This is a genomic window from Chitinophaga chungangae (assembly GCF_017742215.1).
GTDB lineage: Bacteria > Bacteroidota > Bacteroidia > Chitinophagales > Chitinophagaceae > Chitinophaga > Chitinophaga chungangae.
This window is the reverse complement of sequence record NZ_JAGHKP010000001.1, coordinates 1-461,373: the sequence shown is the minus strand read 5'-3', so window position 1 is coordinate 461,373 and position 461,373 is coordinate 1. Positions and strand designations below refer to the sequence as shown.

At 53.2% G+C, this 461,373-nt stretch carries 407 protein-coding genes, 8 tRNA genes, 2 rRNA genes, 1 other RNA gene and 1 pseudogene (1 of these 419 only partly in view); 156 read left to right on the top strand and 263 right to left on the bottom strand.

Translation table 11 applies throughout. The features are described from left to right. From J7I43_RS02100 to rplK, 18 genes are all read right to left on the bottom strand, one after another. Positions 1-1,738, bottom strand: the 5' portion of a protein-coding gene (locus J7I43_RS02100) for a SusC/RagA family TonB-linked outer membrane protein (RefSeq protein WP_209142732.1). The gene continues 1,580 nt to the left of window position 1, outside the view; 1,738 of the gene's 3,318 nt are visible here — the first part of the coding sequence; it begins with the start codon at positions 1,736-1,738; the stop codon falls past the left edge of the window. A 172-nt stretch (positions 1,739-1,910) separates the two neighbouring features. Further along, positions 1,911-2,969, bottom strand: coding sequence for a FecR family protein (locus J7I43_RS02095; protein WP_209142730.1), 1,059 nt, complete (start codon positions 2,967-2,969; stop codon positions 1,911-1,913). Positions 2,970-3,047: 78 nt separating this feature from the next. Beyond that, positions 3,048-3,578, bottom strand: a complete 531-nt coding sequence (locus J7I43_RS02090) for an RNA polymerase sigma factor (protein WP_209142728.1) — start codon at positions 3,576-3,578, stop codon at positions 3,048-3,050. Positions 3,579-3,595: 17 nt separating this feature from the next. Beyond that, a complete protein-coding gene (locus J7I43_RS02085; RefSeq protein ID WP_209142726.1) occupies positions 3,596-6,784 on the bottom strand; it encodes a S41 family peptidase in 3,189 nt (1,062 codons plus the stop codon). Between the two features lie 70 nt (positions 6,785-6,854). Next, the gene (locus J7I43_RS02080) at positions 6,855-8,864 is read right to left on the bottom strand and encodes a restriction endonuclease (RefSeq protein ID WP_209142724.1); all 2,010 of its coding nucleotides are present in this window, start codon (positions 8,862-8,864) and stop codon (positions 6,855-6,857) included. Between the two features lie 149 nt (positions 8,865-9,013). Continuing rightward, on the bottom strand, positions 9,014-9,427 hold the full coding sequence (locus J7I43_RS02075) for a DUF6157 family protein (RefSeq protein WP_209142722.1): 414 nt from the start codon (positions 9,425-9,427) through the stop codon (positions 9,014-9,016). A gap of 173 nt (positions 9,428-9,600) precedes the next feature. Beyond that, positions 9,601-9,674 (bottom strand) — tRNA-Gln (locus J7I43_RS02070). 76 nt (positions 9,675-9,750) lie between these two features. Then, the gene (locus J7I43_RS02065; RefSeq protein WP_209142720.1) at positions 9,751-10,779 is read right to left on the bottom strand and encodes a glycosyltransferase family 9 protein; all 1,029 of its coding nucleotides are present in this window, start codon (positions 10,777-10,779) and stop codon (positions 9,751-9,753) included. After that, positions 10,763-11,293 carry a DUF4254 domain-containing protein gene (locus J7I43_RS02060; protein ID WP_236023277.1) on the bottom strand — a complete coding sequence of 177 codons (531 nt, stop codon included), beginning with the start codon at positions 11,291-11,293 and terminating at the stop codon, positions 10,763-10,765. Before J7I43_RS02060 ends, J7I43_RS02065 begins: the two co-directional genes overlap by 17 nt. A gap of 622 nt (positions 11,294-11,915) precedes the next feature. Continuing rightward, on the bottom strand, positions 11,916-13,334 hold the full coding sequence (locus tag J7I43_RS02055) for an APC family permease (protein ID WP_209142716.1): 1,419 nt from the start codon (positions 13,332-13,334) through the stop codon (positions 11,916-11,918). A gap of 71 nt (positions 13,335-13,405) precedes the next feature. Beyond that, positions 13,406-14,023 (bottom strand): OmpH family outer membrane protein, encoded by a 618-nt coding sequence (locus J7I43_RS02050; protein ID WP_209142714.1) that lies wholly within the window; start codon positions 14,021-14,023, stop codon positions 13,406-13,408. Positions 14,024-14,202: 179 nt separating this feature from the next. After that, positions 14,203-15,222, bottom strand: a complete 1,020-nt coding sequence (locus tag J7I43_RS02045; protein WP_209142712.1) for a glycerophosphodiester phosphodiesterase — start codon at positions 15,220-15,222, stop codon at positions 14,203-14,205. A 250-nt stretch (positions 15,223-15,472) separates the two neighbouring features. After that, on the bottom strand, positions 15,473-19,771 hold the full coding sequence (gene rpoC, locus J7I43_RS02040; protein ID WP_209142710.1) for a DNA-directed RNA polymerase subunit beta': 4,299 nt from the start codon (positions 19,769-19,771) through the stop codon (positions 15,473-15,475). 151 nt (positions 19,772-19,922) lie between these two features. Next, a complete protein-coding gene (rpoB, locus tag J7I43_RS02035; protein WP_209142707.1) occupies positions 19,923-23,732 on the bottom strand; it encodes a DNA-directed RNA polymerase subunit beta in 3,810 nt (1,269 codons plus the stop codon). Between the two features lie 210 nt (positions 23,733-23,942). Beyond that, complete coding sequence (rplL, locus tag J7I43_RS02030; RefSeq protein WP_209142705.1) at positions 23,943-24,317, bottom strand: 50S ribosomal protein L7/L12; 375 nt, start codon at positions 24,315-24,317, stop codon at positions 23,943-23,945. 89 nt (positions 24,318-24,406) lie between these two features. Beyond that, complete coding sequence (gene rplJ, locus J7I43_RS02025; RefSeq protein WP_209142703.1) at positions 24,407-24,979, bottom strand: 50S ribosomal protein L10; 573 nt, start codon at positions 24,977-24,979, stop codon at positions 24,407-24,409. 68 nt (positions 24,980-25,047) lie between these two features. Further along, the gene (gene rplA, locus J7I43_RS02020) at positions 25,048-25,737 is read right to left on the bottom strand and encodes a 50S ribosomal protein L1 (RefSeq protein ID WP_209142701.1); all 690 of its coding nucleotides are present in this window, start codon (positions 25,735-25,737) and stop codon (positions 25,048-25,050) included. 45 nt (positions 25,738-25,782) lie between these two features. Further along, on the bottom strand, positions 25,783-26,226 hold the full coding sequence (gene rplK, locus J7I43_RS02015; RefSeq protein ID WP_209142699.1) for a 50S ribosomal protein L11: 444 nt from the start codon (positions 26,224-26,226) through the stop codon (positions 25,783-25,785). Positions 26,227-26,734: 508 nt separating this feature from the next. Here rplK and J7I43_RS02010 point away from each other — a divergent pair. Together J7I43_RS02010 and J7I43_RS02005 are read left to right on the top strand one after the other, a co-directional pair. Then, the gene (locus tag J7I43_RS02010) at positions 26,735-27,805 is read left to right on the top strand and encodes a lactonase family protein (RefSeq protein ID WP_209142697.1); all 1,071 of its coding nucleotides are present in this window, start codon (positions 26,735-26,737) and stop codon (positions 27,803-27,805) included. Between the two features lie 72 nt (positions 27,806-27,877). Beyond that, positions 27,878-28,438, top strand: a complete 561-nt coding sequence (locus J7I43_RS02005; protein ID WP_209142695.1) for a DUF1579 domain-containing protein — start codon at positions 27,878-27,880, stop codon at positions 28,436-28,438. Between the two features lie 67 nt (positions 28,439-28,505). Here the strand turns inward: J7I43_RS02005 and nusG are convergent, their stop codons facing one another. From nusG to rpsU, 11 genes are all read right to left on the bottom strand, one after another. Then, complete coding sequence (gene nusG / locus J7I43_RS02000) at positions 28,506-29,081, bottom strand: transcription termination/antitermination protein NusG (protein WP_209142693.1); 576 nt, start codon at positions 29,079-29,081, stop codon at positions 28,506-28,508. Beyond that, positions 29,081-29,275, bottom strand: a complete 195-nt coding sequence (gene secE, locus J7I43_RS01995) for a preprotein translocase subunit SecE (RefSeq protein ID WP_120516843.1) — start codon at positions 29,273-29,275, stop codon at positions 29,081-29,083. The genes nusG and secE overlap by 1 nt, the downstream gene beginning before the upstream one ends. 109 nt (positions 29,276-29,384) lie before the next feature. Further along, positions 29,385-29,455 (bottom strand) — tRNA-Trp (locus tag J7I43_RS01990). 108 nt (positions 29,456-29,563) lie between these two features. After that, on the bottom strand, positions 29,564-30,751 hold the full coding sequence (gene tuf, locus J7I43_RS01985) for an elongation factor Tu (protein WP_209142691.1): 1,188 nt from the start codon (positions 30,749-30,751) through the stop codon (positions 29,564-29,566). Between the two features lie 235 nt (positions 30,752-30,986). Continuing rightward, a tRNA-Thr gene (locus tag J7I43_RS01980) sits at positions 30,987-31,058 on the bottom strand. A gap of 14 nt (positions 31,059-31,072) precedes the next feature. Further along, positions 31,073-31,145, bottom strand: a tRNA-Gly gene (locus J7I43_RS01975). Between the two features lie 91 nt (positions 31,146-31,236). Further along, positions 31,237-31,319 (bottom strand) — tRNA-Tyr (locus J7I43_RS01970). Between the two features lie 47 nt (positions 31,320-31,366). After that, positions 31,367-31,440, bottom strand: a tRNA-Thr gene (locus J7I43_RS01965). Positions 31,441-31,670: 230 nt separating this feature from the next. Further along, a complete protein-coding gene (locus J7I43_RS01960) occupies positions 31,671-31,970 on the bottom strand; it encodes an HPF/RaiA family ribosome-associated protein (protein ID WP_209142689.1) in 300 nt (99 codons plus the stop codon). Positions 31,971-32,211: 241 nt separating this feature from the next. Continuing rightward, a complete protein-coding gene (locus tag J7I43_RS01955; RefSeq protein WP_209142687.1) occupies positions 32,212-33,162 on the bottom strand; it encodes a tyrosine-type recombinase/integrase in 951 nt (316 codons plus the stop codon). Between the two features lie 90 nt (positions 33,163-33,252). Continuing rightward, positions 33,253-33,450: a 30S ribosomal protein S21 gene (gene rpsU / locus J7I43_RS01950; RefSeq protein ID WP_120516847.1), complete on the bottom strand. Its 198-nt coding sequence runs from the start codon at positions 33,448-33,450 to the stop codon at positions 33,253-33,255. 165 nt (positions 33,451-33,615) lie between these two features. Here rpsU and J7I43_RS01945 point away from each other — a divergent pair, with 165 nt between their 5' ends. The 3 genes from J7I43_RS01945 to truB are packed head-to-tail and all read left to right on the top strand — an operon-like array spanning position 33,616 to position 35,928. Next, the gene (locus tag J7I43_RS01945; protein WP_209142685.1) at positions 33,616-34,224 is read left to right on the top strand and encodes a riboflavin synthase; all 609 of its coding nucleotides are present in this window, start codon (positions 33,616-33,618) and stop codon (positions 34,222-34,224) included. Positions 34,225-34,250: 26 nt separating this feature from the next. Further along, complete coding sequence (locus tag J7I43_RS01940) at positions 34,251-35,207, top strand: NAD(P)H-dependent flavin oxidoreductase (protein ID WP_209142683.1); 957 nt, start codon at positions 34,251-34,253, stop codon at positions 35,205-35,207. A 28-nt stretch (positions 35,208-35,235) separates the two neighbouring features. Continuing rightward, positions 35,236-35,928 (top strand): tRNA pseudouridine(55) synthase TruB, encoded by a 693-nt coding sequence (truB, locus tag J7I43_RS01935; protein ID WP_209142681.1) that lies wholly within the window; start codon positions 35,236-35,238, stop codon positions 35,926-35,928. Here truB and tamL read toward each other — a convergent pair. Beyond that, positions 35,916-38,315, bottom strand: coding sequence for a translocation and assembly module lipoprotein TamL (gene tamL / locus J7I43_RS01930; RefSeq protein WP_209142679.1), 2,400 nt, complete (start codon positions 38,313-38,315; stop codon positions 35,916-35,918). The genes truB and tamL overlap by 13 nt on opposite strands. Positions 38,316-38,427: 112 nt before the next feature. Between tamL and J7I43_RS01925 the strand changes: the two genes are divergently transcribed. Continuing rightward, positions 38,428-39,168, top strand: a complete 741-nt coding sequence (locus tag J7I43_RS01925) for a TrmH family RNA methyltransferase (protein ID WP_236023275.1) — start codon at positions 38,428-38,430, stop codon at positions 39,166-39,168. Here J7I43_RS01925 and J7I43_RS01920 read toward each other — a convergent pair. Further along, a complete protein-coding gene (locus tag J7I43_RS01920) occupies positions 39,161-40,381 on the bottom strand; it encodes an ABC transporter permease (RefSeq protein ID WP_209142675.1) in 1,221 nt (406 codons plus the stop codon). The two genes, J7I43_RS01925 and J7I43_RS01920, sit on opposite strands and share 8 nt — an antisense overlap. A gap of 42 nt (positions 40,382-40,423) precedes the next feature. On the opposite strand from J7I43_RS01920, the gene J7I43_RS01915 reads away from it, so the two are divergent. Beyond that, the gene (locus tag J7I43_RS01915) at positions 40,424-41,710 is read left to right on the top strand and encodes a type IX secretion system plug protein (RefSeq protein ID WP_209142673.1); all 1,287 of its coding nucleotides are present in this window, start codon (positions 40,424-40,426) and stop codon (positions 41,708-41,710) included. Between the two features lie 62 nt (positions 41,711-41,772). On the opposite strand, the gene J7I43_RS01910 is transcribed toward J7I43_RS01915, so the two are convergent. The 6 genes from J7I43_RS01910 to J7I43_RS01885 form a co-directional block, all read right to left on the bottom strand. After that, positions 41,773-43,104 carry an NAD(P)/FAD-dependent oxidoreductase gene (locus tag J7I43_RS01910; protein ID WP_209142671.1) on the bottom strand — a complete coding sequence of 444 codons (1,332 nt, stop codon included), beginning with the start codon at positions 43,102-43,104 and terminating at the stop codon, positions 41,773-41,775. Positions 43,105-43,287: 183 nt separating this feature from the next. Next, complete coding sequence (locus J7I43_RS01905; protein ID WP_209142669.1) at positions 43,288-44,004, bottom strand: MIP/aquaporin family protein; 717 nt, start codon at positions 44,002-44,004, stop codon at positions 43,288-43,290. A 26-nt stretch (positions 44,005-44,030) separates the two neighbouring features. Then, positions 44,031-45,530 carry a glycerol kinase GlpK gene (gene glpK / locus J7I43_RS01900; RefSeq protein WP_209142667.1) on the bottom strand — a complete coding sequence of 500 codons (1,500 nt, stop codon included), beginning with the start codon at positions 45,528-45,530 and terminating at the stop codon, positions 44,031-44,033. A gap of 516 nt (positions 45,531-46,046) precedes the next feature. Continuing rightward, positions 46,047-46,697, bottom strand: a complete 651-nt coding sequence (fsa, locus tag J7I43_RS01895) for a fructose-6-phosphate aldolase (RefSeq protein ID WP_209142665.1) — start codon at positions 46,695-46,697, stop codon at positions 46,047-46,049. A 134-nt stretch (positions 46,698-46,831) separates the two neighbouring features. Beyond that, positions 46,832-46,931: signal recognition particle sRNA small type (gene ffs / locus J7I43_RS01890), an RNA gene on the bottom strand. Positions 46,932-46,989: 58 nt separating this feature from the next. After that, positions 46,990-47,691, bottom strand: a complete 702-nt coding sequence (locus J7I43_RS01885) for a hypothetical protein (RefSeq protein ID WP_209142663.1) — start codon at positions 47,689-47,691, stop codon at positions 46,990-46,992. Positions 47,692-47,803: 112 nt separating this feature from the next. On the opposite strand from J7I43_RS01885, the gene J7I43_RS01880 reads away from it, so the two are divergent. Next, positions 47,804-48,604 (top strand): class I SAM-dependent methyltransferase, encoded by an 801-nt coding sequence (locus J7I43_RS01880; protein ID WP_209142661.1) that lies wholly within the window; start codon positions 47,804-47,806, stop codon positions 48,602-48,604. On the opposite strand, the gene J7I43_RS01875 is transcribed toward J7I43_RS01880, so the two are convergent. The 4 genes from J7I43_RS01875 to J7I43_RS01860 form a co-directional block, all read right to left on the bottom strand. After that, positions 48,588-48,794, bottom strand: coding sequence for a hypothetical protein (locus J7I43_RS01875; RefSeq protein WP_209142659.1), 207 nt, complete (start codon positions 48,792-48,794; stop codon positions 48,588-48,590). The genes J7I43_RS01880 and J7I43_RS01875 overlap by 17 nt on opposite strands. Positions 48,795-48,888: 94 nt before the next feature. Further along, complete coding sequence (locus J7I43_RS01870; RefSeq protein ID WP_209142657.1) at positions 48,889-49,611, bottom strand: shikimate dehydrogenase family protein; 723 nt, start codon at positions 49,609-49,611, stop codon at positions 48,889-48,891. Between the two features lie 61 nt (positions 49,612-49,672). Then, on the bottom strand, positions 49,673-50,437 hold the full coding sequence (locus J7I43_RS01865) for a phosphosulfolactate synthase (RefSeq protein WP_209142655.1): 765 nt from the start codon (positions 50,435-50,437) through the stop codon (positions 49,673-49,675). Between the two features lie 161 nt (positions 50,438-50,598). Continuing rightward, positions 50,599-52,029, bottom strand: coding sequence for a tetratricopeptide repeat protein (locus J7I43_RS01860; protein ID WP_209142653.1), 1,431 nt, complete (start codon positions 52,027-52,029; stop codon positions 50,599-50,601). 204 nt (positions 52,030-52,233) lie between these two features. Between J7I43_RS01860 and J7I43_RS01855 the strand changes: the two genes are divergently transcribed. Further along, positions 52,234-52,593, top strand: a complete 360-nt coding sequence (locus J7I43_RS01855) for a hypothetical protein (protein ID WP_209142651.1) — start codon at positions 52,234-52,236, stop codon at positions 52,591-52,593. 69 nt (positions 52,594-52,662) lie between these two features. Here J7I43_RS01855 and J7I43_RS01850 read toward each other — a convergent pair whose 3' ends face one another. The 4 genes from J7I43_RS01850 to pafA all read right to left on the bottom strand — a co-directional run bounded on the left by J7I43_RS01850 (position 52,663) and on the right by pafA (position 56,894). Then, on the bottom strand, positions 52,663-53,013 hold the full coding sequence (locus J7I43_RS01850; RefSeq protein ID WP_317197055.1) for a DUF6169 family protein: 351 nt from the start codon (positions 53,011-53,013) through the stop codon (positions 52,663-52,665). A gap of 551 nt (positions 53,014-53,564) precedes the next feature. After that, positions 53,565-54,227, bottom strand: a complete 663-nt coding sequence (locus J7I43_RS01845; protein ID WP_209142647.1) for a hypothetical protein — start codon at positions 54,225-54,227, stop codon at positions 53,565-53,567. A gap of 57 nt (positions 54,228-54,284) precedes the next feature. After that, positions 54,285-55,058 carry an enoyl-CoA hydratase/isomerase family protein gene (locus tag J7I43_RS01840; protein ID WP_209142645.1) on the bottom strand — a complete coding sequence of 258 codons (774 nt, stop codon included), beginning with the start codon at positions 55,056-55,058 and terminating at the stop codon, positions 54,285-54,287. Between the two features lie 159 nt (positions 55,059-55,217). Further along, complete coding sequence (gene pafA, locus J7I43_RS01835; protein ID WP_209142643.1) at positions 55,218-56,894, bottom strand: alkaline phosphatase PafA; 1,677 nt, start codon at positions 56,892-56,894, stop codon at positions 55,218-55,220. Between the two features lie 169 nt (positions 56,895-57,063). On the opposite strand from pafA, the gene J7I43_RS01830 reads away from it, so the two are divergent. The 3 genes from J7I43_RS01830 (at position 57,064) to J7I43_RS01820 (ending at position 62,403) form a co-directional block, all read left to right on the top strand. Next, positions 57,064-58,275, top strand: coding sequence for an aminotransferase class I/II-fold pyridoxal phosphate-dependent enzyme (locus tag J7I43_RS01830; protein WP_209142641.1), 1,212 nt, complete (start codon positions 57,064-57,066; stop codon positions 58,273-58,275). A gap of 700 nt (positions 58,276-58,975) precedes the next feature. Continuing rightward, on the top strand, positions 58,976-61,330 hold the full coding sequence (locus J7I43_RS01825; RefSeq protein WP_209142639.1) for a TonB-dependent receptor: 2,355 nt from the start codon (positions 58,976-58,978) through the stop codon (positions 61,328-61,330). 2 nt (positions 61,331-61,332) lie between these two features. Further along, positions 61,333-62,403, top strand: a complete 1,071-nt coding sequence (locus J7I43_RS01820) for a PepSY-associated TM helix domain-containing protein (protein WP_209142637.1) — start codon at positions 61,333-61,335, stop codon at positions 62,401-62,403. A 166-nt stretch (positions 62,404-62,569) separates the two neighbouring features. Here the strand turns inward: J7I43_RS01820 and purL are convergent, their stop codons facing one another. Further along, positions 62,570-64,789 (bottom strand): phosphoribosylformylglycinamidine synthase subunit PurL, encoded by a 2,220-nt coding sequence (gene purL, locus J7I43_RS01815; protein WP_209142635.1) that lies wholly within the window; start codon positions 64,787-64,789, stop codon positions 62,570-62,572. Between the two features lie 255 nt (positions 64,790-65,044). On the opposite strand from purL, the gene J7I43_RS01810 reads away from it, so the two are divergent. The 3 genes from J7I43_RS01810 to J7I43_RS01800 all read left to right on the top strand — a co-directional run bounded on the left by J7I43_RS01810 (position 65,045) and on the right by J7I43_RS01800 (position 69,633). Next, positions 65,045-67,240, top strand: coding sequence for a glutamine synthetase III family protein (locus J7I43_RS01810; protein ID WP_209142633.1), 2,196 nt, complete (start codon positions 65,045-65,047; stop codon positions 67,238-67,240). 127 nt (positions 67,241-67,367) lie between these two features. After that, the gene (locus J7I43_RS01805) at positions 67,368-68,816 is read left to right on the top strand and encodes a TlpA family protein disulfide reductase (protein WP_209142631.1); all 1,449 of its coding nucleotides are present in this window, start codon (positions 67,368-67,370) and stop codon (positions 68,814-68,816) included. Between the two features lie 160 nt (positions 68,817-68,976). After that, positions 68,977-69,633, top strand: a complete 657-nt coding sequence (locus J7I43_RS01800; RefSeq protein WP_209142629.1) for a hypothetical protein — start codon at positions 68,977-68,979, stop codon at positions 69,631-69,633. A gap of 268 nt (positions 69,634-69,901) precedes the next feature. Here the strand turns inward: J7I43_RS01800 and accC (J7I43_RS01795) are convergent, their stop codons facing one another. The 3 genes from accC (J7I43_RS01795) to efp form a co-directional block, all read right to left on the bottom strand. Continuing rightward, positions 69,902-71,239 (bottom strand): acetyl-CoA carboxylase biotin carboxylase subunit, encoded by a 1,338-nt coding sequence (accC, locus tag J7I43_RS01795; RefSeq protein WP_209142627.1) that lies wholly within the window; start codon positions 71,237-71,239, stop codon positions 69,902-69,904. Between the two features lie 70 nt (positions 71,240-71,309). Continuing rightward, complete coding sequence (gene accB / locus J7I43_RS01790) at positions 71,310-71,792, bottom strand: acetyl-CoA carboxylase biotin carboxyl carrier protein (RefSeq protein ID WP_209142625.1); 483 nt, start codon at positions 71,790-71,792, stop codon at positions 71,310-71,312. 63 nt (positions 71,793-71,855) lie between these two features. After that, positions 71,856-72,422 carry an elongation factor P gene (gene efp / locus J7I43_RS01785; protein WP_209142623.1) on the bottom strand — a complete coding sequence of 189 codons (567 nt, stop codon included), beginning with the start codon at positions 72,420-72,422 and terminating at the stop codon, positions 71,856-71,858. Positions 72,423-72,585: 163 nt separating this feature from the next. Here efp and J7I43_RS01780 point away from each other — a divergent pair, with 163 nt between their 5' ends. The 4 genes from J7I43_RS01780 to J7I43_RS01765 all read left to right on the top strand — a co-directional run bounded on the left by J7I43_RS01780 (position 72,586) and on the right by J7I43_RS01765 (position 75,519). Further along, positions 72,586-73,083, top strand: a complete 498-nt coding sequence (locus tag J7I43_RS01780; protein WP_209142621.1) for a peroxiredoxin family protein — start codon at positions 72,586-72,588, stop codon at positions 73,081-73,083. 119 nt (positions 73,084-73,202) lie between these two features. After that, positions 73,203-74,141: a malate dehydrogenase gene (mdh, locus tag J7I43_RS01775; protein WP_209142619.1), complete on the top strand. Its 939-nt coding sequence runs from the start codon at positions 73,203-73,205 to the stop codon at positions 74,139-74,141. Positions 74,142-74,394: 253 nt separating this feature from the next. Beyond that, complete coding sequence (locus tag J7I43_RS01770) at positions 74,395-74,976, top strand: YceI family protein (RefSeq protein WP_209142617.1); 582 nt, start codon at positions 74,395-74,397, stop codon at positions 74,974-74,976. A 78-nt stretch (positions 74,977-75,054) separates the two neighbouring features. Continuing rightward, positions 75,055-75,519 carry a MarR family winged helix-turn-helix transcriptional regulator gene (locus tag J7I43_RS01765; protein ID WP_209142615.1) on the top strand — a complete coding sequence of 155 codons (465 nt, stop codon included), beginning with the start codon at positions 75,055-75,057 and terminating at the stop codon, positions 75,517-75,519. 15 nt (positions 75,520-75,534) lie between these two features. Here the strand turns inward: J7I43_RS01765 and J7I43_RS01760 are convergent, their stop codons facing one another. From J7I43_RS01760 to J7I43_RS01750, 3 genes are all read right to left on the bottom strand, one after another. Next, on the bottom strand, positions 75,535-76,785 hold the full coding sequence (locus J7I43_RS01760) for an MFS transporter (protein ID WP_209142613.1): 1,251 nt from the start codon (positions 76,783-76,785) through the stop codon (positions 75,535-75,537). Between the two features lie 113 nt (positions 76,786-76,898). After that, complete coding sequence (locus tag J7I43_RS01755) at positions 76,899-77,600, bottom strand: DedA family protein (RefSeq protein WP_209142611.1); 702 nt, start codon at positions 77,598-77,600, stop codon at positions 76,899-76,901. A gap of 85 nt (positions 77,601-77,685) precedes the next feature. After that, positions 77,686-79,065, bottom strand: coding sequence for a dicarboxylate/amino acid:cation symporter (locus J7I43_RS01750; RefSeq protein ID WP_209142609.1), 1,380 nt, complete (start codon positions 79,063-79,065; stop codon positions 77,686-77,688). A gap of 264 nt (positions 79,066-79,329) precedes the next feature. Between J7I43_RS01750 and J7I43_RS01745 the strand changes: the two genes are divergently transcribed. Both J7I43_RS01745 and J7I43_RS01740 read left to right on the top strand, forming a co-directional pair. Continuing rightward, positions 79,330-80,826, top strand: a complete 1,497-nt coding sequence (locus J7I43_RS01745; protein WP_236023274.1) for an amino acid permease — start codon at positions 79,330-79,332, stop codon at positions 80,824-80,826. Positions 80,827-80,985: 159 nt separating this feature from the next. After that, positions 80,986-81,696: a YebC/PmpR family DNA-binding transcriptional regulator gene (locus tag J7I43_RS01740; RefSeq protein WP_209142607.1), complete on the top strand. Its 711-nt coding sequence runs from the start codon at positions 80,986-80,988 to the stop codon at positions 81,694-81,696. A 134-nt stretch (positions 81,697-81,830) separates the two neighbouring features. Here J7I43_RS01740 and J7I43_RS01735 read toward each other — a convergent pair whose 3' ends face one another. From J7I43_RS01735 to J7I43_RS01715, 5 genes are all read right to left on the bottom strand, one after another. Then, entirely contained in the window at positions 81,831-82,784 is a 954-nt protein-coding gene (locus tag J7I43_RS01735; protein ID WP_209142605.1) for a D-2-hydroxyacid dehydrogenase, read from the bottom strand. A gap of 323 nt (positions 82,785-83,107) precedes the next feature. Beyond that, on the bottom strand, positions 83,108-83,362 hold the full coding sequence (locus tag J7I43_RS01730; RefSeq protein WP_209142603.1) for a hypothetical protein: 255 nt from the start codon (positions 83,360-83,362) through the stop codon (positions 83,108-83,110). Between the two features lie 500 nt (positions 83,363-83,862). After that, on the bottom strand, positions 83,863-84,207 hold the full coding sequence (locus J7I43_RS01725; RefSeq protein ID WP_209142601.1) for a hypothetical protein: 345 nt from the start codon (positions 84,205-84,207) through the stop codon (positions 83,863-83,865). 39 nt (positions 84,208-84,246) lie between these two features. Continuing rightward, entirely contained in the window at positions 84,247-85,179 is a 933-nt protein-coding gene (locus J7I43_RS01720) for a DnaJ C-terminal domain-containing protein (protein WP_209142599.1), read from the bottom strand. Between the two features lie 102 nt (positions 85,180-85,281). Next, positions 85,282-87,657, bottom strand: a complete 2,376-nt coding sequence (locus tag J7I43_RS01715; RefSeq protein WP_209142597.1) for an alpha-ketoacid dehydrogenase subunit alpha/beta — start codon at positions 87,655-87,657, stop codon at positions 85,282-85,284. A 215-nt stretch (positions 87,658-87,872) separates the two neighbouring features. On the opposite strand from J7I43_RS01715, the gene J7I43_RS01710 reads away from it, so the two are divergent. Together J7I43_RS01710 and J7I43_RS01705 are read left to right on the top strand one after the other, a co-directional pair. Then, complete coding sequence (locus J7I43_RS01710) at positions 87,873-88,274, top strand: DUF1573 domain-containing protein (protein ID WP_209142595.1); 402 nt, start codon at positions 87,873-87,875, stop codon at positions 88,272-88,274. Positions 88,275-88,378: 104 nt separating this feature from the next. After that, a complete protein-coding gene (locus tag J7I43_RS01705; protein ID WP_209142593.1) occupies positions 88,379-89,575 on the top strand; it encodes a pyridoxal phosphate-dependent aminotransferase in 1,197 nt (398 codons plus the stop codon). 983 nt (positions 89,576-90,558) lie between these two features. On the opposite strand, the pseudogene carA reads toward J7I43_RS01705, so the two are convergent. The 32 genes and pseudogenes from carA to rpsJ all read right to left on the bottom strand — a co-directional run. Then, positions 90,559-91,572, bottom strand: a pseudogene (carA, locus tag J7I43_RS01700) (glutamine-hydrolyzing carbamoyl-phosphate synthase small subunit); the annotation flags it as partial. Between the two features lie 128 nt (positions 91,573-91,700). Beyond that, entirely contained in the window at positions 91,701-92,507 is an 807-nt protein-coding gene (locus tag J7I43_RS01695; RefSeq protein ID WP_209142589.1) for a hypothetical protein, read from the bottom strand. 237 nt (positions 92,508-92,744) lie between these two features. Beyond that, positions 92,745-93,233: a 50S ribosomal protein L17 gene (gene rplQ / locus J7I43_RS01690; protein WP_209142587.1), complete on the bottom strand. Its 489-nt coding sequence runs from the start codon at positions 93,231-93,233 to the stop codon at positions 92,745-92,747. Between the two features lie 108 nt (positions 93,234-93,341). Next, positions 93,342-94,337, bottom strand: coding sequence for a DNA-directed RNA polymerase subunit alpha (locus J7I43_RS01685; protein WP_209142585.1), 996 nt, complete (start codon positions 94,335-94,337; stop codon positions 93,342-93,344). Between the two features lie 72 nt (positions 94,338-94,409). Further along, a complete protein-coding gene (rpsD, locus tag J7I43_RS01680) occupies positions 94,410-95,015 on the bottom strand; it encodes a 30S ribosomal protein S4 (RefSeq protein WP_209142583.1) in 606 nt (201 codons plus the stop codon). A gap of 168 nt (positions 95,016-95,183) precedes the next feature. Continuing rightward, positions 95,184-95,582: a 30S ribosomal protein S11 gene (rpsK, locus tag J7I43_RS01675; RefSeq protein ID WP_119078771.1), complete on the bottom strand. Its 399-nt coding sequence runs from the start codon at positions 95,580-95,582 to the stop codon at positions 95,184-95,186. A 105-nt stretch (positions 95,583-95,687) separates the two neighbouring features. Beyond that, positions 95,688-96,068, bottom strand: coding sequence for a 30S ribosomal protein S13 (rpsM, locus tag J7I43_RS01670; protein ID WP_209142581.1), 381 nt, complete (start codon positions 96,066-96,068; stop codon positions 95,688-95,690). A 43-nt stretch (positions 96,069-96,111) separates the two neighbouring features. Beyond that, positions 96,112-96,228 carry a 50S ribosomal protein L36 gene (rpmJ, locus tag J7I43_RS01665; RefSeq protein ID WP_072360626.1) on the bottom strand — a complete coding sequence of 39 codons (117 nt, stop codon included), beginning with the start codon at positions 96,226-96,228 and terminating at the stop codon, positions 96,112-96,114. A 34-nt stretch (positions 96,229-96,262) separates the two neighbouring features. After that, a complete protein-coding gene (infA, locus tag J7I43_RS01660) occupies positions 96,263-96,481 on the bottom strand; it encodes a translation initiation factor IF-1 (RefSeq protein ID WP_012789309.1) in 219 nt (72 codons plus the stop codon). A 258-nt stretch (positions 96,482-96,739) separates the two neighbouring features. Next, positions 96,740-97,558 (bottom strand): type I methionyl aminopeptidase, encoded by an 819-nt coding sequence (map, locus tag J7I43_RS01655; RefSeq protein WP_209142579.1) that lies wholly within the window; start codon positions 97,556-97,558, stop codon positions 96,740-96,742. 77 nt (positions 97,559-97,635) lie between these two features. After that, positions 97,636-98,979 carry a preprotein translocase subunit SecY gene (gene secY, locus J7I43_RS01650; protein WP_209142577.1) on the bottom strand — a complete coding sequence of 448 codons (1,344 nt, stop codon included), beginning with the start codon at positions 98,977-98,979 and terminating at the stop codon, positions 97,636-97,638. Between the two features lie 80 nt (positions 98,980-99,059). Beyond that, positions 99,060-99,506 (bottom strand): 50S ribosomal protein L15, encoded by a 447-nt coding sequence (gene rplO, locus J7I43_RS01645; protein WP_209142575.1) that lies wholly within the window; start codon positions 99,504-99,506, stop codon positions 99,060-99,062. Positions 99,507-99,603: 97 nt separating this feature from the next. After that, positions 99,604-99,789: a 50S ribosomal protein L30 gene (gene rpmD, locus J7I43_RS01640; RefSeq protein WP_209142573.1), complete on the bottom strand. Its 186-nt coding sequence runs from the start codon at positions 99,787-99,789 to the stop codon at positions 99,604-99,606. A gap of 73 nt (positions 99,790-99,862) precedes the next feature. Continuing rightward, positions 99,863-100,381, bottom strand: a complete 519-nt coding sequence (gene rpsE / locus J7I43_RS01635) for a 30S ribosomal protein S5 (RefSeq protein ID WP_209142571.1) — start codon at positions 100,379-100,381, stop codon at positions 99,863-99,865. A 58-nt stretch (positions 100,382-100,439) separates the two neighbouring features. After that, on the bottom strand, positions 100,440-100,793 hold the full coding sequence (gene rplR, locus J7I43_RS01630; protein WP_209142569.1) for a 50S ribosomal protein L18: 354 nt from the start codon (positions 100,791-100,793) through the stop codon (positions 100,440-100,442). 120 nt (positions 100,794-100,913) lie between these two features. Beyond that, positions 100,914-101,468 (bottom strand): 50S ribosomal protein L6, encoded by a 555-nt coding sequence (gene rplF / locus J7I43_RS01625; protein ID WP_209142567.1) that lies wholly within the window; start codon positions 101,466-101,468, stop codon positions 100,914-100,916. Positions 101,469-101,583: 115 nt separating this feature from the next. Beyond that, positions 101,584-101,982: a 30S ribosomal protein S8 gene (gene rpsH / locus J7I43_RS01620; RefSeq protein WP_209142565.1), complete on the bottom strand. Its 399-nt coding sequence runs from the start codon at positions 101,980-101,982 to the stop codon at positions 101,584-101,586. Between the two features lie 93 nt (positions 101,983-102,075). After that, the gene (gene rpsN / locus J7I43_RS01615) at positions 102,076-102,345 is read right to left on the bottom strand and encodes a 30S ribosomal protein S14 (RefSeq protein ID WP_123848634.1); all 270 of its coding nucleotides are present in this window, start codon (positions 102,343-102,345) and stop codon (positions 102,076-102,078) included. Positions 102,346-102,351: 6 nt separating this feature from the next. Then, positions 102,352-102,927, bottom strand: a complete 576-nt coding sequence (gene rplE, locus J7I43_RS01610; protein WP_209142563.1) for a 50S ribosomal protein L5 — start codon at positions 102,925-102,927, stop codon at positions 102,352-102,354. Beyond that, a complete protein-coding gene (gene rplX / locus J7I43_RS01605) occupies positions 102,927-103,265 on the bottom strand; it encodes a 50S ribosomal protein L24 (RefSeq protein WP_209142561.1) in 339 nt (112 codons plus the stop codon). The genes rplE and rplX overlap by 1 nt, the downstream gene beginning before the upstream one ends. Before the next feature lie 195 nt (positions 103,266-103,460). Continuing rightward, positions 103,461-103,829, bottom strand: a complete 369-nt coding sequence (gene rplN, locus J7I43_RS01600; RefSeq protein ID WP_109698268.1) for a 50S ribosomal protein L14 — start codon at positions 103,827-103,829, stop codon at positions 103,461-103,463. A 70-nt stretch (positions 103,830-103,899) separates the two neighbouring features. Continuing rightward, positions 103,900-104,157, bottom strand: coding sequence for a 30S ribosomal protein S17 (rpsQ, locus tag J7I43_RS01595; protein ID WP_120516916.1), 258 nt, complete (start codon positions 104,155-104,157; stop codon positions 103,900-103,902). A 99-nt stretch (positions 104,158-104,256) separates the two neighbouring features. Then, entirely contained in the window at positions 104,257-104,457 is a 201-nt protein-coding gene (gene rpmC, locus J7I43_RS01590) for a 50S ribosomal protein L29 (protein WP_209142559.1), read from the bottom strand. A gap of 55 nt (positions 104,458-104,512) precedes the next feature. Beyond that, on the bottom strand, positions 104,513-104,932 hold the full coding sequence (gene rplP / locus J7I43_RS01585; protein WP_209142557.1) for a 50S ribosomal protein L16: 420 nt from the start codon (positions 104,930-104,932) through the stop codon (positions 104,513-104,515). 52 nt (positions 104,933-104,984) lie between these two features. Next, positions 104,985-105,782: a 30S ribosomal protein S3 gene (gene rpsC, locus J7I43_RS01580; RefSeq protein ID WP_209142555.1), complete on the bottom strand. Its 798-nt coding sequence runs from the start codon at positions 105,780-105,782 to the stop codon at positions 104,985-104,987. A gap of 53 nt (positions 105,783-105,835) precedes the next feature. Further along, on the bottom strand, positions 105,836-106,189 hold the full coding sequence (gene rplV / locus J7I43_RS01575; RefSeq protein ID WP_209142553.1) for a 50S ribosomal protein L22: 354 nt from the start codon (positions 106,187-106,189) through the stop codon (positions 105,836-105,838). Between the two features lie 119 nt (positions 106,190-106,308). Continuing rightward, positions 106,309-106,575, bottom strand: coding sequence for a 30S ribosomal protein S19 (gene rpsS, locus J7I43_RS01570; RefSeq protein ID WP_120516921.1), 267 nt, complete (start codon positions 106,573-106,575; stop codon positions 106,309-106,311). A 57-nt stretch (positions 106,576-106,632) separates the two neighbouring features. Continuing rightward, the gene (gene rplB / locus J7I43_RS01565) at positions 106,633-107,466 is read right to left on the bottom strand and encodes a 50S ribosomal protein L2 (protein ID WP_209142551.1); all 834 of its coding nucleotides are present in this window, start codon (positions 107,464-107,466) and stop codon (positions 106,633-106,635) included. 93 nt (positions 107,467-107,559) lie between these two features. Next, complete coding sequence (gene rplW / locus J7I43_RS01560; RefSeq protein WP_209142549.1) at positions 107,560-107,859, bottom strand: 50S ribosomal protein L23; 300 nt, start codon at positions 107,857-107,859, stop codon at positions 107,560-107,562. A 116-nt stretch (positions 107,860-107,975) separates the two neighbouring features. Continuing rightward, positions 107,976-108,620: a 50S ribosomal protein L4 gene (rplD, locus tag J7I43_RS01555; protein WP_209142548.1), complete on the bottom strand. Its 645-nt coding sequence runs from the start codon at positions 108,618-108,620 to the stop codon at positions 107,976-107,978. 1 nt (position 108,621) lies between these two features. Next, positions 108,622-109,245, bottom strand: coding sequence for a 50S ribosomal protein L3 (rplC, locus tag J7I43_RS01550; protein ID WP_209142546.1), 624 nt, complete (start codon positions 109,243-109,245; stop codon positions 108,622-108,624). A 216-nt stretch (positions 109,246-109,461) separates the two neighbouring features. Continuing rightward, positions 109,462-109,767 (bottom strand): 30S ribosomal protein S10, encoded by a 306-nt coding sequence (gene rpsJ / locus J7I43_RS01545; RefSeq protein WP_012789286.1) that lies wholly within the window; start codon positions 109,765-109,767, stop codon positions 109,462-109,464. Positions 109,768-109,989: 222 nt separating this feature from the next. Between rpsJ and J7I43_RS01540 the strand changes: the two genes are divergently transcribed. Beyond that, on the top strand, positions 109,990-110,769 hold the full coding sequence (locus J7I43_RS01540; protein WP_209142544.1) for an energy transducer TonB: 780 nt from the start codon (positions 109,990-109,992) through the stop codon (positions 110,767-110,769). A 61-nt stretch (positions 110,770-110,830) separates the two neighbouring features. Here J7I43_RS01540 and J7I43_RS01535 read toward each other — a convergent pair whose 3' ends face one another. Then, entirely contained in the window at positions 110,831-111,430 is a 600-nt protein-coding gene (locus tag J7I43_RS01535) for an outer membrane beta-barrel protein (protein WP_209142542.1), read from the bottom strand. Positions 111,431-111,628: 198 nt separating this feature from the next. Here J7I43_RS01535 and J7I43_RS01530 point away from each other — a divergent pair, with 198 nt between their 5' ends. Further along, complete coding sequence (locus J7I43_RS01530; protein WP_209142540.1) at positions 111,629-112,744, top strand: PQQ-dependent sugar dehydrogenase; 1,116 nt, start codon at positions 111,629-111,631, stop codon at positions 112,742-112,744. 84 nt (positions 112,745-112,828) lie between these two features. Here J7I43_RS01530 and fusA read toward each other — a convergent pair whose 3' ends face one another. Next, a complete protein-coding gene (gene fusA, locus J7I43_RS01525) occupies positions 112,829-114,973 on the bottom strand; it encodes an elongation factor G (RefSeq protein ID WP_209142538.1) in 2,145 nt (714 codons plus the stop codon). 660 nt (positions 114,974-115,633) lie between these two features. On the opposite strand from fusA, the gene J7I43_RS01520 reads away from it, so the two are divergent. Genes J7I43_RS01520 through J7I43_RS01505 form a run of 4 tightly spaced genes read left to right on the top strand, consistent with a single transcriptional unit; the run spans position 115,634 to position 120,769 of the window. Beyond that, entirely contained in the window at positions 115,634-116,140 is a 507-nt protein-coding gene (locus tag J7I43_RS01520; protein ID WP_209142536.1) for a T9SS type A sorting domain-containing protein, read from the top strand. 16 nt (positions 116,141-116,156) lie between these two features. Then, positions 116,157-117,314 (top strand): type IX secretion system outer membrane channel protein PorV, encoded by a 1,158-nt coding sequence (gene porV, locus J7I43_RS01515; protein WP_209142534.1) that lies wholly within the window; start codon positions 116,157-116,159, stop codon positions 117,312-117,314. An 18-nt stretch (positions 117,315-117,332) separates the two neighbouring features. Beyond that, positions 117,333-117,725, top strand: a complete 393-nt coding sequence (locus tag J7I43_RS01510) for a hypothetical protein (protein ID WP_209142532.1) — start codon at positions 117,333-117,335, stop codon at positions 117,723-117,725. 5 nt (positions 117,726-117,730) lie between these two features. Then, positions 117,731-120,769 carry a collagen-like protein gene (locus J7I43_RS01505; protein WP_209142530.1) on the top strand — a complete coding sequence of 1,013 codons (3,039 nt, stop codon included), beginning with the start codon at positions 117,731-117,733 and terminating at the stop codon, positions 120,767-120,769. Positions 120,770-120,875: 106 nt separating this feature from the next. On the opposite strand, the gene J7I43_RS01500 is transcribed toward J7I43_RS01505, so the two are convergent. The 5 genes from J7I43_RS01500 to J7I43_RS01480 all read right to left on the bottom strand — a co-directional run bounded on the left by J7I43_RS01500 (position 120,876) and on the right by J7I43_RS01480 (position 123,947). After that, a complete protein-coding gene (locus tag J7I43_RS01500) occupies positions 120,876-121,247 on the bottom strand; it encodes a hypothetical protein (RefSeq protein ID WP_209142528.1) in 372 nt (123 codons plus the stop codon). A gap of 87 nt (positions 121,248-121,334) precedes the next feature. After that, positions 121,335-121,802: a 30S ribosomal protein S7 gene (gene rpsG / locus J7I43_RS01495; RefSeq protein WP_209142526.1), complete on the bottom strand. Its 468-nt coding sequence runs from the start codon at positions 121,800-121,802 to the stop codon at positions 121,335-121,337. Positions 121,803-121,834: 32 nt separating this feature from the next. Beyond that, on the bottom strand, positions 121,835-122,215 hold the full coding sequence (gene rpsL / locus J7I43_RS01490) for a 30S ribosomal protein S12 (protein WP_026751391.1): 381 nt from the start codon (positions 122,213-122,215) through the stop codon (positions 121,835-121,837). A 135-nt stretch (positions 122,216-122,350) separates the two neighbouring features. Continuing rightward, positions 122,351-122,650, bottom strand: a complete 300-nt coding sequence (locus J7I43_RS01485) for a hypothetical protein (RefSeq protein WP_209142524.1) — start codon at positions 122,648-122,650, stop codon at positions 122,351-122,353. Positions 122,651-122,840: 190 nt separating this feature from the next. Next, complete coding sequence (locus tag J7I43_RS01480) at positions 122,841-123,947, bottom strand: branched-chain amino acid aminotransferase (protein WP_209142523.1); 1,107 nt, start codon at positions 123,945-123,947, stop codon at positions 122,841-122,843. Positions 123,948-124,097: 150 nt separating this feature from the next. Between J7I43_RS01480 and J7I43_RS01475 the strand changes: the two genes are divergently transcribed. Genes J7I43_RS01475 through J7I43_RS01460 form a run of 4 tightly spaced genes read left to right on the top strand, consistent with a single transcriptional unit; the run spans position 124,098 to position 126,194 of the window. Next, positions 124,098-124,595: a hypothetical protein gene (locus tag J7I43_RS01475; RefSeq protein ID WP_209142521.1), complete on the top strand. Its 498-nt coding sequence runs from the start codon at positions 124,098-124,100 to the stop codon at positions 124,593-124,595. Between the two features lie 15 nt (positions 124,596-124,610). After that, positions 124,611-125,198 (top strand): RdgB/HAM1 family non-canonical purine NTP pyrophosphatase, encoded by a 588-nt coding sequence (gene rdgB, locus J7I43_RS01470; protein WP_209142519.1) that lies wholly within the window; start codon positions 124,611-124,613, stop codon positions 125,196-125,198. Further along, complete coding sequence (locus J7I43_RS01465; protein ID WP_209142517.1) at positions 125,185-125,625, top strand: acyl-CoA thioesterase; 441 nt, start codon at positions 125,185-125,187, stop codon at positions 125,623-125,625. Before rdgB ends, J7I43_RS01465 begins: the two co-directional genes overlap by 14 nt. After that, entirely contained in the window at positions 125,622-126,194 is a 573-nt protein-coding gene (locus J7I43_RS01460) for a nitroreductase family protein (protein ID WP_209142515.1), read from the top strand. The genes J7I43_RS01465 and J7I43_RS01460 overlap by 4 nt, the downstream gene beginning before the upstream one ends. Here the strand turns inward: J7I43_RS01460 and J7I43_RS01455 are convergent, their stop codons facing one another. From J7I43_RS01455 to J7I43_RS01400, 12 genes are all read right to left on the bottom strand, one after another. Continuing rightward, on the bottom strand, positions 126,195-127,760 hold the full coding sequence (locus J7I43_RS01455) for a glycerol-3-phosphate dehydrogenase/oxidase (RefSeq protein ID WP_209142513.1): 1,566 nt from the start codon (positions 127,758-127,760) through the stop codon (positions 126,195-126,197). It abuts the gene before it with no gap. 352 nt (positions 127,761-128,112) lie between these two features. After that, a complete protein-coding gene (gene glpK / locus J7I43_RS01450) occupies positions 128,113-129,603 on the bottom strand; it encodes a glycerol kinase GlpK (protein ID WP_209142511.1) in 1,491 nt (496 codons plus the stop codon). Positions 129,604-129,613: 10 nt separating this feature from the next. Continuing rightward, entirely contained in the window at positions 129,614-129,964 is a 351-nt protein-coding gene (locus J7I43_RS01445; protein WP_209142509.1) for a PadR family transcriptional regulator, read from the bottom strand. Positions 129,965-130,016: 52 nt separating this feature from the next. Further along, positions 130,017-131,435 (bottom strand): glycoside hydrolase family 125 protein, encoded by a 1,419-nt coding sequence (locus tag J7I43_RS01440; RefSeq protein WP_209142507.1) that lies wholly within the window; start codon positions 131,433-131,435, stop codon positions 130,017-130,019. A gap of 64 nt (positions 131,436-131,499) precedes the next feature. Further along, entirely contained in the window at positions 131,500-132,633 is a 1,134-nt protein-coding gene (locus J7I43_RS01435) for a sialidase family protein (RefSeq protein ID WP_209142506.1), read from the bottom strand. Further along, positions 132,630-135,185: a sodium:solute symporter family transporter gene (locus tag J7I43_RS01430; RefSeq protein WP_209142504.1), complete on the bottom strand. Its 2,556-nt coding sequence runs from the start codon at positions 135,183-135,185 to the stop codon at positions 132,630-132,632. The genes J7I43_RS01435 and J7I43_RS01430 overlap by 4 nt, the downstream gene beginning before the upstream one ends. Positions 135,186-135,203: 18 nt before the next feature. Beyond that, positions 135,204-136,133 carry a dihydrodipicolinate synthase family protein gene (locus tag J7I43_RS01425; protein ID WP_209142502.1) on the bottom strand — a complete coding sequence of 310 codons (930 nt, stop codon included), beginning with the start codon at positions 136,131-136,133 and terminating at the stop codon, positions 135,204-135,206. 1 nt (position 136,134) lies between these two features. Then, complete coding sequence (locus J7I43_RS01420) at positions 136,135-137,622, bottom strand: RagB/SusD family nutrient uptake outer membrane protein (protein ID WP_209142500.1); 1,488 nt, start codon at positions 137,620-137,622, stop codon at positions 136,135-136,137. A gap of 100 nt (positions 137,623-137,722) precedes the next feature. Next, on the bottom strand, positions 137,723-141,079 hold the full coding sequence (locus J7I43_RS01415) for a SusC/RagA family TonB-linked outer membrane protein (RefSeq protein ID WP_209142498.1): 3,357 nt from the start codon (positions 141,077-141,079) through the stop codon (positions 137,723-137,725). Between the two features lie 354 nt (positions 141,080-141,433). Beyond that, positions 141,434-142,126: a FadR/GntR family transcriptional regulator gene (locus tag J7I43_RS01410; RefSeq protein WP_209142496.1), complete on the bottom strand. Its 693-nt coding sequence runs from the start codon at positions 142,124-142,126 to the stop codon at positions 141,434-141,436. A 48-nt stretch (positions 142,127-142,174) separates the two neighbouring features. After that, complete coding sequence (locus tag J7I43_RS01405; protein WP_209142494.1) at positions 142,175-142,669, bottom strand: cupin domain-containing protein; 495 nt, start codon at positions 142,667-142,669, stop codon at positions 142,175-142,177. Between the two features lie 38 nt (positions 142,670-142,707). Beyond that, on the bottom strand, positions 142,708-143,874 hold the full coding sequence (locus J7I43_RS01400) for a PepSY-associated TM helix domain-containing protein (protein WP_209142492.1): 1,167 nt from the start codon (positions 143,872-143,874) through the stop codon (positions 142,708-142,710). Between the two features lie 131 nt (positions 143,875-144,005). Here J7I43_RS01400 and J7I43_RS01395 point away from each other — a divergent pair, with 131 nt between their 5' ends. The 4 genes from J7I43_RS01395 to J7I43_RS01380 all read left to right on the top strand — a co-directional run bounded on the left by J7I43_RS01395 (position 144,006) and on the right by J7I43_RS01380 (position 147,075). Next, entirely contained in the window at positions 144,006-144,377 is a 372-nt protein-coding gene (locus J7I43_RS01395; protein ID WP_209142490.1) for a hypothetical protein, read from the top strand. A gap of 522 nt (positions 144,378-144,899) precedes the next feature. Continuing rightward, positions 144,900-145,490 carry a TetR/AcrR family transcriptional regulator gene (locus J7I43_RS01390; RefSeq protein WP_209142488.1) on the top strand — a complete coding sequence of 197 codons (591 nt, stop codon included), beginning with the start codon at positions 144,900-144,902 and terminating at the stop codon, positions 145,488-145,490. 25 nt (positions 145,491-145,515) lie between these two features. Next, complete coding sequence (locus J7I43_RS01385) at positions 145,516-145,767, top strand: hypothetical protein (RefSeq protein ID WP_209142486.1); 252 nt, start codon at positions 145,516-145,518, stop codon at positions 145,765-145,767. Between the two features lie 36 nt (positions 145,768-145,803). Further along, complete coding sequence (locus tag J7I43_RS01380) at positions 145,804-147,075, top strand: MFS transporter (protein WP_209142484.1); 1,272 nt, start codon at positions 145,804-145,806, stop codon at positions 147,073-147,075. A gap of 51 nt (positions 147,076-147,126) precedes the next feature. Here the strand turns inward: J7I43_RS01380 and J7I43_RS01375 are convergent, their stop codons facing one another. Further along, a complete protein-coding gene (locus J7I43_RS01375; protein ID WP_209142482.1) occupies positions 147,127-147,522 on the bottom strand; it encodes a VOC family protein in 396 nt (131 codons plus the stop codon). Between the two features lie 188 nt (positions 147,523-147,710). On the opposite strand from J7I43_RS01375, the gene J7I43_RS01370 reads away from it, so the two are divergent. The 4 genes from J7I43_RS01370 (at position 147,711) to J7I43_RS01355 (ending at position 150,898) form a co-directional block, all read left to right on the top strand. Next, positions 147,711-148,337, top strand: a complete 627-nt coding sequence (locus J7I43_RS01370; RefSeq protein WP_209142480.1) for a TetR/AcrR family transcriptional regulator — start codon at positions 147,711-147,713, stop codon at positions 148,335-148,337. A gap of 39 nt (positions 148,338-148,376) precedes the next feature. Next, positions 148,377-149,693: an ABC1 kinase family protein gene (locus tag J7I43_RS01365; RefSeq protein ID WP_209142478.1), complete on the top strand. Its 1,317-nt coding sequence runs from the start codon at positions 148,377-148,379 to the stop codon at positions 149,691-149,693. 115 nt (positions 149,694-149,808) lie between these two features. Beyond that, entirely contained in the window at positions 149,809-150,405 is a 597-nt protein-coding gene (locus J7I43_RS01360) for a zinc-ribbon domain-containing protein (RefSeq protein ID WP_209142476.1), read from the top strand. A gap of 94 nt (positions 150,406-150,499) precedes the next feature. Beyond that, a complete protein-coding gene (locus J7I43_RS01355) occupies positions 150,500-150,898 on the top strand; it encodes a hypothetical protein (RefSeq protein WP_209142474.1) in 399 nt (132 codons plus the stop codon). A gap of 64 nt (positions 150,899-150,962) precedes the next feature. Here J7I43_RS01355 and J7I43_RS01350 read toward each other — a convergent pair whose 3' ends face one another. The 3 genes from J7I43_RS01350 to J7I43_RS01340 are packed head-to-tail and all read right to left on the bottom strand — an operon-like array spanning position 150,963 to position 158,019. Then, a complete protein-coding gene (locus J7I43_RS01350) occupies positions 150,963-153,281 on the bottom strand; it encodes an arylsulfatase (RefSeq protein WP_209142472.1) in 2,319 nt (772 codons plus the stop codon). Between the two features lie 25 nt (positions 153,282-153,306). Beyond that, positions 153,307-154,776, bottom strand: a complete 1,470-nt coding sequence (locus tag J7I43_RS01345; protein ID WP_209142470.1) for a SusD/RagB family nutrient-binding outer membrane lipoprotein — start codon at positions 154,774-154,776, stop codon at positions 153,307-153,309. 21 nt (positions 154,777-154,797) lie between these two features. After that, positions 154,798-158,019, bottom strand: a complete 3,222-nt coding sequence (locus J7I43_RS01340; RefSeq protein ID WP_209142468.1) for a SusC/RagA family TonB-linked outer membrane protein — start codon at positions 158,017-158,019, stop codon at positions 154,798-154,800. Positions 158,020-158,580: 561 nt separating this feature from the next. On the opposite strand from J7I43_RS01340, the gene J7I43_RS01335 reads away from it, so the two are divergent. Genes J7I43_RS01335 through J7I43_RS01325 form a run of 3 tightly spaced genes read left to right on the top strand, consistent with a single transcriptional unit; the run spans position 158,581 to position 160,667 of the window. After that, entirely contained in the window at positions 158,581-159,714 is a 1,134-nt protein-coding gene (locus tag J7I43_RS01335) for an FG-GAP repeat domain-containing protein (protein ID WP_209142466.1), read from the top strand. 2 nt (positions 159,715-159,716) lie between these two features. Continuing rightward, positions 159,717-160,145: a hypothetical protein gene (locus J7I43_RS01330; protein ID WP_209142464.1), complete on the top strand. Its 429-nt coding sequence runs from the start codon at positions 159,717-159,719 to the stop codon at positions 160,143-160,145. Then, positions 160,146-160,667: a DinB family protein gene (locus tag J7I43_RS01325; RefSeq protein ID WP_209142462.1), complete on the top strand. Its 522-nt coding sequence runs from the start codon at positions 160,146-160,148 to the stop codon at positions 160,665-160,667. It begins immediately after the preceding gene. A 190-nt stretch (positions 160,668-160,857) separates the two neighbouring features. Here the strand turns inward: J7I43_RS01325 and J7I43_RS01320 are convergent, their stop codons facing one another. Then, entirely contained in the window at positions 160,858-162,024 is a 1,167-nt protein-coding gene (locus J7I43_RS01320) for an acyltransferase family protein (protein ID WP_209142460.1), read from the bottom strand. 101 nt (positions 162,025-162,125) lie between these two features. On the opposite strand from J7I43_RS01320, the gene J7I43_RS01315 reads away from it, so the two are divergent. Together J7I43_RS01315 and J7I43_RS01310 are read left to right on the top strand one after the other, a co-directional pair. After that, positions 162,126-162,365: a DUF4342 domain-containing protein gene (locus J7I43_RS01315; protein ID WP_209142458.1), complete on the top strand. Its 240-nt coding sequence runs from the start codon at positions 162,126-162,128 to the stop codon at positions 162,363-162,365. Positions 162,366-162,384: 19 nt separating this feature from the next. Further along, positions 162,385-162,768 carry a ribosomal maturation YjgA family protein gene (locus J7I43_RS01310; RefSeq protein ID WP_209142456.1) on the top strand — a complete coding sequence of 128 codons (384 nt, stop codon included), beginning with the start codon at positions 162,385-162,387 and terminating at the stop codon, positions 162,766-162,768. Between the two features lie 12 nt (positions 162,769-162,780). On the opposite strand, the gene J7I43_RS01305 is transcribed toward J7I43_RS01310, so the two are convergent. Then, complete coding sequence (locus J7I43_RS01305) at positions 162,781-163,053, bottom strand: hypothetical protein (protein WP_209142454.1); 273 nt, start codon at positions 163,051-163,053, stop codon at positions 162,781-162,783. Positions 163,054-163,218: 165 nt separating this feature from the next. On the opposite strand from J7I43_RS01305, the gene J7I43_RS01300 reads away from it, so the two are divergent. Then, positions 163,219-163,608, top strand: a complete 390-nt coding sequence (locus J7I43_RS01300) for a hypothetical protein (protein ID WP_209142452.1) — start codon at positions 163,219-163,221, stop codon at positions 163,606-163,608. A gap of 40 nt (positions 163,609-163,648) precedes the next feature. On the opposite strand, the gene J7I43_RS01295 is transcribed toward J7I43_RS01300, so the two are convergent. Then, positions 163,649-164,047, bottom strand: coding sequence for a c-type cytochrome (locus J7I43_RS01295; protein ID WP_209142450.1), 399 nt, complete (start codon positions 164,045-164,047; stop codon positions 163,649-163,651). A 228-nt stretch (positions 164,048-164,275) separates the two neighbouring features. Between J7I43_RS01295 and J7I43_RS01290 the strand changes: the two genes are divergently transcribed. From J7I43_RS01290 to J7I43_RS01280, 3 genes are all read left to right on the top strand, one after another. Then, positions 164,276-165,283, top strand: a complete 1,008-nt coding sequence (locus tag J7I43_RS01290) for a right-handed parallel beta-helix repeat-containing protein (RefSeq protein WP_209142448.1) — start codon at positions 164,276-164,278, stop codon at positions 165,281-165,283. Between the two features lie 320 nt (positions 165,284-165,603). Further along, the gene (locus tag J7I43_RS01285; RefSeq protein ID WP_209142446.1) at positions 165,604-165,783 is read left to right on the top strand and encodes a hypothetical protein; all 180 of its coding nucleotides are present in this window, start codon (positions 165,604-165,606) and stop codon (positions 165,781-165,783) included. 147 nt (positions 165,784-165,930) lie between these two features. After that, complete coding sequence (locus J7I43_RS01280) at positions 165,931-167,301, top strand: hypothetical protein (RefSeq protein WP_209142444.1); 1,371 nt, start codon at positions 165,931-165,933, stop codon at positions 167,299-167,301. Positions 167,302-167,383: 82 nt separating this feature from the next. Here J7I43_RS01280 and J7I43_RS01275 read toward each other — a convergent pair whose 3' ends face one another. Further along, the gene (locus J7I43_RS01275; RefSeq protein WP_209142442.1) at positions 167,384-168,721 is read right to left on the bottom strand and encodes a B12-binding domain-containing radical SAM protein; all 1,338 of its coding nucleotides are present in this window, start codon (positions 168,719-168,721) and stop codon (positions 167,384-167,386) included. A gap of 252 nt (positions 168,722-168,973) precedes the next feature. Between J7I43_RS01275 and J7I43_RS01270 the strand changes: the two genes are divergently transcribed. From J7I43_RS01270 to J7I43_RS01260, 3 genes are all read left to right on the top strand, one after another. After that, positions 168,974-170,128 (top strand): serine hydrolase domain-containing protein, encoded by a 1,155-nt coding sequence (locus J7I43_RS01270; RefSeq protein WP_209142440.1) that lies wholly within the window; start codon positions 168,974-168,976, stop codon positions 170,126-170,128. Between the two features lie 121 nt (positions 170,129-170,249). Beyond that, the gene (locus J7I43_RS01265) at positions 170,250-170,660 is read left to right on the top strand and encodes a hypothetical protein (protein ID WP_209142438.1); all 411 of its coding nucleotides are present in this window, start codon (positions 170,250-170,252) and stop codon (positions 170,658-170,660) included. Next, positions 170,657-170,863, top strand: a complete 207-nt coding sequence (locus J7I43_RS01260; protein ID WP_236023273.1) for a helix-turn-helix transcriptional regulator — start codon at positions 170,657-170,659, stop codon at positions 170,861-170,863. Before J7I43_RS01265 ends, J7I43_RS01260 begins: the two co-directional genes overlap by 4 nt. Positions 170,864-170,868: 5 nt before the next feature. Here J7I43_RS01260 and J7I43_RS01255 read toward each other — a convergent pair whose 3' ends face one another. Both J7I43_RS01255 and J7I43_RS01250 read right to left on the bottom strand, forming a co-directional pair. Next, positions 170,869-171,489, bottom strand: coding sequence for a class I SAM-dependent methyltransferase (locus J7I43_RS01255; protein WP_209142436.1), 621 nt, complete (start codon positions 171,487-171,489; stop codon positions 170,869-170,871). 39 nt (positions 171,490-171,528) lie between these two features. Then, complete coding sequence (locus J7I43_RS01250; protein ID WP_209142434.1) at positions 171,529-172,005, bottom strand: DinB family protein; 477 nt, start codon at positions 172,003-172,005, stop codon at positions 171,529-171,531. A gap of 156 nt (positions 172,006-172,161) precedes the next feature. Here J7I43_RS01250 and J7I43_RS24905 point away from each other — a divergent pair, with 156 nt between their 5' ends. From J7I43_RS24905 to J7I43_RS01230, 4 genes are all read left to right on the top strand, one after another. Beyond that, a complete protein-coding gene (locus J7I43_RS24905; RefSeq protein WP_209142432.1) occupies positions 172,162-173,976 on the top strand; it encodes a glycoside hydrolase domain-containing protein in 1,815 nt (604 codons plus the stop codon). Between the two features lie 18 nt (positions 173,977-173,994). Continuing rightward, positions 173,995-174,897 carry a virulence protein RhuM/Fic/DOC family protein gene (gene rhuM / locus J7I43_RS01240; RefSeq protein WP_209142430.1) on the top strand — a complete coding sequence of 301 codons (903 nt, stop codon included), beginning with the start codon at positions 173,995-173,997 and terminating at the stop codon, positions 174,895-174,897. Positions 174,898-174,936: 39 nt separating this feature from the next. After that, a complete protein-coding gene (locus J7I43_RS01235; protein WP_209142428.1) occupies positions 174,937-175,164 on the top strand; it encodes a GNAT family N-acetyltransferase in 228 nt (75 codons plus the stop codon). Between the two features lie 225 nt (positions 175,165-175,389). After that, the gene (locus tag J7I43_RS01230; RefSeq protein WP_209142426.1) at positions 175,390-176,019 is read left to right on the top strand and encodes a hypothetical protein; all 630 of its coding nucleotides are present in this window, start codon (positions 175,390-175,392) and stop codon (positions 176,017-176,019) included. A 105-nt stretch (positions 176,020-176,124) separates the two neighbouring features. On the opposite strand, the gene J7I43_RS01225 is transcribed toward J7I43_RS01230, so the two are convergent. After that, positions 176,125-176,198 (bottom strand) — tRNA-Met (locus J7I43_RS01225). A 123-nt stretch (positions 176,199-176,321) separates the two neighbouring features. Next, entirely contained in the window at positions 176,322-176,792 is a 471-nt protein-coding gene (locus tag J7I43_RS01220; protein WP_209142424.1) for a group II truncated hemoglobin, read from the bottom strand. Between the two features lie 149 nt (positions 176,793-176,941). On the opposite strand from J7I43_RS01220, the gene J7I43_RS01215 reads away from it, so the two are divergent. Both J7I43_RS01215 and J7I43_RS01210 read left to right on the top strand, forming a co-directional pair. After that, the gene (locus J7I43_RS01215) at positions 176,942-177,334 is read left to right on the top strand and encodes a BlaI/MecI/CopY family transcriptional regulator (RefSeq protein WP_209142422.1); all 393 of its coding nucleotides are present in this window, start codon (positions 176,942-176,944) and stop codon (positions 177,332-177,334) included. 11 nt (positions 177,335-177,345) lie between these two features. After that, positions 177,346-179,295, top strand: coding sequence for a M56 family metallopeptidase (locus J7I43_RS01210; RefSeq protein WP_209142420.1), 1,950 nt, complete (start codon positions 177,346-177,348; stop codon positions 179,293-179,295). 114 nt (positions 179,296-179,409) lie between these two features. Here the strand turns inward: J7I43_RS01210 and J7I43_RS01205 are convergent, their stop codons facing one another. Further along, positions 179,410-180,195, bottom strand: coding sequence for an NIPSNAP family protein (locus J7I43_RS01205; protein ID WP_209142418.1), 786 nt, complete (start codon positions 180,193-180,195; stop codon positions 179,410-179,412). Between the two features lie 116 nt (positions 180,196-180,311). On the opposite strand from J7I43_RS01205, the gene J7I43_RS01200 reads away from it, so the two are divergent. Continuing rightward, positions 180,312-180,587, top strand: coding sequence for a hypothetical protein (locus J7I43_RS01200; RefSeq protein ID WP_209142416.1), 276 nt, complete (start codon positions 180,312-180,314; stop codon positions 180,585-180,587). On the opposite strand, the gene J7I43_RS01195 is transcribed toward J7I43_RS01200, so the two are convergent. The 6 genes from J7I43_RS01195 to J7I43_RS01170 all read right to left on the bottom strand — a co-directional run bounded on the left by J7I43_RS01195 (position 180,581) and on the right by J7I43_RS01170 (position 190,493). Continuing rightward, on the bottom strand, positions 180,581-182,095 hold the full coding sequence (locus J7I43_RS01195) for a right-handed parallel beta-helix repeat-containing protein (RefSeq protein WP_209142414.1): 1,515 nt from the start codon (positions 182,093-182,095) through the stop codon (positions 180,581-180,583). The genes J7I43_RS01200 and J7I43_RS01195 overlap by 7 nt on opposite strands. A 15-nt stretch (positions 182,096-182,110) precedes the next feature. Then, positions 182,111-183,406 carry an IPT/TIG domain-containing protein gene (locus J7I43_RS01190; protein ID WP_209142412.1) on the bottom strand — a complete coding sequence of 432 codons (1,296 nt, stop codon included), beginning with the start codon at positions 183,404-183,406 and terminating at the stop codon, positions 182,111-182,113. A gap of 32 nt (positions 183,407-183,438) precedes the next feature. Further along, positions 183,439-185,274, bottom strand: a complete 1,836-nt coding sequence (locus J7I43_RS01185) for a RagB/SusD family nutrient uptake outer membrane protein (protein WP_209142410.1) — start codon at positions 185,272-185,274, stop codon at positions 183,439-183,441. A gap of 20 nt (positions 185,275-185,294) precedes the next feature. Further along, the gene (locus J7I43_RS01180) at positions 185,295-188,675 is read right to left on the bottom strand and encodes a TonB-dependent receptor (RefSeq protein ID WP_209142408.1); all 3,381 of its coding nucleotides are present in this window, start codon (positions 188,673-188,675) and stop codon (positions 185,295-185,297) included. A 145-nt stretch (positions 188,676-188,820) separates the two neighbouring features. Then, positions 188,821-189,936: a FecR family protein gene (locus J7I43_RS01175; RefSeq protein WP_209142406.1), complete on the bottom strand. Its 1,116-nt coding sequence runs from the start codon at positions 189,934-189,936 to the stop codon at positions 188,821-188,823. A gap of 17 nt (positions 189,937-189,953) precedes the next feature. Next, on the bottom strand, positions 189,954-190,493 hold the full coding sequence (locus tag J7I43_RS01170) for an RNA polymerase sigma factor (protein WP_209142405.1): 540 nt from the start codon (positions 190,491-190,493) through the stop codon (positions 189,954-189,956). 149 nt (positions 190,494-190,642) lie between these two features. Here J7I43_RS01170 and J7I43_RS01165 point away from each other — a divergent pair, with 149 nt between their 5' ends. Further along, the gene (locus tag J7I43_RS01165; RefSeq protein ID WP_209142403.1) at positions 190,643-195,022 is read left to right on the top strand and encodes an nSTAND1 domain-containing NTPase; all 4,380 of its coding nucleotides are present in this window, start codon (positions 190,643-190,645) and stop codon (positions 195,020-195,022) included. 95 nt (positions 195,023-195,117) lie between these two features. Beyond that, complete coding sequence (locus J7I43_RS01160; protein ID WP_209142401.1) at positions 195,118-197,631, top strand: phosphocholine-specific phospholipase C; 2,514 nt, start codon at positions 195,118-195,120, stop codon at positions 197,629-197,631. A gap of 52 nt (positions 197,632-197,683) precedes the next feature. On the opposite strand, the gene J7I43_RS01155 is transcribed toward J7I43_RS01160, so the two are convergent. Beyond that, positions 197,684-200,125, bottom strand: coding sequence for a mechanosensitive ion channel family protein (locus J7I43_RS01155; protein ID WP_209142399.1), 2,442 nt, complete (start codon positions 200,123-200,125; stop codon positions 197,684-197,686). A gap of 106 nt (positions 200,126-200,231) precedes the next feature. Here J7I43_RS01155 and J7I43_RS01150 point away from each other — a divergent pair, with 106 nt between their 5' ends. After that, positions 200,232-200,924 carry a GNAT family N-acetyltransferase gene (locus J7I43_RS01150; RefSeq protein WP_209142397.1) on the top strand — a complete coding sequence of 231 codons (693 nt, stop codon included), beginning with the start codon at positions 200,232-200,234 and terminating at the stop codon, positions 200,922-200,924. 71 nt (positions 200,925-200,995) lie between these two features. On the opposite strand, the gene J7I43_RS01145 is transcribed toward J7I43_RS01150, so the two are convergent. Beyond that, positions 200,996-201,508: a hypothetical protein gene (locus J7I43_RS01145; protein ID WP_209142395.1), complete on the bottom strand. Its 513-nt coding sequence runs from the start codon at positions 201,506-201,508 to the stop codon at positions 200,996-200,998. A 148-nt stretch (positions 201,509-201,656) separates the two neighbouring features. On the opposite strand from J7I43_RS01145, the gene J7I43_RS01140 reads away from it, so the two are divergent. Continuing rightward, complete coding sequence (locus J7I43_RS01140) at positions 201,657-202,412, top strand: class I SAM-dependent methyltransferase (protein WP_209142393.1); 756 nt, start codon at positions 201,657-201,659, stop codon at positions 202,410-202,412. Further along, positions 202,403-202,708 (top strand): DUF4265 domain-containing protein, encoded by a 306-nt coding sequence (locus J7I43_RS01135; RefSeq protein ID WP_209145077.1) that lies wholly within the window; start codon positions 202,403-202,405, stop codon positions 202,706-202,708. Before J7I43_RS01140 ends, J7I43_RS01135 begins: the two co-directional genes overlap by 10 nt. Here J7I43_RS01135 and J7I43_RS01130 read toward each other — a convergent pair. Genes J7I43_RS01130 through J7I43_RS01120 form a run of 3 tightly spaced genes read right to left on the bottom strand, consistent with a single transcriptional unit; the run spans position 202,702 to position 204,146 of the window. Next, on the bottom strand, positions 202,702-203,523 hold the full coding sequence (locus J7I43_RS01130; protein ID WP_209142391.1) for a hypothetical protein: 822 nt from the start codon (positions 203,521-203,523) through the stop codon (positions 202,702-202,704). The genes J7I43_RS01135 and J7I43_RS01130 overlap by 7 nt on opposite strands. A gap of 9 nt (positions 203,524-203,532) precedes the next feature. Further along, on the bottom strand, positions 203,533-203,739 hold the full coding sequence (locus J7I43_RS01125; protein ID WP_209142389.1) for a hypothetical protein: 207 nt from the start codon (positions 203,737-203,739) through the stop codon (positions 203,533-203,535). Then, positions 203,736-204,146: a class I SAM-dependent methyltransferase gene (locus tag J7I43_RS01120; protein WP_209142387.1), complete on the bottom strand. Its 411-nt coding sequence runs from the start codon at positions 204,144-204,146 to the stop codon at positions 203,736-203,738. The genes J7I43_RS01125 and J7I43_RS01120 overlap by 4 nt, the downstream gene beginning before the upstream one ends. Positions 204,147-204,207: 61 nt before the next feature. On the opposite strand from J7I43_RS01120, the gene J7I43_RS01115 reads away from it, so the two are divergent. Genes J7I43_RS01115 through J7I43_RS01085 form a run of 7 tightly spaced genes read left to right on the top strand, consistent with a single transcriptional unit; the run spans position 204,208 to position 209,818 of the window. Then, positions 204,208-204,561, top strand: coding sequence for an S-adenosylmethionine decarboxylase family protein (locus tag J7I43_RS01115; protein ID WP_209142385.1), 354 nt, complete (start codon positions 204,208-204,210; stop codon positions 204,559-204,561). Between the two features lie 3 nt (positions 204,562-204,564). Continuing rightward, on the top strand, positions 204,565-205,845 hold the full coding sequence (locus J7I43_RS01110; protein ID WP_209142383.1) for a DUF4178 domain-containing protein: 1,281 nt from the start codon (positions 204,565-204,567) through the stop codon (positions 205,843-205,845). Beyond that, on the top strand, positions 205,835-206,026 hold the full coding sequence (locus tag J7I43_RS01105; RefSeq protein WP_209142381.1) for a hypothetical protein: 192 nt from the start codon (positions 205,835-205,837) through the stop codon (positions 206,024-206,026). The genes J7I43_RS01110 and J7I43_RS01105 overlap by 11 nt, the downstream gene beginning before the upstream one ends. Before the next feature lie 10 nt (positions 206,027-206,036). After that, positions 206,037-206,255, top strand: coding sequence for a DUF350 domain-containing protein (locus tag J7I43_RS01100; RefSeq protein WP_209142379.1), 219 nt, complete (start codon positions 206,037-206,039; stop codon positions 206,253-206,255). A 10-nt stretch (positions 206,256-206,265) separates the two neighbouring features. Continuing rightward, complete coding sequence (locus J7I43_RS01095; protein ID WP_209142377.1) at positions 206,266-207,762, top strand: polyamine aminopropyltransferase; 1,497 nt, start codon at positions 206,266-206,268, stop codon at positions 207,760-207,762. Between the two features lie 6 nt (positions 207,763-207,768). After that, entirely contained in the window at positions 207,769-209,358 is a 1,590-nt protein-coding gene (locus J7I43_RS01090; RefSeq protein WP_209142375.1) for an FAD-dependent oxidoreductase, read from the top strand. Between the two features lie 58 nt (positions 209,359-209,416). Beyond that, positions 209,417-209,818 carry a nuclear transport factor 2-like protein gene (locus J7I43_RS01085; protein ID WP_209142373.1) on the top strand — a complete coding sequence of 134 codons (402 nt, stop codon included), beginning with the start codon at positions 209,417-209,419 and terminating at the stop codon, positions 209,816-209,818. Positions 209,819-209,879: 61 nt separating this feature from the next. Here the strand turns inward: J7I43_RS01085 and J7I43_RS01080 are convergent, their stop codons facing one another. The 5 genes from J7I43_RS01080 to J7I43_RS01060 form a co-directional block, all read right to left on the bottom strand. After that, positions 209,880-210,992, bottom strand: coding sequence for a TlpA disulfide reductase family protein (locus J7I43_RS01080; protein WP_209142371.1), 1,113 nt, complete (start codon positions 210,990-210,992; stop codon positions 209,880-209,882). A 27-nt stretch (positions 210,993-211,019) separates the two neighbouring features. Next, positions 211,020-212,552: a RagB/SusD family nutrient uptake outer membrane protein gene (locus J7I43_RS01075; protein WP_209142369.1), complete on the bottom strand. Its 1,533-nt coding sequence runs from the start codon at positions 212,550-212,552 to the stop codon at positions 211,020-211,022. Positions 212,553-212,571: 19 nt separating this feature from the next. Continuing rightward, entirely contained in the window at positions 212,572-216,027 is a 3,456-nt protein-coding gene (locus J7I43_RS01070; protein WP_209142367.1) for a SusC/RagA family TonB-linked outer membrane protein, read from the bottom strand. Between the two features lie 177 nt (positions 216,028-216,204). Continuing rightward, a complete protein-coding gene (locus J7I43_RS01065) occupies positions 216,205-217,365 on the bottom strand; it encodes a FecR family protein (RefSeq protein ID WP_209142365.1) in 1,161 nt (386 codons plus the stop codon). 65 nt (positions 217,366-217,430) lie between these two features. Next, positions 217,431-218,039 (bottom strand): RNA polymerase sigma factor, encoded by a 609-nt coding sequence (locus J7I43_RS01060; protein ID WP_209142363.1) that lies wholly within the window; start codon positions 218,037-218,039, stop codon positions 217,431-217,433. A 168-nt stretch (positions 218,040-218,207) separates the two neighbouring features. Here J7I43_RS01060 and J7I43_RS01055 point away from each other — a divergent pair, with 168 nt between their 5' ends. Then, positions 218,208-218,507 carry a hypothetical protein gene (locus tag J7I43_RS01055; RefSeq protein ID WP_209142361.1) on the top strand — a complete coding sequence of 100 codons (300 nt, stop codon included), beginning with the start codon at positions 218,208-218,210 and terminating at the stop codon, positions 218,505-218,507. Positions 218,508-218,541: 34 nt separating this feature from the next. On the opposite strand, the gene J7I43_RS01050 is transcribed toward J7I43_RS01055, so the two are convergent. Beyond that, positions 218,542-218,694, bottom strand: a complete 153-nt coding sequence (locus tag J7I43_RS01050) for a DUF2905 family protein (RefSeq protein ID WP_209142359.1) — start codon at positions 218,692-218,694, stop codon at positions 218,542-218,544. A 3-nt stretch (positions 218,695-218,697) separates the two neighbouring features. Here J7I43_RS01050 and J7I43_RS01045 point away from each other — a divergent pair, with 3 nt between their 5' ends. Both J7I43_RS01045 and J7I43_RS01040 read left to right on the top strand, forming a co-directional pair. Next, positions 218,698-219,279 (top strand): hypothetical protein, encoded by a 582-nt coding sequence (locus J7I43_RS01045; RefSeq protein ID WP_209142357.1) that lies wholly within the window; start codon positions 218,698-218,700, stop codon positions 219,277-219,279. 86 nt (positions 219,280-219,365) lie between these two features. Further along, positions 219,366-220,487: an alpha/beta hydrolase gene (locus J7I43_RS01040; RefSeq protein WP_209142355.1), complete on the top strand. Its 1,122-nt coding sequence runs from the start codon at positions 219,366-219,368 to the stop codon at positions 220,485-220,487. Between the two features lie 5 nt (positions 220,488-220,492). Here the strand turns inward: J7I43_RS01040 and J7I43_RS01035 are convergent, their stop codons facing one another. After that, positions 220,493-222,577 carry a polysaccharide lyase family 8 super-sandwich domain-containing protein gene (locus tag J7I43_RS01035; RefSeq protein ID WP_209142353.1) on the bottom strand — a complete coding sequence of 695 codons (2,085 nt, stop codon included), beginning with the start codon at positions 222,575-222,577 and terminating at the stop codon, positions 220,493-220,495. 118 nt (positions 222,578-222,695) lie between these two features. Between J7I43_RS01035 and J7I43_RS01030 the strand changes: the two genes are divergently transcribed. Together J7I43_RS01030 and J7I43_RS01025 are read left to right on the top strand one after the other, a co-directional pair. Then, a complete protein-coding gene (locus J7I43_RS01030; protein ID WP_209142351.1) occupies positions 222,696-223,799 on the top strand; it encodes an alginate lyase family protein in 1,104 nt (367 codons plus the stop codon). A gap of 189 nt (positions 223,800-223,988) precedes the next feature. Continuing rightward, positions 223,989-225,185 carry a serine hydrolase gene (locus J7I43_RS01025; protein WP_209142349.1) on the top strand — a complete coding sequence of 399 codons (1,197 nt, stop codon included), beginning with the start codon at positions 223,989-223,991 and terminating at the stop codon, positions 225,183-225,185. Between the two features lie 80 nt (positions 225,186-225,265). Here J7I43_RS01025 and J7I43_RS01020 read toward each other — a convergent pair whose 3' ends face one another. The 5 genes from J7I43_RS01020 to J7I43_RS01000 all read right to left on the bottom strand — a co-directional run bounded on the left by J7I43_RS01020 (position 225,266) and on the right by J7I43_RS01000 (position 233,201). Continuing rightward, positions 225,266-226,405 (bottom strand): TlpA disulfide reductase family protein, encoded by a 1,140-nt coding sequence (locus tag J7I43_RS01020; RefSeq protein ID WP_209142347.1) that lies wholly within the window; start codon positions 226,403-226,405, stop codon positions 225,266-225,268. 25 nt (positions 226,406-226,430) lie between these two features. Beyond that, positions 226,431-227,816 (bottom strand): RagB/SusD family nutrient uptake outer membrane protein, encoded by a 1,386-nt coding sequence (locus J7I43_RS01015; RefSeq protein WP_209142345.1) that lies wholly within the window; start codon positions 227,814-227,816, stop codon positions 226,431-226,433. Positions 227,817-227,826: 10 nt separating this feature from the next. Further along, positions 227,827-231,060, bottom strand: coding sequence for a SusC/RagA family TonB-linked outer membrane protein (locus J7I43_RS01010; RefSeq protein WP_209142343.1), 3,234 nt, complete (start codon positions 231,058-231,060; stop codon positions 227,827-227,829). Positions 231,061-231,381: 321 nt separating this feature from the next. Further along, positions 231,382-232,539, bottom strand: coding sequence for a FecR family protein (locus J7I43_RS01005; protein WP_209142340.1), 1,158 nt, complete (start codon positions 232,537-232,539; stop codon positions 231,382-231,384). Positions 232,540-232,610: 71 nt separating this feature from the next. Continuing rightward, positions 232,611-233,201 (bottom strand): RNA polymerase sigma factor, encoded by a 591-nt coding sequence (locus J7I43_RS01000; protein WP_209142338.1) that lies wholly within the window; start codon positions 233,199-233,201, stop codon positions 232,611-232,613. Between the two features lie 145 nt (positions 233,202-233,346). Here J7I43_RS01000 and J7I43_RS00995 point away from each other — a divergent pair, with 145 nt between their 5' ends. Further along, positions 233,347-233,844, top strand: coding sequence for a thioredoxin family protein (locus J7I43_RS00995; protein ID WP_209142336.1), 498 nt, complete (start codon positions 233,347-233,349; stop codon positions 233,842-233,844). Positions 233,845-233,879: 35 nt separating this feature from the next. On the opposite strand, the gene J7I43_RS00990 is transcribed toward J7I43_RS00995, so the two are convergent. Further along, on the bottom strand, positions 233,880-234,269 hold the full coding sequence (locus J7I43_RS00990) for a DUF1801 domain-containing protein (RefSeq protein WP_209142334.1): 390 nt from the start codon (positions 234,267-234,269) through the stop codon (positions 233,880-233,882). A gap of 126 nt (positions 234,270-234,395) precedes the next feature. On the opposite strand from J7I43_RS00990, the gene J7I43_RS00985 reads away from it, so the two are divergent. The 4 genes from J7I43_RS00985 to J7I43_RS00970 all read left to right on the top strand — a co-directional run bounded on the left by J7I43_RS00985 (position 234,396) and on the right by J7I43_RS00970 (position 237,132). Next, on the top strand, positions 234,396-235,145 hold the full coding sequence (locus tag J7I43_RS00985) for a hypothetical protein (protein ID WP_209142332.1): 750 nt from the start codon (positions 234,396-234,398) through the stop codon (positions 235,143-235,145). Between the two features lie 405 nt (positions 235,146-235,550). After that, positions 235,551-235,913 carry a plasmid mobilization protein gene (locus tag J7I43_RS00980; RefSeq protein WP_209142330.1) on the top strand — a complete coding sequence of 121 codons (363 nt, stop codon included), beginning with the start codon at positions 235,551-235,553 and terminating at the stop codon, positions 235,911-235,913. Beyond that, complete coding sequence (locus tag J7I43_RS00975) at positions 235,910-236,671, top strand: relaxase/mobilization nuclease domain-containing protein (protein WP_209142328.1); 762 nt, start codon at positions 235,910-235,912, stop codon at positions 236,669-236,671. The genes J7I43_RS00980 and J7I43_RS00975 overlap by 4 nt, the downstream gene beginning before the upstream one ends. 212 nt (positions 236,672-236,883) lie before the next feature. Then, positions 236,884-237,132 (top strand): hypothetical protein, encoded by a 249-nt coding sequence (locus tag J7I43_RS00970; RefSeq protein ID WP_209142326.1) that lies wholly within the window; start codon positions 236,884-236,886, stop codon positions 237,130-237,132. An 81-nt stretch (positions 237,133-237,213) separates the two neighbouring features. Here J7I43_RS00970 and J7I43_RS00965 read toward each other — a convergent pair whose 3' ends face one another. Next, complete coding sequence (locus J7I43_RS00965; protein ID WP_209142324.1) at positions 237,214-237,627, bottom strand: hypothetical protein; 414 nt, start codon at positions 237,625-237,627, stop codon at positions 237,214-237,216. Between the two features lie 401 nt (positions 237,628-238,028). Further along, positions 238,029-238,253 carry a hypothetical protein gene (locus J7I43_RS00960; protein ID WP_209142322.1) on the bottom strand — a complete coding sequence of 75 codons (225 nt, stop codon included), beginning with the start codon at positions 238,251-238,253 and terminating at the stop codon, positions 238,029-238,031. A gap of 658 nt (positions 238,254-238,911) precedes the next feature. Here J7I43_RS00960 and J7I43_RS00955 point away from each other — a divergent pair. Continuing rightward, positions 238,912-239,169: a helix-turn-helix domain-containing protein gene (locus J7I43_RS00955; RefSeq protein WP_209142320.1), complete on the top strand. Its 258-nt coding sequence runs from the start codon at positions 238,912-238,914 to the stop codon at positions 239,167-239,169. A 436-nt stretch (positions 239,170-239,605) separates the two neighbouring features. After that, positions 239,606-240,442: a hypothetical protein gene (locus J7I43_RS00950; protein ID WP_209142318.1), complete on the top strand. Its 837-nt coding sequence runs from the start codon at positions 239,606-239,608 to the stop codon at positions 240,440-240,442. Here J7I43_RS00950 and J7I43_RS00945 read toward each other — a convergent pair. Next, a complete protein-coding gene (locus tag J7I43_RS00945; RefSeq protein WP_209142316.1) occupies positions 240,439-242,730 on the bottom strand; it encodes an AAA family ATPase in 2,292 nt (763 codons plus the stop codon). The genes J7I43_RS00950 and J7I43_RS00945 overlap by 4 nt on opposite strands. Before the next feature lie 447 nt (positions 242,731-243,177). Between J7I43_RS00945 and J7I43_RS00940 the strand changes: the two genes are divergently transcribed. Next, on the top strand, positions 243,178-244,701 hold the full coding sequence (locus J7I43_RS00940) for a recombinase family protein (RefSeq protein WP_209142314.1): 1,524 nt from the start codon (positions 243,178-243,180) through the stop codon (positions 244,699-244,701). On the opposite strand, the gene J7I43_RS00935 is transcribed toward J7I43_RS00940, so the two are convergent. Together J7I43_RS00935 and J7I43_RS00930 are read right to left on the bottom strand one after the other, a co-directional pair. Beyond that, a tRNA-Met gene (locus J7I43_RS00935) sits at positions 244,683-244,756 on the bottom strand. The two genes, J7I43_RS00940 and J7I43_RS00935, sit on opposite strands and share 19 nt — an antisense overlap. 38 nt (positions 244,757-244,794) lie before the next feature. Continuing rightward, positions 244,795-246,876: an alpha-ketoacid dehydrogenase subunit alpha/beta gene (locus J7I43_RS00930; protein ID WP_209142312.1), complete on the bottom strand. Its 2,082-nt coding sequence runs from the start codon at positions 246,874-246,876 to the stop codon at positions 244,795-244,797. A 79-nt stretch (positions 246,877-246,955) separates the two neighbouring features. On the opposite strand from J7I43_RS00930, the gene J7I43_RS00925 reads away from it, so the two are divergent. Then, positions 246,956-247,390, top strand: coding sequence for a MarR family winged helix-turn-helix transcriptional regulator (locus J7I43_RS00925; RefSeq protein ID WP_209142310.1), 435 nt, complete (start codon positions 246,956-246,958; stop codon positions 247,388-247,390). 71 nt (positions 247,391-247,461) lie between these two features. Here the strand turns inward: J7I43_RS00925 and J7I43_RS00920 are convergent, their stop codons facing one another. The 4 genes from J7I43_RS00920 to J7I43_RS00905 all read right to left on the bottom strand — a co-directional run bounded on the left by J7I43_RS00920 (position 247,462) and on the right by J7I43_RS00905 (position 250,519). Next, entirely contained in the window at positions 247,462-248,073 is a 612-nt protein-coding gene (locus tag J7I43_RS00920; RefSeq protein ID WP_209142308.1) for a fumarylacetoacetate hydrolase family protein, read from the bottom strand. Positions 248,074-248,269: 196 nt separating this feature from the next. After that, positions 248,270-248,845 carry an aminoacyl-tRNA hydrolase gene (gene pth, locus J7I43_RS00915; protein WP_209142306.1) on the bottom strand — a complete coding sequence of 192 codons (576 nt, stop codon included), beginning with the start codon at positions 248,843-248,845 and terminating at the stop codon, positions 248,270-248,272. A 96-nt stretch (positions 248,846-248,941) separates the two neighbouring features. Further along, a complete protein-coding gene (locus J7I43_RS00910) occupies positions 248,942-249,532 on the bottom strand; it encodes a 50S ribosomal protein L25 (RefSeq protein WP_209142304.1) in 591 nt (196 codons plus the stop codon). Between the two features lie 36 nt (positions 249,533-249,568). Further along, complete coding sequence (locus tag J7I43_RS00905) at positions 249,569-250,519, bottom strand: ribose-phosphate pyrophosphokinase (protein ID WP_209142302.1); 951 nt, start codon at positions 250,517-250,519, stop codon at positions 249,569-249,571. 121 nt (positions 250,520-250,640) lie between these two features. Between J7I43_RS00905 and radC the strand changes: the two genes are divergently transcribed. Further along, entirely contained in the window at positions 250,641-251,375 is a 735-nt protein-coding gene (radC, locus tag J7I43_RS00900; protein ID WP_317197054.1) for a RadC family protein, read from the top strand. A gap of 172 nt (positions 251,376-251,547) precedes the next feature. Here the strand turns inward: radC and J7I43_RS00895 are convergent, their stop codons facing one another. Further along, on the bottom strand, positions 251,548-253,569 hold the full coding sequence (locus J7I43_RS00895) for a T9SS type B sorting domain-containing protein (protein WP_209142298.1): 2,022 nt from the start codon (positions 253,567-253,569) through the stop codon (positions 251,548-251,550). 94 nt (positions 253,570-253,663) lie between these two features. Between J7I43_RS00895 and J7I43_RS00890 the strand changes: the two genes are divergently transcribed. After that, entirely contained in the window at positions 253,664-254,656 is a 993-nt protein-coding gene (locus J7I43_RS00890; protein WP_209142296.1) for a Gfo/Idh/MocA family protein, read from the top strand. A gap of 246 nt (positions 254,657-254,902) precedes the next feature. Here J7I43_RS00890 and J7I43_RS00885 read toward each other — a convergent pair whose 3' ends face one another. From J7I43_RS00885 to J7I43_RS00870, 4 genes are all read right to left on the bottom strand, one after another. Next, a complete protein-coding gene (locus tag J7I43_RS00885; RefSeq protein ID WP_209142294.1) occupies positions 254,903-255,586 on the bottom strand; it encodes a 2-C-methyl-D-erythritol 4-phosphate cytidylyltransferase in 684 nt (227 codons plus the stop codon). Positions 255,587-255,665: 79 nt separating this feature from the next. Continuing rightward, the gene (gene queA / locus J7I43_RS00880; RefSeq protein WP_209142292.1) at positions 255,666-256,715 is read right to left on the bottom strand and encodes a tRNA preQ1(34) S-adenosylmethionine ribosyltransferase-isomerase QueA; all 1,050 of its coding nucleotides are present in this window, start codon (positions 256,713-256,715) and stop codon (positions 255,666-255,668) included. A gap of 66 nt (positions 256,716-256,781) precedes the next feature. Next, a complete protein-coding gene (locus J7I43_RS00875; protein ID WP_209142290.1) occupies positions 256,782-258,509 on the bottom strand; it encodes an ABC transporter ATP-binding protein in 1,728 nt (575 codons plus the stop codon). After that, entirely contained in the window at positions 258,506-259,276 is a 771-nt protein-coding gene (locus J7I43_RS00870) for an AMP nucleosidase (RefSeq protein ID WP_209142288.1), read from the bottom strand. The genes J7I43_RS00875 and J7I43_RS00870 overlap by 4 nt, the downstream gene beginning before the upstream one ends. 65 nt (positions 259,277-259,341) lie before the next feature. Between J7I43_RS00870 and J7I43_RS00865 the strand changes: the two genes are divergently transcribed. Then, positions 259,342-259,842, top strand: coding sequence for a type I restriction enzyme HsdR N-terminal domain-containing protein (locus tag J7I43_RS00865; RefSeq protein WP_209142286.1), 501 nt, complete (start codon positions 259,342-259,344; stop codon positions 259,840-259,842). 82 nt (positions 259,843-259,924) lie between these two features. Here the strand turns inward: J7I43_RS00865 and J7I43_RS00860 are convergent, their stop codons facing one another. From J7I43_RS00860 to J7I43_RS00845, 4 genes are all read right to left on the bottom strand, one after another. Continuing rightward, complete coding sequence (locus tag J7I43_RS00860) at positions 259,925-261,361, bottom strand: Glu/Leu/Phe/Val family dehydrogenase (protein WP_209142284.1); 1,437 nt, start codon at positions 261,359-261,361, stop codon at positions 259,925-259,927. A gap of 63 nt (positions 261,362-261,424) precedes the next feature. Beyond that, complete coding sequence (locus tag J7I43_RS00855) at positions 261,425-261,679, bottom strand: CcmD family protein (protein WP_209142282.1); 255 nt, start codon at positions 261,677-261,679, stop codon at positions 261,425-261,427. Then, a complete protein-coding gene (ccsA, locus tag J7I43_RS00850; protein WP_209142280.1) occupies positions 261,672-262,337 on the bottom strand; it encodes a cytochrome c biogenesis protein CcsA in 666 nt (221 codons plus the stop codon). Before ccsA ends, J7I43_RS00855 begins: the two co-directional genes overlap by 8 nt. A 136-nt stretch (positions 262,338-262,473) precedes the next feature. After that, positions 262,474-263,136: a heme exporter protein CcmB gene (locus tag J7I43_RS00845; protein WP_209142278.1), complete on the bottom strand. Its 663-nt coding sequence runs from the start codon at positions 263,134-263,136 to the stop codon at positions 262,474-262,476. A 79-nt stretch (positions 263,137-263,215) separates the two neighbouring features. On the opposite strand from J7I43_RS00845, the gene accC (J7I43_RS00840) reads away from it, so the two are divergent. Both accC (J7I43_RS00840) and J7I43_RS00835 read left to right on the top strand, forming a co-directional pair. Beyond that, positions 263,216-264,706 (top strand): acetyl-CoA carboxylase biotin carboxylase subunit, encoded by a 1,491-nt coding sequence (gene accC / locus J7I43_RS00840; protein ID WP_209142276.1) that lies wholly within the window; start codon positions 263,216-263,218, stop codon positions 264,704-264,706. Positions 264,707-264,790: 84 nt separating this feature from the next. Continuing rightward, the gene (locus J7I43_RS00835) at positions 264,791-265,270 is read left to right on the top strand and encodes a GtrA family protein (protein WP_209142274.1); all 480 of its coding nucleotides are present in this window, start codon (positions 264,791-264,793) and stop codon (positions 265,268-265,270) included. Here the strand turns inward: J7I43_RS00835 and J7I43_RS00830 are convergent. Next, positions 265,248-265,847, bottom strand: coding sequence for a thymidine kinase (locus tag J7I43_RS00830; RefSeq protein ID WP_209142272.1), 600 nt, complete (start codon positions 265,845-265,847; stop codon positions 265,248-265,250). The genes J7I43_RS00835 and J7I43_RS00830 overlap by 23 nt on opposite strands. A 90-nt stretch (positions 265,848-265,937) precedes the next feature. On the opposite strand from J7I43_RS00830, the gene J7I43_RS00825 reads away from it, so the two are divergent. Beyond that, positions 265,938-266,714, top strand: coding sequence for a hypothetical protein (locus J7I43_RS00825; RefSeq protein ID WP_209142270.1), 777 nt, complete (start codon positions 265,938-265,940; stop codon positions 266,712-266,714). On the opposite strand, the gene J7I43_RS00820 is transcribed toward J7I43_RS00825, so the two are convergent. Next, positions 266,684-267,949 carry a 3-deoxy-D-manno-octulosonic acid transferase gene (locus J7I43_RS00820; protein WP_209142268.1) on the bottom strand — a complete coding sequence of 422 codons (1,266 nt, stop codon included), beginning with the start codon at positions 267,947-267,949 and terminating at the stop codon, positions 266,684-266,686. The genes J7I43_RS00825 and J7I43_RS00820 overlap by 31 nt on opposite strands. A gap of 100 nt (positions 267,950-268,049) precedes the next feature. On the opposite strand from J7I43_RS00820, the gene J7I43_RS00815 reads away from it, so the two are divergent. The 6 genes from J7I43_RS00815 to rfbD are packed head-to-tail and all read left to right on the top strand — an operon-like array spanning position 268,050 to position 273,936. After that, the gene (locus tag J7I43_RS00815; protein ID WP_209142266.1) at positions 268,050-269,177 is read left to right on the top strand and encodes a DegT/DnrJ/EryC1/StrS family aminotransferase; all 1,128 of its coding nucleotides are present in this window, start codon (positions 268,050-268,052) and stop codon (positions 269,175-269,177) included. Positions 269,178-269,184: 7 nt separating this feature from the next. Next, positions 269,185-270,498 (top strand): UDP-glucose dehydrogenase family protein, encoded by a 1,314-nt coding sequence (locus J7I43_RS00810; RefSeq protein ID WP_209142264.1) that lies wholly within the window; start codon positions 269,185-269,187, stop codon positions 270,496-270,498. Positions 270,499-270,511: 13 nt separating this feature from the next. Next, positions 270,512-271,456, top strand: a complete 945-nt coding sequence (locus J7I43_RS00805; RefSeq protein ID WP_209142262.1) for a UDP-glucuronic acid decarboxylase family protein — start codon at positions 270,512-270,514, stop codon at positions 271,454-271,456. 6 nt (positions 271,457-271,462) lie between these two features. Beyond that, complete coding sequence (gene rfbB, locus J7I43_RS00800; RefSeq protein ID WP_209142260.1) at positions 271,463-272,518, top strand: dTDP-glucose 4,6-dehydratase; 1,056 nt, start codon at positions 271,463-271,465, stop codon at positions 272,516-272,518. After that, positions 272,518-273,078: a dTDP-4-dehydrorhamnose 3,5-epimerase gene (gene rfbC, locus J7I43_RS00795; protein ID WP_209142258.1), complete on the top strand. Its 561-nt coding sequence runs from the start codon at positions 272,518-272,520 to the stop codon at positions 273,076-273,078. The genes rfbB and rfbC overlap by 1 nt, the downstream gene beginning before the upstream one ends. Positions 273,079-273,084: 6 nt before the next feature. Continuing rightward, complete coding sequence (gene rfbD / locus J7I43_RS00790) at positions 273,085-273,936, top strand: dTDP-4-dehydrorhamnose reductase (RefSeq protein WP_209142256.1); 852 nt, start codon at positions 273,085-273,087, stop codon at positions 273,934-273,936. A 14-nt stretch (positions 273,937-273,950) separates the two neighbouring features. On the opposite strand, the gene J7I43_RS00785 is transcribed toward rfbD, so the two are convergent. Further along, the gene (locus J7I43_RS00785) at positions 273,951-274,604 is read right to left on the bottom strand and encodes an ABC transporter ATP-binding protein (protein WP_209142254.1); all 654 of its coding nucleotides are present in this window, start codon (positions 274,602-274,604) and stop codon (positions 273,951-273,953) included. A gap of 101 nt (positions 274,605-274,705) precedes the next feature. Here J7I43_RS00785 and J7I43_RS00780 point away from each other — a divergent pair, with 101 nt between their 5' ends. Beyond that, the gene (locus J7I43_RS00780; protein WP_012794455.1) at positions 274,706-274,927 is read left to right on the top strand and encodes a DUF2795 domain-containing protein; all 222 of its coding nucleotides are present in this window, start codon (positions 274,706-274,708) and stop codon (positions 274,925-274,927) included. A gap of 128 nt (positions 274,928-275,055) precedes the next feature. Here the strand turns inward: J7I43_RS00780 and J7I43_RS00775 are convergent, their stop codons facing one another. From J7I43_RS00775 to J7I43_RS00755, 5 genes are all read right to left on the bottom strand, one after another. Next, positions 275,056-275,868 (bottom strand): enoyl-ACP reductase FabI, encoded by an 813-nt coding sequence (locus tag J7I43_RS00775; protein WP_209142252.1) that lies wholly within the window; start codon positions 275,866-275,868, stop codon positions 275,056-275,058. A gap of 48 nt (positions 275,869-275,916) precedes the next feature. Then, entirely contained in the window at positions 275,917-277,569 is a 1,653-nt protein-coding gene (gene recN, locus J7I43_RS00770) for a DNA repair protein RecN (protein WP_209142250.1), read from the bottom strand. Positions 277,570-277,608: 39 nt separating this feature from the next. After that, complete coding sequence (locus tag J7I43_RS00765) at positions 277,609-279,096, bottom strand: tetratricopeptide repeat protein (protein WP_209142248.1); 1,488 nt, start codon at positions 279,094-279,096, stop codon at positions 277,609-277,611. 70 nt (positions 279,097-279,166) lie between these two features. Beyond that, on the bottom strand, positions 279,167-279,919 hold the full coding sequence (locus J7I43_RS00760; RefSeq protein WP_209142246.1) for a zinc ribbon domain-containing protein: 753 nt from the start codon (positions 279,917-279,919) through the stop codon (positions 279,167-279,169). Between the two features lie 3 nt (positions 279,920-279,922). Then, the gene (locus J7I43_RS00755) at positions 279,923-281,017 is read right to left on the bottom strand and encodes a Nif3-like dinuclear metal center hexameric protein (RefSeq protein ID WP_209142244.1); all 1,095 of its coding nucleotides are present in this window, start codon (positions 281,015-281,017) and stop codon (positions 279,923-279,925) included. A gap of 82 nt (positions 281,018-281,099) precedes the next feature. On the opposite strand from J7I43_RS00755, the gene J7I43_RS00750 reads away from it, so the two are divergent. Both J7I43_RS00750 and J7I43_RS00745 read left to right on the top strand, forming a co-directional pair. After that, entirely contained in the window at positions 281,100-282,611 is a 1,512-nt protein-coding gene (locus J7I43_RS00750) for a carboxypeptidase M32 (protein WP_209142242.1), read from the top strand. A 51-nt stretch (positions 282,612-282,662) separates the two neighbouring features. After that, complete coding sequence (locus tag J7I43_RS00745) at positions 282,663-283,376, top strand: hypothetical protein (protein ID WP_209142240.1); 714 nt, start codon at positions 282,663-282,665, stop codon at positions 283,374-283,376. A gap of 39 nt (positions 283,377-283,415) precedes the next feature. Here the strand turns inward: J7I43_RS00745 and J7I43_RS00740 are convergent, their stop codons facing one another. Together J7I43_RS00740 and J7I43_RS00735 are read right to left on the bottom strand one after the other, a co-directional pair. Continuing rightward, the gene (locus tag J7I43_RS00740; RefSeq protein ID WP_209142238.1) at positions 283,416-284,090 is read right to left on the bottom strand and encodes a rhodanese-like domain-containing protein; all 675 of its coding nucleotides are present in this window, start codon (positions 284,088-284,090) and stop codon (positions 283,416-283,418) included. 60 nt (positions 284,091-284,150) lie between these two features. Continuing rightward, a complete protein-coding gene (locus tag J7I43_RS00735; RefSeq protein WP_209142236.1) occupies positions 284,151-284,756 on the bottom strand; it encodes a methyltransferase domain-containing protein in 606 nt (201 codons plus the stop codon). 203 nt (positions 284,757-284,959) lie between these two features. On the opposite strand from J7I43_RS00735, the gene J7I43_RS00730 reads away from it, so the two are divergent. From J7I43_RS00730 to J7I43_RS00715, 4 genes are all read left to right on the top strand, one after another. Further along, complete coding sequence (locus J7I43_RS00730; protein ID WP_209142234.1) at positions 284,960-289,798, top strand: PKD domain-containing protein; 4,839 nt, start codon at positions 284,960-284,962, stop codon at positions 289,796-289,798. A gap of 72 nt (positions 289,799-289,870) precedes the next feature. Beyond that, positions 289,871-292,702 carry a PKD domain-containing protein gene (locus J7I43_RS00725; RefSeq protein WP_209142232.1) on the top strand — a complete coding sequence of 944 codons (2,832 nt, stop codon included), beginning with the start codon at positions 289,871-289,873 and terminating at the stop codon, positions 292,700-292,702. A gap of 2 nt (positions 292,703-292,704) precedes the next feature. Further along, a complete protein-coding gene (locus J7I43_RS00720; protein ID WP_209142230.1) occupies positions 292,705-293,745 on the top strand; it encodes a PorP/SprF family type IX secretion system membrane protein in 1,041 nt (346 codons plus the stop codon). 210 nt (positions 293,746-293,955) lie between these two features. Further along, positions 293,956-294,306: a T9SS type A sorting domain-containing protein gene (locus tag J7I43_RS00715; RefSeq protein WP_236023309.1), complete on the top strand. Its 351-nt coding sequence runs from the start codon at positions 293,956-293,958 to the stop codon at positions 294,304-294,306. Positions 294,307-294,463: 157 nt separating this feature from the next. On the opposite strand, the gene J7I43_RS00710 is transcribed toward J7I43_RS00715, so the two are convergent. Then, entirely contained in the window at positions 294,464-295,636 is a 1,173-nt protein-coding gene (locus J7I43_RS00710; RefSeq protein WP_209142226.1) for a class I SAM-dependent rRNA methyltransferase, read from the bottom strand. A 167-nt stretch (positions 295,637-295,803) separates the two neighbouring features. On the opposite strand from J7I43_RS00710, the gene J7I43_RS00705 reads away from it, so the two are divergent. The 4 genes from J7I43_RS00705 (at position 295,804) to J7I43_RS00690 (ending at position 300,046) form a co-directional block, all read left to right on the top strand. After that, positions 295,804-296,373: a nucleotide exchange factor GrpE gene (locus tag J7I43_RS00705; RefSeq protein ID WP_209142224.1), complete on the top strand. Its 570-nt coding sequence runs from the start codon at positions 295,804-295,806 to the stop codon at positions 296,371-296,373. A gap of 74 nt (positions 296,374-296,447) precedes the next feature. Continuing rightward, on the top strand, positions 296,448-297,611 hold the full coding sequence (gene dnaJ, locus J7I43_RS00700; protein ID WP_209142222.1) for a molecular chaperone DnaJ: 1,164 nt from the start codon (positions 296,448-296,450) through the stop codon (positions 297,609-297,611). 92 nt (positions 297,612-297,703) lie between these two features. Continuing rightward, positions 297,704-298,648 (top strand): class I SAM-dependent methyltransferase, encoded by a 945-nt coding sequence (locus tag J7I43_RS00695; protein WP_209142220.1) that lies wholly within the window; start codon positions 297,704-297,706, stop codon positions 298,646-298,648. 9 nt (positions 298,649-298,657) lie between these two features. Next, a complete protein-coding gene (locus J7I43_RS00690) occupies positions 298,658-300,046 on the top strand; it encodes a sodium:solute symporter family protein (protein WP_209142218.1) in 1,389 nt (462 codons plus the stop codon). Here the strand turns inward: J7I43_RS00690 and J7I43_RS00685 are convergent. The 14 genes from J7I43_RS00685 to tgt all read right to left on the bottom strand — a co-directional run bounded on the left by J7I43_RS00685 (position 300,030) and on the right by tgt (position 320,257). Next, positions 300,030-301,805 carry a YfbK domain-containing protein gene (locus J7I43_RS00685; protein ID WP_209142215.1) on the bottom strand — a complete coding sequence of 592 codons (1,776 nt, stop codon included), beginning with the start codon at positions 301,803-301,805 and terminating at the stop codon, positions 300,030-300,032. The two genes, J7I43_RS00690 and J7I43_RS00685, sit on opposite strands and share 17 nt — an antisense overlap. A gap of 70 nt (positions 301,806-301,875) precedes the next feature. After that, a complete protein-coding gene (hpt, locus tag J7I43_RS00680; RefSeq protein ID WP_209142213.1) occupies positions 301,876-302,418 on the bottom strand; it encodes a hypoxanthine phosphoribosyltransferase in 543 nt (180 codons plus the stop codon). A gap of 4 nt (positions 302,419-302,422) precedes the next feature. Then, the gene (locus J7I43_RS00675; protein ID WP_209142211.1) at positions 302,423-303,790 is read right to left on the bottom strand and encodes a glucosaminidase domain-containing protein; all 1,368 of its coding nucleotides are present in this window, start codon (positions 303,788-303,790) and stop codon (positions 302,423-302,425) included. Positions 303,791-303,826: 36 nt separating this feature from the next. After that, a complete protein-coding gene (locus tag J7I43_RS00670; RefSeq protein ID WP_209142209.1) occupies positions 303,827-304,468 on the bottom strand; it encodes an O-methyltransferase in 642 nt (213 codons plus the stop codon). 220 nt (positions 304,469-304,688) lie between these two features. After that, a complete protein-coding gene (locus tag J7I43_RS00665) occupies positions 304,689-305,387 on the bottom strand; it encodes an LOG family protein (RefSeq protein ID WP_209142207.1) in 699 nt (232 codons plus the stop codon). A gap of 35 nt (positions 305,388-305,422) precedes the next feature. After that, on the bottom strand, positions 305,423-306,928 hold the full coding sequence (locus J7I43_RS00660; protein ID WP_209142205.1) for a sodium:solute symporter: 1,506 nt from the start codon (positions 306,926-306,928) through the stop codon (positions 305,423-305,425). 253 nt (positions 306,929-307,181) lie between these two features. Then, on the bottom strand, positions 307,182-307,763 hold the full coding sequence (locus J7I43_RS00655) for a hypothetical protein (protein ID WP_209142203.1): 582 nt from the start codon (positions 307,761-307,763) through the stop codon (positions 307,182-307,184). Positions 307,764-307,849: 86 nt separating this feature from the next. Then, the gene (locus tag J7I43_RS00650; protein WP_209142201.1) at positions 307,850-309,256 is read right to left on the bottom strand and encodes an FAD-binding oxidoreductase; all 1,407 of its coding nucleotides are present in this window, start codon (positions 309,254-309,256) and stop codon (positions 307,850-307,852) included. Positions 309,257-309,340: 84 nt separating this feature from the next. Next, the gene (locus J7I43_RS00645; RefSeq protein ID WP_209142199.1) at positions 309,341-310,360 is read right to left on the bottom strand and encodes a PorP/SprF family type IX secretion system membrane protein; all 1,020 of its coding nucleotides are present in this window, start codon (positions 310,358-310,360) and stop codon (positions 309,341-309,343) included. A 10-nt stretch (positions 310,361-310,370) separates the two neighbouring features. Continuing rightward, the gene (locus tag J7I43_RS00640; protein WP_209142197.1) at positions 310,371-313,952 is read right to left on the bottom strand and encodes a DUF7948 domain-containing protein; all 3,582 of its coding nucleotides are present in this window, start codon (positions 313,950-313,952) and stop codon (positions 310,371-310,373) included. A gap of 296 nt (positions 313,953-314,248) precedes the next feature. Continuing rightward, a complete protein-coding gene (gene recG, locus J7I43_RS00635; RefSeq protein WP_236023272.1) occupies positions 314,249-316,360 on the bottom strand; it encodes an ATP-dependent DNA helicase RecG in 2,112 nt (703 codons plus the stop codon). 131 nt (positions 316,361-316,491) lie between these two features. Beyond that, positions 316,492-317,817 (bottom strand): citrate (Si)-synthase, eukaryotic, encoded by a 1,326-nt coding sequence (locus J7I43_RS00630; protein ID WP_209142195.1) that lies wholly within the window; start codon positions 317,815-317,817, stop codon positions 316,492-316,494. A 134-nt stretch (positions 317,818-317,951) separates the two neighbouring features. Beyond that, complete coding sequence (locus tag J7I43_RS00625) at positions 317,952-319,031, bottom strand: LptF/LptG family permease (RefSeq protein WP_209142193.1); 1,080 nt, start codon at positions 319,029-319,031, stop codon at positions 317,952-317,954. 98 nt (positions 319,032-319,129) lie between these two features. After that, positions 319,130-320,257 carry a tRNA guanosine(34) transglycosylase Tgt gene (gene tgt / locus J7I43_RS00620; RefSeq protein ID WP_209142190.1) on the bottom strand — a complete coding sequence of 376 codons (1,128 nt, stop codon included), beginning with the start codon at positions 320,255-320,257 and terminating at the stop codon, positions 319,130-319,132. 101 nt (positions 320,258-320,358) lie between these two features. On the opposite strand from tgt, the gene J7I43_RS00615 reads away from it, so the two are divergent. Beyond that, positions 320,359-321,498, top strand: a complete 1,140-nt coding sequence (locus J7I43_RS00615; protein ID WP_209142188.1) for a glycosyltransferase — start codon at positions 320,359-320,361, stop codon at positions 321,496-321,498. Positions 321,499-321,500: 2 nt separating this feature from the next. Beyond that, positions 321,501-322,121 (top strand): 16S rRNA (guanine(527)-N(7))-methyltransferase RsmG, encoded by a 621-nt coding sequence (gene rsmG, locus J7I43_RS00610; protein WP_209142186.1) that lies wholly within the window; start codon positions 321,501-321,503, stop codon positions 322,119-322,121. A gap of 31 nt (positions 322,122-322,152) precedes the next feature. Here rsmG and J7I43_RS00605 read toward each other — a convergent pair whose 3' ends face one another. Then, positions 322,153-323,049 (bottom strand): cation diffusion facilitator family transporter, encoded by an 897-nt coding sequence (locus J7I43_RS00605; RefSeq protein ID WP_209142184.1) that lies wholly within the window; start codon positions 323,047-323,049, stop codon positions 322,153-322,155. Positions 323,050-323,162: 113 nt separating this feature from the next. Between J7I43_RS00605 and J7I43_RS00600 the strand changes: the two genes are divergently transcribed. The 6 genes from J7I43_RS00600 (at position 323,163) to J7I43_RS00575 (ending at position 326,699) form a co-directional block, all read left to right on the top strand. Further along, positions 323,163-323,723, top strand: a complete 561-nt coding sequence (locus J7I43_RS00600) for an RNA polymerase sigma factor (RefSeq protein ID WP_209142182.1) — start codon at positions 323,163-323,165, stop codon at positions 323,721-323,723. A 10-nt stretch (positions 323,724-323,733) separates the two neighbouring features. Further along, the gene (locus J7I43_RS00595) at positions 323,734-324,117 is read left to right on the top strand and encodes a hypothetical protein (RefSeq protein WP_209142180.1); all 384 of its coding nucleotides are present in this window, start codon (positions 323,734-323,736) and stop codon (positions 324,115-324,117) included. An 18-nt stretch (positions 324,118-324,135) separates the two neighbouring features. Continuing rightward, positions 324,136-324,372, top strand: a complete 237-nt coding sequence (locus tag J7I43_RS00590; RefSeq protein WP_209142178.1) for a hypothetical protein — start codon at positions 324,136-324,138, stop codon at positions 324,370-324,372. 18 nt (positions 324,373-324,390) lie between these two features. Beyond that, positions 324,391-324,951 (top strand): DinB family protein, encoded by a 561-nt coding sequence (locus tag J7I43_RS00585; protein WP_209142176.1) that lies wholly within the window; start codon positions 324,391-324,393, stop codon positions 324,949-324,951. Positions 324,952-325,150: 199 nt separating this feature from the next. Continuing rightward, positions 325,151-325,675, top strand: coding sequence for a hypothetical protein (locus tag J7I43_RS00580; RefSeq protein ID WP_209142174.1), 525 nt, complete (start codon positions 325,151-325,153; stop codon positions 325,673-325,675). 19 nt (positions 325,676-325,694) lie between these two features. Continuing rightward, positions 325,695-326,699, top strand: a complete 1,005-nt coding sequence (locus J7I43_RS00575) for a patatin-like phospholipase family protein (RefSeq protein ID WP_209142172.1) — start codon at positions 325,695-325,697, stop codon at positions 326,697-326,699. A gap of 52 nt (positions 326,700-326,751) precedes the next feature. On the opposite strand, the gene J7I43_RS00570 is transcribed toward J7I43_RS00575, so the two are convergent. From J7I43_RS00570 to J7I43_RS00455, 24 genes are all read right to left on the bottom strand, one after another. Beyond that, a complete protein-coding gene (locus tag J7I43_RS00570) occupies positions 326,752-328,629 on the bottom strand; it encodes a M1 family metallopeptidase (protein WP_209142170.1) in 1,878 nt (625 codons plus the stop codon). A 164-nt stretch (positions 328,630-328,793) separates the two neighbouring features. Further along, positions 328,794-329,468 (bottom strand): chitosanase, encoded by a 675-nt coding sequence (locus tag J7I43_RS00565; protein WP_209142168.1) that lies wholly within the window; start codon positions 329,466-329,468, stop codon positions 328,794-328,796. A gap of 25 nt (positions 329,469-329,493) precedes the next feature. Beyond that, complete coding sequence (locus tag J7I43_RS00560) at positions 329,494-330,858, bottom strand: ATP-binding protein (RefSeq protein ID WP_209142166.1); 1,365 nt, start codon at positions 330,856-330,858, stop codon at positions 329,494-329,496. Then, a complete protein-coding gene (locus J7I43_RS00555) occupies positions 330,851-332,245 on the bottom strand; it encodes an eCIS core domain-containing protein (RefSeq protein ID WP_209142164.1) in 1,395 nt (464 codons plus the stop codon). The genes J7I43_RS00560 and J7I43_RS00555 overlap by 8 nt, the downstream gene beginning before the upstream one ends. Before the next feature lie 19 nt (positions 332,246-332,264). Then, positions 332,265-334,568: a vWA domain-containing protein gene (locus J7I43_RS00550; protein WP_209142162.1), complete on the bottom strand. Its 2,304-nt coding sequence runs from the start codon at positions 334,566-334,568 to the stop codon at positions 332,265-332,267. Between the two features lie 54 nt (positions 334,569-334,622). Continuing rightward, positions 334,623-336,158 carry a contractile injection system tape measure protein gene (locus J7I43_RS00545; protein WP_209142160.1) on the bottom strand — a complete coding sequence of 512 codons (1,536 nt, stop codon included), beginning with the start codon at positions 336,156-336,158 and terminating at the stop codon, positions 334,623-334,625. After that, a complete protein-coding gene (locus J7I43_RS00540; protein ID WP_209142158.1) occupies positions 336,145-339,486 on the bottom strand; it encodes a hypothetical protein in 3,342 nt (1,113 codons plus the stop codon). The genes J7I43_RS00545 and J7I43_RS00540 overlap by 14 nt, the downstream gene beginning before the upstream one ends. Positions 339,487-339,489: 3 nt before the next feature. Continuing rightward, positions 339,490-340,542, bottom strand: a complete 1,053-nt coding sequence (locus tag J7I43_RS00535; protein ID WP_209142156.1) for a tail fiber domain-containing protein — start codon at positions 340,540-340,542, stop codon at positions 339,490-339,492. A 19-nt stretch (positions 340,543-340,561) separates the two neighbouring features. Then, positions 340,562-343,858: a baseplate J/gp47 family protein gene (locus tag J7I43_RS00530; RefSeq protein WP_209142154.1), complete on the bottom strand. Its 3,297-nt coding sequence runs from the start codon at positions 343,856-343,858 to the stop codon at positions 340,562-340,564. A gap of 1 nt (position 343,859) precedes the next feature. Further along, positions 343,860-344,261, bottom strand: coding sequence for a GPW/gp25 family protein (locus J7I43_RS00525; protein ID WP_209142152.1), 402 nt, complete (start codon positions 344,259-344,261; stop codon positions 343,860-343,862). Between the two features lie 117 nt (positions 344,262-344,378). After that, positions 344,379-344,669 (bottom strand): PAAR domain-containing protein, encoded by a 291-nt coding sequence (locus J7I43_RS00520; protein WP_236023271.1) that lies wholly within the window; start codon positions 344,667-344,669, stop codon positions 344,379-344,381. A gap of 6 nt (positions 344,670-344,675) precedes the next feature. Then, positions 344,676-346,412: a type VI secretion system tip protein VgrG gene (vgrG, locus tag J7I43_RS00515; RefSeq protein WP_209142150.1), complete on the bottom strand. Its 1,737-nt coding sequence runs from the start codon at positions 346,410-346,412 to the stop codon at positions 344,676-344,678. After that, on the bottom strand, positions 346,409-347,185 hold the full coding sequence (locus tag J7I43_RS00510) for a CIS tube protein (protein WP_209142148.1): 777 nt from the start codon (positions 347,183-347,185) through the stop codon (positions 346,409-346,411). The genes vgrG and J7I43_RS00510 overlap by 4 nt, the downstream gene beginning before the upstream one ends. 3 nt (positions 347,186-347,188) lie before the next feature. Beyond that, entirely contained in the window at positions 347,189-347,377 is a 189-nt protein-coding gene (locus J7I43_RS00505) for a DUF5908 family protein (protein ID WP_209142146.1), read from the bottom strand. A gap of 12 nt (positions 347,378-347,389) precedes the next feature. Continuing rightward, the gene (locus J7I43_RS00500; protein ID WP_209142144.1) at positions 347,390-347,902 is read right to left on the bottom strand and encodes a phage tail protein; all 513 of its coding nucleotides are present in this window, start codon (positions 347,900-347,902) and stop codon (positions 347,390-347,392) included. A gap of 5 nt (positions 347,903-347,907) precedes the next feature. Beyond that, positions 347,908-348,339, bottom strand: a complete 432-nt coding sequence (locus J7I43_RS00495; RefSeq protein WP_209142141.1) for a phage tail protein — start codon at positions 348,337-348,339, stop codon at positions 347,908-347,910. A 36-nt stretch (positions 348,340-348,375) separates the two neighbouring features. Next, entirely contained in the window at positions 348,376-350,400 is a 2,025-nt protein-coding gene (locus tag J7I43_RS00490; protein WP_209142139.1) for a phage tail sheath C-terminal domain-containing protein, read from the bottom strand. A 21-nt stretch (positions 350,401-350,421) separates the two neighbouring features. After that, complete coding sequence (locus J7I43_RS00485) at positions 350,422-351,867, bottom strand: phage tail sheath family protein (RefSeq protein WP_209142137.1); 1,446 nt, start codon at positions 351,865-351,867, stop codon at positions 350,422-350,424. Between the two features lie 15 nt (positions 351,868-351,882). Further along, positions 351,883-352,638 carry a hypothetical protein gene (locus J7I43_RS00480; protein ID WP_209142135.1) on the bottom strand — a complete coding sequence of 252 codons (756 nt, stop codon included), beginning with the start codon at positions 352,636-352,638 and terminating at the stop codon, positions 351,883-351,885. Positions 352,639-352,647: 9 nt separating this feature from the next. After that, entirely contained in the window at positions 352,648-353,241 is a 594-nt protein-coding gene (locus J7I43_RS00475) for a DUF4255 domain-containing protein (protein WP_209142133.1), read from the bottom strand. A 191-nt stretch (positions 353,242-353,432) separates the two neighbouring features. Next, complete coding sequence (gene rsmI / locus J7I43_RS00470) at positions 353,433-354,101, bottom strand: 16S rRNA (cytidine(1402)-2'-O)-methyltransferase (protein WP_209142131.1); 669 nt, start codon at positions 354,099-354,101, stop codon at positions 353,433-353,435. 2 nt (positions 354,102-354,103) lie between these two features. Next, positions 354,104-354,349 (bottom strand): phosphoribosylformylglycinamidine synthase subunit PurS, encoded by a 246-nt coding sequence (gene purS / locus J7I43_RS00465; RefSeq protein ID WP_120518552.1) that lies wholly within the window; start codon positions 354,347-354,349, stop codon positions 354,104-354,106. Positions 354,350-354,415: 66 nt separating this feature from the next. Next, complete coding sequence (locus J7I43_RS00460; protein ID WP_209142129.1) at positions 354,416-355,183, bottom strand: CDP-alcohol phosphatidyltransferase family protein; 768 nt, start codon at positions 355,181-355,183, stop codon at positions 354,416-354,418. Between the two features lie 111 nt (positions 355,184-355,294). Further along, positions 355,295-356,587 (bottom strand): aminopeptidase P N-terminal domain-containing protein, encoded by a 1,293-nt coding sequence (locus J7I43_RS00455; protein WP_209142127.1) that lies wholly within the window; start codon positions 356,585-356,587, stop codon positions 355,295-355,297. Between the two features lie 316 nt (positions 356,588-356,903). On the opposite strand from J7I43_RS00455, the gene pckA reads away from it, so the two are divergent. The 5 genes from pckA (at position 356,904) to J7I43_RS00430 (ending at position 362,565) form a co-directional block, all read left to right on the top strand. Then, positions 356,904-358,502: a phosphoenolpyruvate carboxykinase (ATP) gene (gene pckA, locus J7I43_RS00450; RefSeq protein WP_209142125.1), complete on the top strand. Its 1,599-nt coding sequence runs from the start codon at positions 356,904-356,906 to the stop codon at positions 358,500-358,502. A gap of 116 nt (positions 358,503-358,618) precedes the next feature. Beyond that, positions 358,619-359,506 carry a bifunctional 5,10-methylenetetrahydrofolate dehydrogenase/5,10-methenyltetrahydrofolate cyclohydrolase gene (locus J7I43_RS00445; protein WP_236023270.1) on the top strand — a complete coding sequence of 296 codons (888 nt, stop codon included), beginning with the start codon at positions 358,619-358,621 and terminating at the stop codon, positions 359,504-359,506. 20 nt (positions 359,507-359,526) lie between these two features. Then, positions 359,527-360,147, top strand: coding sequence for a 7-carboxy-7-deazaguanine synthase QueE (locus tag J7I43_RS00440; protein ID WP_209142121.1), 621 nt, complete (start codon positions 359,527-359,529; stop codon positions 360,145-360,147). Positions 360,148-360,219: 72 nt separating this feature from the next. Beyond that, positions 360,220-362,091, top strand: coding sequence for an OmpA family protein (locus tag J7I43_RS00435; protein WP_209142119.1), 1,872 nt, complete (start codon positions 360,220-360,222; stop codon positions 362,089-362,091). A gap of 12 nt (positions 362,092-362,103) precedes the next feature. Beyond that, positions 362,104-362,565: a DUF1569 domain-containing protein gene (locus J7I43_RS00430; protein WP_209142117.1), complete on the top strand. Its 462-nt coding sequence runs from the start codon at positions 362,104-362,106 to the stop codon at positions 362,563-362,565. A gap of 42 nt (positions 362,566-362,607) precedes the next feature. Here the strand turns inward: J7I43_RS00430 and J7I43_RS00425 are convergent, their stop codons facing one another. After that, positions 362,608-363,378 (bottom strand): 5'-nucleotidase, lipoprotein e(P4) family, encoded by a 771-nt coding sequence (locus tag J7I43_RS00425; protein WP_209142115.1) that lies wholly within the window; start codon positions 363,376-363,378, stop codon positions 362,608-362,610. 88 nt (positions 363,379-363,466) lie between these two features. Here J7I43_RS00425 and dprA point away from each other — a divergent pair, with 88 nt between their 5' ends. From dprA to J7I43_RS00390, 7 genes are all read left to right on the top strand, one after another. After that, entirely contained in the window at positions 363,467-364,576 is a 1,110-nt protein-coding gene (dprA, locus tag J7I43_RS00420; protein WP_209142113.1) for a DNA-processing protein DprA, read from the top strand. Positions 364,577-364,655: 79 nt separating this feature from the next. After that, the gene (gene guaB / locus J7I43_RS00415) at positions 364,656-366,134 is read left to right on the top strand and encodes an IMP dehydrogenase (protein ID WP_209142111.1); all 1,479 of its coding nucleotides are present in this window, start codon (positions 364,656-364,658) and stop codon (positions 366,132-366,134) included. 235 nt (positions 366,135-366,369) lie between these two features. Next, positions 366,370-367,989, top strand: a complete 1,620-nt coding sequence (lnt, locus tag J7I43_RS00410) for an apolipoprotein N-acyltransferase (protein WP_209142109.1) — start codon at positions 366,370-366,372, stop codon at positions 367,987-367,989. After that, the gene (locus J7I43_RS00405; RefSeq protein WP_209142107.1) at positions 367,973-368,776 is read left to right on the top strand and encodes an alpha/beta fold hydrolase; all 804 of its coding nucleotides are present in this window, start codon (positions 367,973-367,975) and stop codon (positions 368,774-368,776) included. The genes lnt and J7I43_RS00405 overlap by 17 nt, the downstream gene beginning before the upstream one ends. A gap of 54 nt (positions 368,777-368,830) precedes the next feature. Continuing rightward, entirely contained in the window at positions 368,831-371,404 is a 2,574-nt protein-coding gene (locus J7I43_RS00400) for a PKD domain-containing protein (RefSeq protein WP_209142105.1), read from the top strand. Positions 371,405-371,644: 240 nt separating this feature from the next. Next, the gene (locus J7I43_RS00395) at positions 371,645-373,570 is read left to right on the top strand and encodes a PKD domain-containing protein (RefSeq protein WP_209142103.1); all 1,926 of its coding nucleotides are present in this window, start codon (positions 371,645-371,647) and stop codon (positions 373,568-373,570) included. A gap of 9 nt (positions 373,571-373,579) precedes the next feature. After that, positions 373,580-374,341 (top strand): SDR family NAD(P)-dependent oxidoreductase, encoded by a 762-nt coding sequence (locus J7I43_RS00390; RefSeq protein WP_209142101.1) that lies wholly within the window; start codon positions 373,580-373,582, stop codon positions 374,339-374,341. A 456-nt stretch (positions 374,342-374,797) separates the two neighbouring features. On the opposite strand, the gene J7I43_RS00385 is transcribed toward J7I43_RS00390, so the two are convergent. The 5 genes from J7I43_RS00385 to ruvA form a co-directional block, all read right to left on the bottom strand. Further along, positions 374,798-375,997 carry a sialidase family protein gene (locus tag J7I43_RS00385; protein WP_209142099.1) on the bottom strand — a complete coding sequence of 400 codons (1,200 nt, stop codon included), beginning with the start codon at positions 375,995-375,997 and terminating at the stop codon, positions 374,798-374,800. Next, positions 375,997-378,285, bottom strand: a complete 2,289-nt coding sequence (locus tag J7I43_RS24830) for a TonB-dependent receptor (RefSeq protein WP_209142097.1) — start codon at positions 378,283-378,285, stop codon at positions 375,997-375,999. The genes J7I43_RS00385 and J7I43_RS24830 overlap by 1 nt, the downstream gene beginning before the upstream one ends. A gap of 211 nt (positions 378,286-378,496) precedes the next feature. Then, on the bottom strand, positions 378,497-378,859 hold the full coding sequence (locus J7I43_RS00375; RefSeq protein WP_209142095.1) for a hypothetical protein: 363 nt from the start codon (positions 378,857-378,859) through the stop codon (positions 378,497-378,499). Between the two features lie 118 nt (positions 378,860-378,977). Further along, complete coding sequence (gene sov, locus J7I43_RS00370) at positions 378,978-386,237, bottom strand: T9SS outer membrane translocon Sov/SprA (RefSeq protein WP_209142093.1); 7,260 nt, start codon at positions 386,235-386,237, stop codon at positions 378,978-378,980. 36 nt (positions 386,238-386,273) lie between these two features. Further along, the gene (gene ruvA / locus J7I43_RS00365) at positions 386,274-386,861 is read right to left on the bottom strand and encodes a Holliday junction branch migration protein RuvA (protein WP_209142091.1); all 588 of its coding nucleotides are present in this window, start codon (positions 386,859-386,861) and stop codon (positions 386,274-386,276) included. Between the two features lie 93 nt (positions 386,862-386,954). On the opposite strand from ruvA, the gene J7I43_RS00360 reads away from it, so the two are divergent. Then, complete coding sequence (locus tag J7I43_RS00360; protein WP_209142089.1) at positions 386,955-387,959, top strand: beta-ketoacyl-ACP synthase III; 1,005 nt, start codon at positions 386,955-386,957, stop codon at positions 387,957-387,959. A gap of 168 nt (positions 387,960-388,127) precedes the next feature. Here J7I43_RS00360 and J7I43_RS00355 read toward each other — a convergent pair whose 3' ends face one another. Together J7I43_RS00355 and J7I43_RS00350 are read right to left on the bottom strand one after the other, a co-directional pair. Next, on the bottom strand, positions 388,128-388,823 hold the full coding sequence (locus J7I43_RS00355) for an NUDIX hydrolase (RefSeq protein WP_209142087.1): 696 nt from the start codon (positions 388,821-388,823) through the stop codon (positions 388,128-388,130). A 23-nt stretch (positions 388,824-388,846) separates the two neighbouring features. Next, a complete protein-coding gene (locus J7I43_RS00350) occupies positions 388,847-389,341 on the bottom strand; it encodes a DinB family protein (RefSeq protein WP_209142085.1) in 495 nt (164 codons plus the stop codon). A gap of 73 nt (positions 389,342-389,414) precedes the next feature. On the opposite strand from J7I43_RS00350, the gene J7I43_RS00345 reads away from it, so the two are divergent. Then, entirely contained in the window at positions 389,415-390,635 is a 1,221-nt protein-coding gene (locus J7I43_RS00345) for a trans-sulfuration enzyme family protein (RefSeq protein WP_209142083.1), read from the top strand. 18 nt (positions 390,636-390,653) lie between these two features. Beyond that, positions 390,654-391,100, top strand: coding sequence for a GNAT family N-acetyltransferase (locus tag J7I43_RS00340; protein ID WP_209142081.1), 447 nt, complete (start codon positions 390,654-390,656; stop codon positions 391,098-391,100). Positions 391,101-391,195: 95 nt separating this feature from the next. Here J7I43_RS00340 and J7I43_RS00335 read toward each other — a convergent pair whose 3' ends face one another. From J7I43_RS00335 to J7I43_RS00320, 4 genes are all read right to left on the bottom strand, one after another. Then, entirely contained in the window at positions 391,196-391,570 is a 375-nt protein-coding gene (locus J7I43_RS00335; RefSeq protein WP_209142079.1) for a hypothetical protein, read from the bottom strand. 55 nt (positions 391,571-391,625) lie between these two features. Continuing rightward, positions 391,626-392,531 (bottom strand): ACP S-malonyltransferase, encoded by a 906-nt coding sequence (fabD, locus tag J7I43_RS00330; protein WP_209142077.1) that lies wholly within the window; start codon positions 392,529-392,531, stop codon positions 391,626-391,628. A gap of 108 nt (positions 392,532-392,639) precedes the next feature. Continuing rightward, positions 392,640-393,245 (bottom strand): GTP cyclohydrolase I FolE, encoded by a 606-nt coding sequence (folE, locus tag J7I43_RS00325; protein ID WP_209142075.1) that lies wholly within the window; start codon positions 393,243-393,245, stop codon positions 392,640-392,642. A gap of 18 nt (positions 393,246-393,263) precedes the next feature. Beyond that, a complete protein-coding gene (locus J7I43_RS00320; protein WP_209142073.1) occupies positions 393,264-393,677 on the bottom strand; it encodes a 6-pyruvoyl trahydropterin synthase family protein in 414 nt (137 codons plus the stop codon). Between the two features lie 62 nt (positions 393,678-393,739). Here J7I43_RS00320 and mqnB point away from each other — a divergent pair, with 62 nt between their 5' ends. After that, positions 393,740-394,393 carry a futalosine hydrolase gene (gene mqnB, locus J7I43_RS00315; RefSeq protein ID WP_209142071.1) on the top strand — a complete coding sequence of 218 codons (654 nt, stop codon included), beginning with the start codon at positions 393,740-393,742 and terminating at the stop codon, positions 394,391-394,393. Between the two features lie 58 nt (positions 394,394-394,451). Further along, positions 394,452-395,246, top strand: coding sequence for a 1,4-dihydroxy-6-naphthoate synthase (locus J7I43_RS00310; RefSeq protein WP_209142069.1), 795 nt, complete (start codon positions 394,452-394,454; stop codon positions 395,244-395,246). Positions 395,247-395,271: 25 nt separating this feature from the next. Here J7I43_RS00310 and J7I43_RS00305 read toward each other — a convergent pair whose 3' ends face one another. The 8 genes from J7I43_RS00305 to J7I43_RS00270 form a co-directional block, all read right to left on the bottom strand. Next, positions 395,272-396,102, bottom strand: coding sequence for an aminotransferase class IV (locus J7I43_RS00305; RefSeq protein ID WP_209142068.1), 831 nt, complete (start codon positions 396,100-396,102; stop codon positions 395,272-395,274). A 14-nt stretch (positions 396,103-396,116) separates the two neighbouring features. Next, positions 396,117-396,773 (bottom strand): 3-oxoacid CoA-transferase subunit B, encoded by a 657-nt coding sequence (locus tag J7I43_RS00300; protein ID WP_209142066.1) that lies wholly within the window; start codon positions 396,771-396,773, stop codon positions 396,117-396,119. A 5-nt stretch (positions 396,774-396,778) separates the two neighbouring features. After that, on the bottom strand, positions 396,779-397,471 hold the full coding sequence (locus tag J7I43_RS00295) for a CoA transferase subunit A (RefSeq protein ID WP_209142064.1): 693 nt from the start codon (positions 397,469-397,471) through the stop codon (positions 396,779-396,781). A gap of 30 nt (positions 397,472-397,501) precedes the next feature. Continuing rightward, on the bottom strand, positions 397,502-397,960 hold the full coding sequence (locus J7I43_RS00290) for a DUF4296 domain-containing protein (RefSeq protein WP_209142062.1): 459 nt from the start codon (positions 397,958-397,960) through the stop codon (positions 397,502-397,504). A 9-nt stretch (positions 397,961-397,969) separates the two neighbouring features. Continuing rightward, positions 397,970-398,893, bottom strand: a complete 924-nt coding sequence (porD, locus tag J7I43_RS00285; protein ID WP_209142060.1) for a type IX secretion system protein PorD — start codon at positions 398,891-398,893, stop codon at positions 397,970-397,972. Further along, positions 398,886-400,091: a bifunctional phosphopantothenoylcysteine decarboxylase/phosphopantothenate--cysteine ligase CoaBC gene (gene coaBC, locus J7I43_RS00280; RefSeq protein ID WP_209142058.1), complete on the bottom strand. Its 1,206-nt coding sequence runs from the start codon at positions 400,089-400,091 to the stop codon at positions 398,886-398,888. The genes porD and coaBC overlap by 8 nt, the downstream gene beginning before the upstream one ends. A gap of 75 nt (positions 400,092-400,166) precedes the next feature. Further along, positions 400,167-400,508, bottom strand: coding sequence for a DNA-directed RNA polymerase subunit omega (locus tag J7I43_RS00275; protein ID WP_120518593.1), 342 nt, complete (start codon positions 400,506-400,508; stop codon positions 400,167-400,169). Beyond that, positions 400,477-401,310 (bottom strand): outer membrane protein assembly factor BamD, encoded by an 834-nt coding sequence (locus J7I43_RS00270; protein WP_209142056.1) that lies wholly within the window; start codon positions 401,308-401,310, stop codon positions 400,477-400,479. Before J7I43_RS00270 ends, J7I43_RS00275 begins: the two co-directional genes overlap by 32 nt. Positions 401,311-401,619: 309 nt before the next feature. On the opposite strand from J7I43_RS00270, the gene mraZ reads away from it, so the two are divergent. From mraZ to ftsZ, 13 genes are all read left to right on the top strand, one after another. Next, positions 401,620-402,093, top strand: coding sequence for a division/cell wall cluster transcriptional repressor MraZ (gene mraZ / locus J7I43_RS00265; RefSeq protein ID WP_209142054.1), 474 nt, complete (start codon positions 401,620-401,622; stop codon positions 402,091-402,093). 10 nt (positions 402,094-402,103) lie between these two features. Continuing rightward, positions 402,104-403,012 carry a 16S rRNA (cytosine(1402)-N(4))-methyltransferase RsmH gene (gene rsmH, locus J7I43_RS00260; RefSeq protein ID WP_209142052.1) on the top strand — a complete coding sequence of 303 codons (909 nt, stop codon included), beginning with the start codon at positions 402,104-402,106 and terminating at the stop codon, positions 403,010-403,012. 80 nt (positions 403,013-403,092) lie between these two features. Then, positions 403,093-403,473: an FtsL-like putative cell division protein gene (locus J7I43_RS00255; protein ID WP_209142050.1), complete on the top strand. Its 381-nt coding sequence runs from the start codon at positions 403,093-403,095 to the stop codon at positions 403,471-403,473. A 29-nt stretch (positions 403,474-403,502) separates the two neighbouring features. Further along, a complete protein-coding gene (locus J7I43_RS00250; protein WP_209142048.1) occupies positions 403,503-405,605 on the top strand; it encodes a penicillin-binding protein in 2,103 nt (700 codons plus the stop codon). A gap of 175 nt (positions 405,606-405,780) precedes the next feature. Next, a complete protein-coding gene (locus tag J7I43_RS00245) occupies positions 405,781-407,247 on the top strand; it encodes a UDP-N-acetylmuramoyl-L-alanyl-D-glutamate--2,6-diaminopimelate ligase (RefSeq protein ID WP_209142046.1) in 1,467 nt (488 codons plus the stop codon). Positions 407,248-407,267: 20 nt separating this feature from the next. Further along, positions 407,268-408,518 (top strand): phospho-N-acetylmuramoyl-pentapeptide-transferase, encoded by a 1,251-nt coding sequence (gene mraY / locus J7I43_RS00240; protein ID WP_209142044.1) that lies wholly within the window; start codon positions 407,268-407,270, stop codon positions 408,516-408,518. Beyond that, a complete protein-coding gene (gene murD / locus J7I43_RS00235; RefSeq protein ID WP_209142042.1) occupies positions 408,518-409,852 on the top strand; it encodes a UDP-N-acetylmuramoyl-L-alanine--D-glutamate ligase in 1,335 nt (444 codons plus the stop codon). Before mraY ends, murD begins: the two co-directional genes overlap by 1 nt. 17 nt (positions 409,853-409,869) lie before the next feature. Next, positions 409,870-411,036, top strand: coding sequence for an FtsW/RodA/SpoVE family cell cycle protein (locus J7I43_RS00230; protein WP_209142040.1), 1,167 nt, complete (start codon positions 409,870-409,872; stop codon positions 411,034-411,036). A 19-nt stretch (positions 411,037-411,055) separates the two neighbouring features. Next, positions 411,056-412,150, top strand: coding sequence for an undecaprenyldiphospho-muramoylpentapeptide beta-N-acetylglucosaminyltransferase (gene murG / locus J7I43_RS00225; RefSeq protein ID WP_236023269.1), 1,095 nt, complete (start codon positions 411,056-411,058; stop codon positions 412,148-412,150). Positions 412,151-412,163: 13 nt separating this feature from the next. Beyond that, positions 412,164-413,516 (top strand): UDP-N-acetylmuramate--L-alanine ligase, encoded by a 1,353-nt coding sequence (murC, locus tag J7I43_RS00220; RefSeq protein ID WP_209142036.1) that lies wholly within the window; start codon positions 412,164-412,166, stop codon positions 413,514-413,516. 20 nt (positions 413,517-413,536) lie between these two features. Further along, entirely contained in the window at positions 413,537-414,571 is a 1,035-nt protein-coding gene (locus J7I43_RS00215; RefSeq protein WP_209142034.1) for a cell division protein FtsQ/DivIB, read from the top strand. Positions 414,572-414,586: 15 nt separating this feature from the next. Continuing rightward, positions 414,587-415,996, top strand: a complete 1,410-nt coding sequence (gene ftsA, locus J7I43_RS00210) for a cell division protein FtsA (RefSeq protein WP_209142032.1) — start codon at positions 414,587-414,589, stop codon at positions 415,994-415,996. 109 nt (positions 415,997-416,105) lie between these two features. Further along, entirely contained in the window at positions 416,106-417,890 is a 1,785-nt protein-coding gene (gene ftsZ / locus J7I43_RS00205) for a cell division protein FtsZ (protein ID WP_209142030.1), read from the top strand. Positions 417,891-418,009: 119 nt separating this feature from the next. On the opposite strand, the gene J7I43_RS00200 is transcribed toward ftsZ, so the two are convergent. The 3 genes from J7I43_RS00200 to J7I43_RS00190 form a co-directional block, all read right to left on the bottom strand. Continuing rightward, positions 418,010-419,749 carry a DUF4091 domain-containing protein gene (locus tag J7I43_RS00200; protein WP_209142028.1) on the bottom strand — a complete coding sequence of 580 codons (1,740 nt, stop codon included), beginning with the start codon at positions 419,747-419,749 and terminating at the stop codon, positions 418,010-418,012. A gap of 56 nt (positions 419,750-419,805) precedes the next feature. Then, on the bottom strand, positions 419,806-421,776 hold the full coding sequence (locus tag J7I43_RS00195; protein ID WP_209142026.1) for a KUP/HAK/KT family potassium transporter: 1,971 nt from the start codon (positions 421,774-421,776) through the stop codon (positions 419,806-419,808). A 209-nt stretch (positions 421,777-421,985) separates the two neighbouring features. Beyond that, entirely contained in the window at positions 421,986-423,347 is a 1,362-nt protein-coding gene (locus J7I43_RS00190) for an OmpA family protein (protein WP_209142024.1), read from the bottom strand. Positions 423,348-423,767: 420 nt separating this feature from the next. On the opposite strand from J7I43_RS00190, the gene J7I43_RS00185 reads away from it, so the two are divergent. Together J7I43_RS00185 and recJ are read left to right on the top strand one after the other, a co-directional pair. Then, positions 423,768-424,733: a polyprenyl synthetase family protein gene (locus tag J7I43_RS00185; RefSeq protein ID WP_209142022.1), complete on the top strand. Its 966-nt coding sequence runs from the start codon at positions 423,768-423,770 to the stop codon at positions 424,731-424,733. Between the two features lie 118 nt (positions 424,734-424,851). Continuing rightward, positions 424,852-426,558 (top strand): single-stranded-DNA-specific exonuclease RecJ, encoded by a 1,707-nt coding sequence (gene recJ, locus J7I43_RS00180; protein ID WP_209142020.1) that lies wholly within the window; start codon positions 424,852-424,854, stop codon positions 426,556-426,558. Position 426,559: 1 nt separating this feature from the next. Here the strand turns inward: recJ and J7I43_RS00175 are convergent, their stop codons facing one another. Both J7I43_RS00175 and htpG read right to left on the bottom strand, forming a co-directional pair. After that, entirely contained in the window at positions 426,560-427,375 is an 816-nt protein-coding gene (locus tag J7I43_RS00175) for a carboxylesterase family protein (RefSeq protein ID WP_209142018.1), read from the bottom strand. A gap of 275 nt (positions 427,376-427,650) precedes the next feature. Further along, positions 427,651-429,477, bottom strand: coding sequence for a molecular chaperone HtpG (htpG, locus tag J7I43_RS00170; protein WP_209142016.1), 1,827 nt, complete (start codon positions 429,475-429,477; stop codon positions 427,651-427,653). A 206-nt stretch (positions 429,478-429,683) separates the two neighbouring features. Between htpG and J7I43_RS00165 the strand changes: the two genes are divergently transcribed. From J7I43_RS00165 to rplI, 4 genes are all read left to right on the top strand, one after another. Next, positions 429,684-432,950, top strand: a complete 3,267-nt coding sequence (locus J7I43_RS00165) for a T9SS-dependent choice-of-anchor J family protein (RefSeq protein ID WP_209142014.1) — start codon at positions 429,684-429,686, stop codon at positions 432,948-432,950. A 181-nt stretch (positions 432,951-433,131) separates the two neighbouring features. Further along, complete coding sequence (gene rpsF / locus J7I43_RS00160) at positions 433,132-433,485, top strand: 30S ribosomal protein S6 (RefSeq protein ID WP_209142012.1); 354 nt, start codon at positions 433,132-433,134, stop codon at positions 433,483-433,485. 4 nt (positions 433,486-433,489) lie between these two features. After that, a complete protein-coding gene (gene rpsR / locus J7I43_RS00155) occupies positions 433,490-433,756 on the top strand; it encodes a 30S ribosomal protein S18 (protein ID WP_119078554.1) in 267 nt (88 codons plus the stop codon). A gap of 6 nt (positions 433,757-433,762) precedes the next feature. Beyond that, positions 433,763-434,209, top strand: a complete 447-nt coding sequence (rplI, locus tag J7I43_RS00150; protein WP_209142010.1) for a 50S ribosomal protein L9 — start codon at positions 433,763-433,765, stop codon at positions 434,207-434,209. A gap of 323 nt (positions 434,210-434,532) precedes the next feature. Here rplI and J7I43_RS00145 read toward each other — a convergent pair whose 3' ends face one another. After that, a complete protein-coding gene (locus J7I43_RS00145) occupies positions 434,533-435,222 on the bottom strand; it encodes a hypothetical protein (protein ID WP_209142008.1) in 690 nt (229 codons plus the stop codon). Positions 435,223-435,290: 68 nt separating this feature from the next. On the opposite strand from J7I43_RS00145, the gene J7I43_RS00140 reads away from it, so the two are divergent. Then, positions 435,291-436,364: a hypothetical protein gene (locus J7I43_RS00140; protein WP_209142006.1), complete on the top strand. Its 1,074-nt coding sequence runs from the start codon at positions 435,291-435,293 to the stop codon at positions 436,362-436,364. Between the two features lie 77 nt (positions 436,365-436,441). Here J7I43_RS00140 and J7I43_RS00135 read toward each other — a convergent pair whose 3' ends face one another. From J7I43_RS00135 to J7I43_RS00035, 21 genes are all read right to left on the bottom strand, one after another. Then, a complete protein-coding gene (locus tag J7I43_RS00135) occupies positions 436,442-437,719 on the bottom strand; it encodes an ABC transporter permease (protein ID WP_209142004.1) in 1,278 nt (425 codons plus the stop codon). 124 nt (positions 437,720-437,843) lie between these two features. Then, positions 437,844-439,217: an NADH-quinone oxidoreductase subunit N gene (locus J7I43_RS00130; RefSeq protein WP_209142002.1), complete on the bottom strand. Its 1,374-nt coding sequence runs from the start codon at positions 439,215-439,217 to the stop codon at positions 437,844-437,846. Positions 439,218-439,248: 31 nt separating this feature from the next. Then, positions 439,249-440,694, bottom strand: coding sequence for a complex I subunit 4 family protein (locus tag J7I43_RS00125; protein WP_209142000.1), 1,446 nt, complete (start codon positions 440,692-440,694; stop codon positions 439,249-439,251). A gap of 25 nt (positions 440,695-440,719) precedes the next feature. Beyond that, a complete protein-coding gene (gene nuoL / locus J7I43_RS00120; protein ID WP_209141998.1) occupies positions 440,720-442,618 on the bottom strand; it encodes an NADH-quinone oxidoreductase subunit L in 1,899 nt (632 codons plus the stop codon). A 24-nt stretch (positions 442,619-442,642) separates the two neighbouring features. After that, the gene (nuoK, locus tag J7I43_RS00115; RefSeq protein ID WP_126249360.1) at positions 442,643-442,960 is read right to left on the bottom strand and encodes an NADH-quinone oxidoreductase subunit NuoK; all 318 of its coding nucleotides are present in this window, start codon (positions 442,958-442,960) and stop codon (positions 442,643-442,645) included. A gap of 11 nt (positions 442,961-442,971) precedes the next feature. Next, positions 442,972-443,454 (bottom strand): NADH-quinone oxidoreductase subunit J family protein, encoded by a 483-nt coding sequence (locus tag J7I43_RS00110; RefSeq protein WP_209141997.1) that lies wholly within the window; start codon positions 443,452-443,454, stop codon positions 442,972-442,974. A gap of 19 nt (positions 443,455-443,473) precedes the next feature. Then, positions 443,474-443,989 (bottom strand): NADH-quinone oxidoreductase subunit NuoI, encoded by a 516-nt coding sequence (gene nuoI, locus J7I43_RS00105; RefSeq protein WP_209141995.1) that lies wholly within the window; start codon positions 443,987-443,989, stop codon positions 443,474-443,476. Positions 443,990-444,013: 24 nt separating this feature from the next. After that, positions 444,014-445,063, bottom strand: coding sequence for an NADH-quinone oxidoreductase subunit NuoH (gene nuoH / locus J7I43_RS00100; RefSeq protein WP_209141993.1), 1,050 nt, complete (start codon positions 445,061-445,063; stop codon positions 444,014-444,016). A gap of 8 nt (positions 445,064-445,071) precedes the next feature. Then, positions 445,072-446,178, bottom strand: a complete 1,107-nt coding sequence (locus J7I43_RS00095) for a 2Fe-2S iron-sulfur cluster-binding protein (protein WP_209141991.1) — start codon at positions 446,176-446,178, stop codon at positions 445,072-445,074. Positions 446,179-446,217: 39 nt separating this feature from the next. Next, positions 446,218-447,579: an NADH-quinone oxidoreductase subunit NuoF gene (gene nuoF / locus J7I43_RS00090; RefSeq protein WP_209141989.1), complete on the bottom strand. Its 1,362-nt coding sequence runs from the start codon at positions 447,577-447,579 to the stop codon at positions 446,218-446,220. Positions 447,580-447,848: 269 nt separating this feature from the next. Further along, the gene (locus tag J7I43_RS00085; RefSeq protein ID WP_209141987.1) at positions 447,849-448,343 is read right to left on the bottom strand and encodes an NADH-quinone oxidoreductase subunit NuoE family protein; all 495 of its coding nucleotides are present in this window, start codon (positions 448,341-448,343) and stop codon (positions 447,849-447,851) included. Positions 448,344-448,381: 38 nt separating this feature from the next. Further along, positions 448,382-448,939: a WG repeat-containing protein gene (locus tag J7I43_RS24900; protein ID WP_209141985.1), complete on the bottom strand. Its 558-nt coding sequence runs from the start codon at positions 448,937-448,939 to the stop codon at positions 448,382-448,384. After that, on the bottom strand, positions 448,924-449,154 hold the full coding sequence (locus J7I43_RS00075) for a WG repeat-containing protein (protein ID WP_209141983.1): 231 nt from the start codon (positions 449,152-449,154) through the stop codon (positions 448,924-448,926). The genes J7I43_RS24900 and J7I43_RS00075 overlap by 16 nt, the downstream gene beginning before the upstream one ends. 76 nt (positions 449,155-449,230) lie before the next feature. Next, entirely contained in the window at positions 449,231-450,448 is a 1,218-nt protein-coding gene (locus J7I43_RS00070; RefSeq protein ID WP_209141981.1) for an NADH-quinone oxidoreductase subunit D, read from the bottom strand. A gap of 24 nt (positions 450,449-450,472) precedes the next feature. Then, positions 450,473-450,994 carry an NADH-quinone oxidoreductase subunit C gene (locus J7I43_RS00065; RefSeq protein WP_209141979.1) on the bottom strand — a complete coding sequence of 174 codons (522 nt, stop codon included), beginning with the start codon at positions 450,992-450,994 and terminating at the stop codon, positions 450,473-450,475. A 19-nt stretch (positions 450,995-451,013) separates the two neighbouring features. Further along, a complete protein-coding gene (locus J7I43_RS00060; protein ID WP_209141977.1) occupies positions 451,014-451,577 on the bottom strand; it encodes an NADH-quinone oxidoreductase subunit B in 564 nt (187 codons plus the stop codon). A gap of 64 nt (positions 451,578-451,641) precedes the next feature. Then, positions 451,642-452,034: an NADH-quinone oxidoreductase subunit A gene (locus J7I43_RS00055; protein ID WP_209141975.1), complete on the bottom strand. Its 393-nt coding sequence runs from the start codon at positions 452,032-452,034 to the stop codon at positions 451,642-451,644. A gap of 238 nt (positions 452,035-452,272) precedes the next feature. Next, positions 452,273-454,018, bottom strand: a complete 1,746-nt coding sequence (locus J7I43_RS00050) for a tetratricopeptide repeat protein (RefSeq protein WP_209141973.1) — start codon at positions 454,016-454,018, stop codon at positions 452,273-452,275. A 242-nt stretch (positions 454,019-454,260) separates the two neighbouring features. Continuing rightward, on the bottom strand, positions 454,261-455,979 hold the full coding sequence (locus J7I43_RS00045; protein ID WP_209141971.1) for a tetratricopeptide repeat protein: 1,719 nt from the start codon (positions 455,977-455,979) through the stop codon (positions 454,261-454,263). Positions 455,980-456,015: 36 nt separating this feature from the next. Beyond that, positions 456,016-456,936: a PstS family phosphate ABC transporter substrate-binding protein gene (locus J7I43_RS00040; RefSeq protein ID WP_209141969.1), complete on the bottom strand. Its 921-nt coding sequence runs from the start codon at positions 456,934-456,936 to the stop codon at positions 456,016-456,018. Positions 456,937-456,963: 27 nt separating this feature from the next. Continuing rightward, positions 456,964-457,197, bottom strand: coding sequence for a hypothetical protein (locus J7I43_RS00035; RefSeq protein ID WP_209141968.1), 234 nt, complete (start codon positions 457,195-457,197; stop codon positions 456,964-456,966). A 295-nt stretch (positions 457,198-457,492) separates the two neighbouring features. On the opposite strand from J7I43_RS00035, the gene J7I43_RS00030 reads away from it, so the two are divergent. Together J7I43_RS00030 and hisS are read left to right on the top strand one after the other, a co-directional pair. Further along, a complete protein-coding gene (locus J7I43_RS00030; RefSeq protein WP_209141966.1) occupies positions 457,493-457,927 on the top strand; it encodes a low molecular weight protein-tyrosine-phosphatase in 435 nt (144 codons plus the stop codon). A gap of 28 nt (positions 457,928-457,955) precedes the next feature. Continuing rightward, complete coding sequence (gene hisS / locus J7I43_RS00025) at positions 457,956-459,299, top strand: histidine--tRNA ligase (protein ID WP_209141964.1); 1,344 nt, start codon at positions 457,956-457,958, stop codon at positions 459,297-459,299. Between the two features lie 77 nt (positions 459,300-459,376). On the opposite strand, the gene J7I43_RS00020 is transcribed toward hisS, so the two are convergent. From J7I43_RS00020 to J7I43_RS00005, 3 genes are all read right to left on the bottom strand, one after another. After that, positions 459,377-460,336 (bottom strand): SDR family oxidoreductase, encoded by a 960-nt coding sequence (locus J7I43_RS00020; RefSeq protein WP_209141962.1) that lies wholly within the window; start codon positions 460,334-460,336, stop codon positions 459,377-459,379. A 712-nt stretch (positions 460,337-461,048) separates the two neighbouring features. Next, a 5S ribosomal RNA gene (gene rrf / locus J7I43_RS00010) occupies positions 461,049-461,160 on the bottom strand. 108 nt (positions 461,161-461,268) lie between these two features. Then, positions 461,269-461,373: ribosomal RNA gene (locus tag J7I43_RS00005) — 23S ribosomal RNA — on the bottom strand; the annotation flags it as partial.

The following is a 461,373-nucleotide window of genomic DNA, read 5'->3' as shown; positions in this document are numbered from 1 at the left end:
CTTCGGTGGTCAGGTCTTTATAATCGATACCCAGCCTGGTTTTCGCTACCAGCCCTTTTACGATCTCGTAATTGAGCGAGGTGCTGAGGATCATTTTCAGCTGGTTCTGCATTTTGCTGGTGTTGAGCATTCTCTCATAAGAATCGCTGCCTTCGCGCAGGTCCAGCACGGGATAGTCCGCACCGTCTCCGGTGGTCACCAGTTTGCCGTCAGGCGCGTAGGGATATTCATAAGGCAGTGCGTAATACACGGCAGACAGCGGGTTGTTGGCCGCGGTGCTGCCTTCCTGCTGGATGAAGCTGCTTTTTGAATATCCTACGTTCGCGTTGAGGTTGGCGGTGAATTTTCCCGCCGTGAAGTCGAGATTGTTTTTTACGGTGTAACGTTTCATGTCAGAGACCCGTACAAGGCCCTGCTGATCGAAATAGTTGAGGGATGAATAGAACCGGATGTTTTCGTTGCCGCCGCTGGCGCTCACCTGCTGCTCCATGTATTTGCCGTTGCGCATAAAAAGGTCGCGCCAGTCGGTGTTCATTTGCAGCAGACTGTCTACAATACGGTCAGCATTAGCTTGCTGGGCCGGCGTCATCGTGGCGTAATCGGGGTGGAGCTTGGAGTATATCCAGAAAGGCCCCGCTTCGGCGCCGGTCTCTACGCCGATGCCTTCTTCGAATTCTTTCCGCTCTTTCGAGTTCATCATATTAAAGCGGGGCGTGGTAAGGGTGGAAACACCGTATTGCGAACGGTATTCCACGGCTACTTTGCCCGATTTGCCTTTTTTGGTGGTGATCACGATCACGCCGTTGGAGCCACGCGAGCCGTACAGCGCCTTGGCAGACGCGTCTTTCAGCACGGTAACCGATTCGATGTCTCCCGGGTTGATGGCCTGGAAAGCCCCCGCCTCGATGGGCACGCCGTCCATTACGTACAACACGCTGGTGTTGCCGGCGATGGTGCCGATGCCCCTGAGCGTTACGTTGGCGCTGGTGCCGGGCTGACCAGACACCGCGTTCACCTGCAGGCCCGGCACGCGGCCCTGCAAAGCCTGCTCGAAAGTGGCGGCAGGCACTTCGTTGATCTTATCTCCCCCCACGGTGGTGGCCGCCGAAACGGATTTGCTCCTGTTGTAACCGGTATAACCCGTTACCACCACTTCTCCCAGGCTGGTGGTGGAAGGCTGCAGCACCACGTTAAATTCCGTGAGCTGGCCGATGGTTACCGTTTGGGCAACGAAGCCCAGCAGGGAAAATTCCAAAGTTTTGGCCGCATCGCCCACGCTGATGGCGAAACGCCCGTCTCCGCCGGTAGCGGTACCGGTGTTGGTGCCGGTTACGCGAACGGCTACACCGGGCAGCGGCTCGTTGGTGTTGCTTACCACCCGGCCTTTCACAAGCCTGTCTGCAACGGCTTGCTGGCCGTTGGCAAGGATCACCACCAGGTTGTCTTCCTTGATCACATAACTCAGGCCCAGGCCGGCGAATGCCCGGGAAAGCACCTGCGACAGCTCTGCGTTCTGCACGGAAATGCTTACGCGCTGGCCTTCTGGCAGCGTGCCCGTGTGGTACACAAAGCGGTAAGTGGTTTGTTTTTCTACCTGGTTGAGCACATTCCGGATGCTGCTTTTGTGGAGATCAAGACTGATCTTGTCCTGCCCCCTGCCGGTAACGGCCTGCACCTGGAAACCCAGTAGAAGCAATAGCGTAATTAGTTTCATAGCCAACAATAGCGGGAGTTTCATAACTTTGTTATGGTTTAGTGAGTGAATAGCCTTATTCATTTTCGTTGTGATTTGCTCTCAATTGCTAAACTCCGGGAAGTGCGCCAACACTTCCCATTTTTTTTGTTTTTTGGTTGATGAGAAGCGCGCCAACGCTTCTTTTTTCCTTTATAGAATTTTGACCCTGGTTGTTTTATTTGCTGATAACGATCCTGTCTTGCTCTGCCACAAAATTGAAGGGATACGATAACTGCAAGGCTTCCAATGCCTTGATGACAGTTTCACTCTCGAATGTGCCGGAATAGCTGTATTGTTTTACCGCTTCGTCTGTGAACACGATGGAAATGCCGTACCACTGCTCCAATCGTTGCGCGATCTGCTCCAGCGATTCGTCCTGGATCTTCAGGCGGCTCCTGATCCAGGCGATTTCTTTGGCTTTATGGTCCACCGGGTCTACGGCCAGCGAGCGCACGGCAAAAGACGTGTCTCTCCTGCCTCCCGACTGGATCACCAGCTTCTGGCTGGGCATCAGTACGGTTTTGCGGGAAGGGTCTTCTTTGGAAGTCACTTCCACCCGGCCCCTGAACAGGGCCGTTTCAGTATAGGCGTTGCCGGGATAGGCGCTTACGTTAAAAACGGTACCCAGCACTTCAATGCTCGCGTCTTTGGTATGTACGATGAAAGGATGCTCGGGATCGGGCTTTACGTCGAAAAATGCTTCGCCGGAGAGGCTGAGCACACGGTTGGTTTTGCTGAAACCTTCGGAAAGGGATACCGTGGTGTTGTTGCGCATGGTAAGTATCGAGCCGTCTGCCAGCATCAGCGTTTTACGCGGCTCATCCCCGGTTTTTACCGTGGAAACCGCCACCGGCAAAACTGCCGCCGGTTTGCCCGCAGGCCTGTCCGTCAAAAAGAAAGTACCGGCAACGATCAGCACTGCCGCGGCCACACCCGCATACAGCCACCTGCGCGGCCTGCGGCTGCGGGCCTCCAGCTGGCCGAAACCTTCTTTCAGCAGCATAGACCTCTCCATACCGTCTTTCAGCTCGCGCACCTGCTGTTCCAGGTTGCCCTGGTTGGCGTTGAGCATGGAAAAAAGTTTCCTCGCTTCGGTTATTTCACCCGAAGCTTCAGGATGCTCCTTTATCCAGTTTTCCCAGAAATCAGTGGCGGACGGGTCCGTTCCCAGGCAGTAACGCTGGAAGGATTCGTCGCAGACAAAATCCTCTGCGTTGCGGTATTGGTCGCTCATACTACATACACCTTTCCAATACTGACGGCGGAAAAAGCGGTTTTGCCCAAAGAAATTTTAACTTTTTTTTGAGAAAGGTCATTTCAGCAGCTCACGGAGCTGCCGGATCGCGTTGTACATCGTATTGTACACTGTTTTTACGCTTTGGGAGGTATGGTCTGCGATCTGCTGGTAACTGTACCCTTCGAAGAACATAAGGCCGATCAATTCCTTCTGCCGGGGCGTAAGCTGCTGCATGGCATGGTACAGCCTGCGTTTCAGCTCCTCGTCCTGCTGCACCCGCACGATGATCTCCTCGTACGGCAGCTCGCTGGCGGCTTCCTGCTGTCCCATGCGCTCGATGGCGGTCTCTATTTTGGCGTGATATTCCAGCTGGTCGATCAGCATGCGGCGCAGCGCGGTGAAAAGATAGGCCCGCACCTGCGTAACGGGGCTCAGCCGGTGACGTTTTTCCCAGATCTGGAGAAACAGCTGCGTAACGGAATCTTTCACCAGCTCGTCGTTGGCCGTAATTTTCAGGCCGAAACGCACCAGGTGGAAATAGGTATTGTTGTAGAGATCAAAAAAGGCCTGTTTGTTGCCTTTCCTGATCCCTTCCCAATAAGCCATATTATTTTCTTCCCCTGTCAACGGTTTGAGCTTGGTTCTTTCATCAATGCCTCCACGGCGGCTTCCAGCTGCTGGTCGCGGCCGGCCGCCACTTTATCGAAATCGTTCCTTACTTCGATATCAGGCTGTGTTTGTGAATTTTCAAGATAACGGCCCTGCAGGTCTTTTACGCCGAGCGTGGGCACACTGAAATGTATGGCGTTATCGTGAAGGGTCTGCCCCGTCATCCACGTGCAGCTGCCGGGCACGGGCATGCCCACCAGTTTGCCCATTTTCAGTTCCTGGTAATCGTGCACGAAACAGTGCCCGTCGCTGTAGTTGGCCTCGCAGGCCAGCACCACGGAAGGTTTCGTCCAGCGGAAAGCGGGCTCGCTGTATACCAGGAAGTGATCGTTCGTGTTGTTGCGGATCTTCCGGCCGCTGAGGAACATGATGAGCTCGGAAGCCAGGTCGCCGCCGCGGTTGAAACGCGTGTCTACCACAATGCCTTTGCGCCCGGGGAAACGGCCCAGCACTTCTTCGTAAGTGCGGCGGTAGGCTGCGTCGTTCATCCGGTAAAGATGCACGTAACCGAGCTGGCCGTTGCTGAGTTTGTCCGTTTCAGCTTCGTTGCGCTTCACCCAACGCTCGTACAGCAGGTCGAATTCTCTTTCGGGCGATACGGGTTTTACCTGCAACTGCTGAATGGTATTGCCTTTGCGGATACCCAGCAATATTTTTTTCCCGGCCTTCCGGTTAAAATACGCCGCAACGTCTTTGTCCGTTCCGATCTTTTCACCGTCTATCGTTTCGATCACCGTTCCCGCCGCGACGCCCAAAGCGGGATCGTCCAGCGGGCCGCCCGCCATTATTTCCGCGACCATCAGGCCCGGGCCTTTGTACGCGGGATCGTAAAACGCGCCGAGCGACGCGGTAACGTCGCGGTCTTTCTTTTCTTCGTTGAAGCTGGCGCCGGTATGGCTTACATTCAGCTCGCCGAGCATCTCATTCAGCAATTCCGCGAAATCGTAATTGTTATCGATGGAAGGAAGGAATTTTTCGTAATCTTTTTTCAGCGCGTCCCAGTCAACGCCGTGCAGACTGCCGGTGTAAAAGGTTTCCTTCGTCCTGCGCCATACATGCTCAAACATCGCTTTTCTCTCTTCCGCGGTGTTCACCGTCATTTCACCAGTAAATGCAATGTTCTCTTTTTTGCCCGCGGCCGGGTCGATGCGGATCACTTTGCCGTCTGCCAGCAGCCAGGCATATTTTTTTTCGTTGTCCCACTGCATAGACGCATCGTCGATGTTCAGCGGCAGCAGCAGTTTTGTTTCTTTGGTGCGCAGGTTGCAGCTCCAGAGATCGTAGTCTTTTTCGAATTTGGCGAGATAATACAACGTTTCGCCGTCTTTGCTCACCAGCGCGCTTCCCAGCAGTGAAGGATGCGCGGTCAAACGTGTTTTCCGCAGCTCCAGCCCCTCCCAGTCTATTTCATTCTGCTTGCCTGCGGCGGGTTGCGGCGTTTTTGCGCGCAGTTCTTTCTGCAAGGCGGCCTCGTCTTTGCTCAGGCCGAAGTCTTTCCAAAGGCCGCGGTCGAAGAACAGCGCGTACACGTCGTTCTGCCGCGTGCTGCTGTTGGCGTAACTGTGCAGGCCGTTGCGGTCGGTTTGCCAGATCATCATCCTGCCGTTCATGGCCCATTGCGGTTTGGAATCGCTGTAGCCGCTGCGGGTGAGGTTTACCAGTGTTTCTTTGCCGTTGGCGGGCACGATGCCGATCTCGTCGTTGCCGTTGCCTGCGCCGTTGTATTTCACGAGCAGCCACTTCCCGTCCGGGCTCCATTCGAAATGCTGGTCGAAGTCGCTGCGGCTGTAAAGCTGTTCGTTGCCAACGATGGTGCGGCTTTGTTGGGTGGAAGGATCGAATATTTTAAGCGTGGCCCTGTTTTCGATGAAAGCGATCGATTTGCCGTCGGGGGAAAACTTTGGCTGGTAGTTCTCCTGTTCGTTCGCGATCACCGCCGTTTCTTTTAAGGAAGTCGCGTTAAAAAAATAAAGTTCTTTCCCGTTCACGATCTCCGAACGGTAAATGTTCCAGCGGCCGTTTCGCTCGCCGGCATAGAGCAGCGACTGCCCGTCCGGCGAAAAGCTGAGTCCCGCTTCGGCTCCCGCGGTGCGGGTAATGCGGCGCACAAAACTTCCGTCTGCGCTGCCGGCAAACACTTCGCCGCGTGCGATAAATGCTATTTCTTTTCCCGTGGGCGATACGGCCATTTCCGTGATCTCGCCGAACGGCACATTTTTTTCGTCGTCATTTTTTCCCGCAACGGGAATCGTTACGTTCAGCCGGGAAGGGCTTCCGTCGCGCGTTTTCAGGTATATCCCTCCATCGTAACCAAAACACAGCGTGCCATTTTCCGCGATGCTAAGGAAACGCACGGGATGGTCTTTCAAAAAGGTGATCTGCTGCGGCTGCATCATCTCGTGCAGGGAAGTATGGTATACATTAAAGCTGCCGTTTTTTTCGCTGAGAAAAAAAATCCAGCTCCCCGACCACACAGGGCTGCGGTCTTCACCGTCAAAATAGCTGACCTTGCGGTGTTTTTTAGTTTGTGTATCGTACAACCATACATCACGCGCAATGGATGACGTTTGATGTTTGCGCCAGATATTTTCGCGGCCCTTGCGGTCGTGGTACACGATAAAACGCCCGTCTTCGCTCAGTTTCGCGTCTTCCGCCGGCGTAGTAAGCAATTGTTGCACGCGCCCGCCGGTGGCCGGAACAATGTACAGCTCCTGCAAAGCGTCTGAAGGGAATTGCCGGTTGGCCGGATCGTCCAGCCGCACGGCGCCGAACACCACGCCGTTCTTTGTGAAATCGTATGGAAGTTCATCGGCGGAATGCCAGGTAAGGCGTTTGGCTTCGCCGCCTTCGGAAGGCACTACGTACACATCGAAATTGCCCGCGCTTTTTCCCGCAAAAGCGATCGCCCCGCCGTTGCGGCTCCATACCGGCATACAGTTGCCCGCGCCGTCCATCGTGAGCGGAACCGCCGTGCCGCCTGTGGACGGCACTTTGTAAAGATTTCCGCGGTAGGTGAACGCGATGGTCCTGCCATCCGGTGAAATGGCCGGGTAACGCAGCCACAAAGGATTTTCCGCCGCCGTTGCCGTAAGGCTGAACAGCAGGGAACATAGTGCCGGGAATGCTCTTTTCAGGGGGATCATCGCGAAAAATTACGAAAGATTTGCTGAAATCAAAGTTTGACCGTGATGAACGCGCCGCATCCCAATGAGGCTATTCAATCACAAACTCGCCCAGCTTTTGCCGATAATCGCTGTTGAGGGCAGCGATATCTTTAAAATCAGGCCATGTCCCCTGAATCTTTCCATACAGGTCCTTTTCCGCCTCCCTCAAATTGGCGGCCATTTCGAATTTCTGCTTTTTAACCACTTCATTCTTCACCAGCCGGTATTCCTTAAGAGACGAAAATATATCACCGAAAGTCTTATCGTAGATGTCGATGAAGGATAAGATGCCGTCGCTGAACAGCTTGTAAAAACGGTCTCCATATATGGGTGCGCGAAAGTTGTAAAATTCCCTCGCCACAAAATATTCCAGGAAAGAACGGTGGATAAATGCGTAATTCCCCTGGTCGTCGCGGTTCAGGAAAGCGCAGGTCCTGATATCATGACTAAAATGATCGACCTTTTCCTGGTTGTCTATCCCAAACCTATCCCTGATCAATTTATCCAGCACAGAAAAATGTACTTCCAGGCTGTCCTGCTCATGCATCTGTACGGCCAGCAGCACAATAAACGCGAGTTTCTCGTCTGCATTGATCAACACTCTGAAAAGCCCTTTATCTTCTTCCCTGTTAATCCATTTGCTGGTATAAATGTCGTATAACTTTTTAAGGCTTACCTCTTCGTCCGGCAGGTCTTTCAGGTCATCATAGGTCTCAGATATAATATTGAGCAGCACCGGCCTAGCCGCCAGGTCGCGCACGGATTTATGACGCAGGATGCCTTCGATCTTGTCTTTATCGCCCGAATCGATGGCTTTTTTTATATACTCATTGATCTTTGCTGTGTCCATCAGCTGCAGGCAGGCTATCCGGCAATTGTCTGGCACGTGGATGCCGCAATATTTTTTTGTTCCGTCGCCTTTTTTCCTGGGAAGGTATTTTCTAAGCAGCTCGCCAAATTCTTTATTTTCGGGAAAATAGCCGGGCCGCGAGCTCAGGATGACCTTGTTATTCGGCGTTACCAGCTTGCATATTTCGATAAACGTAAGCTTTCTTTCGATGGGCGTAACGAGTTTGGCCATTTCGTCGAACCCGTCAAGCAGGATCACGAAGTGGCCTAATTCGTTCATTCTCTTGAAGACCTGCAGGTTGATATTGGAATAACCAATTTCCGTGGTAAAAAAATTGATCAGCATTGAATCGATATCGGGTACTTTATTGTAATGCTTTAAGGTCAACAACAGCGGGATCTTTTGTTGGCCATTGCCAATGTTTTCCAGCTTCGCCTTTGCCAGGCAGTACATCGTGTGCTCCAGCGAAGTGGATTTTCCTCCGCCAAAATCAGCCAGTACGATCGATACATTCTGATCGCTGCCTGTAAACGAGGAAATATAGCTGCTGAAGAGATCGATCTTCTCAAATATCGCTTTGCGCCAAGCCTCGATCGACTCCCTTGCTCTCCTTGATCTAGCGGATAAGGGACGCCCCTTTTCAAGATATGCTCTTATATCCAGATCTTCATAGAACATCCCGAAACGTTGGGTACTGTGAAACTCAATCTCCATCCGCATCAGTTCCTCGATTACGTAATTATAATTGAGCGTTTGCAGTTGACTAATATCGATAATGCGGAGATCGACATACCTTTGAAGGCGCTCCTTTTCGTACCGCTCCACAAAATTCTTCAGGTAATAATCCACGTCTATCATCTGGTGCAGTAGATCGTCATAGCTCATCAGAAAAACGTAGCTGGCTGCGTCGGACAATGATTCTTTGGCGCTGGCGGTAAAGCCGGTGTTGGTGATGAGATATCCTTGGTCGATTTTACCTTTCATGCGCAACGTGAGCACGCGGGCCTTGAAATTTTCTACTTCATTGATGCCTACTTTGCCGGCGCTTTCATGAAACTTGCATTCGATCAGTATGCGCGGCTTGAATTTGTTATGCGAGGTAGCGATTGCATCTGTTTGCGCAGCATCGATCTTTGTATCGGCAGTCACATCGTAGCCAAATAGTTTGAAAATATCGGCGACTTTAGTTTCCAGTTCTTTCCAGTCCATAAGGGATAATTTTTTATGGTAAAATTGCGGGGCGCATTTTTGGGGCGCAAGGATTAACCAATTTAAGATTAAAATCGCTAGGATGAAAATGAAAACCGGGAAGATGTTGTTATTTCCATGGCTTGTTGTCGACTTGGCCCGGATGGATCTTATCTCGAAGATCTCATCGCTTTCACCACTTTCAGTTTTTTGTCTTTCGAAAGTTTTTCATACTCTTTCGTTTCACGGCCGAAAAGCGCTATTTTGCCTTCTTCGTTGTAATGAAGGCCCCATCCGTAACGCTTTGTAAGCGGGGAGGCACGGAAGCAGGCCTGGCCTTTGGAAAAGAACTTCTCTCTTTCCGTTTTGTACTCGTTTTTAGTCAGATCGTTTTTATCCGCAAACACCTGGAAAAGCACATCGTCGGAAGTATATCCGTATGGTTTTTTGCTGATCATATCAAACTGGATGTTCGCGGCCGTTTTGTTCTCTCCTTTAACCGGGGGTATTTCCCCGTTTACGGCAGGGCAATCGTCCGCCACGATGATGAAAGTATTGAATTGGTTTGTGGTGTGTAGTGGCATGGAAAAAAGTTTTTATAACGTAAAGCTATAACGGCCGGGTGACAGCCTTATGTCAGGAGCAGACGACCGGGAATGATGTATGTCAACTTATGAAAAATAAAAAAGCATTGTCAAAAGATAACGCCGGGCGACCATAAAAAAAACCGCTGCAAGTCAGACCTGCAGCGGTTTTTTGGTTGTCCCACCTGGATTCGAACCAAGACAAACAGAACCAAAATCTGTCGTACTACCATTATACTATGGGACAATTCGTTCGTTGGGATTGCAAAAGTAGACTTTTTTCCATTTCTTCCAAAAAACTTGCCGCTTTTTTTCCCGGAATATCACGTCAAAGCCCGTCCAGCCAAGGTTTCCCGCACTTTTCCCACGATTATTTCCGGAGCCAGCTGTTGCATACAGGCATGATCGCCCCGGAAACAGGGCTTATTGCCGAATACCGAGCAGGGGCGGCAATATAGCTCAATTTGCGCCGCATTTTCGTCCTTTTGCCCAAACCCCATAAACCCCGCGTAAGGATGCGTGGCGCCCCATACGGAAACCACGGGCACGCCGTACAGCGAGGCAAGGTGCATGTTCGCGGAATCCATGCTCACCATCACCGACAACCCGCTGATGGTGCGAAGCTCTTCGTTCAGGCTGTATTTCCCTGCCATTACTTTCAGCTGCGGCCGGCCTTGGGCAAGGTTTTCCAGCTTCGTCACCTCTTCTTTTCCGCCGCCGAACAGCAGGATCTCCACCGATCCGTCGCGCGTGAGTATTTCGATCACCTGCTCCATTTTTTCGAGCGGGTATGTTTTTTCAAGATAGGTTGCAAAAGGCGCGATGCCGATCTGGGTTTTGCCCGGAGAAGGCTGCTGTGGCAGCGTTCCCGGCGTGTCGCCGGCGGAAAGGCCGAGCGCGGCGAATACATCGCGGTAGCGGTCGATAGTGGTTTTGAGCGGCCGGAAAATTTTGTTTTCTTTCCGTGTGAGCGCCTTTTTGCCGGCCCTTCCTTTATCGATCACCGCTACGCGTATGCCGGAAAATTTATAAAAAGTACGCACGATGCGCGAGCGCAGCACATGATGCAGGTCCGCCACCGCACTAACGGCGGGATGCGCCTTGCGGATAGCCCTGAACAGCTTGTAGAGGCCTTTCAGCCCTTTGTGCTCGCCTTTCAGATCGGCGGGGAAAAACACGAGGCGGGGAATGCCTTCGCACAACGCGCTCCAGTTTTTGTTCGTCACGAATACGATGGTAACACCAGGATGCGCGTCCAGCACCTGTTTCATCACGGGGATGGTCATGGCCACATCGCCCATGGCGGAAAAACGGATGGCGAGGATAGTTTTATGATCAGGGCTTTTGGCCATACAGCACCGGGTTGAGCGAAGGATCGTTGTACATTTTCATCTGTTTGTACACTTTCATGTATTTGCGGCCTTTACCGATATCTTCCAGCAGTTCTTCGATAGCGGTGGAAAGATCGCGCTGCTGCTCGAGCAAAATTTCCAGCTTTTTGCGGCAGGCTTCGCGGTGCGTTTCGCTGGCGTCCGCACGGGTGGCCTCTTCGCGCATGTGCCATATTTTAAGGCCGAGGATAGACAAACGGTCGATGGCCCAGGCCGGGCTTTCGGTGTTGATAGACGCGCCCGGAACAGGGATCACGGTGTTGTATTTATCCAGGAAATAACTGTCGATGTGCTCCACCATGTCCGTTCTTTCCTGGTTGCTGCGGTCTATCCACCGCTTCATTTCCAGTGCTTTCACCGGGTCGATTTTCGGGTCGCGGATCACGTCTTCCAAGTGCCACTGCACCGTATCGATCCAGTTTTTGGCGTACAAAAGATGTTCGATAGCCGTTTTTTCGTAAGGATTCTCAATCATACGGTGAATATCATCATGAACATGATAATCGCGTATGCTCTGGTCGAATATGCTGATACAAAGTGCCGTAAACATGCAGCAAATGTAATCTGGAAATTTGAAAATCCCTCATGGCATGCCGCCACGGCAGGGCAAAAAAAAGGCACGCTGTAGAAACAGGTGCCGGGCATAAAATCATGTGAATGTTCGAGAATGCAATTGTGTAGGCTTTCAATGGTTCTCTAAAGAGGGCTTTGAAAATCATTAAAATTGCTAAAATCCTGATTGTCATGCACGTTATTAGCATGTTGGAGACGCCCGCAACATGACTAACAACAATGCATGCACATAAAAATGTCTGGAAAATCATGGTGAGATTTTCCGTGTCTTGTCTGGTTATATCTTCTCTACAGGTATTGTTTTGGGTTATTTAGTAATCACTGTTGACTTAAGCTAGGGTAAATTGGCATTAACATATTCTTTTATCTTAAGGCTTACCCGAAATTACAGGAAACGGCTGTAATATTTCCGCAGTGAGAAAAAATTATGTGTTACTACATCTAAATTATTGTAAACCGGGCGGTTGTAAAATAAAAATGGCGCGCCACAGCAGCGGTGCGCCATTTTTTCGCAATGGAAGCAGTTATTTCAGTTCTTTTTTGGCGAGGAAATACAACGGGATGCCCAGCAAAATGATGCCCAGGCCCGGTATGGCGTAACGCGGCTCGTAAATGAGCAGCAGCACGGCCAGGCTCAGCGCCACCACGATGTAAATAGCGGGCAGCACCGGGTAGCCGAAGGCTTTGTAGCTGCGCGGCACGTCCGGCCGGGTTTTGCGGAGAATGAAGATGCCGAGGATGGTGATCACGTAGAACACCAGCACGCCGAAGATCACCATGGCCAGCAGGTCGCCGTATTTGCCGCTGAGGCAGAGCAGGCTGGCCCAGATCACCTGTACCCAGAGGCCGTAGGCCGGCACGTCGAAGCGGTTCAGTTCGCCCGCTTTGCGGAAAAACAGGCCGTCTTTCGCCATGGTGTAATAAATTCTCGCGCCGGAGAGGATCAGGCCGTTGTTGCAGCCGAAAGTGGATATGATGATCATCACTGCGATGGTAACCGCCCCGGCGCCCGCGCCGAAAATGTTCTCGGCGGCAGCTACCCCTACCCTGTCCTGCTCGGCGAACGCGATCTCGTTGAACGGCAGCACGGCCAGGTACATCAGGTTGGCGGAAACGTAAATGATGGTTACGATGAAAGTGCCGAGGAACAGCGCCCGGCCGATATTTTTCTGCGGATTTTTGATCTCCCCGGCAATGAACGTCACGTTGTTCCAGGCGTCGCTTGAAAACAAAGTGCCTTTCATGGATACGGCGATGGCGCCGAGGAAAGCCATGCTGCCCAGTGTATTGGCGATCACTTCACCATTCATGTTGACGGTGGAGTACGACCAGGCGTTTTGCCAGTTGGCGTTCCAGATCTCGGCCTTTGCGCCGATGATAAGACCGAAAACGATAAGGCCGAAAAGGGAAAACAGTTTGGTGAAGGTGAACACGGTCTGGATGATCTTCCCGTTCTTCACCCCCCGCGTATTAATGTAAGTCAGCAGGAGTATGGAAGCAATGGCGACGAGTTGCGCCACGTTCACGGAAAAACTACCGATGCTGAACAGGATATTTTTCTCACCCAGGGCCGGCACGATATACCCCAGGTACTTGGCAAAGGCCATGGCCACGGCGGCGATGGTACCCGTCTGGATCACGCCGAACTGCGTCCATCCGAAAAGGAATGCGATAAAGGGATTGTAAGCCTCGCGGAGATATACGTACTGGCCGCCGGCTTTGGGGAACATGCCAGACAGCTCGCCGTAGCTCAACGCGGCAATCAGCGTTACCACACCGGCCAGCACCCACATGGCCATCATCCAGCCGGCGGAGCCCATGGAACGGGCCACTTCGGCGGAGACAATAAAAATACCGGAACCAATCATGGAACCGGCAACGATCATGGTGGCGTCCACCAGACTGAGACTGGGTTTAAAAGAGTTTTCCTGGTTGATTGACATAAAGGTTGATGAATGGTTGATAATAAAAATCCCGGCTGTTCGCCGGGATTAAATGTAATATTTTCCGTTCATTATTTCTTCTGTGCCGGTGTCTCTGCGTTGAGCTGCTCGATCACCTCCTTGGTAATGTCGTAGGCTTCATCTTTGTACAGGATGTTGCTGGCGCCTTCGCGGTAGGAAAAGATGAATGCGTAACGTTTGTCCGCATTGAATTTTTTGATGGTCTCATTCAATCTTTTCTGAAGGTCTTCGTTGAACTGGGCTTCCTGCGTTTGCAGCTGCGCGATGAGGTTCTGTTTGTATTGTTCATGCTGCTGCGCTTTTTTCTGCAGGCCTGCTTCGGCTGCCTGGCCTTCCTGCTGCGTCATGTTCGGGGCGCGTTGCTGCAGCGTGTACAGTTCGTTCTGCAATTGTCTTTCCCTTCCTACTATATCGTTCTGTGCCCCTTCTTTTTTCTTGTCGAGCTCTGCTTTCTTTTCTTTGAAATAATTGTAGTGCGCTTCCAGGGAATCAATATCTACGAATGCCAGCTTTTGGCCGCCCAAACCGTCGGCTGCCGCTGCCTGGGCCGATGAATCGGCGCCGTTTTTTGCCGCGGTCTTGTTGTTACCCTGTTGGCATGCCGCAAATACTCCGGCTATCGCCGCCAGGAAAAGTCCATTTTTCACAAAAAGTTGACGAGTGTACATGTTGATCGGTAGATTTTTAACCCTTTAAATTGAAATAGAAAATCTTGGAACGGCTAAAATAACATTTTTGGGATACAAAAAAACGTTAAAATGAAAATCGCGAAAAGAAAGTGTGGGCAAGGGTTTGGAAGTCAACAGCGGGAAAAAGAAAAAAGGGAGGGCCATTGCCCTCCCCGCGGTTATTTTTTAACAAGCTCGAGTGCTTTCTCAGGCTCGTCTGTCGTCAGGAAATCTGCGCCTGCATTGAGATACGTGCTCATCTGCGCGGGATCGTTCACCGTCCAGATATTCACCGTCACTTTGTTTTTGCGGGCCTCTTTAAAGATGTTCGGGTCTTTGTCGATCACTTTCCAATTGTAGTCAAAACCCCAGATGCCGTCGGCTTTCAGCTCCGCAGGCGTTTTATCGCCATTCAGATACGCCACTTTCGCATGCGGGTCGATAGCCGCCACCTTTTTGCAGATGTTGTAGTCGAAGCTGATGTACAGCATCCATGCTTCGCATTTGTATTTGCGGATCAGGTCCATGCAGGTTTGCGCCAACTGCTCTCCACGGCCGGTTTTGGAGGGTTTCAGCTCCAGCACCAGGCGGGTTTTGTTTTGCTTCATGGCCTCTTTGATATAATCTTCGAACAGGGGCACATGATCGCCGTTCTTGAGTTCAATGGCGGTCAGTTCCGCGATGGGCGTTTCTTCGATGGTTTTGCCGCCGATATGCCCGTCGTGGCTGAGCATGGGTACGCCGTCTTTAGACAGCCATACGTCGAACTCGGAGCCTTCGCAACCGATGCGGACTGCATCCCTGAAAGAAGTGATGGAGTTCTGGCTGCCGGCGTTGTTTTTCCATGCGCCGCGGTGCGCCACTACTTTGTTGCGGTTAAATTCATCTTTTACGAGGATGAACGATTCGCTGGCATCGCCTGTTTTGAGGGTAACGGCGTATTGCATCGCCGCGTCCGCGCCCAGGCTGGCTTTTTTCTTCAGCTGCAGCACGCCTTTTTTGCTGACAGTAAAAAGGCCTGACGTGTCTTCCGCCAGCTGCACGCCTTTGGCCGCGCCCTGCGGCGTGTAAATGGTGCCAACCTTAGCGCCGGATTTGCCGACGGGAATGGTGTAATTGTCCATGTGAAGGGGCGCCTGCCCGTTAACGGCCGCTGCTGCGAGTAAAGCCGGGATCATGATTCGATAACGTAAACGCATGGTATGTTGTTTTCTTTCGTTTGTATCAGTTACACAAGCTTACGGATTATTTCTTTCAGCTTTCAATTTTGTTACATTAAGTTACAAAATACGGTGGTGAGTGGATAAATCAAAATAGCAGCAGGAGATTTTATAAAAAGGTAACAAAGTTTTGCATCACTCGGCCGGCACAGGGTTTTAATATGTCAGGAAAATAAAAAAAGCCCCGGCGTTATACCGGGGCTTTGGACTATCAGTAAAGGCTTTGAACCTATTCTTCTTCGTCGAACTGGAACACTTCTTTGGAAGATGCGAGGATGTCGTATTCTTCTTTGGAGCCTACGATCATGTTCTCGAACTCTCTCAGACCGGTACCGGCAGGGATCAGGTGACCCGTGATCACGTTCTCTTTCAGGCCCAGCATATCGTCCGTTTTGCCGTTGATGGCAGCGGAAGACAGTACTTTGGTGGTTTCCTGGAAGGACGCTGCGGAGATCCAGCTGTGCGTACCCAGAGACGCTTTGGTGATACCGAGCAGCAGCGGGCTGGACGTTGCAGATTCGGCGTCGCGGTATTCCACAAGCTTTTTGTCTGCACGGCGCAGGATGCTGTTCTCTTCGCGCACCTGGCGGAGGGTAACGATCTGGCCAGCTTTCATCACACCGGAATCGCCGGCTTCGGTAACTACCTTCTTGTCGAAGATCTGGTCGTTCTCTTCAAAGAATTCGAATTTATCGGTCGTGTCGCCTTCGAGGAAGCGGGTATCTCCCGGATCTTCGATGGTTACTTTACGCATCATCTGGCGTACGATCACCTCGATGTGTTTATCGTTGATCTTCACACCCTGCAGGCGGTAAACTTCCTGGATCTCGTTCACGAGGTACTCCTGCACTGCAAAAGGACCTTTGATGGAGAGGATGTCTGCCGGGGTGATGGAACCGTCGGAGAGCGCAGTGCCTGCTTTCACGAAGTCGCCGTCCTGTACCAGGATGTGGCGGGTCAGCGGAACGAGGTACTTTTTCACCTGGCTTTCGCGGCTTTCGATAATGATCTCGCGGTTACCGCGTTTGATGTTACCGAATGCCACCACACCGTCGATCTCGGATACGATGGCGGGGTTGCTCGGGTTACGGGCTTCGAACAGCTCGGTTACGCGCGGCAGACCACCGGTGATGTCTCTCAGTTTACCGATCACGCGGGGGATCTTCACGATCACCTGTCCGGCCTTCACGGGAGCGCCTTCTTCGATGATGATGTGAGAACCTACGGGAAGGTTGTAAGATTTCACTTCTTTATTGCCATCTACGAGCAGAGACGGGATCTTGTTTTTATCCTTGGTTTCGATTACCACTTTTTCGCGGTGACCGGTTTGTTCGTCGGCTTCTTCACGGAAGGTGATGCCTTCGATGATGCTGTCGAAACGAATTTTACCGGCGATCTCGGAAACGATAACGGCGTTGAACGGGTCCCATGTGCAGATCACATCCCCTTTCGCTACTTTCTGCCCGTCTTTTACGACCAGGGTAGAACCGTAAGGTACGTTGTTGGTGATCAGCAGGCGGTCGTTTTTCACGTCCATGATCCTCAGCTCACCGGTACGGCCGATAACCACCTGTACTTTCTCGCCTTCGTTGTTCTCGAAGGTAGTGGTACGCAGGCCGTCGAACTGTACGGTACCGTCGAATTTCGCATTGAGGGTAGATTCTACGGAAGCGGAACCGGCCACACCACCTACGTGGAACGTACGCAGTGTAAGCTGTGTACCGGGCTCGCCGATGGACTGCGCGGCGATGATACCAACGGCATCACCACGTTGTGCAGTGTACCCGGTCGCCAGGTTCTTGCCGTAACATTTCACGCACACGCCTCTTCTGCTTTCGCAGGTGAGTACGGAACGGATCTCTACCAGGTCTATGCTGCTGTCTTCGATCGTTTTTGCAATTTCTTCCGTGATCTCTTCACCGGCCGCAACAAAAAGCTCGTTTTCGTTCTGCGGGTTGAAGATGTCGTGCAGGGAAGTACGGCCCAGGATACGGTCGTACAGCGGTTCTACTATTTCTTCGTTGTCTTTCAGCGCTGAAGTAGCAATGCCGCGGAGCGTTCCGCAATCCTCTTCGGTGATCACAACGTCTTGCGCAACGTCTACCAGGCGGCGGGTGAGGTAACCTGCGTCCGCCGTTTTAAGGGCCGTATCCGCAAGACCTTTACGCGCACCGTGCGTGGAGATGAAGTATTCCAATACGTTCAGCCCGTCTTTGAAGTTGGAAAGGATCGGGTTCTCGATGATCTCGGAACCGGTGGAACCGCTCTTGCGCGGTTTCGCCATCAATCCCCTCAAACCGGCCAGCTGTTTGATCTGCTGTTTGGAACCACGGGCGCCGGAATCAAGCATCATGTAAACTGAGTTGAAACCTTGTTTGTCCGTAGCCAGCTCGCGGATCAGCGTTTCGGTCACTTTCGTGTCCACACGGCTCCAGATGTCGATGATCTGGTTGTAGCGTTCGTTGTTGGTGATCAGCCCCATGTTGTAGTTATCCCACACCTCGTCCACTTCGCCGGCGGCTCCATCGATCATGAGCTGTTTGGCGTCGGGGATGATCAGGTCGTTGATATTGAAGGACAGACCGCCACGGAATGCTGTACGGAAACCAAGTTGTTTGATGTCGTCCAGGAATTTCGCGGTTTTCGGAATGTCGGTCGCTTTGATGATGTCGCCGATGATCTCGCGCAGTGATTTTTTGGTAAGCAGGGCATTTACATAACCTGCTTCTTTCGGAACGAACTGGTTGAAGATCACGCGGCCCACGGTAGTTTCGATCAGTTTGCGCTCGAGCGTTCCGTCGGCTTTACGCACATCGGCTTTCACCTTGATATGTGCGTGCAGGTCCACACGGCCTTCGTTGTGCGCGATGATCACTTCTTCCGCGGAGTAGAAGGCTTTGCCTTCGCCTTTCACGATCTCGTCGCCCATGGTTTTCTTACCCTTGGAAATGTAGTAGAGGCCGAGTACCATGTCCTGTGAAGGCAGGGTGATAGGCGTACCGTTCTGCGGGTTGAGAATGTTGTGCGAAGAGAGCATCAGCAGCTGTGCTTCCAGGATCGCGGCGTTGCTCAAAGGCACGTGTACCGCCATCTGGTCACCGTCGAAGTCCGCGTTGAACGCAGAGCACACGAGCGGGTGCAGCTGGATCGCTTTACCTTCCACCAGTTTCGGCTGGAATGCCTGGATGGACAGGCGGTGAAGGGTCGGCGCACGGTTGAGCATCACAGGGTGACCTTTCAGTACATTTTCCAGGATGTCCCAAACCACTGCTTCTTTTCTATCTACGAGCTTTTTAGCTGATTTAACGGTTTTAACGATGCCTCTTTCGATGAGCTTGCGGATAATGAACGGTTTGAACAGTTCGGCAGCCATGTCTTTCGGCAGGCCGCACTCGTGCAGTTTCAGTTCAGGGCCAACCACGATAACGGAACGACCGGAGTAGTCCACACGTTTACCGAGAAGGTTCTGACGGAAACGGCCTTGTTTACCTTTCAGCACATCGGAGAGCGACTTCAGCGCGCGGCCGCCTTCTGCTTTCACCGCGTTGGATTTCCTGGAGTTGTCGAACAGGGAATCCACGGCTTCCTGCAGCATGCGTTTTTCGTTACGCAGGATCACCTCCGGCGCCTTGATCTCGATCAGGCGTTTGAGACGGTTGTTGCGGATGATCACGCGGCGGTAGAGGTCGTTGAGGTCGGAAGACGCGAAACGGCCGCCGTCCAGGGGAACGAGCGGGCGCAGTTCCGGCGGCACCACGGGAATGTATTGCATCACCATCCATTCGGGACGGTTATCAACACGGCCGTTGGCATCGCGGAACGCTTCCACAACACTGAGGCGTTTCAGCGCTTCGGCTTTACGCTGTTGTGAAGTTTCGGTAGCCGCCTGGTTGCGGAGCTGGTAGGAAAGGCCGTCGAGATCGATACGCGCCAGCATCATTTCCACCGCTTCAGCGCCCATTTTGGCGATGAATTTGTTCGGGTCTTCGTCGGGCAGGATCTGGTTGTCTTTGGGAAGGGTATCCAGGATGTCCAGGTACTCTTCTTCTGTGAGCAGATCGCCATAGTTCAGTCCTTTCTCCTGTTTCACCCCGCTCTGGATGATCACGTATCTTTCGTAATACACGATCGTTTCCAGTTTTTTGGAGCTCATACCGAGCAGGTAACCGATTTTATTGGGTAATGATTTGAAATACCAGATATGTACAACGGGCACTACCAGGCGAATGTGGCCCATTCTTTCGCGGCGCACTTTCTTCTCGGTAACTTCAACACCACAGCGGTCGCACACAATGCCCTTATAACGGATACGCTTATATTTTCCGCAGTAACATTCATAGTCCTTCACAGGGCCGAATATCCTTTCGCAGAACAAACCATCACGCTCCGGCTTGTAAGTACGGTAGTTGATGGTTTCGGGTTTCAGCACCTCGCCATAAGAACGCTCCAGGATGGTATCCGGTGAAGCGAGGCTAATGGTGATGCTGCTAAAATTTGATTTAGGACGATTTTCTTTTTTGATGGCCATTGTATGTTTTTTAAAGAAAACTCTATGTCGTAAGTGAAGTCGGGCAGCAGGTGTTCCGTTCTTTGCTTTCCTTAAACATTCACTTTAAAATTCCGGAACTGAAATGGAAAGAACCGTACCCCGGTTTGCACCGGGATACGGAATATTTTTATCAATCGAATTTCAGGTCCAGGCCCAGACCACGAAGCTCATGGATCAATACGTTGAAGGATTCAGGCACGCCGGCTTTCGGGATGTTGTCTCCTTTTACGATGGATTCATATGCTTTCGCACGGCCCACGATATCATCGGATTTGATCGTCAGCAGCTCCTGCAGGATGTTGGACGCGCCGTATGCTTCCAGTGCCCAAACCTCCATCTCACCAAAACGCTGGCCACCGAACTGGGCTTTACCACCCAGCGGCTGCTGTGTAATGAGAGAGTACGGTCCGATGGAACGGGCGTGCATTTTGTCGTCCACCATGTGGCTGAGTTTAAGCATGTAGATGATGCCTACGGTCGCTTTCTGGTGGAAGCGCTCGCCGGTTTCACCGTCGCTCAGGTAAGTATGGCCGAAGCTCGGGAGTTTCGCTTCAGTGATGTATTCTGCGATCTCTTCGGTGCTTGCGCCGTCGAAGATCGGCGTAGCAAAACGAACGCCCAGTTTCTGACCGGCCCAGCCGAGTACGGTTTCGTAGATCTGACCGAGGTTCATACGCGAAGGTACGCCCAGCGGGTTCAGCACGATGTCTACCGGTGTGCCGTCTTCCAGGAAAGGCATGTCTTCGTCGCGAACGATCTTCGCAACGATACCTTTGTTCCCGTGGCGGCCCGCCATTTTATCCCCTACTTTCAGCTTACGTTTGCTGGCCAGGTATACTTTCGCCAGTTTCAGCACGCCCGCGGGCAGCTCGTCCCCGATGGAGATGTTGAACTTCTCGCGTTTGTAACGGCCCAGCTCCTCGTTGTATTTGATATTGTAGTTGTGGAGCAGGGTGTTGATCTGGTCGTTGGTATCCTGATCGGTAGTCCATCCGAGCGGATTTACGTTCTGGAAGTCTACGTTAGCCAGGTTTTTATTGGAGAATTTGGAACCTTTGGAGATCAGCACTTCGCCGTAAGTGTTGGTGATGCCTGCGGAGGTTTTCTCTTTCAGCAGCGTCAACAGCTTGCCCATCAGCACTTCCATGAGGTCTTCCTCGTTCTTCTGGTGGATCTTCTCCAGTTTTTCCAATGCCGCTTTTTCACGGGTCTTGGAATTTTTATCTTTTTTCGCGCGGGAGAACAGCTTCTTGTCGATCACCACGCCTTCGGTAGACGGGGGCGCTTTCAGTGAAGCGTCTTTCGCGTCGGACGCCTTGTCGCCGAAGATCGCGCGAAGCAGTTTTTCTTCGGGTGAAGGATCGGATTCGCCACGCGGGGTGATCTTGCCGATCAGGATATCGCCTTCTTTGATATGCGCGCCAACACGGATGATACCGTTCTGGTCCAGGTCCTTGGTGGCTTCTTCGCTCACGTTCGGGATATCCGGCGTCAGTTCTTCTTCACCGAGTTTGGTGTCGCGCACTTCCAGTTCATATTCGTCGATGTGGATGGAAGTGAACCAGTCTTCGCGTGCAACACGCTCGGAGATCACGATCGCATCCTCGAAGTTGTAACCTTTCCAGGGCATGAACGCCACTTTCAGGTTGCGGCCCAGGGCCAGCTCACCGGCGCGGGTGGCGTAACCTTCCGTGAGGAAGTCGCCTTCCACCACACGCTGCCCTTTCTTCACCGCGGGGCGAAGGTTGATGCAGGTGCTCTGGTTGGTCTTCACGAATTTGGTCAGCTGGTATATCACGAGATCGTCTTCAAAGCTCACCAGTTTCTGCATTTCATCGCGCTCGTAACGAACGTGAATTTCGTTTGCATCTACAAACTCCACCACGCCTTTGCCGTTAGAGGTGATCTGCAGGCGGGAATCGCGCGCTGCTTTTCCTTCCAGGCCGGTACCTACGATGGGCACCTGCGGAGAGATCAGCGGAACGGCCTGACGTTGCATGTTCGATCCCATGAGCGCACGGTTGGCGTCGTCATGTTCGAGGAAGGGGATCAGGGAAGCGCTCAAACCAACGATCTGGTTGGGAGCCACGTCCATATATTCCACTTCCTGCGGTTCGAGGATCGGGAAATCGCCGGTTTCGCGTGATTTCACTTTATCGCCGGTGAAGGCGCCTTTTTCGTCCAACGGTGCGTTGGCCTGGGCGATCTTCACGGAATCTTCTTCTTCAGCGCTCAGGTATTCGATCTTCACCATGTCTACTTTACCGTCTTTTACTTTGCGGTAAGGCGTTTCGATGAAGCCCATCTCGTTCACCATGGCATGTACGCACAGGGTGGAGATCAGACCGATGTTCGGTCCTTCAGGGGTTTCGATCGTGCAAAGACGGCCGTAGTGGGAGTAGTGAACGTCGCGCACCTCAAAGCCCGCACGTTCGCGGCTGAGGCCACCGGGCCCGAGCGCGGAGATACGGCGTTTGTGGGTGATCTCAGACAGCGGGTTGGTCTGGTCCAGGAACTGGGAGAGCTGGGAGGTACCGAAGAAAGAGTTGATCACGGAAGAAAGCGTTCTTGCATTGATCAGGTCTACCGGTGTGAACACCTCGTTGTCTCTCACGTTCATACGCTCGCGGATGGTGCGCGCCATACGTGCGAGGCCTACGCCGAACTGGGCGTACAGCTGCTCGCCTACGGTGCGTACGCGGCGGTTGGACAGGTGGTCGATATCGTCGATCTCCGCTTTACCGTTGGTGAGTTGCACCAGGTATTTGATGATCGAGATAATGTCCGCCTTGGTCAGCACTTTCATGTCCAGCGGAGTGGGCAGGCCAAGCTTACGGTTGATCTTGTAGCGGCCTACATCCCCGAGGTCGTACCGTTTGTCGGAGAAGAACAGTTTATCGATGATGCCCCTTGCTGTTTCGTCGTCCGGAGCATCTGCACCGCGGAGCTGGCGGTAGATGTGCTGAACGGCTTCGAGCTCGGAGTTGGAGGTATCTTTATTGAGGGTGTTATAGATGATGGCAAAGTCGCCGCTCACCTCTTCTTTCTGTACGAACACGGATTTCACGCCCATGTCTGTGATCAGCTCGATGTTCCCTTCGTCCAGGATGCTGTCGCGTTCCAGAACGATCTCGTTACGTTCGATGCTCACCACCTCACCGGTGTCCTCATCCACGAAATCTTCCACCCAGCTGCGTAAAACGCGGGCGGCCAGCTTTTTGCCGGCGTATTTTTCCAGGTTTTTGCGGTCTGCTTTTACTTCGTCAGCCATGCCAAACAGTTCCAGGATATCCTTGTCTGTTTCATAGCCGATGGCACGAAGCAGCGTGGTAACCGGGAACTTCTTCTTACGGTCGATGTACGCGTACATCACGTTGTTGATGTCCGTAGCAAACTCCATCCAGGCGCCTTTGAAAGGGATCACCCTTGCGGAGTAGATCTTGGTGCCGTTGGGATGGATGGATTGACCAAAGAACACACCTGGGGAACGGTGCAGCTGGGATACAACTACACGTTCAGCGCCGTTGATTACGAAGGTACCTCTGGGGGTCATGTAGGGGATGTTCCCGAGGAAAACGTCCTGCACAATGGTCTGGAAATCTACGTGCTCCTCATCATTACAGCTCAACCGGAGCTTTGCCTTGAGCGGCACGGAGTACGTAAGCCCCCGCTCAATACATTCTTCGATGGTATAACGCGGAGGGTCCACGAAATAATCCAGGAACTCCAGATTAAAGATATTTCTGGTATCTGTAATCGGGAAATTTTCCTTGAATACTTTAAAAAGGCCTTCGTTGTTACGCTTGTCTGGTGTGGTTTCTAATTGGAAGAAATCCTTGAAAGATTGGATTTGGATAGCCAACAGATCCGGTGTCTCAGCAACTTGTTTGATCTTTCCAAAATTTACTCTTTCGTTAGTTTGGGCTTTTTTTAGAGACATATTCGAAGTTAGCAGTTAATATGACTTGTATGAATAAGGGAAATTAATGATTCTTTGTCAATACACCCAAAATATTGTGTTTCAACACCTGTGACCGGCTTATTTCCCGTTTTGCCGGACGTAGCGGAAACCCACCTTCCCAAAGGGAGTAAGGCCAAAAAGTACCGGGGCACTTTTTGACCTTAATAAAGATGTATATTAAACAAAGAATTACTGAATTTCTACTTCAGCGCCAGCCTCAGTCAGCTTCGCTTTCAGATCTTCAGCTTCAGCCTTGCTAACGCCTTCTTTCACTGATTTCGGAGCACCGTCAACCAGTTCTTTGGCTTCTTTCAGACCGAGACCTGTCAGATCTTTCACTACTTTCACCACGTTCAGCTTGCTGGCACCAGCAGCTTTCAGAACTACGTTGAATGCAGTTTTTTCTTCAGCAGCAGCGGCTCCGCCACCACCGTCAGCAGCAACAACTACTGCAGCAGCAGCAGGTTCAATACCGTATTCGTTTTTCAGAACGTCTGCCAGTTCCTGTACTTCCTTAACAGTAAGACCTACTAATTGTTCAGCTAATGCTTTTACGTCTGCCATTGTATGATATTTTTGTAGTTTTTTAAAATGTTGTTAAACAGATGTTTGTTTATGTTGTGACTTGGAAGCCGATGTTATGTGCCTTGGAGTTACTCCGCAGCGGGCGCATCTGATGCCGGGGCATCCGGTGCGGGTGCGGCAGCTTCTGCGGTTGCAGCGCCACCTTCTTCTTTTTTACCTTTCTCAAGCAGCGCAGCGATAACGCGTTTTGCGGGAGACTGCAGCAGACCGATAACTTCGCCGATAAGCTCGTTTTTGGTCTTGATCTTCACCAGGCTTGCCAGCTGGTTGTCGCCCAGGTAGATCTCCTCGCCCACAAAAGCAGCTTTCAGAACGGGTTTTTCCAGTTTCGCGTTTTCCTTGCGGAAAGTGCTGATGATCAGCGCGGGCTCTTTCGGGCTGTCGGAGAACATCAGGGCCGTTACGCCGTTCAGCGCTTCGTAAATACCCGCATATTTCTCGTTGTCCAGGCTTTCCAGCGCTTTCTTGATGAGGGTGTTCTTAGCCACCTTCATTTCCACGTTCTTGTCGAAGCAAACCCTTCTGAGGTGGTTCACCTGCGCAACCGTCAGAGATTCGGTATTGGTAATGTAGAAGTTGTTGTATTGAGCAAACTTGCCTTTCAGCAGTTCGATTACCTCATTCTTTTGATCTTTGTTCATTGCTTTGTGTTTGGCATTGACCGTTTCGCCTTCTCAGCCCCTAAAGGCTCCGGCTACAGGGCGGTCAATTAGTTTTGAACAGATTTAGTGTCAATAACGATACCCGGGCTCATCGTGCTGGCCATGGACAGACCTCTCAGGTATGTGCCTTTCGCGGTCGCGGGTTTCAGTTTGATGATCGCGTTGATCAGCTCCTGTGAGTTCTCTTCGATCTTTTCGGGAGCGAAGGAGATGCGGCCGATGGAAGCGTGAATGATACCGGCTTTATCCACTTTGAAGGTGATCTTGCCGCCTTTTACCTCGTTTACCGCAGCTGCCACGTCGTTCGTAACAGTACCGGTCTTCGGGTTAGGCATCAGGTTGCGGGGGCCCAGGATCTTACCCAGTTTACCGATCTTCGGCATTACGGCGGGAGTAGCGACGATCACGTCGATCTCGGTCCAGCCGGCTTCGATCTTCTGGATAAACTCGTCCAGGCCTACGAAATCGGCACCGGCTTCTTTTGCAGACGCTTCTTTGTCGGGCGTGCAGAGAACCAGTACTTTTTTGGTCTTACCAGTACCATGCGGCAGTGTAACGGAGCCGCGGATAGCCTGGTCAGCTTTTTTGGGATCTACGCCCAAACGGATATGCAGATCGACGGAAGAGTCGAACTTGGTGCAGTTGATGTCTTTAACGAGGGTGGAAGCCTCTTTCAGGCTATAGCTTTTGTTTTTGTCCACCTTAACGTCAGCCACTTTTCTTTTCTTAGTTGCCATTTCTGAATGATTTAAAAGTTAACCTGCTTTAACAGGGTGAACAATTTAGTTTTCCCAGGGAGCTTTACCGTCAACGGTAATACCCATGCTGCGCGCGGTGCCGGCTACCATTCTCATGGCGCTTTCAACCGTGAAGCAGTTAAGGTCAGGCATCTTGTCTTTGGCAATCGCCTCTACCTGAGCCCAGGTAACTTTACCCACCTTGTTACGGTTAGGTTCTTTAGAACCACCTTGAATTTTGGCAGCTTCCAGCAGCTGTACGGGAGCCGGAGGCGTCTTAATTACAAAGTCGAATGATTTGTCTGTGTAAACGGTCAGCAACACAGGCAGCACCTTACCCATTTTATCCTGGGTGCGGGCATTGAACTGTTTGCAGAACTCCATGATGTTCACACCTTTGGAACCCAGAGCGGGACCAATCGGAGGTGCAGGGTTGGCTTGGCCGCCTTTAACCTGCAATTTCACGTACGTTGCGATCTCTTTAGCCATTAGTCTGTTTTTAATTTGGTGAAACGTTCCGCCGCCGTTGCCGGCAGCAAAACTCCCAAAACTCAAAAGTCTCAGAAAGACATTTTAAGGGGGATGCAAAGGTAGGTATATTTTAAATCAATAACAAAAAATGTTTGGAGTTCGGCATTTTTTTTGCTATTATACGGGGATTGGGATTAAATTTAATGGCTAAGTGACTGATAACAATAGAGATAACAAACATTTCCGACAGTCAGAATTAGGTCAAAAAGTTATCTGACAGCTAACCCTCCTTTAAACAATCTGCAAAGTTACTAATAGTGGATAACTCTCCCAATAGTTGTATCACCGAATTTATCCCTTACCATCCACATTTCCCCTGTTCAGCCTGTTCATTTTCAAAAAGATGCTCACCCCTTTCCCCTATCCCGGGAAGCACTATTGCCAGCCGGATTTTTTCCGTATTTTAACCCGTATGAAAATCATTACCACGTTTTTAATACTGACCCTTTTCGCAACTCACAAACCCATGCAGAAAAATCAATTCCTCATCGTTGGCACCTACACCAATGCTGGCAGCAAAGGCATTTACGTTTTCAGGAAAGACGCCGTCACCGGCCGGTTCATCCCCACAGACACCGCCGGAGGCGTCCCCAACCCCTCTTTCCTCACCCTCTCGCCCGATAAACAGTTCCTGTACGCCGTCAGCGAATTTTCCAAAGACAGCACCGGCAGCGCATTCTCCTACGCTTTCGACCGCAATGCCGGCACCCTGCAACTCATCAATCACCAGCTTACCGGCGCCGGCCCCTGCCACATCAGCACCGACGCCGCCAACCGCTTCGTGTTCACCGGCAACTACAACGGCGGAAGCCTCACCGTGCTGCCCGTTCAGGCAGACGGCAGCCTCGCCGCCGCCGTGCAGCAGATCGTTCACCAGGGCTCCGGCCCCGTAGCCTCCCGCCAAAAAACACCGCATGTGCATTCGGCCAACTTTTCGCCGGATGGCAAACAGCTGCTCGTACCGGACCTCGGTACCGATAAGGTGATGATCTACGATTTTGAGCCTTCCCGCAAAATGCGCCCCCTCCAGCCCGCCGCACAGCCCTTCGCCAGTGTGGAGCCCGGCGGAGGCCCGCGTCACCTCGTTTTCCATCCCAACGGCCGCTACGCCTATCTCGTGCTCGAGATCAGCGGCAAAACCGCCGCCTTCAGCTACGCCAACGGCCACCTCGCCCTCCTGCAAACTATCTCCGGCGCCCCGGCGGATTACAAAGGCTCCAGCTTCGGCAGCGCGGACATTCATGTGTCGCCGGACGGAAAGTTCCTGTATATGTCCTCCCGCGGCGACCTCAGCAACCTTTCCATCTACCGCATCAGCGAAAAAGACGGCACGCTCTTCCTCATCGGCCACCAGCCCACGCTGGGCAAAGAACCGCGCAACTTCCTCATTACGCCGGACGGGCAATACCTGCTGGCTGCCAATCAAAAAAGTAATACCATCGTGGTGTTTAAAAGAGATTTGAACACCGGCCTGCTGACCGCGACCGGCGAAGAGCTGGCCGTGCCCACGCCCGTTTGCCTGAAATGGGTGGAATAAATACATGTGGCACCATCTAAAAAGTTGCTGAAACAAGTATTGCGTAACTTCATCATCCTAAATCACCCCATTATGAAACGCATATTGTTAGCACTCACAGCAATGATCGCTGCGCTCTCCGCGCACTCGCAGGACGATGCCGCCATGAAAGCCTGGATGGATTACGCGACTCCCGGGTCTATGCAGAAAATGATCGCCATGGCCGACGGCGACTGGAAAACCGACATGACCTTTTGGATGGCGCCTGGCGCGCAGCCGATGACCACCACGGGCAGCTGCACCAACAAGATGATCATGGGCGGCCGTTACCAGGAAAGCCGTTTTACCAGCAGTATGGACGGGCAGCCTTTCGAAGGCACCGGGCTGCTGGGGTACGACAATGTCCGGAAAATGTTCGTATCCACCTGGATCGACAATATGGGCACGGGCATTATGTATCTTGAAGGAAAGTGGGACGAGGCCACTCGTTCCATCACATTCACCGGCAATGCCACCGACGCGATGGCGGGCAAAGCGATGCCTGTGCGCGAGGTGTTTAAATGGGTAGACGACAATACCCAGGTGATGGAAATGTACATGATGGCCGACGGGAAAGAGTACAAAAGCATGGAATTAAAATTCACCCGCAAATAACGCCATTGTTTCCCCCAACGAAAAAAGCCGCCCCATCGGGACGGCTTTTTTAATATGCTGAACAGTCTTAGCTGATCTTTTCTACCTGCATGAAGTTCAGCTCTACCGGTGTGGCGCGGCCAAAGATCTTCACGGTTACTTTCAGTTTCTTTTTGTCTTCCAGTACTTCTTCGATCACCCCGTTGAAATCGTTGAACGGGCCGTCGATGATCTTGATGGTTTCGCCGACGATGTAAGGCTCGCTCATGGTGAGGCCCTGATCGGAGATCTCGTCTACTTTACCGAGCATTTTATTGACTTCGGATTTGCGGAGAGCGATGGGCTTTTCTTTGCCGAGGAAGTGGATCACGCCGGAAACGTTGCGGATGGCCTGGATCACTTCGTCGTTCATTTTACCGTCGATGGCTTCGATCATCACGTAACCGGGGTAGAAGTTCTTTTCACGCATCACCTTTTTACCGGCCTGCACTTTATAAACTTTTTCCACCGGCAGGAAGATCTGGGTGATAATGCCACCCCAGTCGCCGCGGCGAACTTCGATGTCCAGATATTCCTTTACTTTCTTCTCTTTGCCACTCACCACGCGCAGCACGTACCATTTGGTTTCCTGAGTGGGCTGAGTGGGGTTTTGGGCTTCATCCATTATGAAAACAGTTTATAGTATTGCGTTAAAACAAGGTGAGAGGCACTGTCCATCCCCCATACCATCAGGGTGATGATGATAGTGGCGATCAGAACGATCATGGTAGAGGATTGCAGCTCCCGCCAGGTGGGCCAGGATACTTTATGAACCAGTTCGTAATATGATTCCCTGAAATAGCTGAAGATTTTGTTCATCGTAATAAGTTATCCTGATATGAACGATAAAAATTGCCGTGGAGAAAAATTGCAGGTGTTCCGTAAAAAACCAGCAATTTAACTTTCCGGCAATTCATTTTTTATTCCGCACGGGTACTAGGATTCGAACCCAGATCAAAGGTTTTGGAGACCCGTATGCTACCGTTGCACCATACCCGTATTCAAAAAAGCCATTAGCCGTAATGTTCGTCTCAGCAAATATAATCTACTATTGATTACTTGTTACTTGCTAATGGACTTTTTTTATGTGACCAGTATTGCTACTGATTATTTCAGGATCTCAGTTACCTGACCAGCGCCTACGGTACGGCCACCTTCGCGGATAGCGAATTTCAGACCTTTTTCCATAGCGATCGGCTGGATCAGTTTAACGGTCAGGCTGATGTTATCACCAGGCATCACCATTTCAACACCTGCAGGCAGTTCAACCTCACCGGTAACGTCAGTTGTACGGAAGTAGAACTGGGGACGGTATTTCTGGAAGAACGGCGTGTGACGGCCACCTTCTTCTTTGCTCAGTACATACACTTCGCATTTGAAGTCGGTGTGCGGAGTGATGGAACCGGGCTGGCAGATAACCATACCGCGACGGATCTGGGTTTTCTCAATACCGCGGAGCAGCAGACCGGCGTTGTCGCCAGCTTCACCTTCGTCCAGCAGTTTTTTGAACATTTCCACACCGGTGCAGGTAGATTTCAGTGATTCGGACTGCAGACCTACGATCTCAACGTTCTCACCAACTTTGATGCGACCGCGCTCGATACGACCGGTAGCAACAGTACCACGACCGGTGATGGAGAACACGTCTTCCACAGACATCAGGAACGGCTGGTCAACCGGGCGGGGAGGCAGCGGGATGTAAGTATCCACAGCTTCCATCAGCTCTTCGATCTTAGCAACCCATTTAGCGTCGCCAGCGAGAGCGCCGGTAGCAGAACCCTGGATGATGGGCACATTGTCGCCATCGAAACCATAGGAAGACAGCAGTTCGCGGAGCTCGATCTCAACGAGTTCCAGCAGTTCCGGATCGTCTACCAGGTCTACTTTGTTCATGAATACAACCATACGGGGTACACCTACCTGGCGGGCCAGCAGTACGTGCTCCTTGGTTTGCGGCATCGGACCATCTGTAGCGGCAACCACCAGGATAGCACCGTCCATCTGGGCAGCACCGGTAATCATGTTTTTCACATAGTCAGCGTGACCGGGGCAATCTACGTGCGCGTAGTGACGGTTTGCTGTCTGGTACTCAACGTGTGCTGTATTGATGGTGATACCTCTTTCTTTTTCTTCAGGAGCCGCATCGATCTCGTCATATCCTTTCTTCTCAGCCAAGCCCTTGTTTGCCAGAATTGTAGTAATGGCAGCAGTCAAGGTAGTTTTACCGTGGTCAACGTGACCGATGGTACCAATGTTAACGTGGGGTTTATCCCGCTTAAAGGTTTCTTTTGCCATTGTATTTTTTTTTAAGATGGTTTGTAAAGATTACTTTTTTGATATTAGTTTTTTAGTAAAGCAAATCACAACAAACTTGAGCCCGTCACAGGAATTGAACCTGCTCCTCCCCGATTTGTTCCCGGGATGCTCATCCATTGAGCTTACCGGCTTTGTTAAACTTCAAATTTCGGACACCCGGCCCCGAACTTCCTTTTACGGACCATCCGGCTACCCTGCATCCGAAACTCTTTTGAGCTGTTGATGAGAATTGAACTCACGACCTCTTCCTTACCAAGGAAGTGCTCTACCCCTGAGCTACAACAGCATGATCTTTTTCTGAGCGGGAGACGAGGTTCGAACCCGCGACCTACAGCTTGGAAGGCTGTCGCTCTACCAACTGAGCTACTCCCGCATACTCAATTACGAACTACGCGCATTCATCAACCCCGGGCAAAAAAACCCGTAGTGACCAACTTGCCGTAATCCGCAATGAAAAATTGGTGTGGGCAGGACAGGATTCGAACCTGTGAAGTCGAAAGACAGCGGATTTACAGTCCGCCCCATTTGGCCGCTCTGGAACCTGCCCAACTTAAAAATTTCTCGCGCCAGGCCTAACCCCGGAAAACACTTGCGAGCCAGCAGAGGGATTCGAACCCCCGACCCACTGATTACAAATCAGTAGCTCTGGCCAACTGAGCTATGCTGGCAATTTCTGTCAAGAAAAAGTTTCACATCCTGTAAAAGGAGCCGCAAAATAAATGTGAATCTTTTTAAGAAACAAATATTTTTTTAACCCCGGGAAAGTGCCCCTTCAACTCAATTCAAGTCGGCTAAAATGCCCTACAGTAAAGAACTTTACTACCTTCACCGATCCCTTTTTGAATCGGGATGGCAAAGGTAGTAAAGAGAAAATTAATTCCAAAATATTTTTAGGATTTTAATGTAAATTCTTCTCCTTCTGACGTTTGATCTGGGTAACAAGGCTGTCAAACGCTAAGTCGAAGGACTCCTCGAAGGATTTGCTCTCATGCTTTACAAAGAAGTCGTGACGGGGGATATGCACTTTAATTTCGGCAATCTTGTCTTTTACCTGGTGGGCTAACTGATCTAATTTTAAAAAAACTTCTACATTCACGATCCGGTCATAAAAGATGGAAAGCTTCTGAATTCTCTTATTCACGTGATCAATGAGTTTGGCGTCGGCATCAAAACGCACAGTTTGAATTTGAACATTCATAGCACTAAAATTTAACATTTAACAATCTAGTTTCAAGCACGTAACCATCAATCATAGGCGTATTTTTTTATGTAAAGAACCGATTACTAATTTAACAAACTTTCCTTCCCTTTCCTATTTTGGTCAGAAAAATTTTGTTAAAATCCTCTCCGGCAATACTACCCCATATTTCCCCGCCCGCAACTGATCCGCATCAGCCCGGGTGCATTCATTTGTCAATAAAATGCTTGATACCGATCATTCACGCTTTGGGATGCGCCTGCTGATGCACTTTCTTCAGCTTCTCGATCGTATTGTGCGTATATACCTGCGTGCTCGCCAGGCTCGCATGGCCCAGCAATTCCTTCACCGCGTTGATGTCCGCCCCGTTGTTCATCAAATGTGTCGCAAACGTATGCCGCAGCACATGCGGGCTGCGTTTCGAAATGGTCGTTACCCTGTCCAGTGCCTCCCTTACCGTACGGTATACAAACGCCTTCGTGATCCCCTTACCGTTCGCCCGCACCAGCAGCTGCCCCGTTTCCGCACTCCCGACTTCCTTGCGCCGCCTTTCGTCGTATTCCCTGATCATCGCCATCAAAGGCCGGCTGAGGGGAATAATGCGCTCCTTATTGCCTTTCCCGAGCACTTTCATCTGGCTGTTGCTCAGGTCCATGCTGCGATGCGTAAGCCCCAGCAACTCCGCCTGGCGGATGCCGCTCTGGTACAGCAATTCCACGATCAGCCGCCGCGTGGCGCCGTCGAAATCGTCTCCAAACAGCCGCTCCCCTTCCGATTGGTTCTCTTCCACCTGCCGCATGGCCTTTTCGTCGACGAACACGGGAAGGCGGCCCCGCATTTTCGGGCTCACCACTTTCGCCATCGGGCTTTGCGCCAGCTCGCCCTTGCGCAGGGCGTATTTGAAAAAGGATTTAAGGGTGGAGATCTTCCGCCGGATAGTGGCCGGCGTAACGGGCCCGGGCTGTTTCTTTTTGTTTTGGGAAGGATGTTTGGGCTCCAGGCCCAGGGCCAGCCACGATTGAATATGGAAATGGGTCAGCCGGTCCAGCGGCAATTCCCCGTATTGCAGGGAGAGATAACGGAAAAACTGGAGGAGGTCCAGCCCGTAAGACTGTACCGTATGCTGCGAATAACGTTTCTCCAGCTCAAGATAAGCCAGGAATCCCTGTGCGACCGGCGGTAGTTCATTCATGACCAACACAAAAAAATTGATGACTGTAAAGTTATCGAAAACCTTACAATCATCAATTTTATGTATTCAGATTTAAATACTGGCTCGTTACTATACGTCATACTTGCCGGTAGCCACCTGCTGCTTGTAAACAGCTTTCAGCACCTGGGTGCGGCGACGGATAGACGGCTTTGTAAATGACTGACGCTCTCTCAGTTGCAGCAGAATTTTCGCTTTCTCAAATTTCTTTTTATACTTTTTGAGCGCTTTGTCAATGTTTTCGCAATCTTTGGAATCGATAATTAACATAAATCTCCTTTAAAGTTTTTTACGGACGGCAAAGATATGTATTCCTCTTTTATTTGCCAAATTTCCACGCTCCCCTTCCCGAATTTTCTTTCCAACCGTTCCCGCTTCGCCCCGCCGGCAATGCGGACTGCAAAATTAGGCGATTCGTCAGTAACTTTGTGGATTATGTTTACAGGAATCATCGAAACGATGGGGACCGTTGCCGCGGCCAAACCTTCCGGCGGCAACCTGGAGCTGACCATTCACTCCCCCCTGGCACAGGAATTAAAGATAGACCAGAGCGTATCTCATAACGGCGTTTGCCTGACCGTGACCGCGGTGGACGAGCGGCAATATACCACCGTGGCGGTTGCCGAAACCCTGCAGAAGACCAATCTCGGCAGCCTGCGGCCCGGCCATTCCGTGAACCTCGAAAGGGCCATGGTGTTCAACAGCCGGATAGACGGGCATATCGTTCAGGGCCATGTAGACGGCACCGGCGTATGCGAATCCGTTTCCGCGCAGGATGGCAGCTGGCTGTACCGCATTGGCTTCGACCCGGAATTTGCGCCGCTGATCGTGGAAAAAGGCTCCATCTGCCTCAACGGCATCAGCCTTACCGTGTTCGACATCGCTACAGACGCCTTTTCCGTGGCGATCATACCGTATACTTACGAGCATACCAATATCCAATACCTGCAACCCGGCGATACCGTGAACCTTGAATTCGACATCCTGGGCAAATACGTCGCCCGGCAGTTAATCACACGCGCAAGCCATCCCGTCACAACATGAACCCGAACTTAACGCAAAGCCTCGGCATGAAATACCCACTCATCATGGCCCCCATGTTCCTCGTGAGCAATGAAGCCATGATGAAAGCGGCCATCCGCAGCGGCATCGCAGGCACTTTCCCTTCCCTCAATTACCGGAAGGAAGGCGAGCTGCCCGCACTGCTGGAAAGGCTCAACGAAACGAAAGCACAATACCCGCAAGGCACTTACGGGGTGAACATCATCGTGCAGAAAACGAACCCGCTCTATAAAAAACACCTGGACGCCTGCGTGGCGGCCAAAGTGCCGTTTTACATCACCTCGCTCGGCAACCCGCGCGACGTAACCGAAGCCGCGCACAGCTACGGCGCCAAAGTGATCTGCGACGTAACCAACCTCGCGCACGCCGAAAAAGCCGTGCAGCACGGGGCAGACGCGTTTATTGCCGTCAGTTCCGGCGCGGGCGGCCATGCCGGCCCCTACCCGATGCATGTGCTGGTGCCCGCTTTGAAAAACGCCTTCCCCCACATTCCCGTGGTAGCCGCAGGCGGCATCGCCTCCGGCCGGCAGATGGCCAGCGCCATGGTGCTCGGCGCAGATGCCGTGAGCATCGGCACCCGCTTCATCGCCAGCGCGGAAGCCGCCGTGAGCGAGGAATACAAACAGGCTATCCTGGAGCACGGCATGGAAGACATCGTGCTTACCGAGCGCCTCTCCGGCACGCCCTGCAACATCATCAACACGCCAGCCGCGCAGAAAATGGGCTATAAACAGACCGGCTGGGAAAAATGGCTCGGCCGCAACCCGCGCACCCGCAAGTATTTCAAGATGATGGTGCAGATGAAAGGCATGAAACTGCTCGAAAAAGCCGTGAAGCCCAACAATTACCACCAGCTGTGGAGCGCCGGCCAAAGCGTGGAAATGGTGAACGACGTAATGCCCGTGGAAGAGATCGTGGCGCGGCTGATGGAAGAATATGACGAAACGCTGCGGTCTTTCCGTTGAGGCGCACAAAACACATTATCTTTGCAAAATGCCCGAAACACAAAATTTCCAGGAAGGCGCAGTGCTGTTGATCAATAAACCGCTCACATGGACCTCGTTCGACGTTGTGCGCAAGATCCGCAATACCACCAAAGCCAAAATAGGCCACGCAGGCACGCTCGATCCGCTCGCTACCGGGCTGCTCATTTGCTGCACCGGTAAAATGACCAAAAAGATCAACGAATACCAGGCGCAGGAAAAAGAATACACCGGCACCTTCACCCTCGGGTCCGTTACCCCCACCTACGATCTTGAATCGGAGCCGCAGGACCATCAGCCCGTGCCCGGGCTGGACAAAGCCGCGCTGCAGGCCATCGCAGACCGCTTCACCGGCCCGCTGCAGCAATTACCCCCCATTCATTCCGCCATCAAACAAAACGGCAAACCGATCTACCACCTGGCGCGCCAGGGCGTGGAAGTAAAGGTGGAACCGCGTTCCATCGTTATCCATGTTTTCGAGATCACGGCGGTGGAATTACCGGTCGTGCATTTCAGGGTGCAATGCAGCACGGGCACTTACATCCGTTCGCTGGCGCACGATTTCGGCGCCGCCGTTGGCTGCGGCGCGCACCTGAGCAGCCTTTGCCGTACCCGCATCGGCGCGTTCAGGCTGGAAGACGCCGTCGAGGTAACCGATTTCATTGAAAAATATAAAAAAGCGCAGGAGCATCAGAACGGGTAGCCGATCGCTACGTTCCAGATGATGTTTTCCCGCCTCCAGCGGCTGTCTCCAAGCATCCATTCACCGATGTACCAGCCGCTTTTGTTTTGTGTGGGATAAGGTTTTTTGAGCGGTATGCCCCAGTCGAGGCGTATCACGAAATAGCTGAAATCCAGCCGCAGGCCCGCGCCCGTGCCGATCGCCAGTTCCCGGTATAGGTTCTTGAACTGGAACTCGGCGCCCGCGCGCAGCGTATCTTTCTTCAACATCCAGATATTGCCGAAATCGAGGAAGGTGGCGCCTTTCAGGTACATACTGCCGCCGAACAGGCGCAGCAGGTCGAAACGGTATTCCACGTTGCCTTCCAGTTTCATGTCGCCCGTCTGATCGGGGAACAGCTGCGCGGTGGCCGTGGTATCCACGAAAGAGCCGGGGCCCAGCGTGCGCAGCCGCCATGCGCGGATGCTGTTGGGGCCGCCCGACGTAAACTGCCTGATGTAAGGCAACACATCGCTTTTACCGTACGGAATGCCCACGCCTGCGTACGCACGCGTAGCCACGGATGTTTTCGGGTAGTTCCAGTAATGGCGGTAATCCGCTTCCAGCCTGATAAACTGGGAGATCTTCACTTTCGCCAGCGTTTCCAGGTTCTGGTTGCCGCCCGTTACACCGCTTACCAGGCTGTTCACCCCTTCCAGCCACAAACCGGATTCTTCCGCCGTTGCCCTGAAAAAGGTATTCTGTCTTTTATGGAAAAGATCGTTGTTGCTGAACGTAAAAGTAGCCGCTTCGCCGCCGATGAACGCCGGCTCGAAGCTCCTTTGCAGGTAAGGGTTTTCGTCTACCACGTCTTTTTTGAAGTTCGGGTTGAGCGACACGCCCACGTAATTGAGCGTAAAAGGTTTCAGGTTCCAGCTTTTATAGATCGATTCGCGCCATTCGTAACCGAACGCGCCGTTTACCGTGCGGATGTTGAACTTGTCGATACGCCGGAGATTGTTGAAACCCGCGGAGATCCTCGTTTTGGAGGTGGAGCGGTTATTTTGCCGCACGCGGAACGGGATCATGAAACGCGGCAACACCAGGTCTGCATTGATCCCATATTCCTGCGCCTGCATCTCGAATTTATTGTCTTCGTTACGGATCACTTCCAGGCCGCCTTTCAGCGTAATGTGCAGCTCGTTGGCCGCGCGGTTGAGGTTGAAGTGACGGTAACCGAAAGACAAACCGCTGCCCAGGAAATACTGGCTGCCGGTGGTAAGGTCTATGTTGGCGCTCAGCTCCTGCTTTTTGCGGGGCGTAAGCTGGATGTATGCGTCCAGTTGCTGGGCGCTGTCTTTCACATCTTTGTACTGCACGTTCACGAACTGCCAGATGTTGAGATCGAACAGGCGGTTCACCGTGTTGTTGTATTCCTCCGTCGAATACCGCGAGCCGGGCCGCAGCTGGATAGCGCGCGTGAGCACTCTCGGCCGGATGATGTTCTGGTGGTATTTGATCGTCAGGAAGCGGCTGTTGGTGGTGCTGAAGGTGGAATCGGTGATGCTTTCCTGCAGCAGGATGTCCGGGAAAACATAAATTTTACGGATGTAGAACAGCTTCGTAAGATCATTGGAGGAATCTTCCGGGTTTTTGATCACCACGTCCACATCCAGCGTGGGCTTCTGATCGGCGCTGAGCACGGAAGGCATTACCTCGAAAGGGTTCAGCGGGTCTACGAACAACGATTTATTGAGCGTGTCTACCGTAAAAGTGATCAGGTCGCGGTTGAACTTAAAATACCCCGCGTCGCGGATGAGGCGCATGAGGCGCTCGCGCTCGCTGCTCAGGTCAGACGCTTTGTACGGCGCGTTCACATGCAGCAGCGAAAACCGTTCGCCCTCCTTTACCACGCGCGCAATGGCTGTGTCCGGGATGTCGTAGGTGATCTTTTTGATCACGAAATTTTTGCCGGTGTTGACTTTATAAGTGACGGAAGTTTTTTGTCCCTTGGTTTCAGCGTTGTACCCGACGGTGGCGTAAAAATAGCCCTGGTTGTTGAGGTAAGACACCATTCGTTCGGCCGATTCCTTCGTTTTCATGGAATCGTAGATCACCGGGGCCTGGAGATTCCGCTCGCTGAGCATGAGGTTCCAGAACCAGTTCCTTTTTTTCTCGTAGTTCTTCTGGTTGTAAAGCCACACTTTCAGCCGCGTGCCCAGCACCTTTTGATTAGGCTGCTGCAGCATGAGGGAGCGGGAATTGAGGTCGTTCCTGACATCCGTTTTTTCGGTGGAGGAAAGTTTCCCTTCGATGTCTACGCCCGTTTTGGTGAGGAGGCTCTGGTCTTTTTGAAGATACCGCGTGTTGGAGCACGCGCTCAGCAACAGGCACACCATCAGCAACACAACCGGTCCCGGCACATTCATGTATGATGGGTATGTCTTTTTCTTCACTGGTGCATTGAATTAACGGGTATCTGATAAGGCCCGGAGTACGGGGTTGTTGGCTGAATGCCGGATTTCTTGTAGGTTTGACCCCATGTTATCAAAGGCGCAAATTAAATATATTGTCTCATTACAGCACAAAAAATACCGTCAAAAATTTGGCCAGTTTGTGGCTGAGGGAGATAAGATCGTGCAGGAACTGCTCCAGGACCGCCCGGACGTAAAAGCCGTGTATGCCACGCGCGACTGGCTGCTGGACCACCGGGAACTGGCTGAAAGCGCCGTCGATATTGACATTCAGGAAGTGGAGCCGGCTGTGCTCAAACAGCTTTCTTCCCTTTCCACCCCCAACCGCGCGCTTGCGCTCGTCAACATCCCCAAAGCCCCCGCCCTTCAGCCCGAAGGCAACATTACCCTCGCCCTCGAAACCATACAGGACCCCGGGAACATGGGCACTATTATTCGTATAGCCGACTGGTTTGGCATCCGTCAGATCGTGTGCTCGCCAGACAGTGCGGACGCGTTCAACGCCAAAACCATCCAGGCCACCATGGGCAGCATCATGCGTGTACCCGTGATCGTGCACGGCATCGCCGAACTGCTCGATAAGTATCCAAAAATTCCCTCCTATGCCGCCACCCTTCATGGCGACAATATCATCCATACCAAAACCATCCGCGAAGGCATTATTCTTATCGGCAACGAATCCCGCGGCCTCAGCGAAGAAGTGCTCCGGCGCAGCAGTCATCACATCACCATTCCCCGCAACGGCCAGGCTGAATCTTTGAACGCCGCGGTAGCCGCCGGTATTATCTGCGGCCGCCTTCTTATTTGAACTGGATCGCTTTTACCGGCAGTATCCGCCGGATCAGCAGGCTCGGGATGATCAGTACCAGCACGCATATCAGCAGGGTTCCGCCGTTTATAAGCGCCACTTTCCACCATTGTATCGCGATCGGGGCAACGGACATGTAGTACGATTCTTCCGGGAGTTTCAGGAAACCCGTGTGCTGCTGCAGCAGGGCCAGCCCGATGCCCAGCACGTTGCCGATCACGATGCCCGCGAGCGTGATGTAAGCCGCCTGGTAAATGAAAATGCTTTGTATGGCTCCGTTGCGCATGCCCAGCGCTTTCAGGATGCCCACCATGTTCGTGCGCTCCAGGATCAGGATCAGGATGGCCGTGATCATGTTGATCACCGCCACGATCACCATAATGACGAGGATGATGATCTCGTTCTTATTCTGCAGTCCCAGCCAGTCGAAGATGTTGGGGTATACTTCCTGCATGCTGCGGATGGCCAGCTCGCTGGGCAGCAGCTCCCCGATCTGGCTGCGGGCGCTGTCTATCCTGCGGTAATCGGTCAGGAACACTTCGTACCCGCCGATCTGGTCCGGCTCCCAGTCGTTGAGCCGCCGGATGAGGTTGATGTCGCCCACGATATAGGTCTTATCGTATTCCTCGATGCCCGTTTTATAAATGCCGCAGATGCTGAGCTTGCGCGCGCGCGGCGCCTCCCCGTCGCCCCGCATGAAATACACGATCACCGCGTCGTTCAGCTTCAGCTGCAGCAGGGCCGCAGTGGTGGCGGAAACGATCACTTCGGAGGCGTACCCGCTGTCTGTAAACCTTATCGGGCGGCCTTCCTGGAGAAATTCCATTTTGGTGCCCGCGCCCACGCCTTTGAAGATCATGCCTTCCGTTTCCCTTCCTTTTTTGACGATCACCGATTTAGTAGCGAACTCGTTCACGGCGGTCACCATCGGCAGGGCCAGCATTTGTTTGCGGAAGGCCGGCTCCTCCGGGAAAGGGGTTTGTTCGGCCAAAGCGCCGAGGTTCATCTGGTACTGGGTTACGTGCATATGCCCCCAGAAACTGAAGATTTTCTCGGAAATGACCTGCTGGAAACCATTGATCATTGCGGTAGCCACGATCATGATCGCCACGCTGAAAGCGGTAGCGGCCAGGGCGATGTTGATGATGAATTTGGTGAAGGAAGAGAACCGGTTAAAGGCAATCCTTCCGGCAATAAACATGGATACGCGCATGATGCAATTTAACAATTTAGAAATTCATTGTAAATTACAGTTATGAGGACAGTTGCACTTATATGCTTCGCCGTTACCGCGATATTCATTCATGGAAACGCAAAGGCCCAGGAAAACAGGATCACCGCGGATCATATTTATCACCAGAACATTAAAACGGTCAAGTTCACCCCGCCCGGAGACTATCTCGGGCTCCCTATCATCCAGCTCAACAGCGGCGAAACGCTCGAGCTGCATTTCGACGACCTGATGAACGAAGTGAAAACGTACTATTACACGCTCGTGCTTTGCAATGCGGACTGGACGCCCGCCCAGCTCAACACCATCGAATACCTGCGCGGCTTTTCGGAGAACCAGATCAGGGATTACCGCTTCTCCAGCATCGCGCTGCAAAAATATGTGCACTACAAAGTGAGCATTCCCAATCAAACCTGCCAGCCTACCAGGGCCGGCAATTATCTCCTGAAAGTTTACCTGGACGGAGATACCACGCATCTCGCCTTCACCCGCAGGCTGATGGTGATCAATAACCGGTCCGGCGTTACCGGCTGGATCTCGCAGCCCACCAATCCCAAACTTTTCAGGAACAGCCAGAAACTGAACGTACAGGTGAACACCAAAGGCCTGAACATCCAGAACCCCTTCGACCAGCTGAAAATAGTGATCATGCAGAACTTCCGCTGGGACAATGCCATTACCAACATCAAACCGATGTTCATCAAAGGCGATGTGATCGAATATAACGCCGAGCAGGACTGCATCTTCCCGGCCATGCGCGAATGGCGGTGGGTAGACCTCCGCAGCTTCCGCCTGCAAACGGAAAGGGTGGCCAAAACCGACTACAAACGCAACGGCACCGATGTGCACGTTATGCCGGATTTCCCGAGAGACAACATGGTGTATCAATACCTGAAAGATATTAACGGCCTGTTCTATCCCGCCACTATAGAGGATTACGACCCGAATTTCGAAGGGGATTACGCACGGGTGGATTTCACCTTCCCCGTAAAAGAGCCCTACGCCGGTTACGATATGTACATCTTCGGGCAGATGACGGACTACGAGTGCAACGACTTCAACAAAATGACCTGGAACGGCGCCAAACAGGCCTATGAAGGCGCGTTGTTCCTGAAGCAGGGGTATTATAATTACGTGTACGGGCTGATCGATAAAAATAACAACCGGTTCAGTACGGAATATACGGAAGGAAACTGGTGGGAAACGGAAAACGCGTACACCGTGCTGGTATACTACAAAGCGCTTGGCGGCCGCCACGACGAGCTGGTGGGGCAATTGCGGCTAAACTCGCTGATCAACCGGATGCGGTAAACAAAAAACAAAATATTTAAAAGGCGCTGCTTGAAGTTCATGCAGCGCCTTTTTTAGTTTCATCAGGGGGTCAAAGGATCGGCCTGGTAAACGCTTTGCCGCAGCTTCACGATGTTGGCCGCGCCGCGTTTGATGATGATGCGCGTACCGCGGTCGTACGTAAGGTAACGGTAACTCCAGTTGATCAGCACGACCAGTTTGTTGCGGAAGCCCAGCAGGTTTAGCAGGTGTACGATCATCCACGCCACCCAGGCGATATAGCCGCTGAGGCGGATGCCTGCAAATTCGGCCACGGCCCTGTTGCGGCCGATGGTTGCCATGCTGCCGAGGTCGGTGTATTTGAAAGGTTTCATGCCGCCGCCTTTCAGGGAAGACTGCAGGTTTTTACCAAGCTGTTTGCCTTGCTGCATCGCTACCTGCGCCACCATGGGGTAACCTTTGGGAAAACGTTTGTCGTTCAGCATCTGCGCGATGTCTCCCACTGCAAAAATATTGCCGGTGCCGTTAACGAGGTTCACATCGTTGACATTCACGCGGCCGTTGGGCAGCAGGGCATCTTCGGGCAAACCGGCGAGGGCCATGCCTTTTACGCCGGCGGACCATAACAGCGACTGCGTTTCGATCACATGGCCGTTGCTGAGCAGCAGGTTTTTACCGTCGTAATCTTTCACCGCGGTGTTCGTGAGCACTTTTACGCCGATATGTTCGAGGCTTGCCAGGGTTTTTCGGCTGGTTTCTTCGGCCATGCCGGCCAGCACGCGCGGCCCTGCCTCGATGAGGTAAATGTCCATCAGGTGAAGCGGCAGTTCCGGGTAATCTTTCGGAAGAATGTATTTGCGCAGTTCGGCGAACGCCCCGGCCAGCTCTACGCCGGTAGGGCCACCGCCTACCATCACGAAATTCAGTTTCGGGCGGATCTCCGCTTCCTCTTTCAACAGCAGCGATTCCTCGAATTGTTTCAGCACGTAGTTCCTGATCTGTACGGCCTCTATCAGCGATTTCATGCCGATGGCGTGTTCTTCTATCAGTTTATTGCCGAAAAAGTTGGTATTGCTGCCGGTAGCGAGCACGAGGTAATTGTACCGGATGTCGCCGATATTGGTTTCCAGCGTACTCTGCTCACGGTTGATGTTTTTTACTTCCGCCATCCGAAAAATGAAGTTTTTCTGGCGTTTGAAGATGCCCCTGAGAGGGAATGCGATGCTATCGGGTTCCAGGCCGGCCGTGGCTACCTGGTATAAAAGGGGCTGAAAAAGATGATAGTTGTTCCTGTCCAGCAGCACTACCTGCACAGGGGCCCTTTTCAGGGCTTTGGCCAGGTTGATGCCCGCAAATCCGCCGCCAACGATTACGACCCGGGGAAGGTCTGAGTCCGGAATGTTCGGTTGTATCATGATTTGTATGTTTTGGATAGTACAACATCAGTCTCAAATGCCATACCATCGGAATTGTTTCCCAAAATTACAAAACTTTCAGTATAAAATGAAAGATTTGAAAATAAAGCTGTGTTAAATATAAAAAGGGCGCGCCATTGGCACGCCCTTCCCCTGTTATTTTTCGTTTTTAAAACCGCGGTTTTAGGCCGGCATTTTGAGCACGAGGTGCAGCGCCGCCGCCAGCAAAGCGCCGATGGCCGGGCCCACAATGGGAATCCAGGCATAACCCCAGTCGCTGTCCCGTTTGCCTTTGATCGGCAGGATGGCATGCGCGATGCGCGGCCCCAGATCGCGGGCGGGATTGATGGCGTAACCGGTAGGCCCGCCGAGCGACAAACCGATGCCGAGCACCAGTAAAGCCACCGGCAGCGCGTCTACCGCGCCGAGGCCCACATCGCCTTTGGTGATGTAAAAGACCCCGAAAATGAGTACAAAAGTTCCCACAATTTCCGTCACCAGGTTAGGAATGGTGCTGCGGATGGCCGGGGCGGTGCAAAAAACGGCCAGTTTGCCGTTCGCATCGTCCGTAACGTCGAAATGTTGTTTGTAAGTGGCGTATACCACGCAGGCGCCGATAAATGCGCCCAGCATCTGCGCGGCAATGTACACCGGCACCTGTTCCCAGGGAACGGAGCCCGCTACGGCCAGCGCCAGCGTTACGGCGGAATTGAGATGGGCGCCGCTGTAGGCTCCCACGGCAAATACGCCTACAAAAACGGCCATGGCCCAGCCCATGGTAATAACGATCCAGCCGCCGTTCTGCCCTTTGCTTTTGTTTAATACGCAGTTGGCCACCACCCCGTCGCCAAGGATGATCAGCAGGGCGGTTCCGATAAGTTCTGCCAGGAAAATTGACATAGTTGGTCTGTATTTTCAGTGAAGGATTATTGTTCGTCTGCCCAAACTTTCGCGGCTTTTACGGCGCGTTCCCAGTTTTTGGTGAGGGATTTCCGTTTGGTTTCGTCCATGGAAGGCTTGAACCTTGCATCTTCCTGCCATTGCTGGCGGATGGTGTCGATGCTGTCCCAGAAGCCTGTGGCCAGACCGGCGAGATAGGCCGCGCCCAGCGCGGTGGTTTCCGTTACTTTCGGGCGCACCACCTGCGATTCCAGGATGTCAGCCTGGAACTGCATCAGCAGGTTGTTGGCCGTTGCGCCGCCGTCTACGCGCAGTTCCTGGATATTCAGGCCGGCGTCCGCCTCCATGGCTTTCAGCACGTCCATGGTCTGGTAAGCGATGCTGTCCAGCGCGGCGCGGGCGATATGCGCGTCTTTGGTACCGCGCGTCATGCCCACGATGGTTCCGCGGGCGTATTGGTTCCAGTGGGGCGCCCCCAGGCCGGCGAATGCGGGCACGAGGTAAACGCCGTCCGTATCTTTCACCTGGGCAGCCAGCGCCTCAACGTCTGCCGAATGGCGGATGATGCCCAGCCCGTCGCGCAACCATTGCACTACGGCGCCGCCGATAAAGATGCTGCCCTCCAGCGCATAATGCGTAGTGTTGCCAATGCGCCATGCGATGGTGGTAAGCAGGTTATGGGTGGAAGTGATGGCTTTTTCGCCGGTGTTCAGCATCATAAAACAACCGGTGCCGTAAGTATTTTTCACCATGCCCGGCTCGGTGCACATTTGCCCGAAAAGCGCCGCCTGCTGGTCTCCCGCGATACCGGCGATCGGTATTTCGAAGGGGGTGAGCGTGGCTTCCGTATGCCCGTACACTTCGCTGGAAGGCCGTACGTCCGGCAGCATGGAAGCGGGAATGCCCATCAGGTCCAGCAGGCTCTGGTCCCACTCCTGTTTATGAATATTGTACAGCATGGTGCGTGAGGCGTTGCTCACGTCGGTAACATGCAGTTTGCCTTTGGTGAAGTTCCAGATCAGCCAGGAATCAACGGTCCCAAAGGCCAGTTCACCCGCCTCCGCCTTTTTGCGGGCGCCTTCCACGTTGTCCAGTATCCATTTCACTTTGGTGCCGGAAAAATATGCGTCTACGATCAGGCCGGTTTTGGAACGGATGTCTTCGGCAAGACCTCTCGCCTTGAGCTCGTCGCAATAGGCCGCGGTACGGCGGTCCTGCCAAACGATAGCGTTATACAGCGGTTTCCCGGTGGCGCGATCCCACACGATGGTGGTCTCCCGCTGGTTGGTAATGCCCATGGCGGCGATCTGGTCGCCCGTGGTGCCGGCTTTTACGATCACTTCAGCGGCAACGCCGGCCTGGGTAGACCAGATCTCGTTCGGATCGTGCTCCACCCATCCTGGCTGGGGATAGATCTGGTTAAATTCCTTCTGCGCTACGGCTACGATATTTCCCGCCCGGTCAAAGATAATAGCGCGGGAGCTGGTGGTTCCCTGGTCGAGGGCCATAATGAATTTTGCTTCCATCGAAAGTGTTCTGGCTATTTTAGGTGATTTAAGTATAGTTTAACGTGGTACATTGTTTTACGAGGTAGTAAGATACATGTAATAAATTAAAAGTAAAAAAAATTTCGGGGAAGGGGCAAATTGATCGGGCAACATTTGGTTAAGCCCGCAGAACGGGCCTGGCGCGGGGTTAGTGGCGGGGCTGCGCGAAAGGTTTTGAAAGGAAGGTGGATGTTGGAAAAACAAGTGCCTGCCGGGAGGCAGGTGGGAAAATGCTGAAGGTTTGAAAGGTAGACGGATGTTGGAAAACAAGTGCCTGCCGGGAGGCAGGTGGGAAAAGTGTTGAAGGTTTGAAAGGAAGGCAGGGGCGTTCGGAAACATGTACCTGCCGGGAGGCAGGTAGGAAAAGTGTTGAAGGTTGAAAGGAGGGACGGGTGTTGGAAAATGTGTACCCGGTGGAGCCAGGCGTTTTAAAAAGAAAAAGAGCCGTCCTGGTGAGAACGGCCCTTTTATACATGAAAAATTATCGTCTTCGGATTACATCTTTTTAGCGTCTTCCAGGAATTTCGCCAGGCCAATGTCTGTCAGCGGGTGTTTCAGCAGGCCGAGGATAGAATCCAGCGGGCAGGTGCATACATCAGCGCCGCTTTCAGCGCACTTCACAATGTGGAGGGCGTTGCGGATGGAAGCTGCCAGGATCTCGGTTTTGAAGCCCTGGATGCTGTAGATCTGCGCGATCTGCGCGATCAGCTCAACACCGTCCCAGTTGCTGTCGTCGATACGGCCGATGAACGGAGAAACATATGCGGCGCCGGCTTTGGCGGCCAAAATGGCCTGACCGGCGGAAAATACGAGGGTGCAGTTGGTCCGGATACCGTTTTCGGTGAACCATTTGATGGCTTTTACGCCGTCTTTGATCATCGGCACTTTCACTACGATGTTCGGGTGAATGGCAGCCAGTTTTTTACCTTCTTCGATAATGCTGTTGAAGTCGGTGGAAAATACTTCCGCGCTAACGTCTCCTTCCACCAGTTCGCAGATCGCTTCGTAGTGTTTCATGATGGCAGCTTCGCCTTTGATCCCTTCCTTGGCCATGAGCGAAGGATTGGTGGTCACGCCGTCCAAAATGCCCAGGTCGTGCGCCTCCTGGATCTGCGCCAGGTTTGCTGTATCAATAAAGAATTTCATATTGAGAAAATTTTATGCTTGTTGTTAAAAAAAGATCACGTGACGCCCTTCTCCGAACATTCCGGGCAATTCGAACAAACCAACAAACTAATTTCGGAAATAATAAGGAGAGAAATCGGCCATAAAGGGAAAAAAAATGGCAAGTTACTTATATCGCACCGCTACAACCACCTACCCTTGCTACATTCCTGTCCTGGGGGAGTTCAGCAGGAGCTGGTCGTATAAGACTTGCCGTTGCAAAGGTAATTCAATGCCTATTAATTTGCAAATTATTCCAAAGCTGTTTTTCGGCCTACTCCTCTTTTTTCTTCCGCGAAGGTTTTTTGTAAAGGTCGCGCGCATCCTGGATAATGAGCGATTCGTCGTCCGGCAGTATTTTCACCGGTATCTCGGATGCCGCGTTGATGGCCTGATTGCCGCGATATACCGCTTTTACCGAAATGCTGCGCGTAAGGCTGTCGTTCTGCGGGATCAGCAGGTCCTGCCCGATTATTTTTCCTTTGTCCGCAAAAAGCCTTACCCGCGAAGTATCCAGCGGGTAAATGCGGCCGCTGTTGTAAATGCCTTCCACGTTGAGATAAAAATGAATGCCTCTTTTCAGGCTGTCTGCATAATGATGAAACCGTATGGCCGTGAGAAACGGCAGCTGGAGGTAGGTTTCATGCTGTTTGCCAGGCTGTTCGGCCAGCGTTACCAGCAGGCGCATCCGGTAATTGTCCGGCCTGATGGCGTTGCGGTTGAATCGCAGCACGCCGTTATTACATTCGCCGTAAGGCGTTTCCACTTTTACCTGGCTCCAGCGGAGGTCGCCTTTGAGCAAACCGGCCGTACGGCGCTTGCTGCTGTCCGCATACGTCACGATCAGCCCGATGGGCGTAGTGCTGTAGAGCTCCGCCACGGAGCCGGAATCGTACACGGCCGTCACGTACGCCACGCTCTTTTGCTGAGCGGCGGCAGGCAGCGCCAGTAATAAAAGGAAAATCGTTCTGAGCATGTTCTTCATAGGCTAAAACCATTCCAAAAATAAGGAAAGGAACAATTGCTGCAATCGGGGCAGCGGGACTTGAAAAAATAATTCTATTTTCACGGAATTTTAGGAACAACGCATGTCATTACCGCAACATTCAGATGCCACCCTGCGCTACCAGCAGCAGGTAGAAAACTCGAGGAATTACGTACTCCCTTTCATCGCCCGGGAATTTCCCGGCCTGCGCGGCCTCCGCGTTATGGAGATCGGCTGCGGCGAAGGCGGCGTGCTCACGCCTTTTCTCGAACAGGGCTGCGAATGCGTGGGGGTAGACCTGTGGCCCGAGCGTATCGAACTGGCGAAAGGCTTTCTCGGTAATTATGCAGACGGCGGCCAGCTGCGGCTGATCGCAAAAAATATTTATGATGTGGACTTCTTCGGCGAGTTCCGTCATGCTTTCGATATCATCATTCTCAAAGACGCCATCGAGCATATCCCCGACCAGCACAAACTGATCGCTTATCTGAAAGAATTGCTCAGCCCGCGCGGACAGGTGTATTTCGGTTTTCCGCCCTGGTACATGCCGCACGGCGGCCACCAGCAGATCTGTCAAAGCAAGGTGCTCAGCTTCCTGCCTTACATCCACCTGCTCCCCCGCCCCCTTTACCGCGGACTGCTTAAAGCCGCCGGCGAAAGCCAGGGCACGATACAGGAACTGATGGAACTGGTAGACACGGGCATTTCCATCGAGCGGTTCGAAAAGATCGCGAAAGAAACGGGCTACGAGATCACGCAACGGAAATATTACCTGATCAACCCGATCTATAAATACAAGTTCAAACTCAAGCCCAGGGAGCAATTCGGCTGGCTGAAAGGAATTCCTTTCGTGCGGAATTTTTTTACGACGTGTATGTATTATATGATTAAGCCGAAGGGTTGAGATGGGAAAAATCTTTCAGCGTCTTTTGAAACGATAGCATCTTGTCGTTTGTCCACGGGCCGGATTCGCGTTGGATGAAATAATCCTTTCTCCTGTAAACGATCTGTACTTCCAGGGCACTCCATCTGTCCGCAAAAACGTCCTGCCTGACATTCAGCTTTACATCAACGTTACTTTTTCCATTGTTCATATATTGAAGAACGGTTTTCAATTCCACCAGCTTTTTCTCCGGCCAGAAAACAGATCGAGGGAAGCTAATATCATAGGCGGGATGTATTTACAACTCAGGCGTTCCATATCTCCCAGCTTGCTTCGGCCTGCAGCACGAGCATTTCGTGGCCATTCTTCACCGCGGCCCCTTGTGCGGCGCCGTTTTTCATAAACTGCGTTTCTGCCGGGTTATAGATCAGGTCATAATAAAGATGTTGCGCGCCCGTAAATTCATACGGGATAGGCGGAGCGTCGATCTCGTTGGGGTACATGCCCAGCGGCGTGGTGTTCACGATCAGCGTGTGCTCCCGTATGATGGTTTCGGTGAGCGCTTCGTACGGAACGGGGCCGCTGCGGCTTACTTCGGTGTATTGAATGCCCATTTGAGCGAGCGAATATTTTACCGCTTTCGCCGCGCCGCCGGTGCCCAGGATGAGCGCTTTGGTGTGATGCGGCTGCAACAGCGGCTGCAGGGAGCGGCTGAAACCGGTCACATCGGTATTGTTGCCCGTGAGTTTGCCGTTTTTGCGGCGGATGCAATTCACCGCGCCGATGGCTTTCGCGGCATCGCTCAGCTCGTCGAGGTAAGGGATCACCGCCTGTTTGTAAGGAATGGTGACGTTGAGGCCCTCCAGCTCTTCGTATTGCCGCCACAGGCCGGGAAACTCTTCTATCGCGGGAATGGGAAAGTTTTCATAAACACAGCCGGTTATGTTTTCTTTGCTGAACTTGTCCGCAAAAAAACCTTTGCTGAAGGAATGAGAAAGCGGGAAACCGATGAGGCCGAATAAACGCACGGGTGACGACGGATTATAAAATGAAAGGATTGCCGGAGGCCGGCAATCCTTGTATAAAAAGTTATTCTTTATCGAGGAAAAGGTGGAAGGTATCCCCGCGAAGCCCTACACGCATCGCTTCCAGCGGTATCACTTCGTGCGGCGCGAGGTTGCCGAGGTTGGCGTTGCAGCCCACCAGCTCGAGGAAATAGAGCTGCTGGTCTTTCTGCGGCGCTTCCCAGATGATCTTTTCAGCGGGTATCTGCGTGAGTATCTCCTGCACCAGCCCTTCGCGCACTTCGCCGGAACCGCGGTAAATGCCCACGTTGCCGCCTTCGCGCGCTTCCGCGATCACGTAGGTGGCGCCTGCCGACAGCTCGGCGCGCATCAGTTCGATCCATTTGTAGGGAGGAATGATGTGCTCGGCATCTTTGGAACCCACTTCGCTTAGTACGGTGCCGTGTTTGGTAAGTTTTTCGATATAGCCGCATTTTTCCGCGTGCGGTATGGTAATGGAGCCGTCAGACACTTCCATCCAGGAAATACCGTAATCTTTGATCACTTTCACGTATTCTTCGAACTGGTTCCTGATGAGGAAGGCTTCAAACAGGGTGCCGCCGAAATAAACGGGGATGTTGGCGGCCTGGTACAGTTCGATCTTTGTGCGCAGGTTAGGCGTTACAAACGACGTTCCGAATCCCAGCTTCACGATATCCACATGTGGCGCTGCGGCCGACAAAAAGTTCTTCGCTTCTTCAACACTGAGCCCTTTGTCCATCACCATGGTAAGGCCGAAGCTACGTGGCTGGCTGGTTCTTTCAGGAATTTGCGTCAGATTAAAATTCATTTTTTCACTGATTTTATTCTTCTTAATGGTCTTTTCCTACCAAAATACAAAGCTATGCCTACCTGTATTGGATTGGTTTTTCCGTTTTTTATTCCGGTGCCCCAAAATAAAAAACCGCGGCAAAAATAAGAAGTAATACGATAGAAGGAGCAAAAAATGACTTAACGTTTACGCCTGTACCTTGCAATAAGCTCTACCACAGCGGTATGCTGCAGGATAGACGGGTCCAGTTCGAGCATTTTTTTCACCTGCCTGGGATGCAGTTGCAGGGCGGTTTCCAGTTGTAGCAGTCCTTCTTTGGTTTTACCGACGGCAATGAGAATGACCGCTTTATAGAACAGGAACACCGGTTTGCGGCCGATTTTGGCTTCCGCCGCTTCCAGTTGGGTAAGGGCTTCTTCCACATGGCCGGCGGCGTAAAGGCCGCGGATGAACTCTTTCCAGGCCTGGGCGCTGTTGGGCCGGAGGCGCACCGCGCTGAGGAACTGCACGAGGGCTTCCTTGTCCATGCCCAGCTGTAGGTAACACTGGCCGAGGGTGATATTGTATTCCGCGCTGTGTTTGTTGATGCGCAGGGCGGACTGGAGGGACTTGATGGCGTTTTCCCAGCTTTCTTCCGTCATGTACGCCTTGGCGATCTTCAGGTACAGCTTATCGTCGTGCGGGCTGAGGTGGGATGCCTTGCGGTAATAATAACGGGCCTGGGTGAACTTGCGCATTTTTTCGTAGCAGTGGCCGATAGCCTCGTAGATCACATCTTCGGGTTTGGCGATCTCAAGGTGTTTCTGCAGCACTTCGATGGCTTCGTTGTATTTGCGCAGGTGAATATAGGCATCGCCCATGTTGCGGTAAGCGTAATCGAACTTTTCATCGATCACGACGGCGTACTGGTAGGCGTCGATGGCTTTTTCGTACAGCTTGAGGCCCTGGTAAGCCGTGCCCAGGTTGAACCAGGCGAGCTGGTTGTAAGGGTGGTCGTTGATGATATTGGTATGCAGGCGGATACTCTCCTCGTTGCGGCCGGTAAATTCCGTCCAGAAGCAGATCTTGTGGAGCGCTTCCTCGTTGTTGGGATCGTATTCCAGCAGGAGTTTGAGGCAGTCGAACACTTTTTCGAATTCCTCCCAGTCGTCGTACACGTCCGCCAGTTCCAGCAGCAGGTCGGTACGGTCTTCGCCGTCGAACACCTGGATCTGTTCCTCGAGCAGGGCAGCGGCTTTTTCGTGCTGGTTCATGGCGAGGTAAACGTCTGTTTTGAGGATATACAGGTTAATATCGTTACTGTCCAGCAATGCGGCTTTTTCCAGCAAAGCGAGGGCTTCACGGTATTTTTTGGTTTCGATCAGTAAGGCGGATTTTTTCAGGAGGAGAGCGGAAGAGAAGGGAAACTGCTCGATGGCGATTTCCACAGCCTGAAGGGCATTGTTGAGTTCGTCGTGCTCATCATAATAATCGATGATCTGTTCAAACGAATCCTCATCCAGGAAGGCGTGGGAACGCCCTTCCTTTAGATTTTCAAATTGCTGAAGCAGGTCCCTCAAATCTTCAAAATCCTCGTTAAACTCATTAAATGATGGGAAGTCGTGATTCATTAATGTAAATATATGCGATTTTGATGCTGTCACCAAACACCGGGAGGCTTACCGCTCGTGTATTTTTTAACATTTTTTTAAGATAAAAAGTTACCTTGCTTTAAGATTCCGTTATGATAGATAATTTTTTCGTATATTTGCAGTAAGATGAAGAAGCTAAATTACATAATCCAATCATTATCATTGAGTTGCCTCATGGTATGCATGCTGTCCGCAGTATCGCTCCGTGGGTATGCCAATGAGCTGGGCGGTAATTTGGATAACAACGAGGACAAACTGGGCAAGAAAACCGAGGTCAAATACCGGCTTACCGCCATGCCGAAGACCAACCTCAGCCTGGATGCAGGATATAAGGCAAATGGTTTTCTGAACAACGCATTCAAGCTAAGCTCAGACTTTAAATTAAGCTCTGACAATGCCGTTAGCGTAAAGTCTGTAATGACTTACAAAAAGGGCAACGTTACCTATATCCTTCCTTATTCCGTACAGGTGCAAACGCCGGCTCCGCAGGCGGACATGCAATATCATCACCTCCAGGTGAGGTTGCCGTTCCGGAAAGGTTAAGGTTGAAATTTTGAAAGAGATTTTTATGAAGAAGGCTGCCGGTTGGCAGCCTTCTTTATTTTCCCGGGATCATGCGGCACGTTCTTCGTCGTCCATTTTCCCTATAACGCGGTTCAGTTGGTGATACACTATCAGGTAAACGTCCCAAAAGCGGTTGTCCGTTCTTACTATCATAGCATTTTGTATCTGCTGCTTTCCGAAAACGGCAATGCAATCGCATTTGGCAAACATCACCCGGTTGTATTTGCTGAACCACTGATCGAATTTCCGTTTACGCGCCAGTTCTTTCGAATCAGATGAATCGCAGATGTAGGTTACTGCTCTCCATTCGTGTTTCATAATAAAGTCTACGAACACCTTAACAATCGTATCCGCAACACGAGGATCTGGCCCGCTTTGCGTGGCATCTCCTGATAACACTTTAATATAAAATGTAAACGAATGGCTCCATAATGGGAAACACTTCGAATGAGAAACCACTTTCCATGAAATAAGCTCTGTATTTTATTCCATTATCCGTGATGAACTCATAGGAAGAATCTCCATCGTATTTGATAGGATATGAGTTAAACAAGTTGTGGTTTTTCAGGTTAAATCAATACATCTTATCGCTTTGGCTAAATAGTGACAGCCCCACCAGGCAGGGGCCTAAAGCAGGGGTATTTACCGCTGAGGTCGGCGAGCTCCCCTCCGTTATCAAGATGGTCGGATATCTCCTTCTGTATCTCAATCAATCTTTTGAGCTGTAAAAAAAACTTCGAAGGCTCTTCCTTCCCAGGGTTTCTTAATAAATCAATTACTTGCATAATTTTCAATTTTAAAGATGAACAAACAAAGGAATTTTTGATCGCGACCTCGATTTTTCCTTCTTCACAAATTTATGCCAAATACAACATAACTTATTGATTTTCAAAAAATAAAGAAAGCCGCAGCGTCAAACTGCGGCTTTCAATTTCAATATGAAAATAACTTTACCCCCTGATCTTCTTCAGCTCATCCGCCGTGATCTCACGGTAACCTTTCGGTACCTCGAATACAGACATCGGCACCGGGCTCAGGTCTACTTTCGTGGCGATCGCCTTCATTTTCGAACCGGATTTCATCACGATCTCATACTCCAGCGGAATGCCCTTCAGGTTCAAAAAACGCCGGTTGTAATAACGGTTCTCCGGTATGATGTCCAGCGTGTAATATACGTCGAACGTACTGCCATCCTGCATTTTACCGATGGCTTTGCGGCACTTGAAACCGGCAATGTCGCGGGTTTCGGCCTGATCGGTGAAGGTCGTGGTCTGGAAACGTTTCATGTCTTCCTCGTACGCTTTTTTGTCCGTACGGATCAGGTATTTGTCGCCATGATTGTCCAGCAGCGTGATCAATCCTTCCGTTTGCGCATTGATGAGATAGATGTAATTCACGATGTTGAAGTTCATGTCTATCCGGCTCAAGTTCCCCCGGATATACTGGATCATGGAGCTGCCGGCAAACATGGCCTCCATTTGCAGCTGCTCGGGCGGCAGTTCCAGCTTGTATTCGATCCTCGCGTCGGATATGGTCCTTTGTGCCAGCAGCGGTGTTGCCCAGCCTATAACGCAGGCGGTGAGCAATATCCGGAAATGTGACAATTTCAGCATAATTGTTAGTTAATACATAGGTGTTGAGAAAAATCTGTGCCAAAAGGTCAAAACCCTTTACCAGTCTGGTTTTAGCTTATTCAAAAATGCCCCGACGCCCTTGCGGCAGTCCGGGTGCTGCCTTGTTTCGGCATTGATGCGGGCAGCGGATTCCAGCGCTTCCGTCAGCGGATTTTCCAGCGCTGCGCTTATCAGTTTTTTTGTGACGTTCAGTGAATTAGCGGACGCATCCACACAAAGGCTCACCGCCACCTGCTGCACGTAATCCTTTATAGTGCCGGCCGGTACGATTTCGTTGATCAGGCCGAATGCGGCGGCTTTTTCTGCGGTGATCAGCCTGCCGGTGAGCAACAGGTCGCGCGCGCGGCCCTCCCCTATTTTACGGACGAGAAACACGCTTACCAGCGCGGGCACGAAGCCGATTTTTACTTCCGTATACCCAAAACGGGCGTCCGGAACGGCGTAGCTCAGATCGGCGATGGTGGCCAGGCCGCAACCGCCGGCAATCGCATCTCCCTCTATCCGGGCGATCACAACTTTTTCCATACGGTAGATCTCCTGCATCAGCAACATCAGCTCGCGGCTGTCTGCCAGGTTGGCTTCCAGGTTATTGGCCTGCAGCTGCTGCAGGTAATCCAGGTCCGCCCCGGCACAAAACGCTTTCCCATTTCCCGCCAGCACCACCACTTTCACATTGTCGTCTGCAGAAGCAGCGGCGAACGTTTCCCGCAATTCCCGCACCACGTCTCCGTTCAGCGCGTTGCGTTTCTCCGGCCGGTTAAGCGTGATGGTGGCGATCCGGTCTGCGATATGATAGGTAACGGCGGACATCTTCCAAATGTAAGCGAATTATTTTTAATGATATTAACGCATGTGTAACTTACTGAAAACAAAAAACCTCTGCCGGATTTTTACGTCTGACAGAGGTTTTTGCTCATTAATTATCTGCTGATATTACGGCATCCGGCGTACCGGGGTTGCCGCATCCCGTTATTTTGTTACTTCCTGGATAGGATTCCCCACGTTGCCGCTCGGCATCTGGATGCGGAGCATGGCGGCCACGGTGGGCGCAATGTCCGTCATATGCGTGGTGCGGTTGGTTTTGCCGGGTTTTACGCCCCAGCCCATCCATACCAGCGGGATATGCGCGTCGTACGGGTTCCAGAGACCGTGCGTGGTGCCGGTTTTACCACCTGCCAGCCAGCCCGGCTGCAGCACTACCATAATGTCGCCGCTGCGGTGTGCGTTGAAACCGTTGGTCATCATGAATTTCTGCGGTTCGGGCAGTGTAGTGGAAGCCAGCTGGTGAAGGTCCACCATATTGGCAACGCCGGGCCATTTCATGCCTTCTTTCAGAATGAATTTTTTCACTTCGTCCAGTTTGCCCGCTTTTTCGAGGCCGTCGATATCGAGGAAAAATTCGTAGTTGAAATTGGAAATGATGGCTTTTTTGATGCCGAATTGTTTTTCGACCGCATTGTTAAGTTCTTTCGCCATCGCGCTTTCGCTCCAAAGGCCGTTGGGCAGCCTGTTTTCTTCGAGGAAACCGGGAACGTGCGCCACGCCATGGTCTGCCGTGATGAAAAACAGCCAGTTGCCCTTGCCTACTTTCTGGTCAAGGAATTTGAAGAACTCGCCGAGGTCTTTATCGAGGCGCAGGTAGGTGTCTTCAGCCTCCACGGAGTTGGGGCCGTGCTGATGGCCTACGTAGTCGGTAGAGGAAAGGCTTACCGCGAGGAAGTCCGTAACAGGGCCTTTGCCCAGTTGGTGACCTTCCAGGGCCGCTTTGGCGAACTCGAGGGTGAAGGTATTGCCGAAGGGGGTGGAAGACAGTTGTCCGAAGCTGTTGCCCATAGAGCCGGCGAGCTCGTGGGGGAAGGCGGAGTTCTGCTGGCCCCTGAAGCGGCCTTCGTAGGGCTTATCGTCGCCGCTGCTTTGGATGTAGGTCTCTACCGGGTACAGTGTATTCCAGGGTTTGCTGAGATATTTCGCAGGCAGGCCCAGGCGGTTGAAAGCCTGTGCCCATGCGGGAAGGCTGGTCATGTAATAGTTGCTGGTCATGAAGTTGCCGGTAGCGCCGTCGAACCAATAGGCGGCATTGGCGCTGTGGCCCGCGGGGAGAATGGCGCCACGGTCTTTGATGGCCACGCCCACCACTTTGCTGCGGAAGTTGGTAGCCAGGCGCAGTTCGTCCGTGATGGTGGTAGTGAGCATATTGCGGGGGCTCATGCGGCCCGGCGCGTCGCTGCCGCCAACGGCGGTTGCCGCGGTATCTTCGGTGCAATAAACGCTGCGGCCAAGCTCGCGGCTGTACCAGTTGTTACCGATAATACCGTGAATGGCGGGTACTGAGCCGGTATAGGCGCAGGTATGGCCGCACGCGGTAATGGTCGGCGTATAAGGGATCAGCGTGTTTTCGCAGGAAAAACCTTCGTTGAGGAGGCGTTTAAAGCCGTCGTTGGTGTAACGGTCGTAATAACGGTACAGGAAATCCCATCTCATCTGGTCTACCACCATGCCTACCACCAATTTAGGCCTGGGTACTTCTTTTTGCGCTTTTTTTCCATAGCTGGGCGGAAACCCCGTTGTCGGCGAAGTGGCTTTTTGACCAAATACCGCCGGCGCCGTCATCATAAAAAGGACGGCCAGAATTTTAATACGGCTCATATTACTTTTTAAATTTGTTCCTTTGTTAGCTCTCCGTTCTGAACGTGGAAAAAAATTGTCCGTAAAAGTAACCTAAGTTTACAAAAAATAATATTTTAATACCTTTGTAGCGGAATTTTAATTTCATTTTAATAATCATATGGATATATTCGAGAAACTGCTGAAGCATATGGGCCCTATCGGAGAACATTCCGACAGAGCGCACGGTTATTTTGCCTTTCCCAAGCTGGAAGGCGAGATTGGCCCCAGGATGAAGTTCCGGGGTAAAGAAAAGATCGTATGGAGCCTTAATAACTATCTGGGCCTGGCCAATCACCCCGAGGTGAGGGCTACCGATGCCAGAGCAGCGGCCGAACACGGTCTCGCAGCCCCTATGGGTGCGCGTATGATGAGCGGCAACACCAATTTCCATGAGCAGCTGGAAAAAGAGCTGAGCGATTACATGGGCAAAGAAGACACGGTGCTGCTGAACTACGGTTACCAGGGCATTATGAGCGCCATAGACGCCATTTGCAACCGCCGCGACGTGATCGTGTACGACGCGGAATGCCATGCTTCCATTGTAGACGGCCTGCGCCTGCACCAGGGCCACCGCTATGTATTCAAACACAACGATATAGAAGATTGCGAAAAACAGCTGAAACGCGCAGTGGAGTACATCAAAACCAGCGGCGGCGGCATTCTCGTGATCACCGAGGGCGTATTCGGCATGGCCGGCGACCAGGGCAAGCTGCGTGAGATCGCGGCGCTGAAAAGCCAGTACGAGTTCCGCCTGATGGTAGACGATGCGCACGGCTTCGGCACCATGGGCAAAACCGGCGCCGGTACCGGCGAAGAACAGGGCGTGCAGGACGAGATCGACCTGCTGTTCAACACCTTCGCGAAATCGGGCGCTTCCATCGGCGCGTTTATGAGCGGCGACAAAGCCATTATCAATTACCTGCGTTACAATATGCGCTCGCAGATCTTCGCGAAATCCATTCCTTTACCGCTGGTGATCGGCCACCTGAAACGCGTGCAGCTCATGCGCCAGCAGCCGCAGATGAAGGCAAAACTCTGGAGCAACGTGAACAAACTGCAGCAGGGCCTGCGAGACAGAGGGTTCAACATCGGCCGCACCAATTCCCCGGTAACGCCTATTTACCTGCAGGGCGACATCCCGGAAGCGACCGCCATGTGCCTAGACCTCCGCGAGAACTACAATATTTTCTGCTCCATCGTGGTATACCCTGTGATCCCGAAAGGACAGATCATCTACCGCCTGATCCCGACCGCGGCTCACTCCGACGAGGACATCGAGCTGACGCTGAAAGCTTTCACCGAAACCAAGCAGAAGCTTGACCAGAAAACTTATGCAGTGGCCGAGATCCCGATGGTATAACAAGCGACAGTAAGTACAGTATAATAAAAGGAGCGCCTGAACGGGCGCTCTTTTTTATCCGGGTGATAAATCGCCGGAACCTTCCCCATTTTGCGAATGGACGATTAACAAACGTGTTATTCAAGAAAAATAAAGATCCCTGAAAAAGAATTACAGCGAAAAAAAGGAAAAAAAAGCTGAAGTGTGCGACGCAACGGCGGTTGAAAAAAGAGGGGAAGCCGGGCTCAAACCCTTGCCCATAGGGCAAAAAAAGGGGGCTGATGGTTAGTCAGCCCCGGCAAACAAATCGTTCTTTCACTAGGTGTAATACATGATCTTAAGAATCGATCGTTCAGTAGGACATGGTAATAAAAAGTTTGGGCCATCATAGAATATGGATTTACACTATTAAATGTTAACCCATGGAAATATTTTATGATTGTCGAATTATATTATAAGTAGTTGGAAATCTTAGTATTAATAGATTAGGCTCTTTCCGTTCCCGAACTTGTAAGCGTTAACCAAAAATAATGTAGTTCTACAGCAATACCATCACACTAACGTGGTATTTTGTTAACACACTGTTAAAGTACTGTCAGGTTATAACATTTATCCAAGGCAGTTTCTAACGTTTTTTCCCGATCCGATCATTCTTTTTCCGCTTTGCGTAAATATACGCATTCTCCAGCGGGGTACCTTTGCGGCGACTTTAACAAATCAGATGAGGAAGATATTTACGATAGCCGTATTAGCAGCGGCTTCCATGACCGCCCAGGCGCAGGCCCCCCAGGGCGTGATCAAAGGCACCGTGCGCAACGACCAGGGGCAGCCCGTTCCATTCGCCAACATCAGCATTCCGGGCATCAAAAAAGGCACCGTAGCCAACGCCAACGGCAATTATACACTCTCAGCACCCTCCGGTTCGCACTTCCTGCGTTTTTCCGGCGTAGGTTTCACCACTTCAGAACAGAACGTCGCTTTTACGGCCGATACCACCATACAGGACGTGACCATGCAATCCAACGGGGACCTGCAGGAAGTGATCGTATCCGCCAGCCGCAAAAAAGAAACGCTCGACGAAGTGCCATCATCGGTTACCATCGTTAGCCCCCGCGATATCGAAGCGCAGAAGAGCATCAACAACAATATCATGTCCGTGCTCGCCAACACCGTTCCCGGCCTTGGCGTGAACGATAACTCCACCAGCAACACCGGTCAAACCCTCCGCGGCCGCAACGTACTCGTAATGATCGACGGCATCCCGCAGAGCACGCCGCTCCGCAACGGCAGCCGCGACATCCGCAGCATCGACCCCTCCGCCATCGAGCGCGTGGAAGTGATCAAAGGCGCTACCGCCATTTACGGCAACGGGGCAGACGGCGGCCTGATCAACTACATCACCAAAAAAGGCAACAAAAAACAGCCGGGCATTCACGGCGAAACCACGCTCGGCGCCAACACCCAGCTGGTGGAAGCGCAGCATACCGGCGGGTTTGCAGTGGGCCAGCTGCTGAGCGGCTCGTATAAAAAATGGGACTTCGTAGTGTCTGGTCATTACGAGCAGACCGGCGTTTACAAAGACGCCAACGGCATAGTGAACTCCCCCGAGTACAGTCTTGGCGAATCGCAGATCTGGAACGGCTTTGCAAAGATCGGGTACGACATTAACACCCGCAACCGCGTGGAAATGATGTACAACTTCTTCGGCAGCCAGCAGCGCAGCGATTACATCCTGAAACCCGGTAAATTTTTGAATAAAGATTCCGCCGCCACCGGCATCATCGGCAACCGCCCCGGCGACCCGGAAGGCACGCCCTACAACCACAACGCCAGCCTGCGCTGGAGCAGCGAAGGCATTATCGGCGGCACGGACCTGGACGTGAACCTGTACATGCAGCGTTTCAAAACCGTGTACAGCTGGGTGCCCAGTTTCGAGTTCGGCGGCCAGTCCGAGATATCATCCGCCAAACAGGGCGCGCGCATCAACCTCAGCACACCGGTGCATATCAATCACAATTACGACCTGTCGCTGGTGTACGGTTTGGATTATATGAACGACAAAACCTCCCAAAGCCTGCTCGACGGCCGTACCTGGGTGCCCGATATGGACATGAAGAACTATGCGCCCTACGCGCAGGTAAAGCTTAACCTGTACAAACATTTCGTGTTCAAAGCAGGCGCGCGTTTCGAGAACATCAACATCAGCATACCGGATTATGTGACCGTTAAACAGCTGAACCGCGTTACCGGCGAGTTCACCGAAGGCGGTGTAAGCGTGGCTGGCGGCGACCTCAGCTACAATGCGCTGGTATACAATGCCGGCCTGCGTTACAACCGGTTCAGGTTCTTCAAGCCCTTCATCAGTTATTCACAAAGCTTTTCCATCATGGAGCTGGGCCGCATCCTGCGCGCCGCCAAAGAAAACACCGTGTCGATGCTGAAAACCGAAGCGGTGATCGCCAACAACTACGAAGCCGGTTTCAACAGCACGCTCGGCCCGCTGGAACTGGAAGCCAGTTACTATATCAGCACTTCCAAACTCGGCTCTTCATTCAAGGAAGTAAACGGCAAATTCGAGATACAGCGCGCGCCTGAAAAAGTATACGGTTTCGAGATCGCGGCAGACGCAAGCATTCTGCCCAACCTCGGCGTGGGCGCTTCTTACTCCTACATCGAAGGCAAACAGGACATCGACGATAACGGCAAATACGGCGACGCGGCAGACAAATACATCGGCAGCGACCGCATTGCCGCGCCCAAAGTGACCGCCTACGTACGTTACGCGCCCATCGAAAAACTGAACTTCCGCCTGCAAATGCTGCATTCCGGCAAACGCGACCGCTTTGAACCGGTGAACGGCCTGTATTCTTACGGTACCGGCCCGGTGGACGGGTTCACCACCTTCAGTTTCCTCGGCGGTCTTGAGCTGGACGCGCACAGCCGTCTCTCTTTAGGCGTGGAAAATCTTTTTAATGCAGATTACTACCTTGTATCTTCGCAATGGAACGCGCGTGATGAAAACTGGATCAAAGGTACCGGCGCACGCGTAACCCTGAACTACAATTACAAATTCTGACCGTGCTCAATCAGCAGATATTTAAGATACACCGTATAACGGGCTTAATAGCAGGAGTTTTTCTCCTGCTATTAAGTTTTACCGGCAGCCTGCTTGTATTCAGCGACGAGATAGACCATGCGGTCAATAAAGGGTTGTATGAAGTAAAACCCGGCGGCGACCGCCTGCCGCTCAACGAGCTGTACCAAAAAGGAGCGGCCGCCAATCCGGGAAGCCCGTACCTCACTTTCCTGCGCCTGCCGCAGGCGCCGAACGAAAGCCTCATTATGCGGGCGGAGTATTCGGCGGAAGACAAAGTGTACAACTACCTGGACCCATACACGGGCGAAGTGATCTACCGCCGCGGCAATAAAAATTATTTCACCGGCTGGCTGCTGTTCCTGCATTTTACGTTGTTGAGCGGCCGCAACGGTTCCATCATTATTCTCTGCGCAACCGTGCTGATGCTCATTTCCATCGCGACGGGGCTGTACGTTTACCGCAAACATCTCGGTAAAGTGCTCACTTTCCGCGACAAGATAGAATGGAAATACCGCCAGCGCCGCTGGCGCAACCTGCACCGCGTTGTGGGAGTTTGGGCGCTGCTGTTTAACCTGCTGATGGTGATCACCGGCATCACCATCCAGCTGAGGGTGGTGAGCTCGCGGGTGGCGAAAACGACCGCCTATGAAATCCCGCAGGAGCCGATCGATTACGACCACCTCCTAACGGTTGCGCGCGCTGAAATACCCGGTATAACGATCATGGGCATACGTCCGCCGAAAACTGCCGGCGGGCCCGTATTGTTCCTTGGCAATGCGGGTGAGCCCGCGCTTTTCGGGGAATATTCCAGCACCGTGTCCGTACAGCCGGAAGACGGTAAAGTGGTGAAAAAGATAGATTTCAAAACGGCCGGCTTCTCCCAGAAACTCAACGCCAGCGTAATTCCCCTGCATTTCGGCAACTACGGCGGCATCCCCCTGAAAATACTGTGGACGTTGCTGGGCCTCACGCCGGGCGCCCTGGCGCTGTCGGGAATCCTGATCTGGTACCGCCGGAAGTTCATTGTCAAAAAAAGAATGGCTAAACGATGATCGGTATTATTTTACCATGCCGTTTTCCGGTCTTCTCCTATACCTCTCCTATACCTGTCCTATACCCATCTTTTACCTGTCTGACATCCTCCGCAAGAGCTAAAATACCATCATAAAAAAGACCGCCTTTCCCGGGCGGTCTTTTTATTTCATCACTGAAAAAATCTTACAGGTGATTTTCCAGCGCGGTATCATATTTGGATTTCCAGCTGCTTACCACGCCCCAGTCTTCGCCGTCCACTACAATGCTCTCTCCTTTCACGGTACCGATCTTCTCGTAACGAACGGAGTGGTCTGATGCGTCTACCAGGCCATGCAGCAGCGCTTCGAACTTCTCTTTGTTTTCCGGGCTTACGCTTACCACTACGCGGCTTTGCGATTCGCCGAACAGGTATGCGTCTTTACGGAAATGTTTGTTGGTATGCACATCGAAGCCCAGACCACGTACCATGGCACTTTCCAGCAGGGTGGTGAACAGGCCGCCCTCGCTTACGTCGTGCGCGGACCTGATGAGGCCTGCGCCGATCAGTTTGGTGATGGCCTGCTGCAGCTGATGTTCTTCCTCCAGGCCGAAATGCGGAGCAGGGCTGTATTCCACGCCGATCAGCTTGTGCAGGTATTCGGAACTGCTGATATCGTTGTAGCTGCGGCCAACCAGATAAATGAGGTCGCCGGCCTGTTTGAAATCGAGGGTCATGCGCTGGTCCATGCTGTCCAGCACGCCAAGCATACCGATGGTGGGGGTGGGATACACCGGGCCATCAGGGCTTTGGTTATAGAAGCTCACGTTGCCGCCGGTAACGGGGGTGTTGAACTTGCGGCAGGCTTCGCCCATGCCCTGTACGGCGTGAACGAACTGGTAATATACTTCCGGATCGTAAGGGTTGCCGAAGTTGAGGCAGTTGGTGATAGCCACCGGTTCGCCGCCGCTGCACACAATGTTGCGCGCCGCTTCCGCCACCGCGATCTGGCCGCCCACATGCGGGTTGGCATGTACGTACCGGCTGTTGCAGTCCGTGGTAACGGCCAGCGCTTTGCGGGTGCCTTTCACGACTACGATAGACGCGTCGCTGGGAGCGTTCGTGCTGGCGTTGGCGGTGCCTACCATGCTGTCGTACTGCGTGTACACCCAGTGTTTGGAAGCGATGTTCGGCAGCTGCGCGATCTTTTCGGCCACTTTCCGCGCGTTGGTGATATCCGGGATATTCTGGATATCGAACGCGTTCACTTTTTCAAAATATTTAGGCGCTACATAAGCGCGGTGATACTGGGGAGCGCCGCCGCCCAGCACGAGGCTTTCAGCGGGCACTTCCGCTTCCAGCGCGCCATTCATGTAGAAACGAAGGATCGGTTCTTTGGTTACTTCGCCGATCTGTACGCAGTGCAGGTCCCATTTATCGAAGATGTCGAGCACTTCTTTTTCGCGGCCTTTGTGTACTACGATCAGCATGCGCTCCTGGCTTTCGGAGAGGAGCATTTCCCAGCCTTTCATGTTCTGCTGGCGGGTGGGCACTTTATCCAGGTGGATGTTCATGCCGTGCTCGCCTTTGGCGCTCATTTCGGCGGTGGAGCAGGTGATGCCTGCCGCGCCCATATCCTGCATGCCGACGAGCGCGTTTGTTTTTACAACTTCGAGGCAGGCTTCGAGGAGTTTCTTTTCCTGGAAGGGGTCGCCCACCTGAACCGCCGGGAGGTCTTTAGCGCTTTCCTCGGTGATGTCCGCGGAAGCGAAAGAAGCGCCGCCGATACCGTCTTTACCGGTAGCGGAGCCCACGATAAACACGGGGTTGCCGGGGCCGTAGCTGGTGGCGGACACCATGGTGCCTACTTTCAGCACGCCCACGCTCATGGCGTTCACGAGGGGGTTTACGCCGTAGCAGTCTTCGAAATATACTTCCCCGCCCACGGTGGGTACGCCAAAGCAGTTGCCGTAGTGGCCGATGCCGTCTACCACGCCTTTGAGCAGGTGCTGGTTCTTTTTATCATTAATATTGCCGAAACGCAGGGAGTTGAGGGCCGCGATGGGGCGTGCGCCCATGGTGAAGATGTCGCGGTGAATACCGCCTACCCCGGTGGCCGCACCCTGGAAAGGCTCCAGTGCGGAAGGGTGGTTATGGGATTCGATCTTGAACACGCAGGCCCATCCGTCACCAATATCCACAAGACCGGCATTTTCTTCACCGGCTTTTACCAGCAGCCTGCCGCCTTCCCGGGGAAGACTTTTCAGCCACACGATGGAGTTTTTGTAACTGCAATGCTCGCTCCACATCACGGAGTACATGCTCAGTTCGGTGAAGTTCGGCGTGCGGCCCAGGATGGATTTTATGCGTTCAAATTCGTCTGCTGTAAGTCCTAACTGTTCGGCGGTTTCTACTGTGGTTTGCATGAAATGATGAAGGTTTAAAAAGAAGATGCAAAACTACATAGTTTTCCCGCAATTGACAATTAAGAAAGTTTGGGCGATATACACATTAATAATTTATGTATATATCAGTTTTAAAGTATCGCGATGCCAAATATTTGGCCAAATTTCAAAAATATAAGGTTTTTAAACGACAAATGCAATATTTTGGTTAAAAAGCGTGAAAGAACTTGCATTTTAACCCAAACTGGCGTTCTTTTGTAGAAAATATTTCACATCATGCAATCGTTACGCTTTCAAGCGCTGGAGAATCTGACCGGCGTTGACTTCAAAGTAAAGCCCGAACTGAATGGCAAGATCACAGACGTGTTCGGCAGTAATGTTTTTACCGGCAAAGCAATGCGGGAAAACCTGAGCGATGAGGCTTACAAAAGCCTGATGAACTCTATTAAAGGTGGCAACAAGATCGAGCGCAAAATGGCCGAACAGATCGCTTCCGGTTTGAAATCCTGGGCTATGAAGAAAGGTGTAACCCACTATACCCACTGGTTCCAGCCTCTCACCGGCACCACCGCCGAAAAACATGATTCCTTCTTTACTATTAAAGGAGACGGCTCCAGCATCGAAACCTTCGACGGCGACGCCCTCGTTCAACAGGAGCCCGATGCTTCCTCTTTCCCCAACGGCGGCATCCGCGCTACTTTCGAAGCTCGCGGCTACACTGCATGGGACCCTTCCTCCCCTGCCTTCATCATCGAACAGGGCACCGGTAAAACCCTTTGCATCCCCACCATCTTTGTCGCTTACACCGGCGAATCGCTGGACTACAAGGCGCCCCTGCTGAAAGCACTGTCTTCGCTGGACAAAGCCGCTGTAGACGTATGCAACTACTTCGACAAAAACGTAACCAAAGTAACTGCTACCCTCGGTTGGGAACAGGAATACTTTATGATAGACGAAGGCCTGGCTAACGCCCGCCCTGACCTCGTTCTCGCCGGCCGTACCGTTGTAGGCCACGCTCCCGCGAAAGGCCAGCAGCTGGAAGACCACTACTTCGGCGCCATCCCCGAGCGTGTATACGCTTACATGCGCGATTTCGAAGAAGAATCTTACAAACTGGGCATTCCTTTAAGGACCCGTCACAACGAAGTGGCGCCCGCTCAGTTCGAGTGCGCTCCCATCTTCGAAGAAGTGAACATCGCGGTAGACCACAACTCCCTGCTGATGGACGTGATGAGCAAAGTGGCCAAACGCCATAAACTGAAAGTGCTGCTCCACGAAAAACCTTTCGCAGGCATCAACGGTTCAGGTAAACACAACAACTGGTCCCTCGCTACAGACACCGGTGTGAACCTGCTGGCTCCCGGCAAAACGCCGAAGACCAACCTGATGTTCCTCACTTTCTTCGTGAACACCATCAAAGCCGTACACGATTACGCAGACCTGCTGCGCGCTTCCATCGCAACCCCCAGCAACGACTTCCGTCTGGGCGCCAACGAAGCTCCCCCGGCAATCATCTCCGTATTCACCGGTAAATATCTTTACGAAGTACTGCAGGAAGTAAAAAGCCGCGTGAACAACAAGTTCGACGAGCAGGATGAAGCCATCCTGAAACTGGACCTGCACCGTCACATCCCGGAATTGATGCTGGACAACACCGACCGTAACCGTACCTCTCCGTTCGCTTTCACCGGCAACAAGTTCGAGTTCCGCGCCGTAGGTTCTTCCGCAAACTGCGCTTCCGCAATGACCGTGCTGAACACCATCATGGCCAAAACCCTGGTAGACTTCAAAAAAGAAGTAGACGGCCTGATCGAAAAAGGCGAGAAAAAAGAGATCGCCATCATGCAGACGCTCCGCAAATACATCGTTGATGCAGAGAAAGTACTCTTCGAAGGCGACGGTTACAGCGAAGAATGGGCGAAAGAAGCTGAAAAACGCGGTCTCCAGAATGTGAAAACCACGCCTAAAGCGCTGGATGCATTCGTTACCAAAAAATCCACCGACCTCTTCGTAGGCACCGGCGTATACAACGAAAAAGAACTGCATGCCCGTCACGAGATCCTGCTGGAGGACTACGTGAAAAAAGTGCAGATCGAAGCGCGCGTGATCGGCGACCTGGCCACCAACCACGTACTGCCCGCCGCTATCAAATACCAGAACGAACTGCTCGCCAACATCAAAGGCCTGAAAGACGCTGGTTTCGGAGAAGACGCTTACAAAGCGCAACTCCAGATTGCAACGAAAATATCTGAACACATAAATGTCATCAGTGAGAATGTACAGGCGATGATCGAAGCCCGCAAAGTGGCTAACAAGCTGACCGATAGCCGTCAAAAAGCGATCGACTACTGCGAGAAGATCAAAGAACCGTACTTCGACGTGATCCGTTACCACTCCGACAAACTGGAGTTCCTGGTGGATGACAAGATCTGGGGTCTCCCCAAATACAGAGAGCTGCTTTTCTTGCGATAAAAACCGTAAGATTGTTTTGGTGTATGATGGCCCCCGGTATTCACCGGGGGTTCTTTTTTGCAATAACCTACGAAATATTTCCTAGCTGATAGATTTTCCGTATATTGTATGACGTAAAACTCTTTATATGTTGAAATCCTTAAGCACCCTTGCCCTTATCCTCTACGCCTTCAGCAGTTTCGCCCAACCCCAATTGAAGATCGATTCGGTTACCGTCACCGGTCAGTATGACCATTACGACCACCAGACGGGAGACCAGTTCAATGTAACCGTTTACGACTGGGCCGGTTCCCATCAGAAAAAATATTCCGCGCCGATCGACCCTTCCGGGAAATTCACCATCAAATTCCCCTTCCCGGTTGCGGGAGATATTTACCTAGACTGGGGCCGCATCTACGAAGCAAATGTTGCATTCCCCGGTGAAACGATCCGCCTGTATGCGGACCTCGCTGAATACAAAGGCACGAAAGCTCCTGTCAGTACCCGTTTTGAAGGCGCTAACGCGAATGTGCATACCGACTATATGCGTTATTACTACGATGTAATGCGCACCGCGGGCGACAGTTTGTACTCGCTCCGGAACCGCCTTTCTTCCGGCCTGGAATACAGGGACAGCGCGGTAACCGTTCTGCAACGAAAGCTCCGCAAACTGGACGATTATGCCCGCAAACAAAACCTGGACAAACGTTCCGTACAGATCATACAGGCTTACCTGCGTTTTTCCACAGCCGGCGCCATGACGCAGTTTATCTACAAACTGACAGGCAGCAGCAGTGAAATAAGCCCGGCATATCTTTCAAGCATCGATTCCATTCATATGATGGCGCAATCGGCGGAATTTTTCCCGGGAGATTACATGATGGCGCTCCGCGACAAAAAAAATTACGCCTACACCCTTGCCAATAAAGCCAAAACAAAAGAGATCGATTCTGTCTGGTACTCTCTTTTAAAAAATGATTTCGAAAAAGAACTTGCCTACACCTGGACCACGAATCAGCACCTTGCCGCTTCCAATTCCCTGGGAAACAACGAGCTGCAGGCGTTTGAGGACAAGGTAAAAGACCCGTACCTCCGCTCCGAAATAAATGCGAGAAACAATGAATTGCTCAAACTCGCGCAGAACGACGCATTGCTGAAAAACACCCGTCTTATCACCACCATACCGGAACTTGCCACGGCAGAAGAACTGATGGCCCATATCGCAAGCCAGTTCAAAGGAAAAGTGGTGTATATGGACATCTGGGGCACCTGGTGCGCGCCCTGCCGCGACCAGATGCAGTACTCGCCCGCCCTCAAACAACGGCTGAAAGGGAAAGACGTGGTGTTTGTCTATCTCGCCAACAATTCCCCCGAAACGGCCTGGAAAACCGCCATCAAACAACTCATGATCACCGGCGACAACGTTGTTCACTACAACCTGCCCAAAGCCCAGCAATCCATGATCGAGAAAAAATACCTCTACCGCGGCTTCCCGACCTATATTCTCATCGATAAAGAAGGAAAATTCATTACCAACCAGGCGCCGCGCCCAAGCGATCCCGACGCGGTGGAAAAGGCGGTCGCCGGCCTGCTGTAGCCCTGTCGCCGGCTATCCTTCACCGTTAAAAAAGGAAAAACTGTGCAAATCGGCCGCCATGGCTGGATCATTAAAAACTGGTTTTATCAGCCGTGAGCCGTTCATCACTTCCTTTAAACTTTCGACGCCGTGAACAGTCTATAATTGTAAACCAAGTAACATGAAGCAGACCTTATTGTTGATTTTCCTGGCATTTGCAGCCCACAGCGGTTTTGCACAGGATTCCGTGAGAACGAAAAAGTATGTAAGGCAAAATGCCGACCTGAAACTGAATGAAAAACAATCGCAGGCCATGCGGGATATCAATAAATCCTACATGGGAAGCGTTCAGGATATAAGGAAAAACAAAAGTCTCAGCCGCGAAGATCAAAAATCGAAGCTGGACGCCCTGCAGACAGAACGCAGCGGCAAGATCAAAAACGTGCTGGACGCGGACCAATACGCCAAATGGCAGCAGAACCGCGAACAGACGATGGCACGTGCCGGCCATTATAAACACAAAGCCGGCAAAAAAGGGAAACGCCCGCATGAAATTCCCGCAAAGGAACTGGGCCTTACAGACAGCCAGGGCCAGGAACTGAAAGCCATCAACAAGGAATACATGACCAAGGCGATGGCGCTGAAAGGACTGGATAAAGAAGAGAAGACGGCTAAAATGAAGGCTTTGAAGGATGAAAGGCAGCAGAAGATCAAAACGGCATTGGGAGACGAAAGCTACAGCAAATACGAAGCCTGGGAAAAAGAACGGGCGAAGAGCTGGAAAGACGGCATGAAAAAGCGGAAAAAAGCGCCCGCCGCCCCGGCAGAAAATCTTTGATGGAGTGAATTGGGTGCCGCAAATGGTTCACGGCATACTTTTCATCAGCATACAATCTGACATTTAATTTTGAAAAGGTTTTAAGGTTTAAAGCAGGCTGCCTCCGGGTGGCCTGCTTTTTGTTGGCTCTAAGTTGTGCCGGGCGGTACCGGGCATTTTCATCCAATAACGTGCTGAAAAGCACACCCAGGCCCGCATTGGGTACCGTCATGCAAAAAAGGCTCCTGCAAACGCAGAAGCCTTTTTTAGTATCGGGTAAAACCGCTGTTTACTGCAGTTTGAAACCTTCGGTGAATTTGGTCGTGAAGTTGCCTTTCCGGAAGTTCTCGTCCTGCATCAGCTGCTGGTGGAACGGGATGGTGGTTTTCACGCCTTCGATCACGAATTCGCTCAGCGCCCTTTCCATGGTGTTGATGGCTTCTTCGCGGGTTTGCGCTACGGCGATCACTTTGGAAACCATGGAATCGTAGTACGGGGGAATTACGTAACCGGCGTAGATGTGCGAATCGACCCTTACGCCATGACCGCCGGGCGTGTGCAGCACGGTGATCTTGCCGGGTGAAGGGCGGAAATCGTTATACGGGTCTTCCGCGTTGATGCGGCACTCGATGGCGTGCATCTGCGGGGTGTAATTTTTTCCGGAAATAGGGATGCCCGCGGCGATCTTGATCTGTTCCTTGATGAGGTCGAAATTGATCACTTCTTCGGTAACACCGTGCTCCACCTGGATGCGGGTGTTCATTTCCATGAAATAAAAATTGCGGTGTTTGTCTACCAGGAACTCGATCGTGCCCACGCTTTCGTAATTGATGGCGCTGGCGGCTTTGATGGCGGCTTCGCCCATCTTTTCACGCAGTTCGGGCGTCATGAAGGGGGAGGGAGATTCTTCCACGAGCTTCTGGTGGCGGCGCTGGATGGAGCAGTCGCGTTCGCTGAGGTGGCAAACTTTGCCGTACTGGTCTCCCGCAATCTGTATCTCGATATGACGGGGTTCTTCCACGAATTTTTCCATGTAGATGCCGTCGTTGCTGAACGCTGCTTTGGCTTCGGTTTTAGCCATGGTATAGGCGTTCTCTATCTCGTTTTCGTCCCACACCACGCGCATGCCTTTGCCGCCGCCGCCGGCGGTGGCTTTCATGATCACGGGCAGGCCCATTTGTTTGGCGAGTTTTTTGGCTTCTTCCACGCTTTCCAGCAGGCCTTCGGAGCCGGGGATAACGGGTACGCCGGCCGCGATCATGGTTTCTTTGGCGGTCATTTTATCGCCCATCCTGCGGATCATTTCCGGGGTGGGGCCGATGAACTTGATGCCATGTTCGCCGCAGATCTCCGCGAAACGCGCGTTTTCGGCGAGGAAGCCGTACCCGGGATGGATCGCGTCTGCATTGGTGATTTCGGCGGCCGCCATGAGGTGCGGTATATTCAGGTAAGAATCGCTGCTTTGCGGTTTTCCAATACACACGGCTTCATCCGCGAACCGGACGTGCAGGCTGTCTTTATCGGCGGTTGAATACACTGCCACTGTTTTGATCCCCATCTCTTTGCAGGTACGGATGATGCGCAGGGCAATCTCGCCACGGTTGGCGATCAGTATCTTTTTGAACATGTTTTTCTTATAGGTTATCAATCGAAAAAAAAGGAAAAGGTTGCAAGCAACCTTACAACCTTTCAAAGAGTTACGGTTCTACCAGGAACAAGGGCTGGTCGTATTCCACGGGAGACGCATCGTCTACCAGCACTTTCACGATCTTGCCGCTTACTTCGCTCTCGATTTCGTTAAACAGCTTCATGGCTTCAATGATGCATACTACTTTGCCCTGCGCCACATCGTCGCCCACGTTTACGAACGGCGGCTTGTCTGGCCCCGCGCTGCGGTAAAAGGTACCGATCATGGGAGATTTGATGGTGATAAGGTTGGAAGCTGCCGCTGCCGCAGGCGCCGCGGGAGCGGCCGCAGCGGGCGCAGGTGCGGCAGCTACGGGCTGGGGAGCCACTGCCACGGGTTGAACCGCCGTTACCGCCGGTACTGTTACGATCTGCTGTACTTCGCTTTCCTTTTGTTTTATGGTAATTTTGAACTTGTCCTGCTCAATGCTCAGTTCGCTGATATTTGATTTGTTGATCATTTTAATCAGCTCCTGAATCTGTTTAAAGTCCATGTAGACAGTTTTTGGTTTTTAGTAATTGCTGGTTCGCTAATGAAAGAAAATGTAGAAATATGGTTATTCTTTTACTCTCTCGATGTATTCACCTGTTTTGGTGTTGATACGGATCAGTTCGCCTTCATTCACAAACAGGGGCACCATCACGGTAGCGCCGCCTTCTACGGTGGCAGGTTTCAGGGTACGGGTAGCAGTGTCGCCTTTCATGCCCGGCTCCGAGTAGGTCACTTTCAGCACGATCTTGTCAGGCAGTTCCACCGCCATCGGCAATTCGGTTTCGGTATTGATGGCAATGGCCACTTCGTCGCCGTCTTTCAGGAACTGGGGCGCATCCACCAGCGATTCCGCCACTACGATTTGCTCGAAGGTCTCTTTGTCCATGAAATTATATCCGCTGTCGTCCTGGTAAAGGAACTGAAACGATTTTTTCTCAACGCGCACCGGGTAAATGGTATCGCCGGAGTTCCAGGTATGCTCGATGGAACGGCTATTGTCAACGCCCTTCAATTTTGCCCACACTTTCGCGGCTGCACGGGCGGTTTTGTTCTGACCAAACTCTACAACAGAATACAAGCTGTTATCCAGCTTAATGATCAATCCTGTTCTGATATCTGCGGTGGTAGCCATAAAAAGGTCACTGATTTAAAGTTAAAAATTTACATTAGGATTGCAAAAGTAAAAATTTTCGCATATGAACAAACAAAACTTACCGGAATTCCCACAAAAGCGGTACAGTTTTGGCGCAATATGCAGGATATTCCTTTCATTTTATCAATTAAAAAATATGAATATGAGAAGATGGCTCTGCCTGTTGCTGCTGCTTCCCGCCTTGCTGAAAGCGCAATCCCATACAAACGATCCGGCAAATATCCCGCCTTTTAAGCAATTTTCCATCATTTCGCCGCAACCGATGCAGCTGTATGGAGGCCAGACCTTCACCAAAAACGATCTTCCCAGAAATAAACCCGTTGTCGTGTTTTTGTTCAGCGTGGAATGCGACCATTGTGCGCATATGACGCAGGACATCCTTAAAAACATCGACAAGTTCGGTAAAACCACCCTGCTGATGATCACCCCGTTCAGGCTGGACCGGATGAAGGCCTGGTACGACCAGTACAACATCGGCAAATACCCGAACATCATCATGGCCGCCGAGCCCACGCGGCAGATCGTGTATTATTACGGGCTGCACAATTTCCCCGGGATTTATATCTACGACAAAAAGCACCGGTTGGTGGCAGACTACGAAGGTACCGTTAAACTGGACACTTTGTTAAAGCGCTTGTAAATTTTTCACCGGCGGGTTGCGGATCGGGAAAATTTAGCAGATTCCGCTGAAATTACCCGTCCGATGTCCTATTTTTGTTTCCCAAATAATTCTTCACCTTTTTAAAATACTCAGATACGATGAAAGTTACTGTTGTAGGAGCTGGAAATGTAGGCGCAACCTGCGCTAACGTGCTGGCCCACAGAGATTTTCTGCAGGAGGTTGTTTTGCTTGACATCAAGGAAGGCACCGCAGAAGGAAAGGCCCTGGATACCTGGCAGCAAGCCCCCATTGATTATTACAGCACGAAAGTGACGGGTGTGACCAACGATTACTCCAAAACCGCCAACAGCGATGTGGTGGTGATCACTTCCGGCCTTCCCCGCAAACCGGGCATGAGCCGCGACGACCTGATCTCCACCAACGCCAATATCGTTAAATCTGTTACCGAGAACGTTACCAAATTTTCTCCGGACGCGATCATCATCGTGGTATCCAACCCGCTCGACGTAATGACCTACTGCGCTTACCTGACTGCCAAAAAAGACAGCAGCAAGGTATTCGGCATGGCCGGCATCCTCGATACCGCCCGCTACCGCGCATTTTTGGCAGACGAGATCGGCTGTTCCCCGAAAGATATCCAGGCCATCCTGATGGGCGGCCATGGAGACACCATGGTGCCCCTCCCCCGTTACACCACCGTAGGCGGCATCCCCGTTACGGAGCTGGTAGCGGCCGATAAACTGGAAGCCATCATCCAGCGCACCAAAGTAGGCGGCGGCGAGATCGTGAACCTGCTGGGCACTTCCGCCTGGTACGCTCCCGGCGCGGCCGCGGCGCAAATGGTGGAAGCCATCGTCAAAGATGAAAAACGCATCTTCCCCGTGTGCGCATGGCTCACCGGCGAATACGGCCTCAACAACATCTACCTCGGCGTTCCCGTAGTGCTGGGCAAAGACGGTATCGAAAAGATCATCGAGCTGCAGCTCAACAACGAAGAAAAAGCGCTGCTGGAAACTTCCGCCAAACACGTGAAAGAAGTGATGGACGTGCTCGACAACATGAAAACTCCTGCTTAATTACAGGCAGTTCAAATCATAAAAAGCATCCCGCAACAACGGGATGCTTTTTGTTTGCCCCCTATTCGCTGTTATAACAACTGATATTCGTAACTTTACCGTAACAGAGGGCCTATCAGGTTGTGAACCATATTTTTAGAAAAGAAGAGAACTGTTATACAAGAAACGGGCTATATACAAAATTAACGACGCGCAACCGGGACTGTTAAACCTGTAACTGTTCAAACATGATGTACTCCCAAAAGACCATATCATGAAAAAGCTGCTGTTGGCCTTGATGCTGCACAGCCCGCTTTTTGCCGGCACACAGGCGGCCACGTGGAAGGTGGACCGCGATCATTCCTCAGTGGGCTTTTCCGTTACCCACCTGGTGATCTCCGAAGTGGAGGGCAACTTTAAAAATTTCGAAGGAGAGCTCAAAGCCGCCAAACCGGACCTTACGGACGCTCAGATCCATTTCAGCGTAGACGTTTTCAGCATCAACACCGGCAACGATCCCAGGGATAACCATTTGAAATCCAAAGACTTTTTACATGCGGAGCAATACCCGAAAATGACCTTCAAAAGCACTTCCTTTAACCGCATCACCGAAGGGAAATATTTGCTGGACGGGGAACTGACCATCCGCGACGTGACCAAAAAAGTGAAGTTCAACGTCACCTACGGCGGAACGGCCAAAGACCCCACAGGCAAGCTGAGAGCAGGTTTCAAGGCAAATACCTATATCAACCGCTTCGACTACAACCTCAAATGGGATAAAATGACCGAAGCCGGCGGCATGGTGGTGGACAAGATGGTCAACCTGGAACTGAAACTCGAATTCATCAAAGAATAAACCTAACAGGATGAAAGCGTTAGCAATTGCGTTTTATATCCGCGTAACAGTTAAATTGTGAATTATTTTTTGCCGCATATGTCCAATATCGAAAAATTGATAGCTATTAAAAGTTTTACCAGCGACCACCATAAAAGCCTCGTCAGCCTCATTTTCGTGGGAAACTGGATCATTTCGAAGCAACAGTCGTTTTTCAAAAAGTACGACATCACGATGCAGCAGTTCAACATCCTGCGCATCCTTCGCGGCCAGCATCCAAAATCGGCCAGCATCAATACTTTGAAGGAAAGGATGCTGGACAAGATGAGCGATGTGTCCCGCCTCGTGGAACGGCTCCGCAAAGCCGAGCTCGTGGAACGCAAAAGCTGCGAGGCAGACCGCCGCGCGGTGGACGTGAAAATTTCCCCCAAAGGCCTGCAGCTGCTCAAAGAGATCGACGAAGAACTGTACACGCTGGAAGACATGTTAAAAACCTCCCTGACAGACAAGGAAGTGGTGCAGCTTAACAAGCTGCTGGACAAGATGCTGACGGCTTACCCCTGAGCCCTGCGGGAAAGTTTATACTTCCTCCACGTAATCGAGATCTTTCCCGAACGTTTCCTCCATCGTAAATGCGAACACAAAGGCCAGCACGATAGAGACAAGACCCGTTACCAGCCCGCTTTGCAGGTAGCTGAGGCCCAGGCTCTGCAGCCCCGTGAAAAGCAGCGAGATCACCGGCAGCAGTCCCCTTGCGTAGTTGGGAGCCGTAGTGGCCGCGGTGGCGCGAAGGTTGGTGCCGAACTGCTCGGCGGCCACCGTTACGAATATCGCCCAGAACCCCACGCTGAAGCCCATTACGCCGCAAATCGTGTAAAAGCCGCTGACTGAATAGTTATAGGCATTGAAATACCAGATCACGCTGACGAGCACCAGCGCGTAGAAAATATACAATACCTTTTTCCGGCTGCGCATCAGCTGGCTGAGATAACCGCTGGCGAAATCGCCGAAGGTAAGCGCGGCGTAACAGATCATAATGGCCTTTCCCGGGTCGATCTTTCCCTGCACGCCCATTTTTTCGGCGAAGGCGTTGGAGAAGGTCATGAGAATGCCTACCACATACCAGGTAGGCAGGCCGATCATGATGCATTTGATATACCGGAAAAACCTTTCCTTATTGGTGAAAAAAGATAAATAATTACCGCGGCTCACGTGGGTGGCCTCTTTGATATTGTTGAACATGCCCGATTCCACCACGCTGATGCGGAGGATGAGCAGCGCCAGGCCCAGCCCGCCGCCGATGTAATAACATACCCGCCAGTTGTCTCCAAAATATTCCGACACGAAATACGCCACCACAGCCCCGGAAATGCCTACGCTCGCCACGATCATCGTGCCCAGGCCGCGTTTTTCCTTCGGCAGCACTTCAGACACAAGAGTGATGCCCGCGCCCAGCTCGCCCGCCAGGCCCAAACCCGCCAGGAAACGCCAGATCATATACCAGGCGATCGCATTGTCTCCCCCGATCAGGCCGTTCGCCACATTGGCCACGGAATACAGCAAAATAGAACCGAACAGTACGGACAAACGGCCCTTTTTATCGCCCAGCACGCCCCAGATAATGCCGCCGATCAGCATGCCGATCATCTGGACATTGATCAGCCACATCCCCACACTGTCTATCTCCTCGCCGGTAAGGTTCAGCGATTGCAGGCTTTTGATGCGGATGATGCCGAAAAGAAGGAGGTCGTAAATGTCTACGAAATAACCCAGGGAAGCTACGATCACAGCGGCGTTCAGCAGCCGCACCGGTTTGTTGGCGGAATTCATAAAAGGAACGTGAATTTAGTAAAGGTTGATATAACTGTGCTTGGCTTCCCTGTAAAAGGAAAGAGACACAAAATAATTGTGTCTCTTTAAATATCAAAACAATTTAAAATAATTTATGATTTTATTTCCTCTTTAACGGGCGGCTGCTCAATAGGGTTGCCGAACTCGTCGAAATGTTTGTGGATCGGCGACTTGCCGAAAATGAACTTGATGGCAACCGGCAGGGTCGTGATCACGACGATGATGATGATGATCCACTCCAGGTGGTCTTTCAGCGTGGGGATCGCCTTATTCAGGAAATGCCCCGCCAGCATCATGGAAAACACCCAGGAAATGGAGCCGACGACGTTCCAGAACATGAATTTTTTCCTTTCCATGTTCACGATACCGGCCACGATCGGCGCAAAGGTGCGCACAACGGGCAGAAAGCGGGAAACGAAGATGGCGCCGCCGCCGTATTTGTCGTAAAACTCCTTGGCCTGCCAGAGATGTTTCTTTTTGAAGAGGAAGGTGTCTTTTCTTTTAAACAAAAGGGGGCCTGATTTTTTACCGAACCAATACCCCACCATATTTCCGATGATACCGGTTAAGGCGATCATTGCGATGATCAGGATATACGGCACGTTAAAAAAGTGCGCGGCCAGTTCTTCGACATAAATGCCAGCCACGAAAAGCAGGGAATCCCCTGGCAGGAAAAATCCCACGAACAGACCGGTTTCCGCGAACACGATCCCTAAAATCAAATACAAACCACCATGCGCTATAATCCACTCGGGGTCGATAAGATGCTTAAAAAAGTCAATAATCTGGTCCATGCTGTATGTCTTAAAATATAGTTAGAGCGGCTAAAAATAAGCTATTTAATGTCAAGAGGAAGTTAATATTTCCTGAAAACGGGCGCTAGGCTTTCGTTTCAGCCGGCAGCTTCTGAAAATCCACCTCCCCTTCCCACTTGCCGATCACCGCGGTGGCAAGGCAGTTGCCGATCACGTTCACCGATGTGCGCGCCATGTCCATCAGCTCGTCTATGCCCAAAATCAGGAATACCGGCCAGGACGGCAGGTGGAACGAGGCGATGGTGCCGAGAATGATCACCAGCGTGGCGCGGGGAACGCCCGCCACCCCTTTGCTGGTCAGCATCAGCGTGAACACCATGATGATCTGCTGGCCGAAGCTCAGCGGCGTGCCCGCCGCCTGGGCCACGAAAACCGAGGCCAGCGCGAGGTACAGGGTAGAACCGTCGAGATTAAAACTATACCCGGTCGGCATTACGAACGCGATCACTTTCCGGGGCACGCCCATACGTTCCATGGCTTCCATGGCCTTGGGCAGGGCGGATTCGGAGCTGGTGGTGGCGAAAGCGATAGATACCGGCTCGGAGATTTCTTTGATGAACCGGCCGATGGGCAGCTTGATGATCAGCGCCACCGGTATGAACACCACGACGATAAACACGGCCAACGCCAAGTAAAGGGTAACGAGCAGCTGCAGCAGGTTGCCGAGGATCGACAGTCCGCCGTGCCCCACCGTGTAGGCGATGGCGGCGCCCACGCCCACCGGCGCGAAATACATCACGATATTGGTGAACTTGAACATGACCTCAGACAGGCTTTCGCAGAAACCAAGCATCGGCCCGCGGAATTTGTCCTTCACCAGCAGCAGCGAAATACCGAAGATCACGCTGAACACCACGATGGGCAGAATGTCGCCATGGTAAATGCTTTTCGCGATATTTTCGGGGAATACGTGCAGCACTACTTCCTGCCAGGTTTGGGGTTTGGTTTCAGGCAGTTTTTCGTGCAGCGCGTCCGGCGGCATTTTGATGCCGGCGCCCGCCTGGCTGATATTGATCGCGGCCAGGCCGATGAATAACGCGATGGTGGTAACGATCTCGAAATAAACGAGCGATTTCCAGCCCATGCGGCCTACCTGCCTGATATCCGAATGCCCGGCGATACCCACCACCAGCGTGGCGAAGAGCAACGGCGCGATCACGGTCTTAATAAGCTGGAGGAATATTTTGCTGAGCACCTGGAAATTCACGGCGATAGCGGGCCAGTCGTGCCCAAGCTCCGCACCGATCACCATGCTCACAAGTATCCAGGTGGTGAGGGATTTTTTATGAATGGCGAACCAGGCAACGGAGGCCACGGCGATCCAGCGGAACACCATCAGCACAACGGGTGAAATCGGCAGCCATTGAAAATGGTCCAGTGTATGAAGCACTGCTACGATGGTAAAGGTGATCAATGCAATGAGCGCTGCCTGTTTCTTGTTCATTGAGCGAGGTGATTTTAGTTTTGCTGAACACGGGGAAAACCGTCCATTGGCCCCCCATTGGTAAAAAATTGCCCAAAAATAAGGTTCTCGCCGCAAAATTCGCATAAATGTTGACGGACGGCCTTCATGCATTGAGCCGCCGGGCCTTGCTTCGCGGCCGGGTCACCCGTAAAATAAAATATTGCTTTATAATTTTACACACTATATTTGACGATCTTTGAAAGATCACAAATCTAAACAACGCTAATATCAATCAACCACTCTATGAGCATGCTCTTTGCCAAAAAACCTTTGTCATCTTTACTTGCGGAAGCATCGGATTCTGAAAAAGGCCTTAAGCGAACGCTCGGTCCGTGGGCGCTGGTAGCGCTGGGCATCGGTGCGATCATCGGCGCCGGTCTTTTTGTTCGTACAGCCGCGGCCGCAGGCGCGCACGCGGGTTCCGCCGTTACTATCTCGTTCATCATCGCCGCTATCGGCTGCGCCCTCGCGGGCCTTTGTTATGCCGAGTTCGCTTCGATGATCCCCATCGCGGGCAGCGCTTACACTTATTCCTATGCCACCATGGGCGAGTTCATCGCCTGGATCATCGGTTGGGACCTGGTGCTGGAATACGCCCTGGGCGCCGCTACTGTGGCAATCGGCTGGAGCCAGTATCTAAATAAACTATTGGAGGTCGTCTTTGGCACCTCTATACCATATGAATGGAGCCACTCGCCCTTCCAGGTGTCTGAAGCGGGCGTAAGCGGCATCGTCAACATCCCGGCGATGGTCATCCTCCTGTTGCTGACCCTGCTGCTGATCCGCGGCACGCAGCAATCCGCCGTAGTGAACACGGTCATCGTGATCGTCAAAGTGTTCATCGTGATCCTGTTCATTTGCCTGGGCTGGCAATTCATCAACCCGGCTAATCATACTCCTTACATGATCCCTTCCACGGCCGGCACAGTGAACCTGAGCGACGGCAGCGTGGTGGATTATTCGTTATTCTGGAACAACGGCTTCGCCGGTGTGATGACGGGTGCAGGCATTGTATTCTTCGCCTTCATCGGCTTCGATGCGGTATCCACCGCCGCGCAGGAAACCAAAAACCCCAGCAAGACCATGCCCTTCGGCATCCTGGTTTCCCTGGCCGTTTGTACAGTGCTGTACATCCTGTTCTCCCATGTACTGACCGGCGTTGCGCCCTACCAGGATTTCCTGAAGTCCGGCAGCGAAGCGTCCGTGGCTTATGCGATCGATACTTACATGCCCGGTTACAGCTGGTTGTCCACGCTGATCACCATCGCGATCCTGGCGGGTTTCAGCTCCGTGATACTCGTGATGCTGCTGGGGCAGACCCGCGTATTCTACTCCATGTCTAACGACGGGCTGGTTCCCAAAGTCTTTTCTGCGCTGCATCCGAAACACCGGACGCCCTATAAATCGCAATGGGTATTTTTTGTTTTCGTATCGCTGTTCGCCGGCTTCATCCCCGACCACGTAGTGGGCAACATGACCAGCATAGGCACCCTGTTCGCCTTTGTGCTCGTATGTATCGGCGTGATCGTGATGCGTAAGAACAATCCCGATGCTCCCCGCTCATTCAAAACACCGCTGGTGCCCTTCGTACCGGCCCTGGGCGCGCTCGTGTGCCTGGCGATGATCGTGAGCCTGGGCAAAGAAAACTGGGAACGGCTGGGCGTTTGGCTGCTGATCGGTCTCGCCATTTACTTTGGCTACAGTGTTAAAAACAGCAAAGTGCGGAAAGCAAAGAGCTGATCATGATATTTTTTTAATCGATATGTCCGGAAGCTGCCTCCTGTGGGGCAGCTTCCGGTTTTAATACCGGCGGCATTTTTTTTACGCCACTCCGTCAGAATTTAATAAATTTGCGCTCGCAACCGGGCTCCGGCCTGTGAGAAACAATCAGCACATTTTATGGGACGTATTTTTGAAGTAAGAAAACATACCATGTTCGCCCGTTGGGACCGCATGGCCAAACAATTTACCCGGATCGGTAAAGAAATTGCAATTGCGGTAAAGAACGGCGGCCCCGACCCTGACAATAACCCGGCGCTGCGCCGCTGTTACCAGAACGCGAAAGGCGTGAACATGCCTAAAGACCGTGTGGAAGCAGCGATCAAACGTGCGATGGGTAAAGACAAAACCGATTACGAAGAAGTTGTATACGAAGGGTACGCGCCGCATGGCGTGGCCGTAATGGTGGAAACCGCCACGGACAATACCACCCGTACCGTCGCCAACGTGCGCATGCATTTCAATAAACTGGGCGGAAGCCTCGGCAACAGCGGTTCCGTGGGTTTTATGTTCAACCGCATCGGTGAGTTCAAAATAAAAAATGAAGGGCAGGACCTCGAAGAGCTCGAGCTGGAGCTGATCGATTTCGGCCTGGAAGAGATCGGCGAGGACAGTGAAGGCAATATCATCATCCGCGCGTCTTTCACAGAATTCGGCAACATGGCGAAAGCGCTGGAAGAAAAAGGGCTGAACGTGATCACCGCCGAACTGAAACGTATTCCCGCCACCACGGTGGAGCTGAACGAAGAACAGGCGAAAGAAGTATTGGAACTGATAGACCGCCTCGAGCAGGACGACGACGTGCAGCAGGTGTTCCACAATCTGAAATAATCTTATCCGCAATACAATTGAAAGCCCCGGCATACGCCGGGGCTTTTTTATGCGGTGAAATAAAATGCGATTACGTTATACGATCTAGTATTTGCATTCCACAGCTTTCTGCATTTATGATCCCCGGCAAACAGTTATTTGACTACGTTCACCGGTTTCCCTTCCAGGAATGCTTTGATATTCGATACGACCTTATCCATCAACCGGCTGCGGGCTTCTTTGCTGGCCCATGCAATATGCGGCGTGATCACGCAGTTTTTGGCGGAGAGCAGGGGATTGTCTGCCGGCGGAGGCTCCACCGTAAGCACGTCCAGGCCGGCGCCGGCAATAACGCCTTTGTTGAGCGCTTCAGCGAGATCGTCTTCCCGGATCAACGGGCCGCGGCTCGTATTGACGAGCAGTGCGGACGGTTTCATGGAAGCCAGCAGCGCGGCATTCACAAACCCCTTGTTTTCCGCGTTCAGCGGGCAATGCAGCGATACAACATCGGCCTCCCTGAAACAGGTTGCCTGGTCTTTGAACGTAACGCCTTCCATTTTGTCCCTTTCCGGGTGTTTATGACTGGCGATCACGCGCATGCCGAATGCCATGGCTATTTTTGCAACAGCCTGTCCTATCTGTCCGAAGCCGATGATGGCGAGCGTTTTATGCTGCAGTTCGGTCAGCGGCATTTTCCAGTAGCTGAAATCCTGTGAAGCGGCCCATTCGCCTTTGTGCACGCTGGCGGAATGCGCGCCGGCGCCCTGGCAAAGCTCGAGCAGCAGCGAGAAAGTGAGCTGTGCCACGGAAGCGGTGCTGTAGGCGGGTACATTGCATACCGTGATGTTGCGGGCGTTAGCCACCTGGATGTCTACCACATTGTACCCCGTCGCCATAACGCCGATGTATTGCAGGCCGGTGAGGGCGTTGATGGTTTCGGCATTCACGATGGCTTTGTTCGTCAGGATGATATTGGCGTCTTTTGCGCGTTGCAAAACCTGGCCGGGCGGCGTTCTGTCGAAGATCTTCACGTTACCCAATGCTTCCAGCGCGCTCCAGCTGAGGTCTCCGGGGTTAAGCGTGTAACCGTCCAGTACTACGATATTCATGAAAACAGGAAATGGTGAAGGGATAAAAGTACACAATTCCACCGGCAAAGGTATCGTTTGCCTGAGACCGTGCAGATAAACCGCGACCATGGATTTGCGGCCGCCGTTTTCTTATGACGGATGCCAACATCCCGGTATATCGGCTACCGGAATATTCTGTCAAAATCCTGCAAATCCACGATTTTCTATTGCGTTCGCGCCGTGTGTGCCCGGGTTAACAAAATGATGCGGGAAACCCCTGCGCCTCTCCTGCGATGGCGGTTGTTAGCCGGTTAATAATAGCCTCCGAAGCAGCTACAGGGATTACCCGCATCTTAATAATTTTACCGCAACAGGTTAACGCGCCGGAAAGTATTATTGACCCGGTCGATCACGAAATTACCAAATACCGAACGGTAAGTGCCGTAACAAAGTTTGCCGTTCAATTCCAGGTTATGTTCTTTTCCCAGCGGGTGTGTGCCTTCTATCAACCGGATGAATTTCATCCGCTGAAGCTGGCCGCCGCATCTGCATTTTAATTCAGACAACTTCTTATGAGACTGCACGATAGTGCTGCACCTGATACATCTGGTTTCCATAATTCAATAACGTTTATTCTGGTTGCTTTTTGCCCCTGTTATGCCGCATGCATACATATAAACGGATTACCAAACACACGATCAAATCTTAGAAAAGCTAAAGTGAAGAAAATCCTTCCGGAACGGGTTAAAAAACCTGGGCCTGTTTTTTCTGACTTCCCGCCAGCAATCAAAGGATGATGGTTAAACAATTTTTAAAAACCAAGCTCCGGGTTCCGAACGAATAGTTATCAAAGGATGTGGTTAAGGTTACAATCTGCTTACTAAAATATACGATGCTGTTTCAAAGGAAAAAGAAAACTGAAGGAAGGCCGCCCCCGTAGAGAAACGGCCCCCGTTTTCAGCCTATTTGAACCGTCTAAGCAATTTTATTTTTTGTGAATGAATTGCAATTTATCCCTTTCCGGTATATGAGAAAAGGGTGACGGGACAATGAACGGGGAATGAACATTCAAGGTTAATATGAACGGGGAAGTGCTTGAAAACGAAACATATCGACATTAGAATGAATAATGCTTTTTAAGCAAATGTATTTGCGCGCGGGCCACCGCCGGGTGCCGCGGGTCGCAGTTAACGATTAGAAAATATCCCGCCAGCCCGCTGAGTAACCAATCCGCTTCCATTTCGGAGTTATTACAACAATACGCCCGCCTGAAATTCAACTCCACCGGGATATGCAACGCCGCGCACGCCTGCATCGCCCGCTCCATCGCTCCCCCCGCCTCCTGCAAACTATACCCCAGCGCTTCCAGCAATTCACTCGCATAATACGCCGGCTCCATATCGCGCGCAGTACGGTGCTGCCGCTCCAGTATCTCGTCCAGGTAATCGAATGACTGCAACATATACGTAAGATTTTCAGGTTACAAAATCATCGCTGCATTTTATTTCCTCAATTCCATCAGCCGTGTAAACATCTCTTTTTCCTGCTCGCTCAAATTCTTCGGCACAACGATCATTACTTTCACATACAAATCCCCGGCCACATCGCCACTGCCTTCCGGCGCAGGAATGCCCTTGCCTCTCAAACGGAACAGCCTGCCGCTGTCCGTTCCCGCCGGTACCGTTAACTGCAGCGGGCTACCGGGCACGGCCACCTGCAATTTGCCGCCCATTACGGCCGTATACATCTCCAACGGCACATCCATATACACATCTTTCCCCTTCAGCTCATACCGCGCATCCGCCGCAATGCCGATCTCTATCAACAGATCGCCCGCTTCCGCCCCGTTCTGCCCGGGACGGCCTTTCCCCTTCAGCCTCAACACCTGCCCGTTGTATGTACCGGGCTTTATTTTCAGGTTCAGCTTCTGGCCGTTCACTTCTATCTGCTTCGTGGCGCCGGTGTACACATCGTCGAGGCTTACCTGCATGGTGGCCTGCAGGTCCGCGCCACGGCGGCTTCTGGCTCTGCCCTGCTGACCGCGGCTCCGGAACCCGCCGCCGAAAAGATGTTCGAAGAAATCGGAAAACTGCCCGCCTTCGCCAAACATCCCTTCCATGTCTTCGTACTGCTGTTGCTGCCTGCCGCCCTGCGACGCGCGCCATCGGCCCCAGTCGAAATCGCCGCCGTTCTGGCCCGCCTGTTCGTAATATTTCCAGTTCTCGCCAAATTCATCGTACTTCTTTCTTTTCTCTTCGTCGCCCAACACCTCGTACGCTTCGTTCAGTTCCTTGAACTTCTCCTCGGCCAGCTTGTCGTCCGGGTTCTTGTCCGGGTGATATTTCACGGCCAGTTTGCGGTACGCTTTTTTGATGTCGGCCGCGCTGGCTTTTTTATCCACACCCAGTATTTTATAATAGTCTTTGTATTCCATATTCCTGTTATAATAACGTTCGATTGAAACACCTTGTTGAAAAAAACGCCCCCTGCAGGTGTTACAGGAGGCGTTGCCATAAAATATTATGTTGCAGGAACGCTACTCCCTGATCATTTCCATCACGATTTTCACCACGTCTTCCACGTTCGGTTTGGAGAAATAATCCCCGTCGGAACCGTACGCCGGCCTGTGCGGCTGCGCGGCGAGCGTGCGCGGCGCCACGTCCAGCCAGCGGTAACCGCCCTGCACTTCCATTACCTGCTGGTACATAAAGGCGCTGCCGCCTCCCGGTACGTCTTCATCCACAAAAAGTATGCGGTTTGTTTTTTTCAGCGAATCGACAATGGAATGTTCGATGTCGAAAGGCAGCAGGGTCTGCACGTCGATCAGTTCGCAGGAGATCCCCAGCGGCCCGAGGATGTGCATTGCTTCTTCGATGATGCGCAGCGTGGAGCCGTATGATACGATGGTGATATCTGAACCGATATGGAGCACTTCGGGGATGCCCATGGGCACGGTGAAGTCGTGCAGGTTTTCAGGCAGCCTTTCCTTCAGGCGGTAGCCGTTCAGCGATTCGATCACGAGGGCCGGTTCGTTCGCCAGCAATAAGGTATTGTACATGCCGGCGGCCTGCACCATATTGCGCGGTACGCACACGTACATGCCGCGCAGGGAGTTGATGATCATGCCCATGGGCGAACCGGAATGCCAGATGCCTTCGAGCCTGTGGCCGCGCGTGCGTACGATGATGGGGCAGAACTGCGTGCCTTTGGTGCGGTATTGCAGGGAAGCCACATCGTCGCTGAGCGGCTGGAGGCCGTACAGCATGTAATCCAGGTACTGGATCTCCGCGATCGGGCGGAGGCCTCTCAGCGCCATGCCGATCCCCTGCCCCATGATGGTCAGTTCGCGGATGCCGGTATCGGCGATGCGCAGCTTGCCGTGTTTCTGCTGAAGCCCGGCAAAACCCTGGTTCACGTCGCCGATCTTTCCAACGTCTTCGCCGAAGGCGAACACGAGGGGGTGGCGGGCAAACAGCTGGTCGAAATATTTGTTCAGCACTTCGTACCCGTTGATGGAAGGCGCTTCGTCCGCGTAAATGGCGGGCACTTCCTTCACATTGAGCGCGGAGTTGGGGCCGGCGGCGTAAGTGTAGGTATTGTAATTTTCTTTTTCGGCCAGCAGCTGGTTATCGTAATACAACTGCAGTTCGTCCAGCGCGCCGGAGAAATTGCGGGGATGACGGAAAAGTATGCCCGCGGCGGCTTTCAGGATGTCTCTGCGGGCCGGTTCGCGGTTGGCGGCCAGTTCCTGCATTACCTGGTTCACAAAATCTGTTTCGCCGCGGCCTTCTTCCACGATCTGCTGACAAAGGCCGAGGAAAACCTGCACCTGCTCCCTGATGGGCGCGATGTATTTTTCCCATGCTTTTTTACGGCCTTCCTGCGCAATATTCTTCGCGTCCGCCTCGATCTGCTGGAGTATCTGTTCGTCTGCCAGCGCGTTTTCGAGCAGCCACTGGCGCATTTTCAGGTTACAGTCGAATTCTTTTTCCCATGCCAGGCGCTCCTTGCTTTTATACCGCTCGTGCGAGCCGGAAGTGGAATGGCCCTGCGGCTGGGTGATCTCTTCCACGTGGAAAAGCACGGGCACGTGAGTTTCACGGGCCTTGCGGATGCCTTCCTCGAAGGTTTCGCACATGCCGGCGTAATCCCATCCTTTTACATTATAGATCTCGAAGCCGTTGGAGCCTTCGCTTTTGCGGAAACCTTCCATGACGGTGCTGATGGAACCTTTGGTGGTCTGGTACTTGCGCGGCACGGAAATGCCGTAGCCGTCGTCCCACACGAACACCACGAGCGGCACCTGCAAAACGCCGGCCGCGTTCATGGTTTCCCAGAAATGGCCTTCGCTCGTAGAGGCGTCGCCGATAGTGGCGAAACATACTTCGTTGCCTTCATTGGAAAGATGCTGGTATTCTTTCAGCTCGGGCACTTCGCGGAACATTTTCGATGCAAAGGCCAGGCCCAGCGCGCGCGGCATTTGCGCGGCGGTGGGCGCCATGTCTGCCGCGGTGTTTTTCATGGACGCAAGGTTCATCCATTCTCCGTTGGCATTTACATTAGGCGTGGCAAAATGCGAGTTCATCTGCCTGCCCGCCGAAAACGGGTCGTGCTCGATATTGGGATCAGCGTAAAGCTGGGAGAAAAATTGTTCTACGGTCGCGATGCCGCTGGCAAACGCAAAGGTCTGGTCGCGGTAATAACCGGAACGGAAATCGCCCGGTTTGAAATATTTGGCCATTGCGATCTGCGCCACTTCCTTACCATCGCCAAAAATACCGAATTTTGCCTTCCCGGTGAGTACTTCCCGGCGGCCCAAAAGGCTGATTTCCCTGCTGATACAGGCCAGCCTGAAATCATTCAGTACTTCCCGGCGGAACTCTTCAAATGAAAGCTGGCTTTGCAAATTCATAGCTAATTCGTTGTTTTCGATCATGCCGTCCGTGTTAAAGCACAAATGTAGGGGAAAATGATGAATGGGTAAATGCCTCCGGAGGCCCTGTCAATTAATTTTTAAGAAATTTTTAATATCTTGATACGTAAGGTTCAATTTTTGGCCGTAAATTTGATTTTGGAAACTGGATGGAACAAACGTTTTAACCAATCGTTTTAAAACCCAATTAAAACATGAAAAAGTTTATCGTATCCCTATTTGCGACTTTACTGGTAACCACCGCTGTGTGGGCACAGGCACAGGGAGGCGGCGCCGCCAACGCGGTTGACGCGAAGCTGAAATTCAAAAAAGAGACCGTTGATTTCGGGAAGACCAAGTACAACAAACCCGTAACCGTGGTTTTTGAATTCACCAACATCTCCAAAGAGCCCGTACTGATCGAATCGGCGAAACCCAGCTGCGGCTGTACCGTTCCGAAATGGACCGTTGAGCCTATCCTGCCTGGCAAAACCGGCACCATCAGCGCGACCTACAGTGCGAACCAGGTAGGTAAACCGATGAAAACGGTTTATGTGAAAGTAAAAGGGGTAGACCAGGAAAAAGAGCTGTTCCTCACCGGTACAGTAGAGAATTAAAAGAACAATAATTCTGCATAATGGCCTCCCGATCAATATCCGGGAGGCCTTTTTGTTTATTGAACATTTCATTCCCTTACATTTGCAACGCAAAAAAGTACAAAATGCCAAACATCAGTGAGCGCGGCCATCAAATGCCGCCTTCTCCGATCCGGAAGCTGGTTCCCTATGCTGAAGCAGCTAAAAAGAAAGGAGTTACGGTTTATCATCTCAACATCGGCCAACCAGACATCGAAACCCCTCAGCCCGTGCTGGACGCGGTGCGCAATTCCCAATTCAAGATCCTTGAATACAGTCACAGCGCCGGCAACGAAAGTTACCGCCGTAAACTGACCGGTTATTACAGGAAGTTCGACATTACGGTGGACCATACCGAGATCATCGTCACCACAGGCGGTTCAGAGGCCATCCTGTTCGGTTTTATGGCCTGCCTCGACCCGGGCGACGAAGTGATCGTTCCCGAGCCGTTTTACGCCAATTACAACGGTTTTGCCGTGGAAGCCGAGGTAAAGGTCGTGCCCGTTACTTCCGGTATCGAAAGCGGTTTCGCCCTGCCTCCTATCGGCGATTTCGAAAAGCTGATCACGCCCAAAACCAAAGCGATCCTTATCTGCAATCCCAACAACCCCACCGGCTACCTTTACAGCCGCGCGGAAATGGAAACGCTGAAAGACATCTGCCTCAAACACAACCTGTTCCTGTTCTCCGACGAGGCTTACCGCGAATTTTCGTACGACGGTGAAAATATTTCCGCACTGAACCTCAGCGGGCTGGACAATCACGTGGTGGTGTTCGACACGATCTCCAAACGTTACAGCGCCTGCGGCGCAAGGATCGGGGCGGTTGTAACGCACAACCGCGCCATTCTCGATGCGGTGATGAAATTCGCGCAGGCCAGGCTGAGCCCCCCGAGCTTTGCGCAGATCGCTGCGGAAGCCGCTGTAGACCTGCCGGACAATTACTTCGACGAGATCAAAAGCGAGTACCAGAGCCGCCGCGACCTGCTGGTGAGCAGGTTGAACCAGATCCCCGGCGTGTTCTGCCCCAACCCTGGCGGCGCTTTTTACGCCATGGCGCGGCTTCCCATCGACGATTCGGACAAGTTCTGCCAATGGCTGCTGGAGGAATTTTCTTTCGAAGACCAAACGGTGATGCTGGCTCCTGCAACAGGTTTTTACGCTACCCCGGGTCTTGGCAAACAGGAAGTAAGGCTGGCGTACGTGCTGAACAGGGAAAATATTGCAAAAGCGATGGATTGCCTGGGCAAAGCGCTGGAAATTTACCCCGGCCGGGTACAATAAAAGGAGGCAAAATGTTTTCAAATAGTGTTAAAAAAACATTACCCTTTGAAAACCTGACAAAAATCATGTTTTCAATTTTAACGGCTGGAATGCTTGTCAATACAACAAATTTGCATTACAAATAATTCTATACGAGTTTTTTTAAGCAATAAGTCGATTATTTTTAGAAATATGATTTTGTAATTTAAATTTTATAGCTATTTTTACTGTGTAATCGGGACGCAAAGGTGTTAAAAGAGATAGATGAAGAAAAGTAAGTATACGAGTTAACAAAAAATCTAAACCTGCTTAGCAAAAATTTAACTTATAGAATTTTGACAATTCGGAAAATGGCGCGACCTTTGCATTATCAAGATAAAGTAAAAAATGCGGCGACGAACTAAAACGTTTTAGCCAAACAACATATTTTTGTATCAGTTTTTCATAACGTGGAATTTATAAAGGCAAACGGCTCTGTTCACAGAGCCGTATTTTTTTGCCCTTTTCCCCACCAAATTCATTTTTCCAACCGATTGCAATTTGAATTCGTCTATTTCAAGAAAACTTCCCCCCTTTTAACAATACCAACTCGCCATTTTTTTCATATTATTGTCATGTAATGAAAAGACAAGGTGGGTATTGTGCTTAACCGCATAATACCTTTCGCTAGTTTTCATAACGTGGAATTTTAAAATGCACGGTCCTGATTCCTCAGGACCGTTCGTTATTTATACAGCTCCCGGATTGTCATTCCCTTCGTTCGAATGTCATCACCATCTTTCATTCATGCTTTAAAAAACTTCACCGGCAAACCGGTACGCCTTAACGGGTTCATAAACCCGCTTGCACTAACCACCACGCACAACATGCAGGCATAAAAAAAATCCCGGCGCATGGCCGGGACTTCACTGATTTATTAGTGCAATATTTCTTTACTTCGACATGTTTGCGCGGATCATCGAAAAGAAATCGTCGAACAGGTAACGCGAATCGTGCGGGCCCGGAGTAGATTCAGGGTGGTATTGCACGGAGAACGCAGGTTTGTTTTTGATCCTGATCCCTTCAACAGACTGGTCGTTGAGGTTCACGTGCGTTACTTCCACATTTTCGGAAGCCGCCACCGCTTTTGCGTCGATCGCGAAACCGTGGTTCTGCGTGGTGATCTCGCATTTGCCGGTGAGCAGGTTCTTTACCGGGTGGTTCAAACCGCGGTGACCGTGGTGCATTTTATACGTCGGGATGCCGTTGGCCATCGCCAGCAGCTGGTGGCCCAGGCAAATGCCGAACAGCGGGCGTTCCGCATCCAGCACCTTTTTGATGGTATCTACCGCGTACGTGAGCGGCGCCGGGTCGCCGGGACCGTTTGAAATAAAATAAGCGTGCGGTTTGAAAGTTTCGCATTCTTCGAAAGAAGTTTGCGTGGGATGAACTTTCAGGTAAGCGCCTTTTTCAGACAGGCATTTCAGCATGTTGCGTTTCACGCCATTGTCCATCACCGCGATGCGGATCTCCGCGTTGGGATCGCCGATGAAATAAGGTTCTTTGGTGGATACTTCCGCGCAAAGGGCGAGACCTTCCATGGAGGGAACTCCTTTCAGCCTGGCCTGCAGTTCTTTCTCATCCAGTATTTCGGAGGAAATGATGCAGTTCATGGCGCCTTTGTTGCGGATATGCGAAACCAGTGCGCGGGTGTCCACTTCATGGATCGCTACCAGGTTATTTTCTTCGAGGAACTGGGCCAGCGATTCGTCGGCCATTTTGCGGGAGAAGTTGTGGGCGATGTTTTTGCAGATCAGCCCGCTGATCTTTACGCTGCTGCTCTCTACGTCCTCATTTTTTGTACCATAGTTACCTACGTAACAGTTGTTCATGATCAGCACCTGCCCTTTGTAGGAAGGATCGGTGAATACCTCCTGGTAACCGGTCATCCCGGTATTGAAACAAAGTTCCCCGGCTGCTGTTCCAACTTTTCCGAACGCTTTGCCATGGAATACGGTGCCATCTTCTAACAACAGCATGGCCGGCTGTGTGGATCTGGTAGTCTGCGGCATTCTTCTTACCCTTTCTTTTTTTATGTCCCTTTTAGGGACGGTTAAAACTGTGCAAAGTTAGGGCAAGATTATGAATTTTGAACAGGTTTTTCTATCTAATTCATTACGGCGGAGCGCATGATCTTTTCGGCCACCTTGCGGCCCGTTTCATCGTTGGCCGGGTGCGTCACTAACAGCTGTACCCTCGATCCGCCGCGAACCACCACCAGGCTATTAAATTCCAGGGGGGAATTTTCCCGGAGAATGTAGCTGCCCTGCTGCAGGAGCGCTTTTTCGCCGTTGAGGCTCAGTTCGCGGGTTTTATAGCTGAATTTGGAAACGCCGATCGTTTTTTCCATGACGCGCGTCGCGTCTGCCGCCGCCGCGTCCAGCTCGATGTGGGCGTCGGAAAGATAAACGGTTTCGTCCATGCGGATCACCAGCCCGTCTGCATAACTGCCGCCTTTAAACGTTTTCCGGCGCATATTCGGCGCATCGGCCACCGTTGCGGGAGATAACGACAACGGGCTTTGGATGCGCAGGATATTGCCCCTGAAAGTGCGCCAGTTGTTCATTTCCAGCATTGTTGGCGCTACTTTCGGCGCGCGGAAGATCTTCACCAGTTCCGGCCCGTAAAAGGCGCTCAGCGTACCGCAGGTGATCAGTACCACGATGCCGGTGATGAGCGCGGCTTTGCCGCGCAGGTCGAAACGGTTGCGGCGGCGTTTTTTCATGATGGCCTGGTATCTTTCTTCAGAAATACCCCGTTCCTGCCCGAAGACGTTCAACGTGCCGTCAGGGCGCTGGGCCTTCCAGTCTGCATAAGTGAGCGGGAACTTTTTGCCGCAGTGGTCGCAAAAGGTGATGTATTCGGATTTGATGGCGCTCATTTCCGGGCAATGACCGCATTTCAGGTAATACATAGGTATGGTGTTGTATTAGGCTTCTGCTAAATTACGATTTTTTTATATACTTCGCGTTTTGTAGCAGCTATTTAAAGGGGAAGTGATGGATTTTTCCCGGGAAGTCCTGTTATTCAATATGGTAGCGCTTCCTCCGGCACCGATCATAACGCGGGTGATTGCGTCTACTGCAAAGGCCGGGCATAAAAAAAGGGATAAAGCAAATGCTCTATCCCTTTCATATATTGTTCAGATAAACTATTCGGCGGCTTTTTCTTCAGCAGCGGGCGCTTCAGGGGCGGCTTCGTCTGCTTTCTTTTTAGCACCACCTGCACGACGGGTTTTCTTCGCGGGCGCTTTTTCAGCAGCTGCGGTTTTACCGTAGATCTCGTTGAAGTCTACCAGTTCGATCAGGGCTACTTCCGCATTGTCACCAACCCTTTTGCCGAGTTTGATGATACGGGTGTAACCGCCGGGACGGTTGGCGATCTTTTCGCTGATGGTACCAAACAGTTCCTGGATGGATTCTTTATCCTGCAGGTAGCTGAAAATGATACGACGGTTGTGAGTGCTGTCGGTTTTGGCGCGGGTCAGCAGCGGTTCGATGTAAACGCGCAGTGCTTTTGCTTTAGCCAGGGTGGTTTGAATACGTTTGTGACTGATCAGCTCGATGGCGAGGTTGCTCATCAGGCTTTTACGGTGAGCGGAAGTACGGCTCAGCCTGTTTAATTTTACTCCGTGACGCATGACATTTGTTGTTTGTGTTCCCCTGCACCGTGTCAGGAATTACAGGGTACTTGTTATAAAATACAAATCACGGCGCTGTTGGGCAGCCGTGATTTGCAATATGATTGTTTATTCTTCGTCCAGTTTCAGTTTGGACAGGTCCATACCGAAGTGCAGACCGCGTTCGCCGAGCACCTGTTCGATTTCGCTGAGGGATTTCTGACCGAAGTTGCGGAACTTCATCAGTTCTTCCTGCTCGTACTGTACCAGTTCGCTGAGGGAGTTGATCTTCGCGGCTTTCAAACAGTTAAACGCGCGTACGCTGAGGTCCAGGTCTTCCAGGGGAGTTTTCAGGATCTTGCGCAGCTGCAGGGTCTGTTCGTCTACCACATCTTCTTTCTCTGCATCTTTGGTATCGAAGCTGATGTTTTCATCGGTGATGATCATCAGGTGTTGGATCAGGATACGGGAAGCTTGTTTCACCGCTTCTTCCGGGTGGATGGTACCGTCGGTGATCACTTCCATGATCAGCTTTTCGTAGTCGGTCTTTTGTTCCACACGGGTGTTCTCGATGCTGTATTTCACGTTTTTGATGGGCGTGAAAACGGAATCGATGGCGATGTAGCCGAAGATCGCATCTTTGGGCCTGTTTTCCTCAGCCGGCACGTAACCGCGGCCTTTGCCGATGGTCAGTTCAATGTCCAGCTTGGCGGAAGGGTCAAGGGTGCAGATCAGCAGTTCCGGGTTCATGATCTGGAAAGAGTTGGTGGCTTTCTCGATCATGTCTGCCCTGAACTCGGTTTTGCCTTTGATGGAGATCTGGATCTTTTCGCTGCTTACTTCATTCTCTACGATCTTTTTGAACCGTACCTGTTTCAGGTTGAGGATGATCTCGGTAACGTCTTCCGTGATCCCTTTCAGGGTGGCAAACTCGTGATCGGCGCCTTCGATCTTTATCCCAACAATGGCATAGCCCTCTAATGAAGACAACAGTACACGGCGGAGCGCGTTACCGATTGTCACACCATAACCTGGTTCTAATGGACGGAATTCGAATTGAGCTTCAAAGTCGGTAGACTTCTGCAAAACGATCTTGTCAGGCTTTTGGAAATTAAGAATTGCCATTGATATGCTTGATTTTTGAGTTTTAACGTATGTTATATGGTTAAAGCCACCCGTTAAGGTGGCTATAACTTATTACTTGCTGTACAATTCCACGATCAGCTGTTCCTTAATGTTCTCAGGAACGCTTTCTCTCTCAGGATACGCGATGAAAGTGCCTTTCATATCTTTTTCATTCCAGTCCAGCCAGCTGAATTTCGGGTTCTTGCCGCGGATGGCGCTGGTGAGGGAAGTGTTGCCGGTGGTCTTTTCTTTCAGACCGATGGTGTCGCCGGGTTTCAGCTGATATGAGGGAACGTTTACGATCACGCCGTTCACGGTTACGTGTTTGTGGGCCACCAGCTGGCGTGCAGCGGGGCGGGAAGGCGCGATGCCCATACGGAATACGGTGTTGTCCAGACGGGCTTCCAGCAGTTTGATCAATACCTCACCGGTAACGCCTTTCCTGCGGTTAGCTTCTTCGAACAGGTTGCGGAATTGTTTTTCCAGCACACCGTAAGTGTATTTCGCTTTTTGTTTTTCTCTCAGCTGCAGCGCGTACTCACCGAGCTGTTTACGCTTGCGCTGTGCGCCGTGCTGGCCGGGAGGGTTGCTGTTCTTGCCTAAATACTTGCCGTTGCCTAAAATCGGCTCTCCAAATATCCTGGAGATCTTGGTCTTCGGACCTGTGTACCTTGCCATGTTCTGTGGTTCAGATTTTTAGTTCCGGTGCACGCTCATTTAAAAATCTTAAAATTCGATCGTACACCCAAGTGATGAATAAATATACTAATTATCAATTACGAATACGAATTACCCGATACAAATGTTCATTGCAACGGATAATTCGTACAAGAAAATGCGTTTCGACTATACCCTTCTCTTTTTGGGAGGACGGCAACCGTTGTGCGGCAGCGGCGTTACGTCTTTGATCAGGGTTACCTCGATACCGGAGTTAGAGATGGCGCGGATCGCGCTTTCACGGCCGGCGCCGGGACCTTTTACAAATACGTCTGCCCTTTTCAGACCTGCGTCGAAGGCGGTTTTAGCAGCATCGGACGCAGCCAGCTGAGCAGCATAAGGAGTGTTCTTTTTAGAACCCTTGAAGCCCATTTTACCAGCGGAAGACCAGGAAATAACCTGACCCTGCTTGTTGGTGATGCTCACGATGATGTTGTTGAAACTTGCAGAGATATGCACGTCCCCGAAGTTATCCACCTTTACTACCCTCTTTTTAGCGGCAGCCTTTGTATTAGTTGCTTTTGCCATAATTCGTTAAAATTCCAACTATGAAATTCCAGATCGTTGATATAAAAACCCTTTATGCCGCAACTCTCCCGATCTGGAAAGAGCAAACCCGGCAAAGGGAGCTTACTATTTTTTCGGTGCTTTCTTTTTACCTGCAACCGTTTTACGCTTACCTTTCCTGGTACGGCTGTTGGTACGGGTACGCTGGCCTCTAACCGGCAGACCTTTCCTGTGACGCAGACCACGGTAGCAGGCAATGTCCAGCAGGCGTTTGATGTTCATCTGAACTTCAGAGCGCAGCTGACCTTCTACTTTAAATTCGTTGTTGATGATGTTACGGATGGCGGCCTGTTCGTCGTCATTCCAGTCCTTCACCTTTTTATTCAAATCAATCCCTGCTTTTTCCAGGATATATACGGAGGTAGAGTGACCAATACCGAAGATATAGGTCAGGCCAATTTCACCTCTTTTGTTTTTAGGAAGATCAATACCGGCTATACGTGCCATATTATTGTTTAGTTTTTATTCGATTTAATAGATACAGATGCGATTAACCCTGACGTTGCTTAAAACGGGGATTCTTTTTGTTGATCACCAGCAGTTTACCCTTGCGGCGAACGATCTTGCAATCTGCACTTCTTTTTTTGATGGAAGCTCTTACTTTCATGAGTCAATTGTTATAAATCTACCAGAGTTGTTTCTTACTTGTACCTGAAAATTATACGACCCCTGCTCAAATCGTAAGGGCTCATCTCTACACCAACCTTATCTCCCGGCAGGATGCGAATATAGTGCATCCTCATTTTTCCAGAAATGGTGGCCAAAATCTCATGTCCGTTCTCCAGTTTAACCCGGAACATCGCATTTGATAAGGCTTCGAGAATAATACCATCCTGTTTGATCAATGCCTGTTTCGCCATAAAAATTTTTAGGAATGCAAAGATACCATAAAAGTTTCTGAAACCGAAAAAATTACGGGAAATAATCTTCGAAAAAGCCTCGCTGTGTGGATAACTTTTAAAAATATCCACCTCGCTTGATGAAAGCTCTTCTGTTCCAGTAACTTATAAAGCTGAAAACTATATAATCAGTAACCGGGGATATAGCAGGCTTTTTCTCTTTTTCCCTTCAGCAGCCTGCGAATATACGGATTTTTCCACATCCCGCGCCCCCTTGCCTCAGGATACAGTCGCCGGAATATGCCCGGAAAATAACGCGGTATTTCCCTTTTCAGCCAATTCAATGTTTGCGAAGGTAGACAACAGGTCCGGTTTCCCTTTCGCCACGGCCACCGTATGTTCGTAATGTACGCTCGCCTTGCGGTCGCGCGTTACCACCGTCCAGCCGTCTTCCAGGTATTCCACATCGCGCGTGCCCAGGTTCACCATCGGCTCGATGGCGATCACCAGCCCTTCTTTCAGCACCGCTCCGCTGCCCCTGCGCCCGTAATTAGGCACCTGGGGGTCTTCATGCAGGTTGCGGCCCAGGCCATGCCCTACCAGCTCGCGTACCACACCGTAGCCCCTCACCTTTTCCACGTATTCCTGGATGGCATACGCAATGTCTCCCACACGGTTTCCCACCACGGCCTTTTCGACGCCTTTGGCCAGCGCCGTTTTGGTAGCGGCCATCAGTTTCTGCACATGCGGGGGTATTTCCCCGATGGCGAAGGTATAAGCGCTGTCTCCATGAAAACCGTTCTTGAACACGCCTACGTCAACCGACACGATGTCTCCGTCGCGCAGCGTGTAGGCGTTGGGAATGCCGTGCACCACGGCTTCGTTCACGGATATGCAGCAGGTATTGGGAAAACCTTTATAGTTTTTAAACGAGGGCACCGCTCCATGATCGCGGATGAATGTTTCGGCAATGGCGTCCACATCCAATGTGCTCATCCCCGGCTTCAGCCTGGCGGCCACTTCGGCGAGGGTAGCGCTCACAAGCTGCGCGCTTTCGCGGATGAGCTCGATTTCTTCTTTCGTTTTATAATGGATCATAACATGCGAAGTTAGTCAATAATAACAAAACAGCCACCCGGGTTCCGGATGGCTGCCAATATGATGTAAGCTGTTTATCAGGCGTTGGCCGGCGTTGTTCTGCCTTTGATGCGGCCGGAGCTCATAAGGCCGTCGTAATGGCGCATGAGCAGCTGGCTTTCGATCTGCTGCAGGGTGTCGAGAATTACGCCTACCATGATCAGCAGTGACGTACCGCCGAAGAAGGTGGCGAAGTTGCTGTTGATCCTCAGTGCGGCGGCGATGCCCGGCATGATACCTACCACGGCGAGGAAAAACGCGCCCGGCAGGGTGATGCGGTCCATCACGGCGCCGATGTAATCGGCGGTCGCTTTACCGGGTTTAACACCGGGGATGAAACCGTTGTTCTTTTTCATTTCATCCGCCATTTGGGTGGGGTTGAAAATGAGCGCCGTATAGAAGAAAGTGAACACGACTACCAGCACCGCATAGATCACGTTATACCAGGGATTGGTATGGTCGCTGAAAATGCGGATGAAGCCGGAAGCGCTGTCGCTTTGCGTAGCGAACCCGATGGCGGTGGCGGGAATGAACATGATGGCCTGGGCGAAGATGATGGGCATTACACCAGCTGCATTCACTTTGAGGGGAATGAACTGGCGTACACCGCCATATTGTTTATTACCGACGATGCGTTTTGCATAGTTCACGGGTATCTTGCGCGTGCCCTGTACCAGCAGGATGAGGCCGATGGTGATCAGGATGAAGAATGCGAGTTCCACGAGGAAGATGAGGAGGCCGCCGCCTGCGCCAGTCGTTTTCAGGGTGAACTCCTGCAACAGGGCTTCGGGGAGACGGGCGAGGATGCCCACCATGATGATGATGGAAGTACCGTTACCAATCCCTTTATCCGTGATCTTTTCACCCAGCCACATTACGAACATCGTACCTGCGGTAAGCACAACCGTTGTGGAGAGCCAGAACAGGAAGGTACCGTATTCGGGTATCAGCGCCGAGGTGGACTGCGTTCTCAGGTAAGCAACGTATGCGCTGGCCTGGAAGGCGGTCACGATCACGGTGAGCAGGCGGGTGTACTGGTTGATCTTTTTGCGGCCGCTGTCTCCTTCCTTCTGCAGTTTCTGGAAGTAGGGAACAGCGATGGTCAGCAGCTGGATGGCGATGGATGCCGAGATGTACGGCATGATGCCCAGTGCGAAGATGGAAGCACGCGAAAAGGATCCCCCGGCGAACATGTTGAACAGACCGAGAATGCCTTTTTGGGACGTTTCGGAGAAGTTGGCCAGTTGGTTGGGATCGAGACCGGGAAGGGTGATATAGGAGCCCACACGGTACACAAGTACCAGGAGCAGCGTGGTGAGAATGCGCTTGCGCAGGTCCTCGATGCTCCAGATGTTCTTTATGGTTTCGATAAATTTCTTCACAGGAAGATAAGAGTTTAATAACGCGTGTTAAAATTCGAAAAGACGCACTACTCCGTAGGCGCCTTCTCTATCGTAATTTCTTAAACCAGTTCTACAGATCCACCGGCTGCTTCGATGGCTGATTTGGCTTTCTCGCTGATCGCGTTCACTTTCAGCGTTACTTTGCTTTTCAGTTCTCCGTGGCCGAGCACTTTCACTTTGTTGGTCTTGCTGATCAGGCCGTTCATATACAGGTTTTCCAGGGAGAATTCCTGGATACCGTATTTCTCGATGATCTGGTCAAGCTGGCCGATGTTGAACACTTTATATTCAGTACGGTCGATAGGGATAAAACCGCGTTTCGGCAGACGGCGCTGGATAGGCATCTGACCGCCTTCGTGGCCTCTTTTGCTGGAGTAACCGGTGTTGGATTGCGCACCTTTGTTACCTTTCGTGGCGGTACCGCCTTTACCGGAAGCTTCACCACGGCCCAAACGTTTCTCTTTATGTACTGCGCCTTTTGCAGGCCTTAAATTCTGTAAGTTCATAGTCTTGAATTGTTTTACTTACGCGGAAATCAACCGCTCGCTTTTACAATGATAATTTAAAAAAGTAGAATGTCAATGTAATCATCAAAATTTTACACTAAGCATTCACTTCTTCCACTTTAACCAGATGGTTCACTTTGCGTACCATGCCCAGGATCTGGGGGGTAGCTTCCACTTCTACGGAATTGTTCATCTTCTTCAGGCCGAGTGCCAACAGGGTCAGCTTCTGGCGCTCAGGACGATCGATACCGCTTTTTACCTGGGTGATCTTGATCTTTGCCATTTTCTTTTAATATTTCCGATTAGGAATACTGCGCTCCTGTTTCAGCAGTGCGCGCAGGATTTGGAATCTTTGCTTAACCGTTGAATACTTTTTTCATAGACACGTTGCGCGTCCTTGCGATAACGATCGGCTCGCGCAGCATGCCAAGGGCTTTGAAGGTCGCTTTTACCACGTTGTGGGGGTTAGCGGAGCCCAGGGATTTTGCCAGTACGTCGGTGATGCCTGCGCTTTCCAGCACGGCGCGCATAGAACCACCTGCGATCACGCCGGTACCATGTGCGGCCGGTTTGATCAGCACTTTCGCAGCACCTTCCTTCGCCAGCTGGTCGTGAGGAATTGTACCGTGATGTATCGGGATCTTGATCAGGTTCTTCTTCGCGTCGTCGATACCTTTGGTGATCGCTTCCTGCACTTCCTTGGCTTTGCCAAGACCGTGACCCACTACACCGTTCTCGTTACCAACTACTACCAGCGCGGAGAAACTGAAAGTACGGCCGCCTTTGGTGGTTTTGGTAACCCTGTTGATAGCCACAACCTTTTCTTTCAGCTCCAGATCGCCAGCTTTTACTTTATTGAATGAATTCTTTGCCATTTTTATTTAATAAGAATTACGATATCAGATTGTTTATTCTTCTAATCCTTTTAACGTATTAGAATTGCAGGCCGCCTTCGCGTGCGCCGTCGGCAGTAGCTTTTACACGGCCGTGGTAGAGGTAACCGCTCCTGTCGAAAACGCAGGTGGTAATGCCTACCGCTACAGCTTTCGCAGCCAGGGCAGCGCCCGCCAGCTTGGCTTTCTCTGATTTGTTACCTGCTGCGGCTGTAATACCTTTCTCACGGGTGGAAGCGGCCGCCAGGGTGGTGCCGGTGGTATCGTCGATCAGCTGCAGATAGATGTCTGAATTACTGCGGAATACAGACAGTCTCGGTTTCTGTGCAGTTCCGCTGATCTTTTTACGGATACGGAAGCGGATATTCTGTCTTCTGTTAAGTTTTGTAATCATTACTAAGTGTATTTAAGGCCCGATGCTGCCGGGACTATGTTGAGCAGATACCGGAATATTGCTATACCGGTATCTGCCGCTGGTTTAATAATTCTGTTTAAAGTCAACCGGAGGCTACGATTATTTACCGGCAGATTTACCTGCTTTCTTACGTACCACCTCGTCGCTGTAACGCACACCTTTACCTTTGTACGGCTCGGGTTTGCGCAGGCTGCGGATTTTCGCGGCAACCTGGCCCAGCAGCTGGTTGTCGATACCTTCCAGCATGATCTGCGGGTTCTTTCCTTTTTCGGTGAGCGTGCTCACTTTCAGCTCTTTGGGAACCTCGAAGATGATGTTGTGGGAATAACCTAAAGATAAGTCCAGCAACTGACCTGCGTTCGCAGCCTTGTAACCCACACCTACCAGTTCCAGTTGTTTCTTGAAACCTTCGGTTACGCCGGTCACCATGTTGGCGATCAGTGCACGGTACAAACCATGCAGGGCGCGGTGGCGGATCTGGTCGGTCGGGCGAACGATGTTCAGTTCACCGTCTTTCACTTCCACTTTGATATCGCGGTCGATCAACTGTTTCAGTTCGCCTTTCGGGCCTTTAACAGTGATCTCGTTCGCAGCGGAAACGTTTACCGTTACACCGCTGGCCAATTTAATAGGAGCTCTGCCTATACGTGACATGTTCGTCAGTTTTATTGTTGTGATTCCGGCATCCCGTGTTCAGCCCGTATAGAAGGCTTAATTGTCAGATATGCCGTATCCCGCCCTGCATTGCTGCGGAGCGGGAAAAAATATATTAATAAACGAAGCAAACTACTTCGCCACCTACGTTTTGCAATTTCGCTTCCTTGTCGGTCATCACACCTTTGGAAGTGGAGATAATAGCGATGCCCAGACCGTTCTTGATGCGTTTGAACTCACCGGGTTTGGAATACTGGCGCAGACCGGGACGGGAGATCCTCTGCAGGTCCTGGATCGCAGGAACCTTGGTTTGCGGGTCGTATTTCAGCGCGATCTTGATGAGACCCTGCTTGTTATCTTCTTCGAATTTGTACTTCAGGATATATCCTTTGTCGTACAGGATTTCGGTAATACGTTTCTTCAGTTTGGAAGCCGGAATTTCCACGATCCTGTGATTGGCCATCTGGGCGTTGCGGATACGTGTGAGAAAATCTGCTATTGGATCAGTAACCATTGTTAGATTAGTTTACTAAATGTGAATTACAATGCGATATCCAATCGATATAGAAAGGAAAATCAAATACTACTTAAAGCCTTTCGGCGCTGCTTACCAGGAAGCTTTGCGAACGCCGGGGATCTTACCTGCCAGCGCCATGTCGCGGAACATGTTACGGCAGATGCCGAACTGACGGATGTAACCTTTCGGGCGGCCGGACAGCTGGCAACGGTTGTGCAGGCGAACGGGAGAAGCGTTTTTGGGCAGTTTGTCCAGTTCAGCATAGTTACCCTCTGCTTTCAATGCAGCGCGTTTTTCAGCGAACTTGGCTACCATTGCCTCTCTCTTTCTTTGTCTGGCTTTTACGGATTCTTTTGCCATGTGATATTATTGATTATCTTTTTTGATGTTCTTGAACGGCATACCCAGTTCTTTCAGCAGCTCGTAAGCTTCTTCGTTGGTCTGGGCAGTGGTCACGAAAGTGATGTCCATACCGGTGATCTTGGTCACTTTATCGATGTCGATCTCCGGGAAGATGATCTGCTCGGTAACGCCCAGGGTGTAGTTGCCACGGCCGTCGAAAGCTTTTTCGTTCACACCTTTGAAGTCACGCACGCGGGGCAGGGATACGGCGATCAGCCTGTCCAGGAACTCGTACATGTTCACGCCGCGCAGTGTTACACGCGCGCCGATGGGCATATGTTTACGCAGTTTGAAGTTGGAGATGTCTTTTTTAGACAGGGTCGCGATAGCTTTCTGACCCGCGATGCGGCTCATTTCGTCTACTGCGATATCTACCAGCTTCTTGTCGCTCACCGCACCATTGATACCCTGGTTCAGGCAGATCTTGGTAAGACGGGGAACCTGCATTACGCTTTTATAGTTGAATTTCTTTTGCAGCGCGCTTACTACTTCAGTGCGGTATTTCGCCTGCAGCCTGGGTTGATATGATGTGTTTGCCATTATTTGATTACCTCCCCTGATTTTTTAGCGATACGAACTACTTTACCGTTTTCTCTCTGGCGAGCTACACGAGTAGGTTTGCCGGCCTTAGCATCCCACAACATTACGTTGGAAATAGCGATCGGCGCCTCCTGCTTAACAATACCGCCTTTGGTATTCTGCGCAGTCGGCTTGGTGTGTTTGGTGATAATGTTCACGCCTTCCACCAGTACGCGGGATTTGTCGGTAATTACCTCCAACACCTTGCGGGGCTTCGTGCGGTCTTTATCGTCGCCGGTAACCACCACAACCAGGTCGCCTTTCTTAATGTTGAACTTAGGCTTAAATCTAGTTTTCATCTGTTTGTTTGTTTAAACGCCAAGCAGAACTTGGGCTCCGCTTGATTAATATTTTTTGTCGTTTTTGAAACGGGCTGCAAAGATATGCAAAGATTTCGGATCTTGAATTTAAGCATTCAAATAAAGGTATTTTGTATATCTAATCCCTTTATTACCAAGCTTGAACCCAAGATCCGAAACAATTATATCGACTCCTTAAAGCACCTCGGGCGCCAGGGAGATGATCTTCATGTATCCTTTATCGCGAAGCTCTCGGGCAACCGGACCGAAAATACGGGTACCGCGGGGCTCGTCGGAGTTGTTCAGCAATACAACGGCATTGTCGTCGAAGCGGATGTAAGAACCGTCGCGGCGACGGAGCTTCTTCTTCGTTCTAACAATAACAGCTTTGGTTACGGTGCCTTTTTTCATACCGCCACCGGGGATGGCGTCTTTTACCGTTACTACAATCTTATCGCCTACACCGGCATAGTCCTGACCGGAGTTGCCGAGCACGCGGATGCAGAGTACTTCTTTGGCACCGCTGTTATCTGCTACGTTCAGCCTTGATTCTTGTTGTATCATCGTAATACGTTTGAATTGTTTAGCAGCGGCTGCAGGCTCTTCCAACCGGCAGCTTGAAACAAATAATTAATTATTTTACTTTTTCGATTATTTCCACCATACGCCAGCATTTGTTCTTGCTCAGCGGACGGGTTTCCATAATCCGTACGGTATCACCAATGCTGCACTCGTTCTTTTCGTCGTGTGCCATGAATTTGGTGGTCTTCTTTACGAACTTACCATAGATCGGGTGTTTCACTTTACGCTCAACGCTTACGGAAACAGTCTTATCCATTTTGTTGCTGGATACTACGCCAATCCTGGTTTTTCTTAATTTTCTTTCGGTCATTTTGAAAGTTATTTTACCTCCGGGCCGCTGTTACACGGCTATAAAATTGTTTATTGTTTGCTCGGTTCCAATAGCTATCACTATCTCACCCCGGAATTACTAGAATCCCAGCTCTCTTCTGCGGATCTCCGTCTGGATGCGCGCGATCTCTCTCCTCATGAAACGGATGCTCATCGGGTTCTCGATCGGCGTTACCGCATGGCTGAACGATACCTTTTTCAGGCGCAGCGATTCTTCAGACAGTTTGTCTTTCAGATCCTGGTCGCTCAGGCCTTTCAGGTCCAGTTTTGCTTTAGGCATTGTTATAAAGTTTTGTCTGGTTATCAGGTTTGTTAAATTCCGCTTTGGATGCTGCTTAAGCAACGTAATCGCGGCGTACTACGAATTTCACCTTGATCGGCAGTTTCTGGGCAGCCAGTTCCATAGCCTGTTTCGCTACGTCTAAGGGCACACCGTCTGCTTCGAACAGGATACGGCCGGGTTTTACAACAGCCGCCCAGTGATCGGGAGCACCTTTACCTTTACCCATCCTCACCTCTAACGGTTTGGCAGTGATCGGCTTGTCGGGGAAAATACGGATCCACACGTTACCTTCACGCTTCATAGACCTGGTCAGCGCCACCCTGGCAGCTTCAATCTGCCTGTCTGTGATCCACTTGGGTTCCAATGCTTTGAGGCCGAATGAACCGAAAGAAAGAGCAGCGCCCCTCTTTGCGTTACCTTTGATGCGGCCTTTGTGCATCTTCCTGTGTTTCGTTCTCTTGGGCTGTAACATCGTTTATGTTGTTAAAAAGTTTGTTTAAATGATATTTCTTCAGGCTGTGTGATTATTTGCGCGGGCCACGGTCTCCACCGCCTCTCCTGTCGCCGCCACCCGGCCTGTCTCTCCTTTCACCGCCACGGCCGCCACGGTCTCCACCACCACGGTGATGATCGCCGCCTGTACGCTGGCCTTCTTCCTTACCGGAAACCGCATTCGGGTTCAGATCGCGTTTGCCCAGCACTTCACCTTTACAGATCCATACCTTGATGCCGATCTTACCGTAAACGGTCAGCGCGAACAGGGAAGCATAGTCGATGTCCATGCGGTAAGTATGCAGGGGCACACGGCCTTGTTTCATTTCTTCGGAACGCGCGATTTCAGCACCGCCCAAACGGCCGCCTACTTTCACCTTGATACCTTCCGCGCCCATGCGCAGAGCGGTAGCGATCGCCATTTTGATGGCGCGTTTATAGTTGATGCGGCTTTCGATCTGTTTTGCGATGGTTTCAGCAACGATGGTTGCATCCACTTCGGGGCGACGGATCTCAAGAATGTTGATCTGTACATCTTCTTTGCCGGTCAGCTTCTTCAGCTCTTCCTTGATGCGATCCACTTCGTTACCGCCTTTACCTATGATGATACCAGGTTTGGAGGTATGAATGGTAATGATGAGCTTACCCAGCGTACGCTCGATCACCACGCGGGAAATACCGCCCTTGTTGATACGCGCATTCAGGTAAGTCCTGATCTTGTTATCTTCGATCAGTTTAACAGCATAATCTTTTTTGCTGCCATACCAATTAGAGTCCCATCCTCTGATGATACCTAACCTGTTACCAATAGGATTTGTTTTCTGACCCATGTTCTGGTTTTATTTGTCTATGAGTTTAAATATAATTTTTCCTACAGTTTGCCTTATTGTTGAACCGGGCGTCCGTCCACAACAATCGTTACGTGATTACTTCTCTTGCGGATACGGTAACCCCTGCCTTGCGGAGCCGGGCGCATTCTTTTCAGAACACGGCCACCGTCTACAAAAACGGTTTTAACGAACAGGTTGGCATCTTCTACCCGCGCGCCTTCGTTCTTCACTTTCCAGTTAGCCACTGCGCTGAGCAACAGCTTCTCCAGCGGAGTGCTCGGGTGTTTAGGATGGAATTTCAAAATATTCAAAGCTTTCTCAACATCCAGGCCGCGGATCAGGTCTGCAAGCAAACGCATTTTGCGGGTGGAGGTAGGATTATTATTCAGCTTAGCTACTGCTTCCATTGTTATTTGTTTCTGTGTTATATAAGTTTCTTGTTTCAGCTTCCGGTCCTGCTGTTTCCTTCGCCTTTCTTTGTTCTTACTTATCCGGAACCGAAAACGGGAAACTTTAAAAACGGATACTACATTTTCTTGTTAGCGTGTCCTTTGAAGTTGCGGGTAGGCGCAAACTCACCCAGCTTATGACCCACCATGAACTCGGTTACGTAAACCGGGATGAACTTGTTACCGTTGTGTACGGCAAAAGTGTGGCCCACAAAATCAGGAGTGATCGTAGAACGGCGGCTCCAGGTTTTGATAACCGTACGCTTGGTGCCTTCGTTCTGTTTTTCTACCTTCTTTTCTAATTTAAAGTCTACGTAAGGACCTTTTTTAATGGAACGACCCATGTGTTTGTTTATTTAAGATCAACCCCGGTTGCCCAGGGCTGAACCTGTTATACGTAATTATAATTTCTTACCGTTTTTGCGGCTGATGATCAGTTTGTCTGAGCTCTTATGCGCTTTCCTGGTTTTCAGGCCTTTCGCATATTTGCCGGTCCTGGACCTCGGGTGACCACCGGAAGATTTACCTTCACCACCACCCATCGGGTGATCCACAGGGTTCATCGCCACACCACGGTTACGGGGCTTGATGCCTCTCCAGCGGTTCGCACCGGCTTTACCGATGGACTGCAGGCCGTGATCTGAGTTGGAAACGGTGCCTACGGTCGCCATGCAGGTGTTCAGCACTTTGCGCAGCTCGCCGGAAGGCATTTTCAATACAGCGTATTTTTCCTCCTTGTTGCTCAGCTGTGCGTATGCACCGGCGCTGCGTGCGATCGCACCGCCTTTGCCAGGCTGCAGCTCGATGTTGTGCACAACGGTACCAAGAGGCATATTTTTCAACGGTAACGCATTACCCAGCTCAGGCGCAACTTCAGGTCCGCTCACTACGGTAGAACCTACCTGCAGGCCCTGGGGGGCAATGATGTAACGCTTCTCGCCATCCGCATAGTTCAGCAGCGCGATGAATGCGGTACGGTTCGGATCGTACTCGATGGTTTTAACGGTAGCGGGGATGTTAACTTTATCGCGTTTAAAATCCACGATACGGTATTGTTTTTTGTGACCGCCGCCGATGTAACGCATAGACCTTCTGCCCTGTGCGTTCCTACCGCCGGTTCTCTGTGCCGGAGCCAGCAGGCTCTTCTCAGGAGTGTCCGTGGTCAGCTCCGCATAAGCGTTGCCAATCTTCCAACGGGTACCGGCTGTAATCGGTTTGTACTTTTTCAGTGCCATTTTCTACTTAATTCAATGATTTAATAGACTATTGTTATTTGATCTGTATATACATCCAGGTTAACGGCTTACGCCGCTAACGGCACTGGTATATTATATGTTAGCATACAGATCGATGGATTCTCCTTCTGCCAGGGTAACCACAGCTTTCTTGTAAGAAGGCTTGCGGCCGGAAATAAAACCTGCTTTCGTAAAACGGGTCTTGTTCTTACCGGGCACTACCATGGTATTCACTTCCGCAACGGTAACCCCGTAGAAATCTTCCACTGCTTTTTTGATCTCCAGTTTGTTGGCTTTTTTGTCAACAACGAAGTAAAAGCGGTTAAACTTCTCGGTAGCTTTGTTTACCTTCTCCGAAATCACCGGTTTGATTAAAACATCAGACAGTTTCATCTGTTCTTGTTTGATTTGTTAACGGTCAGACGGGACCTTACGGTCTCATCTGTTTCTATTTTGTCGCCGCCCCCGGGTCTTACCCCGCATCACGGCGCTTTGTTTACTTAAACTATTTACCCTTCTACCACGTCGGCCTCTTCTGTGAAGATCTTCGCCGCGCTTTCGGTGAACACCAGGAAGTTGCTGTTCATGATATCGTAAGTATTCACGTCGCTCAGCACGGTGCTGTCCACAGTCGGGATGTTGCGCAGTGACAGGTATACGTTATCGTTGTACTCGGGCAATACCACCAGGGTTTTTTTGCCGGCAACGTTGATGTTCAGGTTGCCCAGGATAGACTGGAACTGCTTGGTCTTAGGAGCGCTCAGGTTGATGTCTTCAACGATGATGATGCTGTTTTCCTTAGCCTTGGTGGAAAGCGCGGAGATCTTCGCCACGTCTTTCACCTTACGGTTCAGTTTGATATCGTAACGGTGAGGTTTGGGACCGAAGATGGTACCACCGCCTTTATAAAGCGGGTTACGGATGTTGCCTTTACGGGAACCGCCGGTACCTTTCTGTTTGTGCAGCTTGCGGGAAGCACCTTTCACCTCTGCACGCGTTTTTACCTTGTGCGTACCCTGACGCTGGGCGGCCAGGTACTGTTTTACTGCCAGGTAGATCACGTGGTTGTTCGGCTCTACGCCAAAGATCTCTTCGGGGAGCTCGATGGTACGGCCGGTTTTCTTACCTTCTATATTTAAAATGTCAAGTTGCATGTTACTTCTGGATTAAAACGATTGAACCAATGTGGCCGGGAACGGAACCACTTACCAGGATATAATTCTTCTCAGGGAATATCTTAACGATCTTCAGGCCTTTCACTTTCACTCTTTCGTTACCGGTCTGGCCAGCCATACGCATACCCTTGAATACACGGGAAGGATAAGAAGAACCGCCCACGGAACCGGGAGCGCGCTGACGGTCGTGCTGACCGTGCGTAGCCTCGCCCACACCGGAGAAACCATGACGTTTTACAACACCCTGGAAACCTTTACCTTTGGAAGTACCCACAACGTCGATCGTCTCACCTTCAGCGAATATATCGCAGGTGAGCGTTTCACCCAGGGCTTTAGCCACGGATGCATCCGGATTACGGAATTCAGTAACGTAACGTTTAGGGGAGGTTTGTGCTTTCGCGAAGTGATTTTGTTCAGCTTTGGTGGTGTTCTTTTCTTTCTTCTCACCAAATGCTACCTGAACAGCGTCGTACCCGTCGGTGCTCTGGGATTTCACCTGGGTAACCACGCAGGGACCGGCTTCGATAATGGTAACGGCGGTCTGTTTGCCGCTGGCCTCGAAGATGCTGGTCATGCCAATCTTTTTACCAATAATACCTTTCATTGTGTTATATAATTTAGCCCAGCGCCTGAGGGATCTCTAGCTATCCTCAGGATGAGCGGTTTAAATGCTATTGGGCGGTTACCCGGAAGGCGTAACCTATTGTTGATGCTGTCGTCATAAAACAACCCCGGGCGGGCTTCCTATCTCGCAGTTCTCCGTCCTTTCAACGGCCAATGAAACTTCTGCTCGATTGCCCACCCTGCTGAGGCCCTTCTCCTACGCTTTGATCTCCACCTCTACGCCGGAAGGCAGGTCGAGCTTGCTCAGCGCGTCCACCGTCCTGGAAGACGAAGTGTAAATGTCCAACAAACGCTTATGCGTACACAGCTGGAATTGCTCACGCGCCTTTTTGTTAACGTGCGGAGAACGCAGTACCGTAAAGATTTTCTTCTCTGTAGGTAAAGGAATAGGACCTGTTACCACGGCACCCGTGTTACGCACGGTTTTAACGATCTTCTCGGCAGATTTATCCACCAGGTTGTGATCGTAGGACTTCAGCTTGATTCTAATTCTCTGAGACATATGCAATGAACTTCTTCTTTATTACCCCTCAATTTGGGAGGGCAAAGGTAATCTTTATTTTAATTGCGACAAATAATTTTAGAGGATATTTTCCAGGGATCATTGACTTTTTGCCGCCCTTTCCATAGTTTTATACATGCCCCGGCTTACGCCCGCAAGGTAACTCTTTTATTTAACCTTTTTATTTCCAGTCATTTAACCGGCCTTTTCTCCCTTTCCGCCATGCAAATCACCCTCGCCGCCATATTTCTCTTTTTTTCTCTCTCCGCCCTCGCCCAACAGCAGGATTCCATCCCACGCGAGCCCGATCCCGGATTTTACGAGAACATCCAGGCAGATCAGCTGCCCCAGTTCCCCGGCGGGCCGGACAAACTCCGCCTCTACATCGCCAGCCACCTCGTGGTGCCCTATATCCTTCTCGAAAACGATACCATCGTAACCGTTATCGTCGATTTCGTCGTGGAGCATACCGGCGAGATCAGCAATGCCCGCATCCGCACGCCGGGCTTCCGGCAGCTGGACCGGGAAGTGATCAACCTTTTCAGCAACATGCCCCCCTGGCAGCCCGGTTACCTCAACCGTAAACCCGTGAGCCTCAACGTGTCTATGCCCATCAACGTAGACCTCGGCAATACCAAACGCAAACCCTACGACGTGCCCACGCCCGAGCTTGGCAATCTGCCGCAATACCGCGGCGGCGGCCAGGCCCTCGCCTATTTTATCCGTAAAAACATGCGCTACCCCGCCGAAGCCCGCAAAGCCGGCATCGGCGGCGCCGTTATCGTAGAGTTCCTCGTTATGTCCAACGGCACCGTCGGCAACGCCGGCACCCTGGGAGACGTGATCGGCTACGGCCTGGAAGAAGAGGCCGTCCGCATCGTGGAGAAAATGCCCCGCTGGATCCCCGCAAAGCTCGACGGCAAGCCCGTTACCGCCAAACACAAGGTGATCGTGCGCTTCGAACCGCCCCGCTCCACCGCGCAAAAAACGAAAACGGACTGACACCCGCCTCCATGGCGCGTATCAGCCCGTTCCCGGGAGTATATTCCCAACTTTTCAGGTACTATTTGCTCATGTCAGACTGTATCTGCTGCTTCATTTTGCGGCCGGGCAAATAGATTTGGAATCCAAGGTTCAGCCCTACCCTGTGCGCAGTAGTGGAACTGCCGAATCCTACCGTGAGGTCGTATTTCAGCAAGGCTTCCAGCGCAATGTTGGGCGTGATGAAATAAGCCAGTCCCGGCCCGAAACCGACGCCAAGACCGTTGGTATTCGTGCTGCTGCCGCCGTCCACGTCTACGTTCACGCCATTTACGCCTACGTTGGCTTCCAGGAACCAGCGGGTTTTATCCATCACCTCGATACTTTTGTCCCGGATATAATACCGGCCGAAAGCACCCACGCCGTAAGTAAAGGTAGTGGACCCGTTGCCGGTGGTAAGCCCCAGGTCTACCTTGGGACCGATAGCCAGGTCGTCTTTAATAAACCATCCCGCCTGTGGCGACAGGTTCAGGCTGAAGGTACTGCCGCCGTCCTGGAATGTACCGCCGATATTAGCCAGCTGGGCGCCTACCAGCACATTCCCCTTTTGCGTTTGTGCTTTAATGTTGGTCGAAAATAACATGCCTGCCAGGATGAGGGTTAAGTAACCGATTTTCTTCATGGTAAATTGTTTTTGATGTTTTTTGCTTGCAATGAACATTCAAGGGCATGTGGGATAACAGGATATGGTTGATTATGAATACAATAGCTTTAAGTTTTAACATCCTCGCCACGAAAAGGTTGACTGCCCGGTCCTTTTTTTTAGGCTGGCAGACAATTTGTTGCTTTTTATGATGTTTTCTTATATAAATCTGCCGCTATGAAACCACTGGCCATATCAACCTTCTTCCTGTGCCTTCTCGGCATCGGCCTCGCCTGTAAAAAAAGTTCGAACAATAATCCCCCGCTGCCGGAAGAAGACCCGGACTGGCCGGCGGGTAAAGTGAGGGTAGTGCTGGATAACGGTATTTCCCGCCCCTGGGAGATCCTCTGGGGGCCAGATAACCACATTTGGATGACGGAAAGAGGCGGCAAGATCAGCCGGGTAGATCCCAAAACCGGTGAGCTGAACCCCCTGCTCACCCTGCCAGACATCGTGGCCAATGGCGAAGGCGGCCTGCTGGGTATGGTATTGCACCCTGATTTCGCGCAAACACCGCATGTGTTCGTGGTGTACAACTACGGCAATCCGTATAAGGAAAAAGTGGTGCGTTACACTTACCAGAACGGCGCGCTTTCGCAGCCAACGGTGATCATCGGCAACATCCCCGCGGCGGGCATTCACAATGGTTCGCGCCTGGTGATCGGGCCGGACCGGAAGCTCTATTACACCACCGGCGACGCCAGCACCGCCTCCAACGCGCAAACGGACGCATCGCTGAGCGGCAAGGTGCTGCGCCTCAACCTGGACGGCAGCATACCCGGCGATAATCCCGTAGCCGGCAGCCCCGTCTGGAGCCGGGGGCACCGCAATCCGCAGGGGCTGGTGTATGTGAACAACATCCTGTACGCTTCCGAGCATGGCGCGGGTGTGGAGGATGAGGTGAATATTATAGAGAAGAACCGCAACTATGGCTGGCCAGATGTGGAAGGGCCCTGCAACGGCGGGGAGGTGAATTTCTGTAACGCCAACAATATAAAACAACCTATCTGGAGCACGGGCAACGGCACTTTCGCGCTTTCGGGACTGGATTATTATAACCATGACCGCATTCCGCAATGGAAACATTCGCTGATACTGGTAAGCCTCAAAAACGCCACACTCTACCAGCTGAAACTCTCTGCAGACGGGCAAACGGTGAGCGGTTCCAAAAACTATTTCGTCAACCGGTTCGGCCGCCTGCGCGACGTATGCGTGTCGCCGTACGGCCGTGTGTACATCTGCACGGATACTTCACCCGGCAAGATCATCGAGGTGAGCGACCCAGAATCGTGAAGGGGGATGAAAAAATCTAGTCACAAAAAAAGCCCCGGCATACGCCGGGGCCTTTTCTTATTTCTATCTATCAACTTGTGCTGATTAGGCATTCACTTTACCTTTCACCTTAGCCACCACTTCTTCAGCGATGTTATTCGGTGCGGGGTTGTAGTGAGAGAACTCCATGATGGAGGTAGCGCGGCCGGAAGACAGTGAACGCAGCTGCGTTACGTAACCGAACATTTCGCTCAGGGGCACTTTGGCTTTGATCACCTGTGCGCCGTTGCGGCTTTCCATACCTTCCAGCATACCGCGGCGGCGGTTCAGGTCGCCCGTTACGTCGCCCATGTACTGGTCGGGAGTGGTTACTTCTACCTTCATGATAGGCTCGAGCAGAACCGGTTTGGCTTTACGGCCGGCTTCACGGAAGGCGGATTTGGCGCAAAGCTCGAAAGACATTGCATCGGAGTCCACCGCGTGGAAGGAACCGTCGAACAAACGCACTTTCAGGCTCGTGAGCGGGAAGTTAGCGAGAACGCCATTATTCATGGACAGTTCGAAGCCTTTCTGTACCGCGGGGATGAACTCTTTCGGGATAGAACCGCCGAAGATGTCATTTACGAACTGGAAGGATTTGCCTTCGTTTTCTTTCAGCCATTCTGCGTCAGCAGGGCCGATCTCAACCTGGATGTCTGCGAATTTACCACGGCCACCGGTTTGTTTCTTGAATACCTCGCGGTGTTCAACGTTTTTGGTGAGCGCTTCTTTGTAAGCAACCTGGGGAGCGCCCTGGTTAACTTCCACTTTAAATTCGCGGCGCATACGGTCTACGATGATCTCCAGGTGGAGCTCACCCATGCCGCTCAGTACGGTCTGGCCGGTTTCTTCGTCGGTTTTCGCTTTCAGGGTAGGATCTTCTTCTACCAGTTTTGCGATAGCCATACCCATTTTATCAACGTCCGCCTGAGTTTTAGGCTCGATGGCGATGTGGATCACGGGCTCGGGGAAAGACATGGATTCGAGAACGATCGGATGATCTTCCGCGCACAATGTGTCACCGGTTTTGATATCTTTAAAACCAACAGCAGCGCCGATATCGCCGGCTTCGATGAAGTCGATCGGGTTCTGCTTGTTAGCGTGCATCTGCATGATACGGCTGATACGCTCGTTTTTGCCGGTGCGGGTGTTCAGTACGTAAGAACCACCGTCCAGGCGGCCGGAATACACCCGGAAGAACGCGAGACGGCCCACGAAGGGGTCGGTAGCGATCTTGAACGCCAGGGCTGCGAAAGGTTCTTTCGCGTTGGGGTGACGCTCGATTTCCTCGCCGTTGTCCGGGTTGGTGCCTTTTACAGCCTCAACGTCCATCGGGGAGGGCAGGTAGCGGCAAACGCCGTCCAGCATTTTCTGAACGCCTTTGTTTTTGAAGGAAGAACCGCACATCATCGGGATGATCGCCATGTCGATAGTGGCTTTGCGGATCGCTTCATGGATCTCGTCTTCGGAGATGGAATTGGGGTCTTCGAAGAATTTCTCCATCAGTTTGTCGTCGTATTCAGCAACCGCCTCAACGAGTTTCGCGCGCCATTCTTCGGCTTCGTCCTTCATATCGGCGGGAATGTCGATCTCCTGGTAAGTTGCGCCTTTACCTTCTTCGTCCCAGATGATACCTTTCATGGTGATCAGGTCTACCACGCCTTTGAAGCTGTCTTCAGCGCCGATCGGCAGCATCAGGGGAACGGGGTTTGCGCCGAGCATTTCCTTCACCTGTTTTACCACGTTCAGGAAGTCTGCGCCGGAGCGGTCCATTTTGTTAACGAAACCAACGCGGGGAACGCGGTATTTGTTCGCCTGGCGCCATACGGTCTCAGACTGGGGCTCAACACCGGATACGGCGCAGAACAGCGCAACCAGACCGTCGAGTACGCGCAGGGAGCGCTCTACTTCCACGGTAAAGTCCACGTGACCCGGGGTATCGATGATGTTGAATTTATATTGTTTGGTATCTGGCGTATTCTTGCCCTGGTTGGTCGGGAAGTTCCAGAAACAGGTGGTAGCAGCAGATGTGATGGTAATACCTCTCTCCTGCTCCTGGGCCATCCAGTCCATGGTAGCTGCCCCTTCGTGAACCTCACCGATTTTGTGGGTCTTCCCTGTATAATACAGGATACGCTCTGTGGTAGTGGTCTTACCGGCATCGATGTGCGCCGCAATACCAAAGTTTCTTTGAAATCTTAAGTCTGCCATAAAAGTAAAATGACTATAAGTAATGCAATTTGGGGGGCAAAGGTAATCATTATTTATCAATAAATAAAGCCGATATTCTTTGCATAATTGTTAAATATCCACACGCTTGACATCCAGGCCGGCAGCTACCTCTTTACAAGGATTCCCGGCATTTTCCGGAACAAATTTACGCCATGCATTGTTAGAATGTCATCGAAATCCAACCGCCCGTCACGGCAAACCCGCCAAAAATGAAATGAAGGTTTCCCCGGTGACGGTCTGTAATTACATTTGCGTTGTTAAATTTTGGACCCCGATTATGTTAACACACTATCTATTGACCGAATAAGCGATAAAATGGCCGGGCAGAACCGAATACATGCCCCGGCAGGCCGTTTGTAACGGTTTTAACGATCAACGACCCGGTACCGGAAAGATCGAGAGCCGGTTGCTAACCAAAAGACCGGCGCAGTGCAGTAACCATTTCCCCGGGCGCGCACCCCGGGCTGAACGCAGCATTATTCCTTGCCTACAGCCCGTTTATTGTCATTCTCCAATGAAAGTTATGCCGCGAAATCTGCATCCAGGGATTTCATTGCCATGATTTTCAGGTTTTCGCGCAGTAAATCCTGCGTATGGCTCTGTATTGCGTTTTCTTAACCATCACATAACCATTCATGTATGAAACATTGTTCTACCAAACTCTTGCTGATGGCGGTTTTCCTCGCCCTCGCCTGGATGCCGGCCCGTTCCCAGCTCGTGCTCGTGAGAGAAGTGGTGGCCAGCAGCGGCGGATCGGGCCCGGCCGGCAACATCCTGCTGGATTACACCATCGGCGAGCCGGCCGTGCTCACGCTTCCCGGCAGCGGCCTGATGCTTACCCAGGGCTTTCACCAGCCCGAAGTGATCCCCAAACCGGCCCAGGGCGCCAACCCCGTTATGGATTTCATGCTTTTCCCCAATCCTGCGCTCACTACCGTCAGGATCTCCTTTAACCTCCTTACAGACGCCACCGTTGTGTTCATGCTCATGAATACCGCCGGCCAGGTGATCTACCAGGACGTAAAGGTGTACGGGGCCGGCAAGATCACCATCCCCACTCCTGTAGATAAGCTCGCATCGGGCATCTACACGGTCATCTTTAAGGTGAACGGGCATGTTTTCACCGAAAAACTCATTGTTCAGTAGCCTAAAACAGATCACCATGAAGCATTTGATCATGATCGCACTTGTGACCCTCGCGGCCGTGCATCCGTTGATGGCGCAAAAAACCCAGCAAAAGCAGCTGAATGTCGGCGCGTCTTTCCTGCTCGTTAACCCCGATGCCCGTACCAGCGGCATGGGCGGCGCCGTTACCGGCGCAGAGCCGGACGCCAACAGCATATTCGGCAACGCCGCCAAGCTGCCTTTCGCGGGGGATTGGGGCGTGAGCGCGTCCTACGCCCCCTGGATGTTCGACCTCAACGATCAAAAAACGCATATGGCCTACGTTTCCGCCTTCAAAACCTTTGAAGAGCAGCAAAGCATCGGCCTTTCCGTTAAATATTTCAATTACGGCGACGTTACCTTCCGCGACGAAAACGGCATGGAACTGCAGCAGTACCGGCCCAAGGAATACGCCATCGACGCCACTTACGCCCGCAAGCTCGGCGAAAAATTCAGCCTGGCAGTGGCCCTGCGGTATATCCGTAGCGAAATGGGCTCCGGCACCTTCAACGGCCAGCAGCTGCAGCCGGCCAACGCCGTGGCGGGAGATGTGGGCCTGTATTACCAGGGCTTCGCCAACCACATCGAAGGCGGCAACCGCTATTGCTGGGGCGTGAGCTTTACCAATCTCGGCTCCAGGCTGCGATATTCGGACGATAATACGAAGAAGACCTTCCTGCCCATGAACCTCCGCATCGGCGGCGGGTATTCCTTCGTGCATACCGAAGACCACACCTTCACCCTGGCCGCGGACATCAACAAGCTATTGGTGCCCACCCCGCCCATTTACAAGCTGGATATCAACGGCATGCCCACCAGCGAGATCGAAAAGGGGAAAGACCCCAACCGGGGCGTGGCGGATGCCATCTTTTCCTCCTTCGGCGATGCACCCGGCGGGTTCCAGGAAGAGCTGCGCGAATTTTCGATCGCCGGCGGCATAGAATACAACTACCAGCGCAAGTTTTTCCTGCGCACGGGGTATTTCTATGAACATCCTGACAAAGGCAACCGCCAGCATTTCACCGCGGGCATCGGGGTGAATATCCAGGGTTTTGAAGTGGACATGGCTTACCTCATGCCCACCGGTACCAGTCAGCTAAGAAGGAGAAGCTTCAACTTCACGCTGATGTATTCGCCTTTTAACAGAAACAACTAACCTCACAAACACCTCAATATGAAAGCATTATTCCTATTCATCTTCTTTGCGGCGCTCGGCATGCATTCCGCCAGCGCGCAGCAAAAAACGAGGGACATCCTGTTCCCCAATTACGCCTCCGACCAGGCCAAACTCAAAGAAAATTCGCTCCCGCTTTCTGTAAGGCCCGTTGAGGCCACGCTTGCCAACCGGGAAGCGATCAGGGCGTACATATTTTCCAATACCAGCAAAGCCGCAGGCGGCAGTTCGGCCCGCCCCGTCAGCAAAACGGCGCCGGCCACGCTGCCTTCCGCAAAATCCGCTGAAGATGCAGGCAAAGAGATACAGGCGGAGCGCGAAGCCCTGAAAGCAAAAACCATCGTTCCCAAAATTGACCAGGGCGCGGAAAACAGCCCCAAACCCAAAAACTGAGCACTATGAAAAAAATACTATTCCTAGCCATAACAATGCTGCTGCTGATCACGCAGGAGAGTTTTTCGCAGAACGGGATGTCTGGCTTTAACTACCAGGCCGTAGCCCGCAACACCAACGGCACCGTGCTAGGCAACCAGCCATTGACGGTGCGGTTCACCATCCGCGGCGGTTCCGCCGCCGGCCCGGTTCAATACCAGGAAACTCATAACGTAAACACCAATAACCTCGGCCTTTTCAGCTTGCAGGTAGGCCGTGGCACGCCCGTGAGCGGCACTTTCGCAGCCGTTCCCTGGGCGAACGCCAACCAGTTCCTGCAGGTGGAAGTAAATTCCGGCAACGGTTTCGTGGCACTGGGCGCCAACCAGCTGATGAGCGTTCCCTTTGCACAATTCTCCGCTAACGGCGTTGCCGGCCCCGCAGGCCCTGCTGGCCCTGCCGGAGCAGTTGGCCCTGTTGGTCCCGCCGGTGCAGCTGGTCCCGCTGGCCCTGCCGGCCCGGTTGGCCCCGTTGGTCCCGCCGGCGCGGTAGGTCCCGAAGGTCCTGTTGGCCCGGTTGGTGACATTGGCCCTGTTGGTGCCGTTGGCCCTGTTGGCCCGGCTGGCGCGGTAGGTCCCGCCGGTCCTGCCGGCGTTGCAGGCCCTGCAGGCCCCGCTGGTCCGGTTGGCCCCGTTGGTCCCGCCGGTGCGGTGGGCCCTGCCGGCCCTGCCGGCGTTGCAGGCCCGGTTGGCCCGGTTGGTCCCGCCGGTCCTGTTGGCCCCGTTGGCCCTGCGGGCGCCCTTGCCGGCCCTGCGGGTGGCGACCTGGGCGGTACTTATCCCAATCCGTTGGTAGTGAAAATACAAGGCAGAGGCGTTACGAACGTAGCGCCTGTTGCAGACCAGGTGCTGAAGTTCAACGGCGTTGACTGGGCGCCCGCCACCATCCCCGGCGGCGGCGGTTTTACGCTTCCTTATATCGTGACCGAAAACAATGCGGGCACGCTGTTCTCCATCACCAACGATGGCGACGGCACATCCGTTGAAGGCGTGAACAACACGACCACTTCCAACATTGCGGCTGTGAGAGGGATCGTAAGCAGCACCAGCCCGGGCGGGTTCTCCGCGGGCGTAAGAGGCATCAACAACGGCACCGGCGGCCTTGGCGTAGGCGTTTACGGCTCGCAGAACGGCTCCGGGTGGGGCGTTTACGGTACTACGCCCAACGGCCTGGGCGTATACGGCAATGCCAGCGCGAACGGTTACGGCGTATATGCGAACAGCAATACCGGCACGGGTCTTAATGCCACCAGCAACAACGGCATCGCTGCGAACATGTCTATCTTCAATAACGCCAACAACAATAGCGTACTGGTTGCCAATACAGTAGGCAATGGTACGGTTGTGAACGTTACCACCACAGGGAACGGCGCGGGCGTACGCAGCTCTACCGTCGCTGGTTTTGGCGTGCATGGCATTACCAGCACACAAACTTCTGCGGGCGTGGTAGGCGACAACAACGGCGGTGGGGAAGCGGTGGTAGGCCGCACTACCAGCGATATCGCGGGTGCGGTGGTAGGCCGCAACGATGGCGGCGGTTATGGCGTGAGGGGTTTTATAGCCACCAACACAGCCGGCACCGCCATAGGCGTGCTCGGGCAGGTGGGGTTGAATAACAGCACCGGCCGGGCGGGAAGATTCGAGAACTTTAACGCGACCAACACCACGGGCAATACGCTCGAGGTAGAAACCAACGGCAACGGCAATATTCCCGACAATACCCAGGGCAACGCAGCTTCGTTCCTGGTAAACAATACCAACAGCGTGGCCGCCGCGGTGCGGGGTGAAGTAAAAACCATCTTCGGCAATTTCGGCGCGGCCGGCATCTTCGGGATATCTTCCGGCACCGGCGGTTTCGCGGGCCTGTTCCACTCTTCCAACGTCAGCGGCAATGGCCCGGCAGTAGTGGCGATCCAGGACGGCAACGGCAATGCTATCACCGCTAATGCCAGTAAAGACGGGAATGCAGTTGAAGCCAACATAGACGGGGCCGGCAACGCGTTGTACGCCTGGGTGCCTTCTTTCGCGACCGGCAGGGCGGGTCGTTTTAACAACTTCAATGAAAATAACACCAGCGACGTTGTTACCGTCACCACTATCGGTAAAGGCATTGCCGGCAATTTTAAGGTAGACAATATTACTGCCACCGTCCCCGCAGTGCGCGGTGAGGTAAACTCGCAGTTCGCCAACTTCGGCACAGCCGGTATTTACGGGATATCTTCCGGCACCGGCGGGTATGCGGGCCTCTTCCACGCCAGCAACCCTGCGGGTAACGGTCCCGCGCTGATCGCCATCGCAGACGGCAATGGCAACGGCATCACCGCCAATGCAAGCAATACCGGCGATGGGGTGGAAACCACGGCAGACGGCACCGGCAGCGCTATTTATGCCTGGGTTCCTAACTTCGGTAATGGCAGGGCCGCCCGTTTCGTGAATTACAATACCGGAAACACCAATCCTGTGCTCACCGTGGAGCAGCATAGCAACGGCTCCATCGCCGTGTTCAGATCCGGTAACCCCGGTTCCGTGAACGTGGCCCGCATCAACTCCGCCGGCCGCGGTTTCTTCAACGGAGGCACGCAGAACAGCGGCGCCGACCTTGCTGAAACATTCGATGTAACCGGCGACCTTTCCGCTTATGAGCCAGGCGATGTGATGGTGATCTCCACTTCCACCGACCGTACCATGGAAAAATCCGCAGAAGCATATTCCACCCTGGTAGCCGGCGTTTATGCGACCAAACCGGGCGTGCTGCTCACGGAAAAAGAAGGCGTGGAAGATATTACGGATATGGTGCCGCTGGGCGTGGTGGGCGTAATACCCACCAAAGTGTGCGACGAAGGCGGGCCGATCAAACGCGGCGACCTGCTGGTTACCAGCAGCAAACCGGGTTATGCGATGAAGGCCGATCCTTCCAAAGTGAAAACCGGCCAGGTGCTCGGGAAAGCCTTGCAGGAGCTGGCTTCAGGCACCGGGAAAATCAAGGTACTCGTCAACGTTAAATAGTGTTGAAAAACCGGGTACGCCGGTCGTAGACCGGCAGACATACTTTTGTTATCAAAGGTATATGTCTGGTTTTGTGAGGGGGCTGTTCCATCTGGAACGGCCCTTTCTATTTTTGGGAGCCGAAGAAATATTCGCGGTACGTGTGGAAGAACTCCGTAAGCGTGATAATAATAAAGACGTGCATAAAATCATTGTCGCGGAACCTGTCGAAAAACGACCACCAGAGCGGGTAATGGTACAGGCAGATAAAGATGGTATAAAGTGCGAAGCTGGCGGCGAGACGGGTGCGCACCCTGTTGAAACCTAACGGTACGCTGCAGCATTTTACGATAAGATAGCTGATAGTGAACAGGCAGCCGGGAAGATACGCCCCGAAAGCGTAATCATCGCGGAGAAAAAAACTGAGGTCGAAATAAAGGGCTGCGGCGGTGCTTACGATCACCACGGGTATAAGGGTAGCTTTTAGGTACGGGGACATAAGGTGAATATACAAAAAAAGCGAACATCCTCCGGAATCCGGAGGATGTTCGCTGAGTTATATGCATCCGCCAAAGGCGGGAATGTACTAAACTTTGAAGTGGGAGAAAGCTTTGTTCGCTTCAGCCATACGGTGGGTGTCTTCTTTCTTTTTGAAAGCGGCGCCTTCACCTTTGCTGGCTGCAACGATCTCGTTTGCCAGTTTCTCTGCCATGCTCTTACCGTTTCTTTCGCTTGCGTAACGTACCAGCCATTTGATGCTCAGGGATACTTTACGGTCTGCGCGAACCTCGGCGGGGATCTGGAAGGTAGCGCCACCGATACGACGGCTGCGAACTTCTACGGCAGGCGTAACATTCGTTAATGCTTTTTTCCAGATTTCGTAGCCATTTTCGTTGGTGATCTGGCTAACGCGGTCTACCGCGTCATAGAAAATTTTATAGGCAATGCTTTTTTTGCCCTGCTCCATGATGTTATTCACGAAACGGGTTACCAGCTTGTCCTGGAATCTTGGGTCCGGAGCCAGGGGTAATTTTTTCGCAGCTTGCTTTCTCATTTATTAGAAAAATTGTAACTATTTATAATTGATTATTTCTTAGCCTTTTCCTTTTTGGTACCATACTTGGAACGGCTCTGCTTCCTGTCTTTCACGCCTGCAGTATCCAGGGAACCACGTACGATGTGGTAACGAACACCCGGAAGGTCTTTCACCCTGCCGCCGCGGATCAGTACGATGGAGTGCTCCTGCAGGTTGTGGCCTTCACCCGGGATGTAAGCGATCACCTCTACTTTGTTCGTCAGGCGCACTTTGGCTACCTTACGCAGAGCGGAGTTAGGCTTTTTAGGGGTGGTAGTGTACACACGGGTACATACGCCACGACGCTGAGGGCAAGCATCCAGCGCTCTGGATTTGGACTTGGCCCGGATAATTTCTCTTCCTTTTCTTACTAATTGTTGTATTGTAGGCATTCTTACCTATTTTATATTTTTCTGCTTGTTTACAATCACATCCAAATAGCCCATTGTGAGAATTTGGGAGGGCAAAGGTATCACTTTCCTTTTATAAACCAAAATTGTGATCGGAAAAATTCGAAAAAAGCAGGATTAACCGGCATTTTCCAACAATAAACTCCCCGAGATCTGCTCCCACTCCGCTTCCAGGCTGCCGCGAAACACCGCTTTCCCCGCACGCGAATACCAGTAAGCGGCATTGCCCGGGTCTCCCTCCTTCCGGTGAAGATAGGCATGTACCCACGACCCCGCACGGGTATGGTCTTCCTGGGCAATATCATGACTGCGGTCCCAATCCCCCTTTCCGTCCCACCAAAGCGCCAGCAACGCGGGCGTAAGCCCCGCAGGCGGCACCTGGTTGTTCAATGAGGTCTTGAAAGCGGCTATTGTCATAAGTCCGCAAAGATACAAAGCCGCCTGCATCCGCACAACTTTGTTAAAAAGCTCATTGCTACGGTCCTGTTACGGTATCCCTACTAAAGCCCTACTAAAGCGCTACCAAAGCGATATCGAAACACACCATCACCATTCATCAAAAAGGGCCCTTCAAAGGGCCCTTTCCGACATTAATATGTGAAGATCATTACACATGGTAATTCCACCCGCGGGTATCTTCCGCCTTCCCCGTACGGATCGCATCCAGGCGGTTGATCACCTCGGCGCCGATCTCGTATTTCGTGGTATCCATGCTGATCTTGTGGTCTTTATAGTCCAGCTGCTCCACGTAAGCTACGCTGGCCGCCGTGCCCGTGCCGAAGATCTCGCGCAGGGTACCGTTCTCATAAGCCGCCACCACCTCTTCGATGGATACCGGCCTTTCCTCCACCTCCAGCCCCATGTCTGCCAGCACGTCCATCACGCTGGCCCGGGTAACGCCCGCCAGGATGGTGCCGTTCGTCAGGTCCGGCGTAAGGGCCCGGTTGCCGATGATCACGAATACGTTCATCGTGCCGCATTCCTGCAGCCATTTGTATTCATGCCCGTCTACCCACAGGATCTGGTCGTAACCCTCCTTGCGGGCCTGCATGGTCGGGTACATCGCGCCGCCGTAGTTGCCCGCGGCCTTGGCGTAACCCACGCCGCCCGGGAAGGCACGGATGTATTTGTCCTGCACCAGCAGGTGGATCGGTTTATTGAAATAAGGCCCGGAAGGACTGTTGATCACCGCGAACTTGTACGTGTCTGAAGGGCGTACGCCGATAAATTCGTCCGCCGCGATCATAAACGGCCGCAGGTACAGCGAACAGCCTTCGTTAGACGGCACCCATTGCCTGTCCAGGTCGATCAGCATCGCCATGCCGCCGATAAAAAGCCATTCCGGCACATCGGGCATGCCCATCCGTTCGGCGCTTTTATTAAAACGGGCGTAATTGTCGTACGGGCGGAAGATCATAGGATGGCCTTCCTGGTCGTTATACGCCTTGATGCCTTCAAAGATCGCCTGCCCGTAATGCCAGGCGGCATTGGAAGGGCTTACGCTCAGGTTCTGGAAAGGCAGGATCTCTGCGTTTTTCCATTCCTTACCGTCAAAATCAGCCACCAGCATATGGTCGGCGTACTTTTTACCAAAAACGAGGTTGTTAAAATCCACTTCAGCCAGGCGGCTTTTTGTTGTTTTGGTGACTTTAATTCTTCTCTTCGCCTCTTCCATTACTGTAGATTTAGCGGTGGTTTGCTCAACTGCCATCATGGTTTATCAGTTTAATCTCAATATTTTTACACTTTCTTGGTTTGTAATTCATCACAAACCAAAAAGGCGGTACCGTTCCACCGAACGATCTGCAAATAAAAGTTATTTCCCTGAGAAGGGATCGTCACATTAAACCTTAACACAATATTTATGAGCCTTGAGCAATTGCAGCTGGACCCATATCTTTTGGCGCAAATGTACGACCAGCCTATCATCCCCGAGGCGGTGAAGGCGGCTCCCGCAACGGAGAAAGCATTGCCCAAAGTGAAATATTTAGGCGAAAATCAAAAAAACATCCTGCTGCTGATACAAAACGAAAGCGAAGCATATTTAAACGAGGAATTATTCAATCTCCTCACCAATATTTTGAATGCTTGCAAACTCGGAATGCAGGATGTTGCATTGGTAAACGCTGCAACTTATCCAGGCCTTACCCTCGCGGATTACAAAACAGCGGTGCCCGTCCGCCAGTGCATTATTTTCGCGGTAACGCCCGGCAGTATTGGTCTTCCGCCGATGCAAACCTACCAGCTGGAAACGCATGAACAGCTTCCCGTTTTGTATTCAGACGGTTTGCAACTGATTGCAACAGACAAAAATTTAAAAGGCAGGCTCTGGATGGGGCTCAAACAATTATTCGGCATTTAATCTTCAGCACGTAACATGACTTTCGTATTCGCTACCAACAACGACAATAAAGTAAAAGAGATCCGCTCCATGCTCGGCGATGCATTTTCCATCATCACCCTTCACGAAGCGGGCATAGACATAGACATTCCCGAGCCGCACGACACGCTCGAAGCCAACGCGCGGGAAAAATCCACCGTCATTTTTAACATGACCGGCAAAAATTGTTTTTCGGAAGACACCGGTCTTGAAATAGACGCGCTCAACGGCGAGCCCGGCGTGCTTTCCGCGCGTTATGCCGGTGAACAGAAAAAAGCCGCGGACAATATCGAAAAGGTATTGCGGCTGATGAAAGACGAACCCCGCCGCAGCGCCCGCTTCCGCACCGTCATTTCCCTCATCCTCGACGGAAAGGAGCACCAGTTCGAAGGCGTGGCCGAAGGCCATATTCTGCAGGACAAAAAAGGCGGCGAAGGTTTCGGCTACGATCCCATCTTCCGGCCGGAAGGCAGCGAAAAAAGTTTCGCGGAAATGGAACTGGCCGAGAAAAATCAATACAGTCACCGCGCAAAGGCATTCAAAAAACTGATCACTTTTTTACAGCAACAGCATGGCAAGAGTTAAGATAGACATGCCGGCAGCATTCGCTTTCAGTACCAGCATACCAGTGCGGATCACCGATGTGAATTACGGCGGGCACCTGGGCAATGACGCGATCGTGTCTATCCTGCACGAATCCAGGATGCAATACCTTCGATCCCTCGGATGCTCCGAACTGGAATTTTTCGGCACCGGGCTTATTATGAGCGACCTGGCGATCGTCTATAAAGGCGAAGGTTTTTACGGCGATACGCTCACCGTGGAAGTAACGGCCGGCGAGCTCAGCAGCGTCGGCTTCGACCTGTTTTACCGCCTCAGCACCACGCGCGACGGCAAGATACTGGTCATCGCGGAAGCCAAAACCGGCATGGTATGTTTCGATTACCAGGCCCGCAAAGTGGCGCGCCTGCCGGAACCATTCAAACAACAAACCAGCAATACAACAGCATGAACGATATCACACAGATCATTACCCACCGGCGCACGGTAAAACCTACCGGCATGAACGGCAAAAAGGTGGACGACGGAACCGTCAGGGAATTATTGCAGCTTGCAGACTGGGCACCTACCCACGGCCTCACCGAGCCATGGTATTTCGTGGTGTACGGCGGCGAAAAAGTACAGGAATTTTGTACCGCGCATGCGGACCTCTACAAAACCTACACGCCCGCCAACCTCTTCACGGAAGGGAGTTACGACAAGCTGAAAACACAGGGCGACCTCGCCAGCCACGTGATCGCCATCTGCATGAAACGCGGCGCCAATCCAAAGATCCCCGAGATCGAAGAAATTGCGTCGGTAGCCTGTGCCGTGGAAAACATCTGGCTTGCGGCCACCGCCAAACAGCTGGCCGTGTACTGGGGCTCCGGCGGTATGACCTATCACCCCGCCATGCAGGACTATCTTGGCCTGCGCGACGAAGACAAAGTGATGGGCTTTTTGTACCTGGGCTATACAGACGAGGCTCCACGCACCGGCCGGCGCGTGAAGCCTCTTGAAGAAAAAGTAAAGTGGATGTAATTATTTTATTGCAACGCGTAATTTCTGCAGCAGGTACGTTTGGGCCAGGTCATGGAACGAACGTACCTGTTCTTCTTCCCACAACCTGTCTTTCCCCGTTTCCTCCGCCATAATGGCCGCCACTTTCGGCGCAATGCGCACCGCTTCGTCCGCGTCCAGGAACAATGCCCGCGTTCTTCGCGCCAGCACGTCTTCTACGGTATGCGCCATTTCCGTGCGCACTGCCCACAGCACCTGCGCTTTCACGATACCGAGCGGTTCGCTCAGCGTTTCTTTCGCGCCGGGCAGGCTTTTTACCACCGCCGCGTCTGAACCGTAATAATATAAAGGATCGCTTTCGTCCAGCTTTTGCCCGGAGCCATGTACCGGCAGGTTGCGGGTTACCGATTGGGTGGGCGACCATTGTTTTACTTTCTCCAGCCGGTCTACCACATCTTCGCCCATCTTACGGTAGGTGGTCCATTTGCCGCCGAGGATGGTGACCAGCCCCGTGGCGGATACCATGATCTTATGATTGCGGGAGATCTCTTTCGTTTTTTCGCTTTTTTCCGGTTTGGCGAGCGGGCGCAGGCCGGCCCAAACGCTTTTCACGTCTGCACGGGTGGGCGTTTTTTCGAGGTATTGCCCGGCGGTTTCGAGAATAAAGCGGATCTCTTTTTCCATGGCGACCGGGTCGAGGCTGATCTCGTTCACCGGGTTGTCTGTAGTGCCCACCACGATCTTGTTGTGCCAGGGCACGGCGAACAATACGCGGCCGTCGCTGGTTTTGGGGATCATGAGGGCGTTGTTGCCCGGCAGGAAGCTGCGGTCCAGCACGAGGTGCACGCCCTGGCTGGCTACGATCTTGCGTTTGATGGTGGGGTCGTCCATTTCGAGGATGTCGTCTACAAACACACCGGTAGCGTTGATGATGCCTTTGGCGTGCAGCGTAAACCGGCGGCCGGTTTCGGTGTCTTCCACAGAAATGAGGCCCAGCTGGCCGTTCCCGTTCTTCTTAAGACCGGTCACTTTCATATAGTTGAGGGCGATGCCGCCCTTGTCGTAAATGGTCTGCATCAGGTTCACCGCCAGGCGGGCGTCGTCGAACTGCCCGTCGTGGTAAAGAATGCCGGCGGAAAGATGGTCTGCCTTCAAACCGGGGAGTTTTTCGAGGGTCTTTTTGCGGGAAAGATGCACGGAGCTGCCGAGGCTGAGGCGCCCCGCCATCCAGTCGTATATTTTGAGGCCCACGGTGTAGAAAATGCCGTCCCACCAGCTGTAGGCGGGAATCACAAAAGAAAGGTTCTTGGCGAGGTGTTGGGCGTTTTTGAGCAGCAGCCCGCGTTCGATGCTGGCTTCCCTTACGAGGGCCACATCGCCCTGCGCAAGGTAACGGACGCCGCCGTGGAGTAGTTTGGTAGCTTTACTGGACGTGGATTTAGCGAAGTCGGATTGTTCGAGCAGCAGTGTTTTGTATCCCCGGGTAGTAGCTTCCAGCGCGGCACCAAGCCCTGTGGCCCCTCCTCCTATCACGACTACATCCCACTCCTCGTTTTCGATCTTTTGCAATTGTTCTGTACGGTTCATTGTCTCTTTGTGTTCAAAGGCATTATTATACTAGATACATCGTATTCCGATACTGGCAAATTTACTTGTTTTTGCGGCAGGTTCGGGAGAAATTTATGTTACAGCTCATGTTCCTGGGTATTTAATAGGTTATGAATATAACATCCGATGAAAAAATTTGGTTGGAAGTTATAACATTTCGACGGAATTTGAAAGCAAAATAAACATTTTTAGAAATAATCGAAAGAATGTGAAAGAAAACAAAAGGCGGAAGGGGGTTTTCCCTTCCGCCTTTAATAATATAGATGCTTTGTGCACCTATTATCGGGCAAATGTATGTGATATGGTTAGCCGCCGCGCCGCACCTTCCGGCTTACAGGTCCCAGTTCTTCACCCGCGCGATGGCCTTTTGCCATTTTTCGCGCAGTTTGCCGTTGCCCGGCACTTCCGGGCTGAACACTCTTGCAATAGTATACTGGTCTTTGATCTCCTGCAGGGTCCAGAAGCCGGTGGCAAGACCGGCCAGGTACGCCGCTCCCGTGGCGCTGGCGGGCATTACCCGGGGCCGCATCACAGGGTATTGCAGGATGTCGGTCTGCATCTGCATAAAAAAGTCGTAAGTGGCGGATGTGCCGTCTACCCGCAGTTCGGTGATCGCCCGGCCGCTGTCTTTCTCCATCGCGTCCAGTGCGTCCGCAATGCCGAGGGCCACGCCTTCCAGGGCCGCCCGCGCAATATGCCCGCTGGAGGTGCCGCGGGTGATGCCGATGATCATGCCGCGGGCGTAGGGGTCCCAATGCGGGGTGCCCAGGCCGGATAATGCGGGCACGAACAATACGCCCCCGTTGTCCGGTTCGGTTTGCGCCAGCTCTTCGATCTCCGCCGTCGATTCTATCAGTCCCAGCCCGTCCCTGATCCAGCGGAACACCGAGCTGCCGCCGAATACGCTGCCTTCAAGCGCGTACGTGACATTTTCCCCGATACGCCAGGCAATGGTGGTGAGCAGGTAATGGTCGGAAGCCACGGGTTTGGCGCCGGTGTTCATCAGCGCGAAACAGCCGCTTCCGTAGGTATTTTTTACCATGCCGGGCTCCAGGCACATCTGCCCGAAAAGCGCGGCCTGCTGGTCGCCCGCCACCCCCGCGATGGGAATGCCTGCTTCCAGTATGCCGGGCGCGGTATGCGCGATCACTTCGCTGTTGCTGCAGATGGCCGGCAGCAATTGATGCGGGATGTTGAATAACCGCAGCAGCTCCTGGTCCCATTCCAGCGTATGAATGTTGAACAGCATGGTGCGCGAGGCGTTGGTAAGGTCGCTCACATGCGTTTTTCCCGCGGTAAGTTTCCAGATCAGCCAGGCGTCGATGGTGCCGAAGGCCAGCTGGCCCTGCTCCGCGCGGATGCGCGCGTCGCTTACGTGATCGAGTATCCAGGATATTTTGCTGGCAGAAAAATATGCGTCGAGGATGAGGCCGGTTTTACGCTGCACCAGCCCGGAGAAGCCCTGGTAGCGGAACTCGTCGACCAGTTTGCTGGTCCTTCTGTCCTGCCAGGGGATGGCGTTGTACACCGGCTCTCCGGTACCACGGTCCCAGATCACGGTGGTTTCCCGCTGGTTGGCGATGCCGATGCCCGCGATCTCCGAAGCCTGTATGCCGGCGGTGGCCACCAGCTCTTCCATCACGGAAAGCATGGTGTACCAGATCTCGTTTGGGTCTACTTCTATCCAGCCGGGCTGCGGGTAATATTTTTCGTATTCTTTCTGTAACTGTCTCACCACCTGGCCCTGCCGGTTGAACAGCACGGCGCCTGCGGCGCTGGAACCCAGATCGAGGGACAGTATATATTTTTTGTCGCTGTTCATTTCCTGTTATTTAAACATCCTTCAGGTCAGTGATCGCCTGCATCAGCTCGCCGAGATACTTATACATGGTCTCGAGGTATTCGTTGCCCTGGTCGGTGAGTTTGTAATATTTGCGGGGCACGCCTTCATCCATTTCCACCCAGCGGCTTTCCACCAGTTTTTCCTTTTTCAGGCGGCTGAGCAGCGGGTAAATGGTGCCTTCGGCAATATCCATGTCCGCAAGCTTCTTGATCTCGCTGATCAGCTCATAACCGTACCGCTCCTTTTTTTGCAGCAGGAGCATAATGATATATTCGAACAGTCCTTTTTTGATCTGGGATTGCCACCTGGTGATAAAATAGGCATTTTGCTTATTCTCCATAAGGGATCGGGTGCGTTAGCGATAAGACTGTTTAAAAATAAGCAATAATCGTTTATGCCAGCAAATGCGGCCTTTCACGGTATATTTTCCAGATGAGCTCGCCAAAGATCGTGTTGGCCCAGGCGAACCAGGAGCGGGTGAACTGCGCGGGATCGTCTTTCTGAAACGATTCGTGCATGAACCCTTTCCCCGCATGGCATTTCTGCAATATCGCGAGGCATTGTTTTATTTCGGTTTCATTGTGGCTGGTAAGCGCCTGCATCACCACGCTGATGGGCCATATGCGCTGCATGCCGGTGTGCGGGCTGCCGATGCCTTTGCCTGCCTTGCCTTCGAAGAAGAAGGGGTTTTCGGAGGAAAGGATCAACTTTCTCGTGTTCGCATAAACCGGGTCGTTCGGCTTCACCGCGCCGAGATATGGCAGCGCCAGCAGGCTGGGCACATTGGCGTCGTCCATCAGGTTGAAGCTGCCGAAACCGTTCACTTCAAACGCGTACACTTTGCCGAATTTCGGGTGCGTAACGATGGCGTACTGCTGGATGGCTTTTTCCACTTCAGCGGCCAGTGCGCGGCATTCGGCGGCCAGCGCAGCGTCTTTATGGAACGCCTGCACCATTTCCGCGGCCTGCCGCAGGCTTACTACGGCGAAGAAGTTGGAAGGTATGAGGAAGGGGAAGATCGTGGCGTCGTCGCTGGGCCGGAAGATGGAGCAGATCAGCCCCACGGGTTTCACGGGATAACCGTAACCGGCCAAAGGCACGCCATCCGTAGCCCAGGCGGTGTTGCGCTGGAAATGGTACGGGCCGGGACCGTCTTTCCGCTGCTGCTCTTTGAAGGTTTTAACGGTCAGCGCAATGGAGCTTTTCCATGCATCGTTGAACGGGGAAGTATCGCCGGTATTTTTCCAGTACATGTAACCCAGGCGGATAGGGTAACACAGTGAATCGATCTCCCATTTCCGTTCGTGGATGCCGGGTTTCATATCGGTGAGATCGGTTTTCCACTCGCCCTGTTTGTTCGGGTCTTTATAGAACGCGTTGGCGTAAGGATCTTTGAGAATACATTTCACCTGGTGATTGATCACGCCGGCGATAAGATGCTGCAATTCTTTGTCTTCCTTCACCAGCGGCAGGTACGGGCTCACCTGGGCCGTGCTGTCGCGCAGCCACATGGCGTCTATATCGCCGGTGATCACGTAGGTATCGGGCCGGCCGTCTGCCTGCGTGTATTCAACGGTGGTGTCCAGCGTATTGGGAAAGCAGTTCTCAAAAAGCCAGGACAATTCCTGGTTCCTGCTTTTGCTTTTTACGGCGGCGATGGCCTTTTCCACCGCTTCGCTGCGGAATTTTCTTTGCGCGGCGGGAATGCGCACTACAGGGAAGTCCTGCGTGCCGGCCCAGCTCAAAGCCGGGCGCAGCAGGATCGCGGAAGACAGTACTGCAGACTGCCTGAGAAATTTTCTTCTGCTCATATTGCTCGATTAGTCCTGAAAAATAACAAATCGGGAGTTTATCGGGCAATAATTTTCAGATTTCTTATTTCTTGTATTTACGGGTGGTGAAAATGATGCGGCTGTAGTTGTGTTTTTCGTACAGGATACCGATCTCGCGTTTCCGCAATGCGATGATGTCGGAATAAGCGGAGTTGTTGCGGGCGCCGGTGCTGTCTATCTGGAATTTTTGCGTCCAGGTTTTGCCTTCGTCTTTGCTGATGCGCAGGGTAAGGTTGTCGCGGTTCACGGTATCGGCGTTGTTGGAAAACGCGAGGATCGCCTTGCCTTTCCGGAAACCCAGTGTAATAAGGCTTCCCTGGCACACGGGGTCGGGCAGCTGGTGGTCGTAATAAGCGGTATCCCAGCTGCGGCCGTCGCTGCTGATGGCAACGATGCGGGCTTTCACGTTTTTCTGCTGGTTGCGCACGTTCAGCATCAGTTTATCGTTGCCCAGCTCGGCGGCCATGGCTTCGTTGCCGCCGGGGAAACTCAGGTCTTCGCTGATCTGGAACGTTTTTCCATGATCGTCTGAATAATAACCGCCGGCCCGGTATTCCATAAACCGCGGCTGCGGGTCGCCCGCGGAATGATTGGTGGCTACGTAGATGCGGCCTTTGTATTTTCCGGTGGTGAACTGCATGGCGTGGCCTGGCGTGTTGAAGAAACAGCGCCAGTCTTCCTTGAAATTGTACGGCGCCTGTTTGGGCCGGTGCACCATCGCAGTGATGTTCACGGGCGCGTCCCAGGTATCGCCGTCGCCGGAAGCGACGTACCAGGCTTCGCGCAGGCCGTTGCCTTTTCTTACTTCGCTTTCATGGTTATTACCGGTATTGTAAAAAAGGAAAACACGGCCCTGCGGATAGGCGGGGTCCGTGAAATCCACTACAGGAGCCGGGTTGCCGGCCTGCATATTTTTGTTGTCGGCCACTACCTGCAGCGGGCCCCAGGTTTTGCCGTTGTCTTTGCTTTTTTTCACCACGATATCGATATCGCCGAAATCGTTCGCATCGCCTACCCTTCCTTCCGCAAAGGCCAGCAGCGTGCCGTTAGGCAGTTTTACGATACCGGGGATGCGGAACGATTTATACCCTTCTTTTCCTGATTCGTATACCGTTACCTGCGCCCATGCGGGCAGGCAGGCGATGAATAATGTTATGGCGCTGAGTATCTTTTTCATGATGCGGTCTGTGTTTTGTCTTTGGTGTCAGGGAAAATGAAACTGAAGATATATCCTGCTATCACGCAGCCGATCACGGCAAACACGGGGTAGAGGAAAAAGCTGATCGCTTCGCTGCGTTGCACAAAATAAAGGCCGATGCTGCTGAGGATGAAGCCGAGGAAAATGCCCCTGGCATTGATCTTCGGGAAGAAGATGCCCGCCGCGAACATGCCCGCCAGGCATCCGCCAAACAGCCCGATGATCTTCAGGTACTGGTCCCAGATGGATACGTTCTGCAGATATACGAGGTAAACGGCGATAGCGCAGCCGGTTGCGCCCAGCAGCATGGTGATGCGTTTGGCGAACACGAGGCTTTGTTTATCGGTGGCGTCTTTTTTGAATGTTTTGTAAAAATCGGTGGTGAGCACCGTGGCAATGGCGTTCATGCTGGAACTGATGGTAGACATCGTGGCGGCGAACAATCCCGCGATCACCAGCCCGGAAAGCCCTGCGGGCAATTGCTGCGAAATGAACCAGGGGAACACATCGTCTGTTCTGCCATGCGGGTTCAGGTCTGCCGGGTGATGCCGGTAAAAGAACCACAATGCCGTGCCTACGCCGAAAAATATGAAAGTGGCGGGTATCACCATCAGCGCGTTCGTCCAGATAGACCGGCGGGCCTCTCCTTCAGTGCTGGTAGTAAGGTAACGCTGCACCACCACCTGGTCTGAGGTGTAGGTAACGAGGTTTGTCAGGAACGCGCCGATCACGACCACCCACAACACGGGCTGCGACATGCTCCAGCCGAGGTCTGCAATTTTGAACTTGCCTGCCGCCGCCGCTTCGTTGAAGAATCCACCCAAACCGCCGTCTGTATTGGCCGTTATAAAGAAAAAACTGACGAGCGCGCCGCCGAGCAATACAAACACCTGCATCACTTCCGTCCATACCACCGCCTCGATGCCGCCGAATACGCTGTACGCGGTGGTCACCAGCGTGGTGAGGAAAATGCAAAGGAATATATTCGTGCCGGTTACGGTGCTCAGCACCAGCGCCGGGAGATAGATCACTACGCCGAGACGGCTGAGCTGGAAGACCACGAAGGTAAGACTGCCCAGCAGTTTCACTTTTGCGTCGAAGCGAACCTGCAGGTATTCGTACACGCTGGTGATGCGCAGCTTGCGGAAATAAGGCAGGTAGAATCCCGTAACGATCGGCACTACGGCGAGGATCATCAGGTTGTTGAGAATATATACCCAATCCGTCGCATAAGCTTTGGCCGGGATGGCGATGAACGTGAGCGCGCTCAGCTTGGAGCCGAATATGCTCAAACCGGCCGCCCACCAGGGAATTTTTTGTCCTCCCAGGAAAAAGTCGCCGGTGGTCTCTCCCATTTTTCTCGACACGTACACGCTGATGCCGATCACCACTGCGAAATACAATGCGATCACCATCCAGTCGAGCCCGCCGAAGCGGCCCTGCGGCTGCTGCGCCGCGGCCATCAATACATGACGGCTGCGCACCGCGGGCCTGGCTTCCCCGCCCGGCAATACGATCTGTTCATTCCAGATCACCAGCGGCGTGGTAACCGGTGCATACACGCTGGCATGCGGGTTTTGCGATGCGTCGGCTTTTTTGTCGACCGGCATCGTGCCGGTTACAGACCATGCGTCTGTAATGATATTGTAGGCAAGCACGTCTTGGCTGAAGCCGGGATGCTCGTCTTTCAGGTCGTTTACTTTAGCGGCATTCGCGCCATCGTCTCCGCCGAACAGCAGCAGGTGGCTTTGCCCGGCCGGGTAAGCCGGCGTGGGCGCAGCTGCCAGCGGGTGCGGCAGGTCGGCGATCTTTTTCCAGCCGGTGGAGGGCGTATATTCCCAGCAATCTTTAAGATACTGGCGTTCCGTGCCCGCGGGCTGATGCACGCCGCCGAAAACATAAAAGTTCCCGTTCATGGCGCCGGCCATCGCAAGCATGCGCGACACGCCGGGCAAGGGCGGCAATACTTTCCATGCACGGCTGCCCGAGTTGAGGTCGAGGCTCCAGCATTGTTGTTCGGTGGAGCCGCCGATGCTGTTTACGCCGCCGGCGAGATAGATGGTTCCGTCAACGATGGCGCCGCAGGCATTGATAACAGGCGCGGGCAGTTCGGGTAATGCTTCACGGGTGATCTTTCCGTTTGCATAACGCAGCATGAACGCGTCTTTGTAATTAGAAGTCGCGTCGCCGCCGCCGAGGCAGATCAGCGCGTTGCTGGCAGTGAGCGATACGCCGTAGCCCATCGGGCGGGGAAGTGTGCCGGCCGCTTTCCATTCGCCGCCGGGCGTTTCCATCACCCATACGGAATCGTGCCAGGTTTTAACGCCGCCGGCCCATGGGCGGCCGTTGCCCGGGAAGTTCGCACCGCCCGCGATTATCAGCGCGCCGTTGCTTACACCGGCATAACTGCCGGCCAGGCCGTCCTTATCCGGCAATTGCGCCCCTTCTTTCCAGGAAAAGAAAGTTTCGGGTTGTTGCGGGTAGGCTTCCAAAGTCAGCAGGCAGGCCAGTATCACTAACCATCTGTTCAATATTCGCATTTAGGTATTTTAAGGTGTTTGTACAGTTTTTCGCACGGGTGCTTTGTCGAAGAAATTCAAACGCGCCAGCTCTCCCTTGAATTTTGCGGAGGCTTCGGGGCTGAGCGTGGTCAGCGGCAGCCTGCAGGGGCCAAGGTCCCAGCCAAGCATCTGCATGATGGCTTTCTGGCCGGGGATGGGCGGGTATCTCAGCAGGTAGCGGATCACTTCCACCATGTATGCGTGCGAAGCGCGCGCTTCTTCCACTTTACCGTTTTTGAAAGCCTCTATGGTTTTCAGGTACAGCGGCGCGGCGAAAGTGTACGTGCTACCGATCGCTCCTTTGGCGCCAACAGCCATCGCGGGAAGCAGCATTTCGTCCAGCCCGAAAAGGATATCGAATTTACCGTTTTCGTATTCCAGGCAGGACTGGTATTCGTGCAACGAAGTAGCCGTGTACTTGATGCCTGCCAGGTTCGGAATGGCCGGCCCTGCAATACGCAGGAACTCGATCATATCCATGCCCACGCCGGTAAGATGCGGGATGTGGTAGTAATAAAAAGGCAGTTCGGGCGCGGCCGCGGCGATCTGCGCCATGCTGTCCGCCAGGTTCTGCACGGAAGTAGGCTTGAAATAAAACGCGGCTACCGCCGAAATGGCGTCTGCGCCGATGGATTGCGCATGAGCTGCCAGCGTGCGTGCTTCGGCAATGCTGCTGTGCCCTACATGCACAAACACCAGGAGCCTTTTACCCGCAGCTTTTACAAATGCTTCTGCCACTTCCATTCTTTCCGCCGTGGTCATGTTCGGCCCTTCGCCGTTCGAACCGCAAACGAAAATACCCCGCAGGCCGTCTTCCACCAGCTTGTCTACCAGTGCGGGAATGAGTGAATGATTGATAGCGCCGTCTTCATGAAAAGGGGTGAAAGCTGCGGCAATTAGTCCTGTTACTTTTTCCATATTATTTATATCCTTCGGTTTGTTTAATAAGACTGTTGTTGGCCAGTACGGTAACGTTCAGCGGCCAGAACAAAGGCGTGGTTTTCCCGACCAGGTTGGGCACGTAAGTATACACGTCGATAGTGCCGCCTTTGTGGAAACGCACGAGATCGTACCAGCGTTTGTTCTCAAAAAACAGCTCGCGCCCGCGCTCGTCCAGTATTTCCTTTTCAACGCTCTGTTTATCGGTGGCGCCGGTGTATTCGCCGGTGCCCGCACGCAGTCTTACCTTTTCAAGATACTCAATTGCATCGGTTGTTTGGTTAAGTGCTGCATATGCTTCGGCTTTCATCAAAAAGATGTCAGCCAGCCGGTACATGGGAATATCGTTGTCCGCCACGCGGCCGTCTGCGTAAATAGTGCCGGTGAACTTGGTGATCCAGGAAATTTTAAGCTCCGTGCCGTGTCTTTCCGTTACCCAGGTATAAGGTATACGTTTGTCTGCCGGGTCGGTAAACAGCGCTTTGGACTTCGGGCTGATCTGGTAAGCGCCCTGGCCGTTGGCGGTAGTTTCGGCATATGGCAGGCTGTCCAGGTTGCTGGCGCCGTCTACGCCGGTTTTATACGGGAATGCATTCACGCACATGTGCGAAGTGGCCGGCACGCCGCCCACCGCCCCGGTAGGCTCGTCTCTCAGGAAGAAGGCCGCCAGCAGCACTTCAGGATTGGAAGCGGCGCGGGAATTGGCTGCATTTTTGAAATCCGCGTTCAAAGTGGCGCCGGATTTTTCCACTTCATTGAGGGCTTCGATAGCCGCGTTCAGGTCTGCATTGCCGCCGCCCAGCACTTTGGCGCTCCAGAGTTTTACGTCTGCTTTCAGCGCCTGCGCGGAAGCATAGGAGAAACGGTACTTAGATTCGATTTTGGCCGGCGTGAAGCCGCCGGTGGATTTGAATAATGCAATGGCCTCATCCAGGTCCGCCGTGATCTGGCGGATCACATCGGGCGCGGGAGAACGGGCCAGCAACGGCACTTCCGTATCCGTCACGGCTTCCAGCATCAGCGGCGCATCGCCGATCACACGGGTGAGATGGAAATAAAAATAAGCGCGCAGGCTATAGGTTTCAGCCAGTATTCTTTTTTTCAGATCAGGATTGGATGCGAACCGGAACGGCTGGATCTTTTCCAGCAACAGGTTGCAATGACCGATAGCCCTGTACCAGTCCGCATAATTCAGCGCGCCGGAAGTGGGCGAAATGTTCTGCCCCCATGCCGCGGTAAAACGTGAGTTGAGCGCGGAAACCAGCTGTTCGCTTCTTTCCGTGCCATAGGTTATGTTGTTGGCAAAAAAACGCATGTAAGGATAGATGCCGGTGACGTAAGGCTCAAAATCACCTTCATCCTGCCAATAGACCGCTTCCGTGATGGAAGACTGCGGTTTCACGTCCAGCAGCGAATCGCAGCTGGTGAAGATCAGTATGCCGAGTATATAGAAGAATATCTTTTTCATCCGTTAATATTTTGAACTTTTTAAAGTCGGATGGAACCTCGCAATAACATGCCGCTGTGAAAAACGTTTATCATGCTCGGTTTCATAATGTTTTTTTCGATTAGAACCGGAGTGTTGCGCCAAGTGAGAACTGCCTGGGCCTCGGGTAGCCGATCGCATCGAAGCCGGTGTAATTCTCAGGATTGATGCCGGTGTATTTCGTGAGATAGCCCACGTTGAATACGCTGGCGAACACGTTCATGCCGCTGGAGCCGATCTTGCGCATCCATACCGCCGGCAGGTCGTAGCTGAGGGTGATCTCTCGGAGGGCCAGGAAATCGCCTTTCTCGATCATCGCGGATACGTCGGAGGAATAGCTGTTGTTCACGCCCAGCGGTGTATTGCGGAGGTAGTTACGTTGACCGAAATCATAGTCCGCAAAAGAGAAGCGTGCATATTTTTTACCCGCGTCGCCTGATTTCTGCCAGATGTCCGGCCCCAGCGCCTGCTCGGGAGCGCCTTCGTTGAAAGCGCGGCCCTGGCCCAGCGAGCGCGCAAGCGCACCGTTGCTGATCATATGGCCCATCGCGTAGTCCAGGGAAACGCGGAGTGAAATGCCTTTGTAGCTGAAGCTGTTCTGCCAGCCGCCGATCTTGTCCGGTGTGCGGTAACCCATGAATACGAGGTCTTTGGTGTCTATCAGCCCGTCTTCGTTCAGGTCCGCGAAAATGAAGTCACCCGCGCGTTTGCCTACTTTCTGGCCTTCGGGGGAAGACATCATGTCTTTATGCGACTGGTTCCATTTTTCCGCTTCTTCATTGGTGGCGAATACGCCTTCCACTTTATAGGCCCAAAGCCCGAACGGTCTTTCACCTTCGGCATAACCGCCTGCTTCCACTTCCTTGCCCTGTACGGGGTCCCACACAGGCGCGCCGTTCTGGCGGTTCTTCTCGCGGCCGTTGTCCGGCAGTTCTTTGATCAGTTGTTTGTTGTAAGCAAAAGAGAAGTTCGTGTTCCAGGTGAAATCGCCTTTCTTCAGCACCGTTCCCCCGATCTCAACTTCCCAGCCGCTGTTCTGCAACGAACCGTTGTTGTATACGATAGACGGGAAAGGAGCTTCCGAAGGCAGCGGCATGCTGGCCAGCCTGTCTCTCGTGAGTTTGTTATACCAGTCCACCGTCACGTTGATGCGGTTCTCGAAGAAACCCGCTTCTATCGCAACGTCCATAGACCTTGTACTTTCCCATTTCAGGTCGGGATTGCTCAGGTTGCTGCGCACGATGCCGGAGCCCAGCGCATAATTCACGCCGGAGTATCCGCCGTAAGTGTCTGTGAGAAGAAGACTGTTGTCTCCAGCAACGCCCCAGCTGGCGCGCAGCTTGAGGGAACTTACAGGTTTTACGTTCCAGAATTTTTCACGGTGAATGTTCCATGCTGCTGACACGGAGGGGAAGTAAGCGTATTTGTTACCCGGCGCGAAGTTGGAAAATCCGTCGTAACGCAGGGTAGCGCCCAGGATATATTTTGACTTATAATCGTAGTTCACCTGCCCGAAGAAGCTGGCGGAACGTTCTTCGATCAGCTCGGTACCGAAGTCTGTTACGTTGGTCACCGGTTTGCCCTCTATGGAAGTCATCGGCGGCTCTTCGATCGTATAAATGTAGTCGTTGGCTGCGCGCTGCGAACCGATGTTGATCTTGCTGTTATTTTCCTTGGTGAAGTTAAAACCGCCCAGCACCGTGAAATTATGACGGTTCTGGAAAGAGAAATCGTATTGCAGCACCTGGTCTATCATCAGCTGACGGTAGTTGTCGGTCTTTTCACTCTTTTGGCGCTGCGTGGAAGGCTGCACCTCGTCTGCCGGTGTTTTCTTACGCATGAACATATAACGGTAGTCCTGCAACAGGTAAGAAATAGACGGCCTGTAGTGCAGTCCTTTGGTGATCGTCCAGTCGCCGGCGAGGCGGGACACGAGGCGTTCCGTGGAAGAGCGCACATCGTCGTATTTGATGGTATGCAGGCGGTTGCGGGCTGAATACAGCTCGCCCACCGCGGGATTGCCGTCGTCTTTCATGATGCGGATCAGCGGCGTGAGACGCGTGCCACGCGTGAGCTCATTCGTGAAGTTCTCCACGTAGTTCGGCAGCACGTTCTGGTAGTTGATAGACGCGTCTATTTTGAAGTTCTCGGCCGCCTGGAAACCGAAGTTGCCGAGCACGTCGTAACGTTTATATTTTGTGCCGATGAAAATGCCCGCCTGGTCTGTATATCCCAGCGATACGTTATAGTTGGCCTTGTCGGTGCCGCCGTTTACGGCCACGTTGGTATTGTTGGTAAGACCGGTATTCCAAAGCAGGTCCTGGTAATGGTTGTCTGCATACAGCAGCTTCGTACCGGGATTGATAGGATCGTCCATTACCATCCAACCATTGGCGAGGAGATTGTCCACGTATGCCTGGCCTTCAACTGCCACGATATTGTCGTACAGCGCGGTGAGGTTTACGTTTTTGCCATACTGGCCCGGTTCGGTATACACACGGGTGCCCGCGGAAAAACCGCCGTTGTTCAGCAGGTTGTCTTTCTTGAGAAGGTCGTCCGTGTTTTGAACGGTGGTACGCGCGAGGCGGAGATAATCTGTGGCGTTGAGATACTTATAATCGCGCGCTTTGGTTTCCCAGGTGGTGCGGTGATTGATGGAAAGGTTCATTTTCGAACCGAACTTCCCTGATTTTGTTTTGATCACCACTACGCCGTTGGCGCCTCGTGCGCCGTAAATGGCAGTGGAAGCCGCATCTTTCATCACCTGGATGGATTCGATGTTGTCCGGGTTCACGTCGTTCATGGAATTGCGGAACACGCCGTCGATCACGAACAATACGTTGCTGCCCCTGTCTACAGACGATACATTGCCGCCGGAAGTGCCTTGTCCGGAACCATATACGTTGAGTTTGGTGCCGCCGCGGATAATGATGTTGGCGGCGCCTGCGCCCGGCTGGCCGGACGAGATGGGAAGAGACACGCCCGCGATCTTACCCTGCATGGCCTGCACCGGGTTGGGATTCGAGGTGTTCTTCAGTTCGTCGGCGTTCAGCTTCGAGATGGAAGCGGAAGTTTTGGTCCGCGATTGCTGCATATAGCCCACTACAACTACGTCTTCAAGCGTCCGGTTGGAAGAGGCCAGCTGAACGTTGATAACGGATTGCCCGTTCACGGGCACTTCTTTGGAAACGAAGCCCATGCTGGAAAAAACCAGTACTGCGTTGGAAGGCGCGGCAATGCTGAAGCTGCCTTCCGCCCCGGTAAAAGCGCCTTTGGTGGTGCCTTTTACCTGCACGCTTGCAAACTCGATGGCTCTGCCGGTAGAATCGGTGATCTTACCGGTAATGGTGGTTTGAGCGCCTGCCAGTTGCGGCAGGAAGATGATGAAAGCGGCAAGCAGCAGCCTCCATAATGAAGGAATAGATTGGATCAGGTTCATAACGAATCACTGTTTAGACAGTAATGGAATTGATTGCTACAAGATTTGTTGACTGTTGATGGCTAAGTTGACTATTGTAGATATGTCCTACATATATCAAATGTAGGGCAAAATATTCCAATCTTCAAAGAAATTTTTGAGGAGGCGGGCCGATTGATAGAAAAATATCCGTGAAGGATGGAGAGTTAACGTAAGGGGGTAAAATATTAAAGACCGTTGATGTGGTTTAAACAGGGGTAACATTTCCCGGGAAAGACGCGGTTACGCAAATGAAAAGCAAAAAAACGCCGGCGCGAATCCGATGCAGGCGATGAAAAACAAATCCGGCGGGCATTTCCGCCCGCCAGCCGTTAACTATTTTAACTTGTTGAAATGCGGTTTCAGATGTTCCAGCATGCCTTCGCGGAACTCTTCTTTCGTGCCGTCTTTCAGGATATTCACGAGGTCGATGTGCGACACCTTGCCGATCTGCGGTACTTTTTCAAGGCTGATCACATACCCGAAAATGGGAAGCAGCATATTTTGGAACCGCATGAGCGTTTCGTTGCCGGTCATCTGGTAGATCTTGCCATGGAAAGCGATCTCGTTGTTGATGCGGAAAGCCTGTCCTTTCCCGCCGCCATCCTGGCTTTTGGCGATGGCTTCCAGCTCGGCGATGTCCTTTTTCTTTTTGCGCAGGTAAAGAATGTCCGCCAGTCCCATTTCAAGCGTAAGACGCAGTTCGAATATATCCTGCAGCGTGCTGTCGTCGATAATGAGCGGGTCCAGCACCCGTTCGAAAGAACCGAGAATGTCCGGCGTGGAGAGGATCATGCCGCGGCGTTTTTTTGTTTCGATCATGCCCAGCATGCGCAAACGGCTGAGCGCCTCGCGCACCACGTTGCGGCTTACGCCAAGCGCGTCCGCCAGTTCCAGCTCCGACGGCAGGGCATCTCCGGGTTTAAACAATTTCTTTTTGAGGTAGTCGCGCAATTCCTTTTCCACCACATCGGCCATAGTGCGCTGCGAGATGGGCCCCAGATCTTTGATCAGATCAGTTTTTGCCATTGGGTTTTGTATTTTGTATAAATGTAGAACAAATTAATGAATTGCCCGTTACGATCTTGTCAATAAAGCGATCAGCCCTGCATGTTGGGGAAAAAGGCCGGAGAGCTCTTCCCTTCCCGCCAGTTCGAAGTCGGCAAAGTCGAAACCTGGCGCCACCGTGCATCCTACCAGCGCGAAACCGCCTGTTTCCTCCACGCACGAAGCGAACCAGCTGCCCGCGGGAATCACCAGCTGCAGCTGCTCTCCCTGGCTGTAATCCCTGCCCAGCCGGTGCACTTTCAGCAGCCCGTCCGGCGTGATCTCGTAAATATGAAGGGTGATGCCATCGTAAAAATGCCACATTTCATCGGAAGCGATGCGGTGAAAAGCGGAGAAATCGCCGTCTTCCAGCAGGAAATAGATACCCGTGGAAACATTGCGCGGTCCTTTGAAACCTGCGGGCTCAATAACGGCCGCCGCACGGTAGGTCTCGCGGAAAGAACCTCCTTCCACATGTTTGTTCAGTTGCAAAGTGTCCCGCCAGTAAGCCGCTGTTGTTTTCATGAGCTAAACATACAGCGTTTTTGGGATTTCTGCTACAACTATGAAGCCACCGCCATTTTCTGCCGGAGTTTTTTCTGCGCTAGGGGTTTCTTTTTCCGCCTTCCCCACCAGATGTATACCCCGGTAACGGGCAGGCTGGCGCAGATCAGGCTGGCGAAAAACATCAGCAGCTTCCCGGCAAAGCCCCACACGGCGCCGGTATGCACGTCGTAGTTCATGCGGCGGAATTTATCGCCCATGCTTTTGTTCTCGTAGGTTCCGGCATAAGGCCCTTTGGCTTCAAGGGGTTTGAGGGTGTATTGGTCGAATTCGTAATTGTCCGTTTTATAATAGGTGCCGGGCCGGTAATTGATCGAAACGCTCAGCGGGGCCTGCGGGCCTTCGCCGAAATAAACGGATGTGCCCGCGCCTGCCGGGGCCTGCTTGCGCACCCGCTGCCAGGCCATGTCCGTAGCCTGTTGCAGCGTGTACGGCCTTTGCTGCACGGTAGTGTCAGAAACGGGATATACCGCGTCGCTGAGCGATTTGCCGCCGGTAGTAGCGTAATACAATGAATTGCTCCACCATTCGAAACCCCATACCAGCCCGGTGATCACCAGCACCAGCGCTACGGCCATGGCGTAAAAACCGAGCACGTTGTGCAGGTCGTAATTGAGGCGGCGCCACTTCGCATTCCACTTGATGGAAAAACGCTGTTTGCGCGCGGCTTTATTTTTCGGCCACCAGAGCACCATGCCGGTCACCAGCATGATAAAGAAGATCAACGTGGCGTACGCCACGACAGGCTGACCGATCTCATGCGGCAGCCAGAGGTAGAAATGGCCTTCGAGGATGATGCGGAAAAAATCGTCTTTGGCGTCCCACACTTTCAGCACGTCGCCGGTGTAGGGGTTGAGGAACACCTGGTAATAATATTCGGGATCGCCGCCGTAAAACTGTACCACGGTGCTGTAATCGGCGCCGCCGTAGTTGATCCCGTTGGCGGCTTTGCCCGGGAACTGCTTTTCGGCGATCGCCCGTAAGGCGGAAGGAGGCAGGGGCTGCACATCGGCCTGCGGCTGTTCGATATGGAAATACGACCCGGAAAAGATGCTCCGCAATTCCCACTCGAATGCCAGCAGGCACCCGGTGACGCTAATGATAAATACCACCAGCCCGGAGGTTAAACCGAGCCAGAGGTGTATTTTCCCTACTATTTTCTTCATTTTGTCTGTTCTGAGCTTTCGTAACAAAAGTCCGAAACACCTACCGGCCCGGCAACTCGCATCGGGAAAACTTTCATCGCATTCGGGAAAAATGCATTCACTTACAATATTTTCACTATATTTACTGTGCTTTGCGCCCTTTACTTGCCATATGTCTCCTTGCGGCCCTCGGCATGCAGTACGCCACCCGGCTTACCGGGTACGTGCAATGCGTGGTGACGACCTACATGGTGCAGCACACCGGACTTGCGGTGGATTGCGAATGTATCAGGCACCTGGCCGCCACATTTGGCGAAGATCAACCGGGGGACCGGCAAATGCAGGCGAAACCTGTCGTATTGAAGGTACAGGATTACGTGCCTGTCGCCTCCGAAACAGTCGTTTTGCCCCGGCTGCTCCCCTCCCGCCCCGAAACCGGCATGCTTCCCAGCCTGTACCGGTATACCGGGGCCAGCGCAATTTTCCACCCTCCCTGTGAGGCCTCTTCTTCTTTTTTTATTTAATCTTTAATGTAATCTTTTCACCTGACGGTTGGAAAACGTGTATCCGTACCAGTTTCCAAGACCATAACGGCTCATTTTAACCTGCCGCGGGTAAGATCACATCCGCATGCGGCCGCCGCATGGGAATGAACGATGCGCATGTACCGCTGCATTGTTCCACTGTGTGGCGGCTGCATGTTTTTCAAACCCGTTTTTTGAACATTGACGGGCGTTGCCTGTCCCGCCTGGCGGGGTCGTCGGCGCATGTTATACAGTCCCGGCGGCCGGTAAAACGGCCGTTATTTCCCGGTTGCCTGTCAAACGGTTTCCCGCTGGCGCTGCGTTTTCCGGAAACGCGGTTCCTGTCGGCGCCCGAAGCGGAAGCCGGGGACGGGTGACATGCCCGCAAAATAAACCGGGCGCGCGGGAAACCGGGCGCAAAGCATTACCGGGGCCGCCTTTTCACCAGGGCAGCCCCGTTTTTTTTATCCTGTGGAAAATAAATTTTATAAATAAGCGAACGCTCACTTATCTTTGTGCCCGATGCGTACGAGGGATGAAAATAAGATCTGCCTGCTCCACCAGAAAGCTATTGAGATGATCGTGCAGGAAGGGCTGGACGGCTTCGGGGTGAACAAACTCGCCAAAGCGGCCGGGGTATCTCCCGCTACCATTTATATTTATTTCAAAGATAGGGAAGACCTGATCGTGCAGGTATCGCTGCATGTATCCGACCGGATGCTCAAAGAAAGCCTTGAAGGGTTCGACCCCGAGATGAGTTTTGAGGAAGGTCTCCGCAAACAATGGCAAAACCGCGCGCGCTATTTCCTGAAAAACCCGATGGACGTGGAGTTTGTCGAAAAGATGCGGTATTCGCACCTCTACGATAAAATGGCCGTGCACCTGTACACCACTTTCAAGGAAGTAATGAGCAAATTCTACCAGAACGCAGTGGCGCGGAAACAGCTGATCCCGCTGCCGTTCGAAGTATACTGGGCTGTGGCTTTCGCGCCCCTGTACCAGCTCATCAAATTCCATACGCAGGAAAAATCCTTCGGGCATAAAAAATACACGTTCACCGAAGACACCATGGAACAAACGCTGCAACTCGTCTTAAAAGCGCTCAGACCGTAAATACCATATTTTTTAACCTGACCAAATGCTAACGACCATGCACATTGCTTATTCAACCGCCCCCGAAATACTGGTATTCCGTACCAATATCCGGTTCAAAAAAGACCTCCGGCAGATCGGCCCGGTGCTGGAAAAAGAGCCCGGCGTGCTGAAATGGAACGTAGACCGGGAAGACGCCGACAAGGTGCTCCGCATTGAAGCGTCCGCGCTCACGCCCGAAAAGGTCATTCAGCTCGTCAGCCGCGAAGGTTTCTTCTGCGAAGAGCTCCCGGGCTGAGGTTTAACAGATTCAACACACACTACGAAACATTTTATGGACACAACCACTGCTCCTAAAGAAAGGATCTTTTCCCGGTACCAGGTTTTTGTCATAGCCATCCTGGCATTGCTGCAATTCACCGTCATTCTCGACTTCATGGTGCTCAACCCGCTCAGCGAAATTTTGATGCGCAAGTGGGACATCTCCGCTTCGCAATTCGGTTTCGTGGTATCGGGCTACGCTTTCAGCGCCGGTATCTCAGGCATACTGGCCGCGGGTTTTGCGGACAAATTCGACCGTAAAAAAATGCTGATGGTATTTTACACCGGCTTCATCATCGGCACTTACCTCTGCGCCCTGGCGCCCAATTATCACATGCTGCTTGTGGCCCGCATCATTACCGGCCTGTTTGGCGGCGTGATCAGCGCCATCGGCATGGCCATCGTGGCAGACCTGTTCAGGCCCGAAACCCGCGGCCGCGTGATGGGCTTTATCCAGATGGCGTTCGCCCTCAGCCAGATCGTGGGCATTCCCATCGGCTGGAAACTGGCGCTGGCGTTCGAATGGCACGCTCCCTTCTGGATGATCGCCGTATTGGGCACCATTATGGGCGTGCTGATCGCGGTATACATGAAACCGATCACGGAACATCTTACCAAAAGAACGGAGAAAAACGCCTTTAAACATTTGTGGGACACGCTGCAGAACCGCCGCTACACGCTGGCTTTCGGCACCATGGTACTGATGGCCACGGGCGGTTACATGCTGATGCCTTTCGGCAACGCCTTTTCCATTCATAATATGGGCATCGACCCGAACGATATCACGGTGCTGTTCGTGGCCGTCGGCATCGCCAACCTCGTGTCCGCGCCGTTTATCGGCCGGTTTACGGACAAGCTCGGCCGCGTGAACGTATTTTATGCCGCCAGCATGCTCACGCTCGTAATGGTGGTGATCCTCACCCATCGCGGCATCACGCCGCTGTGGCTTGCGATCGTGATCAATTCCATCATGATGATCGGCGTATTCGGCAGGATGATCCCCGTGCAGGCGATCATGACTTCCATGCCGGCCATGCAGGACCGTGGCGCTTTTATGAGCGTCAACGCGTCTATCCAGCAGCTGGCGGGCGGCCTCGCGGCCGTGCTGGCAGGGCAGATCATCCACAAAACCGGCACCGGTTACCTGGAACATTACGATACGCTGGGTTTCGTGATCGTTGGCGCGCTCATTATCACCACCGTCATGATCTATTTGCTGAACAGGCAGATCACCGGCGAAAAAATGGACGCGGCGCCGCCGGAAAACGTGATGCCGGCGCATTAAGAAAAGATATTGGAGAAAAAGGAGCCGACCTGCAAAGATCGGCTCCTTTTTTTACGCGGTCTTGAACAGCGGGTTGTAGATCATTCCCAGCAGGTTGCCCCAGGGATCTTTCACCACCGCCACTTTCAACGGCCCGCCCACGCCTGTCGGCTCCTGGTGCGGCGTTGCACCGATAGACAGCAGGTGTTTGTAGGTTTCGTCGATATCGTCCACCCCCCACAACGTTTCCACCCCGCCCTGCCCGGGATGCGGCCCGCCGCTTTCCACCGGCTGAACGCCCAGCTCGTACCCGCCGATCTCGAACCCCACGTAAAAGGGCTCGTCGAAATAGGGTTGCGTGCCGAAAGCTTTGGCGTACCATTCTTTTCCTTCCCTGATATCCGTAACGCGGTAAATGGCTGTTCTCAGCCCTTTAAAATATTGCGGCATAAACATGATTTTTGTCATGCCGAATATACGCCGTTTTTCGTTGTGAAAAGTTTAACATATCCTCCAAAATCCTTAACCACACTTCATTTCAACTCGTCAAGAAAAATAAATCTGAACCGGTTCACGGCCGGTATGCAATGCTGCCGTAAATTTGTATAAATCCCTGGCCCGCTCCGATTTTTCATTGTTTTAAAACGATCTTCATTATGGAAAAGCACACTATCCGCGAAGCATACAAACGCTACTGGCTCGAAAACGGCAAAAAACCCGTTTCGGTGTACGCCCTTTGCAAGATACTCGACATTCCCGAAGCCGATTTTTACCTGCATTACAGCTCGTTCGACGCTGTGGAAGAAGATATATGGCTGGATCTTTTCGACCGCACCATTTCCCAACTGAAAACCGACGAGATCTACCAGCAGTATAATGCGCAGGAAAAACTGCTGGCGTTTTATTTCCTCTGGGTGCAGAAGCTGAAAGAAGACCGCAGTTACATCCTGCAACAGGCAGACCGTTCGCGCCTTCCCCTCAGCCAGCTCGGCCAGCTGAACTCATTTAAAAAAGTTTTTTACAATTACGCGTCAGACCTTATCAAAGAAGGTTACGCCACCGCGGAGATCAAGGAGCGGAAATTCATTTCAGACAAATACACGCACGGCTTCTGGATGCAGGCGCTGTTTGTGCTGAAATACTGGATCGAAGACAGCAGCGTGAATTTCGAAATGACGGACGCGGCCATCGAAAAAGCCGTGAACCTGAGCTTCCAGCTGATGCATTCCAATACGCTGGACAGCCTGCTGGATTTCGGAAAATTCATACTGACCAAAAAATAACCCGGGTTACACCAGGATGAAAAGGACAAACAATAACGAATGAAGGAACAGACGAACATTCCCACCGGCAAAGTGGAAAGAGCCGGGCGTTTTGTGACAACAGGGCTGAAAGTGGGCACTAATTACATCAAACACTACACGCGCAAACTGATGGACCCTACCATCACCAAAGAAGCGCTTCACCAGGAAAACGCCGAAGATATTTACGAGACCCTCAGCAACCTGAAAGGCAGCGCGCTGAAAGTAGCGCAAATGCTGAGCATGGACAGGGGCATGCTGCCCAAGGCCTACAGCGAACGTTTCGCGATGAGCCAGTACAGCGCGCCGCCGCTTTCCGGCCCGCTGGTAGTAAACACTTTCGTGAAAACGCTCGGCAAAACGCCCGCGCAGCTGTACGACAAATTCGACATGAAAGCCAGTAACGCCGCGTCCATCGGGCAGGTTCACCGGGCGGAGAAAAATGGTCAGCAGCTGGCCGTGAAGATCCAGTATCCCGGCGTAGCCAGCAGCGTGAAGTCGGACCTTCGCATCGTAAAACCTTTCGCCATGCGCATCGTAGGCATGAGTGAAGTGGACATGGACAAATATTTCGACGAGATCGAAACTAAACTGCTGGAAGAAACGGATTACGACCTGGAACTACGCCGCTCGCAGGAGCTTTCCGCCCGATGCGCGCACATCCCGAACCTCGTGTTCCCAAAATATTACCCTGAGATGTCGTCTGACCGCATCATTACGATGGACTGGCTCAACGGCAAACATCTCAAAGAATTTCTCGAAACCAATCCTTCGCAGGAAATACGCAACAGGATCGGGCAGGCGCTGTGGGATTTTTACCAGTTCCAGGTGCACAGCCTGCGCAAAGTGCATGCAGACCCGCATCCCGGGAATTTCCTGTTGCGGGAAGACGGTTCGGTCGGCATATTCGATTTTGGTTGCGTGAAAGAAGTGCCGGAAGATTTTTATGAGAATTATTTCCTGCTGACCGACAAAGAGGTGCTGAAAAACGAAGCCCGCCGCAAGGAAATTTACATGAACCTCGAAATGATCCACCCCAGCGATACGGAAAAAGAGATCACCTTTTTCTCCGGGCTGTTCCAGGAAATGATCCGCCTGATGACGCATCCTTTCACCGTGGAACGTTTCGACTTCGGCAACGAAGCTTATTTCAACGAGATATACGCTTACATGGATTATCTCGCCAACCTGAAAGAAGTGCGCGATTCGAAAGTAGCGAGGGGAAGCAGGCACAGCCTGTACATCAACCGCACGTATTTCGGCCTGTATTCCATGCTCAGCGACCTGAAGGCCGATGTGATCACCGGTCAGCAGCGCATCCGCGAACTGGCCAAATAGCCTGTTTTACCGCCCGTCAACTCACAACCCCGGCGAAGAATGCCCGGATGCCCGTTGCAGCATCCCGTTAATATCGTTATCTTCGTTTTACACCATACCCTAAATCCCATATACTATGATCATCTATGGCTGGAAAGCAACTCCCGTCGGCCACGAAGACCTTGGCGCAAAATGTTCCCACTGCGGAACGATGATGTCTGTCCAGGTATTTGTGTACCAGAAATACGCCCACATTTTCTGGATACCCGCATTCCCGCTCGGCAAAACCGGCGGTTCCGTCTGCACCCACTGCAAACAAACGCTCAAACCGAAAGAAATGCCGAACGACCTGAAACTCTCGTACGACAGTCTCCGTTCCCGCGCCAAAACACCCATCTGGACGTTCTCGGGCCTGATCGTGATCGGCCTGATCGTGACTTTCGGCATTTTTGCCGCCAGGCAAAGCGCCGCGGCCAATGCCAAAATGATACTGGCGCCGCAGGCGGGCGATGTGTACGAAGTGAAAGAAGCGCCCGGCAGTTATACGCTGTACAAAGTGGCGCGCGTTGCGGGAGACAGCGTGTACGTGCTGCATAATCTGTACGAAACCAACAAAAGCTCCGGCCTGGCGGACCTGATGAAAAAGGAATTTTCGCCGGAAGAGGAGGCATTTACGAAAAACGAACTGAAGGAATTGTTCGACAAAGGAACGATAGACGATATCAGGCGGTAAAGGCGCGGGCGTACCGCTCATCCTTTTTGGAGCCGGAGACTATGCTGATTGGCATAGCCTTTGGTATACCAGGTGGTATATAACCCGAATCAACATGAAAACGTTTATCCTGCCATTCATTTTCCTGGGAACTATCTTCTTCAGCTCGTGCACGAAAGAAACCAACGAAGTGGTGATCCCGAACCAGACCATCATCGGCAATGTATCCACGGATATGTGGCTGCTGAACACCGGCAACAATTCTTACCAGGCCACGCTCAATATTCCCGAGCTGGACGGCCAAACCGTTGAGCTGGATGCCGTGCAGGTGTACATCTCTTTCGGCTCCAACATCTGGGAACCGCTCCCGCAGGTGTTTAACGGCGTTTCGTACCTCTATTCGTACAGCCCCGGCAAATTGTACCTGGACACGCAGAACGCCACAGGTACGGCGCCGGTACGAATAACCGCCCCGCTCGATGTCAAGATCGTCATCATCAAATCTGATTACTAAAAAATTAAAAAAGGACTGTTCGGATGAGCAGTCCTTTTTGTTTAAGACGAGTGCAGGGTTTCCACTACTTATATTCTATCGTTACGTTCTTCAGGTCGCCGGTGAATTTAAATGGCGTTTGGTACCGGCCGGTTACGGGGGAATTCAGGTCCTGCCCCACGTCTATCGCATCTTTATAAAAACCGATGTACCGCGCTTCGGATTCTTTGATCGTACGCTCTCCCACTTTCACCCCGTCGATATAGATCGCTTCGGTGCCGCCGTCCACATCCGGCTTCTGCGGCGGTTTTACGCCATGCCCCACGGGACCGCCTTTGCCGGTGTAATGCAGCTCGAACCGCAGCTGGTGTTTGCCCGGCGCAAGGTTCGCCGGCGATTCAAGATGTTTCACGATGGAGCCCGTATTGTGCGCCACCTGGAACTTCCCGTCTTTCACGAACAGGCTCAGCCCTTCAAACTCGCTTCCCGTGGCGAACAGCACGCCTTCGTCCTGCGCGCTGCGGATATTCACTTCGGCCGTAATGGAAAACGATTCTCCCTGGAACTGCGGCCCGCTCATGGTAAGCAGCTGGTCTACGCCCGGGTACAGCACGATCCTGTCCGCCGTAAAGGCGCTTCTCTGCCTGCCGGCCGCGCCACGGCCCTGCGTGGCGTCTACCAGCGGGTACACGTTGTATTTCTGCGCTTCCGCGTCAAACAGCGCCTGCAGCTCTTTCAGCTTCTGGGGATGTTGTTTGGCCACGTCAATTCTTTCGTTGAAATCGTTTTTCAGATCGTATAATTCCCACACATCGTCTTCGAACTTCGTGCCTGCTTCGTGGAAAACAGATGCTTTCCAACCGTCTTTGTAAATGGCGCGTTTACCCCGCAGTTCGTAATACTGAACCGTATGCCGGTCCGGCGCGGCCGCGTCGTTAGCGGAATACACGAGGCTCGTACCTTCGAACGGCTGCTGTTTCACACCTTTGATGGTTTCCGGAACATTTGCGCCCGCAAAATCGAGAATGGTGGGCGTGATGTCCGTAACATGACCGTATTGATTGCGGATGCCGCCCTGCTCTTTGATCTTTTCGGGATAATACACGATCAGCGGGTTGCGGGTGCCGCCTTCGGCGTTGGCGTCGGTTTTCCAGAGGCGGAAAGGCGTATTGGTAGCCTGCGTCCAGCCTGCGGGCGCATCCATGAAAGAATGTTCGGTGCCGAATTTGGAAAGGTTCTTCGCCGCTTCGGCCACCTGTTTATCATCGTCCTGCCTGCTCACGTAACCGTTGAGGGCGCCGTGTTTCGGGCCATGACTGGAACCATTGTCGCCGATGATGGCGATAACGAGCGTGTTCCCGAAATGACCTGTTTCCTGCAAATAATGGATCACGCGGCTGAATTCATAATCGGTATGCGTCATAAAACCCGCATAAATTTCCATGTAACGCGCGTATACTTTTTTCGCTTCCGGGCTCAGGCTTTCCCATGGCGCCACCGTGGGGTCGCGGTCCGGCAGCACGGCGTTGGCGGGAAGAATGCCGAGTTTTTTCTGGCGGGCGAACACCTCTTCGCGGTACCAGTCCCAGCCTTTGTCGAATTTTCCTTTGTAAAGGTCGCTCCATTTTTTATCGACCTGGTGCGGGGAATGAATGGCGCCTACGGAGAAATACAGGAAAAACGGGTTCTCCGGCGCAATGGATTTCTGGTTGGCGATGTATTTGATCGCTTTGTCCGCCAGCAGCGTGGTCACGTGTTTGCCTGAATTGTCCGGCACCGCGACCTGGTTGTCATCATACAAATTCGGATAATACTGATCGGTATGCCCGAGATGCCAGCCGTAAAAATGGTCGAAACCGCGGCCCAGCGGCCAGCGGTCGAACGGACCTACGGAAGTGATCTCGTTCACCGGCGCAACGTGGTATTTGCCCACGATGTAGTTGTTGTAATTGTTTTCTTTGAGAATTTCAGTAACGGTGGCCTTATCCGCGGGCATCACCGCGTCGTAGCCCGGGTAGCCGAGCGATGCGTAGTTGAGATGCCCCATATGCACGGAGTGATGATTGCGGCCGGTGAGCAGCGCGGCACGGGTAGGCGAACAAACGCCGGTGGTGTGGAAGTTGGTGTAACGCAGGCCTTTGTTGGCAAGACTGTCCAGCATCGGCGTCTGCATCAGCCCGCCGAACGCGCTGGAGGTGCCGTAACCCGCGTCGTCTATCAGCAGCACGATCACATTGGGCGCGTTGGCGGGCGCTTTCTTTTTGGCGGGCCACCATTCCACGGATTCTTCCACCGTCTTGCCGATCTTTCCTTTAAATTCCGTTCCCCCGCCGTTTTGCGCGGAGGCGGTGAAACTGCCGAGCATGGCGAGCAGCAGCAGGTTTGTTTTTATGTTTCTGTTCATTTTTTCTTTTTTGTGAATGAATGATTTAGCGGTCCCACCAGAGCTTCGGCGTTTGCAGGTTGGAATTTTTCACCGGCAGTTTCGGGTTCAGGTTGGCTTCGCTGTTGGGATAAGCAAAACGGCGCGGAATGCCCCCGGTCGGATTGATGGCCGTTACGCCCCCGGTAGCAGGCGAAAGCGCGGGATAACCCGTGCGACGGTAATCCGTCCAGGCTTCGGGGTTCAGGAACAGCGCGATGTATTTCTGCGTGATGACCGTTTCCAGTTTCTGTTCGAAACTGCCAGCCAGCTGCACTCTTTTGCTGATGTAATCGTCCCGTTTTTCGGGCGTGGCAAATGGATCGGCCGATGAGGCCACTTTGTCGAAAGATGCGCGTACGGCCGTTTCCAGGGCTGTTTTAACAAGCGGGTCGTTTTCGTTGAGAATAAGCCGCGCTTCCGCTTCGATGAACTTCGCTTCGGGATAGCTGAGGATGGACACAGGGGAAATATTCCTGCCGTAATACGTCCGTTCCCCCGCAATGTTCGAAGCCGCCGAAGGCACGCCGGGCAATGCGCCCACATAGGTGTCCGCCGGAGCCGGTGCGGGCCGCGGCGCGGCAAACGCCGCTCTCCTGGGATCTACAGGCACAGCGGGCGGATTACCATTCAGCAGGTTCACGATATAAGCTCCCATGCCGTACCAGCCAGGCCTGCCGGCGTTCTGTGTGAACCATGGCGATGCCTGGTTGTTTGAATTACCGAACACGATGTCCAGGTCGCCGTCGTTGTTCCGGATGCCACGCCAGGTATTGCCTTCGTAAAGGAACTGCAGGGCTTCCTGCGCCGCCTTTTGCGCGTCGATGCCGGAGAGATGCAGGGCGTAGCGGGCTTTTAAGGTCCATGCCGCGGCCGTCCACTGTGCAACATTTCCGCCATACACGAGATCCTCTTTCCCCGGCGCAATGCCGCCGGTTTGCTGCAGATCCGTGACGGCCGCGCTGAGCAGCGCCTGTATCCGCGCATAAATGGCTTCCTGGCTTTCGTATCCCGGCGCCAGTATGTCCGGGTTCAGCGCTTCTTCGTACGGGATGTCTCCAAAAGCGTCGGTCAGCGTGCCCAGCGCCAGGGCCGTCAATATTTTCGCCACACCCGCGTACCGCGGCGCATTGGTGCTTTCCGCCTTTTTAACGATACGCGACAAATTGTTCAGCACGTTCGTGTAAGCCTTGCCCCAGGAACCGTCGAAGTTGCTGGTGGCGAAATCGTAACGGTCTTCGTTCACCGCAAAACCGCCGATGCCGCTGATGTATTGCACGAATACGGAAGTACGGAGCGAAAAATCCGCCGCGTTGTTGTAAACCAGCGCCACTTCCGCGCTGGGCAGCATACCGGTCAGCGGTATGTCTGAAGGATTGTTTTTGTTGATATTGGCGTCTTCCAGCAAATTGCCGCAGGAACCGATCAACGGTATCGCCGCAAGCATTGCCAGCCTTCGCAATGTTTTTATTGTCATGACAGATCTTTTTACAATAGGTTAGAACGAAACTCTCAGCGCGGCGCCATAACTTTTGGTGGTGGGATAATTGAAGAAATCCGATCCGTAGCCGTTGGTAGAGCCTCCGCGCAGGTTCACGTCCGGGTCGCTGCCGGTGTAGTTCGTCCAGGTGATGAGGTTCCGGCCGGTGAGCGTCAGTTCCAGTTCAGACAGCCGCAGGCGCTGCACCAGGCTTTTCGGGAAACTGTAGCTCAGGTTCACATCGCGCAGCCGCAGCCACCAGAGGTCTTTTTCAATAAAAACCGAACCGTAGTTGATCGTGCTTTTATACCAGGCTTCACCCGGCACTACTTTGATGGTGTTCTGTTTGCCGCTGGAAAGGCCTACGCCGTCGAACACCACCTGGTCGTAACGGTTTTCCGTTTCTTTCGCCACCCCGTTGTTCACCATCTGCGCCAGCGTACTGTTGTAGATGTCGAAGTTCTGCCGGTTGTCCAACAAGAAAGAAAAACTGATGTTCTTATAACTGATCGTATTGCGCAAGCCTGCATTCCACAAGGGATTGGGGTCGCCGATCACGCTGGGTGAAGCTTCCGCGAGGGGCAGGCCGTAGTTGCCGTTAGGCCCGCCGTTGATCTGCTCCCGGTCGTCTATCAGCACCTTTCCTTCAGCATTGGTGCGAAGCGCACGGCCGTAGATCACGCTGAAAGCGTTACCCGGCGCAATGATCTGAGTGCCGCCGTTGGTGCTCATCAGCGAGATCATGCTGTTTTCTCCCGTCAACGCATGTACGAAACTTTTGTTATGCGCGAAGTTGAGCACGGCCGACCAGCGGAAGTTGCGTTTGTTCACCAGCACGCCGGTTACGATGGCTTCCACGCCGCTGTTGGTAATAAGACCGGCATTGGTAATGAAGCTGCTGTAACCGGTGGACGCGGGGATGCTCACGGGCAGTATCTGGTCGCGGCTTTCGTTTTTGTAATACGTCGCTTCCACGCCCAGTCTGTTTTTGAAGAACCATGCTTCCAGACCGCCTTCGTAAGAAGTGATCCTTTCCGGTTTGAGGCCTTTATTGCCCAGCGTAGCGTCAAGACTGTAACCTGCGAGGCCGTTGAACGGGAAATTCAGCGTTTGCCCCTGCGCAGAGCCGGTCACCGTGGTGGAGGAATAATACGTGCCGAGCGAATACGGCTGCGCGTCGTTGCCCACCTGCGCGTACGATGCGCGAAGCTTCAGGTAATCCAGCCAGGGCACGTCCCAGTTCAGCGATTCGTTCACGATCCAGCCGAGGCTTGCGGACGGGTAAAAGAAGGAGTTTTTCCCTTTGGCAAGTGTAGAGGTCCATTCGTTCCGTCCCGTAACGTTTAATATCAGCCAGTTGCGGTAATCCAGCTCGGCGCTGGCATAACCCGCCACCAGCCTGCGTTGCGTGGTCGCCTGCGTAACGTTGAAGGTAGACGCGTTGCTGATGTTCTCGAAGCCGGGCAGGTTGAGATTGTTGCCCTGGTTCACGGCAGCGTCCAGCTGGTGGTCGAAATAATTATGACCGGCGATCACTTTCAGGTTGAACCGGTTGGACAGTTTCCTGCTGGCCGTGAGGTAAAGATCGGTATTGATATCGCGGTTGAGGAACGTGTAATTCATGAGCACGCCCGCCGGAAACGCCACCGACCCTTTGTTGAAAAGGGCCATCCTTTTTTCGTTGTAGATGTCCGCTCCCACGCGCAGGGTGGCCGTGAGCCAGTCGAAAAGCCGGTAATTGGTTTCTTCCACCAGCACCACGCGGTTGTTGTTGTCGGTATGCGGGTTGTTGTTGAGGGACCAATATGGACCGTCGAACCCGAAAGTGCCGCCTGCATACGCGCGCTGGGAGCCGTCTTCGAAGGTGTACGAGCGCGGATCGTTGGCAGGGTCTTTCAGCCCGTTGGTGATGTCGAAATTCGCCGGCGTGTTCATCAGGCTTCGTAAAGCCCCGCCAGGCGCGCCTCCGGGCAGCATCCTGTTGCCTGAGCCGGTTTTGAAGTAGTTGGCGGACACGGAAAAGTCCAGCTTGTCTGAAGCCTGGAAAGTAGCGCCGAAACGGGCGGTGTTGCGGAAAAAGTCGGTGGTGGGCACAATTCCTTTCTGGGAAAGCCTTCCGAAGGAAAAATAATAACCGAACTTCTCCGTTTTGCCGGTTACGCTTACGGAATTGTCGTTGGTATGGCCGGTTTCAAAAAAGTTGCCGATGTTGTCGTAGCGGTTCACCGGAATGCCGTTGGAGGTAGGGTCGCTCTTGCCTACGATGGCGCCGTTCACGTCCCATTTGCTGGGCGTCGTGCTGTAGGTAAGCGTGTCCAGCAGCGGCCCCCAGCTGTCTTCCGAGCCGTTCTGCCCCGGCGCCAGGTATTTTTTTCCGAAACCCTGCGCGAATTTCCGCTGCAGCGGCTGCAACCGGCGTGCGATGTTTTCGAAAGTAAGACTGCTGTACAGCGATACTTTTAATTTCCGCGGCTCCTTCCCGCTGCCGCCCTTTTTGCTGGTGATCACCACCGCCCCGTTAGACGCGCGGATACCGTACAACGCCGCCGCAGCCGGGCCTTTCAGCACAGCAATACTTTCGATGTCGTTGGGGTTGAGGTCTACCGCGCGGTTCGACTGGTTCACGATCTGGTTGGCATTCTGGATCGCGAGGCCCGTGTTGGAATTATCGATGGGCATGCCGTCGAGGATAAACAACGGAGAATTTTCGCCCAGCACCGAAGCCGAACCCCGGATGCGGATGGTGGCGGAACCGCCCGGCTGGCCGCTGCTGGTGTTGATCTGAACGCCTGCCACCTTGCCGCTGAGGGCAGACACGATGTTGGGTTCTTTCGTGGCGGTTATCTCCGTTCCTTTTAAATTTTGTACGGAATAATTGATCGATTTTTTAGTGGTTTTGATACCTAAAGCCGTCACCACCACTTCATCCAGCTGCCCGATATTGTATTGCAGCACGATGGAAATATGCCGCTGGCCGTTCACCGGTACTTCGCGGGAATTAAAACCGGTAAAGGAAAATACCAGGTTCCCGCCATCCGGCGCGTTGATGCTGAATTTGCCGGAACTATCGGTGACCGTGCCGCGGGAAGTGCCTTTCACCGCTATGTTCACACCTTCGAGGATCTCTCCTTTGTCTGACCTCACCACGCCGGAAACCTGTTTCAGGGCAACCGACTGGGCGGAGGTTACGGTGGCGATGGCCAAAAGCATTTTGAGCCATAATAACCACTTAATTTTCATACGAATTTATTTATATTCGGTCCAGGTAATAAGGCGGCGGAAGAGCATTCAAATGCCCTCCTGCCATGATTTGCGTCAGCCTTTTTATACAGGCCGGTTATCGCTCCAACGATGCCGGCCATCTTTTTTATGAACGCTACGGACCAGCCCTGTCTGAGGGCATCATAAATTGATGTGCCATGATTTTTTTATATAGATAAGACAGAAAAAAACTGACGGGGATTCCGGTCAGCACATATCACAACAGCCACGGTTGACTTTGGCGGTTTCAAAAATAAAGGGCCGTTCAGCTAAAGGCCCTGATGTTGGTCTCATATGCCCAATGTTTACAATTCATGCAAAGCCAGTCTGCTCTCCCCCGCGCCAGCCAATACGCACGGGGGCTTGCGGAACAAAGATAATCCTATTATCCTATAAAACAAGTAGACTAATAGAAATTATTCATCGGGGCATTTACAGGGGGCAGGATGGTGCGGGTTGCCGGCGAAGGGATTTTTTATCTTCTTGTGTAAAGCCTGATTTTTATTTGTTATTTTAAGAGACCCTTAAAAAATTCCATGTATGAAAACATGCGCGGCCATTCTCACCGGATTATTGTTATTCTCCCAGTTCGCAGGGGCGCAGGTAAGTTTCAAAAAACATACGCTCCTCAACGTCTTTATTTCCGAAGGCGCCGCCACCGGCGATGTAAACCGCGACGGGAAAACGGACATTCTCGCCGGCTTTTATTGGTTTGAAGCGCCCGGCTGGAAACGGCACGTTGTGCATGCGGATACGCTAAATCATCTTCCCGGTTATTGCACCACGTTCCTGAATTTTTGTACGGACGTGAATAACGACGGCTGGCCCGACCTCATCCGTTTCGACCAGCCGGGCGATGTATGCGTGTGGTACGAAAATCCGCGCGGGAAAGAAGTCCTTTGGAAATCGCATCTCATTCTCGCCAACGCGGGTAACGAAACACCGATTTTTGTAGATGTGGACAACGACGGCAAAAAGGATATCATCTGCAACGATTCCCGCAACCGGCAGGTATTGTGGATAAAAGCGCCTTCCAAAAAAGGGGATACCGCCTGGACGAAACACATCATCAGCAACGACAGCCTGCTGGGCACCCATAAATACACCCACGGCCTCGGATGGGGCGATGTGAATAAAGACGGCCGCAACGATGTGATCATCCGCGAAGGCTGGTGGGAATCCCCGGCAAACGTAACACAGGAAAACTGGCGATTCCACCCCGCTGCACTCGGCGAAGAAGCCTCCAATATGTTCGTGCTGGATGCGGACGGCGACGGCGATATGGACGTAATAAGCGCATCCGCGCACAAATATGGCATCTGGTGGCACGAACAAAAATCGGACGGTTTCGTTACCCACGAGATCGGCAAACAGTTTTCGCAAACGCATTCCATGGCGCTGGAAGATATGAATAACGACGGTCACCCCGACCTCGTGACAGGCAAACGGTATTTCGCGCACAACGGCAAAGACCCCGGCGCGTTCGAGCCCGCCGTGCTGTACTGGTTCGAGTACAAACCCGGCAAAACTCCCTCCTGGACGCCCCACCAGATCGACGACAATTCCGGCGTGGGCAACAGTTTCACCGTCACCGATCTCAACAAAGACGGTTTGTTAGATATTATTACGTCAAATAAGAAAGGGGTTTATTATTTTGAGCAGGTAAAAAAGTAAAGATGGATACCGTCACTTTATACCGGCCTACAGGGTTAAAAGAACTGGAACTGATCGCCGCCGCCGGTTTCAGGGAGTTTCCGCCGCGGCTTTCGTGGCAGCCCATTTTTTATCCCGTGCTGAACCAGCCATATGCGGAGCAGATCGCGCTGGAGTGGAATACGAACGACGCAGGATCGGGTTATTGCGGGATCGTGACACGTTTTCAAATCCCGGCGGCGCTTTTCGCAAAATACAAAGTGCAGAACGTTGGCGGGGAGATCCACAACGAGCTGTGGGTGCCTGCCGAAGAACTGGCGGCATTCAACAGCGAAATACAGGGAAAAATTGAAGTCGTAAAAACTTTCCTGGGCGAAGCGTATGTACCGCCCGCCGACGCTTCGCTTGCAAAACTGATCACGTCTGTCGCAGACCATAAAACACATTCATAAATGGCCACACCCAACCGACCCGAAGTCTGGCAAAGAGGCCCGGTAGAAGGCATTCCCCTGCTGCTGCAACCCGTAGCGCATGCGCTGTTGCACGCTGGTGAAGAGCTGGACGCCCTCATGCAGGGCTTCGACGAAAACCTGCTGTGGGAAAAACCCGCGGGCGTTGCTTCGCCGGGCTTTCACCTGCAACATCTTTCCGGCGTGATAGACAGGCTGCTTACCTACGCTCGCGGGGAGACGCTTTCACCGGAACAAATGGAACTGCTCCGCCTCGAAAATGTAGCGCCGCAGCCCGGTCTCACCGTTCCCGCGCTCCTCTCCCGTTTCCACGAACAGGTACGGCTCGCTTTACAACAACTTTCCAATACAAACGAGGCCACGCTCACCGATTTCCGGGGCATCGGGCGCAAACAGGTGCCTACCAACGTGATCGGCCTGCTTGTGCATGCAGCCGAACATACCATGCGGCACATAGGGCAGCTGAACGTAACGGTAAGAGTATTGAGCGGTTTGTCGCGATAGGCCCGGAAACTGGCACGTTTCACCGCGTTTGTTTTGTTGTATTGCGATAGTTTTATCGGATTTTACGCAGCGCCCACCGGTCATCCTGATTTCCAGAAAGATTTTTCCAGGTACAAAACAGGGAAAGGATCTGTACAATTCCCGCTCAGCGAAACGATGCCGCTGGCGCTTATCAAAAGGATCGTGCGATTCAGGATTGCGGAACTGAAACCATAGCCGCCGCCTTCCTTCTTTCCAATACCCGCTGCCGGAGCTTCAGGAACGGCGCTTCCACGGTTTTATTCAGCACCCACGCCGCCAGGCCCGCTGCCAGCAGGCAAAGCACGAACATCACGTTGCCCTTCGGCTCCAGGCCCGCATCGATCAGCAGCGGCTGCACGACGTGGATCACGCCTTTGTGCAGCAAATACAGGGAGAAGGATAATTTAGCGACCAGCGCGGTAAAACGGCTGCTATACCTGTATAAAAAACAGGTCGGGCAAATGGCGGCCATTACCAGCAGGCCATACCCGGCAGACACTACCGGGTAACCAAAAATAGATGCAGAAAAACTCTTCTGATCGTCGCACAGGAACCAGGCGCCCGTTAACACCAGCAGCCCCAGCACCAGCACTTTATTGCCATGCTGAAAGATCTTTTCCTTCACCTTCGGCACAAATACGAACAACGCGGCGATCGCCACGCCGGCCAGCAGGCCGTCCAGGCGGTTGTAGGTCGGGTAATACATCTGTTTATACCAGGTAATACCGAAAGTAGCATTCCCCATATCCGGCACGATCAGCAGGTACCAGCTCAGCAACCGCGCCACGAAACCGAATAGCAGCACGCCCAGCAGCAGCCAGCCCCCGCTTTTCTGCACGCCGGAACGCGTTATCCCGATCAGCACGAGCGGGAACAGCAGGTAAAAATGTTCTTCCACGCACAACGACCACACATGCGAAAACGTACCGAAATTCTTTATGTCAAAACCAAAATTCTGTGTAAACGTGAGGAACTTCCAAAGCGGCGGCAACGCCTCCCTTTCATGAAACCCCGGGAAAACGAAATAGATGGCGAGCACCACCAGGTAAGCCGGGATGATCCTGAACACGCGTTTGATCATAAATTCCGGCATGGAAACGGATCTACTGGCGGCCATGCCCGCAAACAGCTGCGAAGAAATAAGATACCCGCTGAGCACAAAAAAGAGGTCTACCCCAGACCATCCGAAACCCATGATATCGTCGATCCACCCCGGGTGTTTGAACATCCGGATGTGGTAAAACAGCACCATCATGATAGCCAGCGCCCTGAGATGGTCCAGCCCGGCAAGTTTTCCGTGTTTTGCCGCGTGGGTTTCCGTTGATTGTGTTGTCATATCGCTCACCTGGTTTCGGTAAGAATAAAAATATATATTCCGGGGGAGGAATGCAATCCTGCGGTAGAAGGAAAAACTTAACTTTAGAAAAACTTCGTTGTATGAGTTTCAAGGAAACATTTAGCGCTCATGGCGAAAACCTCGTCAAAAAAGTAAAGGAGCTGATCGAGGAAGGGAATGTGCGGAAGATCTCGATCGCGGACAAAGACGGGAAAGAGATCATGAGCTTCCCGCTCACCATTGGCGTGGTAGGCGTAGTGTTCGCCCCGATACTGGCTGCCGTGGGAGCCGCGGCGGCGCTGATCGGCGACTGTTCCATCACGGTGGAAAGGGAAGCGTAATTTTGACAATCTTTCCCTGATGAAACTGCGCTTTAGCTGGCAGTACTTTGCGTTCACCGTGTTGATCTTTGTAACGGAAGTACTCATCGCCCTGTACCTGCACGATGATTTTGTGCGACCTTATGCCGGGGATTTTCTCGTGGTGATCCTGATCTATTGTTTTGTGCGGAGTTTCGTGCAGGCGCCGGTATGGCCGGTAGCGCTGGGTGTGCTGGCGTTTTCTTACCTTATCGAGGCGCTACAGTATCTGAATATCGTAAAACGCCTGGGCCTGGAACATTCACGGGCAGCCAACATCATCATCGGCAATTATTTCACCTGGCACGATATCCTCGCTTATACGCTGGGCGTGGGGTTTGTGATATTGATGGAGAAAATCCCCAGTCCTTTCCGGAGCATTTAAAGGATCTACCGCTCATTCCTGCATTTTTCTGAAATCCGTCTCTTTGCCCCAGCGGTCGTGCAACCGGAAAGCGGAAACGGTTTCGCCTTCTTTTTCAAGAATGGTGAACAGGTAGGTTTCTTCCCGCGCATAATTGAACGAAAATTCCAGGTAATCTTTCCCCTGTCGATTAAAAAAACGATAAGTGCCGAGCTTGTCTTCCCAGCTGAACGCACTGTTTTCCGGGAAGAATTGCAGCGAGGGGCGGTTTTGCCGGAAGGTGCTGTAAGCAGGATATAACAACATAACCGTGCCGCTTTACCGCAAAGGTAACGATACCAAAGCTTTCCTGCCGCTCGGATGGTCATTTCTGCTCCAGCCGTCTTTGTTTTCGAAAATGGAATAATAAACACGCGCCCCCCGCGTTATCATTGCAGAGTTATTACCGTATCGCATTAAACCCGTCAAATCATGCGCTCCCCACTGCCCGCCACGGCCATTATCGCTTTTGCGCTTGTTCTGTACAGCTGTTCGGCCATGCAGAACACCTTTTCGCGCAAAAACCAGGTGTACCAGCCGCCACGCATCGGGGCGGAACACCGTTTTGAAGACGGGCTGCGCAGGCAGAAAAACCCGGATAACCTCTTCAGCAAAAAAGAAAGAAAAGAAATGGAGAAAATGGGGATGATCACCGGTAAAGAACGCACCGCCCCCAACACCCGCATCACGCCCATGCAGGCAGACAGCCTCCTCACCGGCAAAACGCGCGATACCACGCAGGCCGCCCCGGCAGACAGCTCCCAGGTTATTCCCGCGGACAGTACCGCCCCGCACCCCACAGATACCACGCGCCGCCATTAAAAAAAAGATTTCCCGTTCAGAAAATCCCTTTGCAGCGTTGTTATTTTGCAGGAGGTGTTTTGAGCGGCTCCTCATTCCCACGGTGACAGGTGTAACAAGACACTTCCGCCACCTGGTGGCCTTTAAAATATTTTTTATTGATCCGCGCGGTCATACGCATCATGTCGCGCGCGATTTTTTTGTGGTCGTTTTCATCGCTGGCGAAATCCAGTTTTTTGGGATCGTCTTTACGCGGCGCATGACAAAAATTACATTTTACGCCCAGCGCGTCTTTAAATTCCCTCATTACTTTTTCAAGTTCTTCGTGGCTGGTGTTTTTGGGAAGCACCTTCAGGTTTTTAGCCTTTTCGTGCTGTTGCTGCTGCGGCAGCGAGAGTGAGCATAACGTGACTGACAGTACTATTGACCCCAATAATACCATGCTATTCTTCCTTTTCATAGTTCAGATTTGGTAAATAAGGTAATAAATTTTTTGAAACAGCTGTTCTTTTTTTTCCATGTGTGTACTCCCTCGCCTTTTCCCGATTGTCTTATCATAAAACAAACATTTCGTTCGACCCGCAAAACCGGCCTCCGTGGCCGGGAGGGCGCCCCGTTGTTTTTATCCATCATTCATCACTAAAATCAATTTCTTATGAACCGGAAAATGTATGTAAACCTCCCCGTTATGTTAAAAGGCACGATTTTTACCTTTGCCACGGCCGCGCTGATCTTTCTCATCGGCTGTTACAAAATGGAGCCGTCCCCGCCGTCTGAAGAAACATCCATGCTGAGCAACACACAGCTGCTGCTGCCCGAAATATATGTGAACGACGTTGGGGCAAGCGGTACCGATGCGATCAACGATACCTGGGCCTTCCAGAAAGCGATCGATTCGATGGCAGGCCTTGGCGGCGGCATCGTGCGGGTGCGCACCGGCAACTATTACATCGATGCGGACACGTCCATCAGGATGAAGAACAACGTGGTGCTGTACATGTACGATACCACGCGCCGGCTGATCGTACGCCCCACTTCCTCCACGCGTTATCACGCCATCCTCGTTGAGTTCGTAGACAACGTCAGCATCTTCGGCGGCAAAATCGTCGGCGACCGCGACATTCACACCGGCACCACGGGCGAATGGGGCATGGGCATCGCGATATACGGCAGCACGAACGTGAAGGTCAACCGCACATCCATCGCCAATTGCTGGGGCGACGGCATCGTGGTTGGCGCGCGCAAAAATAACGGCGTCACCACCGTTAGCCGCGACGTAACGATCTTGCGGGCCATCAGCAGCAACAACCGCCGCCAGGCGCTCACCATCGGCGGCGTGAACGGGCTGGAGGTAGACAGCTGCGTGTTCACCTACACCGCCGGCACCGCTCCGCAGGACGGTATCGACATCGAGCCGGACAGCGATACCGCGCAAAACGTTTACATCAGGAATTGCGAGATCGCGCACAACATCGGGAATGGGGTGGAGATGAACGCCAAACCTTCCACCAGCGCCAAAATCAGGAACATTTTCGTAACGAACAATTATATACACCACAACGCGTACAGCGCTTACGTGCTGCATGTGCAGAACTCCACGATCAACAACAACCGCTTCTCCGCAAACCGCGTCCGCAACCAGATCTACGCGCTGGATACTACCAACTGCGTATTTGTTCCGAATACAATTAACTGATCTCTTAAAAAAATGTGATCCGAAAAGGGCTGTTCGTTCAGAGCAGCCCTTTTTCATGTGAAGCGTATCCTGTTCATGGCGGAAAGGAGTGTGAAATACCGTTTGACAATCAAAAATATTATTTTAACTTTGAAATACAAAGTACTTTCCAATACTCATTAAGGCGTTTATGAGCCATCTGCGCCGCTTTTATCTTCCCAACCGTTCTGCTGGCAAAACGGCGCGAATCCCTGGACAACTCTCCTACCCGTTTCACGGCAAGCACTTCCGGGATCGGGAACGACGGCGGCCTTTTCGTCGATTTCAAGGAAAACGGGCGTTTGGTCGCTACCCGCAGCGACCATTGGCTGGTTACCTGTTATTGGGGGAAATATTCCCGGGAAAACGACGTTATTGAAATAGACATCCCTTTCGACTTCGAGCTGGGTAAAAAACCAATTTTGACCGATACTTCGCTGGTATTTCCCGGCGAAATCCCCTTCCAGGCCCACAAACGATAATTAGGCATTATAGTTGTTATATTTCTAATAACAGGCCCTGCAGGGTGTAAAAGATACCCGTTAAATTTTTAACATTTCCACAATAGATTCAAGTGTAAACTTTTCTCGTCATTAGTCGTCTAATAATTGTAAACAACAGCGTATCGTATGAGAATATTACATTCATTGCCTGCCGTTCTGTTCAGCATTTTGCTGACCACCGGCGTGAAGGCGCAGGACGAAACGGGTTTGCCTGGAGACAACTTCAGCCTCGAAGGCGCGCTGGAGATGTTCAAAAAGGCCGGAAATCCCGAGGAATTTGAGAAAATGCTGAATACGAAGAAGAATGGCATCAATAACCTCGATCTGAACAACGACGGAAATATCGATTATATCCGCGTAGTCAATAAAAAAGATGGAGACGTACAGCTCTTCGTATTACAGTCATTAGTGTCGGCTTCCGAAAGCCAGGACATTGCCGTGATTGAACTGGAAAAAACCGGTGATCAGTCCGCAGTGGTCCAGATCGTGGGCGACGAGGATATCTACGGCGTATCAAAGATCGTAGAGCCTTCCCGCGAAGAAGAAACCGCCTATTTTGAAGGCGAAACGTATTCGCTTTCAGACCGCCCGGCGCACGGGCCCAACGCCACTGTGGAAGCCTCCGGGCTGGTGGTGAACGTGTGGTTCTGGCCGTTTGTGCGTTATGTATACGCGCCGCATTACACCGTATGGGTGTCTCCCTGGAGATGGTATCATTACCCCGTTTGGTGGGACCCCTGGGAGCCGCTGGCATGGCACGTTTACCAGCCGATCTGCTACCGTTACCGCCCTCACTACGTAGTGGTGCATACGCACCGCGTGATGCGCGCACCGCGTATCTACCGCCCTATGCGCGTGTCTTCCCCCTACGTATATAACAGGAACCGCGTAGTGGTGAATAACTACCGAACAAACTACAACCGAAGTATGCCCCGCCGTACGGACAACGGCGTGGTGAACAGGAACGACAGAAGCGTACGCCCGCGCCAGTTCGACCGCGCTACCAGCGAGAACAAAACCACGCCGCGCACGTTCGACCGCAATTCCAATGTGAACAGGCCTACAGCTCCCGGCCGTGCCGACCGTACGCCCGATGTGAACAGAAGCACACCGTCTCGCCGGTACGACCGTACACCGGATGCAAACAGGCCCACAGCACCCGGCCGTGCCGACCGTACGCCCGATGTGAACAGAAGCACACCGTCTCGCCGGTTCGACCGTAATACGGCCAGGCCGCAGATCAACGCCCCCAATCGTAATTACGACCGCAGCAGCGCACCTTCTGCCGCACCGCAGCGCCAGTACAACCGCCGTGAAATAAACCGCAGCCCGAGCCCTGCCCAACGTTCTGCAGACAGGCCGCAACGCCAGTTCAACCGCAGTTCGGCCCCGGGCTCAAGGCCGCAGGGCGGACAGATCAATCGCGGCAGCAGCGGCTCACGTTCGTCCGGGGCACCGCAACGGACGGTCCAGCGGTCGCCAAGAGGAAGGTCATAGTTGAATTTAGATATCAGTGTTAAATGGGAACGCACCTATGGGTGTTGTTCCCATTTTTTTGCGGAAGCAGCTTACATGCGTTTCAGCCGTGTTTTTGCAGTCGCGGCGCAAGCGGCAGCTGGTACTGTTTTCTTTTCGTCATGTCGATGGGATAATTTTTCATCGTTCTTTTGAAACAATAAAACCCGTTCATAAAAAGCGACAGGTAAAACGCGCCGGGTCTCAGCTTAAAAAAACTTCTCACGATCCTTTTGAAGGATTTGGAAAAGGAAAAAGCGTCTTTCCACAACGTTCTGTGCGCCTGAAGCAATTCGTCGGGCGAAAGATTATTCGGCACGAAAGCCACATTGTAACCGTTGTAGAAGCTCCAGTCCCGGTCTTTCAGTATTCTCCCCTGGCTTTCGAACGTTTTATGAATGGGCGTTCCTTTGAAAGGCGTCATGATGCTCAGGAAGGGCACATCTACGCCGATATCCATCAGGCGGTCTGCCATTTCTTCGATGCTTTCCCGCGTATCGTGATCGAAGCCGGAGATAAAACCGGCCATCACGGCGATGCCTTTTTTATGAACGGCGGAAACGGCCTTTTTATAATGCTCTATTTTATTTTGTTTTTTGTTGGCATCGGCGAGCGAATCTTTGCCGAACGATTCTATGCCGAAGAATACGCCGATGCAGCCGGATTCTTTCATCAGCTGCAGCAGCTCTTCGTCCTTCGCAATGTCCATGCTCGCCTGGGTGAGCCACCACACGTTCAGTTCTTTTAACTTCAGCAGCAGTTCCCGGATATATTTCCGGTTGATGGTCAGGTTATCGTCCCAGAACCATACGACCTTTCTTTGCCACCAGTATTTGAAATCGTTATACGATGCGTCCCTGATCACATCATCCACGGGGCGCAGCCGGAAGCCGGGATTCAGGCTGGGAACGGTGCAGAAGGAACAGGAGAACGGGCATCCGCGGGTAGCCTGGATCACTTTTTTAATGAAGAATTTATCGGGCAGCAGATCGAACCGGGGCGTTGGAATATCTTTCAGGTCGGTAGGCTCGCCTTTGTAAACGGGCGACAATTTCCCGTTGGAATAATCATCCAGCAGCTGTTTCCAGACCGATTCCGCTTCTCCTGCTACGACCGCGTCGAAGTGCGTGAGCCCTTCTTCGATGTTGTAAGTAACATGCGGCCCGCCGGCGACGACGGTCTTCCCTCTTTTCCTGAACTCCTTCGCCAGCGAAAAGGCGGCCGGCGCAAAACCGCTGAAAAAAGAAATGGCGATGAGATCGGCGTCGCTGTCGGTATCCACGGGCTGCACCTGCTGATGGATCACCCGTACGTGATGCTCCCGGGGCGTTAACGCGGCGAGGTGAATGCCGGTGATGGGCGGCACAAAGTCTTTCTCATGGCCGAATTCATAGCGTTGCATATAAACAATAATGATGTCGATTTTCATACCGCTACATCACCGCTTTTCAGTCGTTAACCAGGTGACAATACAAATATATGATTTACTTTGTAATTCAAAGTACTTTTTAAATTAAAAATCGGGTGGCTGGTTTGAAAGTTTATGATAAAAATCCCCGCTTCGTTAACCCAATTCCCGTATTCATTAAACCGCCGGCCTGCCCTTTTCCCGCGCGCCGCATCTTTGCGTCATAAACCTCAAAACACTGTAAAAATGAAAACTGTACTCAAAAATTCGGGGCTTCTCCTGGTGCTTGCAGGTGCCCTGTTCACCGCTTGTGAAAAACCGGACGATTTTGTTAACAAAGGATTTGATGTTGACCTCTTCTCCAAAAATCTCAAAGCAAGCTCTGAAGGCCAAACCGTAGGTTACGGCTTCGCCATTGCGCAAAACGGAAAGATCGTGAAGTATGGCAGCGGCGGCCATGCCCGCAAAGCCATCGACGCGCCGGAAACAGATTACCTGATCACCACCCGGCAGGCGACCGGCAGCTGTACCAAGACCATTACGGCGCTGGCGGTGTTGAAGGCAATGGAAGATAAAAGCAGGAATGAAAATTCTTTTCTCTGGGAACTGTTGCCTCCTTCCTGGAACATTCCCGCGGTTAACCGGCAGATCAGGGTGTCTCACCTCCTGTCGCACAAATCGGGGCTGACCTACTTCGGCGACAGTTACGCCGCCCTCCGCCAAACCATGCAAACCCCAACCACCGGTTTTGGCGACGAACAAAAGTTCTATGCGTACAATAACGTCAACTTCCTTATGTGCCGCGTGTTGCTTCCCTGCGTCGTAAGCGGAACAGCGGCATTTGAAGGGCAGTCTGACGAGGCGGCAGACGAAGCCGTATCGCAGCTCTACCGCGCCTATGTGCGTGAGAAGATCTTCAAAACGGCCGGCTTGCCGGATTACAGCAAGATCAACATCGGCCCCTGGAACGATGCCGGCCCGATAACCCTTAAAAACCCGGACCGCCAGATGACCTTGTATTACAACTATTCCCTTCCCCAGCTGAACGGCATGATGAAATACACGACCTACCTCGAAAGCGGGGCAGGCGGCTGGTATATGAACGCCGCGGAAGTAGTGCAGGTGATGCTGACGGCGGAAGCCCACAAGATCGTGTCTTCCGGCATGCTGACGCGCATGAAGGAGAAGCTCATGGGCTTCGACAACATCGTGCCCGGCAAACATGGCAATTACTACTGGAAAAACGGCATCTGGGGCGACCCGCAGGTGCGTGGCATTTACACCGTGATCATGCATTTTCCGAACAACGTGCAGGTGGTATGGCACACCAATTCCCGCCAGACCAATATCGGCGACCCGGAAAACGTGATTGCGAAGGCATATGACGATGCGTGGAGATGATCGTTCAATTTTACCGGATACCTGAAAGGCCGATGCTGTTATAGCGTCGGCTTTTTGTTTTGAAATAAATTTGGTAAAATGTAAAGTATGAATTACATTTAGTAATGTTAAAATTACATTTATGAAGCAAAATCCTTTTCCCTATTCCCACTGGTTTAAAATATTGGGCGCGCTGGTGATTATTGCCGGCATTTTCAGTTTTTTCCAGCAGCATTATAAAAAAGGGGTGTATGATTTTAATGAACTAGCGGTAGGCATAAGTTGGGGATTTGTTTTTATTTTCTTTTCAAAAGAAAAAACGGACGATGAAATGATGCGGAGCCTCAAGTTCAAAGCCCTGTCCATAGCCGTGATCGTCTCATTTTCCCTTACCCATCTTTACAATTATCTTTTCCTGAACTGGCGTTTGGAGCGCGGTAAGGATATTATTCTTTCGATTTCAGCATACCAGTTTTTAGCTTTGACGCTGATAATTGCCACAGGCTACTTTTATTACCTGCGGCACCAGGCAACATCAATCGGAAAGGAATGAAAAATCTTATAAAAGTTGAGCGTGCGAGACAAAATCTGACACAAGCGGAGTTAGCGGAAAAAGTGAAAGTTGCCCGGCAGACGATCATAGCGATCGAGACGGGAAAGTTTTTGCCATCAACGATCCTGGCGTTTAAAATTGCCAAAATACTCCAATGCAGGCCGGATGAAATTTTTGAGCTGGAAGACCAGGATTGGTTGTAGGCCGGTTATCCTTTTTTGCATTTGATCAAAAACATTGGGTAGTTTTCGGTCACTTCCGCGATCTCAAATAACCCGGCCTGGTCAAATTCTTCATGGATGGATGTTTTATCGTAGAAATACATCTTAACCCCGCCGAACATTTCATAACGGTCTTTGCCGATCAACTCGCCTTTACCGTAAGTTTCCGCACTTTTCGAGATGGCTGTGAAAAACATGTAGCCGTTTTCCGTTAGCTGGTTGTAGCAGTCGCGGATCAGTTTTTGCCTTTCGTGACTGTCTAACAAATGGATCAGCGCGTAGCAGAATATTCCGTCGTATTGGTAATTGTCGAACGGCATGTCGGTTACCGAGCCGTGATGGATGACCATATCCGTGCCGTAATGTTTTTTTGCCATTTCGATCGCGGTTTCCGATATCTCGATCCCGGTTACAGTTATGCCGTTGTCCCTGAAAACCTGTGCGTTCCGGCCGTAGCCGATCCCGGGGATGAGTATATTTTTCACGGCTTTTCCAACAAAAAAATCCTTTGTCAATATTGCCGAATTGGACGGTCCGAAACCCCACATTTCCTGCTTTTCCTTGAAAGCGGCTTCCCAGAATTCCGGTTTCCCGGTTTCATTCTCCATATGCGCATTTTTAAAAAATTGCAACAAAGTTACAATTTTTTATTTCCAGGCGCCCATCAGTCTTCTCAGCACGATGATCTCCCCGGTATGATAGCTGGTATGATCGGCTATCAGCATGGCTTCTCTCAGGAGGTTCTGTCCGCTCCCATGTGCGAAAGGCGTGAAGAGGTCGGCCCCTGGCGCTTCCAGCAGTCCGATAAAAGTTTTGCGGTCGTTCGTGATCTGCGTTATGCTTTCCTTCCATGCCGCCGCGTTTTCGGGGGCCTGTTCCTTTGGCCAGTAACCTTCCGGCCATTGGGGGGATTCGTAACCGGGATCGCGGGAAAATTCCAGGATATCGAGCTGCGTAATGCGGATGTGCTCTACCAGTTGCCATATGCTGTAAGGCATGCCTTCGGGCACCTGACCCTGCAGTTTGGCCGGCAGGTCTTTTACAGCCTGTTCGAAGGTAGCATGGGCGTGACCGCCGTTCAGCAGTTCTTTCAGATTGTTGATGAGGATCGAAACTTCTTTCATGATGCGTGTTTTCAGGATAAAATTACAACGGGCCGCCGGACCGTGATCGTCCTTTTTTGTTAACTTTAAGTATATTCCATCCGTACAACAATCAAGATCAAACTTCGTTCAGATCCCGCACACGACACAACTGGTAACGATTAAAAATAAGGAATCGTGAAAAAAACAATTGCAGTTATTCTTTGTTTCCTTCAATTTGACGAAGCGGTGGTAGCACAGGACCATCGCGGTTTGATAGATTCATCGTTGTTGCCTGTACAGCAGGCGCATTATTTGCCTGAATATACATTTGACAAACCCGTGAACAACCAGGCATGGCAAACGCAGAAAAGCGGGCTGCATGCGGGATTCGGCTCTTCCGGCAAATCGTATTTCAGAACAGAAGTCCCGTTGCAAACTGAGCAAAACGTATGGGAAACAACGGGTTGGAAAGGAGAAAGGCTGAACGCGCAGATACTGGTTTGGTCGCCCGACAGCCTGCAACAGGTACGGCTCACCGTTTCCGATCTGAACAATGCGGCGGGCAAGGTTATCGGCAGCAGTAATATCCGTTTGCAGCTTGTAAGGTATGTGATCTCGAATTATCCCTATGGCGCCGCTGATGCCGTTTGCGGTCAAACGCCGTATAAGAACGGGTACCTGATGCCGGACAGGCTCGAAACATTGGACCGTTTTGATCTGCCCGGCAAAACAACGCGGCCGGTATGGGTTTCATTGGATGTGCCTGCTTCCGCGGAAACAGGTATCTATTCCGGCATCATCACCGTTACCACCGGCAGCAGCAGTATTTCGTTACAGGTAAAAATAAAAGTGCAGGGCCAGGTATTGCCTTCGCCACGCGACTGGAGCTACCGGCTGGACCTGTGGCAGAACCCATGGGTGGTGGCATGGAAAAATCACCTCGTTCCCTGGTCGGCGGAACACAAGGTTTTATTAAAACAACATTTGAAATTGTATGCCGATGCCGGTGGGAAATACATCACCACGTATGCCGTTCATTCGCCCTGGGCGGACAATTCCTATATGATCGAAGGCGGTATGATTGAATGGATCAAACAAAAGAACGGCCGCTGGAAATTCGATTACAACATTTTTGACACCTATGTACAGCTTGCCATGGAGGCCGGCGTCGATCAGGCGATTACTATTTATACGCCTATTCCCTGGGGCAACCGGTTCCGTTATATGGACGAAGCTTCGGGTAATTATGTATATGCATCCTGGCCTCCGGAATCCGGGCAATTTATCGCCGGCTGGAATAGCTTTCTCACCGACCTGAAAATGCATCTTGAACAAAAAGGATGGTTTGAAAAAACTTATTTAGGCATCAATGAAAATGAAATGCGGCAAACGCTGGAAGCCATCAAAGTGATAAAAAAACATTCTCCTGCGTGGCGCATCACGTATGCGGGCGACTGGCACCAGGAGCTGGACACCTTGCTGGATGATTATTCCTTTTTGTACGGCAAAGAACCTAATGCGCAACAGCTGCAGCAGCGCAGGTCGCGCGGCGCGACTTCCACTTTTTATGTTTGCTGCAATCCTGCCAAACCGAACAATTTTGTATTCTCTCCGCCTATTGAAGGCCGGTGGATCAGTTGGTATTCTTTTGCATTCGGCTACCATGGCTTCTTACGATGGGCTTATGACGCCTGGCCCGAAGACCCTGTGCGGGATGCGCGTTTCGGTTCATGGCCTGCGGGGGATTGTTTTATGGTGTATCCCGGCGGCGGCAGCAGCATTCGTTTTGAAACCATGCGGGAAGGAATTGCCGATTTTGAGAAAATGCAGCTCCTGAAAAAACTGGCGGCTCAATCGGATGACAAACGTGCTCGAGATATGTGGCAGGCGTTTGAGCAACATCTGCGCGCGTTCACTATTGAACGGGATTTTAATGAAGAGAAGATCGGCGCTGATATTGATGAAGGGAAAGCGTTGATTGATCGGCTGACGGAGGCTTTGGGGGGATAGTGAAACTGGTGTTATCATTTGCAAGCTTTTAACGATTTGCGGATTGCTGAGGCGTTAATTTTATGGAATAAGAAAACAAAAATGGAAAATAATCAAATTATAATTTATCAGACGGCAGATGGTGAGATTTCGATAGATGTCCTTTTAGACAAGGAAACTGTTTGGCTCGATCAGCAAAATATCTCCGATCTTTTTCAAACGGATCGAACATCCATCACAAAACATATAAAAAATATTTATAAATCATCGGAATTATCTGAGGAGGCAACCTGTGCAAAAATTGCACAAGTTCAAAATGAGGGTAACAGACGGATTTCCCGTAAGATATCTCATTATAATCTGGATATGATTATATCTATTGGATACCGGGTAAATTCTATACGAGGTACACAATTTCGTATCTGGGCAAACAAAATTCTGAGAGACTATTTGATCAAAGGTTACTCCCTAAATGAAAAACGCCTGCAGGAAAAAAGCCAGCAATTTGAAGCACTCAAACAAACTGTCCGATTAATGGGCAATGTGATCGGTACGCAGCCGCTTTCTTCCGACGAAGCCAATGGACTGCTAAAAGTAATCACCGATTACACTTATGCACTAGATGTCCTGGATAAATACGACCACCGTAATCTGACAATTGAAGCCATCCATACAAAACAGGCTTTCATTGCCACATATGAAGAAGCGATGAAAGCCATTCGCGGTCTCAAAGAAAAATTTGGCGGCAGCAGCCTGTTCGGGAATGAAAAAGATGAATCGTTCCAGAGTTCCATTGCAACCATCTACCAATCCTTTGACGGGCGGGAGCTTTATCCCAGCGTTGAAGAAAAGGCAGCGAATTTCCTGTACTTCGTCGTAAAAAATCATTCCTTTTCGGATGGGAATAAGATGCCAGGGTTTTCCCAAACCCTTTGGGAATAACATAGTGCGATAGAGAGGCCCGTTACTTTACTTGGCAGATTGGCAGTTGATAAATCCTGTAAGGGTTTGGGGATTGGTGAAATGCTTTGCTATGATAATTCCCTGGTTGTAGGTTCTGTTGAAGTGGTTGTAGATCCGTTGGATGAAGACGCAAGGAATTTTTATAAGAAGTATGGTTTTATTACTTTACCGGATAGTGAAAAAATGTTTATATCAATGAGAACGATGGAAAGTTTATGGACGGACTGCGATAGCTACAGAAAATAGTAACTCTACTCTCAAGTAATACAAAAAAGCCTTTAGGGATTACCTGAAGGCTTTTTTATTCGTAGCGAGATCGGGCGGATTATCTAACCTTTTGATACAGGATTTGCCGGCCTTTTATTATCTAGGTTAATAACTCAATTGAAAACATATTGATTCCAGGAATGTGTTTAGCTACCTGCTAATTTGTATCTTCAATATATATTATTCAACCTCAAATCCCTTTTTATGCCTGATACAGAATTAGAACTACTTAAGTTCTCGCTGAATTTGATCCTCGCTACAGTAACACTTACGATTGGCTGGTTTGTGGGTCAACGTCTTACGCATCATTGGGCCATACGCCAAAAAAGGAAAGAACAGGAACTTTCCACTTTAGCCGATCTTTACAAACTATATGGTGAATTTTTTTCCATCTGGAAGTTATGGAATTTTCATCTGGAGGATACTCACAACCATATCCCCAACCAAGAGATAAGATGGGAGTTGTTAAAAAGAGCTTCTTCAGCGGAAGCAGGTGTTGAAGCAATCTTTGTACGATTTGCATCAGAAAAATCTTTGACTGAAGAGGAGATCAGTTGTCTTGGAAAATTTCGACAAGCTTATCAAAGTATGAGAGAATCAATTACCCACAACAAAAAACTTAACTGGTATAAATCAGACCATCTTGAATACAAGGCCTTCAAAGAAGGCGCTGTAAAAACAGCCTGTATACTAAACCATTCTGGTCTAAGTTATACCGTTCTTGAAAAAAGTATATTTTTCCGAAATTCTCACAAAGTTCCTACACCCAACGAAGCATGTATCGCGTTGCTTCAAATAACAGACAACAAGTGGGAACGTCAATGGAAGGAATGACATTTTGCCCGGCCGGATCAACCATCAGGAGCGAATTGTTGTACCTATGTTGTACCAATAGAAAAAGGCTTTCGGCAAAAACGCCTGAAAGCCTTATCTGTATTGTAGCGAGATCGGGAGTTGAACCCGAGACCTTTGGGTTATGAATCCAACGCTCTAACCACCTGAGCTACCTCGCCAAATTCCTTTCTGAACTTCCCGCGCAAAGCGATCATTTCAAAATCGGGAGTGCAAAGATACAGGCTAAACGGTTAAAATCAAAAGTTCCCGCAAAAAAGTTTTTATCCCGCCACTGCGGCGCGTTAGGGCTGGTAAGGACCGCCCGTTTCACCCCAGCCCCATTTGGGCATCGGTTCGTTTTCGTTGACAGGATTATCGTCTGTAGTGGAGTTCATAACGGCCAAACGGCTCCCCCATTCCAGGTATCCCACGAGGGCGGAACGAAACTCCGGGTCAGACGCCAGGCCGATCTCGTCCGCACTGTCCAGCAGCAGCGCGATCCAACGCCTGCGCTGCGGCTCCGTGAGCATCCTGCCCAGGTGATGCCGCACCATGCCGGCATGACTTCCCTCATCCTGCTGCGTATAGGTTTTCGGGCCGCCAAACACCTCGGCGATAAAATGCGCCACATGCCTGCTGTGATCCGGGCTCATATGCCTGAAAACAGGCTCCAGCAGCTCGTCCTGCAATACCTTGGCGTAAAAAAGCTCCGTCAGCCGCTCAAATACTTCGGCGCCACCCGCCCATTCATATAAAGTCGGTACTGTTTTCATACAAAGGCTAATTTAAGTTTTTTTTCAACCCTGAAAACAAATCCTTTTTATTTAATTATCAATCAGTTAGAATCTTTTTCATGCTACCTCCTTCCTTTTTTCCGGAAGGTAAAATTTTGTTCGTACGAATTTTTTCCTACCTTTAATTCATGAAGAAACAGAAACCGGAACAGAACCCTGAGCCGACCCGCTCCGAACTTGAAATCTTACAGGTTCTCTGGAAGCTGGGCCCCTCCACCGTCAGGACCGTGAACGACGTGCTGAACGAAGAAAAACGCGAAGTGCAGTATACCTCCACCCTCAAACTCATGCAGATCATGGTGGATAAAAAACTGCTCAACCGCGACGAAAGCCAGATGAAACATATTTACAGCCCCGCCGTGGAAGAACATTCCACCAAAGGCCACCTGCTCGACCGGTTTGTAGATACCATGTTCAACGGCTCCGCCAGCAGCCTCATGATGCAATTGCTCGGCAATAAAAACACTTCCAAAAAAGAGCTGGACGCCATCCGCGAACTGCTCCGGAAAATGGACAAATAAACCCTGCTGTTATGCTCATCAATGCATGGATTTCCGAAAACGTGCTCCAGGCCATCTGCCGCACTTTCCTGCACTCGCTCTGGCAGGGTATTTTCGCCGCATTGCTGGCGGGAATGATTTTGCTGCTCACCAAACGCTCCAGCGCCCGCCTGCGGTACAACCTGCTGGGCGCCGCGCTGCTGCTGTTTCTCGCCGGCACTGGGATTACCTTCTGGCTTGAAATGCAGTCCGCGCCAGAGCCCGTTCCCGCAGCGTTTATCGCCGCCGCGCCGGCCGCCGCTTACATTTTCGCACCGCAGCCAGACCTGCTCGCACGCTGCCTGCAGTTCATCGATGCGCATACCACGCAGATCATGATGGCCTGGGCCCTCATTTTCCTCCTGAAATGCGTCAGGATAAGCGCCGGCTTCTATCATATTTTCCGCATCCGCCGCTCTAATACCGTTCAACCTCCCGGGGAATGGACCGTGAAACTCCGCCAACTGGCCCTTTCCCTGGGCATCTGCACGCCCGTGTGCCTGCTCGAATGCGCCAAGGTACAAATGCCTTTCACTATCGGCTGGCTGAAACCCTGCATCTACCTGCCGGCGGGCCTGCTGGCGCAATTGCCGGCCGATCAGCTCGAAGCCATCCTGCTGCATGAGCTCGCCCACATCCGCCGCCGCGATTATCTCGTGAATATCCTGCAGCGTTTCACGGAAACGGTCTTTTTCTTTAATCCCGCATTGCTGTGGATCTCAGCGCTTATCCGCGAAGAACGCGAAGCCTGCTGCGACGATATCGCCGTAGCCCACACCCCTCGCCAATCCAGCTACCTGCAGGCACTCGTCGCTTTCGAGCACGCAGGGCTACAACAGCTGCAGCTGGGCATGAGCCTCGGCCGCAAAAGGTTTTACCTGCTCGACCGGGTAAAACGCATCCTCACCAACGAAAACAAAAAACTGACCATCATGGAAAAAGGCATTCTTTTGCTGGGGCTCGCCGGTATCACCGCATTCGGTTTTGTTCCGGCAGGCAATGAACAGCCGGTTGTTCAACAAGAACCACCCGCCCCCCGGGAAATCCGTGTAGAAGTCGTGAAAGACACGACCGTAAAACCTTTCAGGCTCGAAAAAGTAAAAAAGGTCAGCACGAAAGCGCTCAAGCTCAAGTTAAAATCCGATTCGGTCAAAGTATACAAGCTGAAAAAGAAAGACAGCGTGCACGTGATCTCCTTCCGCGACAGCGTGTACCAAACGTTGATGCGGCAACAAATGAAGAAGAGGGGGAAAGACAGTCAATATATAGCGAAGCTCTATTACAAAATCGCAACTGACACCACCCGTTTCAAAATGAAAGGCCAGGTACAATACGTAACGGCGGACAGTATTTACCGCGTGCAACCCTTCAACAAAAAGAAATTCCACGATTCGGCGTACATCATGGCCTACCGGAACGTGATGGAAAATAAAAAGATCAAAAAGCTCAATGCAGACAGCCTGCTGTTGTTATATAAACCGCAACGCACGGATAGCATTAATCGTAAGAAGCTTCTGTTCATCGTTGATCCCCTCCAAAAGAAAATTAAAGCGTTACCGGAACACAAACGGCTGAAAGCACCAAAAGCCTCTCCTGGCAACACTATGAAGCTGTCTCCCATTCCACAGATCGTTTTTTCCGCCCAAACGAACATGGTTTACCGGCAAGCGTCCGCGCCGCAGGTGATCCGTTTCGAAAGCGAGCCGGTGCTCTACCTCAACGAGCCAACCGAAGTGGAAGTATTGCCCATAACCGGTGAGCCGCAGAAAAAACCTAAACCCGCACCCGCCAAAATCAAAGCGGAACGCGAGGTGAAAAAAGAACCGGCGAAAATCAAATGGCATCCGCCGAAACATTATAAACCCACTTTCAGGGAAAAAGCAGCACAATCTTTACCGGAAGAATTGCAAAAGCGCTTGCTGCCGCCGGTTGCCGACTGCTGATAAATTTTTCTATTACTAGTCTCATCTTACAACAAAGGCTGCCTTGTCAGGGCAGCCTTTCATTTTATGCCGGCAGCCGCTTCATGGTATAGGTTTAATGAACCCTCAAGTTAATCAAATATCCGAATATTCAACCGGGCGCAGGAAATACTGCGTATTGCGGCTGACGTTGTTTTTATATTCTTCCATGGCGGACAATTTTTTCCATTCCGCATCGCCGCCAAAAGATTTCCAGTGCGCGTCGCGGTCGGCCCGGTCGTTGAAGGTGGTCATGTACATAAGGTTCGGCATGCTGCCGCCGGCGATCACCTGGCCGTAGAACACCGCGTTGAAGCCCAGCCTGCGGAACAGGCCGATCTCGTTGCCGTCGTTGAACATTTTTACTTTGTTCGCATGATATTTTTCGGTAGGGCTTTCGTAGCTGCGCAATTCATACACCCGATCGTTTTTCGGGCTGGTAAGTTTCGGCATGTCCATTACGGGATGATCGCGAAAAGCCTTGAGCAGTATGTTTTCCAGTCTTGCGTACGGCATGTCGTTATAAGCGGCGTTAATGTAGGATGCGCCAGCCTTGGCGTAAGCCTCGTCTTTGTCCAGCACGGAAGCCAGTTTTTCAAACTGCTCTAGCGAGCGGAAAGGAACGAGCACATAGATCTTCAGATCGGCCGTATCCTGCTGGATGGGCTTAAACACGCCCACTTTCGCAATGCCGGCGCGGTGCAGCGCAGGCAGGTATGCGGCGGAAAGAAAACTGTCTACGCGCGCGATCTGCCGCTCGGTCTTCAGGTGATAAATTTTGATCTGGTAAAATTCGCGGCCCGGGGGCGGCATATGGGCGGATGCGGCGGAAAACACGCCGGAAAGAAGGCAAATGAAAAGAACGAGTGTGGAATGTTTCATAAGAATGAGTTGTTTAACTGGCGCATAAATTACTGCCAATCGGCGAAAGTTGCAAATGCAGCGCGCCCGCAGCCAATTTTTCGTAGCTTACGGGCGCAACTGACAACAGCTAATCTATGAAGATAACAGAAGATAAATGGCGGCATTTTTTTGTGGGCATCCCCATCGGCAGCATCACGCAGATCTTCGCAGACTACATCGCGCCCGGTCGCCTGGTAGCCTCCGGCACGCTTGCCCTGCTGGCCGTGGCGGGCATCGGTTACGGGTTCGAACTGTTCTCTAAGGTCACCGGCAAGGGCCATCATGAGATCATGGACGCCATCGCTACCATCCTGGGCGGCATTATCGGCATAGCTGTTACGATGGCCATTATCACGAAGTTCTTTTACTGATGCGCCCCGATACTGATTTTATTGTCCGTAACACGCGGCTGGCCTGAAAAATCCACCGTTCCGAGAATCTCTGCCGGCAATACGTGACCGGCCAGCCTGGCAGGAGAATTCCCGGGAATGCGGTAATTTTCCGTCAGCAACGGGTCTTTCCCATCGATGGAATTGGCATCCATTCCGCTGGCCGTTTTCCATGCGTTAAAATCTGTGTAAGGCGCCCCGTTGGTCGTGTTCCAGATCCATCCGGCGGTGGTGGCGGAGAAATAAAGATTATTGTCTATCATGTTGCCGCTGCCGGTGTTGGTGTATTTATGCACGAAAAGGTCGTCCGGCCCGGCTACTACCAGGTTGTTGCGGATCACATTGTCGAAGCACTGTTCCGTCAGCCGCAGCTCCCCTTCTATTTCCCCGTAAGCGCCGCGCTCGCGGTTGTTCCCGGCCAAAGTATTATTCACCACGTAACAATTCCTTGTGCCGCCGCTGGTGTAGCCCAGGTATCCGCCGAGATAAATGCCCGTGCGGTAAAGATCCGTTACGATGTTGTTCCGCACGATACAATCGCTGGTGGGGAATGCGTCGTTTTCACTTACGATGCCGATGCCGCGGTCGCAATCGTAAATGCGGTTGCGCTCCACGGTGATCTTCCGCGCGCCGTCCACATAGATCGCGATGGCGCCATGCCCGTGGATGCCGCCGATCGGCCCGGTCGTCATGTCGATATTATAAAGCGTGTTTTCGGTGATGAGGCCGTTGCGGGCGTAATTGTAAGCGGGCACTGAATTGGCTGCATAACCGCCCGCCGCGTCGATGCCGATGTTTTCGGCGTTGTAAATAATATTTTTTCGGATGATGAACCCGTCCACATACCCGTTGATAGTGAGATTTTCGCTGTAGCCGGTGTTGCAGTCGTGAATTTCATTTTCTTCCACCAGCACGTTTTTCATCGGCACTTCCGTATTGCCGATTATCTCGATGGCATGACCGCTGCGCCCGTCTGTGGGGGCCGCGTTGTGCTCGATATTGTAGATCCTGTTGCGGCGGATGACGATGTTGGAAGAGCCCGCGTCCGCCACGATGCCATTCACGTTCACCCAGGGCGTGCTGCTTTTGAGATTACAAATGTCGAACCCTTCGATCTGTACGTAACTGGCGTTGCGGATGGTCACCAGCGCTTCTTTCCCGCTCACGGAAAGCCCCGTTCCGTCTATCACCGGCCGCTCGCCCGCGTATGCTTTCAGCGTGATCATTTTTTCGAGGCGGCCGGCTTTCGGGAAAAATACCTTTTCATAATACCGTCCTTCCCGCACGATCACCGTATCGCCGGGCGAAGCTTTTGCCAGCGCGGCGTTGATCCCTTTCAGCGGGGCCTGCAAAGTGCCGGTGGCCGCATCGCTGCCGTTGGGGGAAACATAAAACACGTTCTGCTTTGACTGTTCAGCAGGGGCGGGCGAGCTGCTCTTGCCACACCCCGCTGCCGCCAGCAGGGTTATCATAACGATCATTCTTTTCATAAATGCCGGTGTCTTTTATTCCGATACGATTTTTCTTACGCGGTTGTTGTTTTTGTCGAGCACGTACACCGTCCCGTTTTTATCTACCGCCACGCCCAGCGGCCCGGCAAATGCAGCGGCTTCGCCGATGGCGTTGGCATAGCCGGATGTACCGCTGCCTGCGTAGGTGCTCACGTTCCAGTTGCCAGGGGTGATGAAACGGATGCTCTGGTCCGGGTTGTAAGCGCCGCCGTCCCAGGTGCCGTTGCCTGCCACGTAAATGTTGCCGTCCGCATCCACGGCGAGGCCCCAGGGCACGGAGAATTTCGCGGCAGTGCCCGTTCCGTTCACATAACCGGGCGCATCCATCTGCCCCGCGATCACGGTGGGCGCCCAGGTGCCTTTGGTGTATCGCGTGATCACATGACTGTTGCTGACGGCCACATACAGGTTGCCTTCTTTGTCCAGGTCGAGGCCGCCGGGGACATTGATACCGTCTGCCACCAGGATCTTCATTCCTTCGGAAGGACTGCGGTAAATGGCGCCGCCACCGCTGTTGGCGTAAAACACTTCGCCGGAAGACTTGTCCACGGCCACCTGCCAGGTTTCACCGCCGGCATCCAGCCAGGTGGTTACCACGCCTTCGGGTGTGATCTTTTTGATCTTCCAGCTGCCGGGGTCTGCGGTGTACACATTTCCCTGCTCATCCACGGCTACGCCGTAAGGTATCCTGAAACGCGCTTCAGCGCCCGTACCGTCGTTGTCTCCTTCCGCGATATTCCCCGCCAGCGTCGATACTTTCCCTGTGCTGTCTATCTTGCGGATGCAGTGATTGCCGGGGTCTGCCACATACACGTTCAGATCGTCGTCTACCGCAATGCCGCTGCCGCGGTACCAGCCCTCGCTGTTAAAACGGAACATCGCGTCTTCACCTTTTCCGTTCGCAAAACCTGCCACACCGTTGCCCGCCAGCGTGGTAACGCTGCGCGTGAAAATGTAATTGAACTCGGCGTCGCTGGACACTTCCTTCCCTCCCACTTTCACCACCACCTTGCCGGAACCGCATTTGCGCGGCACTACGGCCATAATCTGTTTCGTATTGCTTCCCACTACCTTCAGCGGTTTGCCGTTGATGCTCACTTCCACTTCGGTGGTGTCCCCGAAATTTTCGCCGTTGATAAGGATAGACGTGCCGCCTCCGCCCTGCGCCGGCAGGAAACTTTCCACCGACACCGGCGCGCCGGCCACATGTTTGTTGTTATCGTCGTCTTTTTTGCAGGCGGCCAGCAAAAAAATGCCTGCGAGAAGATATCTGAAAAATGATCTGATCATATCGGGATTGATTGATTGGTCAATAAAAAGGATCACCAGCCGGGGTTCTGCACCAGCGCGCGGTCGCGCTCGATGTCGCCGAGGCTGATGGGGAACAGGTACATCTTGTTGTCCCAGTATCGCTGCTGGTACAGTTTACGGGTGTAGAACTGCGTGAAGGAGAAACCCAGGCCATTGTCGTTCGCGTTCACGTCCATGCCATAAATGGCGGTGTATTTGGGCAAGCCGGCCAGCAGGCGGCGCGTGAGCGTGTAATACCTGTCCGATTCAAAACACAGCTCTACCTGCCGCTCGCGGAGAATATGCGCGCGCATTTTATCGCGGTCGCCCACAGCGTCGGGATATACAGCGTCGATGCCTGGCAGCCCCGCGCGGGTACGGATCTCGTTGAGGTATTTGACGATGTCGGGATTGGAAGGCTCGTATTCGTTGAGCGCTTCTACGTAATCGAGCAATATTTCCGCATAACGTACAAGGATATACGGACCATGGAAACTCACATTGTCCAGGCGGATATTGCTGGCCGGGCTCACGCGCTTCAGCGGCAGGTAACCCGTAATATTGTTGCTGCCGGAGGATTTCTGGCCGGATTTGCCGTTGTAATAAAATTCCACGCGGCCCTGCCCGTTGGCGTTGTTGTCGGAGGAATAGTAGTTGCGGTCGTCTGTATTCTGGGCGGGCACTACGGGGCGGGCATTGTACATGATGTTCGCATAAAAACGCGCTTCACGGTCCGCGTACATGTTCCATTCCCCTGCGCGGTGCGCCCATGGGCGCGCGGGATCGGCGGAATTGGCGAAACCGTTTTCCACGTAGCCGGATTGGGGATCGTCTATCGTGCGCCCGTTTTTCATGGAAAATGCGTCTACCAGGTTCTGCGTGGCGCAGTACATGTTGTAGCCGCCCGGCCCGGGAGAGGCGCATTTCGTCCAGCCCCAGCGGCTCCAGCCTACCACGGCAAAAATGATCTCGTCGTTCCAGTTGGTGAGATGCACGTCGCGCACGGAAGCGTAAGGGTCAAAAGTGCTGCCGCCGTTGTCGAGATTGGTGAACAGTTTGTATTTGCCGCCGTCGATCACTTTTTTTGCGGCGTCCGCGGCGGTCTTCCAAAGATTAGCGTCCGCGGTGAGCGGCGCCAGTGGTGTATTGTCCTGGTTCTTGAAATTGGCGAAAGCAGGGTTTCCGTTCCAGAGCGGGCTGGCGGCGAGTATGGCCGCTTTTGCCTGGATGGCCCAACAACTGCCTTTCGTAGGCCGGCCCAGGTTGGTGCTGGATTCCCATTCGGCAGGCAGTACCGCCGCTGCCGCGTCCATTTGTTCGTTGATATACGCCACGCATTCGCTGAAAGGCGCGCGGGGATATTGACTGTAATCTTCGTTGGGGCTCAATACGCCGGTCACTTTTACGAACGGGCCGTATTGTTTCAGGATCATCCAGTAAAAATACCCGCGCAGGAAAGCCACTTCTGCTTTATACTGCGCTTTCAGCTCAGCGCTCAGCTGGTTGCCCGGCACTTTGTCGATGTTCTGCTCGAAGATGAAAGTTTTGCGGATGCCGGTATAATAACTGCCCCAGTTGTAAAAGTACCCGCTGGATGGGCTCCAGTTGCCGGATACCATCTGACGCACGTTGGTGGTGCCGATGGAAACGGACGATTCGTCGCTGGCGCCAACGGTTGCGAAGTCGCTGCCATCTGTACCGGCAATGCTGTACACGTGACTGTAAATATTATAGAGATAACTCTCCGCGTTGGCGCGGGTGGTCCAGATCATTTCTTCCGTGAGCAGGTTGTCCGGCTTTTTGTCCAGGTACTTCGAACAGGAAGAGAAAGTCAGCAGCAGCAATATGAAACAGGTGATCTTATTCATATGATCAAACTTTTTTAACGTTAGAATTGTGCCCTCAGCCCCAGGGTGATCGTTTTGGGATACGGGTATTTCGCGCCGTTCGGCCCCAGTTCGGGGTCCCATACCTTGAATTTGCTGAAGGTGAGCAGGTTGGTGCCCGCGGCATATACCTGCAGGTGGTTGACGCCTTTTACACGGTCTGCCGAAGTGATGATGTTGTAGCTGAGCGTGGCTTGTTTGAGACGCATAAAGCTCCCGTCTTTCAGCCACCAGTCGCTGTCTACATAATTATTATCCGAGGTGTTCGCTACCGTGAGGCGGGGGTACCATGCGTCTTGCCGGGGATTGTCTTTCGTCCAGCGGTCTGTGGCGTTGCTGAGAATGTTTGCGGGATATTGCCCGATGCCGGTGAATGGCACTACGCCCACGCCGTTCGCGGTGCCGTCGTTCATACTGGTTCGCGAGCCGTTTGCCATGATGGAAACGTCCGCCACGCCTGCAAACAACGCGCTCACTTCAAAACGGCGGATGCCGAGGTTAAAACCGTAGCCGTAAGACCATACCGGGAATTCCGATCTACCGAGATAACTGCGGTCGTTGTCGTTGATCACGCCGTCGCCGTTGAGGTCTGCGTATTTAATATCTCCCGGGTATACGGTGCGCATCTGCGTGGGACTTTTCTCCACATCGTCCTGGTCGGTGAACAGGCCGATGGCTTTATACCCGAAATATTCCATGTGCATGCGGCCTTCCGGCTGCTGGTAGTCGTACAGGAATTTCGGGTTGTCTGCAAAAACGATATTGTTGCGGGCGTAGGTGAGGTTGCCGAATAAACGGAGCGAAATATCCCTTCCGATCCTCGCGTTGTATTCCACGCTTCCGTCCACGCCTTTGTTCACCATCTCGCCCATGTTAGAGAATATGAAGCTCTCGCCAAAACCGCCGATGGAGGAAATGGAGCGGCGCTGGATGAGGATGTCTTTTCTCCTGTCTTTGAACACGTCTACGGTAAGATTGATCACATTGGCGATGCCCACGTCGAGACCGACATTGGATTTGTGCGAGGTTTCCCAGGTGAGGTCTTCCGTACCGATCACGCGGGCGTAGTTGCCGCCGTAGAATTGCGGGGAAGAGCCGAACGAAATGCCGTTGCCGCTTTCGAGGTAAGTGAGGTAACCGAAGCGGTCCTGGTAAATGGCGTCGTTGCCGGTAGAGCCATAGCTGGCACGGAGTTTCAGGAGGGAGAAGAAATCCATTCCTTCCATGAATTTTTCTTTGGAGATCACCCAGCCCGCAGCCACGGCGGGAAAGAAGCCCCAGCGTTTGCCGGGCTCAAAGTTCTCCGAACCGGTAGCGCCCATGTTCACTTCAAAAAGATATTTATCCCTGAACGCATACGTCACTCTCGCTGCTGCGCTCTGGTAGCGGAAAGGAATGGAATTTTTTACATTGCCGGCGGTGCCCAGCTGCCGGTTGCGGATGGTGCCCACCAGCAGCCCGCCAATGGTATGATCGCCGAAAGTGCGGTCGTAGCTGAGGTTGCCTTCGAGGTACATCACTCTTTCGCCGGTGGAATACTGACCATAACCGAGAAAATTCTGGCCGTTGCGCACACGCTCGAAATTGAGTTCCCCGGTAGGATTGCGCGAAGCGGCGTACCAAAGATCGTTCGTGCCGAGGCGCTGGTTGCCGAACTCGCTGTAACTGTCGAACGAAAAACGGCCCGTAGCGCTGAGGCCGGGCGTAACCGCGTCCAGCTTCTGCGTGAGGCTCAGCACCGACTGCACGGAAGGTTTGAACTCGGTACTGTAGCCGCTGTTCTGCACGAGGTTAAAAGGATTGGCGCCGCCGTTGTTGCGCGGGCCGGCCCACATATCACCGGGGTATTGAACGGGAAATGCGATGGGGTTGGTAGAATAGGAATTGTACCAGATAACACCCGCCGAATTGCCGGGATAACGGCTGTTTACCAGCATGGCGGCGAGATTGAGCGATAAGGTGGTTGTTTTGGTGATATTCAGGTCTACGTTGCTTCTGAAATCGTAACGTTTGAAATTGAGATTGGGATTGTACCCGTTGGCTTTGGACACGTTGTATTGCCCGTCCTGGTTGTAAAAGCTCATGGACACATAATACCGCATCGCTTCGCCGCCGCCGCTCACGTTTACGTTGGCATTGGCCATGGGCGCCCAGTCTTTGTAAATGCGGTCTATCCAGTTCACGTCCGGGTACAGGTACGGATCGAGGCCGCTGGCGGTTTTGGCGATGGTTTCTTCGGAATAGGGCGCGGGCGCGCCCACGTTTTCCTGCGCTTCGTTGTACAGGCGCATAAACGTAACGCCGTCCAGCAGTTTGGGCAGTTTGGTGAAACCGTTATATCCTGATTCCACTTTGGCGGATACTTTGGGTTTGCCGGCCACACCGCGTTTGGTGGTGATGATGAGCACGCCGTTCGCGCCGCGCGCGCCGTACACCGCCGTGGCGGATGCGTCTTTCAGCAGGCTGATGCTTTGCACGTCTTCCGGGTCGATGTTATTAAAAGCCCCGCCGTATGTGCTGTTCACATCTTCGCGCTGCACCCCGTCCACGATGATCAACGGGCTTACGCTGCCCGCGAATGTGCCGATGCCGCGAAGGGTGAAGTTCGGATTGTCGTACCCCGGCTCGCCGCCGCCGCTTTGCATGGAGATCACGCCGGCCACTTTACCGGCCAGGTTGTTGGTGAGCGAGCGCACTGGCACCTGCATGTCCTGCATGTTCACCGTGGCTACCGAACCGGTAACGGTCACTTTTTTCTGTTTGCCGAAACCCACTACCACCACTTCGCTGAGCTTGTCGATGCGGGGCGTGAGCGTTACTTTCAGCACTTTTTGCCCGGAAAGTCTCACCTCTTCAGTGTTCATGCCGATCATCACCACTTTCAGCACTTCGCCCGGCGCCGCATTGATGGTAAAAATGCCGAGCGCGTCTGTGATCACGCCGCGGCTGGTGCCGTTTACAGACACCGTTACACCGGGCAGCGCATTGCCTTCAGCGTCCATCACCTGCCCTTTCACCGGTTCTTCTTTCACCGTTTCCTGCGCGGCGACGGCATTAGCCGGCGTTTCTTCCGGCTTTCGGTCCAGCACAATGCGGTTGCTGCGCACTTCGTACACGATGTTTTTGTTTTTCAGCACAAAGTCCAGCACGTCTTTCAGCCGCGTGTTGCGGAAGTTGAGGTCCATCTTTTCACTGTCGTTCAGCAACTGGTTGCTGTACACGAGCGTGAACCCGGTCTGTTTTTTAATGCTCCGGAACACCTGCAGCAGGCTCATGTCGTTGCCCGAGAGGGTCACGGGCGTTTGGAGGGAAGGAGTTTTTACCTGTGCCAGGGCAGGCATCAGCGTGGAAAACAGGATGCAGCCAAGCACGAGGAGCCGCATAATCTGCGGATTGCGCATACATTTTCTCATCTCGGAATAATTGGTTAGGTGATATACGACATAACTACACCCGTTTTATTCAAACGGGTGACAGCGTGGGAAGAAATTTTTTTCTTTTTGCCGGGAAGGAGAAAAACGGGAGGTGTTATTTCAGGAAAACGGTCTGGTTTTCGACACGGATATCCGCGCCTGCGGTGGTTTCCAGGTCGTTGAGAAATTCATCCAGGCGCGCCCTGTCCATCAGCCCTGTGATGGCGACGGATGCGAACCGCTCCCCTTCTGCCCGGAAACGGATGCCGTAAAACCGCGAAGCGATGACGGCGATGTCTGCAACGGGCATTTTATGAAAATAATAGACCCCGCTCATCCAGGCGGTCACTTCCTCTTCGTCGAACGCGCCGGTACGGAAGCCGTTGGAAGAATAATCCGCCTGCAGCCCCGGTTTGAGGGTAAGTTGTTTGCCGTCGCGGCTTTGCAGCTGCACGCTGCCTTCCACGAGGGCGGTGCGTTCGGCGCCGGGCTGGTAGGTGTTGATGTTGAAGGATGTGCCCAGCACGCGCACTTCGGTTTGCGGCGTATGTACGATAAACGGCCGCTCGGCGTTTTGGGCCACTTTAAAAAACGCTTCCCCATCCACGTACACGTCGCGGGTGGGACCATTGAAGCTGAACGGAAAACGCAGGCTGCTGGAGGCGTTGAGCCAAACGGTGGTGCCGTCTGCCAGCATCATTTTATACGTTCCGCCGGCGGGCACGCGCAACGTACTGCTCGACGTATCGGTGCTCTGGTAGGCCAACGTGCCGTTGTTGTTGTGCAGCGTGGCCTGTTGCAGGGAAATGGTCTGCGCGCTGTCCCCGTTCAGGGTAATGGTTTGCCCGTTCGCCAGCACCAGATTCACCGCCGAGGCGGGCAGTTCCGGGAGTTGTGCGGTAGTTTGCGTAGCCGGGCGCTGCTGCCACAGCAGGATGGCCCCTGTAACGGCAATGCCCGTCACCACAGCAGCAGCGGCATACCACATGCGGCGGACGCCGCCACGGCCTCTTTTCCGGCTTTTCAGCTCGGCCAGCGCCCCGTCTGCAGACAGTTCTTTCGCAAAAGTTTCCGTCCGCCGCGCGCGCTCCCCTTCAGAAAACGAAGCCCATACTCTCCGGAAATCCTCGTCTTCTCTCAGTTTCGTTTCGATATAAGTAGCCTCTTCCGGCGTCAGTTCGCCGGAAAGGTGTTGTATGTATAATTGGAATATCTGTTCGTTCTCTTTCATGTTACCGGGTTAACAAGTTAGTATTTTTTCGGTTGTACGGTGCTTCGCAATAATTTCAATCCGCGTTTCAGATGCGTTTTGAAGGAGTTAAGGCTGATGCCCATTTCCTCCGCCGCTTCCTGGTAACGTTTGCCCTGCAGGTAGATCATCTGGATGGCCATACGTTTCTGGCCGGTGATATTATCTAAAGAGGAATGCAATTGTTTGTAATAGTCCTGCCCTTCCGGCTCGTCGTGCCCCGCGGTTTCGCGCATGCTGAAAAACGCTTCGTGGTGGTCGAGGCGGATACGTTGTTTTTTAAGATGGTTCAGGCAACGGTTGCGCACCGCGGTATGCAGGTACCCTTTTACGTCTCCCTCGAAATTATGATAGAGCTTTTTGTCCCAGATGTCCATAAAAAACGTCTGCACAAGGTCTTTCGCCTCCTGCTCCTGTTGCAGGAACCAGAATGCGTTGATGCAAAGCATTTTATAATACTTTTCGAAGAGTGCTTCAAAAGCGGATTCATCCCCTTCCTTCAGGCGGTCCAATAAAAGAGTGTCCGGAGAATGATTCATTGGCTTACATTCTTTACCGAGGTTTGTGTAACTGTGCAAGAGTAGCGGCTTGCGCAGTGAAAATTCTGATCTGGTTGACTGTTTTACTGACGGTAAGATAGTCAATAATTTGAATTTCCTAATGCTGAACCGCGCCACACATTAAATGTTTGAGTAATTTAGCATACGCCCTATTTCAGATGTTCAACTTCGCCGCACATAAAGCATTTATCATCGGCATCAGCAATTACCGATCGTTCCCCTCGCTGCAAACGCCGCTGCACGACGGGAAAGAACTGGCACGACTGCTGCGCGCGCAACAGTTTGCGGTGGAAGAATTGTATGATGCGGACAAACAGGAGCTGACGGATTTCCTCGAAACCATGCGGAAAAATATCCGGCAGAACGACCGGGTGCTGCTCTATTACGCCGGCCACGGCATGGCCCGCGATCATGCCAACCGCCCGGAAGGCTGGCTCATCCCGCGCGACGGCGAAAAAGACGTGTCCACTTTTGTGTCGATGGAATGGCTTTCGGCGCTGATCAATCAATTACCCTGCCGGCATTTCCTGCTGCTGCTGGATTGCTGTTTTTCCGGGGCGTTCCGCTGGTCGTCCGGCCTGCGCGACCTGGGCGCCGGCGTGCCCAACGTGATGTATAAAGAACTGTTTGAGAGATATACCACAGACGAAGCCTGGCAGGTGATCACCTCCTCCGCCCACGACCAGCAGGCGATAGACGAATTACTGGGCCTCGGCAGCCGCGGCGAATCGGAAGGATCGCTGCATTCGCCTTTCGCAGACTTTCTTTTCAAAGGCATTACCGGGGCGGCGGATATGATCGGCGACGGCATCGTGACCGCCACGGAGCTTTATCTATACCTGCGCACCCGCGTGGAAGAGATCAGTCTCAACACCAGCCTCAGCCTGCGGCAAACACCGGCGCTTTTCCCGCTGGCACGGCACAACAAAGGCGAATTTGTATTTATCCCCGGCCCGCTTCCCGGCCTTCCTTCCAAACCTCCCGGCCTCAATCCTTACAAGGGTTTGGAAAAATTCAGGGAAGAAGACGCCGACTTCTTTTTCGGAAGAAGAACGGTAACAAGAGCATTGTACGATTTCAGCCGCCATCGCAGGTTTACGGTGGTAGCCGGTTCTTCCGGCAGCGGAAAATCCTCGCTGGTAATGGCGGGGCTGGTGCCGCTGCTGCGCGCGGAAAGGCGCTCCCTTGCAGTAATACGCCCGGATGAAGAATGGCCCGCCGTATTGCCGGACATACTCGTGATCGACCAGTTCGAAGAAGCCCTGCGCCTGCCGGACGCGGAGAAATTCCTGCAACAGGTGGCCGCCCTGCCCACACAGATCATCGTCACCGTACGTTCCGATTTCGAAAGATATTTCAGCAGCGGCGCATTCGAAGACAGCTGGCAACCCGCGCGTTTCGCCATCCCCGCAATGAGCCGCGAAGAACTCCGCGAAGCCGTGCTGCAGCCCGCCAAACAGGCCGTGCTTTTGTTTGAAGGCACCGAAGGTTGGGAGGAAAATATCGTGACCGAACTGGCCCAGGCCCCCAGCCCGCTACCTTTGCTGTCGTACACGCTGTCTATCGTTTTCAAACGTTCGGGCGGGCACGTGCTGTCTGAAAAAGTGTATAACGAGCTCAATGGCGTGTACGGCGCCATCAGCATAACGGCCGATGAATTGTACGAACACGTCCACGAAAAAATAACCGGCACAAAAGAAGAACTGCAGCGTACCATGCGCCACCTTCTTTTACGGCTTATCCATATCGACGGCGGGCGCATCGTATCACGCCGCGTAAACCGCTCCCGGCTTGTGTTTGAAGATGCCGCGGAACAACGCAGGATGGACGCGGTGATCATGCTGATGACTTCGGCGGACTATCGTTTGCTCGTGGCCGGCGATCAGCACATCGAAGTGGCGCATGAATCGTTCCTGCGCTCGTGGCCGCAGATATCGAAATGGGTACAGGAGTTGGGCATGCAGCAGTTTTCGCTGCTGAAACGGCTCGAAGACGTGGCCGGTGAATACATCGCCGCGCAGGCCGCGGAAGAAGAAACCGTGTTGTGGCACGATAGCCCTTATTTAGACGATCTCGCCGACATCCTCCGTGCCAATCCGCATTACCTCACGCGGCAGGAGGCGCTTTTTTTGAAAGACAGCCGGGAGCTGCGCAGATCGCGCCGCGTGGAGCACAACCGCCGTCTTGCGCGCATCACCGTTTCGGAAATTTCCTACCAGGTAGAACAGGTGGAAGAATCCGACCTTACCCGCGCGATACGCTTGCTGGAAGAAGCCGTGGCCATTTGTCATGATTATGATATTGAAGTGCCTGCGCGGGTTAAACAATTGCTGTGCAGGCTTTTCAACAACGAATGGCTGCTGAAGCGCCGCGCGATGTACAAATGGGAATTCGTGCACCAGCGTTCGGTGAACGATATCGTATTATCGGAAAACAATCAATTACTGGCGACCGGCGGCGGCGACCGGCGCGTGCTCGTGATCGACATGCGCACCGGGAAAGCCGCGGAGCATACTTTCGGGGCCGAAGTAGAATGGGTGGAAATAATGGCGGATAACAAGACGGTGCTCGCGCTTACTTCCCATGGCGACCTTTGGATGCTCGGGAAGAAAATACAAAAACTCAGCGGCAACCTGCCGGTAACGCATGCGCAACGTACGACAGACGGGAAATTCATCGGGGCTACAGGCCAGCGGCACTGGCGGTTGTGGGACATACACGGGAAACTGGTACAGGAGCGGGACATGCCGGAAGATATCTTCGAAGTGCATCTAGTAAATAAAGGAAAACACCTTTTACTGCGCCTGTTCGACGAGCTGCAAATCCGCAGCGCCGATACTTTCCGGTTAAGCGGGAAAGCAGCGCCGGACCCGGTGAACCTGGTGTATGAAACGCCGCAGCACAAACTGTTCGTACAGACTTACGAAGGCGGTTTTTACCTGTCCCGCGGCGGCACGCTTACCCGCGTTGTTCCCGACGATGAAAGCCTGAAGGTCGTGCATATCGCCGCAGACGGCCGGCACATTATCACCGCCGCCAAAATGGGGAACATCACCGTACGGAACGGCGAAGGCGATGCGCTCCACCGCTTCAGCCTCGACACGATGGTCAACGGCATCAGCACAGGCAGCGGCGACACCCTGCTGATCGCATGTTCGGATTCCAGCGCGATGGAAACGGATCTTAAAGGCAACCACCTGCGCACTTTCGATCATAGCAGGAAGGTGGTAAAAGCGCTGGCCGTCCGCAACAGCGGCACGGTGATAACGGCGGGCGGCGACGGAAAGGTGAGGGTTTGGGATGACGAATACCCTTCCTTCATTCATTTCCCTGTAAACCCCGAAACCGACCAGTTCTCCGTTTCCCCCGGCAACAATTTTTTCTTTTTCCACGAGCGCGACACCGGTAAAAACGGGTTGTGCGGCCGAAACGGGCAAACCCTGAACGCACGGCTGAAGACGCTGGAAGTACGGCATTCCGTTTTCAGTCCCGATGAAAAAATACTCGCCGCCATGAACCAGGCCGGCAGCCTCGTGCTTTGCCCGACGGACGGCGGCCAGACGATACGCGTGCCATTGAACGAAAAGGCGAACCTGCGGGAGATCGCATTCACGGCGGATTCGCGTTTCCTGATCATTGAGAACAGCGACAATTTTTTTCATGTGCTGAATGCCGCGGACGGAAAAAAAGCATTTCCCGATATGCCGGGCCGCATTATTTCGGCGGCAGACGGGGAAAAAGGGCCGTACACCATTCACCTGCTTAATACAAAACAGGCCGACCTTTTGTGCGGCGGCAAACACCTGTGCAGCATTCACCGGCCACAGGGCATTAAACGCGCGGTGATACTTCCCGCGGTGAAAAGAGTGGTGCTGTCGCTGGAAGGAAAGGTGCTGGAGTTCCTGGATTATTCCGGGAAAGTGCTGGGGCGGCATACTGTGAAGGATTCGCCGACCTTTTCGAAAACAAAGACGGTGTTTGGGGACACCATGATCTTCCTCCCACTGTCCCGCGTGGGCAGCAAGGCGCCCGCCCATGAACAACGCGACGCGTTCCATCTTTTTACGCCCGACGGCGGGCTGATCGCAACGGAAGAAAGCAACCGCCGGTTCGTCAGCCGTGTGTTCGATACTGCGGACAAACTTTTCGTGCAATTCGATAATTCTTATATCATCCGGCAATACAATACGAACGGGAAGCTGGAAAAAGAGATCCATTTCTCCGTCAAATCCCTGGAATTTACCCGGTTTTCCTTTAACGGCGAGTATTTCCTCGTGAACGGACGGAAGGAATCCGTACTGTTCGATCAGGACGAACAACGCGTATTTACTTACCGCGACTGCCCCGACGCCCATTTTTCGGCCGATGGCCAGAGTGTTTTTGCGCTGGAAAACGGTTTTCTCCGCCAACATTTCCTTCCCGGCCCCATTCTTTCCCGGCTTAAATTATCTTTCATCTCCCCTATTTTACCGTCCATAAAAAAAGAATTACGAAACCAAATGAAATAAAATAAAATTAACATTGAAAAGTACACCTGGCTGACTTATTTTTATACATTGTTCCACGATTAGAGAAAAACAGCTACTCAAATCACGCTTTTACCATGGATAACAGAAGAGAATTTCTCAAGAAATCGATGCTTTTATCCGGCGCCGCCGGATTGCAATCCTTTTTGCCGGGCTCCATCCAGCGGGCCATGGCCATCAATCCCGCGCCGGGCAGCACCTTCCTGGATGCGGAGCACGTCGTGATCCTCATGCAGGAAAACCGTTCGTTCGACCACTGTTTCGGTTCGCTCCAGGGCGTTCGCGGCTTCAACGATCCCCGCGCCATTTCCCTGCCGGACAAAAAGCCGGTATGGCTGCAAACGAACGACAAAGGCGAAACCTATTCGCCGTTCAGGCTGCATATCAAAGACACCAAAGTGACCTGGATGGGCGCGCTGCCCCACGGCCGTCACGACCAGGTAGACGCCAATAACGGCGGCAAATACGACAAATGGCTGATCTCCAAAAGGCCTGGCAATAAACAATACTGGCATATTCCGCTGACGCTGGGGTATTACACCCGCGAAGATCTGCCGTTCAACTACGCCATGGCAGACGCTTTCACCGTTTGCGACCAGAATTTCTGCTCCGCCATGACCAGCACCACGCCCAACCGCGCGTACTTCTGGACCGGGCAGATCTTTTCCGAAGAAGCCGGCCTGCCCAAAGCGAACATCCGCAATACGGACTACACATACGGCAAACAGCCCTGGAAAACTTTCCCGGAACTGCTGACAGACAACGGCGTGAACTGGAAATTTTACCAGAACGATCTCAGTTGCGGCGGCGGTCTTGTCGGCGAAGAAAGAAGCTGGCTGGCGAATTTCGGTTGCAACAACCTCGAGTTCTACAAAGCCTTCAACGTAAAATTCTCCGACCGTTACGTGCGGAATCTCCAGAAACTGGTGGACACGCTGCCCGACGAGATCAATAAACTCAACGAAGCCACCTCGGGCTCAGAAGCCGAAACCAAAAAACGCAAGACCGAGATCGCTAAAAAACAGGAAGCGCTCGACAATGCAAAAACTGAACTGGCGCTCTGGAACAAGGAAAATTTCGACAAACTTTCGCCGAAACAAAAAGAGCTGTACGAACGCGCGTTCGTGATCAACAGCGCCGATCCCGAGTTCCGCAAGCTTTCACAGCTTAAATACAACGACGACGGCACCGAACGCGAACTGGCCGTGCCCGCCGGGGACCTTTTTTACCAGTTCCGCAAAGACGTAAAAGAAGGCAAACTGCCCACCATATCGTGGATGGCCAGCCCGCAGAATTATTCCGACCACCCGAGCGCGCCATGGTACGGCGCCTGGTACATTTCCGAGATCATGGACATCCTGACCAGCAACCCGGAAGTGTGGAAAAAAACGATCTTCATCGTAACCTACGACGAAAACGACGGGTATTACGATCACGTGCCGCCGTTCTCCATCCCGGACAATAAAAAACCCGGCACCGGCAAAGTATCCGAAGGCATCGATACCGAAGTGGAATTTGTACGAGTGGAAAACGAGATCGCGCAGGGCATTCCCAAACGGCAGGCCCGCGGAGCCGCCATCGGGCTGGGTTACAGGGTGCCGATGCTGATCGCTTCCCCCTGGAGCCGCGGCGGGAAAGTATGCTCGCAGCTGTTCGACCATACATCCACTATCCAGTTCCTCGAACATTTCGTGAACAACAAGTTTAACAAAAACCTTCACCTCGACAATATCAGCAAATGGCGGCGCGCTATTTGCGGCAATCTCACCGCGGCTTTCACGCCGTTCCAGGAAGGCGACGACAAAAAAATGCCGTTCCTCGGCAAAGAGCAGTTCGTGGAAACGATCTACAGCGCAAAGTTCAAAGAAGAACCGGGGGGTTATAAAAAGCTTTCGGCATCGGAAATCTCCGCCATGATCGCCGATCCGTCTACCGCAAACCCGCTCGCGGCGCAGGAAAAAGGCATCCGTCCTTCCAGCCCGCTGCCTTACGAACTGTATGCAGACGGCGTGTGGAACGACCAGAAAGATCATTTCACCATCCGCATGGGCGCCGGCAACCAGGCATTCGGCAAATCCGCGCAGGGCTCGCCGTTTACGGTGTACGCGCCTACCGGCTTCAGCGGCGAGATATCACGCAACTGGCATTTCGGCGTGGTGGCGGGCGATACCATTCAGTACGAATGGCCGCTGAAAGAATTCGACGCTCAAAAATATCACCTCCGCCTGCACGGGCCGAATGGTTTCTTCCGCGAGTTCCGCGGCAGCAAAAAAGATCCTTCGCTGGAAGTAAGCTGCACGTACGAAATGGACCGCGCGAAAAAACCGACCGGCAACCTCATCCTGAAACTGCATAATTCCGGCGATGCGGCAACGGTGGTGTTGAAAGACCATGGCTACAAACAGTCGGACAAAACGGTCGAGATCGCGAAAGGCGCCAGCAAGGAAGTGATCTTGCCATTGGGCAAACAACACGGCTGGTACGACTTCAGCGTGTATTCCAAAGCCTCGCAGGATTTTGAAAGAAGATATGCGGGAAGAGTGGAAACTGGCAAGGAATCATTTACAGACCCGGTGATGGGCAGGGTATAAAAGAAACAAAAAAAGCAGCCGTTTGGCTGCTTTTTTTGTTTGATATTTTTCATCATTCGATAATAAGATCGGTTTCTTTCCCCGCCTGGTGCAGCAATAACAATATCTCGCTCATCGCTTCTTCGGAGCGGCTCACGTCTTTACACCAAAAATACCCTTTCAGGTCAAAGCCGTTTTCGTGCACTTTAGTGAACAGCACCTGCGGTTCCCGGTTCTCAAAAATATATTTCGAACGGCGGATCGCGTTTTTCACGGCGGTGGCCACTGTTTCCATATCGCTGCTGCCGGTTACGGTCAGTTCCATTTCCAGCCGCTGCTGATTGTTGCTGAGCGTCCAGTTCACGATCTGCTGCGAGAGGATGTCACCGTTGGGAATGATCACTTCCGCGCCGTTCTGCGTCAGCAGCGTGCTGGAGCGCAGGCCGATCTCGCGTACCTTCCCTGATTTATCACCGATCTCCACCACATCGCCGATCTGCAAAGGCCGGTCGAAAATGAGGATGATGCCCGACACGAAGTTGTTCACGATATTCTGCAAACCCAAACCGATGCCGACGCCGAGCGCGCCGAGCACGATCGTGATCTTGTCCACCGGTACGCCGGAAGCCGCCACAGCCAGCAGGTAACCGAGGCAAAGCAAGATCAGCCGCGCGATCAGCAGACGGTTGCGGGCGCCTTTGTTGGCAATCTCTTCGTCCAGCCCCGCGTCGCCGAAAAAGTACCCGACATATTTCTGCAAAAGATGCGCGATCCAGATGATGAGGAAAAACAATAAAATACCGCCGATGGTAAACGTGGCGTTGCCGATGTTGCGGTCTGTCTGCATAAAGTCCATCAGCCCTTCGAGCACAACGGTGTAAATATTCAGGTTGGTGGTGAACACGATCAGCCAAAGGATCACGACGAGGAACAGTACCGGCCTTCTGAAACTATCGAGCACGGGCTGATAGTCGATGCGGCTTTGTACGCCCCGTTTCACGCGGCTGGCCACGATCTGCAGCATGATGGCTTCCATGCAGATCTTGCTGAACACCGCCAGGCCCACGGCCTGCGTAAATGCGAAAATAGCCGCGTTGCCGAAGATCTGCGCCAGCGACACCCGGCCCCAGAGGTTGCACAGCAGCGACAGTATGTTCATAACATTGTGCAGAACGATCACATACCGCAAAAAACCTTGCAGGTGCAGGTGCTCTTTCATACGGGAAAGGAACAGCATGCCGAAAACCACGGACAGCACATTGAGCAGCATCAGCCATAAACGTTGCCCTATTCCGGGGTCTACCATATGATGCGTGAACGAGAAACAGATGTACAGCACCGCCATCCCGATCCAGTACCAGAACAGGCGGCGCGGCCATTTTTTCCAGCAGATAATAGTGAGGATCACGATCAGCAGGAACTGCATCGATTCGATGTAAGCCGAAGGCGCGTGCAGGTCGAACAGCGGCGCCATGGCGAACATAACGATGAACGAAGAAACGATGTAACCGGAAGGCAGGTACACAAAATCCAGTTCGCTGATGTCGCCCATGGCCTGGTTTCGCCGGATGGTGCGGATGTTGCGGAAGATCCAGGCAAAGAAAAGTATCCCAATGAGCAGCAGGAACAGGCGTTTGTTGCCGCTGTCCCTAAAATAATAGTTCAGCGCCTTTCTTTCACCTTCGTAGGCTTTGCCGAAGGAAGAACGGGCGCCGGAGGAAACATTCACCGTGTCTCTCTCCCACAGATAATTATATTCTTTCCCGAACACGCGCGTGGCGGAACTGTTCAGCAGGTTGTTCACTCTTTCGAGCAGTTTGCTGGTAGTGATCGCGTTGGCGGAGTTATGCGTCTGCAACGAATTTACACGCGCCATGCTTTCGCGCAGCCCGCGGGTGGCGCCGCGGAACGCTTCGCGCATATCCCTGAGCTGCGGCGCGAATTCCTGCCGCAATGCGGAATCGCGCATAAGCTGGCGCAGCACGGTATCGCCCGCCAGCGGCTTAAGTGTAGTGCGGAGCGCGTTCAGCCGGCTTTCGGAGCTGTCCAGCAGTTTTCGGTGGTCCCGCAGTTCGAGCTGAATGTTTTGCAGCAGCGTGCGGAACACCTGCAGGTTGCGGAGGTTAAGCGCGCGGCTGTTGTTGAGGATATTGTCTTTCAGAACGGCCAGCACCGAATCGCTGTCCTGTAAATGAATGGCCACCAGTTCCACGCCGATGGGCAGTTCGCTTTTGTTCTCCACATTGTTGAGGATCACATAGGTATTTTCGATCTGCTGCTGGTAATCGCTGCTGGTCATTTTGGCGGAATCGGCGAACAGGGAGGCCATGCCCATGATGCCTCCGCCCCTGCGCCGCGAGGTATCGCCCGGCCTGCGGGTGGAATCGTTGCTGAACCGCCGCCTGCCGGAATCGGCCTGGGAACGGTGAAACCTGCCTGAATCCTGGGCCTGAACGGCCAGCCCGGCGATCAATATAATACTGGTAATAAACAGCCGGCGAAAACGGTCCCTCATGGATATGTATTTTTCATTGCTAAACTATGAAAAGAACTTATGTATAAGAAATTTTTATATGAATAAGAGCGGCCCGTGGCCCGGCGTTCTGTAAATTTGTATGGAAATGGAGAGAAAAGACAAATATTCAGCGCTCGACAATCCCGCCTGGAGCGCGCTTACAAGCCAGCACAGCGAGTTTGCAATTGGTCCGGCGCTTGCGAAAAGATACAGGGCAGACATTGTTTCATTCACCGGTTTCGCGGAGCCTACGGTTGCCGCGGCTGCCGCGCTGGACCCGCTGATGGCCGCGGGCGAACACTTTTTTATCATCGGTGAACCGCCGCCGCTGCCTGAAGGCTGGGAAGTGAAGAACGACCTGGCGTGCGTGCAGATGGTTTGTGAATCGCCTGTAACAGTACCCGCCACCGTAGAGATCGAACCATTGGTCGAAAAACAAGCCCGCGAAATGTACGATCTCGTGCAGCTTGTGCAGCCGGGTTATTACCTGCTGAACACCCATCGCATGGGCGATTATTACGGCATCCGGCAGGAAGGAAAACTCGTGGCAATTGCGGGAGAGCGCATGCGCACGGATGTTTTCACCGAACTGAGCGCCATTTGCACGCACCCGGATTTCACCGGGCGGAAATACGCGCAGCAACTGACCGCTCACCTGTGCCGCAAAAATATCGAAGCGGGGAAGATCCCCTTCCTGCACGCATCCACCGCTAACAGCCGCGCCATCGGCGTGTACGAGCTGATGGGTTTCCGCACGCGCAGGGAAATCTCTTTCCGGCTCACCGTTAAAAACAAATAAGCATAAAAAGAGCCGTACCTGCGAGGGTACAGCTCTCTCTGCCAATTATTAACTAAAACTCAGGGGTTATTTTACTGTGCGCTTGCACCGATGTTGCCGATCGCCACAACACTATCCCTGGCCGGCGTAACCGTTTGGTCCACGAACGATACGCGTGCGAATGCCTGGTACTTCAGCAGGCTGTCGTAGTTGAATTTCTTCTTCCCTCCATCTACCGTCACCTCCTTCACGCTTGCCCATTTGGCTTCCACGGCCGCGCCGGTGGTCTGGCTTTTGATGCTGCCGATCTCCTGGAACAGCTCCAGCGTGCCATCCGCTGTTTTTCCCTTGTATAGCGCGAATTTATAAGTGGTGTCGCGGGTGGATTTGTCGATCCGCATCACCAGGTCGAACGTACTGTCGGTAAGTTCTTTGGCTATCACTTTGCCGCCGCCGGTGCCGTTAGATACGGTGAATGCATATTCCTTGCTGCGTTTCGGCGGAGGAGTGGGCGAATCATCGTCGTTACAGGCTGCGAATAAGATCCCGAACAATGCAATAGCGAGCAAGGCCTTTCCAGGCGCCCGGTAGGTGTGTTTTCTCATGGTTCTTCCGTTTTAAAAATAGTTAGGTTAAATTCTACAATTGCAATACGGGTTAAACGGGCACGAAAATCAAAAAGTTACAAAGCCTTGCATTTTTTTCAATAATTCCCCGGGGAGCCGTTCGGCAAATTTTAAGGAACTTTACGGTATGGACAATACACAAAGGTTCAACCACCGCGTTGAAAGTTACGCCGCTTACCGCCCGGATTACCCGGCGGAAATGGTCGGTTTCCTGCAGGGGAAATATAACCTTGGCCCCGGCAAACCCATTGCCGATGTGGGCGCGGGCACGGGCATTTCCACCGCATTGTTCCTCAAAGCCGGCTATGCCGTATTTGCCGTGGAGCCCAATACGCCCATGCTTGAAAAAGCCACGGAAATGCTGGGCAAATATCCCGGCTTTCATGCCGTGAACGGCTCCGCCGAAAACACGACCCTCGGGAGTGAAAGCGTAGACGCCGTGATCGCGGCGCAGGCATTCCACTGGTTCAACCCGCAGCAAAGCAAAAACGAATTTCTCCGTATTCTCCGCCCCGGCGGCATCGTTGCGCTGATCTGGAACGAGCGAAGGGTGCATTCCGATTTTGAAAAAGATTACGAAGCCCTGATCAACCGCCACGGGAAAGATTACATAAAAGTGCGGCACCGCAATATCGATATGGAACACATCGCGGCATTCTTTTCACCACACGCTGTGGAGTTGAACACCTTCACCAACGCGCAGGTATTCGGCCTGGAAGGGCTTAAAGGACGGCTGTCTTCCTCTTCTTACATGCCGCTCTCCACGGAAGCGGGTTACGCGGAAATGATGGAAGACCTCGAAAAACTGTTCGCCCGGTTCAGCGAAAACGGCCGCATCACCATCAGTTACGAAACGAAAGTCTATTCCGGCATATTCAAATAAATGATGTATTCGCCGAGTTCGACGACGACGAATGCGCGCTTACTTACCGCGAAACCATTCGCCCCTCGGGCAATTCAACGATACAGGTTTTTGTGATGGATAAAGCGGGGAATGTGGAAGGCGTGCGTGAAATTTTTCTTGAAGTGGGCTGCGCGCCGGAAAGCAGGGGCAGCCGGTACTTTGTAATGGAAGTGCCGGCGGGCATGGATTACGGGCCGGTAAAACTGAAGCTGGACATACTCTCCGTCAAAGGCGTGCTCGATTACGCCGAAGTTTGCTTATCCCACGTTTACTGACCGTACCGGAAATAATCACATACATCTTCGTCGCACAACAATGCCTTATACACCGGGTGCTGCAATACTTCGGTATAGTCCATCCACCGCCTGCCCACTTTTATTTTCCGGTACACCAGCCGGATGCCGTGCGAATAGTCCACATACCAGTTTACATGCCCCGTATACAAAGGCTGGATGGGCTTTCCGTCGGTTTTATGCCAGCCGTAGATGGCCACACGGTCCGGGCGCGCATCCCTGGAAATTTTGCCGCTGATCACTACATCTTTTTTAATCCCGGCGATCAAGCCGCGTCTTCCCTTCCGCTGCCCTTCGATGATGAGATGATGATGCCAGAAAATGATGGCGCTGTCGCGGAAAGCGTAGAGCGGCACCGGCGGCAGTTTTACTTTTGCGGCGAGGTAAATGTCGTTCACCATTTTGCGGGTGGGCAGAAAACATTCCAGGCTGTCTGCAATCCGCTGCGCGGCCACGGGCGTGAGCGGAATCCTTGCAAAATCGTTATTTCCGCCGATGGACAGGTAATCGGGCGCAACGTAAAAAACGGCATTTACTGTTTCGCCGTTCGCTCCGGTGATGGAAGTATGCACCGGCACGAACTTCCGGAGAAAATCCGGAACGTTCCCGGAGAAAATTTCTTTCAGCGCAATGGGCTCACGGGTATTCCATTTCATGCTGTCCACCTGCCGGTAAAAATCCTCCCCGGAAATAGCCTGCGCGGGCCGTGGCGGCAGCGGTAACCGGAAGGCGGTGCGGCAGGCAACCCCGAAAACAACACAGATCAGTAAAAAGAAAAAGATGCGGCGGCTGTACATACCTTTAAATTACGACCGCCGCCGGAAACCGCAAAACAGGAAATGTTGTGTGGTGTTGAATGGCGTGACATGATCTTCCGTTACGCAGCGGATCTTTTCGAAGTCATCGTTCAACAGGGCCGTCAGCCCGGCTTCGTTGTACTGTTTAATATCAAGGCGGCTGCATTTTTTTGAGCCGTTCTCGGTGAACGTGCCGATAGCGATATAGCCGCTCACGGCGCTCTGGCGGTATCCAGGTATCGCGCGATCTGTTCGGGCGTGGTCAGGAAATGAAAAGCGGCCCTGTCGTGCCAGACATCATACGTTTCTTCCGGCACAAACTCCGTAACGTCTGCCACGATCCATTTCACCGCAGATGCGCGTTTGCCGAGCCTTTCCTGCGCCCGCCGGAGCGCCGCTTCCGAAATGTCGAGCACCGAGATATTCTCATATCCTTCATCCAGCAGGAAATCCGCCAGTTTGCTGTCGCCTCCGCCGATATCGATAATGCGGGCATTTTCGGGCAGGTTGAAGCTCCTGATAAAGTCGAGCGAAATAACAGGAACGGCCTGCGTCCAGCTTACTTCGTGCGGTTGTTTGGACGAATAGACGTTCTCCCAATGCTGCTTTCGGTCTGTAGTCATATTGCAAGCTACTGAATTGCCGGAAATTTGGTTATTCCAACGAGAAAGTTAATTTCGCCATATGACCTATACTCCCGGCCTTCATTTACTGGCCACCGCCCATGTACCTGAACCAGCGCTTTTACGGTCTTCGGCGCCCTGGGCCCGCTTCATCCGCGAACAAACGGCCGCGTACGGCCTGCAGGAAGTAGGCGCAGCCTTTCACGATTTCCCCGGCGGCGGCTTTACCGGTGTGATCTGCCTCACGGAATCGCATATTTCCATTCATACATGGCCCGAATACAAGTTGTTCACCTACGACGTGTTCCTGTCCAATTTCAGCAGGAACAACGACGAAACCACCCGCGCCCTCATGGAAAACACACTGCGTTTTTTCCAGGTCACGGAGCATACACTCGAAACCCTCCGCAGATAACCTATGCCTGATTCTCCACATACCATCGTTTGCCCGGACTGCCGCCACGTGCATGAAAGCTGGAATGCCGATACGGAATATTTCGGCTGCAGCGAATGCGCTTCCTGGTTTCAGAAAAAAGACGGCCGGTTCGTAAAACTGCTCCGCAACGCAAAAGCTACCACCTCTCCCGTTTTGGAGCCCGGCGAAACCGGCATCATCGACGGACAGGAATACCGCATGATGGGCTTCGCGCAGCGCAATGAGCCCGGGCAGCCCGAACGCTGGCAGGAATACTGGCTCAAAGATGTGCTCACCGGCAAAACCGTATGGCTGTCTGAATACAACGGCCACTGGCTGTTCGTGCAGAACATCCCCGAAACCGAACTGACGCCGGAATTAAAAAAACAGCTGGAAGAAGACAAGATCGCAGTCTATCAAAACGAAGACTTCGAGCTGTTCACCGAATACAAAGCCGTGTATTACCATCTTTCCGGCGAATTCCCCTACGACCCTACGACCGAAAAAGCAGTCGTTTGCCGGGAATATATCGCCCCGCCGCTGCTGCTCGCGCTGGAGAACGACCAGGGCGACAAAGACTATTCCATCTCTCGGTACATGCGGCCCCGGGATATGAAAAAAGCGTTCAATCTCAAATATTACCTGCCCATCCGCGAAGGCGTAAGCCCCGCGCAGCCTTTTAGCCGGTGGTTCACCAGCGGCGAAGTGATCGTAACGGCGCTCATTTTCTGCGCTATCGTTTTCATCGCGCAATATTTTTACGCGTCCAACGCGATGTACAAAGAAGTGTACAGCCATGTAGTGCAGGTAAACGACAGCACCGTGGCCAAACCCATCGTCTCGCCATCGTTCGAGATCACCGGCGGCGTATCCAACCTGGAAGTTTCGAGTTACGCGATATTGAGTAACAACTGGGTGGAAGCGGCCATCGACCTGGTGAACGAACAGACCGGGGAAGAAAAAAGTTTCGCCACCGGCGTGGAATATTATCATGGGGTAGACGGCGGCGAATCCTGGTCCGAAGGCTCGATGGGCACCAAAGAGCTGCTTTGCACTGTTGAGCCGGGCCGGTATCATATGGTCGTCAACCTGTTCAAAGACCAATCGGTCGACGGCGCGGAGCTGAACATCGTGCTGCGGCAAGACGTGGCTACCTGGTGGAACGCGCTCTGGGCCATGGGCATCATGGCGGGTTTTGCGGCCATCGTATTTGCATGGGAGAACAATTTTGAGAAAAACCGCTGGTACAACAGCCCTTTCACAACTTACACATATGACGAATAAAAGGATCAGGCCATACCTGGCGCCCGGCATTGTAGCGGCCTGCCTGCTGGTGCTTTACATGTACGGCAACGTGCGCGCGATCAGGTATTGCAATTGTAAAAACACGGAAGACTGGAAGCCGGGCGAGGAAAGGTCCGCCGCCAGGGGCTCTTCCGGGCGCAGTCATTTTTATCATAAATAAAACAACCTATATGTCAGACGTATTACAACTGAAGTACATCGTAGCGTCCATCGTTTATTCCGTTATCGGCATCATCATCCTGCTGGTATCTTTCTGGATCATCGAAAAATTAACGCCGGAAAACACCTGGAAAGAGCTGGTGCAAAATAAAAACATGGCCATCGCGGTCGTATTCGCGGCGTATATCATTGCCATCGCCATTATTATCAGTTCGGCGATCCATGGATAACCCGCGTTCCATGCATTTGCTGCTGCTGTTATCGGTGTTCGTGATCGCCACCTGCGGGCTGATCTACGAGCTGGTTGCGGGCACGCTGGCGAGTTACCTGCTGGGCGATTCCGTCACGCAGTTTTCCACCATCATCGGCGCGTACCTGTTCTCGATGGGCATCGGCGCGTTCTTTTCGAGGTATTTCACCCGCAACCTGCTCAGCTGGTTCATCCAGCTGGAAATACTCGTGGGTTTCGTAGGCGGCGTCAGCTCCTGTTTACTTTTTATGCTGTTCGACCAGGTGGCCTCTTTCCGCCTGATCCTTTACCTGCTGGTGGGCATTACCGGCACGCTGGTAGGGCTGGAGATCCCGCTGCTGATGAATATTCTGAAGAACCGCATGGAGTTCCAGGACCTCGTGTCCAAAGTTTTCACCTTCGACTACATCGGCGCGCTGCTGGCTTCCATTATTTTTCCTTTGATGCTGGTGCCGCAATTGGGGTTGATGCGCACTTCCTTTTTCTTCGGCATCCTAAACGTGGCCGTGGCCATGGTGGTACTGGTGAAGTTCAGAAAAGAAGTGAAATGGGCGCGTTACCTGACTTTCCAGTCGGTGATCGTGATCCTGCTGCTGACGGCTGGTTTCGCGTATGCGGATAGGTTGATGCATATGGCGGAGAGCCTTGCGTTTAACGAGCAGGTCATTTTTTCCAAATCATCGCCTTACCAGCGCATCGTACTCACGCGTAACAAAGACGATCTGCGCCTGTACCTCAACGGCAACCTGCAATTCAGCGCGCGCGACGAATACCGTTACCACGAAGCGCTGGTGCATCCGCCCATGATGTGCCACCAGCAGCCGGCCAACGTGCTGATCCTTGGCGGGGGCGACGGGCTGGCGGCGCGGGAAGTGTTGAAATATCCGTCTGTGCGGCAGGTTACGCTGGTCGATCTCGACCCCGCCGTTACCGAATTGTTCACCGGCAATAAGATGCTGGAAAAGCTCAACCAGGGCAGCCTCCGGCACCCGAAGCTGAAAGTGGAGAACGAAGACGCGTTCCAGTGGCTCCGCCATCAAAATAAAACCTTCGATGTCGTGATCATCGACTTCCCCGACCCTTCCAGTTATTCCGTCGGGAAGCTGTACACCAATACATTTTACCGGCTGCTGCGCGGTGTGCTGACCACAGAAAGCACCGTGGTGGTGCAATGCACCTCTCCTTTCGTGGCCCCGCAATCGTTCTGGTGCATCAACACCACTTTGCAGCAATCCGGGTACGCCACCCTTCCTTATCATTGTTATGTACCTTCGTTCGGGGAATGGGGATACATCATGGCTTCGCCGGGAAACGTCGCTGATAAGGGTTTGCCGCTACCGCAGCATCTCCGCTCGTTTTCGCGGGAGGCTTTCGCGCAAATGTCTTTTTTCGCGGAAGACATGCGGGCGGTCAACCTGCCCGTCAACAAACTGAACAACCAGGCGCTCGTTCATTTCTTCGAAAAGGAATGGGCCGTTTATCAATAACAGGAAATGAAGCTTTCGCGCAGTGAGTTTTTACGGTATATGGCCCTGCTGGCCGGCGGCGCTTACGTGGCGGGATGCCATGAAGGCGGCCGGTACAATCACATCACCGGCAAAATCACCGGCGCTTCCGCAGCTGTCGGTCATCGTTTGCGCGAAGGGCAGCTGCCGGCTCCTCAACAGGAAATACGCACCAAAGTGCTGATCGCCGGGGGCGGCATTGCGGGCCTCAGCGCGGCCAGGGCGCTGTCGCTGGCAGGCATGGAAGATTTTTTGCTGGTAGAACTGGAAGCATCCACCGGCGGCAATTCTGCTTCCGGCAGCAACGATCTCACGCAATACCCGCTGGGCGCGCATTACCTGCCGCTTCCCAACCCTGAAAATATTTCCCTGCTCAACCTACTGGAAGAAGCTGGCATTCTGACCGGTTATGAAAACGGTGTGCCTGCGTACGAAGAAACTTCGCTTTGTTTCGAGCCTTCGGAACGTTTGCTGTACAATGGCCGCTGGCAGGAAGGGCTGATCCCGCAATTCGGCATCGGCCCGAAGGATGAAACAGAGATCCGCCGGTTCCTGGCGCTGATGCAAACGTACCGCGACAAAAAAGGCGCGGACGGGAAATGGGCGTTCGACATACCGGTGGCCAACAGTTCTTCCGACGCCGTCTTCACTTCGCTGGACTGTTCGACCATGGCGGGTTTCCTGCGGAAGGAAAATTTCACCAGCGAACCGCTTTTGTGGTATATCAATTATTGCTGCCGAGACGATTATGGCGCGGGAATTGAAGTAGTGTCTGCCTGGGCGGGCATCCACTACTTCGCGTCACGCCGCGGCAGGGCAGCTAATGCAGACAGCAGCGCGGTGCTCACCTGGCCCGAAGGCAACGGCAGGCTGGTGCGGCATCTGCGGAAGTTCAGCGAAAAACAGACCATGACCGGAACGCTCGCGTACCAGGTGGAGCAGGTAGGAAATGAAGTGCAGGTGCATGTTTGGGACCATCAAAAACAACAAACCACGAAGATCATCGCGGAACATTGTATACTGGCCATACCGCAGTTCATTGCAGGCAGGCTTTTACAGTACGAAACGCCCTCACATTTTACATATGCGCCCTGGCTGGTAGCCAATATCACCCTCAACCGGCTGCCCGAAGAAAAAGGCGCGCCGCTCAGCTGGGACAATGTGATGTATAACCAGCAATGCCTCGGCTACATCACCGCGCAACACCAGTCGCTGCGGCAATCGCCGGAAAAGGTGCAGGTAATTTCCCTGTACTGGCCGCTCGACCAGCTGGAGCCCACCGCTTCGCGGCACAACGCGCTGAAACTGGAACATAAGGACTGGGTAGACCAATGCATGACACAGCTGGAAAAAATGCATCCCGGCATTTACCGCCAGGTAAACAACATCGATGTGCAGGTGTGGGGCCATGGCATGGTACGGCCTATTCCCGGATTTATGACCGCTCCCAAACCCACGGAGCCGGAACGCATCAGCTTCGCGCATTCCGATCTCAGCGGTGTTTCCGTGTTCGAAGAAGCGTTTTACCACGGAGAAAGAGCCGCGAAGCGGTATTTAAATTCTGCAGCACATTCTTAGGATTTTGTAACCCCGGCCGCGCGCAGCGGCGTAACATTGCATCATAAACCCGATGAACATGTCACTCTTAAAAATTGTTATGCTGGTAGCCCTCACATCCTGCGGTTACGGGCACGATCATTCAAACATCAAAAACATGGATACTTCATTGCTCACCCATCCCATCGTTAAAGACGCGATAGACGCATTACAGGCCGGAAAGGCGGATGCCTGGTTCGCGCTGTTCACCGCAGACGCGGAATTGTACGACGACGGCAACAAAATGGACCTCAAAAAATTCTTTGGCGCAGCGATCGGCCACGAACGCTTTACCAGCATCGATAAAGTGGAGAACAAGGGGTTGGACGTGTACGGCCGCTTCCACAGCGACAAATGGGGCGATTTTAAAACCTACATGAAATTCCACGTCAATGCGGAAGGGAAGATCTATAAACTGGAGATAGGACAGGCGGATTATTAAAAGTGCGGGCCAGTTGGTTTTTGACTGAACGGCAGGGTACCGACCGGCCCGCTGAAAATCTTTAGTTCAATATTTCGGACAGTTTGACAGCCAGCTCTTCACCGCGCAGGTTCTTCGCCACAATCCTGCCTTTCGGATCGATGAGGAAGTTTTGCGGGATGGCCTGTACATGGTAAATGTCGGAGGCTTTTTCTTCGTCGAGGTCGATCAGCTGCGTCCAGGGGAGGCCATCATCTTTGATGGCTTTCAGCCAGGCGGCGCGCAGGCGTTCATTGTCCAGTGAAACGCCGAGCACGGTGAAGTTCTTCGATTTAAATTCGTTGTAAGCTTTCACCACGGCCGGATTTTCCGCGCGGCAGGGTTTGCACCACGAAGCCCAGAAATCCACCAGCACGTATTTCCCACGGTAATCGGAAAGTTTCACGGCTTTGCCTTCCGTGTCTTTCTGCACAAATTCCGGCGCCATCGCTCCTATTTCCGTGCGTTTCAACCTTGCGATCGTTTCCGCATAGGCCTTTCCTTTGGCGGTTTGTTTCACTTCGCCGGACAGTTTGTTGTACAGCGGCTCCAGGTCTTTGGCTTCCGGAAACAGCCCCCCGTAAGAATCCAGCAGATCGAGGCTTACCACGGTGGCGGGATTTGCATTGATGAACGCGCCATAGATCTGTTTTCGCGCTTTGTCAACCGAATCGTAACCGGCTTCGCGTTTTTTACGCGTTTCTTCAGTCGCTTTTTCTTCTTTGGACAACGCGGCAAATTCAGCGGACATTTCTTTCCCGCGTTTCACTACCGGCGCCAGCGCCTGTTGCAACTTCGCATAATAGCGGTTCGCTTCACCGCCTTCTATTTTCGCATCGGACAATTTATTTTCGCCGGTGATGGTAATGGTGGTATTTTCCAGGTATACGGTCGCAAAGTCGCGCCCTTCGGCGCCTGCGGCCTGCAGGTTAAGGTTGGCGGCTATCGGTTCGGCCACTTTCCCTTTCAGTTCGAAGGAGCCGTTTTTTACCTCGGCGGAATCTCTTACGTAAGTTTCCCCGGAACGGTAACCGACATACACTTTCGCCGGTTCCTTTACACCGCTGATATGCCCTTTGATGGTATAAGAAGGCGCGCTCTGCGCGAAGGTTATGATTGGAGCGGCCACGATGGCTGCGATCAAAATTGGTTTCATGTAATGTTTCATGTTCAACGGTTGTTTTTAGTTAAAGGGCCTCGAATCCGGCGCGATGCCCCATTGCGGGTTAAAGATCAATACGGAGTTGGTTTTCGGAAGCACGAACACCGGGTCGTCTATTTTATTTTCAAAAGTTTCCGTGCCCAGCGTATGCACGATCGTGGTTTTTCCCCAGGGTTTGCCCGGCTCCAGGCAAAGCCGTTTCAGGTCGAAGAAACGTTTGAGATGCGCCAGCGGCAACTCCCTGCGGCGCTCTTCCAGCACGAGCTGTATCACCGCGTCCTGCCCGGCGGGCATGGCCAGATCGGGCGTGCCGGTCACCATCCGGTATTTTCGCAGCAGGTTCACGTCTGCCATCGCCTCGGCCAGCCGGTTGGTGCGCGCGTATCCTTCCGCACGCATCAGCAGCAGTTCCGGGAAGCTGAAACCCGCCGTTATCTGGAATCTCGACAGGCCGCCGCTGATCGTTTCCCCACGGAAATATTGCAGCTTGGTACCATCGTTGTAAGTAACGCCGTTGTAGGTGGTTTTGTAACCCGGCGCTTCGAGCAGGTAATATTGGTAACGCAGGTCGTTCGTTTTGTCGAACAGCGCAATGTACTCGTCTGAAGGATAAGAATAATTGGACCTGCCTGACCTTATGTCGGATGCGCGAAAGAAAAGTATCTCGCGGCTGGTGGGCAGGTTGATCTTGCTGTCCGGGCTGTTCACCTGGCTGGCGGTAGGATTCGCCGGGTTCACCAGCGAAAGCGTATTAAAATCATACAGCACTTTATCCACTCCGTTGGCCGCAGCGGCCGTCCATGCAAGGTTCGCATAATATGCTACGCTGTCGTATTTCTGTGTGAACAGGTGATAATAAGCCAGCATGGCCTGCGTCGTCATTTTATTCGCGCGCGAAGGGTGATTGGTCGCTTCGGGAATGTTGGGCAGCGCGGCGTGCAGGTCGGACAATACTTTGGAAAACACCTCTTCCTGCGTGGAAAGGTCGGGCATGGGCGCGTCCACATCCGCGGAAGTGAGGTACGGGATCGTTTTGGTATCGTTCGTTCCGCCCGGCCTGTACACGGGGCCGTACACGAGCGTAGTGTGAAAATAGCTCCAGGCACGGGCCACGTATGCCTGTGCCATCACCGCGTCCGCCTCTTCCGCGTTTTCTGGATTGCGTATTTCTTTCACACCTTCGATCACGTTGTTGATGTATTTCATGGAACGGTAAGTGCCCCATTCCCAGAAATAATCGGCCAGCGTAGGGTTCTTGAACGGCGGGCGGAAAATGTAGCCGTAATAACAGTCGATGTTCGGGCTGTTGTTGGCTTTGTAATAAATTTTACCGATGCCTTCAGAAAGCGTGAGATTGTCCGTCATATACGCCAGCAGCGAAGTGCTGTTGTTGTTGAGGAAAGGATAACGCACGATGTCCTGGTTGTCCAGCAAATGATTGAACTCCGCGACCTCGGTGGGTATCAGCTTCCCTTTCGGTTTTACGTCGAGGAACTTGTTGCAGGCAGCCAGCGAAGCGGCGGCGGCGAAAAGTAATATCGAATGTAGTCGCATGACCATGTAGTGTTAAGTTTTAAAAATTGGCGCGGAGGCCGAGATAAAATTCGGGCATGGGCCGCCAGGGCGTAAAACCAAGCTCCGCCTGCGAAGCGTTGGGCTCGTTCAGCTCATAGGCTTCAGGGTCCAGCTTGTCGCTGTTGGCCGCCCACATAAACAGGTTGCGGCCCTGCAGCATGATGCTGGCGTTGCCGATGCCGGCTTTCCGCAGCAATGATTTATTAAAATTATAGGTGATGGACGCGTCGCGGAGCTTGATGAAGTTGCCGCTTTCGATGAAAATGTCTGACAACGGGTAATAAAAGAAATCAAACGAGAGCGCGTTCAGCGCGGGGAAATTCGTGTATTTTTCATCCCCCGGCTTTTTCCAGCGTTTACCCACATCCTCATGCTGAATTGCGTTACCGTCGTACGAATAACGGCGCATGATGTTCCCCGTTTTCGCCAGCAGCATAAACGCCAGTTCGAAGTTTTTGTAGCGGAAAGTATTGGTCAGGCTATACGCGAACTTCGGGCGCAAGGTGCCCATATAGATCACATCGTCTACCGCAACTGCGCCGCCGCCTACTTTCTCGCCTTTCTGATTGTAGTATTGCGCCGCGCCATTGGCGTCGAGACCGGCGAAACGGAATGCGTACAATGCGTTGGCTGGCAGCCCTTCCTTGTTCACTGAAACCTGTGTGAGCGAAGTGGAGAACGGGTAATTGACGTTATATTCCACCACTTTGTTCGCATTATAGCTCATGGTGCCGAGCACGCCCCAGGAGAAATCGCCGCTTTTGATCAGATCGCCGTCCACAGCCAGTTCCAAGCCGGTATTGTTGATCTGTCCCACGTTTCTCACCAGCGAAGTGTAGCCCAGCGTGGGGTCTACTGGGTCTGAAGCCAGCAGTTCCTTGCTTTTGCGCAGGTAGTAGTCGATGGATACGTTGATCCTGGAGAACAGGCTCATGTCCGTTCCGAAATTGGTCGTGTTGGTGCGTTCCCAACGGAGCGAGTTGTTGGGCGGCGAAGAAATGTTGTATGAAATGTCGCCGGTAAGATCGGAGTAGCTGCCCGGCGCGATGATCAGGAAGGGCCCGGAGTTGAGGGAAATATTCCCGTTCACGCCGAAAGAGCCTCTCACATACAATTTGCTCAGCCAGGGCACGTGAAAGAATTGTTCGTTGGACAACTTATACGTGCCGCCCGCAGACCACAGCGGTTTGTAGCGGAAACGCGGATCGGTACCGAAGAAGTTCGTCTGGTCCAGGCGGATGCTGCCGCTTACGAGAAACCGGCGGTCGAATTCATACGAAGCATTGGCATACCAGGAAACGAAGCGGTTGTCTCTGAAAGCGATAGAACCGATGCTGGCCGTGGGTTTGCCGCTGGATTGCAACATATCGGCGTTATAATTCCCGGCGATGTAATCCGCATAGTTAAAAGTGGCGAACGTGCCCGCCTGGTCGCTGTAACCGAAACGCGTCGGGAAGGCGTTATAGTCCTGCACGTTGCGGCTCACTTCTGAACCGGCGATGGCGATCAGGCTGTGTTTGCCGAAGCTGCGGCTGAAATTCAGCTGCGAGCGCAGCGTATACGCCTGGTTCACATTCCGCGATTCGTTCACCATATCGCCGTCCGGGATGTAATGTTTGGACGGGTTGGAAACGGAAGTGGCGTCGTTGTAACCCATGCGCATGCGGTAAGAATCTTTGCCGGATACGCTGCGGGTGAAGGAATTACCGCGCGTCCAGCTGCCGCCCGCGTCGAGGGTGAGGCCTTTTGCCAGCACGATGTTGATGTTGCCGCCGATGCGGAACTGGAAATTTTGCGTGCGGGTGATTTCCTGCCCGAGGTCGGTCAGCGGGTTGTAATTCATCGGTTTCAGGCCGGGGATGGCGTCGTAGCGGGCCACTTTGTTGAGGTTGGTGGCGTAGATATCCTGCGGCTGGCCGGTGGCGGGATCTACCACGAGATCGTAAGGGTGTATGATGTATTGCGAATAATAGTTGAGAAAGTCGCTCATGGGCCGCAGCGGCGCCTGTGCAGTATTGTAGTTAATGTTGGAGAACAGGCGGAAGGAAAGGAATTTCGCGGGTTTCCAGTCGTTGCGCACGTCCATGATCAGCCGGTTGTCTTTGGCATACAACGTATTGCCGCGGTTGCCGATGAACTTTGCGGAAGCGGCCGTCTGGCTTTTTTCATTCCCGCCGGACAACATGATGTTATGCTGTTGTGTAAGCTGGTTACGGAAAAGATAATCCTGCAGCTGCCCGATGCCGTCGTTGGTGCGTAGTTTGGCGAGCTCCGCTTCCACCTCGCGGGTGCTCATAAAACCGCGCGCTTCCGCTACTTTCAGGTAGTTGACGCGGGAAAGATAACGGTAGCCGTTGTAGCTGTTGTTGTAAGAGTTCGGGTTTTGCGCGTAAATGTCCAGTTCGGCGTCTACGTAATCGGCCGCGCTGGCGCGTTTCAGGTAAGAAAGATCGGGCGCTTTGGTAACGCCGAACGATCCGTTGTACTGTATGTTGAGCGTGCCTCTTTTTCCGTGTTTGGTGGTCACCACGATCACGCCGTTGGAGGAACGCGCGCCGTAGATCGACGCGGCTACGCCATCTTTGAGGATCGTCACGCTTTCGATGTTGTCTATATTGAGCGTTTCGAGGCCGCCGGTGATGGGGAAGCCGTCTACAATAATGAGCGGCGCCCTTTCGTCGAGCATAAAAGTAGATACGCCGCGCACTTCGATATTGCCTTCGCGGGTTACCTGCATGCCAGCCACCTGCCCTTCCAGGGCCGATTTCAGGTCGGGGCGCAATTTATTTTCCAGCTGCTTGCCGTTGACGATGGAAAACGAGCCGGTGGCCCTTTCGCGCGGGATGCTCTGGTAACCGGTATTCAGCGTTACCGCCACTTCGGTGATGGTAGTGCTTTCGCGGCTGAGCGTGACCAGGATGGGAATGGAATTGATCACTTTAAATTCCAGCGTTTTAAAACCCACGTAAGAGATCAAGAGAATGTCGCCGGTATTGGCCTGCAACGTAAACTGCCCGTTCACGTCCGACACGGTGGACACGTTGGAGCCTTTCACGCGCACGGACGCTCCGGCGAGAAAACCACCGAGGGAATCCATCACCACGCCGCTCACCGGGAAAAATGCGGGCGCCGCCGCGGGAGGATCTGCCGTGCGGACGGCCGGTTTTTTACGGATGAAAACGGTCTGTTTTTCCTGCGTAAATTCCAGCGGCTGGTCTTTCAGCACCAATGCCAGGAAAGAAGACAGCGGCATGTCTCTCACGTCCACCGACACCGGTTTCGATTCTTTCAGCAATTGTTTGCTGATAAACACCACGTTCCCCGTTTGTTTTTCTATTTCCGTAAAGATCCGCTCCAGCGGCACCTGCCGGCCGGAGTAAGTGATGTTTTGCGCGGCGGAGCCGGCGGAAACATGTAAACAAACCGCCAGGAGCAAAAAGGTGGTCCATCTCATGACGCGTGCAATTTTGGTTGAAATCCGGAACCGCGCCTTCAAAGGCGGGACATGAGGGTTCCGGTCACAAAAAGTTTTAAAAAACATACTTTTGTAACGGTTTCTGGTTGATTAATTAAGGTATAGCCTGAAACTTCGGCCGCTTCGTGGTTCAGACGGAGCGGCTATTTTTGCCGGTCATGGCAGCACGACCAGTTTTTTCCCATTGTCTTCCAGTTTAAAATGTATGCCGGTCGCTTCCAGCCCGTTCAGCACCTGGAGCAGCGTGAGATTGCGGCCCATCTTGCCCCAGAATTCGGTGTCGGGAACGTTGCCCCTGTATTCCACTTCTATATCGTACCATCTCGACAATTGTTTCATTACTTCTTTCAGCTTCGCGTCTTTAAAATTGAACACCCCGTTCTTCCACGCCATCACTTTTTCGATGTCCACCCCGTTCATCACGCTCACGCCGGTATTCACCCGCGCCTGCTGACCGGGTTTGAGCAGGGCGGAACGCCCGCCCGTTCCAACTTTCACCGCGCCGCTCAGCAGCGTAGCGGCAATTTCGCTTTCATCTTCATACGCATTGACGTTAAAATTCGTGCCCAGCACTTCAATGGTGGCGCGGTTGGCAACGTTCACGCGGAACGGCAGGGCCGCATCTTTCGCCACTTCAAAATATGCTTCGCCGGAAACCTCCACCAGCCGCTCCTTTCCACGGAAAGCCGTGGGGAAACGCAAGGAAGATTCCGCGTTGAGCCATACGCCGGTGCCATCGGGCAGGGTGATCCTGAACTGGCCACCGCGTGGGGTTTTGAGCGTATTGTAACTTATCTCCGAAGCATCGTCCGCCGCCTCGTAACGCAACTGTCCGGCCTGCTGGCGGATGGCCGTAGAGCCTTGCCGGATCACCTGGTTGCCCGCGCTGTCCAGCGTTACCGTAGAGCCGTCTGCCAGTACCAGCACGGCTTTGCTGCCGCCGGGCGCTACGTCGGTCACGGTTTGGGCTACGGTTTGCTGATCGGGAGATTTCGGCCGCAACAGGTAAGCGGCGGCGGCGATCAGTAAAATGGCGGCGGCAGCGGCGGCCCAGCGATAAAGCCTGTACGTTTTAGCCGGCCGGCGGAGCGCGGTGGTTTTCCGCCAGACTGTTTCGCGGTCGTAACCGTTCCATTCCCTGAATTGCAATTCCAGCGCCATTTCATCGTTCAACTCTTCCCAAACCGCCCTGTTATCGGGCGATGCGGCAAGCCATTCGTCCAGGAGCGCCTGCTCGTTTTCGCTGAGCGGCTGGCCGGCCCAGTGTTTGCGGAGCGCCTCGCGGAGCTGTTCGTTGAATGAGAGATCGGGTTGCATATATGATTAAAACGACCGGCGCGCAAAAACGCAGCAGAACAGGCAGGAATTTTTTAAAAAAGATTTTATTTGCTGAAATAACCGGCCTCGTAAACGGCCCAAAGCGCAAGCGCTGCGTCCAGCAGCTTTTTATCTTTCAGCGATGCCCTGAGCAGGGCTAGCGCCCTCGATCTGTCCGCCCTCACATGATTTTCGGCTTTATTGGTACGAAGGGCGATTTCCTGCACGGAAAGCTCCTCTTTAAAACTTAATTCCAGCACCACACGGTATTTTTCCGGAAGTTTACCGATCTCCGCGAAAATCACTGCCAGCAGTTCGGCCTGCATCATCCGCGATTCGGAAAAGGTGTCCGCCTCGCCCGGAACGGCCGCCAGCTGCTGATGCGCATGGCTCACCACTTCCTTGTGTTTGAGCAGGTCCAGGCATTGATTCCTGACGGTGGTATATAAAAAAGAACGGATGGCCGCCAGCGAACTGAAACCGTCGCGGCGCAACCAGAGCTTGTGAAAAGCCTGTGCGGCCATGTCTTCCGCCTCTTCCTTCTGCCCCGTGAATTTACCCGCGAAAAAACACAAAGGCCTGAACAGGAGGTCGAACACCTGGCGGAACGCCTGTTCGTCTCCTTTGGAGAAATCCGCCAAAATGGCCTGGTTGATATCTGTTCCTCCGTTCATCCCCCTTTACTGATAAGGGTTAAAGATATAAAATTGTAGGGATTGGCGGCGGATGGGCGAACAACGTACTAACTCCCGGCGGAAAGAAGTATTTATACGCTTGCCCGCGCTGCGAAGCCGGTCTAATTTTCCGGCACGTACTCCTATCTCACCATTCCCGCTCCCAATGTGCTTAAAACGGATGTACTGGAAAAAAATACCATCCTGTTATATGTTTATACTTCCGATTTCCAGGGTTGGGGCATTGTGCCTTATCATACGGAAAGAAATATCCGCGTGACCGCGGAGATCAGGGTGGGCAGCGTGCTGATGCGCAAAGACCAGAACGGCACGCCTACCACGCAATCGTGGCATCACAAGATCAGGCTGGTGATCATCCGCAACACGGCCGCCAACACGTTGAGCAGGGCGCAGGCCCCTGGCGCGGAGGAGATTGCGGCATACCCGGCCGTAAAGGAGCTTTATTAACCGGATATCATGGTAGCTCCGGAATGTTCCGGGGCTACTTTCCCAACCGCTGGATCACCCACATCACCAGCGAAAGCAGGATGCTCACCAGGATCATGGTCGTAACGGGAATGTAGATGCTGTGGCATTCGCGCGACAGATGTGATGTTTTGCATGCAGTCCGTGTCCGGAAATTTATTATTTTCATTGCATGAACACCCGCATATTTTCCGGAGCCATTCTTTTTCTCCTGCTGTTCCTTTCAGCGGGCGCCTTTGCGCAAACGGCCGTGGTAGACGTTACACAAGGTCTTCACAAATGGATCAAAGAGATGAACAACAGCGTGGACAAATATTTTTCGCAAGACAGGGGCTCGGAACAATACGAGCGCCTGGACGAGCTGAAAAACGGGCTGACCGGCTACATGAAAACCCGCAAAAGGCTTTCCGACAGCCTGATCCGCGCCAATGCCACGCCCGGTAAACGGGACGACAACGCGCTGGAATCGATCAAAATAGGCATGAGCACCGTGATGGGACAAATGCGCGGAATTTCCAACCTGCTGAGCGAAGACCTGCGGGCCGAAGGCGATAAACTGAACGACGATATTTACAACGCCATGTATGGCGAACAGCCCCGGTATTTGTCTCACCTGGAAGCCTTTCTCGCGGGAACGGAGGTCACCAAAAAAGACCTGGCCGTGGAAAGCGTGGCGGCGTACGACCGGTTGAACGAATGCATCAACCTGATCACCGACCTCCAGGGAAAACTGAACAGGAAACTGAAGAAATAACAACGACAAAGTTGTGTTTGGCGGCGATGTTCTTCAGCTATGGTTGAGCGCTTGCGGCGGAAATAACTATTTATTATCTTGTTAAGATGACAAGCCATTTTTTCCGCCCCGGCGCCATGGCGCTGATCTTCACCGCTATCCTGCATACCGGCAACGCACATGCGCAAACAGCCGGCAACATCCTGACGTACGAAGATGCGGCCCATAAAGCCCGGCCGGTGCAAACGAAGGCTCAATGGGAAACAAAGCGCCGGCAGATCCTCGACAGGATGCAGCTGGCCATGGGCCCGCTTCCCGCCCGCGACCTCAACACGCCGATGCAGGTTATTATTAATGACAGTCTTACCGAACGCAATCATACCCGCTACAACATCACTTTTATGGCCGCGCCGGGCGAACCGGTGAGCGCGCTTTTGTTCGTGCCGTTGAAAAAAGGGAAACACGCCGCCATACTGGCCTTGCATGGCACGAGTGCGCTGGGCAAACGGTCGGTAACCAGCGAAAATAAAGGCAAAACCAACAGGGCGTATGCGGAAGAACTGGCGGACAGGGGTTATGTGGTGATCGCGCCGGATTACCCCAGCTTTGGCGATATGAAAGATTATGATTTTGAGCACGACCGTTACGAATCCGGCACCATGAAAGCCATTTTTAATCATATGCGCTGCATCGACCTGCTGCAGACCATGGAAAACGTGGATTCCGCGCGCATCGGCGTGATCGGTCATTCTCTCGGCGGGCACAATGCCATGTTCGCGGGCGCATTCGACCGGCGCATCAAAGTGATCGTGGCCAGCTGCGGCTGGACGAAATTCAGTTATTACAATATCGGGGAAGAAGCGTCGAAACGTTATGGCGGGCGGCTTGGCCCCTGGGCGCAAACCCGCTACATGCCGCTGTTGCGCGACAAATATAAGCTGGAGCAGGAACGCATGCCTTTTGATTTCGATGAAGTGATCGCCACATTGGCTCCCCGGCCTTTCTACACCAATTCACCCGTCAACGACGCCAATTTTGACGTAAAAGGGGTGAAAGAAGGTATGGCGAACGTTGCGCCGGTGTATTCCTTCTTCGGCGTACCGCAACATTTACAGGTAAGTTATCCCGACGCAGCGCACGATTTTCCGCCCGCACAACGGCTGGAAGCCTACCGCCTGCTGGACGGAGAACTGCATCACACGCCGGAAGAACATACTTTACTTCCCTGAAAAATTTACTGCACCATCACCGAGCTTCCCGCCTGATCGCCCGTAGGCAGGGGCACATTGATCTCCCGTTCGTTCACCTTCAACTGCAACGCGTTTAATTTCTGCGTCGGGTCGGCAACGGCGATGGCGGGAGCGGCTGAGCCGTCTGCCTTGATCATCACGATGCAGGGCGCCGTGGCGGAGAGCGTCAGTTTATCGCCTAGGCTGATGGAGCCCGCCTTATAAAAAACGATCCCGGTCCTTTGCAGGCCGGTATGCTGTACCGCCTGGAGGTCTGCGGTATTGGCGAGAATTTTCACCGGTATTTTCTTGCTGTAAGCAGCTGCGGCCTTCGCGTCTGCTGCGGGCAGCGCGATCCAGGCGTAGCTGGCGTGCTGCGGCTGCACGCCGTGATCGAGCCAGAGAGAGAATACATTTTCTTTTACCGGTTCTTCGGTAGCCCAGGCCTGGTGATTGATCTTCCGCCAGTTTCCTGTTTGTTCGCCGTTGCTGATGTTGACGCTCGTGGGTTCCGGGAAAATATACGCCACATCGTCCTGGCACACCCATGATACTTCGGGCAACGTGTGTTTGCCTTTTTTCAGAACGGTCGTTTTGTTGTTGGCATTTACGGTCACCGGCGATTTCAGCAGGCATTGGTTCAGCGTGGTGAACACCGGCAAAGCCGTATCGGTATGGATGCCCGCGCCGAGGCATACCACTTCGTCGTCGAAGAAAAACCAGGACTTGCGTGCTTTGAGCGGATCGTGCACACTCACAAAATCGAATGCCGCTACGCCATACACGCCATCGCTTACGCCGCCCGCGAAATCGGTTTTCCCTTTTTTAGCCAGCTGTTTCCAGTGTGGCACGTCCTTTTTTTGCAGGATAGTTGTCCCGGGGACCTTTTGCCAGTCCCATACCGGGAAAATATTAAAAAACTCCCGCCCGGTGCGCGAAATGAACATGGAGCCGTCTCCGTAATGATGGTTTTTAATTCCTTCCTCGTTATGCGGCTCTTCCATATTGTTCGCGCGGGAGGAATGCATGCGTACGGACGTGTAATATCCGGGGCGCTGATGGGTATAATAATGCGAATACCAGAAATAACGGTCGCGGGTGCGGTTGTATTTTATTTCTCCTTTACGCGCACGGATAACGGTTTTGAGCTCTTCGGCACGGTAGTTCGTCGAGGCGAGCAGGTTTTCCGGCAGGGCCGCATTTTCTTTCTCCATGGCGTTCCTGCGGCTGATGTCGCGGTTCATGGCGCCGGGATCGGGATAGGTGGCATATACCTGCGACTGGCAGATACCGTCGAGGAAATAATCGACGAGCAGTTTCATGGCCGGTTCGGGGAAAGAAAATTGTGTGCCGCGGATAGTGGCGGCCCAGTAAGCGAACGAACTGGCGAAGTTGGTGCCGTAGGTGAGCACGGAGGTCACGTTATCGGTGCGGTGGTGGAAACCCAGGTCCGGGTTGATGCCGCGGCCGGTGCTGATCTTGATCTCTGCGGCCATTGTTTTAATAACGCGTTTTAATGTGTCCGGCTGATGGGTGAACAATGCCTGTTTCCCGAGCATGCCCGCAATGGGCATGAGGTCGCCGCCGGGGCGTGCGCCGAATGTTTCGAGATTGGCCCTGCGGGCGATCTTCAGCCCTTCCGCCCTTTGTTTTTCCGTCAGGCTGCTGTCCATTACGAGCAGCGTATTGATCATCAGGTTGGGCGTTCCCATTTCGTTCCACCACCAGTTGTCGCAGCGGAAATCGTTGGCCAGCCAGAAATCGAGCGCCGCGGAAAATGTTCTTTTCACCGCGGGATCGTTGAAGAGCGGCGAGCCGGGCTTTTTGTACGCCCTTGCAAGCGCCAGCATATTTTCCAGGTGGTCTTTGTGCTGAAAACCCGTACGGGAAACGTCTTTATAGTTAATACCGGGCCAGGTGCCATCCGGACGGATAGTTTTCACCAGCTGGTTGATTGTTTTTTCGTTCACAGGAGGCGCCAGCAGGTCGGCCTTTACCCTTTGTTTGATGATCTGCAGGTCTTGCGCGTGAGCGAAGGACAGGAACGCAAGAAAAATGATCGCAAAAACGGAGAGTTGTTTTTTGAGCATGGTACGTGGAATTTTCTCTGTCTGCCAATTTACCATTTCTTTTTTTCTCATGCAATGCCGCGCGGGCTTTCATCCGCTGGTAAAAATTCGTAGTTTTAAACCTTAACCACGTTATGATATGATTTTACGCAGCCTGAAAACATCGTTTTTATTGCCTCTCTTTTTATTATGCGCGACCGGTCTTTCCGCGCAACAGCATCCGGGGGGCATGCATCCCAAAGCGCAGATCGATTATGTAAAAGAGCAGGTCCGTTTAAAAAAGGAGCCTTTTTTATCCGCGGAAAAACAATTGCTCTCGAAAGCAGACGAAGCGCTTTCCGCCACGCATCATGCGCTGGCCGACTTTGACATTCCCGGGTATTACATCAAACCGAAGGAACACCGGGAAAATTCCCAGTCCATACAAACCGACGGCTTTGCCGCGTACAGCTGCGCGCTGGCCTGGCAGCTCACGGGGAAGAAAAAATACGCGGAAAAAGCATTGTATTTCCTGAACGCATGGGCCGCCACAAATACCACTTATTCCAACTACGACGGCGCGCTGGTGCTAAGTTATTCCGGCACTTCCATGGTGATGGCGGCAGAATTGGCGCGGGATTTTAAAGGATGGAAAAAAGCGGACCGGGAGCGGTTTGCGGGATGGGTAAAAAACGTTTACCGGAAAGCGACCAACGAGATCCGAAACCGCAAAAACAATTGGGCGGACTGGGGGCGTTTCGGTTCCATCCTGGCCGATTATTACCTGGACGATCAAACGGACCTGGCCGAGAATGTACGCCTGATCAAATCGGACCTGTTTGAAAAAATTGCGGCAGACGGGCATATGCCGGAAGAAGTAAGACGGGAAAAGAACGGCATCTGGTATACGTACTTTTCCCTGGCGCCCATTACGGCGGCCTGCTGGGTGACTTATAACGCCACCGGCGAGAATTTGTTCGCGCTGGAAAAAGAAGGCCGGTCTATCAAAAAAGCGCTGGATTACCTGTTGTATTACCAGCAGCATCCTTCGGAATGGAAATGGTTCGCCAACCCGAACCTGGGAAGCCCCAATTCCGGCACGGGTTTCTGGCCGGCCAACCTGCTGGAAAGCATGTACGGGATCTATAAAGATGCATCTTACCAAAATTTCACAGCGCCTTACCGCCCGATCGTATACGAAAAACACCACTTTGCCTGGACATTCCCGACATTGATGCCTGTGGCGATCGGCGGGTATAAATAAAGAAGGCTTCCAATGCTTATTTTTCAGCTCTCCGGCATTTAGGCTGCCGGAGAGCTTTTTTATTGAAAACAAAAAGTCGTTATCCCTTATTCCCGTTTTCGTTAACCCAATACCCGCATTCATTAAGACAGTTCCCTCCATTTTTCAGACGCACTGCATCTTTGCCGCATAAAACCTCAAACCACACAAATGAAAACATTACTGAAAAGATCCACTGTGATGCTGATGTTCGCCGGCGCCCTGCTGGCCGGCTGTGAGAAGCCAGAGGACATCGTCCCCAAAGAAAAATTAGACAACGCGCTCGCCCAGGAACCGGGCACTATCCTCAAATTCAACCGGTCGCTTTTTACGGAGGGCCTGAGGAAAGCTTTCATGGGCAAAACAATAGGTTATGGCTTCTCGATCGCGCAAAACGGAGAGGTGATAACAACAATTACGGGAGGCGATTCGCGCCGGCTGATGGACGGGCATCATCCTTATTTGCCGACCACACGCCAGGGAACGGCGGAGGCCACGCAAACCATCACCGCGCTGGCGGTTTTAAAAGCGCTGGAAGCCAAAGGCATGGACGAGAATACATATGTATGGCAGCTGCTGCCGCTCAACTGGAACATTCCCGCCGCAAACAGGAAGATCACCGTTGCGCACCTGCTGTCTCATACATCCGGGCTGAAGTATATCGGTTATGATTATACTTCGCTGCGCGCCACCATGCAAACGCCCACCACGGGTTATGGAGACGCTCATTTTAAAAACACCGCGGTGAACTATCATCTTTGCCGGGTATTGCTTGCCTGCATCGTCAATGGCGCGGGCTGGTACGCGCCAATGTCCGACAACAATGCGGATGAAGCGGTATCGCAATTCTACCGGAGCTACGTGCGCCAGGCGATCTTTTATCCCGCGGGCGTGCCTTACTACTATCTTGTAGACCTCGGCCCCTGGAACAACCTGGGCCCCGTTGGGAACCCCAATTCTCCCGGGAGCACTCAAACGCTGTACTACAATTATTCGGAGCCTGTTTACCACGGCACTTCGATCTATACGAACTATAAATCGGGCGGCGCGGGCAACTGGTACATGAGTGCAAAGGAGCTGGCGCTTGTTCATGCGGCGGCGGAATCCAAAAAGATCGTGTCTGCCGCGATGTTACAGCGAATGAAAAACAAGTTCATGGGCTTCGACGGGAAATACAGGGGGCGGCATGGCACCTACTACTTTAAAGCCGGCATGGCCTACGACAGCAAATTCCGCGGCATCAATACAATGATCGCGCATTTTCCCAACAATGTGCAGCTGACGTGGAATACGAACTCTATCTCGAACGACATCGGCGTGGTGAAGGATGTGATCATCGAAGCATATGAAAATGCGTGGACGTATTGATCCGTAACTTCTTCAAAATAAAAAAGGGATGAACGTTTTGTTCATCCCTTTTTTGCAGCGGGAGGAGAGATCGGTTTCGTTTATTTTCCCAGGATGCGCTGCAATTCCTTTTGCAGGGCCTCTCCGCGGAGATTTTTGGCAATGATGTTCCCGGAAGGGTCTATCAGTACGTTGTGCGGAACGGCTTTCACGTCATACATCACCGCGGCGTCGTTTTTCCAGCCTTTCAGGTCGCTTACCTGCGTCCATTCCAGCTGATCGTGATGGATCGCCTTCATCCAATCGCCTTTTTTGGAATCGAGCGATATGCCGAGCACGGTGAAATTTTTATCGCGGTATTGGCGATAGGCTGCAATGACATTCGGGTTTTCTTCCCGGCAGGGGCCGCACCAGCTGGCCCAGAAATCTACCAGCACGTATTTTCCTTTAAAGTCGGACAGCGAAACTTTTTTCCCCAGCGTATCCGCCATGCTGAATGCGGGTGCCGGTTTGCCGATCACGGAGCGGCTGGCATTCCGAAGGCGGTCTGCATATTCCAGGCCTTTGGGCGATGTTTTTGTTTTTTTGCTGAGTGCGTTAAACAAAGGCGTTATCTCGGCAAGGTCAAAATTGGCGCCTGCATAGAGGTCCAGTACGTCGAGGCTTACGTAAAAATCGGGGTGAGCCGATACGAATTGTTTTAGCCCGGCCAGGTAAGCGTTCATCGCAACGGTCACCTGTTTGGCCATCGCGGCGGTATCCAGGCCGGGAGTTTTGCTGTATCGCAGGCGCCAGATGGAATCGCGGGTTATTTCCAGCGGTTTTATTTTTTTTCTGAAAACCTCGTATTGCGTTTGTGTTACCGAGCCTTTGAAAACGGCGGCGCTGATATCGTTTCCCGGCGTGGATAATTCTATTTCGGCGCCCGGTTCGATATATACGAACGTGAGATCTCCCGTTGCAAAAAGCCGTTTGGATACGCCGGTACGGCTTACCGAAAGCAATGCTTTTGCGGGGTGGGCCACATACTGGCGGATTTCAAAGCGGCCGTCGTGGATGGTCACGGAATCGTATGTGCCCTGGGTGCCGGTGGTGGTGTAGGCGATGTACAGTTTCGCCGGCGAAGGAAGATCGCCGATCTTTCCTTTCAGCACAAAGTTGGGTTGCTGGGCCTGCGCTCCCGCAGCTATCAGCAGGCCCGCCGCAGCGAACGTTATCACGTTCCTGAATTGTCTTCTCATAATGTTGGTTTTTATCTAATCTTGATCAATAACCCTCGTTTTGTGGCAGCAGGTTGGCGTTGGCGCCTATTTCCGCGGCCGGCACGGGGAGCAATATGGGTGTTTCCGGTTTCCAGGTTGGTTTGGCCAGCGCCATTACGGCCCTGATGCGGCCGGTGCGTTTCAGGTCCAGCCAGCGGTGGTTCTCAAACATCAGTTCCACGAAGCGCTCCTGCATTACGGCGTCTACCATCGCTTCGCGGGTTGTGGCGGGAGTGCCTGCCAGTCCTGCCCTGGCGCGTATTTTGTCCACGTCTTCGGCGGCGCTGCCGCTGCCGGTGACGTTGTTCTGCATCGCCCTTGCTTCCGCGCGCACCAGGTACGTTTCCGAAATCCGGAGGATCTTGCCCTGGTCCATTCCGTTCTGCAGATCACGGTATTTGTACACGTAAGAAGTTTGGCTGGATGTTGAAAAGGCGAGATAAGCCGTCTGCCGTTTGTCGCCCGCCTCAAAAGCGTTCAGCAGGCCGGCGCCGGGCACCACCGCAGGTTTGAAGGTGGAGGCGGGGCTGGAAGGCATCAGCATGGACGCCGCGCTGTTCCGGTATGCGTACGACGTGGACGCAGCCCATATCTCCCAAAGGCTTTCCGGGGAGTTGGGTTTTAATACATCTTCATACGTGTCTGCAAAGCCGGCCGCCGGGCTGTTGATCGCTTTCGTTGCCCAGGTTTCAGCATTGGCCCAATCTTTCCGGAACAAACATACACGCGCCAGCATGGCCTGCGCCGTTTCGCGGCAAACACGTATCTTTTTATTTCCGTAACCCGCAAACCCGCCGGGGAGCAGCGTTTCGGCCTGCGTCAGCTCGTCCATAATGAAATCGTTGATCACCGCGGTATCTGATCTTGACAAGCTTCCGTTGGTCTTAAAATCTGTGGAAACAGACAGCGGCACTTTGCCGAAATATTGAGAGAGGATGAAATAACAATAACCGCGCACAAAATGCGCTTCGCCCAAATAGCGGTTCATCCGCTCCCGGCTCATCGGTACCTTGCCGACATTTTCCAGCACGGAGTTGGCCTGGTAAATGGTTTTGTAATTGTTCGTCCACAAACCGGATGCAATCGCATTGTTGGTCAGGAGACGATTGTTAGCCAGTTCGAGATAAAACGAAGTGGACGAATTTCCGATGGCCGCTTCGTCGCTCAGCAGCGGAAGGATGGCGTAAAAACCGCCGTTGTAGATATTGCCGTTCTGCTGCAGGCTGTAATACATGCCGTTCACATTCGCTTCGGCGGCAACGGAATCCACATAAGCGATCTCCACGGGCACTCTCCCGACGGGCGTGGCTTCCACCAGTTTGTTACAGGCGGCGAATTCTCCCGCCGCCGCCAGCATTGCAATGGTATATATGAATCTGAGATAACGCATAAGATCAGTTTTATAAAGTAATGTTTACGCCGGCGGTGTACATTTTGGTAACGGGCACATAGGTAGGGCCGCTTTCAGGGTCGTTGCCTTTGTAATCGGTAATGGTCAGGAGATTATACCCCGTCACGAAAACCCGCAGGTTGCTGATGCGCTGCCGCGCAAGTGCCGGGAATGTATAACTGAGCGTAATATTTTTCAGGCGGATGTAAGACGCGTCGCTGAAAGCATACGAGCTGGAAATGAGTTTAGCATTGTTGATGGCCGCAGCGGAGCCGGGTGCGGCGGCGCGCGGCACGTTCGTGACGTCGTTGGGTTTCTGCCAGCGGTTCAGCGCGTCCAGCGGCAGGTTGTAGGCGTCGCCGATAAAAGAAGTATAAGTGGTGTAAGATTTCAACACGCCGCTTACGAATTGTGTTTGCAGGAACAGTTCCAGGTTTTTCCAGGTAAAAGTGTTGTTCCAGCCGCCGTAAAAATCGGGAATGCTTTTGCCGAGCACCTGCATATCGTCTGTATACGACGCGATGGTATTGGATTTATCCTTGTCTTCAAACGAAGCCAGCCCCGTTGCGGGGTCCACGCCGAGATAACGAAGGCCCCACACGAGCGCCAGCGGCTCGCCTACCCGGAACTGGTAGCGGTAAACGGGAGACAGCGAATTAAGGCCCGGCAGCGACACGAGTTTATTGCGCAGCGTGCTCAGGTTCAATTGCGAGTTCCACCTGAAACTCCCCGCCCTCACCGGTTCGCCGGACAACGAAAGCTCCAGCCCCTTGTTCGTCACAATCCCGTCCAGGTTGGCTGAAATAGACGTAAAACCTGTAACGACAGACAGCACCTGGCTGAACAGCGTATTGTCCGAACGATGACTGAAATAATCCGCCGAAACGTTCAGCCTGTTGTTGAAGAACGAAAGTTCCAGGCCCACGTCGAGCTTGCTGGTTTCTTCCCATTGCAGATAGGGATTGGCGAGGTTATTTACATATGTGGCCACATTGTCGCCATAATTGCCGGTGTTGCTGTACGCGAGGTAACCGAAATCGGTGATACCGTCGCTGCCCGCGATACCGTACGTTACTTTCAGTTTGCCGAAGAAACCGTTGCGGGCGATGTTTTTCAAAAATGGCTCCTGTGAGAACACCCAGCCTGCCCCAGCCGACCAGAAATTGCCATATTTGTAATTGGGGCCGAAACGGGAAGAGCCGTCGCGCCGGAAAACGCCTTCCAGCAAATACTTCCCGTTGTAATTGTAAACCGCCCTGCCGAATGCCGACGCGAATTTGTAAGGAACTTCCGAGTATGTTTTGGAAGACATGGTAGTGGCGGATTCCAGCGTGGGCAGCAGGTCGTTGGCAAAGCCGGTCACGTTAAAAGAAGTGGACTTGGCTACGCCGTTGATCAGCGTAGCGCCCGCCAGCAGTTTCACATCGTGCCTGCCGGTGGAAAAATGGTAATTCAGCTGCGGCTCCACGGTAAACCGGCCTGAATTTGTATAACCGTAAGCGGCAAAGGGATAACCGGAAGTTGGGGAAGTGGAAAACTGTACCGAGGTGGTGGGTGAAAAAAATGTACTGTTGCCGTTGGTCTGCTGGTAACTCACGTCCGTTCTCAGGTACAGTTGATCCCAGATGTTGTAATTAAAATAAAAATTACCGAGGAACTGGCTGCTGTTGTTCAACGTATAAGCAGTCAACATACGGTTGGGGTTAAAAGCGGGAGACGGATAGGCTTTGATGTTGGGCGCCCCGGCACTGTCTGCCGGCAGCAGCGGCAAAGCGTAATAAATGGTGGAGGCGATGCTGCCGGGATAATCCCTGCTTTTCAGGTTGCTGAACCCGAAGCCGCCGCCGATACTGAGGCGTTCGTTCACTTTGGCGTCCAGGCCCATGCGCGTATTGATCCTGCGCTGGTACCAGTTTCCGCGAACGATAGCGTCTTCGTTGCGGTAACCGCCGCTGAGGAAATAATTGATCTTGTCGCTGCCCCCGGTGAAATTCAGCTGATAATCCTGTGCGATGGCGTTTTTATACAACGTTTTGGCCCAGTTGGTATTCACGTGGTCGTCCAGGAACAGGTCCGCCGCATTATTGGGCGTAATGGCGACATTATCGTTGGCAAACCCTTCCCTGCGCAGCATTGTATATTGCTCCGAACTGAGCATACCGGCGGTATGGGTAGGATTGGTGATGCTGGTATAAGCCTGGAAAGACAACCGGCCGGGGCCTGCTTTCATTTTCCCTCTTTTGGTGGTGATCAGGATAACGCCCGCGGCGCCGCGTGACCCGTAGATAGCTGTGGCAGACGCGTCTTTCAACACCTCCACGGATTCCACATCGGCGGGTGAGAGATAGGAAAAATCGGTAACGGCCACGCCATCGATCAGTACCAGCGCGGCAACGGATTTATTCACGTCGTTCATGGTATTGATACCCCTGAGACGCACGACCGGCGCGGCTCCCGGAGTACCCGAAGGGTTGGATATCTCGAGGCCGGGCACGGCGCCCTGCAAAGCAGACATGATATTGCTGACGGGCATATTGCCGATCTCTTTAGAAGTTACGCGCGAAATGGTACCGATCATATCGCGTTTTTTTACGGTGCCGTATCCCTGTATCACGATTTCGTCCAGCGGCGAATCGGCGGGGAACATTTCAAAAAGAAAACTTTCCCCCATCCTCCGCACGATCACGTTCGGCAATGCGATCACCTGGCCCGTGGCCATGGCGCTCAATCTTTCAACCGGCAATGTAACGCTGTGAAAACCCAGTGAAGAAACGACAAGCTGGTCTTTTTCTTCCAGGCCGCTTAATTTGAACCGGCCTCCGGCGTCCGTGATCGTACCTCCCGGCCGGTCTTTTACCTGGATGGTGGCGGCCGGCAGCGATAAGCGGTTACGCGTGTTGATCACCATGCCTTCCATCGTGAAAGGCAGGCGCTGCGCGGTTTCCGGCTTTCTGGACAGCACGATGGTTTTCAGGCTGTCGCTGATCTCGAAAACAAGCTGCTGGTCTTTCAGGGCAAATTCCAGCACATTCTTCAGCGGCGTGTTATACACGGAAAGCGTGACGGGCTTTGCTTCGGCGAGATATTCCTTTTTGCCGAAAACAACGTACCCGGTTTGTTTCCTGATGGCCGAAAACACATCTTTCAGCGGCATATTTTTCCCGGACAAAGTAACGGATTGCGCTACGCCGTTGGCGTGGATCTGCAGGAAAGCGAACGTCAGCAGGAACATGGTCAATTTCATGACTAGCAGGATTTTGGACATCGTTCCGGGAAACTCCCGCCTCCGCCTGTTCAAATGGTGATCAGTAGAGGCATAGGAATTCCCGGACCCGCAATTGGTTTTTAGCATACCTTTGGTCGGTTTTTGGTTGTTTATAATTGTTACGAAACGGTTGTAAGATCGGCCAGACCAATCGCCGGAAGTGGTCCTAACACTTCCGGTTCTCTTTTCGATCTTCGATTTGCGTTATTCCATAAAAATCTTTGTTGCTGACGGGCGTTGCCGGTCATCAGGCGGAAGCTCCCCCGTAATGTCTGTATGCATAAGATCCCGAATCATCCGTTACCTGGTAACTACCAGTGTATTGTTATTTTCCAGCCGGAAGCGCACTTCCGATTTTTCCAGTATTCTTAGTACTCCCTGCAGATTGTTGCGTTTGCTGATCTCGCCGAAATATTCGGTCGGAGGGATATCTTTTTCGTACACGACTTTTATATCATACCATCTTTCAAGCTGGCGCATGATTTCCCGGAGGTTGGACCCTTCGAAATTAAACGTGCCGTTTTTCCATGCCACCGCTTTGTCGAGATTGGCGTCATTCGCCGTTTTTATTTGCTGATCACGGCTTACCTGCGCTTGCTGCCCCGGTTTCAGCTCAACGTTTTTTCCCGCGGCGGTAATGCGCACGCGCCCCTGCAGCAGTGTGGTGTTCAGCGTGGGCTCGTCGTCGTACGCGTTCACATTAAACTGCGTTCCCAGCACCGTGATCTCCGTGCGGTGATCGGCATCGACTATGAAGGGCATCTGCGCGTTTTCCGTTACTTCAAAATATGCTTCGCCCTGTACTTCCACCCTTCGTTCTTTCCCGGTAAATGCGACAGGGTAACGGATGGAACTGGCGGCGTTCAGCCAGACCAGCGTGCCGTCGGGCAGTTTGAGCCGGAACTGGCGACCGTTGGGTGTGCGCATGGTGTTGTAGCTGAGGCCTGCCGTTTCTCCGCCGGACGGTTCATATTCCAGCTGACCGTTCTGCAGGATGGCCTGCGAGCCCTGCTGCGCGGCGATGAGGCCGTTGCCGAGACTGTCCAGCACCACGGTAGAACCATTGGCCAGCGTGAGTATCGCGCCGTTCCCGCCGGGCGGGATATCGGATGTTTCTTTTACCAGCACAGGATCGTTTGGCGCAACGCTCGCCTGCCGCCATAGGAAACCTATGCCCAGCATGAGTATCAGGGCGGCAGCGGCGGCCCATGTTTTCCATGGCCGCATGGTGACGTGTTTGGCGGGCCGTTTGAGTATCTTTTCCAGGATGGCCCGTCCTTTCGCGGGATCGCTCAGGTCGGGCACGGCGCCGTCGTTCAGCATGTCGTCTATCGCCTTCCGCCAGTCTTCCACCTGCGTTTCATCGGCCAGCGTTTCCCACAGGGCGCGGAATTCCTCTTCGGAGATCTCTTCCGACCGGTACTTCTCGAATAATATCCTGAACTCGGCTTGCGTCATACACGGGAATTTAGGCTGCTGTTATTTAAAGACAGCCAGCCGCGCGTTTAGGGGGGTATGCGGGGAAAAAATTACGAAAAATAAAATTCCAGGAGCAGGAGTAATATCAGCGCATCGTGCTCGTGCAGGGATTTGCGCAGGGAAGCCAGCGCTTTAATGATATGTTCCTTCACCGTGTCGCGGCTGATCTGCATTTGTTCGGCGATCTGTTCGTAAGTGAGCCCCTGTTCCCGGCTGAGCAGGAAAGCGCGCTGCTGCCTGGGCGGAAGCCGCTCGATGGCCGTACGAAGCCGTTGTTCGAGCTGCTGGTAGTCCAGGTCGTGCTCTTCGCCCGATGTTCCGGGGGAATGGTGCAGCTGATAGGCCCGGTATGCCTCTTCCACTTTTTGGCGGGACAGGCGGTTGATAATGAGATTCCTGGCCGCGATGAACAGGAAAGCTTTTACATTTCCGATGTTGCGGGCCTTTTCTTTGGTTTCCCAAAGCCGGGTAAATACTTCCTGGCTGATATCTTCCGCCAATGCCGGGGATTTGGCGATAACGAGCGCGGCCGAATAAACGGCCGGCCAGTATTTGTTGAAAATAACGGCAAAGGCCTGTTCGTCTCCGGTAGCTATGTGCTCAAGCAGTTCCTTTTCGTTGTATGACTGGTTGATGGGCATTTTCCGTTTGCTGTGGAATGCAAACTATAATAAAAAGTCAGAAATCAGAAGATCGCCGTTCAATTAATTCCGCACTCTTCTCCTGGGGGCCGGAGAATTGTGTGACTAATATTTCCCTTAACTTGCCGGGAAATCAATATCGACCATGAAAAAGATCACACTCGTTTTTTGCATGCTGTTGCTATGCGGCGCCGCCGTCTTTGCACAAACCTCCACAAAACCCACACTCTACCACCCGGAAGCCGATGCCAAAGCAGACATTGAAGCCGCCGTAAAAAAAGCGGGCGCATCCGGTAAACATGTTTTTCTGCAGATGGGCGGCAACTGGTGCAGCTGGTGTATAGCGTTTGAAAATCTCGTTCAATCCAACGACACGTTAAAAACATTCCTGGAGCAAAATTACGAAGTGGTGCATGTGAACTATAGCAAGGAAAATAAAAACGAAGCCGTGTTCGCATCCCTCGGCCACCCGGAGCGTTTCGGCTTCCCGGTGTTCGTGATCCTGAATGAAAAGGGCGAGCGTATACACACGCAGAACTCCGAGTATCTTGAAGAAGGGAAAGGGCATAGCAGCCGGAAAGTGCTGCAGTTTTTTAAGCAGTGGTCGTGGAAGGCGGTGAATCCGGCGGAAAAACCAGAGTAGCGATTATTTCTGTTATGATAATAATTTGATACGGATTAGGATGCTTTCGTGAAAGTGCGGTCTAATCTGATCGCTTCTTTTAAAAGCTTTTTTATTGGCCTGTCATCAATCTCTTCCGGCTCCAGGTAGATTTTATAAAAGATCTGCTTGTTGGTTCCATGTGACAGAAAATGATCGGGATCGTTTAATTTGTGCCCGTACCAGAAACCTAAAAGAACTCCTTTTTTGATGCCTCCACGTGGGACGGCGGCAGGCCAGATAATACATATCCCTTTGTTGCCATAAAAAAATGGGACATTGTATGAGATCTTTTCTTTGCAATATCCCGGAAGCGTTTCAATAATTATCTGGCGCAAAACGTCTACAATTATTCGTTCGTTTTCGGGAAGGATAGAAAAGAGATCGACAAGATTTCTGATTTTCATTGGGATTCGAATTGAATTTTGGCAGGGCATATTTTAGGTAAGTTAAGAAATAATAATATGGGGCGGGAAAAAGGATTAATTCAAATAAGAACATTTGTATTCCCACTTGTTAAATCTCCCAAAACAATGATAAAATACCTTCTTTCGATAAGTCTGATACTCGTTAGTCATTTAGCCTCCGGCAGCTGCATCCGCCATGCATCCGGAATTTCTCCCGCCAGCGCAAAAGTTATCAGCACCATATCCGCTCAGGTAAAAAGGGCTGTTTCAAGAATGGCAACCACTCCGGCTCTCCCTGTGCCGAAAGGATACAAAATTACCGGCCGCATCGGAGGCGATCTTAACAGTGACGGAATTCCAGACAGCGTTCTGATTTTGAAAGCAACATTAAAAGACCGGTTGGAGAATAACGGAGACGGCAAAACAGTGGACAGGAACCGGCGTGGATTGATCGTATTTTTAGGAATGAACGGGCAGTTTAAGAAGGTGACTGAAAATCTGAACTGTTTTTCCTCCGAAAACGAGGATGGCGGGGTATATTTCCCTCCTGAACTTTCCGTTGAGATCGGCCGCAACAAGCTGTATGTACATTACCGGCATGGCCGGTACGGCTACTGGAAATACACGTTCAGACTTCGGGGATCGGACTTTGAACTTATCGGTTATGATGCAAGCAACAATACCGGTCCGAGAATCGACCGGCAGGTAAGTATCAATTTTTTAACCAAAAAGCGAATGGAGCGGATCAACACCAACGCTTCAGCAGAAGGCGGAGATGAGGTCTTCGAGGAAAAATCGAACGATATTTCTTTGGAAGGCCTGGCCAGGCTTTCGCAGATAGAAAATTTTGACAACCTTGAAGAAGGTGGATGGTAAAGAGTAGAAGATGGACTGCCCGAAATTGAACAGTCCATCAAAAATTTGGAAGAAATTCAACGATGTAGCGGGGATGGGAGATTGTTTGAACACCTGATGGAGCTGGCGGAGGTATTCACGCCGATCATCGAAGCCCTGCCACCTGATACCGTGAGCCCCTTAAACGTTTGCAAATGAGCCATTTAAAACAGAAATCGGCTTTCCGGTTCGATTTTTCTTTTCACCGGCGACTTTACACAAATTCCTACACAGCAGCCCTCCCCTCTTCCCGGGTTGCCCGATGAAAGAAAAAGAATTTTGGTAATAGCCAGCTATGTTTTGACTTCGTCAAAACGCGCTGGCTCCCCTCATGCCTACGGCATTCGGGGAGGGTTATTGATTACGTTTTGTTCTTAAAAGTATGCGATGCAAGTGAAGAGAAACAGGGGCGGAAGGCCGCGTAAGCAAGTCAAGAAAACCGAGCAACTGGCGGTGATGTGTACGCCGGTAGATCGGTTAGTAATTAAGGCAAAAGCAAGGGAAGCTAACCTCACCATTTCGGAATATCTGTTACAGGCAGGAAAAGGATCACCGATAAAAATCAAACACATTCCGCGAGAGATCCTCCAATTCACCGGGAGGATAAACCACACTGCCGCGCTCCTCAACCAGATGGCCCGGAAATTAAACTGCGGGCTTTCGCTTGGTGAAATGGAGCGGCTACTGCTGGTTTCCTGCCTTGAAACGTTGCAAAAACTTTCCTCGGAAATCAAATCCAGCCTGCCATGATCGGGAAAATTATTATCGGGAAGAGCTTCAAAGGCTGCATTAGTTATTGCCTCAGCCCGAAGCAAGGCCAAGCCGAACGGGCGGAAGTGATTCATTACAATAACTGTTATGGCGATAAAAACGCGCTGATCCGGCAGTTTGAGGAACTGAGGGGGCATAATCCCAAATTGGGGAAGCCCGTCATGCATGTGATTTTGAGCTTGGCGCCGGGAGATAAGGTTCGCCCCGGACTAAAAGAGGCAATTGCCCAGGAGTGCGCGGAGGATTTAGGGTTTGCTGACTGCCAGTACCTCGCTATTTCCCATAATGACACCCAGCACCAGCATATTCATATTATTGCCAACCGCGTCCGTTATAATGGGAAGACGGTTTCGGACAGTAATAATTACCGGCAGATCGTGCGGTTCTGCAGGAAGATGGAGCAAAAATTTAATCTTACTAAAGTCCTGAATCCCCGCCGGTTTCTTTCCTCCGTAAACCAACTGATTCCTCGAGAGGACCAGCGGAGAAATGCTTTGAAACGTGCGGTAAGTAAGGCGGTACTTGAAGCAAAGGACTTTAACTCTTTTCTTTCACTGATGAAATTAAGCGGGTATGAGGTGGATAAGGGTCGGGGGATTGCTTTTGTAGATGCCCAAAAGGTAAGGATGAAAGGTAGCGAGATTGGATATTCCTTGCAGAGCATTCGGGGCAAACTTCAGCAACTAAACAGCCAACGACTTGTCGCCCCAATGCCACATCGGCTCCGTTTGAGATAACTAATTGGATGAATTAATCAATCTGTCTATTACTTGGGTACAAATGCATTCTAAGAAATAGTATTAATCCTTTTATTTGAAACTCTATCCACAAGGCATCCGAATAGAATGGAGCAGAAGTTATTTTCGACATACCAACATAGTTAGTTTTTATTGCCTAATGTAACTTCATTCCCTCGCGTAAGTTCCAGATAAAAAATGTATATTTAAATATGGATTTACATAGCATAAAAACAACTTGCAACGCCTACATAAACAAAAAAAAGGGTTACAGCGCTGAAATAGATGATTACAAAGAGGAAAATGGAGTTATTACTTTCGAGGTTCGAATTTTAAAAAATGGAGCTTTTAGAGCTACCGAAACGCTGAGAATTATCAGAGCTTCTGAGCTCACATTGGAAAGTCAGTTTCTCTCCAAGATTGAACGTTTTCTTGCATTGGTAGAAAACAATCGCTATTAGTCTTTTAAATTACTTAACCATCTTATATTTTCTAACTCCCTTAATACAATTCATCCCTTCATTTTAACTAATGGGTGGGACTTATTTACACCAGAAAAACTTGTATAATTCTACGGCGTAGTATAAAGCAGCGATACCAGAAAATATGACCAACCAGAATGTTAATCTATTTAGGTTTTGGGAGTTATTAACCGTTATTTTTGCGATGTTAGCGCTCAATTTCTTTTCTTCATCTTCTATAACGTAGCCGTCAAACACCAATCCCTTAAAAGTAACATTGTATACTTCCTGACCGCCCCCAGCAGGTTGCATTCTACTTACATAACCATCAGCTTCCAGTCGCTTTAGAATCTCTTTTAGCAATGTGATATTAATCTTCAGTTCTGGCGTTCTTGTTACAAAATTTTCAATGTTGTGATAACCATAATAGCCTCCAGTAGAAAGTTTATCCTTTAACCAAAAGAATACAGCATCTATTTGAGCAAGAGGATTCATAAGTATTGGATTAGGTTAAGAGTGTTGCCGATAAGATAGGGATAAACCTTATACCATAGACTCAGCGGCAGTAACATTTCAATGAGTGATGACCACCAAAAATAGAAAAAAATCTAGGCTCGGCAACACAGGACAAATTTATAAAAAACCCCGCTTAATTATACACGTATAAAAAAATAACAAAACATATTGACCGATAAGGGGAACTTTCTAGAAAGACCTGTCTAAGTAATTTGTAGTTTACACAAGTCGGGGAAGGGACTAATACCGCCCCTTCCCCCTCCCCCTTCCCGGCAGGGGTTTCCAAACAATTTCCCCTCCCAGTGAAAATAAAAAGCCCCCGGCGCGGATTGCGCCCGGGGGGATTTATTATTCCGGGGAAGTGCGGCTCTTCCTATGTTTTATTCATAAAACCTGTCCACGAGCGCCCCAAGCAATTCGATCATGAGCAACTTATCCGCACGTTGTTTCCTATCCCACATATCCGCATGCTCACTACCCATTGCAGCTATCAGCAACTCCCATAATTCAGATTTCACCTTTTGGGCCGACGGGTAGGTATCTACAAAATCCCGTACAACCTCGCTTTTCATTGGTTTTTGCTTTTGTTTAATCTTTGCGCTCATGGTACAAGTTTTACGACTATGGCCTATTTACAAGACTCCAGAGCCTTCGACAAGACGGCCCGCATTACGGCAGAAATTTCCTCCGCCTCGAGATGTTTTAATCTGGCATTGCGCCGTAGCCGATCTATATAGCCGGTTTCCGTCCAGTTGACCCGTTCGCATAAAGTGATGCGAAACTCCTTAGCCAGGCTTATGATCAAGTGGTGCGCCTCATAGAGGATGTTAGATGTGTTACTCGGTTCTGTCATAGCGTATTATTTAAGAGGTGATAGTTTACTAGCTATGAGACCGGTGAGCGAAGGGCAAAAAGAAACGCGGCACTCAACTCACCGCCGGGAAGCCCCTTGGAAAGGCTATGGACAGGCAAGAAGAGCCCGCGCTTTAACGCGAGCTTTCTCCTTTTCCTCTCATCCATTTTTAACTTTCCAAGGTTTTCCCGGTGAGATTCAAAGAAGCGAGCTTCAAATATTTTAGAAGTCGCTAAAATACAAAATTTGGGCTGCAGGCAATGAATCCACACTCATTTTGCAGCATCCCAAGTCAAATATAGAAAAATAAACTCGAAAAGCTATTATTTAATTCCCGTTTTTTAAATACATCTATATGATATGATCTATATAAAAGTAATTTTATAGGTGGATTTTATTTTACTTCGTATATGGCACGTAGAAAATCAATAAAAGAAATTGACACCGAATTCGAAGCCTTTAAAACAAAGGTTGGTGAACGTATGAAGGAGTTGCGACTTGAACGAGGATATAATAGCTACGAACAATTTGCTTTTGATAACGATATAGGAAGAGCACAATATGGAAAGTATGAGAGAGGAAGCGAAGACCTTAGACTGAGTAGCCTTTATAAGATTTTAAAAGCTATGGACATTAGCTTTACCGATTTTTTCAAAAGAATTAATTAAATGCCCAAAAAGCCCCCATTAATAAATATTCTTACTTATAGGTTACCGAGGAGCCTGTCGACACAAATATATAACGAATACCAGGACAGGCTAAGAGAAGCGGTTTTTATAATAGAAAATTCAAGGAGGTATGAAAGCTTACAAAAAAACATGTCTGCCGTCGAGAATTTACTTGCTTTATCAATCTTTCATAAACGAGTAATTTGCAGCCTTGATGGCGCGACCAAGTTTCATACTACTATAAGTAAAAAAAGTTCATCTGATACTATAACTATTGGTAGCTACAATTTCACAAAAGTAGAGAAGAACAAAATTACTGGCCTTTTAATTGGTTATCGAAACCTACTAGCTAAGTATTCGCTTACCCCCAACCTGATGGACTATACATTCACGAAAGACTTTCTTTTTAAACTTGTTACCTATAAAAGCCTTTTGGATGCCAACAAAGAAAGCAACTGATAATAAAATTGTTCCTGAGAAAAAGTCAGCAAAATCCCCTTTTAAAGACCAAACTGAATTAGAAGATGATATTAAGTCGTTCATCAATAAGTATAAGTCGACCGTTATTAATCATGCAACTAGGATAAGTGATTTTTTTGAAATGAGTTGCTACAACCTTATTGTACAATATTATGAGCATTTGGGATATGAAGTAACAATACAAAATCTCAAAGATGGGAAGTATAGATATAAATGCTCGCCCTCTGGCATTCAAAGCAATTTTTCCTATTTCGAAATTAGCAAAAAGGTTGGCCGCAAGAAGTTTTCTTTTGAAATCCAACACAATCTAGCTGTTCAATCCTCATTTGATGACGAAATTTTTGTTACACCGGACATTTCAATTATCCGTAAAAATTCCGCTAAAGAAACAATCGAATATTATGACACAAGGAGAAAATTCTCGTATGTCTTGAATAAAGATTTACTTACCTTCTTCGAGGTAAAACAATTCAATCCCTTTCCTGAACTTATTTTCAATTTTATTGGGATCGTAAATGAGCTAAAAAAATCAATCCTAAAAAACAAGCTCTCAACAACCATTCCCGCCCATTTAGCCCCGTCTTTGATGATCTCCGGTAAACCCAATAAACCAACAAAAAAAATAAAAAAATCTCTTGAAAAAAGATATTGTATAAATATTATCTATGACATATTTGATTCTGGACACCATACATTTTCCAAAGATGGACATATCGATTTAAGACAATTCGGAGAAAATTCATCGTCTTCCAAAGACGAATCGGAAAATGACCCATTTGACCTTCCATTCTAACTAACTCCAATTGCTTTCTTTAGCGACTCATAGTGCATCTGATCTTTCTCTAAAAGTTCAACAAACTCCGCTAAGGCATCGGGTAGATTCATGAGCATCTCATCATGATGTGAGATTTTATCAAAGTTAGTAAAGTGTGAAAAGTGATGAAGTAACTTGAGGCTATTGGGCTCTCCAAGCAATTTCTTTAAGCGAGAATCGATCTCTTCAGTAGAATCTGGCAGTTTGAAACTTGTGTAAATCTCTAGAAATCTCCTTACCGCATTGGGGATCAATATTACTCTCTCATCTGTTGGTAGACACCCATCTGCATAATATCTATAAATGATATCAAAAAGATAGATATACTCTGATTTATAAGCAGATAGGGCTTTCGGCAAGTCTTGTATTTCTGACTCATCAGCACCTTTTCTATGGATGAAATAATATGCTATTCTTTTATTATTTCCCCGAATCCTATTCGATTGTTTTAAAAATCCGTAAAATTCAAAATTGTGAGTTGAAATAAAAAGCTGCCTACAACATTCAACATAAGCATTGGGATTCTCAGGATCTAGGTTCTGCCTGAAAAAGAAGCTATTGATTACACTATAAACATGTGATATGTGATTGGAATCCAGACTGGAAATAGGATCATCAATAAACACAATAGTATTCTTAAGTTCGTTGTTTCTATGCAAACTTTCCAGAGAAACCAAGAAATAAGCGAACGAAATTGCCGTCTTCTCTCCTTCACTTAAATGATCCGCCACTTTCTTCCCGCGAACAAGTTTAAATTTATCATCAGGAGTAACTTCAATAGAAATATTCTTCTTATTTAGAAATTTCTGAATGTAAAAATTCAACTGTTCTTTTCCGGCAGCAATACTTTTGAGTTGGCTTTCTAATTCCTGATTCTTTTTGAGAACCTTTTCCACATAGCATTTATATCGCTTAATCCAATTATTCGCCCGATCACTTTTCACCTTGGCATCTAAATAATCATTTTCCTTCAAAAATTTTGCAACTAGATGTTTTTTATACTTCTCTCTGGCCTCATTTTGTTGAGTTGAGAAATTTGTTACAATTAAATTGTGATTTGTTATGAGCGAATTCAATTCATCAGCCCACCCCGAAATAGCAGATTGAGCTTCATCATCGTATTCTTTCGCATCAATAGACACGAAAAGGTTTTCACCTTCCTTTCTTTCCAATTCTGTTAGTAAGTAATGTAGGTACTTAATTCCCTTACTTGAAATGTCTTTATATTTATCCTTTACTGTTGCTACATCAGACTGAAGCGAATCTGTAAAATCCTGTACACTATAGGGAAAAGCATAATTTTCAATCTCGATAATCAGGCTATTGATTTTAGTCCTTGTATCTCCAATTTCAGTTTTAACTTTTGCGGCAGCATTTGAGAAGAAAGCATTTAACCGTTTTAGTCTTTCTGCATCCAAAGTGCTATCACAAAATTGACATTTATCCTTTGTTGAATGTATATGTACCCCTTGTTTTACCCATCGATAAATATCTTCTTGACTGCTCACTAAATCCTCTACTTCTGTCTTTTCCGGGCTTTTATTAAGGATATTCTTCACTTCATGGTATAAGCCAGGTATCTTCAATTGCGACTTCTTAGGTTCAAGCTCCGATTTGGAATTTTTAGCTATTGAGGCCTTTCTCAGGCTTTGGACTTCACTTTCGGATAAAATAATATATAATTCCAGATTGTTGATTACATCTGGTACAATCTTAGAAAGATGCGACTTTGTAAACTCGATAGAACTGTCAAACAGATCGTTTTTTATTCGCTTTGCCTCTGCCGTAAATTTTGTGCCAGTAAGTTCAACGAAACTATCCACATCGTTTTTCAAGTGACCTATTTTCCCTAAATCAACTTTCCCACCGTTGACAACCTCTATTTTCCTCCGATTCTCTTCTATTTCTTCTCTCAGCTTGACGTTCTCACCGACATCAAAAAGTATTGCATTTAATTTCTCATTTTGCTCCCAGCTTAAATTCTCTTTAATATATTCAGAATTAAATACTTCTACCCTGAAGTCAATATTATCTAACTCGCTGTGTTTTATACTCTTCCCATCACAAATCAAGGTAAACTCTGCATCTTTAAATCCGCTATGCAGTTCCCTATTCTTTAAAGAGGTAAATATTCTAGATAGAGTTGTCTTTCCCGAGTAATTCGGTCCGTAAATGAGATTTCTGGCTTGAAACTCTTTCAATGTTGTTGGCCAAGCATAATTTGTATAAACTCCAAAATTCTTGATTGAAACAATTTTTTGTATCATTTTTCATTGTTTGGGTAGGGACTCAAATACAAGCTTTTCAAATTGTTTCGATATGGGTAAAATTTGGGGTCACGCAATATAATACTTTCCCTTGATAAGATTCAATTTTATGACAGTCAGCCACATACATGTTTGCGAATAATCAAAAAAGTAAAAATAGGTTCAATATTCCTTCAGAATAATTTATAATTGAATTTATCTGAACTGATTTAAACTGAATTCCATTCATAATCGCCCACCAGATTGAATTTTAACAGTTTTTCCCAAAGAAAAATTTGGAACCCGCCCCCTCCGCAACGTATATTCGTCATCCCACACTCCACTGCATCTCAGCAGCCAGTTTATTATTCTCCACAATATAAACTCCGGGCATATGACTCAAGAAGAGAAAGAATTTTGTGAATTAGTGGCCTGCATCATTGTTGAACTCATTTTAAACGAAACGTTATGATCGCAATCGGGTATGTTCGCATCAGCACGAAGGACCAGTCCAAATACTCGCTGGACTATCAAAAAAACAGCATCAGGGATTATTGCAAGCGGAACAAACTGGAACTCGTCAACCTCTTCGAGGACGACGGCGAAAGCAGCTACACCTTCGACCGCCCCGACTGGATCGCCCTGGAAGACTTCATCAAGAAGCACAAAGGCAAAGTCCAGTACCTCATCGTCATGGATCACGACCGCTTCAGCCGGAACCTCCCGGAAGCCCTCAACAAAATATCCCATCTGGAAATGAAATTCGGGATCAAGGTACTGGCGACAAACGAACCCATCGACCTCGATCCCTCCGATCCCAACGTCTTCATGACCCGGGCGTTCAAATACATGATGGCTAATAACGAGCTTTTCAACATCCGCCGCCGCACCTCTGCCGGGATTCGCCAGGCATTGGAAAGCGGCCGTTTCGTAAACCGCGCCCCCTTCGGATATAAAAACGTAAAAGCAGAAGGTGGGAAAGGCTTCATTGTAATCGACGAGGAACGCTCGTTCATCGTGAAAAAGATCTTCCGGGATTTCCTGATGGGTCACCCGTTCGGGCAAATCTGCAAGGAAGCCCGCGCCCTCGGGTTCACCTATTCTGGCAACTCCGCCATCCCGCGCATCCTCAATAATCACCTATATGCCGGACTGATAAAAGTTCCCGCCAGCAAACAAACCCCGGAGAAAATAATCTCCGGCATCCATCAACCGATCATTTCGGAAACGGAATTTTGGCGCGCACAGGAATTGCTGGGCAACATTAAACCCATCAAATGCATGCCGGTGGATGAGGTGCCTTTACGCGGCATCCTCACCTGCACCTGCGGCCTCAACATGACCGCAGGCAAAAGCAAAGGCAAGCGGAAATACTACAATTACTACCGCTGCCGCGTCCATAATAACCTGAACTTCTCCGCGATCAAAGTCCACGATCAACTGGATAAAATCCTTGACTTGTGCAGCTTCAAGCCGGAACAAACTACCTACATCGCAGAGAAAGCAAAGGAAAGAATGAACGAAGCCCTGGCCGAAAGAACCCAGCAAGTAGCCATAAAAACAAAGGAATTGGAGGAAGTAATCCGCAAGATCGAGAAGAACGAAGAACGGTTTATGGAAGACATGATCGAACCGGAAACGTACCGGAAGTGGCACAAGAAATTCCAGATTCAGAAAGCGTTACTCACCGAAGAAATCAATTCCCTCACGCGCAACCGCCACGAAAAACTGGAAAAACTTTTCCAAGTTCTCCCCTACTTAACATCCCTCAAAAGTATTTATCAAAACGCCGGCGTCAGGCAGAAACATCATCTGTTGCGTGGGGTGTTCAAACGTGGGCTCACATATCGCGAAGGGGCATTTAGAACACCCTATCTCCATCCTGCCTTAATACATAACGAAGTGACGCTCAAAGAAAAAGGGCTGCTCTTTGTAGAGCAGCCCTCTGGTGACTTAGGAGATTCTCCCATTCGTAGCGAGATCGGGAGTTGAACCCGAGACCTTTGGGTTATGAATCCAACGCTCTAACCACCTGAGCTACCTCGCCAGTTTTTATTTTGGAAGGCCAAAGATAAAAAAGGAAACTTAATATTCCAGTATTTCACGCACACAATCCGTTACTTTCTCCGCCGTCGGCAACATCTCTTTTTCCAGTCCCATATTCAGCGGAACGGCCGGCAGGTCCATCGCCCCAAGCGTGTACACCGGCGCGTCCAGCCAGCGGAAACAGGTTTTGGATATTCTCGCAGCAAACGATTCGGCGAAGGAATTGGTGAGCTGTTCTTCCGTAAGCACAAGACATTTCCCCAGTTTGCGCACCGAAGAAAAAACGAGTTCCTCATCCAGCGGGTATAACGTGCGCAGGTCGATGATCTCCACGCGGCCGGGGAATTTCGCGGCGGCGGCTTTCGCCCAGTATACGCCCATGCCGTAAGTGATGATGGTCATGCCTTCGCCCGCTTCCAATACGGTATTGCCTTTGCCCAGCGGCAGCACATAATCGTCGGAAGGCTCGATGGTCATGGCTTCCTGTGTGCCGGGCACTTTGCTCCAGTAAAGACCTTTATGTTCAAGCATCACGACCGGGTTGGGGTCTAGGAAAGCGGCTTTCATCAAACCTTTCAGATCGGCGGCGTTGGAAGGGTAACAAATTTTGATGCCCTTGACGGTCAGCAAAGTGCTTTCGATACAGCCCGAATGATACGGACCTCCGCCGCCATAAGCGCCGATGGGTATGCGGATGAGCGTTTGCACGGGAAATTTGCCCATCGATAAATAACAGCTTTTTGATATTTCGGTAACCAGCTGGTTGAAACCGGGATAGATGTAATCGGCGAACTGTACTTCCACGATGGGTTTTACGCCTACGGCTGATAAACCCGCGGTACTGCCGATGATGTACGCTTCCTGGATGGCGGTGTTAAATACGCGGTGATCGCCGAACTTTTCGGCGAGCGTGGCCGCTTCGCGGAAAACGCCACCCAGCCTGCGCCCTACGTCCTGCCCGAAAAGAATTGCTTCGGGGTGCGCGTGCATGATCTCTTCGATGGCATGCAGCGCGGCGTCTACCATCACCACCTTGCTGCCCCCGGAAGGCGTGCGGGCACCCGTTTCGGCGGTAATGGGCGTGGGCGCGAACACGTGATCTTTGACGGTGGAAGGCGCGGGATCTGCGCTGCTCACGGCTTCTTCAAACGCTTCGTTTATGGCGAGGATGGCCTCTTCTTCTATCAGCCGGATGTCCGAATCGTCTGCCAGCAATTGTTTCAACCGGGGCAGCGGGTCTCGGGAAAGATGTTTGTCGTAATCTTCCGCGGAGCGGTACCATTCTTTCCGCACGCCGGAAGTATGATGGCCGAGCAAAGGCGTGGTGGCATGAACAAGCACGGGCTTACGTTCGGTGCGTACGTAACGGATGGCCGATTCCATGGCATGATAACTGGCTTCGAAATCGCTGCCGTCTACCCGGATGCGCTCCAGTCCTTTAAATCCCGCGGCGTATTCGTAAGCGTCCATCACCCGGGCTTCGCCGGCGCTTACGGAAATGCCCCATTCATTGTCCTGCACGAGGTAGATAACGGGAAGCTCTTTCAGTACGGCGAATTGCAGCGCCTCGCTCACTTCCCCTTCCGTAACGCTGCCGTCGCCGAGCGAACAGAGCACGACGGGTTTGTTCCCAGTGTTGAGCAGACCAACGTTTTCCAGATATTGCACGCCTTGCGCCATACCCGTGGTGGGTATCACCTGCATGCCGGTAGCGCTGCTCTGATGCGGGATCATGGGTTTGCCGGGCCCGCGGCTGCTGGGGTGACAATAATACGATCTCCCCCCGCTAAACGGGTCTTCCGCTTTGGCAAGCAATTGCAGCATGAGCGTTTTGGGCGCGTAGCCCATGGCCAGCATCATACAATCGTCCCGGTAATAAGGGCTTACGTAATCATATTCCTGCAACAGCAGGCCGGTGGCGATCTGGATGGCTTCGTGCCCCGCGGAGGTGGAATGCACGTATTTGCAGATGGCGCGGTTGGCTTCGTATTTTTCCGACATGGTGCGGGCGGTGAACATGATGCGGTAGGCCCTGAGCAGGAGGTGCTGAAAATCCTTGTCCTGCTCACGATGAGTAATGGTGGCTTTAAAAGTCGGTACGCTTATGTTATCTTTAAGCACGTAACAGAGTTTTGGTGTATGAAGAGCCAGACTTAAAATTAGTTGCTATAACAACTATTGCTACTGCAAATTAAATAATATGCACGACACTTTTGTAAGCAATCCATCTTTTTTTAAGCTGGATGCTACGCTGAAAAAGATCCGTAATTACTGGCAGAAGAACTTCGATGCCCGGCAGATGGACATTACGGTGGACCAGTGGTTGCTGGTCGAGAACCTGTACAAACATAAACGTATAACCCACAATGAGTTAGCCCGTCTTACTTCGAAAGACATCACGACCGTTTCGCGTATTATCGAATTATTGGTGAAAAAAGACCTGGTGGAAAGACAAGGGTCTACAGACGACCGCCGGAAGGTATTCGTGCAATTAACCCCCCAGGGCGTAAACAAGTATAAGGAAGTTCGTCCTTTGGTGCTGGAAATGAGGAAAACAGGCTGGAACAACCTGAGCGAAACGGATTATAACGAGCTGACCCGCATCCTGGATGTGATCTATGCGAACATCCCATAAAAAGAAAAAATTAAAAAGGAGAAAGCCCGCGTTCTTCACTTTTTAATTTTTTCTTTTCCGGGGAGGGAAAATTACTTTACCATGAATTCAAGCAGGCTGTCGTTTTCAATAAATGCTTCGAGGGTATCTCCGATCTCTACGGGTCCCACGCCTTCGGGAGTGCCGGTGAACACAAGGTCCCCGATGTTGAGCGTGAAAAATCTTGAGATATAGGCGATGAGCTTATCGAAGGAAAACAACAGGTCTTTTGTATTTCCCTGTTGCGCAAGTTCTTTGTTCTTGTACAGGCAAAAGTTCAGGTCTTTCAGGTCTGTTGTTTCGGTAATGGGAACAAACTTGCCTACCACGGCTGAATTATCGAACGATTTGGCGATTTCCCAGGGCAGTCCTTTTGATTTTTGTTTTTCCTGGAGGTCCCTGGCTGTGAAATCGATCCCAACGGAAATGCTGTCGTAGTACTTACCGGCGAATCTTTCCTGAATGTGTTTCCCGTTTTTTGAGATCCGCAATACCAGTTCGCATTCATAATGAAGGTTATCCGTGAACTCCGGATAATAGAAAGGATGGTTGTTTTGCAGCAGGGCATTCTTTGGTTTCATGAAAATCACGGGTTCGGAGGGCACTTCGTTCTTCAATTCTTCTGCATGTTTGGCATAGTTTCTTCCAACGCAGATAATTTTCATAATGCGTGTGTTTTGTAAGGTTAATAAAGCCTATGGTTTGACCCATAGTCCACAATACATTGCCCACTGTGCGATCTGTCATCGGGATTGTCGGTTTTTCAATGCTCCGGCGATATAACGATCAGTGGTACACGGATCATGACCTATAGCGGTTAAGGTAGGGGTACCTTTCAGGCATGAAATATACAATTTACTTCTATAATGGAAAAGTAAGGTTGTTATAATTGTTCATAGATCGTTGTAAACCAATAGAACCGAAACTCTCGATCGCTTCCGTGCATTTATCGATCTTTTGCTGCACCACGGGCTCTTCTTTCGCGCTCCATTTTCCGAGCACGTAATCTACCTGCCGGCCTTTCGGAAAATCGTTGCCGATGCCGAAGCGCAGGCGGGGGTACTGGTTGGTGCCGATGGATTCCTGGATGCTTTTAAGGCCGTTGTGGCCGGCGTCGCTGCCGCCGGGGCGGAGGCGGATAACGTCCAGCGGCAGTGCGAGCTCGTCCAGGATCACCAGGATATTTTCGAGGGGCACTTTTTCCTTGTCCATCCAATACTTCACGGCTTTGCCGCTGAGGTTCATGTAAGTGGTCGGTTTGATCACGACAAAAATGCGGCCTTTCCATTTTACTTCCGCGACATCGGCCAGCCGGTCGCTCCGGAACAGGGCGCCATGTTTGGCGGCGAATGCGTCCGCCACATCAAAACCGATATTATGACGGGTATGATGGTAATCCGTTCCGATGTTTCCTAATCCTACAATCAGATATTTCATACTACGATTGTTACGCGGTTTGCGATAACGGGATGCCAAAAATAAAAAGCCCGGCTGAAATTACGCCGGGCTTTATTATATAAATATTTTGCCTATTTATTTTTTCTTGGCATCCTTTTCAGCAGCAGCTTCTTCCTGTTTCAGCTGACGCGTCATAACAACGGAAGCAACCGGGATACGGGGAGAGTTGAGGATTTCGATGCCTTCAGCTTTCACGTCTTCCACACGGATGTTTTCGTTGAGGTCGAGGTTGGTGATGTCCACTTCCAGGTTTTCGCGCAGGTCTTTCGGCAGCGCTTTCACTTTCAGGGATTTCATTTTCACTACCAGTTTACCGCCGCCTTTAACGCCAACGGACTGACCGGTGAGTTTCAGCGGCAGGGTGGCTACCACTTTTTTGTTTTCCACCAGTTCCAGGAAATCCACGTGCGTGAGTTCGTCGGTAACGGTGTCGAACTGCAGGTCTTTCAGGATGCAGCGGAAGGTTTTGCCGTCCACTTTAACTTCAGCAAGCTGGAAGTCGGGCGTGTACACCAGGCTTTTGAAAGCAGTCGCAGGAGCTGAGAAGCTCACAGTTTCCGCACCCCCATAAATAACGCAAGGCACTTTTTCCTCAGAACGGAGAAGGCGGGTGGCTTGTTTGCCGAATTCGCTCCTGAGTTGTCCTTCGATGGTTATTGTTTTCATTGTTTAAACATTTATTAGATAAAAGAATACACTTGTTTATTGCATCCGGCGGTTGCTGTGAACGAACAGGCTCGTAATGGACTTGTTCTCGTGCATGTTGCGGATGGCCACTGCAAAGAGGTCCGCCACGCTGATCACTTTCACTTTCGAGCTCTGCTGTTTGAGCGGGATGGTATCGCATACCACCAGTTCTTCCAGCACCGAATTTTCGATGTTCTCGTACGCCTTGCCGCTGAACACGGGGTGGGTACAGAACGCCCTTACGCTTCTCGCCCCTTTTTCCATCAGCAATGCGGCCGATTTGGTAAGGGTGCCCGCCGTGTCGCAGATGTCGTCTATCAGCACAATGTCCTTGTCCGTCACATCTCCGATCACCACCATCGAAGCGATTTCGTTGGCGCGTTTGCGGTGTTTGTCGCAGATCACCATTTCGGCGTTGAAATAACTGGCCACTTCGCGCACACGGGTGGTAGAACCCACATCGGGGGACGCAAAGGTAAGGTTTTTCAGCTTCAGATTCTCAATATAGGGGATAAAAATGGCCGAGCTGTCCAGGTGGTCTACCGGGATATCGAAGAAACCCTGGATTTGCGGAGCATGTAAATCCATGGTAATCACCCTGTTAGCCCCTGCCGCGGTGAGCAGGTTGGCGATCAGTTTGGAGCCGATGGCTACGCGCGGTTTGTCTTTCCTGTCTTGCCGGGCAAACCCGAAATAAGGAATAACAGCCGTAATATAGCCTGCGGAGGCGCGTTTTGCAGCGTCTATCATGAGCAGCAGCTCCATGAGATTGTCAGAAGGCGCACTGGTGCCCTGTACGAGGAAAACGTAATGGCCGCGGATGCTTTCCAGAAATACCGGCTGGAATTCGCCGTCGCTGAATTTCTGAATATTCACCTTACCCAGACCGTTTCCATACCTGGCGGCGATTCGCTCTGCCAGTGCGGGATTACTGTTCCCTGTGAAGATTTTTACCGATGGATTCATGATAAAGAAAGAGGTGCAAAACTATGATTTTATATGGGATATGCGGAAAAAATAAGGGAAAATGTGGAAAAGAAATTGCTAAAAAAATTAGCAAACCGGAAAGAGAATTGTAAATTGAAGTATGGAAAAAAGGATGTTTGTTAACCCGGGGCTGTTGGCCCCTATAAGCACATATCTGCCGATCTCGCGCTGGGCGGAGGGAGACCGGCCTCATGAAAAACTGGTTCAGAAGGGTGCGCGTATGCTCAGTCGTGCCGAATTGCTGGCGATCCTGATCGTTTGCGGCACGAAAAAACGGTCCGCCGTATCGCTGGCCCACGAGATCCTCGACAGCTGCGGCAACAACCTGGCGGAACTGAGCCGGCTGGAGGTAGCGCAATTACAGCGTTTTCATGGTATCGGCCCAAAAAAGGCGGTAAGGATCCTGGCGGCGCTGGAACTGAGCAGGCGCAGGCAGATCGACCCGCTGGCGAGCGGGCAGCTAGTGCGCACGGCCCGCGAGGCTTCGACCTGGCTGCGGCCGTTATTGGCCGATCAGCCCTTCGAAAGTTTTTACGTGCTTTTTCTCAACCAGGCCAACCGCCTGCTGCACCACGAATGTATCAGCACGGGCGGCATCACCTCCACAACGGTCGATCCGCGGGTTGTTTTCAGGATCGCGCTGCATCACAAGGCCACGCGCCTTTTCCTGGCGCACAACCATCCTTCGGGCAACCTGCGCCCCAGCCGCGCAGATATAAGCCTTACGCGCAAAATGAAAGAGGCCGGCATCATGCTCGACATCCAGGTCGTAGACCACATCATCGTGACCGACGGCGGTTATTTCAGTCTCCTGGAGGATGGATTGATGGATTGAGGGTTATGCTTACCTGGCCAGCCGGAGCGTAAGCAGGAAACAGCTGGCGGCTAAAATAGCCGGAAGCGCAGGCGGGAAATGATGGCGCGTTAAGGGGGCCCAGGCGTAAATGTCTGCTGGCGAAGGCAGTTATTTCAGTCTCCCGGAGGCAAGTGAATGGATTGGGAAAACGTTATCGCAGCAGCGTGGCCACACCCTTCTGGAACACGCGTTCCCCCAGTTCAGTGTCCGTGTATTCCAACACCCAGGCATAAGTGCCCACGGGCGCAGGAGAGCCGTTGATCTTGCCGTCCCATTTTTGCGCCCAGTTGCGGGATTCGAACACCAGCTGGCCGTTGCGGGCGAACACCCTGAACAGCAGGTCAGCCGTTTTATAGCCGTTCAGCGGATAAAGAAAATCGTTGACGCCGTCGTTATTCGGCGTAAAAGCAGTAGGCACCGCCACCCGGCAGCTGGGGACCGTCTTCAGCGTGTGCACCGCCGTGTCTTCGCATTGCAGGTTGTCCGTTACGATCAGCCTGACCTGGTACACCTGGTCGCGGGCGGTCATCGGGAAACGGAAAGGCTGCGGCGTTACCAGCCGCGTGCCCGGCCCGAAGCCAAAATCCCAGCGATGACCGGTAATATTACCCGTGCTTTCGTTCGTGAAAGTGGCCAGGTCCAGCGGGCAAAGCACCGGCGTGCCTATTGTAAACGCAGCGATCAGCGTATTGTCCAGCAGGATATTTTCGGTGTGTTCCGCTTCGCAAACGCCGTTGCTGACTTTCAGCGTCGCTGTTTTCTGGCCGAATACGGTGTACACTTTCACAGGTGATTGTTCTGTGCGGGTATCGCCGTCTTCGAACGACCAGTTCCATGTGTTGACGCCGTGCGCGCCGTCGTGGTGAAGGAAAATGGTATCGTATACGCAATCCAGCCGCACGCGGTTGTTGAATGTTGCATTCACGGTGTCTTTCGTGGTGAAGGGCACCATTTGCCCCAGCGCGGTTTCAACGCCGCACTCGCTGATGAGCGTATTGCCGTCTGCGCCGCGGATAAGGTCGATCCGGTAATTGCCCTCGAGGTATACCGGGCCGTTGAGCAGCAGGTCGATCGTGTCCGTCAGCTGCCCTGAACATTTGGTGCCGGCGGCTACCACCGCAACGGCAGGGCCTGTGCCGGTGATCCTGAAATCGCTGCCGTCTGCGGCCACCGAGCTGCAGCGCACCGCATCGCTGAGTAAAACGCGGATCATGTCCGGCTTGCAGCCAACCGGCGCGATCCTGTCAAAAGGCACGGCCTGTGGAACAGGCACGTTAATGGCGATGCTGCGGCCCGCGGCGATGGGATTGTCGCAGGCGTCGAGCAGGGTGTTGCCGTCGCTGCCGGTTTTTACCTGCAGCGTGTAATTTCCTGCGGGCAAAGGCCGGTCGAGCGTAAGCACTACCGAATCCATATCGAAGCCATTGCCGCAGTTCACGCCGGCGGCGCTGGTCACCACCGCGTTGGTGCCCGCGATCAAGAAGTCGCTGCCATTGGCGGCCAGCGTGTTGCAGCGGAACAGTTTATTGAATTTAACGGTGATCCGGTTATTGAGGCAGCGGTACGCTGCGCGGGTAAACTCACCGGGCTTCGGATCGGTGATCACGGCGCTGCCGCCGCCGAAAGCCAGTTCGTAACCGCTTTGCGTATTGGTGAAATGGCTCACCAGCAGAAGATAATCGTGCCCCACCTGCAGGGTGGGCATGCTGCTCCATTTGGGATAAGCCCTGCCTTCGCAGTTCATCAGGCGCGTACCGGTGTTGTTCGCCCCGGTAAGCCCTTCTATTTCACTCCAGTTGCCCGCCACCTGGATGCCCGGATTGGTGTACACTTCGTCAAGGTTCCGGCCGGTAACGTCGAACAATTGCCAGTCGTAGTCGTCGCTCAGATCGTTGGGCGTAATGGTGAAACCCAGCGTGCCCGCCTGGTAACAGGTGAATTTGTACCAGAAGGGATTTCTGTCGGTGAACTCGGTAGGCGGAACAGCATCGCGGCAAGACGGCATGTTGATCTTCCGGCCGGCGCACAACGGAACAGACGCCTGCTTCAGTTCCTTGGTGCCGCATATGGGAAAGGCGCTTTGCGGGGTTTGCCCTATCTGGGTACAAGCCTGCGCCGCGGCAATGTGGGCTGTCAGCATCAGGGGGCATATGACCAGGAAGAAAAAACGCATGGATAAGATTGAGGCAATATGAATTAATATATAAAGTAATAATATGCGCTTTTGTTACATTTGCAAGAATTTTCTATAAAAAATCAATCAAATCATGCTCAAAATAGGCTTGTTCGGTGTAGGGCATTTAGGCAAGATCCATTTATCCCAGCTTGCGACAATGAAAGACGTGGAAGTGGTGGGATTTTGTGACCCGAGCGACGATAATGCACAGGGCGTTCACGACCAGTACGAACTCAAGCGTTTCGATTCCGCGGAAGAACTGATCATGGCATGCGATGCGATCGACATCGTTGCCCCTACCACCCAGCATTTCAAATTGTGCGAAATGGCGATCCGTAACGGTAAACACGTGTTCGTGGAAAAACCCATGACCAACACGATGGAAGAAGCCAAGCTGCTGGTGAAACTGGTGGAAGAAGCCAATATCAAATTCCAAGTGGGGCATGTTGAAAGATTTAATCCCGCGTTCCTTGCATTAAAAGGCGTGGAGCTCAACCCAATGTTCATTGAAGTGCACCGCCTGGCCGAATTTAATCCGCGCGGCACAGACGTAAGCGTGATCCTCGACCTGATGATCCACGACATCGACATCGTGCTGAGCATCGTGAAGTCCAGCATCAGCCGTATTTCCGCCAGCGGCGTGGCTGTAATGAGCGACACGCCCGACATCGCCAACGTACGCATCGAATTTCACAACGGCTGCGTGGCCAACCTCACTTCCAGCCGCATCTCCCTCAAAAAAATGCGCAAAATGCGCCTCTTCCAGAAAGACGCTTACATCGGCATCGACTTCCTGGATAAAAAAACGGAGATCATCAAACTCAAAACTCCCGCGGACGAAGGGCTCTTCACGCTGGACATCGCTACCAACAACGGCAAAAAGACCATCGCCATCGCCAACCCGGAAATCAGACAATCCAACGCCATCCGCATGGAGCTGGAACTTTTCCGCGACGCGATACTCGAGAACAAACCGGTGCCTGTGAACGTCATAGACGGTTTTCAGGCGCTGGAAGCCGCGCACCAGATCCTGCAAAAGATCGGGAAAGGGCAGCAGCCAACCGGAGTAACCGGAACGCTGTAACACTGCGGCTTTCATCCCGTTCCTCAAACCTCAAAGATGAAGACAATCTTATACTCAACGCATCAACGACGGCCTGGCATGTTACGCCTGCCACTGCAAAACCGGCCTGGAAATCAGGGTTGGCGTAAACGTAGATGATGTGAAAAAAGCGGAAGACCCGGGGTTCAGGAAAAAATAAGGTAAGGCATGCTTCGTAATTGTTCCCGCGGCATAATACCTGTCCAAGAAAACACAGGTCGGATCCCCCTACAATCCATGCCCCGAAAGAAACGCATTCGCAACCGCAATATCCACCGGGCGGGTGATCTTGATATTCTGCTCCTCCCCTTCCACCAGGTGGATCTCTTCACCGGCCCTTTCTGCCACGCTGGCCTCGTCGGTAAATAAAGGATCGTACGGCTGGTCGAAAGCAGGCAGTAATATTTCAGACAGGAACGTTTGCGGCGTTTGTATAATGCGGAAGCGGCTGCGGTCTGCCGCCATATTCCCTTCATCGTCCACTTCACGGAGACTGTCTTTCATTTCCACGGCGGGAATGGCATTTCCTTTCGCCAGCGCGCCTTCATAACAGCGGCGTATCAACGAAGGGCTGAGCAACGGGCGCACCCCGTCGTGCACGAACACCACCGCCGGCTGGCGGATCGTGTTCAGGCCGTTCTTTACGGAATGGAAGCGGGTTTCGCCGCCGGGCACGATCGTAACGGAAGGCGGGTGGTCGAAAGCTGTGAGCAGCGTGGCAATATAAGCCTGGTGCGCCTCGGGCACCACCAGCACGATATGCATATCGTTATACGCCTGCAAAAAAGCGGAAACGGTATGATACAACATTGGCTTTCCGCCGATCTCCATGAACTGTTTTGGCGTGGCGCTGCCCATGCGGGTGCCGGAACCTCCGGCGACGATAACGGCTACTTTGATCCTGTTGGCCATGAATACGAAGTAAGGCAATTTTTATAAAAAAAGGCAAACAGCGTGATACTGTTTGCCTTTCCGGTAATGTTGCGTTTCATCAGATGATGAGCATGGCATCGCCATAGCTGAAAAAGCGGTATTTTTCCTTGATGGCCTGCTGGTAGGCTTCCATCACGAGATCGTACCCGGCAAAGGCGGAAACCATGATGAGGAGGCTGGTTTTGGGCAGGTGGAAGTTGGTTACCAACGCGTTCGGGATGGAGAAGTCGTACGGCGGGTGGATGAACGTGTTCGTCCAGCCCTCGGCTGCTTTCAGATGGTTCTGCGCGGTTACGGACGATTCCACGGCGCGAACGCTGGTGGTGCCGATAGCGCAGACCTTGCGGTTCTCTTCTTTGGCCTTGTTCACGATCTTCACGGCAAATTCATCGATGTGGAAATATTCCGCATCCATTTTATGCTTGCTCAGGTCTTCCACCTCAATGGGGCGGAAGGTACCCAAACCGGTGTGCAGCGTTACTTCGGCGAACTTCACGCCTTTGATCTCCAGGCGTTTGATCAATTCGCGGCTGAAGTGCAAACCGGCGGTAGGCGCGGCCACGGCTCCTTCGTACTTGGCGTAAACGGTCTGGTAACGCTCTTTGTCATCTTCTTCGGGTTTACGTTTGATGTACTTGGGCAACGGTGTTTCGCCCAGACTGTCCAGCACGGCTTTGAACTCTTCGTCGTTGCCTTCGAACAGGAAACGGATGGTACGGCCGCGGGAAGTTGTGTTGTCGATCACTTCTGCTACCAGGCTCTCGTCATCTCCAAAATACAGCTTGTTGCCCACCCTGATCTTCCTTGCGGGATCAACGATCACGTCCCAGAGACGGTTCTGCTTGTTCAGCTCGCGGAGCAAAAACACTTCGATCTTGGCGCCGGTCTTTTCTTTACGGCCGTAAAGGCGCGCGGGGAACACCTTGGTGTTGTTCACTACCATCACGTCTTTGTCGTTAAAATAACCGAGAATGTCTTTGAAAACCTTGTGCTCAATTTTACCAGTGGCGCGGTTAACGACCATCAGGCGGCTCTCGTCTCTTGTTTTGGAAGGGTGTTGTGCGATCAGGTTTAAGGGCAGATCGAACTTGAATTGTGATAATTTCATATTACGGTATGAATGAATTTAAAGTGTGCAAAGGTACGGAATATAACATACTTTACGAAAAAAGGTTCACCGGCCCGGTATCGCCGCTATCAGCTCCCGCGTATAAGCGCTCCGGGGATGATGGTAAATCTCGCCCGCATGGCCGATCTCCTCGATCTTCCCCTTGTTCATCACCATCATCCGGTCGCTCATAAAATGCACGACGGATAAGTTATGTGAAATAAATATATACGTAAAATTAAACTCCTGTTGCAGCCTCGTGAGCAAATTCAGCACCTGCGCCTGCACGCTTACGTCCAGCGCGGAAACAGATTCGTCGCAGATAATGAACTCCGGGTTCACGGCCAGCGCCCGTGCGATCACTACCCTTTGCCGCTGCCCCCCTGAAAATTCGTGAGGGTAACGGTGATAATGTTCGGGAAGCAGGTTCACTTTTTCCAGCAGCTCCAGCACTTTTTCCTTCCTTGCCCGGTCGTCGCCGTACAGCCCGTGCACCTGCATCGGCTCCAGGATAGCCTGGCCCACAGTGAGACGGGGATTGAGGGAAGAATACGGGTCCTGGAAAATGAGCTGCATATGTTTGCGCATGCCGCGCATTTCTTTGGCGTTCAGGCTGCAGAGGTCTTTCCCGCGATACCGGATGCTTCCATGCGTAGGCTCTACCAGGCGCAGTAAAGTGCGGCTGAGCGTGGTTTTCCCGCAGCCGGATTCCCCCACCAGCCCCAGCGTTTCCCCTTCGCGCACTTCAAAGCTCACATCGTCTACCGCTTTGGTATAATTATGCACCCTTCCCAGCAGGCTGCGTTTGCCGGGAAACCAGGTGCTGAGGCCTTCCACTTTCAGCAGCGGCGGCCGGGTTTTCAGCAGTTCGTCCCGGGCCTGCTGCTCCGCTTCGGGCAATACCAGCGAGCGCACAAATGCGTCCACATCGGCGGCGCGGCCTTCGTCGGTAAAGTCCTTCACTACAGGCAACCGCCTCAGCCGCAGGTCCAGCGGGGGGCGACAAGCCAGCAGCCCTTTGGTGTAGGGGTGTTGCGGATGTTCGAAGATATCTTTCACAGCGCCTTCTTCCACGATCTCCCCTTTGTACATCACCGCCACCCGGCTGGCGATCTCCGCGATCACGCCAAGGTCGTGGGTGATGAAGATCACGCTCATGCCCAGCTCTTCCTGCAGCTCGCGCAGCAGGCCCAGGATGGTTTTCTGCACGGTAACGTCCAGCGCGGTAGTGGGCTCGTCCGCGATCAGCAGCCGCGGCCCGCAGGAGATCGCCATGGCGATCATCACGCGTTGTTTCTGCCCGCCGGACAATTCATGCGGGTATTTATCGTATGCTTCCCCGGGGCGCGGTATCCGCACCTTTTCGAATAAAGCGAGGGTTTGTTTTTTTGCCGCCGCTTCCGTGACTTTTTTATGCAGCCGGATCGCCTCGGCTACCTGCCGCCCGCAGGTGTGCAGCGGGTTCAGCGAGGTCATCGGCTCCTGGAAGATCATGGCTATTTCGTGCCCGCGATAGCTGCGAAGGGCCGCGGGCGGCAGTTTCAGTATGTCTACGGGCTGCCGGCCTTCAGGCTGGTAAAGGATCTGCCCGCCGCTGATATCGCCCGGCGCGGCAATGAGCCGCATCAGGCTGAGCGCGGTAACGGATTTGCCCGAGCCGGATTCGCCTACGATGCCAAGTATCTCGCCGGGCCGAACGTCCAGCGAAATGCCTTTCACGGCTGTTACCAGGCTGTTTTCCGTACGGAACGAAACTTCCAGGTTGCGGATGGATACGAGCGGTGCGGAACTCAAAAGCGCAGGTGTTTAACGGTTTGGTGACTGTTGATCAGGTTTTTGAGCGATTCGATCCCGATTTTCAGGTGACGTTCCACGTATTCGTTGGTCACTTTTTTATCGCTTTCCTCGGTTTTGACGCCTTCGGGCACCATTGGCTGGTCAGACACGAGCAGTAAAGCGCCGGTAGGTATCTTGTTATAAAAACCGACCGAAAAGATGGTGGCCGTTTCCATATCTATCGCCATGGTGCGGATGCGCTCCAGGTATTTTTTGAAATCGGCGTCGTGCTCCCATACGCGGCGGTTAGTGCTGTAGCAGGTACCGGTCCAGTAGTCGCAGCCGTATTCACGGATGGTGGTGGAGATCGCTTTCTGAAGGGCAAAAGCCGGCAGGGCGGGCACTTCGGCGGGGAAATAGTCGTTGGAAGTACCTTCTCCCCTGATGGCCGCGATGGGCAGGATCAGGTCGCCGATGGAATTTTTTTTCTTCAACCCGCCGCATTTGCCGAGAAACAGTACCGCCCTGGGCGAGATAGCACTTAACAAATCCATCACCGTGGCCGCGCCGGGGCTGCCCATCCCGAAATTGATGATGGTGATGTCTCCCGAGGTACAGCATTGCATAGGCCTGTCCACCCCAATGATCTTTGCATTGTTCCATTTGGCGAACATCGTCACGTAATTGGAAAAATTAGTGAGCAGGATATGCGAGCCGAAATTCTCGAGCTTCTCTCCTGTGTAGCGGGGAAGCCAATTAGCTACTATCTCTTCTTTCGTCTTCATAGCTTTTTGACAAGTGAATGTAATCTTTTTTCCCGAAAGCGCCGCGAGTTGCATAGTTTTACGATATGATCGCGATACAGTTCCCCCCGCATGATTTTAAGATCACCGCCAACAACGGACAGGAGATGATCTTCGACCCTTACCGGAAAAAATATGTGACCCTTACCCCCGAGGAATGGGTAAGGCAGAATTTCCTGAATTACCTCGTCAAAAGCCGCCGGTATCCCGGCGCGCTGCTGAGTATAGAAAAGGAAATGAACCTGGGCGAATTGAAAAAACGCTGCGACATCGTGGTGTACACCCGCGAAGCCGCCCCCTGGATGATCGTGGAGTGTAAAGAAATGGGCGTTCCGCTGGGGCAGCCGGTGCTGGAGCAGATCGTGCGTTACCATATGGCCCTGCCCGTGCCTTACCTGGTGATCACGAACGGCACCAATACCTGGTGCTGCAAACTGAACGCCGAAGCGGGCAGCTGGGAATTTGAGAACGATCTGCCGGATTACCCGCCGGTAACGCCGCCCGCGGAGCCGGAAATACCCTATCACCCGCCATTACCCGAGGCGTGAGACGACCCCGTGAGGAATATCCGAACGAAAAACGGCCAGGCATACACGCCCGGCCGTTTCCGCCTTTAAAAATAAAATAGGATCAGGGGAAAATGCCCAGCTGCTCGTACGCCACGCCCACCTTATCGATGGCGCAAACATACGCTGCCGTGCGCATATCCTTGATCTTCTTATGTTCGAGTGATTTCTCGCGTACTTCGTGCAGGGCGGTGATCATGGTCTCTTCCAGGCCGGAATATACCAGGTCTACCTCATCAGCGCCATGGGCGATGAATTTCCTTTCTTTTTCGGATACTTTTTTGCCGGTCAGTTCTTCGATCTGGCCAAGGATGTGCACATTCATGTTTTCGTCGAAACGTTTGCCGAGGCGGCCGTAACGCACATGGCTGAGGTTTTTCAGCCATTCGAAATAAGAAACGGTCACGCCGCCCGCGTTGAGGAACATGTCCGGCACTACGATCACGCCTTTTTTGGCGAGAATTTCGTCTGCTTCGGGCGTTATCGGGCCGTTAGCGGCTTCGCCGATGATCTTGGCCTTCACGCGCGGGGCGTTTTCCTCATGGATCACGTTTTCAAGCGCGGCGGGAATGAGGATGTCGCATTCCAGCTCGAGGCCGTCGGTATTCTTTTTGAGGGTTTTGGATCCGGGGAAGCCGGTGATGGAACCGGTTTCGTTGCGGTGTTTCAGCACGGCGTCCGGGTCCATGCCTTTCGAGTTAAAAATGGCGCCATCGTATTCGATGAGGCCGATGATCTTAGCGCCGGCTTCGTGGAAGTATTTGGCGGCATGGTAACCTACGTTGCCCATCCCCTGCACCACTACGGTTTTACCTTCGATGCCGGGCTCCAGGCCGAGTTTTTTCATATCGTCTTTTACATTGCACAGCTCGCGCAGGCCGTAGAACACGCCGAGGCCGGTGGCTTCTTTACGGCCGCGAACGCCGCCCATGGGCAGGGGTTTGCCGGTCACGCAGCCGTAACCGTCGATCTCACCGGGGCGGAGGCTCATGTACGTATCGAGTATCCAGCTCATTTCGCGTTCGCCGGTGCCATAATCGGGCGCGGGCACGTCGATGCCGGGGCCGATGAAATTTTTCTTCACCAGTTCCGCGGTATAACGGCGGGTAATGGCTTCCAGCTGAAAAGGGGTGTAGTTGCGGGGATTGATCTTGATGCCGCCTTTCGCGCCGCCGAAGGGCACGTTTACGATGGCGCATTTGTAGGTCATGAGCGCGGCGAGGGCCATCACTTCGTCCTGGTTCACTTCTTCGCTGAAACGGATGCCGCCTTTGCAGGGCAGCTTGTGGTGGGAGTGCTGTACCCGGTACGCCTCGATTACGTCGATACTGTCCCCTACTCTTACCGGGAATTTAATGCGGTATACGGCGTTACAGGCTTTGATCTGTTCCAATATCCCTTTGTCCCACTTGGTGAACTGAGCGGCTTTGTCGAAGCTCATTTCCACGCTGTGGAAAAAGTTATAGTGCTGTTCTTGCGTCAGCGCTTTTACTTTAGCCATAAAAAACGGTTTAGATATGTTGTTTTGGTGTTGTTGTAAGCAGGGTCTGTAAAATGCCGGTCTTTATTCTTTCTCGAGTTTGGTCAGCCGCCGGTCCAGCCGTACAAGGTATAATATGACAAAAATAAAAATGATCACGAGAAGGCCTACCACTACGTAGATCTTATCGTTGCTGCGGAAAAATTCGTTGACGGGGCCTGTTTCTGTGTTCTGCTGCTGAACGGTTTCGGTAACGGCAAGCGCCGTGTCCTGCCCGAAAACGCTGGTAAGGGACAACATCAGGCAGGTGAAAACGAGGTATGAAAGTCTTTTAGCCATGAAGAATATTTTTAAGCACTAATCTTTTGTAGCGGTTCCGTAAAGTATAGATCCAGATGCCGAGCAGCGTCCAGCCGATGAAGGCGGGCCAGAGCACCATGCGGATGGTGCCGGCGGTGTCCTGCGAGCTGAAACCGGGGCTGCTGGCGCTGCCGGGGTGAAGGGATTCCACCATTCTCGGGATGATATACGTCAGCGGGATCAGCAATGCGAAGGCGAAAACGTTGAAAATGGCGGATACGCGGGCTCTTTTGTCCAGGTCGGTGAACGAGAGGCGCAGCACGAGATAGGCCATGTAGATGGTCAGCGCGATGGCGGTGGTCATCTGTTTGGGATCGTTCACGATGGTGCCGCCCCAGGTGTAGGTGCTCCACAACATGCCGGTGGCGAAGCCCATCAGCCCGAACAGCACGCCGATGCTGCTGGCGCTGGAAGCCCTGATATCTCTCCGGAGGTCGTTGGTAGCCAGGTACCATACGGAATTTACGACGGAAATCGTGAAGAGCGTGTACATGCTCATCCACATGGGCAGGTGAAAGAAGATGCCCCTGATTGCCTGCAGGTTATTGCCTATAGAAGGCACGCGAACGAGAAAACCTCCGATGATGACATAGAGGAGGATAAGGACGCAGGCGATTTTCCACCAGTTTTTAGCCATTATTCAATTGAAATATGTGGGGGCAAACCTACACGATTTAACGTTAACGACAAAGCAATCCGCCGATTTTGACGTTCGTGCAACAGCACCCCGGATCATTGAAAAACCTATACCCCGGAAGGGTATTTTTTAAATTTTATTCTTTCCAGAGGAAAGGGAAAAGTATCAGCGCCAGCGCAATCACCAGCACATCCATGCCCGCCAGCAGCAAAAACATGCCTGCCAGGCCCGGCTGCACCACCGGTGCGAAGGCGCTTTGAGCGATATTGCTCAGCAGCATCAGGATGGGCATGATGAGCGGGAAACCCATGATCGCCATCAGCGCGGCGTTCTGGCTGGCCTGCGCGGCAATCGCCGCCAGCATGGTAAACAACAGGGAAAGACTGATGCCCCCCAGCAATACCACCCCCAGGAAATACAGCCCGTGCATGAGCGGGTTGCCCAGGAACAGGATGCAGCATACCAGCGTGACCACGCTGAAAACCGTCATCAACAGCACATTATAGATCAATTTGGCCGTAATGAAATAACGCGGATGCACCAACGAATAAAAATACAGCAGCCTTCCCCGGCTTTCCTGCAAAAAACTTTTCGCTACGGCATTGACGCATACGAACAGCTGCACCACCCAGAACATGGCGTTCCATATCTTGTCTTCCGGCTCTTTCACCATCAGGTTGATCACGAACATGGTGGAGAACACATACAGCAGTATGCCGAACAGGGCATGCCGCTGCCGCCATTCCAGCACCAGGTCTTTTTTTACGAGCGCAACGATCTGCGATAACGGACTTTTCACGCATGCAAAGATAACTTTGCCCGGCGAAATTGAAATCCATTAACTTTAGCGCTTTATTCAACCAGCGATTCAGACACCAATGAAGAAGATCGTAGTAGCCAACCGGGGCGAAATTGCCCTCCGCGTGATGCGCTCAGCCAGGGAAATGGGCATAAGCACCGTAGCTGTTTATTCGGAAGCGGACCGCACCATGCCGTTCGTGCAGTATGCAGACGAGGCCGTTTGCATCGGCCCCGCCCCTTCCAGCCAGAGTTATCTCCTGGGGAGCAGGATCATCGAAGTGGCGAAACAGCGCGGGGCGGACGCCATCCACCCCGGCTACGGCTTCCTCAGCGAAAACGCCGCTTTTGCCAAAGCGGTTACCGACGCGGGCCTCATCTTCATCGGCCCTTCCGCCGCCTCCATCGAGGTAATGGGCAGCAAACTCGCCGCCAAACAGGCCGCCCAGCAATTCGGCGTGCCCATGGTGCCCGGCACCGAAACGCCGCTGCGCAGCATCGAAGAAGCCCGCGAAGTGGTGAAAAAGACCGGTTTCCCGATCCTGATCAAAGCATCCGCCGGCGGCGGCGGCAAAGGCATGCGCGTGGTGCAGCAGGAAAACGAACTGGAAGAACAGGTTCGGCTCGCCAAAAGCGAAGCCCTCAGCGCCTTTGGCGACGACGCCGTTTTCATTGAAAAATACGTGACCGCCCCGCGGCATATCGAAATACAGGTGCTGGGCGACCAGCACGGCAATTGCGTGTACCTTTTCGAAAGGGAATGTTCCATCCAGCGGCGCCACCAGAAATTGATCGAAGAAGCGCCTTCTTCCGTACTTACTCCCGCCATCCGCAAAGCCATGGGCGAATGCGCGGTGAACGTGGCCCGCGCCTGCAATTATTACGGCGCCGGCACAGTGGAGTTCCTGGTAGACGATACCCTGAATTTTTATTTCCTCGAAATGAATACCCGCCTGCAAGTGGAGCACCCCGTTACCGAAATGATCACCGGGCTTGATCTGGTGAAGGAACAGATCCGCATTGCAGACGGGGGGAAACTGCCCTTCACGCAGGACGATCTGCATATCAACGGTCACGCCATCGAGCTGCGCATTTGCGCGGAAGACCCCACCAATAACTTTCTGCCCGACACCGGGAAGCTGGAAACGTATATCCGTCCCCAGGGTTACGGGGTACGGGTAGACGATGGTTATGAAGAAGGCATGGACATCCCTATTTTCTACGACCCGATGATCTCTAAACTGATCGCCTGGGGCGCCAACCGGGAAGAAGCGCGGGAAAGGCTGATCAGGGCGATAGAGGAATACCGTGTAACGGGCGTCCGCACCACGCTGCCGTTCGGCAAATGGGCCCTGCAGCAGGCGCCGTTCATCGAAGGGAAATTCGACACGAACTTCATCGCCAAATATTTCACGCCGCAGTCGCTGGAAAACAAAAACGAAGAGACCGCCCGGGCGGCCGCCATCCTTGCCGCGCAGCTGTGGCAACAAGCCGCCAAACCGGCCGCCGCGCAGGCTCCCACGGCTGTTACCGCCACCTCAAAATGGAAATCGAGGAAAACGATGCGGTAAACGCAGGAACATTATAACGATGTTAAAATCCACCCGCCGTATGTCATTTTTAAGAATACGTTTGTAGATTTGCTGCGTTTTTCGATGAAACAGCTGATTCTCAATATCCTGGCATTTTTTTACACGCCTTTCGCGAAAATAATGCCCTTTCAGACCTTCCGCTACCTCGCCTGCGGGGGCGGCAACACGGCGCTGGACATTCTCCTGTTCTTCATCAGCTACAACTTTATTCTCCGCCAGCAGATGGTGCACCTGCCTTTTATCACCATCAGCCCGTATATCGCGGCGCTCATCATGGCGTTCTTCGTCAGTTTCCCGACGGGTTTCCTGCTCAATAAATATATTGTCTTCTCAGATTCCAATCTCCGCGGAAGAGTGCAGCTGGTGCGGTATTTTATACTGGTGGGCGTTTGCCTGCTGCTGAATTACGTATGTATGAAACTGTTCGTGGAGTACTGCTATTTCTATCCGACCATCGCCAAGATGCTCACCACCGTTATCGTGGTTTGTTTCAGCTACATCACCCAGAAAAAATTCACGTTCAAAGTGAAGGTGGAACCTTAGCCGGCAATTCATCTCCTTTATTATAACATACCCGGCAGCGCGGCTCGTACAGGTCGGTTTCCCCGAGCAGCACCGGATGTTTGTCCTTGCTTTTACGGTAAGAATGCGTGGCGATATTGCCGCATTGCACGCAAATGGCGTGCAGTTTCGTGATATATTCCGCTTTGGCCAGCAGCGCGGGAATGGGGCCGAAAGGCGCTCCCTGGAAATTCATGTCCAGCCCCGCAACGATAACCCTGATGCCCGCAAGGGCCAGCTGGTCGCACACATTGGGCAGCTCCATGTCAAAAAACTGCGCCTCGTCGATGCCCACTACATCCACCCCCTGCCCCAGCAGCAGGATCTGCTGGGAGCTGTCCACCGGGGTAGACATGATCCTGTTTTCGTTGTGCGATACGATCTGTTCCTCATCATAACGGGTATCCATGGCCGGTTTAAAGATTTCCACGCTCAGGTTGGCGAACCGCGCGCGTTTCAGCCGCCGGATCAGCTCCTCCGTTTTGCCGGAGAACATGGAGCCGCAGACCACTTCTATCCACCCGCGGCGACCTCCCGTAAGAGAAGGTTCAATAAACATATTATAGTATTTTGATTATTAAGTTGTTAAAAAAAGTATAACTTAGTGCAATTAAAATAATTTCTATCAGACGGCGTTAACAATTAAGGCATGGAAAAGATAAGTGCATTAATTGACAAACTGCAGGAACTGAAAAATTCAGCTGCCGGTTTGCAAACCATATCCTACTACACGCAGTTGCTGCAGGCGGAGATCCTCCACCAGCGCAATCTGCAGAAACAGCAGGAGCTCAGGGGCAACGGTCACGTGGCCGTGATCATGCCCGCGCATGTGCCTGTTGTGGAAAGACAGGCCGCTCCGCCCGTACCTCCGCCGCAGGAAATACCCGCGCCGGAAAAGGCTCAGCCTCCCGTCCAGGAAAAGGTGCTGCAAGCCAACGGTTACGCGCCGGACCGCGTGCCGGTAAAACCCGCGCGCCCGGAAGAAAGGCCTTCCGCCACGCTCTTCGACCCTCCCCCTCCCGTTCAGCCCAAACCCGCCGAACCGCAGCAAACGCAGCCGAAACAGCCCGCGGAACATGCCAACGGCATCCGCAAGGAGCTCAACGACCTTGTCGGCAAACAGGCGCCCTCGTTGAACGACAAGCTCCGCAAAGAAAATCTTGAAGTGGGTGAAAAACTCGGCGGCATCGGCATAAAAGATCTTCGCGGCGCCATCGGCATCAACGACAAATTCCTGTTCATACAGGAACTGTTCCGCGGCGATAAAGACATGTACGAGCGTTCGCTCAAGACCATCAACGAATCCGCCTCCCTGCAGGACGCGGAATACTGGATCGAGCGCGAGCTGAAGATCAAGCTGGGCTGGGATGAATCAGACCATGCGGTGAGCCAGTTCTACTCCCTCGTGAGAAAACGTTTTTCCTGAATGTAACGAATGATCTTGTCTGTGGCGCCCTGGTTCTCCTCCACGAAGCGCCCGGCTATTTCCGACGCCTGCCCGTAATAGTAGGGGTCTTTGAGCGCATCCACGGCCCGGGTGAGCTCCGCTGCGTTGTGCACCACTATTGCGCCGCGCGTTTGCACCAGCGTTTCCGCTTCGAGAAACTGGTGGAAGATGGGGCCGATGATCACCGGTTTGCCGTAAGTGGCCGGTTCCAGCAGGTTATGAATGCCGTCTTTCCCGAAACCGCCGCCCACGTAGGCGATGCGGCCATAACGGTACAATGCGGAAAGCATCCCCACATTATCGATGATCAATACGGACGCGTTCCCCGCCTCGCTTGCGGCGAGCGCTGAATATTTTACGGCGTCGGGGAAAAGATTTTTTACGCCCGCGATATGCGCGGGGGTAACCTCGTGCGGGGCCAAGATCAGCTGACGGCCATCGCGGCCGCCGCCATACCACCATTCCGCCAGCACTTTTTCGTCTGCTTCCCAAGTGCTGCCCGCCACCAGTACATTTTCGAGCGTTATGAATTTTTCAATTTCCGGGAGGGCAACGGGATGCCGGCGAAGCTGCCATACCCGGTCGAACCGCGTATCTCCCGCCACCGTCACCTGGTCGATACCATGATTGTGCAGCAGGTGCAGCGAAGCCTCGTTCTGCACAAAAAGCCGGTCCATCCGCTCCAGCAGCCCTCTGAAGAGGCCGCCGTACCATTTGAAGAACACCTGCCCGTGACGGAAAACGCCGGAAATGAGGATCACAGGGATCTTCCGGCTGTACATGCCCTGGAAATAATGCACCCAGAACTCGTATTTGATGAATATGGCGAGGGACGGTTGTACGATATCGAGAAATTTGCGGGCATTGGCGGGCGTGTCCAGCGGGAGGTAACATACATGGTCCGCCCCGGGATAATCTTTCCGTACTTCGTACCCGGAGGGCGAAAAAAAGGTCAGCAGGATGCGCAGGCCGGGATATTCCTTCCGGATGGCTTCCAGCACGGGCCTTCCCTGCTCAAATTCCCCGAGCGAGGCGGCGTGTACCCAAAGCACCGGTCCACTTCCTTTAAAAGCCGCTTCCAGGGCGGGCCAGGGGTTTTTACGGCCATTTAGCCACAATTGCGCCTTTTTATTCCCGCCAATACCCGCCACCAGGCCCAAAACCGCCCGGTAAAGCCGGATGCCCACGTTATAGAAAAAAATCGATAAACTCACGGAATTGATAATTAACCCAATAAATCGAATGCTTGGCAAAGATAGTCCCTACACCTATCCCAAAATTTGTAAATTTGCGAACTCAAAAAAGTTATCCTTCATGGTTCCTATTCAAATGGTGGATCTGAAACGCCAGTACAGCAAAATTAAACCGCAGGTAGACGCAGCTATTCAGGATGTGCTGGAAAGTGCCGCCTTTATTAACGGAGCCCCCGTACAACAGTTTTCGCAGGAACTGGGCCAATATCTTGGCACCAAACATGTTATACCCTGCGCGAACGGCACCGACGCGCTCCAGATAGCCATGATGGCCTTGGGCCTGGAGCCCGGCGACGAGGTGATCACGCCTTCCTTTACCTTTATCGCCACCGCGGAGGTGATCGCCCTGCTGCGGCTCAAACCTGTGTTCGTAGACATCGACCCGAAAACATACTGCATTGATCCGCAAGCCATTGAAAAGGCCATCACGCCCAAAACGAAGGCTATTGTGCCGGTGCACCTGTACGGGCACAGCGCAGACATCGAGGCGATCATGGACATTGCGCGGAAACATAACCTGTACGTGATAGAAGACAATGCCCAGGCCATCGGCAGCCACTATACGAAGAAAGACGGCACTACCAAAAAAGTAGGCACTTTCGGGCATATCGGCTGCACCTCCTTTTTCCCCAGCAAAAACCTGGGCTGTTATGGAGACGGCGGCGCGCTGTTCACCGACGACGACGCCCTGGCCGCGAAGATCAGGATCATCGCCAATCACGGTCAGACCCAGCGTTATTACCACGACGCGGTGGGCGTGAACAGCAGATTGGACACGCTGCAGGCTGTAGTGCTCCGCATCAAGCTGCAATTACTCGATCAATATATCGCTTCCAGAAGGGAAGTCGCCAACGCTTATGACACTGCCTTTGCCAACGTTCCGCAGATCATAACGCCGTACCAGGCGCCAAACCAGCTGCATGTTTTCCATCAGTACACCCTCCAGCTGGAAGGGGCTGACCGCAATGCGCTCCAGGCCTACCTGGCAGAAAAACAAGTGCCGTCCATGATCTATTACCCCGTTCCGGCGCACCGTCAGAAAATGTTCGAAGGCATGACCGAGCTTAACATGCACCTGCCCGTAACAGACAACCTGACCGGGAAAGTCATTTCCCTGCCCATCCATACGGAAATGGATCGTGACCAGCTAGACCATATCATTTATTCGATCAAATCATTTTTAAACTAGCCCCCGCATGAAAATTACTGTAGTAGGCACCGGATACGTAGGACTCGTTACCGGTACCTGTTTTGCCGAAACCGGCAACGATGTGACCTGCGTAGACATAGATGTCAACAAAGTCAACAAACTCTCCTCCGGCCAGATCACGATCTACGAGCCCGGACTGGAAAAATTATTCGAGCGCAACCTGAAAGAAGGGCGCCTGCATTTCACCAACAACCTCGAAGAAGGCATCCGTGAAGCGGCCGTGATCTTCCTGGCATTGCCCACGCCTCCCGGCGAAGACGGTTCAGCCGATCTCTCTTACATCCTGGGAGTGGCCGACCAATTGGGCAAGATCCTGAAAGATTACAAAGTGATCGTAGACAAAAGCACGGTGCCTGTAGGTACGGCAGACAAGGTGCATGCAGCCATCGCGAAAAACGCGACCGTGGAATTCGATGTGGTGAGCAACCCCGAATTCCTCCGTGAAGGCGTGGCCGTGGAAGATTTCATGAAACCGGACCGCGTGGTGATCGGCACCCAGTCAGACAGGGCGCGCAAGATCATGGGCGACCTGTATGCGCCTTTCGTGCGCCAGGGCAACCCGGTGATCTACATGGACGAAAAATCCGCCGAGCTGACCAAATACGCAGCCAACTCCTTCCTCGCCACCAAGATCTCCTTCATGAACGAGATCGCGATACTGTGCGAAAAGCTGGGCGCGGATGTGGACATGGTGCGCCGCGGCATCGGCAGCGACGACCGCATCGGCAAACGTTTCCTGTTCCCCGGCATCGGTTACGGCGGCAGCTGTTTCCCGAAAGACGTACAGGCGCTCGTGAAATCGTCACAGGAAGCCCGCTACGATTTCAGGATACTGGAAGCGGTAATGGACGTGAACGAAAAACAGAAACTGTTCCTCATTCCCAAGATCGAAGCATATTTCGGCAACAACCTGAAAGGGAAACATTTCGCGCTGTGGGGCCTGGCCTTTAAACCGAATACGGACGACATCCGCGAAGCGCCCGCCCTGTACATCATCGATGCGCTTACGGCGGCAGGCGCCACCGTTACCGCTTTCGACCCCGAAGCGATGCCGAACGTAAAACAGGTAGTGGGCGACAAGATCAAATTCGCGGAGCACCAGTACGAAGCGCTGGAAGGCGCGGACGCGCTGATCATCGCCACGGAATGGAGCGTATTCCGCACGCCGGACTTCGACAAGATCCAAAGCATCCTGAAAAATAAGACCATCTTCGACGGCCGCAATCTTTTTGAAGTGCCGCGCATGGAAGAGCTCGGTTTCCACTACGAAAGCGTAGGCCGCCTGGCGGTGAAACGTTAAACTCAAAAGAACTATGACAAAAAAACGTATACTGATCACCGGTGCCGCCGGATTTCTCGGCTCCCACCTTTGCGACCGCTTCATCAAGGAAGGTTATCATGTTATCGGCATGGACAACCTGCTGACGGGCAATATCAAAAACATCGAGCACCTTTTCCCGCTCAAGGAATTTGAATATTACCATCACGACGTGACCAAGTTCGTGCATGTGCCTGGCGAGCTGGATTATATCCTGCATTTCGCTTCTCCCGCGAGCCCCATCGATTACCTGAAAATGCCCATCCAGACCCTGAAAGTGGGATCGCTGGGCACGCATAACCTGCTGGGCCTCGCCAAATCGAAGAAAGCGCGCATCCTGGTGGCTTCCACTTCGGAAGTATACGGTGATCCGAACGTACATCCGCAAACCGAGGAATACTGGGGCAATGTAAACCCCGTAGGCCCGCGCGGCGTGTACGACGAAGCCAAACGTTTCATGGAATCCATCACCATGGCCTATCATAATTTCCATGGCGTGGAAACCCGCATCATCCGTATCTTCAACACATACGGCCCGCGCATGCGCCTCGACGACGGCCGCGCCCTGCCCGCCTTTATGAGCCAGGCCCTCACCGGCCAGGACCTCACGGTGTTCGGCGACGGTTCGCAAACACGTTCTTTCTGTTACGTGGCCGATCTCGTGGAAGGCATTTACCGCCTGCTGCTGAGCGATTACCACATGCCCGTGAACATCGGGAACCCCGCGGAGATCAGCCTGCTGCAGTTCGCGGAAGAGATCATTGCCCTCACCGGTACCAAACAGAAGATCGTTTTCCATCCCTTGCCTAAAGACGATCCGAAACAAAGAAAACCCGACATTACCAAAGCAAAGGAACTGCTGGGCTGGGAACCGAAAGTGGACCGCAAAGAAGGATTAAGGATCACCTACGAATATTTCAAACAGGCACTGGGAAAATAAACTCTCATGAAAAAAACATTACTGATCACAGGGGGAGCCGGTTTTATCGGCTCCCATGTGGTAAGGTTATTTGTTAACAAATACGCCGATTACACCATTGTGAATGGAGATGCGCTCACTTACGCCGGCAATCTCGAAAATCTCGCCGACGTAAAAGGCCGTTCCAACTACATTTTCGAGAAGGCAGACATCACCGACGAAAACGCCGTGAACGCCCTTTTCGAAAAATACCGCTTCGACGGCGTGATCCATCTCGCTGCCGAAAGCCATGTAGATCGCTCCATTCTCGACCCGCTCGCATTCATTAAAACCAACGTGCTGGGCACCGCCGTGCTGCTCAATGCCGCGCGCCAATACTGGAAAGACGATATGGAGAACAAACGTTTCTATCATGTGTCTACCGACGAAGTGTACGGCTCTCTCGGCGAGGAAGGATTTTTTACGGAAGAGACCGCGTACGATCCGCGTTCCCCCTACTCCGCTTCCAAAGCCAGTTCAGACCATTTCGTGAAAGCGTATTACCACACCTATCACCTGCCCGTGGTGCTGAGCAACTGCTCCAACAACTACGGCTCTCATCACTTCCCCGAGAAGCTGATCCCGCTGGCGATCCACAACATCAAAAACAACAAGCCCGTGCCCGTGTACGGCAAAGGCGAAAACGTGCGCGACTGGCTGTTCGTGGAAGACCATGCCCGGGCCATCGATACCATTTTTCACAACGGCCGTCTTGGAGAAACCTACAATATTGGCGGGTTCAACGAATGGAAAAATATCGACCTCATCCGCCTGCTGTGCAAAGTGATGGACCGCAAACTGGGACGTGAGGAAGGTTCTTCCGAAAAACTCATCACCTTTGTAAAAGACAGGGCGGGGCACGACCTCCGTTACGCCATCGACGCCACCAAGCTCAACAAAGAACTGGGCTGGGCGCCCAGCCTTCAGTTCGAAGAAGGGCTGGAAAAAACCGTAAATTGGTATCTGGACAACGAAGAATGGCTACAGCACGTAACCAGCGGCGCTTATCAACAATATTACAAAGAACAATACCAGCAACGATAATGCCCTTTAAAGCAACCGGAATACCCGATCTTCTCGTTTACGAGCCCAAAGTGCATGGAGACGAAAGAGGATATTTTTTTGAAAGCTACAACGCCAATACTTTTCACGACGAGGGTATCGATATCCGGTTCGTGCAGGACAACCAGGCCCGTTCCTCCTATGGCGTGCTGCGCGGCCTGCATTTTCAACTGGCGCCTTATGCGCAAACTAAATTGATCCGTGTGCTGGAAGGACGCATTCTCGATGTGGTGGTAGATCTCCGTACCGGCTCACCTGCTTACGGAATGGTACATTCCATCGAATTGTCCGCCGAGAACAAGTTACAATTGCTGGTGCCGCAGGGTTTCGCGCACGGGTATTCCGTGCTGAGCCCTACCGCGGAAGTAATGTACAAATGCGACAATTTTTACAATAAAGCCAGCGAAGGCGGCATTCTTTACAACGACCCGGCTTTGGCCATCGACTGGGGCATCCCGGCCGGGAAGGCCGTAGTGTCTGAAAAAGACAAGGTATTGCCACTTTTCGCGGACGTTCAACATAATTTTATTTTTCAGCAATAAACGAATATGAAACATATCCTGGTAACAGGCGCCAACGGCCAACTGGGTCAGGCGCTGCGATCCGCGGCCTCGCAGTATCCCGGTTTCGAACTGATCTATACGGGCAGGGACGAATTGGACATTACCGATGCCGCGGCGGTGAACGCGTTCTTTGAAAGCCGGCAGATAGACGCCGTGATCAACTGTGCTGGTTATACGGCTGTTGACAAAGCGGAACAGGATGAAGAAGCCGCCTTCCTATTGAACTTCCAGGCGCCGCTGATCCTCGCCGAAGCCGCCGCGCAGCACAACAGCGCGTTCGTACAGGTTTCCACGGATTATGTTTTCGACGGCCGGGGCAACCGGCCTTATACCGAAAAAGACGAAACGTCCGCCCAGAGCGTATACGGGGCGTCCAAACTGCGCGGGGAAGCCGCTGTGCTGGGTTACCATCCCAACGCCATTATCGTACGCACGTCCTGGCTGTATTCCCGCACCGGCGTCAACTTTGTGCTGCGCATGCAGGAGCTGATGAAGGAAAGGGAAAGCCTGAACGTGGTGTTCGACCAGACCGGTACCCCTACTTACGCGCCCGACCTGGCGCATGCCATTCTCACGATCCTGGGACATCCTTCCCTGGCCGAAGGCGGCATTTACCACTACAGCAACGAAGGCGTGGCCAGCTGGTACGATTTTGCCATGGCCATAAAGGAGCTTACGGGGTCCAAATGCGCGGTCAATCCCATTACTTCAGACCAATACCCCACACCGGCGCAAAGACCGGCTTACAGCGTCTTAAACAAGGAAAAGATCAAATCGGTTTTCGGGCTGGAGATTCCCTATTGGAAAGACAGTTTGGCAGTTTGCCTCGGCAAATAAGCCTGCCGGCGCTTTCAACTGACTATTTTCCCGTCTTTCATCACGAGCTGGCGGTCGCTGAGCGTGGCCAGCTCTTCATTATGGGTTACGATGATGAAGGTTTGGCGGAACTGGTCGCGCAATTGCAGGAAAAGCTGGTGCAGCTCCCTGGCGTTGCGGGAATCGAGGTTGCCCGTAGGCTCGTCTGCCATGATCACCGCGGGGCTGTTGATCAGCGCCCTGGCTACGGCCACGCGTTGCTGCTCGCCCCCGGAAAGCTCCCTGGGCCGGTGGTCCATCCGGTCTTTCAGCCCCAGCGTTTCCAGCAGGTATTCCGCCCGCTCTTTTACCGCAGCTTTCTTTGCGCCGGCAATGAAACCCGGAATGCTCACGTTTTCGAGCGCGTTGAATTCCGGCAGCAAGTGGTGGAACTGGAAAATGAAGCCGATATGGCGGTTCCGGAAATCCGCCAGACGCTTGCCCTGCAAACCGCCGGTAGGTATGCCGTTGATGGTGATCTCCCCGCCGGTAGGACTGTCCAGCGTTCCCAGGATGTGCAGCAGCGTGCTTTTGCCAGCGCCGGACGAACCAACGATGGTAACGATCTCTCCTTTACTGACAGAAATGTCCACTCCTTTCAGTACCTGAAGGTTGGAATAATTTTTGGTAACATTGCGAGCAGTTAACATAGCCGAAACGAAGTAAATTAGCCGTTAAAATAGTAATAGTTGTTTATTTCAAATTAAATAATACTTTTGCGAAAATTTGGAAAAGTAAAAATTTATATACGATGTACTGGACCTTAGAATTGGCCTCATACCTGGAGGATGCTCCATGGCCAGCCACAAAAGACGAACTCATAGATTACGCCATCCGTTCCGGTGCACCCATCGAAGTTATCGAAAACCTGCAGGAACTGGAGGATGAGGGTGAAATTTATGAAGGCATAGAGGATATCTGGTCTGATTATCCGTCGCAAGACGACTTCTTCTTCAACGAAGACGAATATTAGTCCCGCCCCGCTACGCCCCGCATTTATTTCCGTCCTCAGCGTTTTGCCTATGCTGAAAAAAATTAAACCGTCCTGGTAAACACTACCGGGACGGTTTTTATTTTTCTGGCCTGAGCCTTTCCTGAACTTTATTCGCCCATGGATTCGATCACGGACTGCGATACGCCGGTGAAGGAGAAACCGCCGTCGTGGAACAGGTTCTGCATGGTAACCATACGGGTGTAGTCGGAGAACAGCGTTACGGTGTAATCCGCGCATTGGTCTGCGGAAGCGTTGCCCAGCGGGCTCATTTTTTCGGCGTAGCTGATGAAGTCGCCAAAGCCTTTTACGCCGCTGCCCGCGGTGGTCCTGGTGGGAGACTGTGAAATGGTGTTGATGCGCACTTTCTTTTTCACGCCGTAGTGGTAGCCGAAGCTGCGGGAAATGGATTCCAGCATGGATTTGGCATCGGCCATATCGCTGTAATCGGGGAATACGCGCTGTGCGGCGATGTACGTGAGCGCCACTACGGAGCCCCATTCGTTGAGGGCGTCCAGCTTGTAGGCGGTTTGCAGCACGCGGTGGAGAGACATGGCGGAGATGTCGAGCCCTTTATGGAAAAAGTCGTAATCGAGGTCGGTATAGGGTTTGCCTTTTCTTACGTTCACGCTCATACCAATGGAATGCAGCACAAAATCGATCTTTCCGCCGAAGTGCTCCATGGATTTGGTGAAGAGATTGCTCAGGTCGTCCATGCTGGTGGCATCAGCCGGTATTACCGGGGCTTTGCAGGTTTCAGCCAGCTTGTTGATCTCACCCATGCGCAGTGCGATAGGCGCATTGGTCAGCACGATCTGGGCGCCTTCTTCCACGCAGCGCACCGCGGTTTTCCAGGCTATGGAATTTTCGTCCAGCGCGCCAAAGATGATACCTTTCTTCCCTTGTAATAAGTTGTGGGCCATTGATTAAAATTTGGGCAAATTTAGTAGTTAAAGTCGAAAATTGAAATGTTATTGCGTAACCATCTCCCGCGCGTTCTCCAATGCGGCGGCAGTGGGCTTTTCGCCGCCGAGCATTTTCGCAATGGCTGTTATCCGCTCGTCCTGCGTCAGCAGCCGCACATGCGTGCGCACTTTGTCGTTCTCCATATGTTTGTACACGAAATAATGCGCGTCTGCCTTGCCCGCCAGCTGCGGCTGGTGCGTGATGCAGATCACCTGGTGCCCGCGCGCCAGCTCTTTCATGATAATGCCCACCTGTTTGGCGGCTTCCCCTGAAATTCCCGTATCTATCTCGTCGAATATCAATGTGGGCAATGCCACGGAACGCGCCACCAGGCTCTTTATGCACAACATCAGCCGGCTCAGTTCCCCGCCGGACGCCACTTTGCGGATCGGCCCGAAGTTATTGCTTTTGTTGGCGTCGAAAAGAAATTCGATGCTGTCTTTCCCGAAAACATGCAGCGGGCATTCCTGGATATCCACCCTGATGCGGGCATTGGGCATGCCTACCTGCGCCAGCAACGTGTTCACTTTTTCCTCGAACGGCGCGGTTTGCGCTTTGCGCCGGGCAGACAGCTCTCCGGCTGTTTTTTCCAGCCCGGCCAGGATATCTGCGCTTTGTTTTTCCAGCGCGAGAATACGGTCGTCCAGGTTCAGCACGCCGTCGAGCGATTGCTGGAGGTTATCCCTGATCTGCAAAAGCTCCGCGGTGTTTTGCGCATTGTGTTTTTTCAGCAGCCTGTAAGCCGCCGCCAGCCTTTCGTTGAGCTGTTCCATCCGCTCGCCGTCGTACTGCACATGATCGTTGATGCGTTCCACTTCGGCGGCAACGTCCTGCAGTTCCACGTAGGAGCTTTGCAGGCGCTCGGCCAGCGCGGGCACGTCTTTATGAAAAGCGGCCAGCGTTTGCAGCTGCGATTGCAGCTGCCGCAATTGCTGCAGCACGGGCGTTTCATCTTCCTTCAGCTGGAAATACACGCGGCTGAGCGTGCCTTTGATCTCTTCCGCGTGGCTCAGCACCTGCTGTTCCGCTTCCAGCGTTTCTATTTCATTTTCCCGCAGGTCGATCTCGAGCAGTTCGTCCAGCAGGAATTTATTGTAATCGGATTCTTTATTGGCGTTCTCACGTTGCTGCTGCAGGTCTTTGAGTTCTTTCTGCACGCGCGCGTACTGGCCGTACTGACGGGAGTATGCCTGCAACTGTTCCTGGTGGCCGGCGAGCGCGTCCACCACTTCGCGCTGGAAACCGGATTTTTCGAGCTCCAGCGTATCGAACTGCTGGTGCAGGTCTACCAGCAGGCTGCTCAGTTCGTTCAGCTGCGAAAGATTTACGGGCGTATCGTTCACAAAAGCGCGGCTTTTGCCGGCGGAGCTTATCTCGCGGCGGATGATGAGCGTTTCTTCCATATCCAGCTCATGTGTTTCAAAAAAAGCCTGCACCTGCTGCGGTTTCACTTTAAACATCCCCTCGATCACGCATTTGCGGGTTTTGTCGAACAGCACCGCGGGGTCTGCCCGCTCCCCCAGGATGAGGCTGAGCGCGCCCAGCAGGATGGATTTACCGGCGCCTGTTTCACCGGTGATCACATTCAGGTTCCTGGAGAAATCCACCTCCAGGCTGTCGATGATCGCATAATTCTGAATAACTAAGCGGTATAGCATATAAGATTTTCCAGGTCTAAGTTCTTAATTAATTGCCAATTATTTCCCTTCCAGGCGGAGCATGCCGGATTTAGCGCGCTGGTCCAGCGAATTTTTGTAATCGTGGCCTTCCATATCAAGACAGGTCTGGAAGCTCTGGCGCGCTTTGGCCTTGTCTCCTATTTTTTCATAAATATACCCTAATTGCAGCGCCGCGCGCGCCGCGAAATATTCCGGCCGGTTGCTGCCGATCTTGATCGTGGCATCGTAGAGTTTGATGGCGCTGCTGTCCATCCCCATTTCGTCGTAAATGCGCGCCAGGCGGTAGGCGTATTCCAGCTTCAGCTCCACCGTCGGGAAGTCGTTCGCCCGTTTGGTGAGCAGCAGCTCGCGCGCCTGTTCGTAAAAACCGCCGTCGCTGAGCAGGCGGGCTTTCAGCAGCAGCGGGTCCGGCCATTTGCCGCTTTTCGCTTCTTTCTGCGCCTGTTTGTCCGCATCCGTTTCGGTATTGCCGCGCTGCGAAATAAGGGCGCGGTACCGGTTGGCCGCCGCCATGTCGCCTTTCATGTAATACGCCCAGCTAAGCCGCTGCAGCGCTTCTTTTACGTAGAATTTCCCTTTGAAGTTGTTCACGAACCGCTCCAGGTGCGCAATGGCGTCCGCATCGCCCCTTTCGAGCTTGAGCAGGCCCAGCACATATTCCTTGTACCAGATCTCGGCGTATTCGGGGCTTTGCGTGCGCTCTTCCAGCACTTTGATGCCCTGGCTGGCCTTTTGGTTGTTCAAGCTCAGGTTGGCCACCATCAGCGCAAAAAGATAATTGTTCTTCGTATCCAGCTGTTTCTGCTGAATGAAAGACCAGAGCTGCCCGGGTTTGTTCTCGATAAAAAGTTTGAGATAACAGTAGTAATAATAAGATTCTTCCTTGAACAGCAGCGCGCTGGGATCGTTGCTGTCTATCACTTTCTGCAGCGAAGCCATTCCTTCTTTGATGCTGCCGCGCAGACCGAGGATGTTAGTGATCCATTTGTAACCTTCGGGAACGGTGCCGAACACGGTTTGCATAGAACCGGCCAGCATGTTGTTGGGCATGAAGCCGGGGAATTTGCGCTGGTTGTCTTTCAGCGTGAGGTATGCTTTCCGTATTTCCCACACCGCGTCCCACTTCTCGCCGAACTTCACCCTGATCATGGCCCACTGGAATTTGATGGCGGCCTGTGTATAAAGGTAATATGGCGAATCTTCCGGCCCCTGGGCCATCAGTTCGAGCCGGGCGGTGCGCAGTTTTCGCTGGCGGGCGTATACGCCGGGGTCTTCATTAAAAAAGAGGATAAAAAAATCCGCGTAGTTCTCGATGAAATAAGGAATGAGATTGTCCGGGTTGGCGCGTTTCTCTTCTTCGAGGAGATTTTTGCCGGTGTTGAGCCGCAGCTGCATGATGGCGTCGTAAGCTTGCTGGCAGCGGGCATTGAACTCGTACTTCTTTTGCCGCGCACTCACGCTCACGGATATACTGCAAAACACGGCTATGATGAAAATGAAACGCATAGGGACAAAAATAAGGAACTCCGCGCAATGGACGTGCGCGGAGTTCCTTTATATCTTTGTTCTGTTACGTTTAGATAGTAACGGTGGCTTCCAGGTCGTTGTCTACCAGGATGCGGCCGCAGTGTTCGCAAACGATGATCTTTTTGCGCTGGCGGATCTCAGCCTGCCTTTGCGGGGGAATGGCGTTGAAACAACCGCCGCAGGAATCGCGCATCACGGTAACAACGGCCAGGCCATTGCGGTAGTTTTTGCGGATCTTCTCGTACGCGGCCAGCAGGCGTGCGTCTACTTTTTCGCGTGCTTCCAGGGATTGTTTTTCGAATGCCTTTTCTTCTTTTTCGGTCTCGGCAATGATCTTTTCGAGCTCGCCTTTTTTGTGCTTCAGGTTCAGTTCCTTGTCTGCAACGGCTTTTTTAGCCACTTCCAGTAAGCGGGATTTTTCCTTTATTTCTTCGCTTGCGTCTTTAATGTGTTTTTCAGCCAGTTTGATCTCGAGGTTCTGCATTTCGATCTCTTTGGAGATCGCTTCGAACTCGCGGCTGTTTTTTACATTATCCTGCTGTTTTTCGTATTTTTTAGCCAGGGCTTCAGCTTCCTTGATAGCGGCTTTTTTGGCGGCCACAAAATCCTGGATACCTTTCAGCTCATCTTCAATGTGGGCCTGGCGGTGGTTCAATCCCTCAATCTCATCTTCAAGGTCCCGCACTTCGATCGGCAACTCACCCTTCAGGATCTGGATTTCGTCCAACTTGGAATCGTACTTCTGTAACCGCAGTACAGAAACCAGCTTTTCCTCAACGTTGTATTCTTTAACAGTAGCCATGTATTATAAATAATTTACCGGGTTTGTGTTGATGATAGATTTTAGAGGCGCGAAGTTACGGAAATTTTCGGTCAATATATGATAAAATAAGTCTACTGCGAACTGTTCACTCTCAAAATGTCCGACATCCGCTATAATTAATTGATTTTCAGCATCAAAAAATTCATGATACTTAAAGTCGGCGCTCACGAAAGCGTCCGCCCCGGCCGCTTTCGCCTGTTTCAGCAAAAAGCTCCCCGCCCCGCCGCATACCGCCACTTTGTGCACTTTTTTGCCCCGGAGCGGCGTATACCTCACGCAGCCCGTTTGGAAACGCTCCTTTACCCACCGCAGGAAGTCCATTTCATCCATCGCTTCGGGCAGCTGGCCCACCAGGCCGGAGCCTACCTCGGCGTAGCCATTCTCCAGCTTTACGATGTCGTAAGCCACTTCCTCGTAGGGATGATGTTTCAGCATGGCCTGCACCACCTGCCCTTCCATCCAGGCGGGGAATATCACTTCCACCTTTATCTCGCCCTCGGCATGCCTTTCCCCGGGTTTGCCCACGTAAGGGTCCGTTTCGGCGGAGCCTTTAAACGTGCCGGTGCCTTCATGGTAAAAGCTGCACTCGCTGTATTTGCCGATGTGCCCCGCTCCCGCCGCAAACAGCGCATTCCGCACGATCTCCGCATCGGCCGCCGGCACAAAGGTGTAGAGTTTGCACAGCAGCTCCCGTTTGGGGTCCAGCACGCGGGTATGCGTAAGGCCCAGCCTTTCCGCCATCATGGCGCTTACGCCGGCCCGCACATTGTCCAGGTTGGTATGCGCCGCGTACACGGCAATATCGTTTTTGATCGCTTTAATGGCCACCCTTTCCACATAATTGCGGCCGGTGATCTTTTTCAGCCCGCCGAAAACGATGGGGTGATGGGCGATTACGAGGTTGCAGCCCTTTTCCAGCGCTTCGTCGAGCACGGCCTCGGTGGCGTCCAGCGTGAGCAGCGCGCCTTTCACCTCCCACTCCGGCCTGCCGAAAAGCAGCCCGGCATTGTCGTAATGCTCCTGGTAACTTAAAGGCGCGAACCCTTCAATGACTTGTATAATTTCCCGGATGGTCATATCTTGATTGTTATCAACATTCCGCGCCGCATTTTGTTGCTATGCAGGCAGGTTGATAGATTTGTAAAATAAAATCCTTTTCATGACAGTGCAAAAAACTTCAGCGGAGCTTTACGAACAGTACAAAACAAAGATGCAGCAGATTGCGGATGTGCGGAACGCCGCGGCGGTGCTGGGCTGGGACCAGGAGACCTATCTTCCCGAAAAAGGCGCGGCTTTCAGGGGCCAGCAGCTCACCACCCTCAGCAGCCTGGCGCATGAACTGTTTACCCGGGACGACCTGGGCAGCCTGCTGCAGGAACTGCAGCAGCGCAACGACCTCACCGCCATCCAGCAAAGGAATGTGACGCTTTCGCTGGAGGATTATGAAAAGAACAAAAAATACCCGGCCCCCTTTGTCGCCGATCTGTCTAACGCCACCAACACCGCTTACCACGCCTGGATCCGCGCGCGCAAGGAAAAGAACTACGCGGTGTTTGAACCGGCGCTCGAAAAGATGGTCGCCCTCAAACAGCAGGAAACCTCCATTCTCGGGTATACCGGCCACCCTTACGACGCATTGCTCAACGAATACGAAAAAGGCGCAGACGTAGCCATGCTCGACGCCATCTTCCGCGACGTGCGCGGATCGCTGCTGCCGCTGCTGCAAAAGATCGCCCTGCAAGACCTGCCGGAGCGCAAATTCCTTTCCCGCCACTATCCTAAAGACCAGCAATGGGAATTCGGGCTGGGCCTGCTGAAAGACATGGGATACGATTTCCAGGCCGGCCGGCAGGACGTGTCCGAACACCCCTTCACCACCAGCTTTAATCCCCAGGACGTGCGCGTGACCACCCGCATCGACGAACAGGACCTGGGCAACATGACCTGGAGCTGCATCCATGAAGGCGGTCATGCGCTTTACGAACAGGGCCTGCCTATCGAAGAATACGGCCTGCCCTGCGGCGAAGCGGCGAGCCTCGGCATCCACGAATCGCAATCCCGCCTCTGGGAAAACAACGTGGGCCGCAGCCTTATTTTCTGGCAGCATCATTACGGCAAGCTGCAGGCCATTTTCAGGAGCAACCTGCTGGCCGTGCCCATCCAGGATTTTTACCGCGCCATCAACATGGTGCAGCCTTCGCTGATCAGAACGGAAGCAGACGAGCTCACTTATCATTTCCATGTAATGATCCGTTACGAGATCGAAAAGGAACTGATCGCGGGCAACCTGAAAACCGGCGAGCTGCGTGATGTATGGAACAAATATTACGAAGACTTTTTACAGGTGAAAGTAACGGACGACCTGAACGGCATCCTGCAGGACATTCACTGGAGCCACGGCAGCTTCGGGTATTTCCCGACGTATTCCCTCGGCAGCTTTTACGCGGCGCAACTGTTCGCCGCCGCAAAAACACAGGTGCCCGGCGTGGAAAACGACATCGCTTCCGGGGTATACGACAAACTGCTTCACTGGCTGCGCGAAAAAATTCACCGCCACGGCAGGTTCTGGACTTCCAACGAGTTATGCGAAAAAGTGACGGGCGAAAAGCTGGACTTCCGTTATTTCCTCGAATATGCTACCGAAAAGTTCGGCGGGATTTATAAATTGTAGCATGAAACGTTCTATCCGGCGATAGGATGCTGAAAATTTAAACCGATCCCTATGAAAACCTTTCTGTACCTATGCCTGCCGGTATTCCTGGCCGCTTGCCAGTCTGCCCAGCCGGCCACCCATGAAAAAGACACGCTTTCCGTCGAGAACGTTTCCGCAGATTCCGCCGTTGCAGAACCGGATGAAGAAACTCCCGTCTCCAGCCGCGAAACAGGCGGCATAAACATCCATTACCCGGACGAAGCGCTGGTATTCACCTGCTACCTTACCGATCCCCACGTGGACAACACCAACCCGGACACGATATTCATCCACCCTTCCGAACTGACTGAAACCTTGTCTGGCGCCGCTTTGCGGATACGCAGCGACAGTGTTACCAACATTACGGTGGAGCAATCGCATCAAACGGTGGCGGGGATCTCGTACCAGGGCGAAACCAATGTGTTCCACCAGTGGAAATATTACCGTTCCGGCTGGCAGAAAGTTTTTGGCGGGGAGGGCGAATTTCTCTGGAGTTATCAATGCAATGAAATTTCAAAGGAAGAAAACGAACGTTTCCCTGAAGTGACGATGGAAGAATGGAAGGCGGCGGTGGGAAACTTCGGCGGGGAATCCGCGCTGGAGCTGGTGAAAAACAATAAAAGCATCAACGAAAATGCTTCTTTCATTACTACCTACGCGATCTATCTGCGGATTACAGGGAAGAAAAAAGATGGCACTTCCGTTACGAAATATGTCGTGTTTTACCCGGCGATAGGGTGTTGAAATAAAGGGCGCTCATACCCGGGCGCCCTTCCTGTTCAATTATTTCATCGCTGCGCGAAACTCTTCGAGGCTTGCCGTTCCTTCTTTCCGCCACACTTCCTTCCCGTTTTTGTACAACACAAAAGTGGGCAGCGTTGCGGTATTGATCGCTTTCATCACATCGGTATCATTTCCACCGTCCACATTCACGCGTTTCAGCTTTTTTTCTTTCACGAACTGTTTTACCACCGGTTCCATTTTACGGCAGGGCGGGCACCATTCCGCACCAACGTCTACCAGCACCCAGGTGGCTTCCGCTACCTGCTTGTCGAATTGCGCGGCGGTCATTTGCGGTGCGGTAACCGCGCCTGTCAAAGTTTTACCCGCCTGCTTCCAGGCCATGGTGCCGCCGGTGAGCTCCACTACTTCTTTGTAACCGTTCGCGCGCATCCATTTCGCGGCTGCGGCGCTGCGGCCGCCACTGAGGCAATAAACGTATACGGGCTTGTTTTTGTCTACGAACCGCAGGCGTTGAAAGAACTCGTCTTTTTTTGTGAAATCGGCCTGCAGCGCGTCGGGCAGATGGCCTGTTTTAAATTCTTTGGCGGTGCGTACATCCAGCACCTGCACACCGGGCTGCTGAATGCCTTTTTCAAAATCGTTGGGTTTCACTTCCTGCGCCCATACGGCTATCGCAGCCAGCAGCATGCAGGCAATGCTTATCATTCTTTTCATCTTTTTTGTCTTTTAACGGAGAATAATAATACCCGTAAAGGTAAGCAAATGGCGCGGGTATTAGTTGCGCCTTCTTGCGAGCGCGTCCAGCTTCCTGAAGTTGATGAACACCTCTTTGCCCTGGCGGGCGGGGTGTGAATTGTAGCAGGGAGCGAAGGTTTTAAAACTAAAGTATGGCTCGAACATCCTGCGGTAGATCTTGATGCCGCCGCCGAAAGGAGGGCCCGGCTCTTCAAATTCGCGGTTAAACAAAACGCCCACCAGGCGGCCTTCTTCCCAGAGCAAGTCGTACATATGCCGCGCGTAGGCCTGCCGCAAAGTTGGGTCCAGCGCGCAAAGAAAAGTTTGTTCGATGATCAGGTCGTATTCCGCTTCGTGCTCAAAAAAATCGCCCAGTTCGAATTTGATGCCCGTGTCCTGGTGCTCGCGTTTCAACCGCTCGATCACCACGGAAGAAATATCAAGAACGGTGATATCGCGGAAGCCCGAATCCCACAAATAACGGGCTTCGTAACTGTTGCCCCCGCCGGGGATCAATATGCGCAGATTTTTATTCGGTAACTGATCCATATACGCTCTCAACGGAGGAGATACAACGCCCATGTCCCACTCCGTTTCGCCGCTTTCGTAGCGGGCGTTCCAATACGCTTTATCCAATGCTTCCATGTCCATATACTGTTTGTACTGATTGCTTTATGAAGACTTCATGTATTTGTTACACTTCTCTCACCGGCAAATAAATAATAAATCAGTTAACACATTGAAAACATAATGTTAATACAGACAGATAATTGTTTTTTAAATATTACTTTTAGCTTTTGTTAGGGGCTTTTCAGCCGCGACCATACATCTACCATCAGGAACCACCTATGAACCACCTTTTCCGTCCCGGCCGCCGGGTGATGCTGCTTACAGGCATGCTGCTGGTTATGCTGACGGCTGTTTTGCCTGCCTACGCTCAAACAGCCCGCTTTACGGCGGACGTTACAGCCGGATGCGCGCCCCTTACCGTTTCATTTACCAATCAATCCGATGCCGGCGCCACCGCCTACGACTGGGATTTCGGTCTTGGCGCACATGCCACCACCCCCGATGCGGGCAAGGTTTTCACCGATCCGGGCACTTACAACGTCACCTTAACCGTTACATATCCCGCCGGCCCGCGAACGTTCACCACCACCATCACCGTGCACGACGTGCCCGCCCCCGCGTTCACCCCGTCCATCACTTCCGGCTGTACGCCGCTTGCCGTATCGTTTACAGACAACAGTACGCCGGGTTCCGGCACCATCCGCAGCATCGTGTGGGACTTCGGAGACGGCAATACCGCGCAAGGAACCACCGCTTCGCATACCTATACCGTAGGCGGCAGCTTTTCGGTAACGACCATTGTCGAAAACAGCTTCGGCTGTAAAAAAAGCCTGACCAGGCCCAACCTTATCAGGACAGACGAAACGCCGAATGTAGACTTCACCGCAGATGCGCCGGGCAGCTGCGTAACGCCGCACACCGTCAACTTCCGCGCCACCGGCTCCGGGGCGGCTACTTTCGCCTGGACCTTCGGCGACGGCGGCACTTCCAGCGACCAGTTCCCCGCGCACACTTACACCGCCGAAGGCCGGTACAACGTGGTGCTCACCGCCAGGAGCACGCTGGGCTGCGAGCGCGTAGTGACCAAACCCGCGTTTGTCGCCATCGAAAAAACGAAGCCGGACTTCGCTGTAGATGGCAACGCCTGCTCGGAAACGAACGTTACGTTGCGCAACACCACTACGCCGGCGGCCACTTACAGCTTTTGGACGTTGCCAGACGGGCGCACGTCTTACGCTACCAATCCCACTTTCTTTTTCGCCACGCCCGGCACTTACGATATTACGCTCACCTCCGGCCCCGCGGGCTGCGAGGAGACCATCACCAAAACCATTACCGTACATCCCAGGCCGCAGGCCAGCTTTACGGCCAGCCCGCAAACGGGTTGCGCAGTCCCCTTTACGACGCAGTTCACTTCGCAGTCCACCGGCGCATCCACTTACGCCTGGAATTTCGGGGACGGGGAAACCGGCACGGGAGACGCGCCCGCGCATAACTACCGGAACTTCGGCAGCTACAACGTGCGCCTGGTGGTTACCAGCACGCAAGGTTGTACAGACGAAGTGCAATTGCCGCAGTACATCCGCGTGGATGAGCCGCAGGGGCAGCTGTACATCGATCTGCCGGAAGGCTGTCTTCCCCACACCACCACCTTCAACGCCGCGCTTAACACGGCCGGCACCATCACGGGTTACAACTGGGATTTCGGGGACGGCGCCACCTCCGCGCTGCCCACGCCATCGCATACTTACACCACCGAAGGCATCTTTAACGTGAGCGTTACGCTCGATATCAGCGGCGGCTGCCGCATTACGCTGCGGGGCTCCGTGAGAGCGGGCCGCATCCCCGTAGTGGAGTTCGACGCGACGCCAAAAGCGCCCTGCGCCGATATACCCGTACAGTTCACCAATCTTTCCACCCCGCCCGGCACCGAATGGCTCTGGCTGTTCCCGGAAGACGACAACCGCACGGAAAGCGGTGAAAATCCCGGGCATATATTCCGCCGCATCGGCCTGCACGACGTAACGCTCGAAGTAAGCAACTACGGCTGCCGCAGAAGCCTCACCAAGGTCGATTTCATCAGGATATTGCCGCCCATAGCACAGTTCGCCATCCGCCAGGACTGTGCGGACCGGTACCGCGTACAGTTTACAGACCAGTCGGATTTCGGGCCCATTGTGGGTTCGCCGCGTTCCTGGGAATGGGATTTCGGGGACGGGTTTACTTCCACCGACCAGTCGCCCGTGCACGTTTACGCGCAAACGGGCCGCTACACCGTTACCCTGACCGTATCCGACGGCAATTGCGAATCCGTTTACCGGCAAACGCTGGACGTGATCGACGAAAAACCGGTGATCAGCAGCGACAAAGCGGAGATCTGCGCGGGCGAATCTGTCGTGATCTCGCGCAACGAACTTGATGCGAACCTGATCGACGACTGGTACTGGGTTTGGGGCGACGGCACCTATGCTCCCAACGGCGGCAACGACATTTCCAAAACCTACCGCAATCCCGGTACCTACAACGTAATGCTGCAGATCCGCGACAGGAACGGATGTGTAACCCAGTCCAACACACTGCCCATACAAGTGAACGGTTCCCTGGCGAACTTCAACGTTACCGGCCTGCGCTGCGTGAACGAAGACCGGCTTTTCAACGACGCTTCCACCCCGCTGCACGGCTACGGCATCACTTCCTGGACCTGGAATTTCGGGGACGGCACGCCGGAAGAACAAACCACCACGAAGCCGCAGCATTACGAGCATATTTTTAACACCCGCGGTACTTACGACGTAACGCTTACCATCCGCGACGCGGCCGGTTGCGAAACGGTAGTGACCCAACCCGTTACCGTTATCGCCGTGAACGCGCAGTTCAACACCGCTACGCAGATCGCCTGCCAGAACATGGGCCTGCAGTTCAGCAACGCATCTTCCGGCGCAAATCTCAACTACACCTGGGATTTTGGTGACGGAACCGGCAGTACGGACGTGCATCCCGTGAAAACATACACCGCGCCCGGCAAATACACCGTGAAGCTGGACATCGCCGACAATGAAGGCTGTTCTTCTTCCATTCAAAAAGACGAATATATCACCGTGCCCGATCCGAAAGCTAAATTCACGGTGCCGTCTACACTGAATGTTTGCCCGCCCGCGCTGGTGCAGCTTACGAATGAAAGCAGCGATTTTGTGCGTTCCGTTTGGGACTTTGGCGACGGCAGCAGGTCCGACCTGGAAGCGCCTTCCCACATTTACAACCTGCCCGGCACGTATACCATCCGGCTGGAAGTATTTTCAGAAGGAAACTGCCCTGCGTCCGAAACGGCGGAGATCAAGATAGACGGGCCGATCGGCACGCGCACGATTTCACCGCTCACCGGCTGCGCCCCGCACGACATCACGCTTTCGGCCACTTCGCCTAATTCCGTGAAATACATCTGGGACCTGGACAACGGTAACGTTCAGACCACCACCACCAATACCTTCACCTACAAATACGAAAAAGCGGGCGTGTATTACCCGCGCGTGGTGCTGGAAGACGCCCAGGGCTGCAAAGTGCCAGCGCAGGGGCCGAGAGACAGCATCATCGTAGACGAGGTGATAGTGTCTTTCGCGCTGGACGACAGCCAGGCCTGCGACGAAGCGGTGATCCGGTTCAACAATACCACCACCGCATTGTCTAAAGACAATCACGGCGACCCGCTCACCTATGCCTGGGATTTTGGCATAACCGGGCGAACGGACGATGTAAGCGGTGATGAAAACCCGAATTTCCTGTATTCCGGCGTCGGCGATTACACCGCTACGCTTACCGCCACGAGCCGTTATGGCTGCACGGACACGAAAACGATGCCCGTGCGGGTGGCGCCGCTTCCCCAGGCGAACATCCGCCCGGTAGACCCGGTGTGCGAAGGCGCCACCGTTCTTTTCAGCGGCACGGAAGACAGGAACCTGCCCGGCACCAGCTGGAGCTGGCTGGTGAACGACGTGGAAGCCATGACGGGCCCCGTAGGCCCGAGGCTCACCTTCGACCAGCCGGGCGCTACCAACGTAAAACTCGTGATCCGCAACAGCGAAGGCACCTGTCCGGACGTATCGGAGATCAACCTAACCGTGAACCCACTGCCTGTGCTGAACGTAACGCCCAGGGAAGCGGTAGTGTGCGAAGGCGAGGGCCTGCAATTGCAGACCAACGGCTCGCCCGCCCAATACAGCTGGACGGAATACAACATCTCCGACCCTGCATCTCCCAGCCCTGTTGTAAGCCCCGTGCGCGACACGATGTACAAAGTACTGGCGCTGAATAGTTTCGGCTGTACGCGCCGCGATTCCATGCGCGTGACCGTGAGCCATCCGTTTGAAGTGCGCTCGGCCGACGCGATGCTTTGCGAAGGCAAACAAACACAGCTCAACGCCACCGGCGCCGTGCGTTACCGCTGGGTACCTGAAACCGGCCTCAACCGCGACGACATCCCCAACCCGGTAGCCAAACCGGAGCAATCCACCAACTACCAGGTGATCGGGTACGGCAGCGACGCCTGTTTTACAGACACGGCGAACGTGACGGTTACCGTGCATCCCTCGCCCGTGGTGAACATTGGCGGCGACAGGGTGATGTCTGCCGGCACCGCTATGGTGCTGAACGTAACCGGCAGCGACGATATCACCAGCTGGAGCTGGTACCCAGCCAAATGGCTGGACTGTTATACCTGTCCGAACCCGGAAGTAACGCCCCAGGCGAACATCACCTACAACATCACGGCCACCAACCGTTTTGGCTGCACTTCCGTGACACTGCTGCCCATCCGGCTGATCTGCGACGGCGCCAGCGCATTCATTCCCAACTCTTTCAGCCCGAACGGGGACGGCATGAATGACATTTTCTACGTGCGCGGCAGGGGCATCAACTCGATCAAATCGTTCAGGATCTACAACCGCTGGGGCCAGCTGGTGTTCGAAAGGAACCGGTGCCAGAGCGACGACCCGGCCTGCGGGTGGGACGGCCGCTTCGGGGGCGCCCTGCTGAACCCGGACGTGTACATCTACTACGTGGAGGTGACCTGCAACGGGAATGAACCGATGCTTTTAAAGGGAAATATAACCCTGTTGCGATAACTGATGGTTATATTGAAATAATATTATAGATTTGTGTAATCCATAACCTATAGTATCCCATATCCGTGAAAAATGAAGTTACCTAAGAAGAAAAACCTGTATGCTCTCATTTTCAGCCTGTTGGCCGGTCCTGTGCTGCTGCATGCCCAGCAGGCGGGATTTTCTTATACTGCAGAACCCCAAAGTCAATGTGCGCCGGTGAAAGTTACTTTTCAAAATACCAGCACGGGCAGCCCGCTGAATTATTTGTGGGAATTCGGGGACGGGCGCACGTCTACCGAGGCAAACCCGGTGATCACTTTTACTGTGGCGGGCCCGGTGTCCGTAAAACTGACGGCGTATTACCAGCTGGCAACGGCCACGGCCACACGCGATTTCGAGATATACCCCATGCCGGTTGCGGCATTTTCCGTGGATAAACAGAAAGGCTGCGGCCCTTACACCGCCACCTTTACAGACAATACGCCCGGCGGGCATCACCGCACCTGGGATTTCGGGGACGGCTCCGCTCCGGTGACCACCACCGACGCCGTGGTGCAGCACCAATATACGCGGGTGGACACGTTCGATGTGAAGCTTACCGTCGTGAATGCCACCGGCTGTTCTTCCACCCTTACGAAAAGCGGCTTCATCATGATCGCCACACCGGAGATCGCGCTGAATACGCCGCAACTGGAAGGCTGCGTGCCTTTCACCGCCAATATGGATGTAACCGTCACTTCCAGCAACAACGATCCCGTAACACAATACGCCTGGATCTTCGGCGACGGGCAGAGCGTAAACTCCGCCACCGCCGATGTTTCGCATGTATACAACACGGCCGGGGCCTATAACGTGAGCCTGTCTGTTACCACCCAACAGGGATGCACCGTGCAGAAAAATTTCCCGCAGCTGGTGAAAGCCGGCGTAGCGCCGCAGAACGTGAGTTTCACCGTAACCCGGCCAGACAATTGCGCCGGTACCAGCGCCCGCCTGCTGGCTACGGCCGCCAACGCCAACCAGTACCGCTGGGATTTCGGGGACGGCACGGCGCACGAAGGCCCGGAGAACGACGTGAACCACACATTCCGTACGTCCGGCAACGTTACGATCCAGCTCAGCGCCGGCTCCAACGGGTGTTATACCCAGGCGCAACCGGTGAGCGTCAGCAGCACCGGGCCTGTGGCCAGTTTCAACTTCCAGCGCCGCTGCGATATGCGGAACACCTTTAATTTCACCAACACTTCCGCCGGCTCGCCCACCGATACCTACGAATGGTATTTCGACGATAATTCACCGGTCGACAACAGCGCGCATCCCATCCACACTTTCAGTCAGCCCGGCACCTACAACGTACGGCTCACCGTGAGGAACACCGCGCAGAACTGCATCAGCTCCATTTACCAGACCATACAGGTATTTTCGGCAGACTTCCATACCGGCGTGGGCACTATCTGCCGCAGCAGCAACGTGCCTTACGGCGTGGTGCACGTGCCGCATACATTGGTGGACAGCTACGACTGGCGCTTCGGGGACGGCACCACGCTGGTGACCACCGAGGTAGACATCCTGAAGAAAGTAGAGATAACGGGGAATTTTTCGGACATGCTTATCATCCGCTACAAAGACCCCGCGTATTGCAACGATACCATCATAAAAACGGATCACCTGCAGGTGATCGCGCCACAGGCGGACTTTGCGCTGGCCGCCAGCGCCTGCGAAGGGCAGCCGGTCACCTTCAGCCAGCAATCGCAGCCCTCGCCCAATATCCCGCTTACCAGCTGGCGGTGGGAATTGGGCAACGGATCGCGGTCTACCCAACAAACGCCCGCCACCACCTACAACGCCAGCGGCAATTACAACGTGAAGCTGGTAGTGACCGACGCAAGGAACTGCACGGATTCCATCTCCCGGCAGATCACCGTGAACCCGACGCCTTTCATCAATGCGGTGGCCTCGCAATCCAAAATATGCGAAGGCTCCGGCGTAACGCTCACGGGCGTAAGCAACGGCACGGTGCAATGGCAGCCCGCTTACCAGCTCAGCTGTACCCATTGCAGCAGCCCGGTAGCCACGCCTTTGAAAGACACGGCATACAAAGCCATCGCCACCAATAATTTCGGCTGCACCACCGAAGACACGGTGCAGATCAAAGTAGTGCCAACCGTAAACCTCGTGATGAGCCCGGACACGGCCATCTGCGAAGGCGCCAGCGCACAGCTGCGCGCGGCGGGCGCCACCTTCTACAGCTGGACGCCCAACACCATCGACGGCGCCAACACGGCCATGCCCGTGGTAACCCCGCAGGCCACCACCACTTATTCCGTATCCGCCGGTCATGACGCGGCCTGCCCTTCGGCCGCCGCGCAGGTGACCGTAACCGTGAAACCCGCGCCCACTGTGAACGCCGGGCCAGACCAGGTGGTGACCGTGGGCAGCATCGTGTACCTGACGGCCTCCTTCAGCGCCGATGTGGTAAGCGGGGAATGGAAACCCAACACGAACATCGACTGCGCAACCTGCCCGCAAACCGTGGCCACGCCGCGCATTGCGACGGACTATGCTTACGAGGTGACGAACAGCCAGGGCTGCAAAAAAACGGACGTGATGAACGTGAAGCTGCTTTGCGACCAGGGCGTGGTGTTTTTCCCGAACGGCTTTTCGCCCAACGGAGACGGCATGAACGACATCTTTTACCCGCGCGGCAAAGGCATCCGCACGATCCATTCGCTGCGCATTTACAGCCGCACGGGGCAGGAAGTATTCAGAAGAGAGAATTTCAACATAGACGATATGAGCCATGGCTGGAACGGCACGTTCAACGGCAGGCCGCTGCCTTCAGACGTGTTCATCTGGCTGTTCGACGGGTTGTGCGATTCAGGGGAAAGGTTTGAATTAAAAGGAAATGTAACCTTATTACGATAAACATGAAAACGCTGCAAAGCATGAAAAAACTGTGGTTAAGCGCTCTCCTCGCAGCAGGGGCCATGGGCGCGCAGGCGCAGGATATACATTTGTCACAGTTCGCGGAAACGCCCATCCTGCGCAACCCGGCGCTGATCGGGATCTTCAAGGGAGACGTGCGGGTGCAGGGCGTGTACCGCAACCAGTGGAACAGCGTGACCGTTCCTTACCAGACGGGCACGGTGAGCGGCGAAATGAAATTCCCGGTAGGCAATTACAACGACCACGTAACCGCGGGGCTGCAGCTTACCTACGACAAAGCGGGCACCTCCAATCTGCGTTCCGTACAGATACTGCCGGCCATCAACTATCATAAGTCGCTGAGCGAAGACAGGAGCAGCTTTCTCTCCCTCGGTTTTACCGGCGGCTACGTGCAGCGCCAGTTCGACCCGCAGCACCTCACTTTCAACAACCAGTATACCGCGGGCCGTTTCGACCCTTTCGCCCCCACCGGCGAAGAAGGCAGGCTGGCGAAGATCGGGTACGGGTATTGGGACATGGGCGTGGGCATGAGCTATAACGGCGACCTCGGCGAAGGCACTTTTTATTACATCGGTGCGGCTTATTATCATTTCAACAATCCCAAAGTTTCGTTTTACGACGACAAAACAGTGGAGCTGGATGCGAAACTCAGCTTCAACATGGGGATAACCGTCCCCGTTTCGGAACGCGTAAAAATAGTGGCGCATTACAACCAGATCCACCAGGGCGCTTACTCGGAGTTTATCGGCGGCGGCCTTATCGGGTACGGCCTGATGGACCAGGGCCTGGAATCGGACAGGGGCTTTTACGCCGGCATGTTCCTCCGCTGGAACGACGCCGTGGTGCCGGTAGTGCGGCTGGACATGGGCGCTTACGAGATCGGGGTGAGCTACGATGTTAACATTTCAAAACTGCGCACGGCCAGCCAGGCCATGGGCGGCTTCGAGGTGAGCATGGTGTTCAAGAACTTCCTGAACAGCCGTAACACCACGCTGAACAGCGTAACCTGTCCCAGCTTTTAGTCCGCTTTGCATTTGTTAATTTAAAGAGAAGGAACGGGCCGTTTTTTTGAAGAAAGAAGAATTTTGAGGGTTTATCTTAACAAGCGTTAAAATTTTCAAAAAAAGCACAATTTATCCACACAATTTGGCGCGCCGTTTGTTATCTTTATAATAGAACCAAAACCAGAAACATTTGGCTAATATTTAAAAAAATCATTATCTTTGGATACTATGTTAAAGAACTCTACTCTTATCTTATTTATTCTGCTCTGTACCTTGTCCATTCCGGCCTGGTCCCAAAGCAAAACAGCCCTTCCCGAAACGGAGGGTGCGAGTAAAGTTGTGAAGGCATATCCTAACCCTGCAACCAGTAAGATTTATTTCGAAATCCAGCGTAATAACGACAAGGTTTACGAAATTATTGTTTACAACTTCCTTGGTAAAAAGGTGGACCACATCAAAAATCTTTCAGGCCGCACAGAGGTTGCCCTCGACAATTACTACAGCGGATTGTACATTTTCCAGCTCCGCGAAAAGAACGGTACGCTGGTCGAATCGGGCAAATTTAACGTCGTGAAATAATTTATTCAACATATACTGAAAAGGCCGTCACTGTTATCAGCGACGGCCTTTTTTATATTATTTTACCCAATATCCCCAAGTTAAAGGATCGATATACGAGTGATATACGAGTGATATAGGAGAGCGCTTCCGGTCAACGGTTAAAATACCACTACATTTACTGCACTTCCACGATCAGGAACTTCAGGTAGGTCGTGTTTTCGATGTTCCAGAGTATCGGGTGGTCCTGCGCCTGCGTCTGGAACGTTACCTGCCGCAGTTTCTTCCGCGCGTCTTTCGCCGCCATATCGATCGTTTCGAGGAACATCGACGGGTTCACCAGGTTGGTGCAGCTCGCCGTCACCAGAAAGCCGCCCGGCTTCAGCAGCTTCATGCCGCGCAGGTTGATCTCCTTGTAACCGGTGATCGCTTTCTGGATGTTCTCACGGCTTTTGGTGAAAGCCGGGGGATCGAGTATCACCACATCGAATTTCTTTTCCTCTTTCGTCCACTGTTTCAGCTGGTCGAAGGCATTTACCGCTTGGAATTTGCAAATGTCCTGCAGGTTGTTCAGCTCCGCATTGCGGCGGGCGGTGGCTACGGCATGCTCCGAAATATCGAGGCCGAGCACGCTTTTCGCGCCGTAATACCCGGCATGGCAGCTGAAAGTGCCTGTATAACAGAAAGCTTCGAGCACGTCTGCGCCTTTCACGATATGTTCGATCTCCCGCCGATTGTCCTGCTGATCGAGGAAATAGCCCGTTTTCTGGCCATTTTCGATGTCCACATGGAATTTGAGGCCGTTTTCGTTGAGAATGATGTTGGTGTCGAACGGTGCGCTGAGGAAACCTTTTTGCTGGGGCAAACCTTCCAGTTCGCGTACGGGCACGTCGTTGCGCTCGTAGATGCCTTTGGGTGAAAAGATCTTGTTCAGCGCGTCTACGATCGCCGGTTTCCAGCGGTCGATGCCGAGGGCCAGCGTCTGGATCACGAGGTAATCGTTGAATTTGTCGATCACCAGGGCGGGCAGTTCGTCCGCTTCGCCGAACACGAGGCGGCAGTTTTCCACGTACCCGATCTTTTTGCGGTAATCCCAGGCTTTCTGCAGGCGGTGCAGGAAAAACGCCTCGTTGATCTCTTCCTTGCGGTCGCGGGTGAGCAGGCGCACGAGGATCTGGCTTTGAGGGTTGATGTAGCCCCTTCCGAGAAAGGAACCGTTGTGCAGGAACACGTCTACCGTGTCACCGGCGTTCACTTCCCCTTCGATCTGGTTCACTTCATTCCCGAAAATCCACGGATGCCCGAGCAGCACGCGGTTCTGTATCTTTTTCTTTAGAAAAACTTTTGTCATTTATTACAATTCGGGCACAAAAATACAATTATCGGGGTAAAAGAACGGAAATGCCATTTATAACAAAAAACAGCCATAAGACTGGGGCATTTTCTGCCAAATTGTCTACCCGCCACCCCTTGGCAAAATTATTGACGGTGGTAAATTTGCAGATAATTTATACCATCATGACAGAAAAAGACAAAGATATGCAGGCAAATGGGCAGACCGGGCCGAACGACATGGACATTAATGCCGATGAGAACCAAAGCGGGTCTACCCATTTGAACGATGCGCTGCCGGAGGAGGACGAATCCGACAAGCTGCGCGGGGAGCTGGACGAGTTGCGTAAAAAGTACCTGCTGCTGAACGCCGATTTCGACAATTTCAAAAAACGCAATGCGAAAGAGCGCATTGAGCTGATAAATACTGCCAACAAGGAAGTGATCATCGCTTTGCTGGATGTGCTGGACGATTCCGAAAGGGCCGCCAAACAGCTGGAAACCGCCGGAGGCACGGATGCCGTAAAAGAAGGCGTGCTGCTGGTATTCAACAAGTTGGCCAGCGTGCTGCAAAGCAAAGGGCTGAAAGCGATGGAGAGCCTTCACCAGGAATTCGACGCAGACCTCCACGACGCTATCACGGAAATTCCCGCCCCTACGGAAGAGCTGAAAGGGAAGGTACTGGACGTGTTGCAAAAAGGTTATTACCTGAACGACAAGATCATCCGCCATGCCCGCGTTGTTGTTGGAAAATAACGGCGCAGCGGCATCTGCAGTAAAATAATTACCACAGCCTGCTCCCCTTGAGCGGGCTATTCAAGTGTATCAACATGTCCACCAAAAGAGATTATTACGAAATTCTCGGGGTTTCCAAATCCTCCTCCCAGGATGAGATCAAAAAGGCGTACCGCAAGGTAGCCATGCAGTTTCACCCGGACCGCAACCCCGGCAATAAAGAGGCGGAGGAAAAGTTCAAGGAAGCGGCCGAGGCCTATGAAGTGCTCAGCGATCCCGACAAACGCGCGCAATACGACCGTTTCGGCCATGCCGGCATGGGCAACCGCGGCGGTTACGGCGGCAGCGGCCATATGAATATGGACGACATCTTCTCCAACTTCGGCGATATTTTCGGCGAAGACATTTTCGGCAGCTTCTTCGGCGGCGGCCGCGCCCAGGGCGGCGGGGGAAGAAGAAGCCGGGGCACGCGCGGCAGCAATCTCCGCGTAAAGATCAAACTCAACTTCGAAGAGATCGCCAAAGGCTCCAATAAAAAGATCAAAGTTAAAAAACACGTTACCTGCACCACCTGCAGCGGCCTGGGCGCGAAAGACCGCAATTCTTTCCAGACCTGCACCACCTGCCAGGGCTCCGGCCAGGTGCGCAAAGTAACCCAGACCTTCCTGGGCCAGATGCAAACCGTTACCACCTGCCCCACCTGCAACGGCGAAGGCCAGGTGATCACCAATAAATGCGGCACTTGTAAAGGCGAAGGCCGCCAGTACGGGGAAGAAACCGTGTCTATCGACATCCCGGCGGGCGTAATGGAAGGCATGCAGCTGAGCATGAGCGGGAAAGGTAATGCCGGCGAAAGAGGCGGCTCCCCCGGCGACCTGCTGATCCTTATCGAGGAAGAACCGCATGCAGAATTGCAGCGCGACGGCCTCAACGTAGCGTACGATCTTCATATCTCCTTTCCCGACGCGGCTTTCGGCATATCGCTCGAAGTGCCAACCATCGACGGCAAAGCGAAGATCAAAGTACCGCCGGGCACGCAAAGCGGCAAGATCTTCCGCCTCAAAGGCAAAGGTTTCCCTTCCGTGAACAGCTACGAAAAAGGCGACCAGCTGATCCATGTGAACGTGTGGACGCCGCAAACGCTTACTTCCGAAGAAAAATCCATGCTCGAAAAAATGCAGGAATCCGGCAACTTCAAACCGAACCCTGAAAAAAGCGAAAAAGGTTTCTTCGAAAAAGTGAAGGATATCTTCAGCTGATCATATAGTCAACATAACTGATCCCGGGCCAAACAACCCGGGATTTTTTTTGCGGCTGGCATAAGCGCGCGAAAAACCGCATATTTGCACCTATGTCAGACAAGTTCACGATGTTTGAGAACAGGCTCATGAAAGTGGAGAAACATCTCCGCAAAACCGCCAGGCGGCAGGGCATTACCTGCTTCCGGCTGTACGACCGCGACCTGCCCGAGTTTCCACTCATCATCGAGCTGTACGAAGACAAAGTGTACGTGGCCGAATACCAGAGCGACCATAAACTGGACGACGACGCATACGACGCCTGGCTGGAAGAAAGCCAGCAGGTGATCGCCAAAGTGCTGAACGTGCCGCGGGGCGACCTTTACCTGCGCACCCGCCAGCGCAAACAGAACCGGCAAAGCCAGTACGAAAAGCTCGATTTTTCCAAAGAAGAGTTGATCGTGCAGGAAGACGGGCTGAAGTTCAAAGTAAATCTCAGCGATTACCTGGACAGCGGCCTTTTCCTCGACCATCGTATTACCCGCCACATGGTGCGTGAGGAAGCGAAAGACAAAAAAGTGCTCAACCTTTTCTGTTACACCGGCTCGTTTTCCGTGTATGCGGCCGCGGGAGGCGCGGCTTCCGTTACATCCATCGATCTTTCAAAAACCTATCTCGCCTGGGCCGAAGAGAACATGCGGCTGAACGGGTTGCTGGACCCGGACAAACATCAATACATCCATGCAGACGTGCTGCAGCATCTTGACGAACTGAAAACGAACACCTACGACCTGGTGGTGCTGGACCCTCCCACGTTTTCGAACAGCAAACGCATGAAAGATTTCCTGGACATCCAGCGCGATCATGTGGAGCTGGTGAACAAAGTGCTGATGACCATGAAAAAAGACGGCGTGTTGTATTTCAGCAACAACCTGCGCAGGTTCGAGCTGGACGAGCCGGCCATCCATGCTTCTTCCATCAAAAACATCACCGCGCAAACCGTGCCGTTCGACTTCCAGGGCAAACTGCTCAGGCACTGTTTCCGGATCATCAAATAAAAACGACCGATGCTCACCGCGTTCGTACTGGTTTATCTCCTTATTACCATACTCATCGGCCGCTGGGCCGCCCGCCGTGTGAAAAGCGCGGGAGACTTCATTGTAGCGGGGCGCAGCCTTCCCCTCGGCATCAGCACCTGTGTGATCTTCGCCACCTGGTTCGGCTCGGAAACCATGCTCGGCGCCACCAGCGAATTTGCGCAGCACGGGCTGATCGGCGTGATGGAAGACCCTTTCGGCGCATCGTTGTGCCTGTTGCTGGTGGGATTATTCTATGCGCGTAAGCTCTACCGCACCAACCTGCTCACCTTTTGCGACTATTTCCGGGAACGTTTCGGCAGAAAGGCGGAAGTAGTGTCCGCCCTGCTCATGATCCCCTCCTATTTCGGCTGGATCGCCGCGCAGATCGTGGCCATGGGCATCGTGATCAATACCGTGATGGGCGTGCCGCACGGCACCGCCATGATCGCCAGCGGGCTGATCGTAATGGCCTACACGTACATGGGCGGCATGTGGTCCGTATCCGTCACGGATTTTATACAAACTATCATGATCATCATCGGCATCGCGATCATCGCGTTTATCGTGGTGCAAAAGGCCGGCGGCATACAAACGGTGATAGACCGCGCGCCCGCGGGCACTTTCCGCTTTTTGCCGGACCGTGACTGGAACAGCTGGCTGCATTACCTGGCCGCATGGTTCACCATCGGGCTGGGCTCCATTCCGCAGCAGGACGTATTCCAGCGGCTCATGAGCAGCAAAAGCGAAAAGGTGGCGCAATATTCTTCTTATTTCGGCGCACTGATGTACCTGGTGATCGGTTCCGTTCCTTTGCTGATCGTGCTTTGCGCGCAACAGCTTTACCCGGAGCTGGCGGCCATGGGCACGGAAGAAATTTTGCCGAACATGGTGCTGCGGCATGGCAATCTTTTTATACAGGTATTGTTTTTCGGCGCGCTGCTTTCAGCGGTAATGAGCACCACCAGCGGCGCGATACTGGCTCCCGCAACGGTGCTCGGCGAAAACATCATCCGCCCGTTCTTCAAAAATATTACGGACCGGCAGTTCCTGCGCGTGATCCGCCTGTCTGTAGTAATCGTGTCTGCCATCTCCATGGGCATGGCTTTTAGCGGGCAGAACATTTACGAGCTGGTGGCATCATCCTCCGTGCTCAGCCTGGTATCGCTGTTTGTGCCGCTTACGGCGGGTTTGTACTGGAAACGTTCGAACGAGGCGGGCGCCATCCTGGCGATCGTCCTGGGCACGCTGGGGTATATTTACAGTGAAGCGATGAGTACCGAAACGCCTTCGTTGTTCGTGGGATTGCTGAGCAGTATTGCGGGAATGCTCATCGGTACTTTCGGTTGGAAACGCATGCAGGTCACTTCAGCCATGTAGTGTTTTTCCTTACCAGTTTGATGAGCTTGAGAAATTCCGCCCGGTAGCCGCCCTTGTCCGGCCCGAGCGAGCGTTTGGCGATATTGGAAACCATATTGATAGTGCCTTCTCCTTTATACCCTGATTTTTTCACCAGCATGCCAAAAAGCGCCACGGAAGCGGCAAAACGAAAATCGTCCGGGGCGGCGGCGAATATTTCGAGCGGTTCGCCGATTGCTTTGGTGAGCGTGCGCAGGGTCGTGTCCTGCTCGGTGCGGTAACTGATGCGCGTGGTGGCTAAAAGTCCTTCCCCATCCGGTTCTTCAGGCACGATCTCGTACAGCGCCACTACACAATTGCCCGAGCCCACGATGCCGCCCACGATCTTTTCGCCGTTGGAATTATCTTCTTTCAGCACTTTGTTTTCATAACCGATCAGGCGGTAAGCCTTTACGCGTTTGGGGTTGAAGGTGATCTCCGCCCGTACGTCGCGCGCTACGGTGAACAGCGTGCTGCCAAATTCGCGGGCGAACACTTTGTTGGCTTCCTCCATATCGTCTATATACGCGAAATTGCCGTTCCCTTTGCTGGAAAGGGTTTCCAGCTTGCTATCCTTATAATCCTTCATCCCGAAACCCAGGCAGGTGAGCAAAACGCCGCTTTCTTTTTTCTGGAGAATCAGGTCTTCCATATCCTGGTCGCTGGTTTGCCCCACGTTGAAATCGCCGTCTGTGGCCATTATCACGCGGTTGTTGCCGTTGGGGATGAAATTTTCTTCCGCGATCTGGTAGGCCATTTTGATGGCAGCTTCCCCGGCGGTAGCGCCGCCCGCGCTGAGATAGTCGATGGCGTTGAGGATCTTTTCTTTTTCATTCCCCGGCGTGCAGGGCAGCACCAGGCCGGGCGCGCCGGCATACGCCACGATGGCCACGCGGTCTCTCGGGCGAAGATTGTTCACCAGCACGCGGAAAGCCGCCTGCAGCAGGGGCAGTTTGTTGGCCGTGCCCATGGAACCGGAAATATCGATCAGGAATACGAGGTTGCTGGCGGGAAGACTGTCCGTCTCTATCTGTTTCGCCCGCACTGCGATCTCCAGCAAGTTGTGTTTGGGCGTCCAGGGGCAGTCGGTGTAGTGGGAATAAAGCACGAATGTGCTGTCGCCTTTCGGCGCGGGATAGCTGTAATGGAAATAATTCACCAGCTCTTCGATGCGCACGGCGTCTACGGGGATGTGCTCGCGCAGTTTTACGAAACGCCGCATGTTGCTGTACGCCGCGCGGTCTACATCCAAAGCAAAAGAGGAATGATCGTTTTTAACGGCGTCCACAAATTTATTTTCAAACAGTTTGCCGTACGTTTCATCGAAAAAGGCCGCCACGCCCATGCCTACATTTCCGTAATTGGGGTTTGAGCTATGGGCAAACCTCGCCCTGGCCTTCGCTTTGGCAATGTCCGCATCGTTACCTGGATTTTTCGCCGTGGGGCTCAGCTCGATGAGCATGCGATCATAATGGTTGAGGGGCACCGTTTTGGTGGCATAACCGGGGTGTTCAAAAACAAGAAGCGTGCTGCCCGCAGGAACGTCTATACGAAATAGTCCATACTGATTTGTCTTCGCCGTTACCGTATCGCTCTCAATACTCACGCGCACCCCCTGGATGGGGCTCTGGCTTACGCTGTCCAGCACCGCGCCGGACACTACTCCCCTGGCATGTTGTTGTTGCGCCTCCGCCATCATGCTCCCGCATAGCCAACAAAGCAGCATGAGGAGCTTATGCATAATGATTAAATTATATACAATATCCTAAAATTAGGAAAATATTTAATCAGTTGGTGCGTCCGGCTAAAATTTAGTCTGCCAGCTGGTATATTTCCGGCAGGTTGCGGCCCAGGCCGTCGTAATCGAGGCCGTAGCCCAGCAGGAATTTGTCCGGCACGGAAAAACCGAGATAGTCGATCTTGACGGGGTGGGTAGTGGCCTCGGGTTTATGCAGCAGCGAAACGACCATCATCTTCTTCGGCTGCTGATGCTCCAGTTGCGGCAGGAACTGGCTGAGGGTTTTGCCCGTGTCTACGATATCTTCCACGATCACCACGGTGCGGCCGAACAGGTCTTCTTCCAGCCCGATGGCGGTGATCACGTTGCCGGTGCTTTTGGTGCCTTTGTAAGACGCGAGTTTGATGAACGATATTTCCGCCTCGATGTCCAGGTATTTAAAGATATCGGCGGCGAACATGAACGAACCGTTGAGGATGCCGATGAACAGCGGCCGTTCGCCGCGCAGGTCGTGACTGAGCTGCTGCGCCATTTCTTTCACGCGCGCCTGCAATTCGGCTTCGCCGATGAAGGGGATGAAGTTTTTGTCGTGTACCTGTATCATCGTTTTTTGCATTGAATTATTTGCGCACCAGGAGCTGCTGCCCGATCCTGATGCCGTTGTCCTGCAGGTTGTTCCATTGCTGCAGCTGCGCCACGGTAATGTTGTACCTGCGTGAAATGCTGTACAGCGTTTCTTTTTCCGTTACGGTATGGTATTGCGAGCCGGCGGGCGTTACGGTGCCTACTTTTTTCAGGTCTTCCACCATTTCGGGCGGAATGCCCCCGGATGGTTTTTCCGTACCGCGCGGTGCAGTGTTTGCGGGAACTGCGGGAGCGGCAGGCTCTGCGGCGGCCGCGGTGGCTTTCGCGATCTCTTCCTTGATGTCTTTGATGATCTTTTTCGGCTCCAGGTCTTTATGTTCGTCTACTTTCGCTACGGAATTGCTGCCCAGGCGCGGTTTGGAAGATGCGTACCCGTCCAGCGCCACTCTTTCGCCGGCGGCGGGTTGGTCGCCTTCTTCGAGTTTATTGCGTTTGCGGAGCCAGCGCATCTGCACGCCTTCAGCCTGCGCAATGTCGTGCAGCGTTTCGCCGGGAGCTACGATGTGATAATCGTTCTGGCCGCGTTTGCTTTTGCTTTGCAGGAAGATCAGCATGTCTTTTTCAAGTAGCGGAACGTCTTTCGCAAGGTCGTTGTATTTAAGCAGCGAGCTGAGGCGGATGTCGTACTGACTGGCGAGCTGGATCAGCGCCGTTCCTTCCCTAACAAATATTACTTTGCGATTGTTGATGCGGAACTCGGTGTTCACCGGGTATTTTTTGGCAGCGGGCGCCGGTGTGATCACGGCGGTGTTGCCCGCCGGCCTTACCGGTTCGTATGAGCCGGGGTCGCCCGCCAGCGATGGGCTTGCGGGGATCGGCTGTTTGCCCATCGCGATGGTGTTGTATTGCGCGAGCTGGTAAGTTTCGATGATGTTGATGAGCCGTTGCGGGTAATTCCTGTCTGTGGCGTAACCCGCTGTTTTCAGGCCGTAAGCCCAGGCTTTATAATCTTCCGGGTTGAGGTCGAACAGGAATTTGTAACGGGGATTGTTGCGCAGGAACTCGGAATGGTCTTTATAGGATTCCAGCGGGGAATTGTATTTGCGGAAACATTCCTGGCGCTCGTCGTCGTCGTAGTTCACGCTTTGACCGGCCCAGTTGTTCTTACATTTGATGCCAAAGTGATTGTTGCTGTTGAGCACCAGCCAGCCGTTGCCGGACTGGGTTTCGAGAATGCCCTGCGCGAGCTTGATGGCGGCAGGCACGCCTGAGCGGCGCATCTCTTCCATGGCGATGTTTTTGTACGTATCGATGTACTGTGTGGTGCTCATGCTCTGAGCGGCTGCACTTACAACAACGCATACCAGCAAACAGATGGCCAGGCAGTATGACTTTACTTGCATGTATATGTCGAATTTAATGGGTCTTGTTCTTCGGGCTTACTTCTTGCGGATCAGCAGCACACCGTCCCGCAGGGTAAGCAGCAGTGTTTCGGCGCGACCGTCTGCCACCGCTTTTTCGCAAAAGCCGATCATGGCTTTGGCGTTGTTGCTTTGTTCTTCTTCCGCCAGCACTACTTCGCCGTGATACAGCACATTGTCTGCCAGCATAAATCCTCCCGGCCTCAGCTTCTCCCACACCAGGTCGTAATACCCGTTGTAACCTGCTTTGTCCGCATCGATAAACACGAGGTCGAACGTTTCGTTCAGCTGCGGGATGATCTCCGCCGCTCTGCCGGTATGCTGCGTAATGCGCGCGCTGAAACCGGCTTCGGCGATATAACGGCTGCTCATTTCTTCCAGCTCTTCGTTGATGTCTATCGTATGCAGATGCCCGTCTTCAGCAAGGCCCTGCGCAAGGCAGATCGCGGAATAACCGGTATAAGTGCCGATCTCCAGGATGCGCCGCGGGCGCAGCATCTGGCTTACCATCGTTAAAAAACGGCCCTGTACGTGGCCGCTCAGCATGTGCGGCTGGTCTGCCTTCAGGTAAGTTTCACGGTGCAAACGATACAGCAGCTCCGGTTCCGGAGCAGTATACTTCTCTGCAAACGCCTGAATATCCCGTGATATTACCTCCATTCCTTTTTTTTTGCAAACCTAAGCAATTATCAGTCAGCCTCAAACAAATCGAGCCTGATAGTACTATCAGGCTCTTTACCCCATGTTAACCATTAAAAGACACAACTATTGACCATATAACATCTTATAATGGTCCGCTATAGGCTGTGACTTTATAAATGTATTTAATTTTTTTACACTGGATAAATATCATCCATACGTATATGTTAATGGAATAATACTAAAAGTTGGGGCGGAGTTTATTGGTGGTATAAAACACCCGGAAATATTCCACCACTTCGTCTGCCGTATCAAATACCTTCAGCAGGTCGAGGTCTTCGGGGTGAATGTTGCTTTCTTTTTTCATCATCACCTCGTCTATCCAGCTCAGCAAACCGCTCCAGTATTGTCTGCCGACCAATACCAGCGGCGTTTCCGTCATTTTTTTCGTCTGGATGAGGGTGGCTACTTCGAAAAATTCGTCCATCGTGCCGAAACCGCCGGGCATCATCACAAAGCCCTGCGAATATTTTGCGAACATCACTTTGCGCACGAAAAAATAATCGAAGTGGAGATTTTTGTCGTTGTCCAGGAAAGGATTGGCGTATTGTTCATGCGGCAATTGGATATTGAGCCCCACGCTTTTGCCTTTTGCTTTCTGCGCGCCTCTGTTGGCCGCTTCCATAATGCCGGGGCCTCCACCGGAAATGATGCCGAAACCGTCCTGCGCAAGCCGGCACGCAATATCGCAGGCCAGTTCGTAATAAGGATTGCCTTCGCGCGTACGGGCCGAGCCGAACACCGAAATACAGGGGCCGATCTTTGCCAGCGCTTCGAACCCTTCCACAAATTCCGCCATGATCTTGAATATCTGCCAGCTTGAGTGGGCTTTGGTTTCCGTCCAGTCCCGCATCTGCAGGTTCTTTAACATATCATTCATCTGCTGTTCAGTTTTGTTTTACAATCTACACAATTTTACTGCAACGGCTGTAAGGCTGCTTTGTTTTTGGAGAACAACCACAGACCGATATACGTAAACAGGCCGTTCACGATCAGCAATTCATTGCCGAATTTATAACCGCCCAGCCACTCCGTCGAATATTTTGACAGGATAAAACAAAGGACGGGCGATATCACGCATACGATCACCGAGCCGTAATCCACGATGGGCCGTTTGTTCAGGATACCGAAGGCAAACAGCCCCAGCATTGGCCCGTACGTGATGGTTGCGAGAAACAGCACCGTGTCTATCACCGCGCTTTCGTTGAATGCTTTGAATAAAAGGATCGTGAGCAGCAAGGCGATCGCGCAGCAAACATGTATGATGTTCCGGAGGCGTTTCTTCTGCGTGTCCATGCCTTCGGTGGGTTGACCGAGAATATCGATGTAAAAAGAAGTCGTAAGTGTGGTGAGCACGCTGTCTGCACTGGAAAACGTTGCCGCCGTAAGCCCCACGATAAAAATAATGCTGGCGAAAGTACCGAGCTGCGTAAGCGCCAGCAGGGGGAACACCTGGTCGGTGAGTTTCCTGCCATCGGCGCCCAGCGGGACCTGCAGGGCGTTTGCGCTCATGTATTCATACAGCAGCACGCCGAGGCTGAGGAAAAAAACGTTCACCACCAGCTGCATGATGCTAAAGGAATAAATATTTTTCTGCGCCTCGCCCAGCGAACGGCAGCTCAGGTTCTTCTGCATCATGTTCTGGTCCAGGCCCGTCATGGTAACGGCTATCATCATGCCGCCGAAAAATTCCTTCGGGAAAAAGTTGGATGCTTTCCAGTCCCAGAAAAATGTTTTTGATCTCGGGTTGCTCGCCACGTTGCTGATAAGGTCGCCCACGTTCCAGTTGAGGTCGGAACAGATCACCACGATGGTGAGCACTACCGCCAGCAATAAAAACGTGGATTGCATCGCGTCTGTCCACACCAGCGTTTTAATGCCGCCGCGGTAGGTATACACCAGCATCAGCGCGATCATGATGGAAACGGACAATGCAAAAGGAACGTTGTAATAATCGAACACGAACAATTGCAGCACGCCCGCCACGAGAAACAAACGCGCCGCCGCGCCCACGAGCCGCGACAAAATAAAGAACACCGCGCCGGTTTTTTGCGTGATGGGGCCGAAACGCTGTTGCAGGTACGTGTAGATGGACGTGAGATTGCGGTTGTAATACAAAGGCAGCAGCACCGCCGCAATGATCACATACCCGAGAATATAACCGAGAATGGTTTGCAGGTAAGAAAACGAACTAACCTCTACTTTTCCCGGCACGGAAATAAACGTAACGCCGGAGAGTGAATCGCTGATCATACCGATGGCCACGAGATACCACACGGAATTTTTATTGCCGATGAAATACGATTGTGCATCCGCCTTTCGCGTGGTCAGGTAAGAGATAAGCAATAAGAGGAAAAAGTAGCTGGCGATAAAAACGATAAATATCCCAGGCGACATGAACTGGTTCTGGTCAGGTGCCATGTACAGATTTTGACGTAAACATTAGAATAAAACTAAAAATAGGGATTTCAGGCTAGAAAAAGCACAAAAAAGGCAGCTGGAAAGCCGTCTTTACGGCGTGAAACGTATTTAGAGAATTTTAAAAAGTCGCGGGTACGTTGCGCGCGGGGCCGAACGAAAGGGCCTACGTCTGTTTGACGCAGCATAGCAGTATGTGTAAATAATTGTTTAGTTATTATATACAAGCAGCCTGGAAAAGAGGAGGTTGAAAAGATCAGAACCCGAGGTTGACGCCCGCGGAGAGTACGGGGCGGTTGCGGTAGGGAGAGCGGTCGTCCTGCAATACATCGTACAGGATCATGATCACGAAAGCGGAGTTGCCCATGCCGATGGGTTGCGCGTAACCGCCGCCTAGCAGCAGGCTGGGCGCGCCATAGCGGCTTTTGGTGGTGGTCACCGGGTCTGCCGTATAATCCCTGAATTTTTCGCCGATGCTGTTGTATTCGGGCTGTGCCTGGAGGAATAATTGCTGGATGGGATAAAATCTTCCCCAAAGCCCGCCGCCGAACATGGTGTAATTATAACGGGCATAAATTTCGCCGCTGTTATAGTCCCTCAGTTTTTCCCAGGACAGCTGTGCGTTCAGCGCAACGCCGCCCGCGAACATGGGAGAAAAACGATAACCGACGATCGGCGAGATGTTCACCAGCGCATAATCGCCAAACGCCATACCAAAGCTGCCGCCCACCATCAACCGGCTGGGATCGAAGCCGCGCGCGGTATCTGTTTTATAGGATTGCGCGGATGCGGCATTCGCGCATATCATCAGGATAACGGCCAGGTATATACGTTTCATGATCATTTTTTATTACCCGCTAAATTATTTGTTTTTCGCCGGTCTGCCATACGCATTAACGTTTCTTTATGCGATTATCTTACCGGTCAGTCGAATATTTTTCCCGCATTGAGAATATTGTTCGGGTCAAACACCTGTTTGATCTGTTTCATGAGCAGCAGCTGCTGCCGGCTGAATATGATCTCCATATAGTCCTTCTGCACCAGCCCTATGCCGTGCTCGCCGGAAATAGTGCCTCCCAGTCTTTTCACCAGCTCGAAGATCTCGCGGATGCCGTCTTTCAGCGTGCCGTTCCAGGCTTCGTCGCTCATATCCCCTTTGATGATGTTCACATGCAGGTTGCCGTCGCCGGCATGCCCGTAACAAACGGACGTAAAACCATACCGCTTGCCGATGGCCTTTACGCCGTTGAGCAGCAAAGGCAGTTCCGCGCGCGGCACCACCGTATCTTCTTCTTTATAAATGGAGTTGCTTTTTACGGCCTCGGCCACCCTGCGACGCAGTTTCCACAGCTCTTCCTTTTGCTGGTGACTGTCTGCAAAAAGAATTTCCCCGCAGCCAAATTCCATCACAACCGCCGCAATGGCTTCCATTTCCTGGAACAGCATATCCTGGTGGTTGCCGTCCACTTCGATCAGCAGGTGCGCCTGCACTTCGTCGTCGATCTTCACCATGCTGCTGTCTACAAACTGCGTCACCCACAACAGCGCGTCCCTTTCCATAAATTCCAGCGCGGAAGGCGTGTACCCCGCGCGGAAAATGGCGCTCACCGCCGCGCAGGCGTATTCGGCGGAATTAAACGGCACCAGCATCAGCAGGTCGTGTTTTGGCATGGGAATGAGCCTTAAAACGATCTTCGTAACGATGCCCAGCGTGCCTTCGCTGCCTACTACCAGCTGCGTGAGATTGTAGCCGGTCGCGTTTTTCAGCACATTGGCCCCCGTCCAGATCACGTCGCCGTTGGGCAGCACCAGTTCGAGGTTCAGCACGTAATCCTTTACCACGCCGTATTTCACGGCCTTGGGCCCTCCGGAGTTCTCGGCAATGTTGCCGCCGATAAAACAGGTGCCGCGGCTGCTCGGGTCGGGCGGGTAAAACAATCCTTTTTCGCGCACCGCTTCCTGCAATACCTGCGTGATCACGCCTGGCTCGGTGGTTACCTGCAAATTGCGTTCGTCTATCTCAATGATCTTATTCAGCCTCTCGGTGGAAAGCAATACGCCGCCATGCTGCGCCAGCGCGCCGCCGCTCAGCCCCGTGCCGCCGCCCCTGGGCGTTACGGGCAGCAAAGCTTCGTTGCACAGTTGCATGATACGGCTCACTTCATCGGTAGTGGCGGGTTTTACGACCACCTCCGGCGGAAAACGCAGATCTTCCGTTTCGTCGTGCGCGTATATTTCGATGTTCTCTTCGTCGGTAAAAACAAACGCATCCCCTACAATGGCCTTCAGCGCGGCGATGTGAGCGGGCGTTACTTTGGCGAATATGCTCATGCAGCAAAAATAGTTATCAATTTCGAATAACTATCAAGACAAAGTGCGGCGCCGGGGCCGTTATTGCGTAAAAGAAAATAAAGGTTAAAAAGACGGGCAGAGCGACAGCCGGCGGGCATTGGAAAAGCTCCTGTTGGGGTACAGGCCGATGTAAACGAGGCTCAGCTCGTACGCGCCCTGGCGGCTGTTGGCAGCTGCCAGCGTGCTGGAGGTAACGTCGTAGTTGAACATCAGCCTGAAATTGGCCACCTGGTATCCCACGAGGAAGGCGTACGCGTCCTCAAAGCGGTAATACAGGCCGCCGAACAGCTGCTGGTGGCCGTCGCCGGAGAGGTTGTAGGCGGCGTAAGCGCCGGCCATGATCTCGCTGGATTTCGCCTGGCTGGAATAATACGCCCCGGGGTTGAGGATCACCTTGTCGTTCAGTTTGAGGCTGGCGTTGAGGAAACCGATGTAACGGCGGTCGATCTTGTTGTCTCCGTCATAAAAGGTTTCTTTCGGCGTGTTGATGTGATGCACGGAAAAACCGCCGTTGATGTAAATATTGTCGGTCGGGAAATATGCGTAATTCATGCCCACCTGCATGTCGAAATACCCGACGGACGCGGCGGTGAAAGGTTCGCCCGAAAACATCTGCGAATCGAAGAACTGGCCGTTCCACTGGCTGCCGAAGGTCAGTTTGGTGAGGTCTACCCTTTTGTCTGCGTACCCCACGTTAAAACCCGCGCTCAGCAGGCTGCTCTGCCCCATCAGCTGGTGATAGGCCACGGAGCCGTATGCCTTGGTGGAAGTGAGGTTGCCGCTGCCGGCCACATCCCGCAGGATCATGCCGCCCACGCCTACCCAGCCATAGGTAAGCTGGTCGCGGAACAGCTGGAAGTCGCCGAAGGCGGACATTGTTTTATACGGAACGGGAATGGTGGCCCACTGGTTGCGGTAATTGATGCCGAGGCGGTAGTTGCCGTCGGGGATAAACCCGGTATTGGCGGGATTGGTGGAAAGCGGCGAGTTGAAGAATTGCGAAAAATGCAGGTCTTGCGCGGAAGCCGGCAAAGCGCCCGCGAGGCAATAAACCAGGATAATATGGTAAACATGCTTTCTCATAACCAACCCTTTATCTTAGTAATGTAACGTTCCCTGTTTTTGTGACCTTATTGCCGTCCGAAAATTCGATGTTCAGCACAAAAGCGTATGCGTCCATGGGCTGTACGGCGCCGTTAAAACGGCCGTTCCAACCCAGTTTCATGTCGTTGCTCTGGAATACCAGCTTGCCCCAGCGGTTAAACACTTTCATGTCGTAATGTATAATACCGAAACCTTTGATCTCCCAGGTATCGTTCACTCCGTCTCCATTCGGCGAAAATGCCGTAGGCACGTCGTACAGCGGGTTCACGATGGCGCTTACCTGGTGGCAGGCCGTGTCTGTACAACCAAAATCTGTAATCGCGATCAGGCATACTTCGTAGGTGCCCGTGCGCAGGTACTGGTACGTGGGGTTCACTTCGGTGGACGTGCTGCCATCCCCGAAATCCCAGCGGTAATGCGTTGCGCCGGTGCTTTGATTGGTGAACATATGCGGCGTGTTTTCCACCGGCTTGTTAGGCTGGTAGGTAAACTGCGCGTCGGGGCCCGGCATGACGGTGATGAATACGGTCGTGTCGTGCCGCTGGTTGCAGGTATTCGGGTCGAACGCCTCGAGCCTTACCGGGTAACGGCCTGGCTGCGTGTAGGTATGCGTCGGGTAGGGATCGGTGGAGGTGGTGCCGTCGCCGAAATCCCAGTTGAACGTTACGCCGCCTTTGGAAATATTGTCGAAGTTGGCGATGAAAGGCGCGCAGCTGCTGTCCTGCACGTTAAACGCAGCTACCACGTTGGCGGCTACACGTAATTGTATGGACTGCGTTTCGGGCGCATTGCAATAGTTCGTATCGGTGAGCGTAAGGCTGACGGTGTAGATGCCTTCGGATGCGAAGGGATGCGTCTGCCGCGCGGTATCCGTTACTACTTCAGGGGTGTTGTCGCCGAAGTTCCAGGTGAAAGACGTTGGCGTGAAAGGTTTGCCCGGCGGGTGGGTAGACGTGTTCACGAAAAGATATTCCAGCGCTGTGCAGGGCGGCAGGCGTTGCTCGGTGAAGCCCATCGGCGCGCGGTCTTCCCGCACACGGATATCCATATACGCGGTATCCGCCAGGTTACAGCTCGCGGGGTCGTACTTGATAAGGCGCACGCGGTAATCGCCGATGGCCGGGTAAGAATGCGATGTATTGGGCACGGTGGTCACCACGTCAGGACTGCCGTCCCCGAAATTCCAGGTCCAGCTTTCCGCGGTTACGCCCGTGGTGTCGATAAACTGGATATCGGCGGGCACGCAGTAGTTCCTTCTTCTTTCCTGCGTGGTAAAGCCGGCGCGTACACCATCCAGGTTAAATGCGATCTTCAGCGAGCCGAGGTTGCAGCCGTCCGTAAAACCGGTGTAATAAGAGCCGGGCGTTGTCGGGAAGCGGATCCGCGCGCCGCCGATGGGGCATGCCGCGCAAATGGCCTGGTAGATCACGCCGTTCTGGTCGAAACGGCTGGTGCCGCCGTCTACGTGCTCGAACAAACCGTCGCCGCCGTAAAAGGAACCGTACAGGATGCCGAGCGCGTCTCTTTTCATCACGAAGAAATAAAAATCGCTGCCGTCTGACCGCGATTTGCGGGCGTCGGGCGTTACGCGAAGGTTACGCGTGTCTGAATTGGCGTATTCCGTGCCTTGCAGGGCGCCGCCCCAGCCGGAAACATACACGTTCTGACAACGGTCTACCAGGAAAGCCACGGGGCTGATGCTGGGAGAGCTGGCGTTTTTGCCGAAAGTGGTGGAATATATCAGCGCGGAAAGGTCCGGCCGCAGTTTGGTGATGAATTGTTTGGAATTGTCGTTGTAAAAAGTGGCTGTGCCCGCCGGCTGCTGGATGGGCCAGTTGCCTTCTGTGGTGCCCATTACGTACACGGCGCCCTGCCGGTCCAGCTGGATGCCGTACACCTGGTCTGCCCGCGAGTTCTCCGACCCCATGAACGTGGAATGCAATAAGGAGGCGCCGTCTGCGGACAGGTGGGCGATATAACCGTCGCACGCGCCGCCGCGATAGCTGTTGTAAACGCCGCCGCCTGCCATGGGGAAGTTGCTGCTCGCCGTACCGCCGGCCACGTACACGCTGTTGCCGCCGTTCACCGCCAGCACATACGCCGCATCGTCTGCACCGCCGCCGAGGAAAGTGGCCCAAAGCAAAGCGTTGCAATTAGGATTGATCTTCAGCACCACTGCATCCTGGCGGCCGCCGCCATAAGTGGTTTGAAAAGCGCCGGTGGTAACGGGGAAGTTGGCGGACTGGGTGGAACTGGCGACGTAAATGTTGCCGGCGCCGTCTATCACTACTTCGCTGCGTGCGTCGTCGCCATAGTTACGGAGCAGCACGTCCGTTCCGCCGCCTTTGCTGCCGCGGATGTTCGCACCGTCCAGCCCGCTGCCGCCGATGCGCATGGAGCCGATCAGGGCGGAGCCGTTGGCGTTGAGTTTCACGACTACGATGTCGGAACCGCCGCCCGTGCCAACGTTGGTGAGCGAGGGGAAGTTGGTGGAATTTGTCCTGCCGGATATCACGAGGTTGCCTGCCGCGTCTACGAACATGCTGCAGGGCTGTTCTTCGCCCATGCCGCCGATGTAAGTGGAATAAATGATGCGGCTGCCGTTGGGATTGAATTTGGTGATCGCGATATCGTACGTGGCGCCGTTGAAACTGCCGTCGTACACGCCCGGGCTTACGGGGTAGCCATTCTCGAAAGCGATGCCGCCGCCGTAGAAGTTGCCGCCCGCGTCGTAGGTGGCGGTAAAGCCCCAGTTTTCAGCGCGGGAGCCGGTAAGGGTGGCGAATACCACGGTGGGGTCTATCACCAGCGGAAACTGGTTATCGTACCGGCCGGAAATTTTATAGGTCACCACGTCGCCGGAAAGCTGGTATTGCACATTCACCGTTTTACGCTGGCCGTTGATGTATTGGTAAGCGTACGGCGCCAGCTCGATAGCTTCGCCCACGGTGGTCTGAATATGGAGATTGCCTTTTTTAAGCGTTACCGAAGTGGCGCCGCTGTATTGCAGTTTAATGTCGGAAGGGTTTGCGCCGGGGTATAGGATCACGTCGTATTTCAGCTGGCTGCTTTCGGAATACACCTGTACGTCTACGTTGGGATACATGTTTTTGTACAGGATATTCGTATAGGCGCCGATGCCAGACTTCCATTTGGAAGGATCGTTGCCGATAAAGTAGCTGATATTGTCCTGGGTGGGTTTGGACGGGATGATCTCGGGGGTGGCCGCCGCGTTGAGGAATTGGATGTCGTAGGAATGGCCTCTTACATTTTCTGGTTTCGGGGGATTGGCGGCATCGCCGCCATCGCCGGTGGAGGGGGCGGAAATACGGTTATTGGCATTTTTCTTTTTATCCTTCGGCGCGCCGTCCGGGTAATAAGTGTAACGCACCGAATCTTTGGGCGCGCCATGGCGGAAAGCGTCGAGCTTGGCCATGTCTCCCTGGTGCATGAGCAGCACCCTGAAACCATTATTGCGGAGGTAAATGCTGGCACCGCCCAGCGCCGCCCTGAACCTGAAATCGGTATTCCACTGCCCTTTGTTCTCCACGAACTCTAATGGGGAAGACATTGGACTGTGCTGATGATCCTGGGAAAAAACAGGCGATCCAAACATCATAACCAGTATCCAAACTTGCAAAGCACTGAAAAGACCGGTAGGGCGCGAAGGTTTCAAGCGGTTTCGTATTTTAATTGTGCCTAGTAATATTCAATATACTTTATTTAACGGATAGAACCGTCAAAATGTTACGGCGGGATTTGTTGGTTGGCGACTGGCAGAGGACGGTCCACGAAGGTATTGGGCAAGCAACATATTCAGGATCAACCATCCCTGCCAGTCATTCCGGAGATTCAACGTAAAAGCCGTCATGATATTTTACTCCATGCGGATTTTGACCGTTGTGTGGCGAGGAAATCGTGTAAGGGTTTATTTTCAGGAAGTTCGAGGTCGGGATCTTCCGACAGTATTTTTTCGGCGCAGTCGCGGGCGGCCTGGAGCATGGCCCTGTCCTGCACGATGTCTGCCAGTTTAAGGTCCAGCAGCCCGCTCTGGCGGGTGCCTTCTATATCGCCGGGGCCGCGCAGCTCCATGTCTTTTTCGGAGATCACGAAACCGTCGTTTGTCTGTACCATCACTTTCACGCGCTCCTGGCTGTCTTTCCCGATCTTGTTGCCGGTCATGAGGATACAATAGCTTTGTTCGGCTCCCCGTCCTACGCGGCCGCGCAGCTGGTGCAGCTGGCTCAGCCCGAAACGTTCCGTGCTTTCGATCACCATCACCGAAGCGTTGGGCACGTTCACGCCTACTTCAATTACCGTGGTGGCCACCATGATCTGCGTGTCGCCGGTCACGAAACGGTGCATGTTCGCGTCTTTCAGCTCGTTCGTCATGCGCCCGTGCACCATGCTGATATAATATTTCGGTTCGGGAAAAAAGGCTTTCACTTCCTCGTACCCTTTCGTAAGATTTTCAAAATCAAGGCTCGCCGATTCCTCGATGAGCGGGTATACGATGTACGCCTGCCTCCCCTTCCGGATCTCGTCTTTGATAAAGTCCATCACCTGCGGCCGCTGGTATTCCGTACGGTGAACGGTGGTAATGGGCTTACGGCCGGGCGGCAGCTCGTCGATCACGGACACGTCGAGGTCGCCGTAAACCGTCATGGCCAGCGTGCGTGGAATGGGCGTGGCCGTCATCACCAGGATGTGCGGCGGCGTATCGTTCTTTTCCCACAGCCGCGCGCGCTGCGCCACGCCGAAGCGGTGCTGTTCGTCTACGATCGCCATGCCGAGGTGTTTGAATTTCACTTCGTTTTCCAGCAGGGCGTGCGTGCCGATGAGGATATGGATATTTCCTGCCTCGGTGTCCGCCAGTATCTGTTTCCGCGCTTTCCCTTTAATGTTGCCGGTGAGCAGCGCCGTTTTCAGCGGCATATCTTTCAGCAGTTCGGAAATGCCTTTGTAATGCTGCTGCGCCAGTATTTCGGTAGGCGCCATCAGGCAGCCCTGGAAACCGTTGTCTATGGCGATAAGCAGTGACAGCAACGCCACCATCGTTTTGCCGGAGCCAACGTCGCCCTGTACGAGGCGGTTCATCTGGTGACCGGTGGTCGTGTCTTTCCGGATCTCTTTCAGCACGCGTTTCTGCGCGCCGGTGAGCGCGAAGGGAAGATGGTGGTTGTAAAAGGTGTTGAAGGTATCGCCGACGTTGTTGAAAATAAAGCCCTGGCTGTTTTTATGGCGGCGGATCTTCAGGCGGCAGATGCGCACCTGGGCGAGGAAAAGCTCTTCGAACTTCAGCCTGCGCTGCGCCTGCCGGGCCTCATCTTCCGTTTGCGGCAGGTGTATCTTGAAATACGCCTGGGAACGCGGCATCAGCCTGAACTGCTGTAAAATGGACCCGGGGATGTTTTCCTTTATTTCGGCCATGGATAGCTGTTCCAGCAGGTTGTGCGTCAGTTTGCCGATGGCTTTGGCGGTGAGGCCGCGGGCTTTAAGTTTTTCAGTAGTATAATACACCGGTTCGAGATGTTGTTTGCCGGTGGCCGTCTCTTCCGTGAGCAGGTCCATTTCGGGGTGGGCCATCTGTAAAATGCCGTTGAACTGCGACAGCCGGCCGAACACAAGGTATCCCGCGTTTTCGCGCAGCGACTTCTGCATCCATTGCCAGCCCTGGAACCAAACGAGGTCGATGCGCCCGGTTTCGTCCTGCAGCGTGGCTACCAGCCGTTTGGCGCGTTTATCCCCCACCACTTCCATATGCACGATGCGCCCCCTGATCTGCACATATTCCTCCATGCCGCTCAACTGGCGGATCTTTTCCACTTTCGTGCGGTCCACGTACCGGAAGGGGTAATATTCCAGCAGGTCGCGGAAGGTGTGCACGCCGATCTCCTTACGCAACAGTTCGCCCCGCTGGGGGCCAACGCCTTTCAGGTATTCGATCGGGTTGGGCAATATGGAAGAGATATAACTCAAAAGCGCATGTTAAATGAGGGTACGAAGTACGGCAATTTCATAAAAAAAGGCAAACGGCCGTATGGCATGCAATGCAAAAAGAAGCCCGGAAACGTTGCTGCTTCCGGGCTTCAGGGATATCGTAAAGCTGATTATTCAGCGATCGCTTCTACTTTTCCTTCCGCGAACAGCTTCATCCATTCAGAAGTAACGGATTTCGGCCTTTCGAGGGAGAGGTTCAGCGCACGGTCCCAGCAGAGGGAAGCCAATACGCCGAGCGCGCGGCTTACGCCGAACAGCACGGTGTAAAATTCGTATTCCACCAGGCCGTAGTGCAGCAGCAATGCGCCGGAATGCGCGTCTACGTTCGGCCAGGGGTTTTTCACCTTGCCAAGGTCCTGCAGGATGGTTGGAACGGTATCGTATACCGCCCAAACGATGCGTACCAGCTCGTCTTCAGGCAGGTGTTTTTTTGCGAACTCCATCTGCGCAGTGAAGCGCGGATCGGTTTTGCGCAGTACGGCGTGGCCGTAGCCCGGCACTACTTTACCTTCGGAGAGGGTCTTTTTCACATATGCCGCGATCTGCTCTTTGGTGGGAACGCCGCCGCCAAGCTCTTCGCGCATGCTCAGTATCCATTTGATCACTTCCTGGTTGGCGAGGCCGTGCAGGGGGCCGGCAAGACCGTTCATGCCCGCCGCGAAAGACAGGTAGGCGTCGCTGAGGGCGGAACCTACGAGGTGCGTGGTATGCGCGCTCACGTTACCGCCTTCGTGGTCTGCGTGGATCACCATGTACAGGCGCATCAGTTCTTTGAACCCTTCGTCTGAGTAACCCAGCATATGCGCGAAGTTCGCAGCCCAGTCGAGCATGCCGTCCGGCTGGATATGCTGGCCGTTTTTGTATTTGCGGCGGTAGATATAGGCGGCTACACGGGGCAGGCGCGCGATGAGGTTCAGCGTGTCCTCATACATATAGCTCCAATAATCTTTTTTATTCATACCGTCGGCATATGCTTTCGCAAACACGGATTCGGTCTGCAGGGCCATTACCGCAACGGTAAACATGGTCATGGGGTGGGTGGAGATAGGCAGTGCCTCGATGGCGTCGAACACGTGGTTGGGCACGTGGCTGCGGCGGCCGAGCACGCTGCTGAGGGTCTGTACGTCTGCTTCGGTGGGCAGCTCGCCGATCAACATCAGGTAAAATAAACCTTCCGGCAGGGGCTCCGCGCCGCCGGGGGCTTTTGGAAGATGTTCCCTCAGTTCGGGGATGGAATAACCGCGGAAGCGGATACCTTCATTCGCATCCAGCAGGGAAGTTTCGGTAACGAGGCCGGTAATGCCGCGCATGCCCTGATAAACCTGGGCCACTGTTACATCGTCTACTTTTTTTGTACCATGATTCTTGAGCAGGTCCTTTACCTCTGTGCCCAGTTCATCTGCTTTAGCCTTGAATTTCTCTTTTATATAACTCATTTTCCCGCAATGATTTAGAAAAATTAACGAAATCGATCAATGAACAAAAGTAATGATAAACACTTAAAATCCCTATCGTTTCAGGGAGATTTAACGTATAATTTCAAGCTTTTGATCAAAAATCATCAGAAGGTTTACTTCGGGGCGCGGAAATAGAGATAAACGGCCAGTCCCGCGAAAACGAAGTTGGGTATCCATGCCGCCAGCAGGGGGTCCAGGTCGGCTTTGGTGGCGAACACGGTGGAGAATTGCATAAAGAGGATATAGAGCGCGGAGATCACGATGCCCAGCGCCAGGTGCAGGCCGCTTCCGCCCCTCACCTTCCGGCTGGAAATGATCGCGCCGATCAGCACGAGGATGATCACCGCCACGGCGGCGGAGGTACGGCGGTGTTTTTCAACATAAAATACGTTCAGCCCTTCCGCACCGCGCAGCTCCTCCCTTTCCAGGTAACGGTTCAGCTCGGGCGTGGTCATGGCCTGTTCCTTGTTTTTTTCTTCTACCATTTCGGCGGGCAGCAGCGGGATCTTGAGTGTCGTGTCGCTGGCCGTGCGCAGGGTTTCGCGCATGCCGTTGATGGTGCGCTCGGTAATGAAGTCGAGTTTCCAGCTGCGGGTGGTGGAGTCCCACGAAACACGGTCCGCCTTCAGGTTGTAGATCACCTGCTGGCCTTTGATGCGTTTGAGCACGAAGTTGGAACCTTTCTTATAGTTGGGATCGTACAGGCCGAAGGTGATATAGGTCACGCTGTCTACCCGCATGGTTTTATCGGTCAGCGCCTCATGGTCTTTCGGCGCGCTTACGTATTTGTTCTCGAAGGCAGTGCGGATGCGGTTGGCTTCGGGTACTACCCAGCGGTTGGCCGCCCAGAGTATCGATGCGAACAGCACGGCGCCCACCCAGTAAGGCCGGAGGAAACGCCTGAAACTTACGCCGGCGCTCAGGATGGCCACGATCTCGGTTTTGTAGGCGAGCTTGGAGGTGAAAAAGATCACCGAAATGAAGATGAACAGCGGGAAAAGCAGGGCGGCGATATGGGGGATGAAACCGATGTAATAATGCATGAACACGAAGCCGATGGAGAGGTCGTGCTCCAGGAAGTCGTCGATCTTTTCCGTGATGTCTATCACTACCGAGATCACCAGCAGGATCATCAGGGAATAAACGAACGTGCCGATGAACTTGCGCAGTATGTACCAGTCTATCTTCTTCATATGTTGATTGGGCGGCCGGGCTTAAAGGTGCAAAGCTAGTATTCCGCGTGCATCTAATATGCGATTTTATTCTATGATGAGCAATTTTAACATAAATACTACAGCCTGGTTTGCAGCTGCGGCACCACCTGCCGTTTCCAGGAACCGTAGGTGCCCTGCAGTATTTGTTCCCGCGCGGCTTTGACCAGTTCGAGGTAAAAACAGAGGTTGTGGATGCTGGCGAGCGTCATGCCGAGTATTTCGCCGGCCACGAAGAGGTGGCGCACGTAGGCTTTGGAATAGTTGCGGCTGGCGTCGCAGGGGTTTTGTTCGTCCAGCGGGCTGAAATCTGCCGCCCATTTTTTATTGCGGATGTTGATCACGCCGTTCCAGGTGAACAACATGCCGTTGCGCCCGTTTCGTGTAGGCATCACGCAGTCGAACATATCGATGCCCAGCTCGATGTTGTTCAGGATATTCCAGGGAGTGCCCACGCCCATGAGGTAACGGGGTTTTTCCACCGGCAGCAGCTCTGTAACCAGCCCGCACATTTCGTACATCTCGTTTTCCGGCTCGCCCACGCTCAGCCCGCCGATGGCGTTGCCGGCGCAGTTGCGCGACGCGATGGCCTCGGCCGAGATCTTCCGGAGGTCTTTGTACGTACTGCCCTGCACGATGGGAAACAGCGTTTGTTCGTACCCGTATTCCGGCGAAGTTTCGCCGAGGCGTTTGATGCAGCGGTCCAGCCAGCGGTGGGTGAGCTCCATGCTGCGTTTGGCATAGCCGTATTCGCTGGGGTAAGGCGGGCATTCGTCGAAGGCCATGATAATGTCCGCCCCGATGCTGCGCTGGATGTCCATCACGTTTTCGGGAGTGAACAAATGGCGGCTGCCGTCGATATGGCTTTGAAACACCACGCCTTCTTCTTTGATCTTGCGGTTGGCGGCGAGGGAAAACACCTGGTACCCGCCGCTGTCGGTGAGGATGGGACGGTCCCAGCCGTTGAACTTATGCAATCCCCCGGCCTGTTTCAACACCTCCGTTCCGGGGCGCAGGTAAAGGTGATAAGTGTTGCCGAGGATGATCTGCGCGTTCACTTCGGTGCGCAATTGTTCCTGGGTAACGGCTTTCACGGAGCCCACGGTACCCACGGGCATAAAAATGGGCGTCTGGATGGCGCCATGCGCGGTGGTAATGGTGCCGGCCCTTGCGCCGGAAGGATCAGTGGTGATAAGATCGAACTGCAAGACTGTCTGTATTTTTTCAGGGGGCAAAGGTATTGAATATCCCAGTATTAATTTTTCCACAACCTTACATAGGTAAATAAAAACATATATTTTTGCCCCCTATGTCGGACAACCTGGGGATTATCATTTTTTATGTTTTCGCCGCTTCAGCGGGAGTGCAGGTATTGTATTACCTCGTCTTTTTTTCAAGAGTGGCGTTCTACCGGCGCCGGTTCGACGAGGATCATCCGCCGCAGGAAGCCCTGTCTGTCATCATTTGCGCCAAAAACGAGGAAAGAAGCCTTCCCAAAAACCTTCCCACCGTGCTCCAGCAACGCTATCACATCCATCAGCAGCCGGAATACGAAGTGATCGTGGTGAACGATAATTCGGAAGACGATTCCAAATATTACCTCGCCTCCATCGAAAACGGTTATTCACATTACCGCCATATCGAGATCAAACAGGCGGCGCAATTCATTCCCGGTAAAAAATACCCCCTTTCCATCGGCATCAAAGGCGCCAAATACGATACGGTGGTGCTTACGGACGCAGACTGCAAGCCCGCCAGCACCTACTGGCTTTCGATGATCTCCCAGGGCTTCAGCAACGGCAAGGAGATCGTGCTGGGTTACGGCCCGTATTACAAAAAGCCGGGCTTCCTCAACAAGGTGATCCGCTACGAAACTTATTTCAGCGCCCTTCAATACCTGTCCTTCGCCATGGCCGGCATTCCCTATATGGGCGTGGGCCGCAACCTGGCGTATAAGAAAGAGCTTTTTTTTAAACATAAAGGCTTCACCGCCCACCAGCATATCACTTCGGGGGACGACGACCTGTTCGTGAACCGCGCCGCCAATGGCTCCAACGTGGGCGTTGTGATCAACAAACACGCGTTCGCCTACTCCGAGCCGAAAACCAAATGGAAACACTGGTTCGCGCAGAAAAACAGGCATATGAGCACCGGCAAACACTACCGTTTCGGGCATAAAATGCTGCTGGGACTGTTCTCCCTCTCCCACTTCGTATTTTACCCGGCGATGGTGGCCGCATTGTTCTACATGCCGATGCTGTACATAACGCTCGGCATCCTGGGCGGCAAAGCGCTGATACAGTCCGTGATCACTTTCATGGCGCTTAAAAAGCTGGACGAGAAGGACTTATTCTGGTACAGCTGGCTGATGGATATCCTCATGTTCCTTTATTATGTTATCTTCACGCCCGCATTGTTCTTCCAGAAAGGACGAAGCAAGTGGAAATAAACATGGAGACCGTTTTAAAATATTTCGCCGATTTTACGCCCAAACAGCTCGACCAGTTCCGTGCCCTGGAACCGCTTTACAGGGAATGGAACGAAAAGATCAACGTGATCTCACGTAAAGACATCGATTCGCTGTACGAAAAACATGTGCTGCATTCGCTGGCCATCGCGGCAGTAGCCGATCTCCCTGACGGTTTGCAGGTGCTGGACCTCGGTACCGGCGGCGGTTTTCCGGGCATTCCGCTGGCCATTTTTTTCCCTGGAGTGCATTTTCACCTCGTCGATTCCATCGGTAAAAAAATAAAAGTGGTGGAAGGCGTGGCCGAAGCCCTGAATCTACAGAATGTGACCACCGCCCATTCCCGGGTGGAGGATATCAAAAACCGCAAGTTCGACCTCGTGGTATCCCGCGCGGTGGCTCCCCTGAAGGACCTCTGGCAGTGGAGCAAGCCGCTCGTCAAAAAAAATGCGGACGAAAGCCGCCCCTCCGGCCTTATCTGTCTCAAAGGCGGCGACCTGGCGCAGGAGATCTCCGAAAGCGGCGCCCGGCCTAAGATGGTCAATATCTACAAGCTCTTTCCCGAAGAGTTTTTCCAGGAAAAATATGTTGTAGCCGTAAGATAACCCGCGTGGCGGGCGTTTGGAACGGGCCTGCTCAGAACCCGGCGTCTTCGTCTGTATGGCTGAGCTCCGTTTCGAGCGTGCAATGGGAAATATTGAGATGATGCAGCGCGTGTTTCAGTTCTTTTTTCACGGCAGCCACCTGTTCGTCCGTTAACCCGGATTGAACGGTAACATGGGCCGTGAGGGCGTTTTCCGTGGTGCTTACCGCCCAGATGTGCACGTGATGCAGGTCTTTCACGCCCGGAACGGCAACGGCCGCTTTCTGCACTTGTGCCACTGAAATGCCGGAAGGCACCCCGTCGAGGGATAAACGGAGGCTGTCGCGCAGGAGGTCCCAGGTGCCGTACACGATCACGGCCATTACAACGATGCTCACGGCCGCGTCTATCCAGTACTGCTGCGTGTACAGCATTAGCAAACCGGCGCCCACGGTGCCGAGAGACACCAGCGCGTCCGCCATCAGGTGCAGGTAGGCCCCTTTTACGTTCAGGTCGGTTTCTTTGTCGCGGAAAAAAAGGAAAGCGGAAATGGTGTTGATCACGATGCCGATGCCGGCCACGCTTGCCACCGGCCCTCCGGAGAGGGGCACGGGGTGGCGGAGGCGCCCAATCGCCTCATAACCAATGGCTCCCACGGCGATCAATAAAATAATGGCGTTCAATAATGAGATCAGGATGGTACTTTTGCGGTAGCCGTACGTATACTTAGGGCCGGGCGGCACCCGCGCCAGCCGGAAGGCCAGCATCGACAGGGCCAGGCTGGCCACGTCGCTGAGGTTGTGGCCCGCGTCGGACAACAGGGCGAGCGAACCGGTGGAAAAACCCGCAACGGCTTCCACCACCACAAAAGTGAGGTTCAGGCCAATACCCGCCAGGAAGGCCCTGTTCAGCCGGGAAGCTCCCAGGGGAGCGTGAGCGTGATCGTGCATTATCTTAAAAATACGAAGACCCGTTTAAAAAAAACGTGGCGGGCATACAATAAGCGGCCTGCTGGTTCGTCTACCTAACTAAGATGAACGAGTGGCTTTCCATAAAAAAACCCATGGCACTGGAACAAAACGAGCGCATACAGCGAACGGTGGAAAAGGAACGCAACCGGCTCCTGCAATTCATCCGCAAAAGGGTGGATAACGTGGCCGACGCGGAAGATATTCTGCAGGACGTGCTGTACCAGTTCACGCAGTACCTCCGCCTGGGAACGGATATAGATTCACTGACCGGATGGCTTTTCGCGGTTACCCGCAACCGTATTACAGACTGGTTCCGGAAAAAGCGGGAAGACCGGTTTTCGGACACGGCGATCGAAACTGGCGACGGCGAGGGGCCCCTCTACCTGTCAGACATCCTGCCCGACGCTTCCGCGAAAACAGACGTGCCCATGCTGCGGAAATTCATGTCGGAGGCCATTACCGAGGCTATCGACGAATTGCCGGAAGAGCAGCGGTACGTGTTCCTTCAGCATGAAGTGGAAGGCCGATCCTTCAAGGAAATTTCCGCTGAAACGGGCGTGTCCGTCAACACCCTGCTCAGCCGCAAACGTTACGCGGTGCTGGCCCTGCGCGAGAGGCTGGCGGTATTGTATAAAGAATTAATGAACGACTAAACGTATTGATATGAACAAAAAACATATCGGCTGGAAAATATTGGCTGCGATCGTAGGTATCCCCGCATTTGCAGCGCTGTTAGGATTTACCACCATGTATCTCTGGAACTGGCTGATACCTTCCCTTTTCAACGGGCCGGTGATCAACTTCTGGCAGGCATTGGGCCTCTTTATCCTTTGCAAGCTCCTGTTCGGCTTCTCGAAAGGCGGCGGGCACGACAGAGGCAAAAGCTGGCGCTGTAAAAAAGAACGGTGGAAAGAACACATGAAAGCAAAAATGGAGCATCTTTCCCCGGAAGAAAGAGAAAAACTCAAGAGCCATTTTGACCGTTGCATGACCGGCCGCTGGGGTTCCAAACCCAGTGAAGAAACCACCGGCGCAAGGGAAGAATAACCACTACAACCTGACTGTATGCAACCCGTATCCAACACCGGCGTCATGATCGGCATTTTCAAAACAAATATCCGCACGTACCACGAGCGAAACCTTATCGTCAGCGCAATTTGCAGTAACTTTGAAGTCTCTTCCTGCAATATTGATATTGAAGATTGCGATAAAGTACTTCGTGTGGTGGATATGAAAGTGGATGAACATTCCATCATCCGTTTCGTGCAGGAAAGAGGATTCCTCTGCGAAGTGCTTGAATGACAAATTTAACCGGACCTTATGCAAAAGACAGCCATACAAACCCTACTGAACGGCAGCTTCACCGACTTTTCCGCATTCATCGAAACGCTTTCAGACCATCGTTTTATCGTATCGCCTGAAGGCAAATGGTCTGCCGCCCAGCAGCTGGACCACCTCATCCGCAGCGCCAAACCGGTGAACACCGCCCTGGGCATGCCGCGTTTTTTCCTGCGCTGGTTCGGCAAACCCGCCGCGCCTTCCCGCAGCTTTGAAGAGATCAGGGAAAACTACCGCGGCTTGCTGAAAAACGGCGCCGTAACCACCCGGCCTTACATCCCGCATGTAAGCGAAGCAGACCAGAAACAGCCGTTGCTCAAACAGTTCGCCCAGCAGAAAGACAAAATGCTGCAGCTGATCGATAACTGGAGCGAACAGGAGCTGGACCGCTACCAGGGCCCTCACCCGCTGATGGGCAAACTCACCGTCCGCGAGATATTGTATTTCACCGCGTATCATAATTACCATCACCTGCATAGCCTGCAATCGCGCGAGCAGCTGGAACAGCCGTGGGCCGCACAGCTCGAAAGGGTTATTTTCTGATACGCCGTAAACGATCTTTCCCGTTCCCGCGCCGCGGGAGCGGGATTTTTTTTGTCTAACGCCCTCGTAAAAACGTATTTCCACCTATGGCCGTACCGGCACAAATTCGTAACTTCAGGAAAACCCCGATCCACTAACTCAGGCAGCCCGCCGGCCACCCCAAAATTCCGATGCCCGTGCTGCCGCAAACATTGATCCGATGAAACTGAAATGGCTGTTCGCCTGTCTGCTTCCGCTATTATGTTTTGCCGTGAAAACCCGCGCGCAAAGCGAATTTCCAAAGGGATGGATCTTTCCGCTCGAATGGGGAGGAGGCATGGTCACGTCTTTCCACGGCGCGGACCCCGATCTTTTTGTAGCCACGCTGGCCTTTTCGCCGCAGGTAACCGTGGTGCCCGGCAGGCTCCGGCTGGGCCTTACCGGCGGAGGCGCTTTTTACAACAAACGCATTTACGGCACCGGCGGGGGCCGCGTATCGCTGATGATCAGCCAGGGCCCTAAAGTAATGGAAAGCACGGTGGTGAACGCGCAACTGGTGGGCGAATACCTGTTCGGCACCGAAAACCAGCGCCTCGTTGGCGGCGGCTTCGCCTTCGAGATCGGGCAGATGGCCACCATGAGCATGAAAGTTCACCGCGATTACGCCTGGAACGACTGGTGGTTCACCGGCAGCTTCGGCATTCATCTTTTCAAAAAACCACCGCCCCGCCCGCCCGTTTTGTAAACCTCAAAAACACCCCTTTATGTCCAAAACAGCACTGGTGATCAGTGGCGGAGGCTCCAAAGGAGCGTTCGCCGTAGGCGTGCTCAAATACATGGCCGCCACACCCAAAATCCAGTTCGACACCCTTTGCGGCACCAGCACCGGCTCCCTCATCATACCGCTCGCCGCCATCGGAGAAATCAACCTGCTGGAGAAATTATACACCACCCACGTTACCAGCGACATCGTTATCACCGGCAACGTGATCAACCGTTTCGCGGGGAAAGATACTTATTCGTTGTTCGACGCGCAGCCGCTGGCGCAGCTTATCAAAAAGACCTTCACAGACAACATGTACCAGTCCATTCTCGACACCGCGAAAGGACTGTACCTCACCACCGTTTGCCTGCAAACCGGCCGCATTACCTATTTCACCACCAGCGACCTGCCCATGACCTCGCCGGAATACGATGTGATCCGCATACAGGACGCCAGCACTTTCCGCCGCGCCATGTTCGCATCGTCCTGCCAGCCCGTGTTCATGCCGCCGTATAACGTGATAGAAAGCCAAAGCCTGCAGTATGTAGACGGCGGCCTGCGCGAATATGCGCCGGTAGATCTCGCCATCGACACCGGCGCCACGGAGATCTACGCCATTTTGCTTTCGCCAGAAAAACCGGAAACAGACGATCATGTTTTCAAAAGTCCGTTCGAGATATTGCAGCAAACGATGGACTGGTTCACGATGGACGTTGCGGTGAACGACCTCCGCATGCCCAAGTACGTGAACCGCAGCCTGCAATATCTCAAAGCCGTGAAAACAAAAATGAAAGAAGCGGGAATAAAAAACAAAGAGATCGAAGCGTTTTTCGATGTGCCGTTCGATAATCCCTTTCTCGGGAAATCGGACCTGAAGCTGCACATCATCCGCCCGGAAAAGCCGCTCAACGGCGGCCCCGGCGGCCTCACCTTCGACCCTTCGGAAATGAAAAAGATGGTGGCTTACGGCGAAGAAACCGCCCGGAAATATTTTGAGAGCCTGTAAATAGGAACGGGCGCCCGTTGCGGAGCGCCCGTTTTTTTATAAAGATGACGGATCATTCGTCCACCGCCTTGTTGTTGTTCCTGTTCACGTCCGCCATGCGCATGCTCGGGTCGATGTCTATGCTTTTCAGCTGGCTGATCGGCGTGTCGATGGTGAGGGTGTAAGTGGGGTGCGTCCAGCGCCAGCCGTCGTGCACGATGCGTTTTTCATCCGCATTTTCGGCGGGTTTGTTGCCGAACATGATGGTGAGCGGGATGTAATGCAATTCTTTCCGCCCGTCTTTCAGCTCCACCTGCAGATCTATCGGCATGGGAAACTCCCCGACCCTGCGCAGCGTCACGACTGTTTTGCCATTCACTTCATTGATGCTGTCCAGCGCGTAATCGATGTGTTTGGTGGTGTTGCGCATGTATTCCAGGTACCAGTCCAGCTGGATGCCGCTTTGTTTTTCCATCACCCTGATAAAATCGTTGGCGTTGGGATGTTTGAAACGCCATTCCTGGTAATACCGCAGCAAACCCGCGTCCCTGTTAGCCGCGCCGATCACGTAACCCAGCTGCTCGAGGAATATCGCGCCTTTTGAATAGGAACTGATGCTGTAAGCGTAATTGGTGTTGAAATGGTCCGCATGCGTGCTGATCGGTTCTTCAAAACCGCTGCGCACCAATGCGAAATAATTACGGTAACTGGGCGCGTGCGGCCATTTGCCCGCCAGCGAATCCACGGTGTTGCCGATGGTATTGTCTTCTGCGAATGTGGTGAAACCCTCGTCCATCCAGGGGTACAGGCTTTCGTTGGTACCGAGCATGCCCTGGTACCAGCTGTGCATCCATTCGTGGATAGCTACGCCGTACAGGCCATCCATTTTGCCGTTGCCCATGATGAGCGTGGCCATGGGATATTCCATGCCCCCGTCTCCGCCCTGGATAAAGGAATATTGTTTGTACGGGTAAGCGCCGTAATGTTTTTTGATATACTCGTACGCAACGGGTATCATCTTCGCCAGCTGCGGCCAGGTGTTTTTCGTGGTATCGTTCTCGATATAGAAAAAATGCGCGGTGAAGCCATCTACCGGCTGCGTGATGTGTTTATAATCCGGATCGGCCGCCCACACGAAGTCGTGCACGTTCGGCGCATTAAAATGCCAGGTGAGCGTATTGCCCGCCGGGCGCGTCACTTTCGAGCTCTTTGTTTCGTAACCATAACCGATCTGCTGCGGGTTTTGCAGGTAACCGGTAGCGGCCAGCACATAATTTTTATCGATGGTGATCTTCACGTCGAAGTCGCCCCAAACACCGTAGAACTCGCGCGCGATGTAAGGCGTGGGATGCCAGCCTTCGTAATCGTATTCGGCCATTTTGGGATACCACTGCGACATGGAATAATCCACTCCTTCCTTGTTGTTCCTGCCGCTGCGGCGGATCTGCACGGGCACCTGCGCGTCGAATTCCATGTTGAAGGTAACGGTGGTTTTAGGCAGGATGGGTTTGTCGAGGTCTACCACGAGAATGGTCTCTTCGGTCCTGAACTGCTGCTGCCGCCCGTCCATGGTGAGGGAGCGCACTTTCTGGTAACCGATCTCGTTGGGCTGCAGTTTGGAAATGCGGTCGGTTACGCGGCTGTCCCAGTCATGCCGGTCCACGCCTTTGGAATCTTTACCGATAATGATCTTGCCAAGCTCCCGGCTGCGCACGTCCATCATGCTGTTGGGCTGAAAGGCGTTCCATTGCAGGTGATAAAACACGCGGGAGAGGGTATCGGGAGAATTGTTGGTGTATTCCAGCTGTTGTTTGCCGGTAAACTGGTGGTTTTTGACGTCCATCCGGATGTCCATGTCGTATTTTACGCGTTGCTGCCAGCGGTCTGCCTGTGCCATGGCCGAAGAAGCTCCCAGCAGGAAAAATAGCGCCGGGATGATTGATTTACTCATATTCAGATCATTGGTCTAAGGGGCGAAAATAGGAAATTTCGCTCAGCACGGGGGCGGATATTGGATATACGGTCCGGCGGGCCGCACCGGGCGGATGGCGCAACGCCGCGGCGCCGGGTTGCACATGCCCGGTAATACCTGCTTTGGCAGCTGTTTCCAAAAGACTACGCGATCGTTTTGCCCTGGGTGGTCACCGGCTGATCGAGCATCCAGTTGCCTTTGCTCATCTGGTCGATGAACGTTTTGGTGCGGTACACGGTGGGATGAAGCACTTTCTTTTTATGCGTAGCGAGCCAGTTCTGCCGCGCTTTGGTATACGCCGCGATCCAGGCTTTTTCGTCGCCGCCGCGCAACGGCGTGCGCTCGGGGAAACGAACGCGCAGGAAACCGGGAATGGAGCCGGAATGAATGTAGCTGTCGTAGATCACGAGCAGGCTCAGCGGCAGCGCAAACTGTTCCGCCGTAAAGAAATGCAGCGCGGGCTGGAAATACAGGATCTCGAAAGTTTCATCCTGCGCCTGCCGCATGAGCGGGTCTTCCTTCGCGCTTTTTTTCAGCAGGTCTTTGAAATCTTTATTGTCTACCAACGGCACTGCGCCCACTTTGGGCAGGAAGGCGTTGAATTCGCCGGAGAATTTTCCGCCGATGGCAATGTAACGTTCCAGCAAATTGCGCAGGTTGCCCTGCTCAGTGGTCTGGCTGCGGCCATAAGTGATCTGGCGGCTGCCGTTCCTGCCGTCGGGGAAAATGGCGATCGCATCGTACCTGCCTTCCGGCGTGCCGGTTTCGAATACGTTCACAATGGCCATGATCTTATTTTTAATCGCGGGTGTGATCATAACGGTATATGTTGATGTGAGTAAATCATTTTCCTTCCTTCTCCAGCTCGCGTTTTACGCCGGCAAGTATGTCCTGGTGCGAAAGCGCGAGGTCTCCCTTTTCCAGCGCGTTCAAACAAACGTACTGTACCATGTTCATGATGTGCGAGCCCGTCAGCTCATGCGCTTCCGCAATGGCGGGCAGGTCTACGTCCTTTTTCAGTTTCACTTCCCCGGGAAACGCTTTCAGCAGCAGTTTCAGCCTTTCTTCCGGCCTGGGCGGCGGGAAATAAATGATGGAACTGAAACGGCGGATGAACGCATCGTCCATATTGTTTTTAAAATTGGACGCGAGAATCGTTAAGCCAGAATGCATCTCGATGCGCTGCAGCAGGTACGATACTTCCTGGTTGGCGTATTTGTCGTGCGCGTCGCGTACGCCGGTGCGTTTCCCGAAAATCGCGTCCGCCTCGTCGAAAAATAATATCCAGTTTTTGTGCTCCGCTTTGTCGAACAGCGAAGCCAGGTTTTTTTCCGTTTCGCCGATGTATTTGGAAATGACCATCGACAGGTCGATGCGGAACACTTCCCTGCCGGTGTATTTCCCCAGTAGCGTGGCGGTGAGCGTTTTCCCCGTACCGGGCGGGCCGTAGAACAGTACGCGGTAACCGGGCTTCAGCTTGCGTTTCATGCCCCAGTCGTGCATCAGCGTATCGTGATGTTTGATCCAGCTTTCCAGCTCGCGGATCTGTTTCCACACGCCGTCGGGCAGCACGAGGTCGTCCCATTCCATCATGGTCGTGATGTGCTCCGCGGGAAAATGCATGCTGAGGCGGGGCAGGCCGATCCTGCCGGTGGTGAATACTTCGGAATATTCGGGATCGAGCACCAGCCGACCGCTCAGCGGCGGTTCGCCGGGGCGCACGGTATCGATGCTGAGCATCTTGTACCGGAAAAAATAACTCTCTTCCGAAAACAGTGGCAACGTTCTGAGCCGCAACGCCGCGTCTGTTCCCGCAAGCAGGAACATCACGGTTTCGCCGGTAGCCAGCGTGCCGCGGTGGCTCGTGCCTTTTACGCCGCCAAATTCCGGGAATTCGCCGCCCTGCGGCAAAAACTGCTGGATCAGCTGGTCAAAAAAACCGCTCAGCACAAACGGCGCGAGGGCGCTCATGAGCAGCACCAGTTCTTCGGGAGCCGTTTGCGAATGGCGGATGAATTTTGAAAAAGAAGTTTCGTCTGTCGCGGGCGGCTGCGGCATTTCGGGCACCGTCATCGTTTCGCCTTTAAAATGCGCCGCCAGCCGCGCATGCGCAAAAACGCGCAGGTATTCGAGGGCCGCTACGAGGTAAGGACCGTGCACGCCGTTAGACGTGACGCGCGGGGGTGTAATGTTGGATGGTTTAAGCATTGCGTTCGCCTGTATCTGTGCCCGGCATCACGGGGAAATCGCCCGGTTCTCTTTCGGGAACGGGAAAATCGCCGATGTCTGCCTGGCAATTGGGTATTGCATCGTTGTCGTAGATCACGCGCACGCGTGAGGTGCTGAGCCCGAGCATGGCGGCCACCTGTTCGCGGAACAGGTTGAAGTGCCGCCTGTGCGCGCGTTCGGCTGGATTGTTCATCACGCCGCCGCCGGGATCGCGGAAGCCGGTACGGCCGCCTGTGGCGAAGTTCGTACCGTTGGTAGTGAAATATTCTTCCGCGTTGCCGATCATATGACCGAATTCGTGCGTTACGTCTACGGTATCTCCCGTTCCCCAGTCCGTCATGCTGGTGGTACCGCCGAGGCCGGCAATTCCGCCGGGGGAAACGGTTCCGGGCGCCTGCGGGTTGATGGCGTAATGCGCTCTCGCCGGGTCGCTCACCCATTGAAGATTTACGACGATGGGCAGTTTGCACGGGCCTTGCGGCACGCCCGGCGGCGTAATTCGCAGGAACATGCGGTTGCTCCATTTCCGTTCTATCGCTCTTTCCCAGGCTCTTCTCACCGCGCGCGGCGCCGTAGAGCTGAGCCGCATGATGAGCGAAACGCGGCCCATCAGTGCGTCGAGGTCGATGGTGAAACGTGCGTCCCAGGTGAACGTGCCGTTCCAGGCGGAGAAGGCCGCCGGCGCGTTGGAGATCGTTTCCGTTTGCGATTCGTTCACTTCGCGGCGCATCCGCATGCGGTAAGGCCATGGGTACCGCTGGATCACCTTCCGGGAAAGCGAACCGTTCTGCTGCACCACATGCGTCAGCTCATGCGCCAGCAATTGCCGGCCGGAAGTTGAACCGGGCGCGAATTGCCCTTTGTTGAAAAAGATGTCGTTGCCCGTTGTGAATGCGCGGGCGCTGAGCGTGCTGCTGAGCTGCGCGGCACGATCGTCCGCATGAATACGCACATCCCCGAAATCGCGCCCGAAGCGGGGTTCCATGAAGCCGCGCGTTTCGGCCGGCAATGCATGCCCGCCGCCACGGCTGCTGTTGATGGCGCTTTCCGTGCGCGCGCCAACAGCAGGCGCCGGTGCGGCGCCATGGCGCTGCACCGGCGAAATACTGTCCGTCAGCGGTTTACGGTGCGCCTGTTCTTTTTCTTCCTGTTCGCACGCCGCGCATTTGCGTTGTATGCCTGGCGATGCGTTGCCGAAAAAAGAAGGCTGTGGGTCAGGCATGCGCATCACCTGGTCGGCCATCGCGTCCGCTTCTTTTTCATGCATATCGCCCGGCTCGTTTATGGTGAGCTTGGGCTGGAAGAAAGGAGGCCCTCCCGAAACGGGAGAACGTCCTTTGGGCGGGGCGGTAATTTCCCTGTTCATGACAAAAATTAAAAATGCCTTACGGTTTCTTTTTCCTGAACATCAGCCACAGCAGGAGAATGATCAGCAGCAGGATGATCCAGATCGTCCAGGCGGGAAGACCGATGGATTCCAGCCATTTTTTGATCTGGTCGATGAATGAGCCGCTCTTGCCTGCATTCTCCAGTTTGCCTGAATATATTTCCTGGCCAACAATGGTGAGTTTCGTAGGCTGGTCTATCGCACCGGTGAAGGTGATGGTATACCGGCCGTCCTGGTGATCCTCCACGCCGGCTATTTTAATGTCGTTGTTGGAAACGGCGAAACCCGGGCCCATAGCGGGACCGATGTATTTCCCGTAGCTGGTCATCGGCCTGAAGGTCATCACCAGCTGGCCGTTCTGGATAGTAGTGCTCACATCCGATTTGGAAAGGTCTACGCCGGAGAAGGTAACATACACGCTTTCGGAGAAAGTACGCTGGAACTCGCCGATGGTATCGTTCTTCACTTTTACGAGGTAAACGAGCTTGTACACGCCGGCTACGCTCAGCCCGTCGAAAGTGCCTTCGTATTTACCGCCGACCGTATGCGTCAGCTGCACGATGTTTTCGGATGGTTTGAAGAGTGCGCGGAAAGCAGAATCCGTTTCCCACAGCTTGTTATATTTCTGCACGCCGGAGGATGCGGAATCGGCGCCGTCGGGCTTGATGTTTTTATCGCTGCGGGCCAGTACGTCGCCTAGATCTTCGCCGGGGCGCAGCACCACGCATTTCACATCCGCATCTGTTACGGGCAGCTGCAGTTTATCGAGCGTGAAGGTGATGGGCAGTTTGTCGTTCACTTTGGGTTTCAGATTTCCCAGCGTACGTTTCATGTGCATGCGGTGGTCGTCCGCCAGCACGTTGAGGTTCACCGATCTCAGGTTCATGCCGGAATCGGCGGCCTGCACGCTCCAGGTGCCCGCGGGGTTCAGCAGCGGCGCTCCTTCAGGACTTCTCTTAAAATCGATGGTGAGCAGCAGCGTGTTGGTGTAATTGCCCACCCAAGTGGGCTGGGCGTATCTTTTTACATCTGCGCCGTCCTTTTCGATACGGATGCCCCTGTAGACCTGCAGCAGCTGCGGTATTTCCAGCTTGCGGCCTACCCTGAACTCGAGCAGGAGCTTGTCTACTTTTTTATTCAGCGGGAAAGTCTCCACCGGCACCGCTCCGGAGGACGGCAGCGCTTTAAACGCGGTGGTCACGATCTGCGGGCTGAATTGCGAAAGCATGTCCACGAACTGCACCATAAACCCCATGGAAAGATCGCCGCTGGCAAGCCCGCCCTGGAATTCGAAATTGGTACCGTCCAGCGTGGTGTTGTAACTGCCGCGGTTGGATGTGGCCAGGCCCAGCAAAACGGTATGGAAAGGCGCACTGGGGCTGCCGATGCCGATGGTGGATATTTTAATGCCGCCGGCAGCCGGCCCGCCGGGAATGGTGGTGCCGTCGTTATACCCGGTGCCTGCGTCGTTCACCCTGGGGTTCTGGTTCTGTTCGCCGTCGGTAAACACGAGTATGCTGCGCGCCTTCGTTGCGTCGGAAAGCACGGTGGTAGCGGATTTTATGCCGGCGCCCAGGGCGGTCATACCGGCAGGCACGGGCGTTACGGCCACGTTGTCTATATCTGTCCCTACTGAGGTCGCCAGTGTGGCGTCCACGAGTTTCAGGGTATTGCAGCAAACGGAAGCGGGCGCGGGCGTAGTGGCGAAATAGGTGATGCCAAGGCGGTTGCTCGCATTCCTGTTTACTGTCACCTGCTGGTACAAATTGGCAAAACCACCCACGGCTTCTTTCAGCGCGTTCCAGCGGCTCGGCGCGCCGGGATTGGCGGATGTGGGCGACAGCATGCTGCCCGAACGGTCCAGCACGATCACGAGGTCCAGCGACTGGGTTACTTCCACTTCAAATGTGCGCGTACCGCTGGTGGATGTGGCCTGGTCTGTAACGCGCAGCGAAAACGACCAGGAACCCGGTTGCGTGGGCGTGCCGGAAATGATCACTTTTTCCACATCGCTGATGGGCACGTTTTCGGCGGCAGGCAGCTGCACCTGGACGCCGTCTTTGACGAACCCGTCTCCGCCGCCCAGCGGCGCAGCTCCGCCGGGGAAAGCCGCGGCAAATTCCCACAACACCATTCCACCGGTGCCGCTCGGCCCGATGGTCAGCTGGGGATTGATCGCAACGTTGATGGGCAGGTTGTAGGTATGGTCTGCATTGGCAACGTTCACTGTGATCACTTCCTGGCTTTTCGCCAGCATGGGGAGGCACATAACAAGGATGTACAGGAATAGCTGCCTGAACATCTGAAGTAAGTTTTTCACTTTTGGCTTCATGATATTTGGTTTTTTGTTTTAGTTCTATATCCAGTTCACCGTCAGCAGCGGCTCCAGCCACGGCAATTTCACGGTGGAAAAGCCCCAGGGCAGGCGCGCCAGCAGCACATCCTGCGCAAGCCGCTCCACATCCATCTTCAGGCCGTCCGGCGTTTGTTCCACTTTGCCGTTGCGAAGCAGGAAACCTTCGCGCAAACCGTCCACACCCGTGTTTCTGAGCGCCGGCCAATGCCGGAGCACGGCTTCGAGCAGTTCGGTGCAGGTGGCGGTTTCTTCAGGCTGCAGCGGCGCTTCGGTGGGCAATGGCGTGGCGGCGTCCATGCCGGTGAGTAGTTTATGGAAGGCGAGCCGGTATTCGGGCATTTCACCTTCGCCATAGGTCAGGAACGACAGGAGCTGTACGGCTTTGAACGGCGCCGCCCGCGAACACCAGCGGTTTTCTTGCCAGAGGCCCGTGCTGCTGAAAAGCTCGGTGAAGAAAGGATGCAGCAGCACGAGGCCCGCCGCTTCCACGTAAATGGCTTCATCCAGCGCGGGTTTCCCCCTCGCTTCAATTTCTTTTTCCGCAGGGGAAATCACGGATGCAGGTGTTTCCTCCCCGGGGTTTCGTTTGATCTTTTCCCGGTCGCCATCAGCAGAAGCTTCATCGGCATTTCCTTTCTCCGGCAGTTTTTTTTCTCCGGTTAGGGCCGGCTCCAGTAAAGCCGCGTATATTTCAAAATGTTCGTCTTCACGTACTTCAAGGCACGCCTCGTACATCGCCGCGATAAATTTTTCATCGAATGGCGCGAACAAATGCGTGATCGCTTCCTGGTGCGGAATTTCCTCTTTAGCGCGCAGCCACATCGTCCAGAAGCGCTGCCGGAAGAAGGGAAAGACGGCCGGATATTGTTGCGCGGTTTTCGAAAATATTTCCCACCCGCGTTTTGCGATGGCGGAATCTTTCACAAAATGTTCCAGCAGCGCCAACATCGTTTCGTCCGGAAAATGCCTGCTGGCACGGATCATGGCGGCTTCTTCGCGACGCAGTAATTGCTGCAAACGGGGAATAATACTTTTATTGGAGAGAACGGAAGGGGTGAAAAGGTTCTCCGGCGCGGTAAACCACCAGGGCAAGTTGCCTTCCTTCAGAAAATACAACAACGCCTCTCCCTCCGCCATTTCCAATTCCAGCACCTGTTCGCCGGGCAATGTTTCGGGTGCTGTTTTTTGAAAGACATTTTCTTTTGGATTTTCTTCCATTTCGCGCAACTGCTTTTCCTTCTCCGCAACCGCCTTCCTGCGGCATTCCAGCAGATGTTCGCCCAGCAAGCTCACCAGCCGTTCCCGCCCTTCGTTCACAAAACTTTCATGCGTAAACACGCCCAGGTCGATGTCGATCGAATCGATCACCAGGTGCTCGTCCGTAACAGGCAATGCGTCGAAACATTCTTCAATGCCCGGCGCGATCACCGACCTGTAATGGTCCGCCACAGACTGCTCCCATTCAAAACCGGGACGTTTGCTGTAGCCCCGCATTTCGAACACCTGTTTCTGGATGATATGTTTATTCGTTTTCAAAATCTTCGTAAATAAGATTGAGCATCGTTACCAGCGAATTACGCAACGGCCTGATCGCCGTTTCATTCGTTTCGTCCGTGATCCACGCTTCCTGCCAGAGCCGGTACCTGGTTTCGAAATTCTCAAAGCTGGGGGAATCGGGCGGTGCGCCGGGCAGCTCACGGTCTACCCACAACACACGCGGCAAAATGTGGGAAGGACAGCTTTTACGCACCTGCTGCTCCGCATGTTTGCGGAACTCCGGGTCGCGGTATTTTTCCGGGCGGGAAAGCTCCTGCGGCCCTCCGCTGAAATTTTGCGCATATCCCGAAGGAAATATAAAAGTGACCTGGAAAGAATACGGGTCTTTCACTTCCCTGATCTGCAACTCCGTTACCGGCGGATCTTTCGGCGCAAGCAACAGGTGCTCCGTCATATAAAAACCTTCCGCGCTCATAAAACGGTGCAGGTGCAGCCAGATCTGCATCACCGCGGCTTTAGCCTGTGCCTGGCTTGCAAATACCGCCGGCGCTTCAGCGATCGGCGTACCGTCTTGCAGGCGCAGCTCCACCCCGAAAAAGTTCGGGCCGGACTGCGTGATCGTAAAATTATCGTAATGCAAACCGCGGCTGATGGTGGTTTGAATGGCCGCTTCGGCGGCTGCAACGGCCAGCGGGTCCGTAGCGGCAACGTAGCCGTTCGTGCTGCGCAGCAGTTCCGCGCCGGTAAATCCCGGCAGCGACCACAACCGGAACATCTTCTGGATCGGCGGCGGTTCGTCGTAAATTTCAAAGTAAACGCCCGGGTCGGTCAGCAAAGGCCTGCGTTCTTTCACCGCTACTTCCAGCAAATGCTGCAGGCGGCGCTCGAGCGGGGTGTAGGAATACGTTCTCCAATGCTGCAACATCGTGTCCACAATGCCGGTGATGGCCGTGGCGGCGGCAGCGGGATTCGCAAACACGGCAAGCGTTACTGCCACTGCGTCTTCATCTGGATGCGGCTTGAGCTGCACGCGCAGGTTCACACCGTCGGGCTCCGGTACCGTGCTGAAATTGGCGCTGAATTTAGCAAGCGCCATAGTGGTGGCGGCATTCATCCTCGCAACGGCCTCAGAAGAAACCGGCATTGCATGGCGCAGCACCGGCCCGCCGGAAGCGTCCCGCAAATGCCAGCCGAATGCGCCCTGCAACGGGAATACCTGCAAAAGATGCGCGGCATTCCACACGGGATTGCCGAACGATTGCGCCCTGTGCCTGCTGAGCGAAGGCAGGTCGCGGAAAAAAGCGGACTTCTCGCGGATCAGCTGCTGCGAAGCCTGGTCGCGCTGCGCCTGCTGTATTTGCAACAGCTGCGGCAGCAATAACGATGCGGCATTGGGCACTATCGACGCTTCGTGGTACGCCAGCGAAATGGTATCGTACATGTCTTCGCCGAACATCGCCAGCAAATGGTTCAGCACGCGGTTGCGCCGCGCGAGGAACTGGTCTTTGTTTTCGGATGCCTGCCGCAGCGCAGTACGGTAGTTATTGTTCTCGTCGTTTTTAAATGTGTCGAAACTGGTAGCCGGATTATACGCGCGCAGCAATTGCGCCGCCTGCGGCAGGTTGTACAGCGGCTGCTGGAAAATGGTCCTTTCCTCATCCGGCGCGGCGGAAAAAAATGCGTTCAGGTTGCCGAGCTGACTGGCCAGCCCCGCCGTGAGCTGTTCAAAAAAGAAAAGATACCCCTGCAGCTGCAAAGCCTGCGCGCGCCGCGCAAGCGTGGCGGAATCGGGCAGGCCGGCGGAGCCGACGCCGTACACCACCGGCAGGTCTTCCTGGATGGGATAATAAGATGATACGGGATAGTTGTCCCCGGTGGGCAGTGCAATATCGTCCGGGCCGGTCACGGGCTGGTTGAGCTGTTCCAGCTTGCGTTCTTCGAACAGTGTGATGGCAAGGCCGAGATCGTAAGGCACCATGAGCCCGTTCCGGTAAAAAACGATCTTCGATTTGGTAGGACTGAGATGCGGCACATGCTGCTGGCTGTTGATGAGGCAAAGCGCATCGCGCGCATTGGTGGTGATCACGCGGTTGTCCATAAACAGGGCGAGGCTGAGATTGCGCACGGCGCTGATGCGGCGGCTGGTCACGTCTTCGCGCTGCTCCACGTCCGTGATGCGCTGGTCGCGGTGCTGGAGAATGAGGCGCAGGATGTCTGAAGTGAATACGTGCTCGGGCAGGTTGGTAGCGGTAAGCGCATCGTCCGGCAAAAAGCCTGAAGCCATCTGCGGGCCTTCGAAGATCTCATCTGCTCCCAGTTCAGGCTGCAGATCGGTAAGACTGCGGAACAGGTTTACGGGCGTGATGTATCGGTCGATGCTGAGGAAAATATCGGCGAGCAGGTCTTCGAGCAGCACGCCGGCGTTCACGTCGATATTGGCAGTAACGGCCACTTCCTGCAGGCGCACGGCTTTGAACGCGGAAAAGTCTTCGCAGAGGTTGCGATACGCGGTCATATGCCGCTGGATGGTACGGACGGCGGTGTTGGCGCGCGTCACCCATCGGTTGTATTCTTTCAGCAGCGTTTGGTCTGCCGGCGAATTGTCGCCCAGCGTACCGATGAGGGTCATCAATTCGTCGAGCACGAGCGGGTTCTGCGTGAGCGGGTCCGGCAGCGCGGTATTGATCTGCGCCACCACGGAAAGGTCGCGGTTGGCCACTGGCCCCACGGGCGGCTGGTATTGCACGGTGATGCGCGCGAAAAAGGAAGTGGTGCCTTCGATAGGCGTCCAGAACACGCCGGGAGCGAATGCCTGGAAGGTCACGTTCTGCAGCGTAACGTTCTCGGCGAAGGGGCGGGCGTCTTCCTCGTCCCAGAACGGCAGCGCGATATCCGCTTCCACGTTGAAGCCGAGCATCGGGGGCAGTACGGTAACGGCGAAGTTGTTATTGTTGAGCTGTTTTTCCGCAAACTCCAGCAATACTTTGATCTTGCCGGCTGGCTCGGATTCCAGCGGGAATACCCAGGCGTTTTGCACCATCGGGTGGTCGATCAGGATCTTTCGTATATCTTTTTGCGTGACAGGCGCCACCGGCAGGATGCTGGCTGCGGTCACGAAGTCCTGCGGGCGGCCGTTCGCATCGCTGGCAAGCAGGTCGCGCATAGGCATACCGCTGCGCAGGCCCATTTCGGTAATGGCGTAACAGCACGCTTCCAGGAGCGTAATGCCGGGGTCGTGCAGGTTGTGGTCCGTCCAGCTGAGGGCTGCCACATTGCGCAGGAACTGCATGCCTTCTTCGCGGAGAAAGGCGAAATCCTGGCTCTTCATCTCCGGCGGCCCGGCAAAGATGTGGGTTGCTTCGTCCATGGTCTATTTTTTTCCTTCCAGCTTTTTCAGCCGGCCTTCAAGGTTTTGCACGCGCTGCGTCAGCTCCTGTATAGCGTTCACCATTACGAAGATGAGCGGGCTGCTGTTGAACATCACCGGGGCTTCCTCTTTTTTGGAACCGTCGTCCGAAATAGCGCCGGTGGCCGTCATGTAGGGGAATATCTCGCGGATCTCCTGCCCTATCACGCCAAATTCTTCCAATTCGGGATTGGTATTGTATTTCCCGTTATAGTTGAAACGTACGGTCCGCACTTTCATGAGTTTTTCCAGCCCGTCCTCGAAATCGCGCACGTTCTGTTTGGCGCGTTCGTCAGACACGGCGAACCAGGTGCCGCCGCCCACGTTTTTTGCGGCATGGCCGTGTACCTGCAGCGTATGCGTATTATCCGCGATGGTAGCCTGGCTGTTGCCTATGATCACGATGCCGTCTGTATTGATGAACATGCGGGCAGTAAGGCGGTTGTGCGTGAAAGCGATGGGCTGGCCGGTCGGTGCGTTGATGTTCACATCTCCGCCGGGGCCCTGCCGCAGCGCGAAGGTGTTGTTGCCCTGCGCCATATTGATGTGGGAAAACTGCGCCATATTCACGGAGCCGCCCTGCCCGTTGGCGATTGCCGCGGAACCGAAGCGTACGCGCTCGCCGGCCAGTTCGTTGCTGCCGAGATTGATGTCCAGCCGGTTCAGCGGCGGCGCCGGGAAATTGCCGATGCCGATGTTGCCGCCCGCGTAAGCGAAGTGCGGGCCGCCGGATACAGGCAGGAAAGGACCGCTGTTTCCGCCCACATTTCCCCAAACTGCGCCGTTGAAGAACTGCACATTGCCGCCGTTGAAACGCAAGGTGCCGGGTTTGCCCACTGTGGCGTCCGCCAGGTTGAGGCCTGCGGGAATATTGAGGTTTCTGTTCACCGGGTCAACGGTTACCGCATCATCAAGTTTGTTGATGAAGGAATCTATGAGGTCTCCAAAATCTGCTCCGGTTGGGCGTTCTCCATCTCTGAACTCCTGTTTTAAATGGGTTTTGCTACGTTCGGCCATGATGAAAGTTTTTAAACAATTATGAAATAATGATGAAATCAAGTCCTATGATCATTTGCCCGATGCCGATCTGGGTGCCCTGGCAAACAGACGCGCCCGCCTGCAACGCTTCGATACGATGCTCCGTGTTGGACACCAGGATAGTATCTGGCCTGGTAGCCGCCGCCACATCCACCGGCTCGCCGATCACGAAATCCACGCCGATGGCCTTTCCGCCAAGACCGGTCGCCGTGTCGGACACGGATGGCTCCAGCGAAAAACCGATGATAAAATCTGTTCCGATCTGCATTTCGCCGATGCCGCCGCCGATGTTGCTGTTATGCCGGTGGTACAATTCGAAATCGACGATGAAGTCCACATACCCTCGCCCTTCGATGAATGCAAGAATTTCGGAAGCGTGCAGTTTGCCGCCGAACATAATGTCCTGCCCTTCGCGGTACGCCCAGGGGCTGAGAAATTTTTTGATCTCTTCTTCGAGCACAACGGCGTAATAACCCGGATCGAACTCTGGGTGGAAACTCACTTTACAATCCACCAGCAACGTTTCGTATACGGGATTGGTAACGTGCAGTTTTACGAAGGGGGAAGTGAAAGTTTCGTTCATGTACGTACCGATCTCGCGCAGGCGCTGCAGATTGACCTTCGGCTGGAGCGGATCGCCGGTAGGGCGTTTCCGCCAGTCCGGCACCACTACCAGGCGCACGTTGCCGGGCCTGAACCAGTCTTCGGTATCCGTATGCGGCAGGCATTTCACTTTGAATATCTCCGGGAAATATTCGAGCAATAATTTTTCGTAGTCCCACCCGGAAGACGCGCGGTTCTTATGCCGCAGCCTTTCGCTCACGCGGCGGTAAAATGCGGTGTCCGCCTCGGGGTGCTGCCCCCCGAAAGACGGATAAGGCTGCAATACTTTTTTCAAAGCGGGCACCTTGCGCACCAGTTTGCTGACAACATTCGGCGCCAGCGGCGATGCGAGATGTGCTTCATATCCTTCCGCGCCGGTCCCGGGCAGCACCAGCGTGGCCGTGCCGGCCTGGGTCATTATTTTACCGATGGCCGCCGCGCCGCCGGGATTGTCGGTCACATGCACGCGCAACCAGCGCATGCCCGCGGGCATCAGGCTGTGCTGAACGGATGCATCGCCGCCCATGTTGAGCCGGATGATGCCCGGCTTCTGGAAACCGGCGGTGCTTTCTTCGAGAATATCCGCCACCGCCACGGGTTGCCAGCGGTGACCGGCCAGGTAGCTCCAGTGAAGATCGTTGCTGTTGAGCAGCGCATCGCTGTCCACACTGCCTTCTTCCACCTGGAACAATAACGACACGGATTGCGGTGCATTGGCGTTCTCCAGCCCGATGTACAGCGCGCCGTCTCCCGATTGCACGGGCATCAGCGGGGCAACGTCGCTTTTCTGCGATTCGGCGGGACCGAACACGTCCTGCAAAAAGAACTGGTCGATGCCGTTGGGCGCGTCCGGGCGGAAAACGTCCAGCGCGGAGTAGCTCATGTTTACGGACTTCAGCGTAGGCGTATACGGCGGCTTGGGCAGTTTCGGCGCAGTGAGGCTGCTGCCCGTATGTTTGCTCAATGCGATCACCTGTTTGGTGTAAGCCGCCGAAAACGCTTTGTGGCCGAAGGCTTCAAAAGGCGCTTCAGACGCGGTGTTGCCAAGTTCTGCTTTGGTGGGGCCGGTAAGCACCACGCGCAGGAAACCCTGGTTCACCGTATTGGTAAAACCTGCGCCCAGCTGCAGCGCCGGGTCGCGCACGAAAGGCGCGGCGGCGGTCCTGAGCGAGAACGTAAATTCATTGATCGTGAGGTCTTTCGGGTTCGCGGTACTGGCAGCGTCGAAAATCGGGAAAGTATGCAGCAGCCGCGTGTTCCAGTTGCGGTTGCTGAGCAGGTCCACCGCTACGTGAAAACTGCTGGCGCTGGGTACTTCCTCGCTGCCGTAATTGGCGTAATGCGAACCGAAGTCGGCCGGCGCATCCTGCCATTCCAGCCGTATGTTGAGCGACTTCAACGTTTTGCTGAAGATCTCGTAATTGCCGATGTAAAAATTGGAACCGATCAGCGGCTGCGCCGTAAAGGGAATCACCGGTTTGTCCGACGGCTGCAGGGCCTGGTCGTTTTGCAGCACCAGGTTTTTTACTCCTCTTACGTTTACGCCGAGCGAAACGTTTTCCACCGTAAAATTCCTGAAGGTTTCCATCAGGTAACTGTCCGGCAGCAGCAGCACTTTCATCACGGGCCATGCGGTGATGAACGATCCCGCGTGCACCGCTTCGTTGTAAGCCGTTACCGCGGGCAGCGATTCGTTGAGCGTGCAGGTCACTTCCAGCGTAAAATCGTTTTGCAATATGTCTGACTGGCTGGGCACCGGGAGGTCTGGTTTCAGTTCCACTTTTGTTACCATCCCGGTTTTGAGCCATTCTTTTTCGGTGGTCAGTTGTATTTCGAAGAAAGGGGAAAAGATCTGCAGCGGGTGTTTAAATCCCGCCAGGGATTTCAGGCGCAGCTTCATGGAAATTTCCCGCAGTCCTTCGGCGAGGAATAAGTTGGGTGAAGCAACGGCCCAGCCGAGAGAAGCGGTTTGCATCCGCCTCGATTCCACCGGGGAAGAGAGCTGCCGCGCGCCGAAGGGCCTGAATGCCGTGGCGGTAGTGTTCAATACTTTCGTTGCGTCCGCCGCGGCGAAAACGATGCCTTTGTTGTTGGGGGAATATTCGGTAAAACTGCTGCGCAGCATGCCCACCTGCGCCTGAGTGATCACCAGGTCGTTGTTGAGAGAATAATGCAAAGGCAGTCCCGTAGCGGTTTTCCCGCCATCGAACAGCGTGCCTGATTCTATGGGCAGCGGCGCGGCGTTTTTGGCAAGCTCAAACAGCACATGCACCTGGTCTGGCGTTGCGGTATTCCTTTTGAGCTGCAATACTTCTTCGTAATAATAATCGAGGCGTTTTTTGGTGAGCAGGTTCATATCGTCCCGCGCAATGGCATACACTCGGAGATAAGCCATCAGCAAAGCGAGGTGCGGGCTGAGGTCGCGGGTGGCGGCGAGAAAGGTTTGCAGCTCGTTCTCTCCCATGTTTTTTACGAGATCGAAAAAAGCCTGCCAGTCGCCCTGCGGCATTTTGTTTTCGTCGTAATAATTAACCTGCGCCGCCATCTGGTGAACAAAGCGTACCAGTTCACTCGTATTGCGCCCGTCTATCTTCACGGTGGCGGGGTCCAGCGCGGGCTGCACGCGCGCGTTCTGGTTCACGCCGTCGGTAGACAGCAGGTACTGGAGAATATTTTTACTGGCAAGGCTCATGTTACTTCTCGGTTAAATAGAAAGGAAATACCAGGTTGCTGCGGCTGTTGGTGCTTCGAACGGTATAATCCACATGAATGCTCACTTTTCCGTTCTCGCGGTCTTCGGGCAGCAGCTTCACTTCGTTGAGGTCGATGCGCGGCTCGTACAGCAGCAATGCGGTCCTGATCTCATGCTGGATGGCGGTGGCGGTGGTGGTGCCGAGCGATTCGAACAGCCAGCGGTCGCGCTTCCAGCCGAAGCCGGGCTGCATAACGCGTTCGCCCAGTTCCGTGGAGAGGATCAGGGAGATGCTGCTGCGGATGTCTTCTTCCGCTTCGAGCATTTTCACTTCTTTGTCCAGTTTGGAAAAGACGGGCGGGAAGCTCCATCCTCTTCCGAGAAAAGCATTTTCCTGGGGCATCGCAAAACAATTTTATTTTTTCAGGGTCACGTTCCGGGGCTCACAAATCGGTTCTTCTGTTTTTCTTCTTTCAGGTTTCGGGGCACATGGCAAGGGCTTCGTCACATCGTCGGTTCGTTATCCGCCGATCAGCACGGTGGGGCAGCCTAATATGATGGAACCGCCGTGCGCGGTGCTGTCGCCCATCCTGGCCGCCGGCATCCCTCCGATCAAGACCGTCGCGGAGCCTTTGATCACTATGTCCGGCGGGCCGGTGCAGGTGCACATATCGCCCACGCGGAGAGCGGGCGCGCCGCCGATCAGCACCGTTGCGCCGCCGGGCGGAAGGGCCGGGCCGCCCACGTGGGGCACCGTTCCCGTCACCATCGGGCAAACGTGCATATCGCCTACTCTTGCTGCTAAAGACATATTCGGTTAGTTTATTTGTACCAGCGAACCTTTGATCACCGTAATGGCGCTCGAGCTGATCTCCATGCCGGCCGAGCCTTCGGCTTTGAACTGTGTGCCGGCTTTTACTTCAAACCCGGTGGAGCTTTCGAGCTTCACGCTGCCGCCGGCTTTCATTACCAGGTCTTTCGCGCTTTCGACCGTAATGCCGTCTGCGGACAAAACGATCTTGTTGCCGTTCAGATCTTCCAGTTTGATCTCCTTCGCGTCTTCGTCCATCACCACCATGTTGCCGCCGGGCGTATCTATCGTGAGTATTTTTTTGTCGTCGTTGAAAAGGATGCGCATACCGCTGCGGGTGATGAAACCTTTTTCGTGGTTATCGTCCGCCGCCGTGAGGGGCGCGGCTTTTGCGCTGCTGTTGAGCGATCCGAGCACTACGGGGTAACGCGGGTCGTCGTCGAGGAAACCTACGATCACTTCATCGTTTACCTCGGGCAGGAAAAAACTGCCGCGCGAGCTGCCTGCATCGAGCGTGGAAATGCGCGCCCAGATGCCTTCGCCTTCCATGTCTACGGAAGCCACTTTTACGCGGATGCGCCCTTCGCCGTCGGGATCGCCTTCCAGCGCGGTAACCACGCCGATGTGCAAACCGTTGATGCCGGGCAATAATGCGCCCGCGGGCTTCGCCTGCAGGTCGAACTTTTCGGCGTGCAGTTCGGGCGTCATGCCCAGTTGAAGATCGCACAGCCAGTTGCCGTAGCTGATCTCGTGGCGCACGCCGCTCACCCAGCCCATGCCGTTAAAACGCGTGCCCAGGCCTTCGAGCGTCACGGTAATGTTGGGCAGCGCTTTCGCGAAACCCTGCACCCGCGCTCTTCCGCACATGAATGCCATGCGGCTGCGCAAGGCGCGCGCGTCGGCCCAGTGCTGCACTTCTTCTTCGCTCATCCTGCCGGTTTGCCGCACGGTAAACAGCGGGATGCCGAATTCAGCGGGATCGAGATCGCCGGGCGTGACCCATCCGGGATCGTTGCTTTCCGCTTCCAGCAGGGCCTGCCCCGCGGGGTCCCAGGCCTGCGCTTTTACGCTGCCGTATTGGTGGTTGCCGTCTATCTCCGCGTCGAACTCGATGAGGTTCGTGCCGTAACGTAGCGTGGCCAGGCCTGCGGCGTCTACCACGGGTTTTTTGACATCGATCTTTCCTTCATGGGCGATGGTAATAAAGCCCACAGATTCGATGCGGCTGATGAGGAAGTCCCAGTCCGTGCAGTCGTACTGCACCATTTCGGCGTGCGTTACGGGCGTGTCTTCCACGTCGCCGGTGAGCCCTTCTTTATCGAGAATGGCTGAAGCGATGCCGCTGTCTTTCATTTCTTCGTACACCGCGCTGTTGCGGCCGATGGTGAGCATCACCGCTTTGTCTTTACATTCCACTATCAGCTCAGACCGCTGCTGGCGCACGCGCAGGGAATGGCGGGTAACGATGCCTTTGAAGATCACTTCTTCCACGCTATGATACCCCGCCAGTATTTCGATCTCGTTGCCGGGAAGGAAAAACCCCTGGTTGCTGACGGGCCAGTCGCCGAGCGCGGCGCTGCCGTCTGTGATCACCAGGCGCGCGGAAGGAATGCGGTTGGCCTCGTTGTAAATGGAAATGGCATGCACGGGAATATCGCCGGGAATAGGCTGCCCGTTCACGTTCACCGTGAAGGTCACCAGGCTGGTATCCTGTTCTATCGGTAATAATCCGGCGCTGCTCATGTTTTGGTTTTTTTAGCGGGGGGGAAGAAAATTTCCCGTCCTTCCCGCAGTTGCCTGAAATTGTACAACTTGTTCACTTTCGCCACTTCGATATAATAATTGGGCGTGCCGTAAATGCCGTGGCTCATCAGCAGGATATTGTCTCCCGCCACCACTTTCCGCACATGCGTAAGGTCTGGCGAAGAGTTGTTTTGTTCCAGCTCGCGCAGCCTGTCTGCAATAGAGCCGTCGAAGGTAACGCGGGCTTCCACCCGCAGCGGCGAACCGTCTGGCCCGAACAGTTTATAGTTGAGGCTCAGGCTGCTAAGCACGCCTTCGAACACCAGTTTGCCCCAGGTAAGCTGTACCCTGCGCGGCGAATGGCCAGTGCCGTCGTACGTGTAAACAACATGTGCGAACTTGTACAGCTCCTTGCTCACGTCGTACGGTTCGTCGCCGCTGAACAGCCCTGCCACGGCGCCCGCGATGGGCACGTTGTCCAGAGGGCCGGCAGGCGGGGGTATCACGCCGGTGCCGTCAAACAGGAAAGTAAATTCCAGCGCGGGGGGCGAGGTGCTTACATATTTCGCTTCGCTGCCCGCGTCGCCGGGCGCGGGCGAGTGGTCGTAGTTCACCTGGTAATTAATGGTGTAATTGTCCGGGTTTACCTGCACGCTGTACTTGTCCTCATCGGCGTTGCTCAGCACAGGCGTATCGCCCGCGTTCTGAACGGGCTGGAAGGCGACGATGATCATCTTCTCCAGTTTGCCGGTGCCAAATAAGGAATCAAACATTGTTTATCGTTCTTTTTGTTGTTTGAGCGCTTTGATCACTTCTTCCGCGCACATGGCCACGATCCGCTGCATGTCGGCGGCGTTCATTCCCCGTGAAGGGGACGCGGAGCCGCCGCTGCCGCCAGATGCGGTTTGCGGCGTTTTTTCTTCCACGCGTGCGCGGATCACCAGTTCACGAATTTCGATGGGCATGTGTTGCGTTTTTTAGATGCTGATACCAATGTCTGCCGAAGCAGTAAGCCCCGCGGCCAGGTCGAGCGCCACGCTTACGGGGTCGTAGTATTTGAAGTACTGGTAAGACAATACCAGCGTTTCCACCACGATCTCATTGCTGCCGGCGTTGATGCCGCTGATCTCCAGTTTTTTGGGAATGGCGTTGACCAGGTACCAGTTATATAAAGGCACATGATCGGCATTCATGAGGGAGATCATGACGTTGCTCGGTTTGAACTTAAATTCGTCTATCGCCTGCCGCGCCCAGTGCAGGATGCCGGAGCCCAGGAATTTCCCGCGCTTCAGCGTTACGTCGCTGTATTTGGTGCGCACGGGCAGGTTGTGCACGAAACGGTGCTCGCCGCCTTCGGGCTTCGTTTCCATCTCGATGTCCACGCTCAGCCCGGATACCTCCTGGAAACGCACATCGTTGGGAAACTGGGGCAGTATTTCGAACAGCACCAGGAAATGGAACCCGACCTGCGGGGTGTCGAATGCAGACATAACCGTTATTCGTTTTGGATCACAAGACCTTCATGTACCAGCTCGATCGACTCGATCGCCACTTCGTTGCCGTCCGCCTTCAGATCGGTGCTTTGCACCTTGATAGGCCAGGCGTTCTTGACTTTCCATACCACCACCGGCTCGTGGTTTTCGTTAAGCAGGCTGATGGTCACGTTGCGGCGTTCGATGGTATTGAGGGCCACGGTATTCCACCAGGTGTAAAATTCGTTGTCGCCTTTGAAGGTGCCGCGTTTCATGGTGATGTTGCTGAACTTCTGCATGCCGGGCATTTTGGTCTTCACATATTCGGGGTTAGCGCCGTCGCGGTATTCGATGGGATCGGTCTGTACGTCAAGCCCGGACACTTCTGTGAACCCGATGCTTGCACCACCCCATTCAACCTGGAAGTGGAATTTGGGAAGCGGATAATTCGCCATAACTTATGGTTTTTGGATGTTAATTATCAATGGTGATCAGGATTCCTGCATTTTGTGGCTGAAACGCAGCACGATGAATTCGGCAGGGCGAACGGCCGCCATGCCTATTTCGACGATCAGTCTTCCTTCGAGAATATCCAATGCGGTCATCGTTTCGTTCAGCCCCACTTTCACATAAAAAGCCTGTTTGGTGGTAGCCCCGGCCAGCGCTCCCTGCCGCCATTGCAGCGTCAGGAAATTTTCTATCATCGCGCGGATGCGAACCCAGGTATTGGCGTCGTTGCCTTCGAACACGAACGGCTCAGACGCTTTTTTGGTGGATTCTTCCACGTAATTGAAGAAACGCCTTACGTTGATGTAGCGCCATTCGTTGTCGTTGCCAGCCAGCGTGCGCGCGCCCCACACTAAAATGCCTTTGCCGGTGAACGCGCGGATGGCGTTGATGGATTTGCCTGTTTCATGCACGTTGAGCGAACTTTGTTCCTGGTCCGTCAGTTTGTAGGCGGGCGTTATCACGGAGCGGAGGCTTACGTTGGCGGGCGCTTTCCACACGCCGCGCGTACGGTCTGTTGCGGCGTAAATGCCGGCCACGGCTCCGGAAGGCGGCAGCAGGCTCATTTCCGCGCGTACGCGTTCGTATACGGCTTTGAAGAACGGGTGTTTGAGGAACAGCAGCTGCTGCGCCTGGTCCGTTCTGAAGATCGCGTCCTGCAGTATGGCGACGTACGCGCCGGAGATCGCTTCGAAAGCGGTTTGCAGCATGGCCGCATTGGCGGCGTTGATGGCCGTGGCCGGCACGGTGCCGCCGTCGAAGTTGGTGGCGTTCGCGCCGATCGTGTTGATGGCCGCGCCGGCCACCCAGTCCTGCAGATCGAACGGCGTATAATCCGTATCCACGTTCGCTTCGCTGCGGGCGGCGGCGATAGACGCACGCACATGCTGGTTCTTTTCAAAAGCGACCAGGTTGATGATCTGCGTACGCAACGCCGTACTGGCTTTCAGCCCTTCGATCACATGCACCATGGCGGGGGAATTGCCGGCATCGTCTTCCAGGTCGCGGAGGGAAAGCGCGAGGCTGCGCACAAATGTCATGAGGGCGGAAAAAGCAGTGCGCGCCTGTGCGGGAGTGCCCGCGGCGGCTACGTCCGCACGCAATCGCGTGAGGTGGGCAGACATCGGGTTGTAATTTCCCCGGTTCAGCACCGGCGCCGCGATCTTTCCGAATACCCGGTTCTCTTCCAGCAAACGTGCGCGCAGATCGGTCACCAGCGCATCCAGCACGGGGTTGCCGGTCATGGTATCGATGGTGGCGTCCGGCACGGCAACGTCCGCATTGTCTACGATATTGAGCTGCGAAAAACTGACGTCTTTCAGGTAAGAGGTCTGCAGCCAGGGATAATAACCCGCCGCATATTTTAATTCCTGGTTGCCCACGCCCGTTCTGAACCGGGTGATCGGATCGTCGGCATGGTTCAGCGGAAGGCCGCCGCCCAGCATATCGAGTATGCCGAAGCGGTCCTGCAAACGCGCGCATTGTTCGATCACCGCCTGGTGGAAGTTGCCGCCGTTGGTATAATCGGCGCCGCCGTCCGGCAGGTGAAGGGACACGCTGTCCGGAGCAACGAGCAGCGTAGGCTCGTCTACTTTCTCCAGCGCCCTGAGCCCGCCCAAAAGACCGGTGGTAGCAGTTCCCAGGATGATGTCCGCCGCATAGTCGCCTACGGTCACGATGTAACAGGGGCCGCCGCCATTATCGAAATAATGTTGCATGGCGTCGAAGAGGTGGTATCTCCTGCCGTTCACCGGCGTAACCCTGGTGATGTTGAATTGCGCGTCCGTTCTGATGGAATACGAAGCGGGCGAATAACCGCCGCCGAAAACGGTGGTGTATTCCAGCATGGAAGTGATGCGGATGGGCACATTCACCAGCGTGGCGCCTTTGGGATCGGCCGTTACGGCGGTGTGGCCGATAAAGGCAGGGATGGCCGTGGCAACGGAGGCTACAGACGGCGGAATGAGCTGCAGCTCCTCTACGAATACGCCCGGGGTTTTATAATCCATGATCGTTCAGATTATTGATGATTAAGATTCCTGCATTTTATGACTGAAGCGGAGTACGATGAACTCAGCCGGGCGAACAACCGCCATGCCGATCTCCACGATCATCCTTCCTTCGAGTATGTCCAGCGCGGTCATGGTTTGGCCAAGCCCCACGCTCACATAAAAGGCGTGCTCCGGTTTTGCGCCGGCCAATGCGCCCGCGCGCCATTGCAGGATGAGGAAATTCTCGATCATCGCGCGCACCTTGATCCAGGTATTGGCGTCGTTCGGCTCGAACACAAAAGGCTCGGTCGCTTTTTTGGTGGATTCTTCCACCATGTTGAAGAAACGGCGAACGCTCACATAACGCCATTCGTTATCGTTGCCGGCCAGCGTGCGCGCGCCCCATACCAGTATGCCTTTCCCGCTAAAGGTGCGTATCGCGTTCACGGATTTGCCGGTGGTGTGCACGTTCAGGTTCTCCTGCGAAGCGTCGTCTACCGCCACCATCGGGCGGCGCACAAAACGCAGGCTTACGTTGGCGGGCGCTTTCCACACGCCGCGCGTACTGTCTACCGTCGCGTAAACGCCCGCGATGGCGGAGCTCGGCGGAAGCACCAGCGGCATTGCCGTGATGGCGTTTTTTATTTCGTGATACAGTTTGTTGGAAACATGATACAACGAACGCGCTTCGGCCGCCGCATCCGCCGGTTCGAATAAACGCAGCACGGAGTTGGCCACAACGGGCGCGCCGTTGAGCGTACCGGTGATGGCTACGGCTTCTTCATTGTAGTTAAAGGACAATGAAGTTTCCAGCTGCGGGTAATAGGCCGCGCCGTAAGGCAGGTTGCTGTTGCCGATGAGCGTCCGGAAACCGTTGGTATTGTCGTCTATCACGTTGTCGCCGGCGGGAATGGTGTAGTCGAGGTGACCGTTGAAAACGTCGATGATGGCGAAGCGGTCTTTGAGATCGGCGCATTGCGCGAGGGCAAGACTGTAAAGATTATAAAAATCGCCGCGGGCAAGCGAAAGCGCGTCGGGGAATACGAGCAGCGTGGGCTCGTCTTCCTTGCCGATGGCGGCCAGCCCGGCGGTATGGTTCAGCAACGTGGTGGGATTGGTAGTGTCAGCTCCGATGGAAACGATGTAGCAGGGGCCACCGCCGTTGGAGAAATACATCTGCAGGGCATAATACATCCTGTACAAAGCCGTGGGCGCGGCGGGCGGCGTAGCCACCACGTTCACGCCGGTAACGGTGTTCACGGCGGCGGTGAACGTTTCGAGCCGGGCGCCGAAAATAGCTTCGTATTCCACGAGGGAAGTGATGCGCACGGGCTTGTTGATCAGCGATTCACCGTTGAGAGTGGTTAAACGCGTGTACCCGATAAATGCGGGAATGGCCGTTTCGACCTGCGCCACGGAGGGCGGAAATTTGGGCACCTCGTCGATATAAACGCCGGGTGTTTTGAGGTTTGCTAGGTTTAACATTTGCAATCAGTTTAATCAAGTACTTAAGAAATTAATGCTGTATTCCCGCGGCTGCGGAGCCATATGCCATACATTTTTATAGATGTCGATCATGCCGCTCACTTCCCCGCCCGCCGCGCGCTGGTCGAACACCACACGTTCTTCCACCGGTGCGCCGCCTTCGAGCCGCACCACGTATGCGCCTCCGGGCAACAGGCGAAGGTCCAGCCCCACCGATTCCTGGGTGGCGGCGATAGGATCGTTCAGCGTAAAGCTCACCGGCGCGCCCGCCGCGATCTTTCCCGCTCTTATCTGCGTGAATGCGCCGGGCGTTACGCGTTTGGACAACAACAGGCCGCTCAGCGCGCCCTGCTCGGCGTTTCCGGCCGCCGCGGCTGCGGTAAGCACCACGGTGTTAGCGGCAAGGTTGGCGTCTATCGCGCCGGCGGCGGAAAGATTATTGGCGTAGAATATTTTTCTTCCCAGTTGCTGCGCGCCCGTTTCAAAAAAATCTATCGAGGGAAAAGGCTGGCCGCTGTTGACGGTTAACCAGAAAGAAAAAAGAATGGGCTGCGTGATGGGCGCCGCCGGCACCCAGGTTACGCCGTTGTGGTGCTGTTTCATGTATGCTACCAGCCCGCCGGGCACGGTGCGCGTGAGCAGGCCGTAGTTGCGGACCGTTTCCGCGCTTGCCGGTGAAGGGCGCAGGCGGAAAGTTTCTCCGGGATCGGCGCCGTTTATACGGATACTGATCCTGAATTCGGGGATGTATCGCCAAACAATTTTTTCCATGACGGAAGGTTATTCGGATTGTGTACTCAGTATCTGGGATTGCAGATTGATCTCGGTAATAATGCCCGCATCGCTCACCGGTGCGTCTTGTATCACGGCCATGCGCATTTTGTAGATAACGGAAGGAATGTATTTCCCTCCCATCACGCTCCACAATTGGTTCAGTTCTTCAAAACGCGTGCTGTACAGGTCGAAGATGAGTTTGTTGAGATTCAGCGCCGAAAGCACGGGCGTGTCCGCCGGGGTAAAAACGAACTGCCGCTGGAAAAACGCGATCACCTGTGAAATGCGTTGCAGCGCCGTGAGATAATTGTTTTTGTTCGCGCTGAACAGCACATACACATTGAGATAGATCTCCGCCTGCTGCTCAACGCCCTGCGGAAGGCCCGCCACGGTTACGGTGCGGCGGAACGGGATGTTGCGCAGGCTTTCTTCCTGCTGGATGTTCACGACGGACACTACGATCTTGTCGGTCAGGTTTTGCGAGGGCGTATCCTGGAAAGCATCGGCAAAAGATATGTTCCCGGGAGTTACCTCGGGGTCTAGGGTACCGATATACGTATTCAGCTTACTAATGATTGCACTCAATACCTGATCAATCATTGATTTAAGATTTATGGGGTCCTTCTCTATGTTAAATGAAACCGGGGTTATGCTACTCTTTGTATGCTCTTTTTTCCTTTGGGGTAATGCTACTATGCTACAATTCTGTAATTGCTCAGTGTAATATTAGACAATAAAATTCATTCTGCAAAAAAATTCAATAAACTGAAAACATACATGCGATGCTTTCATCATACGCCCTCCACTACAATAACGATCTCTCCTTTCACGCCTTTTTCGGAAAAATGATCGCGCACTTCCTGCAAAGTGCCGCGTTTGTTTTCCTCGAACATTTTGGTGAGCTCGCGCGATACGCAGCATTGCCTTTCGCCGCCGAAATACTGGATAAAATCTTCCAGCGTTTTCACGAGGCGGTGCGGCGATTCGTAGAACACCATGCAGCGTTCTTCGGTGGATAATTGGGTGAGTAAAGTGTGGCGGCCTTTTTTGGGGGGAAGAAAACCTTCAAAGGCAAAGCGGTTCATGGGGATGCCGCTGTTGACGAGCGCGGGAACAAAAGCCGTGGCGCCGGGGAGGCACTCCACCGGCACGCCTTCGCGGATGCATTCGCGCACCAGCAGGAAACCCGGGTCTGAAACGCCCGGCGTGCCCGCGTCGGTGAGCAGCGCCATTTGTTTGCCGCTTTGCAGCTGCTGTACAAGATGCTGCAACACCTTATGTTCGTTGTGCTGATGATAAGGTGTTACAGGCTTGTTGATATTGTAATGCCTGAGTAGAACACCCGATGTACGGGTATCTTCCGCCAGCACCAGCTCCACGCTCTCCAATACTTTCACGGCCCGGTAGGTGATATCCGCCAGGTTGCCGATCGGTGAAGGAATGAGGTAAAGCCTGGACAATTTTATTGAATATTAACTTCGTAAAATTCCATTACCTGGTTGGCCAGCAGTTTCTGGCAGGCGTTTTCAGCGATCTGTTGCGCTTCTTCGCGGCTGGAAGCTTCAATTTGAAGGGTGATGTGTTTGCCAATGCGTACGTCGTGTACATTTCCGAGGCCCAGGTTTTTTAATCCGCCCAATACAGCTTTGCCTTGAGGGTCCAGCAGTTCTTTCAACGGCATCACGTTGATATGCGCAGTAAATGTCATTTGTCTGAAAAATTTAGACGCAAACCTAGCAATTTCTTGGCAATTCCACCGGATCAATTTCGAAGATCAGCCATGGCTGGCCTTTGGAGGCACCAGCAGGGATAGGCCCACATAGGCGATGAACACAAAAGGCACCGCGGCATAGCCCAGCACGGGAATGCTCGCCAGTGTAAGCAGCACGAGCAAAAAACGCGGCCAGTTGTCTTTCACGGAGAAGTTTTTGAACTTCAGGCTGATCATGGGGTGCGGGCTGACCATCAGGTAACATAACACGGCGATAATGCCGTACAGGACCCACACGTTTTCCAGCAAGTGCGCCAGGTTGTAAGGGTTATACAGCATGATAAGGGGAAACGACGCGACGAGGAAACCCACGGCCGGCGTAGGCACGCCGATAAAATGTTCGCTCTGCCGCGTGTCCAGGTTAAACACGGCGAGGCGGTATGCGGCAAAACAGGGCACCAGCAAGGCCGGCGCCAGGTTGAAATAAGAAACGTCGAACACATCCGGCGTTTGCAGATAGGCGCTGCGCAGCAGGCGGAAAAGGATCATGCCGGGCACTACGCCAAACGAAACAACGTCTGCCAGCGAATCCAGCTCCTTGCCCAGGGGAGACGAAACTTTCAGCAAACGGGCCACAAATCCGTCAAAAAAATCGATGATGCCGGCCAGCACTACCAGCGCAGACGCCCAGTAGACGGGCTCCGGGTTGGTCACGGTGTACTCCGTGCCGTTGAACTCCGCGATATATTCCGGCGCATGCAGAATAAAAATAATGGCCAGCGTGCCGCAAAAAAGATTGGAAAGCGTAAGGATATTAGGAATCTGTTTCATTGATCGGATTTTCTTCAGCAGAGGCCAAGTTATACATTTTGGCCGGTTGAAAAAAAGACCGGCCGGGAAGTTTGCACCTTCCGGCCGGCCAGTTATCTGCTGTGCGCGTTATTATTTTTTCATCAGGGCCTCGATCTCCTCCGCCGTGATGGGAATGTTCTTCATGAGGTCCACGTTGCCGCCGGACTTCACCCACACGTTGTTTTCGATGCGGATGCCCATTTTTTCCTCCTCGATGTAAATGCCCGGCTCCACGGTCAGCACCGCGCCATCGGGGATCGGCTGGTAGAAGGAAGGGCCGAGGTCGTGCACGTCCACGCCAAGGTGATGGGAAATACCATGATAGAGATATTTGCGGTAGGCGGGCGTTTCAGGGTCCTGGTTTTTGATGTCCGCTTCCGTGAGCAGCCCCAGTTTTACGAATTGTTTGCCTGCTTCCACGCCGACCATTTCATGATATTTGGCGATGGTAACGCCCGGTTTGAGAATGGATTTGGCGTAATTGTGCAGGTGCAGGCAGGCGTTGTACACTTCGCGCTGGCGGTCGGTGAACTTGCCGCTGACGGGCACGGTGCGCGTGAGGTCAGCATTGTAACCGCCGTACGCCGCGCCGAAGTCCATCAGGATCAGCTCGCCGTCTTTACACTCCTGGTTGTTGCTTACATAATGAAGCGTGCGCGCCCTGTCGCCCGACGCGATGATGGAGCCGTAAGCCTCTCCTGTAGCGCGGTTGCGCAGGAATTCGTGCAGGATCTCCGCGTGAATTTCATGTTCGTACACGCCTGGTTGAATGAATTGCAGGAGGCGGCGGAACGTTTTTTCGGTGATGTCGATGGCGGTTTGCATCACGGCTATTTCTTCCTCCGTTTTTACGGCGCGCAGTTCTTTAAGGATGCGTGCGGCCCGGAGAAAATTGTGCAGCGGGTAACGGCTGCGCAGCTCCTGGGCGTAGCGGTAATCGCGCACGGGCACGAGATTGGACTTACGGTTATTTTCATTGCTGTTGAGGTAAATATTGACCGCTTCGTGGATCCAGGGTTGCAGGAGGCCGTCGAGCGCGTCGAGCCATACGATGGTTTCCACGCCTGAAATGGCCTGTGCTTCTTCGCGGCGGAGGCGGTGGCCGTCCCATTTTTCTTTCAGTTCGTTGGGCCGTACGAGCACGAGCACTTCGCGGTATTTCGGGTCCGGGTTGTCGGGGAAAAGCACCAGCATGGAATCTTCCTGGTCTATACCGGTAAGCCAGTACAGGTCGGCATTCTGTCGGAAAGGATGAAGTGCGTCGCCGTTGGTGGGCAGTTCGTCGTTGGAATTGAAGATGGCGATTGAATCTGGCTGCATTTTCGCGGTAAAGCGTGCACGGTTCTTGATAAAGATCTTCTGATCGAGTGGCAGGTACTTCATTGCTGTTTTTTTTGTCTTGGAGGATCAAACTTACCGGAAAATCAGGAACCGGCAAAAACAGGCGCTTTACGGTACAGCGGCGGACAGTAACACAAAAGTTATGTTGTATTCGCTCAAACTGATGCAGTATTCGCCGCTAAATATTTAGCAATTCCTTTGATTTTCCGGCAAATTGAAATCGATGCATTTAAATAATATCTAAAAAAGACCCCTCAAATGTATATATTTCTATAAATTTAAAGGTTACAACACCCATAAAATTTGATAGTATCAAAAAAATCATAGTTTTGCCAATACACCAAAACAATCTTTCTTTATGCAAATCAGCAGTGTCAGAGATACACTCAGGGAATTGCGGGCATTGGGCATAGAGAACGCCGACGTACATTACCAACTCCCGCCGGAAGAACTGACGGAGCAGACCCTTGCGCTGAAGCAGGGCTGCCTGGCAGACACCGGGGCCCTGGTGGTCAATACGGGGGAGTTTACCGGCCGTTCGCCCAAAGACAAATTCATTGTAAAAGACAGTATCACCGCTGATACCGTGAACTGGAACGACTTTAACCTGCCGTTCACGCCCGAAAACTTCGACAGGCTGCAAGACAAGATCACCCGTTATTTCAACGGGAAGCCTGTTTGGGTAAGGGATTGCCAAGCCTGCGCCGACCCTGACTATCGCATCAACATCCGTGTGATCACGGAAACACCCTGGGCCAACCTTTTCGCCTACAACATGTTTATCCGCCCCTCCGAAGAAGAGCTGGAAAACATCGACCCCGACTGGACCGTTATCCAGGCTCCCGGCCTGCATGCCGATCCAGGCGCCGACGGTACCCGCCAGCACAATTTCGCCGTGGTCAGCTTCACCAGGAAAATGATCCTTATCGGCGGCTCCGCCTACACCGGCGAGATCAAAAAAGGCGTGTTCAGCATTCTCAATTACCTGCTGCCGCACACCAAAAACGTGCTCAGCATGCACTGTTCCGCCAATGAAGGCAAAAACGGCGATACCGCTGTTTTCTTCGGCCTCAGCGGTACCGGTAAAACCACGCTCAGCGCCGATCCCGAGCGCAAGCTCATCGGCGACGACGAGCACGGCTGGACGCCTTCTTCCGTCTTCAATTTCGAAGGCGGCTGTTATGCCAAAACCATCGACCTCAGCGAAGAAAAAGAACCAGCCATTTTCCATGCCATCCGCGACGGCGCATTGCTGGAAAACGTTAACTTCTTCCCCGGCACCAACACGGTGAATTATGGGGACAAAACGATCACGGAAAACACCCGCGTGTCTTACCCCCTGCATTACATCGGCAATGCCAAGGAACCTTCCACCGGCGCTACGCCGAAGAACCTCTTTTTCCTCACCTGCGACGCTTACGGCGTATTGCCGCCCATTTCCAGGCTCACGCCTGGGCAGGCCATGTACCAGTTCATTTCGGGGTACACCGCCAAAGTAGCAGGTACGGAAACAGGCATCACCGAGCCAAAATCCACGTTCAGCGCATGTTTCGGCGCGCCCTTCCTGCCGTTGCACCCTACACGTTACGCGCAGATGCTCGGTGAAAAAATGCGGAAACACAACGTGAACGTATGGCTGATCAACACCGGGTGGACCGGCGGGCCTTACGGCACCGGCAGCCGCATCAAGCTGAACTATACCCGCGCCATGATCAGCGCGGCGCTGAAAGGCGAGCTGGACAAAGTGGCTTATAAAAACGATGCAGTGTTTGGCGTAGCCATACCGGAAGCCGTTCCGGGCGTGCCTACCGAATTACTGGACCCCCGCAACACCTGGGCAGACGGCGCAGCGTACGATGCGCAGGCCGCCGACCTGGCCGCACAATTTGTTAAGAACTTCGAAAAATATGCAGGCAAAGCCGATCCGGAAATCCTGGAAGCCGCGCCTAAAGTTTAATTGCCTTTATTAATTCCTTTTTAGATTCCAACGTTCATTTATCAATCTGGTTGAGGGGACCGCTCGGGCTAGGGCGGTCCCTTTCCATTTGTCCGTCATTTTCCATACCTTTGCGCATGCAAATTTTAGACGGCAAACTCACCTCACAGGCCATCAAAGACCAGTTGGCCATCAAAACGGCCGAATTAAAAGCCCAGGGCAAAAAAGTACCCCACCTGGCGGCCATCCTCGTTGGCAACAACGGCGCAAGCGAAACTTACGTGGCTTCCAAGGTAAAATCCTGCGCGGAGATCGGGTACAACTCTACCCTGCTGCGTTTTGAAGATACCATTTCAGAGAAACACCTGCTCGATCATATCAACATGCTCAACGAAAATGTGGACATCGACGGCATCCTGGTACAGCTTCCCCTTCCCAAACATATCAACGAAGAACTGGTGATCAACACCATCGACCCCAGTAAAGACGTAGACGGTTTCCATCCCATGAACGTGGGCAAAATGGTGGCCGGTCTTCCCGCCTTCATACCCGCCACTCCTTTCGGCATTATGCTGATGCTGGAGCATTACAAGATCGACACCAAAGGCAAACACGCCGTAGTGATCGGCCGCAGCCACATCGTAGGTACGCCCGTGAGCATTTTGCTGAGCCGCAACACCAATCCCGGCAACTGCACCGTAACGCTTTGCCACAGTCATACGCATAACCTGAAAGAATTGTGCCTGCAGGCAGACATCATCGTGGCAGCCATCGGCCGTCCCGATTTTGTGACCGGAGACATGGTGAAAGAAGGCGCGGTAGTGGTGGACGTGGGCATCAACCGCGTGCCGGACGCTTCCAAAAAGAGTGGTTTCCGCCTGGTGGGCGACGTGAACTACGCCGAAGTAGCGCCCAAATGCAGCTTTATCACTCCCGTGCCGGGTGGCGTTGGGCCCATGACTATCGCGGCTTTGCTGAAAAACACCTATCACGCCGCCATCGGCCAGAAAGGCAACCAGAACTGATTTTAAGCTAACTTTGCAGAATGCAGGCCACCATCATACAAACAGCAGCGCTGCCCGTGATGGAATCTTTTTACACTATCCAGGGTGAGGGGTTCCACCAGGGGAAAGCCGCGTATTTCATCCGCCTCGGCGGGTGCGACGTGGGCTGCGTATGGTGCGATGTAAAAGAAAGCTGGGATGCGGACAAACATCCGCAAATAGCTGTTGGCGACCTGGTGAACGAAGCATCGGCCCACCCCGGCCGCATCGCCGTGATCACCGGCGGCGAACCGCTGATGCATAATCTTGACGCACTTACCAAAGCCCTTCACAAAGCGGGTTTCCGCAATCATATCGAAACGTCCGGTTCTTCGCCGCTCAGCGGGAACTGGGACTGGATCACGCTTTCCCCTAAAAAATTCAAATCGCCGCTTCCGGAGGTCTGCCAACAGGCACATGAGCTGAAGATCATCATCTACAATAAGTCCGACTTTGCATGGGCGGAAAAATACGCCGCCATGGCCGGTAAACATTGTAAGCTATATCTTCAGCCGGAATGGAGCCGCGCCGCGGAAATGACCCCGCTGATCGTGGATTATATCAAAGGCAACCCGCAGTGGCAGATCTCGCTGCAGATCCACAAGTATATCAACGTTCCGTAAACGGTTGTTGTTTCCCCCATACCGCTCTCCCGCATCATAAAACCCTTCTTTTTTCGTTATTTAGCAACCACTATGAAAAAACTCCTGTTATTTCTCTGCTGCGCCTGCAGCCTGCCGCTGATGGCCCAAAAGCCCGGCAAGGCCGACCAGAAGGCCATGTCCCTGCTCGAACAAAGCATGGACGCCATGCGGGTGTATGAATACAACGATGCGGTCAAATTCCTGAAAGAAGCCATCCAGGTGAAGCCGGATTTCCCGGATGCGTACGGCCAGCTGGGGCTTACCTATATCGCCATGAAACAATATTCCTCCGCGATAGAGGCCTTTACACAACTTGAAAAGCTCGATCCGGACGGCGCGCGCAGCATCCGCCCTTCCCACGCACGCGCCTTCGCCGGCAACGGCCAGTTCAAAGAAGCGCTCGCCATGCTTACCGATTACATGCAAACCGCGAGGAACCCTTCGCCCAAAGCCGTTCAGCTGAAAAAGAACATGGAATTCGCTGTTACCACGCAAGCTGTGCCTTTCCAGCCGCAGAACCTCGGCGACCAGATCAATTCCCCCGATCCCGAATATTTCCCTTCCCCCACCATCGACGGTAAAACCCTCGTGTACACCCGCCGCGTGCGCGGCCGCGACGAGGACTTTTACATTGCCGACCGGGACAGCCTGCAATGGAATGCCAGCCGCGATATGGGCGAGCCCATCAATACCGCTTTCAACGAAGGCGCGCAAAATATTTCACAGGACGGTGAAATGCTCGTGTTCACCGGCTGTGATTTCCCTAACGGCCGCGGCAGCTGCGACATTTATTATGCCATCAAAACACCGCAGGGCTGGCAACCGCCGAAAAACATCGGTCCCGCTATCAATACGGAAGTTTGGGAATCGCAGCCCTGTCTTTCCCCCGATAAACAAACCCTGTATTTCGCGCGCCAAACGCAGGACGCCGGCGCGGACATTTTCGTGAGCACGCGCAACGCCGCGGGGCAATGGATGCCTGCTGAAAGGCTCGGCCCGCAGATCAATACCAAAGGCCGCGAAACCACGCCTTTCCTGCACGCGGACGGGCAAACGCTGTTCTTTGCTTCAGACGGCCACCCCGGCTTTGGCGGGCTCGATATATTTTATTCACGCAAACAGGCGGACGGCAGCTGGGGACCGGCCGTGAATCTCGGTTATCCCATCAACACGATCGAAGAAGAAGGCAGTCTTACCGTAGCGGCCGACGGCAAAACCGCGTATTACGCTTCGGACCGTTCCGATTCGAAAGGCTCGCTCGACATCTACAGCTTCGAGCTGTACGAAAGCGCGCGGCCCATGCCCACGCTGTATCTCAAGGGATATGTGTATGATGTTAAAACCAATCAGCGCCTCGCCGCCAGCCTCGACCTGATCGATCTGCAGACCAAACTTACCATCGCCACCATCCGCGCCAACGACAGCGGGGATTATCTCGTGCCCTTGCCAGTTGGTAAGGATTATGCGTTTTCCGTGAACCGGAAAGGGTATCTTTTTTATTCCGAAAATTTTTCGCTGAAAGAAACACAGAACGGTCAGCCATTCGAGAAAAACATCCCGCTTACGCCGCTGGAGCCCAATGCGGTGGCGGTGCTCCGCAATATATTTTTCCCATCCAACCAGTTCACGCTCGATCCTGCTTCGGCAACCGAGCTGGATAAACTGGTGGCGCTGCTGAAAGACAATCCCACGATGGTGGCGGAGATCAGCGGGCATACGGACAATGTGGGCAGCGACGCAGCCAATCAGCAATTGTCTGAAAACCGCGCCAAGTCTGTGGTTGAATACCTCGTGCAGCACGGCATCCCGGCGCAGCGCCTGAAAGCGAAAGGGTACGGAGAAACCAAGGCGATAGACAACAACGACACGGAAACGGGCCGCGCGCAGAACAGGCGCACGGAGCTGAAAGTGATCAGTTTGTAATAATTTAGCGGCATGATCGTTTTGTTTCCTTTATCGCAGCCTGCTACGCTGGGCGTAGTGCTGGAGAAACTGCAGCCGGGTACGGCGCCGCTGTGGGGCGGCATGAGCGCGCAGCAAATGGTCGAACATCTCGATGTGATCGTGCGGCACTCGGCCAGTGACAAGGAGATAGCCGTGAGCTCGCCTGCGGAAATGCTCCCAAAGCTCCGCCAGTGGCTGGATACAGACAAACCGTTGCAACGCAACATTCGCAACCCGCTGTTCAATAACGAACCATGTGTTCATCCTGATCTCGATGCCGCCATCCGTTCGCTGCATGAAGGGATTGCACTTTTTCACGAAACGTTTGCCGAGGCGCCCGAACACACTTCCCCGCACCCGGTTTTCGGATATCTCGATTACGAAGGCTGGCTGCGGTTTCATCAGAAACATTTCCGGCACCACTTTACACAGTTCGGTTTGCTCGGATCATAAGATACAAATGAAAACGCCCCGGAAATATCCGGGGCGCGTTTTTTATTCAGTTCTCAATACTTTCCGGAACGTGCTGTCCGCATCGGCGCCGCGCGGCACCAGTGCGCTCAGCCAGTCGCCGTACATGGCGTTGGGAATGATGATAAAACGGCGGCCGAACTGATCCCGCAGGCGGTCTACGGCCAAACTCCGTTCTTCAGGTGTCTTTTTGTAAAAATCTTCCGCGAAATCGCCGAGGTTATCGCCAACCAGCATCGCAATTTCATATTTTTTCGCGATCGCGGCGCGGCGTTCTTCTTTATTGGAATTGCCGGACGACATGATGAGATGTTCGTTGTCTGCAAACGGGAAATTGTAGCGCTGCAGGTTTTTAAGCGTAGCGGCGCGCTCGTTTTCGAGGCGGTTGGTGACGTAATAAACGGTGAGGCCGGTTTGCGCGGCATATTTAAAAAACGAAGGCGCGCCGGGCACCGTGTCGCAGGCGGCTTTAGCCGTCCATTCTTCCCAGGTGGCCTGGCTCCAGGATTTTCCTTCGAGGGTTGTTTTTGCGGTGTAGGGGCTGTTATCCAGCACGGTCTCGTCTATGTCCGTCACGATCGCTCTCGGCCGGAGCGTTTGCTGATGGATCATTTCTTCCACTCTTTCACCGGCGATGCGGTAAGCCTGGAGGCACAGCGCCCTGTATTCCGCCGCGCGCTGCTGCCAGAGGGCCGCCCATGCGGGACCGCCGGTTGAAACATGCGATGCCGCGGGTGGTTGCGTGGTTTTGCAGGCGAAAAGAACCGTTACGGCAAGCAGGTAACTATAACGCATATACGATGTTTTTGGATGTGGAAAAAAGCGGGTTTAAAAATTTGAAGAACCGGGAAATTTTGGTGAAATTAGATAAAATTGTTAACCCATGCGCGAAGAGCTTCACTACCGTATCGCCCTTACGTTCCTGCCGCTGGTGGGCGATGTGGCGGCCAAAAGCCTGATAGAAACATTTGGTTCCGCATCCGCTGTTTTTCATGCCCGCAGGCGCGAGCTGGAATGTATTCCCGGCATCGGGAAAGTAAAAGCCGCGGCGATCAAACAGTTCCGTGATTTTTACCGCGTGGAGGCGGAAGCGCGTTTTCTTCAGCGGCATGGCATCAGGCCCGTGTTTTTTACGGATGAAGATTACCCGAAACGTTTGCAGCATTGTTACGACAGCCCGGTGCTTTTATATTACAAAGGCAAAGGCGGCCTGCAGCCCGAAAAAATGCTTGGCATCGTAGGCACGCGCAGGCCGACGGATTACGGCGCCGGCATCTGCCGCGATTTTGTGAAAGCGTTCGCGCCGCATGGCATTACCATCGTGAGCGGCATGGCGTACGGCATCGATATAACGGCGCATGAGGCCGCGCTGGACAATGGCTTGCCCACCATCGGCGTGCTGGCGCACGGGCTGAACCGTTTGTACCCCGCCGCGCATGCGCGAACGGCCGCGCGGATGCTGGAGCAGGGCGGTTTATTGTCCGACTTCAGCAGCGGCGCCGAACTGAACCGGCAGAATTTCCCGAGGCGGAACCGTATTGTGGCGGGGCTTTGCGATGCGGTGCTGGTGGTGGAAAGCGGGCGCACGGGCGGCTCGCTGATCACGGCAGACATTGCCTGCGGCTACAACCGAGATGTGCTGGCCATTCCGGGCCGTGTGAACGATCTTTCTTCCGCCGGCTGCCTCGATCTTATCAAACAAAACAAAGCGGCGCTGGTAAGCGAACCGGAAGACGTGCTGCGGATGCTGGACTGGCGGCCCGCCGCACCGGTGGCCCGGCCCGCGGCGCAAAGCAGCCTGTTCCATTCCCTGGAGCCCGCCCAGCAGGATATTTTGCAGATATTGTCCAGCCACGGCCAGCTGGACATCGACGAATTGCAATACCACAGCGGCATTCCCCGCAGCACCATGGCGGCGGAACTGATGCAGCTGGAAATGCTGGGGCTGGTGCGCGCCATGCCGGGGCATACATATCAATTAATCAGCACATGAATTTGGGCTGATTGGAATACGGGGAAAAGTCGTACATTTGCGTGCAATTATTTAAGAAACTTATCAAAATAATTGCAATATGCCTGCGGGAAAATCTAAACAGAAATTTGTAGCTGACGGTCTCACCTTCGACGATGTTTTACTTGTGCCAGCTTATTCAGAAGTACTGCCAAGAGAAGTGAACATCTCCTCACAACTTACCAAAAACATACGCATCAACATTCCCATGGTATCTGCCGCCATGGATACCGTAACCGAAGCCACGCTGGCCATTGCGCTTGCACGTGAAGGCGGTGTCGGCATCCTGCACAAGAACATGAGCGTGGAAAAACAGGCTGAACTGGTAAGGAAAGTGAAACGCAGCGAAAGCGGCATGATCCTCGACCCGCTTACCCTCAGCGCAGATTCCACCGTAGGCCAGGCCCTCCGCATGATGAGAGAAAACGGCATCGGCGGCATTCCCATCGTAGACGGCGACAAAAAACTCATCGGCATCCTCACCAACCGCGACCTCCGCTTCGAAAAAACCAATACCAAAAGGCTGATCAGCGAAGTAATGACCAAAGACAACCTGATCACCGCGCCCGAAGGCACCGATCTGAAAAAAGCCGAAAAGATCCTGCAGCAGCACCGCATCGAGAAACTGCCGGTGGTGAACAAACAGGGCAAACTGGTAGGCCTTATCACTTACCGCGACATCATCCAGCTCACCAGCTTCCCCAACGCCGCCAAAGACAACTACGGCAGGCTGCTGGTAGGCGCCGCGCTGGGCATCACGCACGACCTGCAGGATCGCGCATCCGCGCTGCTGCACGTTGGCGTAGACGTGGTAACCCTAGACAGTGCGCATGGCCACTCCATATATGTGCTCGAAGCGCTCAAAAAACTCAAAAAATCATTCCCGAAACTGCAGGTGATCGGCGGTAACGTGGCTACGGCCGAAGGCGCGCTGGCACTCGCTGCCGCAGGCGCAGACGCGGTGAAGGTAGGCGTTGGCCCCGGTTCCATCTGCACCACCCGCGTAGTGACCGGCGCTGGTTTCCCGCAGCTGTCCGCCATCCTCAATGCGGCGCAGGCCCTGAAAAAATCAGGCATCCCCGTGATCGCAGACGGCGGCATCCGCTACACCGGCGATATGGTGAAAGCACTGGCGGCAGGCGCATCCACCATCATGGCCGGTTCCATTTTCGCCGGCGTGGAAGAAAGCCCCGGAGAAACCATCATTTACGAAGGCCGTAAATTCAAATCCTACCGCGGCATGGGCTCCATCGAAGCGATGGCCGAAGGCAGCAAAGACCGTTATTTCCAGGATGTGGAAGCAGACATCAAAAAACTGGTTCCGGAAGGCATTGTGGGCCGCGTGCCTTACAAAGGCCAGCTGAACGAAGTGGTGCAGCAATTTGTGGGCGGTCTTCGCGCAGGTATGGGCTACGTTGGCGCAAAAGACATCAAAGCCCTTCAGGACGCGCAGTTCGTAAAGATCACTTCCGCAACCGTGAAGGAAAACCACCCGCACGACGTGGTGATCACCAAAGAAGCACCGAACTACAGCAGGTAATTTACATAAACATAATCCGCAGATACAGGGGCGCGCCAGCACGGCGCGCCCTTTTTCATGCAAACGGCTATACGATTTTATATCGCCCTTCTGCGCTCCCCACGGGCATTTTGCGCGGGAAAGCCTCTTTTTACGGCTTCGGCGCCGGTTAAAAGCGGTTTATTCATCTCCTCACATACGCTGCAGGCGGAAATCCCGTTTTATTGTTTACATTTTTCCTTTATACATTTGAAAGATGAATGCATTCCTGCGAAAACGTTTCCCCCTGTTGCTCAGTATTTTATCAGGGTTACTCATGTGGGCCGGATGGCCTACCTCTCCCCTGACCTTTCTCGTTTTTATCGGGCTGGTACCGCTGCTGGCCGTTACCGACCGGGTGAAGGACGGGCGCACGTATTTCGGGCTGGTCTTCCTCGCCTTCTGGATCTGGAATACCGGTACCACATGGTGGGTAGGCAATACCACCGTTCCCGCCAGCGGCATTTTTGCGAATGCATTCAACGCGCTGCTGATGACCATCCCATGGTGGGGCTACAAACGCGCCATCGCCCGGGCGGGCCGTCTTACCGGTTATTTCGCCCTGGTGGTTTACTGGCTGACCTTTGAATATATCCACCAGCAATGGGAACTGAGCTGGCCCTGGCTTACGCTGGGCAATGCTTTCGCCATGCGCCCGGGATGGGTGCAATGGTATGAATATACCGGCACAATGGGGGGCAGTCTTTGGGTGTTGCTTATGAACATCCTTGTTTACCAGGCCTGGCGCCGCGGGCAGCACGAGCCGGGCTGGTTCTTTCTCTGGAAGGAAGGCTGGAAGCCCTTGCTGCTGCTGATCCTCCCGCTGGCCGCGTCCTTTTTTGTTATCACGGGCGAATCGGAGACCTCCGAGCCTTCGAAAAAAGTAGTGATCGTGCAGCCCAACATCGACCCGTACGACGAAAAATTCTCCGATGGCGCGGCCATGGACCAGCTGCATAAATTCCTGGCGCTGACGCAGGCAAAGATCGACACCGGCACCCGTTTCGTGATATGGCCTGAAACCGCGCTTTTCCCGCAGGGTGCGTGGGAGCACCTGCTGAACGACCAGCCCGAGATCATGGCGGTCCGCGCTTTCCTCGCCCGTTACCCGAAGGTGAAGATCGTGACAGGGGCCTCTACTTTCAGGCGTTACCTGCCGTCGGACGAAGTGCCGTCTACCGCGCGGGTATTGAACGGGGAAATTTATTACGACGCATTTAATTCATCCATACAGATCGACACATCACTGAACATACAGGTGTACCATAAAGCGAAGCTGGTACCGGGCGTGGAATTGACGCCTTACATGCGTTACCTCCCGTTCATGAAAAAACTCGCGCTGGATATGGGCGGCATTTCCGGCAGCTACGGCCTTACGCCGGGCGTGCCGATCTTTTTTAACCCGGACGAACAATGCAACATTTTCACGGCGATCTGTTACGAATCCGTTTACGGCGATTTTGTGGCGGAGAAAGTGCGGCAGGGCGCCAACCTGCTGGTAGTGTGCACAAACGACGGCTGGTGGGGCGATACGGAAGGCCATCGACAGCATTTGCAGTACGCGCGCCTGCGGGCCATCGAAACGCGCCGCTGGGTTGCGCGCAGCGCCAATACCGGCATATCCGCCTTCATCTCGCCGCGTGGCGAAGTGATAGATGCCCAATCATATTGGCAGCCCGCCGTTATCGAACATGCTGTAACACCTTATTATCATCAAACGTTCTACGTAAAATATGGCAGCCTCGCGGCCAAAGCTCCCCTGATCTTTTGTATATTGCTGGTGGCATACACCATTGTATTACGGGTAATTCGCAAGCAATATGTGGAAAACATTTAACAACGGAGGCCAAAACGGCGCTTATTGGGCAGAAGGAGAAGGCAAAGCCGTGATCCTGATCCATGGTTACGGGGAAGATCAATCAGTTTGGGAACATCAGACCGCTTTTCTCCGCGTTCATTACCGCGTGCTGGTGCCGGACCTTCCCGGAACAGGGCAGTCCGCCATCACCCATCCCCTTTCCATGGAAAGCATGGGAGAATTTATCTACGGCATGATGACCGCCGAAGGCATCAGCCAGGCGACGGTGATCGGGCATAGCATGGGCGGATACGTGGCGCTGGCCTTCGCGGAAAAATACCCGCACCTGCTGGAAGGGCTGGGACTGTTCAGCTCCACCGCAAAGCCGGACACCGAAGAGAAAAAAGAAGGCCGCCGGAAATCGATCCGCATGCTGAAACAGTACGGGGTGGAACAATTCCTCCGGCAGCTGCTCCCGAATATGTTCGCCCCTACGTTCAGGATCAACCAGGGCGCACGGGTAGACAATTTCATCCAGCAGGCCATTAAAATACCGCAGGAAACCCTGATCGCCTATTACGAAGCGATGATGGAGCGGCCCGACCGCACGGCAGTGCTGAAAGAGATCAAAGTGCCGGTTTTGTTTTTTATCGGGAAAGAAGACCAGGCCGTGCCGCTGGACAACATTTTATCACAGGTAACCATGCCGGCCGTCGCCAGCATTCACATTATAGACCAGGTAGGCCATACCGGCCATCTTGAAGTATACGAGGAATCTAACCTGATACTTTACCAGTTTGTCGAATTTTGCCAGCGGGCTGTTTAGAAAACACTTAGATTACTGCCCCACAGCAGTTCAAGCACATTGCGGATCGTCTTTTTGATAACCATCCTGGGCCTGGTATCTCTGGCTTCGAGGGCCGACCATATCATCGGCGGAGAGATGTATTACACCTGGCTGAACGCTACCGGCACCGGTAATAATTACCAGGTGACGCTCAAACTTTTCGTGCGTTGCGACGCTGCTATCGGGCAGATAGACCCCGACGTGAACATCGCCATTTACGATGGCGCGGGAAATTATTACACCACGCTCCGTGAGATCACCCGCAACAACCTGGAACAATATACCGCTACAGACATCGATCCCTGCATCGTGAACCCGCCCTACGTCTGCTACCAGATCGCGTATTACACCACACAGGTAACGCTGCCCTTTAACCCGAGAGGTTATTACGCCACCTTTCAGCGGTGTTGCCGCCGCACGAGGCTTACCAATATCTTTTCGGACGACAACAACGTGGGCGGCAGTTATTTCACCAAAATACCCGGCACGGCCAACGGCTTCGACCGCAACAGCGGTCCGCGTTTCAGCGCGGAGAAAGGCACCATCGTGTGCGCCAACAACAAATTCAGGTACGATTACGCGGCAACGGACCCGGAAGGGGATTCGCTCGTGTATTCCTTTTCCACCGCGTATACCGGCGGGGACCGCGACAATCCCAAACCCAACGTTTCCGCCGCGCCGCCTTACACACCGGTAAGTTATAACGCCCCGTTTTCCGCCTCGCAGCCGTTGGGAGACAAAGCTACCATCGACCCGAAGACCGGCGTTATTTCCGGCATTGCGCCGCGCGCGGGATTGTATATCGTGACCGTTTCGGTGAACGAATACAGGAACGGCGTTTTTATCGGGGAACATAAAAAAGAATTCCAGTTTACCGTGGAAAACTGCGTGCGGCAGGTTGTAGCGGCTTTACCGGATAAATTCGCGGACTGCGATGGCTTCGTGATCAACTTCATCAACAACAGCACGCCCAACAAAGAATATGTTTGGGACTTCGGGGACGGCAATACCTTCACCACCAACAACCTCGCTAGCTTCCCGCACCGCTATGCGGACACGGGCACCTACCGCGTGAAACTTACCGTAGACCCGTCCAGCAGTTGCGGGGACAGCGCGTTCTCCACCGTCAGGGTATACCCGCAATTACTGCCGTCTTTCGACTTCAACGGTCTTTGCACTACCAAGCCTACGCAATTCCTCAATACTTCCACCAACGACGTGGGCACGTTCGATTATTTCAAATGGGATTTCGGCGTAACCGCCGTCACCAGCGATACTTCCAACAACCAGTCGCCCACCTGGCAATACACCACGCCGGGCAGCTACACGGTCAAATTCTTCATGAGCACCACCAAAGGCTGCGAAAAAGAGATCACCAAAACGATCGAGATATACGACAAGCCGCCGTTCACCGCCACGGGAGATACGCTGCAATGCATCAAAGACGAATTGCAGCTTCACGCGGAAAGCACAATGGCAGGGAGCTTCAGCTGGGCGCCTTTGTACAATATCCGCAACGAGAACACGGCCGATCCTTTCGTTTCACCTAAAAAAGATACCGCGTACAACGTTACTTTCACCGACCTCACCGGCTGCGTGAACACCAAACGCGTACGCATCGACGTGCGCGATACGGTACTTGTAAAAACCTCGGCAGACAGCCTGATCTGCACCGGCGACCCGGTAGACCTCGCCGCGGAGGCCGACGGCAATTACGCGTTCACCTGGGTGAACCTGGACACAAGGCAGATCATCAGCCGCGCGAACACCGTGACCGTAACGCCCGTGGGCACCGGGGCGTATTATGTGCAGGTCGATCTCGGCAGCTGCAATTCCCGCGATTCCATTTTTTTCAGAACGGTAGACCCGCCCAAGGCATTCGCCGGGCTCGACACCACGATCTGCTTCGGCGAAAAAGTATTACTGCAAGCCAGCGGTGGCGCGTATTACAGCTGGTCGCCGACGGAAACGCTCACCAGTCCGCGTAAAGCTACCACCACTGCCTGGCCCAAAGACACCACCACTTACATGGTAACGGTAACGGATACACTGGGTTGCCCAAAACCTGTTACCGCCCAAAGAACGATCGCCGTGGTGCCGCCTGTGCCTGCGTTTGCGGGCAACGACACCATCATCATCAAAGGCCAGCCTTTCCAGCTGCACGCCAGCGGCGGCGTGCAATACCGCTGGTCTCCTGCAGACGGCCTCAGCAGCACCACCATTCCCGATCCCGTTACCGGTTACAACCGCGACATCACCTATCGCGTGAAAGTATATACACGAGAGGGTTGTATGGGTGAAGACGATATCCATGTCCGTTTTATGACCGGCCCGGAGATCTATATCCCGAACGCTTTCACGCCGAACGGCGACGGGGTGAACGACGTGTTCCGCCCGATGCCGGTGGGTTTCACCAGGATGGAATATTTCAGGATCTACAACCGCTGGGGCGAAGAGATCTACAGCTCCGTGGAATACCTGAAAGGTTGGGACGGTAAAAAGAAAGGCAGTCCCGCCGCGGCGGACACCTACGTTTGGATCGTCGGCGGCACGAACGTCGCGGGGCAGATGGTGGAGAAGCGCGGAACAGTAACGCTCATCCGCTAAAACCGCCGCGATATGCACGGAAAAGCCTGTACGAAATCTTCGTTTTCCCGCTTCCGGAGGGTATAAACGGCCTAAAGGACGTACCGGTAAGACAAAAGTTTGGAGGCCTGAAAAACGATAATTCTAACTACTAAAGCATTACACTTTATTATCTTTTTCATATTCATTCGCGGCCCTTTTATATTTCAGCAAGCCCTTTATTTTCCGTAAATTCAGAGTAACAAGAAAAGCCTCTACCCCATGGGCAAATCTGTTATCCTGCTTCTATTTCTGGCCTGCTCGCTCTACGGGACAGTGAACGCATACCACATTATCGGAGGGGAACTCTATTACCGTACCATCAGCTTTAACCAGGCAACCGGCAATTACCGTTACGTGTTTATTCTGAAGTTGTACCGCGACGGCGATTTTGTGTGCGGAAGCCGGCAGGGTTGTTTGGATTACTTCGAAAATCCCGTGCCCATCAACATATTCAACGCAGCCGGCAATCGCGTGGGGCCTTCACGGCTGATGGAGATCAAAAACACGATGCCGATCCGCGATACGTTAAAGAATCCCTGTCTTGCCCCGCAAACCATTTATCTTGAAGTGGCATTTTATGAAAGTGACACCGTTGAACTGCCGCCCATGGCCGGCGGGTATTATATTTCCTACCAACGCTGCTGCCGCGGCGAAGCGCTCAGCAACATTTACAATTCCGAAAGGGAAGGCTCTACTTTTTACACCTGGATACCCGGTTCCGAAAGCCGCCCTGGCAACAACAGTGCGTATTTCGGGATAGACGAAGCGCCCGTGATCTGCTCCGGCCTCCCTTTGCGTTATAATTACCGCGCCACCGATCCTGACGGCGATAGTTTAACGTATTCGCTTTGCAGCGCGCTGGCAGGCGGCAACAGCCGCTCGAACGAAGCCGTGAGCCCGCCGCCGTACACCACCACCGTGAGTTACATTCCGCCTTATCACGGCGGTTCGCCGATGGGCGGGTCTATCGCCATAGACAACACAGGACTTATTACCGGCACGCCGGACCGGTCCGGGAAATTCGTGGTATCGGTGTGCGTGTCTGAATACGACCGGCACACCGGGCGGTTGCTGGGCGTGCATCATAAAGACATTCTCATTACCGTGTATAATTGCGAGACGCGCATCACCGCGTCTACCCCTGCCCTGCTGAACCATTGCAACGATTCGCTCGGCCTTAACGTGCCCATTACGAACAACAGCGTGGCGGGTTTCACGTCTGCCTACCAATGGAGCTTCAGCGACGGCACAGACACCGTTACCACTACCCGCGACGTTTTTTTCCACCAATTCCCCGACACCGGCGTATACACCGTAAAACTCGTGGTGAACCCGGGATTGCCTTGTACGGACAGCATGACGGGCCGCATCAACAACTACCCCGGCCTGCGGTCGGGATTTACGCTGAGCGGCCTTTGCAGGGAAAACCCGGTTCTCTTCACCGACACTTCCTCGTACCGGTATGGCAACATTGTATACCGGCGATGGGACTTTGGCGTGCCCGATATTTCGTCGGACACAAGTAACGCGGTAAGCGCCGATTACCGCTTCCCGACGGGCGGCGTATACACCGTGAACCTCACGCTCCGAACGAACCGCGGCTGCGAAGCCACGATTACACAGAACATGCGCCTGTATGAAGTGAACCCCTTCGCGGGGAACGACACGATATTGGCGCGCGGCCAAACCCTTCGGCTGCAGGGCGCAGGCGGGGAAACCTATGCCTGGAGCCCGGGCACAGGGCTGAACGATCCCAATATCAGGGACCCGTTGCTTACCTGGAACGACGAGATCACGTTCACCCTGCGCGTCAGCAACCAGCAGGGCTGCTTCGGCTTCGATTCCATTAACGTGAAATATTACACCGGCCCGGAATTTTACATTCCAAACGCATTCACCCCGAACGGCGACGGCACGAACGACTTTTTCCGGTTCATACCCGTGGGCATCAAAGAATATCACTACTTCAGGATATTCAACCGCTGGGGCGAAGTGGTATACAACTCGCTCGATTTCCGCCACGGATGGGACGGTACGGTGAGAGGCCACCCCGCCGCCATTGACACCTACCTTTGGATACTCGAGGGAACCGACCTTAACGGGCAGCGGATTTCCAAAAAAGGAACGGTAACTTTACTGCGATAAACAGCAAACATGAAGACTGGAAAAACAGCCCTTATTACCGGCGCTACCGCCGGTTTCGGAGAAGCCTGCGCAACGCGGTTCGCAAAAGAAGGATACCGTCTCATTATTACCGGCCGCAGGGCGGAAAGACTGGAAACGCTGAAAGCGGCGCTGGAAAAGGAATACGGCGTAGAGGTGAAGACCCTGGCGTTTGACGTGCGGAACAACGAAGCCGTGCAAACCGCGCTCAACTCACTGGAAGATAACTGGAAATCGATCGACGTGCTGGTGAACAACGCCGGTCTCGCGCTGGACCTTTCCACCATCGACGAAGGAAATACGGAGGATTGGGACACGATGATCGATACCAACGTAAAAGGCCTGCTGTATGTGTCCCGCGTGATAATACCCTGGATGAAGGAAAGAAAACAGGGGCAGATCGTGAATATCGGTTCCACCGCGGCCAAAACCGTGTATGCCAAAGGCAATGTGTACTGTGCCAGCAAAGCGGCGGTAGACGCGCTTTCCCAGGGCATGCGCATCGACCTGCTGCCTTATGGCATCAAAGTCACCGCGGTACATCCCGGCGCGGCGGAAACGGAATTTTCACTGGTGCGGTTCAAAGGGGATGAAAGCCGGGCGAAAGACGTGTATAAGGGATTTACCCCGCTGAGCGCGGCAGACGTGGCGGAAGTGGTCTATTATTGCTGCTCCCTGCCCCCGCATGTATGTATCAACGACCTGGTGCTCACGCCAACGGCACAGGCGAACGCATATTACATCCAGCGGTAAAAATTACACATACGTGTTATCAAATTAGATATATTAATTATCTATATTTGAAATCCCGGCCAATTTAAGTGAGAATCGATCTCTTGTAGCGGCGCCGGATGCCTTATAAATACCACCCGAAGCAGATTGTGATAAGAAATTCCTTACGCCAAAAGGGCGTAAGTCAACGACGACCTTATTTTGGAATCCTATAATCCTATAACCATATCCCTATGCTAACATTTGTTACTATGTACATGCTCCGGCTGTACTATCCTAGAATCAAAGAATTTCTGAGCTTCTACTTCGACAGCTCACGCAGAAACAACTATGGCCGCTGGGCCATGCGTCAAACCTGGAAGGGTAAAGAACAATACTCTTTCGGTTATAACTGAAAAAACCAGGTTTTTTCATAAAAAAGGCCTTCGGAATCCGAAGGCCTTTTTTATTTACATGGTTTCCGTTTGGTGTCTGCCATTATAATCTGAGGCTTTTTACATACACTCCTTCTTTCCCGTTCCTTCTTTTTTTGTAAGCCACCAGCACGCCTTCCGCGGTTTGTTCCAGCACGGGGAAACCGGCAAATTCCGTTTCCGCGGTCAGGAAGTCGCGGTTGAGCGTTTTCCCGTCCGCCGATTTATGCAGAATGCCGATGCGGTTGCCGCTGGTATCGGCCGCTTCGTCCCACACCAGGGCCAGGTCTCCTTTTCCGAGCACGGCAAGTTGCGGGTGTTTGGCGGTAGGCAGCGCGCTGATATTTTCTTTGCGGGTATAAGTGATGCCATTGTCCGGGCTTTGGCAGTAAAACACACCTTCGCCGCCGCCCATGGTGAACCAGGCAAAATGAAGGCCATTGGCGTTACGTACCATGGCGGGCCCCGTGTGAGGGCAGCCGTTGATGGCCCAGTTGTCTGCACTGATGCGCACCGGCTGCGTGAAGGTTTCCCCGCCGTCTTTCGAAAAAATATGCACCATATCGCGGATGGTATCCTGGATGATGTCGCGGAAAGCGGCGTGAAGGCCGCCCTGCGCGTCTACGTACAAAGCGGTGCGGCAGCACTGGCAAACCGTTTGCACGATGGGCCGTTCCCGGTGGAAGCCGGGCGTGCCGCCGGTGGTGGCGATGTACAGCGTAGAGCCCTCCTTTTGAACAAGTTTCCGGTTATCCAGCCAGATGACCGCCGCTTCGCCGGAGGGCAGTACGACCATGTCGAAATAACGCTGGTCGTAGCCCGCGGGATCCGTCACCAATGGAACGGAAGGCTGCCAGGTGGCGCCGCCGTCCGGGGAGATGGTGTAGAATACTTTGCCGGCGTATTTATTGCGCGGGTCGTTGCTTTGCGCGCCGTACATGGCGATCACTTCCCCGTTTGGCCGGAAGATCATCTTAGGCATATTTTCGCCGTGGGGAAGAATGCCCTGCGCCGTCGGCACCAGTTTGCCCGCCGGGAAAGTTTTGCCTTCGTCCGGGGAAACGGCGTAGAAGAGCGTGCCCGTTTCTTCCCCCACCTGCTGCTCTACCCAGCTCAACACTACTTTGCCGGAAGCGTCGCGGGTAAGATAGGTGCACGATGCGATGCGCGTGGTGTCTGACACGGCCGTTTCCACCCCGCCCGAAAACTGCGGGCCATGGCAGGCGGCCAGGAACAAGACTAATATCGTAACGAGTTGTTTCATCAATTTTTACTTTGCTTGCAGGTGAAGGTATAAGCCAGTCCCACGTTGAACGTACGGATGGGGCCGGGCCGGTAACTTTTGCCGAAGGCGGTTTTTTCCGCGGTGGTAGCGTACATCACGTTGCCCACATTGCGACAGTTCACCCAGCATTCAAACCCGCCGAAAGCATAACCCGCACGCGCGTTGAACAGTTCGTAACCGCCATACTCTTCAGTGTTGGCAGGGTCCATAAAATATTTACCGATGTGCTGCCATTCCACGCCCAGGCGCAGGCCTTTAAGATACGCGGGTTTGTAGGTCAGTTCCGTATTGGTAATGAGATTGGGCGCGCCGTTCATCCGGTTGCCGCCGTACTGTTTGCCTTTGTCTTCATATTCAATAAACTCATGCCTTGCCACGGTGCCGCCTATACGAAATAAAAGGCTTTTCACCGGCGCATACCGGAGGTTCCCTTCCACGCCGCTGTGGCGGGTTTTGCCGGCGTTCCTGTTTTCGGATGAATTGTCCGCCAGCCGCACGCTTACAATTTCGTTGACGCCGTCCATGCGGTAAACGCTTACGTCTACGTATCCTTTATTGCCCGCAAAGGCAAACCAGCCGCCGGCTTCGTAGTTGTTGTAAGTGGCGGGTTTGAGCACGGGCACTTTCACGCCGCGGTACAGCTCCGAAATATTCGGCGGCGCGAAACCTACGCTATAATTGGCATACAGCCCGCGGTCGCGGCCGAAATCGTACGTAACGCCTGCTTTAGGGCTCCATGCCTTGAAGTGATTGCGCTCGTCCGGCGAACCGGTGAATGCGGAGGGCAGCAGGTGATTGTCGAAATTGTAATCCATGCGGTCGTAACGCAAAGCGGCCACGAGTTTCAGCCGATCGACAGGGCTCATTTCCGCCTGTACATAGGCGGCGGTGTTCAGCAATCCCGCGCGGTAATCGGTCAATACGGAATCGGTGGGCGTGAAACCTGTGAAATAACCTTCCGCATTGCGGTCTACGCCGATGTACTGCGCGAAATAATCAGCAGGGCTGTAATCCATGCTTAGCCCCGCGATCAGCGAAGTTTTCTTCCAGCCGAACTCTTTTTTATGCTGCACCAGCAGTCCGTAGCTGTTGAACTGGTCGCTATTGATCTCACCTCTCGCTTTCAGCGGGTCGCTGGTGGTTTTAATGGCGTAAAAAGGGTTCTGGCCTATTTCGTTGTTGCGGTAAAAAGCGGTGAAACTCGTGTGGTTGCTGCCGTTCCAGCGATGGCCGAACGTGCTGCGCACGCGGAACGCTTTTACCAGCCGGTACGAAAACGTGTGAAAACTTTTGTAGTTGCGGGAATAAAAATTCGCGCTGTCCACGCCGCCCGTCTGGTCTGTTTTGTAATCCACATACGATACGGTGTTCGTCCAGGTGCTGCGGTCGCTGATGTTGTACTGCGCTTTTGCGGTGAGCGCCAGCTTGCGGAAATCGCTGTGATCGATATAACCATTGCGCTGGTCCGCATAATAACCGCCCAGGAGCAAACCGAGCTTCCCGGTAGTAGTAGACAAGGTGAAGTCCGTTCTTTTATATCCCTGGTCGCTCATTTCCGCCTGTATTTTACCCGTGGGCAGCAAGGTGGGCGATGCGGTGATAAAATTAACGGCGCCGCCAACGGCTTCGCTGCCGTACAACGAAGACGCCGGGCCGCGTATCACTTCTATCGTTTTCAGCGCCGCCATATTTATTTCTATGAGCGCGTTGTGATTGAAGTCGCCGGTGGTGCGGATGGGAATGCCGTCTTCGAGATACAGGAAAAGACTGCGGTACCCGATAGGCTGGCGGATGGCCATGGTATGCTGTTCGTTGCCGAGGTCTACCATATACACGCCGCTCACTTTGTTGAGCAGCTGGTCCAGCGAAGTGGCTTTCGTTTCGCGCAGCATTTGCGTCGAAATGGTGCTGATGGCCACGGGCGCGCCGGTTCGGTATTGTTTGTCGCGCCCGGCGGAAACGATCACTTCGTTGAGCCGCGTGGGCAGCGGTTCCAGGTAAATGGTCATGTTCTTTTCGCCGTTCACGGCCATTTGCAGCGGCGCATAACCAATGATGGAAATACGGATGGAATCGCTGGTGTTAACTGCCTCCAGGGAAAATTTCCCCTGGCGGTCAGACAGGCAGCCGCCGCCGGCCGACCGGATGCTTACGCCGGGAAGCGCTTCGCGGGTTTGGGCATCGATCACCCTTCCCTGCAAAGCCTCCTGCGCAAATGTCGAAAAGCTGCAAAGCGTCAGGCATATAAAGAAGGATATGCGATGCATGGGTTTGCTTTAAACGTTTACGTATTGGGGCACAGTTCCGTTGCCGGTTCATGCACCGCATAAGCGGAACGATAGCGGATAACCGGCCCGGTTAAAGGGCATTCGGCCGCTCATTCCACATCGTACGGGAACACAATTTCCGTGCAACGTTGTGCAAAGTTGCGCTTTACCCTTCAGGCGGGTAAGCATGTCTTGTATGAATTGAAGAGAATCAGGCCCGGGGTGGGTGAAATACCGCATAAAGCGGGCGGGCGGGAATGTAGCCGGTACCGGCTGAATAAAGTTTCACTGCTGTAACGGCGGGCGTGAAATTAAAGCTGGCGGCGGTTTCGGAGAAAATAACCTCGTATTTGTCCTTCACCGCGTTACCGCTCTGTTCCTTTTTGGTTTCCTGCTCCATCTTTTTCATGAGCTGGCATTGACCGTTACACGCGAGTTTTGGTTTGGCCTTGTTGATACAAAGCACTCTTGCAATGTAGTCCTGGTTCAGCATAAATTCAGCCAATACCAGGCCCTTGCCGAATGTTTGCAACATCAGCCCTGCAAGAACGGTTATGACGAATAAATACCTCATATGTCGCTCAAAAGTACGGCTTAAGGCGATCCCTTGATATGATTTCAGTCATTCCGCTGAAAAAACAAACGGGAGCCCGTGAACCGGGCCCCCGCTGCTGCATTGGCTGCTGTTAAGTTTATTGCGCCAGCATGAACCGGAGCGTGATGCCGCCGCGCGTATTGGTGACCGGGTACGCGGTGGAGATCACCGGTATGGTCTGGCGGCGGTCGTAGAAGAATTTGATGTTGAGGCGGTTGTTCACCACATAGTCGATAGACGGCGCGATACTCACTACTTTCTGGCCGCTGGTGGGTATCACCAGGTCTGCGTCCAGCCTGTTGTTCACGGTTTTGTCGTCGCGGAAGCTGAGGTCGAGCCGGAAGTTGAGATCATTCTCCAGGCGTTTCCCGCCGTCTTTCCCGATCCTTATCGGCATAGGCAGGCCGCGCACACGGTAGCCGCCGCCTACAGTTATTTCGCTGGAGCGCATTTCGCTCAGCTGGTAATCGATCAGGCTAAGGCTGAGCGTGCGGCTTCTGCGGAAACCCACGCGCAGGTTCAGGGAATTGGTGAAGGTCATGTCCGCCTCCAGCAATGGCACAAACTGCTCCGTAATGGTGAGGTTCGGCACGAGGAAATAAGGCACGTAGTTGCCGCTCACACTGTCCCTGAACGCGGGGTAACCGAGTATCAGCGGATCGTAGAACACAAGCGCTGTATTGTAGGAGTTCATGCTCAGCAGGCCGGTGTACTGATGCGTAAGCGTGAAGTTGGTCAGGAAGTCGGAGAACGGTTTGATGCGGCTCAGCCCGTTGTAGCTGATGCGCCAGTTAGGCCTGGGCAATATGTCTTTGAACGGATTGGACCTTACATTTTTCGCGTAGTTCTTGATCAGCGGCACATCTTCGGGCGTGGAGCCGGTGTAGGCCGCGAGGAATGCGGGAATGATCACGTCCTGCGCATAACGGCCGTACCCATAACGGTACTCCGGATCTTTCGGATCGTATTTCGGCAGGTTTGGATTGTTATTGTACGGGTTCGCATCGCCGAGGCGCTCGGAAACGCGTTTGCGGAAAGCTTCAAAGTCGCGGAAGGTTTGCGATACGCCGTCTTCCGTATTGATCTTGCCCCACATGGTTTTGATCGCGATGAAAGTGATCTCGAAACCGCCCGCGTCGTACGGGTTCAGGTGATTGAAGATGCCGTTGCCGATGGTGTCTTTGAACAGTTCCGTATGCGTTTTGGAGAAGGATTTGGTCAGGTTGAGATCGATCCGCAGATCGCGTACCGGTTCCAGCTGCGCCTGTACGTCCAGCTTTTGGGTGAACTGCTGCTGGAACTGGATGTTGAACAGCGTGTCCGGGCTGAGCAGTCCTTTTTTGGAGAACTCGTCCATAAACGCTTTGTCTGGCTGCTTTCCGAAGGTAAAGGCGAGGCCCGGCGCCATAGACTGCCAGTTCATGCCCAGCAGCTTCGTACTGTCCAGGTAGCCCGGCATACGCGTGCCGGCATTCTCGGAATAGTTCACGTTCACGCGTTTCAGCGCCATCACGACACGCATCAGTCCTTTCACGACCGGCGACATGCCATCGCCTTCCTCTTCTTTTTTAGCCTGCTGCTGTTTTTGCGCGGCGGGCGTATTGTTCATCATCGGCGGCACATATTCGCTCGACGAACCGGAGGTGGCGTTTATTTTCCGCAACCATTTGCTGCGGTTGTACAGTTCATTGAATTTGAATTCCGCGTTCAGCGTTTTCTGGTTCGAGTTCTCGATGGCGTTGCCGAGGTAAGTCGCCAGCCTTGACGCGCCGATCCAGCGGTATTCCGTTGCGTAGCTCAGCGCCACGTTCGTCCAGCTCAGGGCCGGCACTTTGGTGGTGGGCAGCGTATAGGTCACGTTCGCGTTCTGGAAATAGTTGGTGGTGCGGCCGCCGTTCCAGAAGTTGTGGCTCACGGTATCTTTTTTCGGCCCGGTGTTGATCCTTCCCGCCGGTTCGTCGATGCGTGAATTGTTCACGGCGTTGAAGTCGACAGACAGGCTGCGGGAAAGGTCCCACTTGAATGAATAATACCGGTCGAAACGGAAATATTTATCGTACGTTTCCTGCAGCAGGAACCCGCCGCCGCCGATGTTGCGCATGCGGGTGGCGCCGAATTGCCGCGTGATGTCCGCCCTGAAGCTGATGAGCGTGGGAACGTAGTTCACGTTGAAATCGCGCAGCAACGCCAGCCACGGGCTTTTGCTTTTGATAAGGCCTTTCAGCGGCTCGAGGAATTTCTGCTGGCCGGCATAGTTGTAACCCAGGCCGCCGCGGTGGCGGGTGAGCACGTCGCTTTGTATCTGCGGGTTATGACGGCTGATCTGCGAATAAGAATAACTTACGTCGAAGTTCTCGATGTCCCAGAGACGGTTCTTCTTTTTGTCCAGCGCCAGCTTGCGCACGTTGGTAAAGTTGAGGCTGGTGATGGACGTAAAGTCCTGCGCGTCTTTTTTGATGGAATCACGGGCTTCCCGGTCGCGTGCCAGCGCCAGCTTGTCTTTCAGCTTAATGTCCAGGTCGTACGGATCGTATTCCGGGTTGCTGGTGGTTTGCGAATAACCGGCGTACACGGGGATGGTAATGCCCAGGTTCTTCGGCAGCAATTTACCCGGGTCGATGTTGGCGGCGATATCGTATTGCAGGTAGTTGTCGCGGAAACGGTCGTTCACGCGCTGGTCGATATTACCGAAGCCCGAAGTGTGCATGTTGCCGCTGAAGGTGACCGTACCGAGGTCGCTCAGGCCAAGGTCTACCCTGGCAAGCGCGGCATAGCCGCCTTTTTCGTCAAGACCGGTAAGGCGAAGCTCGTTGAACCAGACTTCCGTGCATTTGGGCAGGCCGTCGTCTTTCGGGTTCAGCACGCCGATCATAATGTTGCGAACGTCGCCGAGACTGGGGTTGCCCACCACGGAAAGCACGTTCGCGCCTTCGGTTTCTTCATAAGGTACCAGCGGGCTGGCGCCGCTCATGTTACGTTTTTGCTTCAGCTGGGCGAATTTGTCCAGGTCGAGGTCCACGTCGTTTTCAACGGGCCATATTTCCGTGTCGCGCGCAGAGCCCCAGGGCGTTACTTTCAGCGGGATGCGGTATTCGTAGTAGTTTTCGGTGAAGTCGCTGCCCACGCGGATGATGGCCTGAAGCTGACCGTCTTTGAGAGACAGCGGGTCGCTTACGGCCTCGGAGTGCAGGAACATCTGGAGGCGTTTGTACTGGCGCAGGTCGAGCGGCACGTTTTTGTACATGGCGCGCACTTCGCCGTCTTTCAGGTTGCAGATCTGTGCAGACAGTGCCTGTTCGTTCAGCAAAATGTTCGTGCTGTTGGTGCTCAACGTGTTCTGCCGCAGGATGCCGGGAGGCAGCACGTATGGAACGGGCTGGCGCTTGGAGTTTTCCTCGATGTTCACGGCGGAAGCGTTGAACACCGTGTTTTGATCTACCGGCACCGGGTCGCCGGGGCGCAGTTCGTATAAATAACGGCGCCATTGATTGCGCACGAGATCGAGCTTGGCGAAACGCAGCACGACGGAATCTTCGAAACCGGTGAGGAACATACGCATAAAACGGATGCTCTTGAAGTCGGGGATGTTGCCCACTTTCCGGTCGTATTGCGTTACCGGCACCTTGAACTGGTACCAGGTCTGGTCCGCCTGCTGGCCGTTGGGAAGCGTTACGCGGGTCACGAAGCGGTCTACCACGTAATTGCTGCCCACCTGCATATCCGGCTTCAGGTCTACGCGGTACTGGAAATATTCTTCCGTTTCGTTCATGGTGTTGTCCCGGTTCAGGTCTTCCGATTCGGGATAGTTGGTGGCTGCGTTGGAGAACTGGGAGTTGTCGTTGGACACGGGGGAGTTGCCGTCCGGCCCGTTGATCCTTTTGTAACGGCCCAGGATGTCCGTTCTCGCCGCGTCGTACGAAGGGTCGCGGTACCATTTGTAGTCGTCGTTGGACGGGTCGTTGGCTACGTCCTGGTAAGCGGGCGACGAGGCACCGAATACGGCGGCGAGGTCCTGCAGGTATTGTGCGCGGAAATTCTTTTCATCGTTGTTTTCGAGACCGTCGAAACCAACGTCCTGGTAACGGCGGATGGCGGGATCGTTGTCGAACGCCTGGGTGATCTGCTGCTGGAACTTCGGCACGCGGCCCCATTTGGTGGAATCCACTTTGTTCAGGCCGGTGTTCGGGTCGGGCAGGCCGTTCTCGAATGATTTGCGGGAATCTTTCAATACGTCTTCAGACACGTTGCCGAGGTTGAAATACAAAGAACCGCCGGAGCTGCTTGGATTATTGAAGAACGGATCGGGTATCCAGAACTCGATGAACTCGATATTGGCCGTTTCGAAGTCGCTGTTGTCGATCGCGCGCATGATGCCGCCCCAGCGGGACGCCGGGTTGCGCAGCCTGCCTTGCGGCGTGAGCGCGCCCGCGGTGCTTTCGAAGTTATACGGGCCTTTTTCTTCAGGATAATAAGCGAGGTCGAGCGTGCTCAGCTGGCTCTGGCCGAAGTCGGTGGAGCGGTTGGGGAACACGTCTCTTTGATAGATCAGCCTGGTGCGCGGGTCGGACTGCGATGCGTCCGTTACGCCCGGCGGCAGGTTCGGCGAACGCGGGATCTGCAGCGTGGGCTCGATGATGTACCAGGCCAGCAGCGCCCTGTTTTTGCCGTATGCCAGCGTATCGTTGAAAGCGGCTTCGGGGAAGAGGATGTTGCCGGCCGCGTCCGTCGCGTCGCGTGGGGTGGAGGCCAGGCTCCAGGCGGTGGCAGGGAACTTCAGGTCGTAGCCGTTGCGGGCGCCTTCGAAATCGTCGATCATTACCTGACCCTGTTTGCTGCCGGGCTCGTTCACCAGTTTGCTGTGCCCGGGGAAGAGCCGCGCTACCTCGCCCGTGAAGTTGATGGTGGCGGGCTGCTGCGTCTGGTAATTGGGCAGTTTATCCAGCATCCGGGAAAGACCGCGCCATTCGGAAATATAGTTCGCGTCCAGCCCCACCACGGTGTTTTTGATCGGGTCGTCGCCATAATTCACTTTCTGGTAATAGGGCCTTTCGCTCATTCTCACCACGGTACCGCCCAGGTTCAGCTTGTCGTTCACGTAATAATCGAGACGGGTGCCCATGTAGTTGCGCACCTGCTGGCCAAACAGCGCATTGTTCTCGAACTGTACGTTGATCGGCACGCCGGAGCTGAGCACCCCGCCGTTGATGATCTTGATACGGCCCAGGTTGTAGTCGATAACAAAGTCCACGTCTTCACGCAGCTGCTGCCCGCCGGCCGTAACGGTCACCGATCCCCTGGGGATGTTGAGCGCGTTGAGGGAAATTTCGGAGGAATTGGCGGATTTATAAGAGCCGCGCAGCAGGTACCGGTTGAGGTTGGGAAACTGCTGGGCGATCACTTTGATGGAATCGTACAGCATGGTGTACATGTACTGTTTCTCCAGCGCGGGATTTCCGCCGAACACGGGCCGCAGCGATTCGCCGAAAGGCTCCAGCACGGGGAACATGATCTTGCCGTTCTGCGGGAAGATGGTGAAACCTTCCACGTAATCGAACACACCGTCCGGCTGGGGATCGTTCTGGTTATTCAAACGGTCGAGGTTCAGCAGGGTAATGATGGGCGCGCCGGAATACTGGCCCTGCGCATCGGGCAGGTAACGTTTTTCGCTGGGGGCGCGGGTATCGGTGCCCGGGTCTTTGTACAGCACGTCCAGCTTGAAGTCTGCGCGGTTGATCTGGAACGCGTCCGTAGAATAAATATTTTTCATCATCAGGTCCCAAATCGGCAAAGCCGGCCTCGCGGAGGTGGCTTTCAGCATTTTCAGGAACAGGATGCGCTGGTTGGCGGAGTTGTTCTGGTCGGGCGGCACGTCCTGCGAGAACTCGCCCACTTTAAAAACCTTGCCGTTGTAAGTGTATTCATAAGCCACGGCCAGCACTTCGTCCGGCTGCAGCTGCTGCACCAGGGAGATAAAACCGATCTGGCGGTTGAGGATGTAGTCCGTGGAATCCAGTTTGCGGGCGAAGGTTTTTTCGAAATCCTGCACCGGCTGAAGACCGAGGCCCAGCAGGCGGCTTACCACGGTGCCGGTGTTGCGGGCACCGGCGTCGCTCGCCAGGTTCTGGTAAAGGTCGTTGGAGCCGTTGTTCGGCAGGCGGCTGCTGGTAAGACTGGTGATGGCGGTATTATACGGTCGGTTTTCGCCGAGGTCCATGAGGCCCACGATGTCCCTCGTGTCTGTAGTAGCGCCGGATTTGTTGGTTACCCACACCTCGATGCGGGTAATGTTTGCCTGCGTGCGGATGGCGGGCAGGGTGGCCATGGCGTAGTTGAAGGTATCGCGGAAGTACTGGGACAGCAGGAAGTGCCGGTTGTCTTCATACTCGTCCGCCCGGCGCACGAAATCCGTTACGCTGTTGCCTCCCCGCAGCACCATGTTCTGCTTTTGCGATTTCTGGTTGCTAAGCACGCTGGTCATGGTAAGGCGGCCGAACTGCAGCTGGGTCTTCACGCCGAAAAGGCTTTGTACGCCGGGAATAAGCGAACTGCTCAGGGGGAAGCTCACGTTGCCCGCTTCTATTTTTTTGATGATCTCGTCCTGGTAGCCGGTATATTCCAGTTTTACCTGGTTTTCGAAGTCGAAGGTAGACTGGGTGTTATAGTTGGTGATGAGTTTGAGTTTGTCCCCGATCTTGCCCGTCACGTTCATGTTGATGTCGATGTCGAAGTCGAAGCCGCCGTTTTTACGGGCTCTTTCCACCAGTACGGGGTTTTTCACGTTCTGCCCCTGGTAACCAAAAGTAAGCCCGAGGCTACCCTGCGGCTTGATGTCTACCTTGGTGCCGCCGAACACACGGTCGAAGAGTTTATCGCCGTAATAAAGCTGCGGGGCGCCGGCGCGCTGGTTGAGGTTACCGATGGTGCCGGCGCGTTTCTGCCAGTATTCGTTTTCGCTTTGGGCGGCCTGGAGGCGGTAAAAGTCGCCGAAGCTCATTACGGTGGGCTGGCGGTAGAACCGGTCGCCTATTTTTTCGGTAACGATGTATTGTTTGGTAACGGGGTCGTATTCAACGTTTTTCTTGATGTTTGCGGGATCTTTCAGGTCGATGGCATTGCGCACGGGGTCCGTTACGGAAGTGCCCCTCCTGTCGCGGATGGGATACTTCAGTGTATCCGGTTTAGTAGTCGTATCTGGAACGTTGGTAACGTTGGTTATATCAATTTTCCCCTCCGCAAGCCCGCTTAAATTTCTATAGGTATATCCCGAACTGGTTTTGTTTCTGGCGGCCGAATCAACAATGATAAAAGATACAACACCTATTACTGCAAGTGCACCATAGTATTTCTTTCTTGCCAAGCGATCTTAGGTTTTATAGAGGTCAAGGACTTAAAATTATAAATTTTTAAGGGATTTTTTGATAAGTGCCTCCAATTCATTCAATTGTGGCTCGGTTTTCAACACCCTTTGTATCGCCTGTTCTGCCACATTCCGAGCTATCCCCAGGGTTACCAAAGCATTTAACGCATCATCCTGTATTGTATTGTGGGTATTAAGCGATAAATGTACTACATCTTCGCGGTGTTTCTTCATTTTGTCTTTTAGCTCGAGAATGATGCGCTTGGCGGTTTTCGCGCCGATGCCCTTCACGCCTTCGAGCATTTTTTCGTTTTCCATCAGGATGGCCCGCTGCACGTCTTCCGGCTGCAGGGAGCTGAGCATCACCCGGGCAGTGGCGGCCCCTACCCCTGAAACGCTGATCAACTGCAGGAATACGGTCCTTTCCGCATCGGAAAAAAAGCCGAACATGGTATGCGCGTCTTCCTTGATATGTACGTAAGTGAGCAGCTTACAGTTGTCCATTCCCTGGATCTGGCTCCAGGTATGAAGACTGATATGCACCTCGTAACCTACCCCGTTTACGTCGAGGTGCACGAGGGTGGGCGTTTTCAGGGCTAATTTGCCATTCAGGTATGCGATCATATTGAAAATTATCTGCCGGCGAATTTAACTTATAAATATAATTATTCGTTTAAGTCGTATTTTTACGCCCATTTTATAACTTATCCGAACAATATGAGCAAAATTACAGCCGCTATCACGGCGGTGGGTGGGTATGTTCCCGACTATGTACTGACTAACCAGGAATTGGAGAAACTCGTAGAGACGACAGATGAATGGATAACGACCAGGACGGGCATTAAAGAGCGGAGGATATTGAAGGGGGAAGGGAAAGGCACTTCAGAGCTGTGTGTGCCGGTAGCTCTTGAAATATGCAAAAAAAGGGGGATCAGGCCGGAAGAGATCGATCTGCTGATCGTGGCCACCGTTACGCCCGACATGGTGTTTCCCGCCACCGCCAATGTTGTTACGGATAAGATCGGCGCCAAAAACGCCTTCGGGTTCGATATCGGCGCAGCCTGCTCCGGCTTCCTCTACGCGCTCGATACCGGCGCCCGCTTCATCGAAAGCGGCCGCTACAAAAAAGTAATGATCATCGGGGCCGATAAAATGAGCTCCATCATCGACTATACAGACCGCGCCACCTGCATCATCTTTGGCGACGGCGCCGGCGGCGTGCTGCTGGAGCCCAACACCGAAGGTTTCGGCGTGCTCGACGCTGTGCTTAAAAGCGACGGCCACGGCAGGGAATTCCTGAACATGAAAGCCGGCGGCTCCGCCCGCCCCGCTTCCGCCGAAACCGTTGCCGCGCGCGAACATTACGTGTTCCAGGAAGGCAAGACCGTATTCAAATACGCCGTAGCCAACATGGCAGACGCCGCCCGCAGCATCATGGAGCGCAACCACCTCTCCGCAGACGATATCGCATGGCTGGTGCCCCACCAGGCCAACCTGCGCATCATCAGCGCCACGGCGGACTATATGGGCATGTCTCCCGAAAAGGTAATGATCAACATCCAGCGGTATGGCAACACCACCGCCGGCACCATTCCTTTATGCCTCTGGGATTGGGAAAATCGATTAAAAAAAGGCGACAACCTCGTACTGGCGGCCTTCGGCGGCGGGTTCACCTGGGGCGCCTGCTACGTGAAATGGGCTTACGACGGCTCAGCTAATTAAAGAACTTCAGCGCAAACTATTCATACAAAAGTGCAGGCCGGATGCGGTCTGCACTTTTTTTTGCATACAACAAAGCATTCGTTAATGGTATTTTACCCGCATCAACACCCGATCAAGTCCGCCTCAAGCGTAATTGGGATAACGAAAACGGAACGGCAACCGGGAAAACTATATCTCGAATACAAGCCCGTGCTGGGTTAGCGCGTCGTACTTCAGCCTGTCGAACCGGTAGAGGTGCGCGCCTTTTTTGGACGAGCTTTTGTCTTTTTCCTCCAGTTTTTCCAGGATGTCCATTGCCAGTATCTTCTTCCTGAAGTTGCGTTTATCCAGCGGACGCTGATAGATTTCCTCGTACAAATTTCTCAGCTGCGGCAGCGTGAACTTTTCCGGCAGCAGCTCGAAACCGATCGGGTGGAAATGCGCCTGGTCACGCAAACGGGCCATTGCGTCGTTCAGCATCTTGTTATGGTCGAAGATCAGCTCGGGGATTTGGTGCAGGCTGAGCCAGTGCGCGCCGTGCGCATTGGCCAGCAGCCGGTCGTGCTCGCTGATGCGGATCAACGCGTAATACGCGATGGAAATCACCCGCGCGCCCGTATCCCTGTCCGTATCGCCGTAACTCTGCAGCTGGTCCATGTAAATGTCCTGGATGCCGGTGGTCTGCCGCAACACCCTGATAGCCGCATTGTCCGTACTTTCCCCTTCCTGCACAAAACCGCCCACCAGCGACCATGCGCCTTCCATCGGGTCTACTTTCCGTTTGATAATGAGGAGCTTTAACTTCCCATCTTCGAAGCCGAAAATGATGCAGTCTACTGCTACCAGGTGCCTGGGTACGTTCGCGTAAAAGGATGCAGGGCTCATAATATCCGTAAAATAAGGGTATTTTATTTTTTTATCAGGGTGTATTCGATGAAATCAGTGGAAGGGATCTTCGAAACGCCCAGCCGGCGCAGCATGGTAACCAGCTGGCCGCGGTGATAGGTGGTATGGTTGAATATCATCAAAAGCGTATCCACCACAGACGATTTGCATACGCCTTTCACCGGGTGAATGTACTCAATGGTATGGGCCAGCTTCGCATCCGAAGCCGTTGCGATGAGATCTTTCACCTGTTCGTTCTGCCTGCTGTAACGCTGCGCGAATTCCTGCCAGCTGCCGCTGAAGTCCCGGGCCGGGGGCAACACCGGGCTGAGCAGCTGCAAACGCTGCAGCCATATGCCTTCCGAGTTCCACATGTGATAGGCCGTGGCGCGAAGGCTGGGGAAACTGCTGCCGAGGTCCCTGTCCAGCTGTTCTTCCGTAAGCCCGTTCAGTACCGCCAGCAGCCGCTGGTTTGCCCACATGTTGTACATCGCGAACCGCAGTAGGAGTTCCTTCATCTAATTCTTATTTTTACAAGGTAATTTCACTAACAAGATACTCATAACAGGAAAACATTCAAATAGCCCATTCATGAAACAATCACCGCTCTCAGGGTTCAGTTCCGTATGCGTGCACGCCGGTCACGAGCAGGACCCGAGATACTCCCATCTCACACCCATTTACGCTTCTTCCACCTACGTGTACGATTCCGCCGAGCAGGGCATGCGCCGCTTTTCCGGGGAAGAAGACGGTTATATTTACACCCGCTGGGACAGTCCCAATTTCCGCGAAGCGGAAGAAAAGATCGCCGCGCTGGAAACCTTCGGTCTAACCGGGCCGGACGGCGCACCGCTACAGGCCAAGGCCAAGCTTCATTCCTCCGGCATGGGCGCGCTTTCCACGCTGTTCCTCTCCCATCTCAAGTCGGGCGACAAGGTGATCTCGCATTATTCGTTGTACGGCGGCACGGAAGAGCTTTTCCGCAAAATATTGCCCCCGCTCGGCATCGAAGCCGTGATCATAGACATGCGCGACCCCGATAAAACCGCCGCCGCCATCAAGGCCGATCCGTCCATCAAAATGATGTACCTCGAAACGCCCGCCAATCCTACGCTTCGCTGTGTAGACCTGGAGGCGCTCATTGGCATCGCGCGGGAGCACGAGCTTGTTTCCGCCGTAGACAACACTTTTGCCACGCCTTACCTGCAGCAACCTTTTGCTTACGGGGCGGATTATGTGTTTCACAGCACCACCAAATTCCTCAACGGCCATGGCACCGCTATCGGCGGCGTGCTGATCGGGCGCGATATTGAGCTGATGAAAGGCCCGGTGGAAAAAGTACACCGCCTGCTCGGCGCCAACAGCAATCCCTTCGATGCTTTCCTGCTCACACAAGGCATCAAAACGCTGGAAGTACGCATGGAACGCCATTGCCACAACGCGATGGAAGTCGCCGGTTTCCTGGACGGGCACCCGGCCGTGTCGAAAGTGAATTACCTCGGCCTTACGGAGCACCCTGATTTCGCGATTGCCAGCAGGCAGATGAAACATGCCGGCGCAATGATGAGTTTTGAACTGAAAGACGGGCTGGAAGCGGGCAAACGTTTCATCGACCGGCTGAAGATGTGCCTGCGCGCCGTTTCACTCGGCACCTGCGATACGCTGATCTGTCACCCCGCATCCATGACGCATTACAGCGTACCGAAAGAACTGCGCGAAAAATACGACATCACCGACGGCCTCATCCGCGTAAGCGTGGGCATCGAATCGGTGACAGACATTCTCAACGACCTCGACCAGGCTTTACAATAAAACACACGAACAAACGATATGATCACGATCAGGAGAGCAGAAAAAAAGGATTGCCCGCGCATGATGGAACTGGTGCGGGAACTGGCATTGTACGAAAAAGCGCCGGAACAGGTAACCGTTACGCTGGAACATTTCGAGGAAAGCGGCTTCGGCCCAAACCCCGTGTGGTGGGCGTTTGTAGCAGAATCAGATGGAGTGGTCACGGGCATTGCACTGTATTACATCCGTTATTCCACCTGGAAAGGCAGCAGGATGTTCCTGGAAGACATTGTGGTTACGGAAAGTTTCCGCGGGAAAGGGATCGGCAAATTGTTGTTCGACCGGCTGATCGTGGAAGCGAAAGAAAAAAAATTCTCCGGCATGGTGTGGCAGGTACTGGAATGGAACGAACCGGCGATCAATTTCTACAAAAAATACAACGCAAAGTTCGACCCCGAATGGTGGAACGCCAGCATCGACTTATAAAAAAAAAGCCGCCTGAGAGAGCGGCTTTTTTGTTGAAAACAAAAGCGGGACCGACCATGCCGGCCAGTCCCGCTATATTTTATTTTTCCGGGCGTTTATTGTCTTTCAAATTCCAGTTTCTCCGGCAACCCGCCTACATCATGGAAGAACCTGCCGATGATGAACGACTTGCTGTCGTTGCCCATTTTGAAATAATATCTTTCATCGCGGGAGCGCAGCGAAATGCTGTCTCCTTCCAGCTTGTAAAAATAGATCCCCGATTCGTTCACCTGTCCGGAAGTAGGGCTGAGCTTGCGCGATTGAAAATAAAAACTTTTTTCTTCCGGCAGGTCTTTGTCCGGCAAACCGTCTTTGAACACGATTACTTCCTGCCGCTGTGAAGTTTCCAGCCATCGTTCTTCGCCTGCCGAATCGGACTTGCTGCAGGCACAAAGCCCTGCCGCCGCCAGGCCTAAAAATAAAACACGCATCGGGATCGGGATTTTTATAACAGTGAAACGGTTGCCCGCTGCGAATAGTTACAGATTATTGCAGGCCTCCTTCAGAACCGGTGCTTACGCCGTCGGTCGCCGCATTTTTGTCGATCTTGCCGATGAGGCCCTGCAATACTTTACCGGGGCCTACTTCCGTGAAACGTGTTGCGCCGTCGGCGATCATGGCCTGTACGCATTGCGTCCAGCGAACGGCGCCGGTGAGCTGCGTGATCAGGTTCTGTTTGATCTCCGCGGGATCGGTCACGGCTTTGGCCACCACGTTCTGGTAAACGGGGCAGTTTGGCGTATTGAAAGCGGTCGCTTCGATAGCGGCCTTCAGCTCTTCCTGCGCGGGCGCCATCAGCGGTGAGTGGAAAGCGCCGCCCACGGCCAGTTCCATCACTCTTTTCGCACCGGCGGCCTTCAGTATTTCCATGGCGCGGGCAATACCGGTTTTGGTACCGGAGATCACCAGCTGGCCGGGACAGTTGTAATTCGCGGGCACCACCACATCGTCGGTAATGCTGGCGCAGGCTTCTTCCACCTTCGCATCGTCGAGCCCGAGCACTACGGCCATGGTGGAGGGCACCAGTTCGCAGGCCTTCTGCATGGCGTTGGCGCGGATGCTTACGAGGCGCAGCGCGTCTTCAAACGCCATAGCGCCGTTTGCCACGAGGGCGGAGAACTCGCCGAGCGAATGGCCGGCCGTCATATCGGGCTTCGGATTGTTCAGGCACAGGAAGCCGATCACGGAATGCAGGAACACAGCGGGCTGCGTAACTTTGGTCTGTTTCAGGTCTTCGTCAGACCCGGTAAACATTACGTCTGAAATGCGGAACCCCAGGATGTCGTTGGCTTTTTCGAAAAGCGCTTTGGCGCGGGGATGGTTATCGTAAAAACTTTTACCCATCCCGGTAAACTGTGCTCCCTGACCGGGAAAAACGAATGCGTGCTTCATTGATATGATTAATTATCAGGTGGCAAATATATATAAAAAATTATGGTTTAACCCGGCATCGGTGTTTCAGCCGGATTAAACCATTAAAATCTTTGGTTATTCAGTGCATTAACGGCGGTACATGAGGTCTGAACTGATCAGCTTCATAAATTCCGCGCGGGTGGCGCCGTGCTCGAACTGCCCGCTGAAAGCGGAGGTGGTGGTCACGGAGTTTTGTTTTTGTACGCCGCGCATCATCATACAAAGGTGCTGCGCTTCGATCACCACGGCCACGCCCTGCGGTTCCAGCGTTTCCTGGATGGCGTCCAGGATCTGGTGGGTGAGGCGCTCCTGCACCTGCATGCGGCGGGAGTAAATGTCTACCACGCGCGCGATCTTGCTGAGGCCGGTGATATAACCGTTAGGGATATACGCCACATGCGCCTTGCCGAAGAACGGCAGCATATGATGCTCACACATGGAATACAGTTCGATATCTTTCACGATCACCATTTCGCTGTATGCTTCGGTGAACTTGGCGCTGTTGAGCACTTCCCTTGCGTCCTGCTGGTAGCCTTGGGTGAGGAACTGCATGGCTTTCGCAACCCTTTCGGGCGTTTTGAGCAGCCCTTCCCGCTCAGGGTCTTCACCCAGCAGCGCGATCGCATCTTTATAATTCCTGATAAGGCCGGAGGTTACCTGTTCGTCGTACGATTCTTCCTTGTTGTAAGCCATGAATTTGCTTTAATTCGGTTATTTGCCGCCGTAGTACTCCACGTAGATCTTGGGTGTTTCGTGCAGTTTGATGCAATGCAGCTGAACGGTACCCGGCAAGTGTTTTTCGAGTTGTTCCCAGATGGCGATCGCGACATTTTCGGCGGAAGTGAATTTGTCTTTCATAAAATCCACGTCGAGATTGAGGTTTTTATGGTCGAGCTTCTCCACCACTACGTCCTTGATCAGCACGCCGAGGGTTTTGGCATTGAATACGAACCCGGTTTCAGGATCGGGCACGCCTTTAATGGTTACGTGCAGCTCATAATTATGGCCATGCCAGTTATCATTGGCGCATTTCCCGAACACTTCGAGGTTTTGCTCCTTGCTCCACTGCGGGTTGAATAATTTGTGTGCCGCATTAAAATGCTCCACGCGCGTCAGATAGATCATGCTTGTCTGATATAAATTTCTGCAAATTTAAAGCAATTCAATGAGAACCGTATTTTTGACGCATGAAAGTACTTGTTGCCGCAGCTACGCAGGCGGAGGTAAAACCGCTGCTGGACTGGCTGGAAGAAACAAAAACGCGGGAGGTGGAAGTGCTCGTTACGGGCATCGGCATGGCCGCCACGGCGTATTCGCTGGGGAAGTATTTTGCGAAGAACCGCCCCGGGATTGCCATACAGGCGGGCATTGCGGGCAGTTTCAGGCACGAAAGGCCGCTCGGCGAGGTGCTGCTGGTTACCCGCGAGATCTTCGGGGACCTTGGCGCGGAAGACCGCGGGCAGTTCACTGACTTGTTTACAATCGGTCTCTGGCAGCATGACATGCATCCCTTTACACATCACTATTTAATAAATCCGTTGACCCTTTTCCCTGAAAACCTGCAACCGTTGCCGCAGGTTACCGGGGTGACCGTCAATACCGTGAGCGGGGAAACGGCCACTATCGCCCGGCTCGAACAGCTATACCAGCCGGATATAGAGAGTATGGAAGGCGCCGCTTTCCACTACGCCTGCCTGGTGGAAGGCGTTCCTTTCCTGCAGCTGCGCTCCGTTTCTAACTATGTGGAAATCAGGGATAAAAGCAAATGGAACATCCCGCTGGCGGTGAAAATGCTGAACGATACGCTGAAGGAAACGATCGCCGGGCTTACCTCGAAGTAAGCGCCGCCAAAGGCTATGGCCTCCTTTTCTTACATTTGTACGGCAAAAAATACGACAGATGAACCTGAGCCTTGGATTTTCTCCCTGCCCGAACGACACCTTTATTTTCGACGCCCTGGTAAACGGCGCCATCGACACCGCCGGCCTTCGGTTCGACACCCGGCTGGAAGATGTTGAAACCCTCAACCAGTGGGCCGTTCAGGGCAAGCTGGACATCACGAAGCTCAGTTTTGCCGCCGGCCTCAAAGTATCCGATAAATACGAACTGCTTAACAGCGGCAGCGCGCTCGGCCGTGGTTGCGGCCCGTTGCTGATCGCGCGGGAAGCCGTACCGCTCGAAAAGGTAAAAGACCTGAAGATCGCTATCCCGGGTGCTTTTACGACCGCCAACCTGCTGTTTTCCATCGCCTTCCCGGAGGCGCATAACAAACAGGTGATGTTATTTTCCGACATCGAACAGGCAGTGTTAAGCGGCGAAGCCGATGCCGGCGTGATCATCCACGAAAACCGGTTTACTTACCAGCAAAAAGGCCTCGTAAAACTGACAGACCTCGGCGAGTTCTGGGAAATGCATACCGGCCAGCCGATCCCGCTGGGCGGCATTTTTATAAAAAAAGACATTGCGGCAGACATCCGCGCGAAAGTAGACCGGCTGATCCACGAAAGCCTTCAGCACGCCTACACGCAGTATCCTACCCTCTCCCCTTACGTAAAATCACACGCGCAGGAAATGGACGAAAACGTGATGCGCAAGCATATCGACCTGTATGTGAACGAGTTCAGCCTCGATCTAGGTGAAAAAGGAAAAGAAGCGGTGGAGAAGCTGAAGGAAATGGCGGCGAAACAGGGCTAACAGCCACTACCTTCATGGGCATACGTTAAAGCATGGATTCGAACAGCATTTCGTGCAGGATGGCGGCGGTGGCGTTGCCATAACTGCTGTTCCGGAAACGGCCTACCCAGCGGATGCCGAAGATGGCGTTGGTCAGGAAGATCTCGTCTGCGGTCTGCAGGTCTTTTACGGAAAGCGGCTGTTCGCTGATCCTGAACGGAAATTCCTTTTGCAGCAGGTACTTCCGCATCACGCCGCACACACCGCCTTCGGTTAGGGGCGGCGTGTATACGTGGCTGTTCCTGACGATAAAAATATTTGCAATGGTCGTGTCTGCCACGCGGCCGTGCTGGTTGAGCAGCACGGTTTCGTTTACCTGGTGCTGTTTGGCGTACAGGGCGGCCAGTACGTAAGGCAGACAGTTGTTGGATTTGACGCTGGAGATCTTGTCGCAGCTTTTCACCACGTCGGGGAAAACGTCCAGCAGCAGGCCGGCGGAGTTCAGCTCAAAAATGTGCTCCGGCAGTTCCCAGCACTGGATAATGAAGTGCGGCGTATGGTCTACGGGATCGTAGAGGCCGGTGCCGGCCCTCCATACGGTAAGGCGCACCCGCGCGAGCTCGCTGACGCTGTTGAGGCGGCAAAGTTCCCTGATGAGGCCCGTGAAATAATCTTTCGTAAAGTGTGCGGGTATGTGAAAATGCAGGAGATGCAAACTGGCGATCAGCCTTTCGAAATGAAGATCTGCCAACAACAGTTGCCCCTGGTACACTTTCATGGTTTCAAAACATCCGTCGCCATACCTGAAACTGCGGTTATCTACGGTCAGCAAGGGCTTGTCTCCCGCCATGAATTTTCCGTTATAACACAATTGCATACTGAAAGTTACGATTATAAAACCATTTCGGGAACATCTCCCTCAACTATCAGCCGGCCGGCGGTTTTAGCTTTGATCTCTTCCACGCTCACGCCCGGCGCGCGTTCCAGGAGCCTGAAGCCATTGTCCGTTACATCCAGCACGGCCAGTTCGGTCACTATTTTTTTCACGCAGCGCACGCCGGTAAGCGGCAGCGTGCATTGCGGCAGCAGTTTGCTTTCTCCTTTGGGATTGGTGTGCATCATGGCCACGATGATGTTTTTGGCGGAAGCCACCAGGTCCATTGCACCGCCCATGCCTTTTACCATTTTACCGGGAATTTTCCAGTTGGCGATGTCGCCGTTGTCTGCCACTTCCATGGCGCCGAGCACGGTGAGGTCTACCTTGCCGGCGCGTATCATGCCAAAACTTTCCGCCGAATCGAAAAATGCGCCGCCCGGAAGAACGGTTACTGTTTCCTTGCCGGCGTTGATGAGGTCGGCGTCCATTTCTGCTTCGGTGGGGTAAGGCCCCATGCCCAGCATGCCGTTTTCGCTTTGCAGCATAATGGAAATGCCCGCGGGCACGAAGTTAGACACCAGGGTGGGTATCCCGATGCCGAGGTTTACATACATCCCGTCGCGCAATTCCTGCGCGATACGTTTCGCAATGCCATATTTATCGAGCGCCATGGTGTCTAGATTTTTACGGTTTTTCTTTCAATACGTTTTTCATACTTATCTCCCTGGAAAATGCGGTGCACGTAAATGCCCGGCACATGGACCGCATCAGGGTCCAACTCGCCGGGCTGCACCAGGTGCTCTACTTCCACGATGGTGATGTTGCCGGCTTTCGCCATGGATGTGCTGAAATTGCGGGTGGTTTTGCGGAACACGAGGTTGCCCATCGTATCGCCTTTCCATGCTTTTAAAATGGAAAAATCGGCGTGAAGCGCCATTTCCATCAGGTAGTCCTTCCCGTTGAAACGCCGCGTTTCCTTGCCTTCGGCGATCTCGGTGCCGAAGCCGGCGGGCGTGAAAAATGCGGGAATGCCCATGCCCGCCATGGCGATGCGCGTAGCCAGCGTGCCTTGCGGAATGAGGTCCACTTCCAATTCGCCGGACAACAATTGCCTTTCGAACTCGGCGTTTTCGCCAACGTAGGAAGCCATCATCTTTTTGATCTGCCGGGTTTTGAGCAAAAGGCCCAGGCCGAAATCATCTACCCCGGCGTTGTTGGAAATGCAGGTAAGATCTTTCGCGCCGCTGCGCACGAGCGCGGAGATGCAGTTTTCGGGAATGCCGCAAAGACCAAAGCCCCCCAGCATCAGGGTTGCGCCGTCGGTTATCCCGGCGACGGCTTCATCGGCGTTAGCAACTAATTTCTTCATGTTTTGGTGTTATAGCTGTTATCTGTGGAATCAGGGTAAAATCAGTTTCAGGCTGTCTGAGCTCGGCCAGAACAGGGAATCACGGCGGGTTTTCACGCCTGCTTCCCTCGCCTCGCGGTCGCGCCGCGCATTATCGGTAGAATCCATCACTTCCCGCCTGCGCCGCACGATCTCGCCCATTTCTTTGTAAATGGCCTCGAAGCGGTCGGGATGGGCTTCGTAAAATTTATAGCTGCGTATGAACTCTTCACGGGTAACGCCATGCAGCTGGAGGATCTGAACGTAATAGGCCTTCACTCTTTCTTCCCGCACGGTGTCGCTTACTTTGGCGGTATCCACGATCTGGTCGCGGCCGGCCACATCGGCGTAATTCATATCGAGCAAAATATCCCGCATCTTGGCTTTCGGCAGCACGTCAGGAGGCGTACGGTCCGCATTTCCGCAGGCCAGCATCAAACTGAACAGAAATATCCCGGCCGTTTTTCGCATGTTCTTCATTTATCTTAATTGCTGATATTTATTGGCATTGGGCACGTCCAGCGAAGCGAGCAACTGCCCGGCGCGCACTTTTTCCTGCGGCGGCGCTTTGGAAAACACTTTCAGCAGCTCGTCGCTTTTGGCGAGGAAAAACTGCTGCACGATCATGGAGTTAGGCTGGTCTGCATTGATGCCCGTAAGCATGTTCAGACAGTTCATGATCGCGGCGCGGCCTTTGTTCACGTCTTCATACATCATGTCCAGCCCGAGGCGGTGATACTGGTACATCACGTCGTGAAAGGCGCTGAACTTGGTGTTGAGCAGGTTGTCCTGTATCCAGTAACGGTTCCTGTTGCCTTCAAACGCCTTCCACCCGGAAATGTCTTTCCCGTCGGGCGCATTGTTCACAATATTAAGCGCTTTTTTAAAAAAAACGTCGCCGCCGCGCGGTGCGAAAGAATCGGCGTCGAGACCGATCACAATGTAATTGTAGAACGCGAGAATGGCGGTGAGATTGGATTGCAGCGGGTTGTTGCCCACGATGCGCTGTTCGTTGAACTCCAGCGGCTGGAATTCCACGTACTGGAACACGACGTTGGCGTCCTGTATGTTGAGGATGCTGGAATTGTAGGAGGAATTGTACACCGGCCGCGCAGCCTGCACGGTGAGCGAGCCCCTGAACGTATTGTTGCCGAGGGCTTCGGAAATGGTGAGCATGTAATTGCATTCGATGCGCTCGCCGGGCGCGTAGGCGTCGTCTGACCAGCGGCGGTTGTTGATAAACTCCGCCATGGCCGTCTGCAGGGTGTTGAACACCCGCCTGTCTGTACTGTTGCCCAATTGCGGGCTGGCCTGAACGGTAACGTTGGCGCGAAGCTCCTGCGCTCCGGCGTTGAAGCAGCAAGCCAGCAGGTACAGGCAGCAAAGCACGGTTTTTCTAAACATGTTGCAATTCGATTATAACCTTTACGATATTACGCGCCACGTCCTGCTTGGATTGCAGGGGCAGCGCCTGCTCCTTGCCGTCGCGGGCGAGCAGCGTCACTTTATTGGTATCGTGGTTGAAGCCCGCCCCGGGATCGTTGAGGGAGTTGAGCACCACCATGTCCATGTTCTTATCGTGGAGTTTTTTGAGCGCGTATTCTTTTTCGTTGTTGGTTTCCAGCGAAAAACCCACCAGCAGCTGGCCGTTCTTTTTGGCGGCGCCGATCGCCTTCGCGATGTCCGCCGTTTTTTCCAGCTCCAGGTTCATGTCCTCCTCTTTTTTCTTGATCTTTTTGTCCGCTACGTTGCGCGGCCTGTAATCCGCCACGGCAGCGGCCATCACTACAATGTCCGACTGCGGCGCGAAGGCCGTGCATTGATCGAACATCTCGGCGGCGGTTACCACGCGCGACACGGTAACGCCCTTATGCAAAGTGGAAAGCGGCGTGGGGCCGAGCACCAGCTGCACGGAAGCGCCTGCGTCCGCAAGGGCTTCGGCGAGCGCAATACCCATTTTGCCGCTGGAATGATTGCTGATGAAACGCACGGGGTCGATCGGTTCCTGGGTAGGACCGGCGGACACCAGCGCGGTTTTGCCTTTGAGCGGCTGATCCGTCACCGGCTCCCGGAAAAAGGAGTACAGGAAAGAAACGATAGCTTCCGGCTCGGCCATGCGGCCTTCGCCGAACAGTCCGCTGGCCAGTTCGCCGCGGTGCACGGGCAGCTGGCGGTTGCCATAGCTGAGCAGTTTGGCCACGTTGGATTTGGTGGAAGGGTGCAGCCACATGTCCTCATCCATGGCCGGGGCGAACAGCACCGGGCAGGTAGCGGAGAGATACACGGCCAGCAGCAGGTTGTCGCAGATGCCATTGGCCATTTTTGCGATGGTATTGGCGGATGCCGGGGCCACGAGCATCACGTCTGCCCAGCGGCCGAGCATCACGTGGTTGCTCCAGCTGCCGTTTTCGGCAACGTGCAGTCCCACTTCATTTTTCGAAAGGGTGGAAAGGGTGAGCGGCGTGATGAAATCGCAGGCGGCGGGCGTCATGATCACTTTTACCTGGGCGCCTTCTTTAACGAGCAGGCGCACGAGCAGGGCGGCTTTATAAGCTGCGATGCTGCCTGAAACGCCCAATAGAATTTTTTTCCCTTGTAACATGTTGACAAAACAAAAGCGGCAGAACGATACATTCTGCCGCTATGAAGTTAGTATTTTTTCGATAACCGATGGAGATCAGCTGTACAGATCGTCGTCGTTCTTACGGAAATAAATTTTGTTGTCCAGGAACTCGTTGGTAGCCTGGATGGCGGAATTGGCCAGTCTTTCGTAAAAACGGGAGATCTCGATCTGTTCTTTGTTCTCATGCACTTCCTCCAGGTTGTCCGTATGGCTGGCGAACTCTTCCAGTTTGGAATGGAGTTCTTCCTTTACGGTAATGTTGATCTGGTTTGCCCTTTTGGCAATAATGGCAATCGATTCGTACAGGTTACCGGTCCTGTTTTTGATATCGGTGGTGTTCCTGGTCTCTACCCAGGGATTGATGCTACTGGTTAGACTTCTCTTTATTTTGCTCATTTTCCAGGGATTTAATGTTTGTTTTTGCTAAGTTATAATATTTTTCCGCATCCGTCTTCAGTTTGCTGGTCGGGTAGCGGTCTGAGAACTCCATATATTCGGTCAGCACGGTTTCGTAGCGTTCTTTCTGGCGGTAATACACGCTGTTTTTGGCATACAGGTAGTAGGATTTGATGGCCATGTACTTGTAGCTGTCGCTTTTTTCGGAATCCGGGTACGCCCTCATGAGGCTTTTGAAGCTGACGCCGGCGGCTTTATAATGGCCGAGGTTGTAATACAGTTCGGCTGCGTTATATTCTTTCTGTTCCAGTTTCCTTCTCAGCAGGTCTATCACCACACTGGCTTCCGCGGATTTTTCGGAGTTGGGATAGGTGTTGATGAAGGTTTGCATGGAGGCGATGGCCTTCATGGTGTTGGTTTGGTCGAGGGCAACCTTGGGGGAGAGTTTGTAATAACAATATGCGGCCTGGTAGTCGATTTCCTGTGCGCGGGGGCTGCTGGGCAGCGCCTCGAGGTAGTTTTTGAAGTGGAAACCGGCCTGTTGGTAGTCTTTCAGATAAAAAGAGCAATAGGCATACTTGTAATACAGGGGCTCGAACTTGTCGGTGCCTTTGAAAACGGGGATCATTTCCTCATACAAGGTCTGCGCGAGCTGGTATTTTTTCTTTTCGTACATCTTATCGGCGTACGCCAGTTTTTTCTCCAGGTCGTTGCTTTTTTCGATCCTCCGGAGCTCCCTGTTACAGGAGGCGGAAGTAATAACGGCGGCCATCAGGCCGGTGTATAAGAGAATTTTCCTCATAAAAAAGAATCGCGAAGGTACGAATTAAAAGCAAATAATGGTAGTAATGAAGAAAGGGGGAGTTAAAATTTTGTAAAAGTGCTGAAAACAAAGGGCTTTGTGGTTACGCACATATTTACTCACATTGTTAACATTTTATCCACACACAACTCGCAGCTATCCACATCCCATGCAAAACAATCGGGTTCAAAGTCGGTATCGCAGGCATTATGCTCCTGTGGAAAAAATATATAATACATTTTTTCGGTTAAAAGTGGGAAAAAGTGTTATTTTGTGTTAGAAAATGGAAATCAGGTACTAAAACGCAACATGACGGGATTTTTAGGCGAATATGAAGCAACGCTGGACGCGAAAGGGCGCTTCCTGCTCCCTGCCGGTTTTAAACGGCAGATAGCAGAAAGTGCGGGCAACCAGTTCGTGCTGAACCGCGGGTTTGAGAAATGTCTGACGTTGTACCCGATGAACGAGTGGCAACCTATCCAGGAGAAGATCGGCAAACTGAACGATTTTGACCCGAAAGTTAGGGAATTCCGCCGCTATTTCCTGAACGGGGCCACCATCCTGGAGCTGGACAGCGCGGGAAGGCTGAACATCCCGAAGAACCTGATGGCGCATGCGGGATTGGATAAAGACATTGTGCTGACGGCCGCCAACAATAAAATTGAGATCTGGGACAAACAGAAATACCAGGAGTTCTTTGATAATTTTTCACCGGACGCCTTCAGCAGCCTCGCCCAGCAGGTGATGGCCGGCGGAGGCGAAGGGCCAAACTTGGGATTGTAAAACGGCGCATATGGAAGCTTCACAGTATCACCTGCCCGTTCTCCTTCACGAAGTGGTGGCAAACATGGCTATACGGCCGGACGGCACGTACATCGACGCTACTTTCGGCGGCGGCGGTCATTCCCGGGCGATCCTCGAACAGCTGGGGCCCCAGGGGCGGCTGATCGTGTTCGACCAGGATGAGGACGCTTACCGCAACCGCATTGCAGACGACAGGGTGACGTTCGTACGGGAGAATTTCCGCCACCTGCACCGTTTTCTCAGGCTGCACAAAGCGCTGGATGCGGACGGACTGCTGGCCGACCTGGGGGTATCGTCCCACCAGTTCGACACCGGCGCCAGGGGGTTTTCCACCCGGTTCGACGGGAATCTGGACATGCGGATGGACACACGCGGCAACCTGACCGCGGCGGACATCCTCCAGACCTATTCCGAACAGCACCTGCACCAGCTTTTCCAGGATTATGGCGAAGTGACCAACTCCCGCACCCTGGCCAGGCTGATCGTACAGTTGCGTAAAGCGCACTCCCTGCGCACCATCGCTGAATTCAAATCGCTCATACAGCCGGTCGTGAAAGGCAACCCCGCAAAATACCTCGCACAGGTCTTCCAGGCCCTGCGGATCGCGGTAAACGACGAGCTTGGCGCCCTGAAGGACCTGCTCACCCAATCGCCGCAGGTATTGAAACCGGGAGGCAGGCTTTCCATCATCACCTTCCATTCGCTGGAAGACCGGCTGGTGAAGAACTATATGAAGGCAGGCGCCTTCGAGGCGGCGGACGAAAACCCGTACAGCTTCGAAACGCCGCCCAAACCATTCAAACTGATCACTAAAAAGCCCGTAACGGCCGGTGAAACAGAATTGCGGGCCAACCCGCGCAGCAGGAGCGCCAAATTAAGGGTCGCCGAAAAGATATAGCCGTTACCGTTACTGCCATCCTATCCCCTTGTTACCGAAAAAAAAGATTGCGTATACACTGTCGTTAAACCTTGTAAGCGTTGCAGGAAGAAGAAAAGCACATACCGGAAACGGAAGAAACACTCCCCGAAGACATTCTACGGGAGCCCAGGAGGGAATGGCGCCTGCGGATCAACTACCAGCTGATCACCAGGAATCTGCCGTTCCTGCTCTTTCTCGCCGTGATCGCCCTGGTCTACATTTCCAACAGTCACCTCGCGGAAAAAAAAGTACGCCGCATCAACAAGCTGAGCCGGGAGATCAAGGAACTGAAATGGGAATACCTGAGCGTAAGAAGCGAACTGATGTTCCGCAGCAAACTGAGTGAAGTGAGCAAAGCCGTGGAACCGCTGGGCCTGAAAGAACTAAGCACCCCGCCGCAACGCATAGAAGTGAAAACAAAAGAAGAAAACGAGCAATAACAAACTAAAGATACTGATACTGACCCGGCATGGAGATTAAAAAGGACATACTATGGCGAGCATATCTTTGCCTCATCGGCATGGGCATTTTTGCTGTGGCTATCCTTGGCAGGGTATTCTTTATCCAGCACATCCAGGGCGATTACTGGCGCAGCATGTCAGACAGCCTGCACACCGCCTTCATGGACCTGGATGCGGACCGCGGCACCATCTACTCCGAAGAAGGCCGCATGCTCTCCACTTCCATCCCCTATTTCGATATCCGCATCGACTTCAGGGCCGACGGCATCAGCGATCCGAAAAGCACCGTTTTCAAGGATAACCTCGATTCTCTCTCCATCCGCCTGGCGGAACTTTTTATGGACCGTTCCGCAGCCAGCTACAAACAAATGCTGAAAGACGGGTTCAACGACAAGGACCGTTACTTTTTATTAAAACGCAACGTACGCTTCGACGAATACCAGCAGCTCCGCAACTTCCCCATGTTCCGCCTCGGGCGTAACAAAGGCGGCATGATCGTGGAAACCAAAAATAAACGCATCAACCCCTTCAAGCTCCTCGCCAACCGCACCATCGGCCTCGCCCGCGAAAACGCGCAGAACGTAGGCCTTGAAAGAACGTACGACGACCAGCTCAGCGGCGTTACCGGCAAACGCCTCATGCGCCGCATCGCAGGTGGCACCTATATGCCCGTGGAAGGGTACGATATCGAACCGGAAAACGGGAAAGACATCATCACCACCCTGGATGTTAACATGCAGGACATCGCGGAGAACGCCCTCATGAAAATGATGGTGTCCAACGAAGCCGAGCACGGCACCTGCATTCTCATGGAAGTGAAGACCGGCAAAATAAAAGCCATCGCCAATCTCGGCCGGCAGAAAGACGGCAGTTACTGGGAAGACCAGAATTACGCCCTGCACGTCGGCGAGCCGGGCTCCACCTTCAAGCTGGCCACTATGATCGCGCTGCTGGAAGACGGATATGTGACCGCCAATTCGATGGTAGACCTCAATTACGGCCGCTGGCCCATCAACCGCCGTGTGGTGTACGATTCCGAGCCGCATCACCTCACCACCGTAACGGTTAAAAAAGCGTTCGAGCGCAGCTCTAACGTAGGCATGGCAAAACTGGCCTATCAGTTCTATTATAAAAAGCCGAACGAGTTTTCCGCGCATCTTAAAAAGCTGCACCTGGACCAACCTACCGGCATCGATCTCGTAGGCGAAGGCAAACCGCGGATCAAAACCACGGAAAACAAAAGCTGGAGCGCCGTTACCCTGCCCTGGATGGCCTTCGGGTACGAAGTGCTGCAAAGCCCGCTGCAAACCGCCATGCTTTACAACGCCGTGGCGAACAACGGCAAAATGATGAAACCGTACCTCGTGAACAGCATCATGGAATATGGCGAACCGGTGAAAAAATTCGAACCGGTGGTGATGATGGACAGCATCTGCACTTCCCGCACCCTCCGCCAGCTGCAGGACATGCTGGAAGGCGTGGTGCTGAACGGAACAGCCTCCAAGCTGCAGACGCCGTATTACCGCATCGCCGGCAAAACGGGCACCGCGCTGGTAGCCAACGGCAACCGGGGGTATGTGGACAAGATCTACCAGTCGTCGTTCGCAGGGTATTTCCCGGCAGACGATCCGCAATACACCTGCGTAGTGGTGATCAAAAACAAACCGCACGCCGCCAAATTTTACGGCGGCAGCGTTGCCGGCCCCGTTTTCAGGGAGGTGTCGGATAAATTATACGCGCTGGCCGTTCAGAAACCGCAGCCTGTGCAGCAGGCCGGCGGGCTGGACACGCTGATGGCATTCAAAAACGGCAAAGGCAGCGAATGGCGTAGCGTAGCGGCTGCCCTTAACCTGCCCTGGCAGGGAAGCCTCACCGGTTCCAACTGGGTGAGCGCGTCGGTGGAAGGCAGCAAGCTGAGCTTCGAGCCGATCAAAAACAGCGGCGGCACGGTGCCCGACGTAAAAGGCATGGGCCTGAAAGACGCGCTTTACCTGCTCGAAAATGCAGGCCTCCGCGTGGTGATCAAAGGAGCCGGGAAAGTGATCAGTCAGTCCGTGCCCGGGGGAACCGCCATCGGAAGGGAACAAACGATCATTATTGAATTGAGCTGATACGAATAAAGACGAATAAGGAGTAATGAGGTCGCAAGACCCCATCAGACAAATAAAAAAGACGAATAAGAACTGATGAGGTCGCAAGACCCCATCAGACAAATAAAAAAGACGAATAAGAACTGATGAGGTCGCAAGACCCCATCAGACAAATAAAAAAGACGAATAAGAACTGATGAAAACGCTGCGGGAAATATTATACAATGTAAACATCGGGCAGGTGCTCGGCAATAACGATATTGCCGTTCACGCCCTGCATATCGATTCCCGCCGCGTAGGCGCGGGCGATGTTTTCATTGCCATCCGCGGCCTCGCGGCAGACGGCCACGATTTCATTTCCAAAGCCATCAGCCAGGGAGCGGGCGCCGTCGTTTGCGAAACCATTCCCGACACCACTTCTCCCGACGTGTGTTACGTGCAGGTGCCTAACAGTCACCAGGCGGCCGGCGTAATGGCGGGCAACTTCTACGACAATCCTTCGCACAAACTGCAGCTTGTAGGCGTTACCGGCACCAACGGCAAAACCACTATCGCCACGCTGCTTTTCAGATTATTCACCCGCCTGGGGCATACCTGCGGCCTGCTGAGCACCGTGCAGAACCAGATCGGCGAAAACATCGTGCCCGCCACGCACACCACGCCCGACCCTATCAACCTGAACGCGTTGCTGGCGGATATGGTGGCCCAGGGCTGCGATTACGCCTTCATGGAAGTAAGCTCCCACGCCGTGCACCAGCAAAGGATCGCGGGACTGAAATTCGCGGGCGGCATTTTTTCCAACATCACCCACGATCACCTCGACTACCATAAAACGTTCGACGAATACATCCGGGTGAAAAAAGCATTTTTCGACGGGCTGCCTGCCGGCGCCTTCGCGCTCACCAATCTCGACGACAAACGCGGGAACGTGATGCTGCAGAACACCAAAGCGCGCAAAGCTACGTATAGCCTGCGCACGATGGCCGACTTCAAAGGCAAGATCCTCGAAAACAACCTCACCGGCCTCATTATGCAGGTGGGCGAAAAAGAAGTGCATTTCCGCCTCATCGGCGAGTTCAATGCATATAATCTCATGGCGGTTTACGGCGCGGCCGTGCTGCTGGGAAAAGAAAAAGACGATATCCTCGCCGCCCTCAGCAACATCCAGGGCGCCGAAGGCCGTTTCGACTACATCGTTTCAAAAAAGCTCCGCGTGATCGGCATCGTGGACTATGCCCATACGCCGGACGCTTTGCTGAACGTGCTGGCCACCATCAAGAACCTCCGCGAAGGCCACGAGCAGATCATTACCGTGGTAGGCTGCGGCGGAGACAGGGACAAGGCCAAACGCCCCGTGATGGGCCAGGTGGCGACGGAGCACAGCGACCGGGTGATTTTCACGTCAGATAATCCCCGTTCGGAAGACCCGCAGGAAATTATCCGCGAAATGGAAGAAGGCGTGGCCGTGCACCAGCGGAAAAAAACGCTGTCTATCGCCGACCGCAAAGAAGCGATCAAAACGGCCGTGGGCTTTGCGCAGCAGGAAGACATCATTCTCATCGCCGGAAAAGGCCATGAGAAATACCAGGAGATCAAGGGCGTGAAACACCCCTTCGACGATAAACAGGTGTTAAGCGAGGTACTGGAACTTTTAGAAAAATAAACAGATCACGATCAGTCAATATGTTATACTATCTATTTAATTATCTCAAAACTGAATTTGACTACACCGGCACCGGGCTGTGGCAATACATCACGTTCCGCGTGACCATGGCGCTGCTGCTTTCCCTCGTGATCTCGTTACTGCTGGGCAAACGCATCGTGCGGTACCTGCAGCGCAAGCAGATCGGCGAAGTGATCCGCGACCTGGGCCTGGCCGGCGAACAGACCAAAAAAGGCACTCCTACCATGGGCGGCCTCATTATCCTTTCCGCCATGGTGATCCCCACCCTGCTGTTTGCCAGGGTGATGAACGTATACATCCTCCTGATCCTGCTGTCTACCATCTGGCTCGGCCTGATCGGGTTTATCGACGACTATATCAAGGTATTCAGGAAAAATAAGGAAGGTTTGGCCGGCCGGTTCAAGATCCTCGGCCAGGTGGGCCTGGGCGTGATCATCGGCGCTACGTTGTATTTCAACGACAACGTGGTGATGTCCCGCGAGGTGATGACCGACAAAAAACCGGCGCCTTACGAAAGAGTGATCAGCAGCACCGAACGTATTACCGAAGACGGCAGCAAGTTCGTGGACGTAAAAACACCCATCACCACCATTCCATTCGTAAAAAACCATGAGTTCAACTACGCCAAGCTGATCTCCTGGATACCCGGTGCGGAAAGGTTCACCTGGGCGCTGTACATCCTCATCGTGATCGTGATCATCGTGGCCGTATCCAACGGCGCCAACCTGACGGACGGGCTGGACGGCCTGGCGACGGGCGTTTCGGCGGTGATCGGCATCGGGCTGGGCATATTCGCTTATGTGAGCGGCAACATCCAGTTCGCGGAATACCTGAACATCATGTACATTCCGAACCTGGGCGAGCTGTCCATTTTCATCGCCGCATTCGTAGGCGCATGCGTGGGCTTTTTATGGTACAACGCTTATCCCGCGCAGGTGTTCATGGGCGATACCGGTAGCCTTGCATTGGGCGGCATCATTGCTTCCCTGGCGATCATCGTACGGAAAGAACTGCTGCTTCCCATCATCTGCGGCGTGTTTTTCGTGGAAAACCTCAGCGTGGTGATACAGGTATCTTATTTCAAGTACACGAAGAAAAAATACGGTGAAGGCCGCCGCGTGTTCCTCATGAGCCCGCTGCACCATCACTACCAGAAACTCGGCTACCACGAAAGCAAGATCGCAGTGCGCTTCTGGATCGTGACCGTTATGTGCGTCGTATTTGCCATCGCCACCTTAAAAATGAGATAATGCGACTGGTAATACTCGGAGCCGGAGAAAGCGGAATTGGAGCGGCCCTGCTGGGGAAAAAACAAGGATTCGACGTGTTCGTTTCCGACGGCGGGCAGATCAAAGACATTTATAAACAGGAACTGGCGGTAAATCATATTCCTTTCGAGGAAGGCCATCATTCCTGGGACATTATACTCGGAGCGGATGAAATCGTGAAGAGCCCGGGCATACCGGAGAAAAGCGAGCTGATGAAAAAAGTGCGGGAACGCGGTGTGAAGGTGATATCGGAAATAGAACTGGCCTGGCGTTTCAGCAAAGACAAAAAGATCATTGCCATTACGGGAAGCAACGGGAAAAGCACCACCACGGCGCTCACCCATCACATTTTCCGCACCGCAGGCCTCAACGCCGCGCTGGTGGGTAATATCGGGATCAGCTACGCGCGGCAGGTGGCATTGGAGCCGGCCGATTATTATATCATCGAAGTCAGCAGCTTCCAGCTGGACGACATCGTGGAGTTCAAGCCGAACGTGGCCATTCTGCTGAACATCACGCCCGATCACCTGGACCGCTATGATTATAAAATGGAGAACTATGTGGCGTCGAAATTCCGCATAGCCATGAATCAAACGAAGGAAGATTATTTTATTTATTGTAAAGACGATCCTGAGATCAGGAAGTATTTAGCGACGAAACCCATTTTTTCAGAACCAATACCTTTTAGCATTATGGAACCATTGAACGAAGGAGGATTTATAGCAAACGATCAGGTGAACATTCAGGTGAAGGATGAACCGGTAATTATGTCTATGTACGACCTGGCTTTAAAAGGTAAGCATAACTTATATAATTCAATGGCAGCAGGCATAGCAGGCCGCACGATGGATATACGGAAAGAAAAGATCCGCGAAAGCCTCAGCACTTTTTCGAGCCTGGAACACCGGATGGAATACGTAGCGACCGTGCGCGGCGTGGATTTTATCAACGACAGCAAAGCTACCAACGTGAACTCCGTATGGTTTGCCCTGGAAAGCATGGAACGCCCGGTGATCCTGATCATGGGCGGCGTGGACAAAGGGAATGATTACAGCGCCATCCGCGACCTGGTAAGGGAAAAGGTGAAAGCGATCGTTTGCCTGGGCGTCGATAACCGCCCCATTCACGAAGCCCTGTCTAAAGACATGGAAGTGATGATAAACACCGACAACATGAAAGATGCCGTAGCGGCGGCTTTCCGGTTGTCCAGCAAAGGCGATGTGGTATTGCTCTCCCCCGCCTGCGCCAGCTTCGACCTCTTCAAAAATTATGAAGAGAGAGGCCGCCAGTTCAAGGAGGCAGTGAGAGAACTTTAACTTTTTAAACGAACAACGTGAACAACTTACTTCAAAGGACGAAAGGCGACAAGGTGATCTGGACGATCGTGTTCTTCCTGTCTGCGGTAAGCTTGTTGGCAGTATACAGTTCAACCGGCTCTTTGGCATACCGCGTATACAGCGGGCATACGGAATATTACCTGTTCAAGCAACTGAGCGTGCTCGTACTGGGCATCCTGATCATCTATTTCGCGCACCGGGTGAATTACACCATTTATTCCCGCGTGGCGCAGATCGGTTTCCTGGTCTCGATCCCCCTGCTGCTGTACACTTTGCTGTTCGGCTCGAACCTGAACGAAGCCAGCCGCTGGATCAGGCTGCCGGTGATCAACCTGACGTTTCAAACGTCAGACATTGCGAAGCTGGCGCTGTTCATGTACGTATCGCGGCAGCTGAGCCGCAAACAGGCGGTGATCACGGATTTCAAAAAAGGATTCCTCCCGATCATCGTGCCCGTGGGCATCATCTGCGCGCTGATCATGCCGGCGAACATGAGTACCGCGCTGCTGCTGGGTTCCAGTTGCATGCTGCTCTGTTTTATCGGCCGCGTGCCGCTGAAGTTTTTGCTGGGAATGGTGGGCTGCGCGATCGGGCTGGTGATATTGATGTTCCTGATCGCGAAGATTACGCCTTACAAAGGGCGTACCGCTACCTGGGAAAAACGTATCGAAAGTTTTTTCAGCAGCGAAGAAAGCGACGTGCCTTACCAGGTGCAGCAAGCGAACATCGCCATTGCAACGGGAGGCGCAATGGGCAAAGGCCCGGGTAACAGTACGGCAAGAAATTTTCTGCCGCACCCTTATTCGGATTTTATTTATGCGATTATTCTTGAAGAGTATGGTATCTTTGGCGCCTTTTTAGTGTTGGCGGCGTACCTGATCCTGCTCTTGCGAAGTATAAGAATCTTTAAGAACTGTCCGTATGCATTCGGCGCATTCCTGGCCCTGGGCCTGAGCGTTACGCTGGTGATACAGGCATTGATGCACATGGCGGTGAACGTTCACCTGCTGCCGGTTACGGGGTTAACCCTTCCGCTGGTGAGCATGGGCGGCTCTTCGGTGATATTCACCAGTCTCGCCATCGGCATCATTTTGAGCGTATCGAGAAATGTTGAAGAAATAGGCATCAAACAGGAGGTTACCAATCCTGCGGTTGCCGCATAAAGGAATAATATTTTTGAACTTGGCACATAAAGTAATCATAGCAGGCGGCGGTACAGGAGGTCACATCTTCCCCGCAATCGCCATTGCCAATGCCCTCCGCAAACTGGAGCCGGATATCGATATCCTGTTCGTGGGCGCGAAAGGCAAAATGGAAATGGAGAAAGTGCCGCAGGCGGGTTACCCTATCGAAGGGCTCGAAATTGCAGGGTTCAACCGCAGCAACATGCTCAAAAACCTGCTGCTGCCGTTTAAACTGCTCAAAAGCCTCAGCCAGGCCAAAAACGTGCTCAACCGCTTTCAACCGGACGTGGCCGTGGGCGTGGGCGGGTACGCCAGTTTTCCCATTCTGCGCCAGGCGCAACGCAGGGGAATTCCCACACTGATCCAGGAACAAAATTCCTGGGCCGGCAAAAGCAACAAGATATTAGGCCGTAAAGCCGAAAAGATATGTACAGGGTATGAAGGCATGGAGAAGTTTTTCCCCGCGGAAAAACTCCTCTACACCGGCAACCCCGTACGCGGATCGATCACCCAAAGCGCCGTAACGAAAGATGAAGCGATGCGCCACTTCGGCCTGATGATGGGCAAACCCACCGTTCTCGCCGTAGGCGGAAGCCTGGGCGCCAAATCGATCAACGAAGCGCTGCTGCCGCACCTGGCTGAATTTGTGAACAAAGACGTACAGCTGATCTGGCAAACCGGCAAATTGTTCTACGAACAGGCCAAAGCCGCCGCCGCGCCGTTCGCGACGCATGTAAAGGTGCACGATTTCATCAACGTGATGGATTTCGCCTACAAAGCCGCAGATGCCGTGATCTCCCGCGCGGGAGCGCTGGCCATCGCCGAGCTTTGCGTGGTGAAAAAACCGTCCATCTTCGTGCCTTATCCTTTTGCCGCCGAAGATCATCAAACGCAGAACGCGCTCGCCCTCGTGCACAAACAGGCCGCGCTGATGATCAAAGACGACGAAGCCTTCGGCAAACTGGCGAATGAAGCGCTCAGCCTCGTGCAGAACAAAGCGCTGATGGAAAAACTTGAAAAAAACATTGCCCCGTTAGGCAATGCCAATGCTGATATAACGATCGCCCGGGCAGTGCTCGGACTGATCAGATAATATTGTCCCCGGAATGGAGTTAAAGAACATACACAGGATCTACTTTGTAGGCATCGGCGGTATCGGTATGAGCGCCATTGCCCGCTTCTTCAACGAGAAGGGCGCGGCGGTGAGCGGCTACGACCGTACCTCGACCCAGCTCACGCAGCAGCTTGAAGCCGAAGGCATCCGTATTCATTATACGGAAGACCTCGCGCAGATAGACCGCGACGCGGACCTGGTGGTGTATACCCCCGCCATTCCTGCCACGCAGAAAGAACTGGTGTTCTACCGGGAGAACAACTACGAAGTCGTAAAACGCAGCGACGTGCTGCAGGAGATCACCCGCGAGCTGTTCGCCATCACCGTGGCCGGCACGCACGGCAAAACCACCGTAAGCACCATGATCGCGCACCTGCTGCGCCATTCCGGGTACGGCTGCAATGCCTTCCTCGGCGGCATCAGCTCCAACTACGGCAAAAACTTCTGGAGCAGCGAAAAACAGGTAGCCGTGATAGAAGCCGATGAATACGACCGCTCCTTCCTCAAACTGAGCCCGGACATTGCCGTGCTTACCGCTATGGACCCGGACCACCTGGACATCTACGGCACCGAACAGGAAGTGGAAGAAGCGTTTATTCAATACACCCGCAACATCAAGCCCAACGGCACTTTGCTGGCAAGGCACGGTTTGCATCGCGGAGCGGAGCTGCAGGGCGACAACCAGCTTTTTTACAGCCTGCAAAACGATGCGGCCGACATCTACGCCACCAATATCCGCATGGAAAACGGCGGGTATGAGTTCGACGTAGTGCGGCAGGATTGGATGATCGATAACGTAAAGCTGCACCTCGGCGGCATGCACAACGTGGAGAACGCGGTGGCGGCCATCGGCGTGGCGCACCTGCTCGGCATCGGCAACGATAAGATCAGGGCGGCGGTGGCGGATTTCAAAGGCATCCGCCGCCGGTTCGATTATCTCGTTAAAAACGACCGCGTGGTGTATATCGACGATTATGCGCATCATCCGGAAGAGCTGCGGGCGTTGATCACCAGCGCCAAAACGCTGTTCAGCGGAAAAAAATGCACCGTCATATTCCAGCCGCACCTATTCACCCGTACCCGCGATTTCGCGGAGGGTTTTGGTGAAACCTTGTCGCTGGCGGACGAAGTGATACTGCTGCCCATCTATCCCGCGCGGGAACTGCCGATCGAAGGCGTTACCAGTGAAATGATCGCGGGGAAGATCCACGGGCCGAAAGTGATGATCATGGACCGGAACGCTGTGCCGGACTGGGTGCGGGAGCACAACATCGAATTACTGATCACGGCCGGCGCGGGAGACATCGACCTGCTGCGCGAACCGCTGACCGACCTGTTAAACTGATAACCGTTATATAAAAAAACATGCAACCTAAAACCAAAACAGCCCTCAAACGCATCGGCGCAGTGCTCCTCTGGAGCGGTGTGCTGGCAGGCTTTGGCGTGCTGCTGGCGGCGGCGGTGCATGACAAGGAAAACGAAACATGCAAAAGCATTCACGTTACCCTCAAAGGCGACGACCGCAATGCTTTTATTGATGAAAAAGACATCAAACAGCTGATCGTTACCGATAAAAGCCAGAACCCGGTGGGCATGGCCATCAGCCAGATCAATCTCGCCAACCTCGAACGCGTGGTGGAAAGAGATCCCTGGGTGCGCTCCGCGGAACTGTACCTGGACAACCAGGGCGTGCTCAACGCGAACGTCGTGCAGCGCGACCCGGTGGCGAGAGTGTTCACGTTCTCCGGCAACAGTTTTTACCTGGACGAGCAGAACGAGCGCATCCCGGTATCAGACCGGTTTTCGGCCCGCGTGCCCGTGTTCACGGGCTTCCCGACGGACGCGACGCAGTTCAAAAAGGAAGACAGCCTGCTGTACGCGCAGATCGGCGATATGGCCCGGTTTATTTTGGCGGATACTTTCTGGAACGCACAGGTGGAACAGGTGACGATCACGGGCGACAGGAAATTCGAGATCACGCCCAAGCTCGGCGATCACGTGATCGTATTCGGGGACGGGACAGACATAGCTACCAAATTTTCCAAACTGCTGATCTTCTACCGCGAAGGTTTAAGCAAAGCGGGCTGGAATACCTATTCACGGATAAACATTGCGTATCATGAAGAAGTGATCGGAACACGAAGAGACGGAAAGAGCGCTCCCCCGCCGCCGATGTACCGGGATTCGTCCATTGCCGACGTAACAATGGATGCAGACCTGGCCCAACCGGCAGCCGCAACTAACCCCCGACCAGCGGACAAACCCGTCGCCAAACCGGCCGCAAAGCCGGCCAAAACGGTAAAGACCGCTTCAAAACCCGCTGCCAAAGCCGCCGCCCGCAACAACGGGACAAAGCCGAAAGCAGTGTATACGAAACCTAATAAACGTAATCGCAACTAAAAACAATAAAGAACCATGAATCAGGAAGCTCCCATCATTGTAGGTCTCGACATTGGCACCACGAAGATAGCAGCCATCGCAGGAAGGAAGAATGAATACGGGAAACTGGAAATCCTCGGATTCGGGAAAGCCCCATCATTTGGTGTACAGCACGGCATGGTACTGAACATCGATCAAACCATAAAGGCCATCCGCCAGGCCCTGGAAAACTGCTACGCATCCAATCCGAACCTCGAGATCAACGAAGTGTACGTTGGCATCGCGGGCCATCATATCAAAAGCCTGCAAACCCGCGGGGATATCGTGCGCAGCGATACCGACGCGGAAATTTCGCAGAAAGATATCGATCAGCTGATCAACGATCAGTATAAGACCGTTATTCCCGCCAGCGACCAGATCATCGACGTGATCCCGCAGCAGTATATCGTGGACAGCCTGCAGAACATCACCTATCCCATCGGGATGAGCGGTGTGAAAGTGGGCGCGAATTTCCACATCATTACCGGCGACAAAAACGCGATCCGCAATATCAACCGCAGCGTGGAGAAATCCGGCCTGCGCATCAAAGACCTCGTGCTGCAACCGCTGGCTTCCGCAGCGGCCGTTATGTGCGACATGGACTTCGAAGCCGGCGTTGCGATCGTGGATATCGGCGGCGGCACAACCGACCTCGCCGTATTCTACGAAGGCGTACTGAAACATACCGCTGTGATCCCCTATGGTGGCGAAAACATCACCAACGATATTAAAAACGGCCTTGGCGTGCTGAAAACGCAGGCTGAACAAATGAAGGTACAGTTCGGTTACGCCCTTGCAGACGAAGCGAAAAACAACGCGTACATCACCATACCCGGCCTGCGCGGCCAAAGCCCAAAAGAGATCTCCGTGAAGAACCTGGCGCACATCATCCAGGCCAGGATGAGCGAGATCCTCGATTTCGTGGTGTATCACCTCAAGCAGATCGGGATGGACAATAAAATGCTCAACGGCGGTATCATCCTCACCGGCGGCGGTTCCCAGCTGAAGCACCTCATCCAGCTCACGGAATACACTACCGGCGTAAGCGCCCGCATCGGTTATCCGAACGAGCACCTTGCAAGCGGCCATACAGACGAGCTCACCAAGCCCATGTACGCCACCTGCGTTGGCCTCATCCTGAAAGGATACAACGATTACGAGAACGATAAACGCGCGCTGGAAGAGAATTACGTGAAGATCAACACCAGCTATTTCGCAAAAGAAAAAGCGGCGCGCATTGCTGAAGATAACGAGGAATGGATTGAAGACGAACAGCCGGAAGAAACCGCCGATGCGCGCCAGCACCGCAAAGCGGCCGAACGCAACGCTTCCCTCAAAGGTTTCCTGGACAGGATGAAAACAAAGATCATCGACATGTTCACCGAAGAGGAAGACGCCAAACTGTAACAGCATGGCGTGATTGTTGCATAATGTATTCAATTTTTTAAACACGATCAAAAATAGTAGCGTAGGAAAACGGTACACCAAATACTAACCCATTTAAAGAGAAAGAGTCATGATACATTTTGATCTTCCAAAGGAAAAATCCTCCATCATCAAAGTGATAGGCATTGGTGGCGGTGGTAGCAATGCGGTGAACCACATGTTCAGTCAGAACATAGACGGGGTGAACTTCATTATATGCAATACCGATGCACAGGCTATTGCAAACAGTCCCGTGCCCAACAAGGTACAGCTGGGGCCCCATCTCACGCAGGGACTGGGCGCCGGCGCCAATCCCCGCATCGGCGAGCAGGCAACGGAGGAGTCTTTTGAAGAAATCAAAAAAATACTGGAGGTGAACACCAAGATGGCGTTCATCACCGCAGGCATGGGCGGCGGCACCGGCACCGGCGGCGCGCCCATCATCGCCAAAATATGCAAGGAGCTGGGCATTCTTACCGTCGGCATCGTAACCACCCCCTTCTCTTACGAAGGGAAAAAAAGGATGCAGCAGGCCGAAGAAGGCATCAACCGTTTGAAAGATTATGTGGACACGCTGCTGATCATTTCCAACGACAAGCTCCGCCAGAAGTTCGGCGACCTGAAATTCAAGGCCGCGTTCGAAAAAGCGGATAACGTGCTGGCCACCGCCGCGAAATGTATCACCGATGTGATCAACAGCACCGGCCAGATCAACGTGGACTTTGCGGACGTTTGCACAGTAATGCGCAACGGCGGCGTAGCCATTCTCGGAGCGGCCGTTGCCGAAGGCGAATACCGCGCGCAGAAAGCCATCGAGGAAGCGCTTACTTCCCCGCTGCTGAACGACAACGACATCAAGGGAGCCAAATGGATCCTCATCAATATTTCTTCCGCCGAAGGCGAATTTGAACATACGCTCGACGAAATGGACACCATCCAGGCATATGTGCAAAGCATGGCCGGCGAGGATTGCGACGTGATCCTCGGCGTGGGGTACGATCAGTCGCTGGAGCGCAAGCTCGGCGTTACGATCATCGCCACCGGTTTCGAACAGAACCCGATCCGCCAGCAGAAAGCCGCCGCCGCGGTAGAACAGCCTTCAAAAGAAGAACCGAAGATCGTGATGACGCTCGGGCAGGAAGGCGATGAAAAGAAAATGAACAGCCAGGCCATGCTTTTCTCCGACGAACCGGACGAAGAAACAAAAGACGTGATGGCCCCCAAGCTCGTTGAGCCGCAAGTAGCCCATCCCGCGCCCGCTGCATCGTTCACCAGGCCCGAGCCGCAACCGCAGCGCGAAACCTACACGCTCAACATCGAGCCGGTAGAAGAGCCAGCACAACCGCAGCAGCAGGCACAGCCACAGCAGCCTGTTCAGCCGGTACAACCCGCCGCACAGGCCCCGCAGCAGCCCTCCACTCCTTCCACCGGCTCCGTTTCAGGCGGTTATCTCAACCGTCCTTCCAACATCTACGTGGAACCGGTGAGCAACAACACGCAGGAAGAAATGAAAATGGTGTTCAAGGAAGAGCCCGCAGCCGAACCGGAGCCCGTTGCACAGCCCCAGGCGCCGCAACAACAGCAGCAGGCACAACACCAGCCGCAACAGCTGCTGGACGAACAGGCGGAAGAACAGAAACGCAAACAGATGGAAAGAGTGGCGAAACTGCGCAGCATCAGCTTCAACGTGAAGAACATGGAGAACAACCAGGAGATCGAAAACGTGCCGGCATACCTGCGCAGGAACGTAGACCTGGACAGCGGTGCCGGCTCCGCCGAGCAGTTCTATTCCAGCTACACCGTGGGCAACAGCTCCGAAAACCAGGCAGAGATCAACACGATCAATACCTTTTTAGACGGGAAAAAGCCGGACTGATGAAAAGATGAATCGTAAAGATGAAGATATTAGTTTGATTGTTTTTTAGTTGTGTTAAAAGAAAACCTCCGATTCCTCGGAGGTTTTTTCTTTGTATTGATTGTTTGTTAGTGTAGCTGCTAAAGCGAGTTCAGCACCGCGTTGCCTGCATCCACCATATCGCCTGCCTTCTTCGCTTTCAGCGCGTTCAGCTCGAAGGTGGACAATATTTTTTCCAGCTGCGGGCCTTTGCCTTCGGCTTTCAGTATCCTTATTTTTTCATACGCCTGGATGCCTTCTATCATTCTTTCGAAACGCATGGAAGAACGCGGGCCGGGGTATACCAGGTACGTGTCTCCGGCCGCCCATGTGCGGAAGCGGGAATCCTGCAGGGGATCTTTCACCCAGCAGTTGAACGCCCAGCGCAGGTAGCCGGTGTAATTCTTCGCGGCGGCATGCCAGCCCAGCCATGCGGATTCCGCCAGCGGGGAGAACGTAAACGTGTTCGGAAAACCTTCCATGCAGCAGGTGTAATACGTCGTCGGCCATCCTTTTTCAAGGCGCCATTTCCTTTCTTCTTTCGTAAAATCCTGGCCGGAAGCCACACAATAATCATAGATATCGTTCACCAGTTCTTTGTGGTAATTGCCCGCGAGAGATACTTTAAAATCCTTATCCACGCTGCGTATCAGCTTGATGGCGCTTTGCATGGCCTCCATCGGGCGTTCGTCCATCGCGATGCAGGTGATATCGAACCAGCCTTTTGATTTGAGGTGTTTTGCGAAGTCCGCCAGCATCGGGCCCCAGTGTTTGTCGTATTCCGGCGTGCCGGGTTTGGCTACCAGCACTTCGTTTTTACCGGTGCTTTCGTCAAAATAGTAGAATTTCAGGTTCCAGGGGATCATGCTGAAACATGCGATCTGTTTGTTGATACCCATTTCCTGCATAAAGCTCACCCACTGGTCGAACACGGTGTAATCGAAATGCCAGCTGCCGTCTTTCTTTTTCGTCCATTTCACCATGTCGCCATAAATATCTTCGGTCTGCCCGTTCCAGGGGTCGTAAATGATGCTGGTGGTGATCACTTTCTGGCCTGCGTTGGCGAGCATTTTCATGTAAGGTTTCATAGCATCGAAGTGCTCTTCGCTCCAGAGCGGCGTGTTGTGTACGCGCGCAACGGCGTAAGGGCTTTGCCAGAGATCGAGGTGGAAAGCCCAGTCCTGCGGTTTGGGCAAAGTGCGGCCGGTCACGGTTACCTGGTAAGACAAGGTTCTCAGCAGTCCGCCTTTCCCGTTCTTCACCTGTACGCTGCCGGAATAAGTACCCGCCGGCGTTTGGGGCGGCACGGTCACGCTAAGCCATACCGGCTGCGTGGTATACGCGCTCATATCGATATTTTTGATGAAGTCGATGCCATCCGCCACCAGCGAAGAATCGAACTGGCCAGGTTTGCGATGGCCGCAGCCGCCGCCTTCGGCGTTCAATTCGTCGGTCATCACATATCTTACGAAACCGGTGGTAACGGCTTCTGCGGGTATCTTGCCGCCTTTGTCGCCGCTGAGCGCAGTGGCAGTAACCGTGATGCCGGTTTCAGGGGTGGTGGAGTAGAGTACGAACTGGGTGTGTACTTTTTCGCCTTTCCAGGCTATGGTGTTCCAGCTGTCGCGCAGCGAGCGGGATTCAGGCGCGAAGATCTTGTCGTAACGCACATCGGCGCTGCCAAAAGCGATGTTCATGCCGGGTTTAACGCCGCTCCAGGCAGCATGGTCAACGGTGCGCGGGTCTTTAAGCTCTTGGTAACCGGCCGAAGGGCCGTGCTGGGCGCATAATGTCAGGGTAAACGCCAGGGACATGCCCGTGGCAAAGACGTGTTTAAGCATAGTGAGTAGCATCTTTTGAAGAACACAATATAATGACTATTGTGTTTTCATGCAACTCATTCGATATCGTAACGGTAACGGTCCTGCACGCGTTTGAGCTGCAGGTTGGTAACGGGCGCCACCACCAGCGGGAATTTCTCGATGGTCACGTAGCTGGAATCGAGGCCGAAACCGCGTTCTTCAGACAGCCCGATCTTTTTCAACATGAAGTAAATACGCATAATGATACGTTCATGCAGCGGCAGGTCGTTGTCGTGAGAAAGGAACTTCTCCATCACGATGAACTGGAAATCGCCCACCACGTTGTTTTTGCTGAGGGATTCGTACCGGCTGGTGATGTTCACTTCCTTATTGCGCACCATATCTTCCACCACCATCCTGAACATAAGGTTGATCCGCTGCTCCACCCTGAACCCAAGCCTGAACTCCACCCTGATCACTTCGTTGGGAATGATGGTCTGCACGGTGTATTCGCTCATATACGGCTCATCCACCACGTCCACATGCACAAACCAGTAAAGATCAGCGCGTTTGGGCTTTTTGTTGAGAACCGAGTAGATGATCTTGTGCTCTATTTCCTTCGGATTGTCTGCACTGCTCATATATACGAGGTGCGTGGCGTATTTGGGGATAGACGTGTCGTTGCTGAGTTCCTGCAGAATGGGCAGGTAATCTTCCAGCCGCACGAACTCCACGTAACGGTTTTTGATCTTGCGGCTGCGGAACCAAGCGTACATCACCATAAACAACGCGCCGGCCACGATCACGGTCACGTAACCGCCGTGGGTGAATTTCACGAGATTGGCCAGCAGGAACGAAAATTCGATGGTAAGGTACACCGCGAGATACACGGCGATCCACGCCAATTTTACGCGGCGGGTATACAGGTAGAAGGCGAACAGGCAGGAGGTCATCAGCATACAAATGGTGATGGAAAGCCCGTAAGCCGCCTCCATGGCGGATGACTCCTTAAACAGCAGTACGATGGCGGCACAGCCGACAAACAGCATCAGGTTGATGCCGGGTATAAATAATTGCCCGCGGAGCTCCGTGGGGTAATTGATCTTGAGTTTGGGCCAAAGGTTGAGCCGCATGGCTTCGGAAATAAGGGTAAAAGACCCTGAGATCAGCGCCTGGCTGGCGATTACGGACGCGATGGTGGCGATAAGCACGCCAAAGATCACGAACCATTCCGGCATGATGAGGAAGAAGGGATTTTCGCCGTTGAGCGTTTTGCCCTGCTGGGTGAGCAACCATGCGCCCTGGCCGAGATAATTGAGAATGAGCGCGATTTTCACGTAGATCCAGGACACACGAATGTTTCCCCGGCCCACGTGCCCCAGGTCCGAATAGAGGGCCTCCGCCCCCGTGGTACAGAGAAAAACGGCTCCGAGCAACAGGAAACCGTGCGGGTAAAGCACCAGCAGTTTTACGCCGTAATACGGGTTAAAAGCTTTCAGCACAGACAGGTCGTCTGCAATATGGGCCAGCCCCAGTATGGCCAGCATACTGAACCAGATCACCATAATGGGCCCGAACATCTTGCCGATAGACATGGTGCCGAACTGCTGCATAAAAAACAGCAGTGTGATGATCACCAGTACGATCTTCACGATGGTCCAGGTGCTGAGGTCCTTGAACACGTCGAGGGTGCGCAAGCCTTCCACGGCCGAGGTGACCGTGATGGGCGGCGTAATGATGCCGTCTGCCAGCAGCGCGGCCCCACCGATCATCCCGAAAACGACGGTCCATTTGCCATGCCGCCGCACGAGGGCGTACAGTGAGAAAATACCGCCTTCTCCCTTGTTATCTGCTTTGAGCGTGAGAATTACGTATTTGACGGTCGTCTGAAGGGTAAGTGTCCAGATGATGCAGGAAATTCCGCCGATCACCAGCAGTTCGCTGATCTCGTTGGTTCCAACAATGGCTTTGAACACGTAAAGCGGAGAGGTACCGATGTCGCCGTAGATGATACCCAACGCCACAATCAGACCGGCCAGGGTAGCTTTATTGAAGTCTTTTACCACGCTAAAAACAGTATAAGTTTAAGGCTGGTCAAATTTAGTGATAAATACTCAGGATTTGCAAGTGTAAAAAACGCGTTACTCTATAAACGGGCGAAAGGGGTAATGAGTTCAATCGGGGGGAAATAAAATCGGAAGAAATGTCAAAAAAAAGGACAGGCTGCTCAAATGAGCAGCCTGTCTGAAATATTTACCGTGGTATCCGGTCTGTATTAGTTGGCGGGAGCCAGGTCTACAGTAGAGGATTCACCAGGAGTGTTTTGTTTGATGAAGCGGCCGCGGTCGATACCTTGTTTTTCAGCCAGGTAGTCGATCACTGCGTCAACACGGCGGGAGCTCAGGTCTACACCACCTTTTTTGCCTTTGGCACCAGCGTGGCCGGTAACCAGGATGTTGCAGGAAGGATTGCTGCGGAGGGTAGCTGCTACGCTGCCGAGGATCGCCTCGTTGTCAGCAGATACTTTGGTAGAAGAACCTTTGAACGCTACGCTGGGGAATACCAGGCCAGCGCAAGGGGTCTGCTGAACCATGTTTTTGCAGCACTCAGGATCCGGGCATTTACCAACGCCGTCTGCGTCAACAGGCTGGCAGTAAGTCGGAGTGATGAGCTGTTTGTCTTTGTAGTCGGGAACGCCGTCACCGTCTGTATCTTTCGCTACACCGTGAGAATCAACGGGTGCGCCTGCAGGGGTGTTGGGTTCGCGGTCGAACTGGTCGGTAACACCGTCGCCGTCAGCATCGGGGAGAACAGGGGTCGGCAGTTTCATGCGACGGGGGCTGTTCAGCTCGTTGTAGGCGAAGTCCAGCGGGTTAACCCACCAGAGGGGTTCTACGCGTTTGTTCGGGTTGCCGAGGTTGAAGTTCAGGCGAACGCTGGTGTAAGAGAAGAAGTCCTGAGCCTTGTCGTACTGACCGGCAGTATAACCGTCCAGATAATCGTCGAAGGGCAGGGTGAGTTTTTCTTCTATACCGATGTTGAAGCGTTTGGAAACTTTGAAAGCGATACCAGTACCGAAGTCAACAGCGTGACGGAGCAGCTGGTTGTCGTCGTTACGGCCGATCTGAACGCGGTTGCCCTGAGCGGGAGCGTTTTGTTCGTATTCTTTGTCATGCAGATCTTTCAGAGCGTCGCGGATGTCTTTTTTCTTACCGTTAAAGTCGATGCCGCTGTAGTCGTAACCATTGCCGGAAGCGTCCAGGGCGTCAACGTCAACGTCTGCCATCATGATGCTGTAACCGCCAAATACATACCAGTTCACTTTAGGCTGCGCCTTGTAGAACAGGATGTTGCTGAGGGAAGCGATGAAGTCCAGAGACAGCTGGTGAGTGGCGGTTTTATAAGCCGGCACGATGTTACCATTGTTTTCCAGACGGGTAGCATTGTAAGCGGAGAAACCGTTCCAGGGTTTCATCTGGTAATCCAGACCGTAGTCGAAAGAACCGGTGTATTCACCTCTGATAGAGAAAGTATGACCGATAGCTTTTCTCAGGGAAACACCACCACCAAAGCCGGGGAGTGCAGCTACGTCACCTTTGATAAAGTGGTAACCACCGTGGAAACCGAGTTCCCACATGTTACGGGGTTTAGCGGGGTAGTCAGATTGGTTGTTTCTGAAGCTGTTAAATTGCGCCATATTTTTTGCCGAAACTTTAGAGGAGTCCAGGGCATCATATGTGGGTTTAACCTGCGCAAAACCAGGAGATGCTGCCAGAAGAGTCATTGCACCTGCCAGTAGTAAGTACTTTTTGCTTGCCATAATTGTTTTTTTATTTAAAAACTGTTAAAGATTTTACAATTAACGCGTTTTTTACCAAGCAAAGGTAAAAATCCTAAATGAATATACAAATTTTTATTGCGATTTTATTTGTATTGATAACTGTCTCAAAATTAGACTTTAATTTAAAGAACATCCACCTAATGTATACAAATTCGGGGCCAATTTTGCAAAATGTCCTATTTTCGGCCTAGCTTAGCAAACCTTTTTATTTAATCCATGGAGGAAATTAAACAACTGATCGGGAAGGAATTACAAGATTTCGAAGGAAAGTTTGCGGACGCAGTGAAGAGCCATGTTCCTCTCCTGGACCGGATCATGCATTATATCGTAAAAAGGAAAGGCAAGCAGATCAGGCCGATGTTCGTTCTCCTTTCGGCCCGTTTATTCTCCAGCGCCATTAACGAAAACACCTACCGCGCCGCCGCCCTTGTGGAACTTTTACACACCGCCACCCTCGTGCACGACGATGTGGTCGACGATTCCCTGGAGCGCAGGGGCTTCTTTTCGATCAACGCACTCTGGAAAAACAAGATCGCCGTGCTTGTGGGCGATTACCTCCTCTCCAAAGGCCTGCTGCTCAGTATCAGCAATAACGATTTCCGTACCCTGGAGATCCTCTCCCGCGCCGTGAAGGAAATGAGCGAAGGCGAATTGCTCCAGATCGAAAAAACCCGCAAGCTGGACATTAAAGAAGATATCTATTTCGAGATCATACGCCGCAAAACCGCTTCCCTCCTCGCCTCCGCCTGCGCAGCCGGCGCCTGGAGCACCACGGCCGACGATGCCCTCACCGAAAAAATGCGCCTCTTCGGCGAAAAGGTCGGCATCGCTTTCCAGATCAAAGACGACCTGTTCGACTACGGCACCGCCAACATCGGCAAACCTACGGGGATAGACATCCGGGAGAAAAAAATGACCCTCCCCCTCATTTATACCCTCCAGCACAGCAGCAAAGAACAACGCAGGCACATAATAAATATAGTAAAAAATCATAATAAAGATAAGGACCGGGTCAACGAAGTGATCGCCCTCGTAAAAGAGAACGGCGGGATCGAATATACCCGGCAGAAAATGCTGCAATACCGCGACGAAGCCCTTGCCATCCTGCACGAATTACCGGAAAGCAATATCAGGGCCGGGCTCGAATCGCTTGTAAGGTTTACCACGGACCGGAAATTTTAAGAATTTTTCTCCCTGTTCCGGAGAATTTCCCGCTTTTAGCGTAAATACGCTAATCATCCTTATATTACAACAGAAGTCAGAACCAACAGAGGAATTTTATTCCCGCCAATAATATTGCATGCAGAAACGCTGGACAGTAAAAAAATATCAACCAACACAGGAGCAGCAGCTTCAGTCAGCTTTGAAAATACATCCCATCCTATGCCGCCTGCTGGTGCAAAGAGGTATTACAAAGTATGAAGAGGCCAGGCATTTTTTCCGCCCTTCCCTGGACGACCTTCACGACCCCTGGATCATGAAGGATATGGACAAAGCAGTCTCCCGCCTGGAAGAAGCCTTCTTCCGGCAGGAAAAGATCCTCATTTACGGCGATTACGATGTGGACGGCACCACTGCCGTGGCCACCGTGTACGGTTTCCTCGAATCCATTTACAGCAACATCGAATTTTATATCCCGCATCGCTACCGCGAAGGTTACGGCATTTCCCTGCAAGGCATAGAATACGCCCGGGACAATGATTTCGGCCTCGTCATCGCGCTCGATTGCGGGATCAAGTCCATCGAATACATCACTTACGCCAAATCGCTCGGCATCGATTTTATCATCTGCGACCACCACCTGCCCGACCCGGAACTGCCGCCCGCGGCGGCTATCCTCAACCCCAAACAGGAAGGATGCCCCTACCCTTACAAAGAGCTCAGCGGCTGCGGCATCGGTTTTAAACTGATCAGCGCACTGGCCCAGAAAAAAGGCCGGCCCATGCAGGACGTTTACCGTTACCTCGATCTCGTGGCCACCAGCATCGCGGCGGATATCGTTCCGATGACCGGCGAGAACCGCGTGCTCGCATTCCACGGCGTAAAGCAGGTGAACGATACGCCCAGCGCAGGTATCCGCGCGCTGATCCAGCTCAGCAACCTCAAGGAAAAACTGACCACTTCCAACCTCGTGTTCGTGATCGCACCGCGCGTAAACGCCGCCGGCCGCATGGACGACGCGCGCAAAGCCGTGAACCTCTTCATCGAAAAGGATTTCGACAAAGCCTACGCTTTCGCCGAAATGCTGCACGGCGACAATATGGAACGCAAAGGTGTGGACATGAGCATCACCCAGGAAGCCGTCAGCATCATCCAGAACGACCTGTCCATGCAGGACCGGAAATCCACCGTGCTTTTCCAGCCGCACTGGCACAAAGGCGTTGTAGGCATCGTGGCCAGCCGGCTGATCGACAAATATTATTACCGTCCCACCATTATTCTTACCCAAAGCAACGATAAAGTAGCCGGCTCCGCGCGCTCCGTTTCCGGGTTCAACGTGTACGAGGCCATTCATCAGTGTAAAGACCTCCTGGAAAATTACGGCGGGCACTTTTACGCCGCCGGCATGACGATGAAGCCGGAAAACGTGCCTGCTTTCCAGGCGAAATTCGAGGAAGTAGTGGCCGCTACCATCAATCCAGACCTGCTTATCCCGGAGATCGTGATCGATACGGAGATCACCCTGTCGGACCTTACGCCGTCGTTCTATAATATCATGCGGCAATTCGAGCCCCTGGGGCCGGAAAACCTGCGCCCTGTGTTTCTCGCCAGGAACCTGATCGATACGGGGTTTTCGAAAGTAGTGAAGGAAGAGCACCTGAAATTGTCCGTCAAACAACGGAACGGGGGATCGTTTTCAGGGATAGGATTTTTTATGGCCGATAAATTCGACATCATCAGCCATAAAAAACCCTTTGATATGGTATTTACCGTGGAAGAAAATGAATGGAACGGCACCGTTTCCCTTCAGCTGAAGGTGATCGATATCCGTGAATCCGCTTCCTGAGCTACTTCAGCGTTTGCGCGCTCAGCCAGGTGAACAGTGCGGGATCGTTGTAGGCTTTCGTCCAGGCATCATGGCCGCCGGTCGCGTTTTCAGTGTATTTGATCACTTTACCGCCGCAGTTTTTTATGGCATTCACCATGTTTCTGGAACCGGACACATTCACCGTCGGATCGTCCGCATTATGAAACGCCCACACCGGCTTGTCTTTCAGCGCACAGGCTTTCGCTACCGGCCCTACGCCGCAGATGGGCACTGCCGCCGCGAATTTCGAGGGGTAAGCAGCCACCCATTCCCAACAACCGAAACCGCCCATGCTCAGGCCTGTAACATAGATCCTTTTCGGGTCCACGTTGTATTGTTTCAGGATATCGTCGTATAACACGTTCAGGCTGGGAACATTCCACCAGCTGTCTGTTTTACACTGCGGGGAGATCACGATATAAGGAAAATCCGGGTTTTTCGCCGCAACGCCCGCCAGGCCCGCCCTTTTCACTTTGTTCAGATCGTTCACCGTATTTCCACGCTCGCCCACGCCGTGCAGGAAAATAATGACCGGCCAGCGTTTGGTCTTGTCTGTGTTATACGAAGCAGGGATCTGCAGCACATAATCCGTTACTTCTTTCGGGTTGTTCACTTTACGGAATGTAACCCCTGTCTGCTGGGTCCTAAAATCACTGGAATCCTGCGGTGGAGCCGGTTTCCCCGCCGCAGGCGGCGCCGCTTCCGGTTCGCTTTTCGCCGGGTCTACGGTGGAGGTTTTGTCACATGCGGCCATCAGCAACATAATGGCGGCGCCAAGGATAATTCTGTACTTCATGAATTGTGGATATGGTTACTAAATTGGTTTTTCGATTGACCTTGCAGGGACAATGATTATACCAATTCTCCCGCTCCAATCCGCCGGAACCAGCCACCAGCTTATTAAAAAATATAATCTATCAGAATTTCATATATGCAACAACGGTGATTATGACGACCTGCCGGAAGCAGTCGCGTGCTCTTTCCCCGGTATTATTTTTTTGATCTTTTTTTGAAGATCATAAAAAAGCGGATAACCTTTGCAGGTTACCCGCTTTCAAAATCTCCTTCCGGTTATTTATTGCCCATCAGTTCCACGCTGCGCTGCACGAACGCGGTAAGGTCCGCGCCGGTAAGCAGGTTCTGCGAAAGCAGCGCCAGGTCTGCCAGGTTGCGCACCTGTTTCTGCTGCAGCTCGCCATTACCTTCCTGGAGGATGTTCTGGTAGATCGGGTGGTTCGCGTTCACGGTCATCGTCACCTCATCCGGCATGCCGGCATACCAGCTGGCCGCGGAGCCGCCCATGGCCGCCATGTCTTTCATCCTGCGCATCAGCTCGCCGCGTGTAACGATCACCGGCTGGTCCGTCGCGCCAAGGCCTTTCAGTTCCACCTTGATATAAGGCAGCGTCAGCTGCTGGCCGAACAATTCTTTCAGTTTGCCTTCCTGCTCTTCGCTCAGCACGCTCTGGGCGCTGGCTTCGTGGTCTATCAGGTTGTCGGGAATGTCTGCATCCACACGGGTGAACTGCACGTTTTCCCATTTCTGCTCCATGTGATTGATGAAACCGGCGTCTACCATCGTTTCCAGCTTCACCACCTTGAAACCTTTGGCGGTGGCGGCGCTCACGTAGCTATCCTGCTGTACGGGATTGGTGGCATACAGCACGACGAGTTTGTTTTCTTTATTGGTCTGCAATGCGGCGGTGGCGGTCCGGTATTCTTCCAGCGTGTAAAAAGTGCCGCCGGCGGCGCCTTCCATGAGATGGAACTTGTTCGCTTTATCGAGGAACTTCTCTTCCGTCATCATGCCGTATTTCACGAACAGCGCGATGTGCTCCCATTTTTCTTCGAAAGATTTCCGGTCGGCGCGGAACATTTCATCGAGCTTGTCCGCCACTTTTTTAGTGATATGCGCATTGATCTTTTTTACGTTGGGATCGCCCTGCAGGTAGCTACGGCTCACGTTCAGCGGGATGTCCGGCGAATCGATCACGCCATGCAGCAGCATGAGGAACTCGGGCACGATGTTTTTCACTTCATCGGTTACGAATACCTGGTTGCTGTAAAGGCTGATCTTGTCTTTCTGAATTTCGTACGATTTGGTGATCTTCGGGAAATAAAGAATGCCGGTGAGGTTGAACGGATAGTCTACGTTCAGGTGAATCCAGAACAGCGGCGGTTCCGCGAAGGGATACAGTTCTTTGTAAAAATTCTGGTAATCGTCTGCGGTAAGCTCGCTGGGCTTTTTCACCCATGCAGGCGTGGTATTGTTGATCTGTGTGTCCTGGAATTTGATGGGCACGGGCAGGAAGCGGCAGAATTTTTCGAGAATGGTGCGGATGCGGTGCTCGTCGAGGAATTCTTCACTTTCTTCGTTGATATGCAGCACGATGTCTGTGCCGCGTTCTGCCTTTTCCGTTTCTTCCAGTTGGTATTCGGGGCTGCCGTCGCATTCCCAGCGAACGGCCGTAGCGCCGGGTTTCCAGGATTTCGTGATGATCTCCACCTGGCCGCTCACCATAAAGGAGGAATAAAACCCGAGGCCGAAATGGCCGATGATGTTGGCGCCATCGCCCTGGCCTTTGTACTTTTTCACAAACTCCTCTGCGCCGGAAAAAGCAACCTGGTTGATGTATTTGTCCACTTCTTCAGCCGTCATGCCAATGCCGCGGTCTGAGATCGTGATCGTTTTTTTCTCCGTATCCAATGCAACCGTAATGTCGGTACTGCCGGTGTCTCCTTTAAATTCGCCCACACTGGCAAGGGTTTTCAGCTTTTGTGTGGCATCCACGGCGTTGCTCACCAGTTCGCGTAAAAAGATGTCATGATCTGAATACAGGAACTTTTTAATGATGGGGAAAATGTTTTCTGTTTGTACACGTATTGCACCTTTCTGCATATGATTATCGGTTTTTAACGGGAGGATTGTTGTCAAACGGTGTGCCATGGCCCCGGAAGCTGACAAGTTGACCGGGCGGCCCCTGTTTTTCAGATCTTAAATTAACAAAATCATCATATCATTTTAACGACGGATGAAATAACCGCCGTAATTTAGGGATACGAATTTACAACCCCGATTAATCCACCCAAAACGAAAGACCCTTTATGAAAAAACCTCTACTCCTGGCTATTTTACTATGCCCTTTACTGGTTTTTGCCCAAGGCACGCAACCCGCGCCCCAGGGCCTGCCTTATCTGCAGGACTTTTCAGCGCTGCCGCATGCTTCCACCGTTTACCCGGAAGGCTGGCAGGGATGGGCATTGAGCGGTGCGCCCGGTTCCGCGTTCAACGTGCTGCCCGCCGCGGGCGACAAAAACCTGGCGGCCAATAATACCGCGTCTTCCACCACCAACGGCGTGCTGAATTACAATGGCAAGATCGGTTATCTGAACAGCGGCAGCGCAGACAATGCGGTGGCGCTGAGCGTGAGCACCGCGGCCAATACCAATGTGCGCGTGCGGTACCAGGTGATGACGCTCCGCAATCCTTACGACGGCAATTCCAATACCCGCATCAACGAGGCGGCGTTACAATACCGTGTGGGCACGGATGGCAACTTCACCACCCTGCCCTCCACCGTGTACCGGAACAATACCGAAACACAAACCACATCCGGCGTTACCACCCCGCAGCAACTCGTGTCTGTGGAAGCGCTGTTGCCTGCTGAATGCGAGAACCAGCCGGTGGTGCAGCTCCGCTGGGTGAACCGGCAGATCAGCGGCGCGGGCTCGCGCCCTTCGTTTGCCATAGACAGCGTGGCCGTTTGGGGCCTGAGCGGAGACGATGTTTCACCTGTCATCAGCAGCCTGCAGCCCGCCAATGGCACCACCGGCGCGGTTCCCGGCAGCAACGCCGTCATTACGTTCGATGAAAATATCCGTAAAAATACCGGCTCGGTAAGGGTACACGATCTCGGCCAGGGCACGCAGCTCACGCTGAACATCACCGATCCGCGCATTATCGTTTCTTCCAATACGCTTTCCATTCCCGCGGGGCTGCGTGGCAACCGGGAATATTACATTACGCTGGACAGCAATGCCATACAGGATTCCAACGGCAACGGCTTTGCCGGCATCGCGGACAGTACGGGCTGGCGTTTTGCTACCGGCGACCAGCTGCTGGATTTCCCCTTCACCGTTTGCGGCAATATGCTGCCTGACGGTTTTACGCAACACAACGTGACCGGCGCGCAAACCTGGACCTGCACTACGTTTGGCCAGAGCGGCAACGGGGTTCAGATCAATGGTTTTTCGGGTGGCGCAAGGGAAAATGAAGACTGGTTGATCAGTCCCGCGTTCGACCTGAGCGGCTTCAACGTTCCGCTGCTGGCCTTTGCCAGCCGTTCCGCCTTCCAGGGCCCTTCGCTGGAATTACGCGTGAGCGCCGATTATCCCGGTAGCGGCGATCCGCACGGCGCCACGTGGACCAGCATCAGCGGGCGTTTCCCGGAAGTGGGCAGCGATGTATGGAAAACTTCTTCCGGCATTAATCTCAGCCAGTTCAAAGGAACCGACGTGTACATCGCGTGGGTTTATACTTCGTCGCCCGCCGCGCAGGCCAGCCGCTGGACGCTCGACGACATCCGTATTTCCGACACCACCGCGGCGCCCGCGCCTGATGTGTACGCGCTGCCTTCGCAGCTGGATTTCGATTATGCGCCCGCGGGCCAGCGTTCCGCGCCGCAGCCGTTCACCTATTGGGCCAGCGATCTTACCGCGCCGCTGGTGATCGCGGCGCCGGCGAATTTCGAAGTTTCGACAGACAACATTCAATACCATTCCAGCGTCACCATTCCCGCCGCGGAAGCCGTGGCAGCGCTGGATTCCATTTGGGTGCGTTTTGCGCCTTCCGCCGCCAACCAAAACTACAACGGCAATATCAGCTTCAGCTCAACGGGCCTGCAGCGCAACAGCGTTTCGCTTTCGGGCACCAGCCTGCGCTCGCTGAAAGTGGTGAACTGGAATATGGAATGGTTCGGCCATCCTCAATTCGGGCCCACCAACGAAGCCTTGCAGCAAACCAACGCGCTGAAAGTGCTGAAAAGCCTCGACGCCGACATTTACGCGCTTGTTGAAGTGGTGGACACGGTCCGGCTGAAAGCTATCGTGGATTCGATGCCGGGGTACCGGTACACCGTGTCTGACTTTGGCAGCCGGGTGGACAGTATCACTTCCCCACAATACGACAGCGCGCAGAAACTGGCGTTTGTGTACCGCGAAGACCTCGTGAAAAACCTGCGCACTTACGGCGTATTGCGCAAAAACGCCAGCGCGGACGCGTATTTCAACTGGTCGTCCGGCCGCTTCCCTTACCTGATGGAAGCCATGGTGAACCTGAACGGCGATTCCGCGCGCATCCATTTCATCGTGATACATGCGAAAGCCAATACCGGCGACGGCCCGGCGGACTACATCGAAAGCTGGCACCGCCGCAGGAACGGGGCGAAAGAGTTGAAAGACACGCTGGATGCACATTTCGCATACAAAAACGTGCTCGTGCTGGGTGATTTCAACGACGATTTCGACCGTACCATCACCGCGCAAATGGCGCCGGATACCACGACCTCCTACATCGATTTTAAGCTGGACAGCCTGGATTATATTCCTTTGACATATGCGCTAAGCCTGGCTAAACAGCGGTCTACTGCGTCTTTCGCGGATATGATCGACCATGCGATGGGCACCAACGAAATGCAGTACGCTTACCTGCCGGGATCGGCCAGGGTAGTGCGCAGCGTGGAATCGCTCATTCCTTCGTACTCCAATTTTACATCCGACCACTTCCCCATCCTGAGCCGTTACGACCTGCGGGTGCTGGCGCACCCGGTGGAGATCACGATGTTCACGGCGCGGGAAAACGATGGCGGCGTGGAACTGACCTGGAATACCGTCCGGGAGATCAACAACAGTCATTTTGTAGTAGAACGCTCGCTGAACGGCCGCAACTGGCAGCCGGTGGACACCCTGGCGGCTACGGCTGTTAACGGCCAGGGCGCGGTTTACCGGGGCTTCGACGGCTCGGTGCTGCCGGGGTACTGGAATTACCGCCTGCACCAGTTCGGGCTGGATAGCACGGAGCAATACAGCCCGGTACAAAGCGTGCTGGTATTGAGCAGGGAATCGTGGTTCAGGCTGCTGTGGTTTATCCTCGGGCGGCAACTGTATATTTACATGGATGCGCGTGAAAGCGGCCCTGCCACAATGCAGTTATTTGATTTGCAAGGCATTGTGAGATATCAGACCAAAATGAACTTCTACAAGGGCATGAATTTCCGGTCGGTAGACGTGGGGAATATGGCTTCGGGAATTTATTTGCTGAGGGTGCAGTGCGGCAACAAGGTTGAGGTGAAGAAAATATTTATTAATCGCTGATAGACAATCTATTGAATCAGAATCCGGGGCCTTCTTGCGGGGTCCCGGATCTTTTATCGGTGGGAATGCGGGGTTGGGGGTGAAAAAAAGCGGAAATTAGCGCCAGTAAAGCGGAAGAATCAGAAATTACCCCTATCTTTGCACTCCATTTTAATTTTTAATTCACTAACAAGGGAAATTTATGTCAAACTACGAATTGATGGTGATTTTTACCCCTGTGCTCTCTGAGGAGGACTACAAAGCCGCCCAGAAGAAATTTGTCGACCTTGTGAAAGACAACGGCGGCGAAGTTTCGCACGAGAATCCCTGGGGCCTGAAATCACTGGCGTATCCGATCCAGAAAAAAACCACGGGCATGTACCTGGTTCTGGAATACACTGCGCCATCCGACTTCAATGACAAGCTGAAGATCCAGCTGAACCGCGATGAAAATGTATTGCGCTACATGTTTACCAAACTGGACAAGCACGCTGTTGCTTACAACACCAGGAAAAAGGGTAACTATGAGGCTGAACCTAAACCAGTAGAAGCTTAAAGTTATGGCAGTTAAACAAGAGATCAAGTACTTAACCGCGGTTAAGCAAGAGAAGCGCCAGAAAAAATACTGCCGCTTCAAGAAATTAGGTATTAAGTATGTAGATTACAAAGATGCCGAGTTTCTGAAAAAATTCCTGAACGATCAGGGGAAAATGCTGCCTCGCCGTATCACCGGCAACTCGCTGAAATTCCAGCGCAAGGTGGCTGAGGCTATCAAAAAAGCTCGTCAAATGGCTTTATTGCCTTATGTTACTGACCTTTTAAAGTAAGAAACAATGCAAGTAATCTTAATACAAGACGTAGACAACCTGGGCGGGAAAAACGAACTGGTGACCGTGAAGAACGGTTACGCCAGGAATTTCCTGATCCCTCAAAAGTTTGCCGTTGAAGCAAGCAATTCCAACCTGAAGCAGCTGGACGAGCGTCTGAAAGTAGCGAAAGTGAAGGAAGAAAAAATGTTGGCTGAGATCGCGAAAGTGGTAGAAGTGCTGAAGGCCGGCCCTGTGAAGATCGGCGCCAAAACCGGTACTTCCGGCAAAATCTTCGGTAGTGTTACCGGCGTTCAGATCGCCCGCGCTATCAAAGAACAGAAAGGTTATGAGATCGACCGCCGCCGCATTCACATCATCGGCGACGTGAAAGAACTGGGCACTTACAAGGCCCGCCTCGATTTCGGCAAAGGCAATGAGACCGAGCTGGAATTTGAAGTGGTAGCTGAGTAACCGCTCACAGATAATTTGAAAAAAGGTTGTTCGTTTATGCGGACAACCTTTTTTTATTAACGTTTCGCCCGGAATATTATTCGCATATCCGCGATTGCGAATACCGACAAAGCCGCGTACGCCGGCAAATTCACCGGCATACACAGCGGATTTTCGGTAACCTGAAGGCATTCTCACCGCCGTGCAATACACAAAATTCCCCGGGCTGAAACCGAAAACGAACGATGCGACGAACGTGCTGTCGCAGCTGTTTTTCTAAATACGTTGCCTGCCTGTTCCCGGTTGAAACCGGCCGGGAACATCATTTTATTGAAAAAGGAGGATCATAAAAATTCGATCGTTGCGGGGTTGTCGTATTGGATGTAGAAAATATTTTCAAACAGCAACCGCGCGAGAAGACGTTTGATCGCGGCCACCGCGCCGGGCTCCCCAAGCGGTTGCATGAGCGCCATTATCTCTCCTTCGGCCGGCCCGAATCCAAGCCGCAACACGGCATCCCGGTTCATCGGCAGGCCCCAGTCGCGCCCATAATTTAATCTTACCGGGAAGGCGATCCGCATGGCCGAAGGGTCAACCAGCCTGAACTCGATAAAAAAATCCTGTTCTCTCCGGAGATGCAGCCTGAAGCCGGCATTTTTCCGCTCGATAAGATCGTATAAAGCGTCGGTGAGCTCGTTTTCGTTTGGCGTCACCCCGGCGGGTTTTTCCTGCAGGCTTTCCAGTTTTGCTTTGAACTGTTCTATTTCTGGATTGGGATGGTACCCAGACCTCCATTCTTCGGAAAGCCCCGTGTACAGTTTGACCCAACCTTCCAGCCATTGTTTTTCCTGCAGGTCCGGGTCCTGGAAATGGCGGAGGCTTGCCAGCATTTGTTTAACATGTAGTAGTCCTTTCTTTACCGTAGCCGCAAAAAAATAATCCGATTCTTCCAGCGCGTCTTTTATAAGCGACTCAAGATGAGCCTGTTCGGCTTCATAAATAAGGATCAGTTCGTCCAGTTCAGAGGAATGCATGGCGGGGCGAGGTTTTCTTAAAAATACGGGAATTGCCTATTTTTAGGCCAATAAAAAAAACCTATACCATGAGACGGAGATCCCTGCTAATTTTTCTCGGCGCCATTTCCCTGGCACAGGCCGCGTTTGCGCAAGACGCCGTGTACGGCGATACGGCGGTGAACAAAAAAACCGTCAGCCTCAAAAAATATAAACTCGACGAACTGCCGCTGGATAAAGTAGCCGCCATAGAAGTGCTTTCCGTGCAGTGGGACACTGCCCGCCTGGGATTCGTGCAGGTCGGCATGGGCAACCGTCGCATCGAGGCCGTGCCTTCGCTTCCTTACGATCAGTACCTGCAGCAATATATCCGGCAACAATACGGGGAGAAACTCACCGCGTCTGGCGTACACCTGCTGTGGGCGGTGAAAGACGTGCGGATCAATGAAAGGACTTTCCAGATGAGCGAAAAAAGTTTCTGCCGCCTGAAAGCGGACGCCTATATTTCGCGGGACGGGCAGCAGTATGCGCTCGTACAGGCATTCGATACCGTGATCGTGCGTGGTGGCATGGACGTTACCAAACGTCATGATGAAAACATTTCCCGCGCGCTGCACCAGCTGCTGCGCACTACGCTCGAAAAAGGATTGCCATTGCTGGATGAACAGCCCGCCCTGCAACCGAAAGACGCGATCAAAGCCGCGCAGCTCGCCGCGCTGGACATACCCATCCTCACCGACGCGGCGTATACCGACGGCGTGTATGCGTCTTTCGGAGAATTTAAGGCCAACAAACCTTCCATCACCGCGTTTAAAACGATCAAAAGCAGGAACCGGTTCAAATTGTATGAAGACAATGCAAGCCGCACCCCGATTGAAAATTGCTGGGGGTTCTGTGCAAAAGGAGAATTGTACCGCGTAGTCGGCGATGCGGTGATCGCTATCGAAAAAAGCGGGCATGGTTTCGTGGTATCCAATTACCTGCAGGCGGCCAGGCGGCGCAACCAGGCCATGTTGTGGAGCGCCGTGGGCGGCGGTATGATCGGCTCCGCCATTGCCGCAGGGGCGATGAAACCGTACATGGTGACCACCATCCCGTACATTACCCGCCAGCACCCGGAAGCCACGGCGCTGGACATGGAAACGGGAGAACTGACGTTATAATGAATGAGCTTGCAAAATAAAAAAAGAGGTGGAGCTCCTGTTGATGCTCCACCTCTTTTCTTTTCCCGAAGGGCTGGTTATTCGTACCGCAGCGCCACGATCGGGTCCAGCCTGGACGCCTTGATGGCGGGATAGATGCCGGAAATGAGGCCTACGAGCGCGCAGAGCGCGATGCCCCCGGAGATCCACAGCCAGGGCACGATAAAACCGGTACCCAGCAGCAGCGATATTACGTTGCCGGCCATCATGCCGAGTATTACGCCGAGCAGGCCGCCCATTACGCTGATGATGATGGCTTCGAACACGAATTGCTGGCGGATGGCCGGGCTGGTGGCGCCCATCGCTTTGTTGACGCCTATTTCGCGGGTGCGTTCGGCAACAGACACCAGCATGATGTTCATCAGCCCGATAGCGGAACCGAACAGCGTGATAATGCCAATGATGGCGGCGCCCGCGGTCACCATGCCCAGCTGGCGGAATAACATCTCGGCGATACTGTCGCTGCGGGACATGTAGAAATTATTCTCTTCGTTGATATTCATTTTCCGGATGATGCGAAAAACGCCGGTAGCTTCGCCCATCGCGGCCTCCACCTGTTTTACGTCGTCTACGTTCACGTTTACCTGGTAAGAGGCCCAGGGGCGGTTGAATACTCTTCGTGTGCTCGTTACCGTAGTGATCACGATATTGTCCGAGCTCATCATGCTGCTCCTGCCTTTTGCTTTCAGCAGCCCGATCACCCGGTAACGTACGTTGCCAATGCGGATATTGTCGTTAAGCGCCCTTTCGGGATGGTCCCCATACAGTTTTTTGGCCACGTCGCTGCCCAGCACGGCCACGTTGCGGCCGGATTCGATGTCTGCTTTATTAAAATTGCGGCCGATCGTCAGTTCAAAATTGCTGAGGCCGAGGTAATTCTCGTCGCCCCCAACCACCTGAACGTTGGGATTGGTTTTTTTATCGTCTTTATACACCGTCATATTCCCGCCGGCCCTGAACGACACGCTGACGGTGGCGGGAAATGCGAATTTCTCCTTGAAGGCCATCGCTTCCTGGAAAGTGATCACTTTATTCTGGTTGGAGGTGCGTACTTTTTTCCGTTTGTTGTTGCTGCTGCGGGTGGCGCCGTCCGGCCCGCCCATATGCAGCCGCATTTCCCGGTTCCTGATGGAGAAACCATTAGCGCCCATGCTGGCGAAGCTGCTGAAAATGGAGCTTTTGATGGAATCGATCGCGGTCAGGATGCCTACCAGCGCCATAATGCCAAAGGCGATAATGGAAATGGTCAGGCCGGCCCGGAGGCGGTTCGCGCTGATGGAGCGCAGGGCGAGGGAAAATGTATCTCTTAATCGCATAACAACGGTTAGTATAAAGTTAACGGATTTCCCTTATCAAAACCAGCTTTCCGGATGAACGGCGGGGCATAAAAAAAGCGGCATAACCAAGGTTATGCCGCTCAATAAGTTTAGAAGACGGTTTTTACAGGAATTGCAGCAACAGGCCGGGGAACAGCCCGAGAGCGATCACGATGGCCGCGGCCAGCAGCAGCGCCGCTTTGAAACCGCCGGTAATGGGCAGGGTTTCGGCTTCGCCGGCCCTGAAATACATCGCGATGATCACGCGGAAATAATAGTAGGCGCTGATAGCGGCGCAAAGCACGCCGAGTATCACCAGCCACAACAATCCGCCTGCCTGTACAGCCGCGCTCAACACGAAATATTTCGCGAAAAAGCCCGCCGTGAGCGGAATGCCTGCCAGGCTGAGCAAAAAGATGGTGGTCACCAGCGCCAGCAGCGGTTCCCTGCGGGCCAGGCCGTTATATCCGTCGAATGTGTAATCCTTCATTTTCAGCAGCACCGCAAACACGCCGATAGTGGCCACGCTGTAAGCCGCGGCGTACAGGATCATGCCCTGGGCGGCCATTTCGTTGTTAGATACGATGGCGAACAGCATAAAACCGGCCTGCGCGATACTGGAATAGGCCAGCATCCTTTTCACGCTCTGCTGGAATACCGCGGTGAAGTTCCCGATCAGCAGGGTAGCTGCCGTTATCAGCGCGATGATCAGCTGCCAGTGATGGGTAATGTCGCCGCCGGTGAAACTTACGTAGAAGAGGCGCATAAAGGCCACGAAACTGGCGGCTTTTACGACGGTAGCCATAAATGCGGTGAATACGGTGGGCGAGCCGTCGTATACGTCGGGCGTCCAGAAGTGAAAGGGCGCGGCGGATACTTTGAAGGCCAGCGCGAACGCCAGCAGGATGATGCCGCAAAGCGCCAGCGGGCTGAGGTCTCCGGTGCCCAGGCCCATTTCGCGGATGTTGAACGTGCCGGTAGCGCCGTACAGCAGCGCGATGCCCATCAGCAAAATGCCGGTGGTAAAGGAGCCGGTCAGGAAATATTTCAGGGAAGCTTCGTTGCTTTTCAGGTTCTTTTTATCCGCGCCCGCCAAAATGTACTGGGGAATGGAAATGATCTCGATAGCGAGGAACAGCATCAGCAGGTTGCTGAAAGAAGCGGTGAGCATTACGCCGCTGAGGATGAAGAACACGAGGGCGAAATAATCCGCCACATCGTCTCCCACCCTTTCGAAAGCGCTGCCGCACAGCAGGAAATACAGGAAGGTGGAAACAATGGCCACGCCGTTGAACAGGATGGAAAATTTGCTCACTTCCACCATGCCGTGCAGGATCACGCTGCTGCCGCCTGCCAGCGTGCAATCGTACCAGTTTGCAATAAATGCAAGGATGGTGCCCGCGATGGCGAAATATTTTATTTGCTGCTTATTCTTTACGAACAGTCCCACGAACATCAGTACAATCCCGAATACAGCAGTTGTAATTATTGCATTCATATCTTAGCGTTACAGAATCTCAATTTAATAATCAGCGTGTGATAACGGCGGCTATGGCGTTTGGCAAACCGAGGCCGGACGCAAGGTCGAGCAGCGGTTTGGGATAAAAGCCCAGTACGAAAATAACGGCCACGATGCAGGCCATGGCCAGCATTTCGCCGGCTTTCAGGTCTGTGGTGGTGGCGGTCAGCGCATTCGATTCGCCGAACAGTACTTTTTGCAGCATCCGCAGCATGTACACGGCCGCGAGTATCACCGCCAGGCCCGCCACGGCGGCGAACCAGGGATTGTACTGGAACAGGCCGCTGAACATCAGGAATTCGCCGATGAACCCGTTCGTAAGGGGCAGCGCAATGTTCGCCAGGCTCACGATCACCAGCAGTATCGCCAGTTTGGGCGCATGGGTGGCGATGCCGCCCAGCCCGGTCATATTTTTGATCTTCAGGCGCTGTTCGATCACTTCCACGATGATCCACAAACCAATGATGTTGATGCCGTGGTTGAACATCTGTACCTGCACGCCGGCGATGCTTTGTTCGTTATTCGCGAAGATGGCCGCGCTCATCAGCCCGATGTGGGCGATGGAAGAATACGCGATCAGTTTTTTGAGATCGGTTTGCATGATGGCGATGCAGCTGGCGTAGATGATCCCGATCACGCTCAGCACGATGGCCGCTTCCTGCCACATGTACACGCCCTGCGGCAGTACCGGCACCAGCCAGCGCATCACGCCGAAAAGGCCCATTTTCACCATGATGCCGCTCAGCACCATAGTAACGGGTGTGGGCGATTGTTCGTAAGTGTCCGGCTGCCAGGTATGGAAGGGGAATACCGGCATCTTGATGGCGAAAGCCACGAAGAACAGCCAGAACAGCCAGGATTGTTCGCCGTTGCTGAGGTTCAGGCTGGTGAAAGCCTGCCAGCTGAAGGAGCCGGGCGTCTGGAAATAAATATAAATGATGCCTACCAGCATCAGCAGGGAACCTGCGAAAGTGTATACGAAGAATTTGAAGGTAACGGGCACCGCTCTTTCGCCGCCCCACATGGAGCAGAGGAAATATACGGGGATGAGCGCCAGTTCCCAGAAGAAGTAGAATAGCAGCGCGTCATAGGCAAGAAATACGCCCAGCAGGCCGGCCTGCGAAAGCAGCATCAACCCGTAAAAGCTGCCGGCCCTGTCGTAGCTGCGGCTAAAAACCGTGATGAAGATCAGCGGGAAGGAAATGGCCGTAAGCAATACCAGCATCAGGCTCAGGCCGTCGAGGCCCACCTTGAACTGGCTATTGAGCTGCGGTATCCAGTCTGCGGTGAACTGCAGGGAATCCGGCGCAACCTGGAACTGCGCCCAGGCGAAGACGGCAACCGCCAGCGTGGCAAATGACGACAACAGGCTGAATACCTTTGCACCCGGCCCTTTCAGTCCGAATGTGATCAGACCTGTTATCAAAGGAATCAATATGAGTAATACTGTCAACATATCTTTTTCTTAATCCGCTACTGATTTATAAAAACAAACTGATCACGAACAACACGATCATACCTATCACCATGGCGAAGATGTAAAAACCCACCTGGCCGTTCTGCAGCAGCCTGATCTGGCGGCCGCCCCATTTCACGCCGGCGCCTACGCCGTTCACCAGCCCGTCTATGCCGGCGCGCTCCACCACGTCCTGGAAGAAGCGGCTGAGCACCATGAGCGGTTTTACGATGATGGCGTCGTACAGTTCGTCTACATACCATTTATTTTCCAGCACTTTCGCGATGCCGGTGTTTTCGGCGCCGCTGTCTTCATAATTGCGGAATTTGCCGCGCGCGATGAATATCATCACGATCACAAGACCGGTGCTGAGGCCCATCAGTCCCCATTCCAGCCCATGACTGAGATGTTCCGCATGGAGGTACGGAACGGAAGGCGCGAAGATCGGGCTGAGGTATTCCGCCAGCAGGTGCGGCGCGCCGAATACTTCGGGCAGGCCCACATAACCGCCGATAACGGAAAGGATGGCCAGTATGATCAGCGGCAGGGTAATAGCGGCGGGACTTTCGTGCAGGTGATGTTCCTGTTCGTGCGTGCCGCGGAATTTGCCGGAGAAGGTGATGTAATACAGGCGGAACATGTAGAAGGCCGTCATCAGCGCTCCGATGAGGGCGAGGGCGTACATGATCTTGTTATATCCCCAGGCGTGCGCAAGAATTTCGTCTTTGGAAAAGAAGCCGCTCAGGCCGGGAATGCCCGCGATGGCAAGACAGCCGATGAGGAAAGTGAAATTGGTAACGGGCATCCATTTTTTGAGGCCGCCCATTTTGCGGATGTCCTGCTCGCCGCCCATAGCATGGATCACGGAACCGGAGCCGAGGAACAGCAGGGCTTTGAAAAATGCGTGCGTCATCACGTGGAAAACAGCGGCGGTGTAAGCGCCCACGCCTAGCGCGAGGAACATATAACCCAGCTGGCTGACGGTGGAGTAAGCCAGTACTTTTTTGATATCGTTTTGTTTCAGTGCGATAGAAGCCGCCAGCAGGGCGGTTACCAGGCCTACGACCGCCACGATCGCCTGGATGTGCGGCGCCAGTGAATAGATCACGTTGCTGCGGGCCACCATGTAAATACCGGCGGTTACCATGGTTGCGGCGTGGATGAGGGCAGACACGGGGGTCGGGCCGGCCATCGCGTCCGGAAGCCAGGTGTATAACGGGATCTGTGCGGATTTGCCCATGGCGCCGATGAACAGCAGCATGGCGATCGTGAACAATACGCCGCTGCCTTCGCCCATGGCAGGCACTTTTTCAAATACTTCCATGAAAGTAACGGAACCGAACTGCTGGATGATCAGGAAAATGCCGAGCAGGAAACCCAGGTCGCCGATACGGTTCATGATGAAAGCCTTGTTGGCCGCTTTGTTGTAGCTGATGTTTTTGAACCAGAAGCCGATCAGCAGGTAAGAGCAGAGGCCCACGCCTTCCCACCCGATGAACATCATCACGTAGTTGGCGCCCAGCACCAGGATGAGCATGGAGAACACGAAAAGGTTCAGGTACGCGAAATACCGCGCGAAACTTTCGTTGCTTTCCTCATGCATGTAGGAAGTGGAATAAATGTGGATCAGCGAGCCTACGCCGGTAATGATCAGCAGGAACAATGCGCTCAGCTGGTCTACCTGGAATGCGAAGGGAATATGCAGGCTGCCTACGCTGATGAAATCGAACAGCGCGATCACCTGCGGGGCGAAGCCCGGCTGCCTCACGTCGAGGAAAATGAGCAGGCTGATCACAAAAGCCGCCAGCACGGTGCCGCTACCTATCACGCCGGTCAGCGATTTAGGTAAAAAATTCCGGCCCAATCCATTGATCAGGAAACCTAACAACGGTAAGAACGGTACCAGCCAAACAAGATGTATCATCGATCTATACTATTTTTAAATTCCTTAGTTTTTCAGTCTGCTGAGAATGTTGATGTCTACCGAATGCGTATTGCGGTACATCATCACGATAATGGCGAGGCCTACGGACACTTCGGCCGCTGCCACCACCATCACGAAAAATACAAAGAGCTGCGCGGAGGCGGCGTCGATGCGGCCGGCGTCTACCCACATTTTGGAGAAGGCTACCAGCAAAAGGTTCACGGCATTCAGCATCAGCTCTATGCACATAAAAATGATGATCGCATTCCTGCGCATCAATACGCCCATGATCCCGATGCAGAACAGGGCGATGCTGAGAAAGATGTAATATTGAACAGGCATGAATTCGTTTTTTATTTTTTACCGATAACCACCGCCCCAACCATGGCGCTGAGGAACAGCACGCTGCTCAGCTCGAAGGGTACTACGTAACTGGTGAACAATGTTTTTCCGAGGTTGGAGATCAGCCCGATGTCTGTAGGGGCGCCGGACTGAATAGCGGGTACGCTGGCGTCGCGCAGGGCGGCTACCAGCACCAGCAGCAATGCGCCGCCGCTGATGGCCCCGGCGTATTTCAGCCAGTTGCGTTTCTGCGGCTCGATGTCTGCATTGAGGTTCATCATCATGAGCACGAACAGGAACAACACCATGATGGCGCCGGTATACACGATCAGGTGCACTACGAACAGGAACTGCGCGTTCAGCATAATGTAATGCCCGGCAATGGCTACGAAGCAGGTGATCATGCAAAGCACGCTGTTCACAGGGTTTTTGCTGAGGATCACACCGAGTGCGGCCGCAATGGCTATCGCGGAAAGCACCGTAAAAATAATCATATCAATTCCCATTGCCGTATTACTTGTTTACAGTGATTGGATTTTTAGGATCGGGGATCAGCAGGTCGTCTTTCCCGTAAATAAAACCTTTACGCTGGTAATTCGCCGGCGCGAAGGTTTCGGTCATGTAAATGGCCTGTTTGGGGCACGCTTCTTCGCAGAACCCGCAGAAGATGCAGCGCAGCATGTTGATCTCGTAACGCGCGGCGTATTTCTCTTCACGGTACAGGTGCTCTTCACCCGGCAGTCTTTCCGCCGCTTCCATGGTAATGGCTTCGGCAGGGCAGGCTACGGCGCAAAGACCGCAGGCGGTGCAGCGCTCGCGCCCTTCTTCGTCGCGGTTAAGGATGTGCAGGCCGCGGAATACCGGGCTGAAGGGACGGGTCTCTTCGGGATAGTTCACCGTCGCCTTTTTCCTGAATATATGCTTGAAGGTGATGCCCATGCCTTTTGCAATGGCCGGTAAGTACAATTTCTCGAAAAATGTCATGGGCCTTCTGTCTACCGGTTTCGCCCTGTTTGTTAATGCTTGCATATAATGAGTTTCAGCGTGATCAAATTAAAAACCGTTCTGGCGGTACAGTATCACCGCGCCGGTGATAAGCATGTTCAGCAATGCCAGCGGTATCAGCACTTTCCATCCGAGCTTCATCAGCTGGTCGTAACGGAAGCGCGGAAGCGTCCACCTTACCCACATGAAGAAGAAGATGAAAGCGAATGTTTTCAGGAACAATGCACAGATGCCGAGGATGGTCACCAGGTTGGGACTGAGCCCCAGGCTGTCCATATACGGGAAGCTATACCCGCCGAAATAGAGCGTGGCCATCAGCGCGGAGCTGATAAACATGTTGATGTATTCGGCAAAAAGGTAAAAGCCGAGTTTCATGGAAGAATATTCCAGGTGATAACCGCCGTTCAGCTCGTTTTCCGCTTCGGGAAGGTCGAATGGCGTACGGTTACATTCGGCGAATGCGCAAATGAGGAAGATAAGGAAACCGACAGGCTGCAGCACTACGTACCAAAGGCCGTCGCGTTGTTGCTCCACGATGTCTTTCAGGCTGAGGGAACCGCTGATCATGAACAACGCGATCAGCGCGAGGCCCATCGGCAGTTCGTACGAGATCACCTGCGAAGCGCCGCGGCAGGCGGCCAGCAGGGAGAATTTATTGTTGGAAGCCCAACCGCCGATCATGATGCCGTACACGCCCATGCCTACAACGGCCATGATCCAGAGCACGCCGATGTTTACATCCGCGATCTGGAGGCTTACGGCATACCCCCCGAAGTTGAGCACATCGCCCCAGGGAATTACCGCGCTGGTGAGGCAAGCGGTGAGCATGGCCATGGAAGGCCCGAGCACGAACAGGAAATGGTTCGCGGTGGAGGGGATGATCTCTTCTTTGAAAAACAGCTTGCCGCCGTCTGCCAATGGCTGCAGCAAACCGAAAGGCCCTGCGCGGTTAGGCCCGCGGCGGTCCTGTATCCAGGCGGCCACTTTACGCTCGGCCCAGGTGGAGTACATCGCGATCAGCAGCGATATCGCCAGCACCGCTGAGATCAGCCCGATCTTTTCAATCAAAAAATACTTGTCGATTAATGTCAGATCCATATCTCGCTTTATTGAGCACCATTGTTTTTAGGAAAATCGTTGGAATGCGCGGGACCTTCTATTTTGCTGAGGTCTACCGCGGGCTGGTTCACTTCGCTCACCGAATGGATGTCCATCAGCAGTTTGGGCTGGCGGCCGTCCATTACTTTCGCCACGGTTTCGTGCGGTTTGTGCACGCCTACGTAGTGACCCTGTGAGATCACGCTGTAACGCGCCACTTTACGCGGGCCTTCCACCACCCAGTCTTTCACGTCTTTTTTCTCGAAACGGCAGGTATCGCAGATAAATGCTTCCACTTCGCCGTATTTGTCTTTACGCGCGGTTACGCGGAAGATCTCGTCTCCACGCATCCAAAGCACGGTTTTGCCGCAGCAGTTCGGGTCGTGGCATTCGCGGTGAGCGTCTACCGGTTTCAGGAACCATACGCGGTTCTTGAACCTTGCGGTCCTGTCGGTGAGCGCGCCTACCGGGCAAACGTCTATCACGTTACCGATAAAGTTGGTCTGGTCGAGGGATGCTTTAATGTAAGTACTGATCTCGGAATGATCGCCGCGGCCCAGGATGCCGTGCTGGCGGTTGTTGGTCAGCTGGTCGGCGGTGAACACGCAGCGGTAGCAAAGAATGCAGCGCGTCATGTGCAGTTTGATGTGTTCGCCGATATCTTCCTTTTCGAAGGTCCTGCGTTTGAACTCGTAGCGGGTGGCGGATACGCCGTGCTCGTAGCTGAGGTCCTGCAGGTCGCATTCGCCGGCCTGGTCGCATACGGGGCAGTCCAGCGGGTGGTTCAGCAGCAGGAATTCCACCACGCCTTTGCGGGCTTCCAGCACTTCTGGCGAAGTGATGTTGGCCACTTCCATGCCGTCCATCACGGTGGTGCGGCAGCTGGCTACCAGCTTGGGCATGGGGCGGGGGTCCGCATCGGAGCCTTTAGACACTTTCACGAGGCAGGTACGGCATTTGCCGCCGCTGCCCTGCAGTTTGGAATAATAACACATCGCGGGCGGCACCACATCGCCGCCGATCAAACGGGCGGCATTTAATATGGTAGTGCCCGGCTCCACTTCCACCGGGATGTTATCTATTTTGACCTTAAATAATTTCTTTTCTTCCGCCATTATAAAAAAGTAAAAAAGAAAAATAATGTTGTTTCCTTATCACACCACCGCGGCTACCACTGGCAGCGGGTCTGCGTAATGCGCCAGCCCGAAGTTGCGTTTCACCGCTTCTTCCGGGTTCGTCACATGCCATTCGAATTCGTCCCTGAAGTGGCGGATGGCAGCGGCTACCGGCCATGCGGCCGCGTCGCCGAGGGGACAAATCGTATTGCCCTCTATTTTCCGCTGGATGTCCCACAGCAGGTCTATATCGCTCATTTTGCCTTTACCGTTCTCGATGTTCAGCAGCACTTTTTTCATCCAGCCGGTGCCTTCGCGGCAGGGGCTGCACTGCCCGCAGCTTTCGTGGTGATAAAAACGAGCCAGGCTCATGGTGTGGCGCACCACGCACTGGTCTTCGTCCAGCACGATAAAACCGCCGGAGCCCATCATGGTACCGGTGGCGAAACCGCCGTCGTTAAGGCTTTCGTAGGTCATCATGCGGGTCTCGCCTTTGGCTGTTTTGAGCAGCAGGTTGGCCGGCAGGATGGGCACGGAAGAGCCGCCCGGGATGCATGCTTTCAGGCGTTTGCCGTTCGGGATGCCGCCGCAGTATTCGTCTGAGTAAATAAATTCTTCTACGGAAATGCTCATGTCGATCTCGTACACGCCGGGCTTGTTGAGGTTGCCGCAGGCGGAAATGAGCTTGGTGCCGGTGGATTTGCCGGTGCCGAATTTGGAATATTCGTCGCCGCCGATGTTGATGATGGGCACTACGGCTGCGAGCGTTTCCACGTTGTTCACCACGGTGGGGCTTTGCCACAGGCCTTTTACGGCGGGGAACGGCGGTTTGATGCGCGGGTTGCCGCGTTTGCCTTCCAGCGATTCAATCAGCGCCGTTTCTTCGCCGCAGATGTAAGCGCCCGCGCCGCGCTGAACGTAAATGTCCAGGTCAAAACCGGTGCCCTGGATGTTTTTGCCCAGCCAGCCGTTTTTATGCGCGTCGGCGATCGCTTCTTCGAGTATATCGGGGATCCAGGCGTATTCGCCGCGGATGTAGATGTAGGTGCGGTTTGCGCCGAGGGCGAAGCTGGAGATCAGCAGGCCTTCGATGAGCAGGTGCGGGATAAATTCCATCAGGTAGCGGTCTTTGAAGGTACCGGGCTCCGATTCGTCTGCATTGCAAACAAGGTAACGGGGCACGCCTTCAGGCTTTGCCAGGAAGCTCCATTTGAGCCCCGTGGGGAAACCCGCGCCGCCACGGCCGCGGAGACCGCTTTTTTTAACTTCTTCTGTCACCTGATCCGGGCTCATGCTCTTCAGGGCCTTTTCAGCAGCGGCATAACCGCCGTTCTTCCGGTATACGTCGTAGTACCGGATGCCTTCTATATGCGCCTTGTCTAACAATAATTTACGTCCCATTGTCTCGCTTTATAAAGGTGCCGCTGCAGCATTGCTTTGCGGCAATTGTTTTGTTTCTTGTTCGTCGCCGCATTGCGTTCCGCGCAACCGGCGTTTTTTGTGCGAAGACTGTACGCTGTCTTCTCTCTTTCAGCAACTTTTTTGCTGAACCCTCCCGACCCGCTTTGTTCTTCGATCGGTCCCTTCATTTTTTATGCTCCCGGCGGCGGATCGTTCCTCAGCCGCCGTTGCGTCGCACACGTCAGCTTCCGGTCCTTTTCCGGGTGGCTTTAGTTCGCCTGGGCACGAAGCTCCGCGATGATCTGGTCTACCTTCTCCTTCGTGAGGTGCTCTTTGTAGAACTTGCCCAGCTGCATCATCGGCGCATAACCGCAGGCGCCGAGGCACTCCACGGTTTTGAGGGTAAACAGGCCGTCCGGCGTGGTTTCTCCCACGTCGATGCCCAGCTTCTCTTTGATATATGCAATGATGTTGTCTGACCCGCTAACCATGCACGGGCCGGTATGGCATACCTCGAAAAGGTATTTGCCTACGGGCTTCAGGTTGTACATGGAATAAAAAGTAGCCACCTCGTACACTTCGATGGGCGTGATCTGCAGCAGCGAAGCCACATAGTCCATCGTTTCAGAGCTGAGCCAGCCGCCGAACGATTCCTGGGCCAGGTGCAGCACCGGAATCAACGCGCTTTTCTGCTTCCCTTCCGGGTAGCGCGCTATGATCTCTTTTACTTTATTCAGCTTCTCTTCAGAAAATTGAACGGCCATTTATTAAACTTCTTTATTGATAAACTTTATTGTCCTTTTCAGTTTGCGTAATACTCGGTCCCGCTGCAATCCACATAAAAACTCCGGTTCCCGTCTTTCACCAGCGACAGCCCGTTCACATAATGAAACTCCTGTACTTCCGCATATTTACAGGCGATCTGTACCTTTCCTTTACTGTCCACAAATCCCCACTTCCCTTTGTTTTTCACCGCCATCCTGTCTACTATCGCGCTATATGTCCCCATTTCTTCGTACGTATCGCTTATCTTTTTTCCATTCTCGTCCAGCAGGCACCAGGAGCCGTTTTCGTTTTGCGCTTTGTACCAGTTGAAGCTCCAGACTTCCATGATCATGAGCTGCCGGTATTTCGCCGGGATCTTCTGCCGGCCCTCTGCATACAGCCCCCACCGGCCGTTCCGCATCACTTTATATCCTCTGAACATCACAGGGTACCGTTCGTTGTTCAACCGGATCTGCACGACTTCATCAAACTCTATCGGCACGATCCAGTTTTTGCTGCTGTCCATCACGCCTGCCTTATGGTCGAGCTCCACGTAAAAATCACCGTTCGCCCAAAGGCTTACTTTATCGCACACGGGCGGAATGGCCGCACCGACGCCTGCTCCGGCGTGGGATAGTACAGCATTCCGGCATTCAGCGGCACCGTTCCGAAAGCAGCGGCATCGTCGTACACAGCAGGTATCACCAGCTTTTTATCACGGTTGCAGAACCCCCATTTGCCGCCTTTCAGAAAGGTGATCAACTCCTGCTTCGGCCCTGTACAGGGCTGTGGCAGGTATTCCTGCGCCATGGCGGTTTTCAGGGTAGTTATGCATATTAAAAAACAAAGAACTTTTTTCACAGGTATCATAAGGAACGTAATTGTCCTAAGCGTCCAGCTCACCCGCGATCAGGTTCAGCGAGCTCATACAAATGATCGCATCGCTGAGCATTGCACCTTTCACCATTTCAGGATAAGCCTGGTAATAAATGAAACAGGGCCTGCGGAAGTGCAACCTGTATGGCGAACGGCCGCCATCGCTGATGAGATAGAAGCCCAGTTCCCCGTTCGCCCCTTCGACAGGATTGTACAATTCCCCCGGTAAAATATCGGTTTCACCCATCACGATCTTGAAGTGATAGATGAGCGCTTCCATTTTCGTATATACGTCGTCTTTATCAGGCAGGTAATAAGCCGGCACGTCCGCATGGTATTCATGCTCGGGCAACTGTTTGATCTTGTCCATCGCCTGGCGGATGATGCCGAGGCTCTGCCACATTTCCGCATTGCGCACCAGGAAGCGGTCGTAGGTGTCGCCGGTGGAGCCTACGGGAATGCTGAACTCGAAGTCCTGGTAAGAACTGTATGGGTTAGCCACGCGCACATCGTAATCCACGCCGGTAGCGCGCAGGTTCGGGCCGGTGAAACCGTAGTTCATGGCCCTTTCGGCTGAAATGCCGCCAACGCCCTGGGTACGTTCCATGAAGATGCGGTTGCGCGTGAAAAGGTTTTCAAACTCTTTCAGCACGGCCGGGTATTCGGCGAGGAACTTTTCAATTTTCTGGAAAGCAACGGGGGTGAAGTTTCTTTCGAAACCGCCCACGCGGCCGATATTGGTAGTAAGGCGGGAGCCGCAGATCTCTTCATAGATCTCATACACCAGCTCGCGGTATTGCATTACGTAAAGGAAACCGGTGAACGCGCCGCTGTCTACCCCGATCACGGAGTTGCAGATCAGGTGGTCGGTAATGCGCGCCAGTTCCATGATGATCACGCGGAGATAATCCACGCGTTTGGGCGTTTGAATGCCCAGCAGTTTTTCTACGGTCAGGTGCCAGCCGATGTTGTTGATCGGGGCGGAACAGTAGTTGAGGCGGTCGGTGAGCGGCGTGATCTGGTAATACGGCCTGCGTTCCGCGATCTTTTCGAATGCGCGGTGAATGTAGCCCACGGTGGGGGTGGCAGACACGATCCTTTCGCCGTCCATCTCCAGAATGTTCTGGAACACACCGTGCGTGGCAGGATGCGTAGGGCCCAGGTTGAGCGTACTGGTTTGTTTCTCGATGGAGCCTTCCGGTAATTTTATATGTTGCTGCTCTGACATATCCTAGCTTGATAGTAGTGTTAATTAAATCCCGACGCTTCCGCCGCGGCCGAACATTTCATCGTCTTTATCCACACGGCTCTGGTCTTCCAGCGGAAATTCCTTGCGCATGGGGAAATAATCCATTTCATCCACGTTCAGGATGCGGATGAGGTTGGGATGGCCCACAAAATCGACCCCGAAGAAGTCGTACGTTTCCCTCTCCATCCAGTTGGCGGTAGAAAACAGCTGCGAAGCCGTAAACACCTGCGGCGCCTGAATGTCGGTAAATACTTTAAACCGGAGGCGAACATTGGGCACAAAAGCGTGCAGGTGGTACACCACCGCCAGCTCCGCCCCTTTCTGATCGGGATAATGTACAGCGGTGAGGTCGGACAGGAAGCGGAACTGCAGGTCCTCTTCGTCGTACAGGAACTGCATTACTTTGAGGTTCAGTTCCTTGGGGGCGTGAAAAGACAGCATCCCGTGCGATTCTTCAAAGTTCGTCAACGCTTCGCCGAATTTCTCAACCAGCCTGTTTTTTATATGCTCGTTCGTCAAAGACATGTATAAGCTATTATCGTTTCTATTCTATTCCGTAGGAATTCATCAAATCTTTATAGCGGTCGCTGTGGCGGCGGCGCAGGCTTTCCTGGCCGATCAGGTCCTGGATGCGCATTACGCCGTCGAGGATGGCTTCCGGGCGGGGCGGGCAGCCCGGCACGTACACGTCTACCGGGATGATCTGGTCGATGCCCTGCAATACGGAATAAGTATCGAAGATACCGCCGCTGCTGGCGCAGGCGCCAACGGCAATCACCCAGCGGGGCTCAGCCATTTGCAGGTATACCTGGCGCAGTACGGGGCCCATCTTCTTGGCGATCGTGCCCATTACCATCAGCAGGTCGCACTGGCGGGGCGTAAAGCCCAGGCGCTCGGAGCCGAAACGCGCGAGATCGTAGTGAGCGGCCATGGTAGCCATAAATTCAATACCACAGCAGGAAGTGGCGAATGGCAGCGGCCAGATCGAGTTCTTGCGCGCCAGGCCGATCGCCTTATCAAGAGAAGTGGCAAAAAAACCTTCGCCGGAGTAGCCTTGCGGCATTTCCACCAGCTTCACCTTATTATTAAATTGAACAGGACGAGACATATCTTTACCCTCCTGTCCCGCAAGGCCAAAACCTGGCGGGACCTTTATTAATAGTTAACTTAAATTAATCTTCCCAGCGGAGCGCTCCCTTCTTGATAATATAGAAGAAACCGCCCATAAAAAATGCCACAAATGCAATCATGGCCAGGAAACCTTCCCAGCCCAACTCCTTGAAATTAACAGCGTACGGATAAAAAAAGATCACCTCCACATCGAACAGCACGAAGAGGATGGCGGTGAGGAAATACTTGATGGCCACAGGCTGACGGGCATTGCCCATCTGCTCGATACCGCTTTCGAAGTTCTCCAGCTTGTCTTTGGTTTTCCGTTTGGGTCCTAAAAAGTGAGTGGCAATCATCGTAACGCCAACAAAACCAAGCGCGGCAATCAGTTGTAAAACGATAGGGAAATAACTGAATGGCGTGTTAGCAGTCAAAATTTCAGCGGTAAAAAACATAAGCTTCCCAATATAAATTGTCCGAAAGCGCAAAAATACTGCAACTAAACTAGAAATCAAATCGACGACGACAAGAAATCTAATCTTTTTTTTGTATATGTAATATAATAAGATATGATTACTTGGTTTCCACAGTTTCCGGCTCAGCGTATTTTATACATAATAGATTGAGATTAAACCGATAACATAAAAAAAGCCCGGGCAGGGGCCCGGGCTCTGGCTGCTAATAGCCTGAATGTTAATTATTTGACCTTGCAGGTGTGGTGGTTCTGCCTGAAGTACTACGGCTGTTGTTCTGGTTCTGGGCCTGTATGTCCTTGATCTGTTTCACCGGCTCGCTGGTCGGGTCCAGCGGTGTCAGCTTGTCCATGAACTTCTGGAGATTGGCCTTATCCTCTTTATTATAATAGTACACCATCATATAAGTGTACGCCTTGATCAGGCCGGCCTTGTTCTTCACCGGGTCGCTTTCGGCCATGGCCAGGTATTTTTCAAAATACGGCACTGCCACGCCTGTTTTAGCTTCCACGTCGCGGGCGGCGGCGGTCATCCCCTGCCAGTAATAACCGGTCGTGAGGTCCGGGTAACTGGAAGCCAGCTGTGCAAAGGCGGAATCTGCTTTTACGAGCATGGTGGTGTCTTTACCGCCTTCGGAGCCGAGGTAATAGTTGATACCTACGTTATACAGGTCCACCGCGGCGGGTTTTTCCTTTTGTTCCACTTTCAGGTCCGCATACCGTTTATACCAGTCCCCTGCCTTGCCGAATATACGGGCCTGCTGAAAAGCTTTGGCCACGCCTTCGTAGCGGTCCAGGTCTTTCGTCGTGTCCGAGGTCGCGTATTTTTCCAGGTAGGTCAGCGCTTTTCCCTCATTGGCGGCCTGGGCGGTGGAATCGGAAAGTTTGATACGGCTGTAGATCTCGCTGCCGAGCTTATAGTCGATCGGCTCCAGTTTGCTTTCGCCTACTTTCTGCGAATACTGGTCGAATGCGTTCTTCGCGCCGAGGGAATCCCCTTTCTGCAGGTATGCATCCGCGATCATACGTTCGAGCTTGATCTTGTAGGATTCGTTGGCCTGCGGGATCAGGCTCTGAGCCTTGGCGATGGCTCCGTCGTAGTCCTTGTCGAGGAACATGATGGAAGCCAGGTAGTATTCGTTTTTGGTTTTATCCGCCTGATCAGACAGGGCGAGGTATTTCTGCAAATACTCCTTGGCCTTTGGAAGCGAGAACTGGCGCGGTTTCGGTGTGTAGTAGAATTGGTACAATTCGTAGAAAACGGGCGCGTAGTTCGGGTCCAGCTGCGCGGCTTTGGCGTAGTCTGCCACGGCCTGTTCCAGCAGTTTGGCGTTGTAATTCACGTGTCCCTGTTTCATGACCGCTTCGGCGTTGTTGGCTTCCAGCTCCAGTGCTTTTTCGTAGGCGGAAATGGCCTTGCCGCCGTTTTCACCGCCCATATAACGGTATGCGTCGCCCAGTTCAATATAATCGGCGGCAACGGGTTTATAGGCTCTTCTGCCTTCGTTGCCGTTAACAAGCGTTTCCATGGTGGTAAGGGCGTATGCCTTGTCGCCCCCCTTCACTTCGGTGTTCGCATCGGCGATGGCGCGGGCAACGTCCCCGTTTTTTCCTTTGGTGGCGGCAGTGGCCGCGTCGAACTTCTGCCTGGCAGCAGCAGCGTCACCATTGAGCAGGTCTATGCGTCCCATACCCGCATTCAGCAGCGGGGAGTTGGGCACGGCCTGCAATCCTTTCTGGAAAGCCGCGGCGGCGCCTTCTTTATTTTCAGCGCCTAATTCGGCGATGCCGAGATAATAATAGGCGCGGTCATCGTTCGGTTTTGCCGCGATCGCTTTTTCAAAGTCGGATTTTGCGGTGGCGAATTTTCCGTAATACAGATTCTTCAACCCGTCTTCTATCGTTTGAGCCATTGCCCCGCCAGCCAGGAAAAGCAGAGCAATGAGTGTACTTATACGCTTCTTCATGGTTTTTTAGTTTTAATCCGTTAATCTAAACATTACCGCCGCCGTTAAAGTTCGGCTGCGGTATGGCTTCATGTAGTAAAAAACATGCCAGAGTGCGCACGGATGGCAGCTCAGTCATTACTGAATTTACTCATTTATTCCCGAAAAAACAATGTAAGAAAACGTTAAAACCCAGGTTGGGCGGGAAAATAAAAAGGGCAGCGCCATTCCGGCGCTGCCCTTTCGCAGGTAAATAATTTACCTTATTTGGTGCCTTTTGCGGCTGCTTTGGAAGCGGCTGCGGAGGCTGCTTTTTCAGTGGATGCGAGGTTTTCCTTTACCTGGCGAACGGTGTCGTTGTTCGGGTCGAAAGCCAGCAGTTTGTCCATGTAGGGCTGCATGCCTGCTTTGTCTTCCAGGTTGTAATAATAGAGCATCAGGTAAGTGTATGCGTTGGTCAGGAACCTTTTGTTCCTTGCTTCGTCTTCGGGTTTCACGAGGGAAACGTATTTTTCGAACGGAGCTTTTGCCTTGCCTTCTTTTGCTTCGGTATCCATTGCGGCGTTAGCCATGCCGTGCCAGTAGAAGCCGGTCACCTGCTCGGGATATTTGGCGGTGAAAGCGGCCCAGGTGCTATCTGAAGTGCTGTACTTGCCTGCATAATATTCGTAGAAACCTTTGTAAAAATGGTCGGATACGGCGCCGGAGTTGTCTTTGAACTCAAGTGCTTTACCGTACCATTCGGCGGCTTTACCATAGTTGCGCATTTCTTTGAAAGCTTCGGCTACGTTGCGGAATTTTTCCGCGTCTTTGGTGGTGTCTGCTTCAGCATACCTTTCCAGGTAGCTGCCTGCCAGTTCCTGGTAGTTAGCCTGGGTGGCGCTGTCTGAGCTTTTCAGTTTACCATAGATGGCGCTCAGCAGTTTCAGGTCGTTTACTTCCAGTTTATCGTTACCCACCGCTTTCACGTGTTCGTCCATGAGTGCTTTTGCGGAGAGGGAATCGCCTTTCTGGAGGTTTGCATCGGCAGCCAGCAGGGTGAGCTTGCCTTTGTAGGCTTCGTTAGCGGAACCCATAAGGGCTTTCGCTTTGGCGATCGCGCCATCATAATCTTTCTGGTAGAAAGCGATAGCCGCGAGGTAATATTCGTTTTTCGCCTTGTCTGACGGGTCGCCTACTTCCACGTATTTCTGGAGGTATTTGGCCGCGTGTTCCAGGGAGAATTGTTCTTTTCTGGGAGTGATATAGAACTGGTACAGTTCGAAATATGCGGGAGCGTAGTTGGCGTCCATATTGGTGGCTTTCGCCCAGTCTGCCACGGCTTGCTGCAGCAGTTTGGCGTTGTAGTTCACCAGGCCTTGTTTCATTACGGCTTCGGCGTTGTTGGCGTCGAGCTCCATTGCTTTTTCGTAAGAGGTGATGGCTTTACCGCCGTTCTCACCGCCGAGGTAGCGGTAAGCGTCTCCCAGCTCGATATAATCGGCCGCGGTGGCTTCATACATTTGTCTTTTTTTACGGCCTTCGTTGTTCAGGAGTTTTTCCATCACGGTGAGGGCATATCCGCGGTCGCCGCCGGTTACTTCGGTGTTGGCGTCTGCAATTGCGCGGGCAACGTCTCCGTCGCGGCCTTCAGTGGCGGTGCTGGCGGATTCGAATTTCTGTTTTGCTTCAGCGGTTTTACCGTTCAGCAGGTCGATGCGGCCGAGGCCGGCGGTAAGCAGCGGTGAATTGGGCACTGCGGTGAGACCTTTGGAAAATGCGGCCGCGGCGGCGTCTTTGTTTTCCAGTCCCAGTTCGGCTATACCGAGATAATAATAGGCACGGGCGTCCTCAGGTTTCGCGGTGATGGCTTTTTCGAGATTTTGTTTCGCGGTCTGGTATTTGCCGTAGTACAAATCCTTCAAACCATCTTCCACAGATTGTGCCATAGCTCCGTTGGCTATGCAGAGCATGGCTACAAATAAACTTTTCCTTCTGTTCATGAGCAATCCGGTTTTAGTTGTGTTTATCAGTATTTATTATTTCAAAGTGGCTTCCCTGAAGACGATATTCAATCTTGCAGGATACAATTTATACTTGCCTATCAGGAGTTGGCCTTCCTGGCCGCCGAGGAAAGTGGCAAACCCCGCGCCCAGGCCCTGGTAAGGCTCTTTCAAGATATAGAACATGCCCCGTGTGAGCGGGTAAGATTTCATGCCGATGTAAAACTGGTAAGGTTTTACAAAATCGGTATTGTTATCCGCACGTAATTTCACCGTGTTTACCATCTTCGTAAATTCGATCGCTTTGGTATCGTTCGTATCCGAGATCCAGTTCACGCCGATCACGCCGATGGCTTCTTTATTTTTCGAAACGTGCTCTATCACTTCCGGGTTCGATTTTGCCGCCATCGTAGTGGCCGGCAAAGGTTTCCCTTTATTGATGGAATCCCGTATGAAGCGGACCGTGCTGGAATTCTGATGGTCGAACACGATCTGCCATTTACGTTCGCTGGTGCCGTCCATGATCTTGCGCACCTGGTCCATCGTAAGAATGGAATCGGGATTGGCATTGTTGACGATCAGGGCAATGGCGTCCGTGGCCAGTTGCAGGCTTTGCGGCCGTATCTTTTCCTTTTTGAAATATTCTTTTTCGTCTTCCTTCAGGTCGCGCGTCACGATGATCATACGCGAGCTGTCGTCGAACATATCTTTAAAACAATCCGCTTCCGGTTTGTATTCCGCGATGATCTTCGTTTTCGGGTATAAAGACTGGAACACTTTTATTTCAGCGGCGATCAGCGGCTGATAGGTTTCGTCTACCGAAATACGCAGGGTGCCTGATGTAGGAGTGTCTTTCTCACCGCCCTGGGATGTGCCGCCGGCGCAGCCTGCGAGGGTCAGGGCAACTACTGAAGCCGCCAATAACGACCCCATCCAGTTTTTAGCTTTTAAAAACATACACACAGTCTAATGGTGAAAAATTAATCAAAAAAATAATTGCTTGACGCCCCTGTACACACGAAATAATCCATACGCACATAATACGCCGCCCAATGCATAGGTCAGCTCAATGGAAATGTTCAGCTTACCAAAACCAAGCTTCTCTGAGAAAAGCGCATACAGTCCGAAGAGGATAAAAAATAAGCCCCTTATCAGTTCGCCCATCGGGCGGTATGACACATTCATCCGTTTGTTCGTGTTATCGTTCTCCTGTTGCATTAGTGGCAAATTACAAGTATACAAAAAAAATTGTTTTATTCTAGTTATGAAAACTTTATTCGTTTGTTAAAAAACCGCCAGGCCTTGTGCTGGTCCTTCGTTATAGAGATGCTCCAACTTCCGGATTCCATATTACACTAAAGTTTTAACATATGCAATTGCGCGGGAATACGTTATACACTTCCCTGAAAATGTGGTAGTTTTGCGCTCTGAAAAAACGGGGGAACGCAGGCGGGTCAAAGAAAACAACTAATTGGTTCACAGCCGCTTACCCTGTTCAGCAATTTTATACACGATGAAAATTTTAATGGTCTGCCTCGGCAACATCTGCCGTTCCCCGCTCGCGGAAGGCATCCTGAGGCATTTATCCGATCAGCAGGGCCTTGGCTGGGAAGTGGATTCCTGCGGTACCGGCAACTGGCACGTGGGCGATCCGCCGGACGCCCGCTCCGTACGCGTGGCGCGGCAAAACGGGATCGATATCTCGAAGCTCAGGGGGCGGCAATTCCAGGTGGCCGACTTCGACGATTTCGACCGCATCTTCGTGATGGACCTCGACAATTACCGCGACGTGCTGCGTAAAGCCCGCAGCGACGGAGACCGGCAGAAGGTACAATTATTGCTGGAACACCAGCAGCCGGTGCCCGACCCCTGGTACGACGATGCGTTGTTTGAACCGGTGTACCAGCTGATCTACAATGCTTGCGAGCGCATCGTTAAAATAGGGTAAATTCGATCCACAATTCACACTCCATAGAATGATAAAAGTAAGCAAACCACAAGGCACCCGTGATTTTGACCCGGAAGTAGTCCGCAAGCGCAATTACATTTTTGCGACCATCCGCAAAACATTTGAACTATACGGTTTCCAGCCGTTGGAAACGCCGGCCATGGAAAATACTTCCACGCTGCTCGGCAAATACGGCGAGGAAGGCGACAGGCTGATATTCAAGATCCTCAACAACGGCGACATCCTCGGCCAGGCGCAGATGGCGAAAGACAGCCGGGAACTGGGGCTTTTATTATGTGAGAAATCCCTGAAATACGACCTTACCATTCCTTTCGCCCGGTACGTGGTGATGAATCACGGCAAACTCACCCTTCCCTTCAAACGGTACCAGATACAGCCTGTGTGGAGAGGCGACAAGCCCAGCCGCGGCCGCTACCGCGAATTTTACCAGTGCGATGCGGACGTGATCGGGAGCGATGCGCTGATCAATGAAGTGGAATTGCTGAAAATATACGACACCGTGCTGACCGACCTAGGCCTGGAAGGTTACCAGCTGAAAGTCAACAACCGCAAGATACTGGCTGGTCTCGCCGAACTGGTGGGCCGCCCGGACCTGATGACCGACATCACCATCGCCATCGACAAGCTGGACAAGATCGGTGCGGGCGGGGTACGGGAAGAGTTGGCGGGAAGAGGGCTTCAGCCGGCGGAGATCAACAACGTCATGGATTTTATTTCCGTGGAAGGCAGTAACGACGAAAAGCTGGAACGCCTCAGTCAGCTGCTGGCGGGCTCTCCCACGGGTTTAAAAGGCGTGGAAGAGCTGCGGTTCATTCTCGGCGGCGGTCTTGCCCGTTTCAACTCCGCACCGGTGATCGATCTTACGCTGGCGCGCGGGCTGAATTATTATACCGGCATGATCGTGGAAGTGAAAGCCCCCGTACAGGTGAATATGGGCAGCATCGGCGGCGGCGGCCGTTACGACGACCTCACCGGTCTTTTCGGCCTGCCGGGCATTTCGGGCGTGGGCATTTCCTTCGGTGTGGACAGGATCTACGATGTGCTGGAAGAATTGAAGCTGTTTCCCGCCACCGCGCAACAGGGCACGCAGGTGCTCTTTTTTAACCCTGGCGCGGAAAAACTGGCCAATGTGTTCGGATACGTAAACCAGCTGCGGGAAAGAGGGATCGTTGCCGAACTTTTCCCCGACGATATCAAGCAGGACAAACAATACAAATACGCGGAAAAACGCGGCATACCTTACATCGCTTATGTGGAGGAAACTGCGCCCGGCGTTATTTCGATCAAGAACATGACGAACCGGGAACGTTATAATATTAAGCCGGAAGAGCTCGCCGGTTTTGCGTTTTAAAAGGAAAGGCCCTGAAAGAATTCGGGGCCTTTTTTCTCGCAACTAAAACAATATGTCTGTACCAGTGAATTGTTGTGTTATTCCCAGGCTCCGTCGCCAACGCGTTTCCCGGAGATGAAGCGCCAGTAGCTGTAGAACTCGTCGTCCAGCCGTTTGTAGCGATAATCGGGGATCACGTTTTCCAGGTGTTTGCCCCAATGCGGCGTGCTGCCGTCCCGGTCTTTGAAACCGTATTCGTCGGAGAGATTCCAGGAGCTGAACACCTTCCCTGTTTTGGCGAATACGCCGGGATCAGCCGCCAGCGCGGCTGCGGCGCGACCAACGAACCATGGCGTTTCGGAGGCAATAAAGTTTTTATCTTTTTTTACGCCCTCTTCCCAGTTTTCTTCCGTAACGCCAAAATAACCGAGCATGGCTTCAGACCGTAGAAAGCCCGGCGTAAGCGCAAGTGCGGCGATGTTATGTTCTTTTAATTCTTCCGCCATGCCGAAGGCCAGCCTGATGATGGAAGTTTTCACAAGATCATACAACAGCTGCCCTCGGTAGAAATACCCATCGCCGTCGGTGATCTCGATGATGAGCCCTTTTTGGGCCGGGAGCATCAACGGCACGGCGTATTTGCTGGTGATAATGTGGGTGTTGATGGCCTGCTGCAGCATTTTGAAACCGTTGGACAGGTTTTCGATCTTCCAGAAAGGTTTGCCCCATTCGGTAAGCTCATCTCCTCCCCAAACATCGTTCACCAGTACGTCGAGCCTTCCCTGTTCCCTGCCGATCCTTTCACAGAGAGCGGCCACCTGTGTTTCGTCGCTATGATCTGTTTTTATGGCAATGCCTTTCCCACCGAGGGCGGTCACTATTTCGGCGGTTTCATCGATCGTTTCGGGCCGGTGTACGCCGGATGCGAGGTCTCCGCGGGTGCTTCTGCCGGTACAATACACTGTGGCGCCCGCTTCGCCGAGCATACACGCGATCCCGCGGCCGGCGCCCCGTGTGGAGCCGGCAACAAGGGCTATTTTATTTTCGAGCGGTTTCATACGGGAAAGATCAGCGTTTGATACGCAGTCTATCTGCGTACCCGGTCAGAATACAAAAGAATCGCCCTGATTGTTCGCTACCCGGCGCATGCGCGGTGAGCTCCGTCTTTTTTATGGCGAAAGCCTATCTGCAGTGAGGTTATCTTTTTGAACGGATTTTTAGTAAGGAGAAACGCTGTTCGGTGCGCACGTCTTTCACCTGGTATGTATTCCATTCTGCGGGTACGAATGGCGCGCTGAACGTCTTTATACACGAGGTGCTGCGCTTCGCAGTGCTTGTGACAAAGCTATTTGGAATCTCCCGGAAGCCAGCTGGAATCACGGTTTCAGTTGTAACATTGCTGCGAGCGTACGTTGCCGCTGGTATGTTGCGGGATGCCGGGGCCGGCTATGATCAGCAGTATGCGGGGAGGCTTTTTTCGTAGAGATTTTGTTTGCCGGGCAAACCATCTGCGACGATGTTGAGGCCATTGTTGCCGGTGAAAACGATGATCGTATTCTTTAAAGTTCCTGATTTTTCGAGTGCATCCACGATGTGGCCGACCTTCGTCTATTGCGGTGATCATTGCGTAACAGGCGGTGATTTCGCGGGGAAGGGGCGATAGTTGTTCGTCGCGGATTTTTGGCGGGGTTACCTTGTTTTGAAAAGAAAATAGGGAACTGGTATAAATGAGAAAAGCCTCAACGTATGTACGTTGAGGCTTTCTAATAAATATGGCAGCTACCTACTCTCCCGCATGATAGTGCAGTACCATCGGCCATGAGGGGCTTAACTTCTCTGTTCGGAATGGGAAGAGGTGAACACCCTCGGCAAAACCACCATAAGATCTTCTGAGCTTGCTTGCGCAGCGGCTCTTCAATAATTTACATATTGGGAAGTTGTATATCACGCTCTTGGAACTTGCATTCTTTCGAGACGAACGCTAAAAAATAAAATTAAAGCTTACGGGCAATTAGTATTACTCGGCTTCGATGTTACCACCCTTACACCTGTAACCTATCAACGTCGTAGTCTCCGACGGCCCTTAAAAGTAAAC

What these genes read in the sequence shown, in the direction of transcription:
- J7I43_RS02095 (WP_209142730.1), bottom strand. Translation starts at nt 2,969, where the DNA reads ATGAGCGACCAATACCGCAACGCAGAGGATTTTGTCTGCGACGAATCC.
- J7I43_RS02090 (WP_209142728.1), bottom strand. Translation starts at nt 3,578, where the DNA reads ATGGCTTATTGGGAAGGGATCAGGAAAGGCAACAAACAGGCCTTTTTT.
- J7I43_RS02085 (WP_209142726.1), bottom strand. Translation starts at nt 6,784, where the DNA reads ATGATCCCCCTGAAAAGAGCATTCCCGGCACTATGTTCCCTGCTGTTC.
- J7I43_RS02080 (WP_209142724.1), bottom strand. Translation starts at nt 8,864, where the DNA reads ATGGACTGGAAAGAACTGGAAACTAAAGTCGCCGATATTTTCAAACTA.
- J7I43_RS02075 (WP_209142722.1), bottom strand. Translation starts at nt 9,427, where the DNA reads ATGCCACTACACACCACAAACCAATTCAATACTTTCATCATCGTGGCG.
- J7I43_RS02065 (WP_209142720.1), bottom strand. Translation starts at nt 10,779, where the DNA reads ATGGCCAAAAGCCCTGATCATAAAACTATCCTCGCCATCCGTTTTTCC.
- J7I43_RS02060 (WP_236023277.1), bottom strand. Translation starts at nt 11,293, where the DNA reads ATGATTGAGAATCCTTACGAAAAAACGGCTATCGAACATCTTTTGTAC.
- J7I43_RS02055 (WP_209142716.1), bottom strand. Translation starts at nt 13,334, where the DNA reads ATGTCAATCAACCAGGAAAACTCTTTTAAACCCAGTCTCAGTCTGGTG.
- J7I43_RS02050 (WP_209142714.1), bottom strand. Translation starts at nt 14,023, where the DNA reads ATGTACACTCGTCAACTTTTTGTGAAAAATGGACTTTTCCTGGCGGCG.
- J7I43_RS02045 (WP_209142712.1), bottom strand. Translation starts at nt 15,222, where the DNA reads ATGCGTTTACGTTATCGAATCATGATCCCGGCTTTACTCGCAGCAGCG.
- rpoC (WP_209142710.1), bottom strand. Translation starts at nt 19,771, where the DNA reads ATGGCCATCAAAAAAGAAAATCGTCCTAAATCAAATTTTAGCAGCATC.
- rpoB (WP_209142707.1), bottom strand. Translation starts at nt 23,732, where the DNA reads ATGTCTCTAAAAAAAGCCCAAACTAACGAAAGAGTAAATTTTGGAAAG.
- rplL (WP_209142705.1), bottom strand. Translation starts at nt 24,317, where the DNA reads ATGGCAGACGTAAAAGCATTAGCTGAACAATTAGTAGGTCTTACTGTT.
- rplJ (WP_209142703.1), bottom strand. Translation starts at nt 24,979, where the DNA reads ATGAACAAAGATCAAAAGAATGAGGTAATCGAACTGCTGAAAGGCAAG.
- rplA (WP_209142701.1), bottom strand. Translation starts at nt 25,737, where the DNA reads ATGGCAACTAAGAAAAGAAAAGTGGCTGACGTTAAGGTGGACAAAAAC.
- rplK (WP_209142699.1), bottom strand. Translation starts at nt 26,226, where the DNA reads ATGGCTAAAGAGATCGCAACGTACGTGAAATTGCAGGTTAAAGGCGGC.
- J7I43_RS02010 (WP_209142697.1), top strand. Translation starts at nt 26,735, where the DNA reads ATGCAGAAAAATCAATTCCTCATCGTTGGCACCTACACCAATGCTGGC.
- J7I43_RS02005 (WP_209142695.1), top strand. Translation starts at nt 27,878, where the DNA reads ATGAAACGCATATTGTTAGCACTCACAGCAATGATCGCTGCGCTCTCC.
- nusG (WP_209142693.1), bottom strand. Translation starts at nt 29,081, where the DNA reads ATGGATGAAGCCCAAAACCCCACTCAGCCCACTCAGGAAACCAAATGG.
- secE (WP_120516843.1), bottom strand. Translation starts at nt 29,275, where the DNA reads ATGAACAAAATCTTCAGCTATTTCAGGGAATCATATTACGAACTGGTT.
- tuf (WP_209142691.1), bottom strand. Translation starts at nt 30,751, where the DNA reads ATGGCAAAAGAAACCTTTAAGCGGGATAAACCCCACGTTAACATTGGT.
- J7I43_RS01960 (WP_209142689.1), bottom strand. Translation starts at nt 31,970, where the DNA reads ATGAATGTTCAAATTCAAACTGTGCGTTTTGATGCCGACGCCAAACTC.
- J7I43_RS01955 (WP_209142687.1), bottom strand. Translation starts at nt 33,162, where the DNA reads ATGAATGAACTACCGCCGGTCGCACAGGGATTCCTGGCTTATCTTGAG.
- rpsU (WP_120516847.1), bottom strand. Translation starts at nt 33,450, where the DNA reads ATGTTAATTATCGATTCCAAAGATTGCGAAAACATTGACAAAGCGCTC.
- J7I43_RS01945 (WP_209142685.1), top strand. Translation starts at nt 33,616, where the DNA reads ATGTTTACAGGAATCATCGAAACGATGGGGACCGTTGCCGCGGCCAAA.
- J7I43_RS01940 (WP_209142683.1), top strand. Translation starts at nt 34,251, where the DNA reads ATGAAATACCCACTCATCATGGCCCCCATGTTCCTCGTGAGCAATGAA.
- truB (WP_209142681.1), top strand. Translation starts at nt 35,236, where the DNA reads ATGCCCGAAACACAAAATTTCCAGGAAGGCGCAGTGCTGTTGATCAAT.
- tamL (WP_209142679.1), bottom strand. Translation starts at nt 38,315, where the DNA reads ATGAATGTGCCGGGACCGGTTGTGTTGCTGATGGTGTGCCTGTTGCTG.
- J7I43_RS01925 (WP_236023275.1), top strand. Translation starts at nt 38,428, where the DNA reads ATGTTATCAAAGGCGCAAATTAAATATATTGTCTCATTACAGCACAAA.
- J7I43_RS01920 (WP_209142675.1), bottom strand. Translation starts at nt 40,381, where the DNA reads ATGCGCGTATCCATGTTTATTGCCGGAAGGATTGCCTTTAACCGGTTC.
- J7I43_RS01915 (WP_209142673.1), top strand. Translation starts at nt 40,424, where the DNA reads ATGAGGACAGTTGCACTTATATGCTTCGCCGTTACCGCGATATTCATT.
- J7I43_RS01910 (WP_209142671.1), bottom strand. Translation starts at nt 43,104, where the DNA reads ATGATACAACCGAACATTCCGGACTCAGACCTTCCCCGGGTCGTAATC.
- J7I43_RS01905 (WP_209142669.1), bottom strand. Translation starts at nt 44,004, where the DNA reads ATGTCAATTTTCCTGGCAGAACTTATCGGAACCGCCCTGCTGATCATC.
- glpK (WP_209142667.1), bottom strand. Translation starts at nt 45,530, where the DNA reads ATGGAAGCAAAATTCATTATGGCCCTCGACCAGGGAACCACCAGCTCC.
- fsa (WP_209142665.1), bottom strand. Translation starts at nt 46,697, where the DNA reads ATGAAATTCTTTATTGATACAGCAAACCTGGCGCAGATCCAGGAGGCG.
- J7I43_RS01885 (WP_209142663.1), bottom strand. Translation starts at nt 47,691, where the DNA reads ATGCTCAGAACGATTTTCCTTTTATTACTGGCGCTGCCTGCCGCCGCT.
- J7I43_RS01880 (WP_209142661.1), top strand. Translation starts at nt 47,804, where the DNA reads ATGTCATTACCGCAACATTCAGATGCCACCCTGCGCTACCAGCAGCAG.
- J7I43_RS01875 (WP_209142659.1), bottom strand. Translation starts at nt 48,794, where the DNA reads ATGAACAATGGAAAAAGTAACGTTGATGTAAAGCTGAATGTCAGGCAG.
- J7I43_RS01865 (WP_209142655.1), bottom strand. Translation starts at nt 50,437, where the DNA reads ATGAATTTTAATCTGACGCAAATTCCTGAAAGAACCAGCCAGCCACGT.
- J7I43_RS01860 (WP_209142653.1), bottom strand. Translation starts at nt 52,029, where the DNA reads ATGAATCACGACTTCCCATCATTTAATGAGTTTAACGAGGATTTTGAA.
- J7I43_RS01855 (WP_209142651.1), top strand. Translation starts at nt 52,234, where the DNA reads ATGCTGTCCGCAGTATCGCTCCGTGGGTATGCCAATGAGCTGGGCGGT.
- J7I43_RS01845 (WP_209142647.1), bottom strand. Translation starts at nt 54,227, where the DNA reads ATGCTGAAATTGTCACATTTCCGGATATTGCTCACCGCCTGCGTTATA.
- J7I43_RS01840 (WP_209142645.1), bottom strand. Translation starts at nt 55,058, where the DNA reads ATGTCCGCCGTTACCTATCATATCGCAGACCGGATCGCCACCATCACG.
- pafA (WP_209142643.1), bottom strand. Translation starts at nt 56,894, where the DNA reads ATGAGCCGTATTAAAATTCTGGCCGTCCTTTTTATGATGACGGCGCCG.
- J7I43_RS01830 (WP_209142641.1), top strand. Translation starts at nt 57,064, where the DNA reads ATGGGCCCTATCGGAGAACATTCCGACAGAGCGCACGGTTATTTTGCC.
- J7I43_RS01825 (WP_209142639.1), top strand. Translation starts at nt 58,976, where the DNA reads ATGAGGAAGATATTTACGATAGCCGTATTAGCAGCGGCTTCCATGACC.
- purL (WP_209142635.1), bottom strand. Translation starts at nt 64,789, where the DNA reads ATGCAAACCACAGTAGAAACCGCCGAACAGTTAGGACTTACAGCAGAC.
- J7I43_RS01810 (WP_209142633.1), top strand. Translation starts at nt 65,045, where the DNA reads ATGCAATCGTTACGCTTTCAAGCGCTGGAGAATCTGACCGGCGTTGAC.
- J7I43_RS01805 (WP_209142631.1), top strand. Translation starts at nt 67,368, where the DNA reads ATGTTGAAATCCTTAAGCACCCTTGCCCTTATCCTCTACGCCTTCAGC.
- J7I43_RS01800 (WP_209142629.1), top strand. Translation starts at nt 68,977, where the DNA reads ATGAAGCAGACCTTATTGTTGATTTTCCTGGCATTTGCAGCCCACAGC.
- accC (WP_209142627.1), bottom strand. Translation starts at nt 71,239, where the DNA reads ATGTTCAAAAAGATACTGATCGCCAACCGTGGCGAGATTGCCCTGCGC.
- accB (WP_209142625.1), bottom strand. Translation starts at nt 71,792, where the DNA reads ATGGACTTTAAACAGATTCAGGAGCTGATTAAAATGATCAACAAATCA.
- efp (WP_209142623.1), bottom strand. Translation starts at nt 72,422, where the DNA reads ATGGCTACCACCGCAGATATCAGAACAGGATTGATCATTAAGCTGGAT.
- J7I43_RS01780 (WP_209142621.1), top strand. Translation starts at nt 72,586, where the DNA reads ATGAGAAGATGGCTCTGCCTGTTGCTGCTGCTTCCCGCCTTGCTGAAA.
- mdh (WP_209142619.1), top strand. Translation starts at nt 73,203, where the DNA reads ATGAAAGTTACTGTTGTAGGAGCTGGAAATGTAGGCGCAACCTGCGCT.
- J7I43_RS01770 (WP_209142617.1), top strand. Translation starts at nt 74,395, where the DNA reads ATGAAAAAGCTGCTGTTGGCCTTGATGCTGCACAGCCCGCTTTTTGCC.
- J7I43_RS01765 (WP_209142615.1), top strand. Translation starts at nt 75,055, where the DNA reads ATGTCCAATATCGAAAAATTGATAGCTATTAAAAGTTTTACCAGCGAC.
- J7I43_RS01760 (WP_209142613.1), bottom strand. Translation starts at nt 76,785, where the DNA reads ATGAATTCCGCCAACAAACCGGTGCGGCTGCTGAACGCCGCTGTGATC.
- J7I43_RS01755 (WP_209142611.1), bottom strand. Translation starts at nt 77,600, where the DNA reads ATGGACCAGATTATTGACTTTTTTAAGCATCTTATCGACCCCGAGTGG.
- J7I43_RS01750 (WP_209142609.1), bottom strand. Translation starts at nt 79,065, where the DNA reads ATGAACAAGAAACAGGCAGCGCTCATTGCATTGATCACCTTTACCATC.
- J7I43_RS01745 (WP_236023274.1), top strand. Translation starts at nt 79,330, where the DNA reads ATGAGCATGCTCTTTGCCAAAAAACCTTTGTCATCTTTACTTGCGGAA.
- J7I43_RS01740 (WP_209142607.1), top strand. Translation starts at nt 80,986, where the DNA reads ATGGGACGTATTTTTGAAGTAAGAAAACATACCATGTTCGCCCGTTGG.
- J7I43_RS01735 (WP_209142605.1), bottom strand. Translation starts at nt 82,784, where the DNA reads ATGAATATCGTAGTACTGGACGGTTACACGCTTAACCCCGGAGACCTC.
- J7I43_RS01730 (WP_209142603.1), bottom strand. Translation starts at nt 83,362, where the DNA reads ATGGAAACCAGATGTATCAGGTGCAGCACTATCGTGCAGTCTCATAAG.
- J7I43_RS01725 (WP_209142601.1), bottom strand. Translation starts at nt 84,207, where the DNA reads ATGTTGCAGTCATTCGATTACCTGGACGAGATACTGGAGCGGCAGCAC.
- J7I43_RS01720 (WP_209142599.1), bottom strand. Translation starts at nt 85,179, where the DNA reads ATGGAATACAAAGACTATTATAAAATACTGGGTGTGGATAAAAAAGCC.
- J7I43_RS01715 (WP_209142597.1), bottom strand. Translation starts at nt 87,657, where the DNA reads ATGAATTTGCAAAGCCAGCTTTCATTTGAAGAGTTCCGCCGGGAAGTA.
- J7I43_RS01710 (WP_209142595.1), top strand. Translation starts at nt 87,873, where the DNA reads ATGAAAAAGTTTATCGTATCCCTATTTGCGACTTTACTGGTAACCACC.
- J7I43_RS01705 (WP_209142593.1), top strand. Translation starts at nt 88,379, where the DNA reads ATGCCAAACATCAGTGAGCGCGGCCATCAAATGCCGCCTTCTCCGATC.
- J7I43_RS01695 (WP_209142589.1), bottom strand. Translation starts at nt 92,507, where the DNA reads ATGTATTACCTGAAATGCGGTCATTGCCCGGAAATGAGCGCCATCAAA.
- rplQ (WP_209142587.1), bottom strand. Translation starts at nt 93,233, where the DNA reads ATGCGTCACGGAGTAAAATTAAACAGGCTGAGCCGTACTTCCGCTCAC.
- J7I43_RS01685 (WP_209142585.1), bottom strand. Translation starts at nt 94,337, where the DNA reads ATGGCAATTCTTAATTTCCAAAAGCCTGACAAGATCGTTTTGCAGAAG.
- rpsD (WP_209142583.1), bottom strand. Translation starts at nt 95,015, where the DNA reads ATGGCAAGGTACACAGGTCCGAAGACCAAGATCTCCAGGATATTTGGA.
- rpsK (WP_119078771.1), bottom strand. Translation starts at nt 95,582, where the DNA reads ATGGCAAAAGCAACTAATACAAAGGCTGCCGCTAAAAAGAGGGTAGTA.
- rpsM (WP_209142581.1), bottom strand. Translation starts at nt 96,068, where the DNA reads ATGGCACGTATAGCCGGTATTGATCTTCCTAAAAACAAAAGAGGTGAA.
- rpmJ (WP_072360626.1), bottom strand. Translation starts at nt 96,228, where the DNA reads ATGAAAGTAAGAGCTTCCATCAAAAAAAGAAGTGCAGATTGCAAGATC.
- infA (WP_012789309.1), bottom strand. Translation starts at nt 96,481, where the DNA reads ATGGCGAAACAGGCATTGATCAAACAGGATGGTATTATTCTCGAAGCC.
- map (WP_209142579.1), bottom strand. Translation starts at nt 97,558, where the DNA reads ATGATCCATTATAAAACGAAAGAAGAAATCGAGCTCATCCGCGAAAGC.
- rplO (WP_209142575.1), bottom strand. Translation starts at nt 99,506, where the DNA reads ATGAACTTACAGAATTTAAGGCCTGCAAAAGGCGCAGTACATAAAGAG.
- rpmD (WP_209142573.1), bottom strand. Translation starts at nt 99,789, where the DNA reads ATGGCAAAGATCAAGATCACCCAGGTAAAAAGCGGTATCGATCGTCCT.
- rpsE (WP_209142571.1), bottom strand. Translation starts at nt 100,381, where the DNA reads ATGGCAAAGAATTCATTCAATAAAGTAAAAGCTGGCGATCTGGAGCTG.
- rplR (WP_209142569.1), bottom strand. Translation starts at nt 100,793, where the DNA reads ATGATTACAAAACTTAACAGAAGACAGAATATCCGCTTCCGTATCCGT.
- rplF (WP_209142567.1), bottom strand. Translation starts at nt 101,468, where the DNA reads ATGTCACGTATAGGCAGAGCTCCTATTAAATTGGCCAGCGGTGTAACG.
- rpsH (WP_209142565.1), bottom strand. Translation starts at nt 101,982, where the DNA reads ATGGTTACTGATCCAATAGCAGATTTTCTCACACGTATCCGCAACGCC.
- rpsN (WP_123848634.1), bottom strand. Translation starts at nt 102,345, where the DNA reads ATGGCAAAAGAATCCGTAAAAGCCAGACAAAGAAAGAGAGAGGCAATG.
- rplE (WP_209142563.1), bottom strand. Translation starts at nt 102,927, where the DNA reads ATGGCAAACACATCATATCAACCCAGGCTGCAGGCGAAATACCGCACT.
- rplX (WP_209142561.1), bottom strand. Translation starts at nt 103,265, where the DNA reads ATGAAAACTAGATTTAAGCCTAAGTTCAACATTAAGAAAGGCGACCTG.
- rplN (WP_109698268.1), bottom strand. Translation starts at nt 103,829, where the DNA reads ATGATACAACAAGAATCAAGGCTGAACGTAGCAGATAACAGCGGTGCC.
- rpsQ (WP_120516916.1), bottom strand. Translation starts at nt 104,157, where the DNA reads ATGACCGAAAGAAAATTAAGAAAAACCAGGATTGGCGTAGTATCCAGC.
- rpmC (WP_209142559.1), bottom strand. Translation starts at nt 104,457, where the DNA reads ATGCCTAAAGCAAAACTGGACCTGAAAGGCCTGAGCGACCAGGATCTG.
- rplP (WP_209142557.1), bottom strand. Translation starts at nt 104,932, where the DNA reads ATGTTACAGCCCAAGAGAACGAAACACAGGAAGATGCACAAAGGCCGC.
- rpsC (WP_209142555.1), bottom strand. Translation starts at nt 105,782, where the DNA reads ATGGGTCAGAAAACAAATCCTATTGGTAACAGGTTAGGTATCATCAGA.
- rplV (WP_209142553.1), bottom strand. Translation starts at nt 106,189, where the DNA reads ATGGAAGCAGTAGCTAAGCTGAATAATAATCCTACCTCCACCCGCAAA.
- rpsS (WP_120516921.1), bottom strand. Translation starts at nt 106,575, where the DNA reads ATGGGTCGTTCCATTAAAAAAGGTCCTTACGTAGACTTTAAATTAGAA.
- rplB (WP_209142551.1), bottom strand. Translation starts at nt 107,466, where the DNA reads ATGGCACTGAAAAAGTACAAACCGATTACAGCCGGTACCCGTTGGAAG.
- rplW (WP_209142549.1), bottom strand. Translation starts at nt 107,859, where the DNA reads ATGAAACTGTCTGATGTTTTAATCAAACCGGTGATTTCGGAGAAGGTA.
- rplD (WP_209142548.1), bottom strand. Translation starts at nt 108,620, where the DNA reads ATGCAACTTGACATTTTAAATATAGAAGGTAAGAAAACCGGCCGTACC.
- rplC (WP_209142546.1), bottom strand. Translation starts at nt 109,245, where the DNA reads ATGAAAGGTATTATTGGTAAAAAGATTGGCATGACCAGCATCTTCGAG.
- rpsJ (WP_012789286.1), bottom strand. Translation starts at nt 109,767, where the DNA reads ATGTCTCAGAGAATTAGAATCAAGCTGAAGTCCTACGATCACAACCTG.
- J7I43_RS01540 (WP_209142544.1), top strand. Translation starts at nt 109,990, where the DNA reads ATGCAAATCACCCTCGCCGCCATATTTCTCTTTTTTTCTCTCTCCGCC.
- J7I43_RS01535 (WP_209142542.1), bottom strand. Translation starts at nt 111,430, where the DNA reads ATGAAGAAAATCGGTTACTTAACCCTCATCCTGGCAGGCATGTTATTT.
- J7I43_RS01530 (WP_209142540.1), top strand. Translation starts at nt 111,629, where the DNA reads ATGAAACCACTGGCCATATCAACCTTCTTCCTGTGCCTTCTCGGCATC.
- fusA (WP_209142538.1), bottom strand. Translation starts at nt 114,973, where the DNA reads ATGGCAGACTTAAGATTTCAAAGAAACTTTGGTATTGCGGCGCACATC.
- J7I43_RS01520 (WP_209142536.1), top strand. Translation starts at nt 115,634, where the DNA reads ATGAAACATTGTTCTACCAAACTCTTGCTGATGGCGGTTTTCCTCGCC.
- porV (WP_209142534.1), top strand. Translation starts at nt 116,157, where the DNA reads ATGAAGCATTTGATCATGATCGCACTTGTGACCCTCGCGGCCGTGCAT.
- J7I43_RS01510 (WP_209142532.1), top strand. Translation starts at nt 117,333, where the DNA reads ATGAAAGCATTATTCCTATTCATCTTCTTTGCGGCGCTCGGCATGCAT.
- J7I43_RS01505 (WP_209142530.1), top strand. Translation starts at nt 117,731, where the DNA reads ATGAAAAAAATACTATTCCTAGCCATAACAATGCTGCTGCTGATCACG.
- J7I43_RS01500 (WP_209142528.1), bottom strand. Translation starts at nt 121,247, where the DNA reads ATGTCCCCGTACCTAAAAGCTACCCTTATACCCGTGGTGATCGTAAGC.
- rpsG (WP_209142526.1), bottom strand. Translation starts at nt 121,802, where the DNA reads ATGAGAAAGCAAGCTGCGAAAAAATTACCCCTGGCTCCGGACCCAAGA.
- rpsL (WP_026751391.1), bottom strand. Translation starts at nt 122,215, where the DNA reads ATGCCTACAATACAACAATTAGTAAGAAAAGGAAGAGAAATTATCCGG.
- J7I43_RS01485 (WP_209142524.1), bottom strand. Translation starts at nt 122,650, where the DNA reads ATGACAATAGCCGCTTTCAAGACCTCATTGAACAACCAGGTGCCGCCT.
- J7I43_RS01480 (WP_209142523.1), bottom strand. Translation starts at nt 123,947, where the DNA reads ATGATGGCAGTTGAGCAAACCACCGCTAAATCTACAGTAATGGAAGAG.
- J7I43_RS01475 (WP_209142521.1), top strand. Translation starts at nt 124,098, where the DNA reads ATGAGCCTTGAGCAATTGCAGCTGGACCCATATCTTTTGGCGCAAATG.
- rdgB (WP_209142519.1), top strand. Translation starts at nt 124,611, where the DNA reads ATGACTTTCGTATTCGCTACCAACAACGACAATAAAGTAAAAGAGATC.
- J7I43_RS01465 (WP_209142517.1), top strand. Translation starts at nt 125,185, where the DNA reads ATGGCAAGAGTTAAGATAGACATGCCGGCAGCATTCGCTTTCAGTACC.
- J7I43_RS01460 (WP_209142515.1), top strand. Translation starts at nt 125,622, where the DNA reads ATGAACGATATCACACAGATCATTACCCACCGGCGCACGGTAAAACCT.
- J7I43_RS01455 (WP_209142513.1), bottom strand. Translation starts at nt 127,760, where the DNA reads ATGAACCGTACAGAACAATTGCAAAAGATCGAAAACGAGGAGTGGGAT.
- glpK (WP_209142511.1), bottom strand. Translation starts at nt 129,603, where the DNA reads ATGAACAGCGACAAAAAATATATACTGTCCCTCGATCTGGGTTCCAGC.
- J7I43_RS01445 (WP_209142509.1), bottom strand. Translation starts at nt 129,964, where the DNA reads ATGGAGAATAAGCAAAATGCCTATTTTATCACCAGGTGGCAATCCCAG.
- J7I43_RS01440 (WP_209142507.1), bottom strand. Translation starts at nt 131,435, where the DNA reads ATGAGCAGAAGAAAATTTCTCAGGCAGTCTGCAGTACTGTCTTCCGCG.
- J7I43_RS01435 (WP_209142506.1), bottom strand. Translation starts at nt 132,633, where the DNA reads ATGAAAAAGATACTCAGCGCCATAACATTATTCATCGCCTGCCTGCCC.
- J7I43_RS01425 (WP_209142502.1), bottom strand. Translation starts at nt 136,133, where the DNA reads ATGGAAAAAGTAACAGGACTAATTGCCGCAGCTTTCACCCCTTTTCAT.
- J7I43_RS01420 (WP_209142500.1), bottom strand. Translation starts at nt 137,622, where the DNA reads ATGAAAAAGATATTCTTCTATATACTCGGCATACTGATCTTCACCAGC.
- J7I43_RS01415 (WP_209142498.1), bottom strand. Translation starts at nt 141,079, where the DNA reads ATGAACCTGATCCAATCTATTCCTTCATTATGGAGGCTGCTGCTTGCC.
- J7I43_RS01410 (WP_209142496.1), bottom strand. Translation starts at nt 142,126, where the DNA reads ATGGCAAAAACTGATCTGATCAAAGATCTGGGGCCCATCTCGCAGCGC.
- J7I43_RS01405 (WP_209142494.1), bottom strand. Translation starts at nt 142,669, where the DNA reads ATGAAAACAACAGCGGCTTACTGGCGGGACACTTTGCAACTGAACAAA.
- J7I43_RS01400 (WP_209142492.1), bottom strand. Translation starts at nt 143,874, where the DNA reads ATGAAGAAAATAGTAGGGAAAATACACCTCTGGCTCGGTTTAACCTCC.
- J7I43_RS01390 (WP_209142488.1), top strand. Translation starts at nt 144,900, where the DNA reads ATGCGTACGAGGGATGAAAATAAGATCTGCCTGCTCCACCAGAAAGCT.
- J7I43_RS01385 (WP_209142486.1), top strand. Translation starts at nt 145,516, where the DNA reads ATGCTAACGACCATGCACATTGCTTATTCAACCGCCCCCGAAATACTG.
- J7I43_RS01380 (WP_209142484.1), top strand. Translation starts at nt 145,804, where the DNA reads ATGGACACAACCACTGCTCCTAAAGAAAGGATCTTTTCCCGGTACCAG.
- J7I43_RS01375 (WP_209142482.1), bottom strand. Translation starts at nt 147,522, where the DNA reads ATGACAAAAATCATGTTTATGCCGCAATATTTTAAAGGGCTGAGAACA.
- J7I43_RS01370 (WP_209142480.1), top strand. Translation starts at nt 147,711, where the DNA reads ATGGAAAAGCACACTATCCGCGAAGCATACAAACGCTACTGGCTCGAA.
- J7I43_RS01365 (WP_209142478.1), top strand. Translation starts at nt 148,377, where the DNA reads ATGAAGGAACAGACGAACATTCCCACCGGCAAAGTGGAAAGAGCCGGG.
- J7I43_RS01360 (WP_209142476.1), top strand. Translation starts at nt 149,809, where the DNA reads ATGATCATCTATGGCTGGAAAGCAACTCCCGTCGGCCACGAAGACCTT.
- J7I43_RS01355 (WP_209142474.1), top strand. Translation starts at nt 150,500, where the DNA reads ATGAAAACGTTTATCCTGCCATTCATTTTCCTGGGAACTATCTTCTTC.
- J7I43_RS01350 (WP_209142472.1), bottom strand. Translation starts at nt 153,281, where the DNA reads ATGAACAGAAACATAAAAACAAACCTGCTGCTGCTCGCCATGCTCGGC.
- J7I43_RS01345 (WP_209142470.1), bottom strand. Translation starts at nt 154,776, where the DNA reads ATGACAATAAAAACATTGCGAAGGCTGGCAATGCTTGCGGCGATACCG.
- J7I43_RS01340 (WP_209142468.1), bottom strand. Translation starts at nt 158,019, where the DNA reads ATGAAAATTAAGTGGTTATTATGGCTCAAAATGCTTTTGGCCATCGCC.
- J7I43_RS01335 (WP_209142466.1), top strand. Translation starts at nt 158,581, where the DNA reads ATGAAAACATGCGCGGCCATTCTCACCGGATTATTGTTATTCTCCCAG.
- J7I43_RS01330 (WP_209142464.1), top strand. Translation starts at nt 159,717, where the DNA reads ATGGATACCGTCACTTTATACCGGCCTACAGGGTTAAAAGAACTGGAA.
- J7I43_RS01325 (WP_209142462.1), top strand. Translation starts at nt 160,146, where the DNA reads ATGGCCACACCCAACCGACCCGAAGTCTGGCAAAGAGGCCCGGTAGAA.
- J7I43_RS01320 (WP_209142460.1), bottom strand. Translation starts at nt 162,024, where the DNA reads ATGACAACACAATCAACGGAAACCCACGCGGCAAAACACGGAAAACTT.
- J7I43_RS01315 (WP_209142458.1), top strand. Translation starts at nt 162,126, where the DNA reads ATGAGTTTCAAGGAAACATTTAGCGCTCATGGCGAAAACCTCGTCAAA.
- J7I43_RS01310 (WP_209142456.1), top strand. Translation starts at nt 162,385, where the DNA reads ATGAAACTGCGCTTTAGCTGGCAGTACTTTGCGTTCACCGTGTTGATC.
- J7I43_RS01305 (WP_209142454.1), bottom strand. Translation starts at nt 163,053, where the DNA reads ATGTTGTTATATCCTGCTTACAGCACCTTCCGGCAAAACCGCCCCTCG.
- J7I43_RS01300 (WP_209142452.1), top strand. Translation starts at nt 163,219, where the DNA reads ATGCGCTCCCCACTGCCCGCCACGGCCATTATCGCTTTTGCGCTTGTT.
- J7I43_RS01295 (WP_209142450.1), bottom strand. Translation starts at nt 164,047, where the DNA reads ATGAAAAGGAAGAATAGCATGGTATTATTGGGGTCAATAGTACTGTCA.
- J7I43_RS01290 (WP_209142448.1), top strand. Translation starts at nt 164,276, where the DNA reads ATGTTAAAAGGCACGATTTTTACCTTTGCCACGGCCGCGCTGATCTTT.
- J7I43_RS01280 (WP_209142444.1), top strand. Translation starts at nt 165,931, where the DNA reads ATGAGAATATTACATTCATTGCCTGCCGTTCTGTTCAGCATTTTGCTG.
- J7I43_RS01275 (WP_209142442.1), bottom strand. Translation starts at nt 168,721, where the DNA reads ATGCAACGCTATGAATTCGGCCATGAGAAAGACTTTGTGCCGCCCATC.
- J7I43_RS01270 (WP_209142440.1), top strand. Translation starts at nt 168,974, where the DNA reads ATGAAAACTGTACTCAAAAATTCGGGGCTTCTCCTGGTGCTTGCAGGT.
- J7I43_RS01265 (WP_209142438.1), top strand. Translation starts at nt 170,250, where the DNA reads ATGAAGCAAAATCCTTTTCCCTATTCCCACTGGTTTAAAATATTGGGC.
- J7I43_RS01260 (WP_236023273.1), top strand. Translation starts at nt 170,657, where the DNA reads ATGAAAAATCTTATAAAAGTTGAGCGTGCGAGACAAAATCTGACACAA.
- J7I43_RS01255 (WP_209142436.1), bottom strand. Translation starts at nt 171,489, where the DNA reads ATGGAGAATGAAACCGGGAAACCGGAATTCTGGGAAGCCGCTTTCAAG.
- J7I43_RS01250 (WP_209142434.1), bottom strand. Translation starts at nt 172,005, where the DNA reads ATGAAAGAAGTTTCGATCCTCATCAACAATCTGAAAGAACTGCTGAAC.
- J7I43_RS01230 (WP_209142426.1), top strand. Translation starts at nt 175,390, where the DNA reads ATGCCTGATACAGAATTAGAACTACTTAAGTTCTCGCTGAATTTGATC.
- J7I43_RS01220 (WP_209142424.1), bottom strand. Translation starts at nt 176,792, where the DNA reads ATGAAAACAGTACCGACTTTATATGAATGGGCGGGTGGCGCCGAAGTA.
- J7I43_RS01215 (WP_209142422.1), top strand. Translation starts at nt 176,942, where the DNA reads ATGAAGAAACAGAAACCGGAACAGAACCCTGAGCCGACCCGCTCCGAA.
- J7I43_RS01210 (WP_209142420.1), top strand. Translation starts at nt 177,346, where the DNA reads ATGCTCATCAATGCATGGATTTCCGAAAACGTGCTCCAGGCCATCTGC.
- J7I43_RS01205 (WP_209142418.1), bottom strand. Translation starts at nt 180,195, where the DNA reads ATGAAACATTCCACACTCGTTCTTTTCATTTGCCTTCTTTCCGGCGTG.
- J7I43_RS01200 (WP_209142416.1), top strand. Translation starts at nt 180,312, where the DNA reads ATGAAGATAACAGAAGATAAATGGCGGCATTTTTTTGTGGGCATCCCC.
- J7I43_RS01195 (WP_209142414.1), bottom strand. Translation starts at nt 182,095, where the DNA reads ATGAAAAGAATGATCGTTATGATAACCCTGCTGGCGGCAGCGGGGTGT.
- J7I43_RS01190 (WP_209142412.1), bottom strand. Translation starts at nt 183,406, where the DNA reads ATGATCAGATCATTTTTCAGATATCTTCTCGCAGGCATTTTTTTGCTG.
- J7I43_RS01185 (WP_209142410.1), bottom strand. Translation starts at nt 185,274, where the DNA reads ATGAATAAGATCACCTGTTTCATATTGCTGCTGCTGACTTTCTCTTCC.
- J7I43_RS01180 (WP_209142408.1), bottom strand. Translation starts at nt 188,675, where the DNA reads ATGCGGCTCCTCGTGCTTGGCTGCATCCTGTTTTCCACGCTGATGCCT.
- J7I43_RS01175 (WP_209142406.1), bottom strand. Translation starts at nt 189,936, where the DNA reads ATGAAAGAGAACGAACAGATATTCCAATTATACATACAACACCTTTCC.
- J7I43_RS01170 (WP_209142405.1), bottom strand. Translation starts at nt 190,493, where the DNA reads ATGAATCATTCTCCGGACACTCTTTTATTGGACCGCCTGAAGGAAGGG.
- J7I43_RS01160 (WP_209142401.1), top strand. Translation starts at nt 195,118, where the DNA reads ATGGATAACAGAAGAGAATTTCTCAAGAAATCGATGCTTTTATCCGGC.
- J7I43_RS01155 (WP_209142399.1), bottom strand. Translation starts at nt 200,125, where the DNA reads ATGAGGGACCGTTTTCGCCGGCTGTTTATTACCAGTATTATATTGATC.
- J7I43_RS01150 (WP_209142397.1), top strand. Translation starts at nt 200,232, where the DNA reads ATGGAGAGAAAAGACAAATATTCAGCGCTCGACAATCCCGCCTGGAGC.
- J7I43_RS01145 (WP_209142395.1), bottom strand. Translation starts at nt 201,508, where the DNA reads ATGAGAAAACACACCTACCGGGCGCCTGGAAAGGCCTTGCTCGCTATT.
- J7I43_RS01140 (WP_209142393.1), top strand. Translation starts at nt 201,657, where the DNA reads ATGGACAATACACAAAGGTTCAACCACCGCGTTGAAAGTTACGCCGCT.
- J7I43_RS01130 (WP_209142391.1), bottom strand. Translation starts at nt 203,523, where the DNA reads ATGTACAGCCGCCGCATCTTTTTCTTTTTACTGATCTGTGTTGTTTTC.
- J7I43_RS01120 (WP_209142387.1), bottom strand. Translation starts at nt 204,146, where the DNA reads ATGACTACAGACCGAAAGCAGCATTGGGAGAACGTCTATTCGTCCAAA.
- J7I43_RS01115 (WP_209142385.1), top strand. Translation starts at nt 204,208, where the DNA reads ATGACCTATACTCCCGGCCTTCATTTACTGGCCACCGCCCATGTACCT.
- J7I43_RS01110 (WP_209142383.1), top strand. Translation starts at nt 204,565, where the DNA reads ATGCCTGATTCTCCACATACCATCGTTTGCCCGGACTGCCGCCACGTG.
- J7I43_RS01105 (WP_209142381.1), top strand. Translation starts at nt 205,835, where the DNA reads ATGACGAATAAAAGGATCAGGCCATACCTGGCGCCCGGCATTGTAGCG.
- J7I43_RS01100 (WP_209142379.1), top strand. Translation starts at nt 206,037, where the DNA reads ATGTCAGACGTATTACAACTGAAGTACATCGTAGCGTCCATCGTTTAT.
- J7I43_RS01095 (WP_209142377.1), top strand. Translation starts at nt 206,266, where the DNA reads ATGCATTTGCTGCTGCTGTTATCGGTGTTCGTGATCGCCACCTGCGGG.
- J7I43_RS01090 (WP_209142375.1), top strand. Translation starts at nt 207,769, where the DNA reads ATGAAGCTTTCGCGCAGTGAGTTTTTACGGTATATGGCCCTGCTGGCC.
- J7I43_RS01085 (WP_209142373.1), top strand. Translation starts at nt 209,417, where the DNA reads ATGTCACTCTTAAAAATTGTTATGCTGGTAGCCCTCACATCCTGCGGT.
- J7I43_RS01080 (WP_209142371.1), bottom strand. Translation starts at nt 210,992, where the DNA reads ATGAAACCAATTTTGATCGCAGCCATCGTGGCCGCTCCAATCATAACC.
- J7I43_RS01075 (WP_209142369.1), bottom strand. Translation starts at nt 212,552, where the DNA reads ATGCGACTACATTCGATATTACTTTTCGCCGCCGCCGCTTCGCTGGCT.
- J7I43_RS01070 (WP_209142367.1), bottom strand. Translation starts at nt 216,027, where the DNA reads ATGAGATGGACCACCTTTTTGCTCCTGGCGGTTTGTTTACATGTTTCC.
- J7I43_RS01065 (WP_209142365.1), bottom strand. Translation starts at nt 217,365, where the DNA reads ATGCAACCCGATCTCTCATTCAACGAACAGCTCCGCGAGGCGCTCCGC.
- J7I43_RS01060 (WP_209142363.1), bottom strand. Translation starts at nt 218,039, where the DNA reads ATGAACGGAGGAACAGATATCAACCAGGCCATTTTGGCGGATTTCTCC.
- J7I43_RS01050 (WP_209142359.1), bottom strand. Translation starts at nt 218,694, where the DNA reads ATGAAAATAATAAATTTCCGGACACGGACTGCATGCAAAACATCACAT.
- J7I43_RS01045 (WP_209142357.1), top strand. Translation starts at nt 218,698, where the DNA reads ATGAACACCCGCATATTTTCCGGAGCCATTCTTTTTCTCCTGCTGTTC.
- J7I43_RS01040 (WP_209142355.1), top strand. Translation starts at nt 219,366, where the DNA reads ATGACAAGCCATTTTTTCCGCCCCGGCGCCATGGCGCTGATCTTCACC.
- J7I43_RS01035 (WP_209142353.1), bottom strand. Translation starts at nt 222,577, where the DNA reads ATGCTCAAAAAACAACTCTCCGTTTTTGCGATCATTTTTCTTGCGTTC.
- J7I43_RS01030 (WP_209142351.1), top strand. Translation starts at nt 222,696, where the DNA reads ATGATTTTACGCAGCCTGAAAACATCGTTTTTATTGCCTCTCTTTTTA.
- J7I43_RS01025 (WP_209142349.1), top strand. Translation starts at nt 223,989, where the DNA reads ATGAAAACATTACTGAAAAGATCCACTGTGATGCTGATGTTCGCCGGC.
- J7I43_RS01020 (WP_209142347.1), bottom strand. Translation starts at nt 226,405, where the DNA reads ATGAGAAGACAATTCAGGAACGTGATAACGTTCGCTGCGGCGGGCCTG.
- J7I43_RS01015 (WP_209142345.1), bottom strand. Translation starts at nt 227,816, where the DNA reads ATGCGTTATCTCAGATTCATATATACCATTGCAATGCTGGCGGCGGCG.
- J7I43_RS01010 (WP_209142343.1), bottom strand. Translation starts at nt 231,060, where the DNA reads ATGAAATTGACCATGTTCCTGCTGACGTTCGCTTTCCTGCAGATCCAC.
- J7I43_RS01005 (WP_209142340.1), bottom strand. Translation starts at nt 232,539, where the DNA reads ATGACGCAAGCCGAGTTCAGGATATTATTCGAGAAGTACCGGTCGGAA.
- J7I43_RS01000 (WP_209142338.1), bottom strand. Translation starts at nt 233,201, where the DNA reads ATGCCCATCAACCAGTCATACAACGAAAAGGAACTGCTTGAGCACATA.
- J7I43_RS00995 (WP_209142336.1), top strand. Translation starts at nt 233,347, where the DNA reads ATGAAAAAGATCACACTCGTTTTTTGCATGCTGTTGCTATGCGGCGCC.
- J7I43_RS00990 (WP_209142334.1), bottom strand. Translation starts at nt 234,269, where the DNA reads ATGAAAATCAGAAATCTTGTCGATCTCTTTTCTATCCTTCCCGAAAAC.
- J7I43_RS00985 (WP_209142332.1), top strand. Translation starts at nt 234,396, where the DNA reads ATGATAAAATACCTTCTTTCGATAAGTCTGATACTCGTTAGTCATTTA.
- J7I43_RS00980 (WP_209142330.1), top strand. Translation starts at nt 235,551, where the DNA reads ATGCAAGTGAAGAGAAACAGGGGCGGAAGGCCGCGTAAGCAAGTCAAG.
- J7I43_RS00975 (WP_209142328.1), top strand. Translation starts at nt 235,910, where the DNA reads ATGATCGGGAAAATTATTATCGGGAAGAGCTTCAAAGGCTGCATTAGT.
- J7I43_RS00970 (WP_209142326.1), top strand. Translation starts at nt 236,884, where the DNA reads ATGGATTTACATAGCATAAAAACAACTTGCAACGCCTACATAAACAAA.
- J7I43_RS00965 (WP_209142324.1), bottom strand. Translation starts at nt 237,627, where the DNA reads ATGAATCCTCTTGCTCAAATAGATGCTGTATTCTTTTGGTTAAAGGAT.
- J7I43_RS00960 (WP_209142322.1), bottom strand. Translation starts at nt 238,253, where the DNA reads ATGAGCGCAAAGATTAAACAAAAGCAAAAACCAATGAAAAGCGAGGTT.
- J7I43_RS00955 (WP_209142320.1), top strand. Translation starts at nt 238,912, where the DNA reads ATGGCACGTAGAAAATCAATAAAAGAAATTGACACCGAATTCGAAGCC.
- J7I43_RS00950 (WP_209142318.1), top strand. Translation starts at nt 239,606, where the DNA reads ATGCCAACAAAGAAAGCAACTGATAATAAAATTGTTCCTGAGAAAAAG.
- J7I43_RS00945 (WP_209142316.1), bottom strand. Translation starts at nt 242,730, where the DNA reads ATGATACAAAAAATTGTTTCAATCAAGAATTTTGGAGTTTATACAAAT.
- J7I43_RS00940 (WP_209142314.1), top strand. Translation starts at nt 243,178, where the DNA reads ATGATCGCAATCGGGTATGTTCGCATCAGCACGAAGGACCAGTCCAAA.
- J7I43_RS00925 (WP_209142310.1), top strand. Translation starts at nt 246,956, where the DNA reads ATGCACGACACTTTTGTAAGCAATCCATCTTTTTTTAAGCTGGATGCT.
- J7I43_RS00920 (WP_209142308.1), bottom strand. Translation starts at nt 248,073, where the DNA reads ATGAAAATTATCTGCGTTGGAAGAAACTATGCCAAACATGCAGAAGAA.
- pth (WP_209142306.1), bottom strand. Translation starts at nt 248,845, where the DNA reads ATGAAATATCTGATTGTAGGATTAGGAAACATCGGAACGGATTACCAT.
- J7I43_RS00910 (WP_209142304.1), bottom strand. Translation starts at nt 249,532, where the DNA reads ATGAAAACAATAACCATCGAAGGACAACTCAGGAGCGAATTCGGCAAA.
- J7I43_RS00905 (WP_209142302.1), bottom strand. Translation starts at nt 250,519, where the DNA reads ATGAATCCATCGGTAAAAATCTTCACAGGGAACAGTAATCCCGCACTG.
- radC (WP_317197054.1), top strand. Translation starts at nt 250,641, where the DNA reads ATGGAAAAAAGGATGTTTGTTAACCCGGGGCTGTTGGCCCCTATAAGC.
- J7I43_RS00895 (WP_209142298.1), bottom strand. Translation starts at nt 253,569, where the DNA reads ATGCGTTTTTTCTTCCTGGTCATATGCCCCCTGATGCTGACAGCCCAC.
- J7I43_RS00890 (WP_209142296.1), top strand. Translation starts at nt 253,664, where the DNA reads ATGCTCAAAATAGGCTTGTTCGGTGTAGGGCATTTAGGCAAGATCCAT.
- J7I43_RS00885 (WP_209142294.1), bottom strand. Translation starts at nt 255,586, where the DNA reads ATGGCCAACAGGATCAAAGTAGCCGTTATCGTCGCCGGAGGTTCCGGC.
- queA (WP_209142292.1), bottom strand. Translation starts at nt 256,715, where the DNA reads ATGAAATTATCACAATTCAAGTTCGATCTGCCCTTAAACCTGATCGCA.
- J7I43_RS00870 (WP_209142288.1), bottom strand. Translation starts at nt 259,276, where the DNA reads ATGAAGACGAAAGAAGAGATAGTAGCTAATTGGCTTCCCCGCTACACA.
- J7I43_RS00865 (WP_209142286.1), top strand. Translation starts at nt 259,342, where the DNA reads ATGATCGCGATACAGTTCCCCCCGCATGATTTTAAGATCACCGCCAAC.
- J7I43_RS00860 (WP_209142284.1), bottom strand. Translation starts at nt 261,361, where the DNA reads ATGGCTAAAGTAAAAGCGCTGACGCAAGAACAGCACTATAACTTTTTC.
- J7I43_RS00855 (WP_209142282.1), bottom strand. Translation starts at nt 261,679, where the DNA reads ATGGCTAAAAGACTTTCATACCTCGTTTTCACCTGCCTGATGTTGTCC.
- ccsA (WP_209142280.1), bottom strand. Translation starts at nt 262,337, where the DNA reads ATGGCTAAAAACTGGTGGAAAATCGCCTGCGTCCTTATCCTCCTCTAT.
- accC (WP_209142276.1), top strand. Translation starts at nt 263,216, where the DNA reads ATGAAGAAGATCGTAGTAGCCAACCGGGGCGAAATTGCCCTCCGCGTG.
- J7I43_RS00835 (WP_209142274.1), top strand. Translation starts at nt 264,791, where the DNA reads ATGAAACAGCTGATTCTCAATATCCTGGCATTTTTTTACACGCCTTTC.
- J7I43_RS00830 (WP_209142272.1), bottom strand. Translation starts at nt 265,847, where the DNA reads ATGTTTATTGAACCTTCTCTTACGGGAGGTCGCCGCGGGTGGATAGAA.
- J7I43_RS00825 (WP_209142270.1), top strand. Translation starts at nt 265,938, where the DNA reads ATGGAAAAGATAAGTGCATTAATTGACAAACTGCAGGAACTGAAAAAT.
- J7I43_RS00815 (WP_209142266.1), top strand. Translation starts at nt 268,050, where the DNA reads ATGGTTCCTATTCAAATGGTGGATCTGAAACGCCAGTACAGCAAAATT.
- J7I43_RS00810 (WP_209142264.1), top strand. Translation starts at nt 269,185, where the DNA reads ATGAAAATTACTGTAGTAGGCACCGGATACGTAGGACTCGTTACCGGT.
- J7I43_RS00805 (WP_209142262.1), top strand. Translation starts at nt 270,512, where the DNA reads ATGACAAAAAAACGTATACTGATCACCGGTGCCGCCGGATTTCTCGGC.
- rfbB (WP_209142260.1), top strand. Translation starts at nt 271,463, where the DNA reads ATGAAAAAAACATTACTGATCACAGGGGGAGCCGGTTTTATCGGCTCC.
- rfbC (WP_209142258.1), top strand. Translation starts at nt 272,518, where the DNA reads ATGCCCTTTAAAGCAACCGGAATACCCGATCTTCTCGTTTACGAGCCC.
- rfbD (WP_209142256.1), top strand. Translation starts at nt 273,085, where the DNA reads ATGAAACATATCCTGGTAACAGGCGCCAACGGCCAACTGGGTCAGGCG.
- J7I43_RS00785 (WP_209142254.1), bottom strand. Translation starts at nt 274,604, where the DNA reads ATGTTAACTGCTCGCAATGTTACCAAAAATTATTCCAACCTTCAGGTA.
- J7I43_RS00780 (WP_012794455.1), top strand. Translation starts at nt 274,706, where the DNA reads ATGTACTGGACCTTAGAATTGGCCTCATACCTGGAGGATGCTCCATGG.
- J7I43_RS00775 (WP_209142252.1), bottom strand. Translation starts at nt 275,868, where the DNA reads ATGGCCCACAACTTATTACAAGGGAAGAAAGGTATCATCTTTGGCGCG.
- recN (WP_209142250.1), bottom strand. Translation starts at nt 277,569, where the DNA reads ATGCTATACCGCTTAGTTATTCAGAATTATGCGATCATCGACAGCCTG.
- J7I43_RS00765 (WP_209142248.1), bottom strand. Translation starts at nt 279,096, where the DNA reads ATGCGTTTCATTTTCATCATAGCCGTGTTTTGCAGTATATCCGTGAGC.
- J7I43_RS00760 (WP_209142246.1), bottom strand. Translation starts at nt 279,919, where the DNA reads ATGGCTACTGTTAAAGAATACAACGTTGAGGAAAAGCTGGTTTCTGTA.
- J7I43_RS00755 (WP_209142244.1), bottom strand. Translation starts at nt 281,017, where the DNA reads ATGACCATCCGGGAAATTATACAAGTCATTGAAGGGTTCGCGCCTTTA.
- J7I43_RS00750 (WP_209142242.1), top strand. Translation starts at nt 281,100, where the DNA reads ATGACAGTGCAAAAAACTTCAGCGGAGCTTTACGAACAGTACAAAACA.
- J7I43_RS00745 (WP_209142240.1), top strand. Translation starts at nt 282,663, where the DNA reads ATGAAAACCTTTCTGTACCTATGCCTGCCGGTATTCCTGGCCGCTTGC.
- J7I43_RS00740 (WP_209142238.1), bottom strand. Translation starts at nt 284,090, where the DNA reads ATGAAAAGAATGATAAGCATTGCCTGCATGCTGCTGGCTGCGATAGCC.
- J7I43_RS00735 (WP_209142236.1), bottom strand. Translation starts at nt 284,756, where the DNA reads ATGGAAGCATTGGATAAAGCGTATTGGAACGCCCGCTACGAAAGCGGC.
- J7I43_RS00730 (WP_209142234.1), top strand. Translation starts at nt 284,960, where the DNA reads ATGAACCACCTTTTCCGTCCCGGCCGCCGGGTGATGCTGCTTACAGGC.
- J7I43_RS00725 (WP_209142232.1), top strand. Translation starts at nt 289,871, where the DNA reads ATGAAGTTACCTAAGAAGAAAAACCTGTATGCTCTCATTTTCAGCCTG.
- J7I43_RS00720 (WP_209142230.1), top strand. Translation starts at nt 292,705, where the DNA reads ATGAAAACGCTGCAAAGCATGAAAAAACTGTGGTTAAGCGCTCTCCTC.
- J7I43_RS00715 (WP_236023309.1), top strand. Translation starts at nt 293,956, where the DNA reads ATGTTAAAGAACTCTACTCTTATCTTATTTATTCTGCTCTGTACCTTG.
- J7I43_RS00710 (WP_209142226.1), bottom strand. Translation starts at nt 295,636, where the DNA reads ATGACAAAAGTTTTTCTAAAGAAAAAGATACAGAACCGCGTGCTGCTC.
- J7I43_RS00705 (WP_209142224.1), top strand. Translation starts at nt 295,804, where the DNA reads ATGACAGAAAAAGACAAAGATATGCAGGCAAATGGGCAGACCGGGCCG.
- dnaJ (WP_209142222.1), top strand. Translation starts at nt 296,448, where the DNA reads ATGTCCACCAAAAGAGATTATTACGAAATTCTCGGGGTTTCCAAATCC.
- J7I43_RS00695 (WP_209142220.1), top strand. Translation starts at nt 297,704, where the DNA reads ATGTCAGACAAGTTCACGATGTTTGAGAACAGGCTCATGAAAGTGGAG.
- J7I43_RS00690 (WP_209142218.1), top strand. Translation starts at nt 298,658, where the DNA reads ATGCTCACCGCGTTCGTACTGGTTTATCTCCTTATTACCATACTCATC.
- J7I43_RS00685 (WP_209142215.1), bottom strand. Translation starts at nt 301,805, where the DNA reads ATGCATAAGCTCCTCATGCTGCTTTGTTGGCTATGCGGGAGCATGATG.
- hpt (WP_209142213.1), bottom strand. Translation starts at nt 302,418, where the DNA reads ATGCAAAAAACGATGATACAGGTACACGACAAAAACTTCATCCCCTTC.
- J7I43_RS00675 (WP_209142211.1), bottom strand. Translation starts at nt 303,790, where the DNA reads ATGCAAGTAAAGTCATACTGCCTGGCCATCTGTTTGCTGGTATGCGTT.
- J7I43_RS00670 (WP_209142209.1), bottom strand. Translation starts at nt 304,468, where the DNA reads ATGGAGGTAATATCACGGGATATTCAGGCGTTTGCAGAGAAGTATACT.
- J7I43_RS00665 (WP_209142207.1), bottom strand. Translation starts at nt 305,387, where the DNA reads ATGAATGATATGTTAAAGAACCTGCAGATGCGGGACTGGACGGAAACC.
- J7I43_RS00660 (WP_209142205.1), bottom strand. Translation starts at nt 306,928, where the DNA reads ATGGCACCTGACCAGAACCAGTTCATGTCGCCTGGGATATTTATCGTT.
- J7I43_RS00655 (WP_209142203.1), bottom strand. Translation starts at nt 307,763, where the DNA reads ATGAAACGTATATACCTGGCCGTTATCCTGATGATATGCGCGAATGCC.
- J7I43_RS00650 (WP_209142201.1), bottom strand. Translation starts at nt 309,256, where the DNA reads ATGAGCATATTCGCCAAAGTAACGCCCGCTCACATCGCCGCGCTGAAG.
- J7I43_RS00645 (WP_209142199.1), bottom strand. Translation starts at nt 310,360, where the DNA reads ATGAGAAAGCATGTTTACCATATTATCCTGGTTTATTGCCTCGCGGGC.
- J7I43_RS00640 (WP_209142197.1), bottom strand. Translation starts at nt 313,952, where the DNA reads ATGTCTTCCCCATTAGAGTTCGTGGAGAACAAAGGGCAGTGGAATACC.
- J7I43_RS00630 (WP_209142195.1), bottom strand. Translation starts at nt 317,817, where the DNA reads ATGAGTTATATAAAAGAGAAATTCAAGGCTAAAGCAGATGAACTGGGC.
- J7I43_RS00625 (WP_209142193.1), bottom strand. Translation starts at nt 319,031, where the DNA reads ATGAAGAAGATAGACTGGTACATACTGCGCAAGTTCATCGGCACGTTC.
- J7I43_RS00615 (WP_209142188.1), top strand. Translation starts at nt 320,359, where the DNA reads ATGTCGGACAACCTGGGGATTATCATTTTTTATGTTTTCGCCGCTTCA.
- rsmG (WP_209142186.1), top strand. Translation starts at nt 321,501, where the DNA reads ATGGAGACCGTTTTAAAATATTTCGCCGATTTTACGCCCAAACAGCTC.
- J7I43_RS00605 (WP_209142184.1), bottom strand. Translation starts at nt 323,049, where the DNA reads ATGCACGATCACGCTCACGCTCCCCTGGGAGCTTCCCGGCTGAACAGG.
- J7I43_RS00600 (WP_209142182.1), top strand. Translation starts at nt 323,163, where the DNA reads ATGGCACTGGAACAAAACGAGCGCATACAGCGAACGGTGGAAAAGGAA.
- J7I43_RS00595 (WP_209142180.1), top strand. Translation starts at nt 323,734, where the DNA reads ATGAACAAAAAACATATCGGCTGGAAAATATTGGCTGCGATCGTAGGT.
- J7I43_RS00590 (WP_209142178.1), top strand. Translation starts at nt 324,136, where the DNA reads ATGCAACCCGTATCCAACACCGGCGTCATGATCGGCATTTTCAAAACA.
- J7I43_RS00585 (WP_209142176.1), top strand. Translation starts at nt 324,391, where the DNA reads ATGCAAAAGACAGCCATACAAACCCTACTGAACGGCAGCTTCACCGAC.
- J7I43_RS00580 (WP_209142174.1), top strand. Translation starts at nt 325,151, where the DNA reads ATGAAACTGAAATGGCTGTTCGCCTGTCTGCTTCCGCTATTATGTTTT.
- J7I43_RS00575 (WP_209142172.1), top strand. Translation starts at nt 325,695, where the DNA reads ATGTCCAAAACAGCACTGGTGATCAGTGGCGGAGGCTCCAAAGGAGCG.
- J7I43_RS00570 (WP_209142170.1), bottom strand. Translation starts at nt 328,629, where the DNA reads ATGAGTAAATCAATCATCCCGGCGCTATTTTTCCTGCTGGGAGCTTCT.
- J7I43_RS00565 (WP_209142168.1), bottom strand. Translation starts at nt 329,468, where the DNA reads ATGATCACACCCGCGATTAAAAATAAGATCATGGCCATTGTGAACGTA.
- J7I43_RS00560 (WP_209142166.1), bottom strand. Translation starts at nt 330,858, where the DNA reads ATGCTTAAACCATCCAACATTACACCCCCGCGCGTCACGTCTAACGGC.
- J7I43_RS00555 (WP_209142164.1), bottom strand. Translation starts at nt 332,245, where the DNA reads ATGAACAGGGAAATTACCGCCCCGCCCAAAGGACGTTCTCCCGTTTCG.
- J7I43_RS00550 (WP_209142162.1), bottom strand. Translation starts at nt 334,568, where the DNA reads ATGTTCAGGCAGCTATTCCTGTACATCCTTGTTATGTGCCTCCCCATG.
- J7I43_RS00540 (WP_209142158.1), bottom strand. Translation starts at nt 339,486, where the DNA reads ATGGACGAAGCAACCCACATCTTTGCCGGGCCGCCGGAGATGAAGAGC.
- J7I43_RS00535 (WP_209142156.1), bottom strand. Translation starts at nt 340,542, where the DNA reads ATGGCCGAACGTAGCAAAACCCATTTAAAACAGGAGTTCAGAGATGGA.
- J7I43_RS00530 (WP_209142154.1), bottom strand. Translation starts at nt 343,858, where the DNA reads ATGAGCCTTGCCAGTAAAAATATTCTCCAGTACCTGCTGTCTACCGAC.
- J7I43_RS00525 (WP_209142152.1), bottom strand. Translation starts at nt 344,261, where the DNA reads ATGCCCCAGGAAAATGCTTTTCTCGGAAGAGGATGGAGCTTCCCGCCC.
- J7I43_RS00520 (WP_236023271.1), bottom strand. Translation starts at nt 344,669, where the DNA reads ATGTCTTTAGCAGCAAGAGTAGGCGATATGCACGTTTGCCCGATGGTG.
- vgrG (WP_209142150.1), bottom strand. Translation starts at nt 346,412, where the DNA reads ATGAGCAGCGCCGGATTATTACCGATAGAACAGGATACCAGCCTGGTG.
- J7I43_RS00510 (WP_209142148.1), bottom strand. Translation starts at nt 347,185, where the DNA reads ATGTTTGATTCCTTATTTGGCACCGGCAAACTGGAGAAGATGATCATC.
- J7I43_RS00505 (WP_209142146.1), bottom strand. Translation starts at nt 347,377, where the DNA reads ATGCCCATCGAAATTCGTGAACTGGTGATCCGCGCACGCGTGGAAGAA.
- J7I43_RS00500 (WP_209142144.1), bottom strand. Translation starts at nt 347,902, where the DNA reads ATGTCTGCATTCGACACCCCGCAGGTCGGGTTCCATTTCCTGGTGCTG.
- J7I43_RS00495 (WP_209142141.1), bottom strand. Translation starts at nt 348,339, where the DNA reads ATGGCGAATTATCCGCTTCCCAAATTCCACTTCCAGGTTGAATGGGGT.
- J7I43_RS00490 (WP_209142139.1), bottom strand. Translation starts at nt 350,400, where the DNA reads ATGGATTATAAAACCCCGGGCGTATTCGTAGAGGAGCTGCAGCTCATT.
- J7I43_RS00485 (WP_209142137.1), bottom strand. Translation starts at nt 351,867, where the DNA reads ATGTTAAACCTAGCAAACCTCAAAACACCCGGCGTTTATATCGACGAG.
- J7I43_RS00480 (WP_209142135.1), bottom strand. Translation starts at nt 352,638, where the DNA reads ATGGAAAAAATTGTTTGGCGATACATCCCCGAATTCAGGATCAGTATC.
- J7I43_RS00475 (WP_209142133.1), bottom strand. Translation starts at nt 353,241, where the DNA reads ATGATTGATCAGGTATTGAGTGCAATCATTAGTAAGCTGAATACGTAT.
- purS (WP_120518552.1), bottom strand. Translation starts at nt 354,349, where the DNA reads ATGACATTTACTGCGCATATCAACGTGATGCCGTTGAAAGAACTGCTG.
- J7I43_RS00460 (WP_209142129.1), bottom strand. Translation starts at nt 355,183, where the DNA reads ATGAAACAGATTCCTAATATCCTTACGCTTTCCAATCTTTTTTGCGGC.
- J7I43_RS00455 (WP_209142127.1), bottom strand. Translation starts at nt 356,587, where the DNA reads ATGAAGTACCTGCCACTCGATCAGAAGATCTTTATCAAGAACCGTGCA.
- pckA (WP_209142125.1), top strand. Translation starts at nt 356,904, where the DNA reads ATGCAAATCAGCAGTGTCAGAGATACACTCAGGGAATTGCGGGCATTG.
- J7I43_RS00445 (WP_236023270.1), top strand. Translation starts at nt 358,619, where the DNA reads ATGCAAATTTTAGACGGCAAACTCACCTCACAGGCCATCAAAGACCAG.
- J7I43_RS00440 (WP_209142121.1), top strand. Translation starts at nt 359,527, where the DNA reads ATGCAGGCCACCATCATACAAACAGCAGCGCTGCCCGTGATGGAATCT.
- J7I43_RS00435 (WP_209142119.1), top strand. Translation starts at nt 360,220, where the DNA reads ATGAAAAAACTCCTGTTATTTCTCTGCTGCGCCTGCAGCCTGCCGCTG.
- J7I43_RS00430 (WP_209142117.1), top strand. Translation starts at nt 362,104, where the DNA reads ATGATCGTTTTGTTTCCTTTATCGCAGCCTGCTACGCTGGGCGTAGTG.
- J7I43_RS00425 (WP_209142115.1), bottom strand. Translation starts at nt 363,378, where the DNA reads ATGCGTTATAGTTACCTGCTTGCCGTAACGGTTCTTTTCGCCTGCAAA.
- dprA (WP_209142113.1), top strand. Translation starts at nt 363,467, where the DNA reads ATGCGCGAAGAGCTTCACTACCGTATCGCCCTTACGTTCCTGCCGCTG.
- guaB (WP_209142111.1), top strand. Translation starts at nt 364,656, where the DNA reads ATGCCTGCGGGAAAATCTAAACAGAAATTTGTAGCTGACGGTCTCACC.
- lnt (WP_209142109.1), top strand. Translation starts at nt 366,370, where the DNA reads ATGAATGCATTCCTGCGAAAACGTTTCCCCCTGTTGCTCAGTATTTTA.
- J7I43_RS00405 (WP_209142107.1), top strand. Translation starts at nt 367,973, where the DNA reads ATGTGGAAAACATTTAACAACGGAGGCCAAAACGGCGCTTATTGGGCA.
- J7I43_RS00395 (WP_209142103.1), top strand. Translation starts at nt 371,645, where the DNA reads ATGGGCAAATCTGTTATCCTGCTTCTATTTCTGGCCTGCTCGCTCTAC.
- J7I43_RS00390 (WP_209142101.1), top strand. Translation starts at nt 373,580, where the DNA reads ATGAAGACTGGAAAAACAGCCCTTATTACCGGCGCTACCGCCGGTTTC.
- J7I43_RS00385 (WP_209142099.1), bottom strand. Translation starts at nt 375,997, where the DNA reads ATGAAACAACTCGTTACGATATTAGTCTTGTTCCTGGCCGCCTGCCAT.
- J7I43_RS24830 (WP_209142097.1), bottom strand. Translation starts at nt 378,285, where the DNA reads ATGCATCGCATATCCTTCTTTATATGCCTGACGCTTTGCAGCTTTTCG.
- J7I43_RS00375 (WP_209142095.1), bottom strand. Translation starts at nt 378,859, where the DNA reads ATGAGGTATTTATTCGTCATAACCGTTCTTGCAGGGCTGATGTTGCAA.
- ruvA (WP_209142091.1), bottom strand. Translation starts at nt 386,861, where the DNA reads ATGATCGCATACCTGAATGGCAAATTAGCCCTGAAAACGCCCACCCTC.
- J7I43_RS00360 (WP_209142089.1), top strand. Translation starts at nt 386,955, where the DNA reads ATGAGCAAAATTACAGCCGCTATCACGGCGGTGGGTGGGTATGTTCCC.
- J7I43_RS00355 (WP_209142087.1), bottom strand. Translation starts at nt 388,823, where the DNA reads ATGAGCCCTGCATCCTTTTACGCGAACGTACCCAGGCACCTGGTAGCA.
- J7I43_RS00350 (WP_209142085.1), bottom strand. Translation starts at nt 389,341, where the DNA reads ATGAAGGAACTCCTACTGCGGTTCGCGATGTACAACATGTGGGCAAAC.
- J7I43_RS00345 (WP_209142083.1), top strand. Translation starts at nt 389,415, where the DNA reads ATGAAACAATCACCGCTCTCAGGGTTCAGTTCCGTATGCGTGCACGCC.
- J7I43_RS00340 (WP_209142081.1), top strand. Translation starts at nt 390,654, where the DNA reads ATGATCACGATCAGGAGAGCAGAAAAAAAGGATTGCCCGCGCATGATG.
- J7I43_RS00335 (WP_209142079.1), bottom strand. Translation starts at nt 391,570, where the DNA reads ATGCGTGTTTTATTTTTAGGCCTGGCGGCGGCAGGGCTTTGTGCCTGC.
- fabD (WP_209142077.1), bottom strand. Translation starts at nt 392,531, where the DNA reads ATGAAGCACGCATTCGTTTTTCCCGGTCAGGGAGCACAGTTTACCGGG.
- folE (WP_209142075.1), bottom strand. Translation starts at nt 393,245, where the DNA reads ATGGCTTACAACAAGGAAGAATCGTACGACGAACAGGTAACCTCCGGC.
- J7I43_RS00320 (WP_209142073.1), bottom strand. Translation starts at nt 393,677, where the DNA reads ATGATCTATCTGACGCGCGTGGAGCATTTTAATGCGGCACACAAATTA.
- mqnB (WP_209142071.1), top strand. Translation starts at nt 393,740, where the DNA reads ATGAAAGTACTTGTTGCCGCAGCTACGCAGGCGGAGGTAAAACCGCTG.
- J7I43_RS00310 (WP_209142069.1), top strand. Translation starts at nt 394,452, where the DNA reads ATGAACCTGAGCCTTGGATTTTCTCCCTGCCCGAACGACACCTTTATT.
- J7I43_RS00305 (WP_209142068.1), bottom strand. Translation starts at nt 396,102, where the DNA reads ATGCAATTGTGTTATAACGGAAAATTCATGGCGGGAGACAAGCCCTTG.
- J7I43_RS00300 (WP_209142066.1), bottom strand. Translation starts at nt 396,773, where the DNA reads ATGGCGCTCGATAAATATGGCATTGCGAAACGTATCGCGCAGGAATTG.
- J7I43_RS00295 (WP_209142064.1), bottom strand. Translation starts at nt 397,471, where the DNA reads ATGAAGAAATTAGTTGCTAACGCCGATGAAGCCGTCGCCGGGATAACC.
- J7I43_RS00290 (WP_209142062.1), bottom strand. Translation starts at nt 397,960, where the DNA reads ATGCGAAAAACGGCCGGGATATTTCTGTTCAGTTTGATGCTGGCCTGC.
- porD (WP_209142060.1), bottom strand. Translation starts at nt 398,893, where the DNA reads ATGTTTAGAAAAACCGTGCTTTGCTGCCTGTACCTGCTGGCTTGCTGC.
- coaBC (WP_209142058.1), bottom strand. Translation starts at nt 400,091, where the DNA reads ATGTTACAAGGGAAAAAAATTCTATTGGGCGTTTCAGGCAGCATCGCA.
- J7I43_RS00275 (WP_120518593.1), bottom strand. Translation starts at nt 400,508, where the DNA reads ATGAGCAAAATAAAGAGAAGTCTAACCAGTAGCATCAATCCCTGGGTA.
- J7I43_RS00270 (WP_209142056.1), bottom strand. Translation starts at nt 401,310, where the DNA reads ATGAGGAAAATTCTCTTATACACCGGCCTGATGGCCGCCGTTATTACT.
- mraZ (WP_209142054.1), top strand. Translation starts at nt 401,620, where the DNA reads ATGACGGGATTTTTAGGCGAATATGAAGCAACGCTGGACGCGAAAGGG.
- rsmH (WP_209142052.1), top strand. Translation starts at nt 402,104, where the DNA reads ATGGAAGCTTCACAGTATCACCTGCCCGTTCTCCTTCACGAAGTGGTG.
- J7I43_RS00250 (WP_209142048.1), top strand. Translation starts at nt 403,503, where the DNA reads ATGGAGATTAAAAAGGACATACTATGGCGAGCATATCTTTGCCTCATC.
- J7I43_RS00245 (WP_209142046.1), top strand. Translation starts at nt 405,781, where the DNA reads ATGAAAACGCTGCGGGAAATATTATACAATGTAAACATCGGGCAGGTG.
- mraY (WP_209142044.1), top strand. Translation starts at nt 407,268, where the DNA reads ATGTTATACTATCTATTTAATTATCTCAAAACTGAATTTGACTACACC.
- murD (WP_209142042.1), top strand. Translation starts at nt 408,518, where the DNA reads ATGCGACTGGTAATACTCGGAGCCGGAGAAAGCGGAATTGGAGCGGCC.
- murC (WP_209142036.1), top strand. Translation starts at nt 412,164, where the DNA reads ATGGAGTTAAAGAACATACACAGGATCTACTTTGTAGGCATCGGCGGT.
- J7I43_RS00215 (WP_209142034.1), top strand. Translation starts at nt 413,537, where the DNA reads ATGCAACCTAAAACCAAAACAGCCCTCAAACGCATCGGCGCAGTGCTC.
- ftsA (WP_209142032.1), top strand. Translation starts at nt 414,587, where the DNA reads ATGAATCAGGAAGCTCCCATCATTGTAGGTCTCGACATTGGCACCACG.
- ftsZ (WP_209142030.1), top strand. Translation starts at nt 416,106, where the DNA reads ATGATACATTTTGATCTTCCAAAGGAAAAATCCTCCATCATCAAAGTG.
- J7I43_RS00200 (WP_209142028.1), bottom strand. Translation starts at nt 419,749, where the DNA reads ATGCTTAAACACGTCTTTGCCACGGGCATGTCCCTGGCGTTTACCCTG.
- J7I43_RS00190 (WP_209142024.1), bottom strand. Translation starts at nt 423,347, where the DNA reads ATGTGGGAACTCGGTTTCCACGGTGGTTACCACTTTATCAAAGGTGAC.
- J7I43_RS00185 (WP_209142022.1), top strand. Translation starts at nt 423,768, where the DNA reads ATGGAGGAAATTAAACAACTGATCGGGAAGGAATTACAAGATTTCGAA.
- recJ (WP_209142020.1), top strand. Translation starts at nt 424,852, where the DNA reads ATGCAGAAACGCTGGACAGTAAAAAAATATCAACCAACACAGGAGCAG.
- J7I43_RS00175 (WP_209142018.1), bottom strand. Translation starts at nt 427,375, where the DNA reads ATGAAGTACAGAATTATCCTTGGCGCCGCCATTATGTTGCTGATGGCC.
- htpG (WP_209142016.1), bottom strand. Translation starts at nt 429,477, where the DNA reads ATGCAGAAAGGTGCAATACGTGTACAAACAGAAAACATTTTCCCCATC.
- J7I43_RS00165 (WP_209142014.1), top strand. Translation starts at nt 429,684, where the DNA reads ATGAAAAAACCTCTACTCCTGGCTATTTTACTATGCCCTTTACTGGTT.
- rpsF (WP_209142012.1), top strand. Translation starts at nt 433,132, where the DNA reads ATGTCAAACTACGAATTGATGGTGATTTTTACCCCTGTGCTCTCTGAG.
- rpsR (WP_119078554.1), top strand. Translation starts at nt 433,490, where the DNA reads ATGGCAGTTAAACAAGAGATCAAGTACTTAACCGCGGTTAAGCAAGAG.
- rplI (WP_209142010.1), top strand. Translation starts at nt 433,763, where the DNA reads ATGCAAGTAATCTTAATACAAGACGTAGACAACCTGGGCGGGAAAAAC.
- J7I43_RS00145 (WP_209142008.1), bottom strand. Translation starts at nt 435,222, where the DNA reads ATGCATTCCTCTGAACTGGACGAACTGATCCTTATTTATGAAGCCGAA.
- J7I43_RS00140 (WP_209142006.1), top strand. Translation starts at nt 435,291, where the DNA reads ATGAGACGGAGATCCCTGCTAATTTTTCTCGGCGCCATTTCCCTGGCA.
- J7I43_RS00135 (WP_209142004.1), bottom strand. Translation starts at nt 437,719, where the DNA reads ATGCGATTAAGAGATACATTTTCCCTCGCCCTGCGCTCCATCAGCGCG.
- J7I43_RS00130 (WP_209142002.1), bottom strand. Translation starts at nt 439,217, where the DNA reads ATGAATGCAATAATTACAACTGCTGTATTCGGGATTGTACTGATGTTC.
- J7I43_RS00125 (WP_209142000.1), bottom strand. Translation starts at nt 440,694, where the DNA reads ATGTTGACAGTATTACTCATATTGATTCCTTTGATAACAGGTCTGATC.
- nuoL (WP_209141998.1), bottom strand. Translation starts at nt 442,618, where the DNA reads ATGATACATCTTGTTTGGCTGGTACCGTTCTTACCGTTGTTAGGTTTC.
- nuoK (WP_126249360.1), bottom strand. Translation starts at nt 442,960, where the DNA reads ATGCCTGTTCAATATTACATCTTTCTCAGCATCGCCCTGTTCTGCATC.
- J7I43_RS00110 (WP_209141997.1), bottom strand. Translation starts at nt 443,454, where the DNA reads ATGATTATTTTTACGGTGCTTTCCGCGATAGCCATTGCGGCCGCACTC.
- nuoI (WP_209141995.1), bottom strand. Translation starts at nt 443,989, where the DNA reads ATGCAAGCATTAACAAACAGGGCGAAACCGGTAGACAGAAGGCCCATG.
- nuoH (WP_209141993.1), bottom strand. Translation starts at nt 445,063, where the DNA reads ATGGATCTGACATTAATCGACAAGTATTTTTTGATTGAAAAGATCGGG.
- J7I43_RS00095 (WP_209141991.1), bottom strand. Translation starts at nt 446,178, where the DNA reads ATGGCGGAAGAAAAGAAATTATTTAAGGTCAAAATAGATAACATCCCG.
- nuoF (WP_209141989.1), bottom strand. Translation starts at nt 447,579, where the DNA reads ATGGGACGTAAATTATTGTTAGACAAGGCGCATATAGAAGGCATCCGG.
- J7I43_RS00085 (WP_209141987.1), bottom strand. Translation starts at nt 448,343, where the DNA reads ATGGCCGTTCAATTTTCTGAAGAGAAGCTGAATAAAGTAAAAGAGATC.
- J7I43_RS00075 (WP_209141983.1), bottom strand. Translation starts at nt 449,154, where the DNA reads ATGGCGCAGGAATACCTGCCACAGCCCTGTACAGGGCCGAAGCAGGAG.
- J7I43_RS00070 (WP_209141981.1), bottom strand. Translation starts at nt 450,448, where the DNA reads ATGTCAGAGCAGCAACATATAAAATTACCGGAAGGCTCCATCGAGAAA.
- J7I43_RS00065 (WP_209141979.1), bottom strand. Translation starts at nt 450,994, where the DNA reads ATGTCTTTGACGAACGAGCATATAAAAAACAGGCTGGTTGAGAAATTC.
- J7I43_RS00060 (WP_209141977.1), bottom strand. Translation starts at nt 451,577, where the DNA reads ATGTCTCGTCCTGTTCAATTTAATAATAAGGTGAAGCTGGTGGAAATG.
- J7I43_RS00055 (WP_209141975.1), bottom strand. Translation starts at nt 452,034, where the DNA reads ATGTTTTTTACCGCTGAAATTTTGACTGCTAACACGCCATTCAGTTAT.
- J7I43_RS00050 (WP_209141973.1), bottom strand. Translation starts at nt 454,018, where the DNA reads ATGAAGAAGCGTATAAGTACACTCATTGCTCTGCTTTTCCTGGCTGGC.
- J7I43_RS00045 (WP_209141971.1), bottom strand. Translation starts at nt 455,979, where the DNA reads ATGAACAGAAGGAAAAGTTTATTTGTAGCCATGCTCTGCATAGCCAAC.
- J7I43_RS00040 (WP_209141969.1), bottom strand. Translation starts at nt 456,936, where the DNA reads ATGTTTTTAAAAGCTAAAAACTGGATGGGGTCGTTATTGGCGGCTTCA.
- J7I43_RS00035 (WP_209141968.1), bottom strand. Translation starts at nt 457,197, where the DNA reads ATGCAACAGGAGAACGATAACACGAACAAACGGATGAATGTGTCATAC.
- J7I43_RS00030 (WP_209141966.1), top strand. Translation starts at nt 457,493, where the DNA reads ATGAAAATTTTAATGGTCTGCCTCGGCAACATCTGCCGTTCCCCGCTC.
- hisS (WP_209141964.1), top strand. Translation starts at nt 457,956, where the DNA reads ATGATAAAAGTAAGCAAACCACAAGGCACCCGTGATTTTGACCCGGAA.
- J7I43_RS00020 (WP_209141962.1), bottom strand. Translation starts at nt 460,336, where the DNA reads ATGAAACCGCTCGAAAATAAAATAGCCCTTGTTGCCGGCTCCACACGG.